Here is a 461373-nt window from a genome sequence, read left to right on the forward strand (position 1 = left end):
CGTTGAAGGTCGTCAGCCCGATCGAGGGAACGCCGGCCGAGCGCGCCGGTCTGATGCCGGGAGACATTATTACCCATGCCGACGGCACGCCGATTGAACCGCTCAGCCTGGTCGATGCGGTTGAATTGCTGCGCGGCGAGCCCGGAACGTCCGTTCTGTTGACGATCGCCCGTGCAAACACGTCGGATTTCGATGTCAGCGTCCGCCGGGAACTGATCCATGTGGTGTCGGTGAAAAGCAGGCTGGAAGGTGACGTCGGCTATCTTCGGATCAGCAGTTTCAGTGAAGATACCGGGGCGGATCTGGCCGATGCCATTCAGAAGATACGCGACGAGACTCAAGACAAGGTGCAGGCTTTCGTCCTCGACCTGCGCAACAATCCGGGCGGGTTGTTGACGCAGTCGGTGCGGGTGGCGGATCTGTTCCTGGATTCAGGTCTTGTCGTCTATACCAAGGGCCGGGATCACGAACAGCGCTTCGAAAGCCATGGCGGCGATCTGACGAATGAACGGCCCGTGGTCGTCCTGATCAACAAGGGTAGTGCATCGGCATCCGAAATCGTTGCCGGGGCCTTGCAGGATCGCCGCCGCGCGGCCTTGGTCGGCGAAAAGAGCTTTGGCAAGGGATCGGTTCAGACGATCTTCGACCTGCCCGACCGGCGGGGTATGAAACTGACCACGGCGCTGTATTTCACACCGGGTGGCCATTCTGTCGAAGGCGGTATCACGCCGGATGTCGAAATCGCCGACGATCCGGACACGGAAGAGGACGAACAGCTTCGCCGCGCTTTAGCGCTTGCAGTCGAACTCGCCGGTGGCCCGTCGGTGTATTGGAATAGCGGCGCCGTGCAATAGGCGCGGTCGCTGGTCGTATCCGTGGGGAACCTTCAATATCGCCTTCTTGAGCCTGCGGAGGTTCCCGAATTCACGAATCTCTGCGCCGCTATGGCCGCCTTTCACGGCGCAGCGGAGCCTTTGCCACGAGAGCAATGGGCGCAAAAGCTCGCCGCGGATGGGCCCGGCGGCTCTCAGTACTTTGAGGCTGTTTGTGCGTTCGACGACCGCAAAATGGTCGGGTTCCTTGTCTTCAGTTCGGTTTACGAAACTGTTTTCCCCGGCAATGGGGCGTTTGTCCGCGATGTTTTCGTCCTCGAAACTTACCGGCGTCAGGGCGTTGGCCGGAACCTGATGGCGAATTTCGCCCAACTTTGCCTGGACCGGGGATGGCGGCGGGTAGACTGGCACGCGGATCGGCTAGATTTCGATGCCCGCACCTTCTACGACATGCTGTGCACCGACAGTTTCAAGCTAGACCGCCTATCTTACCGGATCGAAGGGGACGAAATTGAGACCCTGGCCGGAAAGGGCGATGACGACCATAACCAGAGCTGAAATCGACGGTTGTTGGGATACACCAAGGGGATGCCCCGTGGGGATGCCCCGGGGGGATGCTCAAGCGGCGTGCTCAAGGTGGATTCTGGGTCGATACCAGGCAGACCGATTATCAACAGTCCGTTTCCTGGGAAGGGTGGGTCTGCCCTTGAGGAGGAGACCCCAAATTGTGTAGGGTGTCTGAAAGGGTTCGACGGCGGCAAAGCCGCGCGACAGAACGTTTTCAGGGACATTTTCTGTAATCGGAGCGTGGCGAACAGCCGCCCGCCTCCTGTGTGTTAACGGAACGCCACAGGCGTTTGAGTAGGGATATCGTTATGACCGATCTGGGGAACTCGCCGGCCAGCCGAGACATTGCTTATGTCATGCACCCGTATACGAACTTGAAGAAGCACAAGGAAACGGGCCCGTTGATCATCGAACGCGGCGAAGGCGTGCATGTTTATGACGACAGCGGCAAGGAATATATCGAAGCGCTCGCCGGTCTTTGGTGCACATCCCTCGGTTTCAACGAGGAGCGGCTGATCAATGCCGCGACCGAACAGCTTCGCAAGCTGCCCTACTATCACATCTTCGCGCATAAAAGCACGATGCCCGTGATTGATCTGGCCGAGCGGCTGATCAATATGGCGCCGGTTCCGATGTCGAAAGTGTTCTTCGCTAATTCCGGCTCTGAAGCGAACGACACGGTCGTGAAACTCGTTTGGTACTACCACAACGCCATAGGCAAGCCGGGAAAGAAGAAAATTCTGGCCCGTATCAAAGGTTATCATGGTGTGACGGTCGCCGCGGCGAGCATGACGGGTCTGCCGGCAAACCACGCGGATTTCGACTTGCCGATCGCCAATATCATGCATGTCGATTGTCCGCACCACTGGATGTTCGCGGAGGCTGGTGAGAGCGAGGTCGACTTCGCGACGCGCCTGGCCGCCAATCTGGAAAAGCGCATTCTGGAAGAAGGCCCGGAAACGGTTGCCGCCTTCATCGCCGAACCGATCATGGGCGCGGGCGGGGTCATCCTGCCGCCGGAAACCTATTTCGAGAAGGTCCAAGCTGTCCTCAAGAAGTATGACATTCTGATGATCGCTGATGAGGTGATTTGCGGTTTTGGGCGGACTGGGAACCCCTGGGGCTCGCAGACCTTCAATATCCAGCCGGATATTTTGAGCTGCGCGAAAGCCCTGTCCTCAGCCTATTTGCCGATTTCGGCGGTGATGGTGAACGATAAGGTAGCCGACGTGGTTTCCGATAATTCCGGCAAGATCGGAACGTTCGGCCATGGCTATACCTATACCGGTCATCCGGTTTCGGTCGCCGTTGCGCTGGAAACCCTGAAGATTTACGAAGAGCGGAAGATTTTCGACCATGTGAAGGCCGTGGCACCGCGCCTTCAGGATGGGCTGCGGAAATATGCGGATCACCCGCTTGTGGGCGAGGTCCGCGGCACAGGCCTGATTGCGGCGGTACATCTGGCCAAAGACAAGGAAAAGCGCGAAATGTTCGACCCTGCGCTTGCCGTGGCGCCATATCTATATGGCCGGATGCAGGAACACGGTGTCATAACGCGGGCGATCGGGACCGATGCGATTGCATTCTCCCCGCCCTTGATCATCACCGAAGCCCAACTGGATAAGGTTGTCGATGCCGTTGGCAAAGGATTAGATGAAACTTATGCTTGGCTTAAGAGCGAAGGACATGTGTAGGACGGCAATGAGCCGGCGCGACAATTAATCCCCGTTCCATCCGGTCCGGTCGCGCATATGTTGGCTTTTCTGGCCCTGTGTCGCTGGACGGGTTAAAAGCGCACCGTGTATCGGGTGGAAACGATAGGAATGACTGATGGCATTTGAAGGCGATTATCTGGGCTTTTTTCGCGAAAGCCTCGAGAAACTCCGGGAAGAGGGCAATTATCGGGTCTTCGCGAATTTGGAGCGTCGCTCGGATTCGTTTCCCCATGCCAAGCGCCACACTGAGAATGGCGAGGAGGACGTGCTCGTCTGGTGTTCCAACGATTATTTGGGCATTGGCCAGGATTCCCGTGTGCGCGAAGCGATGATCGAAACGATCAAAGCGCAGGGCGCGGGCGCCGGCGGCACTCGGAATATTTCCGGCACAAATCGGCTTCACGGTGAATTGGAGCGGCAACTTGCTTCCCTGCATGGGAAGGAGGCCGCCCTTCTTTTCACATCCGGTTATGTTGCAAATTTGACCGCGTTGTCGACGCTGGCGTCGCGTTTGCCTGGTTGCATCGTCTATTCCGATAGCGAAAACCACAATTCGATGATCGAAGGGATTCGCCAAGGGCGGTCGGACAAGCGAGTTTTCCGCCACAATGACCCGGCCCATCTGGATGAATTGATGGCGGCGGACGATCCTTCCCGCCCGAAGATTGTCGCCTTCGAGAGTGTTTACTCAATGGATGGGGATATATCTCCGATCTCCGAAATCCTCGATGTCGCTGAAAAGTACAATGCGATTTCGTTCTTAGATGAAGTGCATGCTGTGGGTATGTATGGCGAGCATGGGGCCGGTGTCGCGGAACGCGATGGGGTCATGGATCGTGTCGATATACTGCAAGGTACGTTGGGCAAGGCATTCGGCGTTATCGGCGGTTATATTGCCGCCAAGGCTGAACTGATCGACTTTGTCCGTTCCTTCGGCAATCCGTTCATCTTTACAACTGCCTTGCCGCCGGCCATTGCCGCGGGCGCGTTGAAGGCAATTGAGATTCTGCGGGACGCGAAGGATATTCGTGCCAAGCATCAAGAACGAGCAGCGACTGTAAAGGCGCGCCTGCGTCAGGCCGGGATTCCGATTTTGCCGTCGGTGACTCATATCGTACCCGTCCTTATTGGGGATGCTGAGAAGTGCAAGAAGGCCTCAGACATGTTGTTGAACGATTTCAACATCTATGTTCAGCCGATCAACTACCCGACCGTGGCAAAAGGCACAGAGCGTTTGCGTGTCACGCCGACGCCGCACCATGACGATGATGCAGTCGATCGTCTGATCAATGCCTTGGACAAGGTGTGGACTGCGTTGGATTTGCCACGCACTTCATCCGCTCAAGCGGCAGCAGAGTAAGTTCCACCACTCAATGAGCCGTAAGCCGGGGTATATCTATCCCGGCGAATGGGCGCGTATGGGCAAAAACGCTTCGTTCCTGCGGCAGGCGAAGGGAGATCTGCACCCACTTGTGACGCCTCAGAAATATTTTTGTTTATTTACCCTGGCCAATCCCCGTTTTGGTGCGTTAGGCTACATGCGCAGCCGGTAAAGAGCTGTGCATGGCCGGGCAGCCGGTTCGGTCATGACAATGTCTGAACAGGAGCATGTTGGTCGTTTTCGGTCCCGGGGAGGGGCCGCACGGCCGTTATGCAAGGGGCTAATTAAATCGGGATGACCGCCGACCATATCGTAAGATTCGAAAACGTTCAGAAGAGTTACGACGGCGAGTCCCTCGTCGTTAAAAACTTGAACCTCAACGTCGAGAGGGGCGAGTTCCTGACAATGTTGGGGCCGTCCGGATCCGGGAAAACCACCTGTTTGATGATGTTGGCGGGGTTTGAACCTGCCACGCATGGTGAGATTTTTCTTAACGAACAACCAATCAACAACGTTCCGCCGCATAAACGTGGGATAGGCATGGTTTTCCAAAACTATGCATTGTTCCCCCATATGACGGTTGCCGAGAATTTGGCTTTTCCGTTGGAGGTCAGGAAACTTCCGAAAGCGGATGTTGAAGCCAAGGTGAAGCGTGCGCTCGAAATGGTGCAGCTCCCCGAATTCGGCGGCCGGCGGCCGGCGCAGCTGTCAGGTGGTCAGCAGCAGCGTGTCGCAGTCGCGCGCGCACTGGTCTTTGAGCCCGACCTCGTGTTGATGGATGAACCGCTTGGCGCGTTGGATAAAAATCTGCGCGAGGAAATGCAGTACGAGATCAAACATATCCATGACAATCTGGGTGTGTCTGTCGTGTACGTTACGCATGATCAATCCGAAGCGCTGACAATGTCCAACCGTGTCGCTGTTTTTGATGACGGTGTGATTCAACAGCTAGCGGCGCCTGACGTGCTCTATGAAGAGCCGGTCAATGCTTTTGTCGCCTATTTCATAGGTGAGAATAATCGTCTTCTTGGAACAGTCCGGGAAGTGACAGGCGACTATTGCATGGTCGAGTTGGACGGCGGTGGCGGTGTGGTCAAAGCACTTGCGATCAACATAGGCGGTGTCGGTAGCAGGACGACGCTCTCGCTCCGACCGGAACGGGTCGTTCTTTCGCCGGCAGAAGGTGCTGTTCCAAACGTTCTCACTGGAACGGTCAAGGAACTGATCTATCTGGGAGATCATATCCGAACGCGTATGACCGTCAGCGGCAATGACGAGTTCATCGTGAAAGTACCCAATGCCCATGGACATGCCAGCCTCAAGGCAGGCGATACTGTTCAGTTGGGTTGGGTTGCGGAAGATAGCCGCGCGCTGGATGCGCCCCAAGACGGCGGTCCTGCGTAGGCTGGACGGTGTTAGGGCTATGCTGCCTTTGAGCACCCTTTTGTATTATCTCATAGCCACAGTAACAAACTGGGAGAATAAGTGATGAAAACAGTCCTTCGTACAACGGCGATGGCAGCGGTTGTGTCCGTTGCCGCGTTTGGTACGGCACAAGCACAGGACTTGACGGTCGTGTCTTGGGGCGGTGCCTATACGGCAAGCCAACAAAAGGCCTATCATGATCCCTACATGAAGATGAATCCTGGCGTTAACATCATCAATGATGACAGCGCTGCGGAAGGTTTGGCCAAGCTTCGTGCGCAGGTCGAATCCGGGAACGTCACCTGGGATCTCGTCGACATGGTCGCTTCATCCGCGATTACAGCCTGCGACGAAGGCCTGGCGATGGAATTCGATCCGGACGAGTGGCTGGCCCCCGCGCCGGACGGCACGCCCGCTTCGAAAGACTTCTTCAGTGGAACGCTGACGCCGGGTGGCACAAACTGCTTTATCCCGCAGATTGTGTATTCGACGACGTTCGGATATCGCACGGATATGCTGGACAACAAGCCGACCAGCATTGCCGATGTCTTCGATCTGGAAAAATTCCCGGGTAAACGCTCCCTGGAAAAGAACGTTGCTAACGGCAACTTGGAATGGGCATTGATCGCCGATGGCGTGCCGGCCGACAAAGTCTACGAAGTCCTTTCCACGCCGGAAGGTGTTGACCGTGCATTCGCCAAGTTGGACACGATCAAGGATGAGGTCGTCTGGTGGACCAAGGGTGCACAGCCGCCGCAGCTGCTGGCCGATGGTGAAGTCGTGATGGCCTCCGCGTATAACGGTCGCCTGTTCTCCGCCATTGCGGAAAAGGATCAGCCGATTGCCATGATGTGGGACTATCAGGTCTTCGATCTCGACGGCTGGGTGGTTCCTGTCGGTACCAAGAACCTCGAAGCGGTTAAAGAATACCTGTACTTCGCAACGGACACGCAGCGTCTTGCCGACCAAGCCAAGTACATCTCATACGGCCCGGCGCGGTATTCTTCCGCACCGCTGGTTGGTAAGCACGCCGACCTTGGCATCGATATGAAACCGCATATGCCGACGGATCCGGCCAACGCGAAGACCACGTTGAACTTGGACTACGTGTGGTGGGCGGACCATCGCGAAGAGCTGAACGAGCGTTTCAACGCTTGGCTGGCTCAGTAGACGGTTAAGGTTTTCGGGGCGGCTATGCGCCGCCCCGGAACCGTTCCGGTTTCTTGGTCACGTCGTTTACCGGACAATATTCTTGGGGCAAAAGGGGTAGAGAATGGCTGATACCACGATGACGACGGCGGATGGTATTCCGCTAAAGGTCAGTCTTCGAAAGGCCCTGATGCGCCAAAAGATGCGCGCACTAATGTTGGTCGCGCCTCTGTTTTTCTTTTTGTTTATCACTTTCGTTATGCCGATTTTGGACATGCTGTTCCGCAGTGTGGACAACAGCATTGTTCCCGACATCCTGCCGCGTACGGTTTTGGCCCTCGAAGAATGGGACCCCGACGTTGTTGATGTTCCACCGGAAGCCGCATTTGAGGCCATGGTGAAAGACATCCAAGAAGGATATGAGGCGAAGACGATCGGTCGGGTCGGGCGCCGCTTGAATTTCGAAAATCCTGGAATGTCCAGCCTGTTCCGCAAATCGGGACGCCGTACGAAAAAAATCAATGAAGCCCCTTATAAAGAAGCGTTGATCGCAATCGACGATAGGTGGGGCGAATCTCAGACATGGCGGGTTATCAAGAAACTTTCGCCAAAATATACAGCCTCCTACTTCCTGCAGGCAGTCGACATGCAGGAGACAGTTGACGGCGAGATTACTTGGCAACCGGAAGAATATCAGGTTTACCTGAATCTGTTTTGGCGCACGCTCGTCATGAGCGGAATAATCACAATCCTGACAATCATATTGGGATATCCGGTCGCTTATCTTCTGGCGACCTTGCCGTTGCGGACAAGTAACCTTTTGATGATCCTGGTGCTGTTACCGTTTTGGACATCGCTGCTCGTTCGGACAACGTCGTGGATCGCGCTCTTACAGACACAAGGCATCTTGAATGACTTGTTTGTGCTCGTCGGCTTGGTCGATGACGACGACCGTTTGCAGATGATCCACAACCAGTTCGGTACGATTGTGGCCATGACCCACATTCTGCTGCCGTTTATGATTTTGCCGCTCTATTCGGTCATGAAGACCATTCCACCGTCTTACATGCGGGCGGCGCGCTCCATGGGTGCCAATCCTGCGCTGGCCTTCGTGCGGGTCTACATGCCGAATACCGTGTCCGGCGTTGGCGCGGGGTCGATCTTGGTCTTCATTTTGGCGATTGGGTATTACATCACGCCGGCGCTGGTCGGTGGTCGAACCGGTACGTTCATCTCGAACTATATTGCGACCTATATCAGTGGGGCCGCCCAGAACTGGGGACTGGCCGCGGCCTTGGGGATCATTTTGCTCGCCTTGGTTCTCGTACTCTATCTGCTCTACGACAAGATCGTAGGCATCGATAACATGAAGCTGGGTTAAGGGGGGTAGATCAATGTCGTTACCGGCTTATGCAGGCCCCGGAGAAACCGCTTGGTACTACACTTACCGTGCGATCTGCGGCCTCATCTTCACATTCCTGATCGTACCGATCTTCGTGATCATACCGCTTAGCTTCAATGCGGAGCCTTACTTCACGTTCACTCCGGAAATGCTGGCTTTCGATCCGGAAGGATATAGCCTGAAATGGTATGCGGAGTTTTTCACAGACACCTCTTGGCGCAATGCAGTCATTAACAGTTTCATCATCGCGATTTGCGCAACGCTGATTTCGACGACGCTGGGTACTGTGGCCGCATTGGGGTTGTCCCAGTCGGCGATGCCGTATCGTACCGCTATGATGGCCATGATGATCTCGCCGATGATCGTGCCGCTGATCATTTCGGCTGCGGGAATGTATTTTTTCTACACGCGCATCGGCCTGGGTTCGACGCATTTGGGCGTCATTCTGGCCCATGCTGCTTTGGGAACCCCCTTTGTCGTCATCACCACAACGGCAACCATGGTCGGGTTCGACAGGTCCCTTATCCGTGCTTCCAATAATTTGGGCGCGGATGGCATAACGACCTTCTTCAAGGTCATCGTGCCCCTGATCTTGCCGGGCGTTATTTCCGGTGCGCTGTTTGCCTTTATCACCTCGTTCGATGAAGTCGTTGTGGTGCTTTTCGTGGGCTCTGTCGAGCAACGGACAATTCCTTGGAAGATGTTCTCCGGCATTCGGGAAGAAATCAGGCCGACGATCCTGGCGGTCGCGACTCTACTGGTTTGTATCTCGATTTGCCTACTGACGACGCTGGAACTGCTGCGCCGTCGTAACGAACGCATGCGGGGTTTGTCTCCGGGCTAGGAAGTCTTAAAGTCGCGTTGTCGGTTGAAACAGTAGTTGCGAGTCGTTCGCATAAACACTATGTCACTCATAGTCATGTTTCGACCTCTCCTGTGATTGGAACAACGCAATGTACGGTGACAAGTCTCTTACTCCTGCGGAAACCATGCGCCTTGCGGTGTTGGGCGCGCTGACGGAAGGCGATGTCTCTTACGCGGATCTGGCCACCAGCGTGCGGCATTTCGTCGAACGCATGGTTGGCCCCTCTTTGGAGCTCCTAGGGTCTTCTCTGGAAGTGTTGCGCCTTGAAGGCTTGATCGAAGCCGCCGACGGTCGCAGCGGCGATCAGGTGCCGATGCGTTTGACCCCAGCAGGTCGGGACACTTTCGAAAAATTGATGTTGTCCAGCCTCCGTGCACCATTAAACGATATACAACGCCTCGTTTTGGCGCTGAAACTGCGTTTTATCGACCAACTTTCGTCTGAAGACAGGGCCGATCAGATCGATTTGCTCCTTGAGTTGACCGAAACTGAACTGGCCCGCCTCGAAGATCTTCGCCGGACAGGCGCCGGTGGAATGTTTGCCGATTGGCTCGATCAGGAAGTCGATCATACCGGCAAGCGCCGGGCTTGGCTGAAGTCCTGCCTGGAGCGGGCCGAGGCCGACGTTTAGCGCTTGTCTCCCCTGATGCTCTGGTGAAAATCCGGGTAACCGATTGAGAGCAAAATCAGGGAGGCTGCCATGTCCTACGAAACCATTACCCTTGATGTCGGCGACAACGGTGTCGCACGACTTGTCTTGAACCGCCCAGCCGCGGCCAACGCGCTCGACCTTCAGATGACGTTGGACTTGATGGATGCGTCGATTGAATTGGACCACGATCCCAAAGCGCGTTGCATCGTAATGGAAGGCGCTGGCGGGCGTTTCTTCTGTGCCGGTGGAGATCTTTCCGCTTTCGAAAAGGCGGGGGAAAAGTCACCTCACCTGGTAAAGGCGATGACGACTAACCTACATGCGGCAATGTCGCGCCTAGCGCGTGGGGATGCGCCGGTTATTGCGAAGGTTGCCGGTACGGCTGCCGGCGGCGGGCTTAGCGTCGCGCTTGGCTGTGACCTTATCGTCGCGTCGGATGAAGCCAAGTTTACCATGGCCTATACGCGGGCGGGGCTCTCCCCCGACGGCAGTTCGTCTTTCTATCTGCCGCGTCTGGTCGGTTTGCGGCGGGCCTATGATTTGGCGCTTACCAACCGGGTTCTTTCTGCTGAGGAGGCGGAAGATTGGGGTTTGATCAACCGTGTCGTCCCCGCCGCTGATTTGGACGCTTTTGTCGACGATTTGGCGGCGCAATTGGCCGCAGGTCCGACCGCTGCCTTTGGGCGAACCAAACGATTGCTGCTCGAAGGGTCATACAGTTCCTTTGAGACGCAGATGGAAAGGGAAAGCCGTGCAATCGCGGAAAGCGTTGGCAGCGACGACGGCAAGGAAGGCCTGAACGCCTTCCTGAACAAGCGGAAGCCGGGTTTCAAGGGGCATTGACCGGGGCACGCCTTGGTCCCTGGCGAAAACTTCCCATATTGATAGTGTAAGGGAAGGGTATGGTTGCGGGATGGCGTCTAAGTAATGACTGATCAGATAGTCCACATTCGGTGTGGGTCGGATATTCGGGAAAGCCTCAGAACCGCTGGGTTCGAGGGTGATTTTCTTGAATGGGGCGACCCCGTATGCCGCGGACCTGTTCCTGCAGGGATGCAGGATGATGACTACCGGCGCATGCGGGCCCGGTTTATTTCCAATTGGGATATCTTGTCGGAAACCAGGGCGATGGATCGCCTTCAGTCTGAATCGAAAGCACTCGATACGCTGGAGAAATACGACCGTATCATCCTATGGTTCGAGCACGACCTGTATGACCAAGCCGTCCTGATCGACTTGCTGTCGCGATTGAGTGAAAAGATCGACTTGCTGGACCGAATGCGGTTGATGACGGTCGATCGATTTTCAGGCGAAGAAAGGTTTGTAGGCTTCGGCCAATTGTCGCCTGATCAATTGCGTAGTTTGCAAGGCCTGGATGTGCCGGTCTCCGAGGACATGATCCGTCAGGCGCAGCGGGCTTGGGCAGCGTTCCGCGCTGATACGCCGGAAGCGCTGCATACTTTCACGGTGGAAGAAGGGGACGCCCTGCCGTTCCTGCGGTCGGCGATGCGACGGCATTTGATGGAATTGCCGTCGACGCGGAATGGATTAAGCATGACCGAACGGCTGATGCTGGACGCCGTGGCCGATGGTGCAAAGACCGGTGTCGATACTTTTCGCAAGATGTACCGCGAAACGGAACCCGCACCCTTTCTGGGGGATGTAATGTTCTTCCACGATATGGCGGGCTTGATCGACGCGACCCAACCGGCGCTGACCGCGACCGAAGATTGGCGGGATGAATTCGATCTCACCGATTTTGGCAGGCAACTGCTGGCCGAAGAAGCCGATTGGGTTCGGACCAACGGAATTGATCAATGGCGGGGCGGTGTCCACTTGACCGGCAATGGGCCGGTCTGGCGATGGTCCCCGGACGAAGATCGTCCCGTCTTGGCATAGTTCTGTCTTGGCATATTTCCGTCTGGGCATCGCGGGCATTCCCTATCTCGGCAGGCTGAGTTCGGCGCGCAGGCCTCCTTCGGGGCGGTTCCGGAGGCGGACATCACCGCCATGGCTGCGCGCGATGGAACGACAGATCGACAGGCCAAGACCGACACCGCCGGTATCTCTTCCGCGGGCCGGGTCCAGCCGGACGAAAGGATCGAATGCGCGGTCCAAATCGTCTTCCTTCATACCGGGGCCGTCGTCCAGGATAACGAGTACGACGTTCTCTCCGGGTGTTTCGATATGAACCTCCACCGAGGTGCCGAAGCGAACGGCGTTGTCGACCAGATTGCGCAAGGCCCGTTTTATGGCGATTGGACGGCAGCGGATTGCGGGTGGGTCGTCCGCCGGCACGAAGGTAACGGTGGTGTCCGCGCCGGCTTTTTCATCGACGATCGCCTCAGCAAGGGCATTCAGGTCAGAAGGCACCGCTGCTTCGGTTTCAGCTTCCGATCGGATGAAGGCCAGGACTTCCTCGGTCATCGCTTGCAGCTCGTCCAGGGTGGCGATGAACCGCTCACGGTCTTCCTCGTCTTCCAACATTTCGGCACGCAGGCGCAGTGTTGTAAGCGGGGTGCGCAAGTCGTGCGACAGCGCCGCAAGCATGTGCATGCGGTCGTTCACGAAGCGATCGACTCGATCGCGCATGGTGTTGAAGGCGGCGATCAGATTGCGGATATCCCGTGGCCCTGTTTCCTCTACTGGCTGTGGCCGGTCGCCGCGCCCAACGGCGGTTGCCGCTGCGGTTAGATCGCGCAGCGGCCGCATCGTGCGCCGAACCAGCCATGTAACGATGACGATAATGGCAATGGCGGATACCAGGAAGGAGATCATCCCCGGGCCGCCCCAGTTTCGGGGTGGAGGACGTAGAATGCTGGCAACGTTCAACCAATTTCCGTCGTGAAGCCGGATGCTGGCCCGCAACCCAATTCCGGGGCCGCCGCGATTGCGGTTCCAGCCGTGGTGGTCCCAATCTTTATGGTCCCAATCATCATCGTCCCAATGATCGTCATCGTCATCGCCATGGTCGTCGTCTTTTTCATCTGAATCGCGTTGCTCCCCCTGGTCGTCTCGATCCAAACCGGGATCAAAAAACCGGCGGTCCTTGCCCCAATCAGCCCGGAACGCGAAACGGATATTCTCACTTGGACGATCCAAATACTCAGCCAACCGACCCTGGATGATCCGCTCGATATGACCTTCAGATTCTTGCAAAGACACGGCGGCCTGGCTGTCTATTCGGAATAGAAGGTCCCGCGTTGTCGCCGCCGCAAGAACGTTGTCATGCAGGTTCGGTGACGTGGATTCCACCAGGCGTGTTACCGCGGTGATCCGATCGGCGACCAAATTCCGGACGGTTTCGCGCGCGGCAAGCCTGCGTTCGTCCCACAGTATAGCGAAACTGATTGCGTGTGAGACGATCAAGGCCAGCAGGATAAGTACGATCAGCCGTGCGGCTAGGCTGTGGGACCAAAAACCACCCCGTAGTGCCCTATGGCCGCCATCGCGGTGACGGGCCCGGCCCAACCAGGAAAACCTTGGCGGCTGTTTCCGGTTTTTTTTCGCGGGGCCGGTCATTGCGCTTCCACCGTGCAAGACAGGACATATCCGCCGCCCCAAACCGTCTTGATGATTTCAGGGTTCTTCGGGTCCCGCTCCAGCTTCTTCCGAAGACGGCTGACTTGGTTGTCCATACTCCGGTCGAACGGGGTGGAATCCCGGCCACGCGTAAGGTCGAGCAGCCGGTCGCGGGTCATCACGATGCCGGGATGACTTAGCAGGACGGAGAGCAACCGGAATTCTCCTGTGCTCAGGTTGAGGAGTGTTCCGTCTTCGCCCCGCACTTCGCGACGTTCCGGGTCGAAGACCCAGTGATCGAAACGAATTGCCTGACTGTCCGACAGTGCGGTTTCCGCCTGTGGCAGGTTGTTTGACCGTCGTGTCACCGCCTTGATGCGGGCGAGCAGTTCCCTGGGGTTGAAGGGTTTGGTCAAATAGTCATCGGCACCGATTTCCAAGCCCACGATACGATCGGTATCTTCCGCCATCGCGCTTAGGAAGATGACCGGTTTCTCGGATGTCTCCTGGATATGCCGGCACAGGCTCAATCCGTCTTCACCCGGCATCATGATGTCGAGGACGATCAAGTCGATCGCCTTTTCCTTCAGGGCGCGGCGGGCTTCGGCCGCGTTCGCCGAATGACTGACCCGCATGCCGTTCTTCGCCAGGTACTTGGCCAGCAATTCGCGGATTTCCCGATTGTCGTCGACAATCAGGATATGCGGTCCTTCGATCCTCTGATCCGGGCTCTGCACGGTTTGCCTCACATCGGTATCACATACGCCCTGCCATCCGGTTGCAGGAAACGGGCAGTCGGACATTACCCGACCCTTCGCTGCAAGCGTTCAGGAAAACTGTAACAAACTGTATCAGAATCCCCTTCCGACAGATCTTGCGACCATTATCCCACCCGATCGGCATAGTTCTGCGACAATTGGGGTGTTTTTTATGCTCACTGATTTCAACCGCACTACGGAAGCGAATGAAAGGATAGTGCCATGGAAAACAACGAGAACACTGGAAGCACCGATAACAACGATAAATCCTCTGCACGGCGCCACAAGGGCCGGGGCGCAATGTGGATGGTCGTCCTGGCCGGCACCGCAGCCGCCCTTGGCACGGCGGCCTTTGTCGGTCATGCGGTCGCGTCCGGCAACGGATATCAAGGTTGTCACCGCGGTGGTCATGAGCGCGGCTTTGGCGGCCATCATGGCGGCCCACGCGGTGAAATGATCTTCCGTACTTTCGACACCGACAAGGACGGCACGGTCACCGCGGCGGAAATCAACGCCGAGACCGAACGCCGGATGAGCGGCAACGATGCCAATGGTGACGGTGCACTGTCCCTGGAAGAGTTCCAAGGGGTTTGGATGGAGATGCTGCGCAACCGCATGGTCGATGCTTTCCAACGCTTCGACGATGACGGCGACGGCGTCATCACCAAAGCGGAAGTCGACGAAAAGACATCCTGGATGATGTCGCGCATGGATCGCGACGGTGACGGCAAGATCACGCGCGAAGAACAGCGTCCGCGATTCCGTCGTGACGACGATCGGTTCGAAGGGCCCGAAGACGACGACTAAATTCTGATCCGTCCCGGCGACATTCCCCGATCGCCGGAACAGGACGCGGCCCGGCCCCGTGCCGGGCCGCTTCTGACTCCGCATTACTTCCGCGGAACCGATGCGTCCGCCATTTCTACCGCTAAATCGAGGAAGGCGCGGATCGCGCTTAAACGCCTGCGTCCCCGCAGGCAGACCGCATATTCCGTAACCTCAATTGTGCTGGGCCCCAAGGGCAGGGTAACAAGACCGGGATGGGGTTCGTGTTCGCTGGCAATAACGATGCCGGCACCCAATCCGGCAGCGACGGCGGCGCGAACGGCTTCCCGCGATTCCACTTCCAACACGTCGTTCAGGGCCAACCCGGTTTTCACGGCCGCCCGTTCGAACAGATCTCGCGTGACCGACTGCCGCTCTCGCAGGACCAAGGCGTGGCCGGAGAGTTCCTTTAGATTGACCAACTTCTTTTTCGCTAGGGGATGATCCCGGTGTGCGACGAGTACCAGCGGCGCCCGCCGGAACGGTACCGCATGCAGATGGTTGTCGATCGGCACGTTCGAGAGCAGCGCAGCGTCGACTCGATAGTCCCGTAAGTCCGCCAATACCGATTCCATGTTACCCATGGTGATCTTCAGCCCCAAGCCGGGAAAACGGGCGCGAAGCCCGGCCAGCAGGTCCATTGCGTCGCCGGGGCTGTCCGCGCCGACTGCAAGTGTTCCGTGGGCTAGGTTTTCCGTACCGCTCAACAGAGCTTCGGCCTCTTCCTGCAGGGAGGTCAGCCGGTTCGTTACCTCGGCGAGCGACCGACCCAAATCCGTCAATTGAACGCCGCGGCCACGCCGGTCGAACAATCGAACGCCATATCCTGCCTCCAAGGCTTTTACCTGAGATGACAGCGTCGGTTGTCCAACATTCAACGCGCGGGCCGCTTTGGAAAAACTGCCCTCGGTCGCGACTGCATGGAACGCCCTTAGATGGGTAACATTAATCATGTAACCTATTTATCATACCAATAGATAAGATCAATAATATGCATTGGACGGATGAATGGGCGACTGGCATATCCCTGCTTACCGATTGATAGAGGGTGCCCGATCCTTTCACCTCGCGCCCTGTTAGAAACGAATGGCGGAACCATGACCAAGACACTGAAAAAGGCTGCTGAAACCTACACGATGGGGCGAAAGCCAACAGCCGACGAGCCGCTGCTGCTGACACCCGGTCCCCTGACGACGACCGCAAGCGTGAAACGCGCCATGCTGAAGGATTGGGGGTCCTGGGATGAGCCGTTTCGGGACCTGAACGCCGACCTGCGCCGACGCTTGGTGGATATCTCAGGCGGTGGCGACGACTACACCGCCGTGCCCCTTCAAGGCAGCGGGACTTTCGTTGTCGAGGCCATGCTGGGCACTTTCATTCCCCGGGGGGGAAAGGTCCTAATGCTCGCCAATGGCGCCTATGGCGAACGGGCGATCAAGGTATGTGAGCGGATGGGCCGTGAAACGGTCGCCTATCGCACGGCGGAGGACGAAGCGCCGTCGGCCGAGAAGGTCGCGGAATTCCTGCAGGATGAGACCATCGACTATGTGTTCATGGTCCATTGCGAAACCACGAGCGGCATTCGCAACCCGGTCGAGGCGGTAGCTGCCGTCGTCGCCGAAAAGGGGCGCCGCCTTTTGGTCGACGCGATGAGTGCTTATGGCGCGCTGCAACTAGACGCGAAAGTCGTCCAATACGATGCGATTGCCGCAAGCGCCAACAAATGCCTGGAGAGTGTGCCTGGCATGGGTTTCGTCATCTGTAACAAATCCGTCTTGGCCGAGCGCGAAGGAAACGCACATTCGGTCAGCCTCGATCTGTTCGATCAGTGGTCTTATATGGAAAAGACGCGGCAGTGGCGATTCACACCGCCGACTCATGTCATTGCGGCCTTCCACCAGGCAATGCTGGAATACGAGGCCGAAGGCGGCGCCCCGGCGCGGGGGGCGCGATACGAGGTGAATTGCGAACGCCTCGTCAACGGGATGCGGGCCTTGGGTTTCCGAACTTTCCTGGACGATGCCAATCAGGCGCCGATTATCGTCTGCTTTCATGCCCCTGAAGATCCCAATTATGACTTTGCCGATTTCTACGGCCGCTTGGCGAAACGTGGCTATGTCATCTATCCGGGCAAGCTGACAGCGGTTGAGACCTTCCGGGTTGGCTGCATCGGGTCGATGGGGCCAAGCGACGTGGAGGGCGTCGTCGCGACGGTGGCTGAAGTATTGGCTGAGATGGGTGTGGCCGATGGACGATCGCACGCCGCCTGATCGGTTTCACATAGGGAACAGGGTAAAGTATCGCGGTTGAAAGGCCCATTGGCCTGCCGCCTGTCTGATTGAAAGGGTATATCAAATGTCCAACGGGACCGCTGGCAACTTCACTGGACCTGTCGAAGCAATCATCTTCGACAATGCCGGTACCATCGTCGACTTCGGCTGTATCGCGCCGGTCATGGCCTTCGTCGAAATATTCAAACGGCGCGACGTCGATATCACGGTCGCGGAGGCGCGCGAACCAATGGGGGCGGCCAAGCGCGACCACATTGTGCAACTGGTTGCCATGCCGCGCGTGGCTGAGGCCTGGAAACAGGCACATGGCGATGCGCCGACGGAAGCGGATGTCGATGCGATGTATGCCGACTTCCTGCCTTTGCAGGTTCAGTGTCTGACGGACTACTCAACGGTCATTCCTGGGACGCCGGACTTGTTTGCCAATTTGCGCAAGGAGGGTGTCGGCATCGCGACTACCACGGGGTATCCATCCGAAGTGATGGATGTGTTGTCGGCGAAACTCGCGGAACAAGGTATCGTGCCCGATGCCATGGTATGCGCAAGCGACGTCGCGCATGGCCGGCCTTATCCGGACATGTGTTTGACCGCCGCGATGAAGGCCGGGGTGAAGAATGTGAAGGCCTGCGTTAACGTCGATGACAGCGCGCCTGGCTTGGAAGCGGGGCTTGCCGCCGGCATGTGGACCGTGGGGCTCGCCTGCTCGGGAAATGAAGTCGGTTTGTCCTACGATGAATGGACGGCGCTGTCGGATGGGGAGCGGGACACGCATTTCGCACGCGCCCGCAAAGGTCTCGACGCGACCGGTGCACATTACGTTGTGCCGACGATCGGCGACCTTGCCCCTGTATTGGCGGACATCAATCGCCGCCTTGCCGCAGGGGAAAAGCCCTAACCCAAGACCATTTGCCGATGACAAGAAAAAACCCCGCCGAAACCGGCGGGGTTTTTCACAAGGGGTGCGCTTTCGCGCTGGGGTAAACTAAAAAATCTGAGTACTTCCGGTAAGCCTCTACCAGCCTGAGCTGTTAGGCGACCGCTTTCGCGCGCTTGTTACCGGCCGGCGTAATGCGGCTGGCAAGGCGGAAGGAAACGGACCGGATCATCTTGCCCAGGTCGGCCGATGCCGGGACCATGGACTGAGCAACGATCAGTTCCGGGTGAGTGTGGTTAAATTTCATCGCACTATCCTCCAAAGAGTATGAATTTCGGAGGCGGCGCGTCACTCCCACCCATTGGGATCCTGGACGTTGGCCGCTGTCTCTGAGGCGGAAATAGGCCTTATTTTGACGGTTTAGAAATACCAAATTTGCATCCCCTCCATGCAGTAAGCGCATGGCGACGATCTTTGTGAAAATGCGACTAAAAGCGACTTGTTCAGGTCGCTATGCGTCCAAAAGCCAGCGGGGGTGGCCAGTTAGTCACCATCTAGAGACAAAAGGCCTCCGGAAAGATATCTAAAATGCTAACTATCTCACTTTAAAGGAACATATCAGGGTAGTCGGTGATGATGCAATTCACTCCCCAGCCGAAAAGTTTCTCGGCCAAAGGCGCTTCGTTTACCGTGTAGCACCGCAACGGAGTGCCGCTTGCGGCGATCTGACCCGCGATTTCCTTTTCAAGCCGGAAGGCATTGCAGTGAACCGCCGTGGCGCCGAGTTCGGCAAGTTCCTGACGCCATTCTGCCGGAACGCGGCCCCAAAGTTGCGCAACTTCCACTTCGGGCCCCAGTAGGGGAATCGCAGCGATAAGGGACTCTTTGGAGAAACTGGATACGACGGGTGGCGGAATGTCGGCCGGCCAATGGGAATCGATCTCTTTGGCGACGGCGGCACCGGTTGCCTTTTCAAATCCTTTGCAGGGTTTGATTTCGACGTTGGCGCCCATGCCAAGTTCAGAAAGCAAGCTCATGACGTTGCGGAAAGACGGTATCGTTTCACCCGCATAGTCCGCATTGAACCAGGAACCGACATCCAGATGCATCAAGTCCGCAAGTTCAAGGTCGCAGGCCTTGTGACTGACGCCGGCTGTCCTCTCCAAAGTCTCGTCGTGGTTCAGAAAGACGCGCCCATCCTTGCTGAGCATACAGTCGAATTCGACCCAGGTTGCGCCAAGTTCATGCGCTTTACGGATGGCCGCTGCCGTATTTTCCGGTGCGTGGCCGCTGGCGCCGCGATGGGCGATGATACGAGGAACGTCGATTATGCTCATGCCTAACTCTTGTTCGAAGGGCGCTCTTTTACGGGAAGTGCCATTGTTTTGGGGGCTGCTGAGGGCGGCTATAGGTGGTCGTGTCGGTCGTCGGGCTGTTCGTAGAGCCCTTCATGAATATGGGCATAAGTCAGCACACGTTCGTCATTCATCATGCGCCAGCTCAACATTTTTTGAGCATATTCCGCGACCACATACGCATAGGCCGGGTCCTGCGCGACATTCGTCAACTGGTCGGGATCCTTGGCCAGGTCATAGAGAAGGGGCGGCAGCGCAGCGAAATGAACATATTTGAACTTGTCGTCCCGTATGGCGCTCAGCGCGCATTCGTCTGACCGCAGATTCAGGCGCCCCTCTGCCTTGCGCACGACATTGTCGCGGAAATCGTATTCGTGATGCACTTCCTGGCGCCAGCCGCCCGGTGTCCTGCCCTCCAGCCATGCCGTCAAGGGCGCGCCGTCGCATTGGCGCGGAATGGCCGCGCCGAACAGGTCCAGGATGGTCGGCATGACGTCGACGGATTCGGTGAACGCGTCGACCACGCGGCCGCGCGAGGCGTCGGCTTGTGGGCGTGGATCCCGAATGATCAACGGAATATGGACGGCCTGGTCGTAGAAGCCCGACTTCCCAAGCATCCAGTGATCGCCCAGCATTTCACCATGATCGGATGTCAGTACGATCAGCGTGTCGTCATAGGCGCCGATTTCTTTCAGATGCTCCAACACCCGTTGGAAACTGTCTTCGACCTGATTGATCATGCCGTAATAGGTGGCGCGGATCTGGTCCAACTCCTTGCCGGTCAAATCCTGACAGGCAATCTTCTGGCCCTCGTAACAGGCGATGGCTTCCTCGGTACCAAGGCCCATCGCTTCCAACTGGTGCTGCATATAGGGGTGGATCGACACTTCCTCATTCGCTGAGGCAGCGCGCTTTGCCGGCGGAACGTGTTTCGCGTCATAGCGCTTGTTGTAGGGCTCTGGCGCGATGAAGGGCGGGTGGGGCGAGATATAGGAAAGATGCGCGAACCAAGGGCGGCCTCGCTGGGCATCGATATAGGTGATCGCCGAATCGGACAGGAAAGCAGCATTACTGTCTTCCGATGTAAAGACAGGGGGGGAATAGCTGTAGCCCTTGTCTTCCGCGCCGGGATAGTTTTTCACGGGCAGGAAAATGTCGAAGGGGCGTTCCGGCAGGGTGTAGCCTTTACGCTTCAGGTCCGCGAACCAGAACCCCATATCCTCGTCCAGCCGGCAGACAAGGGACATGCCGGGCAACACGCCCTCATAAGTGTTGAAGACCGGGTCACGGGTGTTCATGCCGCGCGGATCAGGCGAGATGTCGGTATAGCCGAACAATGCGGGGTCATAGCCCAGCTTGCGCATTTCCAGCGCCACATTGGTGAAACGCGCATCTAGCGGCGTTCCGTTGCGGATAGAGCGGTGATTGTGCTGATACGTGCCGGTCAGCAGACTGGCACGGGACGGCCCGCAAGGCGCTGTCACGGTATAGTGCTGTTTGAAATAGACGCCATCCGCGGCAAGCGCATCCACATGCGGCGTTTTCAATAGCGGATGACCCGCCGCCGACAGACTATCCCCGCGCCACTGATCGAAAGTGACCAACAAAATGTTCTTAAGCGACCCCATGACTTCCCCGTCGACCAAAAGACTTCCGAATTTCTCCACTTGGGAAGAAACCATGATTTTGTGACTGTTTAGCGACCGATCGTCCAGTGCTTCCAGGATACCCGATGATCAACTGGGAAAAATCCTGCCGATCACACGACACCCAGGCGATAGCCTATGAATCCCATATAGACTACGTAGCCGGCCAGAAGCAGGGAAGCTTCGACTTTGGCGATGCGCTTGTCACGCCACAGCATGGGAATGACCACGCCCGCCGCCGCCAACATCACCCACATATCGATGGACTGGATATCGGGCGATATCGCCAATGGTTTGATCATCGCGGTGATGCCCAGGATAGACAGGACATTGAAAAGGCAACTGCCCAGGACGTTGGCAATGGCGACATCTGAATGTCCGCGTATCGCGGCGACAACGGTCGCGGCGAGTTCCGGCAGGGAGGTGCCGAGCGCCACAAGTGTCAGCCCAATGATTGATTCCGGCACGCCGAAAGCGCGGGCGATCGACGTTGCGCCCTCGACCAACAGATGGGCGCCGCCGACAAGTCCCGCCAAGCCGACCAGAAGGAACGCGGCGATGACCAGGGCATTCTCCGGGACGTTTTCGGTTTCTTCGACTTCCCGTTCGTGGAGTGCCGCCGAGGCGACGTCGCGTTTGTCCATGAAATAGGACCAGGTCATATAGGCGAGCAGTAGCGACACCATGATGGCGCCGTGCCAAGCCTCAATAACGCCGTGCCACCCCAAGACCGTCAGCAAAACGATAGACAGGAACATGGCCGTTGCGTCGCGGCGAACGACGCCCGCGCTGCAGGTCAAGGTCGTGATAACGCCACCAACGCCCAGAATGAGCAGAATGTTTGCTATATTGCTGCCGACGACATTGCCGATCGCCAAATCCGGCTGGTCTGCCAGCGCTGCCTGCACCGTGACCATCAGTTCCGGTGCCGATGTGCCAAAGCCGACAACGGTCAGACCGATCATGGCGGGTGAGACCCCGATCTTCATTGCCAGGCCAACGGCGCCGCGCAATGCCAATTCCCCACCCAAGGTCAAGACCACAAGGCCCGCGACAACTAACCCAATATCGATATGCATACAGCAATCCGTGCCCTTGTTCGGGCTTAGAAACTTCGTCGTGCCGCACCGGTCATGCCCATATGAACCAATGCGTCCCCCCGCGACAATTCTGTGTCTGAAGTAAGGGTGCCACGTGCCGCTTGCAAGGTCTGCAACAAAATCATTGGTTTGGGATGCACCTGCGCTACGTGGGAAAGCACTACACCGGGCTTGCAGGTTGGCGGAGGTCGATGCAGGTTTTAACAGGGCCACACTGCAGGAACGGTATGGCTGAAACCCGGGAGAGGACGAGGGAATGACGATAGCGCTGCAGGGTAATTGGAGCTTTCCGACACGGATTCTGTTCGGGGCTGGACGCATCGGTGAATTGCCAAAGGCCTTGAAAGGCGCGCGTGTCGAACGCCCCTTGATCGTTACCGATTCGGGTCTGCGGAACCTGCCGGCCTTCACCGCGATGGAACAGATGCTGAAAGATGCCGGTGTCGAAGCGACCGTGTTCAGCGATGTAAAAGGCAACCCCATTGGCGGCAACGTCCATGATGGCGTTGCAGTTTACCGGGAAAACGATTGCGACGGCGTCATCGCCGTCGGTGGCGGCAGTGGGCTGGACGCCGGCAAGGTAATCGCCTTGATGGCGGGGCAAGACTGCCCGATTTGGGATTTCGATGAGACGCCCGGCGCCTGGAAAAAAGCGGATGCCAGCAAGATCCCGCCGATCATAGCCATCCCGACGACCGCCGGTACGGGGTCGGAGGTCGGCTGTGCCGGCGTCATCGTCAACGAAGAAACCAAGGTGAAGGTCATCATCTTCCATCCGAAGATGATGCCTGCAACGGTAATCGCGGACCCGGAACTGACTGTCGGTCTGCCGTCCAAGATAACCGCCGCCACCGGGATGGATGCGCTGACCCATTGTATCGAGGCTTATTCGGTACCGATTTTCCACCCAATGGCCGACGGGATCGCGTTGAACGGCATGTATCTCATTGAGCAGGCGCTACCGATCGCCTGCAGGAATGGCGCTGACATCGATGCGCGCTCCAAGATGCTGGCCGCGGCGAGCATGGGGGCGGTTGCCTTCCAAAAGGGCTTGGGCGGCGTACACGCGATCGCGCATGCGGTGGGCGGCATATACGACACGCATCACGGCCTGACCAATGCAGTGTTGCTGCCCTATGTCCTGGCGTTCAACCGCGAGGCCATTGCCGACAAGATCCCGTTGTTGGCGCAGACGCTCAACCTGCCGCGTCACAATTTTTCCGGTGTCCTGGATTGGGTGCAGGGGTTCAGCGCCAGTTTGGGTATTCCAGCCACATTGGCCGAAATCGGGGTGGATACCGACCATGCCGACGAAGTGGGGCAGACCGCGTCGAAAGATTCTTGCGCGCGCGGCAATCCACGGCGGGTCTCGGCCGACGACCTGCGAGGGTTGTTCGTCAATGCGGTCGAAGGGCGTCTCTAGGTCGGCCCATCAGGAAAATTCGACCGGATAGCTTAGGTAGCCCCTGAATCGGGCGCGTCCGCCGCGCACCGCGGTCCCGGATGGCCGCATACCGGGGAAGCGGTCGAACAATCGTCTGAGCGCGACCGCCCCTTCCATCCGCGCCAGAGAATTACCGGCGCAGATATGGATGCCGCCGCCGAAGGCGAGGTGGCGGTTTGGCGACCGCTGAATATCAAGGCGATCCGGGTTCGGGAATATGGCCGGGTCCCGGTTCGCAGCACCGATACAGGTGTGGATATAGGTGCCCGCCGGCATTTCCACACCGCCCAAAGTCACCGGGACAGAGGTCTTGCGGTTCCCCAACTGATTGGAACTTTCATATCGTAGGAACTCTTCGACCGCCGTTTTGGTCGTGCCCGAGTCGTCCAGGAAAAGCTGTTTCTGGTCCGGGTTTTCAAGCAAAGCGGCGGCCCCGTTCCCGATAAGGTTGGTCGTTGTCTCGTGACCGGCATTCAGCAGGAAAATACAGTTCTGGATGAGTTCCTGCGCTGTCAGTCGATCCAGCGTGCCGGTTTCGTCGCTGACCTCGCCCATGATCAGGGTTGTCAGAACATCGTTCTCGTCGCCCGGATTTTTCCGTCGGTCCTCAATCAAAGCTTCCAGATAATCCGAGAATTCCGCGACAGCGTCGTTCCCCGCCTTTTCCTGCTCTTTCGTGATTACCGGTTCCAACGCACCGAGAATGGCCAGGGACCAGCCCCGCAGCGGGCCGCGTTCCGAGCGTGGAACGTTCAATAGGTCGCCGATGATCCAAACCGGCAAGGCCGAGGCGAAATCCGCGATCAGGTCGAAACCGCCCTGGGCGGCCCCTTTGTCGAGCAAGTCCTCCACCATCTCGACGAATATCGGTTCCAGCCGCGTGACGGCGCGCGGCGTGAAGGCTGGGGCCAATAGCTTTCGGACGCGCGTGTGTAGCGGCGGATCGTTGAAGACCAAGCTCGTCGTGTGATGTTTGAACAGCGGGCTGTCGCCGTACTTCTTTCCGAATTCGACCTTCTTGTCCGATATAAAGGTCTGTGGGTCGCGATAGACCGCCATGCAGTCTTCGTATCGTGTCAGAAAGAAACTATCGTCGGGCAGCCGGTGTATCGGGTCGAATTGCCTCAAAGCGCGATAGGTAGGGTAAGGATCCTCCAGGAATCCGGGATCCAGATCGTAAAGATTGAACGACGTGGCGAGTGCTTCGTTGGTGTCCCGCTCTGCGACAGCGTGTGGCATGGTTTTTGTTTCCTTCCCTTACCCTGTCATAGCCTTCTCGCTTCGAGATCGGATTTCAAGCCTGCCGTGGTCTCGCCCCGTCTGCTGCGGCGCGGTTCCGCACATTTTTACAAGCGAAAAGCTTTGGATGCGCATATATTGGCTCGTTATGTCGATCACCCAGGAACAAGCGATCCGGTTGAACTCCATGGAGGGGTTCGATCCGGACAAGGACCGCGCCAAGATATGGCGCGAGGCGCAGCATGACGGGCTGGAATGCCTGCATGCGCGCTTCACGCGTCATGCCTATGCGCCGCATGTCCATGACACCTATGTCGTCGGCGTGATTTTGGATGGGGCCGAGCTGTTTCGCGCCTATGGCACGACGAATGTGGGCTTGCCCGGGCATGTGACCGCGTTGAACCCGGATGTGCTGCACGACGGCGCACCGGGCGAGGCCGGCTATCGCTATCGAACCGCCTATCCCTCCGCAGACCTTATGCAGGCCATTTCGGAAGAGATCCGTGGCCGTCCGGCGGGGTTGCCGTTCTTCAGCCAGCCTTTGTACCAGGATCCCGAACTGGCGCTGATGATAGAGCATACGCATAAGCTGTTCGAGACCGGAGCGCCGCGATTGCAAGCGGATGCCGCCTTGGTGCGGACCTTAAGCCTGTTGATCGCGCGTCATGCGGATGACAAGCCGTTCATACGCCCCGTGGGGCGGGAGCGCGGGTTGGTGGCCAAGGTCTGCCGCCTACTGGAAGAGCGATTGGATGAGGATATCGGGTTGCAGGACCTGGCGCAGGATTTGAACGTCAGCCGGTTTCACCTGATCCGCGCCTTCAAGTCGGAATTGGGCGTGACGCCCCATGCCTTCCGCACAAGCGTTCGGGTTCAGCGTGCCCGCGGATTGTTGCGGGGCGGGGCGGATCTGGCCGATACGGCGATTGCCTGCGGCTTTTACGATCAAAGCCACTTCAACAAGGCGTTCAAGGGGGTCGTCGGCGTCACGCCCGGCAATTACCGCGCGGCGCTCGCAGCCTGACGGCATTGGGCAGCCTTAGCCGCACAATTTTCCAATACGGGGTCGCTGCGCTGCCTTAGACCGGGCGCATGATGACAGAAACCGACAGACAAGCCCCCAATACCATCCGTTCAGGATTCTGGGCCGATGCGATCCGTGGGTTGATCGATATTTCGCCCTTGATGGCCGGTGCGGCGCCCTTCGCCTTGTTGCTGGGCTCCCTTGCCGTGCAGAAGGGCCTTTCCCCCGCCGAGGTCACATTGATGAGCTTCACTGTCTATGCAGGCAGCGCGCAGTTCATCGCCATCGACATTTGGCAGACACCAGTACCGATCCTGGCAATCGTGGGCACAACCCTGCTGGTCAATCTGCGCCACCTGCTGATGGGCGCCGCTTTGGCGCCGCATCTGGGCGGGTTGAGCCCCATGGGACGGTTTCTGACTGTATCGATCCATTCGGACGAGACATGGGCAATGGCGCTGCGGCGGGCCCAGACCCATGGCAGTCCGGGTGTAACGCCGGGGTACATCTTCGGTGTCTTTGTACTGTTTTACCTGCAATGGCCGTTCTGGACCTGCGTCGGCGCGATCAGCGGGGGCGTCGTGGACGATCCCGCCGCCTTTGGCTTCGATTTCGTCTTTCCGGCCGTCTTCATCACGCTGGTGATTGGGTTTTGGCGCGCAAGCAGGCAAACACTGGTCGTTCTGGTCAGCTTGGGAACGGCCCTGCTGGCTTACCATTTGATTGAAGGCGTCTGGTACATCTTTCTGGCCGGCCTGGCGGGAACAGTGACGGGTGGCTTGCTCTTTAAGGGGGAGGGGGTGTCCCATGGATAACCTGTTCTCCCTTCAAGGCGCGACCGTCATCACCATATTGGGGATGGCGACGGTTACTTGGCTGTGCCGTATGACCGGTTATGCGCTGGCCCGCCGGATTGCCATAACGGGCCGGGCAAAAGCGGCATTGGAAGCGATGCCGCCGGCGATTTTGACCGCGATCATCGCGCCGATGGCTTTCAGCGAAGGGATCCCCGAAGCGACCGCCGCGGCGGTGACCGTGTTCGCCGCCTTGCGGTTGCCGACGCTGGTTGCGGTTGCCGCAGGAGTCGCTACCGTCGTTCTGATGCGTCAGATTCCATTCTAACCACCGTCTTGACTCTTTCCATCCCGGATAAGACTTCTAGGTAACGCGCTAAGAAGTCTCCTCGCGGCGACATTTGATCTGGGGGTTTGGATGACGACGGATACCACGGACACGAAGGCTTTGCCCAAGGAAGGGTGGCAATTCTGGGTCGACCGGGGCGGCACGTTCACCGATATCGTTGCCCGAAAGCCCGATGGAGAGGTTCTCACCCACAAGCTTTTGTCGGAAAACCCGGAAGCCTATCCGGACGCCGCCGTCCAAGGTATCCGTGATTTGCTCGGCATCACGCAGCAGGACCCAATTCCTGCGGACCGTATCGATGCCGTAAAGATGGGGACCACGGTTGCAACCAACGCGCTGTTGGAACGCAAGGGCGATCGCACCCTGCTTGCCATCACCAAAGGGTTCAGGGATGCGCTGCGCATCGGGTACCAGGCGCGGCCCAATCTGTTCGACCGGCATATCGTTCTGCCGGAAATGCTTTACGAATCTGTCGCTGAAATCGTCGAACGCGTCGATGCACAGGGCAATGTCCTGACGCCGCTGGATGAGGGCGATGCCCGAACCAAGATGCAAGCCGCCTATGACGACGGTATCCGCGCCGTCGCTATTGTCTGCATGCATGGCTATAAATTTTCCGACCATGAGGCCGCCCTGGCCCAGATCGCCCGGGAAATCGGCTTTACCCAGATTTCCACCAGCCATCAGACAAGCCCGTTGATGCGGCTTGTAGGGCGGGGGGATACGACGGTTGTCGATGCCTACCTGTCACCGATCCTGCGCCGGTATGTGGAGCAGGTGGCCGACGAGTTGGGCGAAGTGCGCCTTCAATTCATGCAGTCTAACGGCGGCTTGACCGACGCGCAGTTGTTCCAGGGCAAGGACGCAATTCTGTCCGGCCCGGCGGGCGGGATTGTCGGGGCGGTTCAAACGAGCGACCGGGCCGGTTTTGACAAAATCATCACCTTCGACATGGGCGGCACGTCGACCGATGTGGCCCATTACGACGGCGAATACGAACGTGCCTTCGAAACACAGGTCGCGGGCGTGCGCATGCGGGCCCCGATGATGCTGATCCACACCGTGGCTGCAGGCGGCGGATCGATCTGTTTCTTCGACGGGTCGCGTTATCGCGTCGGCCCGGAAAGCGCCGGGGCCAATCCGGGCCCGGCCGCTTATCGGCGCGGCGGCCCGCTTTGCGTGACCGATTGCAACGTCATGCTGGGTAAATTGAACCCGGACTTCTTCCCGCCGGTTTTTGGCCCGAACCAGGACCAGCCGCTGGATCAAGACGCCGTGGTGGAAAAGTTCAACGCTATGGCTGCAGAGATCAAAGAGGCGACCGGCGATGACCGCAGCCCGGTCGAGGTCGCAGACGGGTTCCTGAAAATCGCGGTCGAGAACATGGCGAACGCGATCAAGAAGATATCCGTTCAGCGTGGCTATGACGTCACCGAATACACGCTTGTCAGCTTCGGCGGCGCGGGCGGGCAGCATGCCTGCCTGATCGCAGATACGCTGGGTATGAAGTCGGTCCTGCTGCATCCCTTTGCCGGCGTTCTTTCCGCCTACGGCATGGGGCTGGCCGACGTCCGCGCCCTGCGCGAACAGTCGATAGAACTGGAGCTAAGCGAAGAGTCAGTTGGGGAGGTATCCCGCACTTTGGACGCCTTGGCGACGGAAGTGCATGATGAACTGTCCGGCCAGGATGTTTCCGAAGACCGCATCACCGTCCTGCGGCGCGTCCATCTGCGCTACCAGGGTTCAGACAATCCGCTGGAGGTTCCCTTCGGCACAGTCGATGAAATGCAAAAAGCTTTTGAGGAAGCCTATAGAAGCCGTTTCGGTTTCTTGATGCAGGGCAAGGCCTTGATCTTCGAAGCCGCCGCGGTCGAAGCGATCGGCATCCAGGCAAAAAGCGGTGAACCTTCCGGTGGCGGTGCCGGGGACTTGCCGGATCCTTTGGCGACGGTCCAAGCCTTCATGGCCGGCGACCATCACGATACGCCGGTCTATGACCGCGAGGCGCTGCATCCGGGTAATCAGATCCATGGCCCGGCAATCATTCGGGAACCGGTTGCGACAACGGTCATCGAACCGGGCTGGCGGGCGACCTATACGGATACCGGCAATCTTGTGCTTGAACGCGTGGTTCCGTTGAAGCGGAGCATGGCCATCGGGACCGACAGCGACCCCGTCATGCTAGAGGTCTTCAACAACCTGTTCATGTCGATTGCCGAACAGATGGGCTTCCGGCTGCAGAACACGTCCTATTCGGTCAACATCAAGGAACGTTTGGACTTCTCCTGCGCCATTTTCGACGTGGACGGAAACCTGATCGCGAATGCACCGCATATGCCGGTTCATCTGGGATCCATGGGCGAAAGTATCCGCGCGGTTCTGCGGAACAACGACGTAATACGCCGTGGTGACAGCTATGTCCTGAACAATCCCTATAACGGCGGTACGCATTTGCCCGACGTTACCGTGGTGACCCCGGTCTTTGACGAGAAGGAGGACGTGATCCGCTTCTTCGTCGCCAGCCGTGGCCATCATGAGGATATCGGCGGACGGACACCTGGATCGGCGCCGCCGGACGCCACGCATATCGATGAAGAGGGCGTCCTGATCGACAATTTCAAAATGGTCGACCAGGGAAATTTCCTGGACAAGGAAATGCGTGAGGTCTTGAGCAGCGGAAAATATCCTTGCCGCGTACCGGACAAGAACATGGCCGATCTGATCGCCCAACAGGCAGCGAACGAGAAAGGCATTCAGGAACTTCACAAGATGATCGCCAATTTCGGTTGGGACGTTGTGAAGGCCTATACCAAGCATGTTCAGGACAACGCGGAGGAATCGGTCCGTCGTGTGATCGGCGCTCTTAAGGATGGGGAATTCACCTATCCGATGGACAATGGCGGGCAGATCAAAGTCAAGATTTCGGTTGACCAAAAGAACCGTTCAGCGGTTCTTGATTTCGCCGGAACGTCGGGCGCAATGCCGAACAACTTTAACGCCCCTGCGGCGGTATGTCGTGCCGCGGTACTGTATGTCTTCCGTACCCTGGTGGATGACAACATCCCGATGAACGAGGGGTGCCTGAAACCAATTGAGATTATCCTGCCGGAGAACTGTTTGCTGAAGGCACAATACCCTTCGGCTGTTTTGGCGGGGAATGTGGAAACGTCCCAAGCGGTAACCGACTCACTCTATGGGGCCTTGGGTGTCATGGGCGCGGCGCAGGGAACGATGAACAATTTCATCTTCGGTAATGCTCGGTATCAGTATTACGAAACGATCTGCGGTGGGTCCGGGGCCGGTCCTGATTTCGACGGGACGGACGCAGTTCATACCCATATGACGAATGCGCGCCTGACGGATCCCGAGGTTTTGGAATTCCGGTATCCGGTGATCCTGGAAGCCTTTGAGATACGGAAAGGCTCAGGCGGTCGTGGCAAGCATCATGGCGGCGACGGCACGGTCCGGCGAATTCGGTTCCTGGAGGATATGGACCTGACGATCGTCTCCAACCATCGGATTATCCCGCCTTACGGCATGGCGGGCGGGGAACCCGGCGCGCTTGGCAAGACCTGGATAGAAAGAAGCGATGGGACTGTCGTGGAAATGAAGCATGCCGATGTCAAGCCGGTGAAGGCCGGTGATGTCGGCTGTGTGGAAACGCCCGGTGGCGGCGGCTTCGGCACGCCGGCGGCTATGGCGGCGGAGTAGTTCCGCCGCCGATTGGCGCGGTCACCGTTGTTTGGGGTGTTTTGAGGCCGCGCAGCCAGGATTTTGCCTTGTCCATACTGCGGAAGATGGCTTCGCGGCGCTGAACACCGACCGAAACGGCGATCATGAGGCGGATCATGCGCTCTTCCTGCGGTCCCAGCACGACATAGGCCGAGGCGCAGTCTGCGCGATATGTATTGAGCTTTTTTCGACGCTTCACGATGTCGCGCAGCCGCTCGATGCTAAGCGCGGTGAAGTCCATCGCCCGCATGTCCCAAATTATGTCGGCGTCGACGGGAATTGTTCCCGCAGCCCGAACCAGTTCAAAGGATGCGATGATTTCATCTGGCGCAGGGTCACCGATGACCCGGCCAAATAGGGTGTTCGAACCTGGATCGTAGTGAACTTCGATAGGCATGGGGCGGCGTCTTTAATGGATGCCGCCCCAGCATGTCGAACGGTTACTTCCGCCGCAAGCCTTGCGAACCATCCGGACCGGCTTTGGCTGCCGGCGCAGCAGGCGCTGCCGGTGCGGCAGGACCACGGCGCTGTTGCGGCTTGTTGTTCCGGTTGCGATTGCGGTTCTTCGGATTCGGCTTGCCGCCGAAACCGCCACGGTTGCCGCGCGGCTTGCCTCTCGGTCCCTGGGAACGGTCGTCCTCAATCGGGGCAGACCCATCCGGATCGCCGATACGGCGGCCGATCAGTCGCTCGATATCCCGCAGCAATCCCTTTTCAGTGTGATCGCAGAGCGATATTGCCACACCGCTCTTTCCAGCCCGGCCGGTTCGGCCGATCCGGTGGACATAGGCTTCGGGAACGTTCGGCAGTTCAAAGTTCACCACGTGGGTAACGCCATCGATGTCAATGCCGCGCGCGGCAATATCGGTAGCAACCAGGGTGGCGACTTTACCCTTCTTGAATGCCTGCAAGGCGCGTTCGCGCTGACCCTGGCTCTTGTCGCCATGGATCGCCGCTGCCGCCAAGCCTGCTTTTTCAAGGTGTTCACAAACCTTGTCGGCGCCGCGTTTGGTGCGTGTGAAAACAACGGTCCGTTCAACTTCCGCACCGCGCAGAATTCCGACCAATGCGTCACGCTTTCCAGTCTTCTGGACATGCATGATGCGCTGCTCGATCTGTTCGATCGGGCGTGACGACGGGGAAACGGAGATTTCCTGCGGATCGATCAGAATATCCTGGGCCAGGGCGCGGATCGGTTTCGGCATGGTTGCGGAAAGCAACACCGTCTGACGGTCGCGCGGCAGTGCCGCGACGATTTTCCGGATCGCCGGCATGAAGCCCATGTCGAGCATCTGGTCGGCTTCGTCCAGGACGAAACTTTCGACGAAGTCCAAACGGACCTTGCCAGCCGCCATATGGTCCATCAAACGGCCGGGCGTGGCGACGATGATATCGACACCGCGGGCAATTGCCTGAATCTGCGGGCCGGGGCGGGCCCCGCCAACGACGAGGGCCGTCGAACATTGCATGAAGCGTGAATAGGTCCGAATGCTTTCATTGATCTGTGCAGCCAGTTCGCGTGTCGGCGCCAGGATCAGCGCGGAACAACCGCGCTTGACGGGGCGATCCTTGCTTTCGCGAATCCAATGCAGCAGCGGCAGCACGAAGGCCGCCGTCTTTCCGGTGCCGGTCTGGGCGATCCCCAATACATCCTTCCCTTCCATAAGCGCGGGAATGACATCCGCCTGGATCGGGGTGGGATTTTCGTAACCTTCTTTCTCGACGGCACGAAGAATGGGTTCGGCCAGGCCGAGGTCTTTGAACGTTTTCAACAAAATAATCCTTATCTGCGGGCATGCGAACGGCGTCGCCATGCCAGCGAGAGTACTGTTCAATTTGGGAAGCTTGCGTAGATCAGCTGCCGGGGTTCTGGCGCTATCTGGCGCAGGTGCGCTGAGAGCGGAGATGCAGGGCAACGATCCATCGAATGAAAACAAGATCGGATACTTGCATCAAAAGCGCCGCCAACGATTAAACGTTTTCCACGCGCGGCGCGAAGTGGCCCCTGTAGAACACTATTCTCATTGCAGCGCAACAAAATTCGTATGCGGTTAAATTCGCATCCTATTGCCGCAAAAGGAAAGGCGTCCCCCAAAGGTCCTCGAGGCCCCAAGGACAAGGGGGACGCCATCCATGCCCCATCCTGAAGGACAGGGGTAAACACTGGCACGCGGTTAGCCGATCAATTCATTGTCGTCGCGGGTAATCGCGATAACGGTCGACCGGGGCACGGAAGAACCGCCGGCCGGGTAATGGCTGCCGCCCTTTTCACCGGGATGCTGTATGCCGACAAACAGTGTTTTGCGGTCCGCGCTCCAGGTGATGCCGGTGATCTCACACTCTTTCGGGCCGACCAGGAATCGCTTGATCTCGCCCGTATCCGGATCACCGACCAGCATCTGGTTGTTCCCTTGTCCGGCAAAGCCGTCCTTGTTCTTGTAGTTTCCGTCGGTCTGGATCCACAGCAGGCCGGTGGTGTCGAAACCGAGTCCGTCCGGCGAATTGAACATGTTGTCCGCATTGACGTTCGACGACCCGGCTTCGGGTCCGGTATGGACGACAGGGTTGCCAGCAGTAACGAACAGGTCCCATTCGAAGTTATCAGACGCGTGGTCACCACCGGCCGGGAGCCACCGGACAACCTGTCCAAACAGGTTCTTTTCGCGCGGGTTCGGTCCATTGACCGGGGTCGCGTCGCCACCGGCATTCGGTTTGACGCCGCGGTTCTTATTGTTGGTCAGTGAACAATAGGCCTCCACCCGATTGGGGTTGCAGGCGACCCATTCAGGCCGGTCCATGGTCGTCGCACCGACCGCGGATGCCGCAATGCGCGTGTGGATGCAAATTTCGGCTTGCGACGCCATGCCGGTGCTGGCCGGTGTGAGGGCGACCCATTCGCCTTTGCCGTCGTCGCTGAATTTGGCAACATAGAGCGTTCCCGCTTCAAGCAGGTCGCTATTATTGCCGCCGGCGGCGTATTTCCCTTCGGAAATGAATTTGTAGAGAAATTCACCGCGTTCATCGTCGCCCAGATAAACGACGACCCGCCCGTCGGCCGCCAGGGCAACCGCGGCATTCTCGTGCTTGAAACGGCCCAAAGCGGTCCGCTTCTTCGGCGTGGAGGTTGGGTTCATCGGGTCGATTTCAACGATATAGCCGTGCCTGTTGGGCTCGTTCGGTGTTTTGCTAATGTCGAACCGGTCGTCATATTTCCACCAGTTGTAGCCCCAGTCCTCATTGCCGACACCATACCGCGACAAGGCGTCACTCGGTTTGTTGTCCGGGTCTGAGCTGGCGTAGTAACCGTTGAAATTCTCTTCGCAGGTGAGGTAGGTGCCCCAAGGCGTCTTGCCGTTACCGCAGTTGTTATAGGTCCCCAGCACAGTCGTACCCGACGGGTCGGCAGCGGTTTTCAACAAATCGTGCCCGCGCGCCGGGCCGGTGATTTCCATCGGCGTGTCTGCCGTTATTCGGCGGTTATAGGGCGAATCGACAACGATACTCCAACGGCCGTCCTTCTGCTCGACCTCGATGATCGAAACGCCGTGTGCAGCCTTGCTTTTGCGGACATCGTCTGCGTTTTCAGCAAGGCCGGATTCCCGATTGCCATGGATGATGCTGCGGTTGGTATATTCGTTATTCACCGCCAGGATGTTGCGGTCACCGTCGGCGAACATTGCCATACCGTCGTTGTTGTCGCCGAAAGACAGTTCCTGGCTGATGCCGGTGCCCCGGGTTTCTTCGTCGAAGGGGATGCTGTTGGACCACATCGGGTCGCCCCATTTCGCGGCAATGTGCCAGCTGTATCCTTCCGGTACGGTGACGGTGTCCAGCGTATTGGTCGCCACTTGTTTGAAGGCCAACCGGCTGGGCGCAGCGGAAGCCGGCGCCGGCCTCAGTGCCGTCGTGCCCATGACGAATGCAGAGGCGCCGAAGGCGACCGAGGCGCCAAGAAAACTGCGACGCGAAACGACGCGATCGACGATTTGGCTGAAATCTGTCTCCGCGGGCGGTGGGTTGCGGCACTCGTCGAACTCGTCGAATGACATAAGCTCTTTTTCGGTTTTCGGCATCGGATGGTTCCTTCGCTACATAAGCCTTATCACGGGCTGGTCGTTGGTTGGATCAAATCTGCGGCGAACGGCAGGAACCTAATGTATCGGATCGCACGTTCAGTCTATTGCCTGGTTCACCGGCCGACGTAACGCTCTCCCGGTCTGCGATTTTGGTGCGGCAATACAGTACTACGCGCGGAATACACATTGACCATGAATAACCATGGCGCTGGCCCGACCCGTCCGCCAAGCCCGGGCGCACGTTAGCTTTTTGATGTTACGATGTGGTGACGGTTCGGTTTCGGAACGCTCATTCCTCCGCCGAATTTCCGTGTTCCTGTGTTTCAAAAACGATCCAAACGACTGTTCTCTTCGTAGTGCTTTAGGAAACTCCAACAACGATGTCGTTCGGATCCATGCGGAAAGCAACTTTGCAAAAAACAATTGGTTTCCTTGCCGCGATGCTAGTGACCGCCCCGGCGGTCGGGGTGGCTTCAGAGCCCGCCAATTCGCGCCCGGCGACTCTTCTCGCAGCGCTGCCACCCCAAGCTCAGGCAAGCGAGAAACTTGTGTTCGACGTGCTCATGGACGGATCTAAGATCGGTCAGCATGTGGTCACCTTGTGGGACAAGGATGACAAGACCTTTGTCGATATCGATATCTCTCTGAAAGTCGGTCTGGGGCCGATCGTTTTCTACCGGTACGAACAGCGAAATCGGGCCTTGTGGGAGAATGGCGCACTGCTCTCCTTCGTCAGCCGTACCGATGATGACGGCGATGAGTTCGCGGTCCAGGCAAGCCGCGATGGCGATGCCCTGTCGGTCGCGGTGAATGGAACGGACGGCGTTGCCGTCTCCGATTGGTTCCCGACCACGTATTGGAACAAGCGTACGGTCGTCCAAGACCGTTTGCTAGCGACACGGGACGGCGAAGTGTTGGACGTCGATACGAAATTCATCGGTGTCGAGACGATTGAAGCAAGGGGAGAGCGCGTTGAAGCCGAGAAGTTCGAAATGCGGGGCGATTTGAACATCGACCTCTGGTACGACGAGAATGATCGCTGGGTGAAACTGGCTTTCGACTATCGCGGCAATCGGTTCGACTATGTCCTTCGATAACATATATTCAAGCCCAGTAAGGCGCTAATCGGTGGGACGGAAGGTACTTATAACCGGGGCGAGTTCCGGCATCGGCGCGGAACTGTCGCGCCTATTCGTGGAGTGGGGCGACACCGTTATCGCCTGTGCGCGGAGCTTCGACAAATTGGACGCCACGGCCGAGCGTCTGGACAGTGAGCGTTTCGTTCCCTTCTCTCTGGACGTGACCGATATCACGGCGGTGGAGAAGACTGTCGCTGAGATCGAAGATCTTCACGGGCCAATCGATTTGGCGCTTCTCAACGCCGGGACTTATTCGCCAACCCCCGCGGAGTCTTTCGGCGCCTCTGCCGTTCACACAATGATGGACGTCAATGTGGTTGGCATATCCAATATGTTGTCCGTATTGATGCCGGAGATGATGGAGAGGGGACGCGGGCAGTTGGCCCTGATGTCCTCAGTGGCAGCGTATCGCGGATTGCCGATGGCGGCCGGTTATTCCGCCAGTAAGGCGGCCGTTATCGCCATGGGTGAAAGCTTGAAAGCCGAGTTGGACGGCCATGGCGTTAAACTTCAGGTCATTTGCCCCGGTTTCGTGAAAACGCCGCTTACCGAACAGAATACTTTCCCAATGCCCTACCTCATGGACGTGGATGATGCGGCCCGTCGGATCATGAAAGGCTTGGAGTCTTCACGCTTTCAGATAGCATTCCCACGTCGTTTCGTATTTCAACTGAAGCTTTTGCAGATGATGCCCGATGCGCTCTATTTTCCGCTAATCAAGAAGGCGATCGGGCTTTGACGGCGGAGGCATCCGGTGCTCTTGCCGCCGCGGCGCGCCGTTGGGCAGATTTCTTCGAGTCCTTGTCACCGGCCACACTCGACGACATCACCCGGCATTGCCGGCCCGATGTGCGGTTCAAGGATCCCTTTAACGACATAACCGGCATCGACAATCTGCGGCGGGTTTTCGAGCATATGTTCGAGACACTTGACGAACCTGTGTTCAAGGTCACCGACATTGCCGTTTCGGAACAGGCCGCATATCTGCGTTGGGATTTTTTCTTCACGCCCAAAGGGCAGGCGAACAAATCATGGACCATCACAGGCATGAGCGAGGTTCGCTTTGATGATGACTTCAGGGTCCTTTCCCATGTCGACCACTGGGACGCGGGCGAACAATTCTATGCGCGTCTACCCGTGTTGGGCCATATTATCCATTGGGTGCGGTCGAAAGTAAGCAGCGCCTAGGTTATTCAGCCGCGCTGATTATCGTGTCGCGAAGATTGTCGTTGCCCGCGCGAAGATCACCCGGTTTGTGGAAGGACAGCGTAACCTCGCCGATCGTAATGCCCCATTTGCTGACGGTCGCCTTGTTGATCAACACGCCGCCGGGCTGCAAGAACATCCAATCGTCGAAATCGACGCGCCATGTACCGTCGCCGACTTTCAAGTCGAAGGTGTAGACCCAATTGAAGGCATTGCCGTAAGCGGCGCCGCTGGCTGTGCCGATGACCCCTTCCGCGGTTCCTTCATAGCGATGAGCATCCAGTTTCTTCAACGTCCAAACACGTCGTTCCGTTTCACCGTCGCTGTAGTCGAAGTCTTCGACCAGCGTTAGCGTCTCGCCGTCCCAACTACCGTCGATTTCGACCGTGAACTGCCGACGCACGGTGCCAAACCGGTCCTGGAACAATCCGGCAGCCAGTGTCTTGCCGTCGAAATACTCCTCGAGAACCAGTGTGGGTTCTCCATTCTTGAAATCAGTGACGTCCATGTTCGAGCAACCAGCCAGAATGAGAATCGTTGCACCAAGTGTTATCCTTGATACGGCATGAAACGCCCGCAGGATCAGATTCATTCGTCATTCCTTCCGTGTTATCTGGCTTGAGAGTTCAGCATGTTCCGCCGCTGTGATTGGGTGCCCCCAGATTACGGACATCGCGGCGGCCTTTAGCGCGATCGGCAACCCGGCATAGAGGAACGCCAGGACCCAGGGGGAAGCGTTTTCCGCGACATGCGCGCCGGTCCCCGCCATCGGGTCCGCCGGCAGGCCGGCCCATTCCAAGATTGGAAAAGCCAGTCCGACGGCCAACGCCAAGGCCATTTTCTGAGCCATGCTCCATAAGGCGAAATAGGCCCCGGTGTTGCGTTCCCGCCCTGCTGCCCGGTCCAGGTCGATGACGTCTGCCTGCAAGGACGGGGGAAGCGCCAGATCGGCGCCTAAAGCGAGGCCGGTCGCCACGCATATGACGAAAAAGACGGCGACATCGCCAGGTCCTAGGAACAAGGCCCCGGCAAACCAAGCGCAGGCCCATGCCATGGCCAGGCACCAGCTGCGATGCTTCCCGAATTTGCGGGAGAATGCGAGCCAAAGCGGTAGGCCGGCAACCGCCGATAGGAAGTAGGTGAAAAGAAGCGCGCCGGAATAGTCGGGGGCATCAAGCACCGTGCTGATGAACAGCAGAAACAATGTTGCCGGCAGCCCGTTTGCGACGCCGTTCAGGAACCAAGCCGCCAATAGGCGCCGGAACGGGCGGTTGCGTGCGATGATCCCAACGACTTGTTTCACCGTCGGCTTCATCTGCCGCGAGGTTCCGTCGGTATGAGGAACCCATGTAACGGCGGCTGCGGTTGCCAGCGGCAACAATATCAGCAGAACCAAGCCGAGGCTTGCGAGGCCGTCGGCAGGGTCGTTCCCAATGGCAAAGGGCAGGGCGACTGCCAACAATGTCCCGGCTAGAACCGCGCCTTCCCGCCAAGCCGTGATTGTTGATCGATGATGGTAGTCATCCGAAAGCTCAGCGCCCCAGGCATTGTAGGGCAAGACGGCCATGGTCCATCCCATATAGAGCAAGACAGTGACTGTCAGCAGGAAGGGCCATTGGACCCCGTCAGGCGGAGAGAAAAGAAGATAAGCCATCATTGCAGTCAGGACCGCACCGGCGACAATCCATGGCTTGCGCTTGCCGAACCGTCCGGTTGTCCGGTCGGACAAAAACCCGATCAAGGGATCGCTCACGGCGTCCCAGATCCGTGCCGACAACAGAATGGCCCCGACGGTGGCGAACCCCAACCCCAGGTCGACCGCATAGAAGGTCGGGACATGGACATATACGGGTAGCGTCACGGCGGCCAGCGGCAGGCCCGGCAGGCCGTAAACGGCGAGCCGCCAGGACGAGAGCGTGCTGGGGTTATTGCTCATGGGAAGGGGCGGTTCTGCGCTTTACCTGATGCTCAGGTCTTGCTCAACGCCACACGGCAGACGTCGATCACGCCGGCGCGGAAGCCAGCTTCGCAATAGGCGAGGTAATATTCCCACATGCGTTTGAAACGTATGTCGAAGGCGCGCCTGCCTGCATTCAACGCCGCAATATCCGGCCAGGATGCCTGGAACCGGTCGTTCCATTCGGCCAGCGTGCGGGCATAGCTTTGGCCGAAGGTTTCATAGGTGTCGACCGTCAGGCCGGCCCCGGCCACTTGTTCACGAAGCTTGGACGGGGAAGGCAACATGCCGCCCGGGAAGATGTAGCGCTGGATGAAATCGGGCCGGCTTTTGTAGCTGTCGAAATGTTCGTCGTCGATGGTGATGATCTGAAGCGCCGCGCGTCCCGCGTCGCTCAACCTATCGCGCATCTTGCCGAAGAAGACCGGCCAATAATCTTCGCCGACAGCTTCAAACATCTCGATGGACGCGATCCGGTCGTAGCTGCCATCCTCGTGGCGGTAGTCGCGTTTGACGATATTCACCTTCTCGCCCAAGCCCTCGCGTTGGATGCGTTGGGCCGCGAAATTGTACTGTTCGTCCGAAATGGTCAGGGCCGTAACACGTGCGCCGCGGGATTTTGCAACATGCTCCGCAAAACCGCCCCAACCGCACCCGATCTCAAGAACGTGGTGGTCGCTGTCTATTTCAAGCCGTTCGGCCAAGCGTTCGTATTTGTTGTCCTGCGCCTGTCCCAGATTTTCGGACGGCGACAGGAATTCCGCCGATGAGTAAGTCATGCTTGGGTCAAGCCAGCGTTCGTAGAAGCTGTTTCCCAAATCGTAGTGATAATGGATATTGCGCTTGCTGCCGGTCTCGGTATTGCGGTTGAACCAATGGACAAGGCGCGATGCGTTGCGGAACCACCACTGCCCCTGAAGCGTCGCTTCCAGGACCGCAATGTTGGTTGCGCAGATGGTTAGGAAACTGGGCAGGTCGTCGACATCATAATCGCCATCCATATAGGCTTCTGCGATGCCGATATTCCCACCGGTGAGGAGCTTTCGGGCTACATTGTCGTTGTGGAGATGGACTGTAACGATTTTGTTGAAGTCGCTATCGTCCGCATTCTTGCCGGTAACCCGCGTCGTGCTGTCGGGAAGAACCCAGCGGATCCTACCGGTTTCGAACTTGTCGGCCAAACCGAGCATTAGCCGGGTCGCCGCACCAATACGTATGGTATGCGCTTTCGGCGCTGTCGCTTTCGTTCCACCCTGCATGACATTTTCACCGTTCATGCCTACCCCCAATTGTCTATCGAAACCGATCAAGGTCCAAGGAAAAAAACTTCCTCAACCTGTAATATGGTTACGCGGTAAATCGGGTTTCGGATGAAATTTTGCACCCTTTTTCCAAAGTTTCAGGGCTTCCCAGTGAATGCCGGCTATTACCTTGAACGTCATCATCGGATGTTTCGACAAGGCGCTTGCCAAGCCTGCAGCCGTCAAATCCGAACGGCGGGCCGTATGCTTTGCAATCATACGATCCTCACCCTGTTCCCCCTTGTATCGGATTAGAACTGACAGTTTCTCGCCCGGCGGCGTGAGGGTGAATTCATAGGTTCCGTCGACCGGCATGAAGGGTGATACGTGGAATTCTTTCGTCGTTTTCTGTGAAACGGGTCCTGAAGCTTCCCGCGTCACCGGCAGAAGATATCCATGCCACTGCCCGAACGTGTTGCTGACTTCGTACAGGACCACTTTCAAATGGCCGCCTCGATCGTAGCAGTAATAGATGCTTAGCGGATTGAAGACATATCCCCACAAACGGGGGAAAGTGAGCAGGCGTACAGGGCAATCCCGTAATTCGTATCCATGCTCGCTCAAAATGTTGTTCAGCCATGGCCGCAAGGGCGATCCGTCCCGAGGGCCATGATCCTTGTCGTGAAAGGAGACGACGCCCGTACGGTTATAGACGAACATCCGCGTGTCCGACGCTGTCTCCCGTAGCTTGTCGATATCCAACAGCAGCGAGAAAACCTTGTAGTCCAGCGCATGGACAAAGGGCGTCAGTCGTTTATGTGAGACCTGTCCAATGTAGATCGACGGCTCAGGAATACCGCCGGGCTCGTCCGCGGGCGACGGGTGCGCGTCTGTGGTAAATGTCAGGGGGCCATCCATATCGGGTCCTAGGCCGCAACCGCGGGCGCCGGTTCGGCGCGGGCATCGACGGCGGCCATGGCGTTATGCGGGCGATGTCCCCAGGGAATGTCTGCACCGAGGCGCCGGGCAACTGCGGTCGCGGAAGCCAGGGCGTCTTCATGAAATCCGTATCCGCAATAGCTGCCGCAATACCAGATGCCGCCATTGCCTTGAATTGAAGGCAGTTCTTTTTGGGCGGCAACGGCGCCGGCATCGAACATTGGATGCTCATAGGCGAACTGGTCGATAATCTGCTCCGCCGGGATCGTCTCTATCGGGTTGAGCGTCACGAAGATTGGGTGCGCCGGGTCCAAATGTTGCAAACGGTTCATCCAGTAGGTCACGGCCACTTGCCGATGCCCGTTGGTCTCGTTTCCGGCCAGATAGTTCCAACTGGACCAAGCCAGCTTCCTCTTCGGCATTTGGGATGGGTCGAGATGCAGGACGGCTTCGTTTTTTTGATACTGAAATCGGCCCAGAATGCTCGATTCCGTATCGCTTTTATCTTCCAACAGGCAGAATGCTTCATCCCCGTGACAGGCCATGACGACCTGATCGTAGATCTGTTCCGTCCCACCGTCGTCGCGGACGACGACGCCGCCGGGCACTCGTTTGACTGCGCGCGCCGGTCGCCCGATGTTCACATCCGACGAGAGGCGATCGCGGATGCGGGTCACATATTCGCGACTGCCACCATCGACCGTCCACCATTGCGGACGCTCTTTCAATTCCAGCAAACCGTGATTGACGAAAAACCGGATAAACGAATTCACCGGAAATTCGCGCATGCTGTCGGTGGAACAGGACCAGATCGCCGCACCCATCGGCAGCAGATGGTCGCGCGCGAAAGCTTCGCCATATCCGGCGAAATCGAGGTAGTCGCCTAGCGTAATGCGGTCCGCGTTCGGGTGATCCAATAGTTCCGGTGCATGGCGATAGAAGCGCAGCAGGTCGCGCAGCATGCGGTGGAACCGGGGAGAGAAAAGGTTTCGGGGTTGGGCGAACAGGGATGCCAGATTGCTGCCGCCATATTCTATCCGGCCCTTGTCGATGGAGACGGCAAAAGACATGTCCGTCTTCTTGATTGGCACGTCCAGATGATCGAACAGACCAAGCAGGTTGGGATAAGTCCGTTCGTTGAAAACGATGAACCCTGTATCGACGGGGATCGTCCTGCCACTCCCGGTCTTGCCCACCGGCACATCGACCGTATTGGAATGGCCGCCGACATAGGTGTTCCGCTCATAGACGGTCACCTGATGTTTTTCGTTCAGCAGAAGGGCTGTGCCCAATCCGGCAATACCGGAACCGATAACCGCAATGCGCATGGTTTAGGCTGCTCCACTCAACAGGGGTTCATTTTCTTCTGAGTTCTTTATCGCACCGAAGGCGGCCAGGGCCCGTTTTCGAGCGGCGGGATGGTCGACGATTGGGGCTGGATAGGTTTTGCCCAGGGCAACGCCCGCGTCGGCCCGAACGTCGTCTGGCGCTTCCCACGGCTTGTGCAGGAACTTGTTCGGCAATGCGCCTAACTCGGGCACCCATTTGCGGACATACTCACCTTTGGGATCGAAGCGCTCGCCCTGAGCGACCGGGTTGAATATTCGGAAATAGGGAGCGGCATCCGCCCCGCAGCCGGCAGTCCATTGCCACCCGCCGACATTGTTGGCCAAATCCGCATCGACAAGCGTGTCGCGGAACCAGGCCTCGCCCTGCCGCCAGTCGATCATCAGGTGTTTTACCAGGAAGGAGGCGACGACCATCCGAACCCGGTTATGCATGATGCCGGTGCGCCAAAGCTCACGCATCCCGGCATCGACCAGCGGATAGCCGGTCTCTCCCTTTGTCCAGGCGGTGAAGGCTCTTTCATCGTCGCGCCAGGGGAAAGCGTCGAAGTTGTCGCGGAAGTTTTCGGTGACCGTATCGGGGTTGTAGAACAACAGATGGCGATTGAAATCGCGCCATCCCAATTCCCTCAGAAAAGCCCATCCGGCAGCGTCGTTTACGCTGCCCGATTCCATGGCGGATCGTGTGGCATGCCAAAGCTGCCGCGGACCCACCTCACCGAAATGCAGATGGGCGGACATACAGGACGTCGCCCCCATCGCTGGGAAGTTTCGTCCGTCCTTATAGTCGTTGGCCGGACCGGACAGAAATTCCGCCATGCGCTGAGCCGCGCCAGTTGCCCCCGGCGTCCATTCTGCCGCGATTTCAGCCGCCCAATTCGGTTTTGTCGGTTGAAGCCCCCAATCGTCGAGGAGATCCGAAGGGATATCGCCGTCGTGAAAGGTTACCTTTTCCGGGACGGGCAAGGGTGGGGACGGATCGCCCTGCGCCTGAACGACGCGCCAATAGGGTGAGAAGACGGAGAAGGGCTTTCCGGCCTTTGTCTCAACTTCCCAGGGTTCCCGGATCATGTCGGCTGCGAAACTCTCTGCCGCTATCCCGTCGTCGTTCAATGCGGCCTTCAGCTCTTTATCCCGTTTTACCGACCAGGGTTCGTAGAGCCGGTTCCAGACGACACGCCCGGCACCCGTCTCGGCAGTGACGCCCGAAATAGCTTCAGCTGCCTTACCGCGACGCAGGATGAGCTTTCCGCCAAGCTCTTCCAGGTCCTTGATAAGTGCGACTAGACTTTGATGCAGCCACCATCGGCTGGCCGCGCCTGTCGCGTTGCTGCCGGCGTCTTCATCGTCCAGCACGAACAGGCAGACCAGAGGCCCTTGGGCGGCCGCGTCGGTCAATGCGGGATTGTCCCGCAAACGCAGGTCACGCCTGAACCAATGAATTGTCGTCGTTGTCATAGGCGCCGGGAACCTGCCAAAGGTGAAAGGATCGTATTGTGGTTATCTAAAGTTACGCAGCCGGCCGTCGCTTGGATTACCCCTTGTCGGAATAATGTTATCCCTTTGTTGACCGCCCCAGGGTTGCGGATTTCGGGAACCGATGGATCCCCGACCGGCCTAGTAGCCAGATATTGAAACCCTGCGGGAAATGCTGCTCGATCGCCGGGTCACGCACGTTCAGGCCACCGGTGAAAGCCCCGAATGACGGCAGAATCAATCGTCGCCCATCGCTGACGAAACAACGTGCGGAAACCCGGCTCATCCGGGTCTTCACTGTCGCCTTGGGATGGAAATGGCCGGATACTTCGCCGGCAGAGGGCCGATTGGATGCTTCATGCCGGAACAGCAAGGGGCCATCCGTGAATTCCTCCACGATGGTGCCGCCCAGATCCGGCGGGGGCTCGGGATCGTGGTTGCCGGCCACCCAGATCCATTCGACACGGTTCGTTAAGTCGATCAAGGCCGCCCGGTCCTCGTTGGGCAGGCGCGCCCCGGCATCGCCGTCGTGAAAACTGTCGCCCAAGGATATGACGCGGGCCGCTTCCGTACGATGCAAGGCCTCATTAAGCTTCTTCAGGGTCGATCGTGTGTCGTAGGGTGGTAGCAGTTGCCCGCGAGAGGCGAGGGCGCTGCCCTTTTCGAAATGCAAATCCGCAACGATAAGCGTGTTCCGGGCACGCCAGAACAGCGCCCCGGACAGGTCCGGTTCTAGGTCGGCCCCGTTCAGCCTTATCGTTGTCCGATGTGCTGCTTCAACCATCATGACAACGGCAATTCGCCGTGAACAATACCGCCCATTGCCTCTTCGATGAGGTCGTCGGAGGCTTCTATCAACAAATCGTCCATGCCGCTGCCGTAGACGGATTCCTTGCCGATCTCCAGCAGGATCGGCACGGCAAGCGGCGAGACGCGGTCCAGGCGGCGGTGGGTTATCCTACCTTGGGCCTTGTGCAGCATCTCAGCCAGCCGCGCCACGTCGGTCAGGCCCGATGCAGCATCCATCCGGGTCGCCCGCAACAAAATATGGTCAGGATCGTGCTCGCGCAGCACATCGTAGATCAGGTCGGCTGAGAAGGTGACTTGCCGCCCTGTCTTTTCCTGTCCCGGCAACCGCCGCTCAATCAGGCCTGCGATTATCGCCGCATTGCGGAACGTCCGCTTCATCAGCGAGCTTTCGTCCATCCAGGCTTCCAGGTCGTCTCCCATCATGTCTTCGTCGAAAAGTGCCGCCACATCGGTGACGGGACGCACGCTCCAAACGGCGATGACGTAGTCGCTGGCGACGAATCCCAGCGGGCCATAGCCTGCACGTTCCATGCGCCGCGTCAGCAGCATGCCCAGCGTCTGGTGCGCGTTCCGGCCCGCGAAGCAATACGCGACCAGGTAGTTCTTACCATGCCTAGGAAAGCTCTCGATTAACAATTGGTCCGGCCCCGGCATGACCGACCGCCATTGCTGCAGGCGCAACCATTCAGAAACCTGTTCCGGCAAGCGGTTCCACCGGGACGGGTCGGCCAGCATTTCACGCACCTGGTCCGACAGGAAGGTGGTGAAAGGCAGCCGCCCGCCCATATAGGCCGGAATTTTTGGTGCGTCGCCCTTGGCTTCCGACACCAGCGCCGTGGTCTCGCGGAAACCGTCAAACCGCAGCAACCTGCCGCCGAATACGAAGGTATCGCCGGGCTCCAGGCCGTTGATGAAGTATTCTTCCACCTCACCCAGAACCGGGCCACGGCGCAGGCGCACCTTGACGGTCGGTTCCTGGATGATTGTCCCGATATTCATCCGGTGGCGCTGGATCACTTTGGGGCCCGCGACCTCGTAGCTTCCGTTCGCTTTGCGGAACAGGCGCTTGAACTTTTCATAGGCGCGCAGCGCATAACCGCCGTCCTCGACGTAGCGCAGGACGTCGTCGAAATCCTGCCGGTCGAGGTCCGCATAGGGGCCGGCGCTTGTGATTTCGTCGTACAGGTCGTTCGGATTGAACGGGGCGGAACAGGCGAGGCCGAGGATGTGCTGCGCCAAGACGTCCAAGGTGCCCGGTCGGGGCGGGTCGCCATCTAACCGCATCGCGTCGACGCCTTCGATCGCGGCGAGGCATTCGAGCACCTCGAACCGATTGCCGGGGGCAAGAATAGCGCGGCTGGGCGTGTCCAGCCGGTGGCCCGCCCGGCCGATGCGCTGCAACAGGCGGCTGACTCCCTTCGGGGCCCCCATCTGGATCACCAAATCCACGGCCGCCCAATCAATGCCCAAATCCAGCGACGAGGTCGCGACAACGCCGCGCAGCGCCCCCCGCGACATCGCGGCTTCCACTTTGCGGCGCTGTTCAACCGCCAAGCTACCGTGGTGCAGGGCGATCGGCAGGTTGTCGTCGTTAATCTTCCAAATGGTTTGGAACAGGACTTCCGCCTGGGCGCGCGTGTTCACGAAGACGATGGTCACGCCGGATTTCCCGATTTCCTGGTAGACCCGCTCCGCAGCGTGCAGGGCATAATGGCCGGACCACGGCAGGTCCATGCCATCCATGATGGAAACCTCCGCCCGTACGCCGCCACCGCCGCGAATGATGTCGACCCCGTCCGGCTTTCCATTCGGTGCAAGCCAGCCCCGCAAGGCGTCTTCATGGGCAACCGTGGCGGAGAGGCCGACGCGCCGGCATTCCGGTGCGATCCGGTTGAGCCGCGCCATGCAAAGGGCCAATTGATCGCCGCGTTTCGTGCCCGCCAGCGCATGGGCCTCGTCGACGACGACCCGTTTCAGCCCAGCGAAAAGCGTCCAGGCTTCTTCGTAGGAAATCATAAGGGCAAGAGATTCAGGGGTGGTCAGCAGGATATGCGGCGGGTCTTCCTTCTGCCGCGCGCGTTTGGATTGCGGTGTGTCCCCTGTCCGGGTTTCAACCCGAATCGGCAAACCCATTTCGGAAATCGGTGTCTCCAGGTTGCGGTGTATGTCTACCGCAAGGGCTTTCAATGGAGAGATATATAGCGTGTGCAGACCGGCAGGCGCGTTGTCTGCCAATTCGACCATGGATGCCAGGAATCCGGACAGGGTCTTTCCCCCACCGGTTGGCGCGATTACAAGGGAATCCAAGCCTTTCCGGGCAGCGCGAACCATTTCCAACTGATGCGGATGCGGCACCCAGCCACGGGCGGCAAACCATTCCTTGAATACCGCGGGTAGCGGAATGTCCGAGTTATCCGGGCTTGTGTCGCGTGAAATCATGTGATTCCAGTTTCGGTATTCATTTTGGCTCGCCTGATCCGGGCGATGGGGGAGTACTGTTAGAATGTCCGTTACAGAGTATTTCTCAAGCGACTATGCGGAAGCCCGCGAAAAGTTCACCGACGCGGCCCGTGCTGCCGGTGCGGAACTTGCCCGTTTCATCAATCCTGAAAAAGGGCCGAAGGGTGAGGAACTGAGCACCGATATCGCCTGGCTTGGGCCACGCGATGCCGCGAATGTCTTGGTCACGATTTCCGCCACACATGGCGCTGAAGGTTTTTGCGGTTCCGGTGTCCAGGTCGGTTGGTTCCGGTCGGGCCGGGCAGCCCGCCTGCCGGCCAACACTGCTCTTCTGCAGATCCACGCCATCAACCCCTATGGCTTTGCCTGGCTCCGCCGTACCAATGAAGACAATGTCGATCTGAACCGGAATTTCGTCGATTTCGATCAGCCCCTTCCAGTCAACGATGGGTACGTGACGTATCAGGATATCATCTGCCCGAAGGAATGGTCGGACGAGATCGCCGCTAAGACGAGTGCCGAGATCGACCGCCTTATCGACGACTTGCCGCCGCTTGTCATGCAGGGGGCGGTTTCCTCCGGCCAGTATGTCGACTCGAAAGGTGTCTTTTATGGCGGGACGCGGCCGACATGGTCCCGAAAGACGCTTGAGGCGATCATCGACACATATCTGTCCGTCGCGAAACGTGTGGCCATCATCGATTACCACACCGGCCTTGGTCCGCGGGGTTATGGCGAGCGGATCGGCGATGGCGGGGCGGGCAATCCGTCTTGGGAGCGGGCCCAGGACTGGTGGGGTGACCTGACGTCCTCGGATGACGGATCGTCAACCTCCGCACCCCTTCATGGCACCAACCTGAACGCGATGGCGGACCGGATGCCCGAGGCTGAAGTGACCTCCATCGCGCTGGAATACGGAACCCGGCCGTTGCATGACGTGTTGCTGGCCGTGCGTTCCGACGCTTGGCTGCATGCCTATGGCGACTTGGATTCGGAGCAGGGGCGCGCGATCAAGGCCTTTGTGCGCGATGCCTTCTATCAGGATGCGGACGACTGGAAACAGATGATCTGGTCGCGCGGTATCGACACCCAGGAAATTGCCCTTGCTCGCTTGGCCGGCTAGACAGCCAGCGGCCCAGGCGGGGCGTCAGCCGGTCTGCCCGGGCGTTTTCGCCGCCATTATCTGATCTTCAAGCATTGTCGGCAGGAATATCCAACTATCGGCAACGGAGATGGGCGTGATCGACCAACGGTCTTCCAATATCGATGCCCAAACCCGCAGGCAGAGGGCGATTGCAACGTAAAGAACGACCGGCAGAAACGCCATCCAATCGCCGAACGTGATCAGCACCGCATTCGCTTTGAAGATCCCGACCAAATCACCGGGCCATGATCCCCGAAGCCAAAACAAGAACCCGATTGCGGCAACCAGCATGTGCAGGGCTGCCCAGCGCCTGATCGCGAAAGCAAAGACAGCCCTGCGGTTGGTTTTGGCGTTGTCATCTTTCGGTGCCAGCGTGGCATGCAATTGGATTGCAAACGGGAACGCGAAGAACGCAAGCATGACGACAAGCATCGGCTGTTCCGCCTGAAAATACAGCTCGGTGCTCCACAACAGCATCAGAACCGGAAAAATGAAGAATGCACATGATATGCGCACGGCCAGCAGCCCCGCCAACCTTGCGAATGACGCCTTGCTCTTGACCAAATGCCAGACAGGAATGGACATTAACAGGGATACCACCGTCGCCGCCGCACAGGTCCAGATGTTGAACCATGTTGCGGAGACAAGATCACTCAGAACGTCGGATCCCCTCTGGCTCGCCCCCAGGTAGAGTGTTTTCCCCTCCACCACGAAACCAGGTTCGGCAAACTGTTCATCTGTGACCGGTTGGCCCGCAGGAAAAGCGGAAAGCAAGCTGCCGACGATCAGGAAAAGAACAAGTGCCGTGGTCAAAAATGCGGCGATGCCGGTCTTTGCCGTACTGAACATCTACCTAGACCGCCTCGCTGTTGTGGGGTTTTTGCCTTCACAACATATAATAGAATTCTGCTTCGGCAGGTAAACAAATTGCGTACCTCATCCGCACTGCCCTGTGCCGCGCTGATCGCTCAACTTGGTGGGCTGCTCTTGATTGCCTCAATAGCGGCGCGGAAGCGCTCTGCCGTCGCGGCGAAGGCCGCTTCCGTGTAGGGCTCTGGATCGCCGACACCCCAGACCGGCCCGGCCCAGGCGGGATCACTTTCGAATCGCGCAATGACGTGCACGTGGAGTTGCGGGACCTGGTTGCCCAGTGCCGCGACATTCATCTTGAAGGCATCGACCTCTCGCTCCAGTGCGGCCGAACATCCGGCGACTTCCTCCATCAACTGAAACCGGTCTGTCGCATCCAGGCCGTGGATCTCCCGCACATCGGGGCGGCGCGGGACCAGGATCAGCCAGGGATAGCGGCAGTCGTTCATCAGCAGAACCCGGCACAGTGGCAAATCCAGGACTTGCTTTGTGTCGCCTTCCAGTTTCGGATGAAGGTCGAAATTCGATTGGGGCACGTTTCTCTCCCAGGCCGGTTCTCGTTTCAGCAGGATCAGGCCGGAAACAAGTCCCCTCTGTCAAATGGATGGTCAGGATGGCGGAAACCCGCGATTTGCTTTTGGAAATGTTTCATGCAGCGGTGCGCGCCGCCGATCCGATGCTTTGCGTACCCCCGTGTCTGCCCGAACCGGCGAAGGATGGGCGGACGATCGTCGTCGGGGCGGGCAAGGCGTCCGCCGTCATGGCCCAAGCGACCGAAGCGCATTGGGGAAAAAATTATCCCGGTCATGAACTGGAAGGCGTCGTTGTCACGCGGTACGGCTATGCCGTTCCCTGTTCAAAGATCAAGATACTTGAAGCGTCGCATCCCGTTCCCGATGAAAAAGGCATGGCCGCCGCCCAGGAAATCCTGGAAGCCGTCAGCGGCCTTACCGAAAAAGACCTCGTCATCTGCCTGATATCCGGCGGGGGATCCGCGCTGCTGACCGTGCCGGCGGGGGATATGACCTTGGCGGACAAGCAGGCGGTCAACAAGGCGCTGCTGGCATCGGGCGCAACGATCGACGAGATGAATTGCATCCGTAAGCATCTGTCCAAGATCAAGGGTGGACAGTTAGCTGCCGCCTGCGCACCGGCGAAGGTGATCAGCATCCTGATTTCCGATGTGCCGGGTGACGATCCGCAGGTAATCGCATCCGGGCCTACGGTCCCCGATGATACGACCTTCGCGGAGGCGATGAGGCTGGTGCGGCACTACGACATGGACCTGCCCGCCGCCGCGATGGCAATTCTGGACGCAGGCGTGCAGGAAACCCCGAAGCCTGGCGATCCGATCTTCGAGAATACCGAAATTCGTATGGCGGCGGCGCCGCGCCTATCCCTGAACGCTGCGGCGGATGTCGCCCGGAAGGCCGGCATCGCTCCGCTCATTCTGGGGGACAGCCTTGAAGGAGAAAGCCGGGAGGTCGGGACGGTTCTGGCAGGGATTGCCCAATCCGCGCGGGCCCATGGCACACCGGTCGCAGCCCCTGCAGTCTTGCTGTCCGGTGGCGAGACAACAGTCACTTTGCGGGGCAAAGGCCGTGGCGGGCCGAATGCGGAATGTGTGTTGGGGATGGCGCTTGCCTTGGATGGGCAAGCGGGCCTGTCGGCCCTGTGTTGCGATACGGACGGCATTGACGGGTCGGAGGACAATGCGGGGGCGATGATCGATCCCGGCACCCTGGACCGGGCCAGGGACAAAGGGGTCGATGCGGCTGCGTATCTGCGCAACAACGACGCCTATGGGTTCTTCCAGGCAGTCGACGGGTTGGTCATCACCGGACCGACAAAGACCAATGTAAACGATTTTCGCGCAATTTTGATTGAGCCCTCAAAAGGGTGATGAAGGCCTAGCCGAGTTTCCTGAATACCCAGTTGGCGGCGAAACCGGCGGCCATCGCGACAATGATGGCTAATATTCCGTGCAGGGCCGGAAAGGTGTTCGCTATGCGGAAAATCTGCGCGCCCGCGCCAACCTTGCTGACGAAAAGCGGTGTCGTCTGCCCGCTTTGAATCTCGCCGTTCCGCGCCAGTAATGTCTCAATAACATAAGTGCCGATCGGGACATTCGCCGGAAAATATACCGAGGTTCGGAACAGACGTTGGCCGCGTTTCTGGATTGTGCCGGGCACAGCGCTGTACAGGCCGTGCGCCTGTTGGTTTCGTATCAGGGAAGATCGGAAATTCTCGATTTCGACCGGGTCCTCACCCTGCGGCGCGATCATGCGTATGTTCTGCGCGCCGATCTGATGGCGATGAAGAACCGGTAGAGGCAAGCCTTCCGTCGCCCCTTGCGTCATTGCGACATGATAAAAGGACGGGGTTTCCTCGAAGGTCATCGAGTCCCGGTTCATCCAGATGCCGGCAATGCGCTCTTTTCGACGAACGGTCACGTCCGTCGGTGGACCGTGAACGACGACGATGACGTCGCCATCCTCCTCGATCGATCCGAACAGCAGCAATTCTGTTCCGGTGAACCCTGTCGTGATCGCCACCAGATGATCGGACAGATCCGCAATCAGCGGTTCGGCCTGCGCATTGCGGGGGGCAATGATACCTAGGAAAATTGCGGTTGTTAGAACCAGCGGAGAGAGGCGGGAAATAGAGATCATCGACCCGTCAGTGCCCGACGCCACTGGAAAAACTCAGCGAATAAATGTCGCTGGGTGGAATGATAAGGTCCAGCATGATTTTGATGCCAACCGCCAGCACCATTGCGGCGAGCAGACCGCGCAGATGCTCGCCACGCAGCTTCGCTCCCAGGCGAGTTCCGAATTGTGCACCGATCACGGATCCGATCAGCAGCAGCAAGGCGAGAACAATATCCACGGTCTGGTTCAAATAGGACTGTAGGAAGGTCGCATTCGCGGCAACGAAGATGATCTGGAACAATGACGTTCCGACGACGACGGAAGTCGGCATGCCCAAAAGGTAGATCATGGCAGGCACCATGACGAAGCCGCCGCCCACGCCCATGATCGCGGACAAAACACCGACAAGGAAGCCGATGGCGAGCGGCAGGAAAGCGCTGATATAGAGCTGCGAACGACGGAACCGCATTTTGAAAGGTAGGCCATGCAGCCAATTGTGTTCGTGCAGCTTCCGCCCGGTTCCCGCTTTGCCGGACTTCGTCCGCATCATCGCCTTGATGCTTTCAATCAGCATCAACGCGCCGATGACGCCCAGGAAAATGACGTAGGAGAGTTTGATGACCAGGTCGATCTGCCCCAATGTGCGCAGCAAGGCGAAAAGCCAGACGCCGAATGTGGACCCGACGATGCCGCCAATCAGCAGAACGGTGCCCATCTTGAAGTCGACATTGCCGCGCCGCCAATGCGCCATGACGCCGGAAACCGATGTCGCCACGATTTGTCCGGCCTGGGTTCCCACCGCGACGGGTGAGGGAACGCCGATGAAGAACAGCAGAGGTGTCAGCAGGAAGCCGCCGCCGACGCCGAAAATTCCGGAAAGAACGCCTACGCCCACACCCATCCCCAGAATGAGGAAGATGTTCACCGACATCTCCGCGATGGGTAAGTAGACGTGCATCGGTTAGCCAGGCATGACTCTAATCGGCCAGGTCGTTCACCGAAGGCAGGACCACTTCAGACAGTGGTGCAGGAACCCCAATGACGCTGACGTGAAAAATTGAAACTAGGAGATATAAATCAGATTCGACAAGGCGTTGCACCTGTTCTTACAGGTATTGCGACCATATATTCGTGATTTCCGCCTCTGCGTTGCTGCGATGCATCAATTTGGCGGCTTATCGGCAATTATGTTAGGCGGGTTGCGATGCGGGAACCGGGTGCAGACGAACATTTGCTGGATGCGACGGGCCTGCTGTGTCCCTTGCCGGTCCTCAAGGCGCGAAAGGCCTTGAAGCCGATGACCAGCGGCGGGCGGCTGGTCATCCTGGCCACCGATCCAGGCGCTGTCGCCGATTTTCAGTCCTTCTGCGAGGCCCAGGGCCACAGGCTGATCGATTGGTCGGAAAAGGACGGTGAATACCGGTTCGAAATCCAGAAAGCGTGATCGTCAGGATTTCTTAACCAGTTCCGAATTAGCGTTCTTTGCACTAACATCGTTTGAAACACCGGTGATTTGCCGGCTGAACGAAAGGGGCGAGGACGCAACCATGACCCATTTTCTGATATCGGACGTCAAACCGGACGGGATGAAGCTGGAGGAAATTCTTTCAGTCCTCCGCAGGGACGTACTCTACCGCTGCACCAAGATCATGGAAGACACGCGGCCGGAAGCGAAACATGTTCTGGAGAACAATATCGCGATCCTGTCGTTGTTGTCCGAGGCGATCGGTCTGGCGGAAGACTCGACCCATACCCTCGACAAGGCATTTGGTGTACGCAACACGGACGGCCCGCGGATCGGCGAAGAATAAGCGAGAAAAGCGGAAGTTAGGCGTGGTTAGGTCTTTTTGACGAGATCGGTAATCGAGACGGCCAGGTGATCTTCCACCACAACGACCTCACCCCGGGCGATCGCTTGCCCGCTGACACGAATATCCACCGTATCACCGACGCGTCGATCCAGTTCGATGACGGCACCGCGGCCGATTTTCAGCAGATTGCTGACTTTCATCTCAGCGGTACCGAGCACAGCGGTTAAATCCACGCCGATGTCCTGAACCGCACCCGGATGCTGGCTCAATTTAGCGGCCCAGGCACCGCCCAGCGTTTCCGGTTCGTCACTGCCGGCACCGCCACCGCCACCACCACCGGCATTTTGGTCGGCCGCCATGGCCGCGGCCATGTCCATATCGTCCAACTCGACGTCAGGCTCACCACCACCACCGCCACGTTCCGCCTGTTCGGCGGCAATGGCGGCGGCCATGTCGTCTTCGCCGAATTCCTCGTCGTCGTCACCGGCGCCGGCGGCGCGTTCTGCCTGTTCGGCGGCGATGGCGGCTGCCATGTCGTCTTCGCCCATCAGGTCGTCGTCGTTTTCGTCGGACATGATCCGTCCTCATCGGGTTGAAAGCGGTCGGCAAATGCCGTCACGCTACCATGCAAACAGTGTACCGCTGATTCCGGTTTGGGTCTAACCTGTGCTGAATTCCGGGCTGTGAAATCAGTTCGAAGAGCATAAGAGGTTGATCGGTGGGGTGGCCATGGGCGAGGTTCCTCCCCCAACGGCTCAACGCAAACAAGTTTCTGGATGTGGGAAAAGGACGACGTTGTGGAAGAGAATCTCGAGACAGTTACCGCCTTGATCGATACCGCCATCGCTTTCTCCGTGCAGTACGGGTTCCAGATCCTCGGCGCGCTGGTCGTCCTGCTGATCGGCCTAAAATTGGCTGGTTTCTGCGGCAGAAAAGTGTCGGCCTTGTGCGAATTGCGAGGTATCGACGTCACGCTTTCCCGTTTCATCGGCAATGTGGTGAAAATCCTGCTGGTGGGCGTGGTGATCATCGTGACGCTCGGAAATTTCGGCATCACCATCGCCCCACTGATCGCGTTGGCCGGGGCTTCCGCTTTCGGCGCGACCATGGCGTTGCAGGGGCCGCTGTCGAACTATGGCGCCGGGCTTTCGATTATTTTGACGCGACCCTTCGTGGTTGGGAACACGATCAACGTCCAGGGTGTCAGCGGCGTGGTGGAAGAAATTACCTTGGCGCAAACCGTCTTGCTCGGTGAAGACGGTGAAAGCATTACCGTTCCGAACAAGGAAGTGGTTGGGCAGGTCATCGTCAATTCGCGGGAAAAACGCGTGGTTCAGACGAAGATTCAGGTTTCGGCGGATCAGGACCCGAAACGGGTGATCGCGCTGATCAAGGATGCCGTGAAGACCATCCCCGACCTGGAAGGCGACCCAGGCCCGTTGGTCGGGATTCACGATTTCGCCTATGGCGGCATTGTGATCGGAATCCGCTTCTGGGTGCCGAGCGAGAAGTATTTTGCGACGCGCTACGCGGTCAATCAGGTGATCTATGGGGCCTTGGATGAGGCAGGCATCAAATTGACCTTGCCGCAGGGCGGTTCGGTCGCCCTGTCATCCCTTTCAGCGGATGATGACACGCCCGGACACCAAGAGCCCATCGCCTAGCCGGAAGGCGCGCTTATCCGTAAATGCCCGACAGTTGAACCAGGACCAGGATCGCCGCGAGCAGCAGGGTGACGCTGAGCGAGAAGGGCGCATTCCATCGCCAGGCAATCCGCCAGTTCGAATCCCCGGTGATGCGCGAAATGAACAAAACTGTGGCCGAGAAGGGGGACGCGTTGGTGCCTTGGCCCCAAAGGCACATCATCGCCATTGCCGCGATCGGCGGTGCCACGCCAAGCGCTTCCGGTGGCAGGATTGAGGTCACCAAAACCACGAAGACGACCGGGTGCAAACCGATGATGCTCGTGAACATCATCGCCGCCATCAGGGCGGGTATGGTGACGATGGGATTCGGCGTCACATTTGTTACCCACTGCGCGACGACATCGGGGTCCAATGCGGAGGCGATCCCGACGCCAAGAATGTTTGCGCCCGCGAACAGCATGGTTTCGCCGCGCAGATCCGGGATCTTGGCAAATACCTGACCGAACAGGGCGGACCCGCCTCGGTCGGTCGTTTTCAGTTCCGCCACATCGGGGGCAGCCGATGGCAAATGCTTCCCGGCCAAGGCGATGGCCCAGGCAAGCGCGAAGGGCGGCGCCACGATGGCCAATGAAACGGGGATAGACAGCCTTAACCCTTCGACAAGAAGGATGGTGATTCCGAACAAAGTGCCCAGCAAGAGCGCGATACTGATGGCGTGCCGGCGCGTGAAGGGCGGCGCGGGGCCGCGTTCCTTCGGTTCCTCGTTCATCTCCCTCTGCGCCGCGGCGCGCAGGAAAATGCGGTCGAAGACCCAACTGCATCCGACGATTGAGAGAGATAAGGCAATCCCCAGGGGCGCCACTTCAAGCCAGCGGACGCCGGGTACCGCGCTTAGGATAACCGCGGTGCCGACATAGAAGGGCGACCAAGCCGTGCCCGCTGCAAAGCCCTGAACCATTGCCCGGCCCAGACGCTCGCGCAGCGGTTTCGGCGTGTCGCCGCCGACCATCGGCGTCAGAAGCGATAGGCCGGCCAGGTTGAAGGCGACGCCCAGGAAATGGGCCGCAAGCGCAATCACAGCGAAACGACGGCCGGATGGTTGCCGGATCGCAATTTCCCGAACCGTCAGAAGGGAAGGGCTCCGGCTCGCCGGGCCTTGCAGCCAGGTGACCGACCCGAAGAGCAGCAGGAACGGGAGCGTTCGGCGCAACCCGCCGAGCAGGGTTTCCAGCGCCTCGCCTTCCAAACCTCCCGCCAATATGCCGATGCCGGCAAGCGCTAGACTGACCGCTTGTTGCAAGCGCGCGGCGCGGCGGAATTCGATCAGGATGAAAGCCGCCATGAAGGCGATGGCGATCCAGACGGCGATTTCGACCGTGAAAAGGGCATCGACAATCGTCAGCACGCATAGTGACAAATAGAGCGTGGCTGAAATCGACCGTGTCGGCATGCGTGGTGGACCCCAAGGGACTTTCAAGGACAGCAGGGAGTTTCATAAAACGCCCAATCCTATTGTCGCGGCAAGGGTCAAGGTGCTGATTCAAGGTCTTTCACGGGTGTATCGACGCAGGTTCGGGAATCGTGAAACCATTCGTTTAGCAAAACTGAACCCATTTCGTGGCCTGGCTTCGTGACATCGTCTTCCGCCGATCCCAAGACCCTGTACGAGCGCAATCTGATTGCGTTGGCGGAGCATGTGTCCTTCGACTTTGCCCATGGCTTGGCGACCTTCCAGAGCGACTTGGAACTGGTGAAGGAAGACGCTTCCGGTCTGCTTAACATCAAGGTCGGGGACAGGTTCTTGTATCCGACCGGTGCGGAGCCCTTTGCCGCCCGGCAGGTTGCCGAATATGTTGAAAAACCTCAGCGGTTGTCCCTGCGACCGTCGCCTCCGGCGCCCGGTTCCGCTTTGATCAGCGATCATGCGGTCGCATCTCTACACAACCGTTTCGGTTCGAAACTCGTCACCACGCAGCGCGACCCGGATCTCATCGCCGGATATCTGACGATCTTCGGCTTGGGGTTGGGGTTGCAGATCTCCCCGCTGCTGGAACGCTTGAATGTGCGGAACCTTGTTATTGCCGATGGCACGCCCGCGTTCCTCACGCTCAGCATGCAGGCGATTGAATGGGCCGATATAATCGCGACCGTCAGCGAACGCGGCGGGCGCGTAACGTTCATTTTCGATGGCGATCCCGTGGCCCTCTCTAACAAGGTCTACGAAGCAATGCGTGGACCGGACCGGGGCCTGTTGGACGGTTCCTACATCTATGGGCATTACCGGTTGCCGGTCTTGGAACGGGCCTTGGCGCTGTTCATGGAAAGCCTGCCGGTCATCGGTGACTCGGATGGGTTCTTCGAAGATGAATGCCTCATGCTGCGGAATGCTGCGGCAAATATCGCGGACAAGAACGTTCCCGTGTTGGCGCCGGGCGTCGCGGCTGCGCAGCCCTTCCCTGCTATCGTCGTCGGCAGTGGCCCGTCGATCGATGGGGAAATTGAAAACCTGCGCCGGTTGCGTGACCGCTGTCTATTGATATCCGGCGGGACGGGCTTGGGCGTTTTGCTGGAAGCCGGTCTGAAACCGGATTTCCATTGCGAGATCGAAAATGTCCCGGACATTCTGACCGTCAATCAGACGGCCGCGGCGAAACATGACCTTGCCGGTATACGGCTGGTCGCGGCATCGACAGTCGACCCGCTATTGCCGCCATTGTTCGAGGAAACAATCTTCGTCCTGCGCGAGAATCTCAGTCCCACGCGGCTTTTCGGGAATCCGGACCTGGTCTTGCCCATGGCGGGACCAACCGTAACCCACTTGGCCTGCCGAGCGGCCATGGCAATGGGGTGCAGGGATATCTATCTGTTCGGCGTCGACCTCGGTTCGGTCGAGGCGGAGCGCCACCATTCCGGGGCGTCGATCTATAACCTCAGCGACGATCCTTATTGGCGTGGTGGGGCGGCGATGGAAAAGCTTACTATTCCCGCCACCGGGAACTTCCGGGAACAGGTCTTTACCAGCCGGGAGTTTGCTTTCGCGCGGCTCTATTTCTCGACCCTGGCAAGTCTCAATCCCGATTTCCGTATCTATAATTGCAGTGACGGGGTGCGGATCGAAGGGGCGCCGGCACAACCCGGCTCGGCATTGAGCCTGGCGCCGGTGACCGTCGATGTGGCGGCATTGATCGATGGGTTGCCGATCCTTTCCGTGCCGCATGACAGGGTTGATCGCGCGATGCAGGGGCTTGGCGATGCCATGTCGGCATTGGCGCCCAAGATCGCGGGCATAGCCGGGCGGACCACGGTCGATATGCTAGCCGTCAACGACGGTTTGAAATCCGTATTGGTGAACAGCGACGGTGATACGGCCGAGCCGACCGCGACGTTCATGATGGCGGGAACTCTGCAGATGGTCCTACAAACCGGAAATAGTTTGTATGGACGTGTGTCCCCTGGGCGTCGGGCGGATGTGGCGGCGGAAACCGCCAAGGCCTTGGCACGCGCCGCCTGGGAAATGGCCGAGGTTTGAGGCAGGCCAGCTTAAAGAGAGCGCAGGGCGATATAGCCACCCAGGATCAGGATTGCGACAAAAAAGGCTTTCCGGAACTGAGCTTCGGACAAGGTATGCCGGATTTTTCGCCCCAGAAACATACCGGCAAGCGCCGGAACCAATGCCGCTGCGGACTGAATACCGAGATCGGCGGTTAGAAATCCCCCGCCCCCTAACGCCACGGCGAGTCCCAGCGTGGATACCAGGAACAGCATTCCCATCGCCTGTACCAGCATGTCACGCGGCAACCCGATCGCTTGAAGATACATCACGCCCGGCACGACGAAAGAACCGGTCATCCCGGTCAGCACCCCATTGACGGCGCCGAAGACCGGCCCGGCCCAGACCTCATGCTCGGCCCGGACAGACAACCGGATGCCCGCTAGGGAGATGGCGGCATATGTAAGCAGGACGATGCCCAGAAGGGTGGAAAGCAGGGAGAGGTCGAGCTGAGTGAGCGCGGCCGCGCCGACCCAGATCGTGATGGCTGCCGACAGCAGGAAAGACCATAACCTTCGGAACAATTCCCGTGCATTGCCGCCGGACGATGCCTGCAGAATATTGGTCATCAGCGAGGGGATAAGCAGCAGTGCCATGGCCGTGGGTAGATCGATGAGGGCGGTTAACAGGCCGAGGCTAATAGTAGGTAGCCCAACGCCGATCACCCCCTTCACGGTCCCGGCGATCAGGAAGGTCGCGGCAATGGCAAGGGCGGCGTGTGGATCCATCATACGGGGATAGTAGCCGCGCCACGGCTTTTCGGACAAGGCAGGTGGCAGCACAACCTTTCGCCTGTTCGCGGCGCATCCCGGCATGGTTTTTCAATTGGTGCTGGTCAGCATTAGTAATATAAGGATAATCTAATTGAAATTCCGGCAGCATGGCGGAAAGGGAACGTGTGCAGGAATGGATCAGGGACGGGAAAAGGACAGGAAGGTTCTTCTCGGTGCTCTGCGCATTGCGACCGCCCAAAAAGAAGTCGTTACAAACGCACAAGCGATATCTCTTGAGGCGATGAACGCGAAGTCCCTCGTGTCCCGCGCGGGCGAAACGGCGCGGGCCATTCGGCCACTCACCGATCAAATAGACGAATTTGCGCGCAAGATCATCGCCCTGATCGAACAAATCCGGGCTGCCGTGATCGAGGTCAGCCGCAACACCTTGGCCACGTTCACTGAACGGGTTGTGGCTGAACACATGAAGCATGCGTCGGATCTTGGCCGGAATTCCAAGTTCATCGGCAGTGTCGGTGGCAAATTGCAGGCAGTGACGTCTGGCCAGAATGAAATCCGACAAAAAGCCTTGGCCAGTTACGACCGGCTGTCTCGACTGTTGGACGATATTGGGATGAATCTGCTGGCGGCTTCGGTCGTTGTTTCGAAGTTTCGTCTAGAGGTCGGGGCGAGCGATGGTCCTTACACGACAAACTTTGAATCGCTGGTCGACAAGCTGAATGAGTCCGTGGTGCAAAGCCGCAATTCGATCAGCGAAAGTGAAATAATCCTACAGGATTGTATTCGGGTGTTAAGGCGATGATGAAGGCAACGGTTCTCTATGAGGGCAAGTCGCATCAATGGATCGTGTTCGGGCGAGACCCTGAAAAGTCCCCCAGCATCATCGACACCAACCAGTTCATGGTGATGGATGACAATAACGCGGTTCTGCTTGATCCCGGCGGCATCGAATTGTTTGCGCCGATGCTGGCGGCGGTCACGGACTGGGTGGATATCGACAACATCAGGACGCTCTTCGCGTCACATCAGGACCCGGATATCATTTCCTCCCTCGGCCTATGGGACCGAACACTGACGGATGCGACATTGTACGCACCCTGGGTCTGGGAGAGCTTCCTCAAGCATTTTGGCTGTTCGACGATCACCTATTCGCCGCTTCCGGACGAAGGGGATACGATTACCGTCGGTAATATGGAACTGACTTTCGTGCCCGCGCATTACCTGCATTCCTCGGGCAATTTCAATGTCTATGATGCGACGTCGAAGATTTTGATGAGCGGCGATATCGGCGCCGCTCTGCTGCCGCCGGACGCGCCTTTGTTCGTGGAGGATTTCGACGCGCATATATCCAAGATGAAACTGTTTCATCAAAGATGGATGCCGTCGAACAAGGCGAAGAACGATTGGGTTCAAAGGGTGCGCAAACTGGACATCGAATATATGGCCCCCCAACACGGGGCGATATTCGCCGGTGACCTCGTGCCACGGTTCCTGGACTGGTTCGAAGCCTTGGAAGTCGGTATCGCCGTTGAAGGATAGGTCGGCTATTCCGCAGCCGCAGCATCCGTCTTCAGCTTTTCCACCTTTGCCGCGCAGAACTTGAACTCGGGAATTTTTCCGAATGGGTCCAGTTGCGGGTTCGTCAGGAAGTTAGCCGGGCCTTCCGCGAAGCAGAAGGGAATAAAGATCATACCGGGCGTTACATCCCGGTCGGCCCGTGCCTTCAATTGCACCGCGCCGCGGCGCGTGCTGACGGCGACCATCTCGCCCGGCGAGATATCTTTTTCATCCATCCATTTCGGGTGCATGTGGACCTGGCCTTCCGGTTCGATCGTATCCAGGACACTGGCGCGCCTGGTCATTGCGCCCGTATGCCAATGTTCCAACAACCGACCGGTCGTAAGCACCATCGGGAATTGTTCATCCGGCAGTTCCGCCGGCGGCAGCAGGTCGGTCGGAACCAGCTTCACGCGGCCGTTTGCGGTCGGGAAACCTTCGCCGAAAATCACGGCGTGGCCGGGTTCGTCTTCGGAATCACAGGGATAGGTCACGGCGTCTTCGCGTTCCAACCGGTCCCAGGAAATGCCCTTGATCGACGCCATGACCGTGCGGAACTCTTCATAAACGTCCTTGGGTCCCGAATAGGTCCAGTTCAGGCCCATCCGATTGGCCAGTTCCTGGATGATCCACCAGTCTTGCTTGGCGTCGCCCGGCAGATTCAATGCCGGACGTGCCATCTGCACTTGCCGATTGGTATTGGTGAACGTGCCGCTCTTTTCGGGGAAGGCGCTAGCGGGGAGAACCACATCCGCATGGAAGGCGGTTTCCGTCAGGAAAATTTCCTGGACCACCAGATGATCGAGCTTCGCCAGCGCTTCGCGGGCATGTTTGGCATCCGGGTCGGACATGGCCGGGTTCTCGCCCATGACATACATGCCGTTGATTTCATCGGCGATGATCGCATTAATGATTTCGACGACGGTCAGGCCGCGCTCGGGATCCAGTTCCATTCCCCACAGGTCCTGGAAGATGTTGCGCGTTTCCACATCCGAAACCGATTTGTAGTCGGGATAGACCATCGGAATCAGCCCAACATCGGACGCGCCCTGCACGTTGTTCTGCCCGCGCAGCGGATGCAGGCCCGTGCCTTCGCGCCCGATTTGGCCGGTGATCGCGGCAAGCGAGATCAAGGATCGGACATTATCGGTCCCGTGAACATGCTGGGATACACCCATGCCCCAGAAAATGATCGACCGTTCGGCGGTTGCATAGGCGCGGGCAACCTCGCGGATGGTTTCCGCGTCGATGCCGCACAATTCTTCCATCGCCTCGGGCGAGAAGCCTTTCGCGTTTTCCGCAACTTCTTCGTACCCGTCGGTATTCGCCTGGATGTACTGCTGATCGATCAGATCTTCATCGATGATGGTGTGAATCATCGCGTTCAGCAGGGCGACGTCGGCGCCCGGCTTGAACTGCAGATGCTTCCAGGCGTGGCGGGTCAGTTGCTGCTTGCGCGGGTCCATGACCACCAGCTTCGCACCCTTCTTGGCCGCCTGTTTCAGATAGGTCGCTGCGACCGGGTGGTTCTGGCCGGGCCGGCACCCGATGATGATGATCAGATCGGATTTCAGTGCGTCCGTGAAGGGGGCCGTCACCGCGCCGGAATTCATGCCTTCCATCAAAGCCGCAACGGAGGAGGCGTGGCAAAGTCGCGTGCAATGATCGACATTGTTGGACTTGAACGCGGTGCGGACCAGTTTCTGGAACAGATAGGCTTCCTCGTTCGATCCCTTCGCGGATCCGAACCCGGCCAGCGCCAAACGACCTTTTGCTTCTCGAATTTTCAAAAAGCCTTTGGCGGCTCGATCCAACGCTTCTTCCCAGGTCGCGTCCCGGAAATGGGTATAGGGGTTTGCCGGGTCGACTTCGCAGTCCCAAGACTTAGGCGCGTCGTCACGGCGGATTAGCGGTTTGGTCAGGCGGGTGGGGTGGCGAGCATAGTCCATGCCGAACCGGCCCTTCACGCATAGGCGATTTTCGTTGGCCGGGCCCGTGCGTCCGTCAACCTTAAGAATCTTGTCGTCCTTGACGTGGATCTTGGTCTGACACCCGACGCCGCAATAGGGACAGAGCGAATTAACGACTTTTTCCGCTTCGCCCAGATAAACCTCTTTCTCGTCCACCTGGGTGCCGGGCATCAAGGCCCCTGTCGGGCAGGCCTGGACGCATTCGCCGCAGGCGACGCAGGTACTGCTGCCCATCGGGTCGTCGAAGTCGAACACGATCTTCGCGCCGTGACCGCGATAGGCCATGCCGATGACGTCGTTCACCTGAACTTCACGGCAGGCGCGGACGCAAAGATTACAATGGATGCAGGCATCCAGATTGACCCGCATGGCAGGGTGGCTGCCATCCGTGGCCAGCGCGGCCAAGGAGAAGTCGGACCGTTCGGGAAAACGGCTGTCCTCGAGGTCGATTTTGTCGGTCCAAGTCCAGAACTTGCTGTCGCTCTTATGCGCGACATCGCGTTCCGGCTGGTCCGCCATCAACAGTTCAAACACCATCTTGCGTGAAGACCGCGCCCGGTCGCTGGCGGAATTGACCACCATGCCTTCCAGCGGTGTGCGAATGCAGGAAGCGGCCAGTGTGCGTTCACCTTCGATTTCGACCATGCAAGCGCGGCAGTTGCCGTCGGCCCGGTAGCCGGGTTCCGGCGTGTAGCAGAGATGTGGGATCTCAACGCCTTCGCGTTGGGCCACTTGCCAGATGGTTTCATCCGCGGTCGCGGCAACTTGCTTACCGTTCAGCGTAAAGGTGATTTTACCGTCAGCCATATCTGTCGCCTCGAACCTGATACCCAAATGCGTGGTACGAAATATCCAACCGCCCATGCCGGGTGCAGGGCGATCAGCCGAATTTCGGCGGATACTATCGCGATGCCGCTTTCGCCGCCATAGCACGTTCGCGTCATACAATGCCCGACCGACGACGGCTACCCGTCGGGGCTTCGGGAAACGGCCGAACTCGCGTCGGATAATCCAATCGTGATCGATCGTCATATGCGCGCGACAAAACGCTACGCTACCGTATCAGCTAATAAATTCATGAAGCCGATGGAGGTGACTATGCGACCGGGATCCATATTGAGGCAGGTGCTGTTCGGCGCTGTAGCGCTGATCGCTCTGACCGGGCAGGGGCGGGCCGCCGGTGATGGTGAGCGGATCCAGGTCACGGGCGAGATCATGGATACCTGGTGCTATCTATCGGGCGTGATGGGCGGTCCGGAAGCGACGCTCGGTACGGCGCATCACACTTGTGCAATGTGGTGCGCGGCGGGCGGGATTCCAGTGGGTTTGCGTACGGAGGAAGGCGAAATCTACATGGTTCTCAAGCTGGAAGGCGCGGGAACGGCGGATGGGTCGCCGGCGGTGCTGGAAATACAGAGCAACCAGATCACAGCGGATGGCATGGCCTACGCGCGAAACGGCATCAATTACCTGATCGTCGAGCGGATCGTCAGCAACGAGGGGATCACCAACGTCAGTCACGAAGACTATGGCCTTGTGCCGCCATTCGCCATCCCGAAGGGCGAAAAGAAAAAGATCCTCGGGTCTGAATAGGGGGTGCATATCATGAAAAACAATATTCGGTTCGCGGCATTGGCTGCTCTGCTGGTGTTCGCCCTGCCGTTCGCCTCCCAAGCGGCGGAGGATATCAAGGCCAAGCCTTGGAATCTGGCGGGCGAGGAATTGGCGCGGTTCGATGCGAAGGTGGTCGATATCGTGTGCGAATTGTCCGGGGATTGCCCGGCGGATTGCGGTGGCGGTTCCCGTCAATTGGGCTTGATTGCGGGTAACGGCGATCTTCTGCTTGCCGGAAAAAATTCTCAGGCGATCTTCACTGGTGCAGTTGTCGATCTTCTGCCCCATTGCGGGACGACCGTAACTGTCGATGGGCTTTTCACCGGAATCGATGGCGGTCCGAAACTGTTCCAGGTTCAGTTCATTCGCCCCCAAGGGGCCGGCGAAGACATCAAGGCCAACGCTTGGGGCAAGACGTGGAACGCGAACCATCCCGATCTGAAAGACAAGAAAGGCCCATGGTTCCGCAAGGACCCACGCGTCAATGCGTTGATCGAGCGGGACGGGTATCTCGGCCTAAGTCATGCCGCGGATAAGGAGTTCCTGGAGTGGTTCGAATAATTCGCTCCCGGCTCTTCGGCGCTGCTTTAGTGCTCGCCCTGTTCGGTCTTTACCCGACCGTACAAGCCGCCGGCCCGGATCCGTCTGCTCAAAACGCCAAGGCAATGCCGTTTCCCATTCAATTGGGTGGGCCGTTCGACCTCGTAGATCATAACGGTGACCGACGGACGGAGAAGGATTTCCTTGGCCGGCATCTGCTGATCTTCTTCGGTTATGCCAATTGCCCTGGGATTTGCAGTGCAGCCTTGCCTTCGATGGCCGCCGCGGTCGACGCTTTGGGAAAGGGTGCGGACAACGTCCAACCGGTCTTGATCACCGTCGACCCGGAATGGGACACGCCTGAAGAAATGAAACGGGTTCTGTCCGCGTTGCATCCCCGCCTTTTGGGCCTTACCGGCGACGAGGAATCCTTGGCGGCCGTCCGTGAAGCCTATCAGATTGAGTTTTCCAAGGTCGGGGACGACATCTTCGGCAAGCCGATCTACAGCCATGGCGGTTATGTCTATCTGATGGGGCCGGATGGTGAATTGGAAACCGTCATTCCGCCAATACTTTCGCCAAGCCAGATGGCCGCAATCATTCGCGACTACATTACCCCCGCAAGCTGACACTCAGCCTCTTCCGGTCTGAGGACCGTTAATTCCTGGCCGTTACGCACGGCAAGCGGATACAATGCCCGTGAATTGACAACGACGGACCATATGGACGGGGAGCAACACCATGAGCAGCGTTAGACGGCACAACATTTCCATACCGAAACTGTCGCCCGAAATGCTGGCGGAATGGGCGGAGGTGCCGGCCGCGGTCGCGTCCGACTGCCTCGGACGGGGGCAGGCCATGGCGGCGGAAATTTCCCCCCTCCATCCCAGTATGCGGATCGTCGCTCAAGCCCGCACGGTCGATTGCATGGCCGCCGATAACAGCGCCCTTCACGCTGCGATTGGCATCTGTGAGCCGGGCGAAGTGCTGATTTGCAACGCGCAGGGCTACACGAACAACGCAATCTTCGGGGGGTTGATGACCCGCGCGGCGACGGATGCCAAGCTCGCCGGTCTCGTCATCGACGGATCGGTTCGGGATTCGGAAGAGATCGTGGCGGCGGGATTTCCCTGCTACAGCCGGGGCGTTGTGCCGCGCGGCCCTCACAAAGGGTTTGGCGGCGTGATTGACGGGCCGGTCGCCTGCGGCGGCGTTTCCGTCTCTCCCGGCGATTTGATCATCGGCGATGCGGATGGCGTGACAGTCGTGCCCTTTGCCATCGTCGAACAAACGCTCGAAGCCGCCAAGGCGATCCTCGCCAAGGAAGCGCGCGCCTTGGCGAGCCTTGATGAAGGCGGATCCCTGGCCGAAGTCTATGGCGTGCCGGAAATCACCTTGATCGACTAACCGGTCGGCATTGCGGATCAATCCAACTATCGACTTGTTGCCGCACGGCGTCTCTCTATACTCATCCTGAGGTATGACCCAATCGGGATATCTGGTTGACCAAATGAGGGACCGCAAACCATGAACAAGTTACTCAAGACATCGCTTCTATCAGTCTTCGCCCTGATCGCCGCTGCTACCCCGGCTTCCGCTCACCTTCCGCCTGGCGCGTACGGCTCAGTCGCAGCGGGCTTTTCTCATCCGTTTTTCGGATTGGACCACATTCTCGCCATGGTCGCCGTCGGACTTTGGGCGAGCCAGCTTGGCCGCACCGCCATGTGGGCCGTGCCGACGACGTTCATGGCCGCGATGGCAATGGGTTTCGGTCTAGCGCTGGCGTCAGTTCCGTTGCCCATGGTGGAACCGATGATCCTTGCATCCATCGTCGTGTTGGGCGCCCTCGTCGCGCTGGCGGTTAAACTCGATATCCGGTTTTGCGCTGCCGTCGTCGCTTTGTTCGCGTTGTTCCACGGCCATGCCCATGGCGGTGAACTCGGCGCCGCCGGCGCCCTGCAATTCGGCCTGGGATTTGTCCTGGCAACCGGTTTGCTGCACGGCGCGGGCGTCGCGGTGGGCATCCTGGTCGGCCGCATCGCGGCCACGGCCGGTACGTCCGGAAACCTCGCCTCGCGGGCCTTGGGTGCTGTCACCGCGTTTGCGGGGATCGCGCTCGCTATTGTCTAGGTGTAACGTAAAATTTGATACGAAAAAGCCCGGCCGCTGAGATCGTAGCGGCCGGGCTTTTCTTTGACGATCAGTGTCGTTGAACCTAGGACGGCACGTCGTCCGGGAAATATTTCAAAACGCTGAGCAACGGGTTCGGCGCCGCTTGTCCGAGGCCGCAGATGGAGGCGTCCATCATTGTTTGGGACAGTTCCTGTAACAGACCCTTATCCCATTTCTCCGCCTGCATCAGCTTCACCGCTTTCTCGGTACCCACCCGGCAGGGTGTGCATTGGCCGCAGCTTTCGTCCTCGAAAAACTTCATCAGGTTTAGGGCTGCGTCGGCCACGCTGTCCTTGTCGGACAGGATGACGATGGCGGCGGATCCGATGAAACAGCCATGCGGCTGCAATGTGTCGAAATCCAGCGGTATGTCGTCCATGCTGGCAGGCAGAATGCCGCCCGAAGCCCCACCCGGCAGATAGGCCTTGAATTCGTGGCCGTCCAGCATGCCGCCGCAATACTCTTCGATCAGTTCACGAATGGTGACGCCCGCCGGGGTCAGCTTCACGCCCGGTTCCTTCACCCGGCCTGACACCGAATAGCTGCGCAGGCCGGTGCGGCCATTCGCGCCCTGGCCGCTGAACCAATCGGCGCCGCGGCTCAGGATTTCCGGGATCCAATAAAGCGTTTCGACGTTGTTTACCAAGGTCGGCTTTCCGAAGATGCCCACCTGCGCAACGAAAGGCGGTCGATGCCGGGGCAGCCCGCGCTTGCCTTCGATGCTTTCGATCATTGCCGACTCTTCGCCGCAGATATATGCGCCCGCGCCGCGACGCAGATGGATCGTGGTGTGGGGCGACAAACCGGCATCGCGCAGGGCGTCCATTTCCCGCCGCAGAATATCCAACACGTCGGGATATTCGTCGCGCATGTAGATGTAGACATCGGTCGCTTCGACGACCCAGGCGGCGATCAGCATGCCTTCCAGGAATTGATGCGGTTTCCGGACCAGATAGTAATAGTCCTTGATGGTTCCGGGTTCGCCTTCGTCGCCGTTGACCGCCATTACGCGCGGGCCGGCTTCCTTGCGCACCAGTTTCCATTTCAAACCGGTCTTGAACCCGGCGCCGCCCAAGCCCCGTAGGCCCGACGCCTCAACCTCGGACGCGACAGCTTCCGGGTCCTTGCCGCCGTCCAGACATTCTTGCAGCAGCGCATAGCCGCCGTCGTTCTTATAGGCGTCCAAACTCTGATAATCAGGGATGGCGGCATGGGTGTGCCCTTGGTCCACAGCCTCTTTGACGGTGGCGACCGACGCGTTCAGGACGTGGTTATGTCCGACTTCCGCCACTGGCGCGACATGGCAACGGCCCATACACGGTGCACGGAGAACACGCACATCGTCGCCGACCGCGCTTGGAAGATCCGAGAGCAGGTCCTGCGCGCCGGCCATTTCACAACTGAGAGAATCGCACACGCGGATCGTCAGCGGGGGCGGCGGCGTTTCATCCTCCATCACCAAATCGAAATGCGCGTAGAAGGACGCCACTTCGAAGACTTCCGCCTGGGCCAGCTTAAGTTCGTTGGCAAGGGCAAGGAGGTGGCGGGCGGACAAATGTCCATAATTGTCCTGAATCTTGTGGAGATACTCGATCAACAGCTCACGCTTGCGGGGCTCAGAACCCAGAAGCTCCGCAATCTCGCGGGCCGCCGCCATGTCAATCTGACGGCCTTTGGAATGGGGAACCGCCTGCCTTCGGCCAAATCCGGGGTTCCGGAAACGGCGTGGCGCGCCTTCAGCGCTGTTCGGCGAGTGATCGTTCATGGAATAGCCTCGACACGTGGAACGGCTCAAAAACTGAAGCGAGCCGCCGGAAATGACAACAAGCGGCCCTTACGACCGCACCGACATCCTTCTCGCCCGCACGGCACGCGCGGGCTAGGCATGATGCGTCATCCTCTGGTTCAGCGGCGACGAGGGCAATTGCAAAATAGTACCGGTTGTTATTCCGCCGATACCAAGGTTACGACCGCCGTATTAATGAGCAGCTTGCCGCGTTCCTCGAAATTAACGGTGACGCGGTGGCCGACCACGGATTGGACTTGTCCCAATCCCCAATCGGGTTCGTCCGGGTTTCTGACAAACGAGCCGGGAACGAACCCGACGTCATTGCACAACTCGGCCCTTAAATCGTCCATTGCCTGAGATGTCCCAATCTAACCGTTAGACCAATGTTGCCTAGGCCGATGCTTGGTCTTTTCCGCCCCTGCCGAGTATGTTCTTGTTCTGTAGTGATACATGATTCATCCGCTGCCATAGGCTGGTTTTTAGCATATGAACCAAAGAATTTCCGAAATGCTGATGTCGCGCATGGCCCACGAACTGGCTGGGCCTGTCGGGGCGATCGCAAATGGCGTCGAATTCATGCAGGAAGTCGAGGAAGGGGCAGCGGATGCGGTCGACTTGATTGCCGACAGCGCACGCCGCGCGGCCGGGCGCTTGCAATTCTATCGGTTGGCCTATGGCGGCGCGGGCCGGTCGACAGAGGATGAGACTGTTTTCGTGGATGCGGCGCGGGGCTTTGTAGACGAAGGCGGCGTCACGCTGTCCTGGCCTTCCGGCAGTTCCGCCGACCTGATCGAACGGCCGGGCGGTGGCAAACTGTTGCTATTGGCAATTGAGATCGCCCGGGGCGCCTTGCTGCGCGGCGGGACCGTGGATATCGATGCCTTGCCGGGAATGGTGCAGGTCGCGGCGGAAGGGCCAAAACCGACTTTGGCTGACGAAATACGTGCTAATTTCACGAGTACCGAACCGGTCGATGGTGTCGATGTGACGGCCAGATCGGTGCATTGCCTATATGCGCGCCTCCTTGCGAGTGAGGCGGGAGTTCGTTTGGCGCTCGCTCAAGAAGGTGAGCAAATCCGCCTGTCCATAATACTTTAGATTTATTGCGACTGTCTGCCCACGCGTTCCGCGCTTTTGCGGCCGGTGAACCCGTTCATCCCGGGCCGTCCCGTGAATTAGCTAAGAACAGCTTAGTGGTTTGTTAAGAACTCGATTGGTATTGTTAGATCACCATTCTGATACCGTTATACGGACACTGGAATTAACTAGTCTGACTTTGACCATAACCAGCATTTAGGCGCGCCACTCGGCTGCGTCAGGTGGTAGGGGAGTGAAATAGCTATGGACGATCTCCTTAGCGAGTTTTTGACCGAAACTGCGGAGAGCATGGACACGCTCGACGTGGAATTGGTGAAGCTTGAACAAAATCCGAACGATCAAGCTATTCTTTCGAACATTTTCCGCCTGGTGCATACGATCAAAGGGACCTGCGGCTTTCTTGGCCTGCCGCGGCTTGAATCGGTGGCGCATGCCTCCGAGAATGTGCTCGGACGTATTCGCGACGGCGAATTGGAGATCAGCCAAGGTGCTGTCTCGCTGGTCTTGGAGTCTCTCGACCAAATCAAAATGATCCTGTCCGACCTGGAAGCGACGGAGGCCGAACCCGCGGGTGACGACTCCGATCTGATCGCGCGTTTGAACCATCTCGCGGAAACGGGCGAAGTTCCGGCCGGTGGCGCTGCCGCGCCTGCCGCATCCAGTAATGACGATGCGCCTGCGACGAAGGACGAGGAAGAACTCGCCGCGACCGAAGCGATGATGGCTGAACTGGAAGACGCTGTTGAGGAAGCCCCGACGCCGGCGGCTCCATCCAGTGGTAGCGCCGCACTAGACGCGCTTATGAACAGCGACGAGGTCGCCGCTGATAATGACGAGTTGCAGGCCGCGTTCGATAATGCGGTTTATGAGGGACCCGGCGACCCGTTTGCCGCCTTGAAGGGCGATCCGGAAGACGAACCCGCCGAGGAACCTGAGGACGAACCGGTGATTGCCGAAGCCTCGGTGCCCGCGACGGTTGAAGAAAAGAAGGCGCCGGCGGCGAAATCCGAGCCGGAAGCCGCGGCCGCCAAGAAGGAAGGCGGCGGGGTCACGCAGACCATCCGCGTCAACGTCGACCTGCTGGAAAACCTGATGACCATGGTCAGCGAGTTGGTGCTGACCCGCAACCAGCTTATGCAGATCCTGCGCAGCCAGGGCGAAAGCGATTTCGGTGCGCCGCTTCAGCGCTTGTCGCATGTGACGACCGAGCTGCAGGAAGGCGTCATGAAGACGCGCATGCAGCCAATCGGCAATGCCTGGGCGAAACTGCCGCGTATCATTCGTGACCTCAGCCTGGAATTGGACCGCAAGATCGACCTGCAAATGATCGGCGCGGAAACCGAGCTGGATCGTCAGGTGTTGGATATCATCAAGGATCCGCTGACCCATATGGTCCGGAATTCCGCGGATCACGGCATCGAACCGCCGGCCGACCGCGTGAAAGCCGGCAAGCCGGATACGGGGACGATCACGCTGAACGCCTATCATGAGGGCGGGCATATCCATATCGTCATCCAAGATGACGGTAAGGGCCTGAATATGGCCCGCATCCGCGAGAAGGCGGTTTCGAATGGTATCGCCACCGAGTCCGAACTGGATGCGATGAGCGAACATCAGATTCAACAGATGATCTTTGCGGCGGGCTTCTCAACGGCAGCGGCGGTCACCAGCGTCTCGGGGCGCGGTGTCGGCATGGATGTCGTGAAGACGAATATCGACAAGATCGGCGGCACGGTCGAACTGAAGTCGGTCGAAGGCCGTGGTACGACCTTCCTGATCAAAATTCCGCTGACATTGGCCATCGTTTCGGCGTTGATCGTCGAATGCGCGGACGAACGCTTCGCGATCCCGCAGATCAGCGTCGTGGAATTGGTGCGTGCCAGCAACGACTCCGAACACAAGATCGAGGAAATTCACGGCACGCCTGTGCTGCGCCTTCGCAACAGACTGCTTCCGCTGGTCTCGCTGCGCCGGTTGCTCGACGTTCCGACCAATGATGAGGATTTCATCAGCGACGAGAACTTCATCGTCGTGGCCCAGGTGGGGAATTATTCCTTCGGGATCATCGTCGACAAGATCTTCGATGCCGAGGAAATCGTCGTCAAACCGACTTCCACCGTGTTGCGGAACATTTCGATCTTCTCGGGCAACACGATCTTGGGTGACGGTAGCGTGATCATGATCCTTGACCCGAACGGCATTGCACAGACAACCGGGGAAATGGCGACCCCGGACCAAACTGCGCAAGATGTCAGTACCGTACAGGCCAGTGGCGATGACGAACGCGTTGCCCTGCTGTTGTTCCGCGCGGGCGATAAATCGCCGAAATCGGTGCCGCTGGGCCTTGTCGCACGGTTGGAAGAAATCGACTTCGATGTGGTCGAATACTCCAATGGCCAGGCGATGGTGCAGTATCGCGGTTCGCTGATGCCGCTGGTCCCGATCAACGATTCATACAGCTTCCCGGAAACGGGCAAGAAGCCGACGTTGGTCTTCTCCGATCGTGATCGGACAATGGGGCTGGTCGTCGACGAAATTCTGGACATCGTGGAAGACCGTTTGTCGGTCGAACATAGTGCATCCAAGGAAGGCATGATCGGCAGCGCCATCGTTGCCGGGAAGGCAACGGAAATCCTGGATACCGGTTACTTCCTGACCAAGGCGTTCCACGATTGGTTCGGCGTCGAAGGTGAGGTTTCCGTTACCGAGGGCCGTTCGTCCCGCCGCCGGATTCTGCTGGTGGATGACAGTTCCTTCTTCCGGAACCTGTTGACGCCGATCTTGTCCGTTGCGGGCTATTCGGTCACCACGGTTACCAGTGCCGCCGAAGCGCTTGAGCTTTGCGAACGGGGTGACGAATTCGATGGGATCGTTAGCGATATCGAAATGCCGGATATGAGCGGCTTCGAATTGGTCGAACATATCCGGGCTGGAACCAGGTGGGCCAAGCTGCCGATCGTCGCAATGTCTTCCCATACCAGCGCGGCGGCAGTGGATCGCGGCCGCGAGGTCGGCTTCACCGATTATGTGGCGAAGCATGACCGCGACGGTCTGCTTCAGACATTGGCGGAGACCTTCGGTCAGGGATGATCACGGTGCCCATGCTGCGGATTTCACAAGGAAATTAGGGCGGCATGATGTTCTTCGGTTGCGGACGAGCCGTCCCACCCTTAACGTCGGATTGGCAGCCTCGGCGCTTTCAGTCCGGGGGTGGAAATTCGGGTCCGGACCGTTAAATTGGTTTGTAAATCCGCAATCCGTGGGGAGCGATGTCGATGAAATCCTGTCTTGTCGTGGACGACTCCCGCGTCATTCGAATGGTGGCGCGCAAGATATTGGAAGAACTGAACTTCGAAGTAATCGAGGCGGAAGACGGCAAAGTCGCGCTGGACGCCTGTAATAAGAGCTTGCCGGATGCAGTTCTGCTCGATTGGAACATGCCGGTCATGGACGGGCTGGAATTTCTCGTTGCCCTTCGCCAGTTGCCGGGGAACGAGAACGTTCAGGTCATTTTTTGCACGACGGAAAACGACCTGGAACATATCCAGAAAGCGATTTCGGCTGGTGCGAACGAGTACATCATGAAACCGTTCGACAGTGAAATTATTCAAAGCAAATTCACTCAGGTAGGACTGCTGTAATGTCCGACCGCGGCGCCACGGCGCGCCTTTCGCAGCCAACAGCCTCGCAAGACGCCATCCGTGTGATGGTCGTCGACGATGCGCTTGTCATCCGAGGCATGTTGAGCCGAATGATCGAAGAAGAGCCGGGAATGGCGGTCATTGCCTCCGTCGGTGACGGGGAAAGGGCTTTGAAGTCCTTGGAACGGCACGAGGTGGACGTCGTGGTCCTGGATATCGAAATGCCGAGGATGGACGGGCTGACAGCTCTGCCGAAAATCATCGAAATGTCCCCCGGCGTTCAAGTTTTGATGGCGTCTACCTTGACGCTGCGAAACGCAAAAGTCTCCATGAAGGCCATGGAACTCGGCGCGGCGGACTATATCGCCAAACCGTCTTCAAGCGGTGAACTGCGGTCGGCCGATGAATTTCGGCGCGAATTTCTTGAGAAAGTAAAGACGTTGGGGCGCCTTGCACGGCGCCGTCGCCGGCTTTCCGGCACCCCGGCCGCGAAAGGGGCTGCGCCCACGGTTTCCGCGACAAAATCCGCGTCGAAACCGGCCAATATCACCTTGCGGCCGTTGCAGAACGCCAAACCCGACATCATCGCGATTGGCAGTTCCACCGGCGGGCCGCAAGCGCTCTTCAAGGTGCTATCGGCGATGGGCACGGAATTCCGGCAGCCGATCCTGATTACACAGCACATGCCGCCGACCTTCACGACGATATTGGCGGAGCATATTCAGAAAGCATGCGGTCGGCCGTGCAAGGAAGCCACGGACGGTGAGGCGATCGCCCCTGGTACGGTATATGTCGCGCCGGGTGATTACCACATGCTGGTTGAATCGAAAGGCATCTCCAAGACGTTGAGACTGACGCAGGATCCGCCCGAAAACTTTTGCCGGCCGGCGGCGGATCCGATGTTCAGGAGTATTTCGCAAGCATACGGGGCACGGGTACTTGTAGTGATTCTGACCGGGATGGGGTCGGATGGCAAAAAAGGCGCGGAAGTCGTCGTGCAAGGTGGAGGACAAGTGGTCGGTCAAGATGAAGCGTCCAGCGTAGTCTGGGGCATGCCCGGAGCCGTCGCCAATGCCGGCTTGTGCTCGGCAGTTCTGCCTATTGATGAAATAGGTGGACTGGTTAAGCGTCTAGCAACAGGGGGCGCGGCATGAAGGTCGAAGATTTCGAACTGCTTGCGAAGACCGTGAAAGAACGGTCGGGCCTCGTGCTTTCGAAGGATAAAGCGTACTTGCTGGAAACCCGGTTGATGCCGGTGGCCAGGAAGCACGGATTGAAAGGGTTGGACGAATTATCCGATCAGGTTCGGCGCAGGAATGAAACCCTTATCGGTGATATTACCGAAGCGATGACGACGAACGAGTCCCTGTTCTTCCGGGACAACAAGCCGTTCGATCAGTTCAAGGCTGCGGTGCTGCCTGGGTTGATGAAAGCGCGGGAAGGACAGAAACGCGTCCGAATTTGGAGCGCGGCCTGTTCCAGTGGCCAAGAACCCTATTCTCTTTCGATGCTGATCAAGGAAGAAGGCGCGAAACTGACGGACTGGCGCTTCGACATCATGGCCACCGATATCTCTATGGAGATGATCAACAAGGCCAAGGCTGGTATCTATACGCAGTTTGAAGTTCAGCGCGGTCTGCCGATCACCTTGCTGATCAAATACTTCAAGCAGAACGGCGACAAATGGATACTGGATTCCGCAATCCGTTCGATGGTTCAGTTCAAGCCGTTCAACCTTCTGGAGTCCCTCTCCGGAATGGGACAGTTCGATATCGTGTTCTGCCGCAATGTGTTGATCTATTTCGACCAAGCGACCAAAGGCAAGGTCTTGGACGGGATCGCGAACCAATTGGCGGATGACGGTGTGCTATATCTCGGCGGGGCCGAAACGGTATTGGGCATAACCGACCGCTTCGCGCCGGTTCCCGGATATCGCGGTATGTATCAGAAAAAGGGCGGCACGCCCGCTGTGGTACCGGCCAGCACGTGATCTGGCGAACGTACGGCCATCGTAAACGCATGGCTCTTGAATCAAAAAGGCCGCCCGGTGGGCGGCCTTTTCGCTGAACAGCATTCGGTCTTGGTGATCAGCTTGCTTTTGCCACCGGCTCATCCGGTTCCCGCAGGACATAGCCGCGGCCCCAGACCGTTTCGATGAAATTGTGCCCGCCCGTGGCGACGGAGAGCTTCTTCCGCAGTTTACAGACGAACACGTCAATGATCTTCGCTTCTGGTTCGTCCATGCCGCCATAAAGGTGGTTCAGGAACATCTCCTTGGTCAGCGTCGTTCCCTTGCGCAGGGCGAGCAACTCAAGAATTCCATATTCCTTGCCGGTCAAATGAACCGGCTTGCCTTCGACTTCCGCGGATTTGGAATCCAGCAGCACGGTCAGCGGGCCGCATTGGATCTCGGACTTCGCATGGCCCTTGGACCGGCGAATGACAGCTTGGATGCGGGCCATCAATTCCCGGCGGTCGAACGGCTTTGTCAGATAGTCGTCCGCGCCGAAACCGAGCCCCTTGATCTTGTTATCCATCTCCGTAAGGCCGGAAAGGATAAGGATCGGTGTTTGCACCCGGGCATCCCGAAGGCGTCGCAAAACCTCATATCCGTCAATATCCGGAAGAACGAGATCAAGAATGATCAAGTCGTAATCGTATATTTTGCCGATTTCGAGGCCATCTTCCCCAAATTCCGTAACGTCGATGACGTAGCCCTCAGACTGGAGCATCATCTCGATACTCCGTGCCATCGACGGATCGTCTTCGACCAGTAGCACTCTCATTTTAGTTCCCCTCAAGCGCCGACATTCTGCGCGGACTGCCCCAAGGTCCAGTTCCGATTTACCGCATCTAACGTGTTTCGCAGTGTGCTTTTCCACCTTCTGCGCGCCGCGGTGCGCTAATATGCTAGCAGACAATGTTAAAGATTGTTAACAAAAATGACCAGTCTGTAGATAATTGATGTATTGTCCTGTTGTAAAACAATAAATGCTAAGAGGCTTCTCGTCAGAAACGAAGACTTGGCGTAGAATTCGCTGAAAGTCGTCTGCTCGTTATTACTTGAGGGTTACTCCAAACATGTCATCGCCCCTTCAGCATGCCCAGGCGGAGGTCTCTCGCATGCCGACCGCCCAGGTCCACGGGAAGGTGATCGGAATCCAGGGAATGTTGCTGCAAATCGGCGGCATTTCCGGGTATTTGTCGATCGGCGACCGATGCGACCTGATCGCGCGGGGGGGGCGTCGTGTGCGGTGCGAAGTGGTTGGTTTTCGCGATGGCCTTGCGCTTGCCATGCCTTACGGCCCCCTGGAAGGCGTCGGATTGGGCAGCAAGGCGGAATTAATTCAGTCGGAACCGGTCGTCAGGCCCCATCCACAATGGTTGGGCCGGGTCATCAACGCGTTCGGCGAACCGATCGACGGTGGCTCGCCCCTGCCACGCGGGGATCGGCCGATGAGAATTCGGAACCAACCCCCGCCGGCCCACACCAGAAACCGGTTGGGGCCGAAGGTCGATCTGGGGGTGCGCTGTCTGAACACCTTCACGACAATCTGCCAGGGGCAGCGTATGGGTATCTTCGCCGGTTCGGGGGTGGGGAAGTCCATTCTGATGTCGATGATGGCCCGTTATACGAACGCGGAAGTCATCGTCATCGGCCTGATCGGCGAACGCGGCCGCGAGGTGCAGGAGTTCATACAGGACCAATTGGGCGAGGAAGGCCTGGCGCGCAGCGTCGTCGTGGTGGCGACGTCGGACGAAAGCGCCCTGATGCGGCGTGAGGCTGCTTTCATGACCATGGCCGTCGCCGAATATTGGCGGGACCAAGGGCGGGAAGTGCTGTGTTTGATGGACTCGGTCACCCGCTTTGCCATGGCGCAGCGGGAAATTGGCCTCAGTGCCGGGGAACCGCCTGCAAGCAAGGGATACACGCCGACCGTTTTCGCGGAACTTCCGAAATTGCTTGAGCGCGCCGGTCCCGGCGTGGGGGACGGCAATATCACCGGCATTTTCACGGTATTGGTTGAAGGGGACGACCATAACGAACCGATATCGGATGCGGTGCGCGGCATTTTGGATGGACATATCGTGCTGGACCGCACGATTGCGCATAGAAACCGGTATCCCGCGGTCAATATTCTGCGGTCCGTTTCCCGTTCCATGCCGGGTTGTAATTCCGAAGAACAAAACGCGGTCGTGAACCGGGCGCGGCAATTGCTGTCGACCTATGAGGACATGGCCGAACTGATCCGGTTGGGCGCCTATCGCAAGGGATCGGATCAGCAAGTCGACGAGGCGATCTACTATTTCGACGCCTTGGACCAGTTCATTTCCCAGATGCAAAGCGAGCAGGCCTCGCTGGAACAAGGTTATCAGCGCTTGGCTGAAATCCTCGGCATGCCCTATGGCGACACGGTGCTACCCCGGGAAGACGGCAGCGTTGAAGATGAAGAGGCTGCGGAGCCTGACGCCGGGTGAAGACCGTTTCCACTTTGATCCGTTTGTCCAAGCTGGAGGTCGATAACCGCCGGCGGCTTCTTGCCGACCTGCTTGAGCAGGACGCAGCTTTCGACCGTGCCATAGACCGGGTGGACACGGAACTGGACACCGAACGACAAAAAGCACGCGAAACGCCCGAATACGGTGCGGGCTTTGTAGCCTATGCGAAACACGCGGCAAGCCGACGCAAGGCCCTCGTCGACCGGAAGGCGGCCTTGGCCGTGGATATCGACACGGCCCGTGACCGGCTTGCCGAAGCGTTCGAAGAGCAGAAAAAATACGAGATCACTGCCGAAAGGCAGGAAGAAGAAGAAACCGCCGAGGAGAACAAGCGGGAGCAGCAGGACCTTGATGAATTGGGACTGCAGACACATAGCCGGAACACCGGTCGTTAGGCTCACGGAACAGCCATTTTACGAGTGGCGTAATATTGGGTGATGTAACACAGGGGGCCGAAGGGGCGAGGCATGGAAAAGGCGGATATCAAGATCGAGGGGGCGCTTGTCTGCGACGGAACGGGCGCGCCGCTTTTCAAAGCGGATGTGGCAATTCTGGACGACCGTATCCAAGCGGTCGGGGACCTGTCGGCTCAACCCGCCGGAAGCGTTGTATCAGGGGAAGGGTTGGTCCTGGCCCCGGGCTTTATCGATGTGCATACCCATGACGACAGAGCCGTGCTGGCGGATCCCGCCCATGCCTGCAAAGTCAGCCAAGGCGTTACAACTGTCGTTACCGGCAATTGCGGGATCAGCCTGGCGCCTTTGAAAGTGTCTGCCGATAAACGGCCGGCGCCGCCGCTGGACTTGATCGCGCCGACAGGCGCGCAGCTGTTCGACGGGTTCGGCGATTATCTCGATGCGTTGGATGATGCGCCGCCGGCGCTGAACGTCCTGCCGCAGATCGGGCATTCCACGCTTCGCCTGGCGGCGATGGAGGATCTGCAGCGTGGCGCGAGTGACAAGGAATTGTCGGCCATGCTGTCCCTGCTGGAAGATAGTCTTGCCGCGGGCGCGGCCGGGTTTAGTACCGGCTTGTTTTACCGCCCGGCGGAACACGCGCCGACGGAAGAGGTTATCGCGCTGGTCAAGGCTGTCGGCGCGGCTGGCGGTTTTCACAGCACGCATATGCGGGACGAGGGCAACTTCGTCATCGATTCAATCGATGAGACCGCCAGGATAGGCCATGATGCCCGGACGCCGGTCGTCATTTCCCACCACAAATGCACCGGTGCGGAGAACCACGGTCGGTCGGTGGAGAGCTTGGCGCGCATCGACCACTACCGCTTCCAACAGCCCATGGCGCTCGACGCCTATCCCTATGAGGCTGGATCGACTGTGTTGGATTCAGCCCGCCTGGAAGGGGCGCGGAAGATTCTGGTTTCCTGGTCCGAAGCCCGGCCCGACTGTGCCGGCCGGGATTTGGATGAGCTTGCCGCCGAATTCGGGATGAGCCGCCAGGATACCGCCAAGATGCTCTCCCCCGCCGGTGGCATCTTCTTTCAAATGGATGAAGAGGATGTCCGCCGCATTCTGGCCCATCCTGCGACGATGATCGGGTCGGACGGCCTGCCGCATGACGCGCGGCCGCATCCGCGCCTATGGGGAACTTTCCCCCGCGTTCTGGGACACTATGCCCGTGATGTCGGTTTGTTCCCGTTGGAGGAAGCCGTGCGCAAGATGACCGGCCTGTCCGCGGCACGTTTCGGCCTGACCGACCGCGGGGCGGTCCGACCCGGTGCCTTTGCGGACCTGGTTCTGTTCAATGCCGACAGCATCATTGACAGCGCGACCTATGAGAACCCGATGGAGCCCGCCGAGGGGATCGAAATGGTGATGGTCAACGGCCGCATTGTCTGGCGCGACGGCGCGTCGACCGATGCGCGGCCCGGGCGGGCGATTAGATTGAAGGATATCAAGCCGCAAACCATGCCTGATGCGGCCTAGGTAATTCTCCAAACCCGAAAAAGAAAATCGGCGGCGTCCGTATTGGGGAAGGGACGCCGCCGCAGGGTCGGGCTCCTTTAGGCAATTTCTTGCTTGGGAAACCCGTTGGGGACCAAAAGAAAAAGAACCACTGGTACGTGTACGAATGGGCCGAAGCCCATGCTTCCGCCCGACTATTCGGCCGGAAGCGCCTTCACTTCGATCGTTGACTGATTGAAGTCCGGGCGAATGCCGCCGCGCTTGCGGCCATACATGCAATCGTCCGCGGCGCGCATGACGGAAACAGGGTCGTCATGCGGTCCGAACGGGGCGGCCCCTATGCTGGCCTGGACCTGAATACGCTCCCCATCCCAGGGAACGGTCAGGTTGTTCAGCATGACCTCCAATTGGGTCACCTTCTGGTAGCCCTGCAGGTCGTCCGCCCCGTTCAGGAGCACTGCGAATTCGTCCCCGCCGATACGGGCGACGTCATCGATTTCTCTGGTATTTACCCGCAGCAGGGTCGCGACGCTGGCAAGCACGAGGTCGCCGGCGAGATGGCCGTGGGCATCGTTGATGCGTTTGAAAAAATCCAAGTCGACGATCAACAACAAGCCGCGCTCATTGCTGCGCCGTGACCGCGCCAGGGACCGGTCGAAGGCCCGATCGAAACCGCGGCGGTTCAACAGTTTCGTCACTTCGTCGGTGATCGACAACAGCCGCAAGGCGCGCAGTTCGCGGTCTTTTCGGTGCAATTCCCGCTGCGCTTCCGCGGCCACCAACATGGCCTTGTGCAGAAGATGGCGATATCCGTCGCCGGGATGGCCGGGTTCTCCCGCGCTGGCGATCAGATCGCCGGCGACTTGCTCCAGGCGATTTGCGAGACGGCCCTCCTCGTCATGGCCAAAGCCCTCCAGGACGGCGTCGCCGCCGGTCGTAAGTCCCAAGCGGTCGGTCAGGGGATAAGTGTTTGTCATCTCGTCACTCCTCATTGCGGGCCCTCTCGTGCCCAGTCTCGAGGGGATAAGCGCAATCGCCGTGCCAATCCTGTTCGCGCATACGCCGTTAACCATTGGCAGGTAGGGGAATCCGGGGAATCGAAAATTTCGCGTGATGCTTTGGGGGGCGGCTAGACGTAAAGCGTTAACCAAGAAAGAGGAATCCTTTGCCGCCCCATCTCAGCGGCAAGCGGCAAGGGATTCCCGGTTTGCCGTGGCTTTGGTCGTCTACGAAAAGCTGCGGCTTAGAAATTAGAAGGAATGTCGTCGAAAGGGGATTTCTCCGCCATTGCTTGGGCCAGATGTTCCTTGCAGATATGAACGACCAGCCGGGAAACTCCGCCATCCGGTCCGGTCCAAGGGGTCGCATGGCTCTGGACGCCTGTAATTTCCTCGACGGGGCCGGCATAGGGGGCAACGAAGGATGCGGTGTCGCGTCTTTCCACGGTTTCCGAGAGGAAGGCCCAGATTTGAGATCCTTGACCCTGTCCTTCAATCGTGGACATCCGCTGACCCCGCCGATTTTCCCGGTGGATACGCCTGACATTGGCGCCAATCAAACTGTACTCGAAGTCGAGCGGATCGCTGAGGACCCGGAAAACAATCAGATCGGGGAGTATGCTCGAAAGGGCGGTCGGGTCGAATTGCGCATAAGCCGGCATAGGCGCCGTACCGCGCAGTTCGTTCCAATATTGTACGAGGGGTGAGGCCATACCGTGACGCTACACGGAAATTATTAGCGATCCGTAAATTTCGATTCCAGATCGACCGAAAGCTACCAAGAGTTTTCCTAGAACCCGGTTCCGACCTCATCGTCCGACAGGTGATTCAGATATTGCTCGACATAGTCGTAACCGACCAGGGCGCTGAACGCGTCCATCAAGCGCTTCGTCACCGGGCCCGGCACGGCGCTGAAGGTTTGACCGTTGAAGCTGCGCAACGGACAAATGCAAAGGCTGGTGGAGGTGAAGAAGGCCTCGTCCGCGATCGCGACGTTGTGGAGTGACAGCGGGCGTTCGACGAGCGGGATGTCCGCCTTTTTGCAGAGGTCGATGGCCGCCTGCCGTGTGATGCCGTCCAGGATATACTCGGTAGACGGGGTGAAGACCGTACCGTTCTTCACGATGAAGATGTTGCATCCGGCGCCTTCGCAGATATTGCCCGTCTCGTCCAACAACACGGCCCAGGCGCCCGGCGCGTAGGACGCGACCTCCCGCTGGGCCAGCAGCATGTTCATGTAATTGTTGGTTTTGGCATTGGGGGAAAGCGCGCTGGGCGGGGTGCGCTTGAGGGAGGAGACGACGGCGTCGATGCCGTCGCGGAACATTCCGGCCCGCGCCCGTAAGGGCAGGGGCATGCATTCAATCAGGATTGTCGCGCCGTCCCGCTCCGGTGTTTCGCCGTCGACCGGGGAAATCCCGCGGGACACACGCTGGGTCACCCAATAATCCTCGTCCGGCCCCAACAACGCGGCGTTGATGGCCAGCACTTCTTCCGTCTTCGCCAGCATCTCCGCCTTCGACATGCCTGGAGCGATCCGCACATAGCTCAGCGTGTCATAGAGCCGGTCCACATGTTCCTTCAACATGAAGCCCTTGCCCCCGAAGGTGCGGCCGGTGTCGAAGACCGCGTCGCCATAGACGAAACCGGTATCCCGGAACGATATCATCGCCCGGCTTTCCGGCAGGATCTCTCCGTTCAGGTAAACCACACGTTCGTTGTGGAGCGTTTTGTCGGCTGGCATTGTTGGTCTTCTCCGGTAAAGGGGCTGCTGGGTCAGAGTGCCTTGGCTTTGTCGCGAAGGACGAATTTCTGCACCTTGCCGGTGCTGGTCTTGGGCAGTTCACCGAAAACCACCGTCTTCGGCGCCTTGAAATGGGCCATATTCTCTCGGCAGAAGGCGATGACTTCTGCCTCCGTCAGGGGGGTGTCGGCCTTTGCTAGGACGAAGGCGCAGGGCGTTTCCCCCCATTTCTCGTCCGGCCGTCCAACGACCGCGGCTTCGACGATCGACGGATGGCGGTAGAGAATGTTCTCCACTTCGATGGTCGAGATGTTCTCGCCCCCGGAAATGATGATGTCCTTCGACCGGTCTTTCAGTTCCACGTAGGAATCCGGATGCCAGACGCCCAGGTCCCCGGAATGAAACCAGCCGCCGGCGAAAGCTTCCTGGCTGGCTTTCGGGTTTTTGAGGTAACCGCGCATGACGACATTGCCGCGGAACATCACTTCACCCATGGTCTCACCGTCCTTGGGCACAGGCTCCATCGTTTCCGGATCCAGGACCGCCAGTTCCTCCAAGGCCGTGTAGCCGACACCCTGACGTGCCTTTTTCGCCGCGCGCTCATCCGCGTCCAGTTGGTCCCATTCCGATTGCCAGGCGCAGACGACGGCTGGGCCGTAAACCTCGGTCAGGCCATAGACATGGGTGATGTGGAACCCCTGTTCTTCCATGCGTTTCAACACCGCGGGTGGTGGGGGCGCGGCGGCGGTCATCACCTCAACCGTTTGCGGCAGGGGGCGGCGCTCGGCCTCGGTCGCGTTGATAACCATGCCCAGCACGATCGGTGCGCCGCAGAAATGGGTAACGCCTTCATCCGCGATGGCGCGGTATATATTGGCGGCGCTGACATGGCGCAGGCAGACATTCGTCGCCCCGGCTGCGGCCAGGGTCCAGGGAAAGCACCATCCGTTGCAGTGGAACATCGGCAAGGTCCACAAATAGCGCGCCGAATTCGGCAGGCCCCAGGTGACAATATTGTCCATCGCCAGCAGATAGGCCCCGCGGTGGTGATAGACGACGCCCTTCGGGTTGCCCGTCGTGCCGGACGTATAGTTCAGCGTGATCGCGTCCCATTCGTCGCCGGGAAGCGCCCAGTCGTAGCCGGGGTCGCCGTCGGCGATGAAATCCTCGTACTCGACCTCACCAAGCTTTTCGCCGCCGTTTCCTTCCGGATCGTCCACATCAATCACCAACAGGTCCGTGCGGTTGGTTTCCGCCAGCGCCGCTTTCATGGTGGGTGCGAATTCCGTGTCGGTGATGACGGCCTTCGCCTCGCCGTGATCCAGGATGAAGGCGATGGTCGATGCGTCCAGCCGGGTGTTCATCGCGTTCATGACCGCGCCGGTCATCGGGATGCCGAAATGCGCCTCCATCATCGCCGGGATGTTCGGGCACATGACGGCAACCGTATCGCCCTTGCCGATCCCGCGTTTCGCCAGTGCCGATCCCAACTGCCGACAGCGGTCATAGGTTTCGGACCAGTTTCGCTCGATCGTGCCGTGTACGACGGCGGTCTTGGTCGGATAGACGGTAGCGGCGCGTTTCAGGAAGCTGAGGGGCGACAGCGGAACGTGATTGGCAGGATTCTTGTCCAGGTCCCGGTCGTAAATGCTGGTCATGCTTCCCTCCGCAATGTTCGGAAATCCGGCTTTCCGGTTTAGATCCGATTTACGGCGACTGCGTCACCCGCAGTCAAGAGGCGGGTTCTAGGAACGGATAAATTCTGCGCGTTTGAGCCAGATCAAGGGCAAGCGGTCGATCTGCCTATAGGGACTTTGGCAACTGCCGCCGGAACGGTATAAGAAGCGGTATAAGAAACAGGTAATGATCGGCCGGGAATTGATCTGCTAGCAAGTGATCTTCCGATGGGCCGGCCGTAGAGACTGATGGGAGGATGCCGTCGATGGGTTTGATGGATGAATTGCACGAACGCTCGCTACGCGACCCGGAAGGCTTTTGGGCCGAAGCGGCCAAGGAAATCGACTGGGTCAAACCCTGGGATAAGGTCCTGGATGACAGCAGGGCCCCGAATTTCTACCGCTGGTTCGCAGGCGCCGAGTGCAACACTTGCTATAACGCGGTCGACCGCCATGTGGAAAACGGGCGGGGCGAGCAGGCCGCCATCATTTATGACAGCCCGATCACCGGCAAAAAGCGGACGCTGACCTACGCGGAATTACAGGACAAGGTTGCCCGCTGCGCAGGGATGTTGCGCGCGAACGGCGTCGGCAAAGGCGATCGCGTCATCATTTATATGCCGATGGTGCCGCAGGCAGCGGTTGCCATGTTGGCATGCGCACGGCTCGGCGCGGTCCATTCCGTCGTTTTCGGGGGCTTCGCGGCCAACGAATTGGCGACGCGCGTCAAGGATTGCTCGCCAAAGGCGATCATCACCGCCACCTGCGGAATTGAACCAGGCCGTATCGTCGCCTATCAGCCGATGATTGACGGCGCATTGGACCTGGCGCCTGGTATTGTCCAAAAGGTTATCGTCCTGAAACGCGAAGGTGCGGATTGGGATATGCGGCCCGGCCGCGATGTCGACTGGAAAGAAGGCATGGAAGCGGCGGCGCCGGCGGAATGCGTTCCGGTCGCGGCGACCGACCCGCTCTACATCCTCTATACATCCGGCACGACCGGCGAACCCAAGGGGGTTGTCCGCGACAATGGCGGCCATATGGTGGCGCTGAAATGGTCGATGAAGAACATCTACAATATCGACCCCGGCGAAGTGTTCTGGGCCGCCAGCGATGTCGGTTGGGTCGTCGGCCATTCCTACATCATTTACGCGCCGCTGTTGCACGGGGCGACAACGATCATGTTCGAGGGCAAGCCCGTCGGTACGCCGGATGCAGGTGTCTTCTGGCGCGTAATTGCAGAGCATAAGGTGGTGACGCTGTTCACCGCACCGACCGCCTTCCGGGCGATCAAGAAGGAAGATCCCAACGGAAGTCTGATCGGCGACTACGACATGTCGCATTTCCGCGCGCTTTTCCTGGCGGGTGAGCGGTGCGACCCGGATACGCTGCATTGGTCGGAAGAGAAATTGAGCGTGCCTGTGGTGGATCATTGGTGGCAAACCGAAACCGGTTGGCCCATCGTCGCTAATTGCCTGGGGATCGAACAACTTCCGATCAAGGCGGGGTCGCCGACCAAACCGGTCCCCGGTTACGACGTGCAGATCCTGGACGAAGGCTGCCACGAAATGCCGCGGGGGGAGATGGGGGCGATCAGCATTAAGCTTCCGCTGCCGCCGTCCTGCTTGCCGACCCTGTGGAACGCCGATAAGCGCTGGGTGGATAGTTACTTGGTGGACTATCCCGGCTACTACAAAACCGGTGATGCCGGTTACATGGATGAGGACGGCTACCTCTTCGTGATGAGCCGTACGGACGACATCATCAATGTCGCCGGGCACCGCTTGTCGACGGGGGCGATGGAAGAAATCCTCGCGTCCCATCCCGATGTCGCGGAATGCGCCGTGATCGGCGTCGCCGATCCGTTGAAGGGGCAATTGCCCTTGGGTTTCTTGGTTCTCAAAGCCGGCGTTGACCGCAGCGACGACGAGATCGTCAAGGAAGCGGTCAGAATGGTGCGTGAGAAAATCGGTCCGGTCGCGGCCTTCAAGACCGCCGCGGTCGTGAAGCGTTTGCCGAAGACGCGTTCGGGCAAAATCCTGCGCGCGACCATGGTGAAAATCGCCGATAGCGAGGAATATAAGATGCCCGCGACCATCGACGATCCGGCCATCCTGGATGAGATTGAGGAATCTCTTCACGAGGTCGGCTACGCCAGCAAGTAAGAATTTCCAAAAAACGCCAAGGCTGGGGCCTTGTCCTTACAGCGCCGGTGGCTCTACAAGGCTGCCGGCGCGTTTGCGTCTGGATGAAGAAATTTAAATGGGTAACGGGTCATGAAACTGGCGGATATGCAGAAAAGCGATCTCGAGGCGGTAGAAAAGCAACTGCTTGGAGAATTCGAGGCATTGAAGGGCGAAGGTCTCTCTCTCGATATGACACGCGGCAAGCCGGCACCGGACCAACTGACCCTTGCTGACGGCATGCTTTCCCTGGTCGGCCCTGGCGAAACCGCGGGCGAGGACGGGACGGATTATCGGAACTACGGCATCGTCGAAGGCATTCCGGAAGCACGCCGGCTTTTCGCTGAGTATATGGGCGTGACGCCCGCGCAGATTATCGTCGGCGGGAATGGTAGCCTGACCATGATGTACGACACGCTGGCAGGTGCCGTTCTTTTCGGCATGCCGGGGGGGAAAGGCCCGTGGAAACGGGCCGGGGCGGCTGCCGGGTCGGGCGAGGGCGCATCCAAGGTTATCTGCCCGGTTCCCGGTTACGACCGGCATTTCGCCATCTGTGAGCGCCTGGGCCTGGAAATGGTCACCGTGCCGATGCTGGATGACGGTCCCGACATGGATGCCGTCGAAGCTCTCGCCGCAGACCCTGACGTGAAGGCGATATGGTGTGTGCCGAAATATTCGAACCCGACGGGTGCGGTTTATTCCCAGGCGGTTTCGGAGCGGCTTGCCAAAATGACGACCGGCGCGCCTGACTTCCGCATCCTCTGGGACAACGCCTATGCGGTCCACCATCTGGGCGGTGGCCCGGCGGAAATTCCTGACATCCTTTCGCTATGTGAAAAAGCGGGGAACCCGGACCGTGTGCTGATGTTCGGCTCAACCTCAAAAATCACCTATGCCGGATCCGGCGTCGCCATGATGGCGGCATCCGAAACCAATATCGCGGACGCGGCTAAGAAATTGTCCTTCGCAACGATCGGGCCGGACAAGTTGAACCAGTTGCGGCATGTTCGCTTCTTCCAGTCGATGGACGGCATCCTGGCGCATATGGAAAAGCACGCTGACATCGTGAAGCCGAAATTCGACGCGGTTGAAGAGGCCTTGAGCCGCCGTTTGGCGGACAAAGGCATTGCCGATTGGACTGCGCCGCAGGGCGGCTATTTCGTCAGTCTGGACGTGATGGACGATTGCGCATCCGAGATCATTCGGCTGGCTGGTGAGGCGGGCGTTAAATGCACGCCGGCAGGGTCGACTTTCCCCTATAAGAAGGACCCAGCCGACAGGAACATCCGCATCGCCCCAACCTTGCCCTCGGTGGCGGAAATTGAAAAGGCGATGGAGGTCCTGTGCGTTGCGGTAGAATTAACCTGCGCGCGCCGTCTTCTTGGTCGAAACAGATAAGATGTCTTCTAAAAAATGGTTTTAGAATAGCGGGTTACCGCAACGATCAGATTTTCGTCAAACAGAAGGTAATTTATGTTGCGACGCAATATGAACAGTCCTATCTAGGCGACAGGGAGGGTGTTTCAATTATCACCTAGAGGATAAGCCGACATGGCCCTCCCTAAATCTGATTTTCTTTTTCCTACCATTCTACCCGATCAGGCCGCTTTTCCGGCCACATCGCCTGTAACCCTGCGGAAACTGACTCAGCGGGACGTGCAGGTCTATCAGGAACATCTGCTGCGCCTGACCCCGCACGACCGGTGCAACCGGTTCATGGGCGCAATCTGTGACGACCGCGTTCGTGCCTATTGTGCCGATTTGAATTGGACCGCAACTGTCGTCCTAGGCGCCTTCATTGACGGCGAATTGCGCGGCGTCGGTGAATTGGCGACAGCAACGCGTTCGCCGCGCCTTGTTGCCGAGATCGCGCTCAGTGTTGAGGAACCCTGGCAAAATCTCGGGGTTGGGACATTGTTGCTGCGGCATGTCCTTAACATGGCGCGGAACCGATATGTCTCCCGCGTGTATTTGATGTGCCTGCTCGACAATCGAAAAATGCAGAAAATCGCGCGGAAGTTCGATGCGAACCTGATATTCGAAGACGGTGGTGTTGAGGGAAGTTTGTGGCCCCATTGGCCAAATTACATGTCCCTGATGGAGGAGGCGACGACGGATGGCCGTGCCTTTTTCAACACCATTGTGGGGCAGAAAAAGCCGACGCGGCATTAAGTGTAACGGCGCCTCAATTTCTTTTTATCAAGAAATCTAGATATATTGGTTGAACCCGACATTGGTATCGTTATATCTGCTTGCTCTGATGAACCACATGGGGCGGGCAAAGATGTACGGGATATTGGCGCGAAGCCCGGGCGGGGCGACGACCCGGTTGGAAGACATTCGGTTCCGGGCGCGGGAAAACGCCCTGGAAGACAATCTGCGGCATTGGTTGTTCGAAGAATTTCGCGACCGGATTGCCGTATCGTCCTCCTTCGGAACAGAAAGCGCGGTTCTGCTGCATTTAATGGCGCGAATTGACCGGGATGTTCCCGTGCTCTTCGTCGATACAGGAAAACTGTTTCCCGAGACGTTGGCCTATCGCGATCTGCTGGTCGACCGCCTAAGACTAACGAATGTGCGGGCCGTCGCGCCGGAGGATACGGATGTCAGCCGTGAGGATCCCGATGGGACTTTGTGGTCGTCGTCGCACGATGCCTGCTGCGCGCTTCGCAAGGTCCGTCCCTATCAGCAGGCAATTCGGCAATTCGATGCCCTGATTACCGGCCGGAAGCGCGTGCATGGCGCGGCGCGGAGCGACCTAGACCTCGTCAACGTGACCAACGGTCAATTCCGGATCAATCCGCTTTTCGATTGGAGCGCGGAGAAGATCGGGAATTACTTGGACAATTTCGGCCTGCCCCGGCATCCGTTGATCGCCCACGGATATACCTCCATCGGCTGCAAGCATTGCACGGCAAAACCCGATGGTGGAAACAGCCGGAGCGGACGGTGGAGCGGCAGCGGCAAGACCGAATGCGGCATCCACCTGTCCACCGGCTGGGTGTCCTTGCGGACCTGACCCCTCCGGTTCCCCGACGGTCCCGGCTAGTCCACGGTCAGAATGATCTTGCCGATGTGGTCGCTGGATTCCATCAGGCTGTGCGCCGCGGACGCTTCCGCCAAGGGAAAGGTCTTGAAAAGAACCGGCGCGACCTTGCCCGATGTCAGAAGCGGCCAGACATGGTTCTGCAGGTTCGCGGCGATCTCCGCCTTTTTTGAAATCGGCTGCGGCCGCAGGGTCGAGCCGGAGATCGTCAGACGTTTGCCGAGCACCTTGATAAGGTCGACTTCCCGTTTCGATCCTTGCAGAAAGGCGATGATCGCCAACCTGCCGTCGAAGGCCAGACTGTCAATATTGCCTTGGATATAGTCGCCGCCGACCATGTCCAGGATGACGTCGACGCCCTTGCCGTCGGTCGCTTCCTTTATCGCTTCCTTCCAATCCTGAGCCCGGTAGTTGATCGCGTGATGTGCGCCCAGATCGGTGCAGGCCTTCACCTTTTCGTCCGATCCGGCGGTGGTGAACACGGTTGCCCCAAAGGCGCGCGCCAACTGGATTGCAGTGGTCCCAATTCCGCTGGACCCGCCATGCACTAGGAACTTCTCACCGGCTTTCAGACCGACCCGCATAAAGACGTTCAAATAAACGGTGAAAAAAGTTTCCGGCAGGCAGGCGGCTTTCACCATGTCATACCCTTCGGGAACCGGCAGGCATTGTTCCTGCGGGGTCAGGCAATATTCGGCATAGCCCCCACCCGGTGTCAGGGCGCAGACCGGGTCGCCTTCAGCCCAGTTGCGAACCCCGTCACCAACCGCCGCGACCGTGCCGGCGACTTCCAGTCCCGGCAAATCGCTGGCGCCGGGTGGTGGCGGATAAGCACCCATGCGCTGGGAAATATCCGGCCGGTTCACGCCCGCCGCGGCGACCTTGATCAGGACCTCGCCCGGGCCGGGCTTCGGAACCGGGCGTTCCGTCGGGGTCAATACCTCCGGTCCGCCGAAGGACGCGATTTCCACGACACGCATTGTTTCCGGCAAGCTCATTCCTTCATCCCCTCGTTTTGATCTATCTTCGGGGTATAGAGTTAGCGTTCGGCACACCGAACTTAAAGCCGGAAGAAGAAACAAAGACGACAATGGGGAGGGACCCGGTATGAATCCTGACGACCTGGAACCGCCAAAACCGAAAACGCTGGAGCAGGCGGACCTGGACATGATGTCCATCGAAGCGCTCGAGGAGTACATCGCCGAGCGCGAGGCGGAAATAGAACGCGCCAAGGCGAAGATCGCGGGCAAACAGTCCGCCCGTGGTGTCGCGGAAACTTTTTTCAAATCCTGAAAAAGGTGACCAAGTCCGCATCGGCCCAACCAACAACAAATGATAAAGGGATCGACGATGTCGAACGAAATGAAGCAATGGGTCCTGGCCTCTCATCCGACGGGCATGCCGACGAAAGAAAACTGGCAATTGCAGACGGCGCCCTTGCCTGAACCCGGCGCGGGGGAGGTTCTGACCCGGGCGGTTTATCTATCGGTCGACCCTTATATGCGTGGCCGTATCAGCCCGCGAGCCAATTATGCCGCCGGCGTGGGTGTCGGTGACGTGATGCATGGCGGCGGGGTCGGCGTGGTGATGGAAAGCAACGATCCCGCGTTGAAACCCGGCGATATCGTCGAGAGTTTTCGGTTCGATTGGCAGGAATACAATGTCCAAAAGGGTTCGGCCCTGCGTAAGGTCGACCCCGATATGGGGCCGATCCATTCGGCGTTGAGCTATTTGGGGCTGCCGGGCCTGACCGCCTATTTCACGATGTTGACGGCGGGTGAGTTGAAGGAAGGTGACGATGCGGTGATTTCCGCGGCATCCGGCGCGGTCGGGCAGGTTGCGGGCCAAATCGCGGTCATCAAGGGGGCGCGCCCGATCGCGGTCGCCGGCTCGGACGAAAAAATCGCCTGGTGCAAGGAACTCGGCTATGCGGAAGGCATCAACTATAAAACGGAACCCGACCTGACGGCGGCGGTGAAGCAGGCTTGCCCAAATGGTGTCGACCTGTTCTTGGATAATACGGCGGGTCCGATTCATGACGCGGTGATGCGGAACCTGGCGGAAAAGTCGCGCACCGTGATATGCGGGACCGTGGCGCTTGCCGACAAGTTCGAAGAACCGGATATCGGCGAAAGGTTCCTGCGCAACATAATGATCGCTCGGGCGACGATCCGCGGATTCATCCTGTTCGACCATGCGAAGCATTTCGATCAAGCACGGAAGGACCTCTCATCCTGGGCGAAGTCCGGAAAACTGCGCCATAGGGAGGATATGATGCACGGTATTGAATCGATGCCAGCAGCTTTCCTGCGGCTGATGACTGGTGCGAATATGGGAAAACAGCTGATTCAGATTTCTGACGACCCAACGTTGTAGGGAAAATTTGGACCAGGAAACCTGAACTGATATTGACAAAATGTACGATTTTTGACCGTAGGTTGATTTTTTAACGATTTATTAGCGAATCCGGCATATAAACGTTCTTGACCCCAGCCCGTCACACTCCCGACGGGCCATGGCACTCTTAGACCCCCTGTTCAACTGAGCCGCACGTTGTTGCGGCTCTTTTCTTTTTCGGCGAGGGCGTTCAGAAAGAGGCGCATTGTCACCACACCGACCATTTCCCACGATTCTTGGCAGTATATTCCAGACCTTTGCGGCAGGCGCCGCAGAAGGGCTGTAAATTATCCCCGTACCATCAGAAACAGTCTATTTCCCTTTTGACAATTGTATGACGTTTGCTATCGTCCGTCCCGACGCAAGTTGAACAGGGGTCCCGATTAAAAGGGGTTAGGCTTGCTCTAGGGTCGCTTCGGCGACCCTTTTTTTTGGGGCACGGGTTCCAGTTTAATCGCGATGCTGGGGACTGGCGATTTACTGTCGTAGCGCCGCAAATCTTTTGCCGTCGCCCCAACCTTTCGCTACTTTCCGCGCAGACCGGCCCCTTCGGGCGGCTGACATTCCGGACCCGACAACGGGTAACCGAAAACCAAAGGGTGGGAGGATAGAATGGTCCAGCCTGACTTCCTGAAGTTCGACACATTGGCCCTGCACGCGGGGCAGCAGCCCGATCCGGTCTACGGCGCGCGCGCGGTGCCGATTTATCAAACGACCTCATATGTTTTCGACGATGTCGATTCCGCGGCGGCGCTGTTCAATCTGGAAGCCGCAGGCCACATTTATTCCCGGATATCCAACCCGACCGTAGCGGTGTTGGAAGAGCGGATGGCCGCACTCGACAACGGTGTCGGCGCATTGGCTTGCGCCAGCGGTCATGCTGCCCTGCATCTGATCGTTGCGACCTTGATGAGCCAGGGAAGCCATATCGTCGCGTCCAAATCCCTCTACGGCGGCTCGATCAATATGTTCAGCCATACCCTGCCGCGCTTTGGGATAGAGACCACTTTTGTAGACCCGCGCGATCCAGCCGCTTTCAAGGCTGCGATACAGCCGAATACCCGCATGCTATTCGCCGAGGGGCTGGGTAATCCGGGATTGGATGTCCTGGACATCGAAGCCGTCGCCGCGGTCGCGCATGACGCCGGTATTCCCTTGGTCATGGACGCCACGTTCAGCACACCGTTCCTTTGCAAGCCAATCGATTTCGGGGCCGATATAATCATGCATTCCGCCACCAAATGGATCGGCGGCCATGGTACGGCCATGGGGGGCATCATCGTCGACGCCGGGCGGTTCGACTGGGCGGCGTCCCAGGATGCTGACGGCAAGGACAGGTTCCCGACCATGACCGAGCCATATGCCGGCTATCACGGTATCGCTTTTGCGGACGAATATGGCCCGCATGCCTTCGTGATGCGCGCCCGGGCGGAAGGCCTGCGCGACTTCGGACCGGCCCTGTCGCCGCAGAATGCGTTCTATTTGTTGCAAGGGTTGGAGACGCTGCCCCTGCGGATGGCGCGGCATGTCGAAAATGCAGGCAAGATAGCGGCGTTTCTGGAAGGGCATGAAGCGGTTGCCTGGGTTTCCTATCCCGGCCTGAAGAGCCACCCGGACCACGAATTGGCCAAGAAGTATTTGCCGAAAGGGCCTGGATCGATGCTGGCCTTCGGTGTGAAGGGCGGGCGCGCAGGTGGCGCGGCCTTCATTGAGTCGGTCCAATTGTTCAGCCACCTCGCCAATGTCGGGGATGCCAAGTCCCTGGTATTGCATCCGGCCACGACGACGCACCGGCAGTTGAGCGCGGAGCAGTTGAAGGCCGCGGGCGTCGGCGAGGACTTGGTTAGAATGTCTGTCGGCCTTGAAGATCCCGACGATCTGATCGCGGATCTTGAGCGCGGATTACGGGCGGCAGCCAAGGCGGTTCCACAAGCGGCCGAGTAAGGCGCGGCGATACACAACAATCGGGAAGACCGACCGGATAGGGAATGAACCGAGAATGTTTGTAAGTGTTGATGGTACCGCTGCCTTCGTGGCGGATGGCGGGCAGGATTTCGATGCCGCGAAGCCCAGTGTGGTCTTCGTGCATGGCGCTGGGATGGACCATACCGTATGGGGGCAGCAGACGCGCTACATGGCCCATCACGGGTTCAACGTCCTGGCGGTCGACCTGCCGGGGCATGGCAAAACGCCGGGCGATCCCTTGCCGACGATCGAGGATATGGCTGATTGGCTGAACCGCTTCATCGACGCGGCGGGGGCGGCGCCGGCGATCGTCGTTGGGCATTCCATGGGAACATTGGTGGCGTTGGAAGCGGCGGCGCGAAAACCGGACGCGGCGCGCGCCTTGGTTCTGTGCGGCAGTTCCGCGCAAATGGGCGTCCACCCGGTCTTGGTTCAGGCCGCTGAGGAAAATCGTATTCTGGCGCCGGAACTGATGTCGGCCTGGGGGCATGGCCCCAAGGCGCATCGTGGCGGCAATATCGCCAGCGGCGTCTGGTTGATCGGCGGTGCGGTTCGGCTGCTCGAACGCGCCCGGCCGGGCGTTATCGCGTCCGAATTGAAGACCTGCGCGGCTTACAAGGGCGCCGTTGCGGCGGCGGAGAGAATCACCGTACCGGTGATGATTATCAGCGGCCGCCACGATAAGATGACCCCGGTCAAGGCGGCGGCGCCTCTGGCGGCGGTATTGTCGGACGTTCGAACCCATATCATCGAGGACGCCGGCCATATGATGATGTTGGAGGCGCAGCAGGAAACCCGGCGCGTTCTGTTCGAATTCAGCCGGACTGTGACTGCGGTCGACTAAGGCGGGCGATCAAATATCTTCCGCCGGAAACCTACCCGTGACACGCATGCGGTGGGGAAACCCGGACTTGGGGAAAGCCTAGGTTTCTAGGATATCGAGTCTTCTGGGGGGAGGACAAAAATGGCCAAGGCGCGTTTCATTGCCGACGGTGCCCGCATTGCATTGATCAAGCAGGAAGAGGGCGGTGAGGGACTGGCCACGGCGGCCGGCTCCTTCGTGATCGAAGTCTATAAGACCACTGAAAACCTGTCGGACCTACCGGAAGACGAGGAATTGGCGGCATTTTCCCTGCTGACGGATGAGCAGGTCGCCAGTTCCATCGCTCGTTTGTTGAACGCGGCGCAGATGCTGGGCATGGAAGACCTGCCATCCACTTCCGCGGCCGTCGAGATCCTGTTGAGCCAATTGTTGAGCGATGTCTCAAAATCCGATCCCGCCCAACTGATGGAAGCGGCCATCCATTATGTCTTCGAACAGGAGAAGTGGGACCTGGAAGTCGCGCGCGAAGAACGCGAAGACGGCATCCGTTTCAGCATCGTCAACAAGGGCGGTGACGACCTGCCGCATGCTGTCTTTATGTCCAGCCGCGGAAAGACGCCTGCCTTCTGGTTGATGCAGGAAGCCCGCATCATCCAGGGAACGCACGCCTACAAGATCCCCATTCAAGCGGCGACGGCGTTGAAGCATGAATTGTCGGATTACATCAAACTTCATGATGTCGGGGGGTTGGTCAAAGCGACCGGCTGATTTACTCAATAGCCCGCTTTGAACATTATTCCTTCAGCAATCATGAGCGAGCATCGATGAAACGCGAAGAGGCCCCGAGCCGCGAAGAATTCCCCTTGTTCCGCCCGATTACCACCCGTTGGATGGACCAAGACCCTTACGGGCATGTGAACAATGTTGAATACTATTCCTATTTCGACACAGCGGTGAACCAGCATCTGATCGAGGAAGCGGGCCTGAACCCGCGGTCGACCGATATCGTCGGGATGGTCGTGGACACACAATGCAGCTTCTTTCACGAACTGACGTTTCCGGAAACCGTCGAGGTCGGGATTCGCGTTACCAAGCTGGGACGCAGCTCAATCGCCTATGAAATCGGTATTTTCCGGCAGGGTGAAGAGAAACCCGCCGCGCTTGGTCATTTCGTGCATGTTTATGTGGAACGCGCGACCATGACGCCGATACCGATTCCAGCCCATGTGCGCGCTGCCGTTGAGCCATTGGTGATGGCTTAAGCGCTTTTTCAGGCGATTTCTTTGAATTTTGTCAACGTTGGTTGACCAAGTGATCCAGGTCATAGGGAGAAAGCTTCGAAACGTCGATATTGCCCTTACGAGTTAATTCCAACTTTGTTTCGGGTGTGTCCATGAAGAAGCTTTTGAACGTCATCGCCGTTGCCGCTCCGGCCCTTTTGTTGCCGGTCGTGCCGGCCGCCGCGGCGAGTTGGGTCATCGACTCCCAAGACGTCTTGGGCTTCGGTCTGGGCTCGTCGACGACCGGCTCAATCGATATCAGCAGCCTGTCCGGAAACGACGACGGTCCTTCTGTCACCGTTACCGCGCCGAATGGCCTGACGCTAAAGCGTAAATCGATCCCGTCGCTCAGCCGCGCCGACCTGTTCGAGACCGATGGCGGCAGCATCAACAAGGTTCTGGGGACCAGCGCGCCGCCCAGCGGTGAGATCAACAGCGAAGGCCTGTCCTTCGATTTCAGTGATCCGGTTTTTCTGAATCAGTTGACCGTCGCGCATTTGTATCCGGCGGGTGAGCACAACGATTCATTCGGCGAGGTCGGCGTGATCGAAGTAACCCGCGCCAATCTATCCGTCGACAGCTTCTATCTGCGCCCGGACAGCGAAACCACGGCAAGCCTGTATTCTTCGCTGTCCTTCACCTCCGCGGATCTCGTTCCTCTGGTCAGCATCGTGAATTTGCAGCCGGCGATCGACGGGAAGAACGACGGTTCCGATGGGCCGGGTGATATCGTCGCGGAAGGCAGCAATCAGGGCGGTGTCTGGCAGATCCTGGGTGATGACCTGTTCGGCAGTTTCGTCTCCCTGACGCTGCGCGGTTTGGATCAGGACAATATCAGCGGAAACACCCGCGACTCCGATTTCTCCTTCGTCGCGGCCGGTGGCGCTGTCGCCGCAGTTCCGCTTCCCGGTGCGCTGCCGATTTTCCTGTCCGCCTTGGTCGGGTTGGGTTTCCTGGCGCGCAGCCGAAAAGAAGCAGTGGCGGCTTAATCCCAAAACACTTTTTGAAAAGCAAAGAGCGGGCCCTGGGGCCCGCTCTTTTTATTTCCATGCCAAACTTGGGTCAGGCAAAAGCAATACCGTTTTCCGTCATAGGAAGTTGGGTGACACGCGTTCCCGTCGCTGCATAGATCGCGTTGGCCAATGCCGGACCGACCGGCGGGACGCCCGGTTCCCCGACGCCGGTTGGCGCTTCCGAAGAGGCGACGATGTGAACCTCGACCGCCGGCATGTCGGTAATGCGCAACGGTTCATAGTCCGGGAAGTTGAACTGATCGACTTCGCCGTCGGTCATGGTGATCTGGTTCCGCATGACGTGCCCAAGACCATATCCGATCCCGCCTTCCATCTGCGCCCGAATGACATCCGGATTGACGGCGGTGCCGCAATCCACCGCACAGGTGACCTTTTCCACCTTCACCGCGCCGTCGGTGACGGAGATTTCGACGACCTCGGCCACATAGGTGCTGAAGGATTTATGCACCGCTATGCCTTGGTGACGCCCGGCGGCCGGTTTGCCCCAGCCTGCCTTTTCGGCGGCCAGTTTCAGAACCTCGGCCAGACGTTTCTGGTCCTTGTCCCCGCCCGAAAGCAATTCCAGCCGATAGGCGACCGGGTCCTTGCCAAGGGCTTCCGCGACTTGGTCCACCACGGTTTCCATGGCAAAGGCCGTATGGGTATGGCCGACCGACCGCCACCAAAGCACCGGCACCGGCGTTTCCGCGTCCGACAGGCCGACGGACATGGCCGGAATGGCGTAGTGACTGTCATTGACCCCCTCGACGGATGTGGCGTCGACCTGGCTGCCAGGTTTCATGACAAGCGACTCGAATGGGGTACCCTTGATGATCGGCTTGCCGGCAACCCGGTGATCCCAGGCGGCGATCCTTCCGTCTTTGAGGCCGACCTTCACGCGATGGGCGAACATCGGGCGATAGTAACCGCCCTTGATGTCGTCCTCACGTGTCCAAACCACCTTCACCGGGGTCTTCCGACCCAGAAGGGCGAAGGCAAGCGCCGCCTCTGCCTGATAATCCGCATTGGTGGTGGCGCGCCGGCCAAACGAGCCGCCCGCGAAAACCGTGCGGATTTCGACATTGGCCGGGTCCAGTTCCAGGATATGCGCCAAGGTCGGTTTGACGGCCCCCGGGAACTGACAGCCGTCATGGACGCGGATTCCGTTCTCCGTCGGTTCGATCACGCAGTTCAACGGTTCCATCGGCGCATGGGCCAGGAAGGGAAAGTTCAGTTCCGCTTCGATCACCGTATCCGCGGCGGCGACCGCTGCTTCCGTGGCAGCGCGGTCAGCACCCTCGACAGCTTCGAACTGCGGTGCGTCGAGCAGGGAGCGGTGGTAGTCCGCCAATTCATCCGTCGACCGGTTTTCCGCCGCGCTGAAGTCCCAATCGGCCGTGATGGCGTCGCGTGCCTGGATCGCGGCCCAGGTATTCTTGCCATAGACGGCGATTGCACCACCGGTCGGTAAGGCTTTGGCCCCGATGAATCCGGGAACGCTGTTCGCGCCGGACGCATCGAAGGAGGTCAACTTGCCGCCGAACCTCGGGGATCGCAGCAGCACGGCATAGACCATGCCCGGCAGCTTCACATCCAGTGCGAAGGTAGCCAGCCCTGTTGTCTTCAGATGTGAATCCTTGCGGGGCAGGTGGTCCAATCCAATCAGGCGGAAGTCGGACGGGTCTTTGACCGAAGGATTTTCCGGCGCCGTCAGCGTTGCGGCCTTCGCCGCCATTTCGCCTAAATGGGCCCGATTGTTCCCGGCTTTCAGCATGCTGGCGGTTATGGAGATTTCCGAGGCCGGGACATTCCAAGCCTCTGCCGCGGCTTGAACCAGCACGGCCCGTGCGGCGGCGGCTGCCTGCCGGTATTGCATATAGCTGTTGGCCATGGCGGTGGAACCGCCGGTTCCTTGCGCGCCGAAGAACAGGTTCTTGTAGCGTTCGTTGTCGGCCGGGGCGAAATGGATGGCGACACGGTTCCAGTCGGCGTCCAGTTCTTCGGCGACAAGCGTTGCAAGGCCGGTGGTCGTACCCTGACCCATCTCGAAATGCTTCAGGATGACGTGCACGACGCCGTCATCGGAGATGCTGACGAAGGGGTTCATGTGGGCAACGCCGGACGCTGCCGCGAAACTGCCGTCTGCGCGCATGCCGATGACGAGCGCCATGCTCGTTGCGGCCGCGCCCTTCAACAGGGTGCGTCTTGTTGTTTGGATGGTCATGATCATGCCTCCATGATGTCGGATGCGCGATGGATCGCGGCCCGGATACGGTGATAGGTGGCACAGCGGCAGGCATTGCCCGCCATGGCGTCGTCGATGTCCTGGTCGGTTGGCTTCGCATTCGTCGCCAGCAGATTGACGGCGGACATGATTTGACCCGATTGGCAGTAGCCGCATTGGACGACATCCATCTCCCGCCAAGCCGTTTGCACGGCCTGCGCCGCCGGACCGTTCACACCTTCGATGGTGGTGATTTCGGTGCCTTCAAGGTCGTCGACATAGGTGGAGCAGGACCGAACGGGTTCGCCGTCCACATGGACGGTGCAAGCCCCACAGGACGCGACCCCGCAGCCGAATTTCGTTCCCGTCATGTCCAGCTCGTCGCGCAGGACCCAAAGCAGGGGCGTGCCGGGTTCGGCCGCGACGCTCACCTGTTTTCCATTGATGTTCAATTTCATCGCCATGATGTCCTCTATCGGTTGGCGTTTGAATTCACTATCTAGAGGTATTCGAACGTGACTGCCGGTATCCCGATTTTCGGCGCGGGCCGGTGGAATCGGTTAACGTTGCTGCAGTGCCGTAATCTTTGGGACTTTCATATCTCCCGGCGCGCCTGGGTCCGATCACTGTCTAACTTTCCGCGGGGCCGTCATTGTGCTACTGGAACGTCTTGGACGATCTGACAATCAGCGTTCGTTTGTATAATTGACAATTAGTCGGTAAATGTCAACATGTCTAGTATGATGGAAAAGGAAATTCTGTACGCCGAGGCCGCGGGCCGGGTTATCGAGCGTTATGGCATGAAGCGCACGACCATGGGCGACATCGCGAAAGAGGCGGGGGTTTCAAGGCAGACGCTCTATACGGTCTATCCCAGTAAGGAGGACGTCTTGCGCGGCATCATCCGCCTTTCCTGCGGACGGACGTCGGAAACGATAGAGGTGGAATGCGCCAAACAGGTCGGGGTCGAGGCAAAACTCACCACCATGTTCGAGCATATGACCCTTGCGCCCTATCGGATGATCGCCGCCATGCCGGACGCCGCCGACTTTCTGATCGGGTTCAAGGATGCGGCAACCTGCGAGCTGGACAGGGCCTACGACCGATATGCCGAAACCCTGCGCGGCATTCTTTCGCCATATGAAAAGCCGATTGAGGCCACGGGCCTTACCGTCGACCGGCTCGCGAACTACGTCATCACCTCCGCCAAGACCTTCAAGAAGGAAGCCAGGGACGAAGACGAATTGGTGGAAATGCTGGAAGTGCTGAAACGAATGGTCATTTCGATCACCGGCTAGACCATCAGTCCTTCGGCGGTGGGCCTTCCTCAAACTGCACCACATCCTCCGGCATTTTTTCCCAAGCGGCCTTGGACCCCACAAAGATATGCATGCCGATTTCGATTTCGGGGTCGCCGTTCACGCAGCCCAGGGTGACGCCGTGCACCGCGCCGTTATGCACGCCCACCATGGTGGACCCGCAATTGCCGCAGAAACGCACGCCAAACCCGTTCCCGGTATCGAAGGTGTTGAGCTGGTCTTCGCCCGTCGCCCAGGTGAATGCGCCGGGCGCGACTTCCGCATAGGCGGATGCCTGTGCGCTGAAAATCTTGCGGCAACGGGAACAATGGCACGACCGGGCATCCCTTAACGGCGCGTCGATCTTATAGGTGACTTTCCCGCAGAAGCATTCGCCGGTGATGGACATGTCATCCTCCCCAATCGTTACAGTTCGGTTCGCAGGTCCCAAAGCTCGGGGAAGAAGACATAGCTCAACGCGTGCTGAAGGTAGCCCACCCCGGCCGTGCCGCCGGTGCCGCGCCGGTGTCCGATGATGCGTTTCACCGTTTCCAGATGACGAAACCGCCATTGCTGGAAACTGTCTTCCAGGTCGACCAGCTTTTCCGCCAGTTCATACAATTCCCAATGCCCGTCCGGCTTTTGATAGATTGACGTCCAGGCCTTACGGACGCTGTCATCCGCTTGATAGGGGTGGGTGCGGTCGCGCCTCAGAACCTCGTCGGAGACCTCGAAACCGTTCCGCTTCAGGGCTTCAAGGGCGACATCGTACAGGCTGGGGCCTTCCAGCGTGGCCAATAGATGCGCATGGACGGCGGGCGTTTCCGCGAAAGGCGCCAGCATGGCGCGGCGCTTGTTCCCCATCAGGAATTCGATTTCGCGGTATTGCGCGGATTGGAAACCGGAACTGCGGCCCAGATCGTCGCGGAAGGTCAGATAGTCGGCCGGCGTCATGGTCGACAATACCGACCAGGACTGGATCAACTGCGTTTGGATCCGCGCCACCCGCGACAGCATCTTGAAGGCCGGGCCGAAAGCGTCCCCCTCCAGTGCCGCCATCGCCGCGCGGATCTCATGGATGATCAGCTTCATCCAAAGTTCGGTCGCTTGATGGATGACGATGAACAGCATCTCGTCATGGGCGTCGGAAACCGGCTTCTGCGCCGACAGTAAATCCGTCAGGCGCAGGTAACCGCCATAGCTCATGCTGTCGCTGAAATCGGTATGCGCGCCTTCGGGCAGGTTCTCGCCGCGTTTCGTCTCGTCCGTCATTGTGTCCCCACGCCCCCAAGCTTTTCTCTAGTCGTGATAGGTGATCGGGACGTAGTTCGGCAAGCTTGCGAAACGGTCGAGCCATCGGTTGATGCCGGGATAGTCGGCCAGGCTGATGCCGCCTTCGTCGGCCACATGGGTGTAGGCGTAAAGCGCGATATCGGCGATGGTCGGCCCATTCCCAACCAGCCAATCGGTGTAGGCCAGCTGCTTTTCCATCACCGCCAGCGCCGCATGGCTCTTCTTTTCCTTTTCCGGCGCCTGGGCTTCCAGCTCCGGCGTCATCTCTAGGAAGTGACGCCAGAAGCGCAGCACCGCGATATTGGGTTCGTGGCTGTATTGCTCGAAATAGGTCCAGCTCAAAACCTGGGCATGGGCGAACCGGTCATCGGGCAGCCAGGGCGTGCCCTCGGCCAGGTAATGCATGATGGCGTTCGATTCCGGCAGGGCCCGTCCGTCTTCCAGCACCAGCGCGGGGATCTTGCCGACAGGATTGATTTTCAGGAAATCGTCGGAATGGGTTTCGCCTTTCAGGACGTTCACGCGCACGCGCTCGTATTTCTCACCCAGGAAATGCAGCAGCAGCCAAACCTTATAGCCGTTGCCGCTGCCGTCGAAATCGTAAACCGTATACATCTCCGTCGCCCTTTCCGTCGCAAATCCGCCAGCGAAAAGATGCGGTCCAATCGCGCCAACCGGCAAGCGGGAAATTCCGATGCTCGGATTACCGGTGTTTATGCGTTGCGCTTTAGAGTTGCCATCGAACAGCCTTGAATGGTGGAGTAGCAGCGGGAGGAACCAGCATTGTTGGATACCATCGTCCAGATTCTGGATTGGGATTGGACAGGGGCGCTTGTTGCAGGCGGGACCATCTTGGCCCTTTGGCTCGCATTCCTGGGGGTCACCACCGGCTATTTGAAATCCGACAAAGACCGGCGGGCGCTGGCGAAGCGCGTTCGGCGCAGTAAAAGTTGGTATCGGCGATGGCAGCGTATGGTTCGCCGGTTGCTGAAATGGGCCGATGCAGCTTTTGCTTTCGACGAGTCAAAGCAGGGGGCCGTGTTTCAGATCGGTCCATGGTCACGCTGCCTGACCTTGGCGTATCTCTATCCGATTTTCTTTTTCCTCGTTGCCTGGGGCATCGGCGCACAATCGCCCTTGTCGGGATGGGACCTGGGGCTGGATGCAACCGCTTCGGTGGAACGACGGTGGGGCACGATTGCCGTCATAGTTGGGATCGGTGGAGTATTCTTTTCATTCTTTAAGATTCAGCTGCCGGAAAAACTCGCAAGATTTGTCAGGGGGAAAGTAGAAAACTGGCTTAGTGCGCGATTGGCAGGCCTTGCGGCTGGAACGGCGGAGTGGGGCGCTGTCGCTGTCGCTATCGCTATCGCTATCGCTGTCGCTGTCGCTGTCGCTGTCGCTGACGCTGGCACTGGCGCTGGCGCTGGCGTTGTCGCTTACGCTGTCGCTGTCGCTGGCGCTGTCGCTGGCGTTGTCGCTGGCGTTGTCGCTTTCGCTTTCGCTGTCGCTGTCGCTGTCGCTGGCGTTGTCGCTGCCGCTGTCGCTCTATTTGTCCTCGGCAGTACTCTCCCTGCAATCACGATAGCGACGTTCTTTTTGTTGTTTCCAGTAATCAACAGCCTTGCGGATTATGTGTCCTTGCGCCTTACGCGCAGACTGTTGCGGTCTTGGCTGGAAGTTCCGGCGAAAGTGGCGGTGTCTGAACGGCTCTGGAAGTTGGGCCGTGCTCTTGTGACCGACCTGGCGGTGGCAGTCCTGTGCCTTGTCCTTCTTTCGGCTTTGTTTGCGGCCGTCATGCCCGGTATCGGTGCCGCCGTGGAAAGGTTTTTTCCCGGTAACAGTTTCGTGGATTGGCGCGCCGCCATGAATGACTTTCGCCGGGAATGGTGGAAGGACGGATTAGCGGTTTCCATGATGCTGTTCACCACGCTTTGGCCAACGGCTGTGCATTTCGCGCTTGGCAGTTTCGCGGCGATCATGCCGCCGCCGGAGGCCCGGCGCCTTCTGATCTATGCCTTCCGGGGGCGTGTCGCCGATGTCGATCGGTTCATCTTCGCCAACATTGCCGTGGGGCTGGTTGTCGCCATTTGTTTCGTCGGGTTTGTCACCGCAGGCGCGCGGCTACTTTCTGTTTGGGAGCAGGCCGGTTGGTTATTCGTGGAACTGCCATATCTGGTAAGCGATGCGGTCATGAACACCTTGTACCCACGACCATAGAGATCAAAAAAAGCGGCCCCTCGCCCGATCCAGGGGAAAGATCGGGGAGGGGCCGCCCTTGGTCTGGCTTCGCCCTTTTTAAGGCGAGGTCAGGGGGAGGTTATTTGGACGCGATCTTCTTCGCCTTACCGGTGGCGATTTCGATCTTGCGGGGTTTCATCTCTTCCGGAATCTCGCGGACCAGCTTCACATGCAGCAGGCCGTTTTCGAGCAACGCGCCCTGGACCTTTATATGGTCGGCAAGGTTGAAGCGGCGCTCAAAGGCGCGCTCCGCGATACCGCGATAGAGATAGACACGCTCGGCCTCGGCTTCTTCGTCGAGGTCCTTGCGACCGGCGATGGTGAGCACGTTTTCCTTCACTTCCAACGTCAATTCGTCTTCAGCAAAACCGGCGACCGCCATCGAAATCTGATAGGCGTTGTCGTCGAGTTTTTCGATATTGTACGGGGGATAGCCGTTCGACTGTTCGCTGGACAGCGCATCGATCATGCGGGCCATGCGGTCATAGCCGACGGACGTGCGGAAAAGCGGGGAAAGATCATAGGTACGCATAGTCATATCCTCCTTCGAAGCGATATGGGTCAAGTCAACGCGGCCCACCTTGTGGTCTGACCGCTTACCGTTCCGATTTCCGGCGACCCAATTGGCATCGCCTTCAGAACGAATTTTATTTAAGCACTGATTTTGGCGTTTCAAGAGGGGGATTGGACGAGCCGAAACCCGCGGTGAACCGCGAAGGGCCGACCGTTGCACAATAGAAAAGGCGCCCAAAAGAAAAGGCGTCCCCTGGGGAACGCCTTTTCGCTGTCTGTCGTCTTCCTGGCCCGTGTGTCCCGTTGGACATCACGCCGGAAGAGATCGAGCCGCTTACTTGAGGCCGAAAGAACCGAAACGCTTGTTGAACTGGGCCGCGCGGCCGCCTTCCAACATGCGGGTCGGGCCGCCCGTCCATGCCGGATGGGAGGTCGGATCGATTTCCAGGCGCAGCGTGTCGCCCGGATTGCCCCAGGTCGAGCGGGTCTGATAAGACGTCCCGTCCACCATCTGGATGGTGATTTCGTGGTATTCGGGATGCGTTTCAGCTTTCATCGCCCGTCTCCAAGTCAAAACAGTTGGGGTAAAAACAGTGGGGCGCACGAAACGGTGTTCCATGCGCCGGATCGGGGGCTTTTACGCCGTCATACTCGAAAAGGCAAGCGCGGAAAGCGGCCTATTTTTGGGTTTCTTCGACCATGGAAGGCATTGCGCGCGCGGCGAATCCGATTGAACTGGCGCGTTACGGGATGAACGCCGATTTCAGGTTCGCGGTGCCGGGCGAATCGGGAACAAGTCCTAAGGTATTATGGTGCAGATCGGAACGGATCGATTGAGGGTGCGGCCCATTGAAGCCGCTGACGAACCGCATGTGCGTGGCTATGCGGGGCGGGAAGACTTTTGCCCTTATCTGCCCGTCGATCCCAAACAACCGGAGACCGTCGTGAGCTATGTGAGACAACAAATTCAGCCAGAGGGTTTGGACTCAGGAACGGCGATTGCGCTGGCGATTGTTCCCGGTGGCGTGGACCGCCCGGTGGGAACGATTACGGTTTCGGTGCAACCCTTTCCGGTGCCCATCGGTCAGCTCGAATTCACGCTCGACCCTGAATATCGGGGCCGGGGTTACATGACGGAGGCCTTGGAGAGCGTCCTGCCCATGGCGTTCCGGGACCTTGGCCTGTTGCGGATCTGCGCCGCGTCCGACGTCGACAATGTCGACTGCCAGAATGTTCTGGAGCGGATCGGCATGCATCAGACGAAACGCCTGCCGGAATACCGCACGGTAAACGGCGAAAAGCGGGATGCCTTCCTCTATGTCCTCGATGCGCAACCTGCCACGCAATAGGAAGCATTTGGCCCGAATTCTCATACTTCCGGGCTGTTTTTTCCTCCTTGCCGGGACACACCCTAGTACGAACGGACAAATAGACGTCGTTCCGACCGCCTCCTAAGGTTCTCGCAACGCTGGCTGGCTAATGCCGGTGCAAGAGAACAAACAGCGGTGGGGAGGCGCTCGTGGAACGTCTCAAAAAGCTCGGCTCGTTTTCGCGGACCGGCGACAAGGCCCAGGACGGGCCGGCGATTTCATCCGACGGGGGCGAAACGGTCACCGCGGGCGGATTGGCCGCGCTGACCGATGCCGTCCGCCAGGTCGTAGATGGTCAGTTGGACGCGCCGATGCCTGACTTTCCGCCGGGCTCTCCTATGCATGGGCTTGTCGAACAGACCGAACGGATGCGCGGGCGCCTGCGCGCACTCAGCCAAATCATCGAGGATCATACGCTTGAGGAAGGCACCGCCGAGCGGCAGCGCCGTGACGCCATGAGCGGGTTGGCCGAGAATTTCGAGGCCGCAGTCTCGGGCTCCATTTCGTCGGTGGAAAGCCATGTGGCAACGGCACTCGACGATTCTTCAGACAGCGTGGACAGGGTTGCCCAGGTCGCTTCCGCCGCGACGGAGAGCTCCGCCAGCGTCACCGAAATAGGCCGCATGACCCAGCAGACAGCGGATTTGAGCGAACGGATGACCGAGCAAACCCGGATCGCTCAGGAAACCACTGCGGAACTGGGCAGTGCCGCGGCCGATATTCTGGGCGTTGCCGATATCATTCAGGCTATTGCCGGTCAGACCAATTTGCTTGCCCTCAACGCGACCATCGAAGCGGCCCGTGCCGGGGAGGCGGGCCGGGGCTTCGCCGTCGTCGCCAACGAGGTGAAGACCCTTGCCCAACAGACGGCGGATGCGACCGACCGGGTCAAAAACCTTATCGCCGCCGTCGATTCCGCAGCCGCGCGGGTGACCGAAGCGACCGGTGCGATCGGTGCGGCGGTGGCGGAACTCGATACAAGTGCAGGCGTCGTGGCTTCCGCGGTGGAAGAACAGCAAACCGCCAATCAGGAAATTGCCGCGAATGCTGAAGAGATTCTCGCCCGGATGCGAAGTTTCGAGGAACGAATGCAGGAAGTCCGTGGCGGCGTGCAGAAAATTCATGACGGCGCGGGCGCTTTCCTGGGGGAAATCCGTGCGGAAGCCGGCATCAAGGACGATGAAATTACTTTCGGGCAAAGCGCGCCGCTAAGCGGCAGCGCGGCCAGCCTGGGAACCGCAATGCGGGACGGAATCGCGCTCGCCTTCGCAGAGGTGAATGCGGCGGGCGGCGTCGGTGGCCGGAAACTGGCCTTGGAAACAGAGGATGACGCCTATGTTCCGGAACGCACGTTGGACAATGTTCGCGCGATGGTTCGTAGCGGGTCGGTCTTCGGCCTGATCGGGTCGGTTGGCACGCCGACATCGAAACTGGCCGAGCTTGTCGCGCGCGGGGGCGGCATTCCCTTCATCGGTCCGGTTACCGGGGCCGCGTTCCTGCGCGACCCGCAATTTCATCATGTCTTGAACATCCGCGCGTCCTACCAGCAGGAGGTGGACGCGTTGGTGAAATGGATGACGGGAACGGTGCGGGCGAAGCGGCCCGCCTTGCTGTTTCAGGGCGATGCCTATGGTCAGACGGTCAGGGCCGCCCTGGAAACGGCGCTGAAACCGCACGGCATGGATTTGTCCGCGCAGGGGGCATACGAACGTCAAACGGGCGACGTGCAGCCCGCCTATGAGATCATCCGGGCGGCCGAGCCGGACATCATCTTCATGGCCGGCACGGCGGGACCGACGGCCGCCTTCGTCCAAGCGGCACGGGACGGCGGTCTGACTTGTCCCCTGGCAACCATTTCCTTCGTCGGCAGCCGCGATTTCGCCCGGCAGGCCGGGAATGCGGGCGCCGGGGTCATCATCAGCCAGGTCGTGCCTCTGCCGACCGATGGAAGCCAGGGCGTCGTCCGCCGTTATCTCGACAGCGCCCGACGACATGGGATCTGTACCGAACCGGATTTTCAATCGCTGGAAGGCTATGTGACGGGACTGACGGCCGCGGAAATCCTGACCTCGGTCGATGGTCCGTTGACCAGGGATGCCTTCGTCAAGGCGGCGACCGGCGTGCAGCATGACGTGGATATCGGTGGTTTCAAGCTGGTCTTCGGACCGACCCGCAACCAGGGATCGGACCAAGTTTATCTGACTGAGCTGAAACCAGGTGGCGGTTTCGACCTGATTCACGCCTGAACGCGGAATAGGGATTAGCGTTCGGTCAGTTTCAATTCGATACGGCGGTTTCGTCGGTAGGCGATTTCGTCGTTGCCTTCATCCAGCGGCTGAAACTCGGCGAAACCGGTCGCGGCGAGACGCTCCGACGGGATGCCCCGGTTTTCCAGGAACTTCACGACCGAGATGGCGCGCGCCGTCGACAATTCCCAGTTCGACGGGAAGCGCGCGGTAGAGATCGGAACGCTGTCGGTATGTCCGTCAACGCGCAGGACCCAGTTGATCTCCGGCGGAATATCGCTGGAAATCTGGATAAGGGTATCGGCCAGTTGGCCCAACTGCTCCTGCCCGGCCGGCCCGAGTTCGGCGGAGCCTTGGGAGAAGAGCACCTCGGATTGGAAAACGAAGCGGTCGCCGACGACACGGACATCCTGGCGATTGCCCAGAATTTCCCGCAGGCGGCCGAAGAATTCCGAACGGTAGCGCGCCAGTTCCTGAACCTTGCTGGCCAAGGCCAGGTTTAGGCGTTTGCCCAGGTCGACGATCTGCGCCTTTTGTTCCTTGTCGCGGGCTTCAGAGGCATCCAGGGTCTGGTTGAGGGCGGAGATCTGTTCGTTGAGGGTGGCAATCTGTTCACGCAAACGGGCCGATTCAGCCCGCGCCAACAGGACGGCTTCCGTCTTCGCGTCGATTTCCTTCAGGTTGGAGCGCGCGGCGTCCTCCATATTCTCGATTTCCGCTTCTTTCTCCTCCAATGACTTTTCAAGCGCCGCCAAGCGCGCGGCCCGCAACGCCAATTCTTCGGTTCTGGCTTGAAGGTCTTCAGCCTGTGCGTCGATCTTTTCGGACTGGCTGGCGATCGTCTCCGATTGCTGTCCCAGTTCTTCGGCCTGTTTCTCGCTCAAGGCTTCCAGATCGGCGACTTGCTGCAGCAATTCCCGGCGCAGGGCGGTCAGGGCATTCACGTCCTGTGCAAGAGTGTCGAGTTCCTTCAACTGAAGCTCGATCGTCTCCTTGTTCGCTTCGACGACCGTATAGGCGTCTTCCAATTCCTGGCGCGTGCGGGACAGCAGGGCGTCGCTATCGGCCAGCCGGCTTTCCTTTTCCTGCAGATCGGCGCGAATGTCATTGGCGGCGCTCTCCGCCGCGTCCATGCGCGCCAGCACCGAATTCCGTTCAATCCGTAGCGCGCCGAGGGACGCTTGTAGGTCGTCCCGCTCGGCCAAACTTGCCCGCAGCTGGGTCGAGAGGCTTTCGATGTTGGAGCGCAAATCCTCGTTCGCCGATTGCTCAAGGCTCAATTGTTCTGCGATGTCGGCGATCTGCCGGTTCAGTTTCTCCAAGGCCGCGTCACGCCCGACCAGGGCTTCGTTGAGATAGACCTGGGAGATGACGAAGATCATCAGTAGAAAGATGATCACCATCAACAGTGTTGCCAGGGCATCGACGAAGCCCGGCCAAATGTCGAGGTTTGTTCTGCTGCGCCGGGCTAGTGCCATGGGGAGCCTTCCCCCCCGTGTCCCGGCCGTTCAAGCGTTGTCGGCGCCGTGGAAACCATGCCCTTACGCATCGCCTTCCGCGATGGCCGCGATGGTACGGGCCAGCAGGCGAATTTCGCTGCGAATTTCCTGAACGGTCTCCGTCCGGCCCGCACTTGCCTGATCGATCATGCGGTTCAAATTGGATTCGATATTGTGCAGATGCTTCACCATGGCCTGATCGGCGCCGGCTGCCGGCTTCGCCAGGGCTTCCATGACGTTCTGCAGGCGCTGCTGGCCTTCCGCCAGTTTCAACATCAGGTCCTGTTCGGTCCGCATGGAGGTGCTCAGCGTTTCCAGGCTGCTGGAAAGCGCTGCAATATCCGTGTGCGACGAGGCCCGGGATTCTTCCGCGCGCGCGATGGTACGCTGCAAGCTTTCCAAACTATCGGCGGTTTGTTCCAACAATGCCTGAATATAAGCAGGGACGGACTGATCGCCGTCGCCGATGGCCGTGCCGCCCCCGCCGCTGAGGCGGGTCAGGCTGCTGAGCCATTCTTCCAGATCGTTGTAGAAGCGGTTCTGCGCCTGGCCGGCCTGCAAGCCGAGAAAGCCGAGAACCAATGATCCCGCCAAGCCGAATAGCGATGAACTGAACGCCGTTCCCATGCCGGAAAGAGGCGCTTCCAGACCGGCTTTCAGTTCTTCAAAGGCAAGCCCGACATTCGATCCGCCGACATCGATGCCGGCGATCACGTTGCTGACGCTTTGCACTGTTTGCAACAGGCCCCAGAAGGTGCCGAGCAGCCCCAGGAAGACCAACAGGCCGACCATGTAACGGCTGATTTCCCGGGCTTCGTCCAAGCGGACGGCGATGCCGTCCAGCAGGGTTTGCATGGCCATCGTGGACAGGCTGAGGCGCGTCATGCTGCGGTCGCTGCGTTCGGACAGCATCATGGCCGCCGGGGCAAGGAGCTTCGGTGCGGCAATGCTTGTCTGCGCCCCATGGGCGCCGCGGCGGAAATTTTCGATCCAGTTGATTTCGCGATTGAGGCGCCCGACGGTCCAGAAATCGATGCCGATCCCTATGACCAGGGCCAGGACGATCGTACCGTTGAGAAAGACATTGGCCAGGAAAGCGCCGATAAGCGCCTCATAGATCAGCAGGCAACCTGCCGCGACCAAGACCAGGAACAAGATCATCCGAACAAGAAAACCGATGGGCCGTGTCACATTCGCCTCTTAATGTTCCGCCGCCGTGCCGGTCCGGGCCAAGCCGGCGGCCGTTAGGTCATCAACGATCCTGATCTATCCGGTTCCTTTGCGACCCATCCCGTATTGGCCCGCCCCGGTTTGGCGATGCCTTCGCGTCAGCCGGTGCTATCCGGCAGGATCACATCCACCCGGTTGCCTTCGCCACCATCGGTTTTGTTACCCAAGGCCCGAACATCCATGCGCGTACTGCGCACGCCCTTCTTGATCAAATAGGTCCGTACAGCCAATGCGCGGAAGAGGGACAGGCGGCGGGATTCGCTCGCCGTTTCGCCGCTGTTGCTGGCATATCCCATCAACTGGACGCGCATGTCGGGGTTGGCGTTCAGGCGTTCGGCCATACGGTCCAGTGCGGCTTCTGAGCCGGCCGGCAATTCTGATGACGTGCTACCGAACTGAATGCTGGTCTTGCCGCCACTCTCGATGACGGCATTCGGATTGACCGAAGCGACTTGCGGCTTTGTGGGCACCGGCGTGGGCACATTTGCCGTCGCCTTTGGCGCTTCCGCCACACTTGCCGCAGTGGGCGTTTCCGCTGCCTCGACTACAGGCGCTTCGATTTTCGGAATTTCAACCTTGGCCGGAACGGGGGCTGGCGACGGCGCAGGCTTGGCAGGTGCTTTCGCGACTGCTGCCGGCGCGGGCGGTGCCGTCGGTTTCACTGGAACCGGCGTGGGCTTGGGCGCTGCCGCAACCGGTTTCGGCGCCGGTGTCGGCGCAGGCGTTGGGGCAGGCGTCGGCGTTGGCTTGGGTGCCGCGGCCACGGGTTTCGGTGCCGGGGTAGGCGTCGCGGTCGACGTCGCCGCGATGCTCGGTTTCGGCGGCGGCTGCGTCGTTACACGGACAGGCTCAGGCTTTGCGGGAACCGGTGCCGCGGCGGCCGGCTGGGCTGCGGCAGGCGCGGGCGTAGCGGGCGCCTTTGGCGGCAATGCCGCGACACGGGGCGCCGTCGATTCCAGGCCGGAAACCGGGGCGGATGTACCGGAGCGGGGCGCCGCGGCATATCCCTGCGTTTGTCCCGAAACCAAACCCGATCGCGGTGCGCTTGCCGGCGCGGCAAGAAGGCTGGTGGGGGCATTCGCGGTAAGACCCGAGACCGGTGCTCGTCCGTTCAAGGTCGTTCCCCGTTGGGTGACGGGACTGCCGGCGCCCAAAACCACGGCGGGTTGCCGCAGCAACTGGCGCATGTCCGGCGGCGGGCCCAATTTGTCGAGCGCGTTTGTATTCACTTCAACCGGGTTACCCAGAACGGCGACGCCCGTGTAGTACTTTGTTGGCCCGTCTGTCTGAGCAATCGCAGGCGGCGCGACCAGGGTTATGCCGAAGGAAGCGAAGGCCAGCGCCGCTGCCATCCCGGAAAGACGGAGGTGCGAGCGTCGCATGGCGGTTTGCATGCCCCGTTCGGAAACGGAGGCTGCTGTTGCTGTGTCGGTCATGTCGTCACCCAAGAAAGCGGCTCCAAACGAATCACATGAGCGGCACCAAATAAAAGGCGCCGGTCACCAAGTAACAGTATCGGCGGATTCTCCCATCCGGCCAATTAACATTGTTACACTATCCGAGTGACTTGCGGGGCTCAACAGATACTCTCGTTGATTGGCCCCTGGATTTGCCGCTCATTTGGCCGAAATACGGGTTGATGAGGTATATATATACCGTTTCGGTCGGTTATGCGGTCTTTTCCGCCTCGCGCAATGTTTTTGCGAAGGCATTCTGGATGCCCGAATTGCTGGCGACAACCACGGGACTGGTCAGTTTGAAGTCCCGGCCTTGCAGGTCGGTAACGAATCCACCGGCTTCCTTGACGATAATCCAGCCCGCCGCGACGTCCCAGGGCTTCAGGCCCTGTTCCCAAAAGCCTTCATACCGGCCGGCCGCGACATAGGTCATATCCAGCGATGCCACGCCCCAACGGCGGACACCGGCGGAGCAGCCCATGATGCCGTGCAGGCGGCGAATAAAGGTCGCGTGGCCCTTGGGCCCGTCGCCGATCCCCAAATGCGGGATGCCGGTGGCGAAAACACTGTCCGCCAATTTGGTGCGGCCGGATACCCGCAGGCGTTTGTCGCGCAAAAAGGCACCCTGTCCTTTTTCGGCCCAGAACATTTCGTCCTTGATCGGGTCGTAGACGACGCCCGTTGTGACTTCACCGTTCTGTTCCAGCGCGATGGAAACCGCCCAATGGGGCATGCCGTGCAGGAAGTTCGTTGTGCCATCCAGCGGATCGATGATGAAACGCTTTTCCGGGTCTTCGCCGACGATCTCGCCGCTTTCTTCCATCAGGAAGCCATAGTCGGGGCGGGCCTTCTGCAACTCGCGCCGGATAATGTCTTCCGCTTTCTGGTCGGCGGTGCTGACGAAATCCGCCGGGCCCTTGCGGGACACCTGAAGCTGTTCGACTTCGCCGAAATCACGCACCAGCGCGCGGCCGGCCTTTTCGGCGGCGCGCATCATTACGTTCAGGTTGGCGGACCGGATCGCCATGGCGAAATTCCTTGCTTCTAAATTGTCGCGGTTGGAACCGCGTTTCGATCGAAGGTGCAGGCCGATAGGGAGGGCCGCCTGGGAAGCCGCAGAACCCAATGGCGGCCTGCGTCACATTAATCCTTGGCGCGTTCCGAATAGGCACCATCGGCCGTGTGAACCACGATGCGGGTGCCGGTTTCGATATGCGGCGGCACCAAAACGCGCTCACCATTCTCCAGAACCGCCGGCTTGTAGGACGAAGACTGGGTTTGTCCCTTCACCACCGGGTCCGCTTCGGTCACCGTCATGACGACGGTCTTTGGCAGCGTGACCGAGATCGGCGCACCTTCATGCGTCTGGATGGCGCAGATCATGCCTTCTTGAAGATAGGCCTTCGGAGAGCCGATCAAGTCGCCCGCGACTTCGATCTGCTCGAAGGTTTCGTTGTTCATGAAGGTGTAGACCCCGTCGGTTTCGAACAGGTACTGATAATCCGTTTCGAACAGGTCCGCGCGTTCGATGCTCTCCTGGGTCCGGAAACGCAGGTTCGTCTTGGTGCCCATCAGCGGATCACGCGCTTCGATCTGTGCGACGGAGGCGCCTTTACCCGGCTGGTTGATCTCGTTCTTCACCACGACCAGCAATTTTCCTTCATGCATGAAGGCGTTGCCGGCTCGCAGATTGATGGCAGTGTCTTTCATCGCGCTTGCGTCCCAGAGTCTGCTATGAATCTATATGTCACAGTTGCCGCCGCCGGATCGTCATTTCCTGGAAACGAAGGGGATCAGGCGAATTGCGGCGCTTTCCTATCACCGGGGCCCCCGGCAGGCAACTGTACCCGGAACAATACCGACGAACAGGCCGACAGATCATGACCAGTAAGGCGGGCAGGGACAGGTGGTGGTCGCGGGACGCGATGGCAGCACGAATGCCCAATCTGCGACGCCGCGCGCATGTCCGAAATGCAACAAGGCGTTTCTTCGACAATGCCGGCTTCACGGAAGTTGAAACCCCCGCGCTGCAGGTCAGTCCCGGGTTGGAGCCGCATCTGGCGGCTTTCGAAACCATCATGTTGCCGCCTGGGCGGGGCGGCGGGCCGTCGCTGAAACGCTATCTGCATACCAGTCCGGAATTCGCCATGAAAAAGCTGCTGGCGGGTGGGATGGAGAAAATCTGGCAACTCACACCGGTCTTCCGGAACGCAGAGGGGGCAAGCACCCATCAGCCGGAATTCAAGATGATCGAATGGTACCGCGCCGGTGAGGACTATCGGGTATTGATGCAGGATTGCGTCGACCTGCTGCGTGCTTGTGTTCCGGAAGGGGAGTCCTACAGGTTTCGGGGCAAGCAAAGCGTCCCGCATGGCGATTGGCAGGTGGTGACAGTGGATGACGCCTTCGACCTGTATTGTGGGATCGACTTACCGAAAACCCGGGAAGGGGCCGCGACAGGGTCCATGCCCGAACCGGGCGGATTGGCGCAGGACGCTGTTCGGATCGGTGTCCGCACGGCGGAGGGCGATACATGGGACGACATATTCTTTCGCATATTCGCCGAAAAGATCGAACCGGCATTGGGCCATCCGGCGCCGACGATCCTGACCGATTACCCGGTTCATATGGCTGCGCTGTCTCGGCCTAAGCCGGAAGACCCCTCCCTGGCGGAGCGGTTCGAGGTCTATGTCTGTGGGTTGGAACTGGCCAATGCCTTCGGCGAACTGACGGATGCGGCGGAACAGCGCCGCCGGTTCGAGGCGGATATGGACCTGAAACAGGAGCTCTACGGCGAACGCTATCCGATCGACGATGATTTCCTGGATGCCGTCGCGCAGATGCCGCCGGCCAGCGGAATCGCGCTTGGCTTCGACCGATTGGTTATGCTGGCCTGCGGCGCGGATGATATCAAAGACGTCCTATGGGCGCCGGTTGATCAGGACAGTTAGAGAATAGCGCGGAAAACGACAGGACAGAATCCATGGATATCTATCACGTCTGGTGCAACCTGAAACCCGGGGTCGACGATACGGAATTCGCCGATTCCGCCCATGCTTATCTACAGCATTTGTGTGAAGAGGGGTCGCTGGCCAATTATCGGCTGACCCGACGCAAACTCGGGCTCGGTCATCCCAATTTGCCGGAATGGAACATCCTGCTGGAATTCGAGGATATGACCCAGATGGATCAGGCCTTCTCCAGCGTCGCCAGCCGGGCCGATCCCGTGGAAAGCTTTCACTACGCGGTCAATTCCAAGGTTCAGGACGTCTTCTTCGCCCTCTATCGCGACTTTCCCGATGCATTTCGGGAACGCGGCGAGGAACGCTTCTAGCCGCTCACCATCACCGGCGTGTCATAGGTAAATTCCTGAAGATTATTGCCCGACCCGATCCGGTCGATGACGGCGAAGACGGCGTCGTCGCGCAGGGCGATCAAGGGCGCGTGCCAGGTGTTCGGCAGATAGCTCACACCCTGCCGCGGCGCGGTCTTGAATGCGTGTAGCATGCCGGGTTTGCCGCCGTCGTCCTCGGCCACAACGACGATAAACGGGTCCTCGGACATTGGGATGAAGGCTTGCGCACCCAGCGGGTGGCGTTCCATCACGGTCAGAGCATAGGGGATTTCGACGGCGCGCGTCCGGAACAGGCTTATGCCGGCCCGGCCGGTGCCGACGTCCAGCCGAACCTTGTCATGGTGGCGCCCGCAGCGGCCTTCATTAATGATCATGTCCGGTTCGCCTTCGGCATCGAAGACATCGCCAAAGGGGCGGAAACGATCCGCGTCGATGGGTTCGGGTTTCAGGATTGTTTCGACCATGATCAAAGCTTCAGCGGCATATGGCGGTTGACGTTCTTATAAAGCAGGTAGCGGAACGGGCCGGGGCCACGGGCATAACACGATTGCGGGCAGAAGGCGCGCAGCCACATGAAATCGCCCGCTTCCACTTCGACCCAATCCTGGTTCAATTCATATACACCGCCGCCTTCCAGCACATACAGGCCATGCTCGTTCACATGGGTTTCCTCAAACGGAATCACTGTGCCTGGCATGAAGGTCACGACATTCACGTTCATATCGTAGCGAATATCGGTCGGATCGATGAAACGGGTCGTCATCCAACCCTCGTGCCCCGGGGGCATCGGCGAGGGATCTTTTTCGCGGTCGTTGCCGGTCACGAAATCCGGCGCGTCCAATCCGTCCACCCATTCATAGGCCTTGCGGATCCAATGGAAGCATAGCGGCGCGTCGCCCACATTCTTCAAAGACCAATCGGCGGTGCAGGGAATATAGGCAAACCCCCCGGTGGTCAGGTGATGTTCCGTCCCGTCTACCGTCAACACCATGTCGCCGGTGGTAATGAAAAGCGCGTGTTGCGTGCCTTTCTCCGTCTCCGGCCGGTCGCTGCCGCCGCCGGGCATCACTTCCATTATGTATTGGGAGAATGACTCTGCGAAACCGGTCATCGGGCGCGCGATGATCCAGGCTCGCGTTCCGGACCAGAACGGAAGCTGGCTGGTGACGATATCAGTCATCACGCCTTTTGGAATAAACGCATAGGCGTTTTTGAAAACAGCTTGGCCGGTAAGCTTCTTGGTCTGATCGGGCATGCCGCCGCTCAAGGCGTAGTAGGACCGTTCTGTCACGAATTCTGTGCTCCTGTCTTTGTATCCCTCGCACGGCGCACGCGCTTGGCGGGAATTATTCCATCTCGTCTATCACGTCGTGCAAATGCTCAATCGATTGCAGGTGTTTTCGCCCCGTCTCGCCCATCTTTTCCACAACGGCGACGCTGAGAAGGTGGAAAAGCGATAGGACCGCGCCATACCGGTCAAAGGGTTCCGAGCCGCGAACCGAGCAGGGAATTGTCCAAGTGGCGGACGATAACGCGCCGGCCGTCCGGTCAGTCACGTATAGTATCTTTGCCTGCTGCTTGTTGGCTGCGGCAATGACTTTCTCCACCTGTGGAACGCGCCGCCGCATGCCGACGCAGATTAATAAGTCATCCTTTCCCAGCATCGCGATGTCCTCGGCCAAGGTCATCCCGGCAGTGGGGAGGAGGGAAACATCCTTGCGCACCTGAACGATTTGCCAATGCAAATAAGCCGCCAGGAAATAGCTGTTTCGCCAACCGACGCAGACGACGCGATCGGCTGTGCAGATAGTATCTACGATCAAACGGAAGCTATCGGGCGACAAGGATTGCAGCGTTGTTGTAATGTTTTGGACATCCTGGTCGATATGGAACTGAACGCGGCCGGCGAAGTCCTTGGGTTGATGCGACTTCTGCATCAGGTAGAGCGGCGAGCCCCAGGTCTGGGCATCGCGTGCAGCGCGGCGCGCCTCGTCATAGTTCGAAAAACCAAGCCGCTTGATCAGGCGCGTGACCGCCGCCTTGGACCCATTGGAAAGTTCGGCCAGTTCCGTTGCGGTATAGGCGGCGACTTCCCCGGGGAATTCTAGAATGAAATCGGCGATTCGGCGTTCGCTGACAGGCAAGGAAGCATATTGCGCGCGAACCGCCTTTTCCAAAGCGGTATGCGTGGCGGCGTCGTTCGCATCATGCGGTGCTTGCGGATGTTTTGTTTTTTTTGTCATGCGTCCGAGCTTTTCAAACCTTCCTAGCCTTCCGGTTTCGCGTTCGGCAACACTGATATCATTTTTTTAATTGTTGACGCACTGAAAAAATTTTTTCAATCTTCAATATCGCATGTTGCACCGCACCCGGCTTTGAGTCGGGCTGGGCGGTGGACCGGGGGCTCATGATGTTTGATCTGCGGTTTTTCGAAATCTATCGCAACGCTGACTTCCTGTGGCGGTTGGCAGAAGGTGCCTATCTCAGCATCACACTATCGGTCGCGGCCGCGCTGGTCGGATTGCTGGCCGCTTCATTGCTCGCCGTTTCCCGTTATGCGCAAATCCCGGTCCTGAAACATGTTGCGGCTGCATATGTGGAGGTTATCCGGAACACGCCGCTGATAGTGCAGCTATTCTTCGTAGCCTTCGGCCTGCCGCTGTTGCTTGGCTATCAATGGCCGTTCTGGGCCCATGCGGCGCTGGGGCTGACCTTGAATTTCTCCGCGTATTTCGCCGAGATCCTGCGTTCCGGCTTGGTGGCGATCCCAAAGGGGCAGATTGAGGCTGCGACGGCGCTTGGCCTGAAGCCGCATTTGCGTTTCATCAAGGTTATTTTCCCGCAGGTCTTCGCGAATGTGTATCCGTCGCTGACCAGCCAATTCATCTTTCTGTTCCTGACCACGGGTGTGATTTCCGAAATCGGGGTCGAGGATCTGACCCATGCGGGCGTCTTCATAGACAGTCGAACTTTCCGGTCCTTCGAAGTCTTCATCACCCTGACCGTCGCCTATGTCCTGATCGCGATGTTCTTCAAGGGCTGCATGTTGGTCATCGATCGGCACTATTTTGCATGGAAGGCGCGATGATGAAGGAATTGTTCATCGACGTTTTGGGCAAGCCGTTCGGCATTGTGATCTTCCAGCTGTTGGAGGCGACGCAATACACGGTCTATCTGTCGCTGATTGCCTTCGTCGGCGGCGGCTTGATCGGGGCGGTGATCACGCTGGCACGGATCTCCGGCAAACCGGGCTGGCGGCGTTTCGCTTCCGGCTATATTTGGCTGTTTCAGTCGATACCGCTGCTGATGCTGCTCTTTCTTTCGGGACTCGGCGTTCCACGTCTGTTGGGACAGGACGTGAATCCCTGGGTATCGGCAATCGTCTCGCTGACGCTGTATTCCAGCGCCTATCTGTCCGAAGTCTGGCGCGGCGCGATCCAAGCCATTCCCCGTGGGCAATGGGAAGGGGGCTCGGCGCTCGGCATGCGTTTCCTGCCAATCCTTCGCGCCATCATCTTGCCGCAAGCCATCCGGCTCGCGCTTGCGCCAACCGTCGGTTTCAGCGTGCAGATCATCAAGGGAACCTCGCTCGCCTACATCATCGGGTTCCATGACCTGATGAACCTGGGCAAGCGCTGGGCGAACGCGCCCGTGGAGGGCACGGAACCCTTCGTCATCTATCCGTTGATGGCGCTTATCTATTTCAGCCTGTGCTTTCCCTTGTCGCGGATCGCACTCGTCCTGGAACGACGGCTCGGCAGTTATTCGAAAGGGCCGCAAATCACCGCCGCATAACAACCAGTTTAAAATCAATGAAACAGGAGTGCCTCATGTTTGGATCTTTGAAGAAAACACTCGCTCTGGCCGCCGCCGCGGCCTCCTTCATGGCTGTTCAACCGGCCATGGCCGACCTGTCGGATGTCCTTTCTTCCGGCACGATCAAGATCGCCGTGCCGGAAAACTTCCCGCCCTTCGGCGCGTTGGGCGCCAGTGGCGAACACGAAGGCTATGACGTCGACGTCGCCAAATTGATTGCCGCGGATCTCGGCGTGGAACTTGAACTTGTGCCGGTGACCTCGAAACAGCGCATCCCGTTTCTGGAAACGGACCGGGTAGATCTTGTGATTTCCTCCATGGGGGCGAATCCGGGCCGGGCGAAGTCGATTTGGTTCTCCAGCGCCTATGCGCCGTTCTTCTCGGGCGCCTTTGCGGCCCCCGAAATGGACATTTCCTCGCCGGCCGATCTGTCCGGCAAGAAGATTGGTTTGACCGGTGGGTCGCTGGAAGACCTGGAACTGACAAAAGTAGCACCGTCCGACGCGGAAATCATCCGCTTCGGCGACAATGCAGCGACGCTTGCCGCCTATGCCTCCGGGCAGGTGGATGTACTGGTGACGGGCAGTGTCGTGGCCGCGGACTTTTCCGCGAACAACCCGGAAAAGAACATCCAAACCAAGTTCATCATCAAGGATTCGCCCTGCTTCATTGGCGTGAAGAAGGGCAGCTTCGATCTGTTGCAATGGGTCAACGTCTTTATTCTTCATAAGAAGTTGGGCGGCGAATTGAACGGTATGTCGCAGAAGTGGTTCGGCCAGGATCTGCCGCCGCTGCCGGCCCTGTAAAACTGTCATCCAAATTAGGCGGAAGCTTCATTTCCGCCCGCGGGAACGCCGGTCCGGGTCCTCGGGCCGGCGTTTTCCTTATTTCAGCTCGAAATCGCCCTATTAAGTTTTGCGGTTGGGATCTGAGTGGTCATCTTTAAAAGTCATACCCCTTCCATTCTAGCCCCAAAGGATGCAAGCTAAGCCGTCGTCGCGGAACGCGGGAAGACTACGCGGTTACCTCGGCGGTATGCGGACGGCGAACAGGGAATTCGGAGCCGGCATCACGTTTTCTACGGAGCCGGACGAAACGGGAAAAACTCAATGACCTTTATCGATACGCGGCGCGTGCTAGGCCGGACGACTGGATTGCCATATTTCCTGACGCGGACCGGTCGGCGCCTGAATGCACGTAAATTGATCAGCGCGGCCTGTCTGGGCACGACGCTTTTGACCTCGGCCTGTCAGACGGTTGAGGGGCTTTCCAACGATCTCGGCATCCAGCAAGTGTCGAAGGATGATGCCTGTGGGCAGGCGAGTACGGAACTGCGGGAAGCGCAAGGCTACTTCGAGCGAAGCATCATTCAAGGCGCGGTCATCGGCGCTGTCGGCGGCGCCATCCTTGGTGGCATTCTCGGTGGCGGCGATGGTGCTTTGGCGGGCGCGGCGGTGGGTGGCGCTGCCGGTGCGGGCGGCGGTTATCTTGCGGCGCGCCAGAACGAAGCGTCGGACCGATCGGAGTTGAACAACACCGTCTATCAGGACGCCCAAAGTGAAACCGGGGAGATTGTCCGTGCCCTTGCCGCGTTCAACCGCGTGCGGGACTGCCGTCTCGCCAGGTCGGAGACGATCAAACAGCAATTCGCGACGGGGCAGCTCACGCGCGAGCAGGCCCAGAAGATGCTGGATGTAGAAAAGCGGCGCTATTCCGACGATATCGTTGTTGTGAAGGCAATCGCCGGCAAGATTGATGAGCGGCACCAGGAATTCGTCACCGCCGTCGACACCATGGCCGAAGACAATCCCGAAGCCTCGGCCCTTTTGGCCCGCGCCCAAGAGGCTGAGGAAAATGAATGGAAAAATCCGGATGCTGTCGCCACAACGGGTTCGGCAGTTTCGCAGGATATGGTCGTTGCCAGCACGAATTTGAATGTCCGGGCGGAACCAAGCACGACCGGGGCTAAGGTTGGATTGTTGGAAGGGGGCACGGCCGCACTCAGGACCGGTCCCGATCAAGACGGATGGACACCGGTCCAACTGGCCAACGGTTCCAATGGATTCGTCGCCACCCAATATCTATCCGGGTATGAAGGCAGTGCGCCTGCGGTCAACAACCAATCCGACGAGCTAACATTGGCCTCTGTTACCCGGTCGGTTTCGAGTGATGCGGACACGGAAACGCGGACTGTCGCGGTCCTGTATGAAGGCCGCGAAAAGCGGATCGAACTGGACCGTCTTACGCAAACGGCCGAGCAGGAAGAAAACACCGCCTTCTCCTTGGACGGTTAGCAGCGGTAGAGGAACATCGTGCATCGTAAGCCAGTATGGTCGGGCGCAGCGCGCGCGGTAATTTGGGCCGCCAGCGCGGTTATCACCGCGGCTGTGGCATCAATCTCTTGGGCTGACGAGCTTCCCGACCTTTCGACCGATCCAATTCTGGTTCTGAATGGTGTCGGGCATACCGCATCGGTCAACAGGGTGCTTGTCTCGCGGGACGGTGCGCGGGTTTTTACGGTCTCGGATGACCAGAGCCTTCGTGTTTGGCGCCTCGACGACGGGACGTTGCTGGATGTCGTCCGCGGACCGATCGGGCCAAGCGATGAGGGCGCCCTTTACGCGGTCGCCGAAAGCGAGCGTTTCCTTGCCGTGGCCGGCCGCGCCGGATGGGATTGGAAAGGGGGGAAGACTTTCGTTCGGGTCTTGTCCGCCGCAGACCTCACGCCCAAAGGGGTGCTGACGGGCTTGCCGTCTCCGGTTGATGATCTGGAGTTTTCCGACGATGGAAAGTTTCTTGCCGTAGGGCTTAGTGGCGGTGGAGCCGGTATTCGGGTCTTCCAGTTAGGGCGCGGCGATCCCGTCATCAAGGATTCCGACTACCCCGAAGGTGTCGTCGATATCGCGTTCCTGCCGGATGGGCGCCTGCTGGCGCTCGGCGCAAGCGGCGTGTTGCGGGCCTATAATGTCGCGAATGGCACTACCGTCGCCGATGTCGCGCTGCCCGGCACTGGACGGCCATGGCGGCTGGTACCCGCGCACGGCACGGACTTGGTCGCGATAACGCATCGCGCGAGTGCCGAGCTCCTCCTTATCCCCACGACCAACAAGGCGCGCCAAGGACGCATTGCGATCGACGGAACCGCTGGGTCGGGGGTTGCGAACGCAGCCTGGGGAAAAGGCGACAAACGGGTCTATGCCGTGTCTGACCAGGAAGGCGTACGTCGGAATGGTTCGGTCGCAACACAACAACTCATCCGGTCTCTGGATATCGATGGCAAGCAACTGGCCGCGTTCGACCTGCAGTTGACGGGCGTTGATGCGCCAATCGTCGATTTCGTCTCTGTGCCTTCCGACGGCGGACGGGACGCGCTTGTTTTCAGTACCTCGGCAGGCGATTGGGGGGTGTTGGACGTGCAAGGGGACGGACGACTGGAATTGCGGTTTCTCGTACGTGCCGAAGGCGCAAGTTTCCGGGGCGGCTCAGCGCGGCGTCCCCTGATCAACGAAGATGGAACAAGTGTCGCCTTCTATCCCGGCGCATCGGCGGACCGGCGTATCCTGTTCGATTCGAAGCGGGCGTTGCTTGAAGAAGCTCCGGACGGTCTGCGTGGCTTTTTCGAAGCATCGCGCACTGTTGGTAACCATATCCTCGATCTTGATGTGGAACTCGCTTCTGCGCGGGTGGACGGACGGGTTGTGGATTTGGAACCCGGCGAGAGGGCGCTGGATATCGTTTCCTCACAGACGGGGGACGAGGTCTATCTTGGGTCGAACCATTATCTTCGCCGTTTGGCGCCGGGTTCGGGATCCGAGGTGTGGCGCGTCCCTGTGCCGGCGCCGGCCTGGATTGTTGCGCCCTCGGCAAACGGTTCTGTCGTCACCGCGTTTTTGGGCAATGGTATTATCCAATGGCGGTCGGCGGCCGATGGCAGACTGCTGAAATCCTTTTTTGCGACCCGCGATACCCGACATTGGGTCTCTTGGACGCCGGATGGATTTTTCGATCATAGCGCCGCGGCCCTCAACAAAAGTGGCGGGGCATCAAGCGGTGCGCAGTTGATCGGCTATCACCGCAACAAGGGATACAAGGACGCACCGGAATTCCTGCCGATCGACCGGCTGTACACGAAATACTATCGGCCGGATCTCGTCGCCTATGCGCTGGACCCCGAGATTCCCGATCTGGCCGCGTCGTCCGGGACAGGACAAAGTCTGAGCATCGCAGAGGTGATCGACAGGAATGTTCCGCCGCCGATCGAGATTATCGAAGCCTGCGGCGTCAACGAGTTGGGGGGCGCTGCCGGTTGCATCACACCGGAACCTGTAGAAGCCGTCTCCGGCACGCGTAGCACCGCAACCCGGACGGTTCGCGCGGCCCTTCCAGAGCATATGCGCAACCGATCGGTGCTTGAGATCATCTTGAAAATCGAAGATCGGGGCAGCGGCTTCGGTAAGATCGAAATACGGCGCAACGGCGCCCAAATGACGCTGAGGCGGGAAGGACTTCGGGAGCAAGAGAACGCGTTTCTCATGCGGTACCGGATCCCGTTGTTGAGTGGCACGAACACAATCAGCGTCAGTGTCTACGATCGGGAAAATCTCGTGCAATCGGAACCGTTGACCCTTGTCGTCGAAGGCGATTCCGGTGTCACGGTTACGGACAAGACCATCCGCGTTTTCGCCGTCGGTGTCTCCGACTATGCGGTCGACATGTTCGATCTGCAAAAGGGGATCGCCAGCAACGATGCCTACGGTATCGCGGATGCTTTCGCCGATACGGTGAAGAAGGGCGGCCTCTATGCCAGGTCCCAGACGACGGTTCTGGTCGACGAAAACGCGACCAAGGCGAATATCCTGAAAGGCCTTCGGATGCTGGCGGATGAATCCAAAACCGTCGATACGGTTGTCGTCTTCTTTTCGGGGCACGGGGACGCCGTCGACGGCAACTATGTATTCGCGCCCCATGACTTGGGCGCGGGCGGAAGTGAGGCTCTGGCGCAGGCCAGCGCCGGGCAGCGGTTCGGGGATTCCGTGGTCCGGGACCTGTTCCGAACGGAAGGGTTGAGCCAGGCCGAAATCATGAGCGAGTTGGGCAAGATCGAGTCGGAAAACCTGATCCTGATCCTCGACACCTGCTACGCAGGGTCGTTTCAGGCCCTCAATCAGGACCAACGGCAGGTCATGTCCCGTTCCGTCGTAGAACGCGTCGCCCACGATTCAGGCCGCTTCATCCTGGCCAGCGCTCGCGGCCTCGCCCATGACAGTGACGGCAAGGACTATCCGCCGGGCCAAGGCCATGGCCTGTTCACGTCCAATGCGCTGGACGGTTTGCACGGTGAGGCCGATTTTGACGACGACAAGGTCGTCTATCTGACCGAACTTGGCGGCTATGTCAGGCGAGAGGTCGAAAAGGAATCGAAAGGCACCGAGGTGCCGCAGGTGCCGGTGATCAAATTTTACGGCGATCCGTTCTTTCCCCTCGCGGTCACCGGGGAACAGGCCACAGCGCCGTCAGCGAACTGATCGGCGGAGCGGCACAGCGGGGAGGTTATACGTCAGCCGCGGCGGCGATGGCGTCGTTCATCGCCTTCACACCGTCGGCGGGTCCGTCCGGATGGTTCCAGACTGCGCCTATGACGGCCAGAAAATCGGCACCGGCCTGAACAAGCGGTGCGCAGTTCTCAGCCGTGATGCCGCCGATGGCGACCGACGGGACTTCCATCGTCTCCGACCAGATCTCCAGCGTTTCGATCTCCGCCTGATGTTGGACCTGCTTCGTGCTGGTCGGGAAGAAGGCGCCGAAGGCGACATAGTCGGCGCCTGCTTCGGCGTCTTCCATGGCGAGGTGGCGGGAATTGTGACACGTGGTACCGACGATGGCGTCTGGTCCAACCGTTGCCCGTGCGGATTTGTAATCGCCGTCTTCACGACCCACATGGACGCCGTCGCAGCCGAGTTCGGCGGCAAGGTCGGGTCTGTCGTTCAGGATAAAGGCGACCTCATGCTGATGCGCAATCGGCATCAGCGTCTCCACAGCTGCGCGGATATCAGCATCGTCCGCGCTTTCGCCGTCAGGTCCCTTCAGACGCAACTGCAGGCAGGCGACATCGCCCCCACCCAAGGTCTCGGCCAATTGACCTGAAAACGCCGCCAAGTCGAAACTCGGCGGCGTGATCAGATAGAGCCGGCAGGCCGGCCCCTCAGTTCCCTTATCGGAAGATCCGGGCAAGATGTTATGCCTTGCCTTGATAGATCTTGATGATCGTATCCAGCATTTTCAGGGCGTCTTCGCGTGGGCGCTGGAAGGTGTTTCGGCCGATGATGGAGCCGTTGGCGCCACCGTCGCGCAATTCGCGAATTTCATCGAAGACCGCGTCCAGGCCCTTGGCCGCGCCACCGGAGAAGACCACCAGTCGACGGCCGTTGAAGGACGACTGCATGACGTGCTCGACGCGTTTGGCGAGCGTGGAAATATCGATCTTTTCCTTCTCGTAAACCTTCTTCGCTTCCGGCTGTTCCAGATGCGCCGTCGGCGGTTTAACCTTGATGATATGCGCGCCGAGCTGGGCGGCCATATGGGCTGCATAGGCACAGACATCCATCGCCGTTTCGCCGTCTTTCGACAGATCGCCACCGCGCGGATAGGACCAGATGACCGTCGCGATGCCATAGGCCTTCGCTTCTTCGGACATTTCGCGGATTTCTTCGATCAGGTCGAAAGCCTGGTCGGAGCAGGGGTAGATGGTAAAGCCGATGGCGGCGCAGCCCAAACGCAGGGCATCGCCGACCGAACCGGTTATGGCCTGATCTTTTGTCGTCGCCCAGGAGTTGGAGGAATTGACCTTCAGGATCGTCGGGATCGCGCCGGCGAAGGTGTCGGCGCCTGCTTCCAGCTGGCCGAGCGGCGCGGCATAGGCATTCAGGCCGGCATCGACAGCGATTTGATAGTGGTAGTGGGGATCGTAGGCTTCAGGGTTCGGGGCGAAGCTGCGGGCGGGACCGTGTTCCCAGCCTTGATCGACCGGCAGGATGACCATGCGGCCGGTGCCGCCCAGGCGGCCGTGCATGAGGATACTGGCAAGGTTCCGTTTGGTGCCTGGATTATCACTTTCGTAATTGGCCAGGATCTTTTTGACTTTCTGCGTAATCTTCATGGCAACGCCACCCCTTAGCTGAATTCCGGCGCGCCGGCCGCCTGCATATCATCGGCTGGCCAGCTTCGTCCGACTGTTTTCGATATCCCCTCCCGCCACGAAACGACCCATTGACGCCACCCCGCAGCAGACGGTGTATCGTCTACACAGGGAATGCGCGGTTTTCAACGCTTTAGCGGCGTGGAAACAGCGTTGTTTCCGCGCGGTCGCCGGTTCTGCGGCTTGACCGTCCGGGGGTAGGGTGTGAAAACCGCCGCCGACAAGACCCGGATAGGATCGATGAACAGCCCAACTCGCACTTCGACCAATCACAGAGTGATTATCAGGCGCTACCGCCCGCTGCATTGGTTTCTGACGGCGATCTACGGGCTGTTGTTGGTGGCTTCACTGCCCCTGGCCCTTATGACGCTGAAGCTGTCGCCGGCCGAGGGCGTGTCCGAAGGGCTTTTCTTCGCGATGACGCTGGCGATCGCAGCGGTACCGTTCACAATCGCTGTCTGCCTGACGGCCAGTTGGATGTATTACAAGGGCGGCGCCCACCGCGCGGCGTTTGTCCCTTATGCGATCCCCTTATTCAATATCGCGGTGGCGCTGATCCTGCGGGCGATGCTTGTCCCGCCCATGGGCTGATCACAAGGTTTTCAGAAATTCGATCAAGGCCTCTTTGTCGGCTTCCGTCATCCTGACGCCTTGTCGTCGGGTCGAATGCCCCTTGTTGGAGGAGGCGAATTCGGATGTGTCCAGCAACGTGGCGTTATTGCCGTCCTGGGCGCAGGCTCCGTCGGCCGTCATCCGGGAAACGAAGCCGACATTAACCGGGTCGAATTCACGGCTGCCGACGCAGAAGGCCTTTGCCCGCTCATGCTCGGGCGTCAGCATTTCCCGCAGGTTCATGACCGATCCGTTGTGAAGGTAGGGCGCCGTCGCCCAGATGCCGGTCAGCGGCCTTGCTTTATAACGATAGAACTTGTCCGCGGTGTTGAAGAACGTGTTTTCCTTGGCGTCGGACTTGCTGCGGGTGATGCCTTTGATCCCGTCGGTGAAAAGATTGCCGAAAATCACGCCTTTCACCACGGTGCTCAGTGCTTCTCCCCGGAACAGCATGTATTTGCCGTAGCGCTTGCCCGAGATGATGCTCCTTTTCGTGCCTTGATAGGCACCGCTCAGCCAGGGCTCGCCGTCCGTGGGGTTGGCCTCCAGGATGAAGTTGTTTGCCGCGGTCGGGTCGGTGCCGATTTCCGGAACCCGGATCATCGTCGCCTTATACGGCTTGTCCTGGTCGTCGCGCGTGACGAGGCCGTGGCAACCGACGCATTTTACCCGCGGATAGACCTCACCCATGTAGATTTTCCGGCCCTGTTCGGCTTTGGCTTCATCGATTTCACCCAGGACCTTTTCCGGCCATTTGGGCGACCGCAAATTGCTGATCCAGGACTCGATTGCGCCCAAATTGGCCATCATGACGGACGAGGTGTAACCACTGAACTGGCCCCCTTCGGATTTGTCGAGCAGCGGCGGGGCGGCGCCGCGCTGGGCGGCTGAGTCCAGGTTCGCTAGGTAATCCGCACCCTTGCCCTGTGCGGTCACGCCGACATGGCCATAGACGCCGACGACCTCGCCGACATTTCGTCCCAGTGGGCCGAGGCCGATGCCCACATTGCTGACAGCGCCGTTCCATTGGACCACGTCGGACTGCGAAGCACCCCATAGGAAGGGGTAGCTAACCGGCGCGTTGGCCGGATAGTTGTTTTCCTTTGCGCCGGTTTTCCAGGCCGCGACCTCGTTCAGGATCGCCCCCAGGGCGTCCAATCTGCCTTTGCCGTAGGGTGGGTATTTTTTCGAGTAGTTATGCGCGTTTCGGATCTGGATTCGCCCAGTCTGCTTCCGAATGTCTTTCATCAAAGCGTCGGCCGCTTCTGCCGTATAAACCGGCAATACACGCTCGGCAAAGCGACGGAACTGTGCGTCTGCCGCTGCGATCGCGTCCTCGCGGTTCGGATTGCGTGACTTCACCGTCGCGCTGTCCATTGAACAAAGCGCGTCCGCCATGCCTTCGTTGAAACTCTGCAGGTCGGCAAGGGTGGGGGCGCCTTCGACCAGGACCTTCCGCCCGTTCAGGTCCATCAGGTTGCTGTGACAGGCGGAACAGGTAAGGCCGAAATAATCGCCTTCGGGTGTCGGGGTTTTCGCGAAGCCGATCGGCAGACCGTCCGGGTTCCAATACGGGTCAGCCGTTACAGGAATATACCCCAGACTCCGCAGATGGGTGTTGTCGCGGAAGAGGGTTTGCGCGGCTGTTACAGCATTCTGGATCGGCTTGTCGGCGCAAGTGCGCTCCGCCTTTTCCAGGTTCAGGAACCAGTCATAGGGCAGCAGAACAGAACCCTGTGGCGTGAACCAGAAGGCGCGGCGAACCTCGGAATTCCACCCTTGCGCCATTTCGTACCAACCGAGGTCCGGGCGGTTCTTCAAACCGTCATAGTCGCCTTCCGCCGTTTCCTCGGCTTCCAGATATTGGCCGTTTACCTCGACTTCATTGGAGCAGCCGGCAAGGGCCAGAATTATCGCAGTCAGACCGGCCACTGCCAGGTATCGACGATTGGATGGCATTTTCCCGCCTTTCTCGTTGTCGGTAGTTTGCGTGGCGGCGTTGACTGGGGAGGTATTCGCTCAACCACAAGGAAGGCGTAGCATATTACCTTAATGTAAGTGAAGGCTGAGAGGGAAAAAGTCTGCCGGCTCGGCACGGGCCGACGCGGCGGAAGACCACCTTCCTGGACCTCTACCCTAATCAATCAACAATGCGTCCACGTCTGCGTCATCGAACCCGTAGCGGGCCATCATGTCCCGATGCTCCGTACTGCCGATAAAGCGGTCCAGGGCGGTATTGACCATTTCGAGCAACTCGTGATCGCCTTTCGCGATGGCGAACGATCCGAAGGCAGGTTTCTTCTCGTTGAATGGGACAATAATCGGTTCAACGTCCCATGCCGGATGCCGTTGTATGAAACCGTCATGCGCCCGCGCTACGCTGGCATAGGCGTCGACTTCACCATTCAAAACCGCCGTTGCGGCTTCCGTATAGGTCTCGAATATTCGAATTCGCGCGTCGCCCACGCCGAAGGCCTGCGCGGATCGGTGCTGAAATTGATCACGTATAACAGCCAGGATGCAGGTGTCATTGTCCGCCACGGATCTATAGCCGGTTAAGGCGGATGGATTGCCTTTCCGCACCAGCAAGCCGTCCGGCAATGCCCAGATCGGTCTGCTGAAGGCAGCATGGGCCCGCCGTTCGTCAGTGCCGAACAAACCGGTGGTCATCCTCCAACGGCCATCGGACAGGCCCGGAAGTAGTTCGGCAAACTCGGTTTCGACCGGTTCGAACCGGCCAATCCGTAACTCTTCGAACAGCCAGCGGGCCAAGTCCACGTCGCATCCCGTGACATGGCCGTCATTGGTTCGGTAATTGAATGGCGGCTCTATCAAATAGGCAAATTTCATCTGTGTCGCTCCTCTGTTAGGGTGGCGATGAAGGGGATTTGGGTGAAGTTTTAGGACCGGTATGCGGTTATTGCCGCTTGTCGTAGCTGCGTATCTTGACCTGCAGGACTGCCTCGCATCGGTCTAGTTGGGCACGACGGCGGTCCAGTTCGGCAGCATGATCCACAAGTATTCGTCGACGCTCAGGTTTGGTTTTATCCCCTTCCTGAGCCAAGGAGCAAAAGCGCCGCATCTGTACCATCGACATGCCGGTTTCGCGTAGCCAATAGAGCAGCGTCAGCCAATCAACATTCTCTTTGCTGAACCGGCGGTGACCGTCAGCACCTCTTCCAACGGTGGGGATCAGACCTGATTTCTCGTAATAACGGATTGTGTCAGCGCTCAGGCCGCAGGCCGCTGCTACATCGGAAATACGCATCGCTTTACCTCGTTTCGCCGTGCTGAACTCCGTTGTACCGGGTTGGAGTTACTCCAAGTCAACAGGGCGGCGGAAACGGTGAAGGCGGTTGTCGCACGAAGTTATTCCCGGAAATCCACGTGGATGTGATTGCCGTCCGGGTCGTGGATGTTGACCTGGGTAATCCCGAAATCGGCCAGAGTGTTGACGCGGTTGGGAATGCCGGCCGCGCCGAGTTTCGCGAGGAAACCTTCCTTGTCGGTGGCGGAAAGCGCGAAGTGTTCCAACTGCAGCGTATCCGCCATGCCCGGCTGTTCGCCGACCTCGACCAAATGCACGATCGCCACGTCCCCGGCATACAGCCAGGCGCCGCCGAAAGAAAAATTTGGGCGCGGTCCAAGGGTCAGCCCCAGTACTTCTTGGTACCAGGCGATCATAGGCTTCAAGTGCGCCGTTCGAATATTAATGTGGTCCAAAGTCTGGATAGGCATGTCGGTTTCCTTCCCGGTCCGGCTCTTATAGCCTGTCTTTCCTAACTCAAGACTGGGCTGCCTACGCGCCTACCGCAATAGGTTTTGCGTAAATCCGCTAGCCCGTCGCCCCGCCCAAAGACCCGATCAGAAATAGGAGTTCCCCATGGACAAGAAAGTAATGCTGCTGACCGGAGGGACGCGTGGCATCGGACGAAAAATCGCGGATGAAGCAATTGCCCGCGGCTGGTTCGTCTCCATCGGGGCACGCGATCCGTCCGCGCAGGATCTGGGCCTTGCCCCGGCTGATGCGGAGGTTATCCGATACGACGCTGCCAAGGGCGGGGAGGGCGACTGGGTCGCGGGCGTGCTGGAACGCTTCGGACATGTCGACGCCGTGGTTGCGTGTGCGGGCATTTTTGACGGCGCCAGCATCGTGACGCCGGATGAGGAGCGCGTGCAGCACCTGTTCGATGTCAATGTTCACGCGCCCCGCCGATTGGCCGCCGCTGCCTGGGATGCCTTGAAGGTATCGGGCGCTGGACGGGTGGTCGTATTGGGCTCGTTGTCGGGCAAACGCGTAAAGTCCGCCGGGTCCGGTCTCTATTCCTTCTCTAAATTTGCCGCTGTGGCATTGGCGCATGCCCTGCGCCACGAAGGGTGGGAAGATGGTATCCGCGCGACCGCGATCTGCCCCGGCCTGGTGGCCACGGATATGGGCTTGGATGCTGCCGGGGGCGCATATCCAGCAGACGCGATGACCCAGCCCCAAGATGTGGCCAAGGTGACCCTGGATGCGATCGAGATGCCCAACACATTGTCGCAGGCGGAAATCGCCCTAAACTGTCAGTTGGACGGAATTTTCTAAACGGTGAGCGGCTGAACCCGCACGTTCCCATCCGGATCGCACAGCAGGAAAGAGTTCGGACCGACCGGTTGCCAACCCTCTTCATCCGCACCGAAAGGTTCGGAAACGACCAGCGTGCCGATCTCGTCCTGCCGGTAGAAAAGGCTGGGCGGGTCCGGATCGGTTGAATAGCGCGCCGCATACAGGCGTTGGCCGTCCGAAAACGCGGTCGTCATCCTGAAGGGGCTGTCCAAGCCCGTCTCTTTCGCCACGTCTTCAATGCGTCTTATCGTCTTTTCCATCGCGCCTTGCGGGTCCACTTCCACGCCGTTGGCCAGCAGATGCAGGAAGATTGCTTCACTGTCCGTTGTGCCATGGCGATGGGCGTAGAGTTCGTCGGGGAGTGCGTTATCGATGACGCGGCGCAGCTTCTCGTACTGGCCGATCTGTCCGTTGTGCATGAACATCCAACGGCCGACGACGAAGGGGTGACAGTTCGCCCGCATTGTTTCCGTGCCTGTGGAAGCACGGACATGGGCGAAAAATAGGTGCGAGCGGATCTGATGGGCGAGGGCACGCAGGTTGCTGTCATTCCAGGCCGGCAGCACTTCGCGAAACAGGCCGGGCTCTTCCCGTTCTCCATACCAGCCGACACCGAAGCCGTCGCCGTTGGTGGTCGTCGCCCCGCGCCTGGCGCGCAAGGATTGATGGATCAAGGAATATTCTGGAACGAAAAGCAGTTCCTCAAGGAATGTAGGGTCACCGCGAAAGGTCAGCCAACGGCACATATTTTCCTCACCCGTACGCTCGCTTCCGATGCGAAGGATGCGGTATTCACGCACAATTCGCCGCACTCGCCAAGGGGAGAGGCATTGCAGGCCGATGCCGCGACGAAAAAGGGCCGACCCGTAAAGGCCGACCCCGATATTCGATCCCACCTTGCGGCGGGATGGTGTCTTGGCTTAGCGCAGCTTGCCCATGGCGACGGCCGTGTCGGACATGCGGTTGGAGAAGCCCCATTCGTTGTCGTACCAGCTGAGCACGCGAACCAGCGTGCCGTCGATGACCTGGGTTTGCGTCAGATCGAAGGTCGAGCTCGCCGGGTTGTGGTTGAAGTCGCTGGAGACCAAGGGTTCGTTATTCGTGCCCAGAATGCCTTTCAGCGGGCCTTTCTTCGCAGCTTCAACGATGGCGGCGTTGACCGTTTCGACATCGGTCTTCTTCTTGGCGTCGAACTTCAGATCGATCAGGGAGACGTTCGCCGTCGGCACGCGGACGGAGGTGCCGTCCAGCTTGCCCTTCAATTCCGGCAGGACGAGGCCCACGGCTTTTGCGGCACCTGTGGAGGTCGGGATCATCGACATGCTCGCGGCGCGCGCCCGGCGCAGATCCTTATGCAGCGTATCGACCGAAGGCTGGTCGCCGGTGAAGGCGTGGATCGTCGTCATAAAGCCGCGCTCGATGCCGATCGCCTTGTTCAGGACCGCGGCAACCGGGGCCAGGCAGTTCGTGGTGCAGGACGCGTTGGAGACGATTTTGTGCGTCTTCTTCAGCGACTTGTCGTTCACGCCGTAGACGATGGTGGCGTCGGCATCCGTGCAGGGTGCGGAAACCAGAACGCGCTTGGCGCCGGCTTCCAGATGGGCGGAGGCCTTTTCCTTCGACGCGAAGATGCCGGTGCATTCCAGCGCGATGTCGACACCCAGTTCTTCCCAGGGAAGTTCGGCCGGGTTGCGGATGGCGGTAACCTTGATCTTGCCCTGGCCCAGATCCATCCAGTCCTTACCGGTCCGGACCTTGCCGGGGACGATACCGTGGACGGTATCGTATTTCAGCATATGCGCGTTGGCGTCGACCGACCCCAAATCGTTGATCGCAACGAACTCGATATCCTTGCGCCCGGCTTCCATCGCGGCGCGAAGAACCAGACGCCCGATCCGACCGAAACCATTGATCGCAACACGTACAGCCATTTGCTTAGTCCTCTCTTATTTGCCGCGCTTCGCGCGCGCTTTCAAAATACTCATCGCTTGTTTCGTGACCGCATCGGCGGTGATTCCGAAATGCTCGTACAGCTCGTTAGCGGGCGCGGAAGCCCCGAAGCTATCCATACCGACAAATCCGCCATCCGGGCAGAGCCATTGATCCCAGCATTGACGGATCCCCGCTTCGACGGCGACACGCACGGTGCCGTCACCCAAAACGCTATCGCGGTACTTCGCAGGTTGTTTGGCAAACAGTTCCATGCTGGGCATGGAAACCACAGCGGTCCCGATCTTCTTCTTTTCCAACATGGCGCGGGCATTGACGGCCAGTTCGACTTCCGAACCGGTGGCCATCAAGGTCACTTGGCGCGGACCGACTTCCGCTTCCTGCAGCACATAGCCGCCCTTGGCGGACAGGTTCCGGGCCGAATGCTTGGTTCGCAGGGTCGGCAGACCTTGGCGCGACAGCGCCAGGACGCTCGGCCCGGTCGTGTTTTCCAATGCGATCTGCCACGCTTCCGTTGTCTCGACCGCGTCGCAGGGGCGCAGGACGGTAACATTCGGTATCGCCCGCAACGCTGCCACATGCTCGACCGGCTGGTGGGTCGGTCCGTCTTCGCCGAGGCCGATGGAGTCGTGTGTCATGACATAGATGACGCGCTGTTCCATCAAGGCCGATAGGCGGATCGACGGCCGGCAATAGTCGGTGAAGACCAGGAAGGTCCCGCCATAGGGGATGAACCCGCCATGCAGCGCGATGCCGTTCATCGCGGCGGCCATGCCGTGTTCGCGGACCCCGTAATAGATGTAGCGGCCGGAAGCGTCCTTGGCGGTGACCGGCGGCATGATGCCCGTCTGCGTCAGGTTCGAACCGGTGAGATCGGCCGAGCCGCCGACCATGGCGGGCACCGCCGCGGTCAGGACTTCCAGCGCTTTCTGGCTGGCGGCGCGGGTTGCGATTTTCGGCGCGTCCTTCGACAGCTTCTTCTTATAGCTGGCGACGATCTTGTCGAAGTCCTGCGGCAGATCCGCGTCCAGGAATTCCTTGAACTCCCGGCGGGCGTCGACGCTTTTCTTCTTCAAGCGTGTTTCCCAGGCCTTGCGGGGCTTTTCGCCGCGTTTGCCGGCATCGCGCCAAGCTTTCAGGATATCCTTGGGAATGACGAATGGTTTGGCGTCCCAGCCAAGCTTTTCGCGGGCGCCGGCGATTTCCGCATCACCCAACGGCGCGCCATGGGTCGCCGCCGAACCCGCCTTGGTTGGGGCGCCGTATCCGATGACGGTGCGGCAAGCGATCAGCGACGGCGTATCCGTCTTCTGCGCTGCGGCGATCGCCTTCTCGACAGCGGCCGGGTCGTGGCCGTCAACGCTCTGCGTGTCCCAGCCGCTTGCCTGGAAACGCCTCAACTGATCGTCGGAAACCGTCAGGTCGGTAGGGCCGTCGATGGAGATTTGGTTGTCGTCGAACAGCACGATCAACTTGCCCAGGCCAAGATGGCCGGCCAGCGAGATCGCCTCATGACTGATGCCTTCCATCAGGCAGCCGTCGCCGGCGATGACGTAAGTGTGGTGATCGACCAGTTGTTTGCCGTGCCGGGCGGCGGCCATGCGTTCCGCTAGTGCCATGCCGACCGCGTTGGCCAGCCCCTGACCCAAGGGGCCGGTCGTCGTTTCGATTCCCGCGGCATGGCCGTATTCCGGATGCCCGGCGGTCTTGGATCCGAACTGGCGGAAGTTCTTGATCTGCGCCAGGCTCATATCCTTGTAACCTGTCAGATGCAGGATCGAATATAGCAGCATCGATCCATGGCCGGCGCTCAGCACGAATCGGTCACGGTCCGGCCATTCCGGTTTCGACGGATCGAACTTCATAAATTTCGTGAAAAGAACGGTGGCGACATCGGCCATGCCCATCGGCATACCAGGGTGGCCGGAGTTCGCCTTTTGAATGGCGTCCATGGAAAGCGCGCGGATTGCGTTGGCCATGGCGCTGTGTTTGATGGCGGTCATTGCTGCTCAGTTCTATCCGTTGGGAATTGGGCTATGCCAAGACGGTCCCGATCGAGGAACCGATCGACGCCGCCTGGGTCGCAACGGGCAGTGTAGACGTCCACCCTTTGCAAGGCGCGCGAAACATGCCTATGGAGCCCTGTAAGGTCAATAGCGCTAAGCCTTGATCGGACTGCATTTCCGCCAACTGGCCTAGCCAAGCCGTCGCCTTTCGGTTGAAAAAAGAGTGGGTAGGATTGGTTGACGCTCAATGGCGCATCTGCAAAATTTGATTCAAATTGCGAAGGGTTCCCCCTTGGACATTGAGTTCGCACAATAACATTGGATCGGCGGTAACTACATCCGCCTCTCTCGACGGAGTATTTCATGAGTGACCGGGAGAAGGTGCTTCGGCGTCTGGAAACGGCAGTAGCCAGCCTGGAGGCTGCGGCGCAAAAGCGGCTTTTCAGTAACGAGCAGGCCAGCGCCGGGCAAGATAGCGGGGCGGCGGAACAGCTGAACGCGCTGACGGAAGAGCGTGATCGGCTTTCGGAACAGGTTCGCGAGCAATCTAAGCACAATGCCGATCTCGGCGCCCGGCTCGATAAGGCGATTGCGAAGCTCAACAAAGTTTTGGAAAAGGCTTGAGGCCTAGCGAACCCTTCACCACCTTCTAATAGAGATTCTCCGCCAATAGTTTGGCAGCGTACCCTGATTGAACGGATTGAAATATGGCCCAGGTCGACATCATCGTTAACGGTCGGAACTACTCGGTGGCTTGTGACGATGGTCAGGAAGAACATCTTCACAGGCTGGCCGCCTATCTCGACAAGCGCGTCGGCGAACTTTCCGCATCGATGGGCCAGTTGGGCGATGCCCGCCTGCTGGTGATGGCGGGGCTGCTTATTTCTGACGAATTGTCTGAATGTTTCGAACAGATTAAGTCTCTGCGCGCGGAGCTTGATGCGGTATCTGAAGCTGGTCCGGCCCCGACCCCGGCTGAACCCGTCCAAGACGACAGCGATCTTGAAGTACTAGAATCTTTGGCCGAACGCTTGGAAACGGTTGCCGAGAAACTCGCGGATGCCTAACTGTATGATTGGGGCGCGCGCTGCGCGGTGCGCCACGCCATTGTTGTCCCGGGGGCTATAAATTCCTCTAGGGAGCTGTCCCTGCCGGGATCTTGGTCCCGGTATCACGGCGCCCACCTGCATTGCAGGCTCCAGGGGTACAAACCGGCGAACGGCCGAGGTGGCCGCGTCCCACGAGTTTCAACGACCCCGGTCGCCGTATAAATCAGGTGATCGGGGTTTTCTTTTTTTGGGGATGGCCGTTGACCTTACAGGACGAAAAGCGTTTGGCGCGCAAAGCGGCCACGGCACAGCGCATTTCGGCGTCGTTGGAAGCGGGGCCGGAGGCCGCCCACAAGGTTGCTGAAAATCTGTTGGGGACCGTCCCTCTGCGCAATGCCGCGGCGGTTTCCGGTTTTCTGCCGATCGGCAGCGAAATTGACACGCGGCCCCTTCTGAGCCGCTTTCTTGAGAAGGGGATCGATATCTGTCTGCCGGTGGTGTTGGGCAAAGATAGACCGCTAGTCTTTCGCCGGTGGCGCGAAGGGGACCCCATGGTCGAGGAAGCCTTTGGAACCCAGGCGCCCGCGCCGGAGGCCCCGGAAATCGAGCCGGACTTGCTGTTGGTGCCGATGCTTGCATTCGACCGGACCGGATATCGTCTGGGCTATGGTGGTGGGTTCTATGACCGAACGCTCGCCAGGCTGCGGACCGTGAAGCCTGTGCAGGCCGTCGGTGTTGCTTTTGCCGGGCAGGAAATGGCCTATGTGCCCCATGACGATCTCGACCAACCGCTCGATTGGATCGTCACGGAACGCGAGGCGATTAGAATAAAGGCAGTCGGGAGCCCACATTTGCGCTTGGTCGACCCGACTTAGAAAGGTTTGGAATGCGGTTTCTTTTTTGTGGAGACATTGTCGGTAAAGCAGGTCGTGACGTGGTCACAGCGAATGTGCCGCGTCTGCGTGATCAGCTGAAATTGGATTTCGTCGTCGCCAACGGCGAGAACGCTGCCCACGGCTTTGGGATCACGAGCAAGATCTGCGACGAGTTGTTCGATGCCGGTGTGGATGTAATTACCGGCGGCAATCATTCCTGGGACAATATAGATATCCTGTCCCGCGCCGATGACGAACCGCGTCTGCTGCGCCCGGACAACTTCCAGCCCGGAATGCCGGGCCGCGGCGTGGGCGTATACGAAACCGCCAAGGGCTTGCGCATCCTGGTCGTGAACGTGCTTGGGCGTTTGTTCATGGATATGTACGACAACCCCTTCACCAGCTTGGAAAAGCATGTTCCGGGCACGGTTCCGGCCGAGGCTGGATTCGACGCGGTGCTCGTCGATGTCCATGCGGAAACGACGAGCGAGAAGAACGCGATAGGCCATCTGCTGGACGGCCGCGCGTCGCTTGTTGTCGGAACGCATACCCATATCCCGACTTCCGACACGCGGATTCTACCGGGCGGCACCGGGTATCAGACCGATGCGGGCATGTGCGGGGATTACGATTCGGTGATCGGCATGGAAAAAAGCGGGTCGGTGGCGCGGTTCCTGGGCGAGCTGCCGCGCCCGCGCATGGCTCCGGCGGACGGCGAGGGCACGCTTGCCGGCGTCGTGGTCGATACCGACCCGGCCACAGGGCTGGCCGCAAAAATTCAGCCTGTTCGGCTGGGCGGGCAGTTGCAGGTCGCTTGGCCGTCGGTGTGACGGGCTTGTTCCGGTCGTCTTTTTCCGAAATACCGGCGCCTGCCCAAAAAAAGCCATAAACGCGGTCTAGATATGCCAATAGCGGGCGGTTCCCTTCCGAACGGGAAGAGCCGCGCGTCGCGACGAGTCGGCGTTGTCAGACGGCATAGAATCACGGCGAATGGGCAGGGAAACAGGCGGTTTGGTATCGACATTCCGGCATGGACGGCTACAACCCCGGGCACAATCCTAATCATGGGAATGGTCGGGCTGTGCGTTCCGGCGGGTCGCGAACTGCCGAACCGCGTGCGCGGGCCTGGACGATCATTCCTCACGATCATCCCGGAATTCTCGCGGATACAAGCCGAAGGTGTTGAAATGGCAGGTCATTCCAAGTTCAAAAATATCATGCACCGCAAAGGTGCGCAGGATAAGAAGCGTTCCTCGCTCTTCGCCAAATTGGCGAAGGAAGTGATGGTGGCCGCGAAAATGGGCGGCCCCGACCCGGCGGCGAATGCCCGTTTGCGCGCTGCAATCGCGGCGGCGAAATCAAACAGCATGCCCAAGGACAATATCGAACGGGCCATTCAAAAGGGCGCCGGTGGGGGCGACGACACAGATTACGAAGAAATCCGCTACGAAGGCTACGGCCCGGGCGGCGTTGCCGTCATCGTCGACGTGCTGACCGACAACAAGAATCGGTCCGCCTCCGATGTGCGCGCCATTTTCTCAAAGGCGGGCGGCAGCATGGGTGAAACAGGCTCGGTCGCGTTCATGTTCGACCAGGTCGGCGAAATCCAATACGGCGCCGATGTGGCGGATGCGGACACGATGTTCGAAGCGGCCCTGGAGGCCGGCGCCGACGACGTCAGCAGTAGCGAAGACGGGCACGAAATCATCTGTGCCGCCGACAGCCTGCACGCTGTATCCGGGGAATTGGAAAGCAAGTTCGGCGAGGCCGGCAGCGTGCGATTGGCCTGGAAGCCCCAGAACCTTGTTCCCGTCGACGCGGACAAGGCGGAATCGGTCCTGCGGCTGATGGACAATCTGGACGACAATGACGACGTTCAGAACGTTTTCGCCAATTTCGACATCCCCGATGAGGTGATGGAAAGCTTGGCAGGTAATTGACGCGGTGAGGATACTCGGGCTCGATCCAGGTCTGCGCCATACCGGTTGGGGTGTGGTCGAAACCGAAGGCACCCGCCTTCGGTTCGTCGCATGCGGCACGGTCGATCCGCGGACCGAAGGGTCGATGGCCGAACGCCTCAAGGACCTGCACGATGCCTTGGCAGACGTGCTGCGCACCCATACACCCGATGAAGCGGCGGTCGAGGAGACCTTTCTGAACAAGAACCCGGGATCGACATTGAAGCTTGGCCACGCGCGCGGCGTCGTGCTGCTGGCACCGGCGCTGTTCGGCCTGCCGGTCGCGGAATATTCCGCCAAAAGCGTCAAACAGTCGGTTGTTGGGACCGGGGCGGCCACCAAGGACCAGATCGATATGATGGTTCGTACCCTATTGCCGGGCTGCAACCCGCCGACGGCGGATGCGGCCGATGCCTTGGCGGTCGCGATCTGTCACGGTCATCTTGCCGGTACGAAGCGCAGTTGGGCTGCCGGCCGGTCCGACGCGGCGGCGATCCAGGCATTGGCCGGAGGGCGCCGATGATTGCCAGATTGAAAGGCCTCCTCGACGAGGTCGGCGACGATTGGCTGATTATCGATGTCGGCGGCGTCGGCTATCTGGTTTTCTGTTCCGCCCGAACCTTGTCTCGGCTGCCCGGCCGCGGTGAAGCGGTGCGTTTGGATATCGAGACCCATGTCCGTGAGGACCATATTCATCTCTATGGTTTCGGCGATGCGCCGGAACGGGCCTGGTTCAAATTGCTGACTGGGGTTCAAGGGGTCGGCGCGAAAGTCGGCCTCGCGATCCTGTCCGTGCTGTCGCCGGAACAACTAACCCAGGCCGTGGCGGCGGGGGACAAGGCCGCGATCGCGCGGGCAAATGGTGTGGGTCCGAAGCTGGCCGGGCGGATCGCAAGCGAGTTGAAGGATAAGGTCGGCGCCCTGACGCTCGGCGCGGCTGCGAAAGCCGCTGTCGCGGGTGATGGCGACACAGCAGCGGCGAGCGGGGATGCCGGGCCGGCCGAAAGTTCGGCCGACGATGCCGTCTCCGCCCTCGTCAATCTGGGCTACGGGCGCAGCGAGGCTTTTGGTGCGGTGGCGCGCGTTATTCAGGATCACGGTGCCGAGGTGCCGCTCAGCGAACTTGTTCGCCTGGGTCTTAAGGAGCTGACGTCATGAGCGACGGCTTCGCGGCAAACCCAGAAGCCCGTCTGGTCGATGGCGAACGTGCGCCCGGCGACGGCGTCGAAGACAAAGCCGAAAACCAATTACGCCCGCAAACGCTTGCCGATTTCACCGGCCAGAAAGCGGTTCGTGAGAACCTCTCCGTCTTCATCCAGGCCGCCAAGGCCCGGGGTGAGGCGATGGACCACACCCTGTTCTATGGCCCGCCCGGTTTGGGGAAAACGACTTTGGCGCAAATCATGGCGCGCGAACTGGGGGTGAATTTTCGGGCGACATCCGGCCCAGTCATCGCGAAGGCAGGCGACCTTGCCGCCTTGCTGACCAATCTGGAACCCCGGGATGTGCTGTTCATCGACGAAATCCACCGGCTGAACCCGGCGGTGGAGGAATTCCTTTATCCGGCGATGGAAGACTATCAGATGGACCTGATCATCGGGGAAGGGCCGGCGGCGCGCTCGGTTCGGATCGATCTTGCGCCATTCACGCTTGTCGCCGCCACCACGCGCGCCGGGTTGATCACCCGGCCCTTGCGGGAGCGTTTCGGTATCCCGTTGCATCTGCAGTTCTATACGGAAGACGAATTAACCTCCATCGTCAGTCGCGGCGGCCGCGTTCTGGATATGCCGCTGGATGAAGGCGGTGCGCGGGAAATAGCCCGACGCAGCCGGGGCACACCCCGCGTGGCGGGCCGATTGCTGCGCCGGGTGCGGGATTTTGCCTCTGTCGCGGGCGCCACGGTGATCGATATCTCCGCGGCGGACGATGCCCTGCGGCGGCTGGATGTAGACGACCGCGGGCTCGACCTGATGGATCGCCGTTACCTGAAATGCATGGCGGAAAATTACGGCGGCGGTCCGGTCGGGGTCGAGACTCTGGCGGCGGCGCTGGCGAACGAGCGCGACGTCCTGGAAGAAGTGGTCGAACCCTTTCTGATCCAACAGGGCCTGGTTCAGCGCACGCCACGCGGGCGGATGCTGACCGTGCAGGGATGGCGCTATATCGGGATGGAGGCGCCGCGCAGTGTCGAGGCGCAAATGGATCTGCTGTCGGCGTCCGATCAGGACGCGTCGGGTGAGGCATGACCGAGGCTGGCGTGCAGAACCGATCCGTTTTCCACTATCCGGTCCGCGTCTTCTACGAGGACACGGACGCGGCTGGAATCGTCTACTACGCGAATTACCTGAAATTCGCGGAACGCGGCCGGACGGAATGGCTGCGGCATTTGGGGTACGACCACATCCGCCTGAAACGGGAGAGTGGATTGGTCTTCGCGGTTCGGCGATGCGCGGCGGACTATATCAAGCCTGCGCGGTTGGACGATCTATTGGATGTTCGCACCAAGGTCACAAAAGTGGCTGGCGCGACGATTGAAATGGCCCAGGATATCTACCTGGACGATACCCATCTGGTTGCGGTGCAGGTCAAATTGGCCTGCCTCGACGAGGCGGGGGCACCGATGCGCATGCCGGCCGAACTTCGGCAGGTCTTGCGCGGAACGGAATAACCGAAAGGAAGGACACGGGGCCGGCAACGGCCGACGTGGCAAGTGGGACTGAACGGCATGGAACAGGAAGCAGTAAATCTGGTGTCGCTGGGCGGATCGGCCGAATTGGCGGAAATGACGATCTGGTCGCTGTTCTGGCGCGCCGACATCATCGTGAAGATCGTGATGGTGATGTTGGTGATGGCGTCCGTCTGGTGCTGGGCCGTGATCTTTGACAAGGTTCGGCGCCTTTCCAAGCTGCGGAAGGCGGCGAACAAATTCGAAGATGCTTTCTGGTCGGGCGGTTCGTTGGACGATTTGTTCGAGCGGATCGGACATCAACCGAAAGACCCGATGTCGTCGGTTTTCGCGGCGGCAATGCGCGAATGGCGGCGGTCTTCCGCCTCGCTGAACCCCGGTGGGAACTACAATGCGCTGGAACAACGTATAGAGCGGGTCATGCATGTCGCCGTCGGGCGTGAGATGGAACAGCTCGAGCGTTATCTGCCGTTCTTGGCCTCCGTCGGGTCCGCTGCCCCCTTCGTTGGCTTGTTCGGCACGGTCTGGGGGATCATGAGCAGCTTCACCGCCATCGCCGTCACCAAGCAGACCAGCCTGGCGGTCGTTGCCCCCGGTATTGCCGAGGCGCTGTTCGCCACCGCGCTTGGCCTGGTCGCCGCAATTCCGGCCACGATTGCCTATAACAAGATCTCCACCGACCTGGGACGGTACGCGGCCAGGTTGGAGGCATTTTCCGGCGAATTCAGCGCCATCATCTCGCGCCAATTGGAAGCGGGAGAATAACCGATGGCCATGGGAACCATTCAGAATGGCTGCGGTGGGCGCGGTTCCTACCGTCCACGCTACCGACCGATGGCGGAAATCAACGTCACGCCCTTCGTCGATGTGATGCTGGTGCTGCTGATCGTGTTCATGGTGACGGCCCCGCTGTTGACCGTGGGCGTACCTGTGGATCTGCCACAGACAAAGGCAGCCTCCATCAACGACTCTGTGGAACCGGTCGTGCTGTCAATCAAGAGTGATGGTCAGATATTCATCCAGGAAACGCCGATTGAGCTCGATGCCATCGCGCCGCGCCTGACGGCGATTCAAGAGGCGAGGGGCGTCGGGGCCGATCAATTGCGGGTTTTCGTGCGCGGGGACCAGGCGATCAACTACGGCCGTGTCATGGAAGTGATGGGCACTGTCAGTGTTGCCGGTTTCACGAAAGTCGCCTTGCTTGCGAAGCTGCCGGACCAGAAGTCCGAGAGCGGCAACTGAGCCATGGATACGATGCGACCACTGGGAGCCGCGTAGGGCATCATGCTCAAATGGGTTATCCTGTCCGGACTGTTACACGTCGCGATCGTTGTGGCGTCGCTGATCGCATTGCCTACACCGGATCGCGAGTTTTCGCCGATGCCGGTCGTCATGCAGGCCGAAATGGTGACGGAACGCGACCTCGCCCAGCAGACCTTGCCGGAGCCCGTGGAGGAACCGGACCCCACGGTGGCAGACGCTGCGCCGCCGGAAGCGCCCCGTCCGCCGCCTCCGCCACCCCCACCGCCTCCGCCGCCACCGCCGCCTCCACCTGCTCCAGCGGCCGAGCCGCAGCCGGCTGAACCCGCCCAGGCGGAACCGGCGCCCGTGGCCGAACCGGAACCGGCCCCTCAGCCGGAACCCGAGCCCGAGGCCGCGCCGGAACCTGAGCCCCAGCCTGAACCTGTTCCCCAACCGGAACCAGAACCGCAGGTCGAGCAGCCGCCCGAACCGGAACCTGTTCAGCAGGCCGCGAAAGAGCCGGAACCGGCGGAAGCCCAGGCTGATATCAATATGCCCCGACCGCCGAAGCGGCCGAAAAAGAAGGAAGAGCCGCCGAAGGACTTCGCGAGTGTGCTACAGACGGTCCAAGATCTGAAACAGGACCCGCCGCCGCGGAAGCCCGAGCCGGAGAAGAAGGAAGACGAGAAGCAGGTCAGCCTCGCGGACGCGGTCAAACAGGCACTGAACAAATCGGAACAACAGGCGCCAAAGACATCCGCTTCTCGCGTTGAGCAGGCTTTGAATTTCAGCGAGCTCGATGCCTTGCGTCAGCAATTGGCCGGATGTTGGAACGTTCCCGCCGGGGCGCGCAACGCCGAAGACCTTGTTATAGAGGTGCGGGTGCGTGTCGGACCGGATAGAACTGTCCAAACGGCGGAACTGACCGATATGTCTCGTGCGTCCGATCCATTCTGGATGGCGGCGGCGGAAAGCGCGCTGCGCGCGGTATTGAACCCGAAGTGCAACCCGTTGAAACTGCCGCCGGACAGATATGACCTCTGGCAAAGCATAGTCATCACATTCAATCCCCGGGAGATACTAGGCTGATGTTCACCCTTCCCAATTCGAGTTCCGTGACCTCCGGCAAGCCGGCTGCGACGGTGCTGCAGCGAAGCGGACTGATGTTGGTCGGCATGCTCACGCTATTGGTTCTGGCCTTTTCGGCAATGCCGGCCCGCGCCGAGCTGCGGATCGACGTCACCCGGGGCACGGTCGAGCCGTTGCCGATCGCGATTTCGGAATTCTTCGGTGTCGCGCCGGAGGAAACCGATGTTGGCCGGGACATCGCCGATGTCATCTCAGCCAATCTGGAACGGTCGGGCCTTTTCCGGCCGTTGGACCGGAAGGCGTTCATCCAGTCCGCCGCAAGCATCGATGTTCGTCCGCGGTTTTCCGATTGGCGCGTGATCAATGCAACAGCGTTGGTTAATGGGTCGGTTGAAAGCCTCCAAGACGGGCGGATCCAGGTTCAGTTCCGGCTGTGGGACGTCTTCGCGGAAGCACAGATGGTGGGCTTAGTCTATACGACGGAGCGCAGTAATTGGCGCCGGATCGCACATATCATCTCTGATGCCGTCTATAAGCGGCTGACCGGTGAAAGCGGGTATTTCGATACGCGGATCGTCTATGTGGCGGAAAGCGGGAAGAAGAACGAACGCGTCAAGCGGCTGGCCATCATGGACCAGGACGGTGCTAACCATCGTTTCCTGACCGATGGCCGCGCCCTGGTTCTGACGCCGCGGTTTTCACCGACGCAGCAGGAAATCACCTATCTCAGCTATTTCAACAACAAGCCGCGGGTCTATCTTTTCAACGTTCAGACCGGGCGGCGGGAATTGCTGGGTGAATTTCCGGGCATGACCTTCGCGCCCCGGTTCTCCGCGGACGGTAATTCGGTCGTCATGAGCCATGCGCGGGAAGGCAACACCGATATCTATGTGATGGACCTGCGTACGCGCCAACCCATACGACTGACCAGCCATCCGGATATCGACACTTCGGCGACGTTTTCGCCCGATGGCTCGCAAATCACCTTTGAGTCCGACCGCAGCGGTTCGCAACAAATTTACGTGATGAACGCGGATGGAAGCGACCAGCGGCGTATTAGTTTTGGGAAGGGACGCTACGCGACACCGGTCTGGTCGCCCCGTGGCGATCTGATTGCCTTCACCAAGCAGCGCGGTGGCAAATTCCATATCGGAGTCATGCGCCCGGATGGGTCGGGCGAACGTTTGCTGACCGAGAGTTTCCTGGATGAAGGGCCCACATGGTCGCCGAACGGGCGCGTCATCATGTTTTTCCGTCAGGAACCTGGTGAAGAGGGTAGGGTTAATCTCTATTCCATTGATTTGACTGGGTATAATCTGCGTCGGGTTGTGACGCCGGGATTCGCGTCGGATCCGGCGTGGTCTCCTTTGAATCCATAAGGAAAGCGAGTTTTCTGATCCAGTTTGTGGAAATTAAGACTTGTGGGAGAATGCAGAGGTGCAAATACGGCTTCTCATTATTTAGTTGCGGTGGGTTTGTGTTGCTAAACTGCTGCATCCCGACGACTAAATACATGGAAAGTAAATTAAATTGAGTGCTTTGACTTGGTACGGTGGTTGAATTTGGACAATCGCCGTGCTTAATATGCCACCACTCGGCCGGTTGTATCGGCTGCAGAGAAACCTCATTCGACACCGGCGCCGCCCTGCGACGGCCGGGCATAACCTCTAGGGGGTGCTATAATGCGCTTTAAAGTCCTCAGCCTTCTCGCGGCGCTTTTGCTGGTTGCTGCTTGCGAGACCGCTCCGGAAGAATCTGCGGATTCCGGATCCAGCGGCACGCAAACTACAAGTTCGACGTCCTCCACGCAGGCGCCGGCCGCTTCGGCGACCAACCAGATCGCGCCGGGTAGTGTGCAGGATTTCCTCGTCAATGTCGGCGACCGGATCTTCTTCGACTTCGATGCTTCCGACATTCGTGGCGACCAGGTTGCCGTTTTGGAAAAGCAGGCCGCTTGGCTGAAGCAATTCCCGGGCGTCACCGTGGTCATCGAAGGTCATTGCGACGAACGCGGCACGCGTGAGTACAACTTGGCTCTCGGCGAACGCCGTGCAAACTCGCACAAAGATTACCTGATCAGCCTTGGTGTCGATCCGAACCGTCTGGAAACGATTTCCTACGGCAAAGAACGCCCGGCTGTTCTGGGTTCCAACGATGCTGCTTGGGCGCAAAACCGTCGCGGTGTCGTGGTTCTGAAGAACGCTGCGGCGAGCTAATCGCCGGAACGGTCCGGACCGGGGTTTAACATGACCCCGATCCGATGAGTTTAGACGGGAGAGTCTTGGGAAACCGGGGCTTTCCCGTTTCTATTTGACGGCGGCGCTTCGGGCGGCCGGGGGCTTTTCGGGCGCGGGCGGCGTTTCGCTGTCGGTGTCACACGACCTGGCTGCCGAGTTCGGATGACATACATGTGTTAATTCGGACGGCCGCCGGGTAGGGCAGGCTTTCCCCTTCGTTCCATTTGCCATATTTTTGACGAAATCCTGTCGTAGACAGAAAGCTGGAATCGCGCGATCTGCGCGCATAGATCGAAGCTATGCCTGAAGCCGTTACAGAACCGGGGTTCGAATGTTCATCAAGGCCGTATCGTCCGTCACCCGCAGCATACTGCGGACAACCTGCAACCTTGCTGTCGCGGTTGCTTTAGCCGTTGCGATCAGCGGCGGCGTTGTTTTGACCGCGGTGACACCAGCCTTCGCGCAGGATTCGTCGATTAGCCAACAACTGCAGCGGCTTCGGCGCGATATCACTGATCTTCAGCGCACGGTATTTACCGGCGCAACACCGCCCGCAGATGCCGTTGCCGCGGCACAGGCGCCCAGTGCGGAATCGGCACAGGCGACCGCGCGGCTGCAACTGCGGATCCAGGCGCTGGAACGGGAAATCCGCACGCTTACCGGCCGCATCGAGGAAACCGGCTTTCAGTTGAATTCGATCAGCAATCGCTTGGATAAGCTGGTTTCCGATGTCGACTTCCGTCTTCAGGCTCTTGAACGCGGAACGCCAGTACAAGGGCAAGTCGGCGCGGTTCAACAACCAGGCGCGGTACCGTCGTCGGCGGCGCAGCAAAGCGCCCCTGTGGGCACAATCGCCCAAAGTGGAACGCAAACGGGAACCACGGTGATTACGTCCCAGGGATCGGTCAGCAACCAGCCTGCTCAAGCGGCGGGCGGTGTGCAACCGGGCGCGCAAGTGCTTGGCCAAGTGTCCCAGACACAGTTACAGCAAAGTCAGGCGGGCGGAACCGTCACACCCTCGGCCAGCCAGCCGCAGGTTGCGGCGACCCAGCCCGCAGCGCCGCCTCCGGCGCCGCCGGCCGCGGCCCCGGGGCCGGCGCCCGTGAATTCCGCAGCGCCTCAGACGGCCAATCGCGCCACTCTTCCGCCGGGTTCCGAGAAGGAACAGTATCAGTACGCATACGGTCTGCTGCGCCAGGATCTTGAACAGGCAGAGGGCGCCTTCAAAGCATTCCTCGACGAGCACCCCGAAGGGCCTTTCGCCGGCAATGCCATGTACTGGCTGGGTGAGACCCATTATGCGAGGAGTAATTTCCGGGACGCGGCCGCGGTATTTGTGGACGCGTACACGAATTTCCCGAAAAGCCCGAAAGCGTCGGCAAGCCTTTTGAAGCTCGGCATGTCTTTGGGGCAATTGGGCAAGAAGGACGCGGCATGCGCGTCCTTCGCTGAACTCAAGACGAAGTATCCCAATTCAGATAGCCGGGTACTGGAACGAGCGGATGCGGAAGCCGGCAAAGTCGGCTGTCCCTGATCCCGGGGCGCAAGGACCGCGACGGTCCGGGGACGACGTGACGCCGCGATGGTTTGCCGACGCGATGTCGGCCTGCCTGCAGGACGCAGCCGTTTCCGGCGAAACAGCGGATGCGGTACCGGAAGCAACATTGCGCCTTGCCGTCGGCTGTTCCGGCGGGCCGGACAGCATGGCGCTGACCTTCATGCTTAGGAACTGGGCGGCGGAACGTTTCGTTCCCCTTACCGCCCTTATTGTCGATCATGGCTTGCGTCCGGAAGCCTCGGAAGAGGCAGACCGGGTTGCCGGTTGGCTTGGCGAACGTGGGGTAGAGGCGGTCGTCCTGCGCTATGAAGGCGCCCGTCCACGAAGCAATGTCCAGGCGCAGGCGCGTCGGATGCGATACGATCTGATGCGCGATTGGTGTCTGGCGCAGGGTGTTTCTGTGCTGGCGGTTGCCCACCATCTTGAGGATCAGGCGGAAACCTTCCTGCTGCGTCTGGCGCGTGGAAGCGGTGTGGACGGCCTGTCCGCCATGGCCCCCGTAACCGAGGTGCCGGGCGATCCATATCGCGCTGTGTCGTTGATCCGACCGTTGCTGGATACCCCCCGCGGGGACGTTCACACCGTCCTCGATCAATCCGGTTGGCCCTATGTGGATGATCCGAGCAACCGCAACATCCGGCATGCCCGTGTGCGGATGAGGAATTTGGCCGATATCCTCGCCATGGAAGGGTTGGATGCGAAGCGCTTGGCGGGAACCGCGAAAGCCATGCGCCGTGCGCGGGCCGCTCTGGAAAGCGCAACGAACGGTTTCCTGGATGCCCATGCTTTCGCTGATCCGCACGGTTTTGCGGGGCTTGAACGCCAAGCGTATGTCGATCTGGACGACGAGCTTTCCCTGCGTGTTTTGACTTGCCTGCTGCGCTTCGTTTCCGGTGGGGACTACCCGGTCAGGCTTGAGCGATTGGAAAAACTCGCCACCGCTCTTCGGGGGGAACCGACGCCCGGGCCCCGGACCTTGGGCGGGTGCAGGATTGAAACCCGCGGTGAGCGTATCCTTGTATGTCGTGAGGCTGCGGCCATTGGTCCGGCTATACCGGCACAGCCGTCGATCCTTTGGGACCGGCGGTTTAGGCTTGATTTGCGGGGAGATATTGAGGGACTGACCGTCGGTAAGCTTGGCGTCGACGGGGTTCGCCAGGCCCGCGCCTTGGGCCTGACCGCCAATCGCATCGAGGACCTGCCAGGTGCCGCCCGTGCTGCGCTCCCGTCGCTGTGGCGCAATGATCGATTGATTGCGCTCGCCGATCCTGCCGGGGAAGCCTGGGCCGGTTCGGGGGCCGGCTTCAGGCGGGTTGAATTCGCGGGATCGGCGGCATGGCGCCGTTTGTGCCCGTCTATGTCCTCGCCCGAAGAATGATTCTGCGCTAGAATGCCGCGCTGGGCCTTTCAAATCATGGTTTGGCGCACTATGTAAAAGCCTGTGCCGCGCGTCTAATTATATAAAAAAGCACCAATAACGCGGCACAAGTACACAGCGGAAGCACTCATACGCATCGTTGAACGGCGGGCCCGGCGATGTGAATTCTTGGAACGGAAGGTTTCTCAACGGTGAATCTATTCGGCAAGAACATTATTCTGTGGGTCTTCATCGGCCTGCTTTTGATCGTGTTGTTCAACCTGTTTCAGGGAGCAGGGCAACAAGATCAGCACGAAGGTATCCCCTATTCGGAGTTCGTCAGCAGCGTTGAAAGTGGCAGCATTAGCGACGTCACCATTAAAGGCCCGAATATTTCCGGGCATTTCAAAGGTGGACAGGCCTTCACCACTTACGCGCCGAACGATCCGCAACTCGTTTCCCGGCTGACCGATCGCGGGATTTCCGTGACGGCTGCGCCGATGGATGACGGCGTCCCCACATTCCTGTCGATCCTGATCAGCTGGTTCCCCATGCTGTTGCTGATCGGCGTCTGGATTTTCTTCATGCGCCAGATGCAGGGCGGTGGCGGAAAGGCGATGGGCTTCGGCAAGTCCAAGGCCAAACTGCTGACCGAAAAGCATGGCCGCGTGACCTTCGAAGATGTCGCTGGTATCGACGAAGCCAAGCAGGAGCTTGAAGAAGTCGTCGAATTCCTGAAAGACCCGCAGAAATTCCAACGTCTTGGCGGCAAGATTCCGAAGGGTGTGCTGCTGGTCGGTCCCCCTGGTACGGGTAAGACCCTGACCGCGCGGGCCGTGGCCGGTGAAGCGAATGTGCCGTTCTTCACCATTTCCGGTTCCGACTTCGTCGAAATGTTCGTCGGCGTCGGCGCCAGCCGCGTTCGTGACATGTTCGAACAGGGCAAGAAGAACGCACCTTGCATCATCTTCATCGACGAAATCGACGCGGTCGGTCGTCATCGCGGCGCCGGCCTCGGCGGCGGCAATGATGAGCGTGAGCAGACCCTCAACCAGTTGCTGGTCGAGATGGACGGCTTCGAAGCCAATGAAGGCGTGATCCTGATTGCGGCCACCAACCGTCCCGACGTGTTGGACCCGGCCTTGCTGCGTCCCGGCCGTTTCGACCGTCAGGTCATCGTGCCGAACCCGGATATCATCGGGCGTGAGAAGATCCTGCGCGTGCATCTGCGCAAGGTGCCGCAGGCGCCGGATGTGGATGCCAAGACCATCGCGCGCGGAACGCCCGGCTTCTCCGGTGCGGATCTCGCCAACCTCGTCAACGAAGCCGCCTTGCTGGCGGCCCGCCGGAACCGCCGCGTCGTTTCCATGCAGGAGTTGGAGGACGCGAAGGACAAGGTCATGCTCGGTACCGAGCGCCGCTCCATGGTGATGACCGAGGACGAGAAGAAGCTGACCGCCTATCACGAAGCCGGTCACGCGGTCTGCATGATGCATGCCGACGGGCATGAGCCCCTGCACAAGGTCACGATCATTCCGCGGGGCCGTGCGCTTGGCGTGACTTTCGCCCTGCCGGAGCGCGACAAGCTATCCCAGTCCGAGAGGGAACTGAAAGCGCAGATCACCAGCCTGTTTGGCGGTCGGCTAGCTGAGGAGATGACGTTCGGTAAGGAAAACATCACCACCGGTGCGGCGCATGACATCCAGCAGGCGACCAAGATTGCCCGCGCGATGGTCACGAAATACGGCTATTCCGACAAGCTGGGCCGTCTGCAATACAGCGAAGACGAACAGGAAGTGTTCCTGGGGCATTCGGTGACGCAGCGGAAGCACGTATCCGATGCGACCGCCAAGATCATCGATGAAGAGGTTCGCCGCTTCGTCGAGGAAGGCGAAAACCGCGCCCGCGAAATTCTGAACACCTATGCGGATGAACTCGAGAAGATCGCTCAGGGCCTGTTGGAATTCGAGACGCTCGACCGGAAAGACATCGACCGCCTGTTGCGCGGCGAACCGGTGGAACGAAACGATGACAGCGGTGGCTCGCCGGCTGATAGCGGGGGCTGGTCTTCCGTTCCCAATACGGGACCCGTCGGCAATGCCGATCCGGAACCTGGCCCGGCGTAACGCGTTTCTTGAAAACCGAACCTACTGAAAAGGCCCGCATCTTGCGGGCCTTTTCATCTCTTAAGGCAGCCCCGAAGACCTACAAACTCAACTGGATCGCCTCTGTTGGAATAGTCGCGCCCATCGTTGCGGCAACGCCCACAGGCCGAGGCCGACCATCATCGGAATAACGGCAAGGACGTACCGGTATTCCAAATGGATGAGGCTGTAATAGGCCAGCACCGCCAATGTCCCGGCCCATAGGCTCAGCATCGTGTAGCGTTGGTGTGAGGTGTTGGTCTTCAGACTTTTCAGCGGAACGCCAATAAGAAAGAAGATGAACAAGATCGTGGAGATCACAGCGCCAACCGTATAGGCGACGATGTATAGAATTGCCGTTGGGCTTTGCGTGGCGAGTGACTTGAGTATCTTCGAAGCGCCGGGAAACAGCCTGTCTTGTGTGATCAGGTGATGGGTCTCGGCTATGGCAAGGGCCGGGTTGAACAACGATCGGATGATCGTAAACCCGAAGGCGCGCCCCGCGTTTTGAAGCATAGCGATCGGCTCGGTCAGGCATGCGCGGATGAAAGCTTTGGTGCCGGCATCTGCAACGTCGACCGATGTCCAACCATGGTCGATCACGAGGCTTCGGTTTAACAAGCCAATATCGGCATAGTCGAAAGTAGATGTCGTTTCGCGAACCGTTTGAGACAGCACGCTATCATCCGTGAAGAGTTCCGTTCCATGCTGTGCCACTTCATAGAGTGGCTGAAATGCGACGATTTGGGCGCCGGTGGACAGAAACCGTGTCCCGGTCCGCGACTGGTTCCAGAAGAGGTACCCTTGGACCGTCATCAATACGGGCAGGATCAGCGCCAATGCCGGTAAAATGCGGGCGTTCCGCAATTGCGACAGCCAGACAATCGCGAGTGGCGTGAAGAGAAGCGCGATATGCAGCCCATTTGCCCTGATCACGCACAGCGCGGCGGCGCCAAGGCCGCAAAGGAAGGCGAGACCGACTGCCTTGTTCGTCGTGAGGCCTCTCTCGTCTTTGGGCATGCTCAGCGTACACAAAATCAAAATTGTGATGCTTGAGAACAGACTGTCCGGCAGCAGAGAAGTGTCGAAGAGGGCCGATTGTCCGAAGGCTAGTGTGAGTCCGGTGAAAATGGCGAGCTTCGGCGACCCGGTCAGGCGGCACGCCCACCCCGTTGCCATTGCGACCGACAACAGGGAAATACAGATTTGCAGGCCGATCACCGCGTGTCGCCATGCGTCGCCCGCGAGGGTTTGTGCCAAAGCGAGGATGGCGGGATACCCGATCGTTCGTAAGCCGGTTACGGGCGAGGGGTCGTCGAAGAATTCGTACTGCCAGGCCCAATCATCCCGAAGCAGCATGTTGGCGAAGGCTTCATAAAGGGCGGTGTCATTGAAAGTTACAGGGCCATAGACCGCCCAAGCGGCGGTCTTGACCATGAGCGCGATAGCCGTCACCAAAATTACCGCAAACTTGGTCGTCATTGATCCTGCCCCACCGGCGTCGCCTGTGCGGTTGATCTGGCGTCACCCTTCTTTCCATTGATCGTCTGCATGAGGTGGTCGGGCCGGCCGGTACGGCCGTAATTGGCCGCGACCGTCCGATGACCGAGCCAGGCAAACAAACCGTCCATGAACTGCTGCCTCTCCGGCAGGCCAGCCCGGGCGTCGACGACATGCCTGCCCAACGGCCTGAAAAAGCCGTCCACGTCCCGTGCTTCATTGAAAAAAGGCACCACGATTGAAACGGCGTCGGCCTGTTCGGGCAACGTCTTCTCCCGCAAGATCGTATCGGTTCGAACCGACACGACGATGCCCCGCTGCGCGAAGCGGCGCAAGGGCGACACGCGACCCGGCAGATGCTTGCAACCACAGCAACGGTGGACTATCCGTGCTGCATGACTAGGAACTATTTTGGCACCGACGGTATGCGCGGCACGGCCAACCGGGACCCGATCACCCCGGAAATCGTGTTGCGTCTTGCCATGGCGGCGGGACAGCGCTTCAGGCGCGGCCCGCATCGGCATCTTGTGGTTATCGGGAAGGATACGCGCCTCTCGGGTTATTTGCTCGAACCGGCGCTAACCTCCGGATTCATTTCCATGGGCATGGATGTCGTTTTGGTCGGGCCTATGCCGACCCCAGCGATCGGTATGTTGACGACGTCGCTCCGCGCCGACCTGGGTGTGATGATCTCCGCCTCGCACAACCCGTATCAGGATAACGGTATCAAGTTGTTCGGGCCGGACGGTTTCAAACTGTCCGACGCCGAGGAAATGGCCATTGAGCGGCTGATGGACAATGGACCGTTCGATTTGGCGGATCCGGCGAAGCTGGGCCGTGCCCGGCGGCTGGACGATGCGGCCGGCCGCTATATCGAGGCGGTGAAGCGGACTTTTCCCGCGCAGTTGCGTCTCGACGGGTTAAAAATCGTGGTCGATTGCGCCCATGGCGCCGCCTACAAGACCGCGCCCGCCGTGTTGTTCGAACTGGGGGCTGAAGTCATCCCGGTGGCGGTTGATCCGGATGGAACCAACATCAACCGCGATTGCGGGGCGACGGCGACGCGGACCATGTGCGAGCAGGTGGTGGCCCATGGTGCCGATTTGGGGATTGCGCTGGACGGCGATGCGGACCGCGTGATCATCGCGGATGAACACGGGCATGCCGTCGACGGCGATCAGGTCATGGCGATCATTGCATCGTCCTGGGCGAAGGCGGACAAGCTGCGCGGCAATCTGGTCGCGACCGTGATGTCCAATCTTGGTCTCGAGCGTCATCTGCAAGCGCAAGGCATCGGCTTGACGCGGACGGCTGTCGGCGACCGCTATGTGGTGGAAGCGATGCGCCGCGATGGCTGCAACCTAGGCGGCGAACAGTCGGGCCATGTGATCTTGAGCGATTATGCAACGACCGGAGACGGCCTTGTCGCGGCCTTGCAAGTGCTGGCGGTCCTGGTGGCGTCTGACAAGCCGATGAGCGGCCTGGGCCGGGTCTTCGAACCGGTACCGCAGCTTTTGAAGAATGTGCGGTATGACGGTGGCGCGCCTTTGACGGCCAGCGCCGTTCAGGCGGCAATTGCCGATGGTGAAGCGCGCTTGGGCGCTTCGGGCCGCTTGGTCATTAGGCCTTCCGGGACGGAACCGGTGATCCGCGTAATGGCCGAAGGTGATGATCCCGACCTGGTCACGGCCGTTGTCGACGACATTTGTCAGGTGATCGGCGAAAGCGCCTAGCTGGTAGCGCCGTCCGGTTCTGATTCCAGATGGTCTTCAGTGGCGTGCCAAACACGGCCTTTGCCATTTTCCTTGGCGGCGTAGAGCGCCATGTCCGCCGCCTTCAGCAAATGCCGGCAATCTTTACCATCCGCGGTCCAGGCGCTGACCCCGATGCTGACCCCGACCGTGGTCTCGTTTCCGCAGGGCAGGGCGATGGGTTCCGCAACACCCGCAACAATTTTTTCCGCGATAGCCCTACGATTCTCATGGCTATCGACGCCTTCTAGAATGATGGTGAATTCGTCGCCGCCCGTCCGGGCGACATAGTCCGTTTCACGGACAAGTTTCCGCAACCGGCCTGCAACGATTTTAAGCACATGATCGCCAGTCTGGTGGCCGAAGGTATCATTCGCGGCCTTGAATCCGTCGAGATCCAAGGCGAGGACGCCGAAAGGTATGCTTTGGCGTCTTGCACGCTGACAGACGGCATCCAAGCGCTCGTACAAAGCCTTGCGATTGTGTAGTCCCGTCAAGTCGTCGGTTCGGGCTGCCGCCAGTAACTTTTCCTCCGCGCGCCGCAATTCCGTAATGTCCAGAATAACGCCGGTCATGATCCGTTCACTGGTGGTGCCGATCCGGCTGATTGTCTTGTGGAAGACGACCGTTGCGGTCTGGCCATCCTTGGACTTCACATGCGCTTCGTACTCTTGAATGCCGCCGGACTGCCACAATTCCTGGTCCGCCGTATCGTAGACCTTGGCTTTGTCCTCATCGAACAGTTCATAGACCGTGTGCCCAATGATTTCTTCACGGGACCGGTCGATAAAGGTCAGGAACAGATCGTTACAGTCGAGGTAGCGGCCGTCCTCGGTCTTACAGAAGACGGGGATCGGTAGCGCTTCCAGCACCGCTGAAAGGGCCGCTGGGAACAATCCCGTCAGATTCATAGGCAAAATGGTCTTATCAGCATCCATAGAGCGGCGATCCGAATTCGAAGGCGCGGTACGCTATGCGTCGAGGAATGGGCTATGATCCGACATTAAGGTTAATAATTTAACAAAAACAGACGAGAGTTTTGGATAAATTTCCTGTGCCGGCATTCCTTTCGGCCAAAACCGTCAAAGCACCTGGGCCGCTTCCACGCGCGTCGTTCCATTAAGTAGGTTGAGTACGGCGTCGAGCCCCTCCTGCAATCGGCTTCTATGGCGGGGTGGGCAATAGGATAAACGGAAAGCATGCGGGGTTTCGCCGCCGCCGATCATGAAGGAATCCGTGGGCGGCAGAATGACACCCTGCGTTTGCGCTTCGGCGACCAACTCACCGACCCGCCATGGGCTGGGCAGGGTGACCCAGGCGTGCAGGGCGCCGGGCGGACAGCCCACCTCAAAACCGTCGAAGGCTTTCAATACCATGGCCCGGCGGGCTTCGATCTCGCGGAAATGGGAGTCGAGGATGCGGTCGGCCGCACCGCTTTCGATCCACCGTGTACCGATTTCCGCCGTGAAGGGGGATGCCATCCAGCTACTGGTTCGCAGTGCGGCGGCGATTTGTGCTGTCTGCCGGCGCGGCCCGTGGACGTATCCGACGCGCAGGCCAGGGGCCAACGTTTTGGAAATGCTGCAAATGTAGAAGGCTAAATTGTCCGACAGAAAGGTGCATAGCGCAGGCGGCGATTCCGGCGACAGCATCCCGAATATGTCGTCCTCCACCACCGGCAATCCGTGTTTTGCCGCCACCTCGGCGATATCCCGGCGCCGTTGCTCCGACATGATTGCGTTGGTTGGGTTTTGTAGGGTGGGCACCGTATAGAGTGCGGCGATCTTCTGCTGCCGGCAAAGATTGTCCAACGCAGCGGGATCCAACCCTTCCTCATCCAAGGCAACCGGAGCGAGGCGCAGGCCCAGCATGCCGGCAATTGCCTTTATGCCGGGATAGGAAAGCGCTTCCGCGGCGATCGTATCGCCGGTCCGGGTGATGGCGGAAAGAGTCGCCAAGACCCCGTTATGGGCGCCGGTTGAAACGACGACGCTGTCGGCGGTGGCCTCAACGCCCCGCCGCGCGATCCATTGCGCACCGGCTTCCCGATGCCTGCCAAGTCCGGCATGGGGCTGATAGGACAGCATCTCCATAAGGACCGGGTCGGTGGAAAGTTCGGTCATCGTCCGTGCGGATTCCAAACACTCCACACCCAGCGGCGGGTAGTCGTGGTTCAGGCCGATCGGGCCCGTTTCTCTTTCCGCAGGGCCCATGTCCGGCGACCAGTCGGCGATCCCGTCCATGGCGATCGCGGCAGGGGGGCGCGTACCGGCTTTCTCGAAACTGGGTGAGTGCCAATAGCCTGAGATTCCCCGACTGTCGGGGGTGCTCGCCTCGAACTCCTCCCGAATATAGGTTCCGCGCCCCACTTCGCCGCCCAGCAAGCCCCGCTTTTCCGCTTCCGCATAGGCGCGGGAAATCGTGCCGACCGTGCATTCAAGCGCCCAGGCAAGCTCGCGCTGGGGCGGCAGCCGGTCACCGGGTTTCAGCGCGCCACTGCTAACCGCCTCGGCGATCCGCTGCGCGATAGCTTTGTATTTCGGGCCGGACAAGGCGTCGACGCCAGTCAACCAATCGGGGATTTGAATTGTCATGGTGACAATATAGCAATTGACGGTATCAATTTGTCAAACTAATTCTCATTGCACCCAATCAATGGGGTTAATTGTTACCATTCCTGAGGCAAAGGAGAAATTGTATGCGTACAATTTGGATTATGCCGGGATGGTTGGGCTTGATTGTTCCGCCATCCGGGCGATTGGATTTCGTTACGGTGCTATCTTGCTGGTGGGAGCGTCGCCTGCAGCGCGTAGCCTTGGCGAAACTTGATAAACACTTGCTGGCCGATATAGGCGTCAGCGAGGCGGACCGGGCCCGTGAAGTCCGCAAGCCATTCTGGGTCCAATAAAGGCGGTCTCAAGCGTCGGCGTTCACATAGCAAGACCGGGACCCCTGAAGACCCTTGCCGGGTGGCTCGACGTCGGGTGATGGCCGGGTATTAGCAGCGGGCTGGATGGATCCCCATCGGCGCCGCTGCCAATCCCGCCGGGACGCCCCAAAAATATGACTGAAGAGAGGAAGACAGATCATGACCACCGTGTCAAAACAGAAGCTCGAAGAAGCAGCGGACCTGGTCTACGGCGTCTTTAAAGGGACACCGCAATACAATTGGCCCCTGTTATCGAAGCGTTGCGGCTTGGAGGTCTGGGTCAAGCACGAGAACCATACGCCGATCGGCGCTTTCAAAGTGCGCGGCGGCCTCGTCTTCATGAACGACTACAAAAAGAACGGCGGGACCGCCGGCGTCATTACCGCGACCCGCGGCAATCACGGGCAATCGATTGCCTTGGCCGCGGCGCGGGCAGGGGTCAAGTCGACCATCGTTGTGCCGGAGGGCAACAGCCTGGAGAAGAATGCCGCCATGAAGGCCTTCGGCGGCGAGCTTGTGGTCCATGGGCATGATTTCCAGGCCTCGGCCGAATACGCTATGGCCCGCGCACAGGACGAGGGGTTGGACATGGTGCCGTCCTTCGACAGCCGCCTGATCCAAGGGGTTGGTACATACGGTATGGAATTTTTCATGAACGCCCCGGACATGGACCGTGTTTACGTACCGATTGGGCTGGGGTCGGGCATTTGCGGCGTGGTTTCCGCCCGGGACGCGTTGGGCCTGAAGACGAAGGTCTATGGTGTGGTGATGGAAGGGGCCCCGGCTTATGGACTGTCTTTCAAGGCTGGCCATGCCGTCCCCACCAATAAGGCGGAGACGATTGCCGACGGCATGGCGTGCCGTGTGCCGGTGCCGGAAGCGGTCGAGACAATCTGCAAAAGTGTGGAAGATGTCGTCACGGTCAGCGATGAGGACGTCAAACACGCCATGCGGATCTATTACACACATACTCATAATATCGCAGAAGGGGCGGGTGCCGCGCCCTTGGCGGCCTTGTTGAACGACCGGGAAGGCTTGCAGGGCAAGCGTGCCGGCGTGGTTCTTTCGGGCGGCAATATCGACATGTCGTTGTTCATGAATGTGTTGTCCGAAGCTGATCCGGACGCCGCACCGGCGCAGTGACCGGAGCCTTGCCCGGTGGCGTGTCGTAGAACGCGGCTGGGATGCACGTACAACACAAGATAAATGGAATATGGGGGAGAAACCCATGTCTCGCATGCATGCGGACTATGAGATTTTACCGGAGCTGTTGGCCGAGGCCCGCCGTTTGGCGGTTGATTTCCACGCTGGTTTGAAGGACAGGCCCGTCGGCGCCCGCAATCCGGTCATGGCGCCGCAGGTGCTGCCGGACGAAGGTGGCGGCGCGTTGTCTGCCTTGAAGCAGTTCGAACAGACGGTGGCCCCGCAATTGAGCGCCAGTGCCGGTCCCCGCTATTTCGGGTTCGTTACCGGCGGCGCCACGCCGGCGTCACTGGCGGCCGATTGGCTGGTTTCCTCGGCCGACCAGAATTCGCCGGACCCAGGGGATTCCATCGGTCCCGCACTGTCCCATCAGACGATTGCCATGATGGCTGACCTCTTTGATCTGCCCTACAGCCAAGGTGGGGGAAAGGACGGTTTCGGCGGCACCTTCACAACGGGGGCGATCGGGGCGAATTATCTTGGCGCCGCGTGTTTCCGGGAATGGGCCGGGCGAATGAATGGGCTTGAGGTCACGCGCGACGGTTTGGGCGAGTTGCTGCAACCGGGCGCGGTGGAGATCTTCTCCGCTTCGCCGCATGTGACCATGGTCAAGGCACTCGGTGTTCTTGGTTTCGGTCGCAAGGGCTATACGGATATAGGCAAACAGCCGGGGCGGGAGGCGATGGACGTCGCCGCCCTGGACCGGGCGCTTTCCAACAGCAAAGCCCGCGCCAAGGTCGTCATAGCCAGCGCGGGCATTGTCTCGACCGGTGATTTCGAGGATCTCACGGCAATTGCGGATCTCTGCGACCGGCACGAAGCCTGGCTGCATGTGGACGGCGCTTTCGGGTTGTTCGCGCGTTGTTCGCCGCGCCTAGCGCCGTTGGTCACCGGCGTGGAGCGGGCGGATTCAATCACCACCGATTGCCACAAATGGCTGAACGTTCCCTATGACTGCGGTCTTTTCTTCACCCGCCATATCGATCTGTTGGAAACCGCGATGCTGCTGACTGCGCCGTATCTGGAAATGGATGGGGCTGTGCCGAGCTTTATCAACCGAACGATGGAAAGTTCCCAACGGCTCCGTTCCTTGCCGGTCTGGATGAGTTTACACGCCTATGGGCGCGAAGGCGTGCGGGAGATCGTGGAGCGGACCTGCACCCTGGCGGGGGAGATGGGCAAGCGGATCGATGCGTTGGACGGGTATGAGCTATTGGCGCCGGTGCGCCTCAACATCGTGATCTTCCGCGGGGTGCTCGGTGATGATGCGGAGTCCAATGCCGGTCAGAAAGCTCTGCTGGACGCGATCAACGCGACAGGGAAAGTCTATGTCACGCCCGGACTGTTGCACGGAAAGTCGGGGATCCGCGCGGCTTTCAGCAATTGGATGACCGGGCCGGAGGATGTTGAGATTTTCGCCGATGCGTTGACGGAAGCGCGCGCGGCAGTGGCAAGCGAAGGGGAAGCCTAAATGGAACTGACGATCTTCCAGGTGGATGCGTTCACCGACCGTGTCTTTGCGGGCAATCCGGCAGCGGTCATACCGTTGAGCGAATGGCTGCCGGATAACGTGCTGCAGTCGCTTGCCCTTGAAAACAATCTTTCGGAAACCGCCTTCTTCGTTCCCACCCCGACGGATCCGAACCACGATTTTCACCTGCGCTGGTTCACGCCGGCGATTGAAGTGGATTTGTGCGGGCACGCCACACTGGCCAGTGCCGCGGTTCTGTATCGCGAATTGGGCTGGAGTGGGGACGAAATCCGCTTCAAGGCGTTGGCCGGGGATCTGGTGGTTCGCAAAAAGGGCGCGCTGTTCGAACTCGACTTCCCGGCACGTGCTCCCAAGGCGGACGAGCCGCCGGAAGGGTTCGTTGAGGCGCTGGGCACCCCTCCTCGGGAATTCTACAAGGCCAAAAAGTTCATGGCCGTGCTGGAGAACGAGGCCGCGGTGTTAGCGGTTGACCCCGATATGGACTTCATTGCCGGCATGCAAGGCGACGGTTTGATCGTCACCGCGCCCGGCCGGTCGGACGGTAGCGAATCGATAGACTGCGTGTCGCGCTATTTCGCCCCCCATGCGGGTATTCCCGAAGATCCGGTAACCGGATCGGCGCATTGCACCATCATACCGTATTGGGCGGAAAAGCTGGGCAAAATGGACATTAATGCGAAGCAAATTTCCGCACGTGGCGGTGATCTCTATTGTACTCTGGCCGGGGACCGCGTTTTGATCGCGGGACAGGCTGTTTTGTACATGAAGGGAGCCGTTCATGTCGGCGATGGATGGAGCGAACAAGGCTGAGCCGGAACCGCAGGTCGAAATTGTCCTCGTGACCGGCGGGGACGACCTTATTCTGCTGAAGACGCTGCTGGTCGAGTATGGGGAAGCCTTCGACCATCAGCTATGCTTCGATGCGTTTGAGGAGGAATTGGCCTCCCTCCCGCATCCCTATCTGGGCGACGACGGTGCGCTGTTCCTCGCCAAGGTGGACGGCGCATCCGCCGGCTGCGTGGCGTTGAAACGGATTTCCAAGAAGAAGGCGGAAATGAAACGCCTGTTTGTGCGTGAGGGATTTCGCGGCCATGCCTTGGGCAGACGCCTGACAGAGGCCGCCGCCGATGCCGCGCGGGAGCGGGGCTTCGCGATTCTTCGGGTCGAGACCGTTCCAACAACGATGGGCGTTGCCGAGGCGCTCTACCGACAGCTCGGCTTCGAAGCCAATGGCAAGGCGGGCAACGATGCCATTGCCATATACGACCTGGCGCTCTGACAGCGCGTATTTCCACTCTTTCCGCGGTTTGCGCAAGAAACGGGTGGGGCGGCGAAACCCGGTGACGTACTGTTTCATCATCAATCAGAGGCGTTGGGTTTTGGAGTGAGACCATGTTGATCGATGCGGAAACAATGACGGCCGACCGGGCGGATGGTGTGGATACGGCCAGCAGCGACTATCGTCGGATTGCCGAGGCGCTCGCCTATATCGTCGATCGGTTTGAGGATCAGCCCTCGCTTGAGGAAATAGCGGCGCATGTGGGGCTAAGTTCCTTTCACTTTCAGCGCCTGTTTACCCGTTGGGCCGGGTTGAGCCCCAAGAAGTTCCTGCAAGCGCTTTCCTTGGAGGAAGCCAAACGGCGTTTGGAAGAACATGGCAGCGTACTGGACGCGGCTTTCGATGCCGGTCTGTCCGGGCCGGGGCGTCTGCATGATCTGTTTGTCGCGCATGAAGCGCTGACGCCTGGCGAGTACAAAGCCTTGGGGCGTGGATTGGAAATCCGCTACGGCTTTCACGAAGGGCCGTTCGGCGAAACCTTGCTGATGGAAGCCGATCGTGGGCTGTGTGGTCTGGCCTTTGTCGACCAACGCGGAAAGCAAGGCTGTTTCGAGGATATGGCCTCCCGCTTCTCGGCCGCGACACTGGTCGAAGATCCCTCAGCGACCGAAGACACCATGGCTCGCATCTTCGCGCGACCGGGGGAGACGAAACCGTCCGGCCAGGCCCCCTTGCGCCTGTTGCTGAAAGGGACGGAGTTTCAAATCAAAGTCTGGCGCGCCCTGATGGCGATTCCGCCGGGCACGCTCACCACCTATGGCACGGTGGCCGAAGCGCTTGGCATGAAAGGGGCGGCGGCCCGTGCCGTCGGCACCGCTGTGGGCGCGAACCCGATCTCCTGGCTTATCCCTTGTCATCGCGTGATCCGCAATTCCGGTATGCTCGGCGGCTACCGTTGGGGCCTGCCGCGCAAATTGGCCATGATGGGTTGGGAACAAAACGGCCTTCCGGCGCCCGAACGCGGCGAATTGCGGGATGTGGCGTAGTGGCGGTCTAAGCGGGACAAAGCGCCCGGTATTCCTTTAGCCCTTTGGGCGAGAACTCGATCACCCTGGTGTCCGGTACGCGCCAAGCCCATTTGCGGTCGGTGAAATGGGTCAGGATCGCGGCCCCCAAGCCGCCTGCCAGATGGGTGCGGCGTGCGCTCCAATCCAGGCAGGGGCGGCAGACCGGGCGACGGGCGTTCTGCAGCGCCGCCATGTCCAAGCCGTAATCGGTGAAGAAGTCGCGGCCTTTTTTGGTCAGTTCCAGGTCTTCGGCCCCATCCTTGATGAACCCCCGCTCCACACAGGCCGAGAACAGGCCGACACCCATTTCGCCGGCCAGATGGTCGTAGCAGATCCGTGCCTTGCGCAGGCCGGGATCTTTCGGGCCGGTTCGCACCGGCTTGGCGAGCGTGCGTTCCGCCAGCCCCATCAGCCCTTCAAGCACTTGGGCGACATCGTCGCCTGACAATGTGAAGTAACGGTGGCGGCCCTGTTTGCGCGCCACGATCAATCCGCCATCGGACAGTTTCGACAGGTGAGAACTGGCGGTCTGTACCGTGACGCCCGCGACCTGCGCCAGCTCACTGGCGGTCAGCGCACGGCCCGCCATCAGAGCACTCAACATGCCGGCCCTGGCGGGGTCGCCCACTAGGCCTGCGATGATCGCGATGTTCGGTCCAACTGACATGCTTCGATCGTACTCGAACTATTCAGGGTGCGTAAAGGCTAGAACGGGACATCAACCGATACGGAGTTTCCCGATGATTACCTGTTTCATTCGTTATCAGATCGATCCCTTCAAAAAGGACATGTTCGCGGAATATGCCCGCAACTGGGGCCAGGCGATTCCCAGATGCGGGGCGGACCTGATCGGCTATTACGCGCCGCATGAAGGATCGGCGACCACCGCCTATGGCGTCTATGATATCGACAGCCTCGCGGCGTATGAGGCCTATCGGGAGCGCTTGCGCAATGACCCGCTTGGGCGCGAGAATTACGAAATGGCGCAGCGCGAGCGGTTCATCCTGAAGGAAGACCGGATTTTCCTGAAGCTGGCTTCCGCCCCGCATGGGACGCCGCACGACCGGGAGAAGAAACAGCCATGATCGCAGTCATTTTCGAAGTCGAACCGTTGGACGGCAAGTTGCAGACCTATCTGGACCTTGCCGCTTCCCTGAAGGCGGATGTGGAAGCGCATGACGGGTTCATTTCCGTCGAACGGTTCGAGAGCATCACCAATCCCGGTAAGTATCTGTCACTGTCCTTCTTCCGGGACGAAGCGGCGGTGGAAGCTTGGCGCAACCGTCAGAACCACAGGGCTGTCCAGGGCAGGGGCCGGGACGGTATCTTCAAGGATTACCGTTTACGCATCGCCTCGGTGATGCGGGATTACGGCATGGAGGATCGCGGTGAGGCTCCGGCCGACAGCCAAGCCTATCACGGACCGGGCCACGGGTCGGGCCACGAACTGGGTGGATAGAGGATCAGCGCACGCCGCCCCAGCCGATGAAATGCGGATTCTCGAAGATGGCGTTCTTGGCATAGGTAAGGGGCGCACCATCTTCCGTCGTCACCAGGCCGCCGGCGGCCAGCAATACCGCGTGTCCGGCGGCTGTATCCCATTCCATGGTGCGGCCGAAACGGGGGTAGACGTCCGCTTCGCCGGCGGCCAATAGGCAGAATTTCAGGGAACTGCCGGCGTTTCGGGTTTCCTTTATCGTCCGGCCGCTCAGGAACTTCTCCAACACCGCCGGGTCGCCATGGCGGCGGCTGGCGACGATGGTCAGGCCGTCCACCGGTTCGGGCCGCACGGTGATTTCCCGTGCGGTTTCCTCGCCCACTTTAAGAGTCGCCCCGGCACCCTGCGCGCCTGCATACAAGGTGTCCAGCGCGGGCGCGTAAACCACGCCCAATACCGGCTGTCCGTCCTGGATAAGCCCGATATTGACCGTGAACTCACCGTTGCGGTTCAGAAATTCCTTGGTGCCATCCAAGGGATCGACCAGCCAGAAGGCGCCGTCGCCGACTTCCGGCACCTTTCCGGCCGAGGCGGCTTCCTCCGCGACGATGGGGATACTGGGTTCAAGCGATGCCAGGGCCGGGGCGATAATCGCTTCCGCCGCCGTGTCCGCTTCGGTCACGGGGGAGGCGTCATCCTTCACCGCCACGTCGAAATCGGTGGCATAGATCTCCATGATCTTCTCGCCGGCCTTCAGCGCGATGGCACAAACGCCTGGCACAAGTTGCATGAGTTCGGATTCGGAAAGGCGAGTCATCGGATGTGGCTCCCGGTCGGTGATGGGACGGTAAGGTCGGTTGTTTGCGCGCAACGAAAATGGCAGGACTCGGGGGGTGTGCAAACCCGTCCCTGCTGATTCCCAACGCGTTGCGACCGGTTAGTCAGTGGGTTTTACCGCGCGCAGATGCGTTGGCCGCAATCCACCGGCAATCGTCGCCTTTGCAGTGCCGCGGCGCACCGTCAGCCAAGGGTCGACGATTTCTTTGCCGACTTTGGCGACAAGATCCGCATAGAGCGGGCCGGTCAATTGGCGGAGCTCCTCCTGCACCTGTTCCGCATACCAGGCGTTCCGGTCGACCGTGGAGACATTGGCAAACCCGGTCTGCGTCAAGGTATTGGCCATATCCTGTGCGGTCGCCATTTTGAAACGAAGCGGATTTGTGGCGAGCATTTCCTCAATGGCGGCCTCAGCTTCGGGACCTGTTCCGCACAGCCAATCGCTTGCCGCGAATATCCCGCCCGGCCGGAGGATCCTGAATACATCCTCAAAAAATCTCTGTTTGTCGGGGATATGGATGATCGAGTCCTTCGAGAAAACCACGTCGAGGCTGTCGTCTTCGAAGGGAAGGGGGCCCGGTTCGACGATCCTCAGGTCGATACGGCTGGCGAGCCCCGCTGCCTGCACGGCTTTTGACGCGCGCTCATAGACCGCTTCCTCTACATCGATCCCGATGACCTTCTCGGCGCCGAGTTGTCCGGCCAAGACGATTGCGGGCCCCCCTGTCCCGAAGCCCACATCCAATACCGTTTTACCATGCAGGTCGATGCCGCGCAGGATTTCCGCGACTTCTTCCGCGCCGCCCGGCGAAAGGAATCCCTCGCCCCAAACAGCGTGAAGCCGTTCGATGAAATGATCGGGATATTGAGTATCGGCCGGCATCAGTCCCCCTGTTTTCGCGGAGAAGGATACCCCACGCGATATAGCAGGCTATCCAATGGGAGCGTGTTAGGAAATTGCTGTTTCCGCCTCTGCGAAATCAACAGGCGGCAGTTTCCGGACGGTGAAGCGCCATGCCTTGAAACCCGACGACCAATGGCCCGAAACCATCCCGGCCTTCGCCTTCAAATGGCTCAGAAAATCACGCCGGTTCGGTAGCTGTTCCCAAACCTGCGGCAGAAAGACGGATCGTTTGTCGGTATCCTGGATCATCAGCCCGTCCTCACCCGGGCGCAGTTGCGCCAGCAGGTCGGCCTCGGCATCGAACTGCATCGGCATCATCGGACTCAAGATCGACAACGACAGTTTCAGGCCGTGGATTTCCCCGGGCGTCAGCCTCGGGAATCGGGGGTCGCGAAAGGCCGCGCGGAAAGTGTTTTCCACAACGTCCAGGACAAGTGGTCGGTTGGCGACGATGCTGCCGATACAGCCGCGCAATTGACCGTTCGATTCCAGCGTCACGAAGGTTGCGCGTTCCTGCCGCAACGCCTCGTTGAAGCTGCCGACCGCGACTTCGGGCGGCGCATTGTTGCCAAACCCATAGCGAATGGTATTCGCCATCAAGTGCATCAGTTCCCGGCCGTGGCGGTCGAGGAGCTTTTGATCCGCTTCGCCAGGATCTGCCGTCCCCGTCTCAATGGCAGCGCCCGTTTTCTCTTCCGGGCGGAAGACCCAGGCGCCATAGCCAACGACACGGCTTTTGTCGCCCGATGTATCGCCGCTGTTGCAGAGCGCCACGCGTTCCGCCTGCAGATGATGCCTACGGGCGCTGGACAGCAAGCCTGAAATCGGGATGCGCCCACAGGCCTGATCCTGACTGATCCGGGTTTCATCCAGGGATTCGATGGCCTGTGCCGTACGGGTGTCCAGGCGTATAGCCTCGGAATACGGATGATAATGGCTGAGGTCGGAACTGATCAGGATGAGTGTTTCAGGCCCGCCCCACAGGGTCTCCAGGACCTCCGCGACCTCATCCTGTCCGGCCGCGCCGACGACAAAGGGAACCAGCGAGAAGTCGGACAAAATGCGCTGCAAAAACGGCAGGTGAACCTCAAGGCAATGTTCCTGCGCATGCGCATTGTCGTCCGTGGTGACTTGCGGCAAATGTGCGATGGCGTCGATCGCCTGCCTGTCGATCGGCACGGGTCCCAAAGGGGTTTGCCAGGTATCGGCACTGGTTGTGGCCAAACCGCGAAGGGCGACTCGATGAGCTGGGCCCAAAAGGACAACCCGTTCAATCCTGTCCCGGATCGGCGCCAATTCCGCATAGGCGCGCGCAGCTGGAATACCGGAAAAGACATAGCCCGCATGTGGTGCGATCAACGCCTTGGGCGCCGGCAAGTCGGCGCCTTGGCGTCCGGTTTCGTTTTGGCGCGCCTTCAGGCCGTCCTGAAGCAAATGTCCGACGGTTTGATTCAGACTGGCGCCATCCCGTGGGTAAAACACACCGGCGACGGCGGGGGGACGCACTATGGCCATGGCAAAAAGACAATCCCGGAACCACCTTAGGGGTATTCTAATAGGTAAGACAGGGATGGCGTCGGTCAAGCCGTGGTTTTGGAACAACCGTTGACTTGGCGTGCTATGATCGGACCGGGAAGGCGGACATGGTTATCGAACATTCCGAATTGGCGCCAAGCGAGGCGGCGGTGCCAGGCCGTTACTGGCAACGGTTGGAAGATGGACGCATCCAATGCGACCTGTGCCCGCGGGAATGCAAACTGCGGGATGGGCAGCGCGGGTTGTGCTTCGTGCGTGCCGCACAAGATGGCGGCATGGTGTTGACCACCTATGGGCGGTCCAGCGGCTTTTGTGTCGACCCGATCGAAAAGAAGCCGCTCAACCATTTCCTGCCCGGCACACCAGTCTTCTCCTTCGGCACGGCCGGCTGCAATCTGACCTGCAAATTCTGCCAGAACTGGGATATCTCCAAATCGCGGCAGATGGACCGCTTGATGGACGCGGCCTCACCGGACCAAATCGCCGAGGCGGCGCTGCGGGCGGGCTGCCGGTCTGTCGCCTATACCTATAACGACCCGGTCATTTTCCTGGAATATGCGGTCGACGTGGCGGAAGCGTGCCGCAAGCGCGGCCTGAAGAATGTTGCGGTCACCGCCGGCTATATAAAACCGGAGGCACGGGCGGAGTTCTTCGGCGCAATGGATGCGGTGAACCTGGATTTGAAAGGTTTTACCGAAAACTTCTACCATTCCCTGTGCACGGCGCATCTGGTGGATGTCTTGGAAACCGCGATCTACGTCAAGCATGAAACCGATGCCTGGCTGGAACTCACCACGCTGTTGATCCCGGGGCAGAACGACAGCGACGAAGAGCTGCAGGCACTGACCGCTTGGGTGAAGGAGCATTTGGGACCGAATGTGCCGCTGCATTTCTCAGCCTTCCACCCGGATTTTCGGATGCAGGACATTCCGCCCACACCGCCCAAAACACTATTCCGCGCCCATCGGATCGGCCGGGAAGCGGGTTTGAACTATGTCTATACCGGCAACATTCACGACGAAGCGACGGGCAGCACCTATTGCCCCGGCTGCGGCGAGAAATTGATCGGGCGGGATTGGTACGAGATCACGCAATGGGGCATCGGCAATGCCGGCTTGGGGCAGGGTGGGCACTGTACGGCCTGCGGCACTGCCGTCGCTGGCGTCTTCGAACACGCGGCGGGACGCTGGGGGCGGAAGCGCCAGCCGGTTCGCCTGACGCGCAGTTAATGTCGGGCGAGTGCACACCCCGTAGGCCGATCACCCGAACTGAGCCAAGTGCTTTGTTAGGATCGTGTCCCATTTAGGGTGAGGCGCCGAATACTCAACAGCCAATTTATTCTCAACGGTTCTGACGACAGTGCCGTTCGAGGCGATATAGGTATCGTCCCCGTTCACGTCGACCACGAAATGAAAGTTGATTCCCTGGCCGGCGACCATCCAATCGGGTGCCTTTGCCATCAGGAAGCCGGTCACCGAAATATCTTCTATTTCATAGACTTCACCATCGACCAAAACACGGATTGTGTAGGTGCGCCGTCGTTCGTGCTGACGCCCACGTTGTTGTCCGTCGATATTCATGATGCCGTACCTGTCTTCCGGGGAGTGAGGACGAATGCGGCAAATTCCTTCGACTGCGAAGACGTGGGATCTCTGCGCGCGGCACTACCTGGATAGTATCGCTCATGTGCGGGTGCGCAAGGCGCTGGGTAGGGATGTCGAGGAAAAGCTTCGATGCTCTGCGTTAAAAAAAACGCTGGTGTTCCTTAGTCGGGAAATGCGGCGGTGGCGCGGGACTTCTTCAGGCTTTTTGCCAGGTTTCCTTCATTTCCGCATCAAGCCTGCGGTGCCGCTGCAGGCTATCCTCGGCGAGGTCTTCGACGGCCGGGCGCTCGGGCCGGAAAGACTGAAAGCGGTCTTCGCCCCTAACCAACATGGCGGTTTCCGTTTGGCTGACGGTTTGACGTGCTTCCGGCGTTATGAACTGGGCGTTCAAACCGATCCGCCGGTCGTCGCTGCGGTTCGGAAGCGACGCGTGCAAGGTCCAGCCATGGTGGAACGACGCCTGACCCGGCAGAAGCGGAACGAGAACGGCGTTCTCCTCTCCGACATCGGTCACTTCCTGTCCGCGGGCAAGAACGTTGTTCGGGTCATGGCGGTCCGTATGGGCCTGTTTGCCGGCCCGGTGGCTGCCGGGAACCATCCGCATGCAGCCGCTTTCTTCCGTCGCGGGTGACAGGGCCAGCCACATCGAAACCTGGTCACCACCCGCCAACCCCCAATAGGTCAGGTCCTGGTGCCAACTGACGAAACTGGGGCTATGCGGCTCCTTCACGATATAGGTTACATCAAGCAAAAGGATGTCCGGACCGATCAAGGCTTCCACCGCATCCAAGACCGCCGGCGTGGTCGCCAACTCCAATGGAGAGGTGAGGATCGTATGGACCTTGCTCACGTAGTGAAGCGGCCCACCATAGGCCGCTTCCGCCCGTTCGAACCGGGTGCGGTGACGCGCTGCGTCCGCCACTGAGAGAACCGATACGCCACCGACGAAACCGTCTCGGCGATAATTTTCGGCCAGCAGGGTAGGTGGGATTGCGGGCTGTAACGATGGCATGGCAGGCTTCCACACAAGCTGTGTTGAACCAAGGAAGTCTTCCGCGGAACGGTGCCGGATTGGAATGCAGTTTTTCTCGCCGGGGGGGAACGTGGAGTTTCGGTGGGGCTGCCAAGAAGTGCCCCACTGTTCGGGAAAAAATCAGCCCGGGCCGTTGCGGCGGCTCCGGGCCAGTCGCGGCGACGCGTGCCGCTTTGGTACAGGGGTCAATTCACAGCGGGATTGTCGCCAGGGATACGACCCCAACACATTCCCATGATCAGTCGAAAGCCTCGTCCCACGTACCCTGCGTGGAGGCCCTGGAATATTCCGTGGAGCGGTTTTCGAAAAAGTTCGTGTGTTCCACGCCGTTCAACATTTCGTCCATCCAGCGCAGCGGATTGCGCTCCGCCCCATACATCGGGTTCAGGCCAAGTTGCGTCAGCCGACGGTCTGCGATGTAGCGGATGTACTGCTTCACCTCATCCGCCGACAGACCCTTTACCGGGCCAAGTTCGAAAGCCAGGTCGATGAAGGCGTCTTCATGATCGACGATCGTATTGCAGGCGACATACAGGTCGCGTTCGAATTCCTCGGTCCAGACTTCCGGGTTCTCACTGACGAAGGTGCGGAACAGTTTGATGATGGACTGTGTGTGCAGCGTTTCGTCGCGCACGGACCAACTGACGATCTGCCCCATGCCCTTCATCTTGTTGAACCGCGGGAAGTTCATCAGCATGGCGAAGCTGGCGAAAAGCTGCAGCCCTTCGGTGAAGGCGCCGAAGACCGCCATGGTTTTGGCGATGTCTTCCTTGGTGCCGACGCCCCATTGCTGCATGTAGTCGTACTTGTCCTTCATCGCCTTGTAGTCGAGGAAGGCGTGATATTCCGTCTCGGGCATGCCGATCGTATCGAGCAGGTGACTATAGGCCGCGACATGGATCGTCTCCGTATTGGAGAAGGCGGCCAGCATCATCTGTACTTCGGTCGGTTGGATGACACGGGAATAGTGCCGCATGTAGCAGTTGTTCACTTCCACATCGGCTTGGGTGAAGAAGCGGAAAATCTGCGACAGCAGGTTCCGTTCCCCCTCGGTCAGGGTCTTGTGCCAATCCTTGACGTCATCCGCCAGCGGGACTTCTTCCGGCAGCCAGTGAATGCGCTGCTGGGTCAGCCAGGCTTCATAGGCCCACGGATAGTTGAACGGCTTGTATACCGGGCTGGCATCCAACAAAGACATGGCACTTTCACTCCCTCGTCACCGGGCCGTTATCGCGGATGCGCGGCCGGCGCCCTGAAACCTGCCTCTATTGGCAGGCCAGGCATTCCTCGTAATCGTTCGTATTCTCTTGCATGTCGGCGGGCCGTTCGTTGCCGTTGACCCGGCCCATCAAGGGCACCGCGGCAACGCCGCTTTCAGGCCGCGGGCCATGCTCCGCACCTGCTTCCGCACGCTGGATCGATTTGGACCTGCAGTAGTACAAGCTCTTCACGCCCTTCTTCCAAGCCTGATAGTGGACCTGATGCAGGTCCCGCTTGTGGACGTTCGCGGGCAGGAAGACGTTTATCGACTGGGCCTGGCAGATGAAGGGCGCGCGGTCGGCGGCATGTTCGATGACCCAACGCTGATCCAGTTCGAAGGCGGTCTTGAAGACGTCCTTTTCCTCATCGGTCAGGAAGTCCAGATGTTGGACGGACCCTTCATGGACCGAGATGGAAGACCACGTGTCGTCGTCGTCACGGCCTTTTTCCTGCAGCAGCTGCTTCAGATACTTGTTCCGGACGTTGAACGACCCGGACAGCGTCTTATGCGTATAGGAATTGGCGGCGGTCGGCTCAATTCCCGGGCTGGTCCCGCCGCAGATGATCGAGATTGACGCGGTCGGTGCGATGGCCAGCTTGTTGGAGAAACGCTCCATGATGCCGTAATCGGCGGCATCCGGGCAGGCGCCGCGTTCTTCGGCAAGCACGACACTGGCAACGTCCGCCTGTTCGCGGATGTGCTTGTGCATTTTCTTGTTCCACACCTTCGCCATGACGCCCTCGAAGGGGATGCCCTTGGCTTGCAGGAAGCTGTGGAAACCCATCACGCCCAGGCCGACGGACCGTTCGCGCATCGCTGAATACTTAGCGCGCGCGAAATCGTCCGGCGCGGTGTCGATGAAGTCCTGAATGACATTGTCCAGGAACCGCATGACATCCGGGATGAACTGTTCTTCCCCTTCCCAAGCCTCGTAGTTTTCGAGATTGAGGGAGGAGAGGCAGCATACCGCTGTGCGGTCCTGGCCGAACCGGTCGATACCCGTCGGCAATGTTATCTCGGAGCACAGGTTGCTGGTCTTGACCTGCAAGCCCTGAAGCTTCTGATGCTCCGGCAGGTTCCGGTTCACATGGTCGATGTTGATGATATAGGGCTCACCCGTTTCGATCCGGGCGTTCAGAAGTCGGACCCACAAATCGCGGGCGCGGACTTTCCTGACCACCGACCTGTCCTTCGGGCTGGTAAGGGCCCATTCACCGTCTTCCTCGACCGCGCGCATGAAATCGTCCGGGACCAGCACGCCGTGATGCAGGTTCAGCGCCTTGCGGTTGGGGTCGCCGCCGGTCGGGCGGCGGATCTCGATGAACTCCTCGATCTCCGGATGCCATATCGGCAGATAGACCGCTGCCGATCCACGGCGCAGCGATCCCTGACTGATCGCCAAGGTCAGCGAATCCATGACGCGGATGAAGGGAACGACACCGGACGTCTTGCCGTTGCGGCCGACAGTCTCGCCGATCGAACGCAGATTGCCCCAATAGCTGCCGATACCGCCGCCGCGTGCCGCCAGCCAGACATTCTCCGTCCACAGGCCGACGATACCTTCCAAGCTGTCTTCCGTTTCGTTCAGAAAGCAGGAGATCGGCAGTCCACGTTTCGTGCCGCCATTCGACAGGACGGGGGTGGCCGGCATAAACCATAGGTTGGATATGTAGTCGTAGAGTCGCTGCGCATGATCCGAGTCGTCCGCATAGTGCATGGCGACCCGCGCAAACAAGTCCTGATAGGTCTCGCCCGGCAACAGATAACGGTCTTTCAGCGTTTCCTTGCCGAAAGCCGTCAGCAAGGAATCGCGTGAATTGTCGACATGGACGCGGATTCCGCGTTCGTTCTGTTTTAACTCACGCGTCTCGCCGGGCAGCTCATCGTCATGGGCATGCGCCGGATCGGCGGAGGAATCGGATTCCTCGATCAGCAGATCGGCCGTTTCCATCGCGAGGGCTTCGGCCTCGCTGTCGGTGCCGGGGGTATCGCCTTTCGCGGCGGTACGTGTTTGCTGAAACGATTCTGTTATTCCGTCAGGCACGGCCTAGTTCCCCTCTGCTCTCCACTCAACCCGTTATCCACAATCGGTGCCCACCGGAGACCGGCAATTTAGGGCCGTTTTCCCAGGTTTTCCCCGGGATTCACAGGTTCAAGGCTGTGGATAATTCCGCGTCGCCCACAATATCCTGTGGCCCCTTCATTATGTCGATCAAGATATAGCGATCTCCAAAATGTGTCAAAATGGTTTCTGTGAAATATTTCGGCGAAGTTTTGATTTCCTCAGACTGATGCGGATATGCATCGGTAGGGCCATTTGATGTACCGGAAGAGACCGGCACAGGGCTTGTTTTAAGAACGAAAAATTCCCTGTTCGCGTATTACCGGTTGCCTCCAAAGGACCCTCGTACCACCATGCCGCCTGCCCGTGGCGCACGCCGGACGGAACCCCGAAACGGCTACATTGATCTTAGGAACTTCGGAACATGTGTGGGCGATTCTCGCTGACCACTCCAGTAGAAGGCATTCGCCGTCTTTTCGGATTTTCTCAAATTCCGAACCTTCCGGCGCGCTTCAATATTGCCCCGACCCAAGCCGTGCTGAACGTAAGGGCGTCAAACCCCGGACAGGCGGGCGGGGCAATGCCCACCAGTCAGGGGACCGATGGTGTCCGCGATGCCTTCCTGGCGCGCTGGGGGTTGATTCCCTCTTGGGCGAAAGATCCCGCGATCGGCGCGAAAATGATCAATGCACGGGCCGAAACGATTACCGAGAAACCCGCATTCCGTGCGGCCTTCCGCCGCCGGCGCTGCCTTATCCCTGCTGACAGTTTCTATGAATGGAAGACGATTGCAGGGGCCAAGCAGGCCTTCCGGATAACCTTCGACGACGGCGAGCCGTTCGCCTTTGCTGCTCTGTGGGAAGATTGGCAGGGTGCGGATGGCAGCGAGTTAGAGACCTGCACGATCGTGACGACCGACGCCATTCCCGCGATTGAAGAGATTCACCACCGGATGCCGGTTATCCTGGACCAAGAAGGTTTCGAGACCTGGCTGACAGGGTCGGATGAAGCGGCACAGAAACTGTTGCGGCCCTATGCGGGGCCCCGCCGCTTGATGTCGGGACCGATCAGCAATCGCGTCAACAATGTCAGGAACGATGGGCCTGAGCTTTGGGATCCGGTGCCCTTGCCCGAAGAAGGGACGGCTGCAGCCACTACAAATAACGATGCGTCAGGGGCGGCGGATACGGCAGGATCGGCAAAGGCAGACAAGGGTCAGCTATCGCTGTTCTGAACCTTCGCTTTCGATTGCACGGCGTCTTCCGGCGGTGTTTCCAGGGTGTTGCGGCTTTTGTCCCCGGCATCCCTGTAATAGGTGGCGGAACCTGGATGAAGCGGAATCCCGATGGACCAGGCGCCACGGGATTCGTCGGCGAATTTCGCATCGGGTGAGTTGCGTTCGTAAATCCGGCGCGTATCGCCACGCCACAACGCCCGCGTGATCTTACGAATCAATTCTTCCGGCTGGCGCGCCAGGGTTACCCATTTCGCACTGATGCTGATGCTCGTCGTCGGCTGGGTCTGTCCAAAGACGCCCGCCGGAATTTCAGCCGTCGTGATGAAGGGATATTGATTATAGAGCTGCTCCAGCTCGGCCCCCTCTATCGACAACAGACGTAGCGGCACTTCCTGGTTCAGATCCTTGATGACCTGGTCGCTTGCAGCGCCGATATGGAAAAACGCATCAATCTGTCCGGCTGCCAGGGCATCTGCTGCCGGGCCTGGTTTTAGGTAGCTCTCGTCGATTTGTTCGAGCGAAATTCCATAGACATCCAGTACGTTCACGGCTGTCGACAGGGCGCCGGACCCCTCGGTGCCCAATGACACTCTCTTGCCCGCCAGATCGGTGATGGATTCGATGCCCGAATCCGCGTCGACCACGATGTAGAGTACGAAGGAAATCAGATTGGCGATGATTCGAAGGTCTTCGACCGGGAATAGGTCGCTGAAAGGTCCGCCGCCCGTATAGGCCCAATATGCGATGTCCGAGGGGACGATGGCCGATTCCAAATCACCGTCCAACATGGAACGGACCGCGGATAGTCCGCTTTCCGTCGATTGCGCGACGGCGATAAGACCGGGAACGCCACAAACCCTGGCCGCGTCGCAAGCGGGGCTGCGCGGCGGTTTGCTGATGCCTGCGGAGATGGCGGTGCCCAGAGCGTAGGATGCCGTGGCCGTTGGGCCTGTGCCGATACGGAAGAAGGTCAGGCCGGCTTCTGCTGCTTGGGCCATGCCTATCCTGCCGCCACCCGACAACATTGCCGCGACGAGCAAGAAAGCCGCGATCGGCAAGCGGGCGGGAACCGTGATCATATCGATGTCTGGTATATTGCGATGCGGCGAAGTCTGCGCCTTTAACACCACAGCGTCAATGTCGGGTGGCGCGAATTCCGAATCACGCCGGCGCTTCGTAGCATCCTGCGATCGTGGCGCGCATTTTTACAATTGCATAGAGCATGTCGATGGCCGGTGTTTCTATGCCCATATGGCCGCCAAGTTCCGAAACGACACCAAGGATGGCGTCCAATTCTATGGGGCGGGCCTTGTCGAAGTCCTGCAGCATGGAAGTTCGAAAATCACCCAGCTCCGCGCCTTCGACCAGACGGTCCTCGATCGTCATGGAAAAGCTGACGCCGACCGCTTTTGCGACGGCTTCCGTCTCTTGCATGATCCGTCGGCTGACATCGGATACATGGGGGTCTTTGCAGATCTGCTCCATCGTTCCCATGGTCGCTACCGAAAGGGGGTTGGAGTGAACATTGCCCCAAAGCTTGGTCCAGACAGCCGCGCGAATGTCGTCCACGACGGGTGCATCGAACCCGGACTTGGACAGCAATTCGGAAACTGTCCGGGCCATGGTCGCGTTTGCCCCTCCGGCATCGCCGATCAGCAGTGTCTTTGGCCCGATCGTATCCACCCGTCCCGGTTCCGGGATTGAGGCTGCCAGATAGACCACAGCGCCGAGAACCTGTTCGACCGGGATCAACCGGTTTATGCGACCGGACGGATCACAACTGGCGAGGTCGAGCCCGGCGATAGCTTGGGTTTGCGGGGTGGAAAGACCTTTGCAGTACCACCAAGGGATTCCATTGATTGCCGGCATTACCAGGGTTTCAGGCCCGATCAAGGGTGCGATAGAGGGCAGGGCGCCAACGATTTGATGCGCCTTCGTAGTGAGGATGACGAGGTCTTGCGGTCCGACCGACACAGGGTCGTCCGACGCAGCGAGGGGAACGGTGAAATCGGCGCCTTCGAATTTGACTGTCAGCCCCTTGGCATTGACAGCGTCAAGCATCGGGCCGCGGGCGATCAAGGTCGGGCTTAACCCGGCGCGGGCCATCATGCCCGCCACGAAACAGCCGATCGCGCCGGCGCCGAAAACTGCGATTTTCACTCTTTTACCTCGTCGTCATGGTTACTTCGGCCCTTGTTCTTCGGCCCATGTTGCTTCGGCCTGGCTGTTTCGGAACAGGCGTTCCGAAAACAGGGGGCTAAACGGGTACGGGCGAACGCAGCAAAAAGCTACGTCCGCCCGCCCTCAAGCCAGACCTCCCCTCTGCATTACGAGGGAGCCAGCTGCCATGTGGCTACGACCTAGTGATGCAGGATCTGGCTTAAGAAGAGCTTGGTGCGCTCGGACTGCGGATTGTTGAAGAACTCCTCCGGTTCGTTCTGTTCGATGATCTGCCCGCCATCCATGAAGATGACGCGGTTCGCCACCTTGCGCGCGAAACCCATTTCGTGGGTCACGCACAACATGGTCATACCGGATTCGGCGAGGTCAATCATCGTGTCCAGCACTTCGGAGATCATCTCCGGATCGAGGGCCGAGGTCGGCTCATCGAACAGCATGATGGCGGGGTTCATGCACAGCGAACGGGCGATCGCCACGCGCTGCTGCTGCCCGCCGGAAAGCTGTCCCGGGTACTTCATAGCCTGTTCCGGGATCTTCACCCGTTCCAGGAAATGCATTGCGGCTTCTTCTGCTTCCTTCCGGGGCGTCTTACGGACCCAGATCGGCGCCAGCACGCAGTTTTCCAAAACCGTCAGATGCGGGAACAGGTTGAAATGCTGGAACACCATGCCGACTTCTCGGCGGATGGCGTCGATATTTTTCAAGTCGTTCGTCAATTCGATCCCGTCGACGAAGATATCGCCCTGCTGGTGTTCTTCCAGCCGGTTGATGCAGCGGATCATTGTCGACTTGCCGGACCCGGAGGGACCGCAAATGACGATACGCTCCCCACGATGGACGGTCAGGTTGATGTCCTTCAGGACATGGAACTCGCCGTACCATTTGTGCATCGCGTTGATGTGGATCGCGACCTCATCTGTAATGTTCATATCGGCAGTTTTTGCTTCAGCCATAATTAAACCCTCCAAATCCTAGCGCTTGTGTCCGGTGTGCAGCTTCTTCTCGAGATAAATCGAGTACCGCGACATCCCGAAACAACAGACCAGGTAGATTGAACCAACAAAGATGTAGCCCGTGTGTTCCATGCCCAGCCATTGGGTCGAGGTGACAGACTGTTTCATGGTCAAGAGCAGGTCGAGAAGACCGATGATCGAAACCAGCGTCGTGTCCTTGAACAGACCGATGAAGGTGGAAACGATATTCGGAATGACGATCTTCAGGGCCTGTGGCAGAACCACCAGGCGCATCGACATATTGTAGTTGAGGCCAAGGGCATCGGCCGCTTCGAACTGTCCCTTGGGAATGGCCTGCAGCCCGCCGCGAACCACTTCCGCCATATAGGCCGAAGAGAACAGGGACATGCCGACCAGCGCCCGGATCAGGTTGTCGAAATCCACCCCTTCGGGAAGGAAAAGCGGCAACATGAACTGGGCCATGAACAGAACGGTAATCAGCGGAACGGACCGGATCAGTTCGATGAACCCGATGCAGAGCATCTGGATCAGCGGCATGTTGTTCGCCCGCCGCCCCAAGGCGAGGACGATGCCCAGCGGCAGAGAAACACCGATTGCCACCGCCGACAGGACGAGGGTCAGCATGAACCCGCCGAACTTGTTCGTCCCGATGACGTCCAAGCCAAATCCAAAGGCCAGGAAGTACATAACGGCGATTGCATAGGTGATGCCGAAACCCAACATGGCTTGTCCGGGATTGTATTGCTGTCTGCCTCTGAAGCCCAGGAACAGGCCGCCGACGGCCAAGACCAAGGTGATGACGATTCCTATCGTCGACTGTAGCGTCGTCATCTCGATCGGCCCATGAAGCAGCGCGGTGGCAACCCATGGGAAAACGAAGATCATCAGCGGACCGGTGATTTTCCGGCCGGGAATCTTATCGAACATAACAGGCAGAAGCCCAATGATGAGAAGAATCCCGGTCAGGTTCGGACGCCAGTATGAAGCCGGGTCGTATGGCCCATACATGAACTGATCGAAACGGGCATCGACAAAGCCCCAGCAGGCGCCGACGGGTTCGCCGACATAGCGTTCAAGGCAATCCTGGAAGTCTTTTGCATGCCAAACGGCCGTCAGGATCGCCCAGTCGAAGATTTCCCACGCCAACCAGGCGATGAGATAAGCGGAGACGACGGTGCCGACCCCATAGTACCAAGTGCTGAACAGATTCATCCGAATCCAGTGAACGGGTCCGACTGCGCTCGCCGGTGGCGGGAGTGTCGGATGCAGTTCCGTTCTTACGTAAGCAATGCTTTCTTTCGACATGGCTTATCTCTCCACCAGCGTGACGCTTTTGTTGTACCAGTTCATGAACAGAGAAATCACCAGCGAGATCGTAAGGTAGACCCCCATGGTCATCGCGATGATTTCAACAGCGTTACCGGTTTGGTTGAGAGAGACGCCCGTGAAAATGTTGACCAGATCGGGATAACCGATGGCAACGGCGAGCGACGAGTTCTTGGTCAAGTTAAGATACTGACTGGTCATCGGCGGGACGATGACGCGCATCGCCTGCGGAATGATAACCTTGCGGGTCGTGATGTTGGGACGAAGCCCAAGCGCGAACGCCGCTTCGGTCTGTCCGTGACTGACAGATTGGATGCCGGAACGAACCGCTTCCGCGATGAACGCGCCGGTATAGACCACAAGCGCCAGCAGAAGCCCCATCAAGCTGCCCGGTAGTGTCGCGCCGCCGCGGAGGTTGAAGCGGCCCGGCTCCGGCAGGTCCCAACCGATCGGCCCGCCCATGATTAAATACGCGATGACGGGGAACACGATCAGCATTGCGATGGATGTCCACAACACGGGGAAGGGCTGCCCGGTTGCGTCCTGACGTTTCTTCGCCCATTTGGCAAGGACGACGATCCCGGCGATCGCGAGTGCCAGCGCAATGGGTATCGCTTGCCAGCCCGGATTCAGGATCGCATTGGGATAATTGATGCCACGCTGGGAGATGAAAACCATGTCGAGGCCGAACAAATTGAACGCCCCCAATTGCCGTTTGCCGTCGATGGTTTCGAACAATTCCGGCAATGTCAGCCAAACCGCGAAATACCAAATGAAAATATGAAGCAGAAGCGGAATATTCCGCATCACTTCGACATAGCAAGACGCCAGGAAATTGATCAGCGGGTTCTTGCTGAGCCGTAGAACCCCCATTGTGAACCCGACAATCGTCGCCAGGACGACACCGATTGCGGAAATCACCAGGGTGTTGACCAATCCCAGGATGAAGACATCCCCATGGGTCGACGAGTTCACGTCGAAATCCGTGAGGTTGAATTCCGCACTCGTCGGGTTGAACCCGGCGATTTGGTCCATGAATCCGAAACCAGGGCTCAACCCCCGGGCTTCCATGTTCGTTGCCGTATTATTTACGATGTAGCCGATAAATGCGACGAACAGCGAAATCACCACAACCTGCATGATGATCGCTCTCGTGCGTTTGTCGTACCACCAACTTACGCCGCCCCCGGCGCGTTCGGCTTCGACCGCCATTTTGTTACCTCGCCTCTACGTCACCCAAAAAACCTGTTCATTTTGTTCGAGTAACCGGCCCATCTGTCCCGCAGGCCTTTGGTTCTCTCTATTTGTTCTGGTGCGCAAAATAGACACCCGGAACTTTTATGCCTCCCCCACTTCAAAACGCTGTTTTAGAAATCGACAAACGAAATACGAACTCAACCAAAACAATATCCGACAGTTCCGTTTCAGAAGCTTGCCCAGGGGCGCGATGAAATGATCGTACCCCGAAAACCGGCCCCGGAAATAGGACGAGGCGGGCCCTCGGCGCTGTTGCGCCGCTGACCCGCCTCGCACTTAGGCTATTTCACAATAGACTCCGTTCGGTAAGCTTGTTCTTACCGGAACGGCGGGGAATACAGGATCCCGCCCTTGGTCCACAGCGCGTTAACGCCACGGGCCAGACCGAGGGCCGTATTCGGGCCGATATTGCGTTCATAGATTTCACTGTAGTTGCCACCGGCTTTGATCGCTCGGGCGGCCCACTCGTTGTCCAGACCGATCATCGCGCCGAGATCGCCTTCGGAGCCCAGGAGGCGCCGAATTTCCGGATTGTTGGAGTTTTTCATTTCATCGGCATTGGCGGCGGTAACCCCCAGTTCCTCAGCCGTGATAAGCGCGTTCAACGTCCAGCGACCGATGTCGCCCCATTGGTTGTCGCCATGGCGAACCAGCGGGCCGAGCGGCTCTTTGGAAATGATTTCCGGCAGAACGACATGCTCGTCCGGGTTGGACAGAACGACACGCGTCGCGGCCAGACCGGAGCGGTCCGTCGTGTAAACGTCGCAGGCACCGCTTTCATAGTTCTGGCGGGCTTCGGCGTTATCTTCGATGACGATCGGCGTGAAGGTCATGTTGTTGGCGCGGAAATAGTCAGCCAAGTTCAACTCGGTCGTCGTACCGGTCTGGATGCAGACGGACGCACCATCCAGTTCCAGGGCGGACTTAACGCCAAGATCGGACTTCACCATGAAACCCTGGCCATCATAGTAGTTGACGCCGAGGAACTCGAACCCGAGGTCGGTGTCACGGCTGAATGTCCAGGTGGTGTTACGGGCCAGAACGTCGACCTCGCCGGACTGCAACGCGGGGAAGCGCGTCTTACCGGTGGTCGGCGTGAACTTCACCGCTTTCGGATCGCCGAGAACGGCCGCGGCCATGGCCCGGCAGAAATCGACGTCGAAACCGGCCCATTCGCCTTTGTCGTCCGGAGACGCAAAGCCGGCAAGACCGGTGGTCACGCCACAATCGATGTATCCTTTGGCTTTAACGTCGTCGAGCGTGCCAGCGCTCGCAACGCTCGAGCACAGCAGCGTTGCCGCGCTCGCAGTCAGAAGGGTTTTGAGCTTCATTATGCAGTTACCCCTATTTTCCTCGGTTATGAACCTACGCGACTTCAACGCCCGACCGATTTAACGGCGTACCGCCCGACGGAATCGGGAATGGATGCACGGCGATGTTATCGGTCAAGTACAGAAGCCCCCTAGCTTGAAGCCGGTCGGCTGGTAATTTTGCCCGTACCCTCTGGATCTTTTGCCCTGAGTGGTCAGGCCCCAGCCTTCCGCCTGGATTTAGAGTGGCACCGCTAATCTGGTTTGGCCAGACGTTAATTTACTGATTTTTGCCGATTTTTGGGCCTATTCGTGAATTTTCCGAACAGGCTGCACTGCACTGCACTATAACCATTTGGTGTTTTAGCGATTTATCGCCTTTGGCATGGAATCTGCTTGTCCATTCTACGCGGCTTATTCCGCAGGAGGATTGAACAATGCATATACGTAAAGACAGCCCCGCAGAAGCGGATCCGGATGTCGGGTTCTCCCGGGCGGCCGATGAGGAGCACCTGATCGACGACCTGGCGCAACCGTTTCTGGATCTCGCGGAGAAATATGAATCGGCCCGTCAGAACGACGTCGATACCCAAACCTGGCATGCGATTCAGGACGCGAACGTCTATGTGTGGCGTTTCGTGGCGAATTACCTGCCTGGACAACTGGACAAAACCGTTTCCGGCGAAATGTCGGAGGTGCTGATCCGCATCGGCGATTTCATGCAACAGGCTTGCCTGTCGCTTCGGGAAAATCGCGACGACGCGCTTGAGCTGCGCGTGATCGAGTTGAACTTGAACATGTGCGCGCAGATCTTGAACCTGCGGCAGGAAATGCTCGGTCTGACGGAAGCGTAAGGATGCTTGTGCCGGTCGGGTCTGTATCGTTGAGGGCGATACGATCAGGCTGCTGAAGCTTGCCTTGCTTTTACCCGGAACGCGCAAGCGTTCGGGACGGTTGTTGCCGTGCGGTCGCCGCCTGAAGAAGGCGGGCCGCACGGAATGACCGTTGTTGCCCCATCGCCCATTGTAGCGTGCCCCGCCGTATGATTCGTCGGTGACGTGATCTGGGGGCAATACTGATTTCCGCCTGAGGGCGGAGATTCCGTGCGTCGCACCGTTGCCCCTCACACTTCCATATCTATGATGATTTGAACTGCTGCGGATGCGGCAGAAACAATCATGTCCACGGATAGCAGACAAAGCCCGCAAATATAGGGCTGCGTGAGGGGAGAGACGATGAAGGTTGTGATCACGGGCGGTACGGGTTTTGTCGGGACGCGGTTGGCGCGCAAGATCTTGGACAAAGGCACGCTGGCCGGTCCTTCGGGAAAACAGGAACCCGTCGACGAGATTGTGCTCTTCGATGTCGCGTTGCCGCCGTCTTTGCCGGAAGGAATGGACGATCGCGTCTCCATGCGCCAGGGCGAAATCGCGGACAAGGACACCGTCGATGCATTGATCGATCAACCCGACATCGGCGTTTTTCATTTGGCATCTGTGGTTAGCGGCGGCGGGGAGAAGGATTTCGACCTCGCCATGCGCGTGAATTTGGATGGCGGACGCTACGTGCTGGAAGCTTGCCGCGCCTTGGGATCGGCGCCGCGCGTGCTGTTCACCAGCTCCATCGCGACTTTCGGCGGGGCAGCGATGCCGGATGTGGTGGGGGATTTGGTCAAGCAAACGCCCCAGACCACCTATGGGATGACGAAGGCCGTTCTGGAACTGATGATCAACGACTATACGCGCAAAGGCTTCCTCGATGGGCGCAGCGCACGGTTGCCGACCGTTATCATCCGTCCCGGCAAGCCGAACGCGGCCGCCAGCAGTTTCTTCAGCGGGATGTTCCGCGAACCCTTGGCCGGCGTTGAATGCAAAATCCCCGTTCCCCCCGATGTCCGGCACCCTGTGATCGGATACCGAACCGTGGTCGACGGTATTCTGGCTCTGTACGAGGCGGATAGCGACGCCATCGGCGACGACCGGGCCTTCACGCTTCCCAGCACCAGCGCCACCGTCGCTGAATTGATGGACGCCCTGGACCGTGTTGCCGGTGATCGGCCCTTGGGCAAGCGGACGGTGGAGCCGGACCCATTCATTCAGGACATCGTCAAGAATTGGCCGCGCGCGGCCGGCGCCGACCGTGCCCTGGCCCTTGGCTTGCCGCATGACAACAGCCTGGACGACATCGTCCGTGCCTATATCGCGGACTATGTCGACATCTAGACCTACGCGCTTAACCGACAGCCTATAAGGGAGAGAATATAATGGGTAAAAAGGCAGTCATTGTCGGCGCGCTCGGCGTTATCGGGCGAAACCTGATGGACCGTCTGGCGGAGACCGGCGAATGGGAGATCGTCGGCCTTTCCCGGCGGTCGCCCGATTTTGAAGCGCCCGCTGAGTTCATATCGGTCGATCTATTGGATCGGGCGGATGCTGAGGCGAAGCTCGCCCATTTGTCGGACGTTACCCATATCTTCTATACGGCGTTTCAAGCCCGGCCGACCTGGGCGGAGCACGGTGCGCCGAACCTGGCTATGTTGGTCAATTCGGTCGAGCCCATTGCAGCCGCGTCACCGGGGCTGAAACATGTCCATCTGGTGCAAGGGAACAAAATCTACGGTTCTCATCTAGGGCCGTTCAAGACGCCGGCGCGGGAAGATGACCCGCCGCACATGCTGCCGAACTTCTATTGGGATCAGGAAAACTGGTTGCGCGAAAACCAGCCGGGCAAGGACTGGACCTGGTCCGCTTCCAGGCCACAAACCGTTTGCGGTTTCGCGCTGGGAAACCCGATGAACATCACGACCTGCATCGCGGTCTATGCCGCTATTTCCAAGGAGCTTGGATTACCGCTGCGTTTTCCTGGCAAACGGGGCGCGTATGAAGCGGTGTATCAGGTGACGGATTCGCATCTGTTGGCCCGGTCGATGGAATGGTGCGCCAACAACTCGCACGATGCCGCCGCCAATCAGGTCTTCAATGTAACCAATACGGACTTCTTCCGGTGGAAGAACGTCTGGCCGACCTTCGCGAAGTTTTTCGACCTTCCGCTGGAAGATGTTCAAACGATTTCGCTGACCGAATTCATGGCGGACAAGGAACCTGTCTGGAACCGTATCGTCGAAAAGCACGGCCTTCAAAAAGTTCCTTATACGGACATTGCGGCATGGCCCTTCGCTGACTATGTGTTCGGTACCGACTGGGATGTCATGACCTCGACGATCAAGATCCGGCAAGCCGGGTTCAACGACTGCATCGATTCCGAGGAAATGTTCCTCCGCGTCTTCAAGGAATTCCAGGACCGAAACGTCATTCCGCGTTAGGGCCGCCACTGTATGGGAAACACGCCGCGATGATCACTGTCTACGGGTCCATTAACCTGGACGTCGTAAGCAAAATGACCCATTTCCCCGCGGCGGGTGAAACCGTTCTGACACCTGAAGCCCTGCCGTCTCCGGGCGGCAAGGGCGCCAACCAAGCGGTTGCCGCCGCACGGGCGGGTGGGGCGGTCTATATGGTTGGCGCTGTCGGCGCGGACGGGTTGAGCGTCATTCCGCTGGAAGCCTTTCGCGAAGCCGGTGTCGATATGCGGGGCGTGGCCGTATTGCCCGGCGAGACCACCGCGATAGCATCTGTGATGGTCGATGCAGCAGGGGAAAACCGGATCGTCGTCGCATCGAATGCGAATGGACGGGCGCCGGCCTTGACCGCCGATCACCTCGCCCCCAGCGGCATTCTGTTGATGCAGATGGAAATTCCGTATCGGTCGAATTGGGACGCATTGGCCGTTTCGAAAAAGCGCGGCGCGAAAGTCATTCTGAACTTGGCGCCTTTCGGACCCGTCGATAAAGAACTGCTGTCTCAGGTCGACATTCTCGTCGTCAATGAAGGCGAAGCTGCCGCGCTTATCCGGCATTTGGGAATGGACGCTGAAAGCACCGAAGAAAAGGCATGGGCGCTGTCCGCGCTCGGCCCCACCGTAGTGATAACCCTTGGCGGCGCCGGATACCTCTGTGCCGGCAAGGCGGGGCTGATCGTGGGCAAAGCCCTAAATGTCGAAGTCATCGATACGACCGGCGCTGGCGATGCTTTCTGCGGCTGTCTCGCCGCCGCCTTGGACGGCGAAAGCATGCCGCTTCACGAGGCGTTGCGCTTTGCCGCGGCAGGGGCGTCGCTTGCCTGTACAAAGCTGGGCGCGCAAACGGCCTATGCGTCGAAGGATGAAATCGCGGCGCGGATATCAGCCGGTTAGAGCTGTTTCTCGAAACGTAGAGAGGTCGGCTGTTCGTAGCCGTCATGGGTGAAGGTGCCGACCTGACGAAATCCCATGCCGGTGAAGAAAGCATGCAATTCCTTTAATTCGATCCGAGACATGATTTGAAGTCGTCGTATCTGTCGTGCTGCGGCCAGCGCGGTGACGGTGTCGAACAGGCGATGGCCGATGCCATGGCCCTGATACGCCGGGTCGACTGCAAGGTGATAGGCATAGAGCAGCGGACCGTCGGCATCTTCCTCAACCTTGGTGAATAGGCAGCCGACAATGTCTCCCTCGGACGTTTCTCCAGGTGGCGCTGGATCTTTTCGTGTTTCCGCTGTCAACAAATCGCCGGCTTCCGCATCGCGGATCACCCCCTCAACCGTCAGCCGTGTGACGGAGGAGGGGGGATCGACGATACCGTCCTGACCGGCGAAAGCCGATTTGAGGATTTCCAGAACCCGTTCGTGCTGATCGAAAGCACCGCCGGCAATGGCGATGAGTAAGTCCTTTGTCGTATCACGCACGTTCGTCTCGGGCCCCCTGGTTGGTACCGGTCCTGTTCGTGTTGGACCGATTAGTGGTTGTCGCGGGGCAGCCCGCGGGTTTGGCTGATCCGTTGATACTTCACGGCGTTTTCCAGAACCATCCCTGTTTCCAACTGACCTGTATGGTCGCGGAAGATTTCCTGCCATGGTGTCTGGCTTTCAACCAGTTTCTGCTGGTAGGCGTCCTGCCGGCGCTGCATTTCCGCATCGTCGATCATCAGATCCAGCGTCCGCGTGTTCAGATCCAAACGGATCATGTCGCCTGTCTGCATCAGGGCCAATCCACCGCCGGCCGCTGATTCAGGAGAAATGTGGAGGATCGAGGGACTGCCGCTGGTGCCGCTCTGACGGCCGTCGCCAGCCACCGGCAGCTCTTCGATCCCGGCTTTGATCAGAGCATCTGGTGGCTGCATGTTCACGACTTCCGCCGAGCCGGGCCAGCCGAGGGGGCCGGTGCCGCGGATGAAAAGCATGCAGTTTTCGTCGATGTTCAACGAGGGATCATTGATCCTGTCGTGATAATCCTCGGACCCTTCGAAGACGATCGCGCGGGCATCCATGATGTTTTCCTTGCCGGGGCGGGAGAGATATTTCTTCCGGAATTCGGGCCCGATCACCGAAATTTTCATCACGGCGGTATCGAAGAAATTACCCCTCAATACGGCGTAACCCGCTTCCTTCATCATCGGTTTATCGAACGGGGTGATGATTTCGGTGTTGAAGTTTTCCGCGCTCGCGATGTTGTCGGCCACGGGTTTGCCGGTGACCGTCATCGCGCCGCCGTTCAGTTTTCCGTGCTCAAGCAGGTCCCGCATGACCGGGGGCACGCCGCCGGCCTTGTGGAAGGCCTCGCCCAGATACTTGCCGGCCGGCTGCATGTTCACCACCAATGGCACACCTTCGCCGTAGGTCTGCCAGTCGTCGACCGTCAGTTCGACGCCCATATGACGGGCGATAGCGATCAGGTGCCAAACGCAGTTGGAACTTGCGCCCAGCGCGGTGACGATGCGGATCGCGTTTTCGAAGGCTTCCCGCGTCATGATATCGGACGGGCGCAAGTCTTCGTTCACCATTTCGACGATGCGCAGCCCGGTCTCATAGGCCATTTGTCCGCGTTCGCGATAGGGGGCCGGGATCATGGCGCAGCCGGGCAGGGACATGCCAAGCGCTTCGGCCATGGAGTTCATGGAGGACGCCGTGCCCATCGTGTTGCAGTGACCTACCGACGGCGCGCTCGCCGCTGCGATTTCCAGGAAGGTGTTCTCGTCGATCTTGCCGGCGGACATGTCCTTCCGGGCCTGCCAGATCGCGGTGCCCGAACCGATCAATTCCTGGCCGCGATAATAGCCGTCCAGCATCGGCCCGCCACTCAAGACGATCGCGGGGATGTTCACCGTGGCGGCCGCCATCAAACAAGCCGGTGTGGTTTTGTCGCAACCGGTTGTGAGCACGACACCGTCGATCGGATAGCCGTAGAGAAGCTCGACCAGGCCGAGATAGGCGAGGTTCCTGTCCAAGGCCGCCGTCGGACGCTTGCCGGTTTCCTGGATTGGATGCATCGGAAACTCGAAACAGACGCCGCCGGCCGCCCGGATGGCTTCCCGCGTGCGTTTCGCCAGGTCCAGATGATGCCGGTTGCAGGGGCTCAAATCGCTGCCCGTTTGCGCGATGCCGATGATCGGCTTGCCGGACTGGATTTCTTCCCGGGTCAACCCGAAGTTCAAATAGCGTTCCATGTAGAGTGCGGTCATACCGGGATTGTCGGGATTGTCCCACCATTCCTGGCTGCGCAGTTTTCTTGGGGCTCCGCTATAGGTTTTGTCGGTGCGCTCCATGTCAATTTCCTCCCAAGGAATTTTTGTATGCCGTTTCAGATGCGTTAGTCGTCGTCAGTGAATGAACTGATCGACATAATCGGCCCCCAGTCCACCAGCCGAATAGTGTTTCCGAGATATGTCGATCTTCGTGAAGACGTCTTCATATCCGATATTCTCACCATCTTCGTCCACATAATACATGCTGCCTGTGATATTGAAGAAAGTGATCATTTCCTAGCAATGCCCGGGACCGATTCATTGCTTCGCTCCCCGGTCTATGTCGCCCGAACTGAAAAGGGCCGCCTTCTGCAGGCGGCCCTTTTCGTTTTCAACTGTTCTGCCGCTAATCCAGCAAGACGCTGGGTAGCCAAAGTGCGATCTCAGGGAAGATCACCACGGCGGCCAAGCCGATCAGCTGCAGGATAACGAATGGGATAATACCCGAATAGATGTCCTGCATCTTCACCTCCGGCGGTGACACGCCCTTCATATAGAAAAGTGCGAAACCGAATGGAGGGGTCAGGAAGGATGTCTGCAGGTTGATCGCCACCAGAATGGCGTACCAGTAAATCATCTCCGCCTCGATATCGAGATGGAAGGCGCCCTCCATGCCCAGGTGACCAGCGAAAACCGGGGACATCGTCTTCACGACCGGTGAGAACACCGGCAGCACGATGAGGGTGATTTCCAGCCAATCGAAGAAGAAGCCCAGTATGAAGACCACGAACATCAGCAGGAACAACAGCGCCCATTCATGGAAGTCCAGGAAGTCGATGAATTCCAGGATCAGGTCTTCCCCATAGACGGCGCGGAAGATGAAGGAGAAGGTCGTCGCACCAACGAAGATGAAGAAGATCATCGCCGTCGTCATGGTGGTGCGGTTGACCACATCCGTCAGGACTTCCTTCGTCAGTGTGCTGTTGAATGCCGCCAGCACGATCGACCCGAAGGCGCCGACACCGGCCGCTTCCGTCGGGGTCGCCCAGCCGCCCAGGATGGAACCCAGGACCAGAGTGACTAGGAAGATCGGCGGAATGAACCCCTTCAGGACCGAGCCGAAAAGGGAGTCGCCTTCGCGGCGGCCCATGATCATGGAGATCGCGAAGATCAGCAGAAAGGCCGTGAGCCCGATGTTCAGATGTTCGTCCAAAGCTGTATAGGACAGCGCCACCGCGGCAACGATGAGACCAACGGTGATCATCAAATAGCGGCGAACGCGGGACATGTCGGACGGCTTCAACTGGATCATGTCTTCCGGGATTGGCGGGGCCACTTCCGGCTTAACGCGGGACAGAACGGAAATGTACAGGAAGTACAAGGCCGACAGCAGCAGGCCCGGCAGCAACGCGCCGACGAACAGGTTTCCGACCGACACCGACAACAGGCTGGCCATGATGACCAACATGATCGACGGCGGGATCAGGATGCCGAGCGTCGCCGAAGAGGCGATGGTGCCTGTGGCGAGGGCCTTGCTGTAGTTCTGCTGCAGCATGGTCGGCAGCGCCAACAGGGTCATCATGACGACGGAAGCACCGATGATGCCGGTGGTTGCCGCCATGATTGTGCCCATAACGGTGACGGAAAGTGCCAACCCACCCGGAACACGGCGTAACAGGACCTGCAGAATATGCAGCAGGTCGGCCGCGACACGGGAGCGCTCCAGCATCGTTCCCATGAAGATGAAACAGGGGATGGCCACAAGGACCGGGTTTTGGACCGCGCCTGATGCCCCGTCACCGCCCCAGATACGTGTCAGGATGATGAAGAATGCATTGAAATGCATGTAGCCGAACTCGATCGCGAGCAGGCCGAAGATGAAGGCAACACCACCCAAGGCGAAGGCGACCGGCAGACCCGAGAAGAGCGACAACGCCAAACCCAGGAACATGTAAGCACCGAGGAATTCCTCGAAATGCTCAAAAATAGCGTGAAAAATTTCCATCGGGGCCCCCTACGCGAACGGCTTGGTATGCGATGTTTCTTCGGGCAGCGAATGGCCTTGATGCCCTTCGTGGTCGTCGTCAATCGCAAAGATTTGTAAGTCGTCGCGTGCTTGCCGGTGCATTTCCGGCCCGCCCCAAAGATAGGCGCAAAGACGGATCATTGTGGTAAGAACAGCGAGAAACGCCAGCGTGAACCCGTAAATCGTGAAGGACTTCACGATCCACCGGACGGGAATGCCGGTCAGCGATTCCGATCCTTCACCTTGCGTGTAGGACGCATGGACGAAGATCCAAGCGTAGTAGAGAACGGTGAGAAGGTAGGGAACGGCGAAGACCAGCAATCCGAAAAGCTCGACCTTGGCCTGGCTCCGTGCCGTCAGTTTTTCCCGGAAAATATCCACGCGAACGTGGGCGTTCACCAGATATCCGAACCCGAAGGACAACAGCAGAAGAACACCGTGTAGGTGCCATTCCAGATCCTGCAATTTGATCGGCTCGATCAACCAGTACCAGCTTAGTTCCGACATGCCGATCCGCAGAAAGTCGATCTTTCGCGTAACGACGTCGAACATGATGATGGCGATCAGCGGCAGAATGAGCCAACCACCTGCCATTCCAATTCGACGTGGCAGCACGTCGATGTAGTTGGCCATCTTGAGAATGATGCTCATGACGTTCCGTATCTTTCAACTCCGCGCGGCCACGCTGCGAAAGGTCTTCGGCGGATGCGCGCGTTTGTAACTGACTAGGCCCTGCGGTGTGGCGCGGACCGTACAACTGAATGTGCTGATAAGAAATGGGGGTCGGTAGGGCATTCCGACCGACCCCGCATTCTTACGACGACCTACCTAGCTTAGAGGTAGCCCATGTCCTTCCAGATCTTGAAGTTGTCGCGGAACGTGGAGATCGATTCCCAGACCTTCTTCGAGTCGGGGTTCGTCGCCAGTTCTTCGGCCAGGACTTCTTCCCAAGCCGCTTCAAACTGATCCAGGATTTCTTTCGGCCAACGATGGTTGGTCACGCCGGCTGCGACGTTGTCCTTCATGGCCTGGAACTGGGATGCTTCGCCTTCGGCGATCATCTCAGCGATCTGCGCATCGCAGGACGTGTTCAGCATCGCCCGTTGTGCGTCCGTCAAATCGTTCCACGCGTCCATGTTGACCAGCAATTCGTTAGACGTGGACTGCTGATGCCAACCCGGGAAGTAGTTGTGCTTCGCGATTTGGTTCAGACCCAGCGTCCGGTCGATCGCGGGCATGGAGAATTCGGTCGCGTCGATCGTACCGCGCTCAAGAGCCGGGTAGATGTCAGCGGCAGCCAACTGCTGCGTGGAAACGCCGAATTTCTGCATGACCTTCGCGCCGACGCCGAAGAAGCGCATTTTCAGGCCCTTCAACTGGTCGAGACTGTCGATCGGCTCACGGAACCAACCGGAGGTTTCCGGAGGAATCATACCGCAAAGCACGAACTTGATGTTGTCGCGCGCATAGACTTCTTCGGCCAGCTCGTTACCGCCGCCATACTTGAACCAAGCCACGAATTCAGGCGCGGCCGGGCCGAACGGCCAGGTCGAGAAGAATGCGTAGACGGAGTTCTTACCCTGGTTCGCACCGGAGGTGCCCCAGGCGGCTTGGAAAGAGCCTTGGGATACCGGATCGAAATAGGCGTAGCCGCCGACAAGTGCGCCCGGCTCTTCGACCTTAATGGCGAAGTCGCCGTCGGACATGGCGTCGACAGCCGCAGCAACGCGGCGTGACGGCGGTCCGATAACGGCAACCGTCGACGCGAAGGCCGCATGCATTTTCCAACGGGTTTTCGCGTCAGCCGGGTCGGACGCCGCCGTCAGTGACATTGCACCGACGAGTCCAGCCATAGCTGCAGATTTCAAAAGATTCGTAAACTTCATCCGTAACCTCCCAGTTCCGGGCCGGCCCCCACTATTGTGGACACCGGCATTTTTGATGAATGCCACGGCGATGCTCAAAACCGCGACGATATGGTTGAGGAACCCAGCCCCTTCTGTCGGGGGCTTGTGACGGCGCCGATCAAATCCTTACAGTCAGATTAGACCGATGCAAGAACATTAACCGGTATGCCCGTTCCACGGACGCAATATTGCGTAAGGTGCCCGGCAAACGCCAGAAAAAATTGGTATTACCTATTAGCGAGTTGACGTGCTTAAGTGGTAGTTGCCCCCGCGGCCCGTGCCTGGCACTGGGTTGGGGGTGCTAGCCTTATCCTTTGGAATCAGCCTCTTGATACGCATAGCCTCGGATCTATTGTTAGAATTCAAGGCGATGCTCAGGCGTCGAATCCAATACGAACTACACTAAAATTCCGGACTTTTTCAGGCCGTGAAATCGCCAATTGTCGAGGGAGGTGACATGAAACAGGCTAAATTGATCGCGATTGGAGATCCTGCAAGCTCGGTGCGCTGCGAAGAGGTTCCCGCGTTGGGTGAGGCCGGCGAAGGACAGGTTGTGGTGGACGTGGCGGCTGGCCCGATCAACCCGGCCGAAGTGCTAATCATGAAGGGGGAGTATGCCGCTACCCCCGATTTGCCGGCCCCCCTCGGCATTGAAGGGGCGGGGACCGTATCGGCGGTCGGGCCGGGCGTATCTGGGCTGGCCGTCGGGGACAAGGTGATGCTTATGCCCCGCGCCAATTGGGTTCAGCAGGCGCTTGTGTCCGCCGGGGAGGTCATCAAGCTTCCTGACGGAATCGACCTTCAGCAGGCGGCGATGCTGAAGGTGAATCCGGCAACGGCATTCCTGATGTTAACGACCTATGTGGATCTTGCCCCGGGCGATTGGGTCGCCCAGAACTCTGCAAATTCGGCCGTGGGCACGTCCCTGATCAAAATCGCGAAACAGCGCGGCTTGAAAACGGTCAATATCGTCCGGCGCGAGGAGGCTGCGGCCTATTGCCGGGAAATTGGCGGCGATGTCGTCGTGGTGGATGGTGACGATGTTGCGGCAAGGGTTGCCGAAGCAACCGGCGGCGCGCCGATCAAACTGGGAATCGACGCGGTAGCCGGGGAAGCGGTCATTCGTTTGGCATCCTGCCTGGCCGATGGGGGAACAGTCGTGAATTACGGCATGCTGTCGGGAAAGCCCTGCATGTTGACCACCGACCAAACCGTATTCCAATCCAAGTCATTGACCGGCTTCTGGCTGGCGAAAGTTCTTGGCGGAATGGACAAGGCCGGCAAGGACGCGTTGTACGGGGAACTGACGCCACTGGTCATGGACGGGACAATCTCTGTGCCGGTTGAGGCGACCTACCCGATCGACCGTGTCCAGGATGCCGTCGCCCATGCCTGCCGCGAAGGCCGCAGCGGGAAGGTCCTGGTTCTGCCCAACGGGTGACGGGTCGGATAGAAGAATCGATTTGCTTGTATGGGGTGGCGCATATGACCGATAAATTCACGACATACAGCGCATTCTGGCCCTACTACCTGCGGGAACATGGCCGACCGGCCACACGGGCGCTGCATTTTGCGGGAACGGCCTGCGGCTTGGGCCTATTGATCGCTGCCGGTGTAACAGGACAGGCTTGGCTTGTCCTGCCGGCTGTGGTTTCCGGCTATGCCTTTGCGTGGCTCGCCCATCTGCTGATCGAAAAGAATAGGCCGGCGACCTTCACCTATCCGCTTTGGTCGCTGATCAGCGATTTCAGAATGTTCTTTCTGTGGCTGGCCGGGCGGCTTGGCCCAGAATTGCGCAAGGCCGGCGTCGAGGGTTAGGGGCTAGCGCGGCTCCAGGCGCAGGATCCGCCCGTCATAGTCGTCGGTCAGAAGATAAATCATACCGTCCGGACCTTGCCGGACATCTCGGACGCGATCGTCCAGGCCTTCCAACAGCCGTTCTTCCGCCGTGATACGGGTACCGTCCATGTCGAGTCGGACCAGCAGTCCGAATTTTAACGATCCGACGAACAGGTCGCCTCGCCATTGGGGAAAGACATCACCGGTGTAAAAAGCCATGCCTGAAGGGGCGATCGAGGGATCCCAGTAATAGAGCGGCTGTTCATAGCCGGATTTGTGCGTCCCGTCGCCGATTTTGCCGCCGGAATAATGGCGGCCATAGGAAATGACAGGCCAACCATAGTTCTTGCCGGCTTCGGGCAGGTTGATTTCATCCCCGCCGCGCGCGCCGTGCTCGACGGTCCAAAGGCGGCCGGTTTGCGGATGCAGCGCGGCCCCTTGCGGGTTGCGGTGTCCATAGGACCAAACTTCCGGCCGACGACCGGCAACGCCGATGAAGGGATTGTCCGTCGGAATCGTACCATCCGGATTGATCCGTACGACCTGGCCGCGGTTGATCGTGAAGTCCTGGGTGCGGTCGCGTTCGCCGCGTTCCCCGACCGTGATGAAAAGCGTCCCATCCGGGGCGAAGACCAATCGCGAACCGAAATGCCGTCCGCCATCCGTCTTGGGTTCTTGCCGGAAGATGATCTCGCCATCTGTCAGGGCTTCCCCTGCCAAATCCAGTGTGGCCCGCAGCACGGCCGTTCCCGCCCCGCCGGGCCCCGGTTCGGAGAAGGATACATAGACCCGACTGTTTTCCGAAAACGCGGGATCGAGGGCCACGTCCAAAACGCCACCTTGCCCTCGAATATAGGCGTCCGGAACCCCTTTTAACGGCTGTGATTTGTTCCCGTTCATCGCAACGATGCGAATGTCGCCTTCGCGTTCGGTCACGATCATACGGTCATCCGGCAGGAAGGCCATGCCCCAGGGATGCCGCAATCCAGACGCAACCGTGACGATCCGCAGCGCGTAGTCGTCGCTGTTGAAATCCTGTGTCTCGGTTGCCTGCGCGGCCGTGACCGGGGCAAAGAGAAGGCAAGTCAGAAAAACAGCGGCTAGCCTGTTCTTAGGTCCGGGCAATCGTGTCTCCGTCTGCGGTTGCCCTTTGTCAGTTAGGCGTGCCGAATGTCACGTCAACCATTACCGCGGACCCGATTTCCTCCAGCGCATCGGCAAGACTGTCTTCGGACAGGCCGGCCGGAAGATGCAGGGTGAGGGCGGCGCGGAAAAGCTTGCCGCCAGCGAAGGGGGCATCTTCAAGTGACGTTTCCAATTCCTCAACGCTGACCTTGTGTTCAGCCAGGCAGTGGGAAATCTCATGCACGATGCCGGGCTGGTCGGGTCCCAGGATCTCAAGGTTCAGGACTTTGCCCGCTTCGGCCGTTTCTTCCGTGCGGGCTTCCTCGACCGTGACGCGAAAACCGTGATCGGAAAGGTTCGCCAGTGCGTCGGCCATGGCTTCCGCCTTGTCGTCGGGCGCCTGAACGCGGACGATTCCCGCGAATTTCTCCGCCAATCGGGCCATCCGGCTTTCCAGCCAATTGCCGCCATGGGCGGTGACGACTTCGGACATCAAGTCCACAAGGCCCGGCCGGTCCCTGGCCACGAAAGTCACGACAAAATCCTTCGGCATCGTTTCCTACCCCATGTGTCTTTGCGAACTTCTGCAGCCCGTTATCGCGCGGTCACGTTCAAACAGACGGAAAGGTTCGTTTTTAAGATCGTAACAGCACGTCGAAGCCCAGACTATAAGGCCAAAGGTCCCAGCAGAAATAAGACCGCCGCGTCACGTTTTTGCCTTTCCCAACAACACGTCCTTGGCCTCATTCACTTTTGCCGCCAGATAGTCCGACCCGCCGGCATCCGGATGGGCCGATTTCATCATCCGCCGATGCGCCTCACGGATTTCATCCGATGTGCATCCATCCTGAAGCCCCAATACCGACAAGGCTTCGGCGCGGGACATGTTGCCGGACGAACTGCTTCTTCCGGCATCGTCGGAACCGCCGCCCGGCTCTTCGTTTGTTCCCGTGCCCCGCCATTCTGTGCCGTGGGCGCGGTCGATATAGGCTTCCAAAAGATCGGCCGACTTGCGGTCCATCGGTTCGACATCGGCGTACAGCGAAACAAGATCGGAAAGGGTCAGTTCGGACAGCATCCGGCCTTCGTGAGGGCCCTCGAGAATCTGCCCGTCCATCTCGCCGGTTTCGTGATCCAGCGTCATGGCGAAGAAGCGCGACTGGACCGAACTGTTCGCGCCGGGGCGGGGCCCTTGCATGGTCTTCCACATACGCCGGAAATTCAGGAAGCGCGAAATCCAGGGCAGCAGACCGATCAACACCATCCAGAGCAGACCGAACCGACCAATCGCGATCAACCCGACTGCGACGACCAGGGCCAGGATGCCGGCAATCCACTTGCCGCTGTTCAGGATCGACCGCGGTGGCGCATTCGCCGCCCAGTTCACCACCACCAGGATCAGCAGAACCAGCCCGATGCCGAACAGCACATAGGTCATCGCAGGCTATTTACCCGTCATGTTATGGGTCAATTGCAGGGCCATGCCGCCATGCCGCTTCCCATGTTCAAGCAGGGCGGCGCGGCCGCCCGCGGCATAGACCGCGACGGCCGACAGCAATTCGCGCAATTGCTTTGCGCTGCCCGTGTCGAAGGGGCAATAGGCGCCGCCCGTCAAACGCGCGATTTCACGGAAGGCCCGCGCCGCGACCATGTCATTCCCTTCATGGAACATGAATGCGGGCACGCCCAGCAAGCCCAGTTCGCCGGCTGTATGGCAGACGCTATCGATATCTTCCTCGAAGCAATCGCCGACATAGACCAGGGCGCCGACTTTCGCTTTGGATGCTTCGCCGACAGCGTGCGACAAAACGCGGCCCAACTGAGTACGGCCGGCACGGCACATCACACTGGTCATCAAACGCGCAAGGGCCTTGCCGTCGGACGCCCATTTGCTGGCCTTGCATTCCCCGAAACCCCGGAAGAAGACCAATTGTACATCGAGCCCGCCGAGTTCCGCCGTCGCGGTGAACATCTCACCCTGGATCTGGCAGGCGCGGTCCCAGGTTGGCTCCCGGCTTGCGGTCGCATCCATTCCGAAGATTAACCGGCCGCGCACGCCCGGCGTCTTGTTCGCGGGCGGCGTCGCTTTGACCTTTTGCAGAAAGGCGTCGATCTCGGACTCATTACCGGCGGGGGCCTTTTTTTCCGGGCCGCGCTGCAGGGACTTGTCCGGTCGGTCTGTCGGGTTCTGTGCCATACTTTATAGTATAGGGACGCTTGACCCGGATTTCGATATTACATCGGTGTATCGACAGGCTTATTGCCATGCCGAATCGCTTTCCCTTCACAAAACGCCCATTGTCGGAGACAATGCTTATGTAACGGTCCTCGGGTTGGGGTTGAAAAAACCTTCTATCGATCCCGACAGAGACCGAGCGCCATTTCGAGGACCGTGCGAGCCTGCCGTACCAACGCGGCTGGGATAGATAAGCACAGGGAGATTGAAATGGCCGATACTCAAACTGGTCCGCATGTGACCAGCGCGCGTTGCGCCGCCCTCGCGGGACCGTACCAAGCCGGAAAAACCAGCCTGATGGAGGCGCTACTCTTCGCCAGCGGCTCCACCCATCGCAAGGGATCCGTGAAAGACGGCTCTACTATCGGCGATGCGTCGCCGGAGGCACGCGAAAAGCAAATGACCGTCGAGGCGAACAGCGCGGCGGGGTCTTATCTGGGGCAGGATTGGTTCTTCATCGACACACCTGGGTCGATCGAATTCATGCAGGAAGCCATGTCGGGCATGGCGGCGGCCGATGTCGTCATCCTTGTCTGCGAGCCCGATATTCAGAAGGCCGTGATGTTGTCCCCCTATTTGAAATTCCTGGAGGAGCGGGACATCCCGCATATGATTTTCGTCAACAAGATGGACCATATGCATGTTCGCGTTCGCGATCTGATGGAAGCGATCCAGGTCTATTCCAACAAGAAGCTGGTGCTTCGGCACGTCCCGATCCGCGATGGCGACGAGGTGACCGGCTATGTCGATCTTACGTCGGAACGGGCCTATCGATACAAGGCGGACTCAGAATCGGATCGGACCGATATCCCTGACACTGTTCAGGACCGGGAGGAAGAGGCGCGCCAGGAACTTCTCGAGACTCTGGCGGATTTCGATGACGACCTGCTAGAGCGGTTGCTGGAAGAGGTGGATATCGACAAGGCGGATATTTATGAGCAATTGGCCAAGGATCTGCAGGAAGATCTGATCGTGCCGGTGTTCCTGGGCGCGGCGGAAACGGAGAACGGCGTGCGTCGCCTGCTGAAGGCCTTGCGCCACGAAGTGCCGGCCGTCGAACAAGGATACGAGCGTCTCGCCGCGATGGGGGGCTTGCCGGATTCCGCCACCGTCGCGCAGGTTTTCAAGACCTACTACCTTCCCCATGTCGGCAAGGTCTCCATGGCGCGCGTTTGGCGGGGCGCACTGAAAGATGGCGATAAATTTGGCGCGTTTCATGCCGGAAATATGTCCCGCGCGGTCGGACTGACGCTTGAAAAGACATCGTCCGCGTCAACCGGAGAGATTGTTGCGATAGGCCGGCAGGACGATCTGGCCACGGGACATATCATCAGTGCGGACGGGTTGGTGCAGGACCCGTTATGGCCGGCGCCTCTGCCACCGGTCTATTCACAGGCGATCGTCGCCCCGAAACGGGAGGACGAGGTGAAATTGTCCAGCGGCCTTTCAAAACTGGTCGAGGAGGACCCGTCGCTTTCCTATGGGCAAGATCCCGATACCCATGAGACGCTTTTGCATGGCCGGGGCGAGGCGCATTTGCGCCTGGCGATAGAACGCCTGCAATCGCGCTATCATGTCGGGGTCGACGCGACGCCCGCGAGGACGCCTTATAAGGAGACGATCCGGAAATCCATCGAACAGCACGCCCGGCACAAGAAACAGAGCGGCGGTCACGGTGAGTTCGGGGACGTGACGGTGGAAGTGAAACCCCTTCCGCGGGGCGGCGGGTTTGAGTTCATCGACCAGATCACCGGCGGTGTCGTGCCCCGGCAATATATCCCGGCCGTTGAGGCGGGTGTGAAGGAGTATCTGACGGAAGGGCCGTTGGGCTTCAAGGTCGTGGATGTTTCGGTTCGGCTCTTCGATGGAAAACACCATTCGGTCGACAGTTCCGAAATGGCGTTCAAGCGGGCGGGAATATTGGCGATGAAGGACGCCTTGCCGCAATGTTCGCCCGTGCTTCTGGAGCCAATTGCCGCCGTCACGATCGCCGTGCCGAGTGAATTCACCTCACGTGCCCAGGCCGTGGTGACGAAGCGGCGCGGACAAATCCTGGGGTTCGACACGCGGGCCGGATGGTCCGGTTGGGATGAATTGAAGGCGCAGATGCCGCAATCTGAGCTGGGGGATCTGATCTTCGAGTTGCGGTCCCTCAGCCTTGGGGTCGCTGACTATACGTGGGAATTCGACCATCTGACGGAATTGAGTGGGCGCTTGTCCGATGACGTGATCGAGCAACGCCGTTCCGAAGCCGCTTAACCGGCCAGAACGGGGCTATGGGGTTAACTGATGGCTTGAGGGAACAGATGGGATTTCTTCCAGCCCGATTTTTTCGCAGGTCACACCAATTTTTAGCGTAAGCGCGGGCGGGATTTACAATCTGTAAATCATTCCACGTTACCTTTCGGTCGGGGTACGTGGCGGCACGTCAATTCGGCGGCGTCATGTCAATTGACAACGTTGTTCACACAGGAGTTTTCGAATGCCCGCCGGCACTAACTCAGATTTAACGATGTCGCAGAAAAAGCAGTTTCGGATCGAAAAACTTCTAAAAACCGCCGGTTTCCCGGGAAGCGGCGGAGATACGGTGCAGAGCGTGGAGGGAAACACCGGGTTGCTGCTGCAGCGGGTTGAAGCCCTACATGAGAAGATCGACGGGTTGACGGACGGCGGCGGTGTGGCGGTCGGCCGAAGCCAAGACGAAGACCTGGAAGTTCGGATCGAGATCACGCGGCTGGTGAAGGAGATCGGCAAGACAAAGGCCGAACTCGCCTCTTTGCGCCACCCGATGGCGGACGAGGACGGCGACAAGATCATTACGGCGACCAACGAGTTGGACGCGATTGTCGAGGCGACCGAAAAAGCGACCAATGAAATCCTCCGTTCCAGTGAAGAAATAACCGAGATTCTCGAGAAACTGCGCGGAGACGGCGATGTGGACGAAGAACACCGCGCGGCTTTCGACATGATCGAGGCCCGCACCATTGCCATTCTGGAAGCCTGCAATTTCCAGGACATTACCGGTCAGCGCATTAACAAGGTCGTCACGACCATGCAGTTCATTGAAGAGCGCGTGAAGGCGATGATCGACATCTGGGGCGTGGACGCCTTCGCCCACCTGCCGCTGCCGGAAATCGAGCATGTCGATGAAGACGCCGCCCTGCTGGAAGGTCCGCAATTGGAAAACGGCCTGACCCAGGACGATATCGACGCGATGTTCGACTAGCCCTGCCGCACCGGCACGGCGCTTTGCGGTAAAAGGATCAGACCTTCACGTCGCTCAGGCCGATGGCGCTGAGCAGGTCGCGCAATTCCTGCCGTGCGGCGACATGCGACATGCTCATCTTGGTGCTGCCGGTGGACTTGAGGTCGAGCAGGGTCAGCCCTTCGAGAAACAATTCCCGGAAGACGACGCGTTCGGAAAAGCCGGGGGCGACGCGGAAGCCGATCCGTCTGGAGAGTTCCTCCAACGCCTGATCCATCGCCTGTCGGTTGCGTGAATCGAGCTGGCTCAACCGGTTCCGGATGACGATCCAGTCAAAGGTCCGGTTCGCGCCGAGGCGCCGGGCGCGGGACATTTTCTCCTGAAAGACGGCTTCGGCGTATTTACTCGGCCGGCGCACGCGGTAGGTATCCGGATCGACGATCGCCAGCACGTCCAAATCCACGAAACTGTCGTTGATCGGCGTGATCAACGTATCCGCCTGGGCATGGCCCAGTCGGCTCAGGTAGGAATCCCGGCCGGGGGTGTCGATGATGATGACGTCGCAGTCGCGCAGTTCCTGAACGGTTCGGTGAAAGGTGGTCGCTTCTTCCGCTTCGGCCTCTGCCTTGATATTGGCGCGGCTTTCCAGCACGGCGTGATGGTGCGGCATCGTCAGGTCAAGGCCGTTCTTGGCGGCGAAGTCGCGCCGGTTCTCGATATAGCGTGTCAGGGTGCCTTGGCGGGAATCCAGGTCCATGCTGCCGACGCGCGCGCCGCTGGCCATGAAGCCGGCAATAAGATGCATCGATGTCGTGGACTTTCCCGTACCGCCTTTTTCGTTCCCGATGACGAAAAAATGCGGCCCCGCCGGTTTCGAAGCTTCGGTGGGCAATTGTGGGGCGTTCGGCATGTGGCTGGAATCGTCGCCCGGCGGCATGATGGTCTGACCTTCTCGTCTTCCGGATTTTTATGGCTGAGGCTGGGTTCCTCGCCAATATGCTCTAGTCCGATGCGCCATGATGATCAACAGCCCCAAGATGCGTCCGCCGGTTGCGCCGGGCAGTTTGCGAAAGACCTGGGCAGGCATCGAAAACGGTCTAATTGAAGGATAAGAGGGTCATGAAATCGCCGCAATCAAGGCTCAAACTGCAGACATGATTAAAACAACCGTTCGACATTTTCTGCGTTGGCTTGGCCGCATTGTCGCCGTTCTGCTGGTTCTTTTGATGGGGCCGGGAGCGATGCTGCTGACCGGCGATGTCATAGGAAGCGATTGGCGCAGTGCCAGCCGTGCACCGGTCAACCTTGCGCCCGATCCGCTGGAAAACAAACAGGCAATCGTCCAGGTCTATGCGGCGCGCGCCTTCAGTTGGCGGGGCGCCTTCGGCGTCCATACATGGATCGCGGTTAAGCCGACAAACGCCACGCGATATACCACCTATCACATCCTGGGTTGGCGGGTGCGTTATTCCGGCAGCGGTTTGGTCATCGGTCACGATCGGCCGGACCGGCGCTGGTTCGGGTCCGAACCGCAAGTGCTTGCCCAGTTGGAAGGGGAAGGGGTGGACGATATCATCCAGCGGATCGATGCCGCCGCGCGACAATATCCCTATGCACGGGAATACGGGCTTTGGCCTGGCCCGAACTCCAACACCTTTACAAGTTGGGTCATACGTCAGATTCCGGAACTGCGGTTGGATTTACCGCCGACCGCGATTGGGAAGGATTATCTGGGACATGACACCTTCTTCGATCGTGCGGTCAGCGGAACGGGTTACCAAGCATCGCTTTTCGGCCTTGTCGGCGTCACCGTGGCGCTTGAGGAAGGATTGGAGATCAATCTGGCCGGGCTCACCTTTGGGGTCGACCCCAACGATCTGAACCTGAAGCTTCCGGGAATAGGCCGCGTCGGGCCGTCACCGGATCCAACGCGTAGGCTTGGGTCGGGGGCGGGCAGTTGATCGTCCAGCCAACCGATACCGGTGATCGCCACAGCTGATCTTTTGTCCTTCGGCGAAGGAAACCGTTTCCGGGTGAAAGGCATTCAAGTGGTTGGAACCGGCGTCTTCACGGGGTATTACCCCAAAATAAGATGCTGAGGGTGTTAACGGGCGGCTGTTTTCTGCTAGTCATGCATCTTTCCATGGCTGGCGTGACCTCAACGCGTCCAGCAGTGCCGAATGGCGGAGTGTACGGTTTCTGACGCATGAGTATCTGGGGTAAAATTCTTGGCGGGGCAGCCGGCTTCGCGATTGGTGGGCCTTTGGGCGCGCTGATCGGCGCCGTTGGCGGCCATTTCGTGGACCGGCTGAAATCCGATTCGGAAGGTGGGCGGGAAAACCAGAAATCCGTCACTTTCACGATTGCAGTCATCGTGCTCGGCGCCAAGATGGCGAAGGCTGACGGGCATGTCACCCCGGACGAAGTCAGCGCCTTCAAAGAGGTTTTCCGCGTCCCGCCGGACGAAATGAAGAACGTGTCGCGCATTTTCAACCAGGCGCGCCGGGATTCGGCCGGGTATGAGATGTATGCGCGGCAAGTCGCCGGCATGTTCAAGGACGACCCCGCCGTTTTGGAAGAATTGCTTTGGTGTCTGGCTTATATCGCCAAGGCGGACGGGCATATCCATCCTGGTGAATTGCAGTTCCTGCGCGGCGTTTCCGATATTTTCGGCTTCGATCAGGCCACGGTGGAACGGGTGACGGCGATCGCCATGAGCGATTCGGAAACCGACGACCCTTATGTCATAATGGGCGTGCCCCGGTCGGCGAGCGACGATGAAATCAAGGCCGCTCACCGGAAGCTCGTAATCGAACATCACCCGGACAAACTGATCGCACAGGGCTTGCCTGAGGAATTCGTTGAGATCGCAAACCAGAAGCTGGCGGCGATCAACGCTGCGTTTGACAAGATCAAACGGGAACGGGGGCTGACCTGAAGCCTATCCATTTACTTGTTTCCGTCTTGATCATGATGGTCTGGGGCGGAAATTTCGCTGTCATGAAGACGGCGATCGAATATGTCCCGCCTTTCAGCCTGCTTGCCTTACGCTATGCGGTTGTCGCGCTGGTTCTGGTCCCCTTTATCAAGGTGCCGCGCGCGCACCTGAAACAGATTTTCATCTATGCCTTTCTGATGGGTGGCCTTCATTTCGGCTTCATCATGACCGGCCTGCGTTATGTCGATGCGGCGACCGTGGCGCTGCTGACCCAGGTCGGCGTGCCGTTTTCAACCATTCTGGCGGCGATCATCTTCAAGGATTATCCGGGTTGGCGGCGTTGGCTGGGGATCGCATTGGCCTTCGTGGGCGCTGCGGTTATTGCCGGTGAACCGCGCTTCGAGGGCGATATTCTCTGGGTCGGCATGGTCGTTTTCGCCGCGCTCGTCTGGGCTGTTGGGAATACGCAGGTCAAGGCCATGTCCGGCGTAGATGGATTGGCGCTGAACGGCTGGATGGCGCTGTTCGCCACGCCGATGCTGGCGGTCTGGTCGCTGTTGTTCGAGGAAGGTCAGGTCGATGCCTATGTCTCCGCGGGCTGGATCGGGGGCGCGGCACTTTTCTATCAGTCGGCAATGGTGACCTTGTTCGGCTATGGTTGCTGGTTCTGGCTGATGAAGAAATATCCGATCAGCCTGCTCATGCCCTTCACATTGCTGGGCCCGACTTTCGGTGTCGCGGCGGGTGTGCTGTTCCTGGCCGAACCTGTGACGGTCAACATGATCATCGGCGGTCTGATGACCCTGGGCGGGGTCGGGATCATCGTGCTGCGCCGCCCGTCTCTACTGGCGGATACCAAGCGCTACAAGGCGGAGCCATAGGCAATGCCTAGCCTGAAACCCGGTTCCGCCCTGGAAATAGAAGACCGGCCATCGCCGAATTTCGGGGTGCGGAAGGGCGCTGGTCACATCGATATGCTGGTCCTGCACTATACGGACACGGCATCGGCGGAAGGCGCGCTTTCCATTCTGACAGATCCGGCGAAAGAGGTGAGCGCGCATTACCTGATCGACGAAGACGGAACGGTCTATCGGCTGGTCCCTGAAGAAGCGCGCGCTTGGCATGCCGGTCTTTCCTATTGGCGGGGGGACAGGGACGTGAATTCCCGGTCCATCGGGATAGAACTGCAAAACCCGGGCGAACGGTTCGGCTATCGCGCTTTTCCTGAAACCCAGATGAATGCATTGATCGCCTTGGTTCAGGGCATTCTGTCCCGCTGGCCGATCCCGGCCCGGAATATCGTTGGGCATTCGGACATCGCCTGCGACCGGAAGCATGACCCAGGCCATCTTTTTGACTGGTCTGGACTGGCGCGGGCCGGCATTGGCCTTTGGCCGGAACCGGTCGCCGCATCACCGGAAGACCTGCCCGTCATGCTGGCGGAAATCGGATACGACCCGGACTGCGCTCGCGCGGTGGAAGCGTTTCAGCGCCACTACCGGCCATCCCGGATCGACAACCTGCCCGATGCGGAGACGGCGGGCCTGGCGTCGGGTCTCTTGCGGCTTATCGCCCAGCCGACTACATAACCCCCGGGTCAGACGGTTGGATGGCTGCGGGCCGCGCTTGGGAAACCATGCGGCCTGAGGAAAGTCCGGGCTCCACGAAAACACGGTGCCGGATAACCTCCGGCGGGGGAAACCCTAGGGAAAGTGCCACAGAAAGCAAACCGCCGGGCAATTCCGGGCGTCTTCGGGCGTTTGGAAAACGTCCGGTAAGGGTGAAAGGGTGCGGTAAGAGCGCACCGCCGCCCCGGCGACGGGGCGGGCACGGTAAACCCCACCGGGAGCAAGACCGAGTAGGGACGGCCGTTCCAATCCGCCTCGTGCGGTGAGGGACAGGCGGGTTTTCGCGCTGTCGTCCGGGTGGGTTGCGTGAGGCGCGTGGCGACACGGGCCCCAGATGAATAGCCATCTATCGTTCCGCGCGGGGAAATCCGCAAAGAACGGGGACAGAACCCGGCTTACAGACCGTCTGACCCAATTTTCGGGATTTCCAGAGCATGGCGGGGAACCGCCAGCGCTGGTTCGGGGAAGGCCCCTCATAAGAGTTTCACAGTCTTTTCCCGGTTCTTCCCGGCCAATCTTCTTGCCCTGGCTTGTTCATATGTGGCAGATAAACCGTGCCTTGAACTGACTACAGGCCCGAATGGGCCGCAATCATGTCCGGAGAGAAGTGCTCATGTCCTCGTCCGTGAAAACGGCCGTTTTCCCGGTTGCCGGATTTGGCACCCGGGTTCTTCCAGCAACAAAAGCCTTCCCAAAAGAAATGCTGCCTGTCGTCGACAAGCCGCTGATCCACTATGCGGTGGAGCAGGCAGTCGAGGCGGGGATCGAAAAGCTTGTCCTGGTTACGGGCCGGAACAAGCAGGCGATGGAGGATTATTTCGACATCGCCTATGAATTGGACCGGACGCTCGAGGAACGGGGCAAGGAAGATATCCGCAAAAGTGTGCGGGAGTTCCTGCTGGAACCCGGTCGAATTATGTATGTCCGCCAGATGGAGCCGTTGGGGCTTGGCCACGCGGTCTGGTGCGCGCGGCATATGGCGGGGGACGGTCCCTTCCTGGTGATGTCGCCCGACGACCTGATCATGAGCGACGTTCCGTCGGCCAAGCAATTGATCGACGCGCATGAAGAAACCGGCGGCAATGTCGTCGCCGTGATGAACGTGCCGCGCGAACACACGAACAGATACGGCGTTCTGGACACCGACAATGCGGAAGACAAGCTGCCGGTGGTCAAGGGCATGGTTGAAAAACCGGACCCTGCCGATGCGCCCTCCACCTTGTCGATCATTGCGCATTACCTGTTGATGCCGGAAGTCTTCGACGAGTTGGCCCGTCACGAACGCGGCGCCGGCAACGAGATTCAGTTGACCGACGCCATGGCGCGTCTGATCGGCAAACAACCCTTCCATGGATTGCGTTTCGAAGGAACGCGGTTCGATTGCGGCACCAAGGAAGGGTGGCTGGAAGCGAATGTCGCCTTTGGCCTGAAACGCGCCGATCTGGGCGACAAGGTTGCCGATATCGTTAAAAGATACGCGAATACATAAGGGGATGTGCGGCACTGCCGCGCAATTTCGTGCCGGTTTACTCGAAATGTGTTGTGGCGTCATGCCGGGCATTCCCGAGACCAAGGGTTAAGGAATAGAATTTCATGCGACTAGCGATGATTGGGACCGGATATGTCGGTCTTGTTAGCGGTGCTTGTTTTGCTGAATTCGGCCACGACGTCGTCTGTGTGGACATCGATCCCGGCAAGATCGAGAAACTGAAAAAGGGCGTGATTCCGATCTACGAGCCCGATCTCGACGATCTGGTCACACGGAACCACGCGGCTGGACGATTGAACTTCACGCAGGACTTGAAGGCGGGGATCGCGGATTGCGATTGCGTTTTCATCTGCGTCGGCACGCCGCCACGGCCGGAAGACGGGCATGCCGACCTGAAATATGTCTATCAGGCCGCCAAGGACATCGCCGGTGCCATGGGGCGTTACACGGTGATCGTCGACAAATCGACAGTGCCGGTGGGAACCGCGCGTGAAGTGGACGCCATCGTGAAGGCCGAAAACCCCGCGGCGGAATGGGACGTTGTTTCCAACCCTGAATTCCTGCGGGAAGGGGCGGCGATCGAAGATTTCATGGAACCGGACCGTGTTGTCATCGGCGCGGATTCCGAACGCGCCCGTTCGGTGATGCGCCAGCTATACGCACCGCTGTCGGACAAGGGCGTTCCGATCCTGATGACCGGGCGGGAATCCGCCGAAGTCATCAAATACGCGACAAACGCCTTCCTGGCGACGAAGGTCACCTTCATCAATGAAATGGCGGATTTGTGCGAAAAGGTCGGCGGTAATGTCGAGGACGTTGCCCGCGGTTTGGGCCTGGATGACCGGATCGGACCGCGTTTCCTGCGGGCGGGGCCCGGTTACGGCGGGTCGTGTTTCCCGAAAGACACGATGGCATTGGTGAAGACGGCCGAAATGGTCGGTTCACCAACATGGATTGTCGATGCGGTGGTCAAAAAGAACGATGCCCGGAAACGGCAGATGGCGCATCGCGTGGGGGAAATCTGCGGTGGCAGTGTTAAGGGCAAGACGATTGCGGTTTTGGGCCTGACCTTCAAGCCGGACACCGACGATATGCGTGAAAGCCCGTCGATCGATATCGTTGACGAATTGCAGTCGAACGGCGCAACGGTCCGGGCCTATGATCCGGAAGGCACCGATCAGGCCAAGGCTGTCATCAAGGGGGCGGAATTCTGCTCCAGCGCGATGGATGCCTTGACCGGTGCGGACGCGGCGGTACTGGTGACGGAATGGGCGGAATTTGAAGATCTCGATTTCGACGTGGTTAAATCCGTAATGAAGGCCGCCAATTTCGTCGATTTGCGCAATGTATTCAGCCCCGCCAATATGCAGGCGGCCGGTTTTAACTATCTCAGCATCGGCCGACCGGCCGCGGCGAAATAGCGGTCGATACGGCTCGCTGCTGATTGGGGGTTCCAAGAATGTCTGTAAAGGGTCATCGCTTTCATCCCTCCATCCTGCGCGAATACGATATCCGCGGGATTGTCGGTCGTACGCTGACGACATCCGACGCGCTGGCCCTGGGCCGCACGCTCGGAACGATTTCTGTCGCCGCGGGCGGCCGGGTCGCTGTCGTCGGATACGATGGCCGTCATTCCTCGCCGATGCTGGAAGAGGAACTGTGCCGGGGGCTCGCTTCCTGCGGATTGTTCGTACTGCGCATTGGGTTGTGTCCGACGCCGATGGTCTATTTCGCGGCCCGCGTGCTCAATGCATCGGTCGGCGTCATGGTGACCGGGTCGCACAATCCGCCGGAATATAACGGCTTCAAGATGGTGCTGAACAACAAACCATTCTATGGCGAGAACATTACCCGCCTCGGCGAACAGGCGATGCGCGGCGTTTGGGTCAGCGGCGCCGGCGGCGTCGTCGATGTCGAGGCATCGGACGCCTATGTCGCCCGAATGCTCAACGACTATACCAGCAAGAGCGGCCTGCGCGTTGCGTGGGATCCGGGCAATGGATCGTCCGGCAATATCCTGATCAAGATGCTGCGCCGCATGCCGGGTGACCATACGGTCATCAACGAGCGTGTGGATGGATCCTTCCCGGCCCATCATCCCGACCCGACGGTCGAGAAGAACCTGGAACAGTTGCGCGACATCGTCTTGTCCGAAAAGTGCGATCTTGGGATCGCCTTTGACGGGGATGCCGACCGGATCGGCGTGATTGACGGCAAGGGCCGCGTGATTTGGGGCGACCAGCTCTTGGCCATTCTGGCCCGCGATGTGTTGAGCGCCATGCCGGGCTCGTCGATCATTGCCGACGTCAAGGCAAGCCAGGTTCTGTTCGACGAAATTGCCCGCTTGGGCGGCAAACCGAAAATGAGCCCGACCGGCCATTCCATCATCAAGAGCAGGATGGCGGAAATCTCCTCGCCGTTGGCGGGTGAGATGAGCGGCCATATTTTCATGGCCGACAAGTATTACGGCTATGACGATGCGCTCTATGTCGCCGTTCGGCTGGTCGACTATCTGGTCCGATCCGGGGAATCCATTGCCGATATTCGCGACAGCCTGCCGGAAATGATTAACACGCCGGAAATCCGCATCGAAGTGCCCGACGAAGAAAAGTTCGACATCGTGGACCGGGTGAAGGAACGGGTGAAAGCGGCCAATCTGGACGTCAACGACATCGACGGCGTGCGGGTCAACGAAGGCGGCGGCTGGTGGTTGCTGCGGGCGTCCAACACCCAGAATTGCCTGGTCGTCCGGTGCGAAGCGACGGACCAGGACGTGCTGGAGACGCTAAAAGGCCGGGTGGTCGAGGAATTGGAGAAAGCCGGCGTCGCAGATGCCGACCTGGAAAATTCAGCCGGCCACTGATCAGAAACAGGCCGGGCGAGGCTGTTTTTGCGTGATTGCTTAAGCCTGCCTGCATTCATAGACTTACCCTCTTACCCGGCGTGCACGAATGCTGCGGGCTTAGAAAAGATATTTTCGAACAGGCGGACTAAGAGGGAGACTGATTCCATGATCAAATCCGTATTGCGTGCCGGTGCGATGGCGGCGGCACTCGTCATGATAGCTGGTGGCGCTTCGGCGGCGGACCCGGAGAGCTGCAAGGTGGTTCGCTTCTCGGATGTCGGTTGGACCGATATCACGGCCACGACGGCCGCGACCTCGGAAGTGCTCATCGCCCTGGGGTATGAACCGGAAGCCAAGGTTCTTTCCGTGCCGGTGACCTATGCCAGTTTGAAGAACAATGACATCGATGTCTTCCTCGGCAACTGGATGCCGACGATGGAAGGGGATATCGCGGCCTATCGCGACGAGGGTTCGGTAGAGGTCTTGCCGACCCCGAACCTGGAAGGGGCAAAGTACACGCTGGCGACAAACGCAAAGGGCGCGGAAGCCGGTATCAAGAGTTTCGCCGATATCGCCAAGCATGAAGACCTACTGGACGGGAAGATCTACGGGATCGAACCGGGCAATGACGGCAACCGGTTGATCCAGGGTATGATCGATGGCGATGCATTCGGCCTGAAAGGGTTCGAGGTGGTCGAAAGTTCGGAACAGGGCATGCTGGCCCAGGTGGCCCGCGCCAAACGTCGCGGCGAAGCCGTGGTGTTCCTGGCTTGGGAACCGCATCCGATGAATGCCAATTTCGATCTGACCTATCTGACGGGCGGTGATGATGTCTTTGGCCCCAATCTTGGTGGCGCGACGATCTTCACCAATGTCCGAAAAGGCTATATGTCGGAATGCCCGAATGTCGGCGCGCTGCTCAGCAATCTGCAGTTCACGCTGGCCATGGAAAACGAAATCATGGGCGCCATCCTGGATGACGGCGAAGACCCCAACAAGGCGGCGAAGGCATGGCTTTCCAACCATGGCGACGTGGTGACGGAATGGGTGGCGGGCGTCACGACTTTCGACGGCGGTGATGCTTACACGGCCGTGAAATCGCATTTCGGCCTTTGATCGAAGCAATGTGACGGGGGCGCCAAGGCGTCCCCGTTCTTCCTTGTGCAGGCCGAATTGGGCCGGACAAGCATGGGAGCAGTCAGATGGATTGGCTCACCGACAACAAGATTCCCGTCGGCAAATGGATCGAAGCGGCCGTGGATTTCTTCTACGCCCATTTCGCTTGGTTCTTCGACGGCATCACTTACACATTTGAATTTCTCATAGAAGGCACAGCGGACGCGCTGGGCTTGTTGCATCCCTTGGTGCTGATCGGTTTGATCGCCGGGCTCGCTTATTTGCTGCAACGGTCGTGGAAGCTTCTGGTCTTCCTGGTTCCGGGCCTGCTGCTGATCGTCAATCTGGGATATTGGGAAGACACGATCCTGACCATATCGCTTGTGACCTGGGCCACGACGCTCAGCATGGTCATCGGCGTGCCGATCGGCATCGCGGCGGCGCACCGCCCACGTTTCTGGCTGTTCATGCGGCCGGTCCTGGACATGATGCAGACGATCCCCACTTTCGTGTATTTGATCCCGGCGCTGATCTTCTTCGGCCTCGGCGTGGTCGCCGGGATGGTCGCAACGATCATCTTCGCCTTGCCGGCGCCGATCCGCCTGACCTATCTGGGCATCAGTTCCGCGCCGAAACCGCTGCTTGAGGCGGCGGAAAGTTTCGGGGCGACGAAGCGCCAGCTTCTTTGGATGGTGGAGGTTCCTCATGCCATGCCGACGATCATGGCGGGCCTGACCCAATGCATCATGCTGTCGCTGTCCATGGTGGTCATCGCGGCCATGGTCGGGGCCGACGGGCTTGGCATTCCTGTGCTGCGCGCGATCAATACCGTGAATGTCGCGAAAGGCTTCGAAGCAGGCCTCGCCATCGTCATCGTCGCCATCCTGATGGATCGAATCTGTAAACGCCCGGGCGCCGGACCGGGTGGTGAATAGGAACGGGGTATAGACATCATGGATGCGCAAACCGCCGTTGAGTTCGAGAATGTCGACATCGTCTTCTCGGAAACCGAAGCCCAGAGCCAGAAGGCGCTGACCTTTCTGGACCAAGGCCATTCCCGTGGCCGGATATTGGAAGAGACCGGATCCGTCATCGGCGTGGCCGGCGCGACCCTGGATGTGAAAGAAGGGGAAATCTGCGTCTTGATGGGGTTGTCCGGATCGGGGAAGTCGACCCTGTTGCGCGCCGTGAATGGGTTGAACACGGTGACACGCGGGTCAATCCGCGTCCGTGACGGCGACGACATGCTTGAAATGGTCAATTGTTCCGAGGCGGACCTGCGGCGCATGCGCATGCACCGGGTGGCGATGGTTTTCCAGCAATTCGGCTTGCTGCCGTGGCGGACGGTTGAGGAGAATGTCGGGTTGGGCCTGGAGCTTCGCGGCGTGGCGAAGGAAGAGAGACGCCAGATCGTCGAGGAAAAGTTGAAGCTCGTCCAACTGGACAAATGGGCGACCAAATACGCCCATGAACTGTCGGGCGGCATGCAGCAACGGGTCGGGTTGGCCCGTGCCTTCGCGACCGATGCGGAATTGTTGTTGATGGACGAACCATTCTCGGCGCTGGACCCTTTGATCCGCACCCATTTGCAGGACGAATTGCTCGACCTGCAGCAACGCCTGAAAAAGACGATCATTTTCGTCAGCCATGATTTGGATGAAGCGCTGAAGATCGGAAACCGGATCGCTATCATGGAAGAAGGCCGGGTCGTGCAATATGGCGAACCGGAACAGATCGTGCTGAATCCCGCCAGCGACTACGTCGCGGAATTCGTCGCGCATATGAACCCGTTGGACGTTCTGCGGGGCGAGTCCCTGATGACACATGTGGCGGATTTACGCCGGGACGGGGACGATCTGCTGCTCGATTCCACCGGCAGGTTCCGTTTGAGCGTCGATGCCAAGGGGGCGATCCAATCGGCCAGCGCGGACGGAACGCTGGTCCGCACAGTCAGCCCCGATGAACCGGAAACCGACGAACCCGTCCTTATCATCGCGCCGGCGGATTTGACGATGCGGCGGGCCATTGAATTGCGGTATAGAACCGGCACCCCGGTCGCTTTCGTCGAGGATGGGAAGCTGGTGGGGATCTGCGGCGATGAAGAGATTTATCGCGGCATTCTCAGGCAGGCGAACCTGCACCGTATAAAACCGATGAAGGTGTTGTGAGTGAACGCGTTTTCCGCTGATATCGCCGGTGTTCTGTTCGACAAGGACGGCACCTTGATCGACTACGAAGCGACCTGGGGCGCCGCCAATTGGCGTGCGGCTTACTTCTTCGCGGATGGTCGCCAGGATGTGGCCGATGCGATGATGGAGGCCGGCGGCTGGGATCACGCGACGGGACGGACCCTGCCCGGAACACCCCTTGTCGTCGACACGATTGAGGAGATTGCGGAAATCTGGACCGCCGTTCTACCCCCGCATAAGCGCGATTTGGCGGGGATGAAATCACTGCTCCACGTGATGATGTCGACGGATGTGGGGGCGGAACCTTTGGCGGATCTGCATGTATTGTTCGATGGGTTGCGCGGGATGGGAATGCGCCTCGGCGTCGCGACAAACGATACCGAAGCGGGCGTGCACGCCACCCTGGGACCGTTGGACGTCGTCAGCAAACTCGATTTCATCGTAGGATATGACAGCGGGCATGGGGCGAAACCCGGCCCGGGCATGGTCCTTGCCTTTGCCGATCATATCCAGGCGGCGCCGGAACGGGTGATCATGGTGGGCGACAATGTGCACGATTTGGAAGCCGGGCGGTCGGCGGGCGCCAAGACCGTGGGCGTATTGACCGGCAACATGCCGCGTGAAGAGCTTGAGCCTCTGGCCGATTACATCCTGGACAATGTCGACGGATTGATCGCCTTGCTCGCTCGGCCCTAGAGACACCGCCGCTGCTAGGGAGAGAGGGTTTCAAGAGGGGGGTGTTAATTTTATCCCCATCCCTGTTGTCATAGCGGTCATCATGCCACGCATTGTGGAGAGGCGAGAGGAATTCGCCCTCAGCAGCGTGGAGGTGACGTGGCTGAAACCCGGACAGCGGAGTTGGCCGAAAGTAGCGACCGGCTAGGGGTCGGGATCGGTTCGATCCAGGCGGCCGTTTTGCTTTTCGTGACTGCCGATCTGCTGATGAAGGACCTGCTGGGGGCCTTTCCCGTCTGGCAGCTTCAGTTCCTGCGCAGCTTCCTAGGTCTTATTCCCTTCGCGCTGGTCGCCTGGCTGTTCATGGGCAGTAATGCGTTCAAGGCGCAGCGACCGAGCCTGCATCTTATCCGCGGGATTTTAGGGTTCATTGCGTATTCGACGTACTATGTCGCGCTTTCCTACATGCCGATCGCCCAAACGGCGGCACTTTTCTATACCAGCCCTATCCTGATCACATTGTTCAGTGTCCCGATGCTGGGGGAGAAGCTTGGCATTCATCGCATCGTTGCGGTGGTGGTCGGGTTCTGTGGGGTGATGGTAATCCTCAGGCCCGATGCGGATGGGTTCAATCCGTACAGTCTTCTGCCTATCCTGTGCGCGGTCTGTTACGCCATCAGCATGATCATTATCCGGCGCGCATCGGTTACGGAAACGGCCGTCACCGTGGCCTTCTATACCAATGTCTCTTTCGCTTCCTTCAGCTTGCTGGCATCGGGCATTGGCTGGAGCTTCCTGCCTGAAGTGCCGCCGGACGGCCCGCTGAATGCCTTGTTGAAACCCTGGACTTCGCCGCAGGGAAACCAATGGCTGATGTTGGGGGCGTTGGCCCTGTCGGGGGTCGTGGGACATCTTCTTATCGCCAAGGCCTATCGCTCGGCGCCCGCCAGTGTCATCGCGCCCTTCGACTATACCTACCTCGTCTGGGCGCCGATCCTGGCCTATCTGATCCTTGGTGAAGTGCCGACACAAAGCACCCTGGCCGGAATTGCGATGATTATGGGATCTGGCCTGTATATCGGCTACCGGGAAAGCAGGACCCGCGGCAGGCAAGAGCCGCCACCGACTGCCGACTCCATCATCCTGCCGAACACCACGCCACGCACGCCGCCAACCTCCCCGGCGGACGAGGTGCAGCGGGGGAACGACTAGGCGCGCGGTCTATGAAGTGTTGGGCGGTTCAATACATGTGCTGGCCGCCGGTGACGAAGATTTCCGTCCCGGTGACATAGGAAAAATCCGGATTGCACAACTGATAGACCGCCCCCGCGACTTCCGCCGGCGTTCCCATCCGTTGCATTGGGATGCGGGTGATCAGCGGTTCGTATTCCGGGCCGATCATTTCCGTCTCGATCTCACCCGGGGCAACCGCATTCACCCGAACGCCGAGTTGGGCGAATTCCACCGCCATTTCGCGGGTCAGGGCGGAAAGCGCGGCTTTGGAGGTGGAATAGGCGCTGCCGGCGAAAGGATGGATTGCGTGCCCGGCAATCGAGGTGATGTTGACGATCGCACCGCTGGTCTCCTTGGCACCCCGGCCCAAGGCCTGCGCGAATCCGCGCGAGAGTGAGAGCGGGGTGAAGAAGTTCAGTTCAAACACCTGGCGCCAGGAATCGATGTCTCCGTTTAACACGCCCAGGCGCTCCTTGAAGCTGGTCTTCGGTGAGACGGCGGCATTGTTCACCAAGGCGTTCAGCGGGTTCTTGCCCAGCGCGGCGTTCGCTTCTTCGATGAAGGCGGCGACGGAATCCTTATCCGTCAGATCGGTCGGAATGTGGTGTGTCCAGTTCGGGTCGGCCTTGCAGGCATCGGGAATGGCATCCCGTGAGCAGGTGATGATGCGCCAGCCCTCGCTCGAAAACCGGCGAACCGTTGCGTGCCCGATGCCCCGGCTTGCACCGGTCAGGATTACCGTTCTCGGGGGCGATGCGGTGCCGTCTGTCATCTTAACATCTCGATACGTAAGTGGTCGTTAATCGTTCCGCCCCTGATGGGTGGTGGGAAGGGGATCCGTGTCTTCGTGCCATTCCGGTGTGGTCGGGTCCTGATGGGCGATCACTTCCGATCCCGGAAATTCTTCCATAACCTGCATCTCCACCGCTTCGGCCACTGCGTGCGAACGGTTCAGGCTTAGCCTGCCGTTGAACTCCAAATGGATCTGAATGAAACGGTAAGGGCCTGAGCGCCGCGTCCGCAAATCGTGCATGTCCAGAACTTCCGGGTAGGAAAGCGCGATATCCCTGATTCGGTCTCTTTCCTCCTGCGGCAATTCCCGGTCCAGCAGCATGTCCAAGGCTTCCATCGCGACCGACCGGGCCGTCCACAGGATATAGGCTGCGATGGCCAGACCGAACAGGGGGTCGATCAGGGGAAGACCCAGAAAATCAGTCAGGACCAAGGCGGCGATCACCGCGGCGTTCGCCAGCAGGTCGCCTTTGTAATGCAAGGAATCCGCCTTGATCGCCACGGAACTGGATTGGCGGATCACATAGGCTTGGAAACCGACCAGGGCCAAGGTCGCGACAATCGACACAAGCATGACGGCAATCCCGATTTCGGACGCTTGGATGGGCTGCGGGTTGACCAAGCGTTCGCCCGCCTGAAGCGTCAGCAGAACGGCGGATCCCGCGATGAAGGCGGCCTGGGTCAGCGCGGCCAAGGGCTCTGCCTTACCCAGGCCGAAGCGATATTCCCTGGTGGCCGGTGCGGATGCCTTGCGGACCGCAACCAAGGTGACGATGGAGGCAAAGGCGTCCAGCAGCGAATCGACCAAGCTGGCGAGTATGGCTACCGACCCCGTATAGGACCAGGCGCCGACCTTGCAGGCGATCAGCAAGGCGGCAACCGCGACGGATGCATAGGTCGCCCGACGCGCAAGCCCCTGTGACTTGCTGTTCGCGAAGGGGTTTATCTGTTTTGCCGCGTCGTTATCCAAGAAGCCCTCTGGCGGTTGGTCGACCTGCAGTCCTGCGCCGGATAGCGGCGGCTGCTATGGAAATAGTTGTTCCACGGTCCAGGCTTGGCTGGCATCCCCCCGCGTAAAGACGAACCGGTCATGCAGTCTGAAGGCACCGTCTTTCCAAAATTCGATTCGTTGCGGGTGGATCCGGAAACCGGACCAATGCGCCGGCCGGGGAACCGAGCCAAGCCCGAATTTCGCGGTGAAAGTCGCGACGCGCTTTTCCAGTGCGAAACGCCCTTCCAAGGGCCTGGATTGCTCGCTGGCCCAGGCGCCGATCTGACTACCGCGGGCTCTGCTCGCGAAATATTCATCCGCTTCTGCATCGGTTACCGAACTGACCGGCCCTTCGATACGAACTTGGCGGCGCAGGCTTTTCCAATGGAAAAGCATCGCCGCTTTCGGGTTTTCACTAAGATCGCGGCCTTTGTCGCTTTCCAAATTTGTATAGAAAACAAAGCCTTGTTCGTCGTAGTCCTTCAGCAGAACCATCCGCACGGCCGGTTGCCCGTCCGCATCCGCAGTCGCCAGCGCGACCGCGTTGGGATCATTCATTTCCGACTCGCCCGCTTCCGCGAACCAATCGGCAAAAACGTCAAATGGATTGCGGTCTTTAATATCCGCCATGGTATCGCCATATTTCTCTGTGATGATGTTGTCGTATCCCTAGATAGAGCATATTCCGCTGTCGGAAAATGTGTATCTCCTGGGATATTGCGGAATCCTGCGGAACATCGGCAAATTGTGATGCCGGTGGGATTGTTTGCGCCGGAAGGCAGGCTGGAACGAAGATGGGCCGGTGCGGTGGTCTGGGATATGCATCCGTATGGATTACTTGGTTTTTTGTACAACACGAAGGATGTCTTGGAATGAAAGCTAAACCCCTTATCGTCGTTGCCATGGCGGCATCGCTTCTGACAGCCTGCGAAGCCAATCAAGGTACCAAGCAAACCATTGGCGGCTTGGGTGGTGCGGTTCTCGGCGGCTTGCTCGGCTCCCAAATCGGCGGCGGCAGCGGCCGGTTGGTTGCGGTCGGCGCCGGCGCGGTTCTTGGCGGCCTGGTCGGTTCCAGCATCGGTAAATCGCTGGACGAGACGGACAAGCTGATGATGGAACGGACGACGCAGGCGTCGCTCGAACATGTGCAGAGCGGGCAGACCTCCACCTGGAGCAATCCGGATTCGGGCCATCAGGGCACAGTCACGCCGACAAAGACCTATCAGGAGCCCAGCGGACAGTATTGCCGCGAATATCAACAGACCGTGACGGTCGGCAACGAGCAGCAGGAAGCTTATGGCACGGCGTGCCGTCAACCGGATGGTAGCTGGAAGATCGTCTCAAGCTAGCCTACATTATAGCTCACGTGAGAAGGCAGGGGCCGCGGTTGCCGCCGGCTCTGCCTCTCGAGCTGTCTGGCCGAAAGGCGTTTTATCCAAGGTGCGGTTCTTGACCCTATGAAGGATCCATATTCGGTTTTAGGCGTCCCCAAGGATGCGGATGCGGCGCAAATTAAGTCGGCGTACCGCAAACTTGCGAAGGAACTGCATCCGGACGTCAATCCGGGTGACTCCATTGTGGAACAGCGGTTCAAGGAAGTGACCGCTGCCTACAATCTGCTGTCCGATCCGGAAAAGAAGGCCAAGTATGACCGGGGCGAAATCGGTGCCGACGGCACACCGAACCGCGGATACGGCGGACGCCAACGGGCCGGTGCCGGTGGTGGTGGCGGCTTCGGCGGTGGCGGTTTTGGTGGATTCGAGGCGGAGGATGTCGAAGATTTCTTCGGCGATATTTTCGGCCGCCAGCGGCAGCGACAGCGTAACCGCACCGTCAAGATGCGCGGCAAGGACGTCAATTATACGATCAATGTGACGTTTGAGGAGGCTGCGCTGGGCGTCAAACGGCGCCTTAAGCTCTATGACGGATCTCATGTCGACGTGGATATTCCGCCCGGCACTTCGGATGGACAAAGCCTGCGTCTGCGCGGCAAAGGCATGCCCGGTATGGGCGGTGGCGAAGCCGGTGATGCTTTCGTCGAAATCCAGGTCCAGCCGCACAAATTCTTCGAACGGGACGGCAACGATATCTTCCTGGAACTGCCGGTGACCATCACCGAGGCGCTGCTTGGCGCGCGGGTGCGGGTCCCGACGATCCATGGCCCCGTCGCTGTGAAGATACCGGCCGGGTCGAATACCGGCACTTCGCTTCGCCTCAATGGCAAGGGCGTCGGTGGCCGCAAGGGCGGACCGGGTGACCAATACGTGCAGTTGAAAGTGATGTTGCCGGACAAACCCGACGCGGATCTCAACGATTTCGTGCGGGAATGGTCCGCGAAAGGCAACTACGACGTCCGCAAGAAACTCGGCTTTCCCGAATAAGCAGCGCGGTATCTAGAACGCGTCTTCGGCGGGATAGGCTTCCCCATCTCCAAGCGTTTCCAATTGGGCACAGGCAAGCACGGCCTTCGGCAATTCCCAGCGGAAGACGAAACGGCAGGTTTCTATCTTCCCTTTTCGGAACGTTTCCCCGATGTAGGCCCGCCCGGCTTTTGAAGCGGCAACCGCCTGTTTCAACCATATCCAGGCCATCACGATGTTGCCGAAGGCGTCGATATAGGATTGCGCTGGTGCGAGGGAAGCCGCGGCTCCGTGATCGGCCTGTCGCTGCAACAAGGTTTCCGTAACGGCTGAAAGGCGGGTCCAAGCTTGACCCAGGGCATGGTATTCGTCTGGAAAATCCTTTCGGCTTTCCGAGAGGGTTTTTGATATTTCCCAGCCGAAGGCCTTCAGAGCCGCGCCGTCCTGCAACGCGACCTTTCGCCCCAGAAGGTCGAGCGCCTGAATCGCGTTTGCGCCCTCATGGATCGGGTTTAGGCGATTGTCGCGATAGATTTGTTCGACGGCGAAGTCCCGTGTGTAGCCGTAGCCGCCGAGGATCTGAATCGCGGCCTCGTTCGCGCGCAAGGCGGCGTCCGAAAACCAGGACTTCAAGACCGGGGTTACAATTTCCAACTTCAAATGCGCCTCGTTCCGCGCGCTTTTTTCCGGCGCCCATTGCCGTTCATCCACCCAGCGGGCGCAGAGTAGGCCGAGCGCGAGTGTGCCTTCCGCCACGGCCTTTTGAATCGCCAGCATACGGCGGACATCCGCATGCCCGATCAAAGGTATTTGGGGGGCGGCCGGGTCCTTTTCCCCCGGGGGGCGACCCTGCTGGCGCTCGCGCGCATAGGCCAGGCTCTCACGATAGCCGGCATAGGCCAGCATGCCTGCCCCCATGCCGACGCCGATCCGGGCCTCGTTCATCATGTGGAACATGTAGCTGAGGCCCTTGTTGGGCTCGCCGACCAACTCGCCGATACAGCCGTCATTGTCGCCGAAGTTCATCACCGTATTCACGGTGCCGCGATAGCCCATCTTGTGGTTCAACCCGGCCAGGGCAACGTCGTTCGGTTCGCCGGGATTGCCATCCGCGTCCAATCGATATCGCGGCACGATGAACAGCGACAAACCCTTGATCCCGGCAGGCGCACCTTCGATCCGCGCCAACAGCATATGGACGATGTTACGGCCCATTTCGTGTTCCCCGCCCGAGGTCCACATTTTCCCGCCCTTGATGGCGTAGGTGCCGTCCTCCCGCGGTCTTGCGGTCGTCCTGATATCTGACAGGGACGACCCCGCATGCGGTTCCGACAGCGCCATGGTGCCGAAGAAATCGCCGCTGATCATACGGCCCAGATAGCGTTCCTTTTGTGCTTTGGAGCCATGGGCTTCGATGAGGTTCGCCGCGGCGATGGTCAGGAAGGGATAGGCGGCCGTTGCGATATTGGCCGCTTGGAAATAGGCGAACGCGGCCTGCACCACGGTCCAAGGCAATTGCAGGCCGCCCAATTCCTCATCGTGATGCGCACCGGCGAAGCCCGCATCGTGAAAGGCCTTCACACCCTCGGCGATTTCCGGCGGCAGCACGACCGACCCGTCGCGAAGCTGCGGCTCTTCCCGGTCGCTCTTGGCATAGTGGTTTAGGAATTTTTCCGTGGCGATGGTACGCGCTGTTCCCAGGATGGCATCGTAATCGGCGCGGTCCTGACCGGCGAAACGCGGGAACAGCATCAGGCTGTCGATGTCCAGGACTTCATCGAGTTGGAAGGCGATATCCGCCGGATCGATCAGTCTGTCGTTCATCTGTTTCCCACGCTTTGCCGTCATGCCAATCGGCAGCGGATCATGCCCGGAGGGCGGGCGCGGAACAAGTTGTAGCGGTAATGGGTAGAAGATATTCACGGGCCGGAAGGTCGATGCCCGTACACGGTTGGCCATGCGCGCAATCGCCTACGGATAGGGCCCGCGCATAAAGGATTTCGACCAGGTGCTGTCGCACCCGGTGCGCATCAGTGGCTGGTGGCTTCCACCGGAAGCATGTCCATCACCTGCTCCAGGGTATTTTCCCAACCATGTTCGCAGCATACGGCAACCGCTGCGTCGAAGCCCAATTCGTTGATCAGGCTGATGGCCATCTCGCGCTGGGATTCGCTGCTGTCTTTCCGTTCTTGCGACTGAATCATCATCATCTTGGTTCTCCGTACGATCACATTCTCGATGTCGCGACCGTCTCAGGTGTTGGTATCCAAAACCCGTCCGGGTCGACCGATACCGATCCTCGAGAAACCTTACGCAACCGTTGTGCCAACGCCTTTGTATGGCAAGACGCGTTAACAAAGGGTTTCTCGTTCCGTCATTAACTTGGGGGATTTCAGCACATTTATCTGTGTGCGTTGTCACAACGATTTCAACCAATGTTCGCAATATCAATGTGTGTAGATAATTTTGGAGGATATTGATTTAAAATAACTATTTCCTTCTCCTTCCGACGGAGGTCTCTTGGTTAAGTAATTGTTAATGTAGTAATGACACAATCCAACGTATGACGAATCCGTCCCAAGGAATGCCTGAAGTGGGAAATGGTTTAGACCCAGATGGCCATGATGCCAGACTGCTCTTCACCCCTGTTGAGAATGCGGACGAAATTCAGGACCGGGAGCAACTGGCCATTTACGGTTATTGGTTTGGTCTGAAGGGCGACCGGCCAGCACCCGACTATACGGACTTCGATGTTGTCGATGTACCACGCGGGGTGCTTCCCCACATCTTTTTGCTGGAATATCTGCAGGATGATGCCGACTTCCTCCACAGGGTCGTCGGTTCCGAGATCGACGAGGGCAATGGCTTTTCGGCATCAGGGAAAAAGCTCAGTGCCTTCGATGCCGTTCGCAAGAGTGATTTGATCCAGACTTTGGAAAAGTCGTTGTTCGCGATGCGGCCGTGCTTTTCGGTAAGCAAGTATTACGGACATGATCCAAAGGGCGAAACCATCCATCGGCTATCCTTGCCGCTGATGCGCGACGGCAAACCGTCCCACCTGGTCGGTGTGGCGAAAATCACCTTCTCGGGCACGACCAATCGGTGGACTTTCGGACCTAGGTCACAAGGGTTCTGAGTATAACCGCTAGTCGGAACTGGCTGGAAGACGCCCTGCACGGACGGGGCCTTCGGCAAAGCCGGGTGACGGTTCCGTTCGCTTGATCGCCTGCAAAATTTCATCCGAAAACGCATGGACCGGTACGGCGGTATTCGTCTTTCCCTTATTGGTGCTTATGCCGGACGCGCTGTTGACGCCGACAACGGCCAAGCCGCCGTCGAACAGAAGTGAAATCGGCGCGCCGGAATCGCCGTTGACGATCCTGCAATTGTGGCTGATCAAATCGATATCGCTGAAAAAACTTTCAACGACGCATTCATCGTCGATTGAAATCGCATGCGCCCGGTCCCTTGGATATCCAGTCAGGGCGAATTTGCGGTTTTGCTTCCGGAAGGTTTGCAATTGCGCATCGGTCATCGCAAGCAGCCCCAGATAGCCGACCTTCAAACCGATCGGCTGCGCTAGGATGATGACGGCCCAGTCGTTCGGGTAGTTGTCCGAGTGTGCCCATTTTGCAGGGTCGAAACCTGGCGAAATGATCAGGTCAGAGGCCAGGGAATGGGCCTCGTATTCGCCGCGCTGATACCCGGCAACGAAATGCACGGCGCTCGGTTTCGCCCATTGCTTGATATCCATTCGGTACAGGCAATGGGCCGCGGTGATCACCACGCGAAAGCCCACAAGGGCGCCGGTACAATGAGATCGCGATCGGATTCCCGCTATATTGATCCTGCCGATTGCGCTCCATGGGTATTGGCGTGCATCGACGAGCCGGCGGTGGCCTGTTGTTTCAACGTCCTGCGATAGTGCCGGACGACTGGAAGCGACAAGAACAGCCGGAAGCGCCAGCAGAAAGAAAAGCAAAACCGCTTGGATGGGGACCCTTCGCTTTGCCCGCTGCGCAATTCCGGATGACATGACGGCGATCCGGGCTCTCTAGCCTTCGACCGGCAGAACTTCGATATCGTAGGCGTGTTTCAAACTGCGCCCAAGGACCGGATCTTCCAGTTCCATCTCGAACCGGTCCGCCGGCCGGATGCCGCCGATGGCGGCGAAAGTACCGCCGAACATCGCGGATTGCTCCGGCAGGCCGCCGCCATTCGCCCCGCCGCAAAAATCCCGGTCATATCCGGCGATCAGCTCCATGGGATGGATCATCGCGGTCACCGCGCCTTCCTGATACAGAACGCGCTCACCGTCGATCACCGCATGACTGCGCAGAACCAGTTGATCCCAATGGTTCTCGATATCGGCAAATCGCCAAAGCATCGGGCTGACCGGCTTGTCGCACATTTGCTTGGAAATGGTGACGCCGAGGGCTTCGACGGCGCGTTCCGTGTGGTCGGACCCGACGCCGACCCAAAGCTCACCATCCATGCCGTCGCTACCATCGGCCAGGCCCCGGTAGAACAGAAACTCAACCTCACCGCTCGACTCCGCGCCGGGCACTTGAATCGCACGTCTTTGGGTCACGCAGGTGTTCGAGCATCGGTAATAGACCGGCAGCGATTTCGGCCGTTTGATGCCCAAGGCTTCCAACTCCTCGATATGTGCTTCCATCGCGGCGCGATCACGTCCGGTCCAGCCGGCGACGATCAGCGTCTCAAGGGTGAAATCTATCGTGCGCGGTGCGCCGCTGGACGGTTCAAGGGTGAACAGCATGCAAGGGCCTCCCGATATTTCCCATTCAGAACAGTCCACCTTCTTAGCATCGGTGGAAGGATTGGTGCACATCCTTCTTGACGGGTGAGGATTGTATCCGTGGCGCCGATCCGCATTTTTGCCATATTCATATTATTTGTTCGCGCATGCCATGGCTTGGCTGTCAAATGGCCGTATGAAATGTATAGTCCGGCCGATCGAATGAGTTCACCGAAGTTGTGCTGAAAGGCGAGAAGTATGAGCGACACATTCAAAGCCCTGCTCCTGACGGAATCCGATGATGGCGTGACTGCCGCGGTTACGGATTTGACGACCGACGACCTGCCCGAAGGCAACGTCACGGTCGCGGTCGAATATTCGACCCTGAATTACAAGGACGGGATGGTCGTCAACGGCAATATCGGACGTTTGGCTCGCAAATTCCCGCATGTTCCGGGGATCGACTTCGCAGGCACGGTGGAGGCGTCGGACGATGCCCGCTACAAGCCCGGCGACAAGGTGGTCCTGACCGGCTGGCGGGTTGGCGAGATGTTTTGGGGCGGCTACGCCCAAAAAGCGCGGGTGAACGCGGATTGGTTGGTTCCGCTTCCGGCGGGGCTGTCGCCGCGGCATGCGATGACGGTCGGCACGGCGGGCCTGACGGCGATGCTGTGCATCCAGGCCTTGGAAGATCACGGCATGAAGCCGGGCGACGGACCGGTTCTGGTGACCGGCGCGGCTGGCGGTGTCGGGTCCGTAGCGGTCGCGATTCTTGCCAATCTTGGATACGAGGTCGCCGGTTCCACCGGGCGGCCCGAGCAGGCGGACTATCTGAAAGACCTGGGGGCGACCCAGATTGTGCCGCGTGAGGCCTTGGCCGAACCGACGAAGAAACCGCTGGAGGGCGAAACCTGGGCCGGGTGTGTCGACACCGTCGCGGGGACGGTTTTGGCGCGCACCATGGGACAAATGAAATACGGCGCTTCGATCGCTTGTTGTGGTTTGGCTTCCGGTCCGAAACTGGACACTACGGTGGTGCCGCTCCTGCTGCGCGGTGTGAACCTCTTGGGTATAGATTCGGTGATGCAGCCCTATGACAACCGGTTACGCGCCTGGAACCGGATTGTGGATGTTCTGCCCATGGAGAAGCTGGATGCGATGGCCGAAACCTGCGGTCTGGGTGATTTGCCGGCAAAGGCGAAGGATATCTTGGCAGGGCAGGTGCGTGGACGGCTGGTGGTGGACGTCAATGCGTAAGGTATTCCTGGCAGGGATTCTCGCGGCTATTTTGCCGTCGGCGGCAATCGCGGAGGACGATCCGGCAGAACGGGGCACATTCAGCTTCACGCTGGAGAATGACCTGTTCGCCGGAACCGACCGGGACTATACGAACGGCGTCCTGTTCCAGTATATCGGTGCGGCGAACGACCTGCCGGGTTGGGCGGAATGGACGACGGACCGCTTGGGCTGGCTGACCCCGGCGCGGCGCTGGCGCGTCAGCTATGGGCTGGGCCAGAACATGTATACGCCGCAGGATATCTCGCTGCGGAACCCACCGTTGGACGACCGGCCCTATGCCGGTTTTCTTTATGCCTCAGCGGGCCTGATCGGGGATGCGGGCGACCAATTGGACATCATCCAATTGGATATCGGTGTGGTCGGCGAACCGTCCCTGGCGGAGGAATCGCAGAAATTCGTCCATTCGGTGATCGGCAGTCCAAATCCGGAAGGCTGGGACACCCAGTTGGAAAACGAAGTCGCGTTTCGCCTGCTCTATGAGCGGACCTGGCGGGCTGGACGAAAATTGCCAATCGACCTATTCGACCTCTCCGTCGACGTCACGCCGCATGTCGGCGGCGCATTGGGGACGGTCGAGACCTATCTGGCCGGCGGGTTTTCCGCCCGGATCGGGCAGGACCTCGCTGACGATTATGGCCCGCCCCGCGTTCGACCGGCATTGAGCGGACCTGGCTTTTTTCAGGACCAGGACGGGTTTTCCTGGTACTTGTTCGCCGGCCTGCAGGCCAGGGCGGTCGGGCGCGACCTATTCGTTGAGGGGAACACCTTTTCCGACAGCCGGGGCCTCGACGTGAGGCGGATACAAGGCGATATCCAGGCCGGTTTGGCGGTACAGGTATTGCGCACCGAAATCGCCTTTACCTATGTCGTTCGGTCCCCGCAATATATCGGTCAGGAACATTTCTCTAAGTTCGGGTCCCTCAATCTACGCTTCCGCCTGTGATGATGCCGTTGGAAAACCCAGCCTAAAACTCAGCCTAAAACTCAGCCTAAAACTCAGCCTAAAACTCAGCCTAATCCTTTGATAGTCGGGCGGAATCATCCTAGCTTTCCCGCTTTCATGCTTGGGGAAGTCTGGGGCCAGTGGTGTTCGGGGAATACAATATAGGCATATGCCGGATCGGCTTTGCCGCCGTCTTGATGACGGCGGTGGCCTCCGCTGTTCCCAACATGCATGCTCTAGCTCAAACCACTGGGGCTCAAACCACTGGGGCTCAAACCACTGGGGCGCAATCCGGTGAGACCAAGCCGTGGAAGACGCTGAGCGGAGAGGAGCAAATTCGCCGTTTCTATTTGCCGCGCGCGCAAGCGGGCGATGCCACGGCGCAATACTACCTCGGCCATATGTATCAGAACGGTCTTGGCGTGAAGGCCGACAAGCAAGCGGCGGCTGAATGGTTTGGCCGCGCCGCGGACCAGGACGACCCGCGCGCACTCTATCGGTTAGCTGTCATGCTGCAGACCGGTGACGGTATTCCAAAGGCCCCATCCAGGGCGCTGGCGCTTTATCGGCGGGCGGCCGAACAGGGTGTGCTGGAAGCCTATTTCAACATGGCCCAAATGATCGAGCGCGGCGAAGGCGTGGCGGCGAACCCGTCTGCGGCGGAAGGCATGTTCGAACAGCTTGCCGATGCCGGGATGACCGAAGCCATGCGCGAATTGGGCCGGATCAACGCCCGAAAGCAGGACCCGGATCTGCCCGCCGCGTGGTTCTGGTTCGCCTTTGCCGCGGCGAATGGGGACAGCCAAGCGGGCGAACTTGCCCGTCTGCTCGCTGCAAGCATGTCGGAAGAAGACCTTGCCGCCGGTCAAACGAGACTGGGTAAGTCCCTGAATAATTAAAGTAATTTTCTTGCGCGACTAAAGCGATGCAGACTCTTTCGGGCGGCTTTTTTTTACTGTCGCGACGCCTGCGTCGTGCGCGGAATAGGAAGTGTCGCGTTGGCGTGAGTGCGGAATGCCCCCTGACTTCATTAGGGTATAGACCGGGTGGCCGTAACGGGTCGCCCTATTGGGTGCGTCCGACGCTAGGTGAAAGGATGGTGTTACGAACCACGTCCTTTTCCTGCTAGGGTTTTTCGACAGACCTGATTTTGACGGGATATACGCGATGGCCGACGAAGACGAAGAACTCGATCTCAATGAACTTGATGACCAGGAACTGGTCGAACAGATGTGGGACGACCTTTACGACGGCCTCGCCGACGAAATCGTCACGGGGACAAACATCCTGCTCGGACGCGGTTGGACGCCCTACAAGGTTTTGACCGAAGCCCTCGTTGAAGGGATGCGCATCGTCGGGGTCGATTTCCGTGACGGCATCCTGTTCGTGCCGGAAGTGTTGATGGCCGCCAATTCGATGAAGTCGGGCATGAACATTCTGCGGCCGCTGCTGGCCGAAACCGGCGCACCGCCTCAGGGCAAGATGGTGATCGGCACGGTCAAGGGTGACATTCACGACATCGGCAAAAACCTTGTCTCCATGATGATGGAAGGCGCCGGGTTCGAAGTTATCGATATCGGCATTAACAATCCGGTCGAAAAGTATCTTGAAGCGATCGAAGAGCATAAGCCCGACATCCTCGGCATGTCGGCGCTGCTGACGACCACGATGCCTTACATGAAAGTCGTCATCGACACGATGAAGGAAAAAGGTATCCGGGACGACTATGTGGTCCTGGTCGGCGGCGCGCCGCTGAACGAAGAATTCGCCAATGAAGTCGGGGCGGATGCCTATTGCCGTGATGCCGCGGTTGCCGTGGAAACCGCCAAGGAATACATGACGCGCAAACACAACCAGCACGCGGCCGGCTAGTTTTTCAGCGCCGCGTATCAACGGGGCCGCCGTGACCGGACCGAACAGCCAAGAAGGGTCGCTTCTTCCAGAGGAGGAGGCGACCTTTGCCGTTTCGGGCGAGGGGGCGGCTTCCGGGGCCGCCGAAAAACGCACTTATGTGATTGCCTGCGGGGCGCTCGCACGTGAGGTTCTGGACATTATCGCCCTGAACGCTCTTCCCGGTTTTGCCGTTACCTGTCTGCCCGCGAAATTGCACAACCAGCCGCAATTCATCCCCGACCGACTGCGTGAGAAAATTCGCGAGGTCCGCCCAAAGGCCGGCCGTATTCTGATCGGCTATGCGGATTGCGGCACCGGCGGATTGATCGACAAGGTGATTGCCGAGGAAGCTCGGGACGATTGCCCGGTGGAGCGGATCGGCGGCGCACATTGTTATGCCTTTTTCGCGGGGCAGACCGAATTCGCCGATTTGGCCGAACAGGAATTGGGCACGTTCTACCTGACCGATTATCTTGCGCGTCATTTCGATACGTTGATCGTGAAAGGCATGGGCCTCGACAAATATCCCGGCATGATCGAAATGATGTTCGGCAACTACAAACGCCTGGTCTACCTCGCCCAAATCGACGATCCGGATCTGGATAAAAGGGCGGAAAAGGCAGCTGAAAAGCTTGGCCTGAGCTTTCTCAGGGTACGGACCGGTTACGGCGAACTGGCGGCGTTTCTGACTGATCCGCCGGCTAGCCCATCGTCATGATTTTGAATTTAGCGAACGGTTAGGAAAGCGCATTGATGGCACAGTTGATCGTGGTTTATTGGCGGGACATCCCGGCCCAGGTAATCGTCAAGAAAGGCCGGCGGGATCAGGTGAAGATCCAGCTCGACGAGCGGTTCGAAAAGGCGATCGACCGGGCCGCCATGCGCGGTGGCGCGCGCTCCACCGACGACTATTTGGCGGAATGGCGCAAGGCCGACCCGGTAGAGGTATCGGACGACCTGCAGGCTGAAGCGGATAAGGCTTCCGCGGCGTTGGAGGCCGAATACGACGTGGACCGCGTCAAGGCATTGGTTGAGAACCAAGGCTGGACGCCGGCCGGCTGACGGCCGGTTCCAAACCATCGTCGTCATGGATAGAATCCGATAGTCTTCCAGTCCTTTTGCAGGAAGGAGTTGGCGATGGCGGCGGGGCCCGCGGTTTTTAGTGATCAGCAAGGACTGCTGGATGACGGCGCCCTGGCTTTCCTGTTGCGCAGCATTTTCAGCGACCGGGCCTTTCAGGCCTATCTTTTTCAGCAGATATCCACCGCCCCGAACCGGGTGCGGACCTATGACGAATTACTGGAAGTGCTGAACGGCTTCTTCCAGCAAACCATACCCGCCGCCGAAGGTGAGGACCGGGACCGCCTGCTGGCCCATGCGGCGGAGTATCAGCGCCATTGCGCGGAGACCGAAGTGGCGCGGAACGCGTATTCCGGTGAGGGTAAGGCCAATCCGATGGGCGTGTTCTGGCCGAATCCTACCCGTAAAGACGGCCGAAGCCTGAAGCAGGTGACCCCGGTGGGCGAACGTTTCCCCTTGGTCGATCGAACCACGGCGATCGGTTCAGCGGGCAGTTGTTTCGCTTACGAAATCGCCAGGAACCTTCAACGACGCGGGTTCAACTACGTGGTGACCGAGCCCGAACATGATGGATCCAAAGGCGCGATCGTGGATGGTTATGACCCCGACAATCCTTATGCTCGGTTCAGCGCGACCTGGGGACTGATCTTCAACACCCCCAGTCTGCGTCAGTTGGCCGAACGCGCATTCGGTGAAGCCGGGCCAAGCCCGGTTCTGATTGAGGAACGCTTTCCCGACGGTGGAATGATTTACACCGATCCCTATCGCGAAGGCGTTGCATTCGCTGGGCCAGATGCTTTCACCGCCGACAGTCCCAATCATTTGGACGCGGTGCGCCGCGCTTTCACGGAGACGGAAGTCTTCATCGTCACGCTTGGCCTCAATGAATGTTGGGAGTTGAAGGCGGACGGCACCGTCTTGTCGAACAATCCGCGCCGCGGCTGGATGTATGCGTTGTCCCGCCCGCGAACCCTGACGGTGGCGGAGAACGTGGAGGAGGTAGAGCGCTTCCTATCCCTTGTTCGGAAGCACAATCCCAATTTTAAGGTGATCCTGTCCTTGTCGCCGATTCCACTGATCGCGACGCATAGGCCTGACCAGCACGTGGTGTCGGCGAATGCGCATTCGAAGGCCGTGCTGCGCGTGGCGGCGGAAGAAATCGTGGCGCGCAACGACGGCGTCTATTATTTCCCAAGTTATGAATACGTCATGCATTGCGCCGAAGACGCCTGGTGTCCGGACGAACGCCACGTCACGGATGAGACGGTTGGAAAGATCATGGAAATGTTCGACGACATGTTCATGAAGGATGGCGGCGCAGCGCCGGACGCATAAGAAAATTACCTCAATGGAGTGGAGCCCTCAGCCGTGAAAGCAGCGTATATAGAAGAATTCGACGGTCCCATTACGGTCAGAACCGTACCCGACCCGGACTGTCCCGTTGACGGCGCGGTGGTTGCCGTTCGGGCTTGCGGTGTGTGCCGGTCGGACCATCACGGCTGGAAAGGGCACAACCCGAATGTCGTGCTGCCGCATGTGATGGGCCACGAATTCGCGGGTGAGGTCATCGCGACCGGCCCGGAATGCCATCATTTCAAGCCGGGTGACCGGGTTACCGCGCCTTTCGTGCTGGGCTGCGGACATTGCCGCGATTGCCAAACCGGCAATGCGACAATCTGTGATGATCAGCAGGTGATCGGATTCACTTTCTGGGGCGCCTATGCGGAACAAGTCGCCATCTCGAACGCTGACTTCAATCTCGTTCACCTGCCGGAAGACCTGGATTTCATTGCCGCGGCGGGAATGGGCTGCCGTGTTACCACGTCATGGAGGGCCCTGACCGATCGGGCCAACCTTGAACCCGGCGAGTGGCTGGTCATCCACGGCAGCGGCGGGATCGGCCTTTCCGCCGTGATCATCGCCGCGGCCCTGGGCGCGCGGATCCTCGCCGTCGATATCTCCGACGACGCCCTTGTGATGGCCAAGGAACTGGGGGCGAACGCGGTGCTCAACGTCACCGGTGTGAACGATGTGGGCGGGGCGGTACGCGACCTTACAGGCGGGGGCGCCCATGTTTCGATTGACGCTCTCGGCACGCAGGCGACGTTCGAGAACTCCCTGCGCTCGCTCCGTAAACTGGGGCGGCACGTTCAAATCGGCATGCCGGTCGGGCGGCATGCGACTGTGCCCCTGCCGCTGTTGGAACTGGTCTATTCCCGGCAGTTGACGATCCACGGAACGCGCGGGCTCAGCGCCGCCGGTTTCGCCCCCCTGCTCGACATGGTCAGCGCAGGGCGACTCGATCCAGGCAGGCTCGTGACCAGGACTATCCCGCTTTCCGGCGCCGGGGCGGCGCTTGCGGAAATGGATACGGGACAGCCTGCCGGCGTCACGGTGATCGACATGTCGCTGAATTGATTCCCGCGGTGGAACCGGCGGGCTACGGCCCGCCGGGCGGGCAAAGGTACAATTGCATCACGTAATCCATGGGCGGCGTCAGGAAATCGGCCGGCAGGTTCGGCGTGGTTTCTGGGGATAGCTCGACGGGCAAGTGATTTTCGACACGCTGTGGCGTAACCCCATAGGCGACCTGACAGATAAGCCGGTTTTTTGATTTCGGCAGCAGGCCTTTGTGAATCCCCCGCGTCGAGGCGACGAAATTCGTGCCCGCCGGCCCAACGATCCTAACGGGGTCGATGCCGAAGACATTCATGACGTCCTGGTCGCTCTTGCGCAATGTGCCCATCCAGTTATCGAACAGCTCGGGATCGTTCGCTGCCCGGCGCGCCAGGACCAGGGTGTCCTGCCGGTGTGTCCCCGGCACATAGACATGCGGGCCGGCTTCTTCATCCACGTCGGTCAGATAAATGAAGAACTTGAAGAAGCGGTAGTCATCCAGGTCCAAATGAAACAGTTGCGCCGCCCTGGCTTCGTCGGCTTGCGCGAAACTCCACCAGGCGGCGATTGTGATGACCTGCGGGACCGTGCCCAGATATTCCTGCGCAATACCGAGGCGGATGGGATCCGTCGCGATTTGCATTAGATGCGGACAGTTCAGGATATCCGCTTCCCGGAAATGGGCCAGATTGAAGCTGCCCTGTGCTTCGTCCAGCGTCAGGGGTGGTTTGGACATGGTCGATGCGTGCTCATAGACGGGCCGGTCCATGAAATAGTCGCGCATCGCCGTAACTATGTTCGGGGCGATGTCCGGCAGCATGCTGTAGCCCACTTGCCGCAAAGCGGCCAGAGGAGCCAGCGCCTGATCGGGAACCTCCCGCACTGGATTAGGAATTCCCAACACGTCGCGGACATAACCGTTTATGGCGCCAAGAACGGCCGTCTCGGCTTCGATCGAGTAGAGCGTGTGCGGGGCTGTTCTTGCGTGAATCATCCGCAAGGCGGCCGCATCGTCGGCATCCGCCGCTGAAGGCATGATCAGGTCAGCGAAGGGGCGCAGTTCTTCCCGGCTTTCCACGTATGCCTGGAACCCGTGATACCAATTCAAAATGTGCTCATGGTGCGCCATGCCTGCATGGTTGCAGGAATCGTGCCCCCGCAAAAGTCCCAAGACGCAACTGTCGAACGATGCCGTTATGGGCGGCAGATACGGCCGGGCGTCTCGATCCGACGGTCATGGCCTGCGGGACGGGCAGGGATCGATATGACCGGCAATCCGGCTCGAATTTACCGCTGTGCGATCCTCGCTCTGCCGTTTTTTCTTCTCCAATGGCCGTGATCGTCTAAGCTTCGGTCAAACGAATGATTTCTGGGGGAAGTGGGAATGGATAACGTCGATATCGAAAAACTTCATCCGGATTTCGGGGCACGGATCACCGGGCTGAAACTGGGCGGCGGCATGACCGCGGCGGAAGTGGATTTCGTCCATGACGCCATCGACACTTATTCATTCCTGTGTTTTCCGGACCAGGACCTCCCCGACGATGACCTGCTAGCCTTCACGCGATTACTGGGCGAACCGGAAGTCGAACACGTCGCCTTGGGCAAGACCGGGAAGGCGAGTTTCTTCGGCACCATCGGCAATATCGGCGAGGACGGCGTCAAACACGGCAACGCCGCCACCTCGACCAAGCATCAAACCGGCAACAATTTGTGGCATTCGGACAGTTCCTTCCGCATCACGCCGACCTATGTGACCATCACCCAGCCGCATGAAGTGCCTGGTGAGGGGGGCGCGACCGAATTCGTCAGTGCGCGGGCCGCCTATGACCGCCTGCCGGATGAGATGAAAGAAAAGATCGATCCGCTTGAAGTGATTCACGATTACGTTTTTTCGCGCACCCAGGTGGTGAAGATCGACCTCAACCACGGGGCTTCCCTGCCGCCGATTCGCCATCCCCTGGTGCGGACCAATCCCAGGACCGGGGTGAAGAACTATTACACCGGGTCCCACGCGCGTTCCGTCAGTGGCTGGGGCGGAATCGAAAGCCGCGAACTGCTCGACGAACTCAACGCCTTCGCGACGACGCCCGAAAGCATCTATTCCCATCCCTGGGCGGTGGGCGAGACGGTGATTTGGGACAACCGCTGTATCCTGCACCGCGGTACCGGCTATGACGCCGACCGCTGGCGCCGCCTGCTGCGCCAAACCCGCGTGGTTGGGGAACATACGGGCGTGACGCTCTAAGCCACGCGCCTACCGGAAGAGTTCTGGCTTGCGCATATTCGATAGGTGCGGGAACGAGTTTTTTGAAAAAATGATATATCATATGACATTTTTTGGTGATAGGATTTTGAAAACAACATGGAGCGGCGCCGCTTTACGGGGCCCAATGACCTGACTTTCAGGGACCTTGACCGCCGACTTCATTCAACGCTGATTTCATTTTGAGGCGACACCACAGGAACAGGGGTAGACTGATGATTAAGAAACTCGTTTTTGCATCCGCGGCCTTCCTGGCCGCGTCTACGGCCAGCGCGCAGGCCGACTTGCTCGATACGATCAAGGAGAGGGGCGAGCTGATTTGCGGTACGCTCGACTATCTTCCAGGTGTCGGCTTCCTCAATGACAAGGGTGAATGGTCCGGCTTCGACGTCGACTTCTGCAAGGCGGCGGCCGCCGGCATCCTGGGCGATGTGAACAAGATAAAGTTCGTGTCCACGACAGGGGCTAACAAATTCCCGGTTCTGGAATCGGGTGAAATCGACCTGCTGTCGCGCAGTGTGACGATGACGACATCGCGCGAAACGACGCTGGGCTTCGACTTCATCGGCCCGAACCACCTGACCGGCCAGGGCTTCATGGTTCATGGCGAAACCGGCGTGAAAGACGCCACCGAATTGGACGGCGCCACGATCTGCGTTCTGTCCGGCACGGTGACCGAACGGTATCTGGCCGAATGGTTTAAGGCGCACGGGATCAGCTTCCAGCCGGTTGCCGCCGAAAACTCGGACCAGATGTTCTCGATGTATTTCGACAATCGGTGCGACGCGGTGACAATGGAACCGCCTTACCTGGCGATCCGCAGGTCGCGCTCGGAAAGCCCGGACAGTCATGTCATCCTGGAAAACATTATCGCCAAGTCCTTCGAGGCGCCGGTGATCCTGGAAGGCAATCCGAAATTCCGCGAAGCCCTGCAGTGGATTCATTGGGGCATGGTGACCGCCGAGGAACTGGGCATCACCAGCGAAAATGTGGATGAGATGGTCAAGACGTCGCAGGACCCGGTCGTTCGCCGTTTCCTGGGCGTGGACGAGACGATCGGTGCCGATATGGGCCTGCCGAACGACTTCATGGTCCATGTCATCAAAGCGGTCGGAAACTATGGTGAGTTCTACGAACGCAATCTGGGCCAGGGGTCGATCCTGAAGGTCAGCCGCGGCATGAATGCGCCGTACAGCATGGGCGGCGCTCTTACCGCTCCGGGCTGGCAGTGACGGAACCCACGTCAATGGAGGCGCGCGCCGAAGAAGGCGCGCGCCATCCGACTCCCCGCCAAAATCCCAGTAAGAATCCCCAGCGAAACCCGCATCTGGCCCCGGGAAGCTTCAGCGCGCGTATCCGGCAGACGGTGAAGGCGCGCGGATTTTTTTCCCAGGTCATATTCATCGTTATCGTGGCGGCCCTTGCCGTTGTCGTCTGGCAGACCGCTTCGGACAATCTGTCCCGCCTTGCGGTCAAGTCCGGCTACAGTTTCCTTCTCGACGCAGCGCCTTTCGAACTTGGCGATACCATCATTCCCTACCGTGCCGGCGACAGTTATCTGCGGGCTTTCGCGGTCGGGATCGCGAATACGGTGAAGGTCGCGGTGCTCGGCATCGTTTTGTCCACCGTGCTGGGTCTGTTCATTGCCTTGGGGCAGCTTTCCAGCAGTCCGGCCTTGTCGCGCCTGTGCCGTGGCTATGTGGAGATCGTCCGCAACGTGCCGCTGCTGCTGCAATTGATCTTCTGGCATACATTTCTGACCAAGAGCTTGCCCAGCGTACGCCAGGCCTTTTCCCCGATCGACGGCATCTTCCTGACCAACCGCGGTCTTTATCTACCATTTCCTGAACCGGACCCGTCGCATCAATGGATCGGCCTTGCGGCCTTGCTGGGCATCGCCCTGGCGGTCGCGGTCGTGAAGCTGGACCGGCGGGCCTTGTTGAGGGAAGGGCGAACCCGCCCCACATTTCGCCGCGCGGCCGCCGTGCTGGTCGCCCCGCCAATCCTTGTCTTCCTGGCTTTCGGCGCGCCGATGGCCTGGGATGTGCCGGCCCTGAAAGGGTTCAACTTCCGCGGCGGCATGGATATCTCACCCGAATTCGCGGCGATGCTGTTGGGGCTGACCATCTATACGGCGGCCTTCAACGCGGAGATTTTCCGCGCCGGCATCCAAAGCGTTCCGAAAGGACAGTCCGAGGCCGGCCTGGCGCTGGGTCTTTCCAAGGGACAGGTCATGCGGATGATCGTCCTGCCCTTGGCGCTGCGGATCATCATTCCGCCGATGGCGAATTCCTACCTGAACCTGACCAAGGAAAGCTCGCTCGCCGTTGCGATCGGTTACCCTGAGGTCGTGCGCGTCGCCAATATCACCTTGGCCGAGACCAGCCAGGCAATCGAATGCATCACCATCATTATGGGGATTTATCTGACGCTCAGCCTGCTGACGGCTGCTTTCCTTAACTGGGTGAACGCCCGTGCGGCTTTGGTGGAACGATGAATATGGCCGGGCAAATCCGCGGCCTGTTCCAAGCGTCGCCGTTGACACTCACGCTGAACGTCCTGGCGATCGGTTTGTTCGCATTGATCGCGGTGCCGCTGCTCGATTGGGCGGTGATCTCCGCGGTTTGGCAGGCCGACGATATGACCGGTTGCCCGCCGGGCGAGGGGGCATGCTGGGCCTTCATCGGGGCCAAGCTGCGGCTGATCCTGTTCGGGCGCTTTCCCTACGACGAGCAATGGCGTGCCGCAATCGCGACCGCAGTGATGATTGGGCTTGTGGTCGTTTCCCTGAATCCTCGGTTCTGGCGGCCTTGGTTGGGCCCGGTATGGATCGGCGGGCTTGCTGTTTACGCCCTTTTGATGTGGGGCGGCATTTTCGGGCTCAGCTTCATCGAAAGTTCCTATTGGGGTGGCCTGCCGCTGACCGTGCTGTTGACCGTGGTCGGCACCTTCTTCGGCTTGGTGGTCGCGGTGCCGGTCGCGCTTGCACGCTATTCCGGCTATCCAGTCCACCGCTGGGCAGCGACCCTTTATGTCGAACTGATCCGCGGTGTGCCGCTGATCAGTGTGCTTTTTATGGCGTCGGTCCTGCTGCCAATCTTCCTGCCGGACGGTTTCACGCCAAGTGGCCTGGGTCGGGTAATGGCGGGCATCGTCCTGTTCTTCGCGGCCTATATGGCTGAGGTCCTGCGCGGCGGGTTGCAATCGATCCCAGCGGGCCAGATTGAAGCCGCCAGGGCTTTGGGCATCAGCTATCCGGTCCTGATCGGGAAGATCGTCCTGCCGCAGGCATTCGAAGCGGTGCTGCCGGCCATGGTCAATCTGTTCATCGGCGCGCTGAAAGGCACGTCGCTGGTTGTCATCGTCGCGATGATGGATCTGCTCGGCGCGGCGCAGGCGTCGATGGCGGACCCCAACTGGATTGGCTTCTATGTCGAGGCCTATGCCTTCGCGGCACTGATCTACGTGATGATGTGCGGTTCCATCTCCTGGTACGGACGGCGTGTTGAAAAGACACTGTCGCGCGCCCGGGCCAAATAACTATGGGCCGTGCAAGCGGCCGTCCGAATAACGATATTTTTTTGGAGGCAACAAAATGACACGGCAGCGCATGTCTTTTCCAACGGGCGGACGCGGATGGGAAGACCTGAAGACAGAAATGAAAAGCCGGACGAAAGGCGATATCGACTGGCGCAATGGCCGCACGCCGCTGTTCGTCTTCTATTGCGACGAAGAGACCTATGAGGTCGGCAAGAAGGCCTTCTTTGAATTCTTTACCGAGAATGCCCTGGGTGGAAAACGCGCCTTTCACAGTATTGGTGGAATGGAACGGGATATTCTCGACTACGGGCTATCCCTGTTCTCCGCGCCGGATAGCGGTGAAGGGGTTTTCACCACGGGGGGAAGCGAGAGCATCTTCCTGGCCATGAAGGCAGCCCGCGACAAATTGCGTGCCGAGAAAGGGTTCCGGCCGGGTGAGGACAAACTGAACCTGGTCATGGGAATCACCGCGCATCCTGGCTTCGACAAAGCCGCCGCGGCGATGGATATCGAAATACGGCGCGGTCCGGCCGGCGATGACAAACGGATCGGCGCTGACAGCCTTCGTCCCCTGATCGATGACAGGACCATCGCCATTGTCGGTTCCGCCCCTTGTTTCCCGCATGGTGTCGTGGACCGGATCGATGAATTGTCTGACCTGGCCCTGGATGCGGGTGTCTGGCTGCATGTGGATGCCTGTGTCGGCGGGTGGCTCGCCCCGTGGTTCACGCGGATCGGGCGGTCGACGCCCGACTTCGACTTCCGTTTTCCTGGCGTGAAATCAATATCGGCCGACCTGCACAAGTTCGGCTTCTGTCCGAAACCCGCCTCGACCGTGTTCTATCGCGATACCGAGGACCTGGAACGCGCGAAGTTTGATGCCGATGCTTGGCCCAACGGCCGTTTCGTTACCGCGACCTTGGCCGGTACGCGGCCGGGCGGCGCCGTTGCCGCGTCCTGGGCCGTGTTGAACCATTTGGGTGAAAGCGGTTACTGCCGCGTGGCAAAGAACCTGTCATCGATGATCGATGCTTATGTCGAAGGGGTTGAGAAGGCCGGCTTTCGGATGATCGCGAAGCCCGACTTTTCTATCATCAACTACACAAGGGATGACGTTGATGTCTTCGCCGTGGCGGAGTTGATGAACGAACGCGGCTGGCTTCCCGGCCTGACGCGAAGTCCGAAGGGATTCCATTCCATGATGTCGCTGCTGCATGATGCCCCGCGTGAGGAATATCTGGCCGATCTATCTTGGGCGACCGAAAAGGTCATGGCCGGATCGGTCGACAAAGCCACGATCGAAGCGACCTATTGACCGGGCATATCGGGGATTAGGAGAATGGGGAGGGTCGCTGTCAATCCAACAGGACGGCGATCATCTCCGACCCATTCGCGATGTCGCTCGCGATCGTGTCTCCAACCGCTTCGGCATCGCCGCGGCGGACAGCCTTTATGATTTTCACATGGTTGTTATAACCGTTCAGACCTTGCCGATACTCAATCGGAAGCTTCGTGCGCGTCGGCCCGGTCAGCACCCACAACCCGTCGATGATACGTTCCAGATCCGGTTTTTCCGCGGCATGGTAAAGGCTGAAGTGAAACTCGGAATCGTAGCGAAGCGAATCATCGAACTCCTGCCGTTCGATACCGCCACGCATGGCTTCGTTCAGTTCCTCCAGCTTGTCTGCAAGGGGTTTTCCGGCCGTCTCAACCGCTAGTCTTGCGGCCATGGGTTCCAGCGATATGCGGATCTGGCTGATCGACCGATAGCGCTCCTTCCGCAAGACGGGGACAGAAAACATATGTGTTTCAGAGACTTCAATAGCGCCTTCCCGGACCAATCGGGCTATGGCATCCCGTGCCGGTGTCAGGCTGACCCCCATCGACCGGCTTAAGCTACGCGCGGTAATCCGCTCCCCCGGTTTCAGTTGACCCTGCAACAGCCGCTGGCGCAGCTCTGCATAGACCTGTTCCGTCAGTGTCGCGCCACGCACGATTTCCGTGTTTTTCTCAACTGATGCCAAAGGTCTGGTCCTAGTGGTGCCCGGCGGTTCAAGCGGTCATTGTGCCACAAAGTTTAGTGCTGCCTAAAGCACGTGGCGCAGTTTATCTTCATATCGCGTGACGGCAACTCCGAAGGCGCTGTTAAGCCGTGCGTCGTGCGGCTGGAAACATACCATCTTGCAAAGACATGGGGTATCGCGAACGGGCTATTTCAGCGTTACCACGGTGCGCTTACTGGGCATCTGTCCCTCAAATGGCGGTGGCAGGAAAACGCTGATAACGCCCGTATAGTCGCCAGGGGGCCAACCGCCGGGTGGCGTCTTCTTTCCCGCATACTGAAATTGGCGGGCCTTGTTGCGGGGGATGGTTTGGCTGGTCGTAATCAGCACGTCACCCTGCGGGCCGGTAACCGTGAACTGGATGCTGCTGCCTTCCGGCAAGCCATAGATGACCGCGTAGAGAACAAGCGCGGACCTGTTGCCCGGCAGTTCCGTTTGCGGCGGTGTTTTCTGAACGCTCTTCAAGGTGGGCACCGTCACCGCGAATCCGGCATGTCGGATAAAGGTGGGGTCGTAATCGCCGAACATGGCCAGCGCGTCTTCCGACCAAAGCGACGTGCCGCGCCCGCAATCGGGCGGGGAGGATGCGCTGTGACCGTTGAAGGGATCGACGATATCGGTGCCGTGGCTCAATTGGAAATGCAAGTGCGGCGTCTCGCTGAGGCCGGAATTGCCGATCAGGCCCAGGACGTCGCCTGCCTCGACCGTTTGTTTCGACGATACCCGAATGCTTCCCAATTTCAGATGACAATATTGGGTGAACCAGCCGCCGCCATGGTCGATGCGGACGCCGTTGCCGCATTCACGGCCCTGTTGGTCCGGAATGTCGTCGCCCAGCTTGTTGTCGGGGACGCCGTCGCGCACGCCCGTAATCGTACCGCCCGCGGCGGCCCGGATGGGCACGGTCTTGGCGGCGTTGAAAGCGTCGATGAGGGCGATGTCCGTCCCCTTGTGCCCTTCATAGGTTCGGGGGCCGCAATGGTGATCCTGATAGGTTGGACTGCTGTCCAAGTCGACGAAGGACAGAATCCAGCAGTCACCGCCGATCCGGCAATCGGCGGGAAATTCCAAGGGGGGCAGGTTTTGGGCACGCGCCCCGCTTGAAACAGCGGCCACCAGCAGAAAGGCGGCAAGAAGTCGGGACAGATTAAAACGCATGCTCCATCCCTACCGCAAAACGAAAATCGGCGCGAGCCCCGGCACTTAAAATGCCCGGGACCGCACCGATTTCGAACAATCGATTTGAATTACTGATTAGTGGGGCGGTTTAGAACAGTCCCTGTACCAGCCCTGCATCGTCCAAATGGATGGAATTGGCAGCCGGCGTGCGCGGCAGGCCCGGCATGGTCATGACCTCGCCACAGATTGCCACGATGAATTCCGCCCCGGCCGACAGGCGAACCTCGCGTACCGGCACCACGTGATTGGTCGGCGCCCCCTTCAGGTTCGGATCGGTGGAGAAGCTGTACTGCGTCTTCGCCATACAGACGGGCAGGTGGCCATAGCCGGCTTCTTCCCATTGTGCCAACTGGTCGCGGACCTTCTTGTCGGCGATGGCTTCTTCCGCGCCGTAGATGTTCCTGCAGATCGTATTGATCTTCTGGAACAGGCCCATGTCGTCTTCATAGAGCGTGCGGAACTGGGCGCCGCCGTTTTCGCAAAGCGCGACAACCTTGGTCGCCAGGGCTTCCGTGCCTTTCGACCCTTCGGCCCAGTGATTGCACTCGATGGCTTCGACGCCGAACTGCGTGACGTATTCCTGAACCGCCGCCAGTTCCGCATCCGTGTCCAAGGTGAAGCGGTTGATGGCGACCACAGCCGGAACGCCGAACTGGCCGACATTGCGGATATGGCGGCCCAGGTTTTCCAGGCCTTTCTTCACCGCTTCGACATTCTCTTCGCCCAGTTTGTCCTTGGCCACGCCGCCATGCATCTTCAGGGCGCGGATGGTGGCCACGATCACGGCCGCATCCGGGCTCAACCCCGCCTTACGGCATTTGATGTCGAAGAATTTCTCGGCTCCCAGATCGGCGCCGAAACCGGCTTCGGTCACGGTGTAATCGACCAGTTTCAGGGCGGCCTTGGTCGCGCTGACGGTGTTGCAGCCATGGGCGATGTTGGCGAAGGGGCCGCCATGGATGAAGGCTGGGTTGTTTTCCAGCGTCTGCACCAGATTCGGCATCAACGCGTCCTTCAGCAGAACGGTCATCGGGCCTTCAGCCTTCAGGTCACGGGCATAAATCGGCTCGCGGTCGCGGGTATAACCGACGACGATCGCGCCCAACCGGCGCTCGAGGTCCTTCAATCCATTGGCCAGGCAGAAGATCGCCATGACTTCGGACGCGACCGTGATGTCGAAACCGGTCTGGCGCGGGAAACCGTTGGCTACACCGCCCAGGGAAACAACCGTGTCGCGCAGGGCCCGGTCGTTCATGTCCATGACGCGGCGCCAAGCGACCCGGCGTTCGTCGAAGCCCAGGCTGTTGCCCCAATAGATGTGGTTGTCGATCAGAGCCGACAGCAGGTTGTGCGCCGAGGTGATGGCGTGAAAATCGCCGGTGAAGTGAAGGTTGATGTCTTCCATCGGCACGACCTGGGCGTAACCGCCGCCGGCCGCACCACCCTTGACCCCGAAACAGGGACCGAGCGAGGGTTCGCGCAGGCAGATCATCGCCTTCTTGCCGATAGCGTTCAGACCGTCGCCCAGCCCCACCGTTGTCGTGGTTTTGCCTTCGCCGGCGGGTGTCGGGGTGATCGCGGTGACCAGGATCAACTTGCCGTCGGGCTTGCTTTCCAGGCCTTCCAGAAAGTCGAAACTGACCTTCGCCTTGCTCGGGCCGAACTGCAGCAAAGCATCGGTCGGAATGTCGATCTTGGTGCCGATCTCGGTGATCGGCTTCATGGATGCTTCGCGGGCAATCTCGATATCGGACTTTGCCATTGTTTTCCCCTACCGGCATGAGGCCGCTTCTAGCGCGGCGCAAATTTTGATTTTTGAGATAAGCGATCCTTTTGGTGAACGGCACACCGATCACCATGGGGGAACGCTAGTACGAAGCGCTTATCGAGACTGCGCCCCTGCGACTTATTTTGCCGCACGCACGACTTTCCAAACCGCGACCCGTGGTTCAGCAGGGCAACGGTGGGGACAAGTGGCTATTTACCGGTGAAAACCGGTTCGCGTTTTTCGAAGAAGGCGGCCAGGGCTTCGTGGTGGTCTTCGGATGTATGGGCGATGCCTTGATAGGCGGCGCACATTTCCAGATGCGTGGCCAGGGATTGGTGCTGGCCCTCGCGCATCAAGCGTTTGGCGAAGCGGACGGCGATGGGCGCGCGGCTGGCGATCCGTTGTGCGATGCGTTGCGCTTCGGCGACAAGACCCGGGCGCGGCAGGATTTTGCTGACCAGCCCGATCTCCTTCGCCTTGGCGGCGCTTGCCGGCTCACCGGTCAACAGCAGTTCCGCCGCCGCCGCATTGCCGACGATGCGCGGCAGGAACCAAGCCGCGCCGTCGCCCGGCGCGATGCCGATATTGACGAAGGGCAGGCCGAATGACGCTTCGGGCGACGCTATGCGGATATCGCACATGCAGACAAGGTCGACCGCCGCGCCATAGCAGGGGCCGTTGACCGCCGCGATGGTCGGTATATCCAACCCGTAGAAAAGCGGCGGCACGCGCAGTACGCCCTTCAGATAGGCGTCGCGGATCTCGGACGGGCCGCCTTCGAACATGTCGGTCTTGTCCCGCATATGCTTGACGTTGCCGCCGGCGGAAAACGCCTTGCCGGTCCCGGTCAGCACGACGGCCCGGACCTGATCGTCCGACTTGATCCGTTCGACGGCGGCGATGAAGGCCTCGACCATGGTGCTATCGGAAAAGGCGTTCAACTCCTCAGGACGGTTGAAGGTCAGCGTGACCACATGGCCGTCTTGTTCGTAAAGCAGCGGGTCCGACATCTCAGAGGATCTCCAGAACCTGTTCCGGCGGCCGTCCAATGGCGGCTTTCGATCCCTTGATGACGACCGGACGTTCGATCAGGACCGGGTTTTCCGCCATGGCCTTGATCAGCGCCTTTTCGTCATCGACTTGGGAAAGGCCCAATTCTTTGTAGACGGTTTCCTTGGTGCGCATCAGGGCGCGCGCCTCGATGCCCAATTTTTTCAGAACATCCGCGATCTCGTCCGCGCCGGGAGGGGTCTTCAGGTATTCGACGATTTCCGGCTCGATCCCCTTGTCCTGCAGCAGGGTCAAGGTCTGGCGCGATTTCGAGCAGCGCGGGTTATGATAGATGGTGACGGTCACGTCGTTCCTCCCATTGCAGCGATTGAAAGACTGATGGCGTTCTACCGCCCCGGCGCGGGAAGTGCCATAGAGGCTTCGTCGCGCCTGTTTTTCCGCTGGGGCGGTGAAAGCATGCCTTGTGCGAATCATCACTGGTCAAAATTGGCCCTTCCTTGGTACCGTTGGGGAAATTCGCGGAATAACATGTGGTATTGCAATGCGTTACCTGGTTTTGGTCACCGTGTTCCTTGGTTTCGCCGCCGTGCAGGCTGTGTTCGGCGGGGATGCACGGGCGGAAGAGCGGATCGCGCTGGTCATCGGCAACAGCGCCTATACGAATACCAGTCCGCTCAGAAACCCGCTCAGCGACGCGCAATTGATCTCAGAGTCGTTGCGGGCAGTGGGTTTCACGGTCTTCGAATATTACGACCTGGACCAAAAGGACATGAAGCGCGCGGTCGTCGATTTCGGGGACGTGCTTGTGGGCAAGGGTCCGGACACGGTCGGCCTGTTCTACTACAGCGGCCATGGCATCCAGGCGAATGGGTCGAACTATCTGATGCCGGTCGATGCGACGGTGAAGCGCGAAAAGGATGTCGATATCGAAAGTGTCCGGGCCGAAACCGTCCTGCAGGCGATGGAGGAGGCGGGCAACCGCCTGAACATCGTCGTCCTGGATGCCTGCCGGAACAATCCCTTTGAAGCTTCCTACCGTTCCGCGAACCAGGGCTTGGCCCGCATGGACGCGCCGAGCGGGACCCTGATCGCCTATTCGACCTCGCCCGGCCGCGTCGCCACGGATGGGGAGGGACGCAACAGCCCCTATACCTTCGCGCTTGCGCGCGCCATGCGGACGCCGGGCCTGTCGGTCGAGGAAGCGTTCAAGCAGGTCCGCGTCCGCGTCATGGAAAAGACGAATGAGGAGCAGGTCCCGTGGGAAAGCTCCAGCCTCACCGGCGCTTTCAGTTTCGCCGGCGGCGTCGGTGGGCAGCCGGAACGGGTCAAACTGGCCGCGCTGCCGCCGGCCGGCGGGCAATCGACGGGGAATGCGGTGGACGACGAGGTCGTCTTTTGGCAGTCGATCCAGGCCAGTAACAGCGCATCCGACTTCCAGGCTTATCTCGACCGGTATTCGGAGGAAGGCATTTTCGGCTCCCTGGCCAAGAACCGGCTGTTCGAGTTGAAGAAGCCCGGCGCGGCCAAGGCGGTGCAGAACCGGTCCCTGATGACCGACGACGAAGCCGCCCGCGCCGCGATTGAAAAGGCGCAAACGATGATGGCGGAATTGCGCCAGAACAGCAGCCTGCTGATGGGGCGCAAGGAACAGAGCATGGCGGAACGGCTTGAAAAGTTCCGCGGCATGTTGGGTTTCATCGTCGATTTCGACGTCATGTCCCGTTTCGTCGTCGGTAACTACAAGGACCAGATGACACCGGAACAATACGAGAATTATCAAGCCCTCTACCGCGAACTTTTCCTGTCCGTCTACGACTTCACATCGGGACAGACCTGGGCCGGCGGGTTCGAGATCGAACAGGTCCGTCCCTATGGCGGGGACTATCTGGTAAAACTGCTGCTCGGCAAGCCGGGGCCGGATCAGAAGAAGGTCGGCTTGCGCATCCGCCGCAAGGATAAAAGCTTCTTCGGCTTCGTGATCATCGACGCGCTGGTCGCAAATGTAAGCATCCTGAAAACGCAGCATGACGATTTCCAGGCGATCCTGGCCCGCCAGGGCGTCGACGGGTTGATCGCGAAGCTGGAAGAACTGGCCGGACCGGTCGAAGCGCCGCTCGCGATTCCGAACTAGGGGCCAAGAGTCCCCTGACTGCGCCGCGGTCCTGGGCGGGCGATCGTGATTTTCATAACAGTTATGCCGCCCGGCCTATCGCCAATGCCTAAAGCTGTCTGTACGAAAGTGAGAGTGTGCACAGCCGTTGGGCCGTGCCGTTGGTGGATTGGATCCGGTATTATATGACGACCAAATCGGTGGGACGTGCCCCGGGCCAGACTGCGCGGGCCATGTCATGGATGGTGTTCGGCACCGTTGCTTTTGCGACGATGCACACCCTCGTCCGACATATCACCCAGGAAGTGCCTGTCTTCGAGGTCGCTTTTTTCCGGAATTTCTTCGCGGTCGTGGCCCTTACGCCGATGTTCCTGCGCTACGGTTTCACCCCGCTGAAGACAAAACGTATTGGTCTGCTCACCCTGCGCGGGGTGCTCAATATCGGGGCCATGCTCGCTTTTTTCTACGCTTTGTCGGTGACGCCCTTGGCGACCGTTTCCGCCCTGGGATTCAGCGCGCCGATCTTCGCCACCACGCTGGCAATGTTGCTCCTGGGGGAAGTTGTTAGGGCCCGCCGTTGGGCGGCGATCGTGATCGGTTTCGCCGGTGCACTGGTCATCATCCGGCCCGGCATCATCGAACTCGACTACGGCATGCTGGCCGTGCTGCTGTCCTCCGGCCTGTGGGCCTTGGCGCTAATGGTGATCAAGGTGCTGGGGCGGACCGAATCCAGCCTGACCATCACGCTCTATATGGGCCTGATCATGACGCCGCTTTCGCTCGGTCCGGCGCTCTATGTCTGGGTTTGGCCGACATGGGAACAGCTTGCCTGGCTAGCGGGGGTCGGCCTTGTTGGCGCCATCGCACAATGGTCGATGACCGAGGCATTGCGCCTGGGCGATACAAGTGAGGTTATGCCGCTCGACTTCCTGAAACTGATCTGGGCGTCGGTATTCGGGTATTTCATCTTCAGCGAGGTCCCCGACCTGTTCACCTGGATCGGCGGGCTGATGATTTTCGGCGGGTCGACCTATATCGCCATCCGCGAATCCGAAAAGCGGCGCCACACCGCGAAAGCCGACGCCGCGAGAGCCGAAGCAGCCGCGTTGGACCCCTGATCGGGGCGACCTGGGGAGACTTGCACGACCCTTTTTGTTCTCTTATTGTTCTTTTTGTGGGTGAGAAGAAAAAGGGAATGAGATGTCGGGCACGGTGGAAAAATACGAGCTTTTCAAATCACTGCATGACGGCGACACCGCCTTTGTGATTCCGAACCCGTGGGATGCTGGATCGGCGCGGATTTTGACCGCGATGGGATTCAAGGCGCTTGCGACCACAAGTGCGGGCTATGCGTTTTCCGTCGGTCGCCGGGACTCATTCGCCGGGTTGAGCCGGGCGGAATTGCTCGAAAATGCCAAGAACATCGTGGACGCAACCGACCTTCCGGTCTCCGCCGATCTGGAGGACGGCTTCGGTGCGTCGCCGGAGGTCTGTGCGGAGACAATCAGGATGGCGGCCGGGGTCGGGCTCGTCGGCGGATCGATCGAGGACGCGACGGGAAATCCGGAAGACCCGATCTTCGATATCGGTGCGGCGAAAGACCGGGTCGCGGCCGCGGCTGAAACCAGCGCCGGCTTGCCTTTCCTGCTGACTGCGCGCGCGGAAAACTATCTGTGGGGAAGGCCGGACCTGAAGGATACGATCAAGCGGTTGCAGGCGTTCTCGGAAGCGGGGGCGGACGTGCTCTACGCGCCGGGCCTGCCCGATATCGATGCGATCGCGACGGTCTGCCGGGAAGTGGACAAGCCGGTCAACGTGGTAATGGGTCTGCAAGGCGGGTCGTACAGCGTAGACGCCCTTTCCGATGCGGGGGTGCGTCGGATCAGCGTCGGCGGTTCCTTCGCGCGCGCCGCCTTGGGGGCCTTGAAACGCGCGGCACAGGAAGTCCTGGAGGACGGAACATTTACCTATGCGGCCGACGCGATGCCGGATGGCGAAGTCAGCAAACTGATGTCGCAAGGACATCTCGACGGGCGCGCATGATGGCATAGGGTGCGGCCCTCGGTTCTTAAATAACAAGGATGGATTGAATGATCACCGGTGGATGCGAGTGTGGGAAGGTCAAGTTCGAAGTCCCGTCCGTCAGGGATACGGTGACTGTGTGTCATTGCGGTCAATGCCGCCGCACCAGCGGGCATATCTGGGCCTCGACCAACGCGAAGTTTGAGGATGTCGCCTTTACGGAGGATGAGGGGCTCGTCTGGTTTGCCTCCTCGGATTTCGCGAAGCGGGGCTTCTGCAAACATTGCGGCTCCAGCCTGTTTTATCGCATGAACGACGAAGAAGGGATTGCGATCGCCGCGGGTTGTCTTGACGACGACAGCGGCCTGACTGTCGGCAAGCATATTTTCGTGGCAGACAAAGGTCGTTATTACGAGATCGGCGATAATGCGCCAAAGATCGATAAATATTAAATTATTGCAGTTACTTAACCTGTTCTCCGTGCACCTGACCGAAACCTATTCTTTCGGCTAAGCGGCCAAAAAGGGTCGTTTTCCACACAACTTGTCCCGCACCGGCGCGCAAGGTTGTGAAAACTTTGTGCGCCGCCCCGGCCTCTCGGGCGCGGCAGGGAGGGAGACGACAGGATGGCGCGTGCGTCGAGGCGGGAACGGCGGCAAAAACAGGGCCATGGGGTTGTGCCGCAATTGCCCTGGCAACGGGTAGATAACCCGTATCCCCCGATGGAACCCTTGAGCGCGGATCAGGTGGAGGCGATTCATCAGGCCTCCCTCAATATCCTTGAGAACCTGGGCATCGAGGTGATGGGAGAGGACGTACAGGCGCTTTTCCGGGACGCGGGCGCCAGCGTGGATGAAAGCTCGGGGATCGTCCGCCTGGATCGCGGTATCGTTGAGCAGGCGCTGGCGACCGCGCCATCGTCTTTCACCCTGACACCCCGCAATCTCGACCACGCCATCACGGTCGGCGGCAACCGGATCAATTTCGGGTTCGTTTCCGGCGCCCCCAATGTGCATGACCGCATCAATGGCCGCCGCGCGGGAAACATGGCGGATTTCGAGAAGCTGATGAAATTCGCGCAAAGCTTCAACTGCGTGCACTTCATGGGCAACCAGGTCGCCCCGCCGATCGAGCTGCCGCCCAACAATCGCCATCTGGACACCTATCGCGCGGCGCTGACGCTGACCGACAAAGTCATCAGCGGTGTGCCGATCGGCGGCGGGCGGATCCGAGATCTGATTGAGATGGTGGCGATTGTGCGCGGCTTGCCGGCGGCGGCGCTACAAGACGACCCGTCCGTCATCGGCAACATCAATATCAATTCGCCGCGCAAGCTGGACCTGGAAATGGCCCATGGGGCAATGATGCTGGCGCGGCACAATCAGGCCACGATCGTCACCCCCTTCACCCTGATGGGGGCGATGACGCCGGTCACCATGGCGGCCGCGCTGGCGCAGCAGAACGCGGAAGCGCTGCTTGGCATCACGCTGACCCAATTGGTTCGGCCCGGCGCGCCGGTGGTCTATGGGGCCTTCACCTCGAATGTCGATATGCGGTCCGGCGCGCCGACTTTCGGCACGCCGGAAAACGCAAAGGCCAATATGGCGGGCGCGCAGCTTGCGCGGCGCTATGGGCTGCCGCACAGAACAAGCGCCTGCAATGCGTCGAACACGGTGGACGCGCAGGCCGCCTATGAGACGGAAATGGCGCTGACCGGTGCAGTCTTCGGCCACGGCAACCTGATCTACCATGCGGTCGGGTGGCTGGAAGGCGGGCTTGTCGCGTCCTTTGAGAAGATCGTGCTGGATGTGGAACTGGTGCAGCACATGATGGGTCTGTTGAGCCCGATCGACACGTCCGATGCCGCGCTTGGCCTGGATGCCATCGCCGATGTCGCGCCGGGGGGGCATTTCTTCGGCTCGCCGCACACGATGGCGCGGTATGATACGGCGTTCTACCAGCCGATCCTGTCCGACTGGCGCAACAGCCAGGCGTGGGAGGAGGCGGGCGGTCAATCGGCGACCGAGCGCGCGACCGCTGTTTGGCAACAGGTTCTCGCCGGCTATCAGCAACCAGCGATGGATCCCGCCCGCGTGGAAGCGCTGGATGCCTATATCCGGCTACGGCGTGAAGAGATCGGCGACGGCGAGCCCTAGGCCAGGCCCCCCTCCCCAGACGATAGTTTCTTCCCCATCAATTCCTTACGGCGTTGGTTGAAACCGCTTGTCCGACCATGTCAACACGGTATGGTTTTAGGTTCAGGACCCCTATTAAAAAGCGGCGCCCATGACCTTGTTTGACGCATTGCCCGAGAAACTGCCGCAGCGTTTCGGGTTCGTCCTTGTAGAACACTTTCCGCTGATGGGGTTTGCCTCGTCATTGGAACCGCTCCGCGCCGTCAATCTGCAAACCGAAAAAAAGGTCTTTGACTGGGTCTTGCTGTCCGAAGACGGCCAACCGGTGGTCAGCAGCAGTGGATTGACGGTCGTGCCGGACGCGGCAGTGGGCGGTGACGATTTCGATGCCGTTGTTGTCGTGGCAGGACTGCATGCGGAAAGCGCGCATTGCCCGAACACGATCAATTGGCTGCGCCGTATTGTTCGCCGCGGGGTTACGGTTATCGGCGTTTCGGCTGCGTCCTATATTTTCGCCAAGGCGGGTATTCTGGATGGCCGCCAGGCGACCATTCATTGGGAACATGCGGACGGGTTTCGCGAAGACTTCCCGCATTTGGACATTTCATCAGAATTGTTCGAAATCGACGGGCCCGTCGTAACCTGTGCCGGCGGTACGGCCGCGATGGACATGATGTTGCATTTGATCGAGCAACAGCTTGGCCACAACGTCGCCACGCGGGTCACGGATTGGTTCCTGGTCAAACAGATCCGACAGCCGCATGAAGATCAGCGCATGGATCTCCGGGCCCGCATAGGGGTCAGTCATCCGAAGCTATTGGCGGCCATCGGTTTGATGGAGGAGAATCTCGAAGCGCCTTTGAACCGGAATGAGATCGCCGCCGCCGTTCGCCTGTCCACCCGGCAGTTGGAGCGTCTGTTCCAGAAATATCTGCGCTCAACGCCCAGGAAGTATTATTTTTCGCTTCGCATGCATAAGGCCCAATTGTTGCTGCGCCAGACAACGCTGCCGATCCTGGAGGTCGCCTTGGCCAGCGGCTTCGTCTCCGCCTCTCATTTCGCGAAGAGCTATCGTGAGTTCTTCGGGCGAAATCCGCGGGCGGACAGGGGACACGGCAAGTAATCCAAATTCGAAAATCCCGTCATCATCCCTGTTTGCCAATGTCGTCCAATCGCTTCTGAAGGGTCATCCTGTCGAGGGATGCGATCGGCAAATTGACGAATATCGAAATACGGCTCGCCAGCATCCGGTAGGTGTCAGCGAAGGCGGCGGCGACTTCGGCTTCTGGCCCATCATGATATTTCGGGTCAGGTACGCCCCAATGCGCGGTCATCGGTTGTCCTGGCCATACCGGGCAAACCTCGTCGGCGGCCGTGTCACAGACGGTGAAAACGAAATCCAATGCGGGTGCATCGGGTTTGGCGAATTCGTCCCAGGATTTGGAGCGGCACTCGTCCGTGGGGTGGTTGAGGGTCTTGAGCAGCACCAGGGCGCGGTGATCCACTTCGCCGGCGGGGTGGCTACCTGCGCTGAACCCTGTGAATTGGCCTGCACCTTCGCGATTGAGGATGGCTTCGGCCATGATGCTGCGTATGGAATTCCCGGTGCATAGGAACAGGACATTGAAATGTCGTTGGTTCATTTCGCTTTTCCTTGAAAGACCCTGTCAGATTTAACCGCAGCCGTGGTGGGCCCGCCGGCTTTGACTTGAATGCCGCACAGTTCCGGGCGACCGTTACAGCAATCCTCGGAAAGATAGGCGAGAAGCGCCCGTACTCCGGCGACGTCCACCGCATAGAAAACATTCCGGTGGTCGCGGCTGGATTGAACCAGATCGGCCTTCTCCAGCAATCGCAGGTGAAAAGACATATTGGGCCCGGTCAGGCCGAGCTGCGCCGCGAGGTCCCCAGCCGCTAAACCGTTCGGCCCGGTTTCTATCAGCAGCCGAAAGGCATTCAGCCGATGCATATGCGCTAAAGCGCCAAGTTTCGTGACGGCGGTGTGCGTATCCATAAAAGCCTTATTTCAAGAGATATTGAAATGAGCAAATGAAGCTTTGATGACGGCTCCGTGACACCTGGTGCCCAGCTGTTTGTCCTTTCCAAGTTGTATCGCCGTTAGGGTCAGAAAAACTCACCGCAGGGCGCCCCGTCGATAGCTTGTCGCTAATATAGAAATCCAATGTCGCATTCGTGATTTGAATAAGAGCGACTTTCCGAGATTTGTTAGCGCAGATCGTCAGAGACCGCCTGGCTCCGAAGACGGTTGTGATACGTTTATTTCGGAGTGGGTGCGATGTCGCCATATCTATCGCTTTCCCGGCGTCTGCGTGTGACGCCGTTCAGCCGCCGCGTCGATGCCGCGGGCGTGCAGGCTTATACCGTTTATAACCACATGCGCTTGCCGACGATGTTCCAGTCGGCTGAGGAAGACTGCCGGCACCTGAAGCAAAAGGTGCAGATCTGGGATGTGGCGTGTGAGCGCCAGGTCGAGATCGTCGGCCCCGACGCCAAGCGGTTGATGCGGATGTTGACGCCGCGCGACCTGGAATCGATGGATGTCGGACAGTGCCGGTACATTCCCGTGGTCGATGAACGGGGCGGAATGCTGAACGACCCGGTCGCCCTAAAACTGGCTGATGATCGCTACTGGATATCGCTGGCCGATAGCGACCTTCTTCTTTGGGTTAAGGGCCTTGCGATTGGCGCGCGCTTCGATGTGGACGTGAATGAACCCGATGTATCGCCCCTGGCGGTGCAGGGACCGCAATCGGATACACTGATGGCGCGTATTTTCGGTGACGCGGTGCGGGACATCCGGTTTTTCCGGTTCGGCGTATTCGAATATGCCGGGCGTGAGCTGCGGATCGCGCGCTCGGGATATTCGAAGCAGGGCGGTTTTGAAATTTATGTTGAAGGGTCCGACCTGGGCGAGCCGATTTGGGATGCGTTGTTCGCGGCCGGTATCGACCTCGACGTGCGGGCCGGCGGCCCGAACATAATTGAGCGGGTTGAATCCGGACTTCTCTCCTACGGCAACGATATGACGCGTGAGAATTCGCCCTTTGAATGCGGGCTCGGCAAATTCTGCGATCTGGACACTGCGGAGACCAGTATCGGGCGCGACGCCTTGTTGCGGGAACGGGACCAAGGTCCGCTCAGAATGATCCGCAGCCTTGCCATCGAAGGACCGGCACTGCCGCCATGTGCGGGTGAGTGGCCGGTCGTGGCGGATGGTGTCCGGATAGGGCAGATCACATCCGCCGCATGGTCGCCGGATTTCGAGACAAATGTGGCGATCGGCATGATTGATAGAAGCCATTGGCATGACGGAAACCAAGTGATCGTCGAGACGATCGAAGGCGCCCGTTCGGCTGTTGTAAGAGAAAAAAGCTTTAACTAACTGACTCTTATGCCATTTCTGAAAAAAGGTTTGGCGAACGAATCGATTCGGGTATGGTGATTCCGCTGGCCGCCGATATCGGCGGCGCTGGTTAAGATTTCTTTCGCGGTTTCCTGCCGGGAAGACGTCTGACGGGTGGGGAGAACCAGAATGGTGCCGGGATGGTAAGGGTCAAAAGAGCGTTGTCGACGCTGGCGCAGGAAGCGCTGGAATTGATTGCAGGGGCAACCGTATTCCATACGGTGCAGGATACGGGCAGCATGCATCTGCATGCCCAGCATGGGAATGCCACGCTGACTTTAGTGGTTCCGATGGCCGTTTGGTCGGAACTGCGTCCGCTTGTCGAATGGACTGACGAGCCTGTACTGGGCGGTCAGGTTCTTCGATGCAAGCGAAGCACCACCGTACGGCTTTTCGACAAGCCGCCCGTTCCATCAAACGAAGTGCAGGGCGTGGACGACGTGACTTTCGAACAGCTTGATCTACCCTTGCCGACATTGAGCGAGCATGCGGCTTTGGAAGCCGCCGGGCAGCAAACCCTGAATCTTTCCATATAAAATGCGGTATTGGCGGCCCTAGGGGCAATTGGCGGCCAATTTTCGTAATCCGAAACCATTGGTAAACAAACCTGTGGCGCACTGCATATGGCTTTGCGCGGATGGGCCTGTTTATCCTCCTTATTAGCTGTTTGCGCCGCAATATATAGAATTTTTCTTTTATTACATAGGGTTAATAAACAGAAGGCGCTTGACCAGGGAAGCATTGCCCGGTTCACTCACGAAACCGTGATCAAAGTGCATCCTTAAAAATCAGGCCTGATGACCGAAGCCAGATCCGACCAGAAAATGCATATCGGCCCGCATGCGGTGTCGGTATGGCCGAAAGGGCTTGGGCTGAAGCACCTGGATCCGTTGGTCTGTGTCACGGTGTTTCCAGACAATGATGTCATCCGCGCTGTGCTGGAACCGAAACTTCTTGAAGCTGAAAAACGGTTCCGGGAGAACGAACCCAACCGGTGGGAGGGGGGCGGCGGCGCCAAGATCAGGGATATCGGCGACTGGGACTGTCCCGCGATGAAACTCTTGAGCGCGCGCGCCATGGCGGCGTTCAAAAAGGTTACCGGCGCTGAGACGGCATTCATCGATGATGTCTGGGGCAACGTCTATCGCAAGGGTGATTTCATCGGTCCCCACGGGCATCGCCGAACGGAAGTCAGCGTTGTTTATCACCTTGTTCCACCGAACGAAGAAGACAGACAGAATTTCAACGGCGCCTTGGGGATCACCGATCCGCGTGTCGCGCGGTGCTGTCCGACGGCGAAAGGGCTTGTCACCTCGCAGGTTTATCCGCCGTTGAATCCGGGCGCGATGATATTGTTTCCCAGTTTCGTGACCCATTATGTGACGCCGCATATCGGTGACGGTCACCGCATCAGCATCGCCTGGAACATCGATCGCCGCGATATCCCCGGCGATCCGCAAGATGAATCGCTTCTGTAGTTTCTGGAAATGTGGCTGCCCGGGAACCATCCCGGGAATGAAAAAGGGCGGCCAAAAAGCCGCCCTTTCCCATGACTGCTGCTGTCGGACCGGTCAGCCCGCTGCGGCTACCGCCCGCTTGGCCATCACGCTGATCAGGTGTGCGCGGTATTCGGCGCTGGCGTGAATGTCGCTGTTCAGGCCATCCGGCGATACCGAGATGCCGGAAACTGCATCGGGCGAGAAGTTGCCGGCCAAGGCCGATTCCATCTCGGTGACACGGAAGACACCGTCGTCGCCGGCGCCCGTCACGGCGACGCGAACGCCGTCCGAGCCTTTGGCGACGAAAACGCCGACCATGGCGTAGCGGCTCGCCGGGTTGGCGAACTTTACATAGGCGGCCTTCTCCGGAACCGGGAACTTGATGGACGAGATGATTTCATCTTCGTCCAACGCGGTGTCGAACAGCCCGGTGAAGAAATCCTCAGCCGATAGTTCGCGCTTGTTCGTCACCACGGTTGCGCCAAGCGCGACCAGGGCGGCCGGATAGTCCGCCGCCGGGTCGTTATTGGCGATGGAACCGCCGATGGTGCCGCGGTTGCGGACTTGCGGATCGCCGATATTGTCGGCCAGTTCCGCCAGGGCCGGGATGGCCCCTTTTACATCGGCTGAGGCCGCAACGGCACCGTGGGTGGTCATGGCCCCGATGGTGACCGTACCGCCGCCGACGGTAATGCCGACCAAGTCACCGATACCGCCCAGATCGACCACGTCGCTAGGGGCGGCCAGTCGCTGCTTCATGGTTGGGATCAAGGTCATCCCACCGGCGACCAGCTTGCCGTCTTCGGCGCCCGCGATGGCGGACGCTGCATCGGCAAGCGAACCTGGTTTGTGGTAGTTGAAGTCGTACATCCTGTCTTCTCCTTAACAAACGTCTCGACGAAACGTCGCTTGCCTCTTGTTACTCCGCGGCCGCTTTCGCGCCCTGGATTGCCTGCCAAACCTTTTGCGGCGTGGCGGGCATTGAAATGTCCGTGACGCCCAGGCCGCTCAACGCATCGACGATCGCGTTGATCACGGCGGGCGGTGACCCGATGGCGCCGGTTTCCCCGACACCTTTGACACCCAACGAGTTGTGTGCGCAAAGCGTCACTTCGTTGGAGGTTGAGAAATTTGGCAGGTCGTCCGCCCGGGGCATCGTGTAATCCATATACGACCCGGTCAGCAGTTGCCCGTTATCGTCATAGATGCAGCCTTCCAGCAGCGCCTGGCCGATCCCTTGGGCCAATCCCCCGTGGGTCTGTCCGGCGACGATCATCGGGTTGATGACGCGCCCGACATCATCGGAGGCGGTTACCCGGTCGACCTTGACCACACCGGTATCGGGATCGACTTCCACTTCGACGATGTGGCAGCCGCCCGGATAGGTGAAGTTCATCGGATCGTAGAAGGCCTGCTCCTCCAGCCCCGGTTCCAGTGTGTCATGCGGGAAGTTGTGGGGCACATAGGCGGTCAGGGCGACTTCCCCGAAGGTCATTTCCTTATCGGTCCCGGCGACGGTGAACTTGCCGTCCTTGAACTCGATATCCGCTTCCGCCGCTTCCAGCACATGGGCCGCGATCTTCTTGGACTTGTCGATGATCTTGTTCATCGCCTTCATCATCGCTTCACCGCCGACCGCCAGCGAACGGGACCCGTAGGTCCCCATGCCGAAGGCGACCTTGTTGGTATCGCCATGGCTGATCTCGACTTGGTCGAGCGGCAGGCCGAGCGTTTCCGAAACCAACTGCGCGAAGGTCGTCTCGTGACCCTGGCCGTGGCTGTGGGATCCGGTGAAGATCGTCACGGAGCCGGTTGGATTGACTCGAACATTCGCGCTTTCGAACAAACCAGCCCGTGCGCCAAGCGACCCGACGACCGCAGACGGCGCGATGCCGCAGGCTTCCACATAAGTGGAATAGCCCAGGCCACGAAGCTTGCCTTTCGCTTCCGACGCCGCCTTGCGCGCGGCGAAACCGTCGACATCCGCATTCTTCATCGCGGAATTGAGCGTCGCCTCGTAGTCTCCGCTGTCATATTCCAGCGCGACCGGCGTTTGATACGGGAAGGCGTCCCGCGGAATGAAGTTCTTCCGGCGGATTTCATCCTGGGGAATCCCCATTTCCCGCGCGGCCCGGTCCACCACCCGCTCAATCAGGTAGCTGGCTTCCGGGCGGCCTGCGCCGCGATAGGCATCGACCGGCGTGGTATTGGTGAAGATCGCCTTCACACCGGCATAGATCACCGGCGTCGTGTAAACGCCCGCCAGCAGGGTGGCGTAAAGATAGGTGGGAACGCAGGTCGCGAAGGTCGACAGATAGGCGCCCATATTCGCCTTGGTGTTGACCTTCAGCGCCAGGAACTTGCCGCTTTCGTCCAGCGCCAGCTTGACGTTGGTGATGTGGTCGCGGCCATGGGCGTCCGTGATGAAGCTTTCCGACCGGTCCGCCGTCCACTTGATCGGCCGGCCGACCTTGGGTGCGGCCCAGGTGACGATGGCTTCTTCGGCGTAGTGATAGATCTTCGATCCGAAACCGCCGCCGACATCGGGCGCCACGATGCGCAGTTTGTGCTCAGGAATCTGCAGCACGAAAGCGCCCATCAGCAGCCGGATGACATGCGGGTTCTGGCTGGTGGTGTAGAGGGTGTATTCCCCTGTCGCCCTGTCGAACGAACCGATCGCCGCGCGCGGTTCCATGGCGTTTGGGATCAGACGGTTGTTGACGATGTCGATCTCGGTCACGTGATGCGCGCCGGCGATCGCCTTGTCGACCTCGCCTTCGTCCCCCAACTCCCAATCGTAGCAGAGGTTGTCGGCGACATCGTCATGGACCAGCGTGCCGCCGGCCAGGGCCTTGTTCATATCGACCACGGCGGGAAGTTCCGAATAGTCGACTTCGATCAATTCGGCCGCGCTGCGCGCCTGAGCCAGGGTTTCCGCGATGACGACCGCAACCTGATCCCCGACATGGCGGACCTTGCCTTGCGCCAGCGGCGGGTGGCCGGGTTCGGCCATCGGCGAACCGTCCTTGTTGTGGATCTGCCAGCCGCAGGGCAGGGAGCCGACTTCCATGTCAGCCCCGGTGAAGATCGCGACGACACCCGGCGCGGCAGCCGCGGCGGAAGTGTCGATCGAATTGATCGTCGCATGGGCATGGGGACTGCGCAGAATATACGCGTGGGTTTGTCCCGGCTGGTTGATGTCGTCGGTATAGGTTCCGCGTCCGGTCAGGAAACGGTAATCCTCCAAACGCTTCACGGAAGCGCCAATGCCTGTCTCGCTCATTTTACCACTCTCTCCCTGGACGTCGTTCGACCCGCTTCCCGCTTGGGACCTGGTCGATGGTCGCCGTCACGTTGATGCACGTCATAGGTCCTGGGGCGCCTTTCCGGTCTTTTCCCCGCGGACCGCCGTTACATGTTCGCGGCGCCCTCTTTGATGGACTTCACGATGTTGTGGTAGCCGGTGCAGCGACAGATGTTGCCTTCCAGCCATTCACGGATTTCTTCCTCGCTCGGGTTCTTGTTGTTGTTGGCGAGGTCCACCGCGCTCATCACCATGCCGGGGGTGCAGAAACCGCACTGCAGGCCGTGATTGTTGCGGAAGGCTTCCTGCATCGGGTGCAGTTCTTCGCCATTGGCCAAGCCTTCGATGGTCGTGACCTCGGCACCGTCGGCCTGGACGGCCAGCAGGGAGCAGGACTTCATCGACTTGCCGTCGACATGGACCACGCAGGCACCGCATTGGCTGGTGTCGCAACCGACATGCGTTCCCGTCAGCCCCAGATTTTCGCGTATAAACTGAACCAGCAACGTCCGCGCTTCGACTTCACCCGAAACGGACTTGCCGTTCACCGTCATGGAAACGGTCGGCATACCATGCCCTCCCTTGCGTTAAACAATAAGCCAGATTGTAAAAGGCGGAATGTCCCTGAAGTCAAATACCCAGGCAACAGATACCCGGATACCAGATTGTCCCGCCGCGTTGTCTTGATGGAGAAGGACCCGTCCGGCCCCTCGCGCACCCCGTCTTGTTCGACAGCCTTTTGTGATGGCCGCTTCTACCGGAAGGATTTTGGGGCCGCCCCAATCGTAAATCAACCCTGATCCCTGTGAGACTAAGGAACAGTGGGTATTCCCGCAGAGGGTAGAATGTTGCGCGCCGGGAGGAGAACTCCCCACGCCCCGGGCATTTCCGAAAGCTGCGCGCACTTTCCCGGGCAACGTACATTTTTCCAGCCGGGGGGCATTCCCCTTTCAGGTCCCCTGTTCCTGTACTAGCGTATTCCCGGTCGGAGGAAACGGCGGAAAGCCAAAATGGTCGATAGGCGGGAAAAAGCGCTCAAGAGAAGGGCGCGGCGCAACGGGATTGTGCTGTTGTCGCGGTTCGTCTTAACCGTGATGCTCTATGTTCTTTACGAGGTCTGGCACGATGTGATTCCCGGTGCGGACCCGAACCTGCCGGATTCCATTCTCTACATTCTGCGTCAGGTCGTCGGCGTCTTCCTGTTCATCTCGGGCGCGATGACGATCAATTTCGCGTTGCGGCATTATTTCTGGCAGGGCTGGGTGGCGTCGCGGGCGGAAGCCGAGGTGCCGACCCTGTTAATCGACATCACGGCCTTCCTGGTTTGGCTGACCACGCTGATCCTGACGCTCAGCGTCATTTTCGATGTTTCGGTTTCGGCCTTCGTCACCACGTCGGGGATCGTCATCGCGGTCATCGGATTTGCTCTGCGTTACATGATTTCCGATGTCTTCACCGGTATCGCGCTGGGATTGGAACGCCCGATCAATATCGGCGACTGGGTCCAGATCGACGATGGAACGCTTGGCAAGGTAGTCGAGATCAACTGGCGCGCCACCAAGCTGAAGACCAAGAATCATACCGGCGTGGTGATCCCGAACACCTATCTTGCCACCCATCCTTTCACGAATTTCAACTGGCCCGAGAACTATTTCCGCGCCGAATTCGAAATCGTCCTGGGATATGACGTGACCGTGCACCAAGCGGAACGCATTTTGCTGTCGGCGATCAACCAGGTGGACGAATCGGCGGCCGTCCCGCAGCCGCCGAATATCCGGGTCAAGGAATACACGGCGCGCGGCATCAATTGGCAGGTCCGTTTCTGGGTGCCACGGCATGAGGATTTCGGCCCGATCCGGCACAAGATCGCCCATAATGTCCTGCGCAACTTGCATTTCGCCGGTCTCAGGGTTCCGCACGACATGCTGGACCTTACCCGGTCCATTCAAGAAGGCGACGAACACGACCCCATTAAGCGGGACGTCATGTTCCTGCGAGACGTGCATCTGTTCGATTCCATGAGTGACGACGAATTGGAAAAGCTGCGCAGCCGGATGAGCGAGCGTCTGTGCATCCAAGGCGAAGCGATTGTCCGGCAGGGTGAAGAAGGGGATTCGCTTTTCCTTATCCGCGAAGGGTATTTGGACGTCTTCATCGACAATGAAGACGGGGACCGGCTGATGGTTGGCCATTTGATGCCCGGCATGTTCTTCGGGGAAATGTCCCTGCTGACGGGCGCGCGGCGGGCCGCGACCGTTATCCCGAGCGTAGATGCAATGGTCTTCCAGATCAGGAAGGACGACATCCGCTCGTTCCTCGAAGAAAGCGAAGATCTCGTCCGGCAGTTGAGCCTCGCGCTTGCCGAACGGCAAATGCTGAACGACCGCAAACTGACGGAAGGCCTGCCGCCCCAGGATATGGAGCGCGAGCGGCAAACCGCGGCCGATCGATTGTTCCAGAAGATCCAGGGCTATTTCGGCCTGATGTACTGACCGCCCTCGGCTGGGCCTATCTGGCCGGTGCGGCTAACCGGCGTTCCGGTCGTCCTTGTGTCGCGCCAATGCCTTGGCGTAGCGCGGCATGACGTCGGGCATCATGCTGTCGCCCTCACTCGGGCGGTCGACGCCGAATACATGTTTCGGGAAACCCAATTCCTTCTGAATCGCCCAGATCTCGTCATGCTTGTCCGGCGGGAAGATTTCCGCCGGCTCGCCGACGGCCACCCAGCCGATGGGAACCATGCTCCCCGGTGCTAAAGCAGTGCGCAGATGCACGACACCGTTGATGCGCACCTCGCTGTTGGTCCCGATCCGGGCGCCGTTGAAGATCGACGCGCCAGTGGCGATGAAGCAATTGTCCTCAACCGTGCAGCCGGTCAGATGGGCGCGGGGCCCGACCAGGCAATTGTCCCCCAGCGTCAGGGGATTGCCGCGAATACCGCGCAGCACGGCTGAATCCATGACGACGCAGTTCGCGCCGATCTCGATCGGGCCGGATTCGGCGGTGAGGACGGCCCCAAAGCCGATGGAACTGTTGGCGCCGATTGTAACATCCCCGCAAACCGTCGCATTTGGTGCCACGCGGGCGCTGGGGTGGATGTTGGGCACCTTGCCGTCATGGGCCAATATCATTTTGCTGCTTCCTTTCCCGCCGTTTCGATATCCCGCGCCTTGCACCCGATCGGACAGACCGCGCCGTCGCATATCTCGTGGTCGCAGAACCGGCAGAGGAAGCGTGCGTCCGCCCGGCTCGCCACCTCCTGCGGAAGAATCTCGTCGAGCAGGGTGGACAAAAGGGCGGCCTTTTCCGCCGATAGCGGGGCCAACAGTGCCTTCAAGGCCGCATTGCGGCGGCCCAGAAGGGTCGCCGCCCGTGCTTCGCCCGCTGCGGTGAGGGATATGTCGATATCCTTGCCGTCGCGTTTCGGATGCCTCCTGGTCAGCCCGGCATCGCGGAGTTTTTCCAACAGGCGGACTGTGGCCGGTTGAGACAGCCCCAGGATCCGGCTCAACCGCGTGCCGGTAAGCGGCGCGTGGAAGTGCAGGGTCAGAATCGCCGCCACCGTACTGGGCGAGGCATCGTCGAACGCTTGGCTCATCGCGGCGTCCAAGACGCTCCACAAGGCGCCAAGTTTGTTTTCTGTCACTTCATCATGCATGCAGTATGCATATAAAGGAAAGTCGGTTATACGCAAGGGGTTTTTGCGACGGTAAGGCACGACAGAAGCCGGCGCCGCTTGGAAAAGGGGCGCCGGCTATTCCTCTCCCATTGCGTCAGCGGTCGGGCGTATGCCAGTCGGCGGGCTGCACCTTGCGGCGGCGCAAGCGGATGGCAAGGCCAAGCGCCACGCCGACGCCAATGGCGACGGTAAGGTCCACCATCACGGTCAGAACCAGGGTCACGACCAGCAACAGCCGGTCCGCAATCGGCTCCGACATATAACCGCGCCAGCGATGCGGTTCGCTCATGTTCCAGGCCGTCAGGATAAGCAGGGCCGCCATGGCCGGCATCGCCAGATAGCCCGCCAACGGCGCGGCCAGCATCATCACCGCCAGGATCACCAGGGCATGAACGATTCCGGCGACGGGCGTCTTGCCGCCGGCCCGGATATTCGTCGCGGTCCGGGCGATGGCGCCGGTCGCGGGCAGCCCGCCGAAAAGCGTGGAGGCGATATTCGCCGTTCCCTGCGCGATGACTTCCGCGTTGGGGCGGTGACTGCCGCCGATGGATCTGTCCGCGACCATCGCCGACAGCAGCGATTCCACGCCGGCCAAAAAGGCGATGACGAGGGCGGACGGCAACAGTTCGATGACCCGGTCCAAGGTAAAGACCGGCAGGCTGGGCAAGGGCAGGTGATTGGGCAATTCCCCAAAGCGGGAGACGATGGTGTCCACCTGAAGACCCAGGGCGGCGACCACGGCCGAGGATACGGCCACGGCGACGATCAGGCCTGGAAATTTCGGAAACGCCTTGCGCAGCAGAACGATGGACAAGCCGGTGCCGAGGCCGATGGCGACGGCGGCGAGATTGATCGATTGCGCGGCCGTGCCGAATTCCGCCCAGTCGACTTGTCCTTCCAGGCCCAGGAAATCGCTCAACTGGCTTTTGGCGATGATGATGGCGATTCCGATAGTAAAACCGTTGATCACCGCTTCCGGGATATAGGCGATCAGGTTGCCGATCCTGAGGAACCCCGCGATCAGCAGGATGATCCCCGCCATGAAGGTGGCGATCAGCAGGCCGTCATAACCGTGATCGGCGATGACGCCATAGACGACGACGATGAAGGCGCCGGTCGGCCCGCCGATCTGAACGCGGCTGCCGCCCAGCAGGGAAATGAAGAAACCGCCGATGATGGCGGTCACCAACCCTTGGGCCGGCTCCGCGCCGGACGCGATGGCAATCGCCAGGCTGAGGGGCACCGCCACCATCGCGACGGTTGCGCCCGCCAGGCAGTCAGACGTGAACAGGGACCAGGAATAGGTCTCCAGCGTGGTGATGATTTTCGGTTTCATGCTCGTGAACCCGCCGGATTTTTGGGCCACCGGCACGGCGGCCATGCGGTTGATTGGAAACGATTGGTATCAAACAATGCCGTCCCGCCGCAGACAACGGGATTTACGGAACAGGTCTATGTCGGGCGAAGCTTGCCAAGCAGCGCCGCAAGCTGTTCCGCTTCCTCGCCAGTCAGTTTTTCCTGCACATCGGTCCGAAGGGCGTTGGCATAGACTGGCCACATCTGCGCCCGAATGTCGCGGCCCGCCGGCGTTATGGTGACGATTTGTCCGCGGCCGTCCGCCACGCAATCCGCCGTCGTGACATACCCGGCATCGGCCAGACGTTTTAGCAGACGGGACGTGCCGTATTGCGGCAGCAGCAGCCGTTCCTTGATCTCGAAGGGGCGTATTCCGCCCGGGCCGGCGCGCTCCACTTCCAGCAAGACATCATACCAGGACAGCGGTGGAAGCCCTTCGTCTTTCAAATTGGCCTCGATCCGGTCGACCAGAATTCCCGAAATGGAAACCATTCGGGTCCAGACCAATTCGGCGCTTTTGTTCAAACGTTTCGGCATGATCCGTTTCAATCATATGAATGCAAATGCATCAAGCTTGACGGGTGAGGCGGCCGAGCCAATATAGATGCAAATGCATGTAAAATTTACCAGAGAGGAAACTGCCATGACGAAACTTGTATTGGTCAGCCATGCCCTATGCCCCTACGTGCAGCGGGCGGCGATATCGCTTGTTGAGAAGGGGGTGGCTTTCGACAGGCGTGATGTGGACCTGGCGAACAAACCCGATTGGTTCCTGGAAATATCGCCATTGGGGAAAACGCCGGTTCTGACAGTGGCGGGCGAGGCGATTTTCGAATCCTCTGCGATCCTGGAGTATCTTGAAGACACCCTGGCGCCGTCACTGCATCCGGATGATCCGGTGCTCAAGGCACGGCATCGCGGTTGGATAGAGGTGGGAAGCGCGGTCCTGAACGATATCGCGGGCCTATACGGCGCGAAGGATCGCCAGGGCTTCGATGCCAAGGCAGCGGCGCTCAAGGCAAAGTTTGCCCGTGTGGAGGCGGCCTTGGGCGAGGGACCGTATTTTTCAGGTGCGGATTTCAGTTTGGTCGACGCGGTCTTTGCGCCGGCATTCCGATATTTCGATACCTTCGATCATATCGGGGATTTCGGCATTCTCGCGGATTTGCCGAAAACGATGGCGTGGCGAAAGGCGCTCGGCCGAAGGCCCTCGGTGATAGCCGCCATCGATAGCGGCTATCCCCAAAGGTTGCATGATTTTCTGCTGCGCCGAAACAGCTTCATCAGTGAGCTGATATCGGAACAGTCGCTGCGCGTTTAGCTGTTGAAGCTATAGATCAACAGGCCGGCGGCCACGATGACCGCAAGCACCCAGATAACCGGGCTCAAACCTTTGCGCTTTGCCGAGGTTTCATTGACGGCTTCCGTCGCGGCCTTGGCGGCGGCGGCCTTCACATCCGTGTCGCTCGCGGGCGCCGGGGCTTCTGCCTGTTTCGCCGCCGGCTCGGCCGCAGGAGCTTCTACGGGGGCTTCGACGGGGGCTGCAGGCGCTGGTTCTTCAACGGGCGCAGGCGTCGGGGAGGGGGCGGCCGCGGCGGTTGCAGCAGCTTCCGTGTCGGCGGCGGCCGGCGCGCTGCCTGCATCGCCTGCACGCGCCATGACTTCTTCGTTGAATTTCGAGAAGAATTCGCCCGCCATCTTCTTCGCGGTTGAGTCGATCAGGCGGGAGCCGATCTGCGCCAGCTTGCCCCCGACATTCGCGTCGACTTCATAGCTGAGCACGGTTTCATCGCCGTCTTCCGCCAGCGAGACAACGGCCCCGCCTTTCGCGAAACCAGCGGCGCCACCCTTGCCTTCGCCGGAAATCTTATAGCCTTTCGGCGGATCGATATCGGTGAGCGACACCTCGCCCGCGAATTTCGCCTTCACCGGGCCGACCTTGGCCTGAACCGTGGCGGAAAATGATGTGTCTGAGGTCTTCTCCAAGGTCTGGCAGCCCGGAATGCAGGCCTTCAGTACGTCCGGGTCGTTCAGCGCTTCCCAAACCACCTCACGCGGGGCCGAGATTCGCTCTTCACCTTTCATATCCATGGTGATCGTCCTTTACTTCTCTCTCGCGCGGCACATGCGATTTGAACATATGCGGATTTAATACGCGCCGATTAATCCTTTACGGCCAAAGCCCGGTGGGCGCTTGGCGCGGAACATGTCGAGGCTTTGCGCCCATTGTCTGCGGAATTGAATTAGGATGCCGCGCCAATATCCGCAAGCCCGGCAAAAGGACTAAGACTGTTGCCGCCTAGCCACCGAGCAACTGTCCCAAAATTCGGCTTGGAAGAAAAGTGAAGGCGAAAGCGATAACCAAGCCGATCCCGGCGCCGGTCATCCACCCCCGGTGTGATGACAGGTTTCCGCGCCGGATCGCTACCAATCCGAAGAAGAGGGAAACCAGCGTATAGGCGGAAAGACCGTGAATCCAACTGAGCGATCCATCCGTGCCGCGTATCCAAAAACTGCCCGCCGCGGTCAGGACCATCGCGGCGACCCAGGCACGCCCGCGCCAGACATGCCCGACAGTGCCTTTTGACGAAAGTATCTGAATCGGCAGAATCACCAACGCCGTCGTTGCGGCGGCCAGATGAAACAGGATCGCCGGCGGCGCCGTCAGCAGCGGTTCGAAATTCACGTCGGTCCTTTCCTTCCGCTCTGCTGCGGGGCGCTGTATATATGGCTATATGCGGCGGTCCGGTGAAGAATCTGGCAAGGTCGGCTTCATTGTTGGATTTACGGTCCAGCGCATACAGGAAAGGCAAGGATGACCGCAACTGTTGTCGAATCCACGATCGACGTTGCGCTTTGGTTCATGGATCAGGCGCGGCGGGAAGACGACTACCTGCAGCCGCAGAAACTGCAGCGGCTGATCTATATCGCCCAGGGTTCCTACGCCGCGACCCATCACGGGCGGATGTTGATGCCGGCACTTTTCGTCGCCGGGGAAACCGGGCCGCAGGACCCGAACATTTTCCGTCTGTTCGAACATGGCCGGCCGACCAATTTGGGAGAGGCCAAAATCCCGGCGGAGACGCTGCATTTCCTGGATATGATATGGCGGCGCTACGGCCATCATTCTTCGGATTACCTGAACCAACAAATCAAGCATCACGACATTTATGTGCGCGCGCTGAAAAAAGGATTGGGGGAGGAGATACCCTTTCCCGCCATTGTCCGTTTCTTCACCAGGAAGGAACGACCCAGCGTCAAAAAGGTGAAAACGGCGGATGGCCGCGTCCTTGAAAAATGGACGCCGACCGCGGCCCCGGGCCAGACCAAGCCGGAATAAGATGCATCACCGTGCGTTGCGGGGTTTAGGTCATTGCCAGGTCTGACGCTCGCAAACGGACCGAACTTTCCGAAGGGTTTGAAGTTCAGGTGCCGTTGCGATCATATTGCCGGCAATCTCCGTTTCGGCGAGTTTTCTTAATTGGTTTGGCTTGGTCCGGTCCTGATCCTGACCATCGCTATTTCCATCTTCATCTTCTTTGTTTGGGGTTTTGGGACATGACAGATTTTGACACCGCTTGGCGCGAGCGCTTCGGCGACGGCGTCGAACATGGCGCGGGACCGTCGGGACAGGAATGGAGCCGGATTGAGGGCTTCCTGACCCATCGATCCTGCCGGCGGTTTGCCGACCGGCCGGTGGACGAGGCTTTGCTGGAGGCGCTGCTCGCCTGCGCGCAATCTGCCCCCTCCAAATCCGACCTGCAGCAGTATTCCATCGTCGTGATCGATGATCCTGCCCTGCGCGGCGCCATGCAGACATGGGCGTCCTTCGACGAGTGGATCGCCAAGGCCCCGTATTTCCTGGTTTTCTGCGGCGATCTTCGCCGTCAGCGGCGTATCGCGGAAATGCGGGGGTACGACCATCGCAACGACAACCTGGACACCTTCATGAATACGGCCGTTGATGCCGGCATCGCGCTGGCGACCTTCGTCGCGGCGGCGGAAGCGGCGGGGCTCGGCTGTTGCCCGATCAGCGTGGTCCGAAACCATATTGGCGAGGCGTGCGATTTGCTGGGCCTGCCCGACGGCGTGTATCCCGTGGCGGGCCTTGCCCTGGGCTGGCCGGAACAGACCGCCGGGGTCAGTATGCGCCTGCCGCCCGGTGCGGTCGTTCATCGCAACCGCTATCGTGACGACGACTTGCCCGCCCTTGTGGCCGAGTACGATACGGCCCGACACGCGGTTCAGCCCATCGCGCCGCATAAACAACGCCATCCGGATAAATACGGCGTTGCGGAGGTCTGTCACTGGTCCGAGAACACGGCGCGGCAGATGTCGGTGCCGGAACGCGCCGGATTCGCGGACTTCCTGCGAAAACGGGGATTTTCGCTAAGCTAGAGGTCGCCGCTCTCTGCAACGGGCACGCTGCGATAGTTGGCCGATTGCAGGGGTATATGTTGCCGATGCGGGGTGCCGGCTCTATGTCACGGGGACCGCGAAAGGATTCCGATGAGCGACACTCTCCGCCGGCAAGGGAAAACAATCAAAAGCCTGCTGCCCTATTTGTGGCCGCGGGACAGTACCGAAATTCGCGTCCGCGTGGTTCTGGCCATGGCGGCGCTTACCCTGGCGAAAATCGCGAATGTGTGGGTACCGCTGTTCTACAAGGACGCGGTGGATGCTCTCTCCGGGCCAGGTGCCGGGACTGAGGCCGGGGCCGGTGCGGCGGCGGCTGCGGGCGTGATGGCGATTCCGGTCGGGTTATTGTTGGCCTATGGCGGTGCGCGTGTCCTGTCCGTCGTGTTTCAGGAATTGCGCGAGTTTCTGTTCGTCAATGTCGCCCAGCGGGCGATCCGCCAGGTCGCGTTGGTCACCTTCCGGCATCTGCACAGCCTTTCCCTACGCTTCCATTTGGACAGGCAGACCGGCGGCCTCAGCCGTGTGATCGAACGCGGTGTGAAGGGTATCGAATTCGTCCTTTCCTTCATGCTGTTCAACATCATCCCGACCTTGGTCGAGATTTTGATGGTCTGCGGCGTGCTTTGGGGATTGTTCGACTTCTGGTTTGCATCGATCACCTTGCTGACGATCACCGCCTATATCGCCTTCACCATGGCAATTACCGAATGGCGGCTGAAATTCCGGCGCCATATGAACGAGTCGGATACCGAGGCGAATACAAAGGCTATCGACAGCCTGTTGAACTTTGAAACGGTGAAGTATTTCGGGGCGGAAGCGCATGAAGCCGCCCGCTACGATACCTCCCTGCAGCGCTATGAGCGCGCGGCGGTTCGCTCCATTGCCAGCCTGTCCGTCGTCAATGTGGGGCAGGGCGCGATCATCGCGACGGGGCTGGTCGCGGTGATGTATATGGCCGCGGCGGGGATGGTCGACGGCAGCATGACCATCGGCGATTTCGTGCTGGTGAACACCTACTTGATCCAGCTTTACCTGCCGCTGAACTTCCTGGGGTTCGTGTATCGCCAGATCCGCCAATCCCTGACCGATATGGAAGATATGTTCTCCATGCTCGACGTGCCGGCGGAGATCCGCGACGAGGACGATGCCGAAGATCTGAACGCGAAGGATGGCAAGGTCGAATTCCGCGATGTGAAATTCGGATATGACGAACGCCGGCCGATCCTGAAAGGGGTCAGCTTCACTGTCGAACCGGGCAAGACCACAGCCATCGTCGGTCCCAGCGGCGCCGGGAAGTCGACCATCAGCCGGCTATTGTTCCGGTTCTACGACGTGAACGAAGGCGCCGTCTTGATCGATGGCAAGGACCTGCGGTCGGTAAAGCAGCATGGTGTACGGGAAGCGCTTGGCATCGTTCCGCAGGATACGGTGCTGTTCAACGACACGGTCCGCTACAACATCGCATACGGTCGGCCGGATGCGTCGGAAGAAGAGGTCACGCGCGCCGCTAAACTGGCCCATATCGACGATTTCATCCGTTCCCTGCCGGACGGGTATGAAACCCGTGTCGGCGAACGGGGCTTGAAACTGTCAGGCGGTGAAAAGCAGCGCGTCGCCATCGCCCGGACGATCCTGAAGGATCCGCCCATCCTGCTCTTCGACGAGGCGACCTCAGCCCTCGATACGGCGACGGAACGGGATATCCAGACCAGCATGCGCGAGGTCTCGAAAGGGCGAACGACGCTGATCATCGCCCACCGCTTGTCGACCGTGGTCGACGCGGACGAGATCATTGTGCTCCGCGCCGGTGAAATCGTGGAACGCGGGACGCATGCGGATCTGTTGGCCGAAAAGGGCGTCTACGCGGAAATGTGGGCCCGTCAGCAAAGCGGGGATGCCGACGACTAGCATTTGTGGGTTCACAGTCACAGGAAACCGGTGACTTACCCCGGCCACAGGAAATGCGTGATGAAACGGGACAGGCCTGTGCCCCTGCGCGACTGCTTGTCCACATCCATGACCAGAACGCCCGCACCCTCTTTCCGGACATAGGCCGTGCTCAGATAAATGTCGGGCAGGGCAAGACTGGAATCGACATGGAAACGAACGTCGCGCTGCCAGGCGACCAATCGTTCCGGCGGCATGCTGACTTCCGTTTCGGGGTCGTTCCCGGTTTTCGGTCTGCCCCCGGTCACAAGCACGACGCGGCCCGGCCCGGTCGCGGTGGAAAACACGTATTTGCCCAGTTGCAGGGTGGAAATCCTGGCGCTGATCAGGGTCGACAGTTTCACCGACCCTGACATGCCGACGAAATTGGTGAAGTCGAAGACGATGGTTTCGCCTTCCGCCAATCTCCATTCCACGAAGGTCTTGCTGCCGGTTACGGTGAAATACAGCCCCTGGGGCCGGGGCGCGGCCTCTTTCGGAACAAGGTCGAAACGGTTCATCGACATCGACCGGTGCAGCAGACGTGCGATCGGCGCCCCTGTGGGCTGCGGCACCGTGAAACGCGGTGGCATGCCGTGCGGCTGGAACCGGCGGGAAAAGTAATAGGTCCCTTCCGCCCCTTCGCTCAACGCGTAGTCCTGCCCGGTGATACGGACGGATCCGTGCGGCATATGCGCGGCTTCGTCCGGGTCGCCCAAGGTCAGGAAGGCCCCGGCATCGCTGGCGAAGGCCACGCGCCCGTAGACATAAAGAAAGCTTTTGATGCACAGGAAGGTGAACAGAATATGGGCGAACATGTGCAGCGCGTTCAGGGTGGAAAACACCCACCAGACGGAAATCTGGGTGGCGCGGTTCGCCTCCTCGAACAAAGGCGAGACTTCCTCACGCAGTTGCTTGACGCCGTCGCCGATCTTGCCTGACGTTTCCTTGATCTGCGGTTCAATATGCTCGTCGATCTTCCGGGCAAGCTTATCCCGGGCGCTGTTTCGAATATAGGCATAGGCGCTGTTGATCTGGCCCTGCATCTGTTTGACCGACCAGTTCTTGATGCCGGATCCGAGGCCTGAAAAGTTCGGGGCCTTCATCGGCAGGCGGTTGGTGAGCACCTCGTTATACTGTTTCTTGAATTCGTCGGAGAGGCGGTCGACGGGCAAGTCCCGGACCTCGCTCTCGAAGGCTTTCGTCTTGGCGATCCATTCCTTCTGTTTGCAGTCGTAGAAGCGGTAGATCGAATACATCGTGTTCCGGCGCAGATCTGTGCCTTTTTCGCGCAAGGCGGCGATCGTCGTCGGCCGGTCCTGCTCCTGTTGGATCAGGGCGGCGATTGCCTCGCGCTCCGCGGCGGTCGCGCGACTGCCCCGCGTGACGGCATTTCGGGCCTCGCCGAACAGCCGCAGCAGATAGGCGGCGCTGCCCTCAAGATAGGCGCAATTCGCGGTCGCCGTCTCATCATGCGGGTGGACCAGCATGGCGCGTTGCTCATAGGCTGCATCCCGGATCGCGGCGTTCAACACGGCGGTGATGGCGAAATAGGGGACGGCGAAGACCAGGATCGGAATCCAGAGCAGGGCCGTATGGCCAAAGGCGTTCAGGCCGCGCCGCCATCCCAGCAGCTTGACGAAGTATCCGTTCTGAACGACCGCATGAATTACCAACCGCGCCAGGGCGACGCTCATGCCGAAGACGATCAGGGGTAGCAATTGGCGCAGGGCGTCCAGCGTCTCGTAGCCCGAGGCCTGGGCCAGAACAGAGGTCAACAGCGCCGAGGTGAAGCAGTACAGCAGAAAGGAGGCGGAGAAGATCTTGCCTCTGAACACGATCCAGACGAACGAGACCTTCACCGCGATCATCGGCAGGTCCGCGATGGTTTCGCGCAGGGCGCCAAACTCGATCAGGCCGAAATCCGCGGCCAGATCCAGCAAGGTGACATGGGCCGCGATCATGCCGATGAACAACCAGCCCCAGGCTCGCCGCCACAGGCAGCGCAGGATTGCGGGAATGTAGCCGGTGAAGAAGAAGGCCGCGATCGCGTTGACCTGATAGGCCGTTCGCTCGGCCACGGCCTCTGCGGCTTCCGCACCGCTTGCCGCTTGCGCGACGATCTCGAAGACTTGCGGCTGGGCGACCTCGGGCACGAAATCGAACAGCGAAAAATAGGTGATGAAAGGATACATCGCGACCAGGGCGGCATATTGCCCGGCGCCCGAATAGGTGCCGCCGCCGATCCGCAGGCGGTCGGCCAGTTTGGTCAGGGGCGGTGCGGTCTTCGATGCGCTCATCCAACACCCAGTCGGCCCGCGCAGTGCCGGGCCGTTTTGCCGAGAGAGTAGACGGTAGCACCGTAGGCATGGGGAATGCGCGGTGTCCAGGCTGTGGCGAAGTGATTGGCGCAAGATGCTGTTTCATTGACAGGATCGGCCGGGACGCACCGTATTAGGAGCGCGTCATTCGGAGTTGTCCGGGCGGCAGCTTCATTTGTAGTTTTTGTCGGTCTGAAACGGCCCGGTTACGTAACGTTTTTTCGAGGAACCCTTTGCTGACACGGCCGCACTATATCTCCAGCGATATCTATCGGTCCTCTCATCTTGGGCGGGGGCACCCCCTATCCATTCCGAGGGTCTCGGTGGTTACGGATCTGATACGCGCTTTGGGCTGGATGGACCCGAAAGTGTATCACGATGCGCCGATGGCGACGGTCGCCCAGCTCGCCCGGTTCCACGACAGGACCTATATCGAAACCGTCCGACGGGCGGAGGCCGATGGGCGCCTGCCGGACGATCTGAAGCGCCGCTACCATATCGGTATCAACGGCAATCCGATCTATCGGGAAGTGTTTCGCAGACCGGCGACGACGGCCGGCGCATCGGTTTATGCCGCCGGGCTTTTGAAACAGGGCGGCGTCGTCCACAGCCCCGCCGGCGGTACCCATCACGGGCGCCGCGACCAGGCCAGCGGCTTTTGTTTCTTCAACGACCCCGTCCTGGGAATTCTCGCCATGTTGGATCAGGGGCTGGAGAGGATCGCCTATGTCGATCTGGACGCCCATCACGGCGATGGCGTGCAGGATGCCTTCCATGACGACGACAGGGTCATGACGATTTCCATTCACGAAGCCGGCCGCTGGCCTTATTCCGGCGCGGTTGACGACAGGGCGGGGGGCATGGCGCGCAACCTGCCCGTCCTGCCCGGATTCAACGATGACGAGCACGCCTTCCTGATGGAAAACGCGGTGCTGCCCCTGTTGGATTGGTTCGAACCGCAAGCCCTGGTCATTCAAGGCGGTTGCGATGCCTTGCAGGACGATCCCTTAAGCAAGTTGTCATTGTCCAATAATGCCTTATTGCGTGCCGTTCGGCAGATGCGGCCGATGGCGCCGCGCGTGCTGGTCCTGGGCGGGGGCGGCTACAACCCCTGGGCCGTGGCGCGATGCTGGACCGGGTATTGGGGCCTTCTGAATGGATTCGATGTCCGCGCAACGCTACCGGAGGTCGCGAGAGCAGTTCTCGAAAGTCTCACATGGCGCAGAAAACAGGGAAAAAACCCGCCGGCGCATTGGTTTATCCAGTTGCATGACATGCCCAATCATGGCCCCATAAGGGACGAGACCCGCAGTCTGGCAGGACAGATTCTGGCCGGTCTTTGACGGAGCTCTGCAGCGATGAGAAAGGCCGGAAAATAAACGGTCGATCCGTTTCGGGTTGGCAGGGAACGGGAGTGTAAATGACGCGGCGAACCATGCTGTCTGCCTTGGGTTGGGCGGCGGTACTCTGTTTTGTGTTCCTGGCCGGAATTGACGGCGGGTACGCTCAGAAAAAGCTCGATTTCAAGCAGGACTCGTTACGCATCGTGAAGCAGGCCGGCGGCCGCTACACGTTCCAGATCGAGTTGGCGAGGACACCGGCGCAGCGCCAGCAAGGGCTGATGTTCCGGGAACGCATGGCCCCCGATGCCGGCATGCTCTTCGACTATGAGCGGCCGCAGCCCGTCGCGATGTGGATGAAGAACACCTATATCCCGTTGGACATGATCTTCATCGACGGCGCGGGCATCATCAGCCATATATCGAAACGGGCCGTGCCCCTGTCCTTACAGCCGATTTCGTCGAACGGCCCCGTGCGGGCCGTCCTGGAAGTGAATGGCGGGATTACGGATCACCTCGGCATCCGCGTCGGCGACGAAGTACGCCACGCCATTTTCGGCAACGATCACAAGCGCTAGACTCGGTATATGATCCAACATCGGCGGCACGGCAATTTGGTGAACGGTGGAACGAATGCGCGGCTCTGACAGCATCCTGCAACTGGCACTGGCTTTCACGGTGTCCACCGTCCTGGCGGGATGCGTTTCGACCTGGGAAGAGGTGGGGGCCGCCGATGTTTCGCTTTCGAACACGCCGGTCGTGTCGGGCAATACCTTCGACCGCTATAACGACTTGGCCGTCATACCGCCCCATTCCGAGAATTTGAGCATCAGTTACCGGTACAAATTGGAAAGCCCCGGAAAGGGCGACTCCGTGTCCGGCGTGAATGGCCCGGTCTGGTTCTATGCGGAACGTTCGGCCGCAACGCCGGAATCGTTCTTCCAGGTCGGGTTGGTCTCATCGGACGGCGAAGCGCAGCCGGTTGAAGCGGGCGCCGCCGACGAGCCGATCGTTGAAACGATCCGCCTCGGTTCCATCCGCTACAGATCTACCCTGTATTGCGTCGATCCGATGTCGGGCGCTGTTCCAGCGTCGATTGCGGGTTTCGTGAACAATGTCGCGAACCATGGTCACGGTCTTTCGAATAGCCTGTTTGTCCGCCATTACGAAGGTGAGGGGCCTGGGCTTGACGGCAGATGGCTGTCGATGGCTTTCGTGCTGGATATCACGCGCATGGGCTATGACTGCGAGGCGATCGGGGACCCTTCCGCGCCGGAAATTCCGGTCCAGGATGTGGTGGAAAACTTCAAGGACGCAGCTGCGCGCAGCTTTGAGGTCGTCCGCTAGGGCACAGGTATCGGAGCTCGGCAGTCCCGCCGCATTTATTGAAACATTATTAGTTTCACTTGAAACTAAATTCGCCGGCCTATATGGTTTGAGAAAGCCAAGCGATGCGCCTTTTCGGCTCCGCACGGCATATCTCATTCATGTCATTGGGAGGGTTTCCGGCCATGACGACGGCAGTACAGGACAATGGGTTTCAACCGGGCGTCATCAACGACGCCAATCCGATGGGAACGGATGGTTTCGAGTTCGTCGAATACACCGCCACCGATACGGATGCGCTGAAAAAGCTGTTTGAAACCATGGGGTTCACGGCTGTCGCACGTCACCGGTCCAAGGATGTTACCCTGTTCCGGCAGGGCGGCGTGAACTTCATTGTGAATGCGGAACCGACCAGTTTCGCGCAATCCTTCGCCAGTGTTCATGGGCCGTCGGCCTGCGCGATCGCCTTTCGGGTGAAGGATGCGGCGAAGGCCTATCAGCGTGCCATCCAGTTGGGCGCGAAACCGTTCCACGGTCAGGTCGGCCCGATGGAGTTGAACATCCCCGCGATCCACGGAATCGGCGACAGCCTGATCTATCTTGTCGACCGATATGACGCGCCGAACATCTATGACATCGACTTCAAACCGATCGAAGGCGTCGATCAGAACCCCGCCGGCCAGGGTTTGGCCGAAATTGACCACCTGACCCACAACGTCTTCCGTGGTCGGATGGACACATGGGCGCATTTCTACGAGAAGCTCTTCAACTTCCGGGAATTGCGGTATTTCGACATTGAAGGGAAGCTGACTGGTCTGCACAGCAAGGCGATGACCAGCCCTTGCGGCAAGATCCGGATCCCAATCAACGAATCCGCCGACGACAAATCGCAAATTGAGGAATATTTGCACGCTTATAATGGCGAGGGTATTCAGCATATCGCGCTCAGCACCCGCGATATTCAGGCCACCGTCGACGGGTTGCGGCAGTCGGGCGTTCAGTTCATGACGCCGCCGCCGGACACCTATTACGAAATGTTGGACGGCCGCGTCCCCGGCCATGGTGAGGATGGGGAGGCGCTGAAGGCGCGCGGCATTCTGCTGGACGGTGCGCCGACCGAAGGGGGCGGCATTCTGCTGCAAATTTTCACCGAAACGGTCATCGGCCCGATCTTTTTTGAGATCATTCAGCGTAAAGGCGACGAAGGTTTTGGGGAAGGGAACTTCAAGGCGCTCTTCGAAAGCATGGAACGCGACCAGATCCGCCGCGGCGTCCTCGAGGAAAGCTGATGCCGGTCAGCGCGGTCCCGTCAACGCGATCCCGGCGGCGACGGCGTCGTCGCTGTGGATTTCAGCAGTTCGGGATGTGCCTTGTAGTATTTCTGCACAATGGCCCGTAATTCAGCCATGATCTCAGTGGCGAATTCCGATGTGCGGCTTCTTTGATCGTCATGCAGGGCCGCCAACATGGCGGTGCCGTGTTTGGATATCAAATCGATGTAGACCCGCGTGAAAACCGGTTCGACTTCGGTCAGTTCCCGCAATGAGGCTGCGATTGCGGTTATCAGCGGAAACCCAAATATCGCCGCCTTGATCTCGGTTTCAGCCGAAATTTCCCCAAGTTTTGAGACGACCGCTTTACAGTGTTCCGGCCGTTGGTCGCAGTCGCTCAGCGGGGCGGAAATAATTTGGCGGGACCGCTTTTCCACCCATTTCCGAAAGTCAGGGGTGTGCATTTCAATCGCGGTTTTGACCGCGCCTACATGATCCGGCCCGATCCTGAAATCCTTCCCAATTCTTTCCAGCCGGTTTGACGGTGGAGGAAAAAAACGGACGCCGGCCTTGTTGTAGGGCAGATCGGATTCCCGCCTTTCGTCCGGAATTTCTTCCTCGGTAAGCCGTCGGTCTGGGCCGAAATACTTTCCAACCTTCACGAAATGCCGTTGGTCGGCGGTCGACTTGAAGACGCCGGCTGCAAAATCTTCGGCGGAAAAACCGGGCGGCAGCGCGGCGGTCTCCCCGACCCCCATGGAGATGATATTGTTCGCCCCCGGCTTGGAGGGGCCGATGGCAAGGATCGGCATGAACGGGTCCGGGGAGTCTTTATGCGCGCGGACCCAGCGTATCAGGCCCTTGCCCTCCGCATAGCGGTCGGAGGCTTGTGTCACCAGCAGGTCAAGGCCGCCGGTCCCGACCTTGTCGGGATTCACGCGAACCTGGATCAGTTTTTCCACCGCGTCGGGAAGTCCGTCCGCTTTCAGAACGAAACGAAACCCCAAGGCATTGATGGCATCGACCAAGGCATCGCGAAGAAACGAATCCTTTTCGACCACCATGGCGGAACAATACTGATAACCACTCATTCCAAACAATCAGCTCAACAGGTTGGTCAGAGTAGAAGGGTACCGTAATGAGAGTCCCAGGTCGACAGTGATTGTGCGACGCAAAAAAATCGGCGGCCGATGCTTGCGAATGCGTTGGGGTGAATTGTGGGGGGCGCTCAACGTTGAATGGTTTCGCCCGTTGCGGTGTCACCTGTCACATTTCCAACCGGGTGGGTCTCCAGCCCATCCTCCGTTGGATTCCGAACCCGCATTTCCAATTTGGCGATATGGCGATCCAGTATGGAGGGGAGCAATGCCTGGGCGATGGTTGCGATGCGTTCACCCAAGCCCGGATAAACACGGGATTTGCCGGCCTCTGCGGCATTCCAGATTCGCCGGGCGACTTTTCCGGGAGGGTCGAAGACCATCTGCATCGGTTTGGCCAGGGCCATGAATCTGTCGGCGGCCGGGGTCCGCGTCGCCCGTGGCGCCGCATAGGTCACACCGATCCCGTCCTGCGCCAGTTCGCGGCGCAATCCGTCGGACAATCCCCGTAGAGCGAATTTGCTGGCGGAATATGCCGCAAAGCGGGGAAAGGCAATGTCGCCGAACATCGAACCCACATTGACGATCCGTCCCTTGGGTGCTGCGCAAAGGAGCGGCAATGCCGCCTGGGACAGCATGGCGGGGGCCGTAACATTGAGAGTGAAGAGATGCATCATCTCATCCTCACTCAATCCGTCAAACCGACCGACCGCAACCGAACCTGCATTGTTGATCAGATAGTCGAGCGCGCCCAACTGCTCCTGGATCCTGGCAAGCAGGGCACTGCGATCTTGGGCCGAGGTAACATCGGCCTGCATGGTGATGACGGATTTTGCATTGCCCATGGCGCCGGCGGTTTCACGCAGAGGGTCCATTCTGCGCCCGGCGATGACGACACGCATGCCACGGTTGGCGGCTTCGACGGCAAGGGCCCGGCCAATCCCACTGCCGGCCCCCGTGATCAAGACGCGGGCTGTATCATGCAGCATGACGGTTTTCCTCAATGGTGCCCAATGTCCGGAATACATCCCCGAACAGCCGGTACATGATTTTTGCGGTATCGATAACAGCCGTTTCGGCCTTTTCGTCCGGAAGTCCGTTCACCAGGGTTTCGAAGAAGCGGACGTGATCCTGATCCAGGCTGCCGTGGGACATTAGGTAGGAAAAGCCTTTGCCCGGTTGTCCCTCAGCCATTGCGTCGGAACCGTCTCCGTCTTCTTGGCCAGCCTTCAGTATCGCCTGGGCGATGCCCTTGGCGGCTTTGTCGGCAAGGGCCACCGACATGCCTTCCAGAACGTGGACCATGCCCAACAGGGCATAGGGACTAATGTGCTCCACGGCGTAATAGGCATAGCCGACCATGATACGCGTCGCTGCCGCGCCGCTATCCGAGCGGACCTGTTCGGCATTCCCTCCAAGTGCGGCGATGTCTTCAAGGATCCACTCCTCGTGCCCGCGTTCCTCGTCCAGATACTCCAACAGAGCTTCGCGGTAGCGCCGATCGTCGGCCGTGCAGCGCGCGAGGGCTGCCCCCATCAGCGGGCAGGTGAAGCGCACATGGTGATAGGCTTCGGATAGGTAGCGAAGATAAAGCGGCAGATCCACATCCCCAGCCATCGCGTCACGGATGACGGGAATTGAGACGAAAGAGAGCCTGTCTGCTTCCGTTTCCGCCAGCAGGCGCTGGTAGAATGATTGCTGGGGCATAGTGAGGAACTTCCTTGTTTGTCCGTAACGTGTGCTTGAGGCTTGTGTATTGGGGGTTAGGCGACGTTCGACGTCGGTTGATGAACGTCGAGCGGGATGGTTCTGATTCGGTCCGGGTTCCGTGACAGGGAAATTTCGGCCCTGACCGGCCGGGCATAGTCTGGAAGGGTCGCGAACAGGGCGTTCAATTGCCCTGCGAATTCCGAATCCGGTGTTGCATCCAACCATCTGTCATCCGGTGCCCGCACTGTCAGATGCAATGTGACATGGGTCTCCCCATGGCCGGTCGCCTTTGCCGCCTCAATCCAGGGCAGGCCCATGGCGTGGCTTTCGATCCATTCCGGCGAGACATTCCTGCCATTGGATAGGATCAGACGCCGGTCCTTCCGGCCCAGTACAGTGATGCGCCCATCGGGTTCAATCCGGCCGAGATCGCCAGTGCGCCATTCCTGGATGCCGAGTTCGGGGTGGTTGAGATACCCGATCATCACACCGGGACTGCGGATGACGATCTCGTCATCCTCGATACGGATATCGATGCCTGGCAAAGGGCGGCCGGTCGGCGGGACCGGTCCCGCATCGCGGTTCGAATTTGCCGCCGTGTCGACGGAAACCACGGAACAGCATTCCGAAAGGCCGTAACCGTAGCGGACGGGAAGGCCAATCGCGTCGGCTGCGTCGAGAACGTTCGGGGCGATCGGGGCGCCGCCGACGGCGGCGATGCGAAGGCTTGGCGGGGGACACCAACCTGTCGCATCGGAAAATCGGACCAAGGCGGAAACCAGTTGCGGAACAAGAACCGTGGTCGTTGGGTTCATTGAGGAAAGCGCTTTGGCCATCGGGGCGATCTCGCCGGTCAGGGCGGCGATGCCGGCGCCGGGTGCCAGTATTGACTGGGCGCCAACCGTAATCGGCAGGAAAAAGCCAGCGATCTGCTCCAGAAGAAGTGCCGGGGGCAGCAGGCTCAAATGTCTGTCATCCGCCGTCGCGTTGACGGCCTCGCCAATCGCGGAGACCGCGAAATCCAACTGCCGGTCCCCATGGCGCACGCCCTTCGGACGTCCGGTCGTACCGGATGTGTAGATTACACGTTCCGCGCCGCCCTGATAGGGTGGCAGATCGCGCGCAGTCTTGTTACGGACTAATTGCTCATCGCGCAGTGATATGATCGGGATGCCGCCACCCTGCCTTTGCGCGTCTTCGGGAATATCGCAATCTACGATCAGGTCACATCCGGCATCTTGAAGAATAAAACCGATCTGTTCCTTGCTGAAGAACATGGGCACCGGCACGACGCGCTTGCCGGTCAGGCTGATCGCCAGATCCGCGACGATCCAAGCGAAGGAGGGGATGCCGCGTAGCGCGACCGTCCGCGCGTCCAAAGGCAGCTTTTCGCTGAAGTCCGCGATGGCGCCTGACAATTGCCCATAGGTGAGCGTGCTTCCATCGGTCTTCAGAAAAGCCGGTCTTGTGGGGTCGGCAGCGGCATGATGCGCCAGGGCAGTAAAGACTTTATGCATGTCTGGCGCGCTCCTGTTCCTGTTTCAAGGATGTGTTCCGCCGCGGCGCGGGTCGGGCTGCCGCGTCACCGTATCCGTCGCCGGAAACGGCGCAGACGATCGGGTTGGTTTCGTAATAGCTGCCCCATTGTTCAGCGTTTTCGACGCGGTGCTGTTCCGCCAAGGCGATTTCCAACACGCCGGCACCGCTGCGCCGCAAGCCGATCCGCAACGGCCGCGTTGCCGTGAACAATCCCCATTTCATGCCGCGCTGTTCCCCGTCGGCGACAATATGGTCGACCAGTTTCAGGGCGTGTCCAGGATGTGAAGCGGCCAGCGTTGTGACTTCCAGAATGGATGTCCTGGCCACCGGTTCCCGCGCCAAGCGCGCGATGGATGCCTCAACACTTTGGTCCAGATAAACCTCCGAGAAGAAGCCGCTGTCGTCGTCGCGAAGACCCGCGGCGCAAAGAGGAACGTTGTCCGCGTTGAAGAGGGCCGCCAAGCAGGGCGGAAAATCCGCGATCATCGCTTGGTATCGGTCACGATAAACGGACCGGATCATGGTTTCGACCGCAGTACGGCGCCGGTCGTCCGGCCGGATGATGGCAAAGGGCATAGACGCAAATCGCTCCAAAAAATCATAGCCCGAAACCGAGCCGATGAAGCAAATTCGTGTATCCGGCTTACAGGAACCTTACGCGTCAGCCCGAGTGGACTCGGGCATCGCCGGACCGGGGAATGTCATGGCGAAAACGGTTCCGCCGCCGGGCCGTCTATCGATGTCGAGGGTTGCTCCATGGGCCGCTGCGATGCGTGAGACGATGGACAACCCCAGGCCAGCGCCTGTGTCGAGATTGCGTTCCTTGCGCCAGAAACGGTCGAACAGGTGTTCGCGGTCGTCGTCGGAGATTCCGGGACCCCGGTCCAGGATCTGAATGCAGGGCGGGTCTTCGGTGATGCGGATGACGACCTCTTCCTCGGTGGGGGTTTGCACCAGGGCGTTTTCCACAAGATTGCGGATTGCGACCTCAAGCGCGTCAGGGTCGCCCGCCACGGTAACGCGGTCATTTCCTTCCAAGGCAAGGGACTTGCCGGCGGCAACCGCCTTGGGGCCAAGGAAAGCGGCGGCATTCGTCGCGACCTCACACAGATCCGCCCGGCTGCCTTCCGGCACCACCAGCGCGTCGACCTGCGCCAACTTCAAAAGTTGCGCCACGACCCGTTCCAATTGGTTGAGATCTTCCCGCAAGGCAGCGGCCCTCGTCGGGTCGAGGTTTTCCAGATGGGTGCGCAACAAGGCGATCGGTGTGCGCATTTCATGCGCCGCATCCGCGGTGAAACGGCGTTGGACCTGGAACCCTTTCTCAACCCGATCCAAGGCGCTGTTCACGGCGGTGACCAGCGGCAGAATTTCGCGTGGTAGACGGTCCGTCCGCAGCCGCCGCTCAAGGCTGGACGGGCCGATGGCGGCGGCCTGGGCGGAGGCTTCGCTCAACGGCGCAAGGGCCGAGCGTAGCGTGACATAGGTGACCGCCAGAATGGCCGCGAAAATCAGAACGATGACCCAGAGATACTCGTCCACCGCTTCGTCGAGCAGGGTATCGGCAAGGACATCGTGATGGGATGCGTTCTGGGTGACCTGGATGGTGATCGAACGGCCGAGTTCCTCCGGCCGCAACGAGACGCCGTAGACAAGGTCGCCGCTTTCCGGGTCATGGGTTTCGAAAGTTTGCGGCAATGGGCCTTTGGCGGCAATGCCGTTCCAAAGGGGTTCGGACACGTTTGGAGAGGCCGCCAGGACCTTGCCACTTTCGTCCAGGATCGCGAAACGGGGCATGTCGTCCGGAATTTGGTAGGCCGCGGCGAGTGAAGGCGGAAGGTCCAGATTTACTGTTTGCCCGTCGGATACCGTCAGGTGGCGGACGATATCCATCGCCTGCCCCTTCAGGGACCGGTCGCGCATATTGTCGATATGATCGGTGAATTCATAAAGCAGCAGGCCGGAGACGAGGCCGATGGCCAGCAGCATGGTCAGGCCGACGCGCCAGAAGACGGCGGCGAGCAGCGATCCTCGGTCAGGGCTTTCCTGGGTCATGGTTGCAGAAGGTACCCGACGCCGCGCAAGGTATGGATCGACACGTTTGCCTTGGCGTTTTCCAAGCTTTTGCGCAGCCGGTGCACGGCGACCTCGACGCTGTTCGACGAGACCTCCTCGTCAAACCCGTAGAGCGCCTCTTCCAGCCATTCCTTGCTGACGACCCGGCCGACCCGCCGCATCAGATATTCCAGAATGTCCAATTCCCGCCGCGACAGCCGCAACGGTTTGTCATCGACCTTTACGTCCCGTCCGACCGTATCGAAGCTAAGATTGCCGGCGGTCAGGCACATGCCGAGGACGGCGCCCGGCCGCCGCATCAATGCTTTCAGGCGCGCGACCAGTTCCTCAACTTCGAAAGGTTTCAGCAGGTAGTCGTCCGCGCCGGAATTCAGGCCTTCGACCCGGTCCTTCAAGCCGTCCCGTGCGGTCAGGATCAGGATCGGCGTATCCGACCCGCGGTTGCGCGCCTCACGCAACACGTCCAGACCGTCGCCGTCGGGCAGACCCAGGTCCAGAATAGCAGCATCGTAGCGGACGGTTTCAAGGGCCAGGGCGCCGTCCTCGGCGGTGCCGAAACGGTCGACCGCCATGCCTTCCTTGGTCAGGCAGGCGGCGATATGTTCGGCGATCCGGCTGTTGTCTTCCACCAATAGAATGCGCATCGGTCAGGTTACTCGAATAGGACGCCGGCGCGGCCATATCCGCGCCAGCGTCCCAAGATTAACGAATGAAACGGTGATTTGCGAATGGAACGGTTCAGCGCAGGACGTATTTGATTTCTGAACCGTCTTTGGCTGCGAAACGGACCATGACCAGCGAGCCTTCAGGCGTGTACCACAGGTCCCGTTCCAGGCCGCCCGACACGCGAATGTGGTTCGCTTTCGTTTCGGCGCCTTTCACGTTGACGGATTCCATCCCGACAGTCTCGACCTGAACCGCCATTTCGTGCCCGTCCAAGGTGTTGAGCAGCACGCTCTGCTGCATCAGCGCCGGGTTCCACAGGCTGGCCGGGATGATCGTCGCCGCGCTGGTCTGATCGACGATATCGCTTTTCACCGCCAGGGCGTCTTCTGTTGCGGCGGCGTCCACCTTGTGGTCGGTGCCGTCGTCATAGGTCTTGCTGTTCAGGGCGGCGAGGTGGCCATTGCGCCAAACCTCATGCCCTTCATGTTCGAACCGGTAAACGGCGATGCCGATCAGCGGCAGGGTCACCTTGATGTCGGTGTTGATATCGACCTTCAGGTCGTCGCCGGATTGGTCGAAGGTGATCTTGTGTTCGCCGATCTCCGAGCCGTCGCGCAATACGGTGAAGTTCAAGGCGCCTTCCTGCGGCACGCCCTCGATTCCGGCATAGGCGGCGAGAGGGAGCAGGGAGGCGAAGACGATTGTGGCCATGGCAGCGCGGGCGGCGCTGAAAAAATTGGGAGCGTTTGACATCAATCAAGGGTCCTTCCAGGGATGCAATAGCGTGTCGGTGCGAAAAATGCGCAGCGTTACATGCCAATTTGCTTGAAGAACCTTACGGCAGCCTTACAGGGTCGCTTCAACCTAGTAGGATTTCGGCAGACCCAGGACGCGCTCCGCCACATAGCAGAGGGCGAGTTGCGGGCTGACCGGCGCGATGCGGGGCACGAAGGATTCCCGCAGATAGCGTTCCACATGATATTCCTTGGCATAGCCGAAGCCGCCATGGGCCATCACGGCGGTCTGGCAGGCCTCGAAACAGGCTTCGCCGGCCAGGTATTTCGCCGCATTGGCCGCCGCGCCGCAGGGCAGTCCCTGATCGTATTGCCAGGCCGCCGACAGGACCATCAGCCAAGCGGCTTCCAACTCCGCCCAGCATTTGGCGAGTGGATGCTGGATCGCCTGGTTCTGGCCGATCGGTCGGTCGAAGACGATGCGTTCCTTGGCGTAGTCGGCGGCCTTCTTCACCGCGATCATGCCCAGGCCCACCGCTTCGGCCGCGATCAGGATACGCTCCGGGTTCATGCCATGCAGGATGTATTCGAAGCCACGGCCTTCCTCCCCGATAAGGTCGGCGGCCGGGATTTCGAAATCCTCGAAGAACAGCTCGTTGGAATCGACCGCCTTACGGCCCATCTTCTCGATTTCGTGGACCTGGATGCGGTCGCGGTCGAAGGGGGTATAGAACAGGCTCAATCCGAAAGTCGGTTTCTCCACCTCCTCCAACGGCGTCGTCCGCGCCAGCAGCAGGATGTTGTCGGCGACCTGCGCGGTGGAAATCCAAACCTTCTGGCCGTTGACGACATATTTGTCGCCGGTCTTCTCCGCCCGCAATTTCAGCCGCGTGGTGTTCAGGCCGGTATTCGGTTCCGTAACCGCGAAACAGGCCTTTTCCCGACCCTGCGCCATCGGCGTGATCATCCGGTGCTTCTGTTCCTCCGTCCCGGAAACGGCGACGGGGTTGAGGCCGAAAATATTGATGTGCAGCGCCGAGGCGCCCGACATGCCGGCGCCGGATTCCGCGATGGTACGCATCATCAGCGCGGCTTCGGTAATGCCCAGGCCGGCCCCGCCATAAGCCTCGGCGGTACAGATGCCAAGCCAGCCTTCTGCCGCCAGCGCATCGTAGAAATCATTCGGAAACCCGCCGTCGCGATCCCGCTTCAGCCAATAGGCATCGTCGAAATCCGCACAGATACGCGCCACCGATTCCTGAATGGCGCGCTGTTCCTCGTTAAGGCTGAAATCCATCCCGGTTTCCTCGATTTGTCTTTCCGCGCGGCCTAATTCTGCGACTGCAACATACCCCTGGCGACCACATGGGCCTGAATTTCGCCGGCGCCTTCGAAGATGTTGAGGATACGCGCATCGCACAACACGCGGCTGATCGGCGTTTCCAGTGCATAGCCGATGCCGCCATGAATCTGGACTGCGTTATCCGCATTCGCCCAGGCGACCCTGGCGGCCAACAACTTGGCCATGCCCGCATCGATGTCGCAGCGACGGCCCTGGTCCTTTTCGCGCGCCGCCATATAGGTCAGCTCCCGCGCCATGGTGATTTCGGCGAGCATCATGCTCAGCTTGTCCGCGACGCGCGGGAATTCGCCGATCGCGCGGCCGAACTGCTTGCGGTCCAGCGCATATGTCCGGCCCAGTTCGAACGCGTTGCGGGCGACGCCGACCGCGCGGGCGGCGGTTTGAATGCGCGCGCCTTCGAAGGTCTGCATCAACTGCTTGAAGCCCTGGCCTTCCTGCGCGCCCAGCAGCCCGTCTTCCGGCACCGCGAAGTCTTCGAACCCGATATCGTATTCGTGCATGCCGCGATAGCCGAGCACCTTGATCTCGCTGCCCGACATGCCGGGAGCGGGGAAGGGCTCGCCCTCCGTGCCGCGTGGCTTTGGCGCCAGAAACATGGAAAGACCGGAATAGCCGGGCTTCGATGGGTCGGTCCGGACCAACAGCGTCATCAGGTCCGAGCGCGCGGCATGAGTGATCCAGGTCTTCGCGCCGTTGACCCGCCAGGACCCGTCGGCCTGTTTCACCGCCCGGGTTTTCAGCGAGCCGAGGTCGGACCCGGTATCGGGTTCGGTGAAGACGGCGGTGGGCAGAACGCTGCCGGTCGCGATTTTCGGCAACCAAGCCTGCTTCTGTTCGTCCGTTCCAGCCAGTGAGATCAATTCGCCCGCGATCTCGGACCGGGTGCCGAGGGACCCCGCGGCGATCCATCCGCGGCTCAATTCCTCCGTCACGATGCACATGGCCAGTTTGCCCATGCCCAGCCCGTCATAGTCGGGCGCTATGCAGATGCCGAAAACGCCCAATTCCGCGAGTTCGGTCACGACCTCGTCCGGGATCAGGCGGTTTTCCAAATGCCATTGATGGGCATGGGGCGTGATCCGGTCGTCGGTGAAGCGCCGCATCTGATCGCGGATCATCTCCAGCTCTTCCTCACCGGTGGAGCTATCCGGCTCCCGCCCCTGATAGATGAGGGCCGCCAGATCGTGACGCAGAGCCAAGCCGCCATCCTCGCCCAGCAAGCGAGCGGCAAGCGGAGCAAAGGCGCTGTCTTCCGCAACCCCCATATCGGCGGGACGGGCGATTTCGTTCTGGCTCATCGGAATGCCGCCGCTCAATTGCTGCAGATATTCCGCGAAGCCCAACCGCAGGGTCAGGCTTTCGATGTCGCCAAACGTGCCGGCCGCCTGAAGACGCTGCGCCCAGCCCAGCGTCGCGGTCAGCGCGCCGACCGTGGTCGCGGTCCAGGAATAGGCGTGCAGCGCGCGTTGATGCCGGTCCGCCATGACGCCGTCCAATTTGCCGTCGCGCATGGCAAGGTCGCCGACGGCCGCCTTGGCGCGGGTCAGATAGGCCTGCGCTTTCGCCACGCTCTCCTGCGCCGTTTCCAATATGTCAGTCATTTCCACTGTCCCCGGCGACGACGCCCTGATCGTGAAGTTTTGCGATTTCTTGTGTCGGCAAGCCGAGAAGATCAGCCAGGACCTCCTCCGTATTTTCGCCCAGGCGCGGCGCCCTGACCGGCGATTGGCGGATGCTGTCGACGAAATCCACCGCCGCGCCCGGTGTCGGATAGGTATAGCCGGATTGATGCGCGACGGATGAGAACAGCGGACTGTCGCCGAACATGCCTTTTTCCGTCATCGCTTCGCTGACTTTCAAATACGGGCTCCAGCAAACGCGGGTGCCGTCGAAAACCTGCCGCCATTCCGCGAGGCTTCGATGCGCTACGGCCGGCGCGACGATGGCGTTGATCGCATCTCGATGCTTGAATCGCAGGCCGTCATCCTTGGCCAGCGACAGGCCCAGGGAGGTTTCCAGAGCGGCGATTTCCTGCTCGACCCCAAGCGTCTTGATCAGGTCCGCCCATTGCGGGCGCGTGATCGCCACCAGCATGATTTGCTTTCCGTCCCCGGTGGCGAAGTTCCGGCCCCAGGACCCGAACAGGTCGTTGCCGTGGCGCGGACGGTCCGTTCCGCTTTCCGTAACCTCGCCGATCATGCCGAGATGCCCGGCGAAAGCCATCGCCACATCAGCGAGCGGCACCCGTATCTCTCCCCCTTGGCCTGTCTTCAACCTTTTCCGTTCCGCCGCGACGAGCGCGAAGGCGGCATACAGGCCCGCCGCGATGTCCCAGGCGGGTAGAACGTGGTTCACCGGTTCATCCCCCAACGCGGAGGGGCCGGTCATCAGCGGAAACCCGACCGCGGCATTGACCGTGTAGTCCAGCGCGGTCTGGCCGTCCGCCCATCCCATGATCCGGGCGGTGATCAGGTCGGGTCGCCGTTCCGCAAGCCGATCGTGGGAGAGGAAGCCGGTGGCCGGAAAATTCGTCACGAACAGGCCGGCGTCTTCCCCCGGCGCGGTGATCAGGGCGGCGGCCAATTCGCGGCCTTCGGCGCTGCTGAGGTCGACGGCGATCGACTTCTTACCCTTGTTCAACCCTTCCCAATAAAAGCTGTCGCCGGATCGGGATAAAGGCCAGCGCTTGAAGTCAGGGCCGCCGCCGATCTGGTCGATGCGGATCACCTCCGCGCCGAGTTGTGCCGCATGCAACGCGCAGCTTGGTGCCGCGATGAACGAGGCCGCTTCGACGATCCGGAGGCCGGAGAGTATATCGAACATTTTCTAAATCTAACCTATGTTTGATTCGTGCTTCCGCCCGTGGTTTTGCCTTTTGTGGTAATGGTAAAAACCGTTTGGGGAAAGGGGAAGCCGGTCATCGACCACCCTGATTTAATGTTGCGTCAATCAACTTAGTTTTTCCATCGCTGGGAACAGGCGCCTTCGGGGCCGTGCAAAACCCTGTCTCGGATCGTCGCATTGACCTTAATTTGAACAAAGATTAGAAAATTCCTTACCAATTCTATTGGTTGTGCAGGGTCCCTGCCGGAAGGGTTGAATATGTCTACCGCCGTGAGGAATGACGATAGCGGGTTGCGTGCCGCGCCGAAAGGCGGGTCAGGCCTGCGCAAACAGTCGAAGGCGGATGCTTCGCGCGAACGGGTGCTGGAAGCCGCCGCCAAGACATTCTCCGAACGCGGCTATGCGGGAACGACCATGCGCGACATCGCGCGCGCCGCCGATCTTCAGGCCGGTTCCCTCTATTACCATTACCCGTCGAAGGAATTGCTGATTGAAGCGGTCATCGACAAGGGCATCCACAACATCACGAACGCCGTCGTCAATACGATTGCGACCTTGCCGCCCAGCACATCCTACGCGGACAGGGTGCGGGCGGCGATCCAGGCCCATTTGCATGCTCTTTTGACTTATAGCGCCTTTGCATCCGCGTCCCGGCATTTGCTGGCGCAGGTGCCGGTGGAGGTGCGTCGCAAACATGTCTTGCGGCGTGAAGCCTATGAGGAGTTCTGGCTTGGCTTGTTGCAATCGTCACAAGCCGCCGGGGAAACCCGGGACGGGGTCGACCTCAGGCTGGCGCGAACCTTCATCCTGGGTGGTTTGAACTCGGCGCTCGATTGGTACAGGCCCGAAGGCAAGTCTATCGAGGAATTGGCCGATCAATTCGCGATGATGGTCGAAGGCGGAATTCTGATCGACCGGCCGGACTAACGGTTTTTACAGAGGGGCGCACACGAACAGGCGCCCTGTTGTGAGCGAATACGATAAGACACGACAGGAGGAATATCGTGACCAGCGGTGTCGATACGGAGACCTTTGCGCAAATTCAGGAAGCCGTTCGGCGGTTTACCATGGAACGCCTGATCCCGGCCGAACGGGAAGTGGAAGAAACAGACACCGTGCCGGCCGCCATTGTCCAAGAGATGAAGGACCTCGGCCTGTTCGGTCTGTCTATCCCCCAAGAATTCGGTGGTGTCGGGCTGTCTCTTTCGCAGGAAGTGGCCGTGATCGCGGAAGTGGCGCAGGCCGCACTCGCCTTCCGCTCGGTCTTCGGCACCAATGTCGGCATCGGGTCGCAGGGGATTGTGATCGACGGTACCGATGAGCAAAAGGCGGAGTGGTTGCCGAAATTGGCGACGGGCGAGGCGACGGCATCCTTCGCCTTGACGGAGCCGGATGCGGGGTCCGACGCAGGCGGTCTTCGCACCCGCGCCGTTCGGGACGGCGATACTTATGTCATCAACGGGGCCAAGCGCTATATCACCAATTCGGACAGCGCGACGATCCTGTGTTTGATGGCACGAACCGACCCGGATCGTAAGGGGGCCGCGGGCATCAGCGCCTTCATCATTCCGACGGACACACCGGGCATTACCATCGGCAAACCCGACAAGAAGATGGGGCAGCGGGGCACGCGGACCTGCGACATTACCTTGGCGGATGTTCGGGTCCCCGCAGCGAATATGATCGGAGGCGACGCGCTGGTGAACCAAGGGTTCAAGACGGCGATGAAGGTCCTGGACCGGGGGCGCATTCATATGTCGGCCTTGGCGATCGGCCAGTCGCGGCGGGCGATCAACGAGGCCCTGGCCTACGCGGCCGACCGCAAGCAATTCGGTCAGGAGATCGCCAATTTTCAGTTGGTTCAGGCCCTGCTGGCCGATAGTCAGGCGGAGCTTTATGCCTCGGAATGTATGGCGAATGATGCGGCCGCCCGTTTCGACCGGGGCGAAGCCATCCCGCAACAGGCGGCCTGCGCGAAAATGTTCGCGACGGAAGCCTGCGGCAGGATCGCGGATCGAGCAGTGCAGATTTTCGGCGGGGCCGGCTATATGGTCGAATACCCTGTGGAGCGGATCTATCGGGATGTCCGGCTGATGCGGATCTATGAAGGCACGACCCAGATTCAACAATTGATCATCGCCAAACAGATGTTGAAGCGCCAAGCCGCCGGCGAGAAACTCTGACCTTCGAAATTTCCGAATCCCGATTCCCCAATTCTTTGTGAGTTCCTCGCCATGGCAGATGCACAAAACCCGACACCCGGTTCCGATTTCTCCGAAGCCGTCGGGCGGACCGAAGAGAGCTTCGATTGCATCGCATTGGACCGGGCTTGCGCGATGGCGGCGACCCTGGGCCTGGGCCAACCGCCCTCGGCGGGTGATCCCTTGCCGCCCGGATGGCACTGGCTGTTCTTCAACCGCTTCGCGCCGCGCGGCGAACTCGGCGCTGACGGGCACCCGAAGCGTGGTGGTTTCATCCCCGATGTCGGCTTGCCGCGGCGGATGTGGGCGGGTGGACGCCTGCAATACCTGGCGCCCTTGGCCATAGGAGCGGATGTGGCGCGGCATAGCGAAATACTGTCCATCCAGGCGAAGGAGGGACGGGCGGGCAGGCTCGTTTTCGTGACGATCCGGCATCGTATCTCATCCGGCGGCACGCTGTGCATCGAAGAGGAGCAGGATATCGTGTACCGGGAGGCCGATACCGGCCAAGGGCCGAAACCCACGCCGGCGGCGGCGCCGGAAGGGGCGGCCTGGTCGGAAGAGGTGACGGCCGATCCTGTCTTGCTGTTCCGGTATTCCGCGCTGACATCCAATGGCCATCGCATACATTACGATCAACCTTACGCCCGGGCCGAGGAAGGGTACCGCGACCTGGTCGTCCACGGCCCATTGATTTCCACATTGCTTCAAAACTTCGCTGCGTCCCTAAAACCGGGGGCGGCGCTCGCCCGGTTCGACTATCGCGGCATGGCGCCGCTTTTCGTCGACCGACCTTTTCGGATTGAGGCGGCGGAAGGCGAGGGGCCGGATGAGCTGGTGCTTTGGGCGAAAGGCCCGGATGGCGAACATGCGATGAAGGCGTTCGCGGTTTTCAGTTAATGGGACCGTGTTGAGAGGGGCGCTACCCGGGCGCGCCGGCCAGTGCCGAAAGCTGTGTATCCACCTTTGGGTAATCCGCTTCATCGATCGGCAACCAGTCGAGCGCAGACCGCAGGTCGGCAAAGTTTTTTAGCTTTTCCTTGCCGTATACATCGGATACCGCCCGGTACAATCGCGATACGCCGTCATGCAATTCGTTACTGACCAGAACGCCGACTTGGATGATTTTGCCTTCAAGGCACTCGCGCCCGGCCAGCCATGTGATCATTTCCTGAATCGCATTCATATCGATGTCATAGATCTGCATACGCCGCATGTCGGATATCTCCGGCATTCCAGGAATATAGCGGGGGTCCGCATAGGCGGACTTATATCCACCGAGGAAGTCGCGGTTGGTCACGGTCCCCTGGTAGGAGACGAGAAGGACATCTGGATCATGCAGGATGGAATAGGAGATCGGCATGTATTTCCACGGTTTGGCCCCCCCAACCGTCCCTGGAGATTAGACGACATTGCGCCCTACTGGAATAGCGATCTGTAATTTCGTTTACAGAAAGGGGAGTGGCGACGAACTTCGGCCGATGGGCGCGCTGGGTAAAAGCCGATTGACGGCATTAGGCCTATGGCGCCTGTATTGCATTGACCGTATGTCCGGCGATGGCGCGTAACTGTTCTTCATCGCCAAAGGCGCTTGCAAGGACAACCAACCCGCGGGCCACGGCCAGGACATGGCCGGCGGCCAGATGGCAATCGCCGTTGAACTCCTCTTGTTCCTGCGCATTGCGGAACGTTTCTTCAATCAAAGCCATCAGACACGACAACATGTTGGAGAATGCCTCGCGAAGCGGGTTTGTCTCGGCCTCGCTCGCGACCGAGTCAAGTTCCATCAGGCCGCGTGTTGTGGGACATCCCCGTGGCGGCGTGCCGGCGCGAAAATTTTTGATTGTGACGTCGAAAAACCGGGTCAGGCGTTCGCGCAGCGACCCGTGTGACAGCGCCTCCTCCACCATGCCCAGGTATTCGTCGGTATAGTGTCGATACGCGCTAAGGAACAGTTCCTCCTTGCTGCCAAAGGCGTTGTACAGGCTGCCCCGCTGCATCTGTGCTTCACGCGCGATGTCGGAAAGCGAGGTTCCGCGGACGCCCTTCCGCCAAAACTGATCGAAGGCGATTTTCAAGACCTTATCTTCTTCGAATTGCCTGGGCCGCATGCCGCACTCCGGATTCCCTGATCTCCGCAAAGAAGGCGGAACCTTCATTCCTTGGGTCACATGATTTTAACACGATGTCAAAAATATATTTGACGGGATGCTAAAAACCGATATTTTGACGCGGTGTCAAAAATACTTTGCCGCCGGTTTCGGTTGGTAGGCAGGGGCGAAGGAAAGAGAGCGCCATGAAACGATTGGACGGAAAAAGGACTGTCATCACCCAGGTGGATGCGTTCATGGGTGAAGAACTCGTCAGTATGTTTGAGAAAGAAGGTGCAGAGGTTATTGCCGACACGCGCGATCTTCGGGCCCCTCAAGCGGCGCAGGAATTGATAGACGAGGCGGGGCAGGTCGATGTGCTGGTGGTTAACTTGGCGGCCGCTCAGCCCCGGACATCGGTGGTCGACACCGATGACGATACCTTCATTTCCATGTACGAGGCGATGGTCTATCCCTTGCACCGGTTGGTCCGTGCCGTGCTGCCGCAGATGATGGAACGCCGCCGCGGCAAGATTGTGGTGATGGGCAGCGCCTCTGCTCTGAAGGGAATGCCAAACTACTCCGCCTATGGCTCAGCGCGCGGTGCGCAGCTTTCCTATGTGCAAGATGTCGGGACCGAAGTCGCGCCGTTCAATATCCAGGTCAATGCCTTGGCGCAGACTTTCGTGCAGAACGAGACTTATTTTCCTGAAAGCTACCAACGGACCGAAGATTTCAAGGAACGGATCAAAGGCGCGCCGATAGGACGTTTGGCGCATGGATGGGAGTCGGCGGCCATGGCTTTGTTTCTGGCCGGCGATGAAAGCGACTTCTTTGTCGGGCAGGTTTTTCCTTTTACTGGGGGATGGGTGACACGATGAGTAAACGAAATTTCGACGCACCGGGTTTCTCCGGTCCTGACGGTGATTGGAACCACGATTTCCAGACGGTCGGCGATGCACGAATCCACTTTGTTCGTGAAGGGCAGGGGGCGCCCGTATTTCTATTGCATGGTTGGCCGGAATTCTGGTGGACCTGGCATCGGGTGATTCCGGGGTTGTCGCAGGATTTCGACATTGTCGCGCCGGATCTGCGCGGGTTCGGCGACAGTTCCAAGCCGGGGAAAGGGGGCAATACGCCGCCGACCGCGGAAATTCATGCCGCCGATATTATCGGGTTGGCCGATGCGCTGGGTATCGACCGCTTTGCTGTCGTTTCGCACGATGTCGGAGCCTATGTCGCCCAGCAGATCGCACGCAGTTATCCCGATCGGCTGACGCGCCTGTTTTTCTTTAACGCTCCTTATCCAGGGATCGGGCGGCGCTGGGTCGATGCCGGACATGTGCAGGAAATTTGGTACCAATCCTTCAACCAGCTCGCCTGGGCGCCCGAGTTGATCGGCCACAACCGCGAGACATGCCGCATCTATTTCGAGAATATGATCGCCCATTGGTCTCACGCGAATGGCGCTTTCGATGGCCAGATCGATCATTGGGTCGACAACTTCATGAAGCCTGGAAATCTGGAAGGTGGATTCGCGTGGTATGCCGCGAGCCATCCCGCTCGGGTGGCGCTGATACGCGATGGCGCGCCGGCCCTGCCGAAGATCGAAACGCCCAGCCGGTTCTTCTGGGGCAGGCATGACCCGATCATTCCCAGCGCCTGGACGGATCGCCTTCCGGACTATTTCGTCGACCCCGTTGTGGAATTTGCGGAAGACGCCGGGCATTTCGTCCAAATGGAAATGCCGGAATCCACATGCCGCAATATCCGGGCCCATTTCAGTGGGCTGTAACCGGTTCGATTGAGGGGGCGTCGTATGTTGATTGCGTAAACGGCAGAAGGTTTCCCGGCAGGACTGGCGGGAAGGGATCAATCGCTGAACGTGTTCGACTCGGCGGCGGCAAGGGTGGCGGCGAAATCGGTCGGGCTGTCTTCCTTGTGGCGTTCGATCAAGCGGCGCAGAACCCGCTTCAGGGTTTCCGCCTCCTCTGCAGGAAAATCGGCCAGGACTTCCGCCTCATGCGCCCGGGCGCGGTGCACCAGATCGGCGACGATTTCGGTCCCGCGTTCAGTCAGTGAAATGATAACCTGGCGCCGGTCGTCCGGCGAGGGGCTTCGTGAAACCAGACCGCGTTCTTCCATACGGTCGATATTCTTGGTGACGGAGGGTTGCTTGATCAAGCAGCGTCTGGCCAAGCCGCCAACGGTTACGCCGTCGGTCCCGTAGAGCACCGCCATAATACGCCATTCATAAACCTGTATGCCCAACGCGCTGACCTGATTATGGAATCCCGCGCTGGTCAGCGCCGAAGCGCGCGCCATCAGATAGAGAAGATAGTCGTCGACGAAGGGTCCCGATGCGGCGGGTGATCCCGGCATGGCGGCATTGTCCGCCGGCCAGTCATCGGCCGTGGTGTCTGCGTCGTCAGGCTGCTGTCTGGCGGTTGGCTTTGGCATATTGTCCAGCGTAGTAGACCAAGGGGTCCTTGTCATGCTCCGCCGGCATTGCGCGGAACCGCAAAACCCGGCCGAGGAAGATCACATGATCACCGCCGTCGAATTGACGATGCGCGGCGCATTCGAAACTGGCCAAGGTCCCTTCGATAACAGGAACGCCCCCGGCGCCTTCCAGCCAATCGACGCTGGCGAACCGGTCCTCGACCGGACGGGCGAACCTATCCGACAGCCCGCGCTGATCCGCGGCGAGCACATTGATCGCGAAATGGTCGCTGGCTTCGAAGGCGGCGAGGTTGATGGATTTTCGCGCCAAGCTCCACAGGATAAGGGGCGGGTCGAGAGAGACCGAGTTGAATGAATTCGCGGTCAGGCCGATCGGGGAACCGTCGCTGTCCCGTGTCGTCACGATTGTGACGCCGGTTGCGAACTGTCCCAGGGCGGAGCGCAACGCGACCGCATCGAATTCATCCCTGTCCAAAATGTTCTCATTCCCCATGGCTGGGTATGTCCCTTGTTAGATTAGCAAGCGAGACAGGAATCATTGAACCATAAAATTATTCTTTTTCATATAATTCTTTTTCATTTAAATTTTGTTTCGCTTAGAGTATGGATAGAGTTCGATCGTTGCCGAGAACAGGGGCGGCGTTTTAGCGGAAAAATGGAACACTAGAATCCATCCGTATCGATAGAAGATTCAATTCAAGACCCGGAAAATCGGGCGCTGGGGGCTGTAAGCATGCTGACCGACCGAATAGAGGCGAAGTGGGTCGACGCGTTTCATCGCGTCTTCGAGTTGTGCAAGGTCCAGCCCGGCGAAGCCGTCGCCATCCTGTCTGAAACCCAGTCCCGTGCATTGAACGTCCAGCTTGCCGAACTTGCCCTCGCGCGAACCGGCGCGACGGTGTTTCACGTGGTGGTGCCGACCCCGAAGCAGGATGCGCCGGTGCCGGTGCGGTCCACGGGTGCATCGGTAGCCTTGACCGGCCAGACCGCCGCGCTGGAAAGTTTGAAGGCCGCGGGCCTCGTCGTCGACTTGACTGTGGAAGGGCTGCTGCATGCGCCTGAACTGCCGCATATCCTGTCGGGCGGCGCGCGGGTGATGATGGTTTCCAACGAACATCCGGACGCGCTGGAACGCTTGGTGCCGGAACCGGCTATGGAAGGCCGGGTCAAGGCCGCAGTGAAGCAAGCGCGGGCGGCGCAGGAAATGACGGTGACCTCAAAGGCCGGGACGGATTTGACCGTTGCCATGGCGGGTGCTGTTACGGCAGGCGTCTGGGGTTGGTGCGACCGGCCCAAGACGGTGGCGCATTGGCCGGGCGGGGTCGTTGTTTCCTTCCCCGCGGCCGGGTCGGTCAACGGCCGGCTCGTGCTCGACGCGGGCGATGTAAATCTGACCTTTAAACGCTATCTGGAAAGCCCCATCGCGCTGACGCTTGAAAACGACTACGTCACCGCCATCGAAGGGACCGGCACGGACGCGGAACTGATCCGTCGATACTTCGCGGCCTGGGACGATCCGGTTGCCTATTCCACATCCCATGTCGGCTGGGGCATGAACGAAGCGGCGCGGTACGAGGCGCTGACCATGTACGACCAGCGAGACACCAACGGGACCGAACTGCGCTGCTATGCTGGAAACTTCCTGTATTCTACCGGCGCCAATGAATTCGCCAAGCGCTACACCAAGGGGCATTTCGATCTGCCGGTGCGGGGCTGTACCATCGCGTTGGACGGGGTGACTGTGGTGGAAGAAGGCCGTTTGGTCGAGGATGCCGCGTGATGGCTAAGCAATCGCCAGTCATCCTTATGCATGGCATCGGGGCCGGCGGGTCGATGTTCGCGCTGTTGGAAAACGCCCTTGCGGGCCGTGTGCCGACCTTGGCCTGGAACATGCCGGGCTATGAAAACGCGCCGGCGGAGGATCCCCTCACATTTGAACGCCTCGCGGAACTCATCATTCAGACATTGGACGCGCAGGGGATCGAAAAGGGTGACCTGTTCGGTCATTCGATCGGCGGGATGATCGCCCAGGAAGTCGCTGCGCGTTACCCGGACCGGGTTCGGTCGTTGATCCTGTCGGGAACCACATCGTTTTTCGGCAGCCGCGACGGGTCCTTTCAAAAGGCCTTTCTCGAAGCCCGGTTGGCCCCATTGGATGCGGGCCAGACGATGCCGGAACTGGCCGAGGAATTCGTGCCGCAATTGCTGGGCGACGACCCCAATCCCGAAGCCGGCCCGCGCGCGCGGGCGGGGCTTTCCAGCCTGCCGCAGGCGACCTATCGCACGGCGCTGAAATGCCTCGTTACCTTCAACCGGCGGGAAGAATTAGGGGCGATTGCCGCACCCACGCTGTTGATCGCGGGCGAGAAGGATACCAACGCGCCGCTGAAAACCATGCGAAAGATGGCCGAAGTTATTCCCGGCGCGCAACTCATAGAACTTCCCGGCGTGGGGCATCTGGCCCCGCTGGAACGTCCCGAAGACGTCGCGGACGCGGTTGCCGGATTTTTGAATACACTTGCAGGAGAAGACTGAAAATGCCGGACAGCACGCCAGTCGCGGCCGATGCGCCGATGTTCGATCCCAAGGCGTTTCGCCTGACGGAGAAGGAGTCGAAACTGACGTCCATGGCCCGCGATATCGGGGCGGCCAAATTCGCGCCGCGTGCGGCGGAATGGGACCGGGACGCGGTCTTCCCCATGCAGAATTACCGCGACATGCATAAAGCCGGCCTGCTCGGTGTCTGCGTGCCGGAAGAAAATGGCGGCTTTGGCGCGGACTATCGCGCCTACATGCTGACCGCCGCCGAGATCGGCCGCTATTGCGGGGCGACCGCGCTGACCTGGAACATGCATGTCTGTTCCTGCCTGTGGAGCGGACCGCTTTCGGACGATCTTGAGATGGATGCGGAAACGCGCGACCGTCACCTTGCGCGTCGGGTGAAGCATTACGACCGGATTGTGCAGGATGGGAAGATCTATGCCCAACCCTTCTCGGAAGGGGGCGCTGCGGCGGCCGGTGCGGCCCCGTTCTCGACCCAGGCGAAGCGGACAGACGGCGGCTGGCTGATCAACGGCAAGAAGATCTTCGCGTCGCTGTCCGGCTCGGCCGACTATTACGGGGTGTTGTGCGGTGAAGTGAAGGAAGGCGAAAAGCCGTCCCGCAAGGACACGATGTATATCGCCGTTCCGGCGGATGCGAAGGGCGTGAAGGTCGTTGGGGACTGGGATCCGCTCGGTATGCGGGGCACGGTTTCGCGCACGCTGATCTTCGAGGACGTATTCGTTTCCGACGATGAACAGCTCATGCCGCGCGGTGTGTATTACCAGGCCGCGACCCGTTGGCCGCATATGTTCATGACGCTGTCCCCGACCTATATGGGGATCGCTCAGGCGGCGTATGATTTCACGGTGAAGTATCTGCGCGGCGAATGGCCGGGCCTGCCCCCGGTGAAGCGGCGGATGTTCCCAACCAAACAAATCGCGGTGGCGCAGATGCGCCTGATGCTGGAACAGACCAAATCGATATGGTTCCAGGCGATCAGCGAGGCCTGCGCCGATCCCAGCAAGGACCAGATGCTGCGGGCCTATGCGGCGCAATACACGGTGATGGAGAACGCGAACGAGATCAGCCAATTGGCGATCCGCACCTGCGGCGGTCAGTCGATGTTGAAGAGCCTGCCGCTGGAACGCCTCTATCGTGACAGCCGCTGCGGCGCCTTGATGCTGCCCTGGACCGCGGAAATCTGCCTCGACCGGATGGGACGGGAAGCGCTCTACAATCCCGGCGAAACCGATGATTGAGGGTGACGGCACAGTAACGGCGGATTGTTTGGACGGCGCAAGGTGAGCATGGATATCGGGCGATGGATTGATCGGCATGCCGGCTTCACACCGGACAAGGTAGCGCTTCGGACTGCGCGCGAAGAGATTTCCTATGCCGATCTGGCAAGCCGGATCGACAGGGCCGCGCGCGCGATGGTCGGGGAGCTCGGCCTCGTCCGCGGTGACAGGATCGCCTATCTGGGGCTGAACAGCGCGGAACAGATCGTCCTTACCTTTGCCGCGGCGCGGGCCGGGCTCAGCATCGTGCCGCTCAACTGGCGGCTGGCCGGGCCGGAACACGCCTTTATTCTGAAAGACAGCGAGGCGAAGGTCCTGTTCGTCGAACAGTCTTTCTGCGATCACATTAACGACCCGATCCCGAATATGCGCATGGTCGGATCCGATTTCTCCGCCGGTGGCATAACGTCTTTGGCGGACCTCATGGAAACGGCCGGCGACGGCGATGTTAAATGGGGAGGCGGACCGAAGGAGCCGCTGCTGCTCTGCTATACGTCCGGGACGACGGGCCGGCCCAAGGGCGCGGTCCTGACCCAGGAAGCGATTCTGTGCAACGCGCTCAACGCCCAACACATGCATGACATGACGGCGGATGACCACGTGTTGACCGTTCTGCCGATGTTCCATGTGGGCGGGCTGAACATCCAGACGTCTCCGGTTCTGCATTGCGGCGGCACGGTGACCCTGCATGCCCGGTTCGATCCGGCGGCAACCTTGCGCGACATCGCGGCTCTGCGCCCGACGCTGACCGTCCAAGTCCCTGCCACGATGGAGGCGATGATCCGCCATCCGGAATGGCAATCGACTGACCTGTCCTCGCTGCGCGTCGTTGCGACAGGCTCTACCGATGTGCCGACCAACCTGATCGAGGCCTTCCATGCCCGTGATCTGCCGGTGATCCAGATATACGGATCGACGGAAACCGCGCCGGTTGCCGTCTATCAGCGCAGCGACGATGCGCCCAGCCGGTTCGGTTCCATCGGGCGCGTTGGGCTGCATACGGAAGTTCGCTTGGTTGATGCAGACGGACAGGACGTGCCGGATGGTGAGGCGGGCGAAATCCTGGTGCGGGGTAAGCATGTCGCGACCGGCTATTGGAACGACCCGGAACAGACGGCCAAGGCCTTCCAAGACGGATGGTTTCATTCCGGCGATATCGCGCATCGCGACAAGGACGGCTGGTTGTGGTTTCGCGACCGGGTCAAGAATGTCATCATCTCGGGCGGTGAAAACATCTATCCGGCTGAGATCGAAAGGGTTCTTCGCGAAGTTCCCGGCATCGTCGAGGTCGCCGTCGTGGGCCGCCCGGACGAACGCTGGGGTGCGGCGCCGATCGCGGTCGTGGCCTGTGACGACCCATCGATGACGCCGGATTGTGTCGCCGCCGCCTTTGAAGGACGCCTTGCGCGTTACAAACATCCGAAAGACGTGTTTATCGTAGAAGCGCTCCCGCGCAACGCCATGGGTAAAGTCAAACTGGACACGGTGCGGGAGCTTGTGGGGGCGCTGGGTCCAGCGGCGAGTTAGCGAGGAGTAGACGTGATGAAGAAAGTATTGGCCGGCCTGGCCATCGCGGCGGGCCTGATTGCAAGTACCGGTGTTGCATCTGCGCAGACGACGTTGCGGGTCGCCAATTGGCTGCCGCCCAGCCATCCGCTGGTCTCGGACATCATCAAGCCGTGGATCGAGGATGTGAACAAGGTCACCGAGGGCCGCGTTGTCCTGGAACTTTTGAAGGCGCCGCTCGGGCCGCCGCCCGCTCATTTCGATTTTGCGGTGAACGGCGTGGCCGATATCACCTATGGCGTTCACAACTATACGCCGGGCCGCTTCGTGGCGACGTCGATCGCCGAACTGCCGTTCCTGTCGAACACGTCGGAAGCGCTCTCGGTCGCCTATTGGAATGTGCACGAGAAGTATCTGGCCGGCGCGAACGAACATAAGGGCACGCATGTGCTGTCCGTCTTCACACATGGGCCGGGCCAATTGTGGACCAAGGGTCGCGACCTGACCTCGCTGGACGGTATCGCGGGATCGAAAATCCGCATCGGCGGCGGTATCGCACAGGATGTGGCGACGGCGCTGGATCTGGTCCCGGTTCAGGCGCCGGTGACGAAGGCCTATGAACTTCTGTCCGGCGGTGTCGCGGACGGCATCCAGTTTCCGGCGGAATCGGTCGCCTTCTTCAACATCCAGAACGTGGTGGATTCCGGGCTGGTCGTGGATGGCGGGCTGTATAACGTGTCCTTTTTCGTGGTCATGAACGGCGCGAAATGGGACAGCCTCAGCGATGCCGACAAGGAAGCGATCATGAGCGTGTCGGGTGAATCCCTGGCGTTGCGGGCCGGCAAGGCCTGGGACGCGGCGGACCAGCGCGGCTATGATGCGATGAAGGAAAAGGGCATCACGTTTGTTCGCCCGGAAGGCGCGGCAGCCGATGCGCTAAAGGCCAAGCTGGCGGGTGTAGAGGCGGATGCGGTGGAACGTATTTCCGAAAAAGGCGTCGATGCGGCGGCCGCGCTTGCGGCGTTGAAAGCCGGTGTCGCCGGTGAATAACTGGGTTTCGGGCCGGGGTGTTCTGTCATCATGACGGACCCTCGGCCCACTTCGGAAAGCGAAACCAAGACGGCGGGGGACACCGGGCCGGTGGTCCGGTTCCTGCGCCGCGCGCTGGGCGGCGTGGCGGCGGTGCTGGTCTTTGGAATGATGATGGTGACGGTGATCGATGTCGCCGGCCGCTACCTCTTTTCCGCCCCTTTGCCCGGCGCTTTCGAAGTGACGGAGATTACGTTGGCCATCGTCATATTCCTGGGCCTGCCGCTGGTCTGTTTCGAGGACGGCCATATCTCGGTTTCCTTGATCACGGAACGGATGCGCGGGGCGGCGCGTCGGCTGCAATCGGCCGGCGCAGCCTTGATCGGCGGCGTTACGCTGGCCCTTGTTGCTTGGCGGATTTACGAACACGGCGCGCAGTTGGCCAGCTATGGTGACGTGACGATCTTCCTGCGCCTGCCGAAGGGCCCCATCGCCTATCTGCTCTCTGCGCTGGCGGCAATATCGGCACTCTATCTGTTTTATCGCGGCATCCGGCTTCTGGTTTCCAGACGGCCTCCGCCCTTTCCGGTTGGCGGCGGCAGTGCCGATACTGACCGGTCCCCCGACCTCTAGGCCCCGATCGGACCGACGATGCTTGATTGGATTTTGGGAGTCGCCTGTACGCTTGGTCTGATCGCGCTGGGGGTGCCTATCACCTTCGCGATGACCATCGTCGGTTTTCTCGGCGTGGTTGCCGTTATCGGCTTGGCGCCCGCCATGTCCATGCTGGGGCAGGTCTTCTACGACAATGGCATGAGTTATACGCTCTCGGTGATGCCGCTGTTCGTGTTGATGGGCAATTTCGTCGTCCGGGCGGGGTTGGCGGATGAGCTCTATGCCGCCTCCAATGCCTGGCTCAGACATTATCGCGGCGGCTTGCCGATGGCGACCGTCGTTGCCTGCGGCGGGTTTTCGTCGGTCTGCGGGTCATCACTCGCCACCTCCGCCACCATGGCGCGGGTCTCCATGCCGTCGATGCGGCGCTATGGCTATGCGGACGGTCTTGCCGCCGGATCGATCGCGGCGGGCGGCACCCTCGGCATTCTTATTCCGCCAAGCGTCATCCTTGTGCTCTATGGGATCGTGGCGCAGCAGGATATCGGCAAGCTGTTCCTGGCCGGCGTCGTGCCGGGCCTGGTCGGTATTCTAGGCTATATGATCGCGGTGCGAATATCGCTTGCCTTCACCCACGACACTTCCGAACGGCTCGATCCGATGCCCTTGGCCGAACGCTTGCGCGCCCTGAAGGGCGTGATTGGCGTCCTGTCGCTGTTCGCTGTTGTGATGGGCGGTATCTATTTGGGTGTTTTCACCGCAACGGAAGCCGCCGGCGTAGGGGCAGGGGGCGCTTTCCTGCTGGTTCTGGCGCGCGGAAAGCTGACTTTTCCCATATTGCTGGAAATGCTGGTCGATACGGTGAAGATGACCACGATGATGTTTTTCATCCTGTTCGGTGCGCTGATGTTTTCCAACTTCGTGAATCTGGCGGGCATGCCCGGCGATTTGCAAAGCATGATCGAAGCCGTCGGGGCGGAACCGATTGCCGTCCTGTTCGTGATTTTTCTGATCTATCTGGTGCTCGGCGCGGTGCTGGAAAGCTTGTCGATGATGCTGCTGACCGTGCCGGTCTTCTATCCCATCGTGGCGGCCCTGGGCGTCGATCTGATCTGGTTCGGCATTTTCGTCGTCGTTGCCATTGAAATCAGCCTGATCACGCCGCCGGTGGGGTTGAACGTTTTCGTGCTGAAGGCGGTGGTGCGGGATATCGGGACGGGTGTGATCTTCCGCGGGGTGCTGCCCTTCGTGGCCATGGATATCGTGCGGATTATCCTGTTGATCCTGGTGCCAGGCCTGGCTTTGTGGCTGCCCTCGACGATGGGTTAGCGATGATTCCTTTCATTGGGATTTCTTTTTTTGGTAAGGGGTGAAAAAGGTGGAAATAGCGGTTCTTGGGGGCGGAAACGGGTCGCATGCGGCCGCCGTGGATTTGACCGAAGCGGGCCATAACGTCCGGTTCTGGCGCCGTGACGGCGACGCGATGAAGGCGTTGAACGCGGCCGGCAATACGCTGGTATTGAAGGATTTCGTGGGCGAACGCCCGGTGACCCTCGCCATGGCGACCAGTGATATGGGCGCGGCGTTGTCGGGGGCGGAATTGATCGTCTGCCCCGCGCCGGCCCCCGCCCAGGCCGATATCGCTAAAGCAATGGCGCCGTATTTGAAGGACGGGCAGGTCGTCTTCCTGCCGCCCGGTTCGTTCGGTTCATACCTGATGGCCAAGGCCGTGCGCGAAGCCGGGTCGACGGCGGATGTCGCCTTCGCGGAAGCCGGCACCTTGCCGTATCTGACGCGCCGTCACGGGGAGAACACGATTGCCATCACCACGCGGGCGACGCGCCTGCCGACCGGGGTCTTCCCGCTGCGCCTGAAGGATCACGCGCTTGGCATTATCCGGGCGGGTTACCCCTCGGTCGAGGATGCCGGCGATGGTCTTTCCGGGGCGTTGATGAATGCCGGGCCGATCATCCATCCGCCGTTGATCTGCATGAATGCGGGGCCGATCGAGCATTTCGACCATTGGGATATCCACAATGAAGGGACGCAGCCGGCCATCCGCCGCACCACGGATCGGCTGGATGCGGAACGGATCGCCGTGCGTGAGGCGCTCGGCTACGGCGCGCCGCATTTTCCCTTGGCCGATCACTACGCGCCGGACGGGGATGAATGGATGTACGGTAACATGGCCCATGATCGATTGGTGGATTCCGGAGATTGGCGGGAACATCTGGTTCTGACGGAGCACCGCTATATGCGGGAAGATGTTGCCGTGGGCCTGGCCTTCCTGGTTTCGGTGGCGGATTGGGCGGGCGTTCCCGCGCCGACAGCGACCGGTTTGCTCGCCATCGGTTCCGCAATCTGTTCCGACGATTTCCGCAAGAACGGACGGACGCTTGAATCCTCCGGTCTGGCGGGGCTTTCCAAGGAAGAAATGCGGGATCTGATGCAAAAGGGGCTGTCATGACCACGCAAGAACGCGCGATCATCGCGGCGGTTGGCGCGGGCCGTATGGGGCGCGGCGTTGCCATCGTCTTCGCCTATGCGGGACATCCCGTCCGCCTGATCGACGTCAAACATTCCCGACCGACGGAGGATTTCGACCGTCTGTCGAAGGAGGCGGGCACGGAAATCCGTGCGACCCTGCAGATGCTGGTCGATCTAGGCCTTGCGCCCGAGGGCTCGGTCGAGACGATTGCAAGCCGGATCACCATTGTAGACAGGGAATGGGCAGGGGGCGCCCTGGCCGATGCGGCGGTGATCTTCGAAGGTGTGCCGGAAACGCTGGAGGCGAAACGCGACGCGTTCGACTTGATCGGCAAGGCCGCGCCGGCCGACGCCATTGTCGGATCCACGACCTCGACCATCCTCACGGATGAATTGCAGGCAATGATCTCGCACCCCGAACGCTTCCTGAATGCCCATTGGCTGAACCCGGCTTATCTGGTGCCGCTGGTGGAACTGTCGCCGGGCGAGAAGACCGACCCGGCCGTGGTTGACCGGTTGAAAGGATTGTTGGAAGGGATCGGCAAGGTGCCGGTCGTCTGCAAGGCCAGTCCCGGCTATATCGTGCCGCGCATTCAGGCCTTGGCGATGAACGAGGCGGCGCGCCTCGTTGAGGAAGGGGTGGCGACGCCCGAAGACATCGATAAGGCGACGAAATACGGCTTCGGCTTTCGTTTTGCGGTCCTGGGCCTGCTTGAATTCATCGATTGGGGCGGCGGCGATATATTGTTCTATGCCAGCCGCTATATGAAGGACGCGATGCAGGACGACCGCTTCGCCGCACCGAAGATCGTTGAGGACAATATGGCGGCCGGTCGCATCGGCCTCAGCGCGAGGGCTGGATTCCTGGACTATTCGGATATGGATATCGACGCCTATCGAAAGGGGCGGCTAGCCGGTTTCGTCGACATGCTGACCCTGCTGGGCGCAACCCGCCCTCCGGTGCTTTAGGCCGGTGCTTTAGGCCGGTGATTTAGGCGGGATCGGGGCGCCCCGCCATCAGGCGCAGCGGGGTATAGGTGATGACGGTATCCCCATGTTGATTGACGATGCGGTTCGTTGTGCGGACCAAGCCGCGGCCCCTCTTCTTGGCGGGACGCACCTCGGTCACCTCAAGTTCCACATGGATCGTATCGCCTTGAAGCACCGGCCCGTGCACGTCGAGTTCCATCTTTAGGAAGGCAAGGCCCGTACCCTGCCCGGTGGCGTTTAGAACCAGGCCCTCCGCAAGGGAGAAGACGAGCGCGGCGGGCGCGGGTCGGCCGGAAATAGCGGAATGCTCTTCGATGAACTCCAGGTCGACGAACAGCGATTCAAGCATTCCGGCGCACGAGACGAAATTGACGATATCCGTCTCCGTTATCGTCCTGCCGAACGTCTTGAAACACTCGCCTTCCGTCAATTCGTTCCAGTAAAAACCTTCGCCTACCAGTTTCATCCTGTGTCCTTCCCGTGTTGTCCCGGCAGTCCCGACGTCGCTGAAACGAGGCCCGCCACCACAAAGCATCGTTGATCCCTGACGCCAATGTGGTTTCTGTGCTTGATCCCAGGCGGCCGCAAGGCATAACACAGCCTGGATAACCGCTTTAGACGAACAACAGAATTTTGCGGTTATGTGAATATTGCGTTGCCGGGCTTATCCCGTCTACGTTCAAAACCATGAACCAAACAAGGCAGATCGGACAGCGCGTCCAAACTGTTTGCCAGCGAAATTCAGACCTGCGGAGGGATGTCGATACCATGAGTGAAAGCAACATCGTTAGGATTGATCGGCATCCTGGACGTTCGGCCCAGACGATCGGACTCGCCCGGGAACTCGGCACCGATCCGGCGTTGATCCATGAGCCCTCCGTCGGCGTTGTGGGTACCAAGGGCGACAGCCAATGTTATCTTGGCGTGGCCGCGAAAGTGGAAGCTATCCATGAGAGCCTGAAGGATCGTATTGGCAGCGAAGAGGGTAAGTTGAAGCTGCGTCTGGTGCAGCCTGAATACACCATTGCCACCTCGGACGGCATCCGGAACGGCACGCGGGAAATGCGCTATTCGCTGATCGGCCGCGAGGTCACCAACGACGCGCTATGCGAACATTTGGAGGCAACGGGCCTTGCCGGCACAATCGCCGTGGTCGCGTGTGACAAGCCGCCGGTCGGGGCGCTGGCCGCTCTGTTGGAACACAACCAGCCGGCCATCATCATGTCCGACGGACCGATCCGGCCGGGCCACGACCCGAAAACCGGTGAGACATTGGATCTCGTCAGCGCCTACCAGGTCGCCGGTAATCCGGACGCCGAGTTCCGTGACCATATATCCTGCCATGCCTGCCCGGGATTCGGCAGCTGCGGCGGTATGTTCACCTATAACACCATGCAGACCTTCATCGGGGTGGTCGGCCTTCAGCCGCTGCACATGGTGGCGCCGCCTTCCGACGACCCGCGGCGGCTGACGGAGTTCCCGGCGGAACTGGTGACGCATCTTTCCAACATGATGGATTCGGGCCTGAAACCGCGGGACATCGTCGTTCGCGACTCCCTGCGGAACGCGGTCATCGTTGCCATGGCGATCGGCGGGTCGACGAACGTCACCCTGCATGCCCCGGAAATCGCCCGCGCCGCGGGTTACGCCGATTTCTGGAAGGAAGTCATCACGCCGGAGGAGTTCAACCACTTCTCCCAGCACGTGGTGCCGGTGCTGACCGACGCGCGCCCCTATGGCAAATATTCGATGGTCGATATCGACAATGTCGGCGGGGTGCAGGTGATCGTGCGCGAATTGCTGGAAGCGGGCCTGTTGAACGGCGACGTGATGACCTGCACCGGCGAGACCCTGGCGGAGCAGGTCAAGCGCCTGGACGCCAAGCCGGTGGACGGCAAGGTCGTCTACCCGGTCGAGAAGCCCTATAAGCCGACCGGCGGTCTGCGCGTGCTTGGCGGTAACCTGTCGCCGGACTTCTCGGCGATTCTGAAACTCGCCGGTGTCGAGGTTGGTTTGGAAGACAATCGGTTCGTTGGCAAGGCGCGGGTCTTCGAAGGGGAGGCGGGCTTGCTCACCGCGCTCGACAAGACGCCGGACAGCTTTGAGAACAACGATATGATCATCGTGCGCTATGAAGGGCCGAGCGGGGCGCCGGGCATGCCGGAGATGCTCGATCCAACATCGCGGATTACCACATTGTGCCGGGAGCGGGGGATTGCCGTCGGCCTGATGACCGATGCGCGGTTCTCGGGCGGCTCGGTCGGCCTGGTGATCGGTCATGTGGGGCCGGAAGCGGCGCTGGGCGGTCCGATCGCCCTGATCGAGGATGGCGACGAGATCATCGCCGACCTGACCACGGATGAGCTGACCTGCACGGCCTTGAACGATCCGGCGGTGGTCGCGGCGCGCAAAGCGAAATGGGAGAAGGAGGTCGCCGACAACGGCGGCATCCATCCGAACTGCGGCATGGCCGATACGCGTCTTCTCCATCGGGCCCGCCATACGGCGGTGCCGGCGACCCGCGGCGGCGGCTTGCACCCGAACCGGGAGGTCTGGGTCCGCAACCAACGTGTTGCCGAACGCTCCGGCTTCCAGGTGAAAAACAAATACCGGCCGCATACCGACAAGGCGTTCTGACCGGGCGCCGTGCCGGCACAGTGACCGTGGATTACGGGCGTTCGGCCCATGGCATTGCCGACCACCTATGGCGTCCTGCCGCTGTCGGTGGTCGGCCGGTGCCTGCAATCGAACTGCGCCAGGGTGGCGACCAACTTCGCCAGTCGGAGTCCATTTCCGGGAACTTGCGCATCCCGGCCAATAGACGGTCGTGGCTCTTGCGATAGCCTTTGACTTGATCCAGGCCTTCTGGTTCGCCGTGAGTCCTTTCCACTGAAAGACGGCGTGCACCTTTCTTTCGATTCATAAATAGCGTGCTGGGTGACACCCAACCGGGTTGGGGCCCTTTGGATCGGACAACCCCGTTCGGTCATCTGTTCCGCGGCCTTCCGCTTGTAGCGACAGACCGCGACGTGAAATCGCACTCACAGTGGCTCTGTTCAAATTGGTCTGCCCGCTTCGAATTCAGGGAAGAGGTGGGCTGCAATTCGAGGGGCTATTCAATGCATGCCGGCCGCATGCCGAAGTGATTCCGAGTAGCCGAGAAGTGATGCTACATACACCAATACCGGAACGCAGTCTTTGAGCCGGTGCCTGTTGATGTTCAGGAAAAAAAATTTGCAGTGAGCTAAGTCAAAGCGCCGCAGATATAAGAAAAACATGGAACAATAATTTGCCCGTATGAAACGCTGGAAAGCTTCACATTTTGTGGAATGGGGCGCTCGCATCCGCCATCAGATAAGCACGAACTAGGCGCGATTTCGACTGATACGGTTATAAGTCACTCGATTTTCAAACTCAGGCTCTATTGACATGCGAATGATTGTCACTAGCGTTCGCAACCGATGCGCGGGGGCGTCGGGGGCGTCGGGGGCGTTCCTTCGACACTCTTCGGTGTTCACGGTTCGGCTTGCGAGATTTGGTTGAGGAATAGGCTCGCAGGGGCCGCTGCATGCTGAACGTATTCACGAAGTTGGTAATAGGGCTTGGTTAAGTAGGGTGGTTTTTGGCATGCAAAAGGCAATACTTCTCGCGACATTGATCGGAACGGCAATCGGAATGCCTGTTCTAGCGGAAGCGCAGAATGTTAAAGTCGACAGTTCCGACGAGGCAGGTGTTGAGCAGGGATCCGAACCTGAGGCACTGGAGTCGGTTGTCATCTTCGGAGAAGTGATCCCGTATTTCGAACAGTCGAATTCAACGGCCCTAAAAGGGGCAGTTGAACGGACTAAGGTTCCGTTCACGACGAATACAATGAACGCCCAGGTCATTGAAGACTTGAAAGCGGAACGTCTGGAGGAGGTTTTTGAATACATACCGAGTTTTTCCAGAAGCAACAGAACCGCAAACAATTTCACGATCAGAGGACACTCGGCGGATCTCCAAAACCTTCAGGTCGACGGCCTGCCGGGTTTGACCAGCAGGTTCGGTTCCCCCGTTACGGCAAATATTGAAAAGGTCGAGGTTCTGAAAGGGCCGGCATCGGTGCTGTACGGCTGGATGGATCCGGGCGGGCTGGTGAATATGATCACGAAAAAGCCTGAAGACGATGAGTTCACGGAAATTAGTCTGTCGGGCGAATTTTTTCCGGAGTACGGAGACGAGAGCGGTTCCTTCTCCGTCGACACAAACGGTCGGGTCAAGAAAGACGGTTCGATCCTGTATCGCGTTGTTGCCGGATATCAGAATGAAGACTCGTTCAGGGACTTCGTGAAAAACGAGGAAGCATGGTATTTTTTCCCCAGCCTGTCCTGGGTTCCCGACGCAGGCAAACGCCTGGATGTCCAAATGGAATATACGGAAGAACGGCGAGCGGGGGACAGCGGGCTGTTCGTGTTGAACCAGGACATCAAACAGCGCGCGGATATCACGACCTATTATCAGGAACCGGGTGATACGCTCGACGATTTCGGCATTGCGCTGAACGTAAGTTATGAAGATCAGTTCAGGGACGATATGAAGCTGAACGCCAAGTGGCGCAGCGTATATCATGAAGACGAAAAAGATCTCTACGAAAACAACTTCGTGCAAGCCGACAACACCTTGCGCCGCCGGAATCGGCATCAGATCAACGTGCGGCAATATCATTTCGGCGATGTAAATCTCGACATCGACTTCGACGCGGGTTTCAAGCAGAAACTGATCACGGGTATCGGCGGCGGCTATGAACTCCGGCAATTCGACCGCCTTGCCTTCGATGCGCGGGGCGCCAATGTCGGCTTGAACAATCCGATCTATACCGGTGACATTCTTGCCGATGACCCGGACAGCTTCCGGACATTCAATCTGTACAATGCAGGTATCTATGCACAGGACCAGGTGTTCCTGACAGACAAGCTTACCCTGCTGCTCGGCGCCCGGTTCGATTCCCAGTGGGGTGACCTGACCACGGTCTTCCCGGACGGCCCGACAGACGGTGAGGATTCCGAGGAATCCGCTTTCATAACCACCCAGGCATATAATCTAGGCGGTACCTATGAAGTAACGAACCAGGTAGCGCTTTACGCAAGCATGTCACAATCCTTCAATCCGCAATTCATTCCGACCTTTGATGCGAACAACAACCAGCTCGATCCGGAAAAGGGAATTCAGTACGAGGTCGGGGCCAAGTTGAGCTTCCTCGACAACAAGCTCACCACGAACATCTCGGCATATGATCTGACGAAAGAGAACGTCGCTGAAACGGTGAACGGGGTGAGCCAGCTTGTCGGCACAATCGAAAGCTACGGCGCGGAAGTGGAAGTACAGTATCAACCCTCGCTCAACTGGCAGTTTCAGGGGTCGTACGCCTATACCCATGCGGAGGTTACGGAAACAACCAACCTGGATGCTCTTGGCAACGTGCCGGGCTTCGCGCCGAAACACACGGCGGCCGTATTGCTGCGCTATAACTATCCTGAAGAGGTCTTCGACGGTCTTGTCGGTGCCGGCGTCGGTGCGCGGTATCAGTCCGAGCGGTTCACCGATGAAGAAACGTCGAGGCGCGTCTTGCTTCCGGGATATGCGGTGGCCGACCTTAACTTCTATTATGAATTGGAAAGGGTGAAACTGTCCCTCAACGTGGAAAACGTCTTCGACAAGGTCTACTTCAACGGCGGACGCAATGACACGGAAGTCCATGCCGGCGATCCGCGGAAGGTAATTCTGAAAGCCAAATGGTTCCTATGATTGGCTAACGCGTTCCCAGCGTGCCCGCCTCTTCAGTACATGCGTCGTGCTGCAGAGGCGGGCCGTTTTGTATTGAGCTGGGGACAAGCTTGCGCGCGGTCCATTTCCCGAGGGGTAGGATCAATCCTCAAACGGTACGAATTTTCTGGTCACGATGTTCGACATATAGATCGCCAATACCTCCTCCAAGGCACGAAAGCTAAGCGCGCGCATGATTTCCCTGGGGATCAGGATATGTTGGTTGTGGCGGGGGGCATGCAGGAAGGCATCCCAACCGGGGATCAGGTTGTCCCAATTCGCGCGCAGCTCACTTGGACCCGAAAACCGTCTTTCCGAATAGGAACTGACAAGGAAGTCGCCGTCGATTGACTGTAGCTGTTCCGGACTTAGGTCCAGCCGCTCCCCATTCAGACCATCGACAACTTCCGGGCGGGAAAACCCAAGATCGGACAGTACGGCCGTCATTGCATCATAATGCTTGAAAACGCGAAGGCGTTTCCCGTTCACTTCGGCCACGGCGACCACGATATCCTGGGCATCGATACCCTCTTCCTCGATTAAGTGCCGAGCCTCCCCCAATCGAAAATCATACAGGTTTGCCAGACGTTCAAACGCGTCCAGCATGCCGGTAGCATCCGCGATGCGGCGGTACCGTTCGCGCGCGGGGTTCGACCAGATTTTTATGACGACCGTCGGCGCCACAACGGAATATCTGGAGTAGTTCTCTGCAGCGAAGTCCGGAACCAGTATCAGGTCCGGTTTCAAAGCGGCAATTGCTTCGACATCTGGCTGGTGTGTTGTGCCGACGAAGGCGATGTCGCTGTTTTCGAAGGTTGTGTGGAATAGTTCATAGGCGCCCCGAATGACGGGCCTGCCGTCATTCACGCCTTCTACGACATCGCCGACGGATGCGACTATCGGCGCCCCCATCTCAACAAGCGGTGCGGTGAACTGTTCTCCCCGAAGAGAAACGATACGCTTCGGCTTGACCGGGATTTCGACCTCATGGCCAAGACCGTCGACAAAGATACGCGTTTCTTGCGCCTGGGCAGGGGCCAAGGCAACAACGGAAATGCCCACTGCGGCAGTAAGTGCGAACAGGCACAAAAATTTCATGACACCTCTCTTGAGTTAGGTCGGGCTATGACAGCGATGTACGAACGCGCCGCAACAGCAGGATCGCGAAAATCGGCGCGCCGATGATGGAAGAGACCAAGCCTGCCGGCAGTTGAATGGGGGCTGCTGCGGTCCTCCCCACCAAATCGGCCAGGGCAACAATCAAGGCACCGACAAAGGCCGTAAGGAAAAGATGCGTGCCCGGGCGGCTTGGGATCAAACGGTGTACGAGCTGCGGGGCAAGCAAACCTACGAAGCCAATCGGGCCGGCGACGGAAACGGCCAAGGCGGCCAAGGCGACCGACAGTGTGATGACGGTAAATCGGGCCCGCCGCACATTCAGCCCTAACGCCGAGGATATCTCCGGACCGAACCGCAAGACTGCCAACGGGCTCGCTACCCAAACCAGCAAGGGGCTCAGAACAAGGAATCCAATTATCAGTACCTGGCAAACTTTCCAGCTTGCCGTATGGACACTGCCCGCCAGCCAACTCAGGGCCTCCATCGCCAGATTGATTTGGCCATAGGTTAGTGCGGCGGTTGTCACCGAACTGATCAAAGCGGCCAAGCCGATCCCAACCAGTATGAACCGAAGCGATTGCGCCGAGCTTCTGCCTGCGGATATCCACTGAATGAGAAGCGATGCCAGGATTGCGCCGCCAAAAGCGCAGAGAGGGCGCCAAAACAGGGATGTCGTCGGGAACAGAATGATCAAGGCAACCACCGCGAGGCTTGCCCCTTGACTGACCCCAACAAGGGAAGGGTCCGCCAGTGGATTGCGGGTGACACCCTGTAACAAGGCGCCCGAAAGACCCAGCATGGCTCCAACAAGACACGCAGCGATAAATCTGGGAAGCCGCAGCTCCCACAGAACGGTTGTTTCCGTTTGCCCCGAAGCGGGAGAAGTCAGGGCTGCCCACAGGCCGGGCAGCGAGATCTCGAATGAGCCCATCGCGGCACTGGTTGCCAGAAGGGTCAGCAACAATATGGTGAATAGTACGGCCAGTACCGGGGCGTATCTGTGGAGCCGGCCACTGATGCGTCCATCGAAAAAACGGAAGGAAAAATCGTTCACAGCACTCTCCGGATCAGCACCAGGAACAAGGGCGCTCCCAACAGTGATGTGACGACCCCGGTTGATATCTCGACTGGGGAAAGAACCGTGCGCGCGACCAAATCCACAATCAGTAGGAATATCGCGCCGAACAGGGCGGAAAACGGAATCACGTGTCGATAGTCAGAGCCAACGACAAGACGCGTGGCATGCGGGACAACAAGGCCGACAAAACCCAGCGGTCCTACCAGGGCAACGGACGCCGCGGTCAGCGAGACAACACAAAACAGCAATCGAAGGCTCAGTTTTTTCGTGTCGACGCCCAGACCCGTTGCCGTCTTGTGTCCCATCGACAAGGCAGTTACCTGCCGCGCCGAAAAGAGCGCGACCGCCAAGCCGATAACGCACCAGGGCAAACACCATGGAAGCATCTTGGCCGCATCGGTCGTAATCGCACCGGAAAGCCATACCCGGAAGGACGCAAAGCCTTCTTCGTTCAGCAGGTTCAAGGCCGACACATTGGCGGCCAGGAAAAGTGACACCGCTGCCCCGGCAAGGAGAAGCATCGCCCTTGAGTTCGCGCCAGGTGCAAAAAACGAAATAGCGGCAACCAGCAAAGCGGCGGCCAACGCGCCTAACACCGCGAAAACCGGGATTAAACTGTCGGAGTCGATACCCAAGACGGCAGCGCCGACAACGACACCGAAGGAAGCGCCGCTTAACAAACCCAAAAGACCAGGATCGGCCAACGGATTTCGGGTCACACCCTGCATCAACGCGCCGGCCACAGACAGGGACGCGCCAACGGTCATGGCTGCCAGCAGGCGTGGCAAGCGCATCTGGCGGATCACGACATGATCGAAGTTTCGGTCATCGAACGCCCATATGGCTTGCCATATGTCACCCAAAGCAATGGCTTTGGCGCCAAAGCCAATATGGAAAATCGCGACGACGAACAACAACGCCAACGCGGCCGGAAGAAGCCGGGTCGCTGAAGAAAAAAGGCGCATTGGGCTACTCCGCCGCTGTCGAAAATCCGTTTGTGTTCGGAACACAAACGGGCCGGCCGGAAATCGGATCTTGGACAATGGAAGCCTCGAGATCGAAGACCGTTTTGAGGTTGGCGGCGGTAAAAACCGAATTGACGGGCCCGTCCGCGACGAGCCTGCCATCGCGCATCATAATCATCCGATCCGCGAAGGCGGCCGCGACGTTCAGGTCGTGGAGCACAACCAGGACCGTACGATTTTCAGTTCGCGCAATTCGTTGCAGCAATCCCATCAATTCCACCTGGACCTTCAGGTCAAGAAAGGTTGTCGGTTCGTCCAGCAATAGGGCGGGCGTCTCCTGTGCCAGGACCATGGCAATCCAGCACCTCTGTCTTTGGCCGCCGGAGAGCGTGCTGACCTGTCGGTTCGAAAACTCCGTCAGGAAGGTCATTTTCAGTGCTTTATCGATTGCGGCCGCATCCTCCACTGACCATTGCCGGATCAGAGATTGGTGAGGAAACCGCCCCTGGGAAACCAGTTCATGAACGGTCAATCCTTCCGGCGCCACGGGACCTTGCGGCAAAAGCGCCAGTTTTCGCGCAACCTGGCGGGTTGGACTGTTATGAATATCGATGTTGTTCAGAAGGACTTGTCCGCGCTCTATCGGCAAAACCCTGGCAATCGCGTGCAGCAGGGTTGATTTTCCACATCCGTTGGGACCGACCAGTGCCGTGAGGTCTCCAGCAACAGCGCGGCAGCTCAACCCGTCGATAATCTGTTTTCGTCCGTAAGAGACCGAAATATCATTGACACATATTGACGCTTCAATCGTCACAGCCACGCATTCCCAACCACATCCTGCAGATCTTGGAAGCCTTGATACAAAGCGGTGTTCTTTTCTGTGTAATCAGCCGACAAGTCAACGAGAATGCTAATCATTCGCGTATGCATCTATGCCTGCGGCAATTTCCCGGCAAAGGCCATGGATCGTAGGATCTCGCGGGCGCAATTGTGCCGGGCGGGCAGTTTGAGGAGCAAATCTATCATCCCCTCCGTATCCTCAGGCGCTGGATGCTGCGATGATGGGGCAGCATTTCGGTGGAGAGGGGCAATGCAGTTCCGGTGGAAGAAGATGCACTGGAAAACAGGGAAGGTAGGCTCCGCACAACGAAAAAGGCGTGCGGGGTTTTGTGCCAGCGACCGGCGTTCTACGGACCGCAACCCACCGAGATCGAAATTGTTGCGGAGAAGTCCGCGCCACCCCACGGAATTAGTAGACTATGCGTTTTTCCACGCCCGGAAGCTTCCGCGACCCAAATAGACATTTCACCCGCTTGCCAAGCCCAGCGTTTCTGCCTAGAAACCCGGGCATCTCCTCGGTCGGGGCGTAGCGCAGCCTGGTAGCGCATCTGCTTTGGGAGCAGGCGACGGTTATGGATTATCTATATAAAATAAAATCATTTTCTCGGTTTATCTCATCCAGTATGGCGTAGAATCTGACATCGTCCTCTGTCATGATCGGCTCCTCGCGCCTGGAATATGCTCTGCACCCCAAAAACTGGATCGTATTAAGTTAGAGTTTTCCACTGGGGTTTTCTCGACCGAGGGAGGAGTGGAAGCGATGAAGATTTACCGTTTCGGGAAATCTGCCGGGAGGCTGGATTAGCCACGCGACGTGTTTCAATTGGCGGAAGAGGTATGCAGGGTTGCTGCTGGACGAGATCCACCGGTTGAAGCGACTCGAGGATGAGAACGGCCGTCTGAAGGAGATCGTAGCGGATCTGACGCTCCGTCGTGAGACACTGCAGGATATCATTAAACGAAAGCTCTTTGGCCTGCACGGAAGGTTCAGTCGGTGGACGGGATGTTGGTGGATTGGGGTGTTTCGATTCGGCGTGCCTGCCTTGCTCTGGCTTTTGACACCTTAACCTATCACTACAAGTCCGGTCGCCCCGGCCAGGCCCCGCTGGAGAAGCGAATCTGGGAGATTCGTGAGATACGCGTCCGGTATCGATGCCGGCGGGTCCATGTCCTGCTGCGACGGGAAGGTCGGATGATCAACATCAAGAAGACCCATATGATCTACAAAGAGTTGGGGCTGCAACTCCGGTAAGAGCACCCTAAGCAGCGCGTGAAGTCGGAGCTTTGGAAAGACCGGGAGGAAGCTGCCGGACCGAACGATGTCTGGACGATGAACTTTGTCCACGATCAACTAGCCAAGGGCCGCAAGCTCCCCATTCTGAGCGTTGTCGATACCCACTCTCGGTACGCGCGACTGACCCGTGTGTTGCCTTCACGACGAGAATTTGGTTCAGACGCTGGAGATGATTTGCGCTCCAGTCGGCTATCCGAATACGATCGACGTCAATAACGGCTATAAGTTCATCTTCCGGGACATGGACCTATGGACCGTTGCTAACGACGTGAAACTCGACTTCTCGCGGCCAGGGAATCCGACAGACAATGCAAGATCCCGACGGCACAATTAGCTGACCATCAGGCTAACAATCGGGAAGCTCTAACTCTGGGCGGAACAAAGAATGGCCCAGAGCGAACCTGAACGAAGCTAACTTGCAAATGAGGGCTCATTGGGGACCAAGCCGAAAGCTTCGTCGGGTTGAGAGGGGGCGAAAACTTCAATGCCGTCACGTGGACCCGCGTATGGACCTCTCAGCGGGTCATAATAGACAGGCGCATTCAGTGTAATCATTTCCCCGAGCCCTCGAAGCTAAAAGAATAGTGGGTGGAAAATGTATCCGGCACGTGATTAGAGGGTGACTATTGAGATCCCTCAATACGAGTTGAAATCTACAAAGATTAAACCTTGACACGAAGTGTCGCGGTATTCCACGGTTCATTTGTGGCTACGTAGTGGCGATTCACACGTTTGTTTGGGGACAAACGGTGTGACTTTCTGTGGGTGGGGGATATGGACCTGAAAATACTGCGGCCAGCTTTGGCAGCGCTTACCCTGTGTATAGGAGGGTGTGTCGAAGAGGTGCAGGAGATTTGTCTCCCCGAGGCACTGTTTGAGAAGTCAGCCGTTCAGGAAACAGACTTTTCAACGTATGAACAGTCCGCTCTCGTCGATGGGCGGCCTCCCAGAGTGCATGTGCTGATTGACCCATCTTGGGGTATGTCGGGCTATGTACGCAGGACAAATGATGCACTCAAGGAGTATATGCTTTTTGGGAAGTTCGTGGCCTCGCTTCGGGACACATTGTCCGCCAGTATGCCTGATGACGTGGACTTCCTTTTTCATAAGTTAGAAAATAGGCAAGGAAGCCATCCAACCCAAGATTTTGATCAAGCAATTCAGGCTTTCTTTACGACATGTGAAACTTCCTCAGTTTCAAATTGCGGTCCATACACAAAAGACGACATCTTTATTTCGACGCTTGTGAACGTGTCTAACCCTTTGTCTGGCGGACAATGGTTCGACGTTGATGAACGAGATTTGGTGGTAATCATAAGTGATCTGCAGCACCAAACCGAAGCAGGTACAAATACAGAAACACTTACAGGTGATGCAGGGCGTATAGGCTCCGCCTTGGCCGGGCAGGTGGCCGAAAGTGGAAGGTCCCTTTCCATTGTGGGGATGCTGAGTCGGTTCGAAGGTACAATTTTCGACTTACCTGCCAAAAATGAGAATGGCACCGGGACTTCATACGCAACCAAATCTGGTGAAGCTATCCTGCAACCATTTTATGTAATCGCTTTTGGACCTAGGAAACTGGTATCAATACATCACTCGGCAATAACAGCTTTAATAACGGAGCAAGCGAAGCCCCTTGAGGCTATTGTTCGTCAAGAGACGCATGGTGGGCTTTTAGTGCATTCATCGGGACGGCTTGATGCGCTTGAGTTGAAAAGCGAAGTTAGACCTTCAAACTGGGCTCGTGAATTTTCGCAAATACCTTTGAAGTCTTCGGATGCACTGCGGACATCGGGTAGCTTCTACTTCTCCGACAACTCTCGTAAAAAAATTTCGAACGTATCTGGGGCTGAGACAGCCAAGGAAAGTCAAGAAACTCACGGATTACCACAGCCATTCTTAACGTTCTCGTTTCGGAGGAGTGGTGATTTGCTGGGCGATGATCGAGCAATAGATGTAAATACTTTCCATCTGAATATAAGCCACGTTTACAAATTATGGCCAAATGCATCCGGCTGCGATCCGAAAGAAACTAAAAGGCAATGGATCGTTGCACTTGATGAGTTCAATGATCCTGTTTCAATGTCGTTAGGGGCAAATGGGGGGGCGCTCAATGATATCGGGTGGGTGTGGACAGATAAGTTATCTGAGAACCTTAGACCAGGCATGGTGTACGCAATAAAAGTAGCGTTTGAAGCGCAAAGCGAGGTGTCTGTTCGCGTGAAGTCACCGCAGTGGGCTGACGATTGGTCGGTAAGAGGAGAAGGTAGAAGAACTATCGAAGTGAGAGACCTACCAGATAAAACGCGTCAACACTATGGAACGGGAAACCTCACTCGACTAATAGAAAAAATTAAAGAACTAACGAGCAATGAGCGCGTTACTGTTGGGGCGAACTCGATTGTTCTGGTGTTAAAGCGGGGGCTTTGAAGGGAAGCATAGGATAGTGAAAATACCAAAAATAAGTATTAGCGCTTTCGTTCAGTGGTTCGTGCGCTTTAGTGTGGACCAAACTGCCTCAGGCTTCCTTGTCTCTTTGGCGGGCCTTTTCGCGACGGGTGCCGATCTGGAGGTTGTGGTTGACGAGAACCCAATGATACGTGATCCATCAAGTGTGACAGTGATAGGTGTTCTATTTCTGCGCGATTTCTCAAAACCTTCTCCATACGTGTTTGGACTCATGACGGCTGTAGGGTTTGGCGTCATCGTAGGGTACCTATTCTCAATCCATGTACGCCGAAAGGCGTTTTACTCGATGCCATTTGGGCAACAGAAGATTCGAGCGAATGCGCTAAAATGCGCGTTCAGTTTGTCTCTTTTGTACTTACTGGTTCTCTCTGCTGTTATGTTCTGGTTGGCCTTTCCGCGGTATGTCGAAGACTCATCGGTGCTTAATTATTTCGACAAAATTATATATGTCTTTGAGCAAGCGAAGAACGAATTTCCGATCTATGGTTGGGAACTAGGTAGTCTCGTATTTGTGTGCGTTTGTTTGTTCTATGTCGCCGCAATACAAGGTACGCCAAGCCCACTAAAACCTATGCTTTTACCTATTCCATATTTTTTGTGGAGAATAGGGCGAGTATTCGTCTCATAAGAAAGGTGACCATGGCGGTGGAATTGGTAGACGACGAAAAGGCGAGGTGAAATAATATGGGGGAGCATCATGTATTATGCCTTGGAGGAACAGGTGCAAAGTTTGGAGAGGCGCTGATTCATCTGACCGCGTGTGGATTGTCGAAAGGCAGTTTGAAAATTCACATTATCGATCAAGACTTGAACAACAAGAATGTTAACGCTTTGAGAACCCTCGCTGAGTCCGCGAGCGGTGCAAAAAGGATATTTCCAAATAGTGGGAAAGAGAACTTTCCATATTTTAGGACTGATATACAAGTGGGTCCACCGTATGCTCTAATAAAACATGGGCAGGTTCAATTCAAAGACATTTATACCAATAGTGACGGTATAAATAATATAAAATCATTTCCTTCGGACATTATTCTCCGTTCATTGTTTTCAAAGAAAAGCCAAGAACAAGAGCTGGCGATCGGTTTTAACGCTTCCGCACAAATAGGCGCAGCAGTTTTTGATCAGGAATTGAATTTAAATGCCAACGGATTGGGGAAGCATTTGTCAGATATACTTCGTCAAGCGGACCAAAGCCGAAACGGAAGCGACGACCGAGTATCAGTGACGTTGCTCGGTTCCGCATTTGGCGGTACAGGCTCTTCGGGCCTTCCAATGATTTCCCAGTTTATTCGAGATTACATTCGCGATGAAAGTTTGCGCATTAGACTAAATGCAGTGGTTGCTACGAATTACTTTCGCATTAGTGACGTAAACACGGAGTTTGGCCCGCGTGGCGCATACAGTACGTCTCTAGGGCTCAGACACCTTATGTATTTGGACGGCTGGTACCGTCAGACCAAGCAGTGTTGTCTATGGGATAGCCTCTATCTTGTAGGCCAATCTAGAGAGGCAGGTTTTCCCCCAGATGGCTCAGGAGGTGGACCTGATCAACACAATATACCTCATGGCGTGGAATTGATTGGCGGTCTGGCTGCCTGTGCCGCTTCACTTGAAGACGAAGACCCGGACGTGACAAATGAAACATTACGCCTTGCGCTACATGAACATAGTGATCGGATTGAATGGGATGACATTCCCAATGTGTCAGATGATCTAGATACCGCTACTGCCATCCAAACATTTGCAATGTGGTTGGTTCTTATCCAGCGCCTTATTTTTCCAATGTTACAGGCACAAGAGGATGGCGTGCAGGCGAATTATGCGCCGTTGAATCGCCATTTCCGAGGCCGAGATTTTGACCAAAGCGAGGTCCAGGCAGTGTCAACATATGCGGATCGATTTTTTAGTTGGATAGTCAGTATGGAAAAATCTCACAATGAATGGATGTCATCCGACGAACCATCAATTGGTAATGGTTTGCGGTGGAGCTTGCTAGGTCTTCACAGATTTTTCCGACCAACTGGCACATTGCTAAACCAAGTCTCGGTGGAAAAAGAAATGTTGAGATCCACAGTAACGAAAGACAATGACGGGGCCTTCGACGACTGCTTTGTCCGATGGCAAAAAGATCTTTTATCTATTAAAGATAGTGCTTCGGCAGACAAGCTGTCGTTAGCGATACGCATGTTACAGCGGGACGACAACTCAAATGTTATGTTGGACGTACTTGCGAAACTGGGGACCCTACCACCTGTTGCAAGGGAGCATCGCAGGGGTGTGAATAGTTTAGGGATCAAATTGTGGCAAGCAATCCAGAGACGCACTTAGTGCCGATTCAGTATCTTTTCCAGTAGCAGAGGAAAGTTATGGCAACGTTTTTTGTGCACGAATTGAGGAATGACAAAGGTGGTCCGCCTGAAGGTGGCGTGGGCCGCTTTCATAAGCATGATATTGTGCACCTTGCTAACGTCGCTTCTCTCACCAAAGACACGAAACGTACCGACGACGCATTTCGCGGGATAGGAAACGTGTGGGCGAGGATCATTGATTTCCATGATGCGTTGCAGAGTAAAGATGAAAAATTGCGCAAGCCTGCTGTGCGCCTTTGGAGGGGCCTAATAGCGTTGTTAGCGGTAAGTCAAATTCGACAGTTTGGTGAGGTTCATGTTGCGGAGTCAATTTTCGGCTCCAAAAAGGAGGAAAACCCAATTGTAAGTATTGCTGCCAAACAGGCGCCTGCATTCATGTATGGGCAGACAGAGGCGGCAGATTTACCATCGGAAAATGTCAAACTTGGAGCGTTTTTCCTGGAAAATAGAATTGTTGCATTATTGAATCCTCACCTCCTTGTGTTGCCGAGCGAAAACATTTTCGACCTGCTTGAAACTTTGGCACCGAAAATTGGTTGGATAAAAGGAAACCTGGACCATCCGGCGGATAAGGTTGGTTTATATGAACTGTTTGAAGATTTTCTTGCGCCTGGTGCGGCGTCCGTCGTTGATATTGCTGTTGTCAAACATTTTGTTCAGTCAATTTATGACATCCGTGTCAAACAATTGGATGATGCGAAGCTTGATCAGGACCTCGTGCAGCGTCTTCTGAATGAATTTAATTTGGAGTTGAACGATCATTTAGACAACAGAACTATTAATTTGCCAGTTGTTACGGACAATAAACTACGAAAAAAAATTAGTGATTCTCTTGGTTTTCCTGATGCCAACGAAATAAAGTGGGTGTCCGGTTTTAAGAAAATATATTCAGATACGTTGTTGATTGGGCGAGACGCGAAGTCCCCGTTCGTGAATGCTGTGTTTTTCGATCCAGCAATGGCGCAAAATGTCAGTTTGGGAAGTGAAGAAGATCTGCTTGTAGTAGGCCCCTACACGTTAGGCGCGTTAAATAAACTGGAATCCGCATTTAGAGCTGAAAGTACAATTAATTGCTTACGGAAGGGGATGCAGACTCTAGTAGTAGGTGAGCAGAACAAGGGTGACGACGGTGTTGGGCAGATTTTTACTCTCGATGACATTTTTGCTAACAAATTGGTGATTTTTACCAGCGGGTGCGTACAGTCACCAATGCCAAGTCGCGCTAGCAACTTCCTCTTACCAATCACTCGAACCGCTCTCGATTTTTTGGATCCAACCTATGCGAATGAATGGTTCAAAATAGAAACTGAGCCGGAAGAAGCAACAAGCAGGTCAGGCGAAAGGTCAGTTACTGCGTCGATTATATTGCAGTTAGGATCAAATATCGACGATGCAATTGTTACGTGGGAGATTAGCAAGAAATATAGTGTCGAAGACGGAACACTGATTGTCGGTGTGCCAAGGCCCTCAGTACTGGCGGTTGAACCGGGTATTAATGCGGCGTACTGGAGAAACTATATAACCTTCGCGTGCGGTGATTTTACGCCAGCTGATGCAAGCGATGACGGATCTTACGTTAGTTTGGTGAGCGACGTTTTTACGCCGGCTATGGCGTCTAAGTCCGCGTCGAAAATTGATGAGGACAGATATTGGCATAAGCAAACGAAGGTAGGCGTAGACCCTACTGATATTTGGTCCAATCACCGCATGGATTTAGGGCCTATTCGCTCGTCATCCCAAAAAGGCAAGGAAGTGTTGCGATATTTTCGAACACAGGAATTGCCCGAGGCTTTCGAAGTGAATGTTCTTCACGTCGAAGTGAATAGCAACCTATTTGTTCCGATTGCCAATGGCATAGTTCCTTTCGGTGCGCCGCCAGAGCCAGGGTTGCAAGCAAGTCAAGCGGAATGTGTGATTGCGTTTGATTTCGGAACAACGAACACGATGATTGCAATAGCGGTGCGTCAAAGAAACGCTCCTTCACCACTGAAAAAACCTAAAATAGTATCTAGCACTCTGATTTTAGATGATTACTTGAGCCAAGCAATGGTCGATCCAGAATCTGCGTCAAATGCCCGCGTCAATATTGTACTTAGTAAGTTTTTCCCGGCAAGAAACTTAAATTATCCAATGCCTTCCGTAGCTGTTAAGACTGTTTTACCAGTAAATGATCCGGACGGAGCAATCGGTAGCCAAGGAACGTACGAAAATTCGATACCCTTTTCGGCGAATAGAATTCAGTTTTTTCCGACACGTGTATTTCCTGCTCAAGGCGAAAATACAGAAAGGGATACGGTTTCGTTACTGAGAGAAGTAGCTGAAGACGTAAAGTTCCTGACAGAGAAGGATCCATCCATAGCGCACTACTCTAATCTAAAATGGAGCGATATAACGGACAGCAGAAATCGGGATGTTGTTCTTGGGTATTTCATTCATCATTTGTTTCACATTTCGCTCACTCAAACACAGTATGACATTTCGCCAGAGAGTATAAAGTGGGTTTTTACGTATCCCCGTGCCATGAACAAAAGCCAAAAAGAACAACTTCAACGTCTGTTTGAAGAAGCAGTGGCAAAAGTATTAAATCAGCAAACTGTCTCACCGGACGGAAAACACAAGAAGAAGCATGAGGTGGAAGTTCGTTATGCGCAGGAAAGCCAAGCGTTGGCTGCTTACCGGCGAAAACACCCTTCATTTAATAACAAGGTGAAGTCAGTTGTGGTAGCCATCGACATTGGCGGGCAAACTTCTGATATTGCGGTATTAAAAAACGGACACGCTATTTGGCATCAATCGTTAATGGTTGGCGGGCGTGGTGTTCTGGTTGAATACTTGGCAAATCATCTGAGTGACCTCCACGACTTGTTAGGCGACCTAAAATTAAAATCCCACCCCCTAGGACCGCTGATGGAATTCCTTAGATCAGGATATGCCGACGAGAATAGAAGGAACAGGGAACACGATATCGGAAGTTCCGGATATTTGCGGCAAAAAATACTAGAATCACTGGAGGTGTTTCTCGCCAGTCCCGCGTTTGCAGCCATCTTCGAAGAATATAGAATACGTATAACTTCGTCACAGCTTTTCCAGGAAGTATCAAAACGGGCGAGTGCCACTCTGGCCGTAATCCTTTACTATGTATCCAAAGTTTTGAAACAGTTAGATATGAACAAGGATGGAGCAGATGGCGCGCCGCTAGAGGTGCTATTGTGCGGCAGGGGCAGTTTAATCTTTAGGAATTTCTGCAGGGTTGGAGTGGAAGAACATGAAGACGATCACGAGATGCGTCCAATTCTTCCTGATGACTTGGACAAAGCTCTATCAATCGCGTTTAAGGAAGCCGAACTGAAATGGACTAAAGATAGCATCAGTTTTTCTGAGCATCCGAAAGAAGAAGTGGCTTTGGGTGCTGCTTTGGGTTGGGAAACATTCAAGTCGGATACTTATTCGGGTGGGGACAAAATTGAAGAGCGATTTCCACAAACAGATAAGTTTGTGCTGTCAAATCCACGGGGGAAGAAAAGCAAGGACGTGTTAAAGGCTGCTTTCACTGGTGGGCTAAAGTTGGATGACTTTGATGACATTGAGGTAGAAAAAGTTGATTTGAGCGAGACGTTTAAGTTTCTGGACTCAATTGGTGAAGTGATACCCTTCAAACAAGCTTTGGGTAGTTCATCTGACAAGGTTAAGCTCAATAGGAATTACCAAGATGATTTGGAGCAAGCCGTTCGTGATCGGGTCACCAAGGTAGTAGGGGAGTATTCGGATGGACGAACGAACAAACCACAAAACGGTGGAGCAGCAACCGACAAGTTGGACTACGTGGAATGGCTACAACCTTTATCAATTTTTGCATTGTTAGAGATATTGGACCACTGGGATGAATTAAGGACAGGGAACTATACTCCGTGACACGCAGATTGAACAAACGTGTAAGGGGGGCGATAATTTCTATCGTAGCATTGTTCCTGTCTTTAATTCTTGGGTCGGCGCAGGCACAATCATATATTCAAATTTCAAAATTTCGCGGAGAAGTCGGTCAGTCTGTTTGCGAGACTGATGGTGCGAATGTGCTCGTAGCATTGTTAAATGTTTTACGGAAAGGAGGGCAAATCATTTTCAATGCTACTCCGAGATCAGACGATAGGGTGAAAAGTTGGACCTTAGGTCAAGTTATCACGGAGTCACAGATCCAAGAGCAGCTTCAAGAAAATCACAAAGATTTTCAAGAATGGATGAACAGTTGCGCGGCGGATGCCTCAACTCACGCACAGTTTGAAAGCCTTTCAAACGCGATAGAGGAATTTTTAGAAGCAAGTACTACTAGTAGAACAGGCGCAGAATTGCAAAATGTGGCGAACGCAATTGAAACGCTTTTGAACGGAGATGCGCCTCGAACAATCCTCGATGAAAGGAATTCGGGTTCCGAAGCAAATGGTATTGAAGCAGTAATTTCCCTGACATTGAAGGCGAGGTCGGAAGCCATTGTTCAGCAGCCCGAAGAAGGGGGGAGCCATACACTTGTCAAAGACCTGTCTGACGTAAAAGCACAAACCGAAGATATCCGCCAGTCGTTGGAAGCTAGGTGGACCGAATTAGCTTCAACTGGAGTAGAGAATGGTAACAACATAAAACTATTACGGAACGAATTATCCGTTTTGGTTAAAATGGCAAGTAATTTGCAAAAGGACTTATTAAAAATTGAGAAGATGCTTGAATTGCAGATCTCAATAGATGAGCCGAACGATAGCGAAGGAGCCATTATGGGCCAGATAGGAGACGTATTCACATCGGTGTTGCTAATGTTGGTATTGTTTGTATTCGGTCTTTGGGCTCATAGGTTTATTCGCTACCGGGCGAAGTTAGATCGGGTTTCTCAGGATGTAGCTCAGAAATTTGAAGACGTCGAGTGCCGCTTAGATGAGCAACTCGCAGCGTTTGGCGACAACATGACAAAAAGCGCCGAGCAGATCCAGGAGGTTTGTAGATACCTTGAGTCTTTCGTTGAATCGTTACGCGCCGACCTAATTGAGGAAAAAGCGGCTATCGAAAGAAACGTTGCCGGAGCCCAGGTTCTTCCAAATAGTGGTGTGTTGAGGGGCCAAGATCGCGTCACCGGCGGTCAAGAACTCAACAATGGGGTACATGCTGACAAACAAAGCGCGCATAGAACCTCTGTTCCCGAATATGCGGATTTAGTGTCCTTTGCGGACGATGTAACATCTTCGTTCAATCGTTGTAAAAACAGAAGAGACTTTGAGCAATTCTTGAAAGCATATAAGCACCAACAGGTTCGTCGTAACAAAAAAGCGGCCGAAAATGTACAACTCGTCGAATCTGAAGAGCCTCAAGACAGTGCTGATCTTGGTTCGTTTTTTGTTCTAATGGGGGGCTTTGATGACGAGATTTTAATACCGTCTTGGAATCATTACACACATCAGAGGAATTTAGGTGCCGGCGATGGCGCCTTCCCTGGTTTGGAGGGCGTATTCTCTATTCGCCGGAATGTGGGGAGTAAATGCTTTTTAATAGAACCTGCTAGAGTTAGAAAGGCATCAGCTTTTTTTCGGATTGTGAAGTTAGGGAGAATAGGAATATAGAGTATCTTTGTAAGTTGGCTTATTTTGGAGTTTCGGATTTCAAAGGTTTTCAGCCCTATTCAGTATTGGTCGCCGACTAGGTTTCGTATTTTAGTTTTCCGACGTTCACTTTGCGGTGTATTTGGGCATAAATGCGCGCTAACTTTGGCGAGGCATGGCATATAGTTGTGCCAGTGTCGAAAGATATAATGCATAAATATAGTAATTCATTATTCTAAGAACCCGACAATGAGTTGTGCTTGCACGTAAGCAGGCATCCAATCTGCGGTGGGAGCAGATAGGGCATTGGTCTAAGCACTTCAAAACCCGCAGCCTTCTATCGCTCCCGGACCCAGGTATGACGCGAAGTCTGACGCGACTTCCTTGGGGTCGGATCTACGGCGAATTCTTGATCCAGGTGTCAGAAACTTCCTCCATCGCATCCCGCAATTGATCCGTGTCGGCATGGGCATACTTGGCGGTCGTGGCAATGTCGCTGTGGCCCAGGAGGCGCTGCGTGAGTTTCAGGTTGCCGGTGGTGGCCAGGAGCCTCGTAGCGGCCGTGTGACGGTTGTCGTGCCAGCGATAGTCCTCGATGCCGGCGGCTTTCAACGCGCGTTTCCAGTCGCGGCGCCAGCCCGTCAGGGAGAAGGGGTAGCGTTCGCCCTTGACCCGTTTGTTCTCCAGCCGGGTGCGTCGGCACTCGTAAGTGAAGACGTGGATCGGATGCTGCCCGCGTTGCCGTGACAGGATCGCTCTGATCTCGTTTGTGATGGGGAGCACGAGCGTTGCTCCACCCGGCCTGTGGGACTTGGTTCTCAAAGTAATAGTGCCGCCGGGCAAGTCGACCATGTTCCATGTGAGGCCAATCGCATTGGAGAGGCGCACGCCGGTGGCCAGAGAGAAGGAAACGACAGGACGGAGATCCGGCCACAAGGCCTTCATGAGCCGATCTTGCTCCTCTGTAGACAGGGATCTGATCCGCTCTTGAGGTTCGGGGAGTTTATGTTTGCCGAATTTGGGCAACCGGCCGACGTCGTGGCCCCACTCGTCTCGCGCTGTTCGAAGGACGCGGCGCAGAAGCTCGATCTCCCGATTGACCGTTGCAGGCGCCGGCAACGTCCCGCGAATTGTCTTTTCACTTCGGCGCTTTGAGACATAGGTAGACAACAAAGCATCAGGGATATCCTTGATCAGAATATCCCCCAGTCCATCTTTGAGGCGCTCGAGCTGGTAGAACTCTGTGTCCGCGTTGGCGTGATACTGTGATTTCTCGACCAGATACCGACCGAAGGCTTCATTCAACCTGACGCCCTGCAGGCCTCTGGCATAATTGGTCTCTGCCTCCTGCCTTAGGCGGCGTTCTTCCTTCTCTGCTTCGCGCTTCGTTTTGCGCTTCGTAGAGCCTCGAAATCGTGTTCCCCCGACGGTGAAGTCGTAGGTCCAGTAAGGCGAGCGGGGGGGAGGAGGGTAGACGGACATGCGGCAACTCTGTGTTGGTCGATGAAGTTGGTGATATCGCTGGGGCGAAAGAGGTACCGATTGTCGAAGTTCACGTGACCGATCTTGCGTTCGGCAGCGAGGCGTTTGAGCTTGCGCGCAGACATTCGGAGGAGCGGTGCCGCTTCCTCCGTTGTCATCAACAACACCGAATTGTCGTTGTTTGCGTCCACAATCACTGACCTGCTGGTTCGTACGTTTCACTTCGACGGATTGGAACTGTTCCGTCGCTCAGTGAAACTATTTTACAACGCAGACCCGAAAGTAATTTCCCATAAAATAATACCGTGCACCTTGCTCGTCGCGGGGACGGCGCCGTGAGCGTCATTTGGGCGAGGTGAGATTTGGAACAGGAGCTCTTTACCGTTGGCGGAAATCGCAACGGAGCTGGAGCGAACAATCTTGAGAATTAGAGAGCGAGCGACACTGCGCTTGCGAGGACAGGGCTGGCCCTACGCTTCTACTACGCGTGAAAATTTTGCGAAACTAATTATGCCGTCGGAGAGAAACGGCGCCAGAACCATCTCCACCGCGCGCCTCAATTCGGCTGCCGGCATTGGCTTGCTGGACCCTGTCAGGCCCTCGTAGTAGGCGGTAACGAGCGTCAGGATGATCAACTGAGTGACGCGATCGAGCGCTTCGTCTTCGCTCTTGGTGTTCTCGAAGTACTCCTCGAAGAAATCCAAATTCACGAGGATGATCGGCTCTTCGATCGTTCCCGAGACATAGCTTATGCCGACGGCGTCATTCCCGCTGGAGGCCGGTGAGTGCTCATCATAAATCTCGATCTGAAAACTTTGGAAGAACTCGTTGGGTTCCAGCGCTTCGAGGACACGCTCTCCGGCCGCGGAGAGGATATCTTCGATCGGAAGTTCGGCGGATTGAGAACCAGTATGCGGCACGCGTGGGACCTCGGTAGATGACAGGTGCTCTGCCTAACATGCTGCGGCACAGGGCGTCACGCATTGAGGCCACGTTTGTTTTAATGAGAAGGGTTTTCCATTCGTCTAGTGCAGATGCCTTCAATTTCGATCCGCGTCCGGACCGTCCCCGCTACCACGCCTTATCTGTATTCTTCGCACGCCAATCCGTCGTTGTCGCGATCGTGTCGGTCATAGTATCCGGGTGCGTTACGGCGTGCCGGCGCCAGGCCGACGGCATTCGCATGTGCGCAGTTGGGGGCGGCTGCGATGTGGCGAAGCAGAGTACTCACTGCCCAGCCGCGGGCATCGGCTGCGTGCAACGTCCCTGCTGCCGCAAAACACAGAAGCGCAACAGCTGCAAACATCTTCCACAACTTTCCGACTGGGAAGGGAGAGCGCGGCAATGCCTTTGCTGTGACGCGGCTAAAACGCCGCCTCAATTGTTCGGCGTGGTGGTCTGGATCGTTTGTCTTGAAACCAGCCATATGTTCGGACTCAGTCTTCGGGGTTCGCTAGTTGTTAAGTGGCTTGGATTTTCCGTGCGAGAGATTTCAAACCTAGTTTTGGCTAAATGCTGTTCAATCTTGGCCGAGGTGGTCTCCGGCCGAAACAGAATGAACGCTCTTATGTCACGTTCGATCCGGGCCGGTAATCACATTGGCGGAAACTTAGTTGAGGTCGGCATTGGACCAAGCAAATCAGGACTGCGACACTGAGAAGGCCGCCGGAACGAAATGCCGTAATTATCTTTGAATTTCCGCGAGGTTTTCCGGTCCTATCTGACCGGGCTCGGACTTCACTTGCCGAATATAGTATAGTGGGCCTCTATTTTTGGCAGTTCTAGAGGGAGTTCCGCCCGAAGGGCGCGAAAAAAGTAGGATCAACGATCCGTCATGTGTGTTGGGTGAATACGTTCCCCTGAAATGCGGTAATGAAGTATTGATTTGTCGTATGACAAGGAGCTTCAAAAGCTAGACGTTTGACGTCTGATGACCTCTGATGACCTATAATTTTTCGGCCATTAGCACGGAATAACAGCCGCTTGAAGGCTCGAAAAATTGCGAAATTCATTATTATTTATTTTCTATTTTTTCCGATCACGTAAGTGCCTGCCTTAGCTCACTTTTGTGCGAAAAAATTATATGCTATCAAGTGCCATAAGGTGCCGTGACATGCCATGAGGTGCCATAAGGTGCCGTGACATGCCATGAGGTGTCATAAGGTGTCATAAGGTGTCATAAGGTGCCAAAACTTGTTACCTCAAACTTTGATCTCAGACGGCATTTCAATACTCCACTACCGTTTCGTAGTGAAATGTAATCACCCAACACACACGACGGATCATTTTTCCTAGTTTTTCGACCCCTTCGGGAAGAGGGCACTGAAAAATAACAAAAAATAGTGCATCTTAGTGCATCACTAAAGGGTTCAGCCCTTTATCTGGCCAGAGACGACAGAAAACTCCTGTAGAAATTCAAAATTAATTATCGGGTTTTTCCGTTTCTGGAGGCTTTCCCAGCCAATCGCGGTTCAACCTATTCAACGGCCAAATTATCTCGGTCATTTCCATCGCGCCGTAAGCGAAGGAAGCGGCTTTTCGAAGCATGCGCATTTCATGATGAGGGAGGGTCGAAGGTGCCTGGAGGGTAACAATCGATTCAACGCGCGAAAAATGCCGAAAGATGTCTCCCTTGATGTGGCATGGTTCCGTGCTGGTGTGTATTCGGCTATCATCGCGGATGAGTTTGAGGAGCATGCGGGGAAGATTGATCATAGACCTTGCGATCCGGGCGGATCGCAACAAAAGACATAGTGAACAAGGACGTGCCGAACTAAGTATTTGTGGAATGTTTGATGAAGAACGAATTGCCTAAGGTAGCCACAGAAGCTCAACAGGAACTCGGCGAACGCATCAGGGTCGCGCGCAAGGCGACCGGGCTGACGGCAGAGGAGTTCGCCCGCAGGTTCGGTGTGACCTCGAAGACCGTCCGCGACTGGGAGAAAGCGAGACGCGTTCCCCGCGCCAATCAAATCGTCATGATGGCGGGCATGCTGAATGTCACCGCCCCCTGGCTGCTGGAAGGGCGTGAGTATGAACCGGATTGGCACGAGTATGAATACGTGGATGAAAATGATTACTTGGAAATAGAGTTGGAGCGCAGGCCTCTCCTAAAGGAACTCTACGAAAAGGCCAAAGAGGTTTTCCAGAACGAAAGTAAGGCTAAGGAGTGGATAGTCTCGCCCGCCTTGGCACTCTCCGGCCAAAAGCCCATCGACCTTGTCGCTACTGAACATGGGGCAGAGATGGTCGAGGACGTGCTCACGCGACTTGAGTACGGGGTTTATACGTGATCCTGGACGCCGGTGGAAATCCTGAAACTCTCTCTGTCGCTTGGCGCATGGACAGACTGCAGCACAAGAACACATGGGATTCTGGCGAAGGCGCGTTTCTCGGCGGCGGCCGCTGGAACACCAAAAATGTTCGCGCGGTGTATTGCGCCCTCGACGCGGCAACCGCGATTCTGGAGGTCACAGTTCACAACGGTTTCGATGACCTCGACTCGGTCCCTCGCATTATGACAAAGCTGTCACTGCTGGAGGCTTCGTCGATCTACGTATTAAGGTCGGATGACGTCCCGAATCCCAATTGGCTCGTACCAGCTAATCCAACGCCAAACCAGCAGCAATTCGGCAATGACCTCCTAGCGAAACATGGGGCGTTCTACGTGCAGAGCGTGGTCTCGAAGCACTCGTGGAATCTTGTCTTCCTGGCAGGTGAATTTGGTGAATATAGCTTGGTTTCGCAGGAGAAGTTTGCCCTGGACCCGCGTTTTGTGGTCTCGATTTGACTGGGTGTCGTAATGCGCGCCGATGTTCGGAACGAAGGCAACGCATCGCTTTTGCTGCCATCAGCCAGATCAATGAAGCGCAGCATCGTCCGAATTGTGTAGCGGGCAGGCTGGGCAAAAGCTCGCCATCTCTGCATCACTCAGCCCGGAAACGCGCGCCAAAAGCGAATATAATTGCTCCTGGAAATAAGCATTCACTTCCTCAATCGGATCACGCACCCTGAAAACAAAGTGGTCGTCTAGATCGACACCAAAAATGTTCAGGGGGTCCGGAAGTACGCGGACGCCATAATACGAGATCAGGCGCGATTCCACTAACTCGGGTTGGTGCCCAACAGATGCGCCGTAGCTTTTCAGTAGGCATTGAATGCTCAGAACATCTCGAAGGATCGAGCGCTTTTTCCCAGAATCGAACTCCCCATTGCCGCGCTTGAGTTCGTAGGCCCGCAAAGTCTTAACGCGTCGGTCGAACACGAACGCATCCACCTGAAGGGTGCGGGCGCCTGGCCGGTAGGGCATCTCAACTGGCAGCGAATTGCCTATCTCGGAGTTCCGGCTACTGACGACGTGGTCAACTTCGGACGGGATCTGAAACTTCGGCTCATGCCAGACGGTGAAGTAGTCACAGTCCGAAAGACGTTCCCTCAAAGACCGTTCCAGTATCGAGCCATGCCTCTTGTAGGCCGCACTAACGATGCTTGTAGCGCGTGAGTAGGTTTCCCCTGCGATAGGGTCGATGCGGAACTCCTTCCGCTCCAGGCTCGCTATGGTCTTGTCCACATGCGGCCGCATTCTGTCGATCAATGCTTCTGGCATATCGACACCTAGAAGTTATCTTGAATGGACTCAGCCCAGAAAGACGGAATAGAGTCAAGTTGTTGGCGAGGTTCAGGTTGAGGCCAAAGGTAGCGCGCATCCTCATGAAGTTTCAGGCGGGCCGGCAAAAAGTTTGCGCTATCAACACTAGTCGACCGTTCCCGGACGGCATGGGGAGTACCCGGCAAATGGCAATCTTCTATGATATGCGACAGTTCAACCCAGCGGGCCATGTTTCAAGAGCAGCGACAATGCCTCGGACATCGGTTCGTATCAGTCTATCAAAACAGCAATTGAACTGTTGCACTAAGAAGACGCCCGACAACTTCATGGCCGACATGTTCGAGCGATCGATGACCCTTATGGGCCCAATCTGGTGTCCAGATTGCGGACATCTAGACATACCCACACCATCTTGCGATTGGCAAATGCATTGTGAATTTGGGAATGCAACTGACGTCGCAATATTAAGACAAGGGGCAACACTCCAATGGCTGGATGCGAGTACAGCATTTAGTTTCATTCTCCAGGGCAACTTCGATCTGCATCTCGATCTGCGCGTACAAGAACTGGACCCCAATATTGTAGCCACGCATTTCGAAGGACATTCGGTTCTTGTATAATTTGCGCACTTGAAGTTGCGCTGGCTAACGCGGAGCACGGTCGCTGGCCTTTTAATCTCGGCTGCGCTGCCTCAGGTGCGCTACTCCTCCAACCCCATACGCTCATCTATGAGAGTACCCGTCCGGTGAACCCGCCCGCCAACGATACTCGCGGTAGGGCGGGTTCACCGGACGGGTACGTTTTTCTATGCCTAAAGCCCCTAAAAAGAGGCGTGCCAAGTATGCCCCTCGAGGTGGAAGACGTATTCAGGTGACACTGTCAGAGGACCTTCTTGGATCCGTCACGGAGGCAGCTGAGATCGCGAGTGTCACTCAGTCACACTATATCGCCCGTCGGCTGCAAGATGCGTTTGATCGCGACCAGCGCCCTGGCGATTTGAATGTCGACCATTTGCTCAAGGGCATAGAAGCTCTTTTTGAAAAGTACTTGGGGGGTGAGGTCTGTGGTCGAAGAAAGAGCGGTGGTTGGAGGCGAATGGACCAGACCGACCAATCCGAGCTGACTATGGACATTCTTACGGCAATGTCAGGTCTGCAAGTTCAGGTGTCTCGGTTAGCAGAGTCAGTTCAGGATTTGGCCCTTGCGCAATCTCAACTCCAGCTTGAGCTTCGACCTGCTCATGCTCGTACGGCGAAAGGGCTTCCTCCCATTTCAGGGCAGAATGCTAGGTCAGTTTCCACTCAACAAAAGTCAGGTCCGGAGCATTCGCGCACCGAGCCTGAACCGAGTTTCAAACCATCTTTCTGAGTCTTTCCAATTTGTAACGTTGTCCCTCAAGTGTGGTGATCCTCTCGCCCACGGGGACTGTCGTCCGGCACCGACAGTGCAGCTTCATCGCTTTGGATCTGCGCAACGCTCTGCATTCTCCGGCAATCATTCAGAGTGCTTTAGAAACCTTGCGAGAGTGTTTGCTCGCCTTGGCTCTGACAAACCTGACTATTCATTGTTCCGTTGTCCAGGTGGGTGTCGAAATCTGACTCCTTCACCGGCACTATCAGGTCCGATGAATATTATGCCGGCCTCTTCCAACGCCGTTTGAACAGCTTGCAAATTCTTAGCTGAAGCGGATGGAACACCTTTGGCTAGTTCCATCCGCCTGATGGTCGCAACCCCCAGACCACTCTGTTTCGCTAACGCATCAGCAGAGAGTTTTAGCAGGGTGCGTGCTGCTCGAATTTGATCAGATGTAATCATATTATTATCACAAACGATATCAATGATCTTTCCTTTGAGGTTCGCTGCCATATATATGTGATATGGACGTTATCAATATCGATAACGAATTGTCGTAAGTTTGGAAAGGTCATTTAATGAAATCAAGCCAAAAAATCCATCCCCAGTTGGCGAGCAAAAGTACCCATGCCGTCGCTTTCTCCGCTGACATTCCTACGGTTCCCGCAGCCAGTGTTATCCGCGAGAACCCCGAACGACAATTGCGCGTCGCCCTCACCAGCACCCTTGGCGGCGGCCGCCGCGGTCGGTCGGAATGTGCTTTGCCGGCGATTGCGATCCGTGAAGGCTCGATCGAAGTCGAGGACGTTATGGTGGGATATCGTCCGTCCGTGCCGTCTGATGTTCTTCACGAACTCGTCGATGAACCGGTCTGGGGGCAGGAGAGTGATGAGCACCGCCGGCTGAAACTGCACGCCCGCTTGCTGGCGTTGGCGATCGACCCCTCTTCGGATCTCGAGCCGGAGGCTTGCCTGGGACAGATGCCGTCCGCGAAGCGCGTGGACTTGCTCGCTATCTCGGGAAGCGGGGCCCTGACCGCGTATGAATGTGGAGCATCGATGGGCGCAAGATCTGCCGTCTCTTCGATGACGGTGTCGTGCGGATAATCGTTCTCCCGTTCGCTGGCCTAAACGACCCGCTCTTCATGCGCGGCTGGTGCTTCAGTCTTAAGGGGACATCCCCAATCGCGCCGGTATCGCCGGACAGCGTCAGGACCGCCTGGCGCACTCTTCAAGACAATCTCGCGGGCTTCCCCGTTCCGACCCGTTAAACTGAGGAGAAGAGCTTATGATTTGTTCCATTGATCGTCCCGTAACCGTTGCTGATCTCATGGAATTGGGGCAGCAGCGTGGTTGGCCAAACAACGACCTCTCATATTGGATCGGGCGAAGGCCTAAGGATTGCGCAAACTACGTGCAGGACGACAGAACCCATCCTGGCGCCCTTGTAGATCACGACGTCGCGCTCGTGGTTCGGTGGCTGGACCGGTTTCCAAGCTCAATGATGCCTCAGACAGGAGTGACTCCGGGCGACATGCTGCTGCGCCTCCGTCGTCACCTGCCCGGTAAGAGGATGAGCGCCGACTGGTTTGCCACGGCCTTGGGGCGTCACCCTTCCATTGGGTCGCGATGGTGCCGAACCAAAGCGCTTCCCCACCCAACGGTTCGCAGGGCAATTGCCCTGATCGATGATCCCGACCCTGAGGTGCTCTGCGCCAATTGGAATACATGGTGCGAACACGCAGTCCTGGAAGCCGAACTCCGGGGGACGCCGGACCTTCGGGCCTCACTCCAGTGGAATGCATGCCGGTTCCCAGGCGCCGAGCAGGTGGGTGAGGCCGCATAACAGTCCCAAGGGAACCAAGTTCCCCTCGAGGCGGACTGAACGCGCACAACCAGCAACCCTACAGAGATGAAACCCTGCCAACGGAACGGCGCCACAGGCCGGCTCCGAACGGGCGAGGAGTCTCTGAAACAAGACAGGAATCATGCCCATGACCCACACGACAGAAACCTTGCCTGCGATCGATAACGTCGATCCGGAGATCGCCAATGACCTTGGTTACGATCAGGTCGACCCTCTCGACGAGCCGCCCGGCGAAGAACCGTTCCAGCGGAAACTGCAGCGGTACAAGCTGCGCATTCTGCGGAGGCTCTTGTCTCATGCCGCGGGCGAACAGGCCCTTTCCGAAATCGTTGCGGCTAAAGGAGCCTGCGTCCTGGTCGTCCTGCCGCGCGAGTGGACGGAGCAGTATGAGGCCGGTATCAGTTGGCTGCTTCACCCCGACCGAACTCAGGATGATATCGCCAAACTTACGGCCAACGCCCGGTACTACTCGTCTTCCAGGCTGATCAAGGACGACCAGGAGACTGTCGACCGTATCGCCGAAACGATCGAACAGGCCGCTCGCAACGGACGTGTAGCCTTCAAGGTCCATAAGGGAACGATTGATGAGGTGCCTTCCTATCTGAAAGCGATTTTCCGGTATCAACTGGTCCTGACGCCATTCATCCCGGATGTCCTGGAGGACGTCCTCGAAGACCTCACGGGTTCGGAAAAGCCGTCCGGTCTGGGATGGCCCGATCTCAAATACGTAACGCCGGATCATATTGCGATGGCCGCGGCGACAGCGGCGGACCCATGGGAAATCTCCGATTTTCTTCGGGCCGCCGGAGAAGCCGGGGAGAAGCGCTTCCGGGAATTGATCGAGGATCTTCTCAGGTCTCGGCGTCGTGGGGCAAAGGCGGGGCCTGAGCCGATCTATCCAACCTTGCGGCTGGAAACCTTGCACGGCATGGACGAGGCGCGTGCCTGGGCCGAAGACCTGATCGAGGATCTCACCGCCTACAAGGCGGGTGACCTTCCATGGTCTCAGGTAGACCGAGGCGCTTTGGTCCATGGTCAGCCGGGGGTGGGGAAGACGATCTTCGCCCAGGCGCTTGCCGGCAGCGCAGGGTTGCCGCTCATTCTCGGCTCGGTCATGCGGTGGCAGTCAGCAGGGAAAGGGTATCTCGGTGACTGCCTTCAGGCCATGCGTGCCTGCTTCCAGCAGGCCATCGACCATGCGCCCAGTATTCTCTTCATTGATGAGGTCGATGGTTTCGTCGACAGGGACAGCCTGAACGGGAACGGGCACGAATACTGGCGCCAGGTGACGAATGCGCTTCTCGAGCTTCTCTATGGCGTTGAGGGTAGGGAAGGCGTCGTTGTAGTCGGCGCTTGCAACAACCCGGCAAAGGTAGACCCCGCGATCATCCGTTCCGGCCGTCTCGACAGATCGGTCGAAATCCCCTTGCCGGACACGGAAGCACTTAAGGGCATCCTGCGCTATCACCTCGGCAATGAACTGGACGGCGAAAACTTGACGCCAATCGCGCGGATGTCGCAGGGCTCGACCGGGGCTGACGTTGAGCGCTGGGTGAGGGGGGCTCGGCGGCGAGCAAGAAAGGAGAAGCGCCCTGTAGCGATCGAAGACCTTCGCGCAGAGACAGGCCCTGTCCTTCCCGACTACGTCCTCAAGAACCGTGAGGTCACGGCGGTTCACGAGATCGGGCATGCAATCCTCTACGAACTGGCCTGGCCGGGCATCGTGGAAGAGGTGCGCCTGCTCGACCGGCCTGTGAACGGCGCCTGGGGATGGACGAAGCTGAAAACGAAGGTTCCGATGATGACGCGGGATGACGTCGAAATGAATCTTGTCTGCCTGCTCGGCGGCCGGGCCGCTGAAGTGTTGTTCTTAGGAGAGCAAATGTCTGGCTCTGGATTGGGTGGGCACAGCGATCTGGGACGGGCTGCGATCGCAGCTGCGCTTGGAGAGATCGAATTCGATGAGAAACACCGTTTCGTGCATTTGGCATGCGCATCGCCCGAAATGATCAGCGAGAGGCTGACAAGAGATGGGCGCCTACATGAGTTGGTTCAGGAAAAACTGATTGTAGCAATGGAGACGGCGCAACGGGATTTGCAGATGTGCAGCGAACAATTTCAGGTCTTAGAGAAGACGTTGCTTGATCTTGGGCGTTTGGACGGGGCCAATTTTGTTGTTTTAACGAACAGCTCACCCGAGAGAGCTTTGCATACAAGGGTACCCTGCTGATTTAGCGATGATGTTGAGAAAATCCACTAATGAGGGATACTTTGATGTTCGTAAGTGGTCACACGGATCATGGCCGAATGATTGGTGGGCCGAACGTCGATTTTGGGGAGAACCATAGAAAATGACCAAACAAAGTCAGACTGCAATTAATTGCCTGCGTCCAACGCCATGACAATTGGGGAATTTTCTGTTGTCGTCGGCGATGAAGCTGGACGGCTTATACTGGCTCTAGCGAACTTAATTGTCGCGGACCATTGGCCAGGCCTGATCAGCGTACTGTTTCTTGCCGCAGCCGCGTTTGTTGGCGGCCTCATTTGGTATCAATCGAGAGCATACGCCGTTGCGTATTCAAGAGCGCGTTCCTCAATCGTAACGTCGCGGAAGAGCCTGCAGAATCTCGACTTAACAGATATTGAAGCACGGCTGAATGCCGAGAAGAGTGGAGCAGCAAGAAAACTTGCAAACGCATTCAAGGAGTTCCGAGAAACTCTCGTGGTGGTTGGTCGAGGTGATTCTACTGAGATACGCAATTCAATCAGGCCATCGGCATTCCTGAACGCGGATGAACTAGGCTTCTCATTGAAGGCTTATCGATTCTTTCCCGGGGTATTTGTTTCGTTCGGTCTGTTCCTGACGTTCTTAGGACTTGTAGCAGTACTTTCGTCTACGGCAGACATATTGCCTGACGGACAGAGTGCCGACCAGTCTGCCACAATGAATGCTTTGCGCGTTCTGCTCGCGAAAGCGTCTGCGAAGTTCACAATCTCGCTGACTGGATTGCTCTGCTCTATCGCGTTGAACATTTGGCTGCGAAGCCGAGTTCATCGAATCGAGAAAGAAGCGGACGCGCTTGCAGTAGAACTCGAACGCCACATCGACTTCATCAGCCTTGAAGGTCTCGCCGAACAGCAACTCCGAGCGGTCAAAGATCAAACAGCAGATATGAAGGCGCTCATAACCGAAATGACCGTGAAATTGTCCGAACCGCTCAACAAGGTTTCGGAGAGTTCAATGGAGAACATCGGTGTGTTGGTAAAGGAATTAGGCAAAGACCTGACATCGGGACTCGGCAAATCACTTGAGTCGGTCTCTGGCAGGATTGACGCCGCTGCGACCGCACTTGGATCAGTTGGCGCCAGCTTGGAACAAGCCGCGCAACACTTTGACACCTCATTGAAAGAGTCGACGAGTTCGTTGGATGCATCTGTCCGCCGACTTGAAGAGGTTTCCCAACAGTTAACAGTGGCGGGCCAAACGGTCAGCGAAGCAACGCCAGCGGTTCTGGAGTCCATCAAGGAAACGAACGCTCATAGCCTCAAGGTCGCGGAAGGGGCGGCGACGATGGTCAATGCCGCAAAGTCGACCATTGCTGAGGAAAGGGAAACCGTCACCCAAGCAATGAATACCATCCAAGAACTGATCAGGTCTTTTGAGAGCCGCGCTGCTGCCTATGACGGACAACTTGAGAAGGCGTTTCAAACCTATCAGGCTGAGGTCGCGAAAACTATCGACCGACTAGAATTGCATGGAGACGGGGTCCAAGAGCGCTTCGCCGAGGCGCTCGGCATTCTTCAAACCGTGATTGAGAATGCGAAGCCCTTTGAGCCTGAAAGTGGAACGCAAGCAAGTGGTTTGAACGCGTCTAGTGAGGCCACGGAGTGAGACATCCGTTTCGACGCCAACGTGTGGAAGAGGAAGAAGAGTCCGTCTTCATATCGATGACGGACATGACTGTTGGGTTCCTGTTCATTGTCATCATCCTTCTGGCCTTTTTCGCTACCCAGATTACGCCGGAAGATTCGGTCCCCAAACGGCTTCTGGACGAAAGGGACGACCAAATCGCCGTCCTCCAGCAGCGCTTGCTGCTTTTCAAGGATCTGATTGATCAGGTCGATCAGGATGCCATTGGCAGCATTCAACAGCGAATTCTGGAGCTCAAACGCGAAAAGCGTGAAGCACTCGAGAAACTGCATCAACGGGACGCTATTCTTGCGCTTTTGCGCGAGGAACTGGGGGCCGGTCCGAAAGACGACCTTCATCGCAAAGTTCTCGAGCTGCGGGCAGAAATCGATCGTTTGCACGAGTTGTTGCGCGAGAGTGATACGGAGAATCCCATTGCCCGTTACAATACCCTTGCTGCTGTCGATTTGGCTGCTTTGCTGTCGCGCGTTCGCACGCGGGTCAAGAAGCTCGATGAGCAGATCGATATCCAGATCTCACGTAAACAGGATGCCTTGCAGTTCAGGGGGGACGGTTTGTTCGCCCATGCTAGTGACGAGCCCTCCAGTGCTGGGCGCGAAAAGATGCGTCGGATAGCAGAGGTTTTGGGCGAAGAGATTGGGTGTTTTACCGTTGGCAGCAGCGCCATGAATGAAGTTTGCAATCCAAACGCGGTGGCGATCGACGCAATACAGATTGAAGGGCATACCGATAGCGACGGCGCAGATGTTTACAACATGGGGCTTGGCGCTCGCCGGGGTGCATCGATCTATTCGGTCATGCTGTCGGAGCATCCGAGTCTACTCGATTTCCATAATATCCAGGGACAGCCTGTTCTGTCCGTAGCGAGTTATGGTGAAGGGCGTCCAATTGCCGATGAGGATTTGGAAGGCGGCAAGGACGCTAATCGCCGAATAGACATTCGATTCATCATGTTCGCTCCGGTCCGGGAGGAGGACATTCCGCTCAGTGTCGGTGATCTTGTGCGAGTCCGAGACCTGTTAGCAGGGAGGACAGCACGGTGAGCTTGGCCGACCTTCTCGTCCTGCGTCCGGAGTTTAGAGTCCGTGCTCGTGGCATGGAGGCCCTGAATGCGGCTTACTGGCGTATAGAGCGTGCATTTCCAGGTGTTGGGCCTACACCGACGGCCGATGTTGAGGTCATCGTCCAGAAGGTGACGATGGCCTTGCGCGCGATGGACTGGCGGAATGTGACGACTGGCGATGTTGCCGTGGTGTTGAGGGCACATATGTATGAAGAGCAGCTTGTGCCAGAGGATTTGCGCCGGTTTTTGGATGCCGAGGTGCGGGCAACAACCAATCCCAGACTATTGGACGTGCTGGCACAAGCCTATCTGGAAACCTGGTCGGCTGCTTCACCCAAGACCCAACAATTACAGAGGCAGATCGTTGAGCGCTCTGAACTCTTGCCGCGCAGATGGCAAAACTTGTTCGCGGCTTGTCCTGATTTTCTGGATTTGACTGCCGGTCCCAGTTTGGTCGGTGGACGGATGGTTGCTGCGGTCACGCCGTATCGATGGTTGCGCGAAATTGGACTGGCAGCACCTCATGGGCCGGGCTTTATGCAACTCGCGCATACGAGCTTCCTCCAACAGAGCCCTGACCCGGAAGATGTCCATGCGCTCGAGAAACTGTTGGCGTGGGTTTCTCCGTCCGGTGTTCAGCCTCTGGATGATCTTCGAGCTGCTGTGGTTGTGGATCGTATTCTTTATCCGTGGACCAGGAGACCATGTCCGGCCGATTACCAGGAGCAATGCCTGACGCGCTTGATTGAACGCTTTGGCGACCCGCGCCACGAAGCCCCTGCTTTCTGGTCACAGGTCTCCGAAGCTGGCCGCCGCGTTCTCCACAGATGGCTGGCGCGTAAGAGCATGGAGGCGATGTTTGAGGTTGTCACCGAGGCTGAGCGGGGCAACTCAAGTGGTCACCAATGGATCGAGCGTAGGCGGTTTTGGATGGGTATGTACGAAACGGGGAGGGTCGATGACGCCTGGGTCGCGTTGGGAAGTAATGCGGTACCGATCGCCCAAGCGCTTGCGCGGAGAAACAGTGACAAATCGTATCTCAGCTTCGGTCGGCAAGTGACCCGACCGGATACTTGTCTGCTTTTCATGAAGATCGGTGCCAAAACCGTCGTTGAAGGGTCTCACAATTTCCGAGTTCATATCTATCCAGCGCCAGCAAGGCAGACACCCCAGCTCTTTGCCAATCAATACGATCTCAATGAGATATTGTTGCCAAGCGATAGTGATTACGCCCGGCGCCATGTCGGCGAATGGAAAGAGTGGGTGCTGCGAAGGATCGGAAGGGCATGAGTAGATTCGCTTTCACGGTCGACGATGACGGCGGCCACCTTGCGATTGCGGACGGACGCCGAGGTCTGTTGGATCGGTTCCGGCGTCGAGAAAGGATCGATTTTGACGCATTGACGGCTTCGGACAGGGCCCTTGCCATCGCTCTTGCCCGTATCCGGGCGCTAGATCGGGATAGTGAGCATTATCGTTTTGAGACTGACAGTCTTTTCTTCGATCATTGGATGCTTTCACGGATCGACGATATGTCAGGCAGCGTACTGGATCTGCCGAAGCGCACCTCGGGCATCGAGTTCCACGCCGAGATGCAGGGAACGGTCGGAAGTTCGCGCTTTTCGCTCGACTGGTGGTGGGAGAAGGAGGGACGCCAGGTTCAATTGAAACGGGTTGGCGCAATCGTTCAGATTGGCTCAGAGCGGATGCGCCTGCCTGCCCCGATCTTTGACGCCATCGCGTTGTCTGCAGCGTTCGATAGTGGCGCACCCCTGACGTCGCACTGGGCGGCGCTAGCCGAGTTCCGCAAATCCATTGGAATGGCTGACGAGAAGATCGCACGCGCTGAAGGATTTTTAGAACGTATTGAGATTGTTTCCTGTGACCGGGTTGGCCTCGATGTCGGTGCTGCCGGCACTTTGGACTTCGCGCCGATGCCTTTTTCGTCGGCGGAGTTAGGCGAGAACCAGACCGCGTCGACGGAGACCGCCGCGCTTCGGGGGGAAGCGTTGGAACGCTTTCAACAGGAAGCAACAAACCGGGGGGCCAAACCTGCCTATCAGGTCGGGGAAAATCGTTACCTGATCCTCGACCGGTCGGCGATGCCGGTGGTTGACGTGATCGCGCGCTACACCGCTGCTTCCGACGACGAAAAGAAAGACTTTCTGGAGAATGCGGGCCGGATCGTGTCCGACGCAATAGAGGAAGCGCTGCGACGGGACGGAGCCTTAAACGAACTCGCCTTGCCCGAAGAACAGGCAGAGGCAGTCGAGAACGCCTTTCAATCGGCCTGGGCCGAGACACAGGAATGGGCCGAGCGCGTAATTGAGATCCGTAAATGGACCAAGGTTGAGATCATTGGATTGGAGGGCAGTGGCACCAGCTGGCTGCCGACGGACATTGACAGCGCGCTCGGCGAACTGCTGGGCTCCATCCCGGACGAGGATCTTGCGGACCTTGTGAAGGCCTTAGAAAATGCCTTGGCTGAGGGTGAAACCCTGCTGAGGACGGATCACGGCGAGATACCTGTCGAACCAATTATTCTGGAGGCCTTACGTCGCCGTCTCGAGCTATATCTGTCCCGTGACCGACGAGCCGATGCAGGTGAAGGCGAAGTTACAGCCTTCCTCCCAGTTACCCGTGATAATTTCTGGGAGCTTGAGTTTCAGGAAAAACGGCGTCTACGTCCTGACGACCTGCCGCGAGACCTTCCTGAGACGGTTAGGCGGCAACTGCGTTTCTACCAGGAGGAAGGATTCGCTTGGCAGGTCGAAGCCTGGCAGGCGGGTCTGCCAGGTATTTTGAACGCCGACGAACAGGGCCTCGGCAAGACACTCCAGACGTTATCATTCTTGGCTTGGCTGTCCTCGGTTGGGATGAAAGGGAGCGACGCGCCTCCATATCCTTTTCTGATCGTCGCTCCGACTTCGCTGCTGAGGAACTGGGAGGCGGAGATTGAGGCGCATCTCGAACCGGGCATTTGGGGCACACCTGTTCGCCTTTACGGCCCCGATCTCAGCCAGTGGAAAGTCGACGGAGCAAGGGGACGCGACACTCAGGACGGCCGTGCGCGTCTCGATCTCACCGACCTCTATCGAGGAGAGGCACCGCGCCTTGCAATCACAACGTATCAGACGCTCGCCAACTACGCGGTCAGCTTCTATGAAAATCGGTTTTCCGTTGTCGTATTCGACGAGATTCAAAACATCAAAAACCCGGTGACGCTGCGCGCTGTTGCGGCCAAGGCGGTCAACGCCGACTTCCGTATCGGGCTAACTGGTACACCGGTTGAGAATGCGACTCGCGACATTTGGGCGGTTATGGATCAACTGTTCCCAGGTGCACTCGGTTCGCTCAGCGATTTTCGGATTGCCTTTGACAAACCAAAAGCCGGAAATATGCAGGCCTTACACAAGGCGATCTTCCAGCCACAGGCAGGCTTTCCCAGCCTTGGGCTTCGTCGGAGAAAGGATCGCGTTGCCAATGATTTGCCGACCAAGACGCGGATTCTGTACCCACGGATCATGCCGGCGGTTCAGGCTCTGCGATACGACGAGGCGCGTAAGCCTGGCCAGTCTCTGTTTGGTCTGTTGCACCACATTCGCCGAACGTCACTCCACCCGGGTTTGATCGAGGGAGAGGAGATCGCTGATTTTACACAATCCTCCGCCCGGATCGACGCTGCCATGGATATATTGGCCAGGATCAAGGCGAGGAAAGAACGAGCGCTGGTCTTCGTTGAAAACCGCGATGTTCAGCTGTGGTTTTCGGAGCTCATCAAGATCGAGTTCAGCTTACCCCGGGTTGACATAATTAATGGTTCGACACCGATTGCCCACAGACAGGAGATCACACGACGATTCCAGCGTCACCTCAAATTGGATGAGGGGTTCGATGTTCTCCTGATGGGGCCGCGAGCGGCGGGCACCGGTTTGACCCTGACGGCAGCAAACCATGTAATCCATCTAACAAGGTGGTGGAACCCGGCAGTCGAAGAGCAGTGCAATGATCGGACCCACCGCATCGGTCAATCCCGCCCGGTGACAATCCACATTCCACTCGCAATCCATCCTCGCCTGCAACGGGGTTCGTTTGACTGCTTGTTACAAGCCTTGATGCGCCGGAAGCGTAGTCTGGCAGACAGTGTGCTCTGGCCTCCGGAAAGCGATGAAAGTGAGATTCACGCACTCTACGATGCGGTCGTCACGGCGGAGGAAGTTGGTGAGGACGGCGCAGATTTTCGAGGGTTCGATTTGGCAGATCACCCGGAACTTGTCGCGGAAGAGATCGACCGGGAGACGATCAGGGTCAAGCCGAAGGCAGGCGGCGCCAGTGTGGTCGTCTCTACAGAGCCATCGCGAATGGCAATGGTGCCGCTAGTTGACGACGATGCAGCGGCCTATCTATTGGCCGGCAGAGGCGGCGTTGGCATGCCTGCATCCTTACCTGTGTCCGTGTTGGGAAGTTCTACCTTGTGGCCGGATTACGTCCTTCCGGAATAATCCATGGGTTAGGTTCTGAATGCGTGAGTGCTCTCCCACCGGGGGCCTGCGGAAATTGGACGTGAACCTGGATGGATCCGCTTGGATGCTAAACACAGGGGCGGGGCCAAATTAATCCCTTTGCGGGTCCAAAAAGCATGGAAGGCCATCCCTGATCCTTTAGAGAATTGTTTCTATTGGACTTTTAAGTGCGGGTAAGCAGTTCCGTTTGGGGTTAGGCTTAATTCCCTGTTGCTCCGCACATAGCCTTTGACTGTTGCTTAGAATGGATTTCGAATCTGGTCTAACAAGACCGGCACTTTAAAGCAGGAATGTGGTTATTTCATGAGTTTGATTAAGTCCAAGAAACGCGTTGTTGACCATGGGGAGGTTTTTACACCGCCCTGGATGGTCGATGCGATGTTGAACCTCGTCAAGGAAGAGACGGAACGAATCGATTCCCGCTTTCTTGAGCCCGCCTGCGGCAGCGGCAATTTCTTAGTGCGGGTGCTTCAGCGGAAACTCGCGGCCGTCCAGGTAAAATATGGCAAGTCGGATTTCGAGAAGCGGCACTATGCGCTGCTTGCCGTGATGTGCATTTACGGCATCGAACTGCTGGATGACAACATTGACGAGTGTCGTGCGAATCTTGTTGAAGTTCTCGTTGAATATCTGAGGCTGGATGATGCGGATGACCTCTATCAGGCAGTCTCTGCGGTCTTAGCTATAAACCTCGTGCATGGCGATGCGTTGAAGATGGAAACTTACGACGGAAAGCCGATAACCTTCGCCGAATGGGGGTATTTGGGTAAGGGGAGGTTTCAGCGTCGAGACTTTCGTCTTGATGTTCTCACGGGCTCGTCATCCTTCAGCGCTGAGGGGTCTCTGTTCGCCCATCTCGGGAAACACGAGATCTTTAAACCAATCCGGACCTATCCGCCAATGACGGTGCGTGACTTGGCAGATGCCGTCGGCGTGTCAGCATCAGAGGATACCGGATGACTTCACAGGCAAGCTTCGCCCTGCGCGGACGTAATCCGGATGTTTTGACCTGTATCGCGAACCTCTCGAACGATGAGGTTTTCACGCCACCGGAATTCGCGAACCGCATGCTGGATACGCTTGCCGAGGCCTGGGCGGCCGATCACGACGGCGCCGACATTTGGGCGGATAAGACCGTCAGGTTCCTCGATCCTTGTACGAAGTCCGGTGTTTTCCTGCGGGAGATTACCAGTCGTCTCACCCACGGTTTGGCTGAAGAATTTCCAAATCTTCAGCGGCGTGTTGATCACATTCTGACAAGGCAAGTCTTTGGGATAGGAATTACCAACCTTACCAGCCTGCTCGCCAGACGAAGTGTTTACTGCTCAAAACACGCAAACGGTCAGCATTCCATTGCTAGGGGGTTCAACCATGAGGCCGGGAATGTCTGGTTTGAGAGTGCCAAGCACACATGGGTGAAGGGACGGTGCGAGTACTGTAGGGCGAGTCAAAAGATCTTGGATCGAGGCGACGGGCTGGAAACTCACGCTTACGCATTTATTCACACTAGGGATAGCAAGTCCCGACTAGCCGAAATGTTTGGAGACGAAATGCAGTTCGACGTAGTGATTGGGAACCCGCCATATCAGTTGGACGACGGTGGATATGGGACAAGTGCGGCACCGATCTACCATCTTTTTGTGGAAAAGGCGCTCGATCTTGATCCCAGATATGCTGTTTTCGTAACGCCGTCGCGTTGGATGGCTGGAGGTAAGGGGCTCGATAAGTATCGGGAGCGGATCCTCTCAGACAAGCGGATGCGCAATATTGTAGACTACCCGAAGCTTTATGAAGGATTTCCAGGTGTCAAAATTCGGGGGGGAATTTCATATTTCCTCTGGGATCGCGACCACAATGGGCCATGCGAAGTCCAAACGATTTGGGATGGGCAGCCTACGGGCCCTGCGGTAGCTCGTCATCTTGATGAATTTGATGTGCTCGTCAGGCGCAATGAGGCTGTGCCTATCCTGGAAAAAGTCAAAGCCAAGAATGAACCTACACTAGATGCTCGTGTATCCAGTAGGAAGCCGTTTGGACTCGCAACAAATTTTAGAGGAAAACCTTCAGCAGATCGGCTGAAAGAGCCGATTATGCTTTTCGAGAATCAGAGAAAAGGATGGATCCAGCGACAAGATGTTAAGGTCAATCCTGAATGGATAGATCAGTGGAAGGTTTTGATGACTGCTGTACAAGGGACCAGCGCGGCAGTTGAAACAAAGTTCCTCAGCAAGCCAATTGTTGCCGAACCTGGCACTGCATGCACGGAAACTTATCTAGTAGCTGGATGCTTTGACAATGGAGCTGCAGCCTCCAACTATGCAAATTACCTTCGCACACGTTTCGTTCGATTCTTAGTTTCGCTTCGCAAAGCAACTCAGCATGCGACCAAGGACGTATACTCCTTTGTTCCGGATTTGCCGTGCGACCAAGTATGGACCGATGCCAAACTTTACAATCGGTATGGCCTATCTGAACAGGATATTGCATTCATCGAATCGCAGGTTGCTGAGCACGAACCTGAACTTTTCGAGAGAGTAGACCCAGGTTCGTCCGAAGATGGCTAAGACCGTTGACGCAATACTTGCGCCTAGACCGGAAGCCCGACCTCGGATTTACGCCTATAGGATAAATGACGAGGCACACGCAGGTCTTCTCAAAATAGGCCAAACAGCGCGGGATGTGAAAACGCGCGTTGCCGAACAGCTTAAGACTGCGGCGATAAAAAACTACACGATCGAACTGGACGAACCCGCGGAACGGGATGACGGAACCGTTTTCACCGACCATGAAGTTCGCGCGGCCCTTGTTAAAAGAGGCTTCGAAAACGCCGAACTGGAATGGATGCGCTGCACGGTCCGTGATGTGCAAAACGTCCTGCTCGAACTGCGAACCGGGCAAAGCCTAAGCGGAAGTCATCACCTGACCTTTCCGATGCGCCGGGAGCAAGCCGAAGCGGTCCGTCTGACGCATGCGTATTACCACTCCCGCTGGGCGGAGGACATGCATGCCGTGCCGCGTTTCCTGTGGAACGCGAAAATGCGTTTCGGTAAGACCTTCACGACCTACCAACTCGCAAAGAAGCTCGGCGCCAAACGTGTCCTGGTGGTGACGTTCAAGCCGGCTGTCGAGGATGCCTGGCAGGCTGATCTTGAGAGCCATGTGGATTTTGACGGCTGGCAGTATCTGTCCAAATCTTCTGGTGGCGATCCGACGAAGATCGACCCCCGGAAACCTGTCGTTTATTTTGGCTCGTTCCAGGACCTGTTGGGCCGTGACAAGGCAGGGAACATAAAGCCCAAGAACGAATGGCTTCACCGGGTCAGTTGGGACTTGGTGGTTTTCGACGAGTATCATTTCGGCGCATGGAGGGAGACCGCCAAGGAGCTTTTCGAAGGCGAAGAAGATCCCGTTTCGAAGAAAGAGGAAAAACTCGCCTATGGTCCAGGCTTGGCGGAGGTAAACGAGGATTTCGAGACCCTATCGCAGAAGGAATCAGACTTTCTGCCGATCACCACAAAGGCATATCTCTATCTTTCAGGCACCCCGTTCAAGGCCTTGGCGACCGGTGAATTCATCGAAGAACAAATCTTCAACTGGACCTATACGGACGAACAGCGCGCGAAAGCGGAATTTGCCGCCAAAAATCCTGGTGTGATGAACCCCTATGGCGCTTTGCCGGAGATGCGTCTTCTAACCTACCAGATGCCGGACGAACTCCTTGCGGTTGCCAGTGCTGGGGAGTTCGACGAGTTCGACTTGAATGAGTTCTTCGCGGCGAGCGGTGAGGGACCTTGGGCCCATTTTCGCCATAAAGACGACGTACAGAAATGGTTGGACATCATCCGGGGCCAATATGCGCCAAAGGCTGTTGAGAGTCTTAAGACGGGTACCAAGCCGCCATTCCCGTATTCCGACGTTCGGTTGTTGCCGTATGTCCAGCATTCCTTCTGGTTTCTGCCGAACGTGGCTGCTTGCCACGCGATGGCGAATTTGCTGGCCGAGCGGCAGAATACTTTCTGGCACGAATACACGACGGTCGTTTCGGCAGGTGTAGACGCTGGGGTCGGGCTCGATGCATTGCCGCCCGTCAGGAAGGCGATCCGAGGCGGGTTCGATACCAAGACGATCACACTGTCCTGCGGCAAGCTTACGACCGGTGTCACCGTAAAGCAGTGGTCGGCCATTATGATGCTGCGAAACCTGCAGTCGCCGGAAACCTACTTTCAAGCGGCGTTTCGGGTGCAATCGCCCTGGTCCATCAAGAATCCGGATGGAGACGATCCGAGCAAGGAAGAAATTCTAAAGCCCGTTTGCTTCGTTTTCGATTTCGCGCCGACACGGGCGCTTCGGCAACTTTCGGAATACGGCATTGGCCTTTCGCCAAACGAACCGAACCCGGAAAACGCGGTGAGGGACCTCGTCTCATTCCTGCCGGTGCTGGCCTATGACGGGGCCAACATGACCCAGATCGATGCCGGGGGAATTCTTGACATCGCGATGGCGGGGACGTCTGCGACGCTTTTGGCGCGGAAATGGGAAAGTGCGTTGCTCGTCAACGTCGATAACAACACGCTGCGCCGTATCATGGATAATCCGGAGGCTATGGCGGCGGTCGAGCGGATCGAAGGCTGGCGCGCATTGGGCGACAATGTCATCGAAACCATCATCAACAAGAGCGACAAGGTAAAAGAACTCAAGAACAAGGCCAAAGAGCGCGAGTTGACCGAGAAGCAGAAGAAGGAACTCACAGCCGAAGAGAAGGAATACAAGTCCAAGCGCAAGCAGATTCAGGAGAAGCTGATCAAGTTTGCGACGCGCATTCCGGCCTTCATGTACCTGACCGATTTTCGCGAGAACACGCTTCAGGACGTCATCACGAAATTGGAGCCGGACCTGTTTTTGGCGGTAACGGGCCTTACGGTTCAGGATTTCCATCTGCTCGTGCGACTAAAAGTGTTTAATACGGAGCACATGAACCAGGCTGTGTTCGCCTTTCGGCGGTACGAAGACGCTTCTCTTCGTTACACCGGGATAGAAAGCCATACTGGGCTGACGCACTATGGTCTCTATGACACGGTTGTGGCGAGGGAATAGAAGGTCAGGCGTGAGGTGCGAAGGGGGAATCCGAAGTGGCGAAACTCAAAGGACCCAGGTTTATCCAATATTTCCAGCCCGTGATTGATGGATTGCGGGATCTTGGCTCATCGGCAAAGCCAAAAGAAGTCTATAGCTGGATCGCAGAGCACCAAGACGTTCCCAAGTCCGAAATTGAGGGCACGACAAAGGGTGGGCAGTCGAAGTTCGAGAACAAGGTTGGTTGGGCGCGTTTCTATTTAGCCAAGGCTGGGCTGATCGATACGGAACAGCGTGGCGTTTGGGTGCTGACCGAGTTGGGGCGGAAGGCGAACCTCACGCACGATGAAGCATATCAGCTATTCAGGTCGATCCACGATGGTTTCCCGCGAGCGGGCAAGACTTCAGATCCAAATGAGAAATCTTCCCCAGTCGAGGATGAAGACGCTAGCGCACCCGATGAAAAGTTATATTTAAATCAAGATGATGTTCAGGAACGTCTCGTCGAACTGCTTCGCAGTATGACGGATAAAGGTTTTGAAGAGCTGTGTGCCAGACTTCTCCGTCACATAGGTTTTGAAAATGTCAAAGTCACGGGTCAACGTGGCGACCAAGGCGTTGATGGCGAGGGCTATTTGCTTATCAATCGGTTTGTTCGAACCAAAGTCATGTTTCAATGCAAGCGCTATGAAGGAACGGTGGGGCCGGATAAAATACGGGACTTCCGCGGCGCGATCTCTGGACGTGCCGAGCGTGGAATTTTCCTGACGACGGGTAGTTTTACACGCGGTGCGGTCACAGAGGCCGCACGGGAAAATACGACGGCTATCGAACTGGTCGATATTGATCGACTGCTTGAATTGATGATCGAAGAAGGGTTGGGCGTCAAAGAAACCAAAGCTCTTACCATTGAGGATGGGTTCTTCGAGCCGTATCTTAAGACGAGTTCTGATTGAGAAGCTGCACCACATGTCCGTCGTATCGAACTTAGTGGGCGACTGGATCTCGGAATGTTCTGGTTATTGAGAGCGGCCTGGCCGCAGTGGCACAAATGGCCTGAAAACTAGGTCGGACCCGACCTGGCGTGGGGTTTCGGCAAAGGTTTTGTTCCCTTGCAAGCCGGATAATTTACACATCCAAGAAATCGACCATGCCGCCCTTTGCGCTCTACCAACCAGCCGTCGCCATATTCCGGGCACGCCGGATACTGGGCGCCGCAGGCGCAGGCTAGATGATCTGCATCAGGGTTTACCTTGATCGGTAGATCCTGGCCGCAGACGCTGCAGGGCGGCAGACGTTCTCCGCATAGGAATTTATGCTCGCAGTGGAAGCTGGTATGGCCATAGCCGCTTGTGTCAGCCAGCATGCGCCCGCCGCAGGCGCCGCATCGGTGGACAGCTATGACGGCCGCGCCGCGTTGTATGGTCTGGTATTCAGGCTTGGAGAGCAGTTCCTCGACAAAGGCGGATGGCTGGTCCCGGTCCGCAAGGATTGTGACGGTTTTGCGGGCGCGGGTCAGGGCTACATAGAAAAGGCGTCGTTCCTCCGCATGGTCGAACTTCTCCGGCTTCGGCAGGACAAGATTGAGCAAGGGATCGTCAACGATCTCCGAAGGAAAACCCATGAGGTCATTCGTTGCGCGCAGAATGACGACGTGATCCGCCTCAAGGCCCTTGGAGCCATGTACCGTCATGAAGCGTAGATTCAGGCGAGGAAAAGCCGCGGTGAGTTGCTCAAAATCTCTTGGGCGCAGGAAATTGTAGCGTCCCAAGAGCAGCACACTTGCCTCACCTAATCGCGTGGAAAGGCCCTGCAAGGTGGACCTGAGCGCGTCGCCGTCCTGTCCGCTTTCGTAATACGTCACAGAGATGGCTGGATCCTTCGCGTCCGACGCGGGAATCACCTTCTTGTCGATTTGAGATGGGTTCTGGAGAACGAACCGGCGGGCCGGCAGGGCAATCTTGTCGACGCTTCGGAAGGTGCGGCCGAGATCGACGGTGCTGTGGATGTTTTCCTCACCGGCAAAAGTCCCGCCGAATTCCTGGCCGAAACTCCTCATCAGATGTATATCCGACCCGGCGAAGCGGTAGATCGACTGCCAATCGTCACCAACTGCGAATATCCGCGCATCGGCGTGCTGGTTCTTGAGCGCCCGGAGAAGGCGGGCGCGTCCCTCCGAGATGTCCTGGAATTCATCGACCAACAGATGACGGTAAGGGCTTTGGAATCGGCCGGCTTCGACATGCTCGGCAGCGCGATGGATCATATCCTCGAAGTCGATCCGGCCTTCGAGACGCTCCTGATAGGTTTCGAAGAGCGGTTCGAAGAGACGTAGGAACGCCTTGGCGCGCTTGGAGTCCTCTGCTGACGCGCTCCTGGACCGACATTTCTCAATGGTCATGCCGCTGCCTTTGAAATGCCTCGGGAACGTCGCGAGTGTCTGGGTGAACGTATCGATTTGGCCCATTCCCGACAGCGTATTGAGCAAGCTGTCCTCCGGGATCGGGCTAAACGTCACGTAAGGCTCCAGCTTCTCCCCCAATCCCTTGGTAAGTCGCCCCTCCACCTGCTCATAGCTGAATGTCTCGACCAAGACGGTGCTGTGCTCGCGATGGACCTGCCGTTTCCACTCCATATCCGCGAGATAGCGGTCATGGTCGATATAGGGCGCCGTGGTCAAACGGATACCCCCGTCTGGGCCTCGCACCTTCCTGATGCCAAAATGTTCGATATAGACGCCGCTCTCTTTCAGTCGGAAGTCCGGCGTATAGGCGCGCCTGTCATTCTTGGGGAGAGGGTGCTCATAGACCGGCTCGTATTCGTATTCGATGCCGTTGACGTAGAGCCAATTCGCGATTTCCAGCTCCTCGAAGCTTCGAACGCGTTCCCCTGCCAAGGTGCGGAGCTCATGCGCTTCGACATATCGGTAATATGCATTTTTGTTTTTAAAGTCCCATTCGCTCTTGTAGGGCCAGTAGAACTCGGAGAACCAATCCTTTAGTAGGCCGCCCAGGCGCCATTTCTTTGCGATGTCCTCGACAAGAATCTCTCGAAGCAACTTGCGGAACTGCGCGTCGTCGCTGGCATGGGCCGCCAGGGCAGGAGCGCTACCTTCAACTTTGCGAATGATCTCGTATCCGAGGGCATGGAAGGTGAGGGCCTCGACGTCCGCACCGGACCGTTCTTTGATGCGCCCCACCATTTCTGCGGCGGCGTCTCGGCCAAAGGCCATCAGAAGGATTTCCTCGGGGCGACGGATACCGCGCTCGATCAGATAGGCCGCCTTGCCAACGATCACGCTGGTTTTCCCCGATCCTGCGCCGGCGAGCACGAGGGTCGCGTCCTCGTCGGTGACGACGGCCAGACGTTGTTCGGGCGTCAGCGGGTTGGATTCGATCGTGTCTAGGAAAGTACGGACATTCTCCAGTTCCGCCTCGATAAAGCGTTCTATCGCTCTGCCACGAGCTTTCTGCGGGTCATGCAGGAGCGCCCGGAGGGCTTCGAGCATGGCGTCCTGCTCAACGGACAAAACGCCTGTTGGAATCCGCTCCGGAAAAGCGGTTGAAATATGCGAGGCCCGTTCCAGAAACGGGGCAAGTAGGCTGGCTGAAGGATAGCGGCGTGGACTGTCTAGCCGTGCGACTGCCTCGGAAACCGTAGCGATCTCCGCCTCATCCTTTGCGAACACCTTCAAGATGTGGTGACGGAAGGCTTCATTCGCATCGTGAATGATGCTGGTCGTATCCGAATGGCCTAGTCCAGCGACGGTAAGGCTGGTTCCGTCTCTAAGCGGTAGGACAACAGACGAAAACCCGAAAAACCTCTTTGTTTCGGCAGGGCTCGCAAGTTCCGCGATGGCTACTCGGCGTCCCGGCCCGCCCAGCAGCTCGATTCCCGCATCCGTCAGCTCTAGGCCCCAATAGAGATGCCCCAAAGGACGCAGGATAGCACCCGCGAGGGCACTCCTTCTTTTTCGTTTGTTCGCCACAGAGTTTTCCATTGATGCCGAGCATGCTCCGGAAAGCGTTGGTCAAATGCCGTAACCGGCGGAGCCACATTTGAGCAGCCAACAGTCAAAAAGCCTACGCCGTCGGTGCAGAGTCCCTTTCATATCGGGCGGTCTAAACGCGGAAATGCAGTCGTGCTGGCCAACGAGTGATAAATACGGCACCCCAGCATAAGTCGATAATCTGCTTCACGCGATAATTGTGGAAGGTCAAAGTCGCATGCCCAAGAACGAAGAATTCGCCGACGTCTCTAGGGAAGAGCTTTACGAAAGAGTATGGGCGACCCCGATCAACCATCTCGCCAAGTCGTTCGGCGTGTCGGGGTCGTATCTCGCGCGGGTGTGCGAAACGCTCAACATTCCAAGACCACCGGTGGGATATTGGCAGAAGAAAGCGGTTGGGAAGGCACCGCCTCGCCCATCCCTGGCTCCGGCACAGCCAGGAGATCAGGTGGTTTGGTCGAAGAGCCAGCCGCTTGCCATCGATAAACGGTCAAGAAACGAGAAGAGACCGAAACCTAGTGCAAATGCGCGGCTAGGGGCCGACTGGCAGCACCCGTTATTGCGTGGGACGGAACCGCTCTTCAGGAAAACACGGAGGCTAGAGGCAGAAGAGTTTCTTAACCCTACCAAGAAGCTTTTGCCTGATATCATATGTTCGGCGAAATGCTTGGAGAGGGCGCTTTCCATCGCGAACGAACTCTACCGCGCGATGGAACGAAAAGGACACCGTATACAAATCGCTCCACCCAACCCGGATTTCCGGCGCGCTCACATCGAAGACCGTGAGGTGCCCGGAAAGGATAGGAAGTACGGTCGCTACGGGTTCACCGGAATTTGGTCACCGTTGAGGCCGACGATCACATTCTTTGATGACGTTCCTATAGGGTTGGCCCTCACGGAGATGACTGAGCGCGCTGCGTTGAGGTACTTAAAAGGGGAATATTACAGGGAGGCTAGTGACCAGATCAGGAGAGCCAAGCCCTGGCAGCTGGCAAATTCCTGGACAAGGGAACAGGACATCCCATCAGGGCGGCTCAGATTCGTTGCATATTCGCCTTATCGCGGTGTGGATTGGTCTTTGAGTTGGGACGAGTCCAATAAACGTCGCCTGGAAGGAATGATTCTGGGAATCATCAAGAAACTCGCCGACTCGGCCTCCAGAATTTCGACCTTGATGAAGGAGGCCGATGAGGCGGCGATACGACGTCGGCTCGAGTGGGAGGAAAAGCACCAGCGTTATCTTCGGGAACAGGATCAAAGGCGCGTCGCGCAAGCGCGAACCGAAAGCTTGACGCAACTGGCCGAGGTCATTCGACGGTGGGACGAGGTGTCATCCATAGAACGGTTTTTTGCGGAAGCAGAAGCACGAGTCCAATCGGAGAATGGTGATCGGACGGTGGCGATACTGGAGCGCCTGGACCTTGCTTGGTCGCTTATTGGGACTTCCGACCCGTTGGAATTTCTGGAGGAATGGGTCGCACCTAAAGAGCGATATCGGTCAGAATACGGATTGGATTAAAGAGCTGTGCCACACCCCGAACGGACATGCTTATTGCTCATCCCCGTTTTCCTGTTGGATAGGCCCACCGTCCGGCACTTCAAGCTCCTCTTCCTGCGGGAACAAGTAACCAACAACCTCAGCGACTAGAGGCTCCATGAAGGACATCCGAGCACGAAAATCATCATCGGTTTTGTTCGAGTAATGCCTGGCCATCGGCATCTTGCCCGCCTGTTCAAACTCCTTCTTTACAAAGATCGCCCAGTCGTCATTTAGGTGAGCATCCAACGTTGTTTCAGCATTCAAGATCTGGCTGTTAAGTTCGCCCGAGATAACACTGGGAATGCTTCTGGACCTGAGATGTCCGTGTGTGTCCGCCCAGGCCCATGCGTCCTTGTCATAAAGGCACTCAAGAACAATCGGCACCCGGAATCCTGCTTGAAGGACGGGAACAATATGCTGCGGCGTTGGCAACTTAAAACACTTGGCAGACTTGATATTGCCGGGTGCATCATTCCAACTTCTTAGCGCTACTCTTGCTTCTGGGTCGAGGTCTAGCAGACCTGCTGCCTTGGGCAAGTCTGGGTCGTGCTTTGCCTGGCTCCGCCACGACTGCAGCATGTCGATTACGTAGTTGATCCCACCCCCGACTTTGGTTTCGACATCGATAGCGGCGGACCTTTCAGCCGCAAAGACTCTTAGGGCCTTATCTATGATGAGCTTGTCGGAATCGCCCTCGACAAAGATTTTCCGGCGATTGGCCTGCGCAAGTCGAGCCACCGCCGCACGCGCTTGTTCTTGACGTCGCACCTTGTCCTCTAGCTCCGTCACCATGGGTGCGAACAAAGCGGTTGTTCCCATTCGATCATCAAGATCACCAAGCTCAGTCGCCTGTTTTGTTCCCTCCTCAATTGCGTCTCGAAAAATATGATGGCAGGAAATTCTGCTCTCTCCGTCTTCCTGCTTGCGGCGCAGATTATAGAAAACAGGAGAATGCGTTGTCAGAAATATCTGGGATACTCCATGGCCAACAAAGTCCCAGAACTGGTCAGCGAGTTCAACGCAACTCGACAGTTCCAGATTATTCTCTGGCTCTTCATATCCCCAGATGAACGTGTGTGGCTGGGCCCCCCGAACCTGAAGGCCTCGCTTCTTGTCAGCCATGAACTTGAGAATCAGGGGAATATGCCTAGCTTTAATACCGTCGCCACGCGCATCAAGCGAAATGTCCTGACCTTCGCTTAAGAAATCGAGACTTTCGAAAATATGGCTCAGGTCCTTTGGCAGGGCGAGGCGTGACCTGAATCCTAGGGAAGCCGTAATCTGGTTCGTCAGGTCTTCAAGCTGGTGGGATATCGATTGCTCGAAGTCATGGCTTGAGTTTCGGAATTCTCGATCAGCCACCTCGGCGATGATGTCGTAGATGCTGGCCCGGAGTTCCGAGAAGTATTCCAGGTCCTTGATCGCCGGCACATAAACGAAATTAATATTCCGTAGCAACGCGTGAGCATTCGACTGTTTAGGAATCTCAACTGTTTCGACATTGGCCCCACCACGTGGTCCAGCTACCCGGCGACGTCCGGAGTAATCGTCATGAAACAGTCCTTCAGAGCGCCATCGGCGCTCCCAAACTACGAAGTCGCCATTCGTTGCCCTATATGACTCTGGCATCTCAATTTCGAGCTTGATCGAAATTTCTTTTGCCCGTCGGTTCGGATTATTGAACACGTTGTGATCAGTCTCGAAATCGAGATCATCAGCGGGCATGGTCCGACCATTGAAAAACAGATTGAGAGCTCTAAGAACGTTTGACTTACCGGAGTCGTTTTTGCCTACGAGAACAGCCAGCCTATCTGGCGATAGAGAAAGGTTCCTCACCGAGCGGAAATTTCGGATTTCTATCTTGGTGATATAGAGGCTCATGTAATACCTGGGAGGCTAAAATGAAGTGTCAGGTTCTGGTTGAATGAAACACTGGAAGAGAACAATCATACGGTGCTCCTATTTTCCAGATATTACAATCTTGAGTCATAGCTTCATAGCCAGTCGATACCGAGCACACCATCACGTGTCTAACGTCAAGGCCCATGGGACGGATTGATGTTATTGCGTAACGGAGGATTTGCGGCTCCTCCAGGCATCAATTATGCGTCCTACTGCTTTCAGGGGGGAGCGAGTATCTATTCGGTTCTTGAGACAAGATGATTTTGGATTGCTCGGCCAGCCGCAGGAAAGTTGGGAGCCTATCCGCCGTTACGGACGGACGCGTGGGGGATCCTGTCAGATGGGTCAAACCATGCTCTTCTATAGTGAATTTTAGGCGTTGCTTTTGTCCGTCGAACCGGTTCACCGCTGTGGCAAAATGCTGGCTCACGATCAACGTCTCGAGAACAAAGACAGCTGTGCCCCGCATAGTAGGCGCTTCCAATCCCGATAGCCGCCTATATAGATCCAGTAGGGATAATCGCCGGGCGCCGCCATAGGCTAGATAGTCTTTATTCAGTCCCGGTATGCCGGCGAAGGCAGCGCACAAGTGCAAACCGGCAAGAGATGCCGAAGCGATCCGCGCGTCTTTATTTCCCAAATACGCGACAAGAGAATCTATCAACCGGAATGGGTTCGGAACCTGACTGTCGTGTATCGCCTTTATGAAGCTGTGCACAGTAGACGATTTTGCAGCAATCGATCCAAGAATCTTGGAGGAACTGCCGTCCGGATCAAATCCAAAATCAGCTGGGTCCCATCCTCCTGCAAGTCGTTCGGCGATTTCCGACGTTTCTCTGAGGCCGTCTTCGATGACGCGTTGCTCAAACCAGGAAAGTAGGCCTTCTAGGCATAGCCGCTGCAACTGCCGCATCTGGAGAATGAGCCAAGCATTGCGGGTTTCAATTAAATCTGCAGGGAGATCGTATGTCCGGCCGTCGGGGAGGATGGACAGTGCCGCTCCTTCACGAATTTCGTCGGCTGATTGCGAAACCGGTGTCTGCCTCAGATGCTCCAGAAATAGTGAGAGCGTCGCACTGCGCCGGCTGTTCAGGCCTCGGGTCGCTGTTCTCCAGGCAGGATCGTAAAGCGTCTTTGAGAAAACTTCGCTTTCGTCAAGTAGGACGTCGTCCGGTCTCCAGAGGCCCCAAAGCTCATTGGCGATGTCCTCGGTCCCGTTGACCGGACCTAACCGATCAAAGGCTTGCTCGTAGAGATCGGGTTTCGTTCTGAGCTTCTCATCCAGGATCCTCGCGAGGGAAACGCCGGTCTTTGTAGGGCGGAAGGCGCCGGGCTTCCCGGGTATGGCCTCGAGAAAGCCGAGTCCGGTCACGATTTTGGAGGCGGGCCCGTACCAAAGCGCTGCGATCAAGCTGGTGCTGCTTTCTTTCCGGTTCCAAGCCTCGAACGTGAGCGGATAGGTTCCATCCGGGTTCGGGGAAGGTTTACTTGCCCCTGTGCCCGGGATGCGGCCCTCTGGGCGGTTTACCGTGGCGCCCCAGGTAAACAGGATTTCTATTCGCTGTCTGAAGAGGATCAGGTCGTCGAGGGTTGGATTGGTGATGCTGTTTGAAACGCAAAGATCGTGGAACTTCCAGTGTATCCACGAAAGCAGAGTGAAAGGCCGGACATAATCGACAACATTGTTCAAGGAGGGGATCAGTTCACCCATCATGTCGAGGTTGACCTGGCGAAGACCGAGAAAGTCGACGCCGCTGTTTTCCGTTTCGTGAGGAGGTAGGAAAAAAGGTGCCGTCGGAAGATCGGCGATCACGACAACACCCCCAATGAGAATTTCCGGCATTGAACGCAATGACCGATCCTGTTGCGCCGGAATACGCCGAGTTCGTGGTTCGGGAACACAGAGTAACAATGAATACAGCCCTCATAGGAATGACGTGACGGCTTGACACGCCGTGTCCAATTCTCAGAGGCGAAAGCTTCCGAAAGAAGGTGTCCTATAGGGGACTGGAATACAGGCCAGTCTTTTGGAAACGGTCGGCCGGATTCCCGCATCTGTAGCGCTTCCTGCAGCTGGCCCCGCGTCGTTTTCGTTGACAGTATTCGGCTCAGCGCCGCGGAGAGGTCCATGTCTGGCCGCCCTCGTCCCAGTTCGATGGCAAAGCCATATTGATCTGCCGGCAACAGGAGGTTGGTGGCTGCTTCTGCCGGTACCGTGCCTCGAAAATAATGCTCAAGCTGATCATGCAGGAAGAGCTCGCTTCCCGGGATCAATTCGGATGCCAGCGCCGCGCCGGTAACGATGTGCTGAGCAAGTGGCGAGATGGTCGCGGGTTCGGGCGCGTGATGCGCAACAGCGTTTCGGAGCCATCGCAAAAGGAACGTTTGGGGGGCCTCATCAAGAACACCTGGTCGACCTATCCTGAAATACATGCCTGTTTCGAGATGAACGACAAGCAGCCCGGCACGTCCGATACCATCGTCTTTGCTTAACGAGAGTGCCTCTTCGATCCTGGCTTCGAATTCGTTAATGCCCTTCTTGGCGGCCTTGTTGCCGTCATTAAGATTTCCACCGCCTCCGGCGTCGGGATTTTCACTATCCTCGATTTCAGGTGCGCTGGCGACCGGCGGCGGCGCTTTGCGACGGTCAAGACCGTGACCAAGGAACATCCTTCTGATTTGGGCCACGGCAACTTCAAACGGGTCGGCGATTTTCAATCCGGACCTGTCATACGGGGCCTCGGCGTCGGGCTGATGAGTCGAGGGCGCCAGATCGTCTATGGCGATGCGCATGACTTCCTGATCTGAATCCTCTCTCTTTTCATCGACGACAGGGATCGTGATTGGCTGGCGGAATACATCGAGGTGATTGTGGATAGATACTGCGAAATAATCGAGTAGGGCCATCAGATCGTCGTCCGTGCCTTCACGACGAATGAGGCGGCCTACGGCAGAAGCCGTGATTCGGTGTCGCATGCCATAGGACAAGAGCATGTCGTTATGAACCCAGCCGCGGGCTTCACGGTCGTCTTTGCGAAGCAGGATCTGAAGCGACGGCATTTGGGACATTTGTTCCAAATCGGGATGATCCAGGATAAAGCTTCCGTCATCGGAAACGAAAACCTCAGTCGCGAACGTAAAACCGTCAGGTTGTTCCAGGCGGAGGGACCATGCGCCGGGCACCGGCACTGCGGCAACGAGTGATCCGCGTAGCAGAGTGGGCAAGTCATTTTCGAAGGCTGCATAGACAATGATTTCGGTGCCGATACCGGAAGGCTGGCGCTGCGTGTCTTCGTAGTCGGGGGCCTCGCAACTGTTCCATTCCCCTAATGGGGCCGCTCGGTCGAACCACCGAAGCGTTCCGAGCTCTACGTTATCGGTGGTGAGCATCGCCTTTGTGGTCGCATTGAAACTGCCAGCAAGAACAAAGGTTCGGGCACCATAGGATATCTCGATCAGTTTGGCGTGGACGAAACGGTTATCGAAGCCCCGCGGCCGGGCAGGTGCTGCCGGTGTAGGCCATGCCTGCGCTTTCGCGAAAGGAAAGGGCGATGAACCTGAGATCGGCACGGATACAGAGCAGGATGAAGGATTGGTGGTGTCGATTATCCTGCGGACCGCTTTGCCGTCAGGATCGTGATACGGAGATACAATCCGGCATGCCGCCGGTGTTTCGCCCGACGGCAAGGACTGGGCTATCTGCTCGAGGGCTGGTGCCTCCAGCGAATGAATAATGCGGAGCGGATCTGAACCGGCGTCCTCTCCCCCTTCGGCGGCCTGGCTAGCGCGATAGGCGAAAGCGCCAATCCAGTCACGGTTTGGAATCTGGATTTTTGTGTTGCTTCCAAGTGTTTCCAAAAACGAAGCATAATCTGCGAAGGCTGTGGGGTGACGGTCAGGGCTCAGAACATCAAATATCTCAAGATTACGGCCGTGTCCGCCGAATGTAAGGTTCCCGCTGCCGACAAGAAGGATCTGTCCTTCATCGCCGGCGAGATGAATGCATTTTGGATGAAAGACGCCGTTCGGCAATCCGACGGGAATCAGGCGGTATTCCTGGCCAATCCGCATCGATCTCCGTTCCTGCAAGGATGACTTATACCCTTTGGCATCCGCGACGACCCAGATATCGCTGCAACCCTGCTCGTGGAGAACCGTCAAGATTTCAGACTCAAAATAGCTCAGACTCAGCGCATATGTGGTAAAGAGCGCGTGCTTCCACTTCGCGGCCGCAAGAATTTTGGTTATTGAGGGCGCTGCTTGATCGGTGAGTTGTTCTGAACTCATTTGGTTGGGCACGGTCCGCTTGTATCAATGTTTCAGAGTATGTCTCTATCGTCGGTGGAAATAAACAGCGGGCTGAGGTGGTGCTGTCGTCAGGATCTTTGGATCTATTATTGGAGTGATCTAGCGGAGGACCAGCCTCAATTTGGGAGATGACCGCGGCTTGCCGGGGTGTGGGAAATCGAGCGCCACTCTCGTATATCGCTGTCGTTTTTCGATCTTCCCGATTGGGCGCGCGAAGTCTTCCTCGCAGTTAAACTGAACGTACTAAGTTGGCTTTTTGGCAGCAGGAAACCTTGATTGATAAGTTGAAAATCGGCAAATCCGTCAAATTACTGCTAGAAGAATGCGGATGTTTGCGTTTCTGGGACGTGAGATTTGGCCTCGCCTAGTGCAGCTCGGCTGTGCCGCTAGTATGACGTAAAGTATGACATTGCCTGTCCTGAACTGCATTTCCTGGCCTAAATCGACATTTCACCCGCTTGCCAAGGCATCAGTTTCTGCCTAGAAACCCGGGCATCTCCTCGGTCGGGGCGTAGCGCAGCCTGGTAGCGCATCTGCTTTGGGAGCAGAGGGTCGTCTGTTCGAATCAGACCGCCCCGACCAACTCACAAGCTGGGGCCTTTCGGGGCCGATTTGCTCATTCGGGACGTCAACGCAGTGTCTTTGATGTGAACCATGGTGGAACAAATCCCTCGGGTGTGCCCCCTTTTTGTGGAGAGAAAGTCTGTTTTTCGCGGTTTTTCCGGGGTTTGCGTCAATGCTGCAAATTTGCGACAAATTCTCACGAACTAACGCGAAAGCGCATGTCCCCTTTGCAGTTTTTAGACATATTCTGATACTGTCCCGTCATACAGGTTTGGCATTTTGATCGGTCCTTCTATGAACAGCGTGGCCCACGGCGCTAAACGCCGAGCCCTACAAGGGGCGTCACTCTCTTTCTTCATACTGTTGGCGTGCAGCGGCATAGCTGCGGCGCAAGGAACGTCGTATTCCGTGTCCGAGGAAGCCACGGTGCAGTTGGACAAGACAATCAAATCGGCCTCGGTCGATGACGGTCTGTCTCTCGCCGAACTGGCAATCGACGAAGGCCGTTACGAACAGGCGGTCGGTATTCTGTCGGGATTGCTGCTGCGGGCGCCGGATAACGCGACGTTGAAGCTGCTGCTGGGGGACTTGTATTCCCGGATGGGCAGTTTCCCGCAAGCCCGGCTCTATGTTGAAGATGCGCTCGCCTCGGGCAAGCTAACGCCGGAACAGGTTCAGGATGCCAATATCATCCTGGCGCTGATGGCGGGGGGCAAACCGGAAGCAAAAGATCCCTTCAGCATGTCGGGAAGCCTTTCCTCCGCCTTGCGGTTCCGGACCAACGCAACCGGCGGCACGAACAGCGACATCGTACTGATCAACGACCAGGCGGTCGCGGTTCAGGCCAACGCGCAGGAAGAAAGTGATTGGGACTGGTCGACGACCCTTTCTCTCCGCGCCGGGTATGAAATCACGTCCGATATCGCGATGGACACGCGCGGTTTTCTGTTCGTTCGCAAACAACGGCAAGAAACGACCAATAACCTGAGTGTCGTGCAAGTTACGCCCGGCATTCGGTTCGATCTCGTCAAGGAGAAGGAGCTGCAAGTGCGCGTCCGTCCTTACGTGATCGGTAGCGCCGGGGAATTGGGCGGCAGGGCCGCACTTATGATCGGCGGCGCCGGCGTGGAAGCGCAGCAATTGGTAGACCGGCGCTGGATTTTCAGCCAGTCGGCCGAATACCGATACGTCGATTATCGCGCGACAACCGACCGTCCCGGGCTTGAAAACCTGGACGGCGACGAGAAACGCCTGAGCGCCGGCGCGACCTATCTGTTCACTGAAACCCTGTCCGGGCGCCTCGACTATCGTGGCAACTGGCGGGATACGAACAGGGAATCGGATGATCGTATACAGCACCGGTATCGCGGTTCGGTAACCTATCGGTATCCGTTCTCCTTCACGGAGGATAAATCCCGGCTCCGTTTCGCCGCCGCCTATACCGAGTCAGATTTCGAAGGGCTGGATCGTAGTATTTCCGTCAATACGGTGCGCGAGGACGAGCAATGGGAGTTCGACTTGTCGAACACCACACCGATCGCGGAAGACTTAACGCTTGATCTGTCTGCCAGCTATTCCACGAGGGACAGTAACCTGCCGAATTTCGTAACCGAGGACACGACTGTGTCCGCCGGCGTTACATGGCGGTTTTAGGCAAGGGCAGGATCGAAGGAAGTGAGTGTGTTTGCTATGGTTATGATGGAAATGGATCGGGGCGCGTAACATGAACCGGTTCCATCTTTTAGCGTCGGCCAGTCTGCTGACCTTTATCGTCGGCCAGCCCGGCTATGCGCAGGACGCAGCCGAAGTGGCGGGTTCCGCCATGGTGGCGATCCCGTCGATTCAGGCGGTGCTTGGTGAGTCGGCGCCGCGTACGATCGCCATCGGCAATGAAATTTTCAGGAACGAGAACATTACGACCGGTCCGGAAGGGCATCTGCACATTCTGTTCCGGGACGAGTCGAATATGACCCTGGGGCCGAACGCGTCGATCACAATCGACGAATACGTTTACGATCCGGTCTCTGGCACGGGCACCATGGTGGTCCAACAGGCCGCGGGCGTGATGCGTTTTATCGGTGGCGCCATCAGTAAATCCGGTTCAGTCAACATCGCAACGGTGGTCGGCACGATCGGCGTGCGCGGCGGCGTCGCGTTGGTGCGTGTTCTTGAAGGGGGCGGCATTCAAGCCTTCTTCGTGTTCGGCGATCAGATGACGGTCGACAGCATCAATGGTGACAGCATCGCGATCGATACGGCGGGTTTCTCTTTCAATATTTCCGCCGACGGCGAAATCAGCCCGCCCGCCGAAATCAATCCCAGCGATCTGGGTGATGCCTTGGGCGCGCTGGAGACACCAACCGGTTCTGCCACCGCGGTCAATGTACCGGACGCGGTGTTGAACAATCTGCAGGATCGCCTGGAACAGCAAACGGTCGACCCCGATACCGGTTTGGTCGACCCGCTGGGCGACGAACCGATTACGGTACGCGAGTTGGAGACCATCCTCGGCACCGACGTGCTGGAAGAGGAAGCGATCCAGGAAGTCTTCGAGGAGCAAGCCGAAGAAATCGTGGAAAGCGGATCCGGCGTTTAAACGTCGTATGTGCTGATCAGGTATCCGATCATCCGCCTAGTCGATCGGCTCGTATCCCCATTTTTTCATCAAAGCACCGCAAATTCGGTTGAACTTATGGTGTTGCGCGGGCGTCCAATCCGCCCAGCGTTTTGTTGGATCGAAGTCTTTCGGTTTCGGCTGGGGCGTAAAGTCGACCCGGCCGGCCTCGGTCCGTGCGCCGAAGCTGGATCCGATAACGGGGAAGTCCTCATCGGGTGCGCCTTCTTCCGGAAAAGGCGGCAAGCCGATACGCTCCAGCACATTGTTCAGGACGCCGGCGGGATCTGCGACCAGTTTTTCATACCGAACCGTCACGATCCGCCCTTCGCGGACCGCGTCCTGATTGTCGGCGATCGTCTTGGAGATCGCCCGCATCCGTTGGGCCCAGGAAGCGGCGAGTTGTTCCAGTGTGAAGTTCATGCTCCAGGCCGAGCGAACGTTCAGGAAACTCTCGGCAATTGATCGCGGATCGCGGACGATTAACAGGTAATTGGCGTTGGGAAACATGCGCAACCCAACATCCCAGTCCCCGGCGACGGGCGATTTGGTCAGGGGACGCAGGTTTGGGTGCTTGTCGCCTCCTATAAAGGACAGCAGCCCCTTTCCCAGCGCCTGCAGCATGTCGTCGCGGCCAACTGTCTCCGGGCCGATGTAATTCCCGCCATCCATGCCGTCCCACATTTTGAAGACGGCGTTTACATAGTCATTCAAGTTCTCCGCCCCGACATTCAAATAATCCTCGCGAACATCGACGGGGTACAGGTCCGAATGCGTTTCCAGCATAGACTTCAGGTAGTTGGTGCCGCTTCTGCCCATCGGGGCGACGATGATTACGGGGGCAGGCAACGTCGTTTCAGGCATAGTCCACCATGTCGCGCAATTCATCGAGCATGCCCTGGCTGCCATGTCCGATTTCCGTACTGGTAAAAGCCTCAAGGGCGGCCAGTTTGCTGCCCCAACTGGAATACGTTCCGACATGCCGGTCCAGGACGGGGTGTTTGATTCGCACGCCGGGTTTATGCAATGCGGCAAGCTGGCAAACCAAGGCAAACCATAGGGCATCGTCGGGCACATCCGGTACCCCGCCGGATTTCAACAATGTCTTGCGCGACACCGCCATGGAGGAAAGCAGCCCCGGCGCGTCTTCCATCAGCGCCGCCTTGGACACTTTCGCTAGACCCAAGGGCAGGGGCGGCGGGCAGGGGCGGTCGGCGGTGCCGCCATAGCTGAAGCCGATCGTCCGGAAGCTGCAGGAAAAAGCGCGGCGGTGATCGTCTAAAGCGTCGGGTGAGAGGATGTCGCCCGGTTCCAGACACAGGATCAAGGAAGACGAGGTCATGGCCAGCGCGTTCCTGAGCACACGCGCTTTGCTGTCTTTGGGGCCTTGTGGGAAGAGCTGAAGCAGGAATGGCCATTCCGGCGCCAGCAGTTCCGGCGCGGTAATCGGTATTGTGTGCAGAACCACCACTTCGCGGGCGGGCAAGCGTTGGGCGGCAATGGACGACAATGTCTCAACCAATACTTTTTCGTCATCAACACCTGGGATGACGATGCAGAAACTTCGTGTCGGCAGGTTGCTCAGCCATTTGTCGACTTCGCGGTTCGCGGCGATGCCGAAGGAACGGCGGCTCAGTATTGCGGCCTTGCTGTCGGCGAGATGCGCAAAGGCCGGTTCCTGCAGGAATTTATCAACGTGATAGAAAACATGCTGCAGGAAGGCATCGGTATCCTTTGTGATGCCGCCTGACCAATTGTCGTACTCGACCATTATTTTGGGAATGTAAACGAAACTGCCCGGCGCCTTCAGCCACATGCGTATGTAGAAATCGAAGTCCTCACCAATGCGCTGTGTTTCGGTAAAACCGCCGGCGTTGCGCGCGGTGCGGGTCCGGACCACAACCAGGCTCATCGTGACCGCCGGCCCCGCGAGATTCTCGAGAATGGTACTGGGGGGTTGGCATTCCGCCGGACGGTCTATGCCCAGGGCAGAGAAACTGCGTCGTAGGTCGCAGTAAGCGAAGGTCGTACCCGGATTGTCGCGGAACACAGCCATCATTGTTTCCAGGTATTCGGGCTGCCACCGGTCGTCGCTGTCCAGGAACGCGGTGAAAGGCGTGGTCACGGCGTTCAGCCCGGTATTGGCCGTGCCGCCGGGACCTTTGTTCTGCTCATGCTCAATAACTTGAACCCGGTCGCCGAATTCTTGACGCACTGCATCCGCGGTGCCGTCTGTCGATGCATCGTCCACCACGATGATCGGCTGGTCGGCAAGGGTCTGGTTCAGGGCTGAGTGGATTGTCTTGGAAATACGGTCTCGTCGGTTATAGGCCCGGATGACCGTGGTTACGAATGGCGTGCCGGAGGGCATCGATGCTCCTGTCCGTGGTTGGTGCGACGCGTCGGAAGCGGGGAACTGTTCAGCACGTAGTTTAGCACTGCATGGTCGGAAAACGCGAGCGCCGCGGTATCCTGGAAGGTGGCTTTCACAACAATGACCGACATTGGTCAACGACCTGAAAACAATGCAAAATCACCCATGCTTGAACGTCTTGGCGAGGCGCTTTCTTCGCTGTATGCTGGCCCGCACGAATGCGCGGGAGCTTACGAACCATGGAAGTACGGATTTTCAAACCGGCCAAGACGGCGATGCAGTCCGGCCGCGGCAAGATCAAGAACTGGGTCATGGAGTTCGAACAGACGGACCGTGCCACGCCCGACGACTTGATCGGCTGGGTCGGATCATCGGATACCCGCAAGCAGGTCTCGCTTCGCTTCGACAGCAAGGAAGAGGCGATCGAATACGCCAAGAAGCACGGCCACACCTATACGGTTCAGGAAGAAAAGACCCGCAAGATCAAGCCCAAGGCTTATGCGGACAATTTCGCCTATTCGCGCCAGGAACCCTGGACCCACTAGCGCTTTTTGCCAACTGAAACAGATAAGCGGCCCAACCGCTCGCGACCGGCTTCCCCGAAGATGGAAATTCGCTGAAAATTCCGCTATAGGCACCCTACTGCACTCGCAAGACCCCGTAGCTCAACTGGATAGAGCAGCTGACTTCTAATCAGCAGGTTGCAGGTTCGAGTCCTGCCGGGGTCGCCAAAAAAATGCTTAGCTAATTGATTGAAATAGATGTTTTTGAGGTTTGGGGGAGCTCGAGCTGACCCCAATTTGTCATTAGTAGAACTATTGCCTCACCTATTTCCTCCTGGTGGCGCTTTTATCCACAACATTTCTCCACTGCCAATTGCGCATATGCCGCAGACATTGCGGGGCCGACCGACTCGTAACTTCGGCCGCGCCAAGTTCCATCGTTGCTGTACACGATCTTGGCAAAATAATTATGGTGCGAACAAAGATGTGGCGTAATAACGACGCGCCGGCCCGAGTTGGACCAGTCGAAGGAAGTATAATGGATTTGCGGGTTGATAGCGTGGAACCAGAGGAAGCGTCTGCCTTCGCATCTCTGACTTTTCCCCGCTATCGAAAATTCTTGGCATCGGGCATCGCGGAGTCAGATCTTTTCGTGCTCGGTGCCTGGGTGGATGATCGCCCGGTAGGCCTTTTGATCGCCCGGAGCAGCAAGCCGGACGAAATCGTTGAACTGTTGTCCATATCCACTCATCGTGCGCATCGGCGCAGGGGGATTGCGTCGGCGCTTTTGGACAGCCTTGAGGCACGATTGGCGGGGAAGCCCTATTCCCGTCTTGTCACGTCGTTCACGCAGGTGGCTGGAAACGAGGCTTCCCTCGCGCCTGTCCTCCGTCACAAGGGCTGGTCGATTCCTGTTATGCAGATGAAGTTGTTCGACCTGTCGGTCGACGCCGTCTTTACCTCTTCCTGGGTCGAGTCGGTTTCCAGTGGACCCGCGCGGTTTGATATTCGCGATTTCGACCCCGGGCAGTCGGGGGATCTCGAGGTGATCTCCCTGGAAAACTGGGTGCCCCGTGAACTGGCGCCGGTGAAGCATATGTACAAGGGCTTGGACGGTGCCGCCATTCTTACACCGGCTTCATTCGTTTTTTACGAGGACGATGTAATAGCCGGATGGCATTTCAGCCACCAACTTGATTCGGAAACCATCCGATTTTCCGTCAGTTACGTTCACCCGGACATTCAACAGGACCTTGTGCTGCTGGACCTGTGGCACAAGGCCGCGCTGGCGGCGCGCGAATTAGGCTACAAACGAATCAAATTTGGTGTTGCCGCGCATCATAGAAAGATGCTGTCTTTCTGCTCTTCTTTCCTAGGCCCGATTTCTGACAGAGTTTCTCTATCGTTGAGTTCGTATCGCAAAATTCATTTCGACGATGTTTGGGCATGATTTTCGACCAATCCCGGACTCGAAGGTGGTAAACAGTTACAATGTTTAGGAAAAAAGCTTTAGAGAAGATGCATGAGCCGGAGAGCCTCGATCAATTGTTGGTCGTGGTTACGCCGCGTTCTGTATGGATATTGGCGTCTCTCGCAGGCGTTTTAGTCGTGGCCCTGGCCTGGGGGTTCCTGTCGCGGATCCCCGTTACGGTCGATGGCTTCGGAATCCTTGTGAGGCCGGGCAGTATCAAGCAGATACAATCGATCGGTAATGGATCGGTTGTCTCGGTCCGGAAGGACATTGGGTCCCTGGTCAATCCGGGTGAGTTGATCGCAATCGTCAATAATCCGGACCAGGAACGTCGACTAGACGTCGATATCGCCAAATATCAGTCTCTTCGCGCCTTCACTGACAGAACGCTCGAGATTTCAGCCCGCAAGCGGGATTTGGAATTGGAGTTGGTCAATGACACTGTCGCGTCAATCGAGGCCGACCGAAATTCGCTGATGGAACTGCGGTCTCGTCTCTCGCAGCAAACAGGGGCGAACGCACAAAAAGAAATTCAAAGCCTGGAGAAAAACCGGAAGCTTCTGCTCAACCTTTATGAATCTCAGAAAAAGCAGTTGGAAGACGTCACGGAATTGGTGAGGGAGGGCGCGGTCTCGGACTCGCAGCGTCTTCAGTTGCAGGCAACGCTGACGGAAACCGAGAACCGCTTGTCGGAATTGTCGTTGCGGCGCAACAGCACTGATTTGAGGTCGATCGACAACGAGCAGCAGGACTTGCGGCTTAAGCAGGAGATTGAACAGCTGGACGCCGCCCTGCAGCAGGAATTCATCAAACGCCAGCGTATCGAACAGGACTACGATTTCGAAATTCACAGCAAATCTGTGGAGCTGAACGAATTGTCCGCGAATATTAGGCTGACGAAGGAGCGGCAGTACCGTCAGCAGAACGTTCGAAGCCCGTATAAGGGACGTACCTTGGAGGTTAGTACATCGGTCGGTACCAACCTGGGGTCGGGTGAGCGCGTGGCGATCTTGCAGATAGATTCGGTCCAGCCCTTCAAACGGCTCGTTTTTGCCGATGATGCCGTGTCGGGAACGTTCACCCTGTCTTCGGCAACGATGCAATCTGAGCCGATTCAGTTTCCGCCGACCGCCGAAACGCTGAAGCAGCACCTTTTGGCGATCGGTGTCTTCAAAAAGGAATCCTCCTTCGACGTTGTCATGCAACGGGAATTCCGAGAATACGACATTTTCACGGCGAATCCGGGTGAATACTACCTGGAGATCAATGATGAGAATCTGAGATCCGATGGAAAGATTCCGACCTTTGCGACGGTCCTGAATCTGGGGGGAATGATTGGCGATGAAGAACTGCAGCACCTTTGCTTCTTCACGATCGGGGATGGCAAGAAGGTCAAGCAGGATATGAAGGTCCGAATAAGCCCAGCCAATGTGGAACGCCAAAGGTATGGCAGTATCGTTGGGCATGTTACGGATGTTTCGGCTTATCCCGTAACGTCGGAAGGTGTGTTGGCACTGACAGGAAACCAGGAAGTCGCCTCGGCGCTTTTGGAAAAAGGCGGAACCATCTTGGTCACGGGGGCCCTGGACAAGGACCCTGATACTCCCGGCCGGTACGCTTGGACATCAAAAGGCTATGACGGCCCGATCACCGCCGGCACGACCACCACATGCCGGATAACGACTGAAGAGCGGCCACCGATTACATTTGTCGTTCCTTTGTTGCGCAAATGGATCGCGGGAGAGGGCGACGATGCTCCGCCTATCTAATGCGTTGACCCGCGTCCTGGAGCTCTCGTTTCAAGGGCAGTACAAGTTATTAGGCAGAACCCGGACCCCGTTTGTTCTTCAAATGGAAGCGGTCGAGTGCGGGGCAGCTGCACTTGGCATGGTGCTTGGCTATTACGGAAAGTTCGTGCCGCTCACGACCCTGCGCGCGGATTGCGGTGTATCCCGCGATGGCAGTAAAGCGTCCAATGTGCTTAAGGCCGCCCGAAAATATGGCTTGAAAGCGAAGGGTTTTTCCAAAGGTATCGAAAAACTGAAAGACGTCCGTTTTCCGCTGATCGTTTTTTGGGAGTTCAACCATTTCCTCGTCGTGGAACGCATTTCCGGAAAATACGTGCATGTAAACGACCCTGCCGTCGGACACCGAAAATTGACGCTGGATGAATTCGGGTCGGGTTATACGGGGGTTGCGCTGACCTTCGAGCCTGACGAGGGCTTTAAAAAAGGCGGTACGCCCCCGAACCCCATGCCGATGCTGATCAAACGCATCGCCGGCAGTGAAAAGGCTCTCATTTTCATGATGCTGGCCGGCATTATCGGTATCGTGCCCGGAATGGTGCAGGCAGTTTTTTCGAAGTTCTTCATTGATGCGATCATCACCGAAGAGCATTACGATTGGCTAAGGCCCATGTTGGTCGCGATGGTCGCGTTGCTGGCGTTTCAACTCTGCCTGCAAGCTGTCAGTGGCCTGTTTTCGCGGCGCCTTACAATGGGTTTGTCAGCGAAGCTGTATGCGGAGTTTTATCAGCACATCCTGAAGCTGCCGTACCATTTCTATACACAGCGATATGTCGGCGATGTGGTGAACAGAAGCCAACTGAACAATGCGGTTGTTTCGCTGATGGCGGGGCAACTGACCTCCGTCGCAATCGGTTTGGTCAGCATGGTCTTCTTCGGAATCTTGCTGTTTTCCTACAATTTCGAGATCACCGCCATCGGCGTGCTCTCAACCTTCATCAACTTCGCCTTGATTCGTTCAATGGCCTCGCGGCGCATTGAAGCAAACATGCAGATTGCGAAGGAGCAAGGAAAGGTGCAAGGCGCCACGATCGCCGCGATCCAAAGCATCGAGTCGATCAAGGCGTCGGGCATGGAGAACACGTTCTTCGAGAAATGGGGCGGATACTTCGCAGCATCCTCCAATGCCAGTCAAAAACTGGCGATGGATAGCCGCATGTTCTCGATATTCCCGACTCTGTCCTCCTCCATCGTCAGTACGCTCACAATGGTACTGGGCGGGCTTGAAGTCATGAACGGCAACATGACCATCGGGACATTGATGGCGTTCAATCTTTTGATGGCCCAGTTTCTCGGCCCGATTTCGGCGGTCCTGAACCTGGCGGTTCAGATGCAGGAGATCCGCGGCACGGTCGTTCGTTTGGAGGATGTCCTCGAGCATCCGACGCGGGAAGAGTTGTTTGCAGAAGTCAGGCAAAATGCGTCAACAGATGAGGGCCGACAGGCCGCTGCCGCCCTGGGGACAAGCCTTGACGGGTCCATGCAGTGTCGCGGATTGACGTTCGGGTACAGCCCGATTGAAGGGCCGTTGATTGAAGACTTCAACCTCGAAATTCGACCGGGGGAAAGGGTGGCACTCGTCGGAACGTCGGGCTGCGGAAAATCAACGGTCGCGCGCCTCGTGGCCGGTCTTGTGCCGCCCTGGAGCGGCGAAATCTGTTTCAACGGCGTCAATCGCGAACTCGTTCCGCAGGACGTGCTCAGCAGCTCCGTCTCCTTCGTTGAGCAGGACTTCCTACTGTTCCCCGGGACGGTCCGGGAAAACCTGACCTTGTGGGACAGCACGATTCCGGATGAATGGCTGAGGGAAGCGCTCGACGACGCGGTCATTCTGGATCAGGTATTGGCGATGCCCGGAGGATTGGACGCGAATGTCGAAGAAGGCGGGAACAATCTAAGCGGCGGACAAAGGCAGAGATTGGAGATCGCACGCGCATTGGTGCGCCGACCGAGTTTCTTGATCATGGATGAATCGACTAGTGCGCTAGACGTCGAAACGGAAGCGCAGATTGTGCGTAACATCCACCGGCGTGGCTGTTCAGCCCTGATGATTGCCCACCGACTGAGCACGATACGAAACTGTCACAAGATCATCGTAATGCAGAAAGGCGCCGTAAAGGAAGTCGGCGACCATGAGACACTTTATGCGCAGAACGGGATCTATACGAAACTGGTGAAGATGCAATGATCGAACTGTCAGGGCATGACGATCTTAGATTGGACGATTCCCGTCAGGGATACATCGTGCAGTCGGGGTCTATCGCCCTGTATCTGGTGGAGCTTCAAGCGGACAGGCTGGTCGGTCAACGCCACTATGTGATGACCAGCCATCCAGGCTCTCTCATTTGGGGTGGGACGGAGATCGTGGACGACAAACAGTTCGTTCTCGTCGCCGAACCACACGAGAAATCATCGATAGAACCAGTCTCGGCTTCCGATCTTGGAGACCCGATTGCCGGGGACAGCTTGAATGCCCTCGAGGACTGGATTGAAAAACTCGGGGAGATTATCGGCAAGCTTCAGGATCAGGATTTCACGGAGAAAGCCGAAATCGATGAACCAGTCGCTTTTTCTCCCAGTCAGGTTTTCCGTCCGCGTGAGGGGGGGCTGTACCGCGTCCGTTTGAGCAGTGGAAGCATATCGTTCGGTGACCGGGTCAATGCGGCGATTACGCCGCAGTCGCCTCCCTTGGTCTATTATGCGGATCACGTCTTGCGCTTGACCGCGTGCGAAGCGTCGGAGCTTACGTTCGAGCGCGTTTCGGAGTTGGCGCCGGAAAGCTTTGCCGGAACGCTCTATTTACAACAGGCAATGATCGCTTTGCTGTACGGAGAAATTCAGCAGGCGGAACGGTCGGAAGCGCGCCGGCTGGAAAAGTTGAAAAATGAAACGGCGCGGGGTCAGCGAAAGGCCATCGACCATCTGAAACTGAAAGATGACAAGGATTGGGAGCCGGATGATCAACTGGACCCGTTGATGACGGCACTCGAAGTGATTGGTCATGCCGCCAAGATCGAGTTCAACACCAATGCCCATTTTGACCAAAACCAGGACGTTACGGATAAGGTCGACAAGATCTGCCGCGAATCCGGGGTGCGGTTCAGGCATGTCCGTCTGATCGGCGAGTGGTGGAAGGAAGACATCGGAAATGTTCTGTGTTTTCAGCGGGAGACCGGCACACCCTTTGCCCTGGTGAATACGGCAAGGCACGGCGGTCTGGTGCGTTCTTACATATTCTACAATGCCCAAACGCGAGAGAGCATACCGTTCGATCCGGATATGGACCTGGATCTGAACGAAGAAGCATTCGTGTTCACACGACCGCTTCCGGAAAGCGAAGAAGAAGCGACCAGCTTCATCAAGCTGGCGAGGCATACTTACAAGCCGTTTATGACGGACTTCGTTTTGATGTTTGCGCTGTCTTTCCTGTCCGGATTGCTCGGGCTTTTCATGCCGATCGCCAATCGCTGGCTCGTGGACTACGTCATTCCGGACGCGAACCGCGACCTGCTGTTCGATTTGGCGGTTGGAATGGGGTGTATGTCGCTGGGTTTGTTTTTCTTCTCGCTGTCCCAAGGCATTATCTCACTGCGCATTCAAACCTCAATGACCGCGCAGTTGCAGTCGATGATCATCGACCGATTGCTCAAACTGCCGGTCAAGTTCTACCGCACCTACACCAGCGGCGACCTTCTGAACCGTGCTATGATGATCTCGGAGATCAGCGCAGGGTTTTCCGGAACTGTCATCAGCGCCGGGTTTTCGCTGTTGTCTGTTCTGATGATGCTGGGGATGTGTTTCTACTATTCTTCCAAGCTGGCATTTCTGGCCCTGATTGCGGCCGTGATTACATCGATATTCTCTATCAGTTTCTCTTTCATTATCAGGAGTGTCGCCCTGAGGCAGGAGAGAGAGACCGGCGATCTATTCGGGTTCATGGTGCAGATGGTGTCCGGTGTATCCAAGCTTCAAATCGCCGGGGCCGATAGCCGCGCTTTCACTGAGTGGAGCAAACGCTATGGAGACCAATTGCGCATGGGGTTTCGAGTCGCCGAGTTGCAGCATTATTCGACGCTGATAAACATGTTCATACAAACATTCAGCACCATTGCGCTGTATTACTTTGCGGGAACGATGATCAAGCAAGGGATCGACGCCCGGGCACTGGATCCGACCGCACCGGTTTTGCTGACCATCGGCAGCTTCTTCGCCATTCAAGGGGCTTTCAGCGCCGTTGTCGGTGGGATAGTCACGTTTTTCTCCAGTTTCATTACCATCCATCAGCAAATGGCCAAGCGCGAACTGGCACGGCCGATTTTGACCGCCGAAATCGAAACTGGGGCGGGAAAGAAAAGTCCGCCCCCGCTGGAAGGCTTGGTAGAAATTCAACATGTTACCTTCCGATACAACGAGGAAGCCCCCCTAATCCTAAATGACTTCAGCTTGAGGATCTTCCCAGGTCAATTCGTTGCCTTCGTCGGCAAATCGGGCTGCGGTAAGTCGACTTTGTTCAAGTTGCTGTTGGGCTTCGAGGTTCCGGAATCCGGTCACATTCTCTTCGACAGAAACGACAGCGCTACCCTCGACATGGTAAATGTGCGCCGGCAGATCGGTGTTGTCTTGCAAGAGACATCATTGAGCGCGGGGACGATCTATCACAACATTGCCGGGGCGGCGAAGATCACCCTGGATGAAGCCTGGGAAGCGGCGGAGGATGCCGGTTTTGCCGGCGATATCCGGGAGATGCCGATGGGAATGCACACGGTTGTTCCGGAGGGTGGCGGTACGCTATCGGGTGGGCAGAAACAGCGGTTGATGATTGCCAGGGCTTTGGCGATCAATCCTGCCATTGTTTTCTTTGATGAAGCGACCAGCGCGCTCGACAACCGCACCCAGCAAATCGTTACCGAAAGCCTGCAACGCAGGAAAATTACGCGTTTGGTTATCGCGCACCGATTGTCTACCGTGATGCATGCGGACAAGATCGTTGTCTTGGAAGACGGCAAAATCCTTGAGCAAGGTAGTTACGCAGAACTTGTAGAAATGAATGGGACTTTTGCTAGCATGGCGCGGCGACAAACCGTTACCGAGGAGACTTAGATGAAAAAGGTGCTGTATATCCTCGGGCTATTGGATGATGAGGACATCGATTGGATGGTTAGCGCGGGAACGCGTGAGCAGTATCAGCCTGGCGATGTGCTCGTACGGGAGGGACAGCGCACGCAGTTCCTGTTCGTCATTGTCGAGGGAAACGTTGATATCACGGTCCGCGGCAAACAGATCGCTAATGTAGGGATCGGCGAAATCGTGGGTGAAATGTCTCTGTTGGACTTCCGACCCGCCTCGGCAACGGTAACGGCGGGCGAAGATCTGACCGTTTTGAAAATCAGTTTTGAGGAACTCGAAGCGCGCCTTCAGTCCAACTTCCGTTTTCAAGGGCGCTTTTATAAGGCGCTTGGGGTTTTTCTGGCGCAGCGAATGCGCACCATCAACATGAAGGTTGCCTATGGGGATGAAGCGCCGTTGATTGACGAGGACGATGACGAACTCCTCGATGATGAAATTAATGACGAGGTGATGGAGAAACTGTCTCTCGCCGGCGCACGCTTCAAGGTGATCATCGACAAGTTAAAGAATGGGTAGCGATCGCTGCCGGATTACATGTATTGTCACGCGCATTAATTATGCCGATTAGAGTTTGTTGGGGTAAGAAGTTCGAGCTATGAAATGGATCGTTATCAGGGCGTGTTTGATTCCGGCATCCCTTCTGCTCGCTGCCCAGGCCCCGGATACGGGGAAAAGCCCGTTTTGGGACAATTTCGCTTTCGAACGCGGAACACGGGATATTACCCTTGATGCAGCGCAGCGAATGGGGGTCTTCAACTCCCTGATCAAGGATCCGCTAGACCTGGATATCGACGATGCCGAGGCCGATATCGAAATCGCTAAATCCAACTTCGACCCGGTCTTGACCCTGAATTCCAACTTGGCGGATTCGGATCAGTCGGCCTTCGATACAGAGACACGCACCAAAACCGGCTCGGCGACGGTCAGCAAGCTGTTTGCGACCGGTACGACTGTCAGTGTGTCCCAAAGCTATACGGAAACAGATACGGATAGCTTGATCGCGACGAGTGACGGGGAGAGTGACTCGCTGGACACGACCGTGGCGCTTAATCAGCCATTGCTGAAAAATGCGGGCACGCTGGTGAATACCTTGGCGCGCGAAACCGCGAAGATCGATCTCGATAGTGCGGAGTTGCAGAAACTGGCCACGCTGACCTCCAACTATAGGGACGTCACGACAGCTTACTGGAACCATTGGATTGCGTTTCGCAACCTGGAAATTGCCATCGAGCAGTTCGATCTGGCCAACCAGCAGAAGGAATTGGCTGAAAAGTTGTTGGGCGCCGGCCTTGTCGCCGCGGTTGAAGTCCTGCGGGCGGAGGCCGGCATTGCACAGCGGATCGATGCGATCCTTGCCGCTCAGGATAATCTGATCATTACCAACAACGCCCTGTTCCAGTTGATCAGTGATGAGGAGGGCGCCGGAGACCTTGTGCTTTTGAATCCCGTGACGGAACCAAGCGCAGAGGAACCGACCTTATCGATATCGGATGTGTCCGACGCGGCGATTGAGAGCTCGCTGGCTCTCAAGATTCTTCAAAATGAGGTGGATGTCGCCGCATTGACCGTCCGCGCGGCCGACTGGCAGACGCTACCGGAACTGGATTTGAATCTTTCCTACACGAAATCGAAAGTCGACAAGGATGCCTCCTTGATTGCCGTGGACGATTCCGAGGATTGGGCCGTGGGAGTCACGTTGACCTATCCGTTGTTCGAACGGAATTCGCATGCGCAGTTGCGGCAGGCCCGGAACAGCAATCACTTGGCCCGAAAGAATGTCGCAATTCAGCGGCAGGGGCTGCGCAAAACATCGGAGAACCTGGTCAGCAATTTGTTTCAGAACTATCGCCGGCTTCTTGCCGCAAGGCGTGAAGTGGACGTGACCCGTCGGATCTACGAGGCGGAATTGAAGCAGTTTGACCGCGGCGCACGAACCAGCACAGATGTCCTTGACGTGGCGACGCAACTATCGCTCGCTTTGACGAAACAGTCGCAAGCCTATGCCCAATACGAAATCAGCCGAACGGAAATTGCGTTGCTGATGGGACAAGTTGGCGACCGGGTGCGCAGACTGCTAAAGGGCCAGGAATAGCAGGCCTGACGGGCCTAATGAGCAATCGGAAAGACGACCGGCATGAGAAAGAACATCGATTTTTCGAAGCTTAGCCTGCGCCAAATCGCCTTTTTCTTCGTGGGCCTCGCCATTGCGGTCACGGGCTTGGTCTTCTCGATCATTGCTTTCGCGACCGCGCTTTTCGATACCGACGCCGTATATCCGATCGACCTTTCGGTCGAGACAAAGCAGCTTGTTTGCGACCCCTGTGACATTGCGGCGGAGCAAAGCCTTTGGCTGGCGCTGCCGAACAGACAGATCGAGTACACCGATATCGGGATCGATGTTTTCATCGGCGATGGAGCAACGGCGGACAGTCCCACATCCAGCACGTCTTTCGTTCTGGTTGGAGTGCGCAACCAATTTGGCGGAAAGGTCTTCTATCGTCTGCAGTCGTTGGAAGAATTTGTTGGCTCGCAAGTTGCCATTTCGGTCCGAAAAACCGGATCGGATGAGATGAATGTTCCTGCTTCCATTGCAATCCGCACTTATCAGGGCGTTGAGATTAACCCCTTCTATGTGGGGTTAATGGTGCTCGGCATCGGTCTGATCGTTTTTGCGTTTAGGCGTCCGCCATCGTCCCAAAACGCCGGTTGAACATGCGTCCCGTATATCATTTTACGGCGTTCCTGGTCCTGAGTGTCGTTGCGATCGGTATATTGCGCAGCGGATCGCTCCCTGATGCCAATCTGTTCTTCTGGATTTTGACCGGTGTCCAATTGATGTGGGGATTGCTGGTCTTCCCGATCAAGTCTTTGCGCCTGGGTCGGATCGGCGCTGCCCTTGCAGTCTTGGTCGCGGTCCAGGCATTGCAGTACGCATTCAATTTCCACCAATGGCGGCCTGAGGCTTTCTCGGTCTTGGAAATTTGTCGTTATTTCATATTCGTTGCGCTGGTTGAGGAAGTCTGGTTTCGCGGCGTGTTGCAGAAAATCGTGGCCAAGATCGGACTTCCGGGACTCGCAATCGCTTCGGTACTATTCGGCTTGTACCATATCCAATCCGGCTGGACCGTCGTTTTGACCACCACGGCGGTCGGATCCGTCTATGTCGTCGCCAGGCATCTTGGGGCGGGGATACTGTCTCTCGCGCTCGCGCATGGGGCAATGAATTGGCTCAACAACACGGTGTATCCGCCCGTTGGGCTTCGGGTCGACCCGTCTGTGTTTTATGTGGCATTTTCGACGACTTGCGTGATTGCCGCATTGTTAGCGCTTGCCGTTGCAGGATATCGTCGACGACGGGGCGGTGGGTGACTCATTAATTGAATTGGGAAGCGTTTCAGAATAGCTTAGCCGCCGGGGCGTATTATATTTTTTTTGTACGGGAGCAAATATGGAAACCAGCGAAAATGCGGGGCAAGTCGTCCGCGCTTCGATCATGGCGCAAATTCAGAGAGAAGCTGCGTTGGGAAAGAAGAAGCTGCCGTCGAGATACTCCGGCGAAGCCGCCAATCGCAATGCGGCGCCTTCCAGCTATAACCTGTTCATTCCAATTCGCGGCGACCGTCATCTGGTCTACAACACGTTGACCGGCGCCTATGCGATTTGGGACGCCGATGACATGGAAATTTATGAATCGCTGAAATACAGCGATCGACGGGTGTCGGATCCGGAACTGCGTGATTTCATCGGCGCCGGTTTCATGGTGTCGGATGCGACCGATGAGGTTGCGGAACTGGAGCAGCGCTACATGGGCGCTCGCCAGGACCCGGGCACCATGGTGATGACCATTGCGCCGATCATGGCCTGCAACTTCGCATGCGATTATTGTTTCCAGGGCGCGAACAAACCGCACAAGAAGATGACGCCGGAAGTGCAGGATGCGCTTCTCGACTATTTGGATCGCAAGCTGCCCGAACTGAACAACCTGAGTATCAGTTGGTATGGCGGTGAACCCTTGATGGGGAAGGACACGATCGAGGCCCTGACCCACAGGATCAACGAGCTCTGCATCAAACACAAAGTCAATTATTCCGCCTTCATCGTGACGAACGGGTATTTCCTGAATGGCGATATGGCGGAGAAGCTTGTCAAGCTCGGCGTTACTTCGTGTCAGGTGACGCTTGATGGCAACGCGGAATCCCATGACGCCCGCCGGTACCTGCTTTCCGGCCGGCCGACCTATGACCGGATCGCCAAAAATCTTGTCGAGGTGGTGGATCGGACGAACATGCAGGTTTCTCTGCGTGTGAACATCGATCACCACAACAAGGACAACATTAAGCAATTGTTGCAGGACCTCAGCGAACGGGGACTTGCCCGCAGGAACACGCTTGGTGTTTATTTCGCGCCAGTTGAATCCATCACGGAGGCCTGCCACGGCACCAATGAAACGGCGATGGGCAAAACCGAATACGCCATCATGGAAGCCGACCTCTACCGCTATGCATTCGAACTCGGTCTGACCGGCCTGCCGCGCCCGCCCATGATGCATGGCAATTGCGCGGCGGTGCGCACGAACGGTTTGGTCTTGCTGCCGACCGGCGAATTGCACAAATGCTGGGATACGGTGAACGACACCAGGATGAAGATCGGCACGATCTTCGAGCCGGAAAAGGCATTCCAAAGCCAGATCCATGAGGAATGGATGAATTGGTCGCCGTTCAACAACGATACCTGCCGAAGCTGCAAGATCCTGCCGAACTGTACCGGGGCCTGTGCTTTCAAGTTCATTCATAAGGATAAGACGTTGGGTGAGGGCGGCTCGCTGCCGTGCCCCAGCTGGAAGTTCAACATCAATGAGCGGCTTCTGATAAGGGCGGAAAAGAAGGGTATCATTTCCGCAGAGGACATCATTGAGGAAAGTGCGACATCCGCGGATCAGGTCGGACAAAACCATTCGACGTCGGGTCTGTTCCGGGTGGCTGCGACAAAAGAGCCGGAGCTCAGTCTCGCAATAACGTAAATTGGGAATTGCATTGTTTCGGGTGAGTTTTGCTGCTAATTTTTCAGCCTGGGGCAGTGTTGAACGAAAATACGCCTAATGTAGGCGAAAGTGATGTTTCGAAGATCCTATAGAAAGGACCAGGGCCGTGGAATTTGTGGATAAACCGTTTGCTGACGACGTAGCGTTGATGGATCCGGTCACTGCGCATATGGCTGGCAAGATCAAGACGGATAACCTGCGCGACCTGCAGATGGTCGAAAGGTGCTTCCCGGCCAATCCGGCGGTGCTCGTCAGCGTCGCCAAGGCTGAGCAGGAGAAGTCCGGCCGAGTTGTCGAGACACCCGACGATATCGATCCCGAGGTAAAGGCGGATCTGTTCTTCCTGAAGGTGTTGCCGATGCTGTTCCTGCCGAACGTGGCCGGGGACTGGGAAAGCACCATCCTGTTCAAATTGGGAGAAGCCGGCGAATTCACCCTCAAGGTCGCAGACGGCGCCTGCCGGGTTGTCAAAGGCGATAGCGGCGACGCGAACACCACGGTGGAAAGTGAATACGAAGACTTCCGAATGATCCTGCGTCACGTGGTTCTGCGCGACAGTCACCTTGTCGACGAAGACACGCTGGACGAGTGGGATGAAGATGTCGAATTGGACATGGAACTCTCCGATGACCAGCTTGAGGCCATCGCCGGTGGCAAGGGTGGTGGTTGCGGTGCCGAGGCATCGGCCGCTAATGCTTGCGGCAGTGAGTACTGCGGGGCGGCTGCCGGCGCCGGCGTCGCATGCGGTGGCGCGGCCTGCGGGGTCGAAGCGGCGGCCGGTACGGCTTGCGGCGCTGCGGCCTGCGGTGCGGCGGCCGGCGCTGGTGGGGCTTGTGGCGCGGATGCTTGCGGTGCGGCCGCAGGGGTCGGAACGGTGTGCGGCGCTGCTGCCTGCGCGGCGGATGCGAGCGCCGGTGCGGCGTGCGGCGCGGCTGTCGGGGTTGGCGCTTGCGCGGGTGACGTTTGCGGTGCAGCCCTCGGTGCCGGTGTTTGCGCCGGTAACGTTTGCGGCATTGATATCCTCGGCGGCGCCGATGTGGGACCTTGCGGTATCAACGTTATCCCGCTTGTCCCGGGCACCTAAGAAGCAATAGGTTTTCAGTTAAAGTAGGCGCACCGTGGAAACGGTGCGCCTTTTTCATGACAGATGATCATTCCATGCCTGAAAGTAGTGAATCGAGACCGGGATTAGCCCACAGATATTGGGATGTTCTGTCCAAATACGCGGACAGGACGGCGATTACCGAGACTTTTTACAAACCGGTGCGCAGCACTCGCTGTGGAAATTTGCTTCAAGCGGCAAGAAAAGTGGCGTTTGGGTTGCAGCAGCGCACCTCGCCGGGGGCTCGGGTATTGCTGTGTGAGCCGCCGGGCCTGGAATTTGCGGCCGGGTTGTTAGGGTGTCTATTTGCCGGTCGATTGGTGGCCCCTTGTTTTGAACCGACGGGACGCCGGACCAAGGCACGGTTCGATGTAATTCAGAACAGTTTCCAACCTGATCTCATCCTGGCGCGGGGGAAGGAGAGGCGGGATTTCGGCTGGACTACGGTGAAATCCCTATCGATGGAGGGCGATTGGCGGCGGTTCGAAAAATCGGATATTCCCGACCGGATGCCGGACGACGCGGCGATTGTCCAATACACGTCTGGATCGATATCCGATCCGAAAGGCGTTGTGCTGACCCTCGGGAACATCGAGACCAATTTGGACGCAATCATTGCTCAGGTTCCGTTGCTGGAGGAAGACCCGCTTACAACGGTAACCTGGTTGCCGCCCTATCATGATTTGGGTCTTTTCTCCCATCTTTTGACGTCGATGCTGGTGGGTGGCCATCTCGTCGTGATGCGTCCGATCGATTTCGTTCGCCGACCATCAGACTGGCTGCGGTATATCAGCGAGTATAAGGCCGGTTACAGCAGCGCGCCGGATTTTGCCTATGCACTCTGTGTTCGCCGGACCGAACCGGAACAACTGGAAGGCCTGGACCTGTCTAGCTGGAAGACGGCAATCAACGCGGCTGAGCCGGTCCGCCCGGAAACCCTGGATGCGTTCCATGCCTTATGTAAACGGATAGGCTTGGACCCTGTGGCCCTTCGTCTGGCTTATGGCCTGTCCGAAGCGACGGTGCTGGTGTCCGTCACACCGCCGGGCGAGTTTCCCCCTCGGTTGCAGCTTTCACGGCAGGCTTTGACCAATAACCGAGTGGAGGAGGCGAGGGAAGCCGGCGACGCTGTGACCTTAATGTCTAGTGGGAGAGTCATTCCCGGAACGACTCTATCCATCCGAGATCCGGAAAACGGTGTGGCCGTTTCCGAGGGAATGGTCGGGGAGATTTGCTTGGATGGCCCCTCAATTGCAAAGTCCTATCTCGATACGCCGTTGGAACAACCGGTCCGCACCGGCGACTTGGGGTTTTTGAACGATGGTAACCTGTTCATAACCGGCCGAAGCCGGGACCTGATCATACTGAACGGTGAGAATTATTATCCGCAGGATATTGAAGCTGCGGTGAATTCGGTTGGCGACCTCGAGCGCGTATGCGCCTTTGCCGACGACATGGATCGGATAACGATACTCTGCGAGAAACCGCGGCAAACCGATGACGCGGATTTGGTGGGGAAGGGTGAATCAATTTGTCGGGAAGTCAAAAAGACAACAGGGCTTGATGTCTTCAATGTGTCATTCGTCCGTGCAAACAGCCTGCCCCTGACATCCAGTGGAAAGTTACGTCGTGCCGAAGCCCGCAAGAACTTCTTGGACGGCCTTTTTGACATTCACGTTTCCGTCACGCCCTATGACCGCGCCGGCCTTGCGACAATCGACGAATTTGTAAGCCTTGTTTCGGAATTCGCTACGATACGGGGCAAAAAGGCGGATGCAGATACGCGCCTTTCGGACCTCGGTTTCGACTCGCTAAGTTTACTCCAGCTTGGACTGCGGCTTGAAAAAGACTTCGGGCTGTATTTCCGGATTGAGGACATTCCGCAGACGGTTGCGGAGTTGTTCGAACAGATCGCGCCGCTATCGCTTCGCACCGTTTCGTCGCAGCCGCATTCTCGTGACTATCAGATCGACGTTCGGTCTGCAGCAGCGACACAGGAAACATGGCGCTCAATTTACCAGGCATTCCAAGGCTTCATGAAATTCAGCGAGCTGGTGTCGGATCGCCCAAACCAATTGGTGCATTTGTGCCAAGCTATGGAGAGTTACTTCGACCTGACGCCGTCGCAGCTGCTTGAAAGCGTCGAAGCTTTCCAAGAGCGTCAGTTATACACCGAATGGTTCTGGTACTTGCCCGGCCTTCAGCGTCAATTGCGGGACTGGGAAAGCTATTTGCCTGCGGATCGTGCGCGGCTCATCCAAGTATTGCAGGACATACCGCCTCGGTCGCTGATTGTGCTCGGCCATATGCATGGCTGGGAGTGGCTGCTTGAGAACATTCTGCTGATCGCTCATTCCGAGGACATGAACCTATGCCTGATCGGTGATGTGTCAGAGGTCGAGAAACTGGTTTTGAAAGCGATCGGGTATCGCAATGCTGAGCATATTTCGCAGTTTCGCAGCGCAATGATTGACGTGGACGACCCGCAATTCGCTATGCATTTGACCGAAGCGATCAACGCCGGAAAACGGATAATATCTCTTCCCGATACCGTCTTGGCCGCCCATCGATTGTATCACGCCGAAAAGGTTTCGTTTCTGGGAGGCCAAGTTCCCATCGCATCCGGCGTATTCAAACTAGCCGAGGCAATGGAAAGTCCGGTGTATCAGTTGGACTACAGGTTCAACGAAGAAGGACTACATCTGGCTTCTGTTGAACTGGAGGGGCCGGGATATCGGCCGAAGATGGAGCAGTTTGCCGCCACGATCGCGCGCAATGCCGGGCATTGGGCACAATGGCAGGTACTTCCCAAGCCGGAAATGCCGCCGGAAATCGATTATGCCGGCCGTGGCACCGGATTTTTCGACCGCCATGGTATTGTTGTCGTCCATTTCGGCAGAATGGTGCTTTTCCACAGTTTGCCGAACCGCAGAACCGTCCAATTGGGCCTTGAGAAGGCATTGCCGCTATTGTCGGAAGAAGGAATGGGCGAAGAATATCCGAAGGATTTGGCGCCGCTCTTCATACCGCGGGGCCGGTAGAGGATATGACTGAAGAAATTGCCGTCATCTCGATGAGCTGCCGTTTCCCCGGTGGAGCGGATTCGCCTGAGGCGTTTTGGGAAAACATGCTGTCGGGTGTCGATGCCATCAGCCGTGTGCCCGAGGAACGGTTCAACATCGACCGCTTCTATGACGCGAATGTCAGGAAGAATGGTGAGAGCTATACGGACAAGGGTGGGTTTATTGATTGGGATCCCGCCCAATTCGACCCCATACCATTCAAGATATCGCCGCGTGAGGCTGCGTATATGGATCCTCAGCAAAGATTGCTACTTGAGGAATGCGCCAATCTGTTTCGTCGTGCGGGATATTCCCAGGAGAAGGTCGCCGGCAGCACTATGGGAGTCTTCGTCGGTGGCTTTTGTGTTGATAATTTACTGCTGCGGTTGAGCCCGTTCAATCGCGACAATATCCAAGCCCATACTGCCACGGGGTCGGCGCTGACCATGCTGGCCAACCGGGTGTCGCATGTGTTCGATCTGCATGGGCCCAGCTTTGCGGTCGATACTGCATGCTCCTCTTCCTTGGTCGCACTGCACCAGGCCGTACAGAGCCTGCAATGCGGCGATTGTCCCATTGCGATCGTGGCCGGCGTAAATGTGATCATGGCGCCGGAATACTTCCTCGTCATGTCCAAGGGACGCTTCCTGTCCCCAAATGGAAGATGCGCCAGTTTCGATGCGGAAGCGGACGGGTATGCGCGCGGTGAAGGCTGCGGCGCGATCATGCTGAAGCCTTTGCAGGCGGCTCTTCGCGACGGGGATACCGTCCTGGCGACAGTTGCCGGTAGCGGTGTGAACCAGGACGGCCGCACCCGCGGCATAACGGTGCCGAGCCGCGACTCGCAAACCGATCTGATGCGGACGGTTCTGAAAAAATCAGCTGTTGCCTCCAGGGAAATTTCCTATGTCGAGGCACATGGGACGGGAACACAGGCAGGCGATGTCGCAGAGGCTGGGGCATTGCAATCCGTCTTGGGTGACAGCCGCAGCAATGAGGACGACCCGGTTTTGGTTGGGTCGGTCAAATCGCAGATCGGCCATCTTGAGGCGGCCGCGGGAATTGCCGGCGTTATCAAGGCAATCCTGGTACTGCAGCATCGCGAAATTCCCGCCAATCTTCACTTGAATACGCCGAACCCGAACCTGCCATGGGACAACCGCTGCAAGGTCGTCGTAGACAGACAGCCGCTTCCTGAAGGAGAAGCGCCAGCCACCGTCCTTGTAAATTCTTTTGGATACGGTGGCACAAATGCAATGGCTCTTCTCCGGCAACATGGTGTGTCGGCGGTCCCGTCCAAACCGATTGCGTCGGATGTTCCGATTCCGTTGGCCGCTTGGAGCGTGCAAGGGCTTCAGAACAGCGCCGCTGCCCTGTTGAAGGACCTTTCAGACGGGCCATACGCGTTACGCGATGTCCTTGCGACCAACGCTGCTACCGTCGTCCAGGCGCCCATTCGAGCGCTGTTGTGGGCGCGCGAAGTCGGAGAGTTGTCGGAAAAACTCTCAGAATTGATGACGGATGATCTCGGATACCGCGAGCCCACAAGGCAACCGCTGTGTTTCGTATATTCCGGGAATGGCCCTCATTGGTGGGGCATGGGTAAAGAACTCTACGAGTCGGAACCGGTGTATCGGGATATCCTGAACAGGATCGACCGCACCTTTCAAGATCAAGCCGGATTCTCGTTTCTCGAGGCTATGGGCACATCGGGGAATCAAGACCGCATCGGCAGGACCGATATCAATCAGCCTGCCGGGTTTGCTCTCCAGGTTGCACTGACAGGTCTGTTGCGCCATCGCGGCATTCGGCCTGACGCCGTGCTCGGGCACTCACTGGGGGAAGTTGCGGCGTTCCACGCCGCTGGATTATTGTCGCTGGAAGATGCCGTTAAAGTCGTCCATCACCGCAGCCGCCTTCAAGCGTCGCTTGCGGGGCGGGGCGCGATGTTGGCGACAGCGCTGGACCAGGCAGGGGCCGAAGCTCTCCTTTCCGAATACCCGGACGTCGACATCGCTGCCGTGAATAGCGACAGCTTGGTGACTTTTTCAGGGGCGGAAGCCGAACTGGACAAAGTTGCCCATTCGCTTGGCGAGCGGAACATCTTTCACCGCTATTTACCCGTGGACATCGCTTTCCATAGCCGACAAATGGCTGAAATAGAGCGCGAGTTGTCAGACTGTTTGGCAAATGTGCAATTTCTCCAACCGGAGATACCGCTATTTTCAACCGTGACGGGGGCGGGTTTCAACGGTGCGATCGCACCTGACGACTATTGGCGGATGAACATTCGCCAACCGGTTCTTTTCCGGGACGGGATGGCCGCAATGCTGGGCCATATTGGCGGCGACGTCGTTGAAGTCGGGCCGCACCCGGTACTAGCCGGTCCCATCCAGGATATCGTATTCAATACTCAAAGCACGACATCGGTCACCCATACGCTTGAACGCGAGGTCGGGGAAGGGGAACGGCTACAGAGCCTGATAGGGACGCTGTACAAAAACGGTCAGGATCCCGATTGGTCGTCCTGGTACACGGGAAGCAAGGTTGTGCCCTTGACGAAACCCGTTCCCACGCACGCCCACCGGTGGGTTGAATCCAATCTTTCCCGGCAGTACCGGCACGGAACAGGTGCCTCACCCTTCACAGGGCAGCGTATCGACACGCCGGGCGCTGTTTGGAACACGGCGTTGACGGAACGCTTGTTTCCATGGATGAACGACCATGTTTTCCGCGGAAGCGCCGCATTTCCCGCTTCTGGCTATGTTGCCGCATTCCTGAGTTGTCTTAAGGAGGCTCAAGCGGCGGACCAGCCCGTCGGCCTGAAGAACATAACTTTTCATTCCCTTTGGCTGCTGAATGGCCGCGACAATTTCCAACTGTTTACCCAATTTGAGGCAGAGACCGGCAAACTAGCCGTTTTCGGCGGCGTTAGGTCTGAACAATACAGTCAGGTACTTCAGGCCTCTGGATGGCTGTCGTCGAATCCTCCGACACCAGTGAATTGGCCCGCGCATCGTGAGCGGTTTTCGATTGATCGCGAGTCGTTCTATGGGGCGGCACTGCAGCGTGGACTGGCATACGGGCAGTCTTTCCGCGTTCTGGACGATATTTCGGTTGGCGAAAACACAGTCCAGGCAGAACTGCGCTTCGAAGAAGCGGATGCTTGGGACCTCTTTCCCCCACTCCTGGACGGCGCCTTCCACGCAACTCTCGCTGTTTTGACGGAAGGCCGGGCAGCCGCTGATACCTTCGTTCCAATCCGAATTGGAACGCTGCTCTCGCTAAAACCGGCGACCGATTTCGCCAGAGTTCATATTGCTATCCGGGACCGAAACGCGCGCAAGGTCGTGGTGGATCTTCGGATCGTCGATCGGGACGGCGAGGATTGTCTTCTGCTGCGCGATGTCGAGTATTCTATGATCCCCGCCACGCATGAAACGCGGGTAGATGCCTTTGTCGAGACATGGGATGCCCTGGACGAGGGAAGCGCGGCCCGCTTCGCCGATGCTGCGGTCGAGGATATCCGGATGGTGAGCGCCGGCTGGCTTGAGGACCGGACCGCGTTTGAAACATTGCTTTTCGATGTGTTGATCCCTGCTATGACCAGCACGCCGGACAAACGGTTACGCCTGGTCGTGGAGACGGAAGGAAAGGATCCAGGCGCGCTCGCCAATATGTGCATGGGGTTGGTGCGTGTCGCGGACAGGGAATACGCTGGCGACCGGCTATCTGTCGTATTCGGCCTCAGGACCGCGCTGGAACGGTTCGAGAGTGTTTGGCGCAGCACTAAAAGCCCAATCCTGAAAGTCGCGGATGAGGGTTGTTTCGCCCCGACCCTGCGGATTTTGCCGGATGAACCGCCCCGGTCGGTCCCACCGATCGGGAAGCAGCAGGTCTATTTCGACTGGCCATTGGGGTCGGCGCCGCCGGTTGCGGGGGGACTTGATTGCGAGTCCGACTGGGAAATGACGGCGGCGACCAAATGCGCGTTGCTCGGTTGGCATCTTGCACAGGTGCAGAGGCACGGAGAATGCCGGCTTGCCCTGGTGAGAAAACCCGACCGGCGCTTCATATCGGTGGACGATACACCAACCCTTTCCCTGCCGGAGCATGATGCTTTTGCGCAAACCTGCATGGCGTTGTTCTCACAAGTTGTGGCGGCAATGCTGCCAAAGTCGGGGGCGGTGATGGTCATCGGCAACCACCCAATGCTTGATGCCGTGTTGAGGACTTTGGCACTTACAGCGACAGACACCCCAAATTCAGGCGATACCGTGCTTCGGCTATCCGGTGCATTGCCGGATAACCTTCCGGAGGGATTGCTCATCGTCGATCTGGGGGACGATCCCTTGATGGCGGACGGAATACCGATTTGGCGCCCGGATCTTGCCGCGCGTGTCAAACAGGCTATCGATGCTTACGCCGCGGCACCCGCTGGCGGGAAAGAACCGCTTTCGGAGTCTCTATGGACGAGGATTGCCACCGATGATCTAGCCGTTCCCCCGGTTTTCTCGTTCCGGGGAGAAACCGTTCTGGTCGCCGGCGGTTCCGGCGGCTTCGGCCTGGCCTTCGCCAAATGGGCTTTGTTGAAAGGGGCGGGACGGGTTGTCGTGCTCAGTCGATCCGGAAAGTTTGCAGACGAGGCTGGAGCAATTCCGAAAAAGATGGAGATCCATAAGGTCGATATCTGTATCGAGGCGGAGGTTAAAGCGTTCTTTGAGCAGCAGAAAACACATGAACTGCCGATACGTCATGTTTTTCACAGTGCCGCTGTACTGAACGACCAAACGATCGCTGAACTCGACAGGCACGGGTACGAAACCGTGATGGCGCCGAAAACCGATGGCGCGGCATTGTTGGATAAGTATTCAAGGGATCTCGGGCTGAAGCGTTTTGTCGTCTTCTCTTCCGTCACCAGCGCGTTGGGAAATAGCGGGCAGGTCGCCTATGCAGTCGCCAACAGAATGCTCGAAGACTTGGTTCAGCAGCGCAATGCATGCGGTCTGCCAGGATTGGCCGTTCAGTGGGGGCCAATCGAAGATGTCGGGCTTTTGGCTAGGGACCGGAAATTAGTCCGTTTGTTGGCCAAACAAGGGATGGGCACGATATCAAGTGCGGAAGCTTTTGCCCGGCTGGAGCATGATCTTCTCTTGGACAGGAAGGGTGTCGTGGCCGTCTACCGGGCTATGGAGGCGAAAGCCGATCCTGATGATTACCGCTCCGAAGGGAAATGGAGGGATCTTGAAGGCCTTTCCTATCAAGGGCGCGTTGATGCCCTTCGGACGATTTCCGTATCGATACTGTCGGAAGTGCTCAAACGGCCGCCCGATGATTTCCCGGTCGATACGCCGCTATCCGAACTTGGCATCGACTCTCTGCTAGCGTTGGAAGCGCTGTTGGAACATGAACGGGTTTTAGGCATTCGCGTCCCCATGCCTTTGTTTCTGGGGCACCTCTCCGTGATAGAGGTGTGCAAACAGGTCGCGCGCTTGGAACCTTCAACTGACTAAGTATTCCAGTGCGCCCGGTAGGGTCGGCACTACGGTTCCAGGACTGGGGCCGTCGCGCTAACCCGTAGTTCTAGATCAATTGACGATGAGAGTAGAATGTATAGCGGCACGTTTGTGGGGATGTTTCGTTCATTTTATGGGATAAGATGCCGGACGCGACTCGGATTGGATCATTGCCCCTGCCGTAGGAAAGCACCGGGCAATTTTGCCGAAATCAGTTTGGCAAAATAGGCTACAATGCTATGCATTCCTGTGGAGAGGAACGTTTTCAAACGTATGGCAATTGCTTATCTATATGTGTCCCTGCTTGAAGGGATGAGCAACGCCTGGAGCGAAAGTCCAATCAGCAAGGCCTGAAAAGGCGGATTAGCTGTCATCCTTTCTGGTGTCCTGAGACTCCGGGATTTCAGGCTGCTCTGAAATCTCTTGGCCTTCTGGGTCCTCGAGGATTTCCTCAAGGACCTGGATCGCGCCCGATATCCGCAGCAGCCGTTCACGCAGGCCGGCGGCCTCCGACTCGAGTTGGCTCAGCATGGTCTCGCCCCTGGCATATTCCTCGCGGAGTTCCGCCAGCCGGTTACCTACTGCAACGTCCTTACTCATCGTCTATCCCGCTTTAAATCTTGCATGCACTTTTTTACAAGTTGTGTAGTTTTCTGCCTTTGGTGGAGACGAAGAAGATAACCTTCTGATCCTTGCGTATCTGCAACTGAGTGCCGCCGCCCGTCGTAACGATGTCCCAACCCTTACTCATCAATATTTCGCCGGTCAGATCTATGTTCCCCGAAACGGTCAACGCCCCCGTGGATGCTTTCCCCGAAACGGAGAGTGATCCCGCGGATGCTTTTCCTGATACGGAAAGTGATCTCGCAGATGCTTTTCCCGAAACGGAGAGTGATCCCGCAGATACTTTCCCTGATACGGCGAGTGACTTCGCCGAGGCGCTCCCCTTCACAGAAAGAGTGCCCGTGGATGTGGACTTTGATACGCTTAGCGCCCCGGTCGTATCGACGTTTCCGTATACACTGAGTGAAGTCAGGCCCGTTTTTCCGGCGACTATGCCGCCGGAGAAATTGGCGGTTGGGGCGCTCACTTTCTTTGCCTTCAGGGCACCCTCGACGCTTAATTTTCCAGAGACGGACTGATCGCCCTCCACATGCAACCCGCGGGGTACGGTGATGTCGAGCCGGCCGAGCAGTTTCGCCTCTCGCCGGACATGAATCTCCGGCCGACTCTTTTCGTCGAGCAGCGCGCCATCCTCGCCGGCCGGCGAGAAGGACAAACGGGCATCTTCGCCACGCAGCTGCAATGGTTTGGTCAGGTGTATGTTTTCTTCGCGCAGCGCCATCGGTCCCAGTTTAATGGGAAGCTGCAGGTCTACGTCGTCGGTGCCCGGAATATCCTCGACGGTGATCAGAAGCTCGGCCTTGCCATCCCACGCCGTGGTGTGGAGTTGCAGGGTGAGATCGAGATGACCGCCGGGCGGCAGGACCGTTTCGCGCGTACAGAATATGCTATGCCGGTCGATGTCCCAGTGCTCGGGATAGCTCTCGATCACCAGGCGACTACCGTCGGCCCCGAGCAATCCCCAATCGGCCCCGTGCCGGCCTGTCCGCCAGCCAAGGCGGATGCGGGTCGCGTCGTCAGGCCCACCCGACAGCGGCTGGGGCAGGCCGGAAATGTTCATCAGCCGGACCACGATGTGGTTCGGCGATATCCCGTCGTTCAAGACCTCGCGGCCGGATTTGATCCCGGCGAAGAATGGACCGCCCAATGCGGTCGAGGCTTTTTCCGGTCGCGCCTTGAGGGCCGTTGGGGCGTGCCGGCGCAGGATGGGGAGATGAAGGGCGGCATCGCCTGAGATTTCTGTCAGCCGATCCTTTCCGACCCGATGCCAGAGACCTGCATAGCTGCCTTCCGCGCGCGTGGCCCGCGTGCCGCCCACCGGGTCCGCGGTGAAGCCCGTCATCCGAATCCGGTGGGCCTCGCCAGGCCCCAGTTCATGACGGCCGACGCCGGCGAGGTCCAGGCGGAACAACCCGTTCCCGTCCTTTTCGGATCTCAACAGCCACGCCGCTTCGCTTTGCGGCGCCAGTGCGATCTTGTTGGGATCCACCAACACGCCGGCACGGAACCCCAGGGAAACCTCGGCCCCTTCGATGATAACGGGAAGAGGGGTTCGGTTGGTGAGCGTCAATTCCATGACCTGCGGGGCGCCTGTGATGGAGAGCGCTTCCCAACCGGCGGTGTCGGCGAAGGTCATCTCGATGCCCGCGGTCTCCGGCCGCTCGCGGCTGGAGAAAAAAGGTATGTCGTGGATGATCATCGTGTCCCTCCGTCCTGCCGATTGCCCATTACGCGTCCTCCCCGCCGGACGTTGCCGCGCGGTCCGTCTCAAGCTGTAGCCAACCGCGGCGCGCGACCGTCTGGTGGTCGAGACGCGCGGTCTCGACCGTATCGGCGATCGCCGATTTCAGGGTGTGAAGCGCTCGCTCCACGATGGCGGGCGTCAGGTTGATGGCGTCGTAGCGGTCGGCCGCCGCCTCGGGATCCGGCGGATGAAGTCGGCCGACGGTCACCGCTGCGGGGTCCGTGATTACGGTTGCCGCGTTCAGCGGCCTGACCTGACCCGTCGCCAGCAGGATTTCCCAGACTTTCGAGCCTGCGGGCCCGAAGGCGCCCAGGATATCCGTGCGGGCGATGACAGGGTGATGCGGCACGGTGTGCCAGCCGCCCGGCTCGCGCTCCAGCCAAGACCAGGAATAGCCCGGCTCCGCCGGTAGCGGCACCTCGACAGTGCCATCCGGCATCAGCAGCGGCCCGGCGGGGAAGGTAATCCGAAGGCCCGCGAGCTGCTCCCGGTAGAACTCGGGCGGCAGCGAGATTGCCTTGACCGGCAGCACCCCGGTTGTGGCGTGCACGTCACCATGGGGATCGACCAGCATGGTCAGGTCATGCGTATCGCCGTCGAGCTTTAGGCGGAGCGGATGCGTCGCCGGGTCGTCCCCTTTGGGCGTCATGATCCCGGTATGGGCGATCCCGGCGGCCAAGTCAGGTGCCGTATAGAGCGTGCCGAGGGGCGCGCCCGGCTCCGGCGCCAGCCAATAGCCGCACAGACCGTCCGAAAGATGTCGGTGCTCGCCCAGGCGTACGGGGAAGTCCACATTCTCGACCCCGTGCGTCGGGCGCGGGCGGTCGGCTAGCCTCGCCCGGAAGGCTTCGCGCGAAAGTTCTTCCGGCAGGCCGTGTAGGGTTTCCATGGCCAAGCGGGCGCGGACCACCGCCACGGGGCGGGAGACGAGCAGCGCGCGGGCCGCGTGCTGGGTTGCATCCGCCGGGTCGATCTGGTCCAGCCCTGCCTCCAGCGTGGCGAGGAAGGCGGCAACCCGGGTCGCGTCCCCCTCCGACAAAAGCCAGTTCACGACATCGCGCAGTCCGGGATCGGGAATCTCCCGCAGGGTAGCCGGCGCGTTGTCATCGCCGGGGGCGGGCTGCCAGGTGGCGTCGCGACCCACCGCGCCCAGGAACCGGCCCGAAGTGTCGTAGATGTCGATCGCCCCGTCTAGGAAATCGGCCAACAGCCAGCCGCGCACCGGGGTTGCGGCAGGGTGAAGCCCGCTTTCGGCATCGTCATGGGCGGCGGAGAGCCAACGGAAGCGAAGCCGCGCCGGCGGCGAGATGCGCAGGGGCAGGCGCATTCGGTCGCTGCCGCCCGAAAGCGGCGCCATTGCTGGGGTGGTATGGACCTGGCCTGGCCGTCCTTGGCGCGTGCGGCCGAAACTGTCGATCACCCGGATTACCTGCAGAACCATTTCGCCCGACCGGATCGGATGGAATGAGGCGTCCGGCACCGGGCTCGCCGGGTGGAACCCGCCCAGCGCGGTCCGGATTCGGGCGGCGAATTCCTGTCCCGCCGGCAGTGCAAGGGGGTCGGTTACCGGCAATTGCGGCTGACCTTCCTGCATGGTGAGCAGTTCGTTGAACCCGCCTAGCCGGGCGATGATCGGCGTTATCTGCAGGTTTGTCGTGGCCAAGGGGATGGCCCATTGCTTGGTGCCCGTCTGGGTCAGGTCGACCATCTGCCGCGTCAGACGCGACCCTTCGGACATGTTGAGGACCGCGCGTCCGGCGATATACCGGTAAGAACGCAGTAGTGACTCCGCATTGCCGGCGGGGGTGAAGTCGACGGCATCCCCGCGCAAGCTCTGACTGTTGAGGACGAAAGCGGGATCATAAGCGCCGGTCTCCCCGTTGGTGCCGTCGGCCAGGCTTTCGATCTCCGCCTGCCACTCGAATTCGATGGGGTGCCAGTCGTCGGGATTCGAGACCCGCGCCTCTCCCATTATGGTCTCATCGGCTATCAGCTTCTCAAGTGCTTTGGGGACCGCTTTTTTGTCGCGGTTCCAACTGCCTGTATCGATACGGCGGCAACGCAGCAAGCCGCCCGGTTCCGCGGCGCCGTCCTGTCCGTGCCGATCGGACGGCATCAAGGCCTTACCCTCCAGCGAGAGGACCGGGTCCTGTGGCGCGTAGAACCGCGCGCCTGGTGTCTGCCGAAGGGTCAGGGCCATGCCTTCCGCATTTGCGTCGTCCAGCGCGGCCTGAAGTTCGGCCGTGGCATCCGCCACGGCGCGCGCCAGCGTCGCATGACGCGCGGCGAGCGCGGGCTGCTCGCCGGCTGGCGTCAGCAGAATTGCCAAGCCGTTCTGAAAGTTCACATTGTGGTTTTCCAGCCCGACCGCCTGCATGCCCGGTGGCACTTCCAGCCGGAACGGACTCCCCCCGTCGCCGTGCCAGGAGAAGGGGCCGAGGCAGCGGCCGAAACTTGTTTCGACGTAGAGCGTGGCGAGCACCCTGTGCCCACCGTAATCGACCAATGTGCCGCTCAACGCTCTCAGGACCTCGCCGTCCTTGAAGCGAACTTCGTGCGGGTTGCCGCTGCGCGGTGCCCGAGCTGTCCCCGATGCGCCGAGGGGAATGACATCGTCGATAATCAAACCCGAGGACACGATCAGCCCGCGGATCGGCGCCCGGGGGTCGGGAACCTCGCGCAGCACCGTTCCTTTTGCGATCCCGGCCACGGGCCCAATCCGGAAAGGGTCGGCGGCGGCAAGGCCGGACGCCGTTTCCACAAGCACCCGCCCAACCGCATCCCTGGCGATGATCAGGTCGCCCTTTTCCGCCATTTGTTGTTCCAGCGGCTCAAGACAGTTTCGGGCAATCCATGCCCGCATACCGTCCACATCGGCGTTGACCGGTGCGCGAGGGTCTTCCGGGATCAGTGTCCGCAGATAGTGCGACCAGCCGTTGAAGAGTGCCTGGCGCAGCGAGTCCTCGCGGTCCGCCGCCCTGTCATAGGCGCCCTGCGCCGCGTTAAGGCGGTTCAGCAGGTCCGCCAGCGCTGCGGGCAGTTTAAGCCCCGCCGTTTCCGGGTTCGACCCGGTTTCCGCTGGACGGATGGCCCATTCCGCATGTCCCTTACGGGCTGTGAAACGCTCAAGGTGCCGGGCCTCGTCGATCTTTCCGGCAAGATCTCGGACCTCATCGGAATGGTCGCGGCCGGACAGCGTGCGCATGACCTCCTCGTGCGAGACGATATCGTCCGGGATACCCCGCATGACATGGGTCGTGAAGGCCTCCAGCGGACTTTCACCGACGGAGATCCGATCCAGAGTCAATTCCGGCGGTGTTTCGGGCACGCCGTCCCCAGGTGCCACGCGGACGCTTCCCATACACAGCAGGGATTGCGGCAATGCATCTGCCGTGTCGTCGTCGATCCGCCAACCGAACCGCTCCCCGACAAGGGTTGCAAGGGCGGCTCGTGCCTCTTTCTCGGTAAGCGGCAATTCGTGCTCTGCTCGCCCATCGTGATTCGCCGCGCCGGGTTTGAATCGCAAGAGTGTTACAAGCGCCGTGCGCGCGTCTTCCAAGGTAACCGGCTTATTGGGATCGTCCCGCCCGTGGCGATCTTTCGCCGCCTCGAGTGCGGCCCTCAATCGCTTGGTATCGCCTGCCACGCTTCGCAGCAACTGGCCAAGGGGATCTTCCGCTTCCGTACCGAACCAGCCGAAGACGTGATAGACCCTCTCTTCGGTGCCGGGATCGGGGTCGTGGCAGCCGAAGACCGACCGGCAGCTTGGATAATGCGCCGCGAAAACGGGATCGCCGTAACCAAGCGCAGTGAGCGCCGGGGCGATATTGGTCAGGTGCTGGCCGTGATCGAAAATGTCCGCGTCCTGTTTACTCCAATCCTTGCCGGACAGCTCGAACTGCCGGCCCAACCGAATGTAGGGGCGACCGGTTTCTTGCGCATGCGGCAGGGGGTAGGCGATGGCGTCTCCCGCCGCGTTCGGATCGGGGTGGACATAGTCGCTCTCGACCAGCCAAGCCTTATCGACCGTTTTTGGCTTGGCCTTGGCTTTGCTCTTGCCCGTACTCTTTCCCGTCGCTTGGGCCATGCGTAGCACGAGCCAGCGGTTCGGCGCGGCCGGCACCCACAAACCGTCAACCGAGATCCCCGCGCCCGGGCGCTGTACCGTGGCGCCCCGGGCCAAGCCGTCGGGCAGAGCCCAGTGCAGATGCACGCCGGGGGCGAGCCAATGTGTGTGGTCGGAGAACGGCTCGGCAGCAACCACTTCCGCCAGTGGCGGTGTGGAGGCGTTGTGATCCCGCTTTCCATCGGTCCAGGGCAGCCGCTCGAACGACACTCTGGGGCCGACGACGGGTTTCTCCCGTTCAAGCCGCAATCCGTCGACGGCGATGGGAATCCCTAGCATGGTCATTTAGGAACCTCGATCCTGACGGTGAGGCGCGGCACGCCTTTGACGAGTTCGGATTGGAAATCCCCGGAATGTGTTTTTCCTTTGGCGAGGGCGGCGATATCGAGCACGCCCGTGCCGCTCGCCCGTTCATGGCTGGGTTTTCCGGTAGCGCCGTCGATGGGCACGGCGAAATGCATCGCCTGGGGATGCGGATGAATGTCGATATGCTCCACTCGCTGGTCGAAGATGACGAGCAGCGTGTCTCGCCCCAACCGGTCGAAACGCAAAATTTTTACGGGCGTGTCGTCTTGCTCCGTCAGGCCATCGACGATCAGATGCGGCCATCCGGTCACGATGCGGGAACGGATCAGCACGCCGCTGCGATAAACCTCGTCCCGCATCAAGGCCTTTAGTTCCGGTTCATTGTCGACCAGGGCCTCGTCTTCCCGCTGCAAGGCGGTCGACGTCCGCCCGACAGAAAACGCGCCATCCATCAGCGCGTGGACCCATTTCGGATCGAGGTAAAAGGGCATCACCGTCTCCTGCGGCAGCAGGTCGGGCCGCGGCACGAGATAATCGAACGGCACGCGGTGTAGAAGGCCGAGGGCCTGTTCGAACCACTCTGTCAGCGCAAAGGGCGGCGGTCCGGCGGTCTCGATATCATCGACGCCTGCATCTTTGAGGCGCCCTATGGCGCGGGTCGCTTCCGCGTGGTGACGTTTCCACTGACGAAGCTTGATACCGATTTCCGGATCGCGCACCGCGATCAGGCGGCCCAACTCCCAGGCGGCGGCATAGGAAATATCCTCCATTCCCGTGGCGGCATCGCGACGGATCAGCGCCTCCGCCCGCAAAGCTGGAAGCTGGGGTGCGAAGAACTGGAGGTGCGGGACGAGCGGGCCTCGGTACCAGGCCGCCGTTGGACGGCCTTCGCGGGAGGAAAGGCGCATCGGCACTGCCCCGTCCACGACCGGCGCGCGCGTGCGCTTGGCCCGGCTCGGCACGTCAAGCATGGGGGGACGCGTCTTTAGCCCCAACAACAACGTCTTCAGGTCCTGGGCTGGCGCGGATGTCGAGAAGCTCCAGCTCGTTAGGCTGATGAGGCGAACTGTTCCCTGCTGCTTGCGCTCTGCCCAATGCACCGGATCGGGCTTGGCATTCTTGCGAGTGTCCTTGTGGTATTGATGCTCCAGCGAAACCAAGTGCGCCGCGTAGCGAAGCGTCTCGCCCGTCACAGACGGCGGAACCCGGTTCGCCAGGATCACTGATTGGGGCTTGCCGACGTCACGCCCGTCGCCCGGCGTGACATCCCGCACGGTCGCCAACCAGGAAAGATCGCCATAAGAGGGCAGCACTTCCTTGGCCAGTGCGATCGGTAAGTCCAAGACGCTTACCTTCTGCTTCGGGTCGTCACCCGCATCGGGCGTGAGCTTCTCGAAGCTGGATGTCTTTCCCTTGCTCGATGCCAGTAGCGTGTCCGCATCCACTGTTGAAACGAGGCCTGCGACCTCATGCTCTTCGAAAATCAGTAGCGCCAGCCAGGGGGCGCCGTCGTCATGGCCGGTACTCGCATCCTTATGACGTGCGGTTCTTTCCCAGGGCAAGGTGTCGCGGCGCAGGATCACATGGGGCAGGACCGCAGAGAAATTGCCGCTTGCGCCGCGCGGTGGGAATTGCGCGGCAATATCCGTCGGCTGCAGGGCGAAACGCGGCGCCTGAACGGCAAAATCGGCACGCCGTTTGGCCTGAAGCGTGCCGCCGGTGGCCGGGCTGGCGGTGTGGGTCACGGTTACGGTCAGCGTGCCTGCGGTCAGCGCGGGCCGATGACTTTCCACAAAATGGAAGCTGTCGTCGGGGTGCAGCCGCGGCGCAAGGAGGTCGTTGGACATCGGTCAGGACACTCCCGCTAGGACCGGATCGGCCATGGTCAGCCCTGTCGTATCGAGCCCTAGTTCGGCAAGTTCGTCACGTGGCAGGTCCTTCGCATCAGCGCCTGTAAAAGGATCGGGTGGTCCCCAGAATTGCTCCGCGATGTCGGGAATGTCGTCACCGTATTCCACGTCACCGAAAGTGAGGGTCTTGGAGTCTCCCGGCGTGACCCGCTTTCTGTGATGCAGCGTGAATCCGGTGACGGCGTTAATGGGGGCTGCACCCTGTGGCACTTTCCGGCCAGGATGCCAGAGTGCCGCAGGAACGCCGGCCATTTCCGGCACGGCCTCGAAATCCGCGGCGACATCCGCTCCGTCCAGCGTTATTTCAATCGTGACCTCGGATTTGTTCAACTTGATGCCCCACATCGGCGGCATGCCGAACCCGCCCTTGGGCTTGGTGATCTTCACGTTCTTGGCCTTTTTACCTTTGCCAAGCGTGGCCTTGGACACCGGAACCAGCGTGGAGGTGCCGAGCTTCAGAGCTGCGGCCGCTACCACGGGGATATCGCCGAGCTTTCCGACTTGGCCTTCATGGATGGAGATGCCCAGGGTCTTTTCCGCCGCGGCCCGTTTGTCGATGCCCAGGAACTTCGCCTGGAAATCGATCCAAGAAATCGGTGGGGCGAAAGGCGGCGCACCTGACCCGAAGTCGATATCGAAAGAGAAGATCCACCAGTCGACATTGGCTGTCCCCGAGAAATCGGGGCCCCAGACATGCAGGTTTGCGGAGGCCGAGGTGTGGAAGCACTTCCACCGCGCGCCGATCCCGATATGCATGCTGGCGTCGTAGTGGAACGGTTCCCAACCGATCAGCACGTCGAGCGTGAAGTCCGCCCAGGCATGCAGGGATCCGTCGTTTACCTGGACGTGGAGACCACCGCCGACCATCACTTCGGAAGGCGTTAGCGCGAAATAGCCATCGCCCTTGATATACACTTCAGGGGTGACCTGGAATTTCAATTCGACACGCGGCACCCGCGGATAGTGCTTGTGATGGGCTTGGGCGAGGTAACCGCGACGATAGCCGCCGACCGAAAGGACGAAGTCGCCGGCATGCGCGCCCGACGACCAGGACGAAAATGCGAAACCGCCGGAGAGATGGCAAAGCGGGGAATAGACATAGGATCGCGGATTGATCAGGCCTTGAACCGACATCTCGCCGCGTTCCGGCGCGACACGGGCGACCAGGTCGATATCCACATGCGCCAGGGCAGGCGTTTCTTTCAGCCGGCCGGGCGGCACCGCATAAGACGCAGTGCCGACGAGGTCGACTTCGAAACTGCGCCCGAACGAGACGATGGCCACCGCCTCGCAGTGCAATAGCTGGAAAGAATTGAACTTGATCCCGGCTGCCAGGAAATATTCACCCAGTTCGGGCGCGACGTAGTCGTGGAGGGCCTTGAGCTGTTCCAGCGGATCCTCGTCCGGTGCGTCCCCGGCCGCTTTCTGTCGTGCGGCGGTCAACAATGGAAATCTATGGACCTCTGAGACCTCGGGCATTTTCAGGCGGCGATGCACCCCGACACCACCGGCCAATCCCTCGACGAAGAAGAAAACCGGCCCGCCCAGCGGCATGTCGAGCGCGCCGAAGGCGAAGACCGACGGCGTATCGCCCAGCATCGTGAAAGCACCCAGCGCGTGAAGCGTGAACCGTGGCACCCCGATGGTCGCCGACCCTACAAAGTCCCCTTCGTCCTGTAGGAAAGCGGCGCCGATTTCCACCGTGCCGCGCTGGATGTGAAGGCCCGCCCCGTTCAAGTGCGGCGTCAATGACCTGGTCTTGAAGTTGTATCCCGCGCCGAGCCCGTTGAGCCCTAGCGAAAGCCCTGCGACGGAGAGTTCCGCGTCAAAGGCGAGGTCTGCGCGACCATTGCCGATCTTGTGGCCGACCCGGTGCACATGCAGGGGGCCGAGCGCCATGCCGATCTCGCTCCAATCCAGCCCGGCGCTCGTTGCCGGCGCGGGGGCGGCGGGCGCGGGTTTCGACGGCGGTGCGGGGCCGGTCGCACCTTGCTGCGCACCGTCCAGGACCTCAACGAGATCGCCGAGTTGAAGCACCGCGGACAGATGCGCCCCCGGCTTGGCTTTGTCCGGAACATGCGCCTTGCCCGGCAGCATGCCGCGGGCAGTGTCGATTTGCCCCTTCGGGAACTTGGCGGACAGAAAATAGGGGTCGAGCATCAGGCCAAGGCGTCCACCATGGGGCAGGAACCCGCCGACGACCGGCAGATTACCCAACCGGGACAGGTCGATCCCGGCATCGATCTCCGCGGCGATCAGGGCATTGCCCTTGGCGTCTGAGACGAGGCCGATGGCCGCCACATGAACGTCGATGCCTTTCAACACGCCGGCGGCATCGGCACCCAGCGCGTCCGCGATATCCGCGAGTGACAGGGGACGTGTTCCCGCTGCCTCATAACCCGCCGCCAGCAGGGTGCCGTCCTTGGATTCGAGGTCGAGCGTGAGCGTTACCGCGCCAAGCGTCATCTTGCCGGTCAGGCTTGGCCCGTCCGCGGTCTTTACGACCTGCACCTCCAACTCCGCATCGTGGCGCCAATCCAAAGTCGCGGCAAAGGAATAGCTGCCTGCCTTGCTGTCCAGTTCCAGATCGAGGTGGCGGAGCGCCAATCCCGCCAACGGCGCGGGCAGGGTCAGCGAATGGTGCTCGTGGGCGGATACCGCATCGATCACGTCCTGAATGCTTATTCCTTTCTTGGCCGCATCGAAACGACCCGCCACCCACCAGCCGCCTGGACCCACCTTTGCCTCTGCCTCGATCTCGATTTTGCCCTTTTTTCCGAGATCGACTCGGAAGAGCGCATCGGCTGAAACCTCTACGCCGGTCGATGCGGCGAGGTCGAGTGTTCCGGCGGCCCGTGCCAGCGTCACCGGACCGATGGAGAACAAATCTTCCAGTTCGACATAGAGATCGGCAAAGCGCAGCGGTATGGAAGCCAACATTGATGCACGCGCCAAATGCGGGCCGCTCGCATCGGCGAGACCGCGGGCATGCAGGATTGCCTCGGCCTCCGGTCCCGGTTGAAGCGTGAGGCGCACGACCTGGGCCGGCAATTCCAGTGTCGCGTCAAGTTGCTGTCCGTCGATGTCCAATCCCACGGTGGCCGTCGCACGCAATTTGCGGGCGATCCATTCGAACCGCGCCGAGCCCAGACGGAAGGCCAGAGTCCCGCCAAGCGATACCGGGTGGTCGTCCCAACTGACGGTGAAGGAGAGATCCACTTGACCGGTCGCGGGCACGCGATAGAGGTCCAGGTCGGACAGCCTGAGCGCTTGCAACGGCACATCTTCGGGCGCGAATCCGACACCGCCGCCGAGATCGGCGATCAGTTGGGCCAGGTCGCGCAGGGTTACGCCGTCTGATGTGACCTGCAGCCGGTCGCGGGAAAGAATGACCGGTCCCTCGGCCACGGGCCGGGGCAGGTGTTCCAGCAGAGCATCGCGGAAGCGTTCGAATTCGGTCATGGCGCTCATTGGCTGAACAACGTTACGCCGGGCACGCGCAACTCTCCCAGAAATTGGTGTTGGGAAGCTTCGGCGGCCTCGGCATCCTTGGGTTTAAGCGTGTGGTAGGGCGACGGAAAATAGACGATGGTGACGTCGACGATGCCTTCGCATCCGACGCGTGTAACCCAATCCGCCTCGGCGATGAAGTTCATCGGCAATTCTGCCATGCAGATTTCGTCGGAAGCGGTTGTGAAGCTCGATCCCGTAAGCTTCTTGCCGTATTTGATCAGCAGTTTGAGCCACTTGCTTTTTTCTTCCGTTTTTGGCTGATCGACATCCGGATCCGGTTTGGGGGGAGCGTCCTTGTCGTCGCCTTCCGCACCGGTCGTACCGGGTAAATCGGCAGTCTCCGCTCCTCCGAAAAATTCCGGGGCGATGCCGAAGCTGAACGGATGACGATGTCTTTCCTTGTCATCGCGGATTCGGTACCTGAGGCGAATGGATTGCAATTTCAGCTCAGGCGGGCGGGTTTGAGTCTCCGCATCCTTGACCTTTTCCAGTGTCGTGACCGGGGCTAGGTCCCGCAGACCGACTGCCTGGAATTTCTTGATGGTCAGCGATTGCGGTTGGGTGAACGCAAAGGCGCTTTCGACCAGGAACGTGTCATGTTCCCGCAGAGCGTTGTCCATGCCCGAAGGTTGATGACGCATGAAGCGGCGGAGTTCGGCCTTGGTCACACGCAATTGGCGGGTCATTGCCGCTTCCATCGGGACCAAGTCTTCGGGGATATTGGCGGGTGGTGTCTTCTGACCGGGCGGCGGCTTGCAGGCGCGAATGTACTCGGCAAGTTTCGTGTCGGTGACGGACATGCCGAAGGACACGCCGCTGCCGTTCGGCAGGCTCTGTGCGGTACCCGCCTTTCCCGGTTTGCCCGAAGGGGCCTGCTGAATCGTGTCGAACCAATTCACGAGGACCGAGCGGTAGGACATGGTCGTCCAGGCGTCGCGGGTCTTTTCTTTTTTGCGGCTGCGAATATTTGCACCCTGCAACACCGCCGTGGCACGCGCTGTCCAGATCGAATAGGTGACGTTGGTGTTCTGCGTCGTGATCAGGTCTTGTAGCGCCCGAGAGACGCCGCGCGCATGAGTCTGGTACGAGAACGCGATTTTCTTCTGGGACAACCCCCTTTGGGCCTTGGCGCTGGCCCGAAACAACGGTTTCTCGCGCTCGATGAAGGACGAGCCGTTGAAGATCGCCTTTGCCCCGGCATTCAAGTCGAATTGCTTGGTGGTCGCGATCAGCGAGAGATACATCGCTGGGCCGCCTGTCTTCAGAGACCCCTGGGACCAGTCCAAGCCGCCGGTCTTTTTGTTCAGCTTTCTTTCCTCAAGCTGCCGGATCAGTGTTTCCGCTTCGCGGATCCGTTGCTCGAGGTTCGCGATATCGTCACGGTTTTCCAGCCATATCTCGACCCGAAGCCTCTCTTCTTCGTCCTTGAAGAAATCTCCCTTTAGGCTCTCGATCCTGGCGTTGATGTCCTTTATCGAGTCCTGCAGCATTTGCACCAGTCTTGCCGTGTCCGGGACCCCTTTTCCCAGCATGTTGTTCAGGCTATGGGCTCTTTCGGCCAAGGCGTATACCAGCGTGTTCGTGTTCTTCACGATGGACTGTGAGGCAAGGTCGGGAATCGTTGCCTCATCGAAATTCTTGGCGATTGTTTCGGTGTTCGCGGGAAGTTGTTTGAAGAAGGTCTCCAGGAACGGGATCGGGAAGCCGAGTTCCCGTGCTTCCTTGATGCCGTTGCCGTTGATGAGGATCCAGGCGGCGGCCTTCCTTTTGATGTTTACGCTCATCAACTCGTCGACCGCGTCGGCTATGTCCTTTCCCTTTGGATTGAGCCCGAAGTATTTGGGGTTCGCGTCATAGACGGTGATGTGCTCCGCTTGTCCGCCGACCTCCCCGGAAAGGCCTATGGACAGGCCTGTCTCGTCTGTGTCTGCCGGTTGGGCGATGCCGGCCCAGGCTTGCGCCGTCAGTTTTGCGTTTAGCATGCCGCGCGTGCCGCGCAGGAAACCAAGTTGAAGCGGCCGCGTGCTGTGCCAGTCGGTTGGCGGTATGGACGGGATGACGTCGATGCGGGCGGGATCCGGCTGCGGCAGTTCTTCGATCAGTGTTTTCCAGGCCTTGCAGGGGGTGCGGGCGATAACGACGAGCGCGTTCGCCGTGGCCTCACCCTTTATCTTGACGCCTGGTTTGAGGTGGAGAAGGGGGGCGATGACCGACCCGAGGTCGGCAGCGACACCGGCACCCAGTCCGATCCCCGACATTGCATAGGCCGAACTGACCTGGCCCTTCAGGTCCAAACCTGAACTGTTCAGGGCTTGAAAGCGCGAGAGCGCGAAACCTTCCGACTGTTCCTTGGAGTCCAGCAGGTTGGCGATATTCTTGAGGTTCTTTTTCCCCAGAAATCTTGAGAGATATCCCAATATCGCTACCTAGACCGGTGCCGTGAGGCGTTTCGGCGAAAGATCCCCTGTTCTCACGATACCTCCCCTAGGTGAAAGCCTTTATTAGATGCATGGCGTTCATGAATTATTGCGCGCAGCTACCGGGTGTCAGGAATTTCGGGACCGGTAATTGACCGTGTGTGACGCACGAACCGTGGGCACAAGGACAGGCTTTGGAGACCGGATCGGACACCCTGACTTACATCCTATAATACCCAAGGTAACGGTACCCCGTTAAATGTCAACTACGCCGGTGCCAGCGCGGAGACGGGCTCGAAAACGCGGCATACTCAAGCGCTAAGGGCAACGAACAACGACTCAAGACTCTCGACGAAAAGCACAAAGAAGGCCCGGTCCGGCCGTTTGCTATGCGGACAGACTCTGACCTTGAGTCACCCGACCTTTTGCGGTGCAAACACTGCCATTCTTTCGAACTACTGTATCTTTTCAGCGTCGATGTAATAGCTGGTCCCGATAATGAGTGTCTGTGCAAGGCACATGGACGCTGCGATGGGGCGGAAGCGGTGAATGTCCGCATCGTCGACGCAGAAATAGACATGCGCGTTCTTTGCCAGCGGGCTGGTCGGTGTGTCCGTCAATGTCAGGGTCGGTATGTTTCTGATATAGGCATCGTGCACCGCTTCGACGACTGCGGGCGTATATTCGGCAAAAGCTACGGCGATCAAAAGGTCGGTCGGGCGCAGCATGGCGATCTGCTGAGGCACCATGCCGCCGACAAAGTCCAGTAGCTGGGTGCGCTGTTCCAAACGCGTAAGGCCGTAGGCGAGATAGGCGGCAATCGGAAAGGCGCGGCGCTGACCAATGACATAGACTTGATCCGCCTTGGCGATCATTTCGATGGCACGGGTCAGATCGTCATTCGGCGCCATTGATTTCAGGCGCTCCAGGCAAAGTATCGAAGCATCGGAAAACTCGCGTAATAACGCTTCCGGATTGTCCTTCGCGGCCGTCTCCAATTGTTGGCGATGCCGGTAGATTTGCTCGCGATAGGCGGGGGCTCCTTCTATGAGGCGGACCTTGAACACCTTTTGCATTTCAGAAAACCCGGAAAACCCGAACTCTTTGGCAAATCGGATCAGGGTCGACGGTTGTACCTCGTTCGCCTCGGCCAGGGTTGCGACGGTTTCCAGGGCGAAAGCGTTGGGATCTTCCAGCGCATTGCGGGCCAACCGCTGAAGATGCGGGCTCAACTCATCAAAACGCGCTTGGATCTCGTGCCGCAGACTGTCGAAAGATGCCGCAAGCGGAGAAACTGAGGTTAAGTCATTCATATTTCTGCCTCTAGTGCTGTCCCCGTATAGCCTGCATCGGCCTGCGATGGCCATGGAAAAGAACGAAAATTCATTCATCTAAGAATAATAGAAAATTCATTCTTGACGATTGAATGAAAAATTCATTCTAATAATGGAAATAGAAGAAATATTCCATCTATGGCGTGCCCATTGATGGTTGTGAATAGGATGAGGGGGGAAGAATGACGGGCGACCCGACCAAGGATAGCTATCCGCCGACGTGTTTCGGGAAAGGCACATTTCACGTTCAGCACGCGGCCGACGCGGAATGGGTGCCGGGCCTGCGGGGGCAATTCGACTACCGCGATTTCGGTATGGTCGAGAAAACCGGCGGAAAATTCCGCGCCCATATCCATCGTCCCAATCAACCCTGTCCGGGGCAGGGCGACCTTCATTACCACAAAGTGGATTTCCAGATGGTCTATGTGCTGAAGGGCTGGGCCCTGATGCATTTCGACGGCGTGGGGGAAGTGCGGTTGGAGGAAGGCTCGGTCATGTATCAGGAACCGGAGATTCCCCACCGTCTGATCGAACATTCGGATGACTACACGGCGATGGAAATACTCGTTCCCGCCGACGGAGAGACGGTGCAGGTCGCACCGTAGCCGCCCGGATAGGCTTATCCGGGAAGGATATGCCACGGCGGTGCGCAACCGGCGCGGAAAAAGCCGGACATTAAAGCTGAACAAGCAAAAAACGAGCTGGAGGAAACCGATGTCTAGAGTGAAGCAATCGCGTCGCGGCTTTTTGAAAACCGCGTTGGGGTCGGGCGTGGCCGGTGGGGCGGCCCTGTTCGGGCCGTGGAAACACAATCGTGTCTATGCCGCCGCATCCGACAAACCGATCAAGATCGGCCTGACCCATGACGCCAGCGGTCAGTTTGCGAATTCCGGCCAAGCGGAAAAGCGCGGAACGGAAATGGCGATCGCCGAATTCAACGAAAAAGGCGGCGTTTTGGGGCGCAAGATCGAAAGCGTGTGGATGGACACGGAAACCAATCCACAAACCGGAACCCGTGTCGCCGAACGCATGATCACGCGTGAAAACGTGCATTTCCTGGCCGGCGCCATTCAGTCCGGCACGGCCAATGCCATCAGTCAGGTGGCGCAGAAATATGGTTGCGTCTATTTCAACACCAATTCCAGTTCACCGACCGAGTCGGGCAAGAACTGCCATCGGGTAAAATTCGTATGGGACGGCAGCGGCGAGAACTTTTCCCTCGCGGCGGCCCGTAACGCGATCTCAACCTTCGGGAAGAACTGGTTCCTGGTCTATAACGACTATGTCTGGGGCCAGAACACCAATGACGCGACCAAGAAAGTCGCAGCGAAGTTTGGCGCAAACATCATGGACGAAGTCGCGATTCCGGTCGGGACAAGGGATTGGTCCAGCGTCTTGTTGAAAATTCAGCAAGCGAAGCCCGACGTGGTTGCCGCGGCGGTCGGCGGCGATGACTTCAAGGTCATGCGGCAGCAGGTCAGCGACATGGGCCTGGACCGGAAACCAGCCTGGATCAACAACCAGCAGGACTGGCCGGATGTCTTTGGCCTGGGCGCGGACGCCGCCTTCGGCGTTTTCGGCACAACCTGGTATCACTATCTCGACCTGCCGGGCGTTTCCGACTTCGTGAAAGCCTATCAGGAGCGTTATCCCGTGACTCGCATCAGCGTACCCGGAAACGTGACTTATAACGGTTACATTGCCATGCGGGAGCTGCTTCGGGTGGTGGAGGAAGTCGGCTCCACCGACAATATGAAGATCATCAAGGCGCTCGAAGGTCGGACCATGTCGGCTGCCGATCGGATGCAGCATTTCGATGCCGTGATCGATCCGGCGTCCCATCATGTGCAACAGACGATCTATCTAGCGGAAGGCAATGCCGCGCCGAAGGACGATACCGACTATTTCAAAATCCTCAGTTGGTCGGATCCGGATGCGATCCGTGCCTCGGCGGATGACAGCTGCTCGCTGGAGTCATACGAAGCCACGCCGAGCTACGATCAAGGTTGATTGACCCCAGACCGGGCCGGCGGTTCGCTGCCGGTCCGGTCCCCTTTTTCCGGATGTTCACGGACCGATGTTCTACGACCTCATTCCACATTTGATTAACGGGGTGGCGCTGGGCTTGCTCTTCGCGCTGCTCGCCCTTGGTTTCATGCTCATCATCGGGGTGATGGAAGTCATAAATCTCGCCCATGGCGCTCTCTTTACACTGGGGGCTTATGGTGCGGTTGTGATGATGGCGCCCGATGGCGGTTTCCCTTACGAATTCATGCAGCCCTATTACGATCTTCCAGCAATCCCCCGATACGTGATCGCGTTGATCGTCGGCCCGTTGTTGGCTGGGGTCGTCGGCATGGGTCTGGAAGTCTGTCTGCGCCGGACCTATGGCGCCGACCCGCTTTATGGGTTGTTGCTGACCTTCGGTGCCGCGCTGGTCATTGAGGAAGTGATCCGAGGGATATGGGGTTCCAGCGAATATTATCTGCCGACACCGAAAGAGATTTCAGGCGGTTTCATCTTCGGTGACCTGATCTATTCGACCTATAGGATCTATGCGGCGATCTTTGCCTCCGTGATGATCGGCATGCTGTGGCTGTTCCTTAACAAGACGCCCTATGGCGCCGTCATCAAGGCGGGTGCGCATGACAGCGAAATGGTGCGCGCCCTTGGATACAACTTGAAGGTCCTGCGCTTGCTTGTTTTCGGCTTTGGCGCGGCCTTGGCGGGTGTCGCCGGCGTCATCATGGCGCCGATCTGGGGCGTGCGGCCCGTTGTCGGTGTCGATGCCGTCATCCCGGCTTTCGTCGTTATCGTCCTGGGCGGTGTCGGCAGCTTCTGGGGGGCGGTAAGTGCCGGGCTCATGGTCGGCATTGTCGTCGCGTTGACGGCGGCATTCCTGACCGATTGGTCGCTTCTTTCCATGTATCTGCTTTTGCTGCTTGTCGTCACATTCCGTTCGCGCGGTCTGGCCGGCAAAGCCAGCGTTCTTGAAGCGTAGGCGTTACGGGGTTTGTGATGGATTATCCGACAAAGCAGACGAAAGCCTGGGTGACGCCACAGATCGTCGTTGCCATTGTCCTGTTCGGCACAATGCCGCTATGGATCGAGGCGGTTGGGCTTTATCAGTATCTGGGCGTCGAGGTCATAATCTGGATGATCTTCGCGCTCGGCTATAATCTGCTTTTGGGCTATACGGGGTTGCCGTCATTCGGGCATGGCGCGTTCTTTGGAATAGGGGCCTATGCCTATGGTCTTGCGCAGTTCGAGGTATGGCCAAACCTATGGTTCTGCCTTGCCGCGGCCGTGGTTGTGACCGCGGCTTTCGGTGCCGCGACGGCGCTGTTCCTGTCCCATAGACGCGGCATTTACTTTGCGCTCATGTCGATTGCCTTTGGGCAGATTTTCTTCTTCATCGCCAGCAAATGGACCGATGTCACAGGCGGTGAGGATGGGTTGTTGGATATCCAGCGCCTTCCCGTGGAATTCGGCGCGATGTCCTTGTCTACCAGGTCGAATGTGGAACTGTATTACCTGTGTTTCGCGTTGTTTTGTGTCTTGGTCATATTGCTTTGGCGGTTGACGAATTCGCCTTACGGCCGGGTATTGCGAGCCATCAAGCAGAACGAGATGCGCGTCTCCTTCATCGGCTACAAGGTATCCGTCATCAAGTGGTCGGTCTTCACCCTGTCCACCGCGATCGCGGGCCTTGCGGGCGGATTATTCGCGATGGCCCAGGAAGGGGCATATATCAATATCATGAGCCTGCAATGGTCCGGCACGATCGTCTTGATGGTGCTGATCGGCGGTGGGTTTGTCAGCTTCTGGGGGCCGGTCCTGGGGGTGATCCTGTATTTCGTCGCCCGTGACGTGCTCGGCGCATATACGGAAGCCTGGCTGCTCTGGTTCGGGCTGATGTTCATGCTGTTGGTGATGTTCAAGCCAGAGGGCCTTGCCGGCATGTGGCGGGACTTGCTCGGGACCTTGGTCACGCGAAAGGCGGAACCCAAGGGTAACCCCGCCAAGGTGGAGGGCTGACCCATGGCATTGTTCGAAGCGCGTCACCTTCACAAACGGTTCGGCCAGCAGGTCGTCCTGGAAGAAATCAATCTTTCCTTCGAGGAAGGCCGTCTTTCCGGAATTATGGGGCCGAATGGCGCGGGCAAGACAACCTGTTTCAATGTCCTGACCGGGCGCTACAAGCCCGATCGGGGACAGGTCCTGTTCGACGGCGAAGACATCACCGGAAGCCCTCCGGAAAAGATCGTCCGCCGGGGTATATCGCGATCCTTTCAGATCATGAACCTGTTCGATGAATACACCGTCTTGGACAATATCGTGATCGCACTGCCCGGCATTCGAAAGAAGCTGACGAACCCGATGCACGCCATCGACGCGGATAGCGAAATGCAGGATCGGGCGATGGACATCCTCGATCGTGTCGGCCTACCGGGACGCGCAAGAACGAATTCCAAAAGCTTGTCCTATGGGGAACGGCGCGCGCTGGAGATCGGCGTCGCCTTGGCAACGGAACCGCGCCTGTTATTCGTCGACGAACCGACGGCGGGGTTGGGCGCGGACGGTACCAGCCGGTTGGCCGATCTGATCCAATCCCTGAAGGAACATACGACCATCGTGATGATCGAGCATGATATGCAGTTTCTGTTCGACGTCGCGGACAAGATTTCCGTGATTCATTGGGGGCAGGTCATCGCCGAAGGGACGCCGGATGAACTGCGTGCGAATCCCTGGGTTCGCCGATCCAACCTCGGGGAGTTGAATTGATGCTCCAAGTCGACAACATCCAAACCTATTATGGCGAGACGCAGGCGCTTTTCGGCACATCGCTTTCCGTGGGGGAGGGGGAAGTCGTTGCCCTGCTTGGCGCCAATGGTGTCGGCAAGACAACGACCATCCGTTCTATTCTGGGTCTGACACCGCCGCAGACGGGGCGCATTGCGTTCGATGGCACCGATATCTCCAGCATGCAAACCCACGACATCGTCAATTTGGGGATCGGCTGGGTGCCGGATGACAGGCGGATTTTTCCCACTTTGAAGGTCGACCAGAACCTAGCGATCGGCCGGCGGAAAAGCCGCTTCCGATCCTGGTCGTTGGATGAGATGTTCGAAATCTTCTCTGCACTCGAGCATTTGATGCATCGGGATAGTGAGAACCTTTCCGGTGGTGAGATGCAGATGGTGGCGATTTCCCGTGCCTTGCTGGGCTCGCCCGGGCTTGTCCTGTTCGACGAGCCGTCGCAAGGGCTGGCGCCGAAAATCGTTCAGGATGTGATGAAGACGATACGCCGCCTCAAGGCGGAAGGGATATCGGTATTGGTCGTCGAACAAAATGCCCTGGCCGCGCTTGAAGTGTCCGACAGGGTCTATGTCATGGCACACGGCCGGATTGTTCATGAAGGGCCGGCGCAGGACTTGTTGAACGACGATGTCTTGCGCGAACGGTTGTTGGGGGTGTGATCATGAACGCGCCGATGCTGCATGTGGATAATCTGGTCAAAACATACACGAAGGGTGCCTTCCGGAAGCAGGAAACGTTTCGCCTTGAGGCGGATTTCAGGATTGATGGTCCTGAGATCGTCGGCCTCATGGGGCCGAACGGATCTGGCAAGACGACATTGTTCGAACTGATGACCGGGTCGAACAGCCCGACCGGGGGCAAGGTGGTCTGCGCCGGACGGAATATTCATAACGTTCGCTATGACGAACGCGACCGGTTGGCGATCCATTATCACCAATCCTATCAGGTTCGGCATTTCGCCCGTCGGAAGCCCGCTTTTATGATGGATAGGGCCGGCAGCGATTACCCGCTGATCCACCTGTTCGACGAACCGCAATTCAATACACAAGACGGCTATATCGGGTTCATGTTGGACTTCTTCCGGAAGCTACGGGCGGAGAACCGTCTCGTCTTCTTGTGCGTCCACCCGAATGAGCGCTTTCATTTGGATATTCTAAAGGAAATCTGCGAGCGTTTCATATTCGTCCAGAAAGGCACCCTGCATCACGCGGTTGACTTTGAATCGCTTGTAGCATTGCAGCCGGTACAAGCCTATTTGGGGAACCTGTTGACGGAGCAGTCCGTACTCGAAGGCGAAGGGACATGACTGAAACAGTAACAAGGGGACGCTATGCCATCCCGGTGGAAGGTGAGGCCGTGCGCGCGCATTGGCAGTCGGAAGGGTTCTCCTTCGGTCGCTTTGTCGATCCACCCGGCCAGGAATGGAACGACTTCGTTCATGCGACCGACGAGTATGTGACGGTCGAAGACGGACGGCTGGAAATCACGGTAGGGCCCGAAACCTTCATCGCCGAGCCGGGCGACCTGGTTTTCATACCGCGCGGTGTTTCGCATTCGCTCAAGAATATTTCCGGCAAGGTAACACGGTGGTTGTACGGTTATGGGTGAAGGATCGGTGTTGAGGATTGGCGTAATCGGTACGGGCATGATCAGCCTGTTCCACTTCCGGGGATGGGCGGATGTTGAGGGTGTCGAGGTTGTCGCGGTTTGCGATACTGACCGCGACAAGGCCGCGGCGCGAGCCAAGGAATTCGGCATCGACCGGGTCTACACCGATGTCGCAGAAATGTTCGCGGATGGCGGCATTGACGCTGTTGATATCGCGGCTTCCGTTGATGCCCATGCACCGGTTGCCCGCGCGGCGGCGGATCACGGCATCCATGTTATGTGCCAGAAACCGCTGACCCGCACGGTTCGGGAGGCGGAGGAACTGATTAAGGAAATCGGCGATCGGGTCCGCTTCATGGTGCATGAAAATTATCGTTTCCGGCCGCATTACCGCCTTGTCCGGGACTGGATCGAACAGGGCCGGATTGGGGAGCCCCGGCATGCCGCCATGACGGTGCGGTGTTCGGGGCTCGTGTCCTTAGATGGGGAAACGCCCTTTTTGGTCGACCGGCAACCTTATTTGACCGGCTTCGACCGCAACATCGTATTCGAGACGATGATCCACCATCTGGATATCATGCGTTGCACATTGGGCCCGTTGAGGGTCGTTTCAGCGGTGCTGGGGCGTCTCAACACCAACCTCCCGGGCGAGGATACGGCGACGATCGTTCTACAGGGCGAGGGCGGCCTCGTCGCGGTGGCCGATGGTACGCTGACCGCGCCAGGATATCAGCCGTTGCCGGCCGACCGGTACGAAGTCGTCGGCACGACCGGCACACTGGTGATGGATTTCGACCGTATCTTCTTGGTTGGACAGGAAGACCAGGCGGAGAAGGTCGACCTTGCGGGCCGCTACCAGGAATGCTTCACAGAGGCGATACGTCAATTCGTCGATGGCATCCGCACAGGTGCGCCTTTCGAAACGGACAGGCTCGACAATTTGGAAACGCTGCGGTTGATGGAATCCGTGTATACCGCCGCCGGAATAAGGGTCTAAACGCATGTCCGAACCAATCGTCAGGGAAAGCCTGACGCCCACCATCGACCTGGAAAAGCTGAAGTCGCAGTTCGATTTGACCGGCACAGTCGCCTTTGTGCCCGGGGGATACGGCGCGTTGGGCGCGGCGATCTGCTGGGCGCTGGCGGTGCAGGGCGCGCAAGTCGCGGTTGCCGGACCGAACCTGGAAAAGGCCGAGGCGCTGGCGGCCGATATCCGCGCGGCGGGCTTTCCAGCGGCCGGCTATGCCCTCGACGCGTGTTCGGTTGCCGATATTCAGACCGTCGTGGACGTCATTGCCGCGGAACATGGCGGCATCGACATTCTTGTGAACTGCGTCGGCATACAACGGGAACAGAAGCTTCTGGAGGTTACGGAAGAGACCTTCGATCTGATGTATGAGACGAACCTGAAGGCCGGCATGTTTCTGGGCCAAGCCGTGGCGCGCATTCAGATTGCAGATGAAAAGCCCGGGCGTCATATCCATCTTCTTTCCGTTCGGTCCCAGCTTGGATTGCGCGGGCGAGGCTATTCCGCGTATTGCAGCACGAAGGGCGGTTTGCTGATGTTGGTGAAGCAACATGCGATGGAACTTGCGCCGCATGGCATCACCGTGAATGGCGTCGCCCCCACCTTTATCCAGTCCGATCGGATAAAACCGCATCTGGACAAAGCGGAATTCCGGGACTTCATTCTGGACCGGAACCCGCTCGGTCGCATCGGCGACCCCATCGAGGTTACCGGCCCGATTATCACCTTCGCGGCGCCAGCGGGTGGGTATATGACAGGCCAGGTGATCTATGTTGACGGTGGCGTCACGGCGAGCCAATAGCCAAGCCAGTTCGAGGGGAGGGACACGATGCAGGATAAAATACTGACCGGAAAAACCGCTGTGGTCACGGGCGGCAGCAAAGGGATTGGCCGCGCGATCGCGGAACGGTTGGCTGCGGACGGTTGCAATGTGTTTCTAATGGCGCGGTCCGCTGACGCGCTGAAGCAGGCTGCCCAGGATATCGGTGCGTCTCATGGTGTTGATACGGCATGGCATGCGGCGGACCTGAAATCCCTATCCGGTTGCGAGGAGGCGGCCTCTGCGGCCCTCGACCGGTTCGGCGAGGTCGATATCTTGGTCAACTGTGCCGGCGATACCAAGGCCGGAGCCTTTCCGGACCAACCCGATGACGAATGGATGGCCGGGTTTGATTTGAAGTTTCACGGTGCGGTGCGACTGACGCGTTTGTTGTGGCCGGCGCTGAGAAAGGCCAAAGGGACGATCGTCAATGTCGGCGGGGCCGCTGCCTATACACCGGGGGCGGGCTTCATGGTCGGGGGCGCGGTAAATGCCGCCCTGGCCCATTTCACAAAGTCTTTGTCGAAGCAGGGATTGAAGGACGATGTAAACGTCAACATCGTCCATCCGGGCATGACCGTCTCCGACCGGATGCAGACCTTGCTGGAGCATCAGGCCAGCGTTGAAGGGATCTCCATAGAAGAAGCCAAGGAGCGGAATGTCAGCGGCGCCGGTATCCGCCGCTTGGGGCAGCCGGAAGACGTCGCAAACGCGGTCGCCTTCCTATGCTCCCCGGCCTCCCGCCATATCCAAGGTGTCCAAATCGCCATCGACGGCGGCGCCACCGGCGGGATGCACTAGGCGTAGACCCATAAACACCATTGCCTTAGGCCATCTGGCCGGCATCGCCTCGCTTCGAGGCGCAATCCTGGGAATGCGGCGCGTGTTACTTCCCGGCATGGAAAATACCCCTCATAAATGATTGACGTACCTCAAAAAAATTGGGCATTTATCCCCAAAGAGGGTCAATATGCCAAAACCAACCGTTCACGATATCGCCCAAGAGGCCGGCGTCAGTCTTGCGACTGTCGACCGGGTCTTGAACGAGCGGCCGGGTGTGCGCGACCGGACAATCCAGCGTGTCCGCGCGGCGATCGACAAGCTGGGCTATGTCCGTGACACCTATGCGGCGAATTTGGCGCGACAGAAGGCTTACACATTCGTATTCGTCCTGCCGGAAGGCCCGAGCAGCTTCATAGATGTCGTGCGGGAAGCGATTGAAGAGGCCAGCACGTCCCAAATGGCTGAGCGTGTGACCATCCGCGTCCTGTCGGTGCCACAGAACGATCCCCACGGTGTCGTGCGGCGCCTATTGACGCTAAACCCCGGAAAAATCGACGGGGTCGCGATCATGGCGCCGGAAACACCACAGGTGCGTGACGCTGTGCGGCGTTTGAAGAATGCCGGTTTGGCCGTGGCGACTTTGTTTTCCGACTTGCCCGTCCCGGTCAGGGACCATTACGTCGGGATCAATAGTTATTCGGCAGGTCGGACCGCTGCTTTGTTGATGGGCCGGTTTCTGCGCGGCGTCCATGGCTCGGTCATGGTCGTGACCGGGTCGTTGCAGGCGCGGGACAGCATCGAGCGCCGCCATGGATTCGATGAGGTCATGCAACGTGATTTTCCCGACCTGACCGTTTTGCCGACACTTGAATTCCATGACGATATAAGTCGTGTCGACCGGCTTGTCGGGACTGTCGCCAGCCAAACACGGGACCTCGCCGGTGTTTACTCCATGGGGGCCGGGAACCAAGCGCTCTTGGCGGCGTTGCGCAAGACCGATCGGTTGAACGAGATGACGGTGATCGCGCATGAATTGACGGCGGTGACCAGGGAAGGCCTGCTTGCCGGGGAGGTCGATGCGGTCATTGCCCAGAATGTCGGGCACCTTGTTAGAAGTGCGGTCCGGGTTCTGCGCGCCAAATGCGATTCCGTGGATATCTTCGCAGCTCAGGAAAAAATTCGCATCGATATCGTCACGCGGGAAAACCTTCCTTAGCAAACCCTGCTCTGCGCCGGCTTTTCACGAATGTGATTGACGTACCAAGGTATGCGGGATTTAATTGAGGTACGCACCTCAGAAATCATCACTGGATTGTCTGTTGGCGGAAATAAAAAGAATTCAGCCGTCCTGAAGACGGCGTTGAACCAATAACGTTGAGGGAACGTCTGATGAAGACCAAACAAATTTTGGCGGCGTCGGCTATTGCCGCCATGTCTGTGGCCGCGTCGAATGCGGCGCAGGCTGATGAGTTGACGTTGTGCTGGGCCGCGTGGGACCCGGCAAACGCCTTGGTCGAATTGTCCAAGGAATTCGAAGCCCAATCGGGGCACACGATGAAATTCGAATTTGTGCCGTGGCCCAATTTCGCCGACAGAATGCTGAACGAGTTGAATTCCGGCGGCAAACTCTGCGACCTGCTGATCGGGGACAGTCAATGGATCGGCGGCGGTGCCGAGAACGGGCATTACGTCAAACTGAACGATTTCTTCGACAAGGAAGGGATCAGCATGGACGACTTCGCCCCGGCGACCGTTTATGCCTATTCGACATGGCCGAAGGGCAGTCCCAATTATTACGCCTTGCCGGCGATGGGCGACGCGAACGGTTGGTTCTATCGCAAGGACTGGTTCGAGAAGCCGGAAATTCAAGCCGCTTATAAGGAGGCGACGGGGCAGGATCTGCGCGAGCCGCAGACCCAGAAGGAATTGCTGCAGATCGCGCAGTTCTTCCAGGAGCGTGAAATCGACGGTCAGAAGCGTTATGGCGCCGCGATCTTCACGGAGCGCGGTTCCGAAGGGATCACGATGGGCGCCACGGGTGCAATGTATGCCTGGGGTTTCAAATACGAGAACACGCCCGGCAAATACGACATGGAAGGCGCGGTGAACTCGCCGGAAGCGGTTGAAGGGTTGGAGTTCTATAAGGAACTCTACAAAACCGCCACGCCCCCGGGATATACAGACAGCTATATGGAACAGTCGCTGGATGCGTTTAAATCCGGTCAGGTCGCGATGGCGATGAACTGGTTCGCTTTCTTCCCGGGCCTGTATGCGGACCCGGATACAGGGGGTGACAAGATCGGCTTCTTCGTGAATCCAGGGCAGAACATTGAGGCATCCACCCTCGGTGGGCAGGGGATTTCCGTCGTCGCCTATTCCGACAAGCAGGATGCGGCGCTGGAATATATCAAGTGGTTCGCTCAGCCGGACGTTCAGGCGAAGTGGTGGTCCCTTGGCGGTTATTCCTGCCATAACTCGGTGCTGAATGATCCGGGATTCAAGGATAGCCAGCCTTTCGCCGCTGACTTCCTTCAAGCCATGGGCAGCGTGCAGGACTTTTGGCAGGAACCCGCTTACGCGGAGCTGCTGCTAGCGATGCAGAAGCGCCTTCATGATTATGTCGTCGCCGATGTCGGGACGGCCCAGGAAGCCCTCGATAAGCTTATCGAAGATTGGACCGAGACCTTCGAGGACGAAGGTAAGCTTTAGACTGTTGTGATACCGTCTTCGCCCCACGGCTCGTCCTGGGGCGGAGACGCTTCATCTCGTCCGGGCCACGATACCGGCCACTGAAGACGAGAGCCGAACCAGTTTCTTTCCGGGAGGATTGTCCGATGCCGGGCACCATAGCCGACCGCGTCGCGCAAGCCACGCCACCGCATCTGGCGGGCCGCATCAAAGGATTTTCTGATCGCACGATCGCGTGGATCTTCGTCGCGCCGACGATCTTTTTGCTTCTTGCGGTCAACATCTTTCCGCTGATTTGGACGATCAATCTCAGCTTTACCAATTTTCGCGCCAACCGCCCTAACAGAGAGGTCGACTATATCGGTCTCAGAAACTACGAGCGGATTCTGACCGACAGCGACATCTGGCTTACCATGCAGGCGACGGCGCATTTCCTGTTCTGGACGCTGTTCTTCCAGGTCGTCATCGGCTTCACGCTGGCCTGGCTGATCAACAGAAAGTTCAAGGGAAACGACCTTTGGACGACGATCATCGTGCTGCCGATGATGTTGTCGCCGGCCGTTGTCGGGAATTTCTGGACCTTCCTGTATCAACCGCAAATCGGTCTGTTCAATTATCTGGTCGCCTTTCTCACGGGCGTCGATCCGTCGTCCTTCCAGATGATTGGGGATGTGGTGCTCGCGCCCTGGGCAATCGTGATCGTGGATACCTGGATGTGGACCCCCTTCGTCATGCTGATATGCCTGGCCGGGCTGCGGTCGATACCGGACTACATTTACGAAGCGGCGGAAATCGACCGCGCCAGCAAGTGGCGCCAATTCTGGACGATCACCGTGCCGATGGTACTGCCCTTCCTGATGCTCGCGGTTCTGTTCCGCGGGATCGAAAACTTCAAGATGTTCGACCTTGTCGTTCAATTGACCGGTGGCGGGCCGGGTTCGGTCACGGAGCTTACCTCTATCAATCTGAAGCGTGAAGCATTCGAGAAATGGCGCACGGGCTATGCGTCGGCCTACGCCATCATCCTGTTTGTCACCGTGTTCGGCCTGGCGTCGATCTATGTCAAAGCGCTCAACAAGGTGAAGGAACGATGAGCAGTTTTTCGATTACCGAACCTTCATCCCGTCAGAAATGGGCTGCCGGAACGCTGGTTATCCTGTATGCGGTGATCACTTTGCTGCCGTTGTTCTGGATACTGGCAACCGGCTTCAAGACGCCGGCCGACGCGATTTCCTATCCGCCGAAGATCCTGTTCGAACCGTCGCTGGAAGGGTATGTGAACCTGTTCACCACGCGGACACGGGTGACACCTGAACAGTTGGAAGCGCTGCCGCCGCCCGAAACCTGGTATGAGGCGATCGTTCGGAACCGCGACATGGTCATTGCCGGACCGTCCCGGTACGGCGAAAGGTTCCTGAACTCCCTGATCATCGGGTTCGGATCGACATTTCTGTCGATCTTCCTCGGGACGCTCGCGGCCTATGCATTTTCCCGCTTCCGGGTGCCGCTGAAGGATGACCTTCTGTTCTTCATCCTCTCGACGCGGATGATGCCGCCCATCGCGGTCGCTATCCCAATCTTCCTGATGTTCAGGACGCTGGGCCTCAGCGATACGCATCTGGGGATGATCCTGCTGTATACGGCGGTGAATATCTCGCTGGCGGTTTGGCTGTTGAAGGGCTTTATCGACGAAATACCGCGGGAGTATGAAGAAGCCGCCTTGATCGACGGCTACACGCGGTTTCAGGCGTTCTATAAGGTCGTGTTGCCCCAGGCGGCGACGGGCATAGCGTCAACAGCGATCTTCTGTCTGATCTTTGCCTGGAACGAATACGCCTTCGCCGTTCTGCTCACGTCAGGCACCGCCCAGACGGCGCCCCCCTTCATCCCAACCATCATCGGTGTTGGCGGCCAGGACTGGCCCGCCGTTGCCGCCGGCGCGACGCTTTTCCTCGTCCCCGTCATGGTCTTCACAATTCTGCTGCGCAAACATTTGCTGCGCGGCATCACGTTCGGAGCTGTTCGGAAATGAGCAAATTCATCAATGGCCTGCTCAACCTTCGGCGGGGTCCGTGGGAAATGGTAGCCTCTATGCTGATTGCGATCGGCGTCGTAATGCTGATGCAGCCGTTCCAGATGTGGGCCTTCACCTATTCTTTCGTCGTCACGCTGGCGGGAACGGTCATGTTCCTCGTCGTCAGCCATTTTCCCGATTGACCCGGAGAGCACACGGCGATGGCTGAAATCGTAATCAAAAATCTTCGCAAGGAATTCGGCGACTTCGTCGCGGTTCAATCCTCATCCTTCACGATTGAGGACGGCGAGTTCTTCATGCTGCTCGGCCCGTCCGGATGCGGGAAGACGACGACCCTCCGCATGATCGCGGGCCTCGAACTGCCAAGTTCCGGAGACATCTATATCGATGGGGAAGAGGTCGGCCAAAAGCCGGCAAGTCAGCGGGATATTGCCTTTGTCTTTCAGATGTTCGCGCTCTACCCGCATATGAATGTGCGCAAGAATATCAGCTATCCGCTGGTCAGCCAGGGCATGTCGCGCGCAGCGGTGCGGGAAAAAGTGGCCGAGGTTTCGCGCATCCTGGGTATTGAGGATATCTTGGATCGTCCCGTGGGCGGTCTTTCCGGCGGTGACCGTCAAAGGGTCGCCTTGGGGCGCGCAATCGTGCGCAACCCTAAAGCTTTCATGATGGATGAGCCGCTGGGCGCTCTCGACGCAGAGTTCCGCGAACATATGGCGGAGGAATTGCGCGCCCTGCATGACCGGATGAACGCCACCACGGTTTATGTCACGCATGATCAGCTTGAAGCGATGCAGATGGGCGACAAGATCGTCGTGATGAACCATGGCGTCATCGAGCAGTTCGGGACACCGCAGGACATTTACGACAAACCGGCCACGATGTTCGTGGCGGATTTCATCGGATCGCCGCCGATGAACTTCTTGAAATTTTCCGGAACCGTGGATGCCGGGGCGAGCGCAGTCCGCTTGGAACATGTGGATCTGCCGGTGCCGGAAGTGAGGGAGGCGTTCGACGGCGACATGGCCTATGGGGTTCGGCCTGAACATATTCATTTGTCCGATGCCGCCCCGTATCGCGCCACCATCGATGCCGTCGAATATCTCGGGACGACGCAAATCCTCACGCTCGATACGCCCAACGGCAAACTACGGGCGAGGATTTCATCAGAGCAACCCGCCCGGGCGGGCGAAAGCGTTGGGCTGACCTTCAATGGAAACACGGTGACCTTGTTCGACCGTCAGAGCGGACGGGCCCTGCGGTCCGAGTTGAACGCGGGGGTATTGTCCCATGGCTGACGTGGTTTTGAATAATCTGTCCAAGGCTTTCGGCGAGACAACGGCTGTCGAAAACCTGTCCATGACCGTACCGGATGGATCTTTCGTGGTTCTGCTGGGGCCGACCGGGGCCGGGAAAACCACAACGCTGCGCTTGATTTCGGGACTGGAACAGGCGGATGCCGGCACGGTGGAGATTAATGGGCGTGCGGTTAACAACGATACGCCGGCGCAGCGCAATGTCGCGATGGTTTTTCAGCAATACTCACTATACCCGCATATGACGGTGCGCGAGAATTTGGCCTTCCCACTACGGTCGCCGATCCTCAAGACGCCTGAAGATGAGATCACCCGGAAGGTTCAGGACGTGGCCGATGTCCTCCACATCGCGCACAAGCTGGACAATCGTGCGACGGCCCTTTCCGGGGGTGAGATGCAGCGGGTGTCGATCGGCCGCGCATTGGTGCGCGAGCCTTCGATCTTTTTGATGGACGAACCCTTGAGTTCGCTGGACGCCAAATTGCGGGCCGACCTGCGGATTGAGTTGAAACGCATTCATGCCAGTTTGGGCGCCACATTGCTGTATGTCACCCACGACCAGATAGAGGCAATGACCATGGCCACCCATGTGGGAGTGTTGGACCAAGGACGTCTGGTGCAGTTCGGCTCGCCGCGGGAAATCTATGAGAACCCGGTCAGCCTGTATGTCGCCGGGCGGCTCGGCATGCCGCGGATCAACGCTTTGCCCGCCGATCTGTTTCCAGGGGCGCCGACCGGTGCGAAGACAATCGGATTGCGTCCCGAACACATAGACCAAGAAGGCGGCAAGGCATGCAAAGTTGTTCGCGTCGAACATCTCGGCGACCAGACCCGCCTGCACCTGACGCTTGAAGGCCATGACATCGTGACATTGACCGATGTCCATACGGACCTTGGCACGGGTGATGAAATCGCGATCCAACCCCGTAACCCGCTCTATTTTGATGCCGGCGGCGACCGCATAGTCTGAGGAGTGCGCATGATGAAGCAGTTTATCAATTCGAAGGAGACCTTGGTCACCGAAGCGATTGACGGCAGCCTTAGGATGGCAGGCGGCCGTCTGGCGCGTCTTGATGGATATCCTCACATCAAGGTCGTTGTGCGCACCGACTGGGACCGATCGAAAGTCGCGCTGGTATCGGGCGGCGGGTCGGGGCACGAACCGAGCCATGCGGGTTTCGTCGGACAGGGGATGCTGACGGCCGCTGTTTGCGGTGAGGTCTTCGCCTCGCCTTCCGTCGATGCCGTCCTTGCGGGAATTCTCGCCGTGACGGGAAAGGCGGGATGCCTTCTGATCGTCAAGAACTATACCGGCGACCGGCTGAATTTCGGACTGGCCGCCGAACGGGCGCGCGCCTTCGGTCTGAAGGTCAATATGGTTATCGTGGATGATGACGTAGCGCTTCCAGACCTGCCGCAGGCGCGCGGTGTCGCCGGCACGCTGTTCGTCCACAAGATCGCCGGTGCGCTGGCGGATCAGGGGGCCGACTTAGATACAGTGACGCAAGCGGCAATCGAGGTCATCGAAGGGGTCGTATCGATTGGTATGTCCCTCGATACCTGCACCATTCCGGGATCGCCTAAAGAAGAAAGGATCGCCGGGGGCAAAGCAGAGCTGGGCTTGGGGATCCACGGGGAACCCGGCATAGAACAAGTCGGTTTTTCCGGGGCAAAGGATGCAGTGGAAATGGTGGTGGACCGACTAGCACCGAATATCGGGCCGGGCCCCCATGTGGCGCTGCTCAACAATCTCGGCGGCGCGACGCCGTTGGAAATGGCTGTTTTGGCGGAGGAACTTGTCAGGTCCCGTATCGGCGAGCAAATCCGATGGATCGTCGGTCCCGCGCCGATGATGACGTCTTTGGATATGCAGGGGTTTTCCGTATCCCTGTTACCCCTTGGGAAAGTCGCGGAGCGCGGATTGCTTGCGCCGGTCGCGCCATGGGCCTGGCCCGGATGCCTTCCCGTTGGGGATATTGCGGTGGAACCGCTTCCCGATGGGTTGACCCCGATCCTGCCGACGCCGTCGAGCAATCCGCAGGTCAGACAGTTCATTGAGAATTGTTGCGATATCTTGATCGCAGCCGAGGAGGATTTGAACGCATTGGATGCCAAGTCCGGCGATGGGGATACCGGAAGCACCCTGGCGACCGCGGCAAGGGCATTGAAGAGCGCGATGGACCGTTTGCCCCTGGCGGACCTGACCCAGCTCTACCGGGCAATCGGCCTGGAACTCAGTCAGACCATGGGCGGGTCGTCCGGCGTTCTTCTCGCGATCTTTTTCGCAGCGGCCGGCGATGCTTCCGCCAGCGGGAATGACATTACGAGTTCCTTGGTTGCGGGGCTCGACCGGATCCAACAGGTCGGCGGCGCACGGCCCGGCGACCGTACGATGATCGACGCCCTCGCGCCGGCGCTGGAGGCACTCCCCGGCGGCTTGGCAGCGGCGGCAGCCGCGGCCCGGGAAGGGGCCGACGCCACGGCAAAGATCACCAAGGCGCGGGCTGGGCGTGCGAGCTATATTTCCGCGGAGAACCTTGCGGGGCATAACGACCCGGGCGCTGAAGCGGTTGCGCGGCTGCTGGAGAAGCTCGGAACTGGATGATCGAATGGTCCAGCGACGCTGGCCGTTTGGCCGCAAGGAGCATCGATCCTGAACTGGCCGAGGTTGGACCCGCGGCCCTTCTTTCGATCGGTCATGTATTAGCCTAGATCGGATAGCGGCCGCCCAGTTTGTCCGTCAGTTCCCGCACTGCCGACATCATGGGTTCCTTCATCCTTTCGATATCGGTCGGTCCGAACCGTTCCTTCGGCCCCGAGAAGGAAAGCGCCCCGAGAATCCGATCCCGATCCGTAAAGACCGGGGCCGCGAAGCCGGCGCAGAACTTGTCCCGTTCGCCCATGGATGTCGCGAAACAGTCGCGCCGAATTTGGTCCATCTCGTCGCCGGTCGCTTTGTCATCTCCAAAGGCGAGAAGCACTTTGCCGGCGGCGCCGCGCCGCATGGGCAGGCGGTCACCGACCTGCACCCTGTCGAGTGTCGAATGGGTCGAGTCGATCCGGAACAGGCAGATCCGTTCCTCAGCGGTTTGACGGATGTGGAAGGACGGGCTTTCGGTGCCTGAATCGACCAACCGTTGCATCACGGGCATGAACAAGTGCTTCAGCGGATTGGCCCGGTCATAGGCCATGCCCAACTGCATGATGGTGGGCCCCAGTGCGTATTTTGTATCGTCGACTTTGACAACATAACCCGCGTCCTGCAGCGACTGGAGAATACGCAGGATCGTACTCTTGTAGAGATCTGTCGCCCGTGAGATTTCCGACAGGTTGAGCGGCAAGCTGCTGCCTTGCAGGGAAGAGATGATCGAGATCGCGCGATCCACCGCCGCGACGCCCCGCTTCTCGTCGTCGGAACCCGGTCTTGTTTCTTCCTGAATTCTCACGAAGCGGCTCCAATTATTGGCAATTCGAATTGCCGTCCGATGAACGGAACTGGCAGTCTAGACCACAATACTTGCCGGGTTGGAACGGGCCAATCGGCAAACGGAACCTGGTCGGGGGGCGACCACGAAAAGAGTGTCCGGACCGTATCAGGTCTTGTCGACCACACGGACCAGTGCGGGGAAGTAGGCGTCTTGATATCCCGCGGCTTGGGCCTTCTCCATCCGGGATCGCGCGAGTTCCGCGCCCTGGGCGCGAATGCCGGTCATCTCGGCCAAATCGATGGCGTAACTAACATCCTTCAGCGCATAATCTGTAGGAAAGGCGCCGGTCGGGAATGTATCGGGCAGCATCGCTTTCATCCCGTGGTTCCGCAGCGCAAAGCTATCGGCCGATCCCTTCGACAATGTATTGAACAGAAGTTCTCCATCGACCCCGGCGGCTTTGCCAAGTTCCAGGGCCTCGGACAGTGCCACCACCGTTTCGAACAGAACCATGTTGTTGAGGATCTTCACGACCTGACCGCACCCGACCGGCCCGCAATGGGTGATCTCCGTCGCGGCGTGGGCCAGCAGGGGCCGAATCCGGTCAAAGACCTCCGCCGTACCGCCGACCATGATCGACAGCGTTCCGTCTTCTGCGGCCTGCCTCGTTCTGGCGACAGGTGCATCCGCATAGTCGATGTTTTTGCGAGACAACGCTTCGGCTAGTTCGCGCGTAAGGCTGACCGGAGCGGTCGTCATATCGACCAGCAGCAAACCGTCCCGGCCGGTTTCCAGAACACCGCCCGGCCCATTGACGACGGCTTCCAACTGTTTTCCTCCGGGGAGGGACAGAAAGAGGATATCGACCTTACCCGCTAGGTCAGAGAGAGCCTTGGCTTTAATCGCACCCAGCTCGACCAACCGTTCGACCGGTTCGGGTTTCAGGTCGAAGACATGCACTGTCTCCCCCGACTTGGTTAGAATGTTGCGGCATATAGGTTCGCCCATAACACCCAATCCAGCAAAGCCAATTACGGGCTGTGTCATCAACCGTCTCCATCGCGATTTTGTATTGTTGGAATTCGTTTCCTCGAATTTTAAAAATAGACCAAAAGGTCTGTCTGGCACAACAGTTTGCCCTGTCCGCTGCATGTGGACCTTGCTGGATCAACGCAGGTGGGTGGCATTGCGGATGGGCTCCTAGTTTTGACTGCAAATCAGTAGTATTTACGACTATTTCCTTGACAAGAATTTTCCTTCCAGGTGATCCTCGGTTGTTGCAGTGCAAAAAATCGATCTGGTTTGGAGGGGGTTGCCATGAAAGCGTCAGGTTATCGAAAGATCAGTGAAACGCGGTATTCCTTGGATCTGTGGGGCTGAGATGCCTTTGCTTCCCTGTATCCCGCCAAAGCGTTGGATAACCGTCTTGACCGCGACAGGTTTGTTGCAAAGCAAAAGTAGGTTCCATGGCGACTGTTGATTTCAATCGAATCTGGAAGCGTTACGGTGATGTCGAAGCGGTAAAGGACGTCAGTCTGAACTGCCCGCAAGGTGAAATGCTCGCCCTGTTGGGGCCATCCGGTTGCGGCAAAAGTTCAATACTGAAGATGGTGGCGGGTGTCGAAGAGATCAGCGAAGGGGAGATCACCTTCGACGCAAAACCCGTATCCCATTTGCCGCCCGGCGCGCGAAACATTGCCATGGTCTTCGAGGATTATGCGCTTTATCCGCATATGACGGCCGCGGAGAATATCGCCTTTCCGCTCAAGGTCCGCGGCGTACCGCGGCGCGAAGCTGCTAAGCGCATCGACGGCTTGATAGACATGCTGTCCTTGGACGATGTGCGGGACCAGCGGGTAAGCGGCCTTTCCGGGGGCGCGCAGCAACGAATCTCTATTGGGCGTGCCCTTGTCCGCGACCCGGAACTGGTTCTATTCGACGAGCCTTTAAGCCATCTCGACGGCGACCAGAAGGTTCAGCTTCGTTCCGAGATCAAGCGCCTCCAGCAGACGGCGAACCTGACCTCTATCCTTGTCACCCATGATCAAAGCGAAGCCATCGCGATGGCCGACCGTGTCGCGGTGATGAACAACGGCGTACTTCAGCAGGTCGGTTCACCACATGACCTGTACGAAACGCCGGCTAACCTGTTTGTTGCCAATTTCATCGGTGAACCGCCGATGAACCTGTATGAGGTGACCGTTCATCAAACGGGTAACCGGATCATTTTGAGGCATGACGGTTTGGCAATCGACTTTGCCGCCGACGTCTTGGGACGTTTCGTGTCCGGGCTGGGCAGCGATGCCGCGACGATCGGCATACGGCCCGAAGATGTTCGGGTCTCGGCTGGACATGGTCAGACGTACGCTACGGACGGCGATGCCGCGGCAACGATCCCGGCGCGTGTCGACTATATAGAACCGCGCGGCGACAGCGATGTACTGACACTCAAGACGGATTCCGGGGCGATTGTCGTAGCGGAAGTCGACGGCCCATCGGAATACGTGATCGGCAGTCCCACTGAGATATCGGTTTCCGTCGGCAAGGTGCATTTCTTTTCGACTGAAACCGGTAATGCGCTGGGTCGCAGGGGAGGGGACGCGTGACCGATCATAACGGTCTGATCCTTAACGAGCTTTCCAAAACGTTTGGCGACAACCAAGCGCTGAACGGTATCGACCTGGACGTTGCGCCGGGCGAGGTCGTTGCGGTTACGGGGCCATCGGGGGCCGGTAAATCGACCCTGTGCAAATGTATCGCGGGCCTGGAACGGCCTGATAGCGGCAGCGTCTTCCTGGGCGGCAGGGAGATCGCCGGGGACCTCCCGGGCGGGCGCGGTGTCGCTTTCCTTTTCGAGAGTTATGCCCTGTATCCGCACAAGACGGTTTTCGAAAACGCCGCATCGCCGTTGCGTGTGCCGGGCCGAAGTTCCTCGCTTTCCGGCGCGGAACTGGCCGACCGGATCGGGCGTGAACTGGACAAACTGGCGATCGGTCATTTGGCGGACCGTCTTCCGTCGGAACTGTCCGGGGGCCAGAAGCAGCGGGCTGCCTTGGCCCGTGCCCTGGTTCAGGATAACGCGGCGATCACCATGCTCGACGAGCCGATATCGCATTTGGACGCTAAATTGCGGCATCGGCTGCGTGGGGAAATCAAACGCGAATTGATGGCGCGGGATGCGCCGGCGATTTGGGTGACGCCCGATGGGTTGGAGGCGCTCTCCGTCGGTGACCGGGTCGCGGTATTGATCGGCGGTAAGATCGCCCAATTCGGGACACCGCGAGAGATTTGGGAAAACCCGGCCAGTGTCGAGGTCGCCCGATTGATTGGCGACCCACCGATGAATTTGCTGTCGGCGCGACTTCAGGATCGCGACGGGACAGTAACGGCTGAACTGGATGACGGCATGCACCTTATTCTGCCACCCGACAGCGTCGAGCGGTTGGTGGCGGCATCGGGCAAGCAGAGCCTTCAGGATGGGGCCGTTACCATCGGGGTCAAACCAAGGGATATCCGGATTATCCGACTGGAAGATGTCGGCGTGATGACATCCGAGGTCGTGTCCCTTGAGCCCTTCGGGAAGCACAGTCTTGTCACTTTGTCGCTTGGGAAGTCTTTCGTCCGCGTGAAAGCCAGAGATGACATGGGTGTTCGGCCTGGGGAACGCGTCGGGCTGAGGTTCACCGGACCGGTGACATTTTTTAAAGCAAAGACGGGAAGCCGCATCGTTACGGGGTGGGAAGAACAAGGAGGCGAAACCGAGCGACGGGCTGTGCCCGCGCTCTAAAAAACGGGAGTGGAGTATGGGTATCGAACAGTTAAGGGGCGCATCGACTGCGATGCGGATAGCCGGACTGGCTATGGCCGTGTCATTGGCCGTAAATGTCACACCGGCAGCGGCATGGACCTACAAGGAAGCAGCTGAGCCGTATAAGGGCGCAACGATTAGAGTTCTCGACGAAATTACGCCGCTTCAGGAAATCCTGAAGACGATCGTTCCGGAATTCACCGCGGAGACGGGCATCAACGTCGAGTATGAGCTGCTCAACCATTTCGAGGTCATCAACAAGGGCCAGGCCGATATGTTGTCCGGCCGGGGCTACTACGATGCGATCATGCTGCACGGTTTCCAAGTTGGTCCTATGCTGTCCGCCGGCGCGTTGATGGCGATCGATGAAATGGTCGCCGATAAAGCCTTGATGAATCCGGACTTCGACGAAGCGGACATGATCAACCCGGCTTACGCCACCACGGCGGTCAGCGGCGGCAAACGCTACGGTTTCATCAACTGGAACTACAATCAGATCTATTGGGCGCGCGGGGACCTTCTGTCCCATCCCGACGAAATGGCCGCGTTCAAGGCGAAATACGGATACGAGCTTAAACCGGCATCGACCTTCAAGGAATTGCGCGATGTCGCCGAATTCTTTACGCGTCCCGCGGGCGCGACCTTGGCGGGCGAGACGCTTGAAAGCGACTTCTATGGAATCGTCATGGAAGGGATCAAGGGCGGTTCAACCTTCCTGTCGCTTTGGGGCAATTTCATGAAGTCCTATGGCGGCGATATCGTCGATGCGTCGGGCAAGCCGGCCTTCGATACGCCGGAAAACATCGCTGCGATCAAAACCTGGGCGGAACTTTGGAAATTCGCACCCCCGGGTATGGCTGAATACTCCTTGATCGATGTACCGACGGTCATGGGTAACGGGATTGCGGCACAGGCCATCGCCTGGTCCGACTTCGTGCTTGGCATCGACAAGGATGGCGTGTCGCCCTATTCGGGAAAATTCGTATATGGCCCCATTCCTCACAAAGAGGGTATGGTCGAAGCGCGCAGCGTGGAAGCCGAGCCGTCGGTGACTGTCATCAGCACTCATACGGAAAACCCCGAAGCGACCTTCCTGTTCCTGCAATGGCTGGCCGAGCGACGTCAGCAGGAAGCGTTGCTGAAAGCCGGCCAGGGTGGAGTTCCCATTCGGGAAAGCAGCTGGGCCCTTCCGGTCATGCAGAACGGCAAGCTGGCCGGTTTGTTCAAGGCGATGGAAAGCTCACTTGAAGTCGCGACAGGCAAGCCGAAGATGCCGGATTTCTATGAACTCTATGACGTCCTGACCGGTATCTCGCAGGAAATCGGTCTCGGCCGTCTTTCCCCGGAAGAAGGGGCAAAGAAGGCCCAAGCTGCGATGCTGGATATCTGTGATCCCTGCCTGCTGAACTAGCAGATAGGACCCTATGCGTGGGGAAGGTTTGCCAAGGCGTGCTTTCCCCACGTCCTACTACCGCGCCAATACCCCGGGGATGACATGACCGACGTGCCGATTGAAGACATGCCAAATCAAGGCGGACCAAGCAAAGCCGTCGTGAAGCGCCAACCCAGTCATGGGGAGCCGGTTTGGTATCCCTACCTTTTAATGGCCCCGGCGATGATCACATTGACCATCGTTGCCCTGCTTCCTTTTCTGTTCGCGGTCTTTATCAGCTTCCATGAAATGAAGTTCGGAAAGTTTGGGGACTTCGCGGGTTTTGGCAATTATGTGGAACTGTTGTCGGACGGTCGGTTCTGGAATGCCTTGGGCGTGGCCGTGCTGTTCGTGGCCATCGCGGTTCCATTGGAGTTCATGCTGGGACTCACGGGTGCTCTGGTCCTCAGCCGGCCGATTTGGGGACGCTCGGTTCTTATCCCGTTTCTCTTTATCCCGACCATGATGGCCCCGATTGTTGTCGGGCTGCTTTGGAAAATTATGCTGGCGGGTTCCTGGGGGCTGTTGTCCTACAATGTAATCGAGCCCCTCGGCCTGGCGGGGGAGACGTCGATCTTCGCTTCGCCCGATTATGCGCTGTTCGCTCTTATCTTCGTCGATATCTGGCAATGGACGCCGTTCATGATGCTGGCCTTCTTCGCAGGTCTTCAGGCGCTTCCTATCAATCCGTTTCGCGCTGCGGCGGTCGATGGCGCCAACCCGATACAACGCTTCTTTTGGCTGACCTTGCCGATGATGACACCCTTGCTCGTGGTGATCGGACTGCTCCGCCTGATCGACGCTTTCAAAGTCTTCGACAGCATCTTCATCCTGACAGGCGGCGGGCCTGGTACGCAAACCGAAATGCCCAGTGTTCTTGCCTATAAGATGACATTCGAGTTCTGGAATATAGGGGAAGCTTCGGCATTGGCGGTCGTGGTTTGGGTCCTGTTTTTTGTCTTCTGCAATGTCTTCTACCAAGTTGCTAAGAAGAAGCTGAACGCGTTCTGACCAAGGAATTGGATTGATGCAAAGAACATTGACGGCGCGCGACGCCTTCAGACGAAAGACGTTATGGACCGCGCTGGTCGTGGCGGCGGCGGCTTTCATCCTGTTCCCGGTGATCTGGATGATCGGCATGATGGTGAAACCGACCGACATCATGTTCGCCCGGCCGACGGAATGGCTCTTCGTGCCGACGCTGGAACATTTCAACTATGTGTTTGAGCAGAAGTTCCATCATTATCTGCTGACCTCGGTGCTGCTGGGGCTGATCTCAACCCTTTTGGTCGTGATTATTGGAACACCGGCGGCTTATTCCTTTGCCCGGTTCGAAATGCGGGGCAAGGACGATCTGTTTCTGTTCGTTCTGGCATCCCGCATGGCGCCGCCGGTCTGCCTGGTTATTCCCTATTACCTGATCTTCGCGCGGATCGATTTGTTGGATACCTTCATCGGCCTGACGCTGGCCTATATGACCTTCAATCTTTCCTTCTATATTTGGGTGTTGCGCAGTTTCTGTCGGGACCTTCCGGCGGAGCTTGAGGACGCCGCGCGTCTTGAAGGATGGTCACGTGTCCAAATTTTCCGCCGTATCGTCCTGCCCCTTCTACGGAATGGTATCGTGGCGACATCCGTCCTGTGTTTCATTTTCGCTTGGAACGAATTTCTGTTCGCCTTCATGCTCGGTGGAAAAGCGGTGAAGACGTTGCCGGTCGCGATACCGACTTTGATTACGACGCAGGGCGTTCGCTGGGGGGAAATGGCGGTTGTCGGGATGGTGGCGCTGGCGCCGGTCCTGATCGCCGTCTTCTTCCTGCAACGTCATATCGTGCGCGGCCTGACGATGGGCGCGGTGAAGGGTTAGGCGGTTTTGCAAATCATGGGTGAAGTATGAGTACGGTACCGAAGCAAGTCGATTATATCGTCTGTGGTGGGGGCGCGAGCGGTTGTGTCGTGGCGGCGCGACTGGCTGAGCGGTCCGATGCGACCGTCCTGCTGCTTGAGGCCGGCGGAGACGAACGCGTTCCGGACGTGGAAGACTCACGTGTCTGGATGAAGAATATCGGGTCGGAACGGGACTGGTGTTTCACGACCGAACCGCAGCCATCCCTGAACAACCGGCGCGCACCGCTTCCCATGGGACGGGTCCTGGGCGGCGGGTCCAGTATCAACGGCCTCGTTTGGGCCCGGGGGCACAAGGCCGACTTCGACTCATGGGCCGAGGAGGCCGGCGATCCGGGCTGGTCCTATGACAGCGTTGTCGAGGTCTACAAGCGGATCGAGAATTGGCTGGGCCCATCCCATCCAAGGCTGCGCGGGACGGGTGGGCCGGTTTCCATCACCCTACCTGATAATCCGGTTCCCGTGGCGTCGACCTTGATGGACGCCGCCGGGAAGGTTGGAATCCCCGCCTATGAGGATTTGAATGCGGAGGCGATGGAAGGGCCTGGTGGATGCGGCATTCCCAACGTCACCGTGGAAGACGGCGACCGTCGGGTGTCGATGGCCAGCGCCTATATTCGCCCAGCCATGGAACGGGAGAACCTGAAAGTCATCCTGGGGGCGGAGGTCGACCATATCCGGTTCGAGGGTACTCGAGCATCGGCGGTAAGTTTTGTTTTGGACGGTCAGGAGCATACGGTCGAAGCGTCCCGAGAAATCGTTCTGTCGATGGGCGCGATCAATACGCCGCGGGTATTGATGCAGTCCGGGATCGGCGATGAAGATCACCTGAAGAAACACGCCATCGACCTGCACCAGCACTTGCCGGGGGTCGGTCGGAATTTCCAGGATCATATTCTGCTTGCGGGATGCGTTTGGGAATATGTAACGCCGGAACCGCCGCGTAACAATTCCGCTGAATTCACCTTCTTCTGGAAAAGCGAGTCCAGCCTGCCGTCGCCGGACATCCAGCCGATGCTGGAAGAATGCGCCTTTGGCAGTGAAGTGACGCGGCCCCAATTCGACTTGCCCGATGACCCCGCAACCGCCTGGACCCTGGCGCCGGGCCTAGTCGCGCCGAAAAGCAGGGGATATCTGGAATTGACGGGAAAACGACGTCAGGATCCGATAAAGGTTCATACGAATTTCTTGAGCGAGCCGGCCGATATGAAGGCGCTGACACGCTGCCTCGAGATCTGCCGGGAAATCGGGAATGCCGAGGACCTCCGCCCCTTCGTGAAACAGGAATTGATGCCCGGTCCGTTAAAGGGGGCTGCGCTGGAAGAGTTCGTTCGGGACGCGGCCGGCACCTATTTCCATCAGACCTGCACGGCCAAGATGGGCCGCGATGCGATGTCCGTTGTCGATGGCGCGTTGCGGGTCTACGGCGTGGACGGCTTGCGCATTGCGGATGGCTCAATCATGCCGACGATCACCACGGGCAATACTATGGCGCCCTGTGTGATGATCGGGGAGCGCGCAGTGGACCTTATTCTGGGCGCGTGACTTCAATCAATCGGCGCTGAACACGAAGCCTTTCCCATTGGCATTGCTGGTAATTGAACCGAAGGTCGGGGCCGGGAAATGTGCCGGAAAAATAAGGTTTCCGGTATCCGCATGTTTTTCCAGCAAGGCCATGCGCGACTGCCGCGACATGTCCTGATCCGTGTCGGCGACGCAGCTCAATTGCGGTTCGGCCAGTTGAATCCGGTGATGGATCACATCGCCGGTCATCACGCCGGCTTTGTCGCCGGACGCGATATTCATAACCATCTGTCCCGGCGTGTGGCCGATGCAGGGTTCAAGCCAGATGCCGGTGTCGAAATCGAAGTCGTCTTCAACCAGGACGGCCCGTTCGGCCCGCATCAGCGGTTGGACGCTATCCTCGAAGGCGACGCGGTGAACATTCTCAGGATTGCTGGCATAGAGCTTGTCCCAGTATTCGTACTCCTTCCGCGACATCACGTATTTCGCGTTCGGGAAGGTGGGGACCCATTCGCCGTTCAGCAGTTTGGTATTCCAGCCGACATGGTCCCAATGCAGGTGGGTGCACATCACGAAGTCGATATCCTCGGGCCCGCAACCCGCCGCGGCAAGGGTCTCCATATAGTTCGTATTGAGGTTCGAGAAGGCGGGTCGGTGAGGCCTGACCTTGTCGTTCCCGCAACAGGCATCGACCAGGATATTGTAACGTTCCGTGCGAACCAGATAGCTGTGAAAGCTGAGGATGATTTCGCCGTCAGCCGTCAGGTTTCCCAGCGGCAGGTCCCGTTGGGCGGCCGCGAACATTTCGTCGGTCATGGCGGGAAAGAACTTCTGCGCATGCAGCAAGGGCCCGGCGGTCTCATGCACGCAATGGACGGCTATGGATCCGATATCGACATGTTCCATTGATACGCATCTCCCTGTTCGCGGGTAGAGGAGGATAGGCTTAATCGGTGCGGTTACTGCACCGTTACAGTCCCGCGCTCGATCGTGAAGGATCGTTCGATTAATTCGCGGACATGCTGCTCGTTCGAGTCCGCAATCAACACGGACATGCCCTCTTTTTTCAGTTCGAAGATGATCTGCGCCAGGCGTTGTGCCAGTGCCGGCGCAACCCCTTCGAACGGCTCGTCCAGCAGAAGCAGCTTGTTGCCGCACAGCAGCGCCCGGGCCAGGGCGACAAGTTTCTGCTGACCACCGGACAATTGGTTGGCGCGCCGGTCGCGGAAATTCGCAACCTCCGGGATCAGGGAATAGACCCATTCCAGGCGCTTGTCCGCATCCGCCATCTTCGTCGACCAGGCCGGCAGCATGACGTTGTCCTGAACTGTGAATTCCGGCACCAGTTTGCGGTCTTCAGGCATGTAACCGAAGCCCATCCCGGCCCGTTCATGGGTCGGGGATTTGGAAAGGTTCACAGCATCGAATTCGACGTCGCCTTGCATACCGTCGATAAGCCCCATTACCGCGCGCATGAAGGTGGTCTTGCCGGCGCCGTTGCGGCCGATCAACCCCGCCATCATCTGGGCGGGAAGGTCGAGCGAAACGTTGTCCAGAACCTGCTGCGACCCGAAATAGACATTCAAATTTTTTACCGTAAGCATATCGCGTTGTCCTCTCAGCCAGCCACTGGGGCGTGAACCGTCTCGCCGATGACGAACTGGCGAACCTGTTCGTCGGCAAGCGCGTCTTCGGGCTTGGCGTCGGCGATGATGCGTCCGTCATAGAAGGCCAAGACGCGCGTGGCATAGCGGCTGATGATTTCCATATCGTGTTCGACGAACAGGATTGTTACGTCCTGTTGCTTCAGCGCCGTGACGACGATGTCCATGATACTGAATTTTTCGGCCGCGGTGACCCCACTGGTCGGTTCGTCCAACATCAACATTTTTGGATTGTGAACGCTGGCCATCGCGATATCGAGAAGCTTGCGAACGCCTTGCGATAAGGTCTGCGCAATTTGGTCCCGGTATTCGAGGATTTCGTAACGGGCCAGGATCTCCTCACACCGCTTCGCGCGTTCGTCCGTGGCAAGCGGCTTCCAGAAAGGCATCGTGCCTTCCTCGGCGATACCCATCGCGATCATCAGGTTGTCGAAGGTGGTGCCGGATGAGAACAGCTGCGGGATTTGGAATGACCGGCAGATGCCGATTTCGGTGGCGTCCTTGGGATTGAAACCGGTGATGTCGCGGTCGTAGAAGAACAGCTTACCGCTCGTCGGGGCCAGATATCCGGTGACCATATTTACAAAGGTGGTCTTTCCGGCGCCATTGGCCCCGATCACGCCGATCACTTCACCTTCGTCGATGGTTATGTTGATATTATCGGCCGCGTTAACCGCGCCGAAGGACTTGTACAGGCTTTCAGCGCGAAGAATTGCCGTCATCTTTGCCCTCCTTTGAGCGTTCGATAAGGCTCCATAGACCGCCCGGCAGGAACATGATCACCGCCAGCAAACAACCACCGACAACGAACTGCCACGCTTGCGGCGCATATTCGATGGCGAATGTCCGGAGAATTTCAAAAACGACGGAACCGAGCAGCGGGGCGATGACATTGCCCACGCCCGACAGGATGGTCACGAAGACGAACTCGCCCGACTGGATCCACCAAACCATTTCAGGATCCACATGGCCTATGGCGATCGCGGCCAATGCACCGCCGGCCCCTGCCATGGTTCCAGCAATAACGATCTTGAAATGCACCGCGCGCTTCGCGGAAAAGCCGAGGTATTCGACCCGCAATTCGTTGTCCTTGATGGCACGGCTCAACCGACCCATCGTGCTGCCCAGGTAACGATTGACGAACAGGCACGCAAACCAGGCGACCACGGCAGCGGTGATGTACAGCATACGCTGCATGACAATCGGCTCTTCCGGGACGAAGCCGAGATAGCTGGTTTCCACGACATTGAAACCGTCCGTCGAGCCCAAGCTCTCGCTCTTCACCAGGATACCGAAGAAGATCATCGAAAAGGCGAGGCACAGCATGGCAAAGAAGATTTCCCGGTAGCGGCGCAGCAGGAAGCCAAGCGCGAAAGCCAGGAAACCGGCCGCCACGGCGCTGATCAACACCAAGAGCAAGGCATCCGTTATCGGCAGATATTGCGGCAGGATACCGACCATATAGGCGCCGGCGCCGTAGAACAGTCCTTGCCCGAACGAGACCAGGCCCGTACGCCACAGCAGCATGAGGCCAAGGACGACAAGTCCCTTCGCCAAGCTGATAATGCCGAGGAAGATAGCCCAATCCGGCATGAACAGGCCAAGTGCCAGGATGACCGGCAAGCCTATCTGCAGTAGATTGCTTCGGAAAGCGGGTGACATGCGGCCTCCTATATCTTGCGGGCCTTCTGGCGCATGAACAGGCCTTCAGGCCTGAAGATCAGCACCAGGGTCATCACCGCATAAATGACGAATAACTCGACTTCGGGCAAAAGGTGAACCGCCGCCGCTCGGGCCAGTCCGACGACTAGCGCGCCGATAATCGCGCCCCAAATGCTCCCCATGCCGCCGATGACGACGATGGCGAAGGCCAGGACAATGACTTCAACGCCGATGCCCGGCGCCACGGAGATTTTTGGCGCCATGACCGCGCCACCAAGACATCCAAGCGTAGCGCCGATAATGAACGTCACGGTGAAGTAGCGCTTTACGTTGATACCGAAGGCCGCGGCCATTTCGGTGTCATGGATGACCGCCAGCAGAAGGCGGCCTTTTGCCGTACGGTTGAGCAGCAGCCAGGTTCCCGCCGCCAGCGCGACAGCCAAGCCGATCAGCGCCAGATCGTAGTTTGAATAGAAAAGCGTGCCGAATTGGATGTCGCCGAGCAGTGAATAGGGCTCAAAGGCGAAATAGGCGTTCCCGCCCCAGATCCAGATGATCACGTCTTCAAGCATCAGGAAGCTGGCAAAGGTCACAAGCACGATGATCACTTCGTCCTTGCCGTACATCCGTTTAAGCAGGCCGACTTCCAGCAATAGCCCGAAAATGATGCCGAGCCCTATGGCTATTGCGAACATCAAGGCGAAGCTGCCGTAGTCGGGGAAGCCGCTGGCAAACCACCAACCGATCGCGGTCGCGGAAGCATAGGCGCCGAAGGCATAGAAAGAGCCATGCGCGACATTGAGAATTTTCATGACGCCGAAGATCAGCGTCAGACCGAGAGCGACGAGGAAGAGATAGGAGGCCTCGATCAGCCCGTCGATCAGGATTGCAGTTGCGGTAAGCATGGACGGTTCCCTAAAAGGCCTGTCTTCGGGTTGAGCCGTTTGTTTCCAGAGTATCCCGACAGTTCGTCCCGTTCGAACCCGTTTCATCGCCTAGCGCAAGATTGCCAGCGTGGCGGCGATGATCGCGGGGGCGACCAGGGACGAATTGCGAAAAGAGTGAAAACGTGCCGCCACAGAAAACTGTCACGGCACGTTTCTCATCAGTCGCAGGCTAGCATTTGGCGCCCTGCATTCCCCCTTTGATCCAGTCGACGCTGTTCACGCCGGCCGGCGGGTTAACGCATTCGGCGGGATATGTGACGACATCGGTAATCGTCTGCTCACCCGTGTCGCTGTCCCATTTGGCGATGCCGTAGGCCGTCGGTGTAATGGCCTGCTGGCCTTTGCCGAGCTTCATGTCGATTGTCGTGCCGAAGGCTTCGAAGGTCTTGTGACGCAACCCGGCGGCGACATCGTCGACCGAAGGCTTTGATCCGCCGCTTGCCGCCGCTGCATTGTCATAGGCGATCTTCATGGCGATGAAAGCTTGGGCCATGTGATAGGACGGGAAGGTCGGCTTCGTGCCGAAGCGGTCCGCAAAAGTCTGGCTGAGCCATTTGCTCAGTTCCGTTTCCTTCGCAAGGATACCATATGGGCCTCGTGCGCCGATGATCACACCGTCGGGCAGCTTGCGTCCCAGGCGTTGCGTAACGCTTTCGCCTGTGGTCAGCAGCATCTTGGTGCGTTTGTGCAGGCTACGCGCACTGGACTGCAGGATGAAGCTTTCCAGATCGCCACCCCAGAATGAGGTATGCAGCACTTCCGGCGGGGACACAGACAGGCGCGAGATTTCTGCGCCGTACTGGCCCTGGAAGATCTTCGGCCATAGCGGTTCCGCGGCTTCCGAACCCGGCAGGACACTTTGCATTGCCAAGTCGAAGTCGCGCCAGCTGTCCTGACCCCATGCGTAGTTCTGATTGATGCCCTGATAGGTTTTCGTGTCGCCGAACTTGGTCGCTATGTAGCGGGCAGCCCCGACACTGTCCATTGTGGCATGGGCGCTTGTCCGGAAGACGTATTGATAGTCCGCGTCTTCGAAAATGCGCGGCGTGCCGCAGTCGAATAGGATCGTGAAGGTCTTCAACTCCTCCGCAACCGGCGCAACCGCTAGGCAACTGCCTGAGGAGATGTAGCCGATCACCGCGTCCACGCCCTGGCGCTGAACCATGTTGCGGTATTCGGTGACCTGCTTGGTCGTACCCCCGGATTCGTCGATATAGACGGCTTCAATTTCCATCCCGCCGGCACCTTTGGTGTTGTAAGGGGCTGGAACGTTGCCGGCGTTGATCGCTTCGACCATCAGTTCGGCGGCGTTGCGCGCCGGAATACCGAATGGACCGGCCGCGGCACCGGTATAGAAGCCGACGACGCCGACTTTTAGTTTTTCCTGTGCCTGGGCGGCACCGGAAATTGCAGTCATAGCGCCTGCGACAAGGCAGGCTGCCACGCTTGTGCCGCGCAGCAGATTCTTGATGCTCATAGATTTCCTCCCTGAACGATCGATCAGATTTAACAAATTATGTTGTTCTTCTTGTTTCGTACCGATCATGCACAGCTCGGGCGGATATGGTCAACTGCATGCAGTCGTATGCAGATAAATAAAATGCGATACGATGGAGCACTTTATGTTCCAGAGCAGTAATGGCATTGGCTGGCCGGAAAAGATTGAAATCAAGCAATGGGACGTGATCGGCGGCAAGATAAGGCGGAAAACACCAGGTGAGATCCGTGATCAGGCACGGCGTTTTGGGCGATTTGCCTCAATTCGATCCGATCTTGAAAATGGAGAGCTGCCGTCTCAGCGTCGATATCTGACCGAAGAAGCCAAATAGGCGACACTTTCCAATTTCTCCATCCGTCCTACCGCCGAATTGACCCGATCGCGGTCGGTCGGGCGGACGCAGGAACGGACAGGTAAAGGGCCTGGAAAGATGGGATCGGCTTCACTGTGTAGGCGATGGTTTGACGGAATTGTCGGGAATGGCAACACGCGTCACTTTGGTGAGAGCGCCTTGGCCGTCACCTTTGCTTGTCGCTGTACCCGACTTTGACCGAGGCTGCCGCACAAGCACCCGCCAAAAGCCAGAATAACCGCTGATAGGCGATATCGTGCACAAGTCCGAACATGGCAAAAAGCAGCAGCAGTCCTAGTGTCAGCATGAAAGCAGGCGCTCTATTCGGGGTGTAGGACCGGATGTATTTGAACGCGACAGCAAGGGGAAGGCTTAACGCGATGGCCAGCCCAACCAACCCGAACTCGGCCAGAAGCCAAATGGGAACTGAATGGATGACGAGTTGCTTGCCGTTTTCGCCAAAGTGTCTGTTGGCAAAGCTTCCAAGCCCTTCGCCAAAAATGGGATTGGCCATCCACATTTCCAATCCCACGCGTATGGTGAGAAGGCGCTCGGACGTGCTGCCGCCCACGATGAGATCGGCGTCCGGAGTGTGGTTGAAAGGAAGCCTATCCACCCCGGAAACATTGGAGATATACGAGAAAATACTGACGAGACCGATGACCGTGCCAGCCCAAAAAACCGCCAAGCCGAACATTTTCCAGGGCAGAAGCCGCAACAGCAAGGCGATGGCCAGCAAGATTACCATGCAAGCCAGACCGCTCAGGGAATAGGATCGCCATATACCAAGCATGATCGAGCCAAGCAGGAAGGAAAGTAATATCGGCGGAAGTTTCTTCTTAAACGGGACGGAATAGGCCAGAAGCGCGACAAGCCCGGTTAACAATTGCAATGCAAAGGCGTTCCGGTTTTTGACGAAGCCCTCGAAGTTGGAAGCTATGAACTCAAAGCTGCCAGATGCGATTTCGAATTGCCGGTGGGCTAAGTCGAACAGCGTGATCATGGCGCCGCCAACGATAATGACCTCCGCCAAGCGCCTGAGACTATGGAGCCCCAAGGTCGAGACGCACATGGCGCCGATGGATACATACCCTAAAATCACGCTCCAACCGATCAGACGGTTGTTCAGCGCCCAATCGGTGACACCGATTCGGGCCGCGCCATTCAGAAACCCGCCGATCAAGAGCAGGGTTAAGGCGAGCATCCAGTACAAGAAGAAACGAGGGACCTCGGCGGGCAGTTTTTTGCTGGTGGTCCAGGTCAATAGGAAAAGGGCCAACCCCATGAGCGCCATCGGATCGCCAAGATTCAGGGAAACGACTGTGCCCTCGAACGGGATGTGCATCGAGAAGAACAGAAATAAAACCGTCAAGGGCCCCGCGACCAACAGGACGATAGAATTTGTCGTTCTAGACTGAACCTTTGCGACGGTGAGAACGGATTCTTGATCTTTCGAGTCCTCAGCCGATTTTGCAGGCAAAGCTGATGTCGCAAGCGGCTTGGCCAGAAACACTGATGAAATCAGAACCGAAACGGTCGCAAGCACACCGAGAGTAACGGAAGTCCCGACGGCCTCGGGCGCTGGCACGCCCAATTTACCCAGAACGAAAATCGATGTTAGCTCGCGGATTCCCCAGCCATTCACACTCAAAGGCATGGCGGCGGCGAAACTGACGATCGCCCCGGCTGCGAAGAGCGTTGTCAGAGATGGCGCGCTTGGTCCGATAATACGCTCAGCGATGATCGCGTAGGTGAGGGCCATAAGAATCTGGGCGGCAAGCGTCAGGGCCAGCATGGCGCCTATTCGCGACAAAGCCGTTCTGGACACCATGCGGCGCAGCAGTTGCTGTTCACGCGTCCAACGGAAAATGGCCAGCGATGCCGCAGTGACAAGGCACATGGCCAGAACAGCTTCCGGCAAAGAGGCTTCGGCCAGCGCCGTGTAGAGTTGCCGTGAACCGAAAACCTCGACCCATCCGAAGACCAGCAAAGCCAGGCCTGAAATGGCGAGTAACAGTTTTTCGGTGAATACGAGGGCCGTGACGGTCGCAACGCTCACACCCTGCCGCCGCAATAACGCAAACCGCCCAACGACGTTGCCGACGAGGTTCAAAATGAAAATGCTGGACAGTAGGCCGGCAACAAAGGCGCGAATGCAGGCGAAGGTGCTGATATCTCGCGCGCCGAAATACGACAACAGATACTTCAGCCGGCCGATCCCCAGTGCAAGATTGCCCAGCAACAGTCCCAGCGCGACCAGGACGGTAAAGATCGACAATTCGTCGACCTTTTCCCAAATCGCTTCAATCCGGTAGTTGTAAAAGAGATAAACCAAAATGCCCGTCGAAATGACGATGGGCAGTAGGAATTTAGCCCATCTCTTAAACGGGTGCTTTATCGGGGCAAGCTCAGCAGTCATTTAACGATGTTTGCATTGTTCGGTTGGGGCATATCGGTCGGCGCCGCAGGATCGGCAAAAATACGTGAACTGTATGAGGCAAATTGCCGACAAAGCCCACCACCAAGTTTGCCACAAGCCGATGCTGAAATACGCGATGACGAACCAGGACGTGGCCCATGCAACAGTATAGCGCGCGGCACTCGGCGATCCGATTTTCGCCAATGAGAATGCCGCATAGACAACGACGAGGCAGAACGACACCGCGCCGACAACACCCAGCTCAAGGTGAAGTTGCAGGGCGGCGTTATGTGGGTGAAGGGGAAGCGCAGGACTGCTCCGCAAGGTTGGGAAGGTTTGATCCAGCTTATCCAAATAGGGGGAAAATGACTCGACATCGCCAAGTAATATTTCGGCCCCGGGCAGCGTGCGGCCCACATCGACGCCCCATCCGAATAAAGGCTTTTCATCACTGCGCGATGCCACGAAGTTCCAAATGCCCAAACGATGCGCGGCGGAAAAAGCCCCTGTTTGCCGTACTGCGGATACCGCTGCATTCAAAAAGGCTTCATTCTTAATGGCATAAGGTATTGCCAGCACGGACACGAAGACGACCGCGCCAAAAAGTATCGTGGCCGCTTTTCTATTCAGTGACGTGACTAGAAATGCACCGAAACCGGCCGCTGCCGACAACGCTCCCGATGTACTGCTGGACCAAAAAAGCACTAAGGGAAGAGAGATAACCAACGCCCATGAAACAAGATTCTTTCCAGCCCTATGCGCGGCGTAGGCCGCCGGCCAAGCCAGCATCACCATGTAGGTAGACGGTCGATTCAGAAACTGCGCCTTGAATTCGTCGCTTTCGGAGGCCCAGATGGTATTTGAAAGTAGGCCGAATACTTTTTCCGAAACAAATAATGCAGCGAACCCGGTAACGGCGAACACAACCGACAACATTAGACGGTGTGAGGCGGGGGGTACCCGCTGTGCCGCGAAGACAGCCAGAAAGCCAATTGCAAGCAGCAGGCCCAGGCGCTTCAACCGTTGCAAACTGTCGGCCGGATTGCTCGACCAAAAGCAACTCGCGGCGATATAGACGAGGCAAATCCCGGTTATGCCTATCCAAACCAGCATCTTGCGGTCCGGGACGAGGCAGACGGTGAAACCAGGGTCGAGACGCCATTGCACGAACAATGCGAGCGATAGAAATATCGTGAGCAATATCAAGGCAATAGGGGCTTGTTGTGACGCTATGAGTGAAAGGAAGGGAAGCGCGCAGAATATGCTCAGGACTGCCAGGATAAGCACCGTCAGTACCATATTCCGCTTCGGTTGCTGAACCATACACTTCTGTCACTATAGTGTTCGGGAGTTCGCTGGCCCTGGTGACGAGTTTCCACGTTGAATTCACCGTCAGCCCAGAACTGAATACAGCGAGTCTTGAGATCCCCCAATCGGTTGAGTCAAATTAACAGCGATTTACTTGCCGATTGCTTCGGCGCGGGGTTTGAAGGCACCGAGCCCTTGGGGCATTGCAGGGGCAAGCATTGCTGATGAAACGGACCGCTGCTGGCGACAATGCCTTCATTGCTGAGGTCTAAGGGCAAAGGCAGATGGAATTGCTCGCTTCCAATTTTTTCCCGAAGTAGCTGACGACCGTCCAAATCCACCAATTGCTTGCACCGCTGGAGCCCGAGAGGGCGACGTGAGGCCGTCTGGCGGTCCCTCCGGCCATTTTGCCTATCGCTCCGATTGGGGGGGCGTTTTTACGGCCGTGAGACTCGTACTCCTAGCATGGCTTTGGGGCACACAATCCCAAATAGCTAATTTGTGGACCTTGGGCGAGTCGCTACAGCCTCCTTTTGCGTCAATCCATTAGACCAAGGGGGTACATATGGACGCTTTCAACACACTGACCGTCATACGGATGGTCTCATATTTGTGCGAGAAGTTGGAGGAGGCGGGTCTGACTCTGCGTCTTCTAGGACCGGGGCGGGAACTCGAGATGATCTATAAAGGGGCGAGGCCAGACCGCATCGCGCCTCAGAAGATCTTCCGGGACGATGCATTGGCCACGTCCGCGGAACTGCTGGATGCTTTCTGGCTGGTCGCCCTGGACCGGTACGGTCCGGCGATCTTTCAGGCCTGCCGGGGGATCGATCTGGGCGATCGGTCATTGGCCGATCATCTAACGACGGACGGCGGCCTCTACGTGCCCGGAAACCAATGGGAGAACAATCCGATCCCGGAGGTCCGGGCCGCGGCTGCCTGGCGATTGCACGGTGTTGGCTGCTATTTCGGCGAAACCTGGTTCCGGCCCGAAAGTGACGATGTGCCGGGCTTCCGGGGTAAGGGCATATCGGACTTGATCCTGCGCCTGGCCATGGGAACCGCTTTTTGCCGCCATGAGGCGCGGTTCATGTTCGGGTTTTGCGAGCAGGCACTCGCCGTAAGGGGCATTCCGATCCAGTACGGACATTATCAATGCTATCCGCATGGGGCGACCTGGACCCGGCCGGACGGGACACAGGACGATGTTTGGCTGACCTTTACGGCCGCATCGGACTTTGGGGATTTATTCGGTGGGTTTGCCCGGGACCGGTATATCCCGCAGCACACATGAGGCAACCAGGACGCCGGCTTCCCCATCGGAGCCGGTGATCGGCGTAATCAGGCGGCGGTAGGATTCCCGTTGTCCCCGGTTTTCCTCGTCCGGGATGAATGCGTGGACGTCTTGCAGAATGGGGATGCGTTGTTCCAGTGCACGGTAATAATCGCTGTCGACGGCCCGTTCGAATTCGTTCGCGTCTGACTTCAGCGTCGGCGTCCCGATGGATTTGGCGCACCATTCCAGCCCGTGGAACCGTGCGGCCGCCGACCGGCGGCCGATCGCTTCTGTGAAAAATTGCCCATCCCGATGAACCAGTTTTATCAGTTCGTCTTCGTTTGCCGCCTCACTGTTGCGCCAATCCGCAAGATGCGCCTGCAACAGTGGGGACGAAGCCAGGATCTGTGCCGGGGGAAGGTCGACGATAACTGTCCGGGGAGTCAGCTCCAAAGACCTGTAGCGAAGGAAATCGGCCGCCATCGCCTCAGCTTGCTGGCGCGTCATCGCTTGGCGGCGGACCTTGCTGGAACCATCCATCGGCGCGAAGGCCAGGGGATAGAGCCTATGAGCTAGGCCGGCCATCAGGCATTCGTGGTTTACGTCCGCAACATTGAAGCGAAGTTCCGCGACATTGCCTGCCCAGATCAGGATGACGGCACCCATCTTCAGGACATACCGCATGGTTTCGTGGTACGGGTCGTCCTGCTTCTCAAAGCGGAAAGAATCCTCCGCCGTGATCAGCCAGGCACCGTCCTCCGGTAAAAGTGCGTCGGGTCTTAACTGCTCCGGCTTCAACCGCTACCCACCTTACGCTTCAAATCGGCAACCGCACTATCGAACAAGGCAGCGTTATCGATCAGTGCCGCTGCGTCGGGATCGTGCAGCCAGCCGGCAAAATGCTCAGCGAGTTTGTCCTGCAAGGGGCTGTCCTCGTCGATTGCGGCCATCACGAGCATCTTCAAAAGAAACAACTTCGCCGTATCAGGACGGGCGGGTCTGGGGCGCTTTTTGGGGCGCCTCTCCAGCCAATTTGCACTGTTTTTCACGGCGTTGTCCTTCATACGTATTACCGGACGTTAAGTTTGAATGACTGTCTGTGTCAAATGGTCAAAGAGTTACGACAAAAGTAGAAATGGTCCGAAACCAAATTTCTGTATTGTAATACCGCAAATTTGGCTTTGGTAATACTTGCCTGCGACGCTATTTATTGTGTGATTTCTCGCCGACCAATCGCGAATGTAGTGCCGCGACGCAGTATTCGATGGTTTCATCGTCCAGCGGCAGCAATTCCACGTCCCGCATGGCGACGAGCTCCCGGCGGAAGTCGGCCAGTTCCGGCGAGGTGGCGCCCGGCGTGTGTTTCTCGTCCTCAATCGTATCGGATTGCTCAAGCAATAGGCGATGCGGAAGCACTTGGTAGAGCGCCGACAATTCACACAAAGTCTCGCTGCAGGGACGTTCTTCGCCTGTTTCCCATTGCGTGACCCGTTCCGGCGTGACCCGGAGGCGCAATGCAACATCGTCTTTGGACAGTCCGGCGCGATTGCGTGCCGAAGACAGCCCGTTCGTTATTGCGTTCATGAAGCCTTACCCAGCGAACTAAGCCGCGAAGGTACAGCGGTTTGCGGAAAACGAAAATATTCAGCGGGGAAAAGCGCCGTTGCCCCTATTGCATGGGGTGAAAGCTTGGGACGACAACGCGAGGCGAGGGCAGGCCGAGAACATAGAGAGAAGCACTAGGAGAATTCGTCCCTGGTCGCATTCTGGTTGAAGGTCATGCCACGTTCCAAATGTAGCCGCATGGCTTCACGCGCCCCCTCAGGGTCGCGCGCGGCGATGGCGTCCCGCACCGCCTGATGCTCCGCAACGAGGCGAACCATATAGGCTGCCCCGGTTTCCGCGTTTTCCGGGCGCATCCGAAGCAGGGGGCGTGGAATAACAAAGACCCCCAGGAACCGCAGAAACCCCTCGATCAATTCATTGCCGGTCGCCGCGGCGATGGCGCAATGGAACGCGAAATCCTCCTCCACGGCCGATCCGTTTTCGGCGACGGCGACCTTCATTGCGGTCAGTGCTTCGTCGATCAGGGCCAAATCTGCGTCGCTATGCTTTTCCGCGGCCATCGCAGCCGCTTCGACTTCAACGCATAACCGAAGTTCCATGACAGAAAGCAGATTTTGCGGATCGTCGAAATGGTGCGGTTCGATACGGAAGGGCATTCGCCGTTTGTCATCGACGATGAATACGCCAACACCTTGGCGGCTGACGATGACACCGTCGGCTTTTAACCTTGATATGGCTTCCCGGACAACGGGACGGCTGACGCCGGTTGCGTCGCAGAGTTCCTGTTCGGTCGGCAGTTTGTCGCCCGCCTGCAGGCGGCCGGATAGGATTTGACCGCGAAGTTGTGTGACGATTTGATCGGCAAGGGAAGTGGCGCCGGCGGCCGGCCGCAATCGCCGAACCAATTCTCCCGCTCCACTGCGCGGATCGGTCATTTTTTTCTCCCCTTGAAAGCGTCAGCTTGGCGCGTCGCTTAGGTTTCCGGTGGGTGCGACGGTATAGCGATTGGACATTTTGTCCGTGATTCGACCGCTTTACCCGAAAGAAAGAATTTCACCGCCAACGCTCTTCTTGTCAGTTGTCAGATAACATATATCACGTTACCCTCCAAGCAGTTCCGGGTATCGAACACTGGCACCCGTCCTTTAGAGACGGGAGAGGCAATGGGGGATTGCCCGGTTAAAAGGTAAGGGAGAGAAACAATGCAAATCCTACGAAATGCGGCCACGGCGGCCGTTCTTGGTTTGGCCCTGGCCGGCGCGAGCAGTTCGGCATGGGCGGCGGATTACACGCTTCGTATTCAGACCCACCTCAGCGCCGAGTCGCTGAACGGGAAGAACGCGCAACAGTTTGCGGATGATGTCGAGCGCATGTCCGGCGGACGGATCGACATCGAGATGTTCTATTCGGGCTCCGTCGTGAAATCGACAGAGACCTTCGACGCCGCGGCCAATGGCGTCCTCGACGGTGATATGACCGGTGGTGCCTATCAGACGGGCAAGAACCCGGCCTTCCAGTTCCTCGGCGATATCATGGGCGGGTATGAAACGCCCTGGCAGCAGTATTCCTGGCTGTATTACGGCGGTGGCATGGAGAAGGCCCAGAAGCTGTACAACTCCTATGGCATGCAGCTCATCGGTTGGTGGATCCCGGGTCAGGAATCCCTGTCCTCGTCCAAGCCGCTTCCCGGTCCGGCAGCGTTGAAGGATTGGAAGTTCCGTTCGCCTCCGGGCATGGAAACGGAAATCTTCGCGGAACTCGGCGCTTCGCCGATCGTGATGGATTTCGGTGAAGTCTTCAGTGCGCTGGAAACCAAGATCATCGACGGCGCCGATGCGTCGAACGTCACCACCAACAAGTCGATCGGTATCTACGATCTGGTGAAACACGCGACCTATCCTGGCTTTCACTCGATGCCGTCTGACCATCTGGCGATCAACAAGGACGTTTGGGACGACCTTCCCGACGACCTGAAGGCGATCGTCGAAGTCGCAATGCAGAAGCTGTCCTTCCACAATTCGATGAGCTTCGAAGTTGCGATGGGCAAGACCGCGACGGAGATTCAGAAAGAAGGCGTGACGCTGTACAACTGGTCTCAGAAAGACCGCGAGGAATTCCGCAACTTCGCCCAGAAGAAGTGGCAGGAATGGGGTGATAAGTCACCTGAAGCCCGTGAACTGGTCGACAGCCATGTTTCCTTCATGAAGGAAATCGGCCTGCTCAAATAAGCTCGGTTGATCCTACTCCCGGCCGCGGCACAGCTTTCTTGCCGCGGCCGGTCCTTCTTTAGGAAAGCTTTTTCCTTTATCAACTTAAGACAACGAAAATCGTGACGGCCGCATTGTTGTGGCCGGCGCAAGAACCAACGGCGGGGGTGGAAAATGCCGGAACTCACAACCAGCGGCCAAATTTGGGTTGGGGGGATAGCGCTAGGCCTTGTCCTTTGGTTCGTCTTTGTTTCTCCGCGACTGGTGCCGATGCTCAAAATGACGATGCACGGCGTCGGCGATGACGACCGCAAATTCAGCTTCGTCGATATCGTCACCCTCTATATGGCATCCGTCCTGATGTTCGTCGTGGCTATGATCGTGTCGATCATGTTCTACGAAGTGGTCATGCGCTACGTGTTCGAGGCGCCTACCCTTTGGGTCGAAGAGCTTTCGCGGTGGCTTGGCGGTGTGATCTTCCTCATGGGCGGGCTCTATGCCATGCAGCAACGGGCCCATATCCGAGTGGTCATCGTCTATGACATGGTTTCCCGGAATGCTCAGCGGGTCTTGGACGTATTCGGAACGATTTGCATCGTCACTTTCTGCTACGCCGTGGTGAGCGGTTATGGGAAAACGGCGTTGAAGAAATTCGAAACCTGGGAATTGTACGGCTCCGCCTGGAATCCACCGATTCCAGCCGTCATGAAGCCGCTAATCTGTATCGTTTGCGCCTGGATGGCCGTTCAAGCGATCAGCAATTTGATTATGGATTGGTCTAAACCCAAGGTCATTCACGACCCGGCCGACGATCTTTAAGGGGAGCTGGGTATTATGGGTATCGCAGAACTTTCGATCCTGCTGCTGGTCGGCATTGTCGTGTTGCTGGCGGCGGGGGTGCCGTTGGGCTTGGCCTCCGGCTTCCTGGGCGTGTGCGTGGCATATTGGAAATTGGGGGAGCGCGGCTTCTTCATCCTCGGCCAGCGGATGTACGACCTGACCATCGAGCACGCACTTCTGGCCGTGCCGCTTTTCATCTTCATGGCTATGCTGCTTGAACGCAGCAATATCGCCAAGGATATGTACGATTCCTTGAATATCTGGCTGTCGCGGACACGCGGCGGCATCGCCATCGTGACCGCGGTTATGGCGATCATCATGGCTGCCATGTCGGGCATCATCGGTGGTGAGGTTGTCCTCCTCGGCCTGATCGCGCTGCCGCAGATGCTTCGCCTGGGCTACAACCAGAACCTGGCCGTCGGCACGATTTGCGCCTCCGGCTCGCTGGGAACCATGATACCGCCGTCAATCGTGCTGATCATCTATGGCGTCGTGACCGATACGTCGATCCATGCCTTGTTCCGCGCGGCCATCGTGCCGGGACTGATGCTGGGCGGTATGTATATCGTCTACATCATGGTGCGCACGCGAATGAATCCCTCACTCGCGCCGTTACCGGAAAGCGACCAAGAGGTTACCTGGGGCGAAAAGTTTCTGGCGTTGAAGGGGCTTTTACCGCCTGTAATTCTAGTCACCTGTATTCTGGGATCGATCTATGGCGGGATCACGGGCATTACCGAAGCGGCCGCAATCGGATGTTTGGGAACGCTTCTACTGATCTTCGTTCGCGGAGAATTTTCGCCCAAGCTGTTGTTGGAAGCGCTGCAGAGGACCCTGCGGTCCACGGGGACGATCCTGTGGGTCACCTTCGGTGCGACCTGTCTTGCCGGCGCCTATTCCATTGCCGGCGGCCCGGTCTTCGTCGCGAACAGCATTCTGGGCTTGGAGCTGCCGAACATGGGCGTCATTTTGATGATGATGCTGATCTTCCTGTTCCTGGGCGCCTTGATGGACTGGGTCGGTATCGTGCTGCTGACCATGCCGGTCTTCCTGCCCATCGTTGCTGGAATGACAGCGAGCGAGATGGGGTTGATCGGCGGACTCGATCCCAGCCATCTGAAGGTTTGGTTCGGCATTCTGTTCTGCATGAACATGCAGGTCAGTTTTCTTAGCCCGCCTTTCGGTCCGGCGGCGTTCTATCTGAAATCCGTTGCGCCACCGCATATCCAACTGACGGACATTTTCAAAGGGTTCATGCCGTTCATCTGCATTCAGTTGATCGGGTTGGTCGTGATGCTGGCATTCCCGGAAATCACCTCGGTGTTTCTCGATTAGAGGTGATGAATACTTGGCTACCGTAATGTGAGCTCCTATCCTGACTTTCTTGTAATGAAGACATTCAGGGTAGGGGACACTTCATGATTACGGCCGACTATGTGCGCACCATGGCGCGCTACAACGCGTGGCAGAACGGCGCCATTTACGACGCTGCCGGCGGGTTGAGCGACAAGATGAGGCAGCTGGACCGCGGGGCATTCTTCGGCTCCATCCACGCGACACTCAGTCATATACTCTGGGCCGACACGATCTGGATGAGCCGCTTCAGCGATATCGACCCGCCACCGGGCGGTATTGAAACCTCACCGAACTATTTTTCCGACTGGGACCGCATGGCGACGGCCCGTCTGGACATGGATGCTGTCATCCGCGACTGGTCGCAGCGGGTCGACGCGAACTGGCTGGCGGGGGAATTGACGTGGTATTCGACCGTGTCCGGTGGGATGACGACACGATCGGCAGCGCTATTGGTTACCCATTTCTTCAACCATCAGACCCATCACCGCGGCCAGGTGCACGCAATGCTTACCGCGGCCGGCGCGAAGACCGAAGCGACGGATCTGGGTTTCATGCCGGACGAGGCGTGATCGCAAGACCTGGCGTTATGCCCCGGCTTGCGACAGGACGTATTCTCCCAAATCGTTCCAAACATGCTGACGGGAAAGCTTGCCGTCCCGAACCAGGAACCAGTCGACGAACCGGATTCCTTCGAATGGCGTTCCATCCGGGAACTCGCCGCGCAATGTGCCTTGGCAGGTGACCGCGACACCGTCTTCCCGTGCCGCCACATCCCAGTCGTCATAGGTTTTCTTCACCCAATTATAGCGCGGCTTCGCCCAGTCGATCAGCTCCTCCAGCCGTGAGAATTCGACACCGCCCGGAAAGACCATGCGGAAACCATCGGCCAGCATGCTCTGGGCACCGGTAAGGTCACGGGCCTCCATCCGCTCCAGAAAGGTTTTCACGACCTCTCGTGCATCGGGAAGGGCGGGGCCGGGCGTTTTAAAAGTACGGCCGCGCATATAGTTCCCGGCCGGCAATTCGTTCAAGGCGACGATGACGCCTTCCGGCGGTGCGGCGATAACGGTCCGCATGGCATCCGTCAGCGCTTCGGCGATCCGCGTTTTGACCTCCGCGTCATAGACGCCGCCCAGCATGGTTACATTGATGACCGGCATGAATTCTCTCCTATCGACTGACGGATGGAAGCCAGGTGACGATTTCCGGGAAGGCGACGATCAGCAGGACCAGCAGCATCGCGCAAGCCATGAACGGGATTGCCGCGATGCAGATTTCCGAGAACCGTGTGCCCGGCGGCGCCACGCCCTGCATGACGAATAGCAGCAAGCCGAATGGCGGCGTGGTGAAGCTGATTTCCATCGCCAGCAGGGTAATGACGCCGAACCAGATCGGATCGAATCCGTATTGCAGCGCCAGCGGGAAGAAGATCGGCACGGTCAGCAGCATCATGGACAACTGGTCCATGAACATGCCCAACAGCAGCAATATGAGGAACATCGCCGCCAGCATCGTATAGGCGGAGATGTCGAAGGCGGTAACCCATTCGATAAGGCCGTTACTGCCGCCTGAGAAGGCGAGGGTTTTGCTGAAAGTGGCCGATCCAAAGATGATCAGCAGGGCAACGACCGTCACCCGTGTTGCTCCCTGCAGCGACTTCCACAGCGCTGCGATGCTCAACGACCGAAAGACGATGGCCAGAAAAACGACGCCCAGGCATCCGAAAGCCGCGGCCTCGGAGGGTGTCGCCCAGCCGACCATGATCAGAATGATGACGCCGATCACGACCGAGATCATCGGCACGACATCGCGCAACAGCAGGACGATGCGCTCACCCCAGCTTGCCATTTCCACGTCATAGGGTGGCGCGGCGTCGGGGTCGAGTTTGGCCATTGCGTAGATCAGGATCGCATACATGACGGCCAGGATCAGGCCCGGTACAACGCCCGCGATCAGCAAGGCGCCGATGTCGAGTTCCGCCAAAGTGCCGAGCAGCACGGCCAGTGCCGATGGCGGGATCAGCATGGCGATACCACCCGTGCCCAGGATCGGGCCGATGGACATGCGCTTCTTGTACCCGCGCTTAGTCATTTCGGGCACCATCAGGGTGCCCATCAATGCGGTACTTCCCATGGAAGACCCACTCAGCGTCGCGAAAGCAGTACCCCCGGCGACCGTCACATAAGAAAGCCGTGCAGGGACGCGGCCCATCAACCGCTCGATGGCGTTGAACATTCTGTTGGCCAGGCCGGTATGGAAGAACAATTCCCCCATCAGCAGGAACATCGGAATAGGCACCAGGGCGAAGTTAGCCATGGAGCCGAAGGCGTTTCCCGCCAGCGTGCCGACCCCGCGTTCCAATTGCAGAAGCAGCGGTCCGTTGCCGCCGAAATAGACCATAGCCGCCACAATATTGACCGCCAGGAAGGCAACGCCGACCGGAAAGCCGATGATCATCAGGCCCAGGATCGAGCCAAAAAAGATCGAAAGCGTCCAATACCATTCCATTATTCGTGCACTCCCATCTCTCCGGTATGGATCAGGGAAGACCCGAAAACGAAACGCAAAAACTCAAGGGCGGTAAAACCGAATCCTATCGGCATGGCGATGATGACGATCCAGCGTTTGATGTCCAATTGGCCGCGCAACTCGTCGTACTGACCCCAGTTGTAGTCCTGCCAGGTCTGCATGCCGGTATAGATGGCCAGCAGCAGACAAACGAGGAAACAGGTTGCGGCGATGGCCTTGGAGAGAACCACGCGGGCCCGGTCGGGGATCGCGGCGGTAACCAGTTCGATATAGACATGGGCACGTTGCCGGACCATCCAGGGGCAACCCAGCATCAGAACATAGATAAAGCCGTATTCGATGAAGGTGAAGGAATAGTCGTTGTAGTCCCATCCCAGGCTGCGGAACGAGGTGTAGTAGACGATCACCACCATCATCATCCCCACATAGAGGCTGGCGGCGTAGAACATTGTGCGGACGACCAGGGAGTAGCCGGCATCCAATCGGTCCAGCAATCCGTGTTTCTCGTCGGGGTTAAAGTCAGCAGCCATTCAGGAAGGGCCCAATCCCGGAAAATGTCGTTTGTAAAAGAAAGAGTCCCGGACGGGTTTAATCGTCCGGGACTTCAATCGCTACACCACGTGCCTATTTGATGTACAGGCCGCGGAGCTTTTCAACCGCGTCAAGCGGACGGTCGTCGCTCTTCAGCCGTTCCGTCATGCGGTCATAGGCGGAATCAAGCGCGATTTCCAAGTACTTGTCCGCGTTTGGAACCACATGCACCTGCATGCCGGCGGCTTCCAGGTCGGCTTTTTCCTGAACGACTTCCGCCATACGGGCTTTCCGGCTGGATTCCTCATGCTCGATGACCGCTGCCTGAAGCGCCTTCTGTTCGGTTTCCGACAGGCTGTTCCAGGTGTCCAGGTTCATGATGATGCCGATATCTGTCTGGTAGAAATCCGGGTCCAGACGGTGACGCAGGAACTCGTCCCATTTCAGGCCTTTGACGCCGATGGAGGTCCAGGCACTGGCGTTCACGACGCCTTTCTGGATCGCGGAATAGACGTCCGTGACCGGCATCTGGTGCGTTTCGGCGTTCAATGCGCGGAAGAAGGCGCCGTAGATCGGATTGTCGCGCATCTTCACGTCGCTCAAGTCAGGCAGACCGTCATCACCGAACTTCGGCGCGTCCTTGAAATAGACGTGGAACTTCACGCCCGTGTCGACCCAGCCCAGATATTTCATGTTCATGTATTTCTGGTGCAACTCGTCGATGATCGCCATGCCGCCATTGGCACGAACTTCTGCGGGTGAGGAGTTGGAGGTGGAGATCGCTTCGTTCTCCGGCAGGCCGCGGGCGTAGAAGGCGGCGGGTAGACAGGTCATATCGACCGTGCCTTTACGGATTTCACCTGCTTGCTCGAACATGCCGATCGAGTTGAAGGGCTTCACGTCGATCTTGACGACGCCGGCGGCGTTCACCTTTTCGGCGAATTCCTTACAGCTCTTCGTGTAGACTAGGAAATCCGGGAACGGATAAACCAAGGAAAGCGTGGTTTCCGCTTGTGCGCCGGGTGCGCCGAAGGCCCCGCCGGCCAGCATGGCCAGCCCGGCCGCCGCCAATACATGCTTCAGTTTCTGTTGCATCTTGATACTCCCTTAGGTGATGCCGTGTCTTGCTCTCTGCTTACGCTGCCTTAACCCCTGTTATCAGCGTCCAAGGGAACCGCCACGGGCGGTATCCCTCATCAAGAACCCCATCGTCTTCCGCGAAAGGTTCTATTCTTATGTCCTTGAAACCGTTCCGTTCCAGAAGCCCGGCCAGATCCATCTCGGCGAGCGGCTCCATGAACGGTTCGTTGTTCCGCCGGCCATGGCCATAATGGATGAAACGCGTGAAGGCGTCCGGCAGGCGGAAAAAGTCCAAGTGCGCCATGTACCCGCCGGGGCGCAGCAGGCGCGCGGATTCCTCGATTGTCTTTTCAATCTGCGGCGGCGGCATTTCGTGCAGGTACATGGTTGAGGTGACGAGGTCGAAGCTTTCGTCAGCGAAACCCGACTCGAAGGCGTTACCCTGCATATAGCGTATGTTGTTCGCCTGGGCCTCAGCGGCGGTCTTGGCGGCCAGTTTCACACAAGGGGCGGAAAGGTCCATGCCGGTAATCTTCGCGTCCCGGTATCGTTCGATGAACGGTCCCGTGCTTTTTCCGAAACCGCAGGCCATATCGAAAATGTCCGTTGGGTCGGACTCGAGAGCCTCGTCCACCGCCATCACAAGGCGGTCATGCAGGTCCGCATGCCGTGTGCCCATGGTTGGCGTCGTCGAGCGTGCGCCGCGTTCATAGACAAAGCCCGCGATCTCGTCGCTCCAGACGCCACCTGGATGCTGATGGATATCCACGGCCTTGTAATAGCGAGGCATTTCCAGATCGGGGTCCAGCGTAAGCATGCCGTCCGGAAGGTCGGCTTGGTCCAGACTGGCCAGCAGATCTTCACGCATATCGTCATGATAAGCCTGCAGACCATAGCGGCCGGAATATTTGAACCGTTGAAGGTGGCGTTCCAGCCAAGCATAAACCTGATAGTCCGGTGTATTGGCGATCAAGCGCGCCACATCGGCCGCGCTTTCCGGTGGCGTCGATTCCTTCGCGGCTAAGCCGTTATATTTCTCCCGCAGGGCGGGGAACATCTTGCGGGTCCAATACAGTTTGCTGGACAGCAGGAAGGATTGCGCGGCGGTGAAAGAACGCCCGTTTAGGCCGGGGTCGCGCCTGTTCGTGCCGCTCATCGCACCAGTCATCGCACCGGGCCTTTCGCGGCTTGGAGGCCCATGAGGTTATCCATCAAATGGGCGACGAAGGCATCCCGGTCGGCGGCCTTGTCCATCAGTTCCTGCGGGTCGGCCTCGGCATCCAAGGCGGCCCGGTTGATCGCGCCCGATGCCGCCAAGGTTTCTTCCAACACCTGCTGGCGGTCGCGAAGCACGTAGACCTCGGTCGCGAGCGCCCAGACCACGCCCATCAGACGGTCCAGCGCCGGATCATCGAAAAATCGTTGTTCGGGACGCGGCGTATCCGGTGCGGAGTCGTCGAAAAAATCTCCCCCGCCAGGGGAGGTGATCGGTGTGTCTTGATCGTGGCTGCCTGTCCCGTTGCCGGTCCGGCGCGCCGTTGCACCTTCCGCCGCTTTACTCACCAGGGCGCCTCCATGGACATCCGCTGCGGTCATCGCCATGGCCCAAACCATGGCTTGTCGCATAGCATCTTGAGAGAGACGGCAACGGAAGTCCATGCGCCGGCCCCCGGTACCCTACATACGGGCACCCCCTCATATGCTTGCGCCGTGAAAACAAGATTGATAATGATATATCGTTATGTCAATAGACGTTTGTCGTTTTCAAACCGGGCGGGTCCGTGAGCCGTAACAGCGATACCGAGAAGAACGGGATGCAACCCCCGACCGGTTCGGGCGGGCAGGACATTCTGTTGCCGGTCGACGGTCTTGGCGGCAAAAGCGCCAACGCGGCGCTGCGGTCGCCGCTCTATCATCAGATTTATCTGATCCTACGTGATAAGATCCTCAGCGCGGAATATCCGACAGGAACGGTGCTGCCAGGCGAATTCGACCTGGCGGACCAGTATCGGGTTTCCCGCATTACGGTAAAGCGAGCGTTGGACGAGCTGGCGTCGGACGGCTTGGTGACGCGTGAGCGCGGCCGGGGGACGACAGTCACCTTCGAGGGCAAGGGCCCCGCCATCAGCGCTGCTGTTGAAGGGCAATTGGAAGACCTGTTGTCCATGGGGTATGAGACGCAGGTCCGCCTGATAGATTTCGCCTATGTTCCGGCCCCGCCGGAAGCGGCGGCGGCCCTGCTGTGTGATATGGGCGCGGAAGTTCAGCGCGCTGTCCGAACCAGAAGTAAGGACGGCACACCATTTTCCCATCTGACAACCTATGTGCCGGCGGATATCGGGCGTTCCTTCGCCCCGGAAGACATGGTCGGCAAACCTTTGTTGGCACTGATGGAGGATGCCGGGGTGCGCGTCGCCTCGGCCTCTCAAACGATCACGGCGACCTTGGCGGACCACAACGTCGCGGCGTTATTGGATTTGGATGTCGGGTCTGCTCTGCTCAAAGTGTCCCGAACCGTGTTTGATGTGGAAGGGCGTCCGGTGGAGTTCATTACCGCGCTCTACCGTCCGGACAGCTATTGCTATCAGATGTCTCTGTCTCGGGTATCCGGCGCCGGTGCGAATTCCTGGTCACCGAAGACGACGGGATACAAGCTGGCATGACTGTGCAAACGCTTACGCTGGCTGAGAAGATCATCGCCCGGGCGTCGGGACGGGAAGCCGTCCGGCCCGGTGAAATCGTGACCTGTGCGGTCGATTTGGCGATGATCCACGACAGCGGCGGTCCTCGGCGCGTGAAGCCTGTTTTGGAGCGGCTTGGCGTTGGTGTCTGGGACTCGAAACGCGTGGTTGTCGTCTCCGACCATTACGTGCCGGCCTTCGATGCAGAGAGCGCCGCGATCCTGAAACTCACCCGCGATTGGGCGCGGGATCAGGGCATAGAAAACTTCTACGACCAGCAGGGTATCTGCCATGTGGTGCTGCCGGAACGCGGACATTTGCGCCCCGGCATGTTCGTCGTCGGTGGGGACAGTCATTCGCCGACCGGCGGGGCCTTCGGCAGCTATATGTTCGGCGTCGGCGCGACCGATATGGCCGGCGTTCTGGTGACCGGTGAGACGTGGATCCGTGTGCCTGAAACGATCCGTCTTCGTTGGGATGGCGCGCTGCCGGATGGGGTCAGCGCCAAGGACATGATGCTGAAACTCTGCGCGACGCTGGGCATGGATGGCGGCGATTATCAGGCCGTGGAATATAGTGGGACGACGATTGCCGGATTGTCGATGACCGAGCGCATGACCCTGTCCAACATGGCGGCAGAATTGGGCGCGCAGGCGGGTCTGATCGCTGGGGACGAAACGACGGCGGAATACATTCGACAGGCCGGCGGTGATCCCGGCGCCTTCGTCGGCGAGCAGGGCGATGAGGATGCGCCGTGCCGGGTAGAACATCGTTTCGATGCCTTCGCGCTCGACCCGCAAGTGGCCGCACCGCACAGCCCGGCCAATAGCGGTTCTGTCTTGGACGCGGAAAAGGCCAAACTCGATCAGTGCTATATCGGCGCCTGTACGGGTGCGAAGCTGAACGATCTGCAGATGGCGGCCAGGGTGTTGAAGGGGCGGAAGGTCGCGTCGGGGACCAGGTTGTTCGTTGCCCCGGCTTCCACGCGCATCACGGCCCAAGCCGCCGCCGATGGAACGCTCGCGGCGTTGACGGAGGCGGGCGCGATCCTGCTGCCGTCCGGCTGCGGTGCCTGCGCCGGTTATGGCGCGGGTGTCTTGGCGGAAGCGGAGGTTTGCATCTCCTCCACCGCGCGGAACTTCAAGGGACGCATGGGGGCGAAATCCTCGCAGGTTTATCTGGGGTCGCCGTTTACGGTCGCCGCCTCGGCAGTCATGGGACATATCGCCGATCCACGCGATTTCCTGGCGGAGGGCGCGGCATGACCGGCACTGCGGAAAACACCGGACGCGCCTGGGTCTATGGCGATAATGTCGATACCGACCTGTTGGCACCGGGCGCTTATATGAAAGGCCCGGTCGAAACCATGGCGACGCATTGCCTGGAAGCCATCGATCCCGATTTCGCAACGTCGGCGACGGCAGGCGATATCGTCGTCGGCGGTAAGAATTTCGGCATGGGGTCCAGCCGCGAGCAGGCTGCCCAGGTGCTGGGGATCTTGGGCATCCGCGCCGTGGTCGCGAAAAGCTTTGGCGGCATCTTCTACCGCAATGCCTTTAACCTGGGCCTGTTGGCCCTTGTCTGTCCCGATGTGGACAAGATCGCGTCGGGTGACGCGCTATCCATCGACCCCGCTGCGGGCAAAATCGAAAACCTGACGCAAGGCACCGTAATCGCGACGGAGCCGGTCCCCGACCATCTGCTGAATATCGTCGGGGCGGGCGGGCTGGTCCCCTATTTGGAAAAAAAGATAAAAGGTGCCGCATGACCGAACAAACGGGTTTGAAGGCACGGCTGGAAATGCCGGACCTGCTGCTGACGCCGGGCGTGTTCGACGCGTTCGGCGCCATGCTGGCGGAACAGGCCGGTTTCGAAGCGCTTTATGTGTCCGGTGCGTCGATTGCCTATACGCGGCTGGGCCGGCCTGATATCGGCCTTGTCGGGATGGAGGAAGTCGCTTCGGTTGTCGGCCATATCCGCGAACGCGTGG

406 protein-coding genes, 2 tRNA genes, 2 other RNA genes and 2 pseudogenes (2 of these 412 cut by a window edge) are annotated in these 461373 nt (G+C 58.5%); 239 read left to right on the forward strand and 173 right to left on the reverse strand.

Annotated features, from left to right (window positions below):
• The 11 genes from EOI86_RS21120 to EOI86_RS21170 form a co-directional block, all read left to right on the forward strand.
• Window positions 1-854, forward strand: the 3' portion of a protein-coding gene (locus EOI86_RS21120) for a S41 family peptidase (RefSeq protein WP_127767690.1). Its footprint begins 496 nt before the window's first position; 854 of the gene's 1350 nt are visible here — the last part of the coding sequence; the start codon falls outside the window, past its left edge; it ends in the stop codon at window positions 852-854.
• Window positions 855-875: 21 nt separating this feature from the next.
• The gene (locus EOI86_RS21125) at window positions 876-1391 is read left to right on the forward strand and encodes a GNAT family N-acetyltransferase (RefSeq protein WP_127767691.1); all 516 of its coding nucleotides are present in this window, start codon (window positions 876-878) and stop codon (window positions 1389-1391) included.
• Between the two features lie 317 nt (window positions 1392-1708).
• Complete coding sequence (locus tag EOI86_RS21130; RefSeq protein ID WP_127767692.1) at window positions 1709-3094, forward strand: aspartate aminotransferase family protein; 1386 nt, start codon at window positions 1709-1711, stop codon at window positions 3092-3094.
• A 136-nt stretch (window positions 3095-3230) separates the two neighbouring features.
• Complete coding sequence (gene hemA / locus EOI86_RS21135; protein WP_127767693.1) at window positions 3231-4475, forward strand: 5-aminolevulinate synthase; 1245 nt, start codon at window positions 3231-3233, stop codon at window positions 4473-4475.
• A gap of 315 nt (window positions 4476-4790) precedes the next feature.
• The gene (locus tag EOI86_RS21140) at window positions 4791-5900 is read left to right on the forward strand and encodes an ABC transporter ATP-binding protein (protein WP_127767694.1); all 1110 of its coding nucleotides are present in this window, start codon (window positions 4791-4793) and stop codon (window positions 5898-5900) included.
• Window positions 5901-5984: 84 nt separating this feature from the next.
• Window positions 5985-7091 carry an ABC transporter substrate-binding protein gene (locus EOI86_RS21145; RefSeq protein WP_127767695.1) on the forward strand — a complete coding sequence of 369 codons (1107 nt, stop codon included), beginning with the start codon at window positions 5985-5987 and terminating at the stop codon, window positions 7089-7091.
• Window positions 7092-7194: 103 nt separating this feature from the next.
• Complete coding sequence (locus EOI86_RS21150; RefSeq protein WP_127767696.1) at window positions 7195-8451, forward strand: ABC transporter permease; 1257 nt, start codon at window positions 7195-7197, stop codon at window positions 8449-8451.
• 13 nt (window positions 8452-8464) lie between these two features.
• On the forward strand, window positions 8465-9316 hold the full coding sequence (locus EOI86_RS21155) for an ABC transporter permease (RefSeq protein ID WP_127767697.1): 852 nt from the start codon (window positions 8465-8467) through the stop codon (window positions 9314-9316).
• Window positions 9317-9425: 109 nt separating this feature from the next.
• A complete protein-coding gene (locus EOI86_RS21160) occupies window positions 9426-9968 on the forward strand; it encodes a hypothetical protein (protein ID WP_127767698.1) in 543 nt (180 codons plus the stop codon).
• A gap of 69 nt (window positions 9969-10037) precedes the next feature.
• A complete protein-coding gene (locus tag EOI86_RS21165) occupies window positions 10038-10832 on the forward strand; it encodes an enoyl-CoA hydratase/isomerase family protein (protein WP_127767699.1) in 795 nt (264 codons plus the stop codon).
• A gap of 84 nt (window positions 10833-10916) precedes the next feature.
• Entirely contained in the window at window positions 10917-11888 is a 972-nt protein-coding gene (locus EOI86_RS21170; protein WP_127767700.1) for a DUF1835 domain-containing protein, read from the forward strand.
• Between the two features lie 42 nt (window positions 11889-11930).
• Here the strand turns inward: EOI86_RS21170 and EOI86_RS21175 are convergent, their stop codons facing one another.
• Complete coding sequence (locus EOI86_RS21175) at window positions 11931-13511, reverse strand: ATP-binding protein (RefSeq protein ID WP_127767701.1); 1581 nt, start codon at window positions 13509-13511, stop codon at window positions 11931-11933.
• Window positions 13508-14248: a response regulator gene (locus EOI86_RS21180; protein ID WP_240035769.1), complete on the reverse strand. Its 741-nt coding sequence runs from the start codon at window positions 14246-14248 to the stop codon at window positions 13508-13510. The genes EOI86_RS21175 and EOI86_RS21180 overlap by 4 nt, the downstream gene beginning before the upstream one ends.
• Before the next feature lie 243 nt (window positions 14249-14491).
• On the opposite strand from EOI86_RS21180, the gene EOI86_RS21185 reads away from it, so the two are divergent.
• Window positions 14492-15076, forward strand: coding sequence for an EF-hand domain-containing protein (locus EOI86_RS21185; protein ID WP_127767703.1), 585 nt, complete (start codon window positions 14492-14494; stop codon window positions 15074-15076).
• 83 nt (window positions 15077-15159) lie between these two features.
• Here EOI86_RS21185 and EOI86_RS21190 read toward each other — a convergent pair whose 3' ends face one another.
• Window positions 15160-16047 (reverse strand): LysR substrate-binding domain-containing protein, encoded by an 888-nt coding sequence (locus EOI86_RS21190; RefSeq protein ID WP_127767704.1) that lies wholly within the window; start codon window positions 16045-16047, stop codon window positions 15160-15162.
• Window positions 16048-16191: 144 nt separating this feature from the next.
• Between EOI86_RS21190 and EOI86_RS21195 the strand changes: the two genes are divergently transcribed.
• Complete coding sequence (locus tag EOI86_RS21195) at window positions 16192-17364, forward strand: 2-aminoethylphosphonate--pyruvate transaminase (protein ID WP_240035771.1); 1173 nt, start codon at window positions 16192-16194, stop codon at window positions 17362-17364.
• Between the two features lie 85 nt (window positions 17365-17449).
• The gene (gene phnX / locus EOI86_RS21200; protein WP_127767705.1) at window positions 17450-18280 is read left to right on the forward strand and encodes a phosphonoacetaldehyde hydrolase; all 831 of its coding nucleotides are present in this window, start codon (window positions 17450-17452) and stop codon (window positions 18278-18280) included.
• A 133-nt stretch (window positions 18281-18413) separates the two neighbouring features.
• On the opposite strand, the gene EOI86_RS24500 is transcribed toward phnX, so the two are convergent.
• The 4 genes from EOI86_RS24500 to EOI86_RS21215 all read right to left on the reverse strand — a co-directional run bounded on the left by EOI86_RS24500 (window position 18414) and on the right by EOI86_RS21215 (window position 22339).
• Window positions 18414-18566 carry a hypothetical protein gene (locus EOI86_RS24500; RefSeq protein WP_153811698.1) on the reverse strand — a complete coding sequence of 51 codons (153 nt, stop codon included), beginning with the start codon at window positions 18564-18566 and terminating at the stop codon, window positions 18414-18416.
• A 298-nt stretch (window positions 18567-18864) separates the two neighbouring features.
• A complete protein-coding gene (locus EOI86_RS21205) occupies window positions 18865-19596 on the reverse strand; it encodes a glycerophosphodiester phosphodiesterase family protein (RefSeq protein WP_127767706.1) in 732 nt (243 codons plus the stop codon).
• 68 nt (window positions 19597-19664) lie between these two features.
• A complete protein-coding gene (locus tag EOI86_RS21210; protein WP_205032286.1) occupies window positions 19665-21296 on the reverse strand; it encodes an alkaline phosphatase family protein in 1632 nt (543 codons plus the stop codon).
• A 77-nt stretch (window positions 21297-21373) separates the two neighbouring features.
• Window positions 21374-22339 (reverse strand): calcium/sodium antiporter, encoded by a 966-nt coding sequence (locus tag EOI86_RS21215; RefSeq protein ID WP_161973939.1) that lies wholly within the window; start codon window positions 22337-22339, stop codon window positions 21374-21376.
• A 277-nt stretch (window positions 22340-22616) separates the two neighbouring features.
• Here EOI86_RS21215 and EOI86_RS21220 point away from each other — a divergent pair, with 277 nt between their 5' ends.
• Window positions 22617-23783, forward strand: a complete 1167-nt coding sequence (locus EOI86_RS21220) for an iron-containing alcohol dehydrogenase (RefSeq protein WP_205032287.1) — start codon at window positions 22617-22619, stop codon at window positions 23781-23783.
• A gap of 9 nt (window positions 23784-23792) precedes the next feature.
• Here the strand turns inward: EOI86_RS21220 and EOI86_RS21225 are convergent, their stop codons facing one another.
• Complete coding sequence (locus EOI86_RS21225) at window positions 23793-25043, reverse strand: cytochrome P450 (protein ID WP_127767708.1); 1251 nt, start codon at window positions 25041-25043, stop codon at window positions 23793-23795.
• 127 nt (window positions 25044-25170) lie between these two features.
• Between EOI86_RS21225 and EOI86_RS21230 the strand changes: the two genes are divergently transcribed.
• The 4 genes from EOI86_RS21230 (at window position 25171) to EOI86_RS21245 (ending at window position 30921) form a co-directional block, all read left to right on the forward strand.
• The gene (locus EOI86_RS21230) at window positions 25171-26067 is read left to right on the forward strand and encodes an AraC family transcriptional regulator (RefSeq protein ID WP_161973941.1); all 897 of its coding nucleotides are present in this window, start codon (window positions 25171-25173) and stop codon (window positions 26065-26067) included.
• A 68-nt stretch (window positions 26068-26135) separates the two neighbouring features.
• On the forward strand, window positions 26136-26882 hold the full coding sequence (locus tag EOI86_RS21235) for an AzlC family ABC transporter permease (RefSeq protein WP_127767710.1): 747 nt from the start codon (window positions 26136-26138) through the stop codon (window positions 26880-26882).
• Entirely contained in the window at window positions 26875-27189 is a 315-nt protein-coding gene (locus tag EOI86_RS21240; protein ID WP_127767711.1) for an AzlD family protein, read from the forward strand. The genes EOI86_RS21235 and EOI86_RS21240 overlap by 8 nt, the downstream gene beginning before the upstream one ends.
• 90 nt (window positions 27190-27279) lie before the next feature.
• The gene (locus EOI86_RS21245; protein WP_127767712.1) at window positions 27280-30921 is read left to right on the forward strand and encodes a hydantoinase B/oxoprolinase family protein; all 3642 of its coding nucleotides are present in this window, start codon (window positions 27280-27282) and stop codon (window positions 30919-30921) included.
• On the opposite strand, the gene EOI86_RS21250 is transcribed toward EOI86_RS21245, so the two are convergent.
• The 3 genes from EOI86_RS21250 to EOI86_RS21260 form a co-directional block, all read right to left on the reverse strand.
• Window positions 30905-31339 carry a hypothetical protein gene (locus EOI86_RS21250; protein ID WP_127767713.1) on the reverse strand — a complete coding sequence of 145 codons (435 nt, stop codon included), beginning with the start codon at window positions 31337-31339 and terminating at the stop codon, window positions 30905-30907. The two genes, EOI86_RS21245 and EOI86_RS21250, sit on opposite strands and share 17 nt — an antisense overlap.
• Before the next feature lie 43 nt (window positions 31340-31382).
• Window positions 31383-32714: a DEAD/DEAH box helicase gene (locus EOI86_RS21255; protein WP_127767714.1), complete on the reverse strand. Its 1332-nt coding sequence runs from the start codon at window positions 32712-32714 to the stop codon at window positions 31383-31385.
• A 402-nt stretch (window positions 32715-33116) separates the two neighbouring features.
• Entirely contained in the window at window positions 33117-35015 is a 1899-nt protein-coding gene (locus tag EOI86_RS21260) for a PhoX family protein (RefSeq protein ID WP_127767715.1), read from the reverse strand.
• A gap of 413 nt (window positions 35016-35428) precedes the next feature.
• Here EOI86_RS21260 and EOI86_RS21265 point away from each other — a divergent pair, with 413 nt between their 5' ends.
• From EOI86_RS21265 to EOI86_RS21275, 3 genes are read left to right on the forward strand one after another with little or no spacing between them, the layout of a single operon-like run.
• The gene (locus tag EOI86_RS21265) at window positions 35429-36115 is read left to right on the forward strand and encodes a DUF6134 family protein (protein WP_150132807.1); all 687 of its coding nucleotides are present in this window, start codon (window positions 35429-35431) and stop codon (window positions 36113-36115) included.
• A gap of 31 nt (window positions 36116-36146) precedes the next feature.
• Window positions 36147-36896, forward strand: a complete 750-nt coding sequence (locus EOI86_RS21270) for an SDR family NAD(P)-dependent oxidoreductase (protein ID WP_127767717.1) — start codon at window positions 36147-36149, stop codon at window positions 36894-36896.
• The gene (locus tag EOI86_RS21275; RefSeq protein ID WP_127767718.1) at window positions 36893-37345 is read left to right on the forward strand and encodes a nuclear transport factor 2 family protein; all 453 of its coding nucleotides are present in this window, start codon (window positions 36893-36895) and stop codon (window positions 37343-37345) included. The genes EOI86_RS21270 and EOI86_RS21275 overlap by 4 nt, the downstream gene beginning before the upstream one ends.
• Window position 37346: 1 nt before the next feature.
• On the opposite strand, the gene EOI86_RS21280 is transcribed toward EOI86_RS21275, so the two are convergent.
• From EOI86_RS21280 to EOI86_RS21315, 8 genes are all read right to left on the reverse strand, one after another.
• Window positions 37347-37955: a DUF3833 domain-containing protein gene (locus EOI86_RS21280; RefSeq protein WP_127767719.1), complete on the reverse strand. Its 609-nt coding sequence runs from the start codon at window positions 37953-37955 to the stop codon at window positions 37347-37349.
• Window positions 37956-37958: 3 nt separating this feature from the next.
• Window positions 37959-39299, reverse strand: coding sequence for an MFS transporter (locus EOI86_RS21285; protein WP_127767720.1), 1341 nt, complete (start codon window positions 39297-39299; stop codon window positions 37959-37961).
• 32 nt (window positions 39300-39331) lie between these two features.
• Complete coding sequence (locus tag EOI86_RS21290) at window positions 39332-40597, reverse strand: SAM-dependent methyltransferase (RefSeq protein WP_127767721.1); 1266 nt, start codon at window positions 40595-40597, stop codon at window positions 39332-39334.
• Between the two features lie 54 nt (window positions 40598-40651).
• Window positions 40652-41479, reverse strand: coding sequence for a DUF1365 domain-containing protein (locus EOI86_RS21295; RefSeq protein ID WP_240035772.1), 828 nt, complete (start codon window positions 41477-41479; stop codon window positions 40652-40654).
• Between the two features lie 8 nt (window positions 41480-41487).
• On the reverse strand, window positions 41488-42828 hold the full coding sequence (locus tag EOI86_RS21300) for an NAD(P)/FAD-dependent oxidoreductase (protein ID WP_127767722.1): 1341 nt from the start codon (window positions 42826-42828) through the stop codon (window positions 41488-41490).
• A 3-nt stretch (window positions 42829-42831) separates the two neighbouring features.
• Window positions 42832-44304: a cryptochrome/photolyase family protein gene (locus EOI86_RS21305; RefSeq protein ID WP_127767723.1), complete on the reverse strand. Its 1473-nt coding sequence runs from the start codon at window positions 44302-44304 to the stop codon at window positions 42832-42834.
• A 97-nt stretch (window positions 44305-44401) separates the two neighbouring features.
• Window positions 44402-45109 carry a ligase-associated DNA damage response endonuclease PdeM gene (pdeM, locus tag EOI86_RS21310; RefSeq protein WP_240035774.1) on the reverse strand — a complete coding sequence of 236 codons (708 nt, stop codon included), beginning with the start codon at window positions 45107-45109 and terminating at the stop codon, window positions 44402-44404.
• Complete coding sequence (locus tag EOI86_RS21315) at window positions 45106-47571, reverse strand: ligase-associated DNA damage response DEXH box helicase (protein WP_127767724.1); 2466 nt, start codon at window positions 47569-47571, stop codon at window positions 45106-45108. The genes pdeM and EOI86_RS21315 overlap by 4 nt, the downstream gene beginning before the upstream one ends.
• A 64-nt stretch (window positions 47572-47635) precedes the next feature.
• Between EOI86_RS21315 and EOI86_RS21320 the strand changes: the two genes are divergently transcribed.
• On the forward strand, window positions 47636-48715 hold the full coding sequence (locus tag EOI86_RS21320) for a M14 family metallopeptidase (protein ID WP_127767725.1): 1080 nt from the start codon (window positions 47636-47638) through the stop codon (window positions 48713-48715).
• A 24-nt stretch (window positions 48716-48739) separates the two neighbouring features.
• Here the strand turns inward: EOI86_RS21320 and EOI86_RS21325 are convergent, their stop codons facing one another.
• Together EOI86_RS21325 and EOI86_RS21330 are read right to left on the reverse strand one after the other, a co-directional pair.
• Window positions 48740-49585, reverse strand: coding sequence for a hypothetical protein (locus tag EOI86_RS21325; RefSeq protein WP_127767726.1), 846 nt, complete (start codon window positions 49583-49585; stop codon window positions 48740-48742).
• Between the two features lie 119 nt (window positions 49586-49704).
• Window positions 49705-50142, reverse strand: a complete 438-nt coding sequence (locus EOI86_RS21330) for an HIT domain-containing protein (protein WP_127767727.1) — start codon at window positions 50140-50142, stop codon at window positions 49705-49707.
• A gap of 77 nt (window positions 50143-50219) precedes the next feature.
• Here EOI86_RS21330 and EOI86_RS21335 point away from each other — a divergent pair, with 77 nt between their 5' ends.
• Window positions 50220-51509 carry a glycerate kinase type-2 family protein gene (locus EOI86_RS21335; protein WP_205032289.1) on the forward strand — a complete coding sequence of 430 codons (1290 nt, stop codon included), beginning with the start codon at window positions 50220-50222 and terminating at the stop codon, window positions 51507-51509.
• A gap of 7 nt (window positions 51510-51516) precedes the next feature.
• Here the strand turns inward: EOI86_RS21335 and EOI86_RS21340 are convergent, their stop codons facing one another.
• Both EOI86_RS21340 and EOI86_RS21345 read right to left on the reverse strand, forming a co-directional pair.
• Window positions 51517-52302, reverse strand: a complete 786-nt coding sequence (locus EOI86_RS21340; RefSeq protein WP_127767729.1) for a TIGR02186 family protein — start codon at window positions 52300-52302, stop codon at window positions 51517-51519.
• The gene (locus EOI86_RS21345; protein WP_127767730.1) at window positions 52286-53215 is read right to left on the reverse strand and encodes a sulfite exporter TauE/SafE family protein; all 930 of its coding nucleotides are present in this window, start codon (window positions 53213-53215) and stop codon (window positions 52286-52288) included. The genes EOI86_RS21340 and EOI86_RS21345 overlap by 17 nt, the downstream gene beginning before the upstream one ends.
• Window positions 53216-53461: 246 nt before the next feature.
• Here EOI86_RS21345 and EOI86_RS21350 point away from each other — a divergent pair, with 246 nt between their 5' ends.
• Both EOI86_RS21350 and EOI86_RS21355 read left to right on the forward strand, forming a co-directional pair.
• Window positions 53462-53701, forward strand: coding sequence for a sulfurtransferase TusA family protein (locus EOI86_RS21350; RefSeq protein WP_127767731.1), 240 nt, complete (start codon window positions 53462-53464; stop codon window positions 53699-53701).
• Window positions 53702-53804: 103 nt separating this feature from the next.
• Window positions 53805-54068 (forward strand): histidine kinase, encoded by a 264-nt coding sequence (locus EOI86_RS21355; protein ID WP_127767732.1) that lies wholly within the window; start codon window positions 53805-53807, stop codon window positions 54066-54068.
• 26 nt (window positions 54069-54094) lie between these two features.
• Here EOI86_RS21355 and fliN read toward each other — a convergent pair whose 3' ends face one another.
• A complete protein-coding gene (gene fliN, locus EOI86_RS24840) occupies window positions 54095-54643 on the reverse strand; it encodes a flagellar motor switch protein FliN (RefSeq protein ID WP_240035775.1) in 549 nt (182 codons plus the stop codon).
• A 222-nt stretch (window positions 54644-54865) separates the two neighbouring features.
• On the opposite strand from fliN, the gene EOI86_RS21365 reads away from it, so the two are divergent.
• Complete coding sequence (locus EOI86_RS21365) at window positions 54866-55732, forward strand: mechanosensitive ion channel family protein (protein ID WP_127767733.1); 867 nt, start codon at window positions 54866-54868, stop codon at window positions 55730-55732.
• 13 nt (window positions 55733-55745) lie between these two features.
• Here EOI86_RS21365 and EOI86_RS21370 read toward each other — a convergent pair whose 3' ends face one another.
• Window positions 55746-57164, reverse strand: a complete 1419-nt coding sequence (locus EOI86_RS21370) for a hypothetical protein (protein ID WP_127767734.1) — start codon at window positions 57162-57164, stop codon at window positions 55746-55748.
• Window positions 57165-57344: 180 nt separating this feature from the next.
• Here EOI86_RS21370 and EOI86_RS21375 point away from each other — a divergent pair, with 180 nt between their 5' ends.
• Entirely contained in the window at window positions 57345-59243 is a 1899-nt protein-coding gene (locus tag EOI86_RS21375; protein WP_127767735.1) for a motility associated factor glycosyltransferase family protein, read from the forward strand.
• An 11-nt stretch (window positions 59244-59254) separates the two neighbouring features.
• Here the strand turns inward: EOI86_RS21375 and EOI86_RS21380 are convergent, their stop codons facing one another.
• Entirely contained in the window at window positions 59255-60046 is a 792-nt protein-coding gene (locus tag EOI86_RS21380) for a sulfite exporter TauE/SafE family protein (RefSeq protein ID WP_240035776.1), read from the reverse strand.
• Between the two features lie 124 nt (window positions 60047-60170).
• Here EOI86_RS21380 and EOI86_RS21385 point away from each other — a divergent pair, with 124 nt between their 5' ends.
• Window positions 60171-60800 (forward strand): hypothetical protein, encoded by a 630-nt coding sequence (locus EOI86_RS21385; protein ID WP_127767736.1) that lies wholly within the window; start codon window positions 60171-60173, stop codon window positions 60798-60800.
• The gene (locus EOI86_RS21390) at window positions 60797-61537 is read left to right on the forward strand and encodes an oxygen-binding di-iron domain-containing protein (protein WP_240035777.1); all 741 of its coding nucleotides are present in this window, start codon (window positions 60797-60799) and stop codon (window positions 61535-61537) included. The genes EOI86_RS21385 and EOI86_RS21390 overlap by 4 nt, the downstream gene beginning before the upstream one ends.
• 5 nt (window positions 61538-61542) lie before the next feature.
• Here EOI86_RS21390 and fdhF read toward each other — a convergent pair whose 3' ends face one another.
• A complete protein-coding gene (gene fdhF, locus EOI86_RS21395; protein WP_127767737.1) occupies window positions 61543-64332 on the reverse strand; it encodes a formate dehydrogenase subunit alpha in 2790 nt (929 codons plus the stop codon).
• Between the two features lie 291 nt (window positions 64333-64623).
• Between fdhF and EOI86_RS21400 the strand changes: the two genes are divergently transcribed.
• From EOI86_RS21400 to EOI86_RS21420, 5 genes are all read left to right on the forward strand, one after another.
• Window positions 64624-65118, forward strand: coding sequence for a hypothetical protein (locus EOI86_RS21400; RefSeq protein WP_205032290.1), 495 nt, complete (start codon window positions 64624-64626; stop codon window positions 65116-65118).
• Window positions 65119-65130: 12 nt separating this feature from the next.
• Window positions 65131-65700, forward strand: a complete 570-nt coding sequence (locus tag EOI86_RS21405; RefSeq protein WP_127767738.1) for a hypothetical protein — start codon at window positions 65131-65133, stop codon at window positions 65698-65700.
• Window positions 65688-66308: an SCO family protein gene (locus tag EOI86_RS21410; protein WP_127767739.1), complete on the forward strand. Its 621-nt coding sequence runs from the start codon at window positions 65688-65690 to the stop codon at window positions 66306-66308. The genes EOI86_RS21405 and EOI86_RS21410 overlap by 13 nt, the downstream gene beginning before the upstream one ends.
• A gap of 112 nt (window positions 66309-66420) precedes the next feature.
• Complete coding sequence (locus tag EOI86_RS21415) at window positions 66421-67086, forward strand: RraA family protein (RefSeq protein WP_127767740.1); 666 nt, start codon at window positions 66421-66423, stop codon at window positions 67084-67086.
• A gap of 120 nt (window positions 67087-67206) precedes the next feature.
• Entirely contained in the window at window positions 67207-67809 is a 603-nt protein-coding gene (locus EOI86_RS21420) for a HupE/UreJ family protein (protein ID WP_127767741.1), read from the forward strand.
• 85 nt (window positions 67810-67894) lie between these two features.
• Here the strand turns inward: EOI86_RS21420 and EOI86_RS21425 are convergent, their stop codons facing one another.
• Together EOI86_RS21425 and EOI86_RS21430 are read right to left on the reverse strand one after the other, a co-directional pair.
• Entirely contained in the window at window positions 67895-69616 is a 1722-nt protein-coding gene (locus tag EOI86_RS21425; protein ID WP_127767742.1) for an NADH-ubiquinone oxidoreductase-F iron-sulfur binding region domain-containing protein, read from the reverse strand.
• A gap of 179 nt (window positions 69617-69795) precedes the next feature.
• Window positions 69796-69990 carry a DUF3553 domain-containing protein gene (locus EOI86_RS21430; protein WP_127767743.1) on the reverse strand — a complete coding sequence of 65 codons (195 nt, stop codon included), beginning with the start codon at window positions 69988-69990 and terminating at the stop codon, window positions 69796-69798.
• A gap of 136 nt (window positions 69991-70126) precedes the next feature.
• On the opposite strand from EOI86_RS21430, the gene EOI86_RS21435 reads away from it, so the two are divergent.
• The 5 genes from EOI86_RS21435 (at window position 70127) to EOI86_RS21455 (ending at window position 76369) form a co-directional block, all read left to right on the forward strand.
• The gene (locus tag EOI86_RS21435; protein ID WP_127767744.1) at window positions 70127-70738 is read left to right on the forward strand and encodes a histidine phosphotransferase family protein; all 612 of its coding nucleotides are present in this window, start codon (window positions 70127-70129) and stop codon (window positions 70736-70738) included.
• A 243-nt stretch (window positions 70739-70981) separates the two neighbouring features.
• A complete protein-coding gene (locus EOI86_RS21440) occupies window positions 70982-73828 on the forward strand; it encodes a hybrid sensor histidine kinase/response regulator (protein WP_127767745.1) in 2847 nt (948 codons plus the stop codon).
• Window positions 73829-74013: 185 nt separating this feature from the next.
• Window positions 74014-74379 (forward strand): response regulator, encoded by a 366-nt coding sequence (locus EOI86_RS21445; protein ID WP_127767746.1) that lies wholly within the window; start codon window positions 74014-74016, stop codon window positions 74377-74379.
• Window positions 74379-75533: a protein-glutamate methylesterase/protein-glutamine glutaminase gene (locus EOI86_RS21450; protein WP_240035778.1), complete on the forward strand. Its 1155-nt coding sequence runs from the start codon at window positions 74379-74381 to the stop codon at window positions 75531-75533. The genes EOI86_RS21445 and EOI86_RS21450 overlap by 1 nt, the downstream gene beginning before the upstream one ends.
• Window positions 75530-76369, forward strand: a complete 840-nt coding sequence (locus EOI86_RS21455; protein ID WP_127767747.1) for a CheR family methyltransferase — start codon at window positions 75530-75532, stop codon at window positions 76367-76369. The genes EOI86_RS21450 and EOI86_RS21455 overlap by 4 nt, the downstream gene beginning before the upstream one ends.
• 97 nt (window positions 76370-76466) lie before the next feature.
• Here the strand turns inward: EOI86_RS21455 and ctrA are convergent, their stop codons facing one another.
• Window positions 76467-77165: a response regulator transcription factor CtrA gene (ctrA, locus tag EOI86_RS21460; protein ID WP_127767748.1), complete on the reverse strand. Its 699-nt coding sequence runs from the start codon at window positions 77163-77165 to the stop codon at window positions 76467-76469.
• A 295-nt stretch (window positions 77166-77460) separates the two neighbouring features.
• On the opposite strand from ctrA, the gene fliI reads away from it, so the two are divergent.
• From fliI to EOI86_RS21475, 3 genes are all read left to right on the forward strand, one after another.
• A complete protein-coding gene (gene fliI / locus EOI86_RS21465) occupies window positions 77461-78858 on the forward strand; it encodes a flagellar protein export ATPase FliI (RefSeq protein ID WP_127767749.1) in 1398 nt (465 codons plus the stop codon).
• Entirely contained in the window at window positions 78855-79274 is a 420-nt protein-coding gene (locus tag EOI86_RS21470; protein ID WP_127767750.1) for a flagellar export protein FliJ, read from the forward strand. Before fliI ends, EOI86_RS21470 begins: the two co-directional genes overlap by 4 nt.
• 72 nt (window positions 79275-79346) lie before the next feature.
• Window positions 79347-80822, forward strand: coding sequence for an N-acyl-D-amino-acid deacylase family protein (locus tag EOI86_RS21475; RefSeq protein WP_127767751.1), 1476 nt, complete (start codon window positions 79347-79349; stop codon window positions 80820-80822).
• Between the two features lie 173 nt (window positions 80823-80995).
• On the opposite strand, the gene EOI86_RS21480 is transcribed toward EOI86_RS21475, so the two are convergent.
• The 4 genes from EOI86_RS21480 to EOI86_RS21495 all read right to left on the reverse strand — a co-directional run bounded on the left by EOI86_RS21480 (window position 80996) and on the right by EOI86_RS21495 (window position 85201).
• A complete protein-coding gene (locus EOI86_RS21480) occupies window positions 80996-81778 on the reverse strand; it encodes a GGDEF domain-containing protein (protein WP_240035779.1) in 783 nt (260 codons plus the stop codon).
• Between the two features lie 266 nt (window positions 81779-82044).
• Window positions 82045-82512, reverse strand: a complete 468-nt coding sequence (locus EOI86_RS21485; protein WP_127767752.1) for a PAS domain-containing protein — start codon at window positions 82510-82512, stop codon at window positions 82045-82047.
• Between the two features lie 77 nt (window positions 82513-82589).
• Window positions 82590-83543: an aminotransferase class IV gene (locus tag EOI86_RS21490; protein ID WP_127767753.1), complete on the reverse strand. Its 954-nt coding sequence runs from the start codon at window positions 83541-83543 to the stop codon at window positions 82590-82592.
• Between the two features lie 32 nt (window positions 83544-83575).
• Complete coding sequence (locus EOI86_RS21495) at window positions 83576-85201, reverse strand: acyl-CoA synthetase (protein WP_127767754.1); 1626 nt, start codon at window positions 85199-85201, stop codon at window positions 83576-83578.
• A 284-nt stretch (window positions 85202-85485) separates the two neighbouring features.
• Between EOI86_RS21495 and EOI86_RS21500 the strand changes: the two genes are divergently transcribed.
• The 4 genes from EOI86_RS21500 (at window position 85486) to EOI86_RS21515 (ending at window position 90421) form a co-directional block, all read left to right on the forward strand.
• Window positions 85486-87384: a propionyl-CoA synthetase gene (locus tag EOI86_RS21500; protein WP_127767755.1), complete on the forward strand. Its 1899-nt coding sequence runs from the start codon at window positions 85486-85488 to the stop codon at window positions 87382-87384.
• Window positions 87385-87495: 111 nt separating this feature from the next.
• Entirely contained in the window at window positions 87496-88800 is a 1305-nt protein-coding gene (locus EOI86_RS21505; RefSeq protein WP_127767756.1) for an aspartate aminotransferase type Ic, read from the forward strand.
• Between the two features lie 153 nt (window positions 88801-88953).
• Window positions 88954-89574: a GNAT family N-acetyltransferase gene (locus EOI86_RS21510; RefSeq protein ID WP_127767757.1), complete on the forward strand. Its 621-nt coding sequence runs from the start codon at window positions 88954-88956 to the stop codon at window positions 89572-89574.
• Between the two features lie 112 nt (window positions 89575-89686).
• Window positions 89687-90421, forward strand: a complete 735-nt coding sequence (locus EOI86_RS21515) for a phosphoadenylyl-sulfate reductase (protein ID WP_127767758.1) — start codon at window positions 89687-89689, stop codon at window positions 90419-90421.
• Between the two features lie 26 nt (window positions 90422-90447).
• Here the strand turns inward: EOI86_RS21515 and EOI86_RS21520 are convergent, their stop codons facing one another.
• A complete protein-coding gene (locus EOI86_RS21520) occupies window positions 90448-91446 on the reverse strand; it encodes an NAD(P)H-quinone oxidoreductase (protein ID WP_127767759.1) in 999 nt (332 codons plus the stop codon).
• 109 nt (window positions 91447-91555) lie between these two features.
• Between EOI86_RS21520 and EOI86_RS21525 the strand changes: the two genes are divergently transcribed.
• From EOI86_RS21525 to EOI86_RS21555, 7 genes are all read left to right on the forward strand, one after another.
• Window positions 91556-91741 (forward strand): DUF1192 domain-containing protein, encoded by a 186-nt coding sequence (locus tag EOI86_RS21525; RefSeq protein WP_127767760.1) that lies wholly within the window; start codon window positions 91556-91558, stop codon window positions 91739-91741.
• 57 nt (window positions 91742-91798) lie between these two features.
• Window positions 91799-92824, forward strand: a complete 1026-nt coding sequence (locus EOI86_RS21530; protein WP_127767761.1) for an NADP-dependent oxidoreductase — start codon at window positions 91799-91801, stop codon at window positions 92822-92824.
• Between the two features lie 633 nt (window positions 92825-93457).
• Window positions 93458-94789 (forward strand): O-acetylhomoserine aminocarboxypropyltransferase, encoded by a 1332-nt coding sequence (locus tag EOI86_RS21535; RefSeq protein WP_127767762.1) that lies wholly within the window; start codon window positions 93458-93460, stop codon window positions 94787-94789.
• 55 nt (window positions 94790-94844) lie between these two features.
• Window positions 94845-95654 (forward strand): alpha/beta fold hydrolase, encoded by an 810-nt coding sequence (locus tag EOI86_RS21540; protein ID WP_127767763.1) that lies wholly within the window; start codon window positions 94845-94847, stop codon window positions 95652-95654.
• 120 nt (window positions 95655-95774) lie between these two features.
• On the forward strand, window positions 95775-96401 hold the full coding sequence (locus EOI86_RS21545; RefSeq protein WP_127767764.1) for a hypothetical protein: 627 nt from the start codon (window positions 95775-95777) through the stop codon (window positions 96399-96401).
• Window positions 96402-96457: 56 nt separating this feature from the next.
• Window positions 96458-96895 (forward strand): acyl-CoA thioesterase, encoded by a 438-nt coding sequence (locus EOI86_RS21550; protein ID WP_127767765.1) that lies wholly within the window; start codon window positions 96458-96460, stop codon window positions 96893-96895.
• Window positions 96896-97026: 131 nt separating this feature from the next.
• Complete coding sequence (locus EOI86_RS21555; RefSeq protein WP_127767766.1) at window positions 97027-97902, forward strand: hypothetical protein; 876 nt, start codon at window positions 97027-97029, stop codon at window positions 97900-97902.
• 73 nt (window positions 97903-97975) lie between these two features.
• Here the strand turns inward: EOI86_RS21555 and EOI86_RS21560 are convergent, their stop codons facing one another.
• Both EOI86_RS21560 and EOI86_RS21565 read right to left on the reverse strand, forming a co-directional pair.
• Window positions 97976-100150 carry a xanthine dehydrogenase family protein molybdopterin-binding subunit gene (locus EOI86_RS21560; RefSeq protein ID WP_127767767.1) on the reverse strand — a complete coding sequence of 725 codons (2175 nt, stop codon included), beginning with the start codon at window positions 100148-100150 and terminating at the stop codon, window positions 97976-97978.
• Between the two features lie 2 nt (window positions 100151-100152).
• Window positions 100153-100614, reverse strand: a complete 462-nt coding sequence (locus tag EOI86_RS21565) for a (2Fe-2S)-binding protein (protein WP_127767768.1) — start codon at window positions 100612-100614, stop codon at window positions 100153-100155.
• A 267-nt stretch (window positions 100615-100881) separates the two neighbouring features.
• Between EOI86_RS21565 and EOI86_RS21570 the strand changes: the two genes are divergently transcribed.
• Window positions 100882-101448, forward strand: coding sequence for a TetR/AcrR family transcriptional regulator (locus tag EOI86_RS21570; RefSeq protein ID WP_127767769.1), 567 nt, complete (start codon window positions 100882-100884; stop codon window positions 101446-101448).
• A gap of 4 nt (window positions 101449-101452) precedes the next feature.
• On the opposite strand, the gene EOI86_RS21575 is transcribed toward EOI86_RS21570, so the two are convergent.
• The 3 genes from EOI86_RS21575 to EOI86_RS21585 are packed head-to-tail and all read right to left on the reverse strand — an operon-like array spanning window position 101453 to window position 103356.
• Window positions 101453-101857, reverse strand: a complete 405-nt coding sequence (locus EOI86_RS21575; protein WP_127767770.1) for a GFA family protein — start codon at window positions 101855-101857, stop codon at window positions 101453-101455.
• Window positions 101858-101874: 17 nt separating this feature from the next.
• Window positions 101875-102720 (reverse strand): tryptophan 2,3-dioxygenase, encoded by an 846-nt coding sequence (gene kynA, locus EOI86_RS21580; protein ID WP_127767771.1) that lies wholly within the window; start codon window positions 102718-102720, stop codon window positions 101875-101877.
• A 27-nt stretch (window positions 102721-102747) separates the two neighbouring features.
• On the reverse strand, window positions 102748-103356 hold the full coding sequence (locus EOI86_RS21585) for a glutathione S-transferase family protein (protein ID WP_127767772.1): 609 nt from the start codon (window positions 103354-103356) through the stop codon (window positions 102748-102750).
• Window positions 103357-104044: 688 nt separating this feature from the next.
• On the opposite strand from EOI86_RS21585, the gene EOI86_RS24645 reads away from it, so the two are divergent.
• Both EOI86_RS24645 and EOI86_RS21595 read left to right on the forward strand, forming a co-directional pair.
• Window positions 104045-104329: a hypothetical protein gene (locus EOI86_RS24645; protein WP_193555804.1), complete on the forward strand. Its 285-nt coding sequence runs from the start codon at window positions 104045-104047 to the stop codon at window positions 104327-104329.
• Window positions 104330-104439: 110 nt separating this feature from the next.
• Complete coding sequence (locus EOI86_RS21595) at window positions 104440-104961, forward strand: hypothetical protein (RefSeq protein WP_127767773.1); 522 nt, start codon at window positions 104440-104442, stop codon at window positions 104959-104961.
• A 100-nt stretch (window positions 104962-105061) separates the two neighbouring features.
• Here the strand turns inward: EOI86_RS21595 and EOI86_RS21600 are convergent, their stop codons facing one another.
• Both EOI86_RS21600 and rpmE read right to left on the reverse strand, forming a co-directional pair.
• Window positions 105062-105514 (reverse strand): Hsp20 family protein, encoded by a 453-nt coding sequence (locus EOI86_RS21600; RefSeq protein WP_127767774.1) that lies wholly within the window; start codon window positions 105512-105514, stop codon window positions 105062-105064.
• Window positions 105515-105829: 315 nt separating this feature from the next.
• Window positions 105830-106051 carry a 50S ribosomal protein L31 gene (rpmE, locus tag EOI86_RS21605; RefSeq protein ID WP_127767775.1) on the reverse strand — a complete coding sequence of 74 codons (222 nt, stop codon included), beginning with the start codon at window positions 106049-106051 and terminating at the stop codon, window positions 105830-105832.
• A gap of 283 nt (window positions 106052-106334) precedes the next feature.
• Here rpmE and EOI86_RS21610 point away from each other — a divergent pair, with 283 nt between their 5' ends.
• Together EOI86_RS21610 and EOI86_RS24910 are read left to right on the forward strand one after the other, a co-directional pair.
• Complete coding sequence (locus EOI86_RS21610; RefSeq protein WP_161973943.1) at window positions 106335-106844, forward strand: GNAT family N-acetyltransferase; 510 nt, start codon at window positions 106335-106337, stop codon at window positions 106842-106844.
• Window positions 106845-107014: 170 nt separating this feature from the next.
• Window positions 107015-109111 (forward strand): ABC transporter substrate-binding protein, encoded by a 2097-nt coding sequence (locus EOI86_RS24910; RefSeq protein ID WP_127767777.1) that lies wholly within the window; start codon window positions 107015-107017, stop codon window positions 109109-109111.
• 14 nt (window positions 109112-109125) lie between these two features.
• Here the strand turns inward: EOI86_RS24910 and EOI86_RS21620 are convergent, their stop codons facing one another.
• The 5 genes from EOI86_RS21620 to efp all read right to left on the reverse strand — a co-directional run bounded on the left by EOI86_RS21620 (window position 109126) and on the right by efp (window position 115007).
• On the reverse strand, window positions 109126-110589 hold the full coding sequence (locus EOI86_RS21620) for a peptidoglycan -binding protein (RefSeq protein WP_127767778.1): 1464 nt from the start codon (window positions 110587-110589) through the stop codon (window positions 109126-109128).
• A 63-nt stretch (window positions 110590-110652) separates the two neighbouring features.
• Window positions 110653-111801: a flagellar motor protein MotA gene (locus EOI86_RS21625; RefSeq protein ID WP_127767779.1), complete on the reverse strand. Its 1149-nt coding sequence runs from the start codon at window positions 111799-111801 to the stop codon at window positions 110653-110655.
• Between the two features lie 137 nt (window positions 111802-111938).
• Window positions 111939-113276, reverse strand: coding sequence for an OmpA family protein (locus EOI86_RS21630; RefSeq protein ID WP_127767780.1), 1338 nt, complete (start codon window positions 113274-113276; stop codon window positions 111939-111941).
• A 232-nt stretch (window positions 113277-113508) separates the two neighbouring features.
• Window positions 113509-114324 (reverse strand): inositol monophosphatase family protein, encoded by an 816-nt coding sequence (locus tag EOI86_RS21635; protein ID WP_127767781.1) that lies wholly within the window; start codon window positions 114322-114324, stop codon window positions 113509-113511.
• Window positions 114325-114440: 116 nt separating this feature from the next.
• Window positions 114441-115007 (reverse strand): elongation factor P, encoded by a 567-nt coding sequence (efp, locus tag EOI86_RS21640; protein ID WP_127767782.1) that lies wholly within the window; start codon window positions 115005-115007, stop codon window positions 114441-114443.
• Window positions 115008-115177: 170 nt separating this feature from the next.
• Here efp and epmA point away from each other — a divergent pair, with 170 nt between their 5' ends.
• Both epmA and EOI86_RS21650 read left to right on the forward strand, forming a co-directional pair.
• On the forward strand, window positions 115178-116248 hold the full coding sequence (gene epmA / locus EOI86_RS21645; protein ID WP_127767783.1) for an EF-P lysine aminoacylase EpmA: 1071 nt from the start codon (window positions 115178-115180) through the stop codon (window positions 116246-116248).
• Window positions 116249-116280: 32 nt separating this feature from the next.
• The gene (locus tag EOI86_RS21650; RefSeq protein WP_127767784.1) at window positions 116281-116631 is read left to right on the forward strand and encodes a DUF6614 family protein; all 351 of its coding nucleotides are present in this window, start codon (window positions 116281-116283) and stop codon (window positions 116629-116631) included.
• On the opposite strand, the gene EOI86_RS21655 is transcribed toward EOI86_RS21650, so the two are convergent.
• Genes EOI86_RS21655 through EOI86_RS21665 form a run of 3 tightly spaced genes read right to left on the reverse strand, consistent with a single transcriptional unit; the run spans window position 116628 to window position 118895 of the window.
• Window positions 116628-117116 carry an ureidoglycolate lyase gene (locus tag EOI86_RS21655; RefSeq protein ID WP_127767785.1) on the reverse strand — a complete coding sequence of 163 codons (489 nt, stop codon included), beginning with the start codon at window positions 117114-117116 and terminating at the stop codon, window positions 116628-116630. The two genes, EOI86_RS21650 and EOI86_RS21655, sit on opposite strands and share 4 nt — an antisense overlap.
• A 2-nt stretch (window positions 117117-117118) precedes the next feature.
• Window positions 117119-117943, reverse strand: coding sequence for a bifunctional allantoicase/(S)-ureidoglycine aminohydrolase (locus tag EOI86_RS21660; RefSeq protein ID WP_127767786.1), 825 nt, complete (start codon window positions 117941-117943; stop codon window positions 117119-117121).
• A 55-nt stretch (window positions 117944-117998) separates the two neighbouring features.
• Entirely contained in the window at window positions 117999-118895 is an 897-nt protein-coding gene (locus EOI86_RS21665; protein WP_127767787.1) for a MurR/RpiR family transcriptional regulator, read from the reverse strand.
• A 164-nt stretch (window positions 118896-119059) separates the two neighbouring features.
• On the opposite strand from EOI86_RS21665, the gene EOI86_RS21670 reads away from it, so the two are divergent.
• The 5 genes from EOI86_RS21670 to EOI86_RS21690 all read left to right on the forward strand — a co-directional run bounded on the left by EOI86_RS21670 (window position 119060) and on the right by EOI86_RS21690 (window position 125993).
• Entirely contained in the window at window positions 119060-119740 is a 681-nt protein-coding gene (locus EOI86_RS21670) for an amino acid ABC transporter permease (protein ID WP_205032291.1), read from the forward strand.
• Window positions 119737-120447: an amino acid ABC transporter permease gene (locus EOI86_RS21675; RefSeq protein WP_240035780.1), complete on the forward strand. Its 711-nt coding sequence runs from the start codon at window positions 119737-119739 to the stop codon at window positions 120445-120447. The genes EOI86_RS21670 and EOI86_RS21675 overlap by 4 nt, the downstream gene beginning before the upstream one ends.
• A gap of 35 nt (window positions 120448-120482) precedes the next feature.
• Complete coding sequence (locus tag EOI86_RS21680) at window positions 120483-121274, forward strand: transporter substrate-binding domain-containing protein (RefSeq protein WP_127767789.1); 792 nt, start codon at window positions 120483-120485, stop codon at window positions 121272-121274.
• 303 nt (window positions 121275-121577) lie between these two features.
• Window positions 121578-122762, forward strand: coding sequence for an SH3 domain-containing protein (locus EOI86_RS21685; protein ID WP_127767790.1), 1185 nt, complete (start codon window positions 121578-121580; stop codon window positions 122760-122762).
• 18 nt (window positions 122763-122780) lie between these two features.
• Window positions 122781-125993, forward strand: a complete 3213-nt coding sequence (locus tag EOI86_RS21690; RefSeq protein WP_127767791.1) for a caspase family protein — start codon at window positions 122781-122783, stop codon at window positions 125991-125993.
• Window positions 125994-126018: 25 nt separating this feature from the next.
• Here EOI86_RS21690 and thiE read toward each other — a convergent pair whose 3' ends face one another.
• Window positions 126019-126699 (reverse strand): thiamine phosphate synthase, encoded by a 681-nt coding sequence (thiE, locus tag EOI86_RS21695; protein ID WP_127767792.1) that lies wholly within the window; start codon window positions 126697-126699, stop codon window positions 126019-126021.
• 4 nt (window positions 126700-126703) lie between these two features.
• On the reverse strand, window positions 126704-127624 hold the full coding sequence (locus EOI86_RS21700; protein ID WP_127767793.1) for a class I fructose-bisphosphate aldolase: 921 nt from the start codon (window positions 127622-127624) through the stop codon (window positions 126704-126706).
• A gap of 243 nt (window positions 127625-127867) precedes the next feature.
• On the opposite strand from EOI86_RS21700, the gene EOI86_RS21705 reads away from it, so the two are divergent.
• Window positions 127868-128254 (forward strand): hypothetical protein, encoded by a 387-nt coding sequence (locus tag EOI86_RS21705; protein WP_127767794.1) that lies wholly within the window; start codon window positions 127868-127870, stop codon window positions 128252-128254.
• Here the strand turns inward: EOI86_RS21705 and EOI86_RS21710 are convergent, their stop codons facing one another.
• The 4 genes from EOI86_RS21710 to EOI86_RS21725 all read right to left on the reverse strand — a co-directional run bounded on the left by EOI86_RS21710 (window position 128255) and on the right by EOI86_RS21725 (window position 132013).
• Window positions 128255-130234, reverse strand: coding sequence for a di-heme-cytochrome C peroxidase (locus tag EOI86_RS21710; RefSeq protein WP_127767795.1), 1980 nt, complete (start codon window positions 130232-130234; stop codon window positions 128255-128257).
• 177 nt (window positions 130235-130411) lie between these two features.
• Complete coding sequence (locus EOI86_RS21715; RefSeq protein WP_127767796.1) at window positions 130412-131125, reverse strand: transporter substrate-binding domain-containing protein; 714 nt, start codon at window positions 131123-131125, stop codon at window positions 130412-130414.
• A 67-nt stretch (window positions 131126-131192) separates the two neighbouring features.
• A complete protein-coding gene (locus EOI86_RS21720) occupies window positions 131193-131543 on the reverse strand; it encodes a MerR family transcriptional regulator (RefSeq protein ID WP_127767797.1) in 351 nt (116 codons plus the stop codon).
• 101 nt (window positions 131544-131644) lie between these two features.
• Window positions 131645-132013: a VOC family protein gene (locus EOI86_RS21725; RefSeq protein WP_127767798.1), complete on the reverse strand. Its 369-nt coding sequence runs from the start codon at window positions 132011-132013 to the stop codon at window positions 131645-131647.
• A 145-nt stretch (window positions 132014-132158) separates the two neighbouring features.
• Here EOI86_RS21725 and EOI86_RS21730 point away from each other — a divergent pair, with 145 nt between their 5' ends.
• On the forward strand, window positions 132159-132860 hold the full coding sequence (locus EOI86_RS21730) for an SDR family NAD(P)-dependent oxidoreductase (RefSeq protein ID WP_127767799.1): 702 nt from the start codon (window positions 132159-132161) through the stop codon (window positions 132858-132860).
• Here EOI86_RS21730 and EOI86_RS21735 read toward each other — a convergent pair.
• The 3 genes from EOI86_RS21735 to tkt all read right to left on the reverse strand — a co-directional run bounded on the left by EOI86_RS21735 (window position 132857) and on the right by tkt (window position 136834).
• Window positions 132857-133681, reverse strand: a complete 825-nt coding sequence (locus EOI86_RS21735; RefSeq protein WP_240035781.1) for a class II glutamine amidotransferase — start codon at window positions 133679-133681, stop codon at window positions 132857-132859. The two genes, EOI86_RS21730 and EOI86_RS21735, sit on opposite strands and share 4 nt — an antisense overlap.
• A gap of 120 nt (window positions 133682-133801) precedes the next feature.
• Window positions 133802-134812 carry a type I glyceraldehyde-3-phosphate dehydrogenase gene (gap, locus tag EOI86_RS21740; RefSeq protein WP_127767800.1) on the reverse strand — a complete coding sequence of 337 codons (1011 nt, stop codon included), beginning with the start codon at window positions 134810-134812 and terminating at the stop codon, window positions 133802-133804.
• A 15-nt stretch (window positions 134813-134827) separates the two neighbouring features.
• On the reverse strand, window positions 134828-136834 hold the full coding sequence (gene tkt, locus EOI86_RS21745; protein ID WP_127767801.1) for a transketolase: 2007 nt from the start codon (window positions 136832-136834) through the stop codon (window positions 134828-134830).
• Between the two features lie 366 nt (window positions 136835-137200).
• Here tkt and EOI86_RS21750 point away from each other — a divergent pair, with 366 nt between their 5' ends.
• The 18 genes from EOI86_RS21750 to ftsH all read left to right on the forward strand — a co-directional run bounded on the left by EOI86_RS21750 (window position 137201) and on the right by ftsH (window position 153014).
• Window positions 137201-137461, forward strand: coding sequence for a DUF4164 family protein (locus EOI86_RS21750; protein ID WP_127767802.1), 261 nt, complete (start codon window positions 137201-137203; stop codon window positions 137459-137461).
• An 83-nt stretch (window positions 137462-137544) separates the two neighbouring features.
• The gene (locus EOI86_RS21755; protein WP_127767803.1) at window positions 137545-137904 is read left to right on the forward strand and encodes a cell division protein ZapA; all 360 of its coding nucleotides are present in this window, start codon (window positions 137545-137547) and stop codon (window positions 137902-137904) included.
• A 14-nt stretch (window positions 137905-137918) separates the two neighbouring features.
• Window positions 137919-138074, forward strand: a non-coding RNA gene (gene ssrS, locus EOI86_RS21760) — 6S RNA.
• Between the two features lie 72 nt (window positions 138075-138146).
• Window positions 138147-138761 (forward strand): 5-formyltetrahydrofolate cyclo-ligase, encoded by a 615-nt coding sequence (locus tag EOI86_RS21765; RefSeq protein WP_127767804.1) that lies wholly within the window; start codon window positions 138147-138149, stop codon window positions 138759-138761.
• Window positions 138762-138772: 11 nt separating this feature from the next.
• Complete coding sequence (locus tag EOI86_RS21770; RefSeq protein WP_127767805.1) at window positions 138773-139591, forward strand: TIGR00282 family metallophosphoesterase; 819 nt, start codon at window positions 138773-138775, stop codon at window positions 139589-139591.
• A gap of 357 nt (window positions 139592-139948) precedes the next feature.
• Window positions 139949-140701, forward strand: a complete 753-nt coding sequence (locus EOI86_RS21775) for a YebC/PmpR family DNA-binding transcriptional regulator (RefSeq protein ID WP_127767806.1) — start codon at window positions 139949-139951, stop codon at window positions 140699-140701.
• 4 nt (window positions 140702-140705) lie between these two features.
• Window positions 140706-141242, forward strand: a complete 537-nt coding sequence (gene ruvC / locus EOI86_RS21780) for a crossover junction endodeoxyribonuclease RuvC (protein ID WP_127767807.1) — start codon at window positions 140706-140708, stop codon at window positions 141240-141242.
• The gene (gene ruvA, locus EOI86_RS21785; protein WP_127767808.1) at window positions 141239-141877 is read left to right on the forward strand and encodes a Holliday junction branch migration protein RuvA; all 639 of its coding nucleotides are present in this window, start codon (window positions 141239-141241) and stop codon (window positions 141875-141877) included. Before ruvC ends, ruvA begins: the two co-directional genes overlap by 4 nt.
• Window positions 141874-142965 carry a Holliday junction branch migration DNA helicase RuvB gene (ruvB, locus tag EOI86_RS21790; RefSeq protein WP_127767809.1) on the forward strand — a complete coding sequence of 364 codons (1092 nt, stop codon included), beginning with the start codon at window positions 141874-141876 and terminating at the stop codon, window positions 142963-142965. The genes ruvA and ruvB overlap by 4 nt, the downstream gene beginning before the upstream one ends.
• Window positions 142962-143387 (forward strand): tol-pal system-associated acyl-CoA thioesterase, encoded by a 426-nt coding sequence (ybgC, locus tag EOI86_RS21795; protein WP_127767810.1) that lies wholly within the window; start codon window positions 142962-142964, stop codon window positions 143385-143387. Before ruvB ends, ybgC begins: the two co-directional genes overlap by 4 nt.
• A gap of 57 nt (window positions 143388-143444) precedes the next feature.
• Complete coding sequence (gene tolQ / locus EOI86_RS21800) at window positions 143445-144170, forward strand: protein TolQ (RefSeq protein WP_127767811.1); 726 nt, start codon at window positions 143445-143447, stop codon at window positions 144168-144170.
• A gap of 3 nt (window positions 144171-144173) precedes the next feature.
• Window positions 144174-144647: a protein TolR gene (tolR, locus tag EOI86_RS21805; protein WP_127767812.1), complete on the forward strand. Its 474-nt coding sequence runs from the start codon at window positions 144174-144176 to the stop codon at window positions 144645-144647.
• A 42-nt stretch (window positions 144648-144689) separates the two neighbouring features.
• Window positions 144690-145736 carry a hypothetical protein gene (locus EOI86_RS24505; protein WP_153811699.1) on the forward strand — a complete coding sequence of 349 codons (1047 nt, stop codon included), beginning with the start codon at window positions 144690-144692 and terminating at the stop codon, window positions 145734-145736.
• Window positions 145737-145810: 74 nt separating this feature from the next.
• Complete coding sequence (tolB, locus tag EOI86_RS21815) at window positions 145811-147115, forward strand: Tol-Pal system beta propeller repeat protein TolB (RefSeq protein WP_127768287.1); 1305 nt, start codon at window positions 145811-145813, stop codon at window positions 147113-147115.
• A gap of 303 nt (window positions 147116-147418) precedes the next feature.
• Window positions 147419-147952, forward strand: coding sequence for a peptidoglycan-associated lipoprotein Pal (gene pal / locus EOI86_RS21820; protein ID WP_127767813.1), 534 nt, complete (start codon window positions 147419-147421; stop codon window positions 147950-147952).
• A 352-nt stretch (window positions 147953-148304) separates the two neighbouring features.
• Window positions 148305-149507 carry a tol-pal system protein YbgF gene (ybgF, locus tag EOI86_RS21825; RefSeq protein ID WP_127767814.1) on the forward strand — a complete coding sequence of 401 codons (1203 nt, stop codon included), beginning with the start codon at window positions 148305-148307 and terminating at the stop codon, window positions 149505-149507.
• Complete coding sequence (gene tilS, locus EOI86_RS21830) at window positions 149476-150909, forward strand: tRNA lysidine(34) synthetase TilS (protein ID WP_127767815.1); 1434 nt, start codon at window positions 149476-149478, stop codon at window positions 150907-150909. Before ybgF ends, tilS begins: the two co-directional genes overlap by 32 nt.
• 191 nt (window positions 150910-151100) lie before the next feature.
• Window positions 151101-153014: an ATP-dependent zinc metalloprotease FtsH gene (gene ftsH / locus EOI86_RS21835; protein WP_127767816.1), complete on the forward strand. Its 1914-nt coding sequence runs from the start codon at window positions 151101-151103 to the stop codon at window positions 153012-153014.
• 87 nt (window positions 153015-153101) lie between these two features.
• Here the strand turns inward: ftsH and EOI86_RS21840 are convergent, their stop codons facing one another.
• Window positions 153102-154514 (reverse strand): hypothetical protein, encoded by a 1413-nt coding sequence (locus EOI86_RS21840; RefSeq protein ID WP_127767817.1) that lies wholly within the window; start codon window positions 154512-154514, stop codon window positions 153102-153104.
• Window positions 154511-154837 (reverse strand): hypothetical protein, encoded by a 327-nt coding sequence (locus EOI86_RS21845; protein WP_127767818.1) that lies wholly within the window; start codon window positions 154835-154837, stop codon window positions 154511-154513. The genes EOI86_RS21840 and EOI86_RS21845 overlap by 4 nt, the downstream gene beginning before the upstream one ends.
• Before the next feature lie 90 nt (window positions 154838-154927).
• Between EOI86_RS21845 and glmM the strand changes: the two genes are divergently transcribed.
• Window positions 154928-156265, forward strand: coding sequence for a phosphoglucosamine mutase (gene glmM / locus EOI86_RS21850; RefSeq protein ID WP_127767819.1), 1338 nt, complete (start codon window positions 154928-154930; stop codon window positions 156263-156265).
• Here glmM and EOI86_RS21855 read toward each other — a convergent pair.
• Together EOI86_RS21855 and EOI86_RS21860 are read right to left on the reverse strand one after the other, a co-directional pair.
• Entirely contained in the window at window positions 156262-157221 is a 960-nt protein-coding gene (locus EOI86_RS21855) for a GGDEF domain-containing protein (RefSeq protein ID WP_127767820.1), read from the reverse strand. The genes glmM and EOI86_RS21855 overlap by 4 nt on opposite strands.
• Before the next feature lie 144 nt (window positions 157222-157365).
• Complete coding sequence (locus tag EOI86_RS21860) at window positions 157366-158877, reverse strand: aminotransferase-like domain-containing protein (RefSeq protein ID WP_127767821.1); 1512 nt, start codon at window positions 158875-158877, stop codon at window positions 157366-157368.
• Window positions 158878-158999: 122 nt separating this feature from the next.
• Between EOI86_RS21860 and EOI86_RS21865 the strand changes: the two genes are divergently transcribed.
• The 6 genes from EOI86_RS21865 (at window position 159000) to EOI86_RS21890 (ending at window position 164232) form a co-directional block, all read left to right on the forward strand.
• Window positions 159000-159191 carry a DUF1127 domain-containing protein gene (locus EOI86_RS21865; RefSeq protein ID WP_127768288.1) on the forward strand — a complete coding sequence of 64 codons (192 nt, stop codon included), beginning with the start codon at window positions 159000-159002 and terminating at the stop codon, window positions 159189-159191.
• A 180-nt stretch (window positions 159192-159371) separates the two neighbouring features.
• Window positions 159372-160355 (forward strand): threonine dehydratase, encoded by a 984-nt coding sequence (locus EOI86_RS21870; protein WP_127767822.1) that lies wholly within the window; start codon window positions 159372-159374, stop codon window positions 160353-160355.
• A gap of 85 nt (window positions 160356-160440) precedes the next feature.
• A complete protein-coding gene (locus EOI86_RS21875) occupies window positions 160441-161886 on the forward strand; it encodes a pyridoxal phosphate-dependent decarboxylase family protein (RefSeq protein ID WP_161973945.1) in 1446 nt (481 codons plus the stop codon).
• Window positions 161887-162717, forward strand: a complete 831-nt coding sequence (locus EOI86_RS21880; protein ID WP_127767824.1) for a PhzF family phenazine biosynthesis protein — start codon at window positions 161887-161889, stop codon at window positions 162715-162717.
• Entirely contained in the window at window positions 162686-163186 is a 501-nt protein-coding gene (locus tag EOI86_RS21885) for a GNAT family N-acetyltransferase (RefSeq protein ID WP_127767825.1), read from the forward strand. The genes EOI86_RS21880 and EOI86_RS21885 overlap by 32 nt, the downstream gene beginning before the upstream one ends.
• Before the next feature lie 113 nt (window positions 163187-163299).
• Window positions 163300-164232, forward strand: coding sequence for a bifunctional transcriptional activator/DNA repair enzyme AdaA (locus EOI86_RS21890; protein ID WP_240035782.1), 933 nt, complete (start codon window positions 163300-163302; stop codon window positions 164230-164232).
• 7 nt (window positions 164233-164239) lie between these two features.
• Here EOI86_RS21890 and EOI86_RS21895 read toward each other — a convergent pair whose 3' ends face one another.
• Entirely contained in the window at window positions 164240-164920 is a 681-nt protein-coding gene (locus EOI86_RS21895; RefSeq protein WP_127767826.1) for an ArsR/SmtB family transcription factor, read from the reverse strand.
• Window positions 164921-164993: 73 nt separating this feature from the next.
• Here EOI86_RS21895 and EOI86_RS21900 point away from each other — a divergent pair, with 73 nt between their 5' ends.
• Together EOI86_RS21900 and EOI86_RS21905 are read left to right on the forward strand one after the other, a co-directional pair.
• Window positions 164994-165338 carry an NIPSNAP family protein gene (locus EOI86_RS21900; protein WP_127767827.1) on the forward strand — a complete coding sequence of 115 codons (345 nt, stop codon included), beginning with the start codon at window positions 164994-164996 and terminating at the stop codon, window positions 165336-165338.
• Window positions 165335-165712 (forward strand): antibiotic biosynthesis monooxygenase family protein, encoded by a 378-nt coding sequence (locus EOI86_RS21905; RefSeq protein WP_127767828.1) that lies wholly within the window; start codon window positions 165335-165337, stop codon window positions 165710-165712. The genes EOI86_RS21900 and EOI86_RS21905 overlap by 4 nt, the downstream gene beginning before the upstream one ends.
• A 4-nt stretch (window positions 165713-165716) precedes the next feature.
• Here EOI86_RS21905 and cysQ read toward each other — a convergent pair whose 3' ends face one another.
• The 3 genes from cysQ to amrB all read right to left on the reverse strand — a co-directional run bounded on the left by cysQ (window position 165717) and on the right by amrB (window position 168947).
• On the reverse strand, window positions 165717-166508 hold the full coding sequence (cysQ, locus tag EOI86_RS21910) for a 3'(2'),5'-bisphosphate nucleotidase CysQ (protein ID WP_127767829.1): 792 nt from the start codon (window positions 166506-166508) through the stop codon (window positions 165717-165719).
• Between the two features lie 120 nt (window positions 166509-166628).
• A complete protein-coding gene (locus EOI86_RS21915; RefSeq protein ID WP_127767830.1) occupies window positions 166629-167411 on the reverse strand; it encodes a class I SAM-dependent methyltransferase in 783 nt (260 codons plus the stop codon).
• Between the two features lie 66 nt (window positions 167412-167477).
• Complete coding sequence (amrB, locus tag EOI86_RS21920; RefSeq protein ID WP_127767831.1) at window positions 167478-168947, reverse strand: AmmeMemoRadiSam system protein B; 1470 nt, start codon at window positions 168945-168947, stop codon at window positions 167478-167480.
• 128 nt (window positions 168948-169075) lie between these two features.
• Between amrB and amrS the strand changes: the two genes are divergently transcribed.
• Window positions 169076-170197 (forward strand): AmmeMemoRadiSam system radical SAM enzyme, encoded by a 1122-nt coding sequence (amrS, locus tag EOI86_RS21925; protein ID WP_127767832.1) that lies wholly within the window; start codon window positions 169076-169078, stop codon window positions 170195-170197.
• A 30-nt stretch (window positions 170198-170227) separates the two neighbouring features.
• On the opposite strand, the gene EOI86_RS21930 is transcribed toward amrS, so the two are convergent.
• The 4 genes from EOI86_RS21930 to EOI86_RS21945 form a co-directional block, all read right to left on the reverse strand.
• Window positions 170228-170548, reverse strand: a complete 321-nt coding sequence (locus EOI86_RS21930; RefSeq protein WP_127767833.1) for a PilZ domain-containing protein — start codon at window positions 170546-170548, stop codon at window positions 170228-170230.
• A 220-nt stretch (window positions 170549-170768) separates the two neighbouring features.
• On the reverse strand, window positions 170769-171584 hold the full coding sequence (locus tag EOI86_RS21935; protein WP_127767834.1) for a phytanoyl-CoA dioxygenase family protein: 816 nt from the start codon (window positions 171582-171584) through the stop codon (window positions 170769-170771).
• Between the two features lie 259 nt (window positions 171585-171843).
• On the reverse strand, window positions 171844-172803 hold the full coding sequence (locus tag EOI86_RS21940) for a ribonucleotide-diphosphate reductase subunit beta (protein ID WP_127767835.1): 960 nt from the start codon (window positions 172801-172803) through the stop codon (window positions 171844-171846).
• 67 nt (window positions 172804-172870) lie between these two features.
• Window positions 172871-174910, reverse strand: coding sequence for a ribonucleoside-diphosphate reductase subunit alpha (locus tag EOI86_RS21945; protein WP_420810103.1), 2040 nt, complete (start codon window positions 174908-174910; stop codon window positions 172871-172873).
• Window positions 174911-175352: 442 nt separating this feature from the next.
• Here EOI86_RS21945 and EOI86_RS21950 point away from each other — a divergent pair, with 442 nt between their 5' ends.
• Complete coding sequence (locus EOI86_RS21950) at window positions 175353-176162, forward strand: SOS response-associated peptidase (RefSeq protein ID WP_127767836.1); 810 nt, start codon at window positions 175353-175355, stop codon at window positions 176160-176162.
• On the opposite strand, the gene EOI86_RS21955 is transcribed toward EOI86_RS21950, so the two are convergent.
• The 6 genes from EOI86_RS21955 to EOI86_RS21980 form a co-directional block, all read right to left on the reverse strand.
• Window positions 176144-177244, reverse strand: coding sequence for a TAXI family TRAP transporter solute-binding subunit (locus EOI86_RS21955; RefSeq protein ID WP_127767837.1), 1101 nt, complete (start codon window positions 177242-177244; stop codon window positions 176144-176146). The two genes, EOI86_RS21950 and EOI86_RS21955, sit on opposite strands and share 19 nt — an antisense overlap.
• A gap of 82 nt (window positions 177245-177326) precedes the next feature.
• Window positions 177327-178325, reverse strand: a complete 999-nt coding sequence (locus EOI86_RS21960) for a ketopantoate reductase family protein (protein WP_127767838.1) — start codon at window positions 178323-178325, stop codon at window positions 177327-177329.
• Between the two features lie 200 nt (window positions 178326-178525).
• Window positions 178526-179275 (reverse strand): amino acid ABC transporter ATP-binding protein, encoded by a 750-nt coding sequence (locus EOI86_RS21965; protein WP_127768291.1) that lies wholly within the window; start codon window positions 179273-179275, stop codon window positions 178526-178528.
• Window positions 179276-179317: 42 nt separating this feature from the next.
• Complete coding sequence (locus EOI86_RS21970) at window positions 179318-180532, reverse strand: amino acid ABC transporter permease (RefSeq protein ID WP_240035783.1); 1215 nt, start codon at window positions 180530-180532, stop codon at window positions 179318-179320.
• 96 nt (window positions 180533-180628) lie between these two features.
• Window positions 180629-181858: an amino acid ABC transporter permease gene (locus tag EOI86_RS21975; protein ID WP_127767839.1), complete on the reverse strand. Its 1230-nt coding sequence runs from the start codon at window positions 181856-181858 to the stop codon at window positions 180629-180631.
• A 362-nt stretch (window positions 181859-182220) separates the two neighbouring features.
• Window positions 182221-183234: an amino acid ABC transporter substrate-binding protein gene (locus tag EOI86_RS21980; protein ID WP_127767840.1), complete on the reverse strand. Its 1014-nt coding sequence runs from the start codon at window positions 183232-183234 to the stop codon at window positions 182221-182223.
• A 416-nt stretch (window positions 183235-183650) separates the two neighbouring features.
• Between EOI86_RS21980 and EOI86_RS21985 the strand changes: the two genes are divergently transcribed.
• The 4 genes from EOI86_RS21985 to EOI86_RS22000 all read left to right on the forward strand — a co-directional run bounded on the left by EOI86_RS21985 (window position 183651) and on the right by EOI86_RS22000 (window position 187464).
• Window positions 183651-184067 carry a hypothetical protein gene (locus tag EOI86_RS21985; protein ID WP_127767841.1) on the forward strand — a complete coding sequence of 139 codons (417 nt, stop codon included), beginning with the start codon at window positions 183651-183653 and terminating at the stop codon, window positions 184065-184067.
• A gap of 381 nt (window positions 184068-184448) precedes the next feature.
• Complete coding sequence (gene denD / locus EOI86_RS21990) at window positions 184449-185435, forward strand: D-erythronate dehydrogenase (protein ID WP_127767842.1); 987 nt, start codon at window positions 184449-184451, stop codon at window positions 185433-185435.
• A 41-nt stretch (window positions 185436-185476) separates the two neighbouring features.
• Entirely contained in the window at window positions 185477-186535 is a 1059-nt protein-coding gene (locus EOI86_RS21995; RefSeq protein WP_127767843.1) for an SDR family oxidoreductase, read from the forward strand.
• A 29-nt stretch (window positions 186536-186564) separates the two neighbouring features.
• The gene (locus tag EOI86_RS22000; RefSeq protein ID WP_127767844.1) at window positions 186565-187464 is read left to right on the forward strand and encodes a ribokinase; all 900 of its coding nucleotides are present in this window, start codon (window positions 186565-186567) and stop codon (window positions 187462-187464) included.
• Here the strand turns inward: EOI86_RS22000 and EOI86_RS22005 are convergent.
• The 6 genes from EOI86_RS22005 to EOI86_RS22030 all read right to left on the reverse strand — a co-directional run bounded on the left by EOI86_RS22005 (window position 187461) and on the right by EOI86_RS22030 (window position 193681).
• Window positions 187461-187994, reverse strand: coding sequence for a GNAT family N-acetyltransferase (locus tag EOI86_RS22005; RefSeq protein ID WP_161973947.1), 534 nt, complete (start codon window positions 187992-187994; stop codon window positions 187461-187463). The two genes, EOI86_RS22000 and EOI86_RS22005, sit on opposite strands and share 4 nt — an antisense overlap.
• Window positions 187995-188044: 50 nt before the next feature.
• Window positions 188045-189850: an IlvD/Edd family dehydratase gene (locus EOI86_RS22010; protein WP_127767846.1), complete on the reverse strand. Its 1806-nt coding sequence runs from the start codon at window positions 189848-189850 to the stop codon at window positions 188045-188047.
• Between the two features lie 54 nt (window positions 189851-189904).
• Window positions 189905-190063 carry a cupin domain-containing protein gene (locus EOI86_RS22015; RefSeq protein WP_205032292.1) on the reverse strand — a complete coding sequence of 53 codons (159 nt, stop codon included), beginning with the start codon at window positions 190061-190063 and terminating at the stop codon, window positions 189905-189907.
• 112 nt (window positions 190064-190175) lie between these two features.
• Window positions 190176-191774 (reverse strand): TRAP transporter large permease, encoded by a 1599-nt coding sequence (locus tag EOI86_RS22020; RefSeq protein WP_127767847.1) that lies wholly within the window; start codon window positions 191772-191774, stop codon window positions 190176-190178.
• 9 nt (window positions 191775-191783) lie between these two features.
• Window positions 191784-192446, reverse strand: a complete 663-nt coding sequence (locus EOI86_RS22025) for a TRAP transporter small permease subunit (protein ID WP_127767848.1) — start codon at window positions 192444-192446, stop codon at window positions 191784-191786.
• A gap of 182 nt (window positions 192447-192628) precedes the next feature.
• Window positions 192629-193681 (reverse strand): TRAP transporter substrate-binding protein, encoded by a 1053-nt coding sequence (locus EOI86_RS22030; protein WP_127767849.1) that lies wholly within the window; start codon window positions 193679-193681, stop codon window positions 192629-192631.
• 478 nt (window positions 193682-194159) lie between these two features.
• On the opposite strand from EOI86_RS22030, the gene EOI86_RS22035 reads away from it, so the two are divergent.
• Window positions 194160-195143: a zinc-dependent alcohol dehydrogenase family protein gene (locus tag EOI86_RS22035; RefSeq protein WP_127767850.1), complete on the forward strand. Its 984-nt coding sequence runs from the start codon at window positions 194160-194162 to the stop codon at window positions 195141-195143.
• Between the two features lie 44 nt (window positions 195144-195187).
• Window positions 195188-195520 (forward strand): Mpo1-like protein, encoded by a 333-nt coding sequence (locus EOI86_RS22040; RefSeq protein ID WP_127767851.1) that lies wholly within the window; start codon window positions 195188-195190, stop codon window positions 195518-195520.
• 3 nt (window positions 195521-195523) lie between these two features.
• Here the strand turns inward: EOI86_RS22040 and EOI86_RS22045 are convergent, their stop codons facing one another.
• The 4 genes from EOI86_RS22045 to EOI86_RS22060 form a co-directional block, all read right to left on the reverse strand.
• Window positions 195524-196666, reverse strand: coding sequence for a PQQ-dependent sugar dehydrogenase (locus EOI86_RS22045; RefSeq protein ID WP_127767852.1), 1143 nt, complete (start codon window positions 196664-196666; stop codon window positions 195524-195526).
• A gap of 28 nt (window positions 196667-196694) precedes the next feature.
• Complete coding sequence (locus EOI86_RS22050; RefSeq protein ID WP_127767853.1) at window positions 196695-197219, reverse strand: glycine cleavage system transcriptional repressor; 525 nt, start codon at window positions 197217-197219, stop codon at window positions 196695-196697.
• A 153-nt stretch (window positions 197220-197372) separates the two neighbouring features.
• Window positions 197373-198104, reverse strand: coding sequence for a J domain-containing protein (locus tag EOI86_RS22055; RefSeq protein ID WP_127767854.1), 732 nt, complete (start codon window positions 198102-198104; stop codon window positions 197373-197375).
• 6 nt (window positions 198105-198110) lie between these two features.
• Window positions 198111-198863: a VWA domain-containing protein gene (locus EOI86_RS22060; RefSeq protein WP_240035784.1), complete on the reverse strand. Its 753-nt coding sequence runs from the start codon at window positions 198861-198863 to the stop codon at window positions 198111-198113.
• Window positions 198864-199112: 249 nt separating this feature from the next.
• Between EOI86_RS22060 and EOI86_RS22065 the strand changes: the two genes are divergently transcribed.
• Window positions 199113-201161 (forward strand): elongation factor G, encoded by a 2049-nt coding sequence (locus EOI86_RS22065; protein ID WP_127767855.1) that lies wholly within the window; start codon window positions 199113-199115, stop codon window positions 201159-201161.
• Window positions 201162-201414: 253 nt separating this feature from the next.
• Window positions 201415-202128, forward strand: coding sequence for a protein phosphatase CheZ (locus EOI86_RS22070; protein ID WP_161973949.1), 714 nt, complete (start codon window positions 201415-201417; stop codon window positions 202126-202128).
• Window positions 202129-202165: 37 nt separating this feature from the next.
• Here the strand turns inward: EOI86_RS22070 and EOI86_RS22075 are convergent, their stop codons facing one another.
• On the reverse strand, window positions 202166-203044 hold the full coding sequence (locus tag EOI86_RS22075) for a division plane positioning ATPase MipZ (protein WP_275668605.1): 879 nt from the start codon (window positions 203042-203044) through the stop codon (window positions 202166-202168).
• 217 nt (window positions 203045-203261) lie between these two features.
• On the opposite strand from EOI86_RS22075, the gene EOI86_RS22080 reads away from it, so the two are divergent.
• The 13 genes from EOI86_RS22080 (at window position 203262) to EOI86_RS22140 (ending at window position 216199) form a co-directional block, all read left to right on the forward strand.
• Complete coding sequence (locus EOI86_RS22080; RefSeq protein WP_127767857.1) at window positions 203262-204068, forward strand: DUF3750 domain-containing protein; 807 nt, start codon at window positions 203262-203264, stop codon at window positions 204066-204068.
• 245 nt (window positions 204069-204313) lie between these two features.
• Window positions 204314-205045, forward strand: a complete 732-nt coding sequence (locus EOI86_RS22085) for a TerB family tellurite resistance protein (protein ID WP_127767858.1) — start codon at window positions 204314-204316, stop codon at window positions 205043-205045.
• A gap of 26 nt (window positions 205046-205071) precedes the next feature.
• The gene (locus tag EOI86_RS22090; RefSeq protein ID WP_150132808.1) at window positions 205072-205926 is read left to right on the forward strand and encodes a DMT family transporter; all 855 of its coding nucleotides are present in this window, start codon (window positions 205072-205074) and stop codon (window positions 205924-205926) included.
• Window positions 205927-205929: 3 nt separating this feature from the next.
• Window positions 205930-206634, forward strand: coding sequence for an N-acetylmuramoyl-L-alanine amidase (locus EOI86_RS22095; protein WP_127767860.1), 705 nt, complete (start codon window positions 205930-205932; stop codon window positions 206632-206634).
• A gap of 8 nt (window positions 206635-206642) precedes the next feature.
• An RNA gene (gene rnpB / locus EOI86_RS22100) (RNase P RNA component class A) lies at window positions 206643-207087 on the forward strand.
• Between the two features lie 199 nt (window positions 207088-207286).
• Window positions 207287-208162, forward strand: coding sequence for a UTP--glucose-1-phosphate uridylyltransferase GalU (gene galU / locus EOI86_RS22105; protein ID WP_127767861.1), 876 nt, complete (start codon window positions 207287-207289; stop codon window positions 208160-208162).
• A 104-nt stretch (window positions 208163-208266) separates the two neighbouring features.
• Window positions 208267-209583, forward strand: a complete 1317-nt coding sequence (locus tag EOI86_RS22110) for a UDP-glucose dehydrogenase family protein (protein ID WP_127767862.1) — start codon at window positions 208267-208269, stop codon at window positions 209581-209583.
• A gap of 38 nt (window positions 209584-209621) precedes the next feature.
• The gene (gene pgmG, locus EOI86_RS22115; protein ID WP_127767863.1) at window positions 209622-211025 is read left to right on the forward strand and encodes a phosphoglucomutase/phosphomannomutase PgmG; all 1404 of its coding nucleotides are present in this window, start codon (window positions 209622-209624) and stop codon (window positions 211023-211025) included.
• 147 nt (window positions 211026-211172) lie between these two features.
• Window positions 211173-212123, forward strand: coding sequence for a choline ABC transporter substrate-binding protein (locus EOI86_RS22120; RefSeq protein WP_127767864.1), 951 nt, complete (start codon window positions 211173-211175; stop codon window positions 212121-212123).
• Window positions 212124-212209: 86 nt separating this feature from the next.
• Window positions 212210-213058, forward strand: coding sequence for a choline ABC transporter permease subunit (choW, locus tag EOI86_RS22125; RefSeq protein ID WP_127767865.1), 849 nt, complete (start codon window positions 212210-212212; stop codon window positions 213056-213058).
• A gap of 18 nt (window positions 213059-213076) precedes the next feature.
• Window positions 213077-214291, forward strand: coding sequence for a choline ABC transporter ATP-binding protein (choV, locus tag EOI86_RS22130; protein WP_127767866.1), 1215 nt, complete (start codon window positions 213077-213079; stop codon window positions 214289-214291).
• Window positions 214292-215008: an HAD family hydrolase gene (locus EOI86_RS22135; RefSeq protein ID WP_127767867.1), complete on the forward strand. Its 717-nt coding sequence runs from the start codon at window positions 214292-214294 to the stop codon at window positions 215006-215008.
• Between the two features lie 138 nt (window positions 215009-215146).
• A complete protein-coding gene (locus tag EOI86_RS22140) occupies window positions 215147-216199 on the forward strand; it encodes a DMT family transporter (protein WP_127767868.1) in 1053 nt (350 codons plus the stop codon).
• Window positions 216200-216227: 28 nt separating this feature from the next.
• Here EOI86_RS22140 and EOI86_RS22145 read toward each other — a convergent pair whose 3' ends face one another.
• The 3 genes from EOI86_RS22145 to pdxH are packed head-to-tail and all read right to left on the reverse strand — an operon-like array spanning window position 216228 to window position 218633.
• The gene (locus tag EOI86_RS22145) at window positions 216228-216992 is read right to left on the reverse strand and encodes an SDR family NAD(P)-dependent oxidoreductase (protein ID WP_127767869.1); all 765 of its coding nucleotides are present in this window, start codon (window positions 216990-216992) and stop codon (window positions 216228-216230) included.
• A 27-nt stretch (window positions 216993-217019) separates the two neighbouring features.
• On the reverse strand, window positions 217020-217982 hold the full coding sequence (locus tag EOI86_RS22150) for a cation diffusion facilitator family transporter (RefSeq protein ID WP_240035786.1): 963 nt from the start codon (window positions 217980-217982) through the stop codon (window positions 217020-217022).
• 54 nt (window positions 217983-218036) lie between these two features.
• On the reverse strand, window positions 218037-218633 hold the full coding sequence (pdxH, locus tag EOI86_RS22155) for a pyridoxamine 5'-phosphate oxidase (RefSeq protein WP_127767870.1): 597 nt from the start codon (window positions 218631-218633) through the stop codon (window positions 218037-218039).
• Window positions 218634-218875: 242 nt separating this feature from the next.
• Between pdxH and EOI86_RS22160 the strand changes: the two genes are divergently transcribed.
• Both EOI86_RS22160 and EOI86_RS22165 read left to right on the forward strand, forming a co-directional pair.
• Entirely contained in the window at window positions 218876-219352 is a 477-nt protein-coding gene (locus EOI86_RS22160; protein ID WP_127767871.1) for an RT0821/Lpp0805 family surface protein, read from the forward strand.
• 108 nt (window positions 219353-219460) lie between these two features.
• On the forward strand, window positions 219461-220384 hold the full coding sequence (locus EOI86_RS22165) for a DnaJ C-terminal domain-containing protein (RefSeq protein ID WP_127767872.1): 924 nt from the start codon (window positions 219461-219463) through the stop codon (window positions 220382-220384).
• A gap of 12 nt (window positions 220385-220396) precedes the next feature.
• On the opposite strand, the gene EOI86_RS22170 is transcribed toward EOI86_RS22165, so the two are convergent.
• Window positions 220397-222187 carry an acyl-CoA dehydrogenase family protein gene (locus tag EOI86_RS22170; RefSeq protein WP_127767873.1) on the reverse strand — a complete coding sequence of 597 codons (1791 nt, stop codon included), beginning with the start codon at window positions 222185-222187 and terminating at the stop codon, window positions 220397-220399.
• Window positions 222188-222393: 206 nt separating this feature from the next.
• Window positions 222394-222573, reverse strand: coding sequence for a hypothetical protein (locus EOI86_RS22175; protein WP_127767874.1), 180 nt, complete (start codon window positions 222571-222573; stop codon window positions 222394-222396).
• A 383-nt stretch (window positions 222574-222956) separates the two neighbouring features.
• Here EOI86_RS22175 and EOI86_RS22180 point away from each other — a divergent pair, with 383 nt between their 5' ends.
• Window positions 222957-223499, forward strand: coding sequence for a PAS domain-containing protein (locus EOI86_RS22180; RefSeq protein ID WP_161973951.1), 543 nt, complete (start codon window positions 222957-222959; stop codon window positions 223497-223499).
• Window positions 223500-223508: 9 nt separating this feature from the next.
• Here EOI86_RS22180 and EOI86_RS22185 read toward each other — a convergent pair whose 3' ends face one another.
• Together EOI86_RS22185 and EOI86_RS22190 are read right to left on the reverse strand one after the other, a co-directional pair.
• Window positions 223509-224399 carry a trypsin-like serine peptidase gene (locus tag EOI86_RS22185; RefSeq protein WP_127767876.1) on the reverse strand — a complete coding sequence of 297 codons (891 nt, stop codon included), beginning with the start codon at window positions 224397-224399 and terminating at the stop codon, window positions 223509-223511.
• An 18-nt stretch (window positions 224400-224417) separates the two neighbouring features.
• Entirely contained in the window at window positions 224418-225143 is a 726-nt protein-coding gene (locus EOI86_RS22190) for a DUF2848 domain-containing protein (RefSeq protein WP_127767877.1), read from the reverse strand.
• Between the two features lie 237 nt (window positions 225144-225380).
• On the opposite strand from EOI86_RS22190, the gene EOI86_RS22195 reads away from it, so the two are divergent.
• The 8 genes from EOI86_RS22195 (at window position 225381) to EOI86_RS22230 (ending at window position 232755) form a co-directional block, all read left to right on the forward strand.
• The gene (locus EOI86_RS22195) at window positions 225381-226379 is read left to right on the forward strand and encodes an MDR family oxidoreductase (RefSeq protein WP_127767878.1); all 999 of its coding nucleotides are present in this window, start codon (window positions 225381-225383) and stop codon (window positions 226377-226379) included.
• On the forward strand, window positions 226372-227364 hold the full coding sequence (locus tag EOI86_RS22200; RefSeq protein ID WP_161973953.1) for a lipid A deacylase LpxR family protein: 993 nt from the start codon (window positions 226372-226374) through the stop codon (window positions 227362-227364). Before EOI86_RS22195 ends, EOI86_RS22200 begins: the two co-directional genes overlap by 8 nt.
• Before the next feature lie 140 nt (window positions 227365-227504).
• Window positions 227505-228263: a tetratricopeptide repeat protein gene (locus EOI86_RS22205; RefSeq protein WP_127767880.1), complete on the forward strand. Its 759-nt coding sequence runs from the start codon at window positions 227505-227507 to the stop codon at window positions 228261-228263.
• A 268-nt stretch (window positions 228264-228531) separates the two neighbouring features.
• Window positions 228532-229236: a corrinoid protein gene (locus EOI86_RS22210; RefSeq protein WP_127767881.1), complete on the forward strand. Its 705-nt coding sequence runs from the start codon at window positions 228532-228534 to the stop codon at window positions 229234-229236.
• Between the two features lie 31 nt (window positions 229237-229267).
• Window positions 229268-229975 carry a DUF1638 domain-containing protein gene (locus EOI86_RS22215; RefSeq protein WP_127767882.1) on the forward strand — a complete coding sequence of 236 codons (708 nt, stop codon included), beginning with the start codon at window positions 229268-229270 and terminating at the stop codon, window positions 229973-229975.
• Between the two features lie 35 nt (window positions 229976-230010).
• The gene (locus tag EOI86_RS22220) at window positions 230011-230319 is read left to right on the forward strand and encodes a virulence factor (protein WP_127767883.1); all 309 of its coding nucleotides are present in this window, start codon (window positions 230011-230013) and stop codon (window positions 230317-230319) included.
• A 75-nt stretch (window positions 230320-230394) separates the two neighbouring features.
• Window positions 230395-231672: a GSCFA domain-containing protein gene (locus tag EOI86_RS22225; protein WP_127767884.1), complete on the forward strand. Its 1278-nt coding sequence runs from the start codon at window positions 230395-230397 to the stop codon at window positions 231670-231672.
• Window positions 231673-231705: 33 nt separating this feature from the next.
• Window positions 231706-232755, forward strand: coding sequence for a zinc-dependent alcohol dehydrogenase family protein (locus EOI86_RS22230; protein WP_127767885.1), 1050 nt, complete (start codon window positions 231706-231708; stop codon window positions 232753-232755).
• A gap of 22 nt (window positions 232756-232777) precedes the next feature.
• Here the strand turns inward: EOI86_RS22230 and EOI86_RS22235 are convergent, their stop codons facing one another.
• Entirely contained in the window at window positions 232778-233842 is a 1065-nt protein-coding gene (locus tag EOI86_RS22235) for a phytanoyl-CoA dioxygenase family protein (RefSeq protein WP_127767886.1), read from the reverse strand.
• A 276-nt stretch (window positions 233843-234118) separates the two neighbouring features.
• Here EOI86_RS22235 and EOI86_RS22240 point away from each other — a divergent pair, with 276 nt between their 5' ends.
• From EOI86_RS22240 to EOI86_RS22260, 5 genes are all read left to right on the forward strand, one after another.
• Window positions 234119-234982 (forward strand): TauD/TfdA dioxygenase family protein, encoded by an 864-nt coding sequence (locus tag EOI86_RS22240; RefSeq protein ID WP_127767887.1) that lies wholly within the window; start codon window positions 234119-234121, stop codon window positions 234980-234982.
• A gap of 233 nt (window positions 234983-235215) precedes the next feature.
• Window positions 235216-236232 (forward strand): amino acid ABC transporter substrate-binding protein, encoded by a 1017-nt coding sequence (locus EOI86_RS22245; protein WP_127767888.1) that lies wholly within the window; start codon window positions 235216-235218, stop codon window positions 236230-236232.
• A gap of 14 nt (window positions 236233-236246) precedes the next feature.
• Window positions 236247-237497: an amino acid ABC transporter permease gene (locus tag EOI86_RS22250; RefSeq protein WP_127767889.1), complete on the forward strand. Its 1251-nt coding sequence runs from the start codon at window positions 236247-236249 to the stop codon at window positions 237495-237497.
• Window positions 237498-237499: 2 nt separating this feature from the next.
• Window positions 237500-238540 (forward strand): amino acid ABC transporter permease, encoded by a 1041-nt coding sequence (locus EOI86_RS22255; protein ID WP_161973955.1) that lies wholly within the window; start codon window positions 237500-237502, stop codon window positions 238538-238540.
• Between the two features lie 55 nt (window positions 238541-238595).
• Window positions 238596-239855 carry a pyridoxal phosphate-dependent decarboxylase family protein gene (locus EOI86_RS22260; protein WP_127767891.1) on the forward strand — a complete coding sequence of 420 codons (1260 nt, stop codon included), beginning with the start codon at window positions 238596-238598 and terminating at the stop codon, window positions 239853-239855.
• A 40-nt stretch (window positions 239856-239895) separates the two neighbouring features.
• Here EOI86_RS22260 and EOI86_RS22265 read toward each other — a convergent pair whose 3' ends face one another.
• The 5 genes from EOI86_RS22265 to arsC all read right to left on the reverse strand — a co-directional run bounded on the left by EOI86_RS22265 (window position 239896) and on the right by arsC (window position 244906).
• On the reverse strand, window positions 239896-240564 hold the full coding sequence (locus EOI86_RS22265; protein WP_127767892.1) for a GntR family transcriptional regulator: 669 nt from the start codon (window positions 240562-240564) through the stop codon (window positions 239896-239898).
• A gap of 186 nt (window positions 240565-240750) precedes the next feature.
• The gene (locus EOI86_RS22270) at window positions 240751-241761 is read right to left on the reverse strand and encodes a M23 family metallopeptidase (RefSeq protein ID WP_127767893.1); all 1011 of its coding nucleotides are present in this window, start codon (window positions 241759-241761) and stop codon (window positions 240751-240753) included.
• A 109-nt stretch (window positions 241762-241870) separates the two neighbouring features.
• Window positions 241871-243544 (reverse strand): formate--tetrahydrofolate ligase, encoded by a 1674-nt coding sequence (locus EOI86_RS22275; protein WP_127767894.1) that lies wholly within the window; start codon window positions 243542-243544, stop codon window positions 241871-241873.
• A gap of 215 nt (window positions 243545-243759) precedes the next feature.
• On the reverse strand, window positions 243760-244560 hold the full coding sequence (locus tag EOI86_RS22280; RefSeq protein ID WP_127767895.1) for a crotonase/enoyl-CoA hydratase family protein: 801 nt from the start codon (window positions 244558-244560) through the stop codon (window positions 243760-243762).
• Between the two features lies 1 nt (window position 244561).
• Entirely contained in the window at window positions 244562-244906 is a 345-nt protein-coding gene (gene arsC, locus EOI86_RS22285) for an arsenate reductase (glutaredoxin) (RefSeq protein WP_193555806.1), read from the reverse strand.
• 196 nt (window positions 244907-245102) lie between these two features.
• On the opposite strand from arsC, the gene EOI86_RS22290 reads away from it, so the two are divergent.
• From EOI86_RS22290 to EOI86_RS22315, 6 genes are all read left to right on the forward strand, one after another.
• Complete coding sequence (locus EOI86_RS22290) at window positions 245103-246692, forward strand: caspase family protein (protein ID WP_127767896.1); 1590 nt, start codon at window positions 245103-245105, stop codon at window positions 246690-246692.
• Between the two features lie 164 nt (window positions 246693-246856).
• A complete protein-coding gene (locus EOI86_RS22295; RefSeq protein ID WP_240035787.1) occupies window positions 246857-247789 on the forward strand; it encodes a DMT family transporter in 933 nt (310 codons plus the stop codon).
• Window positions 247790-247871: 82 nt separating this feature from the next.
• A complete protein-coding gene (locus tag EOI86_RS22300; protein ID WP_127767897.1) occupies window positions 247872-248714 on the forward strand; it encodes an isocitrate lyase/PEP mutase family protein in 843 nt (280 codons plus the stop codon).
• A gap of 47 nt (window positions 248715-248761) precedes the next feature.
• A complete protein-coding gene (locus tag EOI86_RS22305; RefSeq protein WP_127767898.1) occupies window positions 248762-249145 on the forward strand; it encodes a GFA family protein in 384 nt (127 codons plus the stop codon).
• Between the two features lie 174 nt (window positions 249146-249319).
• Entirely contained in the window at window positions 249320-250849 is a 1530-nt protein-coding gene (locus EOI86_RS22310) for a trimethylamine methyltransferase family protein (protein ID WP_127767899.1), read from the forward strand.
• 130 nt (window positions 250850-250979) lie between these two features.
• Complete coding sequence (locus tag EOI86_RS22315; RefSeq protein WP_127767900.1) at window positions 250980-251951, forward strand: GlxA family transcriptional regulator; 972 nt, start codon at window positions 250980-250982, stop codon at window positions 251949-251951.
• A gap of 22 nt (window positions 251952-251973) precedes the next feature.
• Here the strand turns inward: EOI86_RS22315 and EOI86_RS22320 are convergent, their stop codons facing one another.
• Window positions 251974-252471 (reverse strand): arsenate reductase ArsC, encoded by a 498-nt coding sequence (locus EOI86_RS22320; RefSeq protein WP_127767901.1) that lies wholly within the window; start codon window positions 252469-252471, stop codon window positions 251974-251976.
• On the reverse strand, window positions 252468-252842 hold the full coding sequence (locus tag EOI86_RS22325; protein WP_127767902.1) for an ArsR/SmtB family transcription factor: 375 nt from the start codon (window positions 252840-252842) through the stop codon (window positions 252468-252470). The genes EOI86_RS22320 and EOI86_RS22325 overlap by 4 nt, the downstream gene beginning before the upstream one ends.
• A gap of 282 nt (window positions 252843-253124) precedes the next feature.
• Between EOI86_RS22325 and EOI86_RS22330 the strand changes: the two genes are divergently transcribed.
• The 3 genes from EOI86_RS22330 to EOI86_RS22340 all read left to right on the forward strand — a co-directional run bounded on the left by EOI86_RS22330 (window position 253125) and on the right by EOI86_RS22340 (window position 255730).
• Window positions 253125-254231: a dimethylsulfoniopropionate demethylase gene (locus tag EOI86_RS22330; protein WP_127767903.1), complete on the forward strand. Its 1107-nt coding sequence runs from the start codon at window positions 253125-253127 to the stop codon at window positions 254229-254231.
• A gap of 161 nt (window positions 254232-254392) precedes the next feature.
• On the forward strand, window positions 254393-254788 hold the full coding sequence (locus tag EOI86_RS22335) for a hypothetical protein (RefSeq protein ID WP_127767904.1): 396 nt from the start codon (window positions 254393-254395) through the stop codon (window positions 254786-254788).
• A 261-nt stretch (window positions 254789-255049) separates the two neighbouring features.
• Window positions 255050-255730, forward strand: a complete 681-nt coding sequence (locus EOI86_RS22340; RefSeq protein ID WP_127767905.1) for a putative 2OG-Fe(II) oxygenase — start codon at window positions 255050-255052, stop codon at window positions 255728-255730.
• A 93-nt stretch (window positions 255731-255823) separates the two neighbouring features.
• On the opposite strand, the gene EOI86_RS22345 is transcribed toward EOI86_RS22340, so the two are convergent.
• From EOI86_RS22345 to EOI86_RS22355, 3 genes are all read right to left on the reverse strand, one after another.
• The gene (locus tag EOI86_RS22345) at window positions 255824-256621 is read right to left on the reverse strand and encodes an FAD binding domain-containing protein (protein WP_127767906.1); all 798 of its coding nucleotides are present in this window, start codon (window positions 256619-256621) and stop codon (window positions 255824-255826) included.
• 49 nt (window positions 256622-256670) lie between these two features.
• The gene (locus EOI86_RS22350; RefSeq protein ID WP_127767907.1) at window positions 256671-259034 is read right to left on the reverse strand and encodes a xanthine dehydrogenase family protein molybdopterin-binding subunit; all 2364 of its coding nucleotides are present in this window, start codon (window positions 259032-259034) and stop codon (window positions 256671-256673) included.
• Window positions 259035-259162: 128 nt separating this feature from the next.
• Window positions 259163-259624 (reverse strand): (2Fe-2S)-binding protein, encoded by a 462-nt coding sequence (locus EOI86_RS22355; protein ID WP_127767908.1) that lies wholly within the window; start codon window positions 259622-259624, stop codon window positions 259163-259165.
• 441 nt (window positions 259625-260065) lie between these two features.
• Between EOI86_RS22355 and EOI86_RS22360 the strand changes: the two genes are divergently transcribed.
• Window positions 260066-261547: a mechanosensitive ion channel family protein gene (locus EOI86_RS22360; RefSeq protein WP_127767909.1), complete on the forward strand. Its 1482-nt coding sequence runs from the start codon at window positions 260066-260068 to the stop codon at window positions 261545-261547.
• Window positions 261548-261580: 33 nt separating this feature from the next.
• On the opposite strand, the gene EOI86_RS22365 is transcribed toward EOI86_RS22360, so the two are convergent.
• The 4 genes from EOI86_RS22365 to EOI86_RS22380 all read right to left on the reverse strand — a co-directional run bounded on the left by EOI86_RS22365 (window position 261581) and on the right by EOI86_RS22380 (window position 264627).
• Complete coding sequence (locus EOI86_RS22365) at window positions 261581-262186, reverse strand: gamma carbonic anhydrase family protein (RefSeq protein WP_127767910.1); 606 nt, start codon at window positions 262184-262186, stop codon at window positions 261581-261583.
• The gene (locus EOI86_RS22370) at window positions 262183-262701 is read right to left on the reverse strand and encodes a MarR family winged helix-turn-helix transcriptional regulator (protein WP_127767911.1); all 519 of its coding nucleotides are present in this window, start codon (window positions 262699-262701) and stop codon (window positions 262183-262185) included. The genes EOI86_RS22365 and EOI86_RS22370 overlap by 4 nt, the downstream gene beginning before the upstream one ends.
• Before the next feature lie 127 nt (window positions 262702-262828).
• Complete coding sequence (locus EOI86_RS22375) at window positions 262829-264070, reverse strand: SulP family inorganic anion transporter (RefSeq protein WP_127767912.1); 1242 nt, start codon at window positions 264068-264070, stop codon at window positions 262829-262831.
• A gap of 116 nt (window positions 264071-264186) precedes the next feature.
• Window positions 264187-264627, reverse strand: a complete 441-nt coding sequence (locus tag EOI86_RS22380) for a MarR family winged helix-turn-helix transcriptional regulator (RefSeq protein WP_127767913.1) — start codon at window positions 264625-264627, stop codon at window positions 264187-264189.
• A gap of 106 nt (window positions 264628-264733) precedes the next feature.
• Here EOI86_RS22380 and EOI86_RS22385 point away from each other — a divergent pair, with 106 nt between their 5' ends.
• Entirely contained in the window at window positions 264734-265411 is a 678-nt protein-coding gene (locus EOI86_RS22385) for a glutathione S-transferase family protein (protein WP_127767914.1), read from the forward strand.
• On the opposite strand, the gene EOI86_RS22390 is transcribed toward EOI86_RS22385, so the two are convergent.
• On the reverse strand, window positions 265408-266181 hold the full coding sequence (locus EOI86_RS22390) for an SRPBCC family protein (protein ID WP_127767915.1): 774 nt from the start codon (window positions 266179-266181) through the stop codon (window positions 265408-265410). The genes EOI86_RS22385 and EOI86_RS22390 overlap by 4 nt on opposite strands.
• A 208-nt stretch (window positions 266182-266389) precedes the next feature.
• The gene (locus EOI86_RS22395) at window positions 266390-266776 is read right to left on the reverse strand and encodes a DUF2306 domain-containing protein (RefSeq protein ID WP_161973957.1); all 387 of its coding nucleotides are present in this window, start codon (window positions 266774-266776) and stop codon (window positions 266390-266392) included.
• 129 nt (window positions 266777-266905) lie between these two features.
• Here EOI86_RS22395 and EOI86_RS22400 point away from each other — a divergent pair, with 129 nt between their 5' ends.
• The 3 genes from EOI86_RS22400 (at window position 266906) to EOI86_RS22410 (ending at window position 270417) form a co-directional block, all read left to right on the forward strand.
• Complete coding sequence (locus tag EOI86_RS22400; protein WP_127767917.1) at window positions 266906-267430, forward strand: Panacea domain-containing protein; 525 nt, start codon at window positions 266906-266908, stop codon at window positions 267428-267430.
• 218 nt (window positions 267431-267648) lie between these two features.
• Window positions 267649-268488, forward strand: a complete 840-nt coding sequence (locus tag EOI86_RS22405) for a nitroreductase family protein (RefSeq protein ID WP_127767918.1) — start codon at window positions 267649-267651, stop codon at window positions 268486-268488.
• Between the two features lie 111 nt (window positions 268489-268599).
• Window positions 268600-270417: an ABCB family ABC transporter ATP-binding protein/permease gene (locus EOI86_RS22410; RefSeq protein ID WP_127767919.1), complete on the forward strand. Its 1818-nt coding sequence runs from the start codon at window positions 268600-268602 to the stop codon at window positions 270415-270417.
• 35 nt (window positions 270418-270452) lie between these two features.
• On the opposite strand, the gene EOI86_RS22415 is transcribed toward EOI86_RS22410, so the two are convergent.
• Window positions 270453-272735, reverse strand: a complete 2283-nt coding sequence (locus EOI86_RS22415) for an AIM24 family protein (protein ID WP_127767920.1) — start codon at window positions 272733-272735, stop codon at window positions 270453-270455.
• 254 nt (window positions 272736-272989) lie between these two features.
• On the opposite strand from EOI86_RS22415, the gene EOI86_RS22420 reads away from it, so the two are divergent.
• From EOI86_RS22420 to hppD, 4 genes are all read left to right on the forward strand, one after another.
• Entirely contained in the window at window positions 272990-274099 is a 1110-nt protein-coding gene (locus EOI86_RS22420; RefSeq protein WP_127767921.1) for an acetoin utilization protein AcuC, read from the forward strand.
• Between the two features lie 77 nt (window positions 274100-274176).
• Complete coding sequence (locus tag EOI86_RS22425; protein WP_240035789.1) at window positions 274177-274674, forward strand: DUF192 domain-containing protein; 498 nt, start codon at window positions 274177-274179, stop codon at window positions 274672-274674.
• 55 nt (window positions 274675-274729) lie between these two features.
• Window positions 274730-275443, forward strand: coding sequence for a hypothetical protein (locus tag EOI86_RS22430; protein WP_127767922.1), 714 nt, complete (start codon window positions 274730-274732; stop codon window positions 275441-275443).
• A gap of 164 nt (window positions 275444-275607) precedes the next feature.
• The gene (gene hppD / locus EOI86_RS22435) at window positions 275608-276711 is read left to right on the forward strand and encodes a 4-hydroxyphenylpyruvate dioxygenase (RefSeq protein ID WP_127767923.1); all 1104 of its coding nucleotides are present in this window, start codon (window positions 275608-275610) and stop codon (window positions 276709-276711) included.
• A gap of 20 nt (window positions 276712-276731) precedes the next feature.
• Here hppD and EOI86_RS22440 read toward each other — a convergent pair whose 3' ends face one another.
• From EOI86_RS22440 to EOI86_RS22490, 11 genes are all read right to left on the reverse strand, one after another.
• Window positions 276732-277784, reverse strand: coding sequence for a hypothetical protein (locus tag EOI86_RS22440; protein WP_127767924.1), 1053 nt, complete (start codon window positions 277782-277784; stop codon window positions 276732-276734).
• A 137-nt stretch (window positions 277785-277921) separates the two neighbouring features.
• Window positions 277922-278779, reverse strand: coding sequence for an SDR family NAD(P)-dependent oxidoreductase (locus EOI86_RS22445; protein WP_127767925.1), 858 nt, complete (start codon window positions 278777-278779; stop codon window positions 277922-277924).
• Window positions 278769-279497 (reverse strand): iron-containing redox enzyme family protein, encoded by a 729-nt coding sequence (locus EOI86_RS22450; RefSeq protein ID WP_127767926.1) that lies wholly within the window; start codon window positions 279495-279497, stop codon window positions 278769-278771. The genes EOI86_RS22445 and EOI86_RS22450 overlap by 11 nt, the downstream gene beginning before the upstream one ends.
• A gap of 56 nt (window positions 279498-279553) precedes the next feature.
• Window positions 279554-281017: an AMP-binding protein gene (locus EOI86_RS22455; RefSeq protein WP_127767927.1), complete on the reverse strand. Its 1464-nt coding sequence runs from the start codon at window positions 281015-281017 to the stop codon at window positions 279554-279556.
• Window positions 281010-281615: a thermostable hemolysin gene (locus tag EOI86_RS22460; protein ID WP_127767928.1), complete on the reverse strand. Its 606-nt coding sequence runs from the start codon at window positions 281613-281615 to the stop codon at window positions 281010-281012. The genes EOI86_RS22455 and EOI86_RS22460 overlap by 8 nt, the downstream gene beginning before the upstream one ends.
• A 78-nt stretch (window positions 281616-281693) precedes the next feature.
• Window positions 281694-283094, reverse strand: coding sequence for a sensor histidine kinase (locus tag EOI86_RS22465; RefSeq protein ID WP_127767929.1), 1401 nt, complete (start codon window positions 283092-283094; stop codon window positions 281694-281696).
• Window positions 283091-283759, reverse strand: a complete 669-nt coding sequence (locus EOI86_RS22470; RefSeq protein WP_127767930.1) for a response regulator transcription factor — start codon at window positions 283757-283759, stop codon at window positions 283091-283093. Before EOI86_RS22470 ends, EOI86_RS22465 begins: the two co-directional genes overlap by 4 nt.
• A gap of 94 nt (window positions 283760-283853) precedes the next feature.
• Window positions 283854-284534, reverse strand: coding sequence for a DUF6134 family protein (locus EOI86_RS22475; protein WP_127767931.1), 681 nt, complete (start codon window positions 284532-284534; stop codon window positions 283854-283856).
• Window positions 284535-284645: 111 nt separating this feature from the next.
• Complete coding sequence (locus EOI86_RS22480; RefSeq protein WP_127767932.1) at window positions 284646-285812, reverse strand: acyl-CoA dehydrogenase family protein; 1167 nt, start codon at window positions 285810-285812, stop codon at window positions 284646-284648.
• Between the two features lie 32 nt (window positions 285813-285844).
• On the reverse strand, window positions 285845-287479 hold the full coding sequence (locus EOI86_RS22485) for an acyl-CoA dehydrogenase family protein (protein WP_127767933.1): 1635 nt from the start codon (window positions 287477-287479) through the stop codon (window positions 285845-285847).
• Window positions 287472-288701 carry a CoA transferase gene (locus EOI86_RS22490; RefSeq protein ID WP_127767934.1) on the reverse strand — a complete coding sequence of 410 codons (1230 nt, stop codon included), beginning with the start codon at window positions 288699-288701 and terminating at the stop codon, window positions 287472-287474. Before EOI86_RS22490 ends, EOI86_RS22485 begins: the two co-directional genes overlap by 8 nt.
• Window positions 288702-288980: 279 nt before the next feature.
• Between EOI86_RS22490 and EOI86_RS22495 the strand changes: the two genes are divergently transcribed.
• The 3 genes from EOI86_RS22495 to EOI86_RS22505 all read left to right on the forward strand — a co-directional run bounded on the left by EOI86_RS22495 (window position 288981) and on the right by EOI86_RS22505 (window position 291823).
• Window positions 288981-289649 carry a TetR/AcrR family transcriptional regulator gene (locus tag EOI86_RS22495; RefSeq protein WP_127767935.1) on the forward strand — a complete coding sequence of 223 codons (669 nt, stop codon included), beginning with the start codon at window positions 288981-288983 and terminating at the stop codon, window positions 289647-289649.
• Window positions 289650-289726: 77 nt separating this feature from the next.
• A complete protein-coding gene (locus EOI86_RS22500) occupies window positions 289727-290905 on the forward strand; it encodes an acyl-CoA dehydrogenase family protein (RefSeq protein WP_275668606.1) in 1179 nt (392 codons plus the stop codon).
• Window positions 290906-290956: 51 nt separating this feature from the next.
• On the forward strand, window positions 290957-291823 hold the full coding sequence (locus tag EOI86_RS22505; protein ID WP_127767937.1) for an HTD2 family dehydratase: 867 nt from the start codon (window positions 290957-290959) through the stop codon (window positions 291821-291823).
• A 22-nt stretch (window positions 291824-291845) separates the two neighbouring features.
• On the opposite strand, the gene EOI86_RS22510 is transcribed toward EOI86_RS22505, so the two are convergent.
• Both EOI86_RS22510 and EOI86_RS22515 read right to left on the reverse strand, forming a co-directional pair.
• Window positions 291846-292286, reverse strand: coding sequence for a hypothetical protein (locus tag EOI86_RS22510; protein WP_127767938.1), 441 nt, complete (start codon window positions 292284-292286; stop codon window positions 291846-291848).
• A 157-nt stretch (window positions 292287-292443) separates the two neighbouring features.
• On the reverse strand, window positions 292444-293034 hold the full coding sequence (locus tag EOI86_RS22515; protein WP_127767939.1) for a TetR/AcrR family transcriptional regulator: 591 nt from the start codon (window positions 293032-293034) through the stop codon (window positions 292444-292446).
• 185 nt (window positions 293035-293219) lie between these two features.
• Between EOI86_RS22515 and EOI86_RS22520 the strand changes: the two genes are divergently transcribed.
• Window positions 293220-293894, forward strand: a complete 675-nt coding sequence (locus EOI86_RS22520; protein WP_127767940.1) for an SDR family NAD(P)-dependent oxidoreductase — start codon at window positions 293220-293222, stop codon at window positions 293892-293894.
• A complete protein-coding gene (locus EOI86_RS22525; RefSeq protein ID WP_127767941.1) occupies window positions 293891-294808 on the forward strand; it encodes an alpha/beta fold hydrolase in 918 nt (305 codons plus the stop codon). Before EOI86_RS22520 ends, EOI86_RS22525 begins: the two co-directional genes overlap by 4 nt.
• A gap of 77 nt (window positions 294809-294885) precedes the next feature.
• Here EOI86_RS22525 and EOI86_RS22530 read toward each other — a convergent pair whose 3' ends face one another.
• Both EOI86_RS22530 and EOI86_RS22535 read right to left on the reverse strand, forming a co-directional pair.
• Entirely contained in the window at window positions 294886-295473 is a 588-nt protein-coding gene (locus tag EOI86_RS22530) for a MarR family winged helix-turn-helix transcriptional regulator (RefSeq protein ID WP_205032293.1), read from the reverse strand.
• Window positions 295442-295969 carry a flavin reductase family protein gene (locus EOI86_RS22535; RefSeq protein ID WP_127767942.1) on the reverse strand — a complete coding sequence of 176 codons (528 nt, stop codon included), beginning with the start codon at window positions 295967-295969 and terminating at the stop codon, window positions 295442-295444. The genes EOI86_RS22530 and EOI86_RS22535 overlap by 32 nt, the downstream gene beginning before the upstream one ends.
• Before the next feature lie 240 nt (window positions 295970-296209).
• Here EOI86_RS22535 and EOI86_RS22540 point away from each other — a divergent pair, with 240 nt between their 5' ends.
• The 9 genes from EOI86_RS22540 to EOI86_RS22580 are packed head-to-tail and all read left to right on the forward strand — an operon-like array spanning window position 296210 to window position 305924.
• Window positions 296210-297256, forward strand: coding sequence for a 2,5-dihydroxypyridine 5,6-dioxygenase NicX family protein (locus EOI86_RS22540; RefSeq protein WP_127767943.1), 1047 nt, complete (start codon window positions 296210-296212; stop codon window positions 297254-297256).
• Window positions 297256-298011: an alpha/beta fold hydrolase gene (locus EOI86_RS22545; RefSeq protein ID WP_127767944.1), complete on the forward strand. Its 756-nt coding sequence runs from the start codon at window positions 297256-297258 to the stop codon at window positions 298009-298011. The genes EOI86_RS22540 and EOI86_RS22545 overlap by 1 nt, the downstream gene beginning before the upstream one ends.
• 2 nt (window positions 298012-298013) lie before the next feature.
• Window positions 298014-299279, forward strand: a complete 1266-nt coding sequence (locus EOI86_RS22550) for an acyl-CoA dehydrogenase family protein (protein WP_205032294.1) — start codon at window positions 298014-298016, stop codon at window positions 299277-299279.
• Window positions 299280-299327: 48 nt separating this feature from the next.
• Entirely contained in the window at window positions 299328-300845 is a 1518-nt protein-coding gene (locus EOI86_RS22555; RefSeq protein ID WP_127768301.1) for an AMP-binding protein, read from the forward strand.
• A gap of 15 nt (window positions 300846-300860) precedes the next feature.
• On the forward strand, window positions 300861-301874 hold the full coding sequence (locus EOI86_RS22560; protein ID WP_127767945.1) for a TRAP transporter substrate-binding protein: 1014 nt from the start codon (window positions 300861-300863) through the stop codon (window positions 301872-301874).
• 30 nt (window positions 301875-301904) lie between these two features.
• A complete protein-coding gene (locus tag EOI86_RS22565; protein ID WP_127767946.1) occupies window positions 301905-302486 on the forward strand; it encodes a TRAP transporter small permease in 582 nt (193 codons plus the stop codon).
• Between the two features lie 18 nt (window positions 302487-302504).
• Window positions 302505-303797 (forward strand): TRAP transporter large permease, encoded by a 1293-nt coding sequence (locus tag EOI86_RS22570; protein ID WP_127767947.1) that lies wholly within the window; start codon window positions 302505-302507, stop codon window positions 303795-303797.
• Between the two features lie 49 nt (window positions 303798-303846).
• A complete protein-coding gene (locus EOI86_RS22575) occupies window positions 303847-304935 on the forward strand; it encodes an NAD/NADP-dependent octopine/nopaline dehydrogenase family protein (protein WP_127767948.1) in 1089 nt (362 codons plus the stop codon).
• Window positions 304932-305924: a 3-hydroxybutyryl-CoA dehydrogenase gene (locus EOI86_RS22580; protein WP_127767949.1), complete on the forward strand. Its 993-nt coding sequence runs from the start codon at window positions 304932-304934 to the stop codon at window positions 305922-305924. The genes EOI86_RS22575 and EOI86_RS22580 overlap by 4 nt, the downstream gene beginning before the upstream one ends.
• A 22-nt stretch (window positions 305925-305946) precedes the next feature.
• Here EOI86_RS22580 and EOI86_RS22585 read toward each other — a convergent pair whose 3' ends face one another.
• The gene (locus EOI86_RS22585) at window positions 305947-306411 is read right to left on the reverse strand and encodes a MaoC family dehydratase (protein WP_127767950.1); all 465 of its coding nucleotides are present in this window, start codon (window positions 306409-306411) and stop codon (window positions 305947-305949) included.
• 302 nt (window positions 306412-306713) lie between these two features.
• Between EOI86_RS22585 and EOI86_RS22590 the strand changes: the two genes are divergently transcribed.
• Window positions 306714-308582, forward strand: a complete 1869-nt coding sequence (locus EOI86_RS22590; protein ID WP_127767951.1) for a dihydroxy-acid dehydratase domain-containing protein — start codon at window positions 306714-306716, stop codon at window positions 308580-308582.
• A 990-nt stretch (window positions 308583-309572) separates the two neighbouring features.
• Window positions 309573-311729 (forward strand): TonB-dependent siderophore receptor, encoded by a 2157-nt coding sequence (locus EOI86_RS22595; RefSeq protein WP_127767952.1) that lies wholly within the window; start codon window positions 309573-309575, stop codon window positions 311727-311729.
• A 120-nt stretch (window positions 311730-311849) separates the two neighbouring features.
• Here EOI86_RS22595 and EOI86_RS22600 read toward each other — a convergent pair whose 3' ends face one another.
• The 4 genes from EOI86_RS22600 to EOI86_RS22615 are packed head-to-tail and all read right to left on the reverse strand — an operon-like array spanning window position 311850 to window position 315723.
• Window positions 311850-312845 carry an ABC transporter substrate-binding protein gene (locus tag EOI86_RS22600; protein ID WP_127767953.1) on the reverse strand — a complete coding sequence of 332 codons (996 nt, stop codon included), beginning with the start codon at window positions 312843-312845 and terminating at the stop codon, window positions 311850-311852.
• Between the two features lie 25 nt (window positions 312846-312870).
• Window positions 312871-313920, reverse strand: a complete 1050-nt coding sequence (locus EOI86_RS22605; RefSeq protein WP_127767954.1) for a FecCD family ABC transporter permease — start codon at window positions 313918-313920, stop codon at window positions 312871-312873.
• Complete coding sequence (locus tag EOI86_RS22610; RefSeq protein WP_127767955.1) at window positions 313917-314909, reverse strand: FecCD family ABC transporter permease; 993 nt, start codon at window positions 314907-314909, stop codon at window positions 313917-313919. Before EOI86_RS22610 ends, EOI86_RS22605 begins: the two co-directional genes overlap by 4 nt.
• Before the next feature lie 4 nt (window positions 314910-314913).
• Window positions 314914-315723 (reverse strand): ABC transporter ATP-binding protein, encoded by an 810-nt coding sequence (locus EOI86_RS22615; protein WP_205032296.1) that lies wholly within the window; start codon window positions 315721-315723, stop codon window positions 314914-314916.
• A gap of 803 nt (window positions 315724-316526) precedes the next feature.
• Between EOI86_RS22615 and EOI86_RS24855 the strand changes: the two are divergent.
• The 5 genes and pseudogenes from EOI86_RS24855 to EOI86_RS22640 form a co-directional block, all read left to right on the forward strand.
• Window positions 316527-317356, forward strand: a pseudogene (locus tag EOI86_RS24855) (DDE-type integrase/transposase/recombinase); the annotation flags it as partial.
• 461 nt (window positions 317357-317817) lie between these two features.
• A complete protein-coding gene (locus tag EOI86_RS22625) occupies window positions 317818-319473 on the forward strand; it encodes a hypothetical protein (protein WP_127767957.1) in 1656 nt (551 codons plus the stop codon).
• Between the two features lie 723 nt (window positions 319474-320196).
• Window positions 320197-321840: a hypothetical protein gene (locus tag EOI86_RS22630; RefSeq protein ID WP_127767958.1), complete on the forward strand. Its 1644-nt coding sequence runs from the start codon at window positions 320197-320199 to the stop codon at window positions 321838-321840.
• Between the two features lie 38 nt (window positions 321841-321878).
• Complete coding sequence (locus EOI86_RS22635) at window positions 321879-325793, forward strand: acetate and sugar kinases/Hsc70/actin family protein (protein ID WP_127767959.1); 3915 nt, start codon at window positions 321879-321881, stop codon at window positions 325791-325793.
• The gene (locus tag EOI86_RS22640; protein ID WP_127767960.1) at window positions 325790-327481 is read left to right on the forward strand and encodes a hypothetical protein; all 1692 of its coding nucleotides are present in this window, start codon (window positions 325790-325792) and stop codon (window positions 327479-327481) included. The genes EOI86_RS22635 and EOI86_RS22640 overlap by 4 nt, the downstream gene beginning before the upstream one ends.
• A gap of 375 nt (window positions 327482-327856) precedes the next feature.
• On the opposite strand, the gene EOI86_RS22645 is transcribed toward EOI86_RS22640, so the two are convergent.
• From EOI86_RS22645 to EOI86_RS22665, 5 genes and pseudogenes are all read right to left on the reverse strand, one after another.
• Window positions 327857-328942, reverse strand: coding sequence for a tyrosine-type recombinase/integrase (locus tag EOI86_RS22645; protein ID WP_127767961.1), 1086 nt, complete (start codon window positions 328940-328942; stop codon window positions 327857-327859).
• 23 nt (window positions 328943-328965) lie between these two features.
• Window positions 328966-329100: pseudogene (locus tag EOI86_RS24990) on the reverse strand (helix-turn-helix domain-containing protein); the annotation flags it as partial.
• 312 nt (window positions 329101-329412) lie between these two features.
• Window positions 329413-329862 (reverse strand): hypothetical protein, encoded by a 450-nt coding sequence (locus EOI86_RS22655; protein WP_127767963.1) that lies wholly within the window; start codon window positions 329860-329862, stop codon window positions 329413-329415.
• Between the two features lie 161 nt (window positions 329863-330023).
• Window positions 330024-330368 carry an excalibur calcium-binding domain-containing protein gene (locus EOI86_RS24995; protein ID WP_420810104.1) on the reverse strand — a complete coding sequence of 115 codons (345 nt, stop codon included), beginning with the start codon at window positions 330366-330368 and terminating at the stop codon, window positions 330024-330026.
• A 995-nt stretch (window positions 330369-331363) separates the two neighbouring features.
• Entirely contained in the window at window positions 331364-331657 is a 294-nt protein-coding gene (locus EOI86_RS22665; RefSeq protein WP_127767965.1) for a hypothetical protein, read from the reverse strand.
• An 80-nt stretch (window positions 331658-331737) separates the two neighbouring features.
• Between EOI86_RS22665 and EOI86_RS22670 the strand changes: the two genes are divergently transcribed.
• The gene (locus EOI86_RS22670; RefSeq protein ID WP_127767966.1) at window positions 331738-332235 is read left to right on the forward strand and encodes an antitoxin Xre/MbcA/ParS toxin-binding domain-containing protein; all 498 of its coding nucleotides are present in this window, start codon (window positions 331738-331740) and stop codon (window positions 332233-332235) included.
• Window positions 332232-332732 carry an RES family NAD+ phosphorylase gene (locus tag EOI86_RS22675; RefSeq protein ID WP_240035790.1) on the forward strand — a complete coding sequence of 167 codons (501 nt, stop codon included), beginning with the start codon at window positions 332232-332234 and terminating at the stop codon, window positions 332730-332732. The genes EOI86_RS22670 and EOI86_RS22675 overlap by 4 nt, the downstream gene beginning before the upstream one ends.
• A gap of 69 nt (window positions 332733-332801) precedes the next feature.
• Here the strand turns inward: EOI86_RS22675 and EOI86_RS22680 are convergent, their stop codons facing one another.
• The gene (locus EOI86_RS22680; protein ID WP_127767967.1) at window positions 332802-333548 is read right to left on the reverse strand and encodes a hypothetical protein; all 747 of its coding nucleotides are present in this window, start codon (window positions 333546-333548) and stop codon (window positions 332802-332804) included.
• 1560 nt (window positions 333549-335108) lie between these two features.
• A complete protein-coding gene (locus EOI86_RS22685) occupies window positions 335109-335417 on the reverse strand; it encodes a helix-turn-helix domain-containing protein (protein WP_240035791.1) in 309 nt (102 codons plus the stop codon).
• A 65-nt stretch (window positions 335418-335482) separates the two neighbouring features.
• Between EOI86_RS22685 and EOI86_RS22690 the strand changes: the two genes are divergently transcribed.
• From EOI86_RS22690 to EOI86_RS22740, 11 genes are all read left to right on the forward strand, one after another.
• Entirely contained in the window at window positions 335483-336010 is a 528-nt protein-coding gene (locus tag EOI86_RS22690; RefSeq protein ID WP_127767968.1) for a hypothetical protein, read from the forward strand.
• A gap of 307 nt (window positions 336011-336317) precedes the next feature.
• Window positions 336318-336749: a hypothetical protein gene (locus tag EOI86_RS22695; RefSeq protein ID WP_127767969.1), complete on the forward strand. Its 432-nt coding sequence runs from the start codon at window positions 336318-336320 to the stop codon at window positions 336747-336749.
• 148 nt (window positions 336750-336897) lie between these two features.
• Window positions 336898-339000, forward strand: coding sequence for an AAA family ATPase (locus EOI86_RS22700; protein WP_161973961.1), 2103 nt, complete (start codon window positions 336898-336900; stop codon window positions 338998-339000).
• Between the two features lie 168 nt (window positions 339001-339168).
• Window positions 339169-340662: a methyl-accepting chemotaxis protein gene (locus EOI86_RS22705; protein ID WP_127767971.1), complete on the forward strand. Its 1494-nt coding sequence runs from the start codon at window positions 339169-339171 to the stop codon at window positions 340660-340662.
• 56 nt (window positions 340663-340718) lie between these two features.
• A complete protein-coding gene (locus tag EOI86_RS22710) occupies window positions 340719-341744 on the forward strand; it encodes an OmpA family protein (protein ID WP_127767972.1) in 1026 nt (341 codons plus the stop codon).
• Window positions 341745-341797: 53 nt separating this feature from the next.
• A complete protein-coding gene (locus EOI86_RS22715; protein WP_127767973.1) occupies window positions 341798-343054 on the forward strand; it encodes an EH signature domain-containing protein in 1257 nt (418 codons plus the stop codon).
• The gene (locus tag EOI86_RS22720) at window positions 343051-346266 is read left to right on the forward strand and encodes a DEAD/DEAH box helicase (protein WP_127767974.1); all 3216 of its coding nucleotides are present in this window, start codon (window positions 343051-343053) and stop codon (window positions 346264-346266) included. Before EOI86_RS22715 ends, EOI86_RS22720 begins: the two co-directional genes overlap by 4 nt.
• Window positions 346267-346590: 324 nt before the next feature.
• On the forward strand, window positions 346591-347247 hold the full coding sequence (locus EOI86_RS22725; protein WP_127767975.1) for an N-6 DNA methylase: 657 nt from the start codon (window positions 346591-346593) through the stop codon (window positions 347245-347247).
• Entirely contained in the window at window positions 347244-348851 is a 1608-nt protein-coding gene (locus tag EOI86_RS22730; RefSeq protein WP_127767976.1) for an Eco57I restriction-modification methylase domain-containing protein, read from the forward strand. Before EOI86_RS22725 ends, EOI86_RS22730 begins: the two co-directional genes overlap by 4 nt.
• 115 nt (window positions 348852-348966) lie before the next feature.
• Entirely contained in the window at window positions 348967-351381 is a 2415-nt protein-coding gene (locus tag EOI86_RS22735) for a DEAD/DEAH box helicase (protein ID WP_240035792.1), read from the forward strand.
• A 35-nt stretch (window positions 351382-351416) separates the two neighbouring features.
• On the forward strand, window positions 351417-352316 hold the full coding sequence (locus EOI86_RS22740; RefSeq protein WP_127767978.1) for a restriction endonuclease: 900 nt from the start codon (window positions 351417-351419) through the stop codon (window positions 352314-352316).
• A 107-nt stretch (window positions 352317-352423) separates the two neighbouring features.
• On the opposite strand, the gene EOI86_RS22745 is transcribed toward EOI86_RS22740, so the two are convergent.
• Complete coding sequence (locus EOI86_RS22745) at window positions 352424-355348, reverse strand: UvrD-helicase domain-containing protein (RefSeq protein WP_205032297.1); 2925 nt, start codon at window positions 355346-355348, stop codon at window positions 352424-352426.
• A gap of 238 nt (window positions 355349-355586) precedes the next feature.
• Here EOI86_RS22745 and EOI86_RS22750 point away from each other — a divergent pair, with 238 nt between their 5' ends.
• Entirely contained in the window at window positions 355587-356888 is a 1302-nt protein-coding gene (locus EOI86_RS22750; RefSeq protein ID WP_127767980.1) for an RWP-RK domain-containing protein, read from the forward strand.
• A gap of 30 nt (window positions 356889-356918) precedes the next feature.
• Here the strand turns inward: EOI86_RS22750 and EOI86_RS22755 are convergent, their stop codons facing one another.
• The 3 genes from EOI86_RS22755 to EOI86_RS22765 all read right to left on the reverse strand — a co-directional run bounded on the left by EOI86_RS22755 (window position 356919) and on the right by EOI86_RS22765 (window position 363098).
• Complete coding sequence (locus EOI86_RS22755; protein WP_127767981.1) at window positions 356919-358790, reverse strand: ATP-dependent nuclease; 1872 nt, start codon at window positions 358788-358790, stop codon at window positions 356919-356921.
• Between the two features lie 217 nt (window positions 358791-359007).
• Window positions 359008-360654, reverse strand: a complete 1647-nt coding sequence (locus EOI86_RS22760) for a hypothetical protein (RefSeq protein ID WP_150132809.1) — start codon at window positions 360652-360654, stop codon at window positions 359008-359010.
• Window positions 360621-363098: a phospholipase D-like domain-containing protein gene (locus tag EOI86_RS22765; protein ID WP_127767983.1), complete on the reverse strand. Its 2478-nt coding sequence runs from the start codon at window positions 363096-363098 to the stop codon at window positions 360621-360623. Before EOI86_RS22765 ends, EOI86_RS22760 begins: the two co-directional genes overlap by 34 nt.
• Window positions 363099-363624: 526 nt before the next feature.
• On the opposite strand from EOI86_RS22765, the gene EOI86_RS22770 reads away from it, so the two are divergent.
• From EOI86_RS22770 to EOI86_RS22780, 3 genes are all read left to right on the forward strand, one after another.
• Window positions 363625-363701 (forward strand) — tRNA-Pro (locus EOI86_RS22770).
• Between the two features lie 390 nt (window positions 363702-364091).
• Window positions 364092-365336, forward strand: coding sequence for a porin family protein (locus tag EOI86_RS22775; protein ID WP_161973963.1), 1245 nt, complete (start codon window positions 364092-364094; stop codon window positions 365334-365336).
• A 70-nt stretch (window positions 365337-365406) separates the two neighbouring features.
• A complete protein-coding gene (locus EOI86_RS22780) occupies window positions 365407-366279 on the forward strand; it encodes a FecR family protein (protein WP_127767985.1) in 873 nt (290 codons plus the stop codon).
• 36 nt (window positions 366280-366315) lie between these two features.
• Here EOI86_RS22780 and EOI86_RS22785 read toward each other — a convergent pair whose 3' ends face one another.
• Together EOI86_RS22785 and EOI86_RS22790 are read right to left on the reverse strand one after the other, a co-directional pair.
• Window positions 366316-367161, reverse strand: a complete 846-nt coding sequence (locus tag EOI86_RS22785) for a sulfotransferase family protein (RefSeq protein WP_161973965.1) — start codon at window positions 367159-367161, stop codon at window positions 366316-366318.
• Window positions 367154-368668: a glycosyltransferase family 2 protein gene (locus EOI86_RS22790; protein WP_127767987.1), complete on the reverse strand. Its 1515-nt coding sequence runs from the start codon at window positions 368666-368668 to the stop codon at window positions 367154-367156. The genes EOI86_RS22785 and EOI86_RS22790 overlap by 8 nt, the downstream gene beginning before the upstream one ends.
• 242 nt (window positions 368669-368910) lie before the next feature.
• Here EOI86_RS22790 and EOI86_RS22795 point away from each other — a divergent pair, with 242 nt between their 5' ends.
• The 14 genes from EOI86_RS22795 (at window position 368911) to EOI86_RS22860 (ending at window position 392295) form a co-directional block, all read left to right on the forward strand.
• Window positions 368911-369216 carry an ETC complex I subunit gene (locus EOI86_RS22795; protein WP_127767988.1) on the forward strand — a complete coding sequence of 102 codons (306 nt, stop codon included), beginning with the start codon at window positions 368911-368913 and terminating at the stop codon, window positions 369214-369216.
• Between the two features lie 109 nt (window positions 369217-369325).
• Window positions 369326-369402 (forward strand) — tRNA-Arg (locus EOI86_RS22800).
• A gap of 310 nt (window positions 369403-369712) precedes the next feature.
• Window positions 369713-370624, forward strand: a complete 912-nt coding sequence (locus EOI86_RS22805) for a GNAT family N-acetyltransferase (protein WP_161973967.1) — start codon at window positions 369713-369715, stop codon at window positions 370622-370624.
• Window positions 370625-370665: 41 nt separating this feature from the next.
• Window positions 370666-372414 (forward strand): hypothetical protein, encoded by a 1749-nt coding sequence (locus EOI86_RS22810; RefSeq protein WP_127767990.1) that lies wholly within the window; start codon window positions 370666-370668, stop codon window positions 372412-372414.
• The gene (locus EOI86_RS22815; protein ID WP_127767991.1) at window positions 372398-374638 is read left to right on the forward strand and encodes an NHLP family bacteriocin export ABC transporter peptidase/permease/ATPase subunit; all 2241 of its coding nucleotides are present in this window, start codon (window positions 372398-372400) and stop codon (window positions 374636-374638) included. Before EOI86_RS22810 ends, EOI86_RS22815 begins: the two co-directional genes overlap by 17 nt.
• The gene (locus EOI86_RS22820) at window positions 374635-377550 is read left to right on the forward strand and encodes an NHLP bacteriocin export ABC transporter permease/ATPase subunit (protein ID WP_127767992.1); all 2916 of its coding nucleotides are present in this window, start codon (window positions 374635-374637) and stop codon (window positions 377548-377550) included. The genes EOI86_RS22815 and EOI86_RS22820 overlap by 4 nt, the downstream gene beginning before the upstream one ends.
• The gene (locus EOI86_RS22825) at window positions 377551-378093 is read left to right on the forward strand and encodes a cyclic nucleotide-binding domain-containing protein (protein WP_127767993.1); all 543 of its coding nucleotides are present in this window, start codon (window positions 377551-377553) and stop codon (window positions 378091-378093) included. It begins immediately after the preceding gene.
• Between the two features lie 79 nt (window positions 378094-378172).
• Window positions 378173-379669 (forward strand): TolC family protein, encoded by a 1497-nt coding sequence (locus tag EOI86_RS22830; protein WP_127767994.1) that lies wholly within the window; start codon window positions 378173-378175, stop codon window positions 379667-379669.
• Between the two features lie 42 nt (window positions 379670-379711).
• Window positions 379712-380287: a hypothetical protein gene (locus EOI86_RS22835; protein ID WP_127767995.1), complete on the forward strand. Its 576-nt coding sequence runs from the start codon at window positions 379712-379714 to the stop codon at window positions 380285-380287.
• Between the two features lie 2 nt (window positions 380288-380289).
• Entirely contained in the window at window positions 380290-380946 is a 657-nt protein-coding gene (locus EOI86_RS22840) for a CPBP family intramembrane glutamic endopeptidase (protein ID WP_127767996.1), read from the forward strand.
• Window positions 380947-381025: 79 nt separating this feature from the next.
• The gene (locus tag EOI86_RS22845; protein ID WP_127767997.1) at window positions 381026-382597 is read left to right on the forward strand and encodes a TIGR04463 family radical SAM/SPASM RiPP maturase; all 1572 of its coding nucleotides are present in this window, start codon (window positions 381026-381028) and stop codon (window positions 382595-382597) included.
• Window positions 382598-382724: 127 nt separating this feature from the next.
• The gene (locus EOI86_RS24650; protein WP_127767998.1) at window positions 382725-383702 is read left to right on the forward strand and encodes a hypothetical protein; all 978 of its coding nucleotides are present in this window, start codon (window positions 382725-382727) and stop codon (window positions 383700-383702) included.
• A gap of 74 nt (window positions 383703-383776) precedes the next feature.
• A complete protein-coding gene (locus EOI86_RS22855) occupies window positions 383777-386761 on the forward strand; it encodes a fatty acyl-AMP ligase (protein WP_240035805.1) in 2985 nt (994 codons plus the stop codon).
• 5 nt (window positions 386762-386766) lie between these two features.
• Window positions 386767-392295: a type I polyketide synthase gene (locus tag EOI86_RS22860; protein WP_127768000.1), complete on the forward strand. Its 5529-nt coding sequence runs from the start codon at window positions 386767-386769 to the stop codon at window positions 392293-392295.
• Window positions 392296-392661: 366 nt separating this feature from the next.
• Here EOI86_RS22860 and EOI86_RS22865 read toward each other — a convergent pair whose 3' ends face one another.
• The 7 genes from EOI86_RS22865 to EOI86_RS22895 form a co-directional block, all read right to left on the reverse strand.
• Window positions 392662-392898, reverse strand: a complete 237-nt coding sequence (locus EOI86_RS22865; RefSeq protein WP_127768001.1) for a hypothetical protein — start codon at window positions 392896-392898, stop codon at window positions 392662-392664.
• Window positions 392899-392932: 34 nt separating this feature from the next.
• Window positions 392933-394621, reverse strand: coding sequence for a DUF4097 family beta strand repeat-containing protein (locus EOI86_RS22870; protein WP_127768002.1), 1689 nt, complete (start codon window positions 394619-394621; stop codon window positions 392933-392935).
• 28 nt (window positions 394622-394649) lie between these two features.
• Complete coding sequence (locus EOI86_RS22875; protein WP_127768003.1) at window positions 394650-399077, reverse strand: hypothetical protein; 4428 nt, start codon at window positions 399075-399077, stop codon at window positions 394650-394652.
• The gene (locus EOI86_RS22880) at window positions 399074-400945 is read right to left on the reverse strand and encodes a hypothetical protein (RefSeq protein ID WP_127768004.1); all 1872 of its coding nucleotides are present in this window, start codon (window positions 400943-400945) and stop codon (window positions 399074-399076) included. The genes EOI86_RS22875 and EOI86_RS22880 overlap by 4 nt, the downstream gene beginning before the upstream one ends.
• Window positions 400946-400948: 3 nt before the next feature.
• Window positions 400949-404479: a DUF6603 domain-containing protein gene (locus tag EOI86_RS22885; RefSeq protein WP_161973969.1), complete on the reverse strand. Its 3531-nt coding sequence runs from the start codon at window positions 404477-404479 to the stop codon at window positions 400949-400951.
• Window positions 404476-406938 (reverse strand): hypothetical protein, encoded by a 2463-nt coding sequence (locus tag EOI86_RS22890; protein ID WP_127768006.1) that lies wholly within the window; start codon window positions 406936-406938, stop codon window positions 404476-404478. The genes EOI86_RS22885 and EOI86_RS22890 overlap by 4 nt, the downstream gene beginning before the upstream one ends.
• 455 nt (window positions 406939-407393) lie before the next feature.
• Window positions 407394-408251, reverse strand: coding sequence for a MurR/RpiR family transcriptional regulator (locus EOI86_RS22895; protein WP_161973971.1), 858 nt, complete (start codon window positions 408249-408251; stop codon window positions 407394-407396).
• Window positions 408252-408454: 203 nt separating this feature from the next.
• On the opposite strand from EOI86_RS22895, the gene EOI86_RS22900 reads away from it, so the two are divergent.
• The 19 genes from EOI86_RS22900 (at window position 408455) to EOI86_RS22990 (ending at window position 425975) form a co-directional block, all read left to right on the forward strand.
• Entirely contained in the window at window positions 408455-408877 is a 423-nt protein-coding gene (locus EOI86_RS22900; protein ID WP_127768008.1) for a cupin domain-containing protein, read from the forward strand.
• A 109-nt stretch (window positions 408878-408986) separates the two neighbouring features.
• Window positions 408987-410282, forward strand: a complete 1296-nt coding sequence (locus tag EOI86_RS22905; RefSeq protein WP_127768009.1) for an ABC transporter substrate-binding protein — start codon at window positions 408987-408989, stop codon at window positions 410280-410282.
• Window positions 410283-410349: 67 nt separating this feature from the next.
• Window positions 410350-411273: a branched-chain amino acid ABC transporter permease gene (locus EOI86_RS22910; protein ID WP_127768010.1), complete on the forward strand. Its 924-nt coding sequence runs from the start codon at window positions 410350-410352 to the stop codon at window positions 411271-411273.
• A gap of 17 nt (window positions 411274-411290) precedes the next feature.
• Window positions 411291-412310: a branched-chain amino acid ABC transporter permease gene (locus EOI86_RS22915; protein ID WP_127768011.1), complete on the forward strand. Its 1020-nt coding sequence runs from the start codon at window positions 411291-411293 to the stop codon at window positions 412308-412310.
• 3 nt (window positions 412311-412313) lie between these two features.
• Window positions 412314-413057 (forward strand): ABC transporter ATP-binding protein, encoded by a 744-nt coding sequence (locus tag EOI86_RS22920; RefSeq protein WP_127768012.1) that lies wholly within the window; start codon window positions 412314-412316, stop codon window positions 413055-413057.
• A complete protein-coding gene (locus EOI86_RS22925) occupies window positions 413057-413752 on the forward strand; it encodes an ABC transporter ATP-binding protein (RefSeq protein ID WP_193555807.1) in 696 nt (231 codons plus the stop codon). The genes EOI86_RS22920 and EOI86_RS22925 overlap by 1 nt, the downstream gene beginning before the upstream one ends.
• 2 nt (window positions 413753-413754) lie before the next feature.
• Entirely contained in the window at window positions 413755-414399 is a 645-nt protein-coding gene (locus EOI86_RS22930; protein WP_127768014.1) for an ATP-binding cassette domain-containing protein, read from the forward strand.
• The gene (locus EOI86_RS22935; protein ID WP_127768015.1) at window positions 414396-414701 is read left to right on the forward strand and encodes a cupin domain-containing protein; all 306 of its coding nucleotides are present in this window, start codon (window positions 414396-414398) and stop codon (window positions 414699-414701) included. Before EOI86_RS22930 ends, EOI86_RS22935 begins: the two co-directional genes overlap by 4 nt.
• A complete protein-coding gene (locus EOI86_RS22940) occupies window positions 414694-415698 on the forward strand; it encodes a Gfo/Idh/MocA family protein (RefSeq protein ID WP_127768016.1) in 1005 nt (334 codons plus the stop codon). The genes EOI86_RS22935 and EOI86_RS22940 overlap by 8 nt, the downstream gene beginning before the upstream one ends.
• Window positions 415699-415702: 4 nt before the next feature.
• The gene (locus EOI86_RS22945; RefSeq protein WP_127768017.1) at window positions 415703-416530 is read left to right on the forward strand and encodes an SDR family NAD(P)-dependent oxidoreductase; all 828 of its coding nucleotides are present in this window, start codon (window positions 415703-415705) and stop codon (window positions 416528-416530) included.
• Between the two features lie 27 nt (window positions 416531-416557).
• Window positions 416558-417349 carry an SDR family NAD(P)-dependent oxidoreductase gene (locus EOI86_RS22950; protein WP_127768018.1) on the forward strand — a complete coding sequence of 264 codons (792 nt, stop codon included), beginning with the start codon at window positions 416558-416560 and terminating at the stop codon, window positions 417347-417349.
• 169 nt (window positions 417350-417518) lie between these two features.
• On the forward strand, window positions 417519-418547 hold the full coding sequence (locus EOI86_RS22955) for a LacI family DNA-binding transcriptional regulator (RefSeq protein ID WP_127768019.1): 1029 nt from the start codon (window positions 417519-417521) through the stop codon (window positions 418545-418547).
• Window positions 418548-418720: 173 nt separating this feature from the next.
• On the forward strand, window positions 418721-420040 hold the full coding sequence (locus tag EOI86_RS22960) for an ABC transporter substrate-binding protein (protein WP_127768020.1): 1320 nt from the start codon (window positions 418721-418723) through the stop codon (window positions 420038-420040).
• Window positions 420041-420165: 125 nt separating this feature from the next.
• Window positions 420166-421113 (forward strand): carbohydrate ABC transporter permease, encoded by a 948-nt coding sequence (locus EOI86_RS22965; RefSeq protein ID WP_127768021.1) that lies wholly within the window; start codon window positions 420166-420168, stop codon window positions 421111-421113.
• A complete protein-coding gene (locus EOI86_RS22970; protein ID WP_127768022.1) occupies window positions 421110-422051 on the forward strand; it encodes a carbohydrate ABC transporter permease in 942 nt (313 codons plus the stop codon). Before EOI86_RS22965 ends, EOI86_RS22970 begins: the two co-directional genes overlap by 4 nt.
• On the forward strand, window positions 422048-422236 hold the full coding sequence (locus EOI86_RS22975) for a hypothetical protein (RefSeq protein WP_127768023.1): 189 nt from the start codon (window positions 422048-422050) through the stop codon (window positions 422234-422236). Before EOI86_RS22970 ends, EOI86_RS22975 begins: the two co-directional genes overlap by 4 nt.
• An 18-nt stretch (window positions 422237-422254) precedes the next feature.
• Window positions 422255-423352, forward strand: coding sequence for an ABC transporter ATP-binding protein (locus EOI86_RS22980; RefSeq protein WP_127768024.1), 1098 nt, complete (start codon window positions 422255-422257; stop codon window positions 423350-423352).
• Window positions 423345-424340 (forward strand): ABC transporter ATP-binding protein, encoded by a 996-nt coding sequence (locus tag EOI86_RS22985; RefSeq protein WP_127768025.1) that lies wholly within the window; start codon window positions 423345-423347, stop codon window positions 424338-424340. Before EOI86_RS22980 ends, EOI86_RS22985 begins: the two co-directional genes overlap by 8 nt.
• Before the next feature lie 9 nt (window positions 424341-424349).
• A complete protein-coding gene (locus EOI86_RS22990; protein ID WP_338033084.1) occupies window positions 424350-425975 on the forward strand; it encodes a dihydroxyacetone kinase subunit DhaK in 1626 nt (541 codons plus the stop codon).
• Between the two features lie 103 nt (window positions 425976-426078).
• Here EOI86_RS22990 and EOI86_RS22995 read toward each other — a convergent pair whose 3' ends face one another.
• Both EOI86_RS22995 and EOI86_RS23000 read right to left on the reverse strand, forming a co-directional pair.
• Entirely contained in the window at window positions 426079-426816 is a 738-nt protein-coding gene (locus EOI86_RS22995) for an IclR family transcriptional regulator (RefSeq protein ID WP_205032298.1), read from the reverse strand.
• Window positions 426817-426963: 147 nt separating this feature from the next.
• Window positions 426964-427845, reverse strand: coding sequence for an NAD(P)-dependent oxidoreductase (locus EOI86_RS23000; protein WP_127768026.1), 882 nt, complete (start codon window positions 427843-427845; stop codon window positions 426964-426966).
• A gap of 419 nt (window positions 427846-428264) precedes the next feature.
• On the opposite strand from EOI86_RS23000, the gene EOI86_RS23005 reads away from it, so the two are divergent.
• The 6 genes from EOI86_RS23005 (at window position 428265) to EOI86_RS23030 (ending at window position 435488) form a co-directional block, all read left to right on the forward strand.
• Entirely contained in the window at window positions 428265-429404 is a 1140-nt protein-coding gene (locus EOI86_RS23005) for an ABC transporter ATP-binding protein (RefSeq protein ID WP_127768027.1), read from the forward strand.
• Window positions 429401-430585, forward strand: coding sequence for an ABC transporter ATP-binding protein (locus EOI86_RS23010; RefSeq protein ID WP_127768028.1), 1185 nt, complete (start codon window positions 429401-429403; stop codon window positions 430583-430585). The genes EOI86_RS23005 and EOI86_RS23010 overlap by 4 nt, the downstream gene beginning before the upstream one ends.
• Before the next feature lie 16 nt (window positions 430586-430601).
• Window positions 430602-432017, forward strand: a complete 1416-nt coding sequence (locus tag EOI86_RS23015) for an extracellular solute-binding protein (protein WP_205032299.1) — start codon at window positions 430602-430604, stop codon at window positions 432015-432017.
• A gap of 84 nt (window positions 432018-432101) precedes the next feature.
• The gene (locus tag EOI86_RS23020; protein WP_205032300.1) at window positions 432102-433049 is read left to right on the forward strand and encodes a carbohydrate ABC transporter permease; all 948 of its coding nucleotides are present in this window, start codon (window positions 432102-432104) and stop codon (window positions 433047-433049) included.
• Between the two features lie 16 nt (window positions 433050-433065).
• Entirely contained in the window at window positions 433066-433905 is an 840-nt protein-coding gene (locus EOI86_RS23025) for a carbohydrate ABC transporter permease (protein ID WP_127768029.1), read from the forward strand.
• Window positions 433906-433931: 26 nt separating this feature from the next.
• Window positions 433932-435488 (forward strand): GMC family oxidoreductase, encoded by a 1557-nt coding sequence (locus EOI86_RS23030; protein WP_127768030.1) that lies wholly within the window; start codon window positions 433932-433934, stop codon window positions 435486-435488.
• 6 nt (window positions 435489-435494) lie between these two features.
• On the opposite strand, the gene EOI86_RS23035 is transcribed toward EOI86_RS23030, so the two are convergent.
• The 6 genes from EOI86_RS23035 to EOI86_RS23060 all read right to left on the reverse strand — a co-directional run bounded on the left by EOI86_RS23035 (window position 435495) and on the right by EOI86_RS23060 (window position 441217).
• The gene (locus tag EOI86_RS23035) at window positions 435495-436373 is read right to left on the reverse strand and encodes an MBL fold metallo-hydrolase (protein ID WP_127768031.1); all 879 of its coding nucleotides are present in this window, start codon (window positions 436371-436373) and stop codon (window positions 435495-435497) included.
• A 53-nt stretch (window positions 436374-436426) separates the two neighbouring features.
• Entirely contained in the window at window positions 436427-437071 is a 645-nt protein-coding gene (locus EOI86_RS23040) for an ATP-binding cassette domain-containing protein (RefSeq protein ID WP_127768032.1), read from the reverse strand.
• Between the two features lie 14 nt (window positions 437072-437085).
• Entirely contained in the window at window positions 437086-437853 is a 768-nt protein-coding gene (locus EOI86_RS23045; RefSeq protein WP_127768033.1) for an ABC transporter ATP-binding protein, read from the reverse strand.
• Entirely contained in the window at window positions 437831-438793 is a 963-nt protein-coding gene (locus EOI86_RS23050; protein WP_127768034.1) for a branched-chain amino acid ABC transporter permease, read from the reverse strand. The genes EOI86_RS23045 and EOI86_RS23050 overlap by 23 nt, the downstream gene beginning before the upstream one ends.
• Before the next feature lie 8 nt (window positions 438794-438801).
• Window positions 438802-439698 (reverse strand): branched-chain amino acid ABC transporter permease, encoded by an 897-nt coding sequence (locus EOI86_RS23055; protein WP_127768035.1) that lies wholly within the window; start codon window positions 439696-439698, stop codon window positions 438802-438804.
• Window positions 439699-439909: 211 nt separating this feature from the next.
• Window positions 439910-441217: an ABC transporter substrate-binding protein gene (locus tag EOI86_RS23060; protein ID WP_193555808.1), complete on the reverse strand. Its 1308-nt coding sequence runs from the start codon at window positions 441215-441217 to the stop codon at window positions 439910-439912.
• Between the two features lie 145 nt (window positions 441218-441362).
• On the opposite strand from EOI86_RS23060, the gene EOI86_RS23065 reads away from it, so the two are divergent.
• On the forward strand, window positions 441363-441569 hold the full coding sequence (locus EOI86_RS23065) for a hypothetical protein (RefSeq protein ID WP_127768036.1): 207 nt from the start codon (window positions 441363-441365) through the stop codon (window positions 441567-441569).
• 187 nt (window positions 441570-441756) lie between these two features.
• Here the strand turns inward: EOI86_RS23065 and EOI86_RS23070 are convergent, their stop codons facing one another.
• The gene (locus EOI86_RS23070) at window positions 441757-444009 is read right to left on the reverse strand and encodes a lysylphosphatidylglycerol synthase transmembrane domain-containing protein (protein ID WP_127768037.1); all 2253 of its coding nucleotides are present in this window, start codon (window positions 444007-444009) and stop codon (window positions 441757-441759) included.
• Entirely contained in the window at window positions 444010-445308 is a 1299-nt protein-coding gene (locus EOI86_RS23075; RefSeq protein ID WP_161973974.1) for an O-antigen ligase family protein, read from the reverse strand. It abuts the gene before it with no gap.
• A 574-nt stretch (window positions 445309-445882) separates the two neighbouring features.
• Between EOI86_RS23075 and EOI86_RS23080 the strand changes: the two genes are divergently transcribed.
• Window positions 445883-446611, forward strand: coding sequence for a hypothetical protein (locus tag EOI86_RS23080; RefSeq protein WP_127768039.1), 729 nt, complete (start codon window positions 445883-445885; stop codon window positions 446609-446611).
• Here the strand turns inward: EOI86_RS23080 and EOI86_RS23085 are convergent.
• From EOI86_RS23085 to EOI86_RS23100, 4 genes are all read right to left on the reverse strand, one after another.
• Window positions 446564-447391 (reverse strand): hypothetical protein, encoded by an 828-nt coding sequence (locus tag EOI86_RS23085; protein ID WP_127768040.1) that lies wholly within the window; start codon window positions 447389-447391, stop codon window positions 446564-446566. The genes EOI86_RS23080 and EOI86_RS23085 overlap by 48 nt on opposite strands.
• Window positions 447388-447642, reverse strand: coding sequence for a hypothetical protein (locus tag EOI86_RS24710; RefSeq protein ID WP_127768041.1), 255 nt, complete (start codon window positions 447640-447642; stop codon window positions 447388-447390). Before EOI86_RS24710 ends, EOI86_RS23085 begins: the two co-directional genes overlap by 4 nt.
• A 154-nt stretch (window positions 447643-447796) precedes the next feature.
• On the reverse strand, window positions 447797-448177 hold the full coding sequence (locus EOI86_RS23095) for a helix-turn-helix domain-containing protein (RefSeq protein ID WP_127768042.1): 381 nt from the start codon (window positions 448175-448177) through the stop codon (window positions 447797-447799).
• Between the two features lie 155 nt (window positions 448178-448332).
• Window positions 448333-449094 carry a FadR/GntR family transcriptional regulator gene (locus tag EOI86_RS23100; RefSeq protein WP_127768043.1) on the reverse strand — a complete coding sequence of 254 codons (762 nt, stop codon included), beginning with the start codon at window positions 449092-449094 and terminating at the stop codon, window positions 448333-448335.
• Between the two features lie 267 nt (window positions 449095-449361).
• On the opposite strand from EOI86_RS23100, the gene EOI86_RS23105 reads away from it, so the two are divergent.
• From EOI86_RS23105 to EOI86_RS23120, 4 genes are all read left to right on the forward strand, one after another.
• Window positions 449362-450387 (forward strand): TRAP transporter substrate-binding protein, encoded by a 1026-nt coding sequence (locus EOI86_RS23105; RefSeq protein ID WP_127768044.1) that lies wholly within the window; start codon window positions 449362-449364, stop codon window positions 450385-450387.
• 153 nt (window positions 450388-450540) lie between these two features.
• Window positions 450541-451185, forward strand: coding sequence for a TRAP transporter small permease subunit (locus tag EOI86_RS23110; RefSeq protein WP_127768045.1), 645 nt, complete (start codon window positions 450541-450543; stop codon window positions 451183-451185).
• 15 nt (window positions 451186-451200) lie between these two features.
• Window positions 451201-452541 (forward strand): TRAP transporter large permease, encoded by a 1341-nt coding sequence (locus EOI86_RS23115; RefSeq protein ID WP_127768046.1) that lies wholly within the window; start codon window positions 451201-451203, stop codon window positions 452539-452541.
• 83 nt (window positions 452542-452624) lie between these two features.
• The gene (locus tag EOI86_RS23120; protein ID WP_127768047.1) at window positions 452625-453131 is read left to right on the forward strand and encodes a DinB family protein; all 507 of its coding nucleotides are present in this window, start codon (window positions 452625-452627) and stop codon (window positions 453129-453131) included.
• A gap of 15 nt (window positions 453132-453146) precedes the next feature.
• Here EOI86_RS23120 and EOI86_RS23125 read toward each other — a convergent pair whose 3' ends face one another.
• The 6 genes from EOI86_RS23125 to EOI86_RS23150 all read right to left on the reverse strand — a co-directional run bounded on the left by EOI86_RS23125 (window position 453147) and on the right by EOI86_RS23150 (window position 458304).
• Window positions 453147-453722, reverse strand: a complete 576-nt coding sequence (locus tag EOI86_RS23125; RefSeq protein ID WP_127768048.1) for a tautomerase family protein — start codon at window positions 453720-453722, stop codon at window positions 453147-453149.
• Window positions 453723-453732: 10 nt separating this feature from the next.
• Window positions 453733-455070, reverse strand: coding sequence for a TRAP transporter large permease (locus EOI86_RS23130; RefSeq protein WP_127768049.1), 1338 nt, complete (start codon window positions 455068-455070; stop codon window positions 453733-453735).
• Window positions 455070-455621, reverse strand: coding sequence for a TRAP transporter small permease (locus EOI86_RS23135; protein WP_127768050.1), 552 nt, complete (start codon window positions 455619-455621; stop codon window positions 455070-455072). The genes EOI86_RS23130 and EOI86_RS23135 overlap by 1 nt, the downstream gene beginning before the upstream one ends.
• 94 nt (window positions 455622-455715) lie before the next feature.
• The gene (dctP, locus tag EOI86_RS23140; RefSeq protein ID WP_127768051.1) at window positions 455716-456717 is read right to left on the reverse strand and encodes a TRAP transporter substrate-binding protein DctP; all 1002 of its coding nucleotides are present in this window, start codon (window positions 456715-456717) and stop codon (window positions 455716-455718) included.
• A 40-nt stretch (window positions 456718-456757) separates the two neighbouring features.
• A complete protein-coding gene (locus EOI86_RS23145) occupies window positions 456758-457858 on the reverse strand; it encodes a class I SAM-dependent methyltransferase (protein ID WP_161973980.1) in 1101 nt (366 codons plus the stop codon).
• An 8-nt stretch (window positions 457859-457866) separates the two neighbouring features.
• Window positions 457867-458304 (reverse strand): hypothetical protein, encoded by a 438-nt coding sequence (locus tag EOI86_RS23150; RefSeq protein ID WP_127768053.1) that lies wholly within the window; start codon window positions 458302-458304, stop codon window positions 457867-457869.
• 179 nt (window positions 458305-458483) lie between these two features.
• Here EOI86_RS23150 and EOI86_RS23155 point away from each other — a divergent pair, with 179 nt between their 5' ends.
• The 4 genes in view from EOI86_RS23155 to EOI86_RS23170 are tightly spaced (each overlapping or abutting the next) and all read left to right on the forward strand, a layout consistent with a single transcriptional unit that may run on beyond the window.
• Window positions 458484-459365 carry a GntR family transcriptional regulator gene (locus tag EOI86_RS23155; protein WP_205032301.1) on the forward strand — a complete coding sequence of 294 codons (882 nt, stop codon included), beginning with the start codon at window positions 458484-458486 and terminating at the stop codon, window positions 459363-459365.
• Window positions 459362-460648, forward strand: coding sequence for a 3-isopropylmalate dehydratase large subunit (locus EOI86_RS23160; RefSeq protein WP_127768054.1), 1287 nt, complete (start codon window positions 459362-459364; stop codon window positions 460646-460648). Before EOI86_RS23155 ends, EOI86_RS23160 begins: the two co-directional genes overlap by 4 nt.
• Entirely contained in the window at window positions 460645-461151 is a 507-nt protein-coding gene (locus tag EOI86_RS23165) for a LeuD/DmdB family oxidoreductase small subunit (protein ID WP_127768055.1), read from the forward strand. Before EOI86_RS23160 ends, EOI86_RS23165 begins: the two co-directional genes overlap by 4 nt.
• On the forward strand, window positions 461148-461373 hold the beginning of the coding sequence (locus EOI86_RS23170; protein WP_127768056.1) for an isocitrate lyase/PEP mutase family protein. The gene runs 656 nt beyond the window's last position; the window shows 226 of its 882 coding nt (coding positions 1-226); its start codon is at window positions 461148-461150; the stop codon falls past the right edge of the window. The genes EOI86_RS23165 and EOI86_RS23170 overlap by 4 nt, the downstream gene beginning before the upstream one ends.

The sequence above is a fragment of the Hwanghaeella grinnelliae genome (genome assembly GCF_004005845.1).
GTDB lineage: Bacteria > Pseudomonadota > Alphaproteobacteria > UBA8366 > Aestuariispiraceae > Hwanghaeella > Hwanghaeella grinnelliae.

Bases quoted from the DNA above. Each gene is read 5' to 3' on its own strand.
- EOI86_RS21130 (WP_127767692.1), top strand. From the start codon at position 1,709: ATGACCGATCTGGGGAACTCGCCGGCCAGCCGAGACATTGCTTATGTC.
- hemA (WP_127767693.1), top strand. From the start codon at position 3,231: ATGGCATTTGAAGGCGATTATCTGGGCTTTTTTCGCGAAAGCCTCGAG.
- EOI86_RS21140 (WP_127767694.1), top strand. From the start codon at position 4,791: ATGACCGCCGACCATATCGTAAGATTCGAAAACGTTCAGAAGAGTTAC.
- EOI86_RS21145 (WP_127767695.1), top strand. From the start codon at position 5,985: ATGAAAACAGTCCTTCGTACAACGGCGATGGCAGCGGTTGTGTCCGTT.
- EOI86_RS21150 (WP_127767696.1), top strand. From the start codon at position 7,195: ATGGCTGATACCACGATGACGACGGCGGATGGTATTCCGCTAAAGGTC.
- EOI86_RS21155 (WP_127767697.1), top strand. From the start codon at position 8,465: ATGTCGTTACCGGCTTATGCAGGCCCCGGAGAAACCGCTTGGTACTAC.
- EOI86_RS21160 (WP_127767698.1), top strand. From the start codon at position 9,426: ATGTACGGTGACAAGTCTCTTACTCCTGCGGAAACCATGCGCCTTGCG.
- EOI86_RS21165 (WP_127767699.1), top strand. From the start codon at position 10,038: ATGTCCTACGAAACCATTACCCTTGATGTCGGCGACAACGGTGTCGCA.
- EOI86_RS21170 (WP_127767700.1), top strand. From the start codon at position 10,917: ATGACTGATCAGATAGTCCACATTCGGTGTGGGTCGGATATTCGGGAA.
- EOI86_RS21175 (WP_127767701.1), bottom strand. From the start codon at position 13,511: ATGACCGGCCCCGCGAAAAAAAACCGGAAACAGCCGCCAAGGTTTTCC.
- EOI86_RS21185 (WP_127767703.1), top strand. From the start codon at position 14,492: ATGGAAAACAACGAGAACACTGGAAGCACCGATAACAACGATAAATCC.
- EOI86_RS21190 (WP_127767704.1), bottom strand. From the start codon at position 16,047: ATGATTAATGTTACCCATCTAAGGGCGTTCCATGCAGTCGCGACCGAG.
- EOI86_RS21195 (WP_240035771.1), top strand. From the start codon at position 16,192: ATGACCAAGACACTGAAAAAGGCTGCTGAAACCTACACGATGGGGCGA.
- phnX (WP_127767705.1), top strand. From the start codon at position 17,450: ATGTCCAACGGGACCGCTGGCAACTTCACTGGACCTGTCGAAGCAATC.
- EOI86_RS24500 (WP_153811698.1), bottom strand. From the start codon at position 18,566: ATGAAATTTAACCACACTCACCCGGAACTGATCGTTGCTCAGTCCATG.
- EOI86_RS21205 (WP_127767706.1), bottom strand. From the start codon at position 19,596: ATGAGCATAATCGACGTTCCTCGTATCATCGCCCATCGCGGCGCCAGC.
- EOI86_RS21210 (WP_205032286.1), bottom strand. From the start codon at position 21,296: ATGGTTTCTTCCCAAGTGGAGAAATTCGGAAGTCTTTTGGTCGACGGG.
- EOI86_RS21215 (WP_161973939.1), bottom strand. From the start codon at position 22,339: ATGCATATCGATATTGGGTTAGTTGTCGCGGGCCTTGTGGTCTTGACC.
- EOI86_RS21220 (WP_205032287.1), top strand. From the start codon at position 22,617: ATGACGATAGCGCTGCAGGGTAATTGGAGCTTTCCGACACGGATTCTG.
- EOI86_RS21225 (WP_127767708.1), bottom strand. From the start codon at position 25,043: ATGCCACACGCTGTCGCAGAGCGGGACACCAACGAAGCACTCGCCACG.
- EOI86_RS21230 (WP_161973941.1), top strand. From the start codon at position 25,171: ATGCGCATATATTGGCTCGTTATGTCGATCACCCAGGAACAAGCGATC.
- EOI86_RS21235 (WP_127767710.1), top strand. From the start codon at position 26,136: ATGATGACAGAAACCGACAGACAAGCCCCCAATACCATCCGTTCAGGA.
- EOI86_RS21240 (WP_127767711.1), top strand. From the start codon at position 26,875: ATGGATAACCTGTTCTCCCTTCAAGGCGCGACCGTCATCACCATATTG.
- EOI86_RS21245 (WP_127767712.1), top strand. From the start codon at position 27,280: ATGACGACGGATACCACGGACACGAAGGCTTTGCCCAAGGAAGGGTGG.
- EOI86_RS21250 (WP_127767713.1), bottom strand. From the start codon at position 31,339: ATGCCTATCGAAGTTCACTACGATCCAGGTTCGAACACCCTATTTGGC.
- EOI86_RS21260 (WP_127767715.1), bottom strand. From the start codon at position 35,015: ATGCCGAAAACCGAAAAAGAGCTTATGTCATTCGACGAGTTCGACGAG.
- EOI86_RS21280 (WP_127767719.1), bottom strand. From the start codon at position 37,955: ATGAATCTGATCCTGCGGGCGTTTCATGCCGTATCAAGGATAACACTT.
- EOI86_RS21285 (WP_127767720.1), bottom strand. From the start codon at position 39,299: ATGAGCAATAACCCCAGCACGCTCTCGTCCTGGCGGCTCGCCGTTTAC.
- EOI86_RS21290 (WP_127767721.1), bottom strand. From the start codon at position 40,597: ATGAACGGTGAAAATGTCATGCAGGGTGGAACGAAAGCGACAGCGCCG.
- EOI86_RS21295 (WP_240035772.1), bottom strand. From the start codon at position 41,479: ATGGATGGCCCCCTGACATTTACCACAGACGCGCACCCGTCGCCCGCG.
- EOI86_RS21300 (WP_127767722.1), bottom strand. From the start codon at position 42,828: ATGCGCATTGCGGTTATCGGTTCCGGTATTGCCGGATTGGGCACAGCC.
- EOI86_RS21305 (WP_127767723.1), bottom strand. From the start codon at position 44,304: ATGACAACGACGACAATTCATTGGTTCAGGCGTGACCTGCGTTTGCGG.
- pdeM (WP_240035774.1), bottom strand. From the start codon at position 45,109: ATGATGGTTGAAGCAGCACATCGGACAACGATAAGGCTGAACGGGGCC.
- EOI86_RS21315 (WP_127767724.1), bottom strand. From the start codon at position 47,571: ATGATTTCACGCGACACAAGCCCGGATAACTCGGACATTCCGCTACCC.
- EOI86_RS21320 (WP_127767725.1), top strand. From the start codon at position 47,636: ATGTCCGTTACAGAGTATTTCTCAAGCGACTATGCGGAAGCCCGCGAA.
- EOI86_RS21325 (WP_127767726.1), bottom strand. From the start codon at position 49,585: ATGTTCAGTACGGCAAAGACCGGCATCGCCGCATTTTTGACCACGGCA.
- EOI86_RS21335 (WP_205032289.1), top strand. From the start codon at position 50,220: ATGGCGGAAACCCGCGATTTGCTTTTGGAAATGTTTCATGCAGCGGTG.
- EOI86_RS21345 (WP_127767730.1), bottom strand. From the start codon at position 53,215: ATGCACGTCTACTTACCCATCGCGGAGATGTCGGTGAACATCTTCCTC.
- EOI86_RS21350 (WP_127767731.1), top strand. From the start codon at position 53,462: ATGCGGGAACCGGGTGCAGACGAACATTTGCTGGATGCGACGGGCCTG.
- EOI86_RS21355 (WP_127767732.1), top strand. From the start codon at position 53,805: ATGACCCATTTTCTGATATCGGACGTCAAACCGGACGGGATGAAGCTG.
- fliN (WP_240035775.1), bottom strand. From the start codon at position 54,643: ATGTCCGACGAAAACGACGACGACCTGATGGGCGAAGACGACATGGCA.
- EOI86_RS21370 (WP_127767734.1), bottom strand. From the start codon at position 57,164: ATGCCGACACGGTCGATTTCAGCCACGCTCTATTTGTCACTATGCGTG.
- EOI86_RS21385 (WP_127767736.1), top strand. From the start codon at position 60,171: ATGGATCAGGGACGGGAAAAGGACAGGAAGGTTCTTCTCGGTGCTCTG.
- EOI86_RS21390 (WP_240035777.1), top strand. From the start codon at position 60,797: ATGATGAAGGCAACGGTTCTCTATGAGGGCAAGTCGCATCAATGGATC.
- fdhF (WP_127767737.1), bottom strand. From the start codon at position 64,332: ATGGCTGACGGTAAAATCACCTTTACGCTGAACGGTAAGCAAGTTGCC.
- EOI86_RS21400 (WP_205032290.1), top strand. From the start codon at position 64,624: ATGCGACCGGGATCCATATTGAGGCAGGTGCTGTTCGGCGCTGTAGCG.
- EOI86_RS21405 (WP_127767738.1), top strand. From the start codon at position 65,131: ATGAAAAACAATATTCGGTTCGCGGCATTGGCTGCTCTGCTGGTGTTC.
- EOI86_RS21415 (WP_127767740.1), top strand. From the start codon at position 66,421: ATGAGCAGCGTTAGACGGCACAACATTTCCATACCGAAACTGTCGCCC.
- EOI86_RS21420 (WP_127767741.1), top strand. From the start codon at position 67,207: ATGAACAAGTTACTCAAGACATCGCTTCTATCAGTCTTCGCCCTGATC.
- EOI86_RS21425 (WP_127767742.1), bottom strand. From the start codon at position 69,616: ATGAACGATCACTCGCCGAACAGCGCTGAAGGCGCGCCACGCCGTTTC.
- EOI86_RS21430 (WP_127767743.1), bottom strand. From the start codon at position 69,990: ATGGACGATTTAAGGGCCGAGTTGTGCAATGACGTCGGGTTCGTTCCC.
- EOI86_RS21435 (WP_127767744.1), top strand. From the start codon at position 70,127: ATGAACCAAAGAATTTCCGAAATGCTGATGTCGCGCATGGCCCACGAA.
- EOI86_RS21440 (WP_127767745.1), top strand. From the start codon at position 70,982: ATGGACGATCTCCTTAGCGAGTTTTTGACCGAAACTGCGGAGAGCATG.
- EOI86_RS21445 (WP_127767746.1), top strand. From the start codon at position 74,014: ATGAAATCCTGTCTTGTCGTGGACGACTCCCGCGTCATTCGAATGGTG.
- EOI86_RS21450 (WP_240035778.1), top strand. From the start codon at position 74,379: ATGTCCGACCGCGGCGCCACGGCGCGCCTTTCGCAGCCAACAGCCTCG.
- EOI86_RS21455 (WP_127767747.1), top strand. From the start codon at position 75,530: ATGAAGGTCGAAGATTTCGAACTGCTTGCGAAGACCGTGAAAGAACGG.
- ctrA (WP_127767748.1), bottom strand. From the start codon at position 77,165: ATGAGAGTGCTACTGGTCGAAGACGATCCGTCGATGGCACGGAGTATC.
- fliI (WP_127767749.1), top strand. From the start codon at position 77,461: ATGTCATCGCCCCTTCAGCATGCCCAGGCGGAGGTCTCTCGCATGCCG.
- EOI86_RS21475 (WP_127767751.1), top strand. From the start codon at position 79,347: ATGGAAAAGGCGGATATCAAGATCGAGGGGGCGCTTGTCTGCGACGGA.
- EOI86_RS21480 (WP_240035779.1), bottom strand. From the start codon at position 81,778: ATGACAAACACTTATCCCCTGACCGACCGCTTGGGACTTACGACCGGC.
- EOI86_RS21485 (WP_127767752.1), bottom strand. From the start codon at position 82,512: ATGGCCTCACCCCTCGTACAATATTGGAACGAACTGCGCGGTACGGCG.
- EOI86_RS21490 (WP_127767753.1), bottom strand. From the start codon at position 83,543: ATGCCAGCCGACAAAACGCTCCACAACGAACGTGTGGTTTACCTGAAC.
- EOI86_RS21495 (WP_127767754.1), bottom strand. From the start codon at position 85,201: ATGACCAGCATTTACGACCGGGACCTGGACAAGAATCCTGCCAATCAC.
- EOI86_RS21500 (WP_127767755.1), top strand. From the start codon at position 85,486: ATGGGTTTGATGGATGAATTGCACGAACGCTCGCTACGCGACCCGGAA.
- EOI86_RS21505 (WP_127767756.1), top strand. From the start codon at position 87,496: ATGAAACTGGCGGATATGCAGAAAAGCGATCTCGAGGCGGTAGAAAAG.
- EOI86_RS21510 (WP_127767757.1), top strand. From the start codon at position 88,954: ATGGCCCTCCCTAAATCTGATTTTCTTTTTCCTACCATTCTACCCGAT.
- EOI86_RS21515 (WP_127767758.1), top strand. From the start codon at position 89,687: ATGTACGGGATATTGGCGCGAAGCCCGGGCGGGGCGACGACCCGGTTG.
- EOI86_RS21520 (WP_127767759.1), bottom strand. From the start codon at position 91,446: ATGAGCTTGCCGGAAACAATGCGTGTCGTGGAAATCGCGTCCTTCGGC.
- EOI86_RS21525 (WP_127767760.1), top strand. From the start codon at position 91,556: ATGAATCCTGACGACCTGGAACCGCCAAAACCGAAAACGCTGGAGCAG.
- EOI86_RS21530 (WP_127767761.1), top strand. From the start codon at position 91,799: ATGTCGAACGAAATGAAGCAATGGGTCCTGGCCTCTCATCCGACGGGC.
- EOI86_RS21535 (WP_127767762.1), top strand. From the start codon at position 93,458: ATGGTCCAGCCTGACTTCCTGAAGTTCGACACATTGGCCCTGCACGCG.
- EOI86_RS21540 (WP_127767763.1), top strand. From the start codon at position 94,845: ATGTTTGTAAGTGTTGATGGTACCGCTGCCTTCGTGGCGGATGGCGGG.
- EOI86_RS21545 (WP_127767764.1), top strand. From the start codon at position 95,775: ATGGCCAAGGCGCGTTTCATTGCCGACGGTGCCCGCATTGCATTGATC.
- EOI86_RS21550 (WP_127767765.1), top strand. From the start codon at position 96,458: ATGAAACGCGAAGAGGCCCCGAGCCGCGAAGAATTCCCCTTGTTCCGC.
- EOI86_RS21555 (WP_127767766.1), top strand. From the start codon at position 97,027: ATGAAGAAGCTTTTGAACGTCATCGCCGTTGCCGCTCCGGCCCTTTTG.
- EOI86_RS21560 (WP_127767767.1), bottom strand. From the start codon at position 100,150: ATGACCATCCAAACAACAAGACGCACCCTGTTGAAGGGCGCGGCCGCA.
- EOI86_RS21565 (WP_127767768.1), bottom strand. From the start codon at position 100,614: ATGGCGATGAAATTGAACATCAATGGAAAACAGGTGAGCGTCGCGGCC.
- EOI86_RS21570 (WP_127767769.1), top strand. From the start codon at position 100,882: ATGTCTAGTATGATGGAAAAGGAAATTCTGTACGCCGAGGCCGCGGGC.
- EOI86_RS21575 (WP_127767770.1), bottom strand. From the start codon at position 101,857: ATGTCCATCACCGGCGAATGCTTCTGCGGGAAAGTCACCTATAAGATC.
- kynA (WP_127767771.1), bottom strand. From the start codon at position 102,720: ATGACGGACGAGACGAAACGCGGCGAGAACCTGCCCGAAGGCGCGCAT.
- EOI86_RS21585 (WP_127767772.1), bottom strand. From the start codon at position 103,356: ATGTATACGGTTTACGATTTCGACGGCAGCGGCAACGGCTATAAGGTT.
- EOI86_RS21600 (WP_127767774.1), bottom strand. From the start codon at position 105,514: ATGCGTACCTATGATCTTTCCCCGCTTTTCCGCACGTCCGTCGGCTAT.
- rpmE (WP_127767775.1), bottom strand. From the start codon at position 106,051: ATGAAAGCTGAAACGCATCCCGAATACCACGAAATCACCATCCAGATG.
- EOI86_RS21620 (WP_127767778.1), bottom strand. From the start codon at position 110,589: ATGGCACTAGCCCGGCGCAGCAGAACAAACCTCGACATTTGGCCGGGC.
- EOI86_RS21630 (WP_127767780.1), bottom strand. From the start codon at position 113,276: ATGACCGACACAGCAACAGCAGCCTCCGTTTCCGAACGGGGCATGCAA.
- EOI86_RS21635 (WP_127767781.1), bottom strand. From the start codon at position 114,324: ATGGCGATCCGGTCCGCCAACCTGAACGTAATGATGCGCGCCGCCGAA.
- efp (WP_127767782.1), bottom strand. From the start codon at position 115,007: ATGAAAGACACTGCCATCAATCTGCGAGCCGGCAACGCCTTCATGCAT.
- epmA (WP_127767783.1), top strand. From the start codon at position 115,178: ATGACCAGTAAGGCGGGCAGGGACAGGTGGTGGTCGCGGGACGCGATG.
- EOI86_RS21650 (WP_127767784.1), top strand. From the start codon at position 116,281: ATGGATATCTATCACGTCTGGTGCAACCTGAAACCCGGGGTCGACGAT.
- EOI86_RS21655 (WP_127767785.1), bottom strand. From the start codon at position 117,116: ATGGTCGAAACAATCCTGAAACCCGAACCCATCGACGCGGATCGTTTC.
- EOI86_RS21665 (WP_127767787.1), bottom strand. From the start codon at position 118,895: ATGACAAAAAAAACAAAACATCCGCAAGCACCGCATGATGCGAACGAC.
- EOI86_RS21670 (WP_205032291.1), top strand. From the start codon at position 119,060: ATGATGTTTGATCTGCGGTTTTTCGAAATCTATCGCAACGCTGACTTC.
- EOI86_RS21675 (WP_240035780.1), top strand. From the start codon at position 119,737: ATGATGAAGGAATTGTTCATCGACGTTTTGGGCAAGCCGTTCGGCATT.
- EOI86_RS21680 (WP_127767789.1), top strand. From the start codon at position 120,483: ATGTTTGGATCTTTGAAGAAAACACTCGCTCTGGCCGCCGCCGCGGCC.
- EOI86_RS21685 (WP_127767790.1), top strand. From the start codon at position 121,578: ATGACCTTTATCGATACGCGGCGCGTGCTAGGCCGGACGACTGGATTG.
- EOI86_RS21700 (WP_127767793.1), bottom strand. From the start codon at position 127,624: ATGAAGATTACGCAGAAAGTCAAAAAGATCCTGGCCAATTACGAAAGT.
- EOI86_RS21710 (WP_127767795.1), bottom strand. From the start codon at position 130,234: ATGCCATCCAATCGTCGATACCTGGCAGTGGCCGGTCTGACTGCGATA.
- EOI86_RS21715 (WP_127767796.1), bottom strand. From the start codon at position 131,125: ATGAAATTTGCCTATTTGATAGAGCCGCCATTCAATTACCGAACCAAT.
- EOI86_RS21720 (WP_127767797.1), bottom strand. From the start codon at position 131,543: ATGCGTATTTCCGATGTAGCAGCGGCCTGCGGCCTGAGCGCTGACACA.
- EOI86_RS21725 (WP_127767798.1), bottom strand. From the start codon at position 132,013: ATGCCTATCCAGACTTTGGACCACATTAATATTCGAACGGCGCACTTG.
- EOI86_RS21730 (WP_127767799.1), top strand. From the start codon at position 132,159: ATGGACAAGAAAGTAATGCTGCTGACCGGAGGGACGCGTGGCATCGGA.
- gap (WP_127767800.1), bottom strand. From the start codon at position 134,812: ATGGCTGTACGTGTTGCGATCAATGGTTTCGGTCGGATCGGGCGTCTG.
- tkt (WP_127767801.1), bottom strand. From the start codon at position 136,834: ATGACCGCCATCAAACACAGCGCCATGGCCAACGCAATCCGCGCGCTT.
- EOI86_RS21750 (WP_127767802.1), top strand. From the start codon at position 137,201: ATGAGTGACCGGGAGAAGGTGCTTCGGCGTCTGGAAACGGCAGTAGCC.
- EOI86_RS21755 (WP_127767803.1), top strand. From the start codon at position 137,545: ATGGCCCAGGTCGACATCATCGTTAACGGTCGGAACTACTCGGTGGCT.
- EOI86_RS21770 (WP_127767805.1), top strand. From the start codon at position 138,773: ATGCGGTTTCTTTTTTGTGGAGACATTGTCGGTAAAGCAGGTCGTGAC.
- EOI86_RS21775 (WP_127767806.1), top strand. From the start codon at position 139,949: ATGGCAGGTCATTCCAAGTTCAAAAATATCATGCACCGCAAAGGTGCG.
- ruvA (WP_127767808.1), top strand. From the start codon at position 141,239: ATGATTGCCAGATTGAAAGGCCTCCTCGACGAGGTCGGCGACGATTGG.
- ruvB (WP_127767809.1), top strand. From the start codon at position 141,874: ATGAGCGACGGCTTCGCGGCAAACCCAGAAGCCCGTCTGGTCGATGGC.
- ybgC (WP_127767810.1), top strand. From the start codon at position 142,962: ATGACCGAGGCTGGCGTGCAGAACCGATCCGTTTTCCACTATCCGGTC.
- tolQ (WP_127767811.1), top strand. From the start codon at position 143,445: ATGGAACAGGAAGCAGTAAATCTGGTGTCGCTGGGCGGATCGGCCGAA.
- tolR (WP_127767812.1), top strand. From the start codon at position 144,174: ATGGCCATGGGAACCATTCAGAATGGCTGCGGTGGGCGCGGTTCCTAC.
- EOI86_RS24505 (WP_153811699.1), top strand. From the start codon at position 144,690: ATGCTCAAATGGGTTATCCTGTCCGGACTGTTACACGTCGCGATCGTT.
- tolB (WP_127768287.1), top strand. From the start codon at position 145,811: ATGTTGGTCGGCATGCTCACGCTATTGGTTCTGGCCTTTTCGGCAATG.
- pal (WP_127767813.1), top strand. From the start codon at position 147,419: ATGCGCTTTAAAGTCCTCAGCCTTCTCGCGGCGCTTTTGCTGGTTGCT.
- ybgF (WP_127767814.1), top strand. From the start codon at position 148,305: ATGTTCATCAAGGCCGTATCGTCCGTCACCCGCAGCATACTGCGGACA.
- tilS (WP_127767815.1), top strand. From the start codon at position 149,476: ATGCGGAAGCCGGCAAAGTCGGCTGTCCCTGATCCCGGGGCGCAAGGA.
- EOI86_RS21840 (WP_127767817.1), bottom strand. From the start codon at position 154,514: ATGACGACCAAGTTTGCGGTAATTTTGGTGACGGCTATCGCGCTCATG.
- glmM (WP_127767819.1), top strand. From the start codon at position 154,928: ATGACTAGGAACTATTTTGGCACCGACGGTATGCGCGGCACGGCCAAC.
- EOI86_RS21855 (WP_127767820.1), bottom strand. From the start codon at position 157,221: ATGGATGCTGATAAGACCATTTTGCCTATGAATCTGACGGGATTGTTC.
- EOI86_RS21860 (WP_127767821.1), bottom strand. From the start codon at position 158,877: ATGACAATTCAAATCCCCGATTGGTTGACTGGCGTCGACGCCTTGTCC.
- EOI86_RS21865 (WP_127768288.1), top strand. From the start codon at position 159,000: ATGCCGGGATGGTTGGGCTTGATTGTTCCGCCATCCGGGCGATTGGAT.
- EOI86_RS21870 (WP_127767822.1), top strand. From the start codon at position 159,372: ATGACCACCGTGTCAAAACAGAAGCTCGAAGAAGCAGCGGACCTGGTC.
- EOI86_RS21875 (WP_161973945.1), top strand. From the start codon at position 160,441: ATGTCTCGCATGCATGCGGACTATGAGATTTTACCGGAGCTGTTGGCC.
- EOI86_RS21880 (WP_127767824.1), top strand. From the start codon at position 161,887: ATGGAACTGACGATCTTCCAGGTGGATGCGTTCACCGACCGTGTCTTT.
- EOI86_RS21885 (WP_127767825.1), top strand. From the start codon at position 162,686: ATGTCGGCGATGGATGGAGCGAACAAGGCTGAGCCGGAACCGCAGGTC.
- EOI86_RS21890 (WP_240035782.1), top strand. From the start codon at position 163,300: ATGTTGATCGATGCGGAAACAATGACGGCCGACCGGGCGGATGGTGTG.
- EOI86_RS21895 (WP_127767826.1), bottom strand. From the start codon at position 164,920: ATGTCAGTTGGACCGAACATCGCGATCATCGCAGGCCTAGTGGGCGAC.
- EOI86_RS21900 (WP_127767827.1), top strand. From the start codon at position 164,994: ATGATTACCTGTTTCATTCGTTATCAGATCGATCCCTTCAAAAAGGAC.
- EOI86_RS21905 (WP_127767828.1), top strand. From the start codon at position 165,335: ATGATCGCAGTCATTTTCGAAGTCGAACCGTTGGACGGCAAGTTGCAG.
- cysQ (WP_127767829.1), bottom strand. From the start codon at position 166,508: ATGACTCGCCTTTCCGAATCCGAACTCATGCAACTTGTGCCAGGCGTT.
- EOI86_RS21915 (WP_127767830.1), bottom strand. From the start codon at position 167,411: ATGCCGGCCGATACTCAATATCCCGATCATTTCATCGAACGGCTTCAC.
- amrB (WP_127767831.1), bottom strand. From the start codon at position 168,947: ATGGCCATAGTGCGTCCCCCCGCCGTCGCCGGTGTGTTTTACCCACGG.
- amrS (WP_127767832.1), top strand. From the start codon at position 169,076: ATGGTTATCGAACATTCCGAATTGGCGCCAAGCGAGGCGGCGGTGCCA.
- EOI86_RS21930 (WP_127767833.1), bottom strand. From the start codon at position 170,548: ATGAATATCGACGGACAACAACGTGGGCGTCAGCACGAACGACGGCGC.
- EOI86_RS21935 (WP_127767834.1), bottom strand. From the start codon at position 171,584: ATGCCATCGTTACAGCCCGCAATCCCACCTACCCTGCTGGCCGAAAAT.
- EOI86_RS21940 (WP_127767835.1), bottom strand. From the start codon at position 172,803: ATGTCTTTGTTGGATGCCAGCCCGGTATACAAGCCGTTCAACTATCCG.
- EOI86_RS21950 (WP_127767836.1), top strand. From the start codon at position 175,353: ATGTGTGGGCGATTCTCGCTGACCACTCCAGTAGAAGGCATTCGCCGT.
- EOI86_RS21955 (WP_127767837.1), bottom strand. From the start codon at position 177,244: ATGATCACGGTTCCCGCCCGCTTGCCGATCGCGGCTTTCTTGCTCGTC.
- EOI86_RS21965 (WP_127768291.1), bottom strand. From the start codon at position 179,275: ATGAACATTACAGATGAGGTCGCGATCCACATCAACGCGATGCACAAA.
- EOI86_RS21970 (WP_240035783.1), bottom strand. From the start codon at position 180,532: ATGAATCTGTTCAGCACTTGGTACTATGGGGTCGGCACCGTCGTCTCC.
- EOI86_RS21975 (WP_127767839.1), bottom strand. From the start codon at position 181,858: ATGGCGGTCGAAGCCGAACGCGCCGGGGGCGGCGTAAGTTGGTGGTAC.
- EOI86_RS21980 (WP_127767840.1), bottom strand. From the start codon at position 183,234: ATGAAGCTCAAAACCCTTCTGACTGCGAGCGCGGCAACGCTGCTGTGC.
- EOI86_RS21985 (WP_127767841.1), top strand. From the start codon at position 183,651: ATGCATATACGTAAAGACAGCCCCGCAGAAGCGGATCCGGATGTCGGG.
- denD (WP_127767842.1), top strand. From the start codon at position 184,449: ATGAAGGTTGTGATCACGGGCGGTACGGGTTTTGTCGGGACGCGGTTG.
- EOI86_RS21995 (WP_127767843.1), top strand. From the start codon at position 185,477: ATGGGTAAAAAGGCAGTCATTGTCGGCGCGCTCGGCGTTATCGGGCGA.
- EOI86_RS22000 (WP_127767844.1), top strand. From the start codon at position 186,565: ATGATCACTGTCTACGGGTCCATTAACCTGGACGTCGTAAGCAAAATG.
- EOI86_RS22010 (WP_127767846.1), bottom strand. From the start codon at position 189,850: ATGGAGCGCACCGACAAAACCTATAGCGGAGCCCCAAGAAAACTGCGC.
- EOI86_RS22015 (WP_205032292.1), bottom strand. From the start codon at position 190,063: ATGATCACTTTCTTCAATATCACAGGCAGCATGTATTATGTGGACGAA.
- EOI86_RS22020 (WP_127767847.1), bottom strand. From the start codon at position 191,774: ATGGAAATTTTTCACGCTATTTTTGAGCATTTCGAGGAATTCCTCGGT.
- EOI86_RS22025 (WP_127767848.1), bottom strand. From the start codon at position 192,446: ATGAGCATCATTCTCAAGATGGCCAACTACATCGACGTGCTGCCACGT.
- EOI86_RS22030 (WP_127767849.1), bottom strand. From the start codon at position 193,681: ATGAAGTTTACGAATCTTTTGAAATCTGCAGCTATGGCTGGACTCGTC.
- EOI86_RS22035 (WP_127767850.1), top strand. From the start codon at position 194,160: ATGAAACAGGCTAAATTGATCGCGATTGGAGATCCTGCAAGCTCGGTG.
- EOI86_RS22040 (WP_127767851.1), top strand. From the start codon at position 195,188: ATGACCGATAAATTCACGACATACAGCGCATTCTGGCCCTACTACCTG.
- EOI86_RS22050 (WP_127767853.1), bottom strand. From the start codon at position 197,219: ATGCCGAAGGATTTTGTCGTGACTTTCGTGGCCAGGGACCGGCCGGGC.
- EOI86_RS22055 (WP_127767854.1), bottom strand. From the start codon at position 198,104: ATGACCTATGTGCTGTTCGGCATCGGGCTGGTTCTGCTGATCCTGGTG.
- EOI86_RS22060 (WP_240035784.1), bottom strand. From the start codon at position 198,863: ATGGCACAGAACCCGACAGACCGACCGGACAAGTCCCTGCAGCGCGGC.
- EOI86_RS22065 (WP_127767855.1), top strand. From the start codon at position 199,113: ATGGCCGATACTCAAACTGGTCCGCATGTGACCAGCGCGCGTTGCGCC.
- EOI86_RS22070 (WP_161973949.1), top strand. From the start codon at position 201,415: ATGTCGCAGAAAAAGCAGTTTCGGATCGAAAAACTTCTAAAAACCGCC.
- EOI86_RS22075 (WP_275668605.1), bottom strand. From the start codon at position 203,044: ATGCCGCCGGGCGACGATTCCAGCCACATGCCGAACGCCCCACAATTG.
- EOI86_RS22080 (WP_127767857.1), top strand. From the start codon at position 203,262: ATGATTAAAACAACCGTTCGACATTTTCTGCGTTGGCTTGGCCGCATT.
- EOI86_RS22085 (WP_127767858.1), top strand. From the start codon at position 204,314: ATGAGTATCTGGGGTAAAATTCTTGGCGGGGCAGCCGGCTTCGCGATT.
- EOI86_RS22095 (WP_127767860.1), top strand. From the start codon at position 205,930: ATGCCTAGCCTGAAACCCGGTTCCGCCCTGGAAATAGAAGACCGGCCA.
- galU (WP_127767861.1), top strand. From the start codon at position 207,287: ATGTCCTCGTCCGTGAAAACGGCCGTTTTCCCGGTTGCCGGATTTGGC.
- EOI86_RS22110 (WP_127767862.1), top strand. From the start codon at position 208,267: ATGCGACTAGCGATGATTGGGACCGGATATGTCGGTCTTGTTAGCGGT.
- pgmG (WP_127767863.1), top strand. From the start codon at position 209,622: ATGTCTGTAAAGGGTCATCGCTTTCATCCCTCCATCCTGCGCGAATAC.
- EOI86_RS22120 (WP_127767864.1), top strand. From the start codon at position 211,173: ATGATCAAATCCGTATTGCGTGCCGGTGCGATGGCGGCGGCACTCGTC.
- choW (WP_127767865.1), top strand. From the start codon at position 212,210: ATGGATTGGCTCACCGACAACAAGATTCCCGTCGGCAAATGGATCGAA.
- choV (WP_127767866.1), top strand. From the start codon at position 213,077: ATGGATGCGCAAACCGCCGTTGAGTTCGAGAATGTCGACATCGTCTTC.
- EOI86_RS22145 (WP_127767869.1), bottom strand. From the start codon at position 216,992: ATGACAGACGGCACCGCATCGCCCCCGAGAACGGTAATCCTGACCGGT.
- pdxH (WP_127767870.1), bottom strand. From the start codon at position 218,633: ATGGCGGATATTAAAGACCGCAATCCATTTGACGTTTTTGCCGATTGG.
- EOI86_RS22160 (WP_127767871.1), top strand. From the start codon at position 218,876: ATGAAAGCTAAACCCCTTATCGTCGTTGCCATGGCGGCATCGCTTCTG.
- EOI86_RS22165 (WP_127767872.1), top strand. From the start codon at position 219,461: ATGAAGGATCCATATTCGGTTTTAGGCGTCCCCAAGGATGCGGATGCG.
- EOI86_RS22170 (WP_127767873.1), bottom strand. From the start codon at position 222,187: ATGAACGACAGACTGATCGATCCGGCGGATATCGCCTTCCAACTCGAT.
- EOI86_RS22175 (WP_127767874.1), bottom strand. From the start codon at position 222,573: ATGATGATGATTCAGTCGCAAGAACGGAAAGACAGCAGCGAATCCCAG.
- EOI86_RS22185 (WP_127767876.1), bottom strand. From the start codon at position 224,399: ATGTCATCCGGAATTGCGCAGCGGGCAAAGCGAAGGGTCCCCATCCAA.
- EOI86_RS22190 (WP_127767877.1), bottom strand. From the start codon at position 225,143: ATGCTGTTCACCCTTGAACCGTCCAGCGGCGCACCGCGCACGATAGAT.
- EOI86_RS22195 (WP_127767878.1), top strand. From the start codon at position 225,381: ATGAGCGACACATTCAAAGCCCTGCTCCTGACGGAATCCGATGATGGC.
- EOI86_RS22200 (WP_161973953.1), top strand. From the start codon at position 226,372: ATGCGTAAGGTATTCCTGGCAGGGATTCTCGCGGCTATTTTGCCGTCG.
- EOI86_RS22210 (WP_127767881.1), top strand. From the start codon at position 228,532: ATGGCCGACGAAGACGAAGAACTCGATCTCAATGAACTTGATGACCAG.
- EOI86_RS22220 (WP_127767883.1), top strand. From the start codon at position 230,011: ATGGCACAGTTGATCGTGGTTTATTGGCGGGACATCCCGGCCCAGGTA.
- EOI86_RS22225 (WP_127767884.1), top strand. From the start codon at position 230,395: ATGGCGGCGGGGCCCGCGGTTTTTAGTGATCAGCAAGGACTGCTGGAT.
- EOI86_RS22240 (WP_127767887.1), top strand. From the start codon at position 234,119: ATGGATAACGTCGATATCGAAAAACTTCATCCGGATTTCGGGGCACGG.
- EOI86_RS22245 (WP_127767888.1), top strand. From the start codon at position 235,216: ATGATTAAGAAACTCGTTTTTGCATCCGCGGCCTTCCTGGCCGCGTCT.
- EOI86_RS22250 (WP_127767889.1), top strand. From the start codon at position 236,247: ATGGAGGCGCGCGCCGAAGAAGGCGCGCGCCATCCGACTCCCCGCCAA.
- EOI86_RS22255 (WP_161973955.1), top strand. From the start codon at position 237,500: ATGGCCGGGCAAATCCGCGGCCTGTTCCAAGCGTCGCCGTTGACACTC.
- EOI86_RS22260 (WP_127767891.1), top strand. From the start codon at position 238,596: ATGACACGGCAGCGCATGTCTTTTCCAACGGGCGGACGCGGATGGGAA.
- EOI86_RS22270 (WP_127767893.1), bottom strand. From the start codon at position 241,761: ATGCGTTTTAATCTGTCCCGACTTCTTGCCGCCTTTCTGCTGGTGGCC.
- EOI86_RS22275 (WP_127767894.1), bottom strand. From the start codon at position 243,544: ATGGCAAAGTCCGATATCGAGATTGCCCGCGAAGCATCCATGAAGCCG.
- EOI86_RS22280 (WP_127767895.1), bottom strand. From the start codon at position 244,560: ATGTCGGACCCGCTGCTTTACGAACAAGACGGCCATGTGGTCACGCTG.
- EOI86_RS22290 (WP_127767896.1), top strand. From the start codon at position 245,103: ATGCGTTACCTGGTTTTGGTCACCGTGTTCCTTGGTTTCGCCGCCGTG.
- EOI86_RS22295 (WP_240035787.1), top strand. From the start codon at position 246,857: ATGACGACCAAATCGGTGGGACGTGCCCCGGGCCAGACTGCGCGGGCC.
- EOI86_RS22300 (WP_127767897.1), top strand. From the start codon at position 247,872: ATGTCGGGCACGGTGGAAAAATACGAGCTTTTCAAATCACTGCATGAC.
- EOI86_RS22305 (WP_127767898.1), top strand. From the start codon at position 248,762: ATGATCACCGGTGGATGCGAGTGTGGGAAGGTCAAGTTCGAAGTCCCG.
- EOI86_RS22310 (WP_127767899.1), top strand. From the start codon at position 249,320: ATGGCGCGTGCGTCGAGGCGGGAACGGCGGCAAAAACAGGGCCATGGG.
- EOI86_RS22315 (WP_127767900.1), top strand. From the start codon at position 250,980: ATGACCTTGTTTGACGCATTGCCCGAGAAACTGCCGCAGCGTTTCGGG.
- EOI86_RS22320 (WP_127767901.1), bottom strand. From the start codon at position 252,471: ATGAACCAACGACATTTCAATGTCCTGTTCCTATGCACCGGGAATTCC.
- EOI86_RS22325 (WP_127767902.1), bottom strand. From the start codon at position 252,842: ATGGATACGCACACCGCCGTCACGAAACTTGGCGCTTTAGCGCATATG.
- EOI86_RS22330 (WP_127767903.1), top strand. From the start codon at position 253,125: ATGTCGCCATATCTATCGCTTTCCCGGCGTCTGCGTGTGACGCCGTTC.
- EOI86_RS22335 (WP_127767904.1), top strand. From the start codon at position 254,393: ATGGTAAGGGTCAAAAGAGCGTTGTCGACGCTGGCGCAGGAAGCGCTG.
- EOI86_RS22340 (WP_127767905.1), top strand. From the start codon at position 255,050: ATGACCGAAGCCAGATCCGACCAGAAAATGCATATCGGCCCGCATGCG.
- EOI86_RS22345 (WP_127767906.1), bottom strand. From the start codon at position 256,621: ATGTACGACTTCAACTACCACAAACCAGGTTCGCTTGCCGATGCAGCG.
- EOI86_RS22350 (WP_127767907.1), bottom strand. From the start codon at position 259,034: ATGAGCGAGACAGGCATTGGCGCTTCCGTGAAGCGTTTGGAGGATTAC.
- EOI86_RS22355 (WP_127767908.1), bottom strand. From the start codon at position 259,624: ATGCCGACCGTTTCCATGACGGTGAACGGCAAGTCCGTTTCGGGTGAA.
- EOI86_RS22360 (WP_127767909.1), top strand. From the start codon at position 260,066: ATGGTCGATAGGCGGGAAAAAGCGCTCAAGAGAAGGGCGCGGCGCAAC.
- EOI86_RS22365 (WP_127767910.1), bottom strand. From the start codon at position 262,186: ATGATATTGGCCCATGACGGCAAGGTGCCCAACATCCACCCCAGCGCC.
- EOI86_RS22375 (WP_127767912.1), bottom strand. From the start codon at position 264,070: ATGAAACCGAAAATCATCACCACGCTGGAGACCTATTCCTGGTCCCTG.
- EOI86_RS22380 (WP_127767913.1), bottom strand. From the start codon at position 264,627: ATGCCGAAACGTTTGAACAAAAGCGCCGAATTGGTCTGGACCCGAATG.
- EOI86_RS22385 (WP_127767914.1), top strand. From the start codon at position 264,734: ATGACGAAACTTGTATTGGTCAGCCATGCCCTATGCCCCTACGTGCAG.
- EOI86_RS22390 (WP_127767915.1), bottom strand. From the start codon at position 266,181: ATGGATATGAAAGGTGAAGAGCGAATCTCGGCCCCGCGTGAGGTGGTT.
- EOI86_RS22400 (WP_127767917.1), top strand. From the start codon at position 266,906: ATGACCGCAACTGTTGTCGAATCCACGATCGACGTTGCGCTTTGGTTC.
- EOI86_RS22405 (WP_127767918.1), top strand. From the start codon at position 267,649: ATGACAGATTTTGACACCGCTTGGCGCGAGCGCTTCGGCGACGGCGTC.
- EOI86_RS22410 (WP_127767919.1), top strand. From the start codon at position 268,600: ATGAGCGACACTCTCCGCCGGCAAGGGAAAACAATCAAAAGCCTGCTG.
- EOI86_RS22415 (WP_127767920.1), bottom strand. From the start codon at position 272,735: ATGAGCGCATCGAAGACCGCACCGCCCCTGACCAAACTGGCCGACCGC.
- EOI86_RS22425 (WP_240035789.1), top strand. From the start codon at position 274,177: ATGACGCGGCGAACCATGCTGTCTGCCTTGGGTTGGGCGGCGGTACTC.
- EOI86_RS22430 (WP_127767922.1), top strand. From the start codon at position 274,730: ATGCGCGGCTCTGACAGCATCCTGCAACTGGCACTGGCTTTCACGGTG.
- hppD (WP_127767923.1), top strand. From the start codon at position 275,608: ATGACGACGGCAGTACAGGACAATGGGTTTCAACCGGGCGTCATCAAC.
- EOI86_RS22440 (WP_127767924.1), bottom strand. From the start codon at position 277,784: ATGAGTGGTTATCAGTATTGTTCCGCCATGGTGGTCGAAAAGGATTCG.
- EOI86_RS22445 (WP_127767925.1), bottom strand. From the start codon at position 278,779: ATGCTGCATGATACAGCCCGCGTCTTGATCACGGGGGCCGGCAGTGGG.
- EOI86_RS22450 (WP_127767926.1), bottom strand. From the start codon at position 279,497: ATGCCCCAGCAATCATTCTACCAGCGCCTGCTGGCGGAAACGGAAGCA.
- EOI86_RS22455 (WP_127767927.1), bottom strand. From the start codon at position 281,017: ATGCATAAAGTCTTTACTGCCCTGGCGCATCATGCCGCTGCCGACCCC.
- EOI86_RS22460 (WP_127767928.1), bottom strand. From the start codon at position 281,615: ATGCCCTTTGCCATCATCCGGCCGGACGACCGGCGCCGTACTGCGGTC.
- EOI86_RS22465 (WP_127767929.1), bottom strand. From the start codon at position 283,094: ATGACCCAGGAAAGCCCTGACCGAGGATCGCTGCTCGCCGCCGTCTTC.
- EOI86_RS22470 (WP_127767930.1), bottom strand. From the start codon at position 283,759: ATGCGCATTCTATTGGTGGAAGACAACAGCCGGATCGCCGAACATATC.
- EOI86_RS22475 (WP_127767931.1), bottom strand. From the start codon at position 284,534: ATGTCAAACGCTCCCAATTTTTTCAGCGCCGCCCGCGCTGCCATGGCC.
- EOI86_RS22480 (WP_127767932.1), bottom strand. From the start codon at position 285,812: ATGGATTTCAGCCTTAACGAGGAACAGCGCGCCATTCAGGAATCGGTG.
- EOI86_RS22485 (WP_127767933.1), bottom strand. From the start codon at position 287,479: ATGACTGACATATTGGAAACGGCGCAGGAGAGCGTGGCGAAAGCGCAG.
- EOI86_RS22490 (WP_127767934.1), bottom strand. From the start codon at position 288,701: ATGTTCGATATACTCTCCGGCCTCCGGATCGTCGAAGCGGCCTCGTTC.
- EOI86_RS22495 (WP_127767935.1), top strand. From the start codon at position 288,981: ATGTCTACCGCCGTGAGGAATGACGATAGCGGGTTGCGTGCCGCGCCG.
- EOI86_RS22505 (WP_127767937.1), top strand. From the start codon at position 290,957: ATGGCAGATGCACAAAACCCGACACCCGGTTCCGATTTCTCCGAAGCC.
- EOI86_RS22510 (WP_127767938.1), bottom strand. From the start codon at position 292,286: ATGCCGATCTCCTATTCCATCCTGCATGATCCAGATGTCCTTCTCGTC.
- EOI86_RS22515 (WP_127767939.1), bottom strand. From the start codon at position 293,034: ATGCGGCCCAGGCAATTCGAAGAAGATAAGGTCTTGAAAATCGCCTTC.
- EOI86_RS22520 (WP_127767940.1), top strand. From the start codon at position 293,220: ATGAAACGATTGGACGGAAAAAGGACTGTCATCACCCAGGTGGATGCG.
- EOI86_RS22525 (WP_127767941.1), top strand. From the start codon at position 293,891: ATGAGTAAACGAAATTTCGACGCACCGGGTTTCTCCGGTCCTGACGGT.
- EOI86_RS22530 (WP_205032293.1), bottom strand. From the start codon at position 295,473: ATGCCAAAGCCAACCGCCAGACAGCAGCCTGACGACGCAGACACCACG.
- EOI86_RS22535 (WP_127767942.1), bottom strand. From the start codon at position 295,969: ATGGGGAATGAGAACATTTTGGACAGGGATGAATTCGATGCGGTCGCG.
- EOI86_RS22540 (WP_127767943.1), top strand. From the start codon at position 296,210: ATGCTGACCGACCGAATAGAGGCGAAGTGGGTCGACGCGTTTCATCGC.
- EOI86_RS22545 (WP_127767944.1), top strand. From the start codon at position 297,256: ATGGCTAAGCAATCGCCAGTCATCCTTATGCATGGCATCGGGGCCGGC.
- EOI86_RS22550 (WP_205032294.1), top strand. From the start codon at position 298,014: ATGCCGGACAGCACGCCAGTCGCGGCCGATGCGCCGATGTTCGATCCC.
- EOI86_RS22555 (WP_127768301.1), top strand. From the start codon at position 299,328: ATGGATATCGGGCGATGGATTGATCGGCATGCCGGCTTCACACCGGAC.
- EOI86_RS22560 (WP_127767945.1), top strand. From the start codon at position 300,861: ATGAAGAAAGTATTGGCCGGCCTGGCCATCGCGGCGGGCCTGATTGCA.
- EOI86_RS22565 (WP_127767946.1), top strand. From the start codon at position 301,905: ATGACGGACCCTCGGCCCACTTCGGAAAGCGAAACCAAGACGGCGGGG.
- EOI86_RS22570 (WP_127767947.1), top strand. From the start codon at position 302,505: ATGCTTGATTGGATTTTGGGAGTCGCCTGTACGCTTGGTCTGATCGCG.
- EOI86_RS22580 (WP_127767949.1), top strand. From the start codon at position 304,932: ATGACCACGCAAGAACGCGCGATCATCGCGGCGGTTGGCGCGGGCCGT.
- EOI86_RS22585 (WP_127767950.1), bottom strand. From the start codon at position 306,411: ATGAAACTGGTAGGCGAAGGTTTTTACTGGAACGAATTGACGGAAGGC.
- EOI86_RS22590 (WP_127767951.1), top strand. From the start codon at position 306,714: ATGAGTGAAAGCAACATCGTTAGGATTGATCGGCATCCTGGACGTTCG.
- EOI86_RS22595 (WP_127767952.1), top strand. From the start codon at position 309,573: ATGCAAAAGGCAATACTTCTCGCGACATTGATCGGAACGGCAATCGGA.
- EOI86_RS22600 (WP_127767953.1), bottom strand. From the start codon at position 312,845: ATGAAATTTTTGTGCCTGTTCGCACTTACTGCCGCAGTGGGCATTTCC.
- EOI86_RS22610 (WP_127767955.1), bottom strand. From the start codon at position 314,909: ATGCGCCTTTTTTCTTCAGCGACCCGGCTTCTTCCGGCCGCGTTGGCG.
- EOI86_RS22625 (WP_127767957.1), top strand. From the start codon at position 317,818: ATGGACCTGAAAATACTGCGGCCAGCTTTGGCAGCGCTTACCCTGTGT.
- EOI86_RS22630 (WP_127767958.1), top strand. From the start codon at position 320,197: ATGGGGGAGCATCATGTATTATGCCTTGGAGGAACAGGTGCAAAGTTT.
- EOI86_RS22635 (WP_127767959.1), top strand. From the start codon at position 321,879: ATGGCAACGTTTTTTGTGCACGAATTGAGGAATGACAAAGGTGGTCCG.
- EOI86_RS22645 (WP_127767961.1), bottom strand. From the start codon at position 328,942: ATGTCCGTCTACCCTCCTCCCCCCCGCTCGCCTTACTGGACCTACGAC.
- EOI86_RS24995 (WP_420810104.1), bottom strand. From the start codon at position 330,368: ATGGCTGGTTTCAAGACAAACGATCCAGACCACCACGCCGAACAATTG.
- EOI86_RS22665 (WP_127767965.1), bottom strand. From the start codon at position 331,657: ATGATCAATCTTCCCCGCATGCTCCTCAAACTCATCCGCGATGATAGC.
- EOI86_RS22670 (WP_127767966.1), top strand. From the start codon at position 331,738: ATGAAGAACGAATTGCCTAAGGTAGCCACAGAAGCTCAACAGGAACTC.
- EOI86_RS22680 (WP_127767967.1), bottom strand. From the start codon at position 333,548: ATGCCAGAAGCATTGATCGACAGAATGCGGCCGCATGTGGACAAGACC.
- EOI86_RS22685 (WP_240035791.1), bottom strand. From the start codon at position 335,417: ATGGCAGCGAACCTCAAAGGAAAGATCATTGATATCGTTTGTGATAAT.
- EOI86_RS22690 (WP_127767968.1), top strand. From the start codon at position 335,483: ATGAAATCAAGCCAAAAAATCCATCCCCAGTTGGCGAGCAAAAGTACC.
- EOI86_RS22700 (WP_161973961.1), top strand. From the start codon at position 336,898: ATGACCCACACGACAGAAACCTTGCCTGCGATCGATAACGTCGATCCG.
- EOI86_RS22705 (WP_127767971.1), top strand. From the start codon at position 339,169: ATGACAATTGGGGAATTTTCTGTTGTCGTCGGCGATGAAGCTGGACGG.
- EOI86_RS22710 (WP_127767972.1), top strand. From the start codon at position 340,719: ATGACGGACATGACTGTTGGGTTCCTGTTCATTGTCATCATCCTTCTG.
- EOI86_RS22715 (WP_127767973.1), top strand. From the start codon at position 341,798: ATGGAGGCCCTGAATGCGGCTTACTGGCGTATAGAGCGTGCATTTCCA.
- EOI86_RS22720 (WP_127767974.1), top strand. From the start codon at position 343,051: ATGAGTAGATTCGCTTTCACGGTCGACGATGACGGCGGCCACCTTGCG.
- EOI86_RS22725 (WP_127767975.1), top strand. From the start codon at position 346,591: ATGAGTTTGATTAAGTCCAAGAAACGCGTTGTTGACCATGGGGAGGTT.
- EOI86_RS22730 (WP_127767976.1), top strand. From the start codon at position 347,244: ATGACTTCACAGGCAAGCTTCGCCCTGCGCGGACGTAATCCGGATGTT.
- EOI86_RS22750 (WP_127767980.1), top strand. From the start codon at position 355,587: ATGCCCAAGAACGAAGAATTCGCCGACGTCTCTAGGGAAGAGCTTTAC.
- EOI86_RS22755 (WP_127767981.1), bottom strand. From the start codon at position 358,790: ATGAGCCTCTATATCACCAAGATAGAAATCCGAAATTTCCGCTCGGTG.
- EOI86_RS22760 (WP_150132809.1), bottom strand. From the start codon at position 360,654: ATGCCGGAAATTCTCATTGGGGGTGTTGTCGTGATCGCCGATCTTCCG.
- EOI86_RS22765 (WP_127767983.1), bottom strand. From the start codon at position 363,098: ATGAGTTCAGAACAACTCACCGATCAAGCAGCGCCCTCAATAACCAAA.
- EOI86_RS22780 (WP_127767985.1), top strand. From the start codon at position 365,407: ATGAACCGGTTCCATCTTTTAGCGTCGGCCAGTCTGCTGACCTTTATC.
- EOI86_RS22785 (WP_161973965.1), bottom strand. From the start codon at position 367,161: ATGCCTGAAACGACGTTGCCTGCCCCCGTAATCATCGTCGCCCCGATG.
- EOI86_RS22790 (WP_127767987.1), bottom strand. From the start codon at position 368,668: ATGCCCTCCGGCACGCCATTCGTAACCACGGTCATCCGGGCCTATAAC.
- EOI86_RS22795 (WP_127767988.1), top strand. From the start codon at position 368,911: ATGGAAGTACGGATTTTCAAACCGGCCAAGACGGCGATGCAGTCCGGC.
- EOI86_RS22805 (WP_161973967.1), top strand. From the start codon at position 369,713: ATGGATTTGCGGGTTGATAGCGTGGAACCAGAGGAAGCGTCTGCCTTC.
- EOI86_RS22810 (WP_127767990.1), top strand. From the start codon at position 370,666: ATGTTTAGGAAAAAAGCTTTAGAGAAGATGCATGAGCCGGAGAGCCTC.
- EOI86_RS22815 (WP_127767991.1), top strand. From the start codon at position 372,398: ATGCTCCGCCTATCTAATGCGTTGACCCGCGTCCTGGAGCTCTCGTTT.
- EOI86_RS22820 (WP_127767992.1), top strand. From the start codon at position 374,635: ATGATCGAACTGTCAGGGCATGACGATCTTAGATTGGACGATTCCCGT.
- EOI86_RS22825 (WP_127767993.1), top strand. From the start codon at position 377,551: ATGAAAAAGGTGCTGTATATCCTCGGGCTATTGGATGATGAGGACATC.
- EOI86_RS22830 (WP_127767994.1), top strand. From the start codon at position 378,173: ATGAAATGGATCGTTATCAGGGCGTGTTTGATTCCGGCATCCCTTCTG.
- EOI86_RS22835 (WP_127767995.1), top strand. From the start codon at position 379,712: ATGAGAAAGAACATCGATTTTTCGAAGCTTAGCCTGCGCCAAATCGCC.
- EOI86_RS22840 (WP_127767996.1), top strand. From the start codon at position 380,290: ATGCGTCCCGTATATCATTTTACGGCGTTCCTGGTCCTGAGTGTCGTT.
- EOI86_RS22845 (WP_127767997.1), top strand. From the start codon at position 381,026: ATGGAAACCAGCGAAAATGCGGGGCAAGTCGTCCGCGCTTCGATCATG.
- EOI86_RS22855 (WP_240035805.1), top strand. From the start codon at position 383,777: ATGCCTGAAAGTAGTGAATCGAGACCGGGATTAGCCCACAGATATTGG.
- EOI86_RS22860 (WP_127768000.1), top strand. From the start codon at position 386,767: ATGACTGAAGAAATTGCCGTCATCTCGATGAGCTGCCGTTTCCCCGGT.
- EOI86_RS22865 (WP_127768001.1), bottom strand. From the start codon at position 392,898: ATGAGTAAGGACGTTGCAGTAGGTAACCGGCTGGCGGAACTCCGCGAG.
- EOI86_RS22870 (WP_127768002.1), bottom strand. From the start codon at position 394,621: ATGATCATCCACGACATACCTTTTTTCTCCAGCCGCGAGCGGCCGGAG.
- EOI86_RS22875 (WP_127768003.1), bottom strand. From the start codon at position 399,077: ATGACCATGCTAGGGATTCCCATCGCCGTCGACGGATTGCGGCTTGAA.
- EOI86_RS22880 (WP_127768004.1), bottom strand. From the start codon at position 400,945: ATGTCCAACGACCTCCTTGCGCCGCGGCTGCACCCCGACGACAGCTTC.
- EOI86_RS22885 (WP_161973969.1), bottom strand. From the start codon at position 404,479: ATGAGCGCCATGACCGAATTCGAACGCTTCCGCGATGCTCTGCTGGAA.
- EOI86_RS22895 (WP_161973971.1), bottom strand. From the start codon at position 408,251: ATGAATGACTTAACCTCAGTTTCTCCGCTTGCGGCATCTTTCGACAGT.
- EOI86_RS22900 (WP_127768008.1), top strand. From the start codon at position 408,455: ATGACGGGCGACCCGACCAAGGATAGCTATCCGCCGACGTGTTTCGGG.
- EOI86_RS22905 (WP_127768009.1), top strand. From the start codon at position 408,987: ATGTCTAGAGTGAAGCAATCGCGTCGCGGCTTTTTGAAAACCGCGTTG.
- EOI86_RS22910 (WP_127768010.1), top strand. From the start codon at position 410,350: ATGTTCTACGACCTCATTCCACATTTGATTAACGGGGTGGCGCTGGGC.
- EOI86_RS22915 (WP_127768011.1), top strand. From the start codon at position 411,291: ATGGATTATCCGACAAAGCAGACGAAAGCCTGGGTGACGCCACAGATC.
- EOI86_RS22920 (WP_127768012.1), top strand. From the start codon at position 412,314: ATGGCATTGTTCGAAGCGCGTCACCTTCACAAACGGTTCGGCCAGCAG.
- EOI86_RS22925 (WP_193555807.1), top strand. From the start codon at position 413,057: ATGCTCCAAGTCGACAACATCCAAACCTATTATGGCGAGACGCAGGCG.
- EOI86_RS22930 (WP_127768014.1), top strand. From the start codon at position 413,755: ATGAACGCGCCGATGCTGCATGTGGATAATCTGGTCAAAACATACACG.
- EOI86_RS22935 (WP_127768015.1), top strand. From the start codon at position 414,396: ATGACTGAAACAGTAACAAGGGGACGCTATGCCATCCCGGTGGAAGGT.
- EOI86_RS22940 (WP_127768016.1), top strand. From the start codon at position 414,694: ATGGGTGAAGGATCGGTGTTGAGGATTGGCGTAATCGGTACGGGCATG.
- EOI86_RS22945 (WP_127768017.1), top strand. From the start codon at position 415,703: ATGTCCGAACCAATCGTCAGGGAAAGCCTGACGCCCACCATCGACCTG.
- EOI86_RS22950 (WP_127768018.1), top strand. From the start codon at position 416,558: ATGCAGGATAAAATACTGACCGGAAAAACCGCTGTGGTCACGGGCGGC.
- EOI86_RS22955 (WP_127768019.1), top strand. From the start codon at position 417,519: ATGCCAAAACCAACCGTTCACGATATCGCCCAAGAGGCCGGCGTCAGT.
- EOI86_RS22960 (WP_127768020.1), top strand. From the start codon at position 418,721: ATGAAGACCAAACAAATTTTGGCGGCGTCGGCTATTGCCGCCATGTCT.
- EOI86_RS22965 (WP_127768021.1), top strand. From the start codon at position 420,166: ATGCCGGGCACCATAGCCGACCGCGTCGCGCAAGCCACGCCACCGCAT.
- EOI86_RS22970 (WP_127768022.1), top strand. From the start codon at position 421,110: ATGAGCAGTTTTTCGATTACCGAACCTTCATCCCGTCAGAAATGGGCT.
- EOI86_RS22975 (WP_127768023.1), top strand. From the start codon at position 422,048: ATGAGCAAATTCATCAATGGCCTGCTCAACCTTCGGCGGGGTCCGTGG.
- EOI86_RS22980 (WP_127768024.1), top strand. From the start codon at position 422,255: ATGGCTGAAATCGTAATCAAAAATCTTCGCAAGGAATTCGGCGACTTC.
- EOI86_RS22985 (WP_127768025.1), top strand. From the start codon at position 423,345: ATGGCTGACGTGGTTTTGAATAATCTGTCCAAGGCTTTCGGCGAGACA.
- EOI86_RS22990 (WP_338033084.1), top strand. From the start codon at position 424,350: ATGATGAAGCAGTTTATCAATTCGAAGGAGACCTTGGTCACCGAAGCG.
- EOI86_RS23000 (WP_127768026.1), bottom strand. From the start codon at position 427,845: ATGACACAGCCCGTAATTGGCTTTGCTGGATTGGGTGTTATGGGCGAA.
- EOI86_RS23005 (WP_127768027.1), top strand. From the start codon at position 428,265: ATGGCGACTGTTGATTTCAATCGAATCTGGAAGCGTTACGGTGATGTC.
- EOI86_RS23015 (WP_205032299.1), top strand. From the start codon at position 430,602: ATGGGTATCGAACAGTTAAGGGGCGCATCGACTGCGATGCGGATAGCC.
- EOI86_RS23020 (WP_205032300.1), top strand. From the start codon at position 432,102: ATGACCGACGTGCCGATTGAAGACATGCCAAATCAAGGCGGACCAAGC.
- EOI86_RS23025 (WP_127768029.1), top strand. From the start codon at position 433,066: ATGCAAAGAACATTGACGGCGCGCGACGCCTTCAGACGAAAGACGTTA.
- EOI86_RS23030 (WP_127768030.1), top strand. From the start codon at position 433,932: ATGAGTACGGTACCGAAGCAAGTCGATTATATCGTCTGTGGTGGGGGC.
- EOI86_RS23035 (WP_127768031.1), bottom strand. From the start codon at position 436,373: ATGGAACATGTCGATATCGGATCCATAGCCGTCCATTGCGTGCATGAG.
- EOI86_RS23040 (WP_127768032.1), bottom strand. From the start codon at position 437,071: ATGCTTACGGTAAAAAATTTGAATGTCTATTTCGGGTCGCAGCAGGTT.
- EOI86_RS23045 (WP_127768033.1), bottom strand. From the start codon at position 437,853: ATGACGGCAATTCTTCGCGCTGAAAGCCTGTACAAGTCCTTCGGCGCG.
- EOI86_RS23050 (WP_127768034.1), bottom strand. From the start codon at position 438,793: ATGTCACCCGCTTTCCGAAGCAATCTACTGCAGATAGGCTTGCCGGTC.
- EOI86_RS23055 (WP_127768035.1), bottom strand. From the start codon at position 439,698: ATGCTTACCGCAACTGCAATCCTGATCGACGGGCTGATCGAGGCCTCC.
- EOI86_RS23060 (WP_193555808.1), bottom strand. From the start codon at position 441,217: ATGAGCATCAAGAATCTGCTGCGCGGCACAAGCGTGGCAGCCTGCCTT.
- EOI86_RS23065 (WP_127768036.1), top strand. From the start codon at position 441,363: ATGTTCCAGAGCAGTAATGGCATTGGCTGGCCGGAAAAGATTGAAATC.
- EOI86_RS23070 (WP_127768037.1), bottom strand. From the start codon at position 444,009: ATGACTGCTGAGCTTGCCCCGATAAAGCACCCGTTTAAGAGATGGGCT.
- EOI86_RS23075 (WP_161973974.1), bottom strand. From the start codon at position 445,308: ATGGTACTGACGGTGCTTATCCTGGCAGTCCTGAGCATATTCTGCGCG.
- EOI86_RS23080 (WP_127768039.1), top strand. From the start codon at position 445,883: ATGGACGCTTTCAACACACTGACCGTCATACGGATGGTCTCATATTTG.
- EOI86_RS23095 (WP_127768042.1), bottom strand. From the start codon at position 448,177: ATGAACGCAATAACGAACGGGCTGTCTTCGGCACGCAATCGCGCCGGA.
- EOI86_RS23100 (WP_127768043.1), bottom strand. From the start codon at position 449,094: ATGACCGATCCGCGCAGTGGAGCGGGAGAATTGGTTCGGCGATTGCGG.
- EOI86_RS23105 (WP_127768044.1), top strand. From the start codon at position 449,362: ATGCAAATCCTACGAAATGCGGCCACGGCGGCCGTTCTTGGTTTGGCC.
- EOI86_RS23110 (WP_127768045.1), top strand. From the start codon at position 450,541: ATGCCGGAACTCACAACCAGCGGCCAAATTTGGGTTGGGGGGATAGCG.
- EOI86_RS23115 (WP_127768046.1), top strand. From the start codon at position 451,201: ATGGGTATCGCAGAACTTTCGATCCTGCTGCTGGTCGGCATTGTCGTG.
- EOI86_RS23120 (WP_127768047.1), top strand. From the start codon at position 452,625: ATGATTACGGCCGACTATGTGCGCACCATGGCGCGCTACAACGCGTGG.
- EOI86_RS23125 (WP_127768048.1), bottom strand. From the start codon at position 453,722: ATGCCGGTCATCAATGTAACCATGCTGGGCGGCGTCTATGACGCGGAG.
- EOI86_RS23130 (WP_127768049.1), bottom strand. From the start codon at position 455,070: ATGGAATGGTATTGGACGCTTTCGATCTTTTTTGGCTCGATCCTGGGC.
- EOI86_RS23135 (WP_127768050.1), bottom strand. From the start codon at position 455,621: ATGGCTGCTGACTTTAACCCCGACGAGAAACACGGATTGCTGGACCGA.
- dctP (WP_127768051.1), bottom strand. From the start codon at position 456,717: ATGCAACAGAAACTGAAGCATGTATTGGCGGCGGCCGGGCTGGCCATG.
- EOI86_RS23145 (WP_161973980.1), bottom strand. From the start codon at position 457,858: ATGAGCGGCACGAACAGGCGCGACCCCGGCCTAAACGGGCGTTCTTTC.
- EOI86_RS23150 (WP_127768053.1), bottom strand. From the start codon at position 458,304: ATGGCGATGACCGCAGCGGATGTCCATGGAGGCGCCCTGGTGAGTAAA.
- EOI86_RS23160 (WP_127768054.1), top strand. From the start codon at position 459,362: ATGACTGTGCAAACGCTTACGCTGGCTGAGAAGATCATCGCCCGGGCG.
- EOI86_RS23165 (WP_127768055.1), top strand. From the start codon at position 460,645: ATGACCGGCACTGCGGAAAACACCGGACGCGCCTGGGTCTATGGCGAT.